The organism is Lacipirellula parvula, from assembly GCF_009177095.1.
GTDB lineage: Bacteria > Planctomycetota > Planctomycetia > Pirellulales > Lacipirellulaceae > Lacipirellula > Lacipirellula parvula.
Window position 1 is genome coordinate 1,094,921 of the sequence record NZ_AP021861.1, and the last position, 461,373, is coordinate 1,556,293.

The 461,373-nt window shown below is 62.4% G+C and carries 378 protein-coding genes, 7 tRNA genes, 1 other RNA gene and 2 pseudogenes (2 of these 388 only partly in view); 195 read left to right on the plus strand and 193 right to left on the minus strand.

Annotated features, from left to right (window positions below; all coding sequences use genetic code 11):
* From PLANPX_RS03990 to PLANPX_RS04020, 7 genes are all read left to right on the plus strand, one after another.
* A protein-coding gene (locus PLANPX_RS03990) for a PSD1 and planctomycete cytochrome C domain-containing protein (RefSeq protein WP_152097477.1) crosses the window boundary here: on the plus strand, positions 1 to 2,361 show its 3' portion. 78 nt of this gene lie to the left of the window's left edge; the window shows 2,361 of its 2,439 coding nt (coding positions 79-2,439); its start codon lies beyond the left edge, outside the window; the stop codon is at positions 2,359 to 2,361.
* 108 nt (positions 2,362 to 2,469) lie between these two features.
* Positions 2,470 to 3,906, plus strand: a complete 1,437-nt coding sequence (locus PLANPX_RS03995; RefSeq protein WP_152097478.1) for a DUF1501 domain-containing protein — start codon at positions 2,470 to 2,472, stop codon at positions 3,904 to 3,906.
* A 178-nt stretch (positions 3,907 to 4,084) separates the two neighbouring features.
* Positions 4,085 to 4,645 carry a hypothetical protein gene (locus PLANPX_RS04000; protein WP_232536296.1) on the plus strand — a complete coding sequence of 187 codons (561 nt, stop codon included), beginning with the start codon at positions 4,085 to 4,087 and terminating at the stop codon, positions 4,643 to 4,645.
* A gap of 167 nt (positions 4,646 to 4,812) precedes the next feature.
* Positions 4,813 to 5,850 carry a TIGR03032 family protein gene (locus PLANPX_RS04005; protein WP_172991856.1) on the plus strand — a complete coding sequence of 346 codons (1,038 nt, stop codon included), beginning with the start codon at positions 4,813 to 4,815 and terminating at the stop codon, positions 5,848 to 5,850.
* Entirely contained in the window at positions 5,851 to 6,771 is a 921-nt protein-coding gene (gene uvsE / locus PLANPX_RS04010; RefSeq protein WP_152097481.1) for a UV DNA damage repair endonuclease UvsE, read from the plus strand. It abuts the gene before it with no gap.
* A gap of 24 nt (positions 6,772 to 6,795) precedes the next feature.
* Positions 6,796 to 8,259, plus strand: a complete 1,464-nt coding sequence (locus PLANPX_RS04015; RefSeq protein ID WP_152097482.1) for a cryptochrome/photolyase family protein — start codon at positions 6,796 to 6,798, stop codon at positions 8,257 to 8,259.
* Positions 8,260 to 8,370: 111 nt separating this feature from the next.
* Positions 8,371 to 9,564, plus strand: coding sequence for a DUF6268 family outer membrane beta-barrel protein (locus PLANPX_RS04020; RefSeq protein WP_152097483.1), 1,194 nt, complete (start codon positions 8,371 to 8,373; stop codon positions 9,562 to 9,564).
* 79 nt (positions 9,565 to 9,643) lie between these two features.
* Here PLANPX_RS04020 and PLANPX_RS04025 read toward each other — a convergent pair whose 3' ends face one another.
* Both PLANPX_RS04025 and PLANPX_RS04030 read right to left on the minus strand, forming a co-directional pair.
* On the minus strand, positions 9,644 to 12,190 hold the full coding sequence (locus PLANPX_RS04025; protein ID WP_152097484.1) for a sodium-translocating pyrophosphatase: 2,547 nt from the start codon (positions 12,188 to 12,190) through the stop codon (positions 9,644 to 9,646).
* Between the two features lie 212 nt (positions 12,191 to 12,402).
* Entirely contained in the window at positions 12,403 to 13,212 is an 810-nt protein-coding gene (locus PLANPX_RS04030; protein WP_172991857.1) for a class I SAM-dependent methyltransferase, read from the minus strand.
* Between PLANPX_RS04030 and PLANPX_RS04035 the strand changes: the two genes are divergently transcribed.
* Positions 13,211 to 14,005 carry a peroxiredoxin gene (locus PLANPX_RS04035; RefSeq protein WP_198421843.1) on the plus strand — a complete coding sequence of 265 codons (795 nt, stop codon included), beginning with the start codon at positions 13,211 to 13,213 and terminating at the stop codon, positions 14,003 to 14,005. The genes PLANPX_RS04030 and PLANPX_RS04035 overlap by 2 nt on opposite strands.
* 164 nt (positions 14,006 to 14,169) lie before the next feature.
* Here the strand turns inward: PLANPX_RS04035 and PLANPX_RS04040 are convergent, their stop codons facing one another.
* Together PLANPX_RS04040 and PLANPX_RS04045 are read right to left on the minus strand one after the other, a co-directional pair.
* Entirely contained in the window at positions 14,170 to 15,105 is a 936-nt protein-coding gene (locus PLANPX_RS04040) for a hydroxypyruvate isomerase family protein (RefSeq protein ID WP_152097487.1), read from the minus strand.
* Between the two features lie 246 nt (positions 15,106 to 15,351).
* The gene (locus tag PLANPX_RS04045) at positions 15,352 to 16,266 is read right to left on the minus strand and encodes a hypothetical protein (protein ID WP_152097488.1); all 915 of its coding nucleotides are present in this window, start codon (positions 16,264 to 16,266) and stop codon (positions 15,352 to 15,354) included.
* Between the two features lie 539 nt (positions 16,267 to 16,805).
* Here PLANPX_RS04045 and PLANPX_RS04050 point away from each other — a divergent pair.
* Both PLANPX_RS04050 and PLANPX_RS04055 read left to right on the plus strand, forming a co-directional pair.
* Entirely contained in the window at positions 16,806 to 17,789 is a 984-nt protein-coding gene (locus tag PLANPX_RS04050) for an alpha/beta fold hydrolase (RefSeq protein ID WP_152097489.1), read from the plus strand.
* Between the two features lie 16 nt (positions 17,790 to 17,805).
* Positions 17,806 to 18,444, plus strand: coding sequence for a pyridoxamine 5'-phosphate oxidase family protein (locus PLANPX_RS04055; RefSeq protein WP_152097490.1), 639 nt, complete (start codon positions 17,806 to 17,808; stop codon positions 18,442 to 18,444).
* 178 nt (positions 18,445 to 18,622) lie between these two features.
* Here the strand turns inward: PLANPX_RS04055 and PLANPX_RS04060 are convergent, their stop codons facing one another.
* Both PLANPX_RS04060 and PLANPX_RS04065 read right to left on the minus strand, forming a co-directional pair.
* Positions 18,623 to 19,414, minus strand: a complete 792-nt coding sequence (locus PLANPX_RS04060; protein ID WP_152097491.1) for a Nif3-like dinuclear metal center hexameric protein — start codon at positions 19,412 to 19,414, stop codon at positions 18,623 to 18,625.
* A 343-nt stretch (positions 19,415 to 19,757) separates the two neighbouring features.
* Positions 19,758 to 22,406 carry a hypothetical protein gene (locus PLANPX_RS04065; RefSeq protein ID WP_152097492.1) on the minus strand — a complete coding sequence of 883 codons (2,649 nt, stop codon included), beginning with the start codon at positions 22,404 to 22,406 and terminating at the stop codon, positions 19,758 to 19,760.
* A gap of 81 nt (positions 22,407 to 22,487) precedes the next feature.
* Between PLANPX_RS04065 and PLANPX_RS04070 the strand changes: the two genes are divergently transcribed.
* A complete protein-coding gene (locus PLANPX_RS04070) occupies positions 22,488 to 23,204 on the plus strand; it encodes a sugar phosphate isomerase/epimerase family protein (protein WP_172991858.1) in 717 nt (238 codons plus the stop codon).
* Positions 23,205 to 23,594: 390 nt separating this feature from the next.
* On the opposite strand, the gene PLANPX_RS04075 is transcribed toward PLANPX_RS04070, so the two are convergent.
* A tRNA-Val gene (locus PLANPX_RS04075) sits at positions 23,595 to 23,668 on the minus strand.
* A gap of 237 nt (positions 23,669 to 23,905) precedes the next feature.
* On the opposite strand from PLANPX_RS04075, the gene PLANPX_RS04080 reads away from it, so the two are divergent.
* Positions 23,906 to 23,978, plus strand: a tRNA-Ala gene (locus PLANPX_RS04080).
* Between the two features lie 689 nt (positions 23,979 to 24,667).
* Here the strand turns inward: PLANPX_RS04080 and PLANPX_RS04085 are convergent.
* The 4 genes from PLANPX_RS04085 to PLANPX_RS04100 form a co-directional block, all read right to left on the minus strand.
* Entirely contained in the window at positions 24,668 to 25,708 is a 1,041-nt protein-coding gene (locus PLANPX_RS04085) for a hypothetical protein (RefSeq protein ID WP_152097494.1), read from the minus strand.
* A gap of 53 nt (positions 25,709 to 25,761) precedes the next feature.
* Positions 25,762 to 26,616: a dockerin type I domain-containing protein gene (locus PLANPX_RS04090; protein ID WP_152097495.1), complete on the minus strand. Its 855-nt coding sequence runs from the start codon at positions 26,614 to 26,616 to the stop codon at positions 25,762 to 25,764.
* A gap of 49 nt (positions 26,617 to 26,665) precedes the next feature.
* Entirely contained in the window at positions 26,666 to 28,672 is a 2,007-nt protein-coding gene (locus PLANPX_RS04095; protein WP_152097496.1) for an alkaline phosphatase family protein, read from the minus strand.
* 92 nt (positions 28,673 to 28,764) lie between these two features.
* A complete protein-coding gene (locus tag PLANPX_RS04100) occupies positions 28,765 to 29,436 on the minus strand; it encodes a PEP-CTERM sorting domain-containing protein (protein ID WP_198421844.1) in 672 nt (223 codons plus the stop codon).
* Positions 29,437 to 29,791: 355 nt separating this feature from the next.
* Here PLANPX_RS04100 and hemW point away from each other — a divergent pair, with 355 nt between their 5' ends.
* On the plus strand, positions 29,792 to 30,913 hold the full coding sequence (gene hemW / locus PLANPX_RS04105; RefSeq protein WP_152097498.1) for a radical SAM family heme chaperone HemW: 1,122 nt from the start codon (positions 29,792 to 29,794) through the stop codon (positions 30,911 to 30,913).
* 140 nt (positions 30,914 to 31,053) lie between these two features.
* Here the strand turns inward: hemW and PLANPX_RS04110 are convergent, their stop codons facing one another.
* The 3 genes from PLANPX_RS04110 to PLANPX_RS04120 form a co-directional block, all read right to left on the minus strand.
* On the minus strand, positions 31,054 to 31,623 hold the full coding sequence (locus tag PLANPX_RS04110; RefSeq protein ID WP_152097499.1) for a hypothetical protein: 570 nt from the start codon (positions 31,621 to 31,623) through the stop codon (positions 31,054 to 31,056).
* Positions 31,624 to 31,941: 318 nt separating this feature from the next.
* Positions 31,942 to 32,244 carry a hypothetical protein gene (locus PLANPX_RS04115; RefSeq protein WP_152097500.1) on the minus strand — a complete coding sequence of 101 codons (303 nt, stop codon included), beginning with the start codon at positions 32,242 to 32,244 and terminating at the stop codon, positions 31,942 to 31,944.
* A 282-nt stretch (positions 32,245 to 32,526) separates the two neighbouring features.
* Positions 32,527 to 33,402: a uracil-DNA glycosylase gene (locus PLANPX_RS04120; protein ID WP_152097501.1), complete on the minus strand. Its 876-nt coding sequence runs from the start codon at positions 33,400 to 33,402 to the stop codon at positions 32,527 to 32,529.
* Positions 33,403 to 33,554: 152 nt separating this feature from the next.
* Here PLANPX_RS04120 and der point away from each other — a divergent pair, with 152 nt between their 5' ends.
* Positions 33,555 to 34,955 carry a ribosome biogenesis GTPase Der gene (gene der / locus PLANPX_RS04125; RefSeq protein WP_152097502.1) on the plus strand — a complete coding sequence of 467 codons (1,401 nt, stop codon included), beginning with the start codon at positions 33,555 to 33,557 and terminating at the stop codon, positions 34,953 to 34,955.
* Between the two features lie 199 nt (positions 34,956 to 35,154).
* On the opposite strand, the gene PLANPX_RS27135 is transcribed toward der, so the two are convergent.
* The 5 genes from PLANPX_RS27135 to PLANPX_RS04145 all read right to left on the minus strand — a co-directional run bounded on the left by PLANPX_RS27135 (position 35,155) and on the right by PLANPX_RS04145 (position 39,467).
* A complete protein-coding gene (locus tag PLANPX_RS27135) occupies positions 35,155 to 35,328 on the minus strand; it encodes a hypothetical protein (protein ID WP_172991859.1) in 174 nt (57 codons plus the stop codon).
* Positions 35,329 to 35,638: 310 nt separating this feature from the next.
* A complete protein-coding gene (gene fliG, locus PLANPX_RS04130; protein ID WP_152097503.1) occupies positions 35,639 to 36,628 on the minus strand; it encodes a flagellar motor switch protein FliG in 990 nt (329 codons plus the stop codon).
* A gap of 334 nt (positions 36,629 to 36,962) precedes the next feature.
* Complete coding sequence (locus PLANPX_RS04135; protein WP_152097504.1) at positions 36,963 to 37,463, minus strand: 6-pyruvoyl trahydropterin synthase family protein; 501 nt, start codon at positions 37,461 to 37,463, stop codon at positions 36,963 to 36,965.
* Between the two features lie 181 nt (positions 37,464 to 37,644).
* Complete coding sequence (locus PLANPX_RS04140) at positions 37,645 to 38,550, minus strand: triphosphoribosyl-dephospho-CoA synthase (RefSeq protein WP_172991860.1); 906 nt, start codon at positions 38,548 to 38,550, stop codon at positions 37,645 to 37,647.
* A complete protein-coding gene (locus tag PLANPX_RS04145) occupies positions 38,547 to 39,467 on the minus strand; it encodes an alpha/beta fold hydrolase (protein ID WP_232536298.1) in 921 nt (306 codons plus the stop codon). Before PLANPX_RS04145 ends, PLANPX_RS04140 begins: the two co-directional genes overlap by 4 nt.
* Before the next feature lie 204 nt (positions 39,468 to 39,671).
* Here PLANPX_RS04145 and ffs point away from each other — a divergent pair.
* The 4 genes from ffs to rpoN all read left to right on the plus strand — a co-directional run bounded on the left by ffs (position 39,672) and on the right by rpoN (position 44,421).
* An RNA gene (gene ffs / locus PLANPX_RS04150) (signal recognition particle sRNA small type) lies at positions 39,672 to 39,766 on the plus strand.
* A gap of 104 nt (positions 39,767 to 39,870) precedes the next feature.
* A complete protein-coding gene (dnaX, locus tag PLANPX_RS04155) occupies positions 39,871 to 41,829 on the plus strand; it encodes a DNA polymerase III subunit gamma/tau (protein ID WP_152097506.1) in 1,959 nt (652 codons plus the stop codon).
* A 252-nt stretch (positions 41,830 to 42,081) separates the two neighbouring features.
* Positions 42,082 to 42,453: a YbaB/EbfC family nucleoid-associated protein gene (locus PLANPX_RS04160; RefSeq protein WP_152097507.1), complete on the plus strand. Its 372-nt coding sequence runs from the start codon at positions 42,082 to 42,084 to the stop codon at positions 42,451 to 42,453.
* Positions 42,454 to 42,888: 435 nt separating this feature from the next.
* Positions 42,889 to 44,421: an RNA polymerase factor sigma-54 gene (rpoN, locus tag PLANPX_RS04165; RefSeq protein WP_152097508.1), complete on the plus strand. Its 1,533-nt coding sequence runs from the start codon at positions 42,889 to 42,891 to the stop codon at positions 44,419 to 44,421.
* Positions 44,422 to 44,439: 18 nt separating this feature from the next.
* Here the strand turns inward: rpoN and PLANPX_RS04170 are convergent, their stop codons facing one another.
* The 3 genes from PLANPX_RS04170 to PLANPX_RS04180 form a co-directional block, all read right to left on the minus strand.
* A complete protein-coding gene (locus PLANPX_RS04170; RefSeq protein ID WP_152097509.1) occupies positions 44,440 to 44,721 on the minus strand; it encodes a type II toxin-antitoxin system RelE/ParE family toxin in 282 nt (93 codons plus the stop codon).
* On the minus strand, positions 44,718 to 44,969 hold the full coding sequence (locus tag PLANPX_RS04175) for a ribbon-helix-helix domain-containing protein (RefSeq protein ID WP_152097510.1): 252 nt from the start codon (positions 44,967 to 44,969) through the stop codon (positions 44,718 to 44,720). The genes PLANPX_RS04170 and PLANPX_RS04175 overlap by 4 nt, the downstream gene beginning before the upstream one ends.
* A gap of 95 nt (positions 44,970 to 45,064) precedes the next feature.
* Complete coding sequence (locus PLANPX_RS04180) at positions 45,065 to 45,709, minus strand: PH domain-containing protein (protein ID WP_152097511.1); 645 nt, start codon at positions 45,707 to 45,709, stop codon at positions 45,065 to 45,067.
* Positions 45,710 to 46,010: 301 nt separating this feature from the next.
* Between PLANPX_RS04180 and nrdR the strand changes: the two genes are divergently transcribed.
* The 3 genes from nrdR to PLANPX_RS04195 all read left to right on the plus strand — a co-directional run bounded on the left by nrdR (position 46,011) and on the right by PLANPX_RS04195 (position 51,113).
* Positions 46,011 to 46,481 (plus strand): transcriptional regulator NrdR, encoded by a 471-nt coding sequence (nrdR, locus tag PLANPX_RS04185; RefSeq protein ID WP_152097512.1) that lies wholly within the window; start codon positions 46,011 to 46,013, stop codon positions 46,479 to 46,481.
* Positions 46,482 to 46,663: 182 nt separating this feature from the next.
* Positions 46,664 to 49,390, plus strand: coding sequence for a DNA mismatch repair protein MutS (gene mutS / locus PLANPX_RS04190; protein ID WP_152097513.1), 2,727 nt, complete (start codon positions 46,664 to 46,666; stop codon positions 49,388 to 49,390).
* 28 nt (positions 49,391 to 49,418) lie between these two features.
* Positions 49,419 to 51,113, plus strand: a complete 1,695-nt coding sequence (locus PLANPX_RS04195; RefSeq protein WP_152097514.1) for a hypothetical protein — start codon at positions 49,419 to 49,421, stop codon at positions 51,111 to 51,113.
* 94 nt (positions 51,114 to 51,207) lie between these two features.
* Here PLANPX_RS04195 and PLANPX_RS04200 read toward each other — a convergent pair whose 3' ends face one another.
* Together PLANPX_RS04200 and PLANPX_RS04205 are read right to left on the minus strand one after the other, a co-directional pair.
* Positions 51,208 to 54,189, minus strand: coding sequence for a sulfatase-like hydrolase/transferase (locus PLANPX_RS04200; protein ID WP_172991861.1), 2,982 nt, complete (start codon positions 54,187 to 54,189; stop codon positions 51,208 to 51,210).
* A gap of 249 nt (positions 54,190 to 54,438) precedes the next feature.
* Complete coding sequence (locus tag PLANPX_RS04205; RefSeq protein ID WP_152097516.1) at positions 54,439 to 57,558, minus strand: sulfatase-like hydrolase/transferase; 3,120 nt, start codon at positions 57,556 to 57,558, stop codon at positions 54,439 to 54,441.
* Positions 57,559 to 58,228: 670 nt separating this feature from the next.
* On the opposite strand from PLANPX_RS04205, the gene PLANPX_RS04210 reads away from it, so the two are divergent.
* From PLANPX_RS04210 to gmd, 20 genes are all read left to right on the plus strand, one after another.
* On the plus strand, positions 58,229 to 59,092 hold the full coding sequence (locus PLANPX_RS04210; RefSeq protein WP_172991862.1) for a sulfotransferase family protein: 864 nt from the start codon (positions 58,229 to 58,231) through the stop codon (positions 59,090 to 59,092).
* 12 nt (positions 59,093 to 59,104) lie between these two features.
* The gene (locus PLANPX_RS04215; RefSeq protein WP_152097518.1) at positions 59,105 to 60,340 is read left to right on the plus strand and encodes a glycosyltransferase family 4 protein; all 1,236 of its coding nucleotides are present in this window, start codon (positions 59,105 to 59,107) and stop codon (positions 60,338 to 60,340) included.
* 48 nt (positions 60,341 to 60,388) lie between these two features.
* Positions 60,389 to 60,691, plus strand: a complete 303-nt coding sequence (locus tag PLANPX_RS04220; RefSeq protein ID WP_152097519.1) for a hypothetical protein — start codon at positions 60,389 to 60,391, stop codon at positions 60,689 to 60,691.
* A complete protein-coding gene (locus tag PLANPX_RS04225; protein WP_152097520.1) occupies positions 60,688 to 61,392 on the plus strand; it encodes an SDR family NAD(P)-dependent oxidoreductase in 705 nt (234 codons plus the stop codon). Before PLANPX_RS04220 ends, PLANPX_RS04225 begins: the two co-directional genes overlap by 4 nt.
* Complete coding sequence (locus tag PLANPX_RS04230; RefSeq protein WP_152097521.1) at positions 61,392 to 62,744, plus strand: class I adenylate-forming enzyme family protein; 1,353 nt, start codon at positions 61,392 to 61,394, stop codon at positions 62,742 to 62,744. Before PLANPX_RS04225 ends, PLANPX_RS04230 begins: the two co-directional genes overlap by 1 nt.
* Positions 62,745 to 62,830: 86 nt before the next feature.
* Complete coding sequence (locus tag PLANPX_RS04235) at positions 62,831 to 63,943, plus strand: hypothetical protein (protein ID WP_152097522.1); 1,113 nt, start codon at positions 62,831 to 62,833, stop codon at positions 63,941 to 63,943.
* Positions 63,944 to 63,956: 13 nt separating this feature from the next.
* A complete protein-coding gene (locus PLANPX_RS04240) occupies positions 63,957 to 64,814 on the plus strand; it encodes a polysaccharide deacetylase family protein (protein ID WP_152097523.1) in 858 nt (285 codons plus the stop codon).
* Positions 64,815 to 65,024: 210 nt separating this feature from the next.
* Entirely contained in the window at positions 65,025 to 66,017 is a 993-nt protein-coding gene (locus PLANPX_RS04245; protein WP_152097524.1) for an NAD-dependent epimerase/dehydratase family protein, read from the plus strand.
* 428 nt (positions 66,018 to 66,445) lie between these two features.
* Positions 66,446 to 67,591: a non-hydrolyzing UDP-N-acetylglucosamine 2-epimerase gene (gene wecB / locus PLANPX_RS04250; RefSeq protein ID WP_152097525.1), complete on the plus strand. Its 1,146-nt coding sequence runs from the start codon at positions 66,446 to 66,448 to the stop codon at positions 67,589 to 67,591.
* A 235-nt stretch (positions 67,592 to 67,826) separates the two neighbouring features.
* On the plus strand, positions 67,827 to 68,123 hold the full coding sequence (locus tag PLANPX_RS04255) for a hypothetical protein (RefSeq protein WP_152097526.1): 297 nt from the start codon (positions 67,827 to 67,829) through the stop codon (positions 68,121 to 68,123).
* A gap of 33 nt (positions 68,124 to 68,156) precedes the next feature.
* A complete protein-coding gene (locus PLANPX_RS04260) occupies positions 68,157 to 69,662 on the plus strand; it encodes an MraY family glycosyltransferase (RefSeq protein WP_172991863.1) in 1,506 nt (501 codons plus the stop codon).
* 81 nt (positions 69,663 to 69,743) lie between these two features.
* Positions 69,744 to 71,345: an oligosaccharide flippase family protein gene (locus tag PLANPX_RS04265; RefSeq protein WP_172991864.1), complete on the plus strand. Its 1,602-nt coding sequence runs from the start codon at positions 69,744 to 69,746 to the stop codon at positions 71,343 to 71,345.
* 216 nt (positions 71,346 to 71,561) lie between these two features.
* Positions 71,562 to 72,464, plus strand: a complete 903-nt coding sequence (locus tag PLANPX_RS04270; protein WP_152097529.1) for an FkbM family methyltransferase — start codon at positions 71,562 to 71,564, stop codon at positions 72,462 to 72,464.
* A 94-nt stretch (positions 72,465 to 72,558) separates the two neighbouring features.
* A complete protein-coding gene (locus tag PLANPX_RS04275; RefSeq protein WP_152097530.1) occupies positions 72,559 to 73,839 on the plus strand; it encodes a glycosyltransferase family 4 protein in 1,281 nt (426 codons plus the stop codon).
* A 35-nt stretch (positions 73,840 to 73,874) separates the two neighbouring features.
* On the plus strand, positions 73,875 to 74,720 hold the full coding sequence (locus PLANPX_RS04280; protein ID WP_152097531.1) for a sulfotransferase family protein: 846 nt from the start codon (positions 73,875 to 73,877) through the stop codon (positions 74,718 to 74,720).
* A 102-nt stretch (positions 74,721 to 74,822) separates the two neighbouring features.
* Entirely contained in the window at positions 74,823 to 76,130 is a 1,308-nt protein-coding gene (locus tag PLANPX_RS04285) for a hypothetical protein (RefSeq protein ID WP_152097532.1), read from the plus strand.
* 30 nt (positions 76,131 to 76,160) lie between these two features.
* Positions 76,161 to 77,324, plus strand: a complete 1,164-nt coding sequence (locus PLANPX_RS04290) for a glycosyltransferase (RefSeq protein ID WP_152097533.1) — start codon at positions 76,161 to 76,163, stop codon at positions 77,322 to 77,324.
* Entirely contained in the window at positions 77,321 to 77,887 is a 567-nt protein-coding gene (locus PLANPX_RS04295; protein WP_152097534.1) for a WcaF family extracellular polysaccharide biosynthesis acetyltransferase, read from the plus strand. Before PLANPX_RS04290 ends, PLANPX_RS04295 begins: the two co-directional genes overlap by 4 nt.
* Before the next feature lie 115 nt (positions 77,888 to 78,002).
* Entirely contained in the window at positions 78,003 to 78,950 is a 948-nt protein-coding gene (locus tag PLANPX_RS04300; protein ID WP_152097535.1) for a GDP-L-fucose synthase family protein, read from the plus strand.
* Between the two features lie 54 nt (positions 78,951 to 79,004).
* Positions 79,005 to 80,063, plus strand: a complete 1,059-nt coding sequence (gene gmd, locus PLANPX_RS04305) for a GDP-mannose 4,6-dehydratase (protein ID WP_152097536.1) — start codon at positions 79,005 to 79,007, stop codon at positions 80,061 to 80,063.
* Positions 80,064 to 80,190: 127 nt separating this feature from the next.
* Here gmd and PLANPX_RS04310 read toward each other — a convergent pair whose 3' ends face one another.
* The 6 genes from PLANPX_RS04310 to PLANPX_RS04335 all read right to left on the minus strand — a co-directional run bounded on the left by PLANPX_RS04310 (position 80,191) and on the right by PLANPX_RS04335 (position 90,598).
* Positions 80,191 to 80,664, minus strand: a complete 474-nt coding sequence (locus tag PLANPX_RS04310) for a PepSY domain-containing protein (protein WP_152097537.1) — start codon at positions 80,662 to 80,664, stop codon at positions 80,191 to 80,193.
* Between the two features lie 272 nt (positions 80,665 to 80,936).
* Positions 80,937 to 83,054, minus strand: a complete 2,118-nt coding sequence (gene recG / locus PLANPX_RS04315) for an ATP-dependent DNA helicase RecG (RefSeq protein ID WP_152097538.1) — start codon at positions 83,052 to 83,054, stop codon at positions 80,937 to 80,939.
* Positions 83,055 to 83,264: 210 nt separating this feature from the next.
* Positions 83,265 to 83,729 (minus strand): ribonuclease HI, encoded by a 465-nt coding sequence (rnhA, locus tag PLANPX_RS04320; RefSeq protein WP_152097539.1) that lies wholly within the window; start codon positions 83,727 to 83,729, stop codon positions 83,265 to 83,267.
* A gap of 73 nt (positions 83,730 to 83,802) precedes the next feature.
* Positions 83,803 to 85,623, minus strand: coding sequence for a sensor histidine kinase (locus PLANPX_RS04325; RefSeq protein ID WP_152097540.1), 1,821 nt, complete (start codon positions 85,621 to 85,623; stop codon positions 83,803 to 83,805).
* A gap of 119 nt (positions 85,624 to 85,742) precedes the next feature.
* Positions 85,743 to 88,052, minus strand: a complete 2,310-nt coding sequence (gene priA / locus PLANPX_RS04330) for a replication restart helicase PriA (RefSeq protein WP_152097541.1) — start codon at positions 88,050 to 88,052, stop codon at positions 85,743 to 85,745.
* A gap of 71 nt (positions 88,053 to 88,123) precedes the next feature.
* Positions 88,124 to 90,598: a tetratricopeptide repeat protein gene (locus PLANPX_RS04335; protein ID WP_152097542.1), complete on the minus strand. Its 2,475-nt coding sequence runs from the start codon at positions 90,596 to 90,598 to the stop codon at positions 88,124 to 88,126.
* A 357-nt stretch (positions 90,599 to 90,955) separates the two neighbouring features.
* Between PLANPX_RS04335 and PLANPX_RS04340 the strand changes: the two genes are divergently transcribed.
* From PLANPX_RS04340 to PLANPX_RS04385, 10 genes are all read left to right on the plus strand, one after another.
* Complete coding sequence (locus PLANPX_RS04340) at positions 90,956 to 93,520, plus strand: c-type cytochrome (protein WP_152097543.1); 2,565 nt, start codon at positions 90,956 to 90,958, stop codon at positions 93,518 to 93,520.
* Positions 93,521 to 93,807: 287 nt separating this feature from the next.
* Positions 93,808 to 94,320: a TIGR03546 family protein gene (locus PLANPX_RS04345; RefSeq protein ID WP_152097544.1), complete on the plus strand. Its 513-nt coding sequence runs from the start codon at positions 93,808 to 93,810 to the stop codon at positions 94,318 to 94,320.
* The gene (locus tag PLANPX_RS04350) at positions 94,320 to 96,110 is read left to right on the plus strand and encodes a TIGR03545 family protein (protein WP_152097545.1); all 1,791 of its coding nucleotides are present in this window, start codon (positions 94,320 to 94,322) and stop codon (positions 96,108 to 96,110) included. The genes PLANPX_RS04345 and PLANPX_RS04350 overlap by 1 nt, the downstream gene beginning before the upstream one ends.
* Before the next feature lie 287 nt (positions 96,111 to 96,397).
* Entirely contained in the window at positions 96,398 to 97,339 is a 942-nt protein-coding gene (mch, locus tag PLANPX_RS04355) for a methenyltetrahydromethanopterin cyclohydrolase (protein WP_152097546.1), read from the plus strand.
* Positions 97,340 to 97,478: 139 nt separating this feature from the next.
* A complete protein-coding gene (locus PLANPX_RS04360) occupies positions 97,479 to 98,339 on the plus strand; it encodes an ATP-grasp domain-containing protein (RefSeq protein ID WP_152097547.1) in 861 nt (286 codons plus the stop codon).
* 210 nt (positions 98,340 to 98,549) lie between these two features.
* Positions 98,550 to 100,319, plus strand: coding sequence for a fatty acid CoA ligase family protein (locus PLANPX_RS04365; RefSeq protein ID WP_152097548.1), 1,770 nt, complete (start codon positions 98,550 to 98,552; stop codon positions 100,317 to 100,319).
* A gap of 7 nt (positions 100,320 to 100,326) precedes the next feature.
* On the plus strand, positions 100,327 to 101,328 hold the full coding sequence (locus tag PLANPX_RS04370) for an NAD-dependent epimerase/dehydratase family protein (RefSeq protein WP_152097549.1): 1,002 nt from the start codon (positions 100,327 to 100,329) through the stop codon (positions 101,326 to 101,328).
* Between the two features lie 107 nt (positions 101,329 to 101,435).
* On the plus strand, positions 101,436 to 103,640 hold the full coding sequence (locus tag PLANPX_RS04375; protein WP_152097550.1) for a DUF4038 domain-containing protein: 2,205 nt from the start codon (positions 101,436 to 101,438) through the stop codon (positions 103,638 to 103,640).
* Between the two features lie 327 nt (positions 103,641 to 103,967).
* Positions 103,968 to 105,740: an aspartate--tRNA ligase gene (aspS, locus tag PLANPX_RS04380; RefSeq protein ID WP_152097551.1), complete on the plus strand. Its 1,773-nt coding sequence runs from the start codon at positions 103,968 to 103,970 to the stop codon at positions 105,738 to 105,740.
* Between the two features lie 153 nt (positions 105,741 to 105,893).
* Entirely contained in the window at positions 105,894 to 106,604 is a 711-nt protein-coding gene (locus tag PLANPX_RS04385; protein ID WP_172991865.1) for a TlpA family protein disulfide reductase, read from the plus strand.
* 182 nt (positions 106,605 to 106,786) lie between these two features.
* On the opposite strand, the gene PLANPX_RS04390 is transcribed toward PLANPX_RS04385, so the two are convergent.
* From PLANPX_RS04390 to PLANPX_RS04400, 3 genes are read right to left on the minus strand one after another with little or no spacing between them, the layout of a single operon-like run.
* A complete protein-coding gene (locus PLANPX_RS04390; protein ID WP_152097553.1) occupies positions 106,787 to 108,253 on the minus strand; it encodes a sensor histidine kinase in 1,467 nt (488 codons plus the stop codon).
* A gap of 2 nt (positions 108,254 to 108,255) precedes the next feature.
* Positions 108,256 to 108,945, minus strand: coding sequence for a response regulator transcription factor (locus PLANPX_RS04395; RefSeq protein ID WP_152097554.1), 690 nt, complete (start codon positions 108,943 to 108,945; stop codon positions 108,256 to 108,258).
* Positions 108,942 to 109,394, minus strand: a complete 453-nt coding sequence (locus PLANPX_RS04400) for a hypothetical protein (RefSeq protein WP_152097555.1) — start codon at positions 109,392 to 109,394, stop codon at positions 108,942 to 108,944. The genes PLANPX_RS04395 and PLANPX_RS04400 overlap by 4 nt, the downstream gene beginning before the upstream one ends.
* Before the next feature lie 309 nt (positions 109,395 to 109,703).
* Between PLANPX_RS04400 and PLANPX_RS04405 the strand changes: the two genes are divergently transcribed.
* Complete coding sequence (locus PLANPX_RS04405) at positions 109,704 to 110,759, plus strand: glycosyltransferase family 9 protein (protein ID WP_152097556.1); 1,056 nt, start codon at positions 109,704 to 109,706, stop codon at positions 110,757 to 110,759.
* 111 nt (positions 110,760 to 110,870) lie between these two features.
* Here the strand turns inward: PLANPX_RS04405 and PLANPX_RS04410 are convergent, their stop codons facing one another.
* Both PLANPX_RS04410 and PLANPX_RS04415 read right to left on the minus strand, forming a co-directional pair.
* Positions 110,871 to 112,016, minus strand: coding sequence for a glycosyltransferase family 4 protein (locus tag PLANPX_RS04410; RefSeq protein WP_152097557.1), 1,146 nt, complete (start codon positions 112,014 to 112,016; stop codon positions 110,871 to 110,873).
* Positions 112,017 to 112,079: 63 nt separating this feature from the next.
* Positions 112,080 to 112,700: a DUF4254 domain-containing protein gene (locus tag PLANPX_RS04415; RefSeq protein WP_152097558.1), complete on the minus strand. Its 621-nt coding sequence runs from the start codon at positions 112,698 to 112,700 to the stop codon at positions 112,080 to 112,082.
* A 241-nt stretch (positions 112,701 to 112,941) separates the two neighbouring features.
* Here PLANPX_RS04415 and PLANPX_RS04420 point away from each other — a divergent pair, with 241 nt between their 5' ends.
* Positions 112,942 to 113,862 carry a spermidine synthase gene (locus PLANPX_RS04420; RefSeq protein ID WP_152097559.1) on the plus strand — a complete coding sequence of 307 codons (921 nt, stop codon included), beginning with the start codon at positions 112,942 to 112,944 and terminating at the stop codon, positions 113,860 to 113,862.
* 63 nt (positions 113,863 to 113,925) lie between these two features.
* On the plus strand, positions 113,926 to 115,545 hold the full coding sequence (locus PLANPX_RS04425; RefSeq protein ID WP_152097560.1) for a fused MFS/spermidine synthase: 1,620 nt from the start codon (positions 113,926 to 113,928) through the stop codon (positions 115,543 to 115,545).
* Between the two features lie 117 nt (positions 115,546 to 115,662).
* Here PLANPX_RS04425 and PLANPX_RS04430 read toward each other — a convergent pair whose 3' ends face one another.
* The 3 genes from PLANPX_RS04430 to PLANPX_RS04440 form a co-directional block, all read right to left on the minus strand.
* Complete coding sequence (locus tag PLANPX_RS04430; protein WP_152097561.1) at positions 115,663 to 117,693, minus strand: hypothetical protein; 2,031 nt, start codon at positions 117,691 to 117,693, stop codon at positions 115,663 to 115,665.
* Positions 117,694 to 118,080: 387 nt separating this feature from the next.
* Positions 118,081 to 119,043, minus strand: a complete 963-nt coding sequence (locus PLANPX_RS04435; RefSeq protein WP_152097562.1) for a C-terminal binding protein — start codon at positions 119,041 to 119,043, stop codon at positions 118,081 to 118,083.
* Positions 119,044 to 119,095: 52 nt separating this feature from the next.
* Entirely contained in the window at positions 119,096 to 120,799 is a 1,704-nt protein-coding gene (locus tag PLANPX_RS04440; RefSeq protein WP_152097563.1) for an AMP-dependent synthetase/ligase, read from the minus strand.
* A gap of 227 nt (positions 120,800 to 121,026) precedes the next feature.
* On the opposite strand from PLANPX_RS04440, the gene PLANPX_RS04445 reads away from it, so the two are divergent.
* Positions 121,027 to 122,424, plus strand: a complete 1,398-nt coding sequence (locus PLANPX_RS04445) for a serine/threonine protein kinase (protein ID WP_152097564.1) — start codon at positions 121,027 to 121,029, stop codon at positions 122,422 to 122,424.
* A gap of 113 nt (positions 122,425 to 122,537) precedes the next feature.
* The gene (locus tag PLANPX_RS04450; protein WP_152097565.1) at positions 122,538 to 123,380 is read left to right on the plus strand and encodes a PP2C family protein-serine/threonine phosphatase; all 843 of its coding nucleotides are present in this window, start codon (positions 122,538 to 122,540) and stop codon (positions 123,378 to 123,380) included.
* A gap of 1 nt (position 123,381) precedes the next feature.
* On the opposite strand, the gene PLANPX_RS27140 is transcribed toward PLANPX_RS04450, so the two are convergent.
* The 7 genes from PLANPX_RS27140 to PLANPX_RS04480 all read right to left on the minus strand — a co-directional run bounded on the left by PLANPX_RS27140 (position 123,382) and on the right by PLANPX_RS04480 (position 129,897).
* Entirely contained in the window at positions 123,382 to 123,534 is a 153-nt protein-coding gene (locus PLANPX_RS27140) for a hypothetical protein (RefSeq protein ID WP_172991866.1), read from the minus strand.
* Between the two features lie 73 nt (positions 123,535 to 123,607).
* Positions 123,608 to 124,099 (minus strand): nuclear transport factor 2 family protein, encoded by a 492-nt coding sequence (locus PLANPX_RS04455; RefSeq protein WP_172991867.1) that lies wholly within the window; start codon positions 124,097 to 124,099, stop codon positions 123,608 to 123,610.
* A gap of 166 nt (positions 124,100 to 124,265) precedes the next feature.
* Positions 124,266 to 124,919, minus strand: coding sequence for a hypothetical protein (locus tag PLANPX_RS04460; RefSeq protein WP_152097567.1), 654 nt, complete (start codon positions 124,917 to 124,919; stop codon positions 124,266 to 124,268).
* Complete coding sequence (locus tag PLANPX_RS04465) at positions 124,916 to 125,641, minus strand: DUF4190 domain-containing protein (RefSeq protein WP_152097568.1); 726 nt, start codon at positions 125,639 to 125,641, stop codon at positions 124,916 to 124,918. Before PLANPX_RS04465 ends, PLANPX_RS04460 begins: the two co-directional genes overlap by 4 nt.
* 25 nt (positions 125,642 to 125,666) lie before the next feature.
* Positions 125,667 to 127,361: a hypothetical protein gene (locus tag PLANPX_RS04470; protein WP_152097569.1), complete on the minus strand. Its 1,695-nt coding sequence runs from the start codon at positions 127,359 to 127,361 to the stop codon at positions 125,667 to 125,669.
* Between the two features lie 197 nt (positions 127,362 to 127,558).
* Positions 127,559 to 129,172 (minus strand): ABC transporter permease, encoded by a 1,614-nt coding sequence (locus PLANPX_RS04475; RefSeq protein WP_152097570.1) that lies wholly within the window; start codon positions 129,170 to 129,172, stop codon positions 127,559 to 127,561.
* Positions 129,169 to 129,897, minus strand: coding sequence for an ABC transporter ATP-binding protein (locus PLANPX_RS04480; RefSeq protein ID WP_232536300.1), 729 nt, complete (start codon positions 129,895 to 129,897; stop codon positions 129,169 to 129,171). The genes PLANPX_RS04475 and PLANPX_RS04480 overlap by 4 nt, the downstream gene beginning before the upstream one ends.
* 714 nt (positions 129,898 to 130,611) lie before the next feature.
* Between PLANPX_RS04480 and PLANPX_RS04485 the strand changes: the two genes are divergently transcribed.
* Positions 130,612 to 132,048: a bifunctional folylpolyglutamate synthase/dihydrofolate synthase gene (locus tag PLANPX_RS04485; RefSeq protein WP_152097571.1), complete on the plus strand. Its 1,437-nt coding sequence runs from the start codon at positions 130,612 to 130,614 to the stop codon at positions 132,046 to 132,048.
* A gap of 119 nt (positions 132,049 to 132,167) precedes the next feature.
* Here PLANPX_RS04485 and PLANPX_RS04490 read toward each other — a convergent pair whose 3' ends face one another.
* The 4 genes from PLANPX_RS04490 to PLANPX_RS04505 form a co-directional block, all read right to left on the minus strand.
* The gene (locus PLANPX_RS04490) at positions 132,168 to 132,518 is read right to left on the minus strand and encodes a hypothetical protein (protein WP_152097572.1); all 351 of its coding nucleotides are present in this window, start codon (positions 132,516 to 132,518) and stop codon (positions 132,168 to 132,170) included.
* Positions 132,519 to 133,030: 512 nt separating this feature from the next.
* Positions 133,031 to 134,362, minus strand: a complete 1,332-nt coding sequence (locus tag PLANPX_RS04495) for a S41 family peptidase (protein WP_152097573.1) — start codon at positions 134,360 to 134,362, stop codon at positions 133,031 to 133,033.
* A 237-nt stretch (positions 134,363 to 134,599) separates the two neighbouring features.
* Complete coding sequence (locus tag PLANPX_RS04500) at positions 134,600 to 137,626, minus strand: MMPL family transporter (RefSeq protein ID WP_152097574.1); 3,027 nt, start codon at positions 137,624 to 137,626, stop codon at positions 134,600 to 134,602.
* Between the two features lie 342 nt (positions 137,627 to 137,968).
* A complete protein-coding gene (locus PLANPX_RS04505; protein WP_152097575.1) occupies positions 137,969 to 139,255 on the minus strand; it encodes a BBP7 family outer membrane beta-barrel protein in 1,287 nt (428 codons plus the stop codon).
* 311 nt (positions 139,256 to 139,566) lie between these two features.
* Between PLANPX_RS04505 and PLANPX_RS04510 the strand changes: the two genes are divergently transcribed.
* From PLANPX_RS04510 to ribD, 3 genes are all read left to right on the plus strand, one after another.
* Positions 139,567 to 140,616, plus strand: a complete 1,050-nt coding sequence (locus tag PLANPX_RS04510; protein WP_152097576.1) for a transaldolase family protein — start codon at positions 139,567 to 139,569, stop codon at positions 140,614 to 140,616.
* A 295-nt stretch (positions 140,617 to 140,911) separates the two neighbouring features.
* Positions 140,912 to 143,038, plus strand: coding sequence for a hypothetical protein (locus PLANPX_RS04515; protein WP_152097577.1), 2,127 nt, complete (start codon positions 140,912 to 140,914; stop codon positions 143,036 to 143,038).
* Between the two features lie 156 nt (positions 143,039 to 143,194).
* The gene (gene ribD, locus PLANPX_RS04520) at positions 143,195 to 144,298 is read left to right on the plus strand and encodes a bifunctional diaminohydroxyphosphoribosylaminopyrimidine deaminase/5-amino-6-(5-phosphoribosylamino)uracil reductase RibD (RefSeq protein WP_152097578.1); all 1,104 of its coding nucleotides are present in this window, start codon (positions 143,195 to 143,197) and stop codon (positions 144,296 to 144,298) included.
* 117 nt (positions 144,299 to 144,415) lie between these two features.
* On the opposite strand, the gene PLANPX_RS04525 is transcribed toward ribD, so the two are convergent.
* Entirely contained in the window at positions 144,416 to 144,835 is a 420-nt protein-coding gene (locus tag PLANPX_RS04525) for a secondary thiamine-phosphate synthase enzyme YjbQ (protein WP_152097579.1), read from the minus strand.
* Between the two features lie 402 nt (positions 144,836 to 145,237).
* On the opposite strand from PLANPX_RS04525, the gene PLANPX_RS04530 reads away from it, so the two are divergent.
* The gene (locus PLANPX_RS04530; RefSeq protein ID WP_152097580.1) at positions 145,238 to 145,468 is read left to right on the plus strand and encodes a hypothetical protein; all 231 of its coding nucleotides are present in this window, start codon (positions 145,238 to 145,240) and stop codon (positions 145,466 to 145,468) included.
* A gap of 339 nt (positions 145,469 to 145,807) precedes the next feature.
* Here the strand turns inward: PLANPX_RS04530 and PLANPX_RS04535 are convergent, their stop codons facing one another.
* The 13 genes from PLANPX_RS04535 to PLANPX_RS04595 form a co-directional block, all read right to left on the minus strand.
* Positions 145,808 to 146,023: a carbon storage regulator gene (locus PLANPX_RS04535; protein ID WP_152097581.1), complete on the minus strand. Its 216-nt coding sequence runs from the start codon at positions 146,021 to 146,023 to the stop codon at positions 145,808 to 145,810.
* 191 nt (positions 146,024 to 146,214) lie between these two features.
* Entirely contained in the window at positions 146,215 to 146,502 is a 288-nt protein-coding gene (locus PLANPX_RS04540; protein ID WP_152097582.1) for a hypothetical protein, read from the minus strand.
* A gap of 449 nt (positions 146,503 to 146,951) precedes the next feature.
* Positions 146,952 to 147,650 (minus strand): hypothetical protein, encoded by a 699-nt coding sequence (locus PLANPX_RS04545; protein ID WP_152097583.1) that lies wholly within the window; start codon positions 147,648 to 147,650, stop codon positions 146,952 to 146,954.
* 202 nt (positions 147,651 to 147,852) lie between these two features.
* On the minus strand, positions 147,853 to 150,300 hold the full coding sequence (locus tag PLANPX_RS04550) for an FdhF/YdeP family oxidoreductase (RefSeq protein WP_152097584.1): 2,448 nt from the start codon (positions 150,298 to 150,300) through the stop codon (positions 147,853 to 147,855).
* A gap of 29 nt (positions 150,301 to 150,329) precedes the next feature.
* Positions 150,330 to 151,241 carry a formate dehydrogenase accessory sulfurtransferase FdhD gene (gene fdhD, locus PLANPX_RS04555; protein ID WP_152097585.1) on the minus strand — a complete coding sequence of 304 codons (912 nt, stop codon included), beginning with the start codon at positions 151,239 to 151,241 and terminating at the stop codon, positions 150,330 to 150,332.
* A gap of 187 nt (positions 151,242 to 151,428) precedes the next feature.
* Complete coding sequence (locus PLANPX_RS04560; RefSeq protein WP_152097586.1) at positions 151,429 to 152,073, minus strand: SpoVG family protein; 645 nt, start codon at positions 152,071 to 152,073, stop codon at positions 151,429 to 151,431.
* 25 nt (positions 152,074 to 152,098) lie between these two features.
* Complete coding sequence (locus PLANPX_RS04565; protein ID WP_172991868.1) at positions 152,099 to 153,025, minus strand: 4-(cytidine 5'-diphospho)-2-C-methyl-D-erythritol kinase; 927 nt, start codon at positions 153,023 to 153,025, stop codon at positions 152,099 to 152,101.
* Positions 153,026 to 153,373: 348 nt separating this feature from the next.
* Positions 153,374 to 153,994: a dTMP kinase gene (gene tmk, locus PLANPX_RS04570; RefSeq protein ID WP_152097588.1), complete on the minus strand. Its 621-nt coding sequence runs from the start codon at positions 153,992 to 153,994 to the stop codon at positions 153,374 to 153,376.
* Positions 153,995 to 154,029: 35 nt separating this feature from the next.
* On the minus strand, positions 154,030 to 155,061 hold the full coding sequence (locus PLANPX_RS04575) for a helix-turn-helix transcriptional regulator (protein WP_172991869.1): 1,032 nt from the start codon (positions 155,059 to 155,061) through the stop codon (positions 154,030 to 154,032).
* A complete protein-coding gene (locus tag PLANPX_RS04580; protein ID WP_152097590.1) occupies positions 154,988 to 157,450 on the minus strand; it encodes a TolC family protein in 2,463 nt (820 codons plus the stop codon). Before PLANPX_RS04580 ends, PLANPX_RS04575 begins: the two co-directional genes overlap by 74 nt.
* Before the next feature lie 257 nt (positions 157,451 to 157,707).
* On the minus strand, positions 157,708 to 158,184 hold the full coding sequence (locus tag PLANPX_RS04585) for a hypothetical protein (protein ID WP_152097591.1): 477 nt from the start codon (positions 158,182 to 158,184) through the stop codon (positions 157,708 to 157,710).
* A gap of 201 nt (positions 158,185 to 158,385) precedes the next feature.
* Positions 158,386 to 160,680 (minus strand): hypothetical protein, encoded by a 2,295-nt coding sequence (locus tag PLANPX_RS04590; protein WP_152097592.1) that lies wholly within the window; start codon positions 160,678 to 160,680, stop codon positions 158,386 to 158,388.
* Between the two features lie 275 nt (positions 160,681 to 160,955).
* Positions 160,956 to 162,629 carry a hypothetical protein gene (locus PLANPX_RS04595; protein WP_152097593.1) on the minus strand — a complete coding sequence of 558 codons (1,674 nt, stop codon included), beginning with the start codon at positions 162,627 to 162,629 and terminating at the stop codon, positions 160,956 to 160,958.
* Between the two features lie 230 nt (positions 162,630 to 162,859).
* Here PLANPX_RS04595 and PLANPX_RS04600 point away from each other — a divergent pair, with 230 nt between their 5' ends.
* Complete coding sequence (locus PLANPX_RS04600; RefSeq protein ID WP_152097594.1) at positions 162,860 to 163,291, plus strand: thiol-disulfide oxidoreductase DCC family protein; 432 nt, start codon at positions 162,860 to 162,862, stop codon at positions 163,289 to 163,291.
* A gap of 22 nt (positions 163,292 to 163,313) precedes the next feature.
* Here PLANPX_RS04600 and panB read toward each other — a convergent pair whose 3' ends face one another.
* Positions 163,314 to 164,141 (minus strand): 3-methyl-2-oxobutanoate hydroxymethyltransferase, encoded by an 828-nt coding sequence (panB, locus tag PLANPX_RS04605; protein WP_152097595.1) that lies wholly within the window; start codon positions 164,139 to 164,141, stop codon positions 163,314 to 163,316.
* 203 nt (positions 164,142 to 164,344) lie between these two features.
* Between panB and PLANPX_RS04610 the strand changes: the two genes are divergently transcribed.
* The 3 genes from PLANPX_RS04610 (at position 164,345) to PLANPX_RS04620 (ending at position 166,564) form a co-directional block, all read left to right on the plus strand.
* Positions 164,345 to 164,758, plus strand: coding sequence for a RidA family protein (locus PLANPX_RS04610; protein WP_152097596.1), 414 nt, complete (start codon positions 164,345 to 164,347; stop codon positions 164,756 to 164,758).
* A gap of 126 nt (positions 164,759 to 164,884) precedes the next feature.
* On the plus strand, positions 164,885 to 165,625 hold the full coding sequence (gene mddA, locus PLANPX_RS04615; protein ID WP_152097597.1) for a methanethiol S-methyltransferase: 741 nt from the start codon (positions 164,885 to 164,887) through the stop codon (positions 165,623 to 165,625).
* Between the two features lie 219 nt (positions 165,626 to 165,844).
* The gene (locus PLANPX_RS04620) at positions 165,845 to 166,564 is read left to right on the plus strand and encodes a PEP-CTERM sorting domain-containing protein (RefSeq protein ID WP_152097598.1); all 720 of its coding nucleotides are present in this window, start codon (positions 165,845 to 165,847) and stop codon (positions 166,562 to 166,564) included.
* Here the strand turns inward: PLANPX_RS04620 and PLANPX_RS04625 are convergent.
* Genes PLANPX_RS04625 through PLANPX_RS04635 form a run of 3 tightly spaced genes read right to left on the minus strand, consistent with a single transcriptional unit; the run spans position 166,524 to position 168,654 of the window.
* Positions 166,524 to 167,453 carry a hypothetical protein gene (locus PLANPX_RS04625; protein WP_152097599.1) on the minus strand — a complete coding sequence of 310 codons (930 nt, stop codon included), beginning with the start codon at positions 167,451 to 167,453 and terminating at the stop codon, positions 166,524 to 166,526. The two genes, PLANPX_RS04620 and PLANPX_RS04625, sit on opposite strands and share 41 nt — an antisense overlap.
* Entirely contained in the window at positions 167,453 to 167,848 is a 396-nt protein-coding gene (locus PLANPX_RS04630) for a hypothetical protein (RefSeq protein ID WP_152097600.1), read from the minus strand. Before PLANPX_RS04630 ends, PLANPX_RS04625 begins: the two co-directional genes overlap by 1 nt.
* Before the next feature lie 11 nt (positions 167,849 to 167,859).
* Positions 167,860 to 168,654 carry a class I SAM-dependent methyltransferase gene (locus tag PLANPX_RS04635; protein ID WP_152097601.1) on the minus strand — a complete coding sequence of 265 codons (795 nt, stop codon included), beginning with the start codon at positions 168,652 to 168,654 and terminating at the stop codon, positions 167,860 to 167,862.
* Positions 168,655 to 168,942: 288 nt separating this feature from the next.
* Between PLANPX_RS04635 and gap the strand changes: the two genes are divergently transcribed.
* A complete protein-coding gene (gap, locus tag PLANPX_RS04640) occupies positions 168,943 to 169,965 on the plus strand; it encodes a type I glyceraldehyde-3-phosphate dehydrogenase (protein WP_152097602.1) in 1,023 nt (340 codons plus the stop codon).
* Between the two features lie 239 nt (positions 169,966 to 170,204).
* On the opposite strand, the gene PLANPX_RS04645 is transcribed toward gap, so the two are convergent.
* The 5 genes from PLANPX_RS04645 to PLANPX_RS04665 form a co-directional block, all read right to left on the minus strand.
* On the minus strand, positions 170,205 to 171,713 hold the full coding sequence (locus tag PLANPX_RS04645; RefSeq protein WP_152097603.1) for a hypothetical protein: 1,509 nt from the start codon (positions 171,711 to 171,713) through the stop codon (positions 170,205 to 170,207).
* Between the two features lie 390 nt (positions 171,714 to 172,103).
* Positions 172,104 to 172,694, minus strand: coding sequence for an ATP-dependent Clp protease proteolytic subunit (locus tag PLANPX_RS04650; RefSeq protein WP_152097604.1), 591 nt, complete (start codon positions 172,692 to 172,694; stop codon positions 172,104 to 172,106).
* Positions 172,695 to 172,820: 126 nt separating this feature from the next.
* Positions 172,821 to 173,462 carry a ClpP family protease gene (locus PLANPX_RS04655; RefSeq protein ID WP_198421897.1) on the minus strand — a complete coding sequence of 214 codons (642 nt, stop codon included), beginning with the start codon at positions 173,460 to 173,462 and terminating at the stop codon, positions 172,821 to 172,823.
* Positions 173,463 to 173,617: 155 nt separating this feature from the next.
* Positions 173,618 to 175,102: a trigger factor gene (gene tig, locus PLANPX_RS04660; protein WP_152097606.1), complete on the minus strand. Its 1,485-nt coding sequence runs from the start codon at positions 175,100 to 175,102 to the stop codon at positions 173,618 to 173,620.
* A 168-nt stretch (positions 175,103 to 175,270) separates the two neighbouring features.
* Positions 175,271 to 175,343: transfer RNA gene (locus tag PLANPX_RS04665), tRNA-Gly, on the minus strand.
* A 310-nt stretch (positions 175,344 to 175,653) separates the two neighbouring features.
* Here PLANPX_RS04665 and PLANPX_RS04670 point away from each other — a divergent pair.
* Positions 175,654 to 175,962, plus strand: coding sequence for an ASCH domain-containing protein (locus PLANPX_RS04670; RefSeq protein WP_152097607.1), 309 nt, complete (start codon positions 175,654 to 175,656; stop codon positions 175,960 to 175,962).
* Between the two features lie 105 nt (positions 175,963 to 176,067).
* Here PLANPX_RS04670 and PLANPX_RS04675 read toward each other — a convergent pair whose 3' ends face one another.
* From PLANPX_RS04675 to PLANPX_RS04715, 9 genes are all read right to left on the minus strand, one after another.
* Positions 176,068 to 176,724: a hypothetical protein gene (locus PLANPX_RS04675; RefSeq protein ID WP_152097608.1), complete on the minus strand. Its 657-nt coding sequence runs from the start codon at positions 176,722 to 176,724 to the stop codon at positions 176,068 to 176,070.
* 204 nt (positions 176,725 to 176,928) lie between these two features.
* Positions 176,929 to 177,531: a PEP-CTERM sorting domain-containing protein gene (locus PLANPX_RS04680; RefSeq protein WP_172991870.1), complete on the minus strand. Its 603-nt coding sequence runs from the start codon at positions 177,529 to 177,531 to the stop codon at positions 176,929 to 176,931.
* A gap of 42 nt (positions 177,532 to 177,573) precedes the next feature.
* On the minus strand, positions 177,574 to 178,077 hold the full coding sequence (locus PLANPX_RS04685) for a PEP-CTERM sorting domain-containing protein (protein WP_172991871.1): 504 nt from the start codon (positions 178,075 to 178,077) through the stop codon (positions 177,574 to 177,576).
* Positions 178,078 to 178,265: 188 nt separating this feature from the next.
* Positions 178,266 to 178,937, minus strand: a complete 672-nt coding sequence (locus PLANPX_RS04690) for a hypothetical protein (protein ID WP_152097611.1) — start codon at positions 178,935 to 178,937, stop codon at positions 178,266 to 178,268.
* 26 nt (positions 178,938 to 178,963) lie between these two features.
* Complete coding sequence (locus PLANPX_RS04695) at positions 178,964 to 179,644, minus strand: PEP-CTERM sorting domain-containing protein (RefSeq protein ID WP_152097612.1); 681 nt, start codon at positions 179,642 to 179,644, stop codon at positions 178,964 to 178,966.
* The gene (locus PLANPX_RS04700; protein ID WP_152097613.1) at positions 179,629 to 180,342 is read right to left on the minus strand and encodes a PEP-CTERM sorting domain-containing protein; all 714 of its coding nucleotides are present in this window, start codon (positions 180,340 to 180,342) and stop codon (positions 179,629 to 179,631) included. The genes PLANPX_RS04695 and PLANPX_RS04700 overlap by 16 nt, the downstream gene beginning before the upstream one ends.
* 61 nt (positions 180,343 to 180,403) lie before the next feature.
* Complete coding sequence (locus PLANPX_RS04705) at positions 180,404 to 181,015, minus strand: hypothetical protein (protein ID WP_152097614.1); 612 nt, start codon at positions 181,013 to 181,015, stop codon at positions 180,404 to 180,406.
* 811 nt (positions 181,016 to 181,826) lie between these two features.
* Complete coding sequence (locus PLANPX_RS04710; protein ID WP_152097615.1) at positions 181,827 to 182,417, minus strand: PEP-CTERM sorting domain-containing protein; 591 nt, start codon at positions 182,415 to 182,417, stop codon at positions 181,827 to 181,829.
* A gap of 148 nt (positions 182,418 to 182,565) precedes the next feature.
* Positions 182,566 to 183,378: a PEP-CTERM sorting domain-containing protein gene (locus PLANPX_RS04715; protein ID WP_172991872.1), complete on the minus strand. Its 813-nt coding sequence runs from the start codon at positions 183,376 to 183,378 to the stop codon at positions 182,566 to 182,568.
* Positions 183,379 to 183,520: 142 nt separating this feature from the next.
* On the opposite strand from PLANPX_RS04715, the gene PLANPX_RS04720 reads away from it, so the two are divergent.
* The 3 genes from PLANPX_RS04720 (at position 183,521) to infC (ending at position 187,298) form a co-directional block, all read left to right on the plus strand.
* Entirely contained in the window at positions 183,521 to 183,805 is a 285-nt protein-coding gene (locus PLANPX_RS04720) for a hypothetical protein (RefSeq protein WP_152097617.1), read from the plus strand.
* A 581-nt stretch (positions 183,806 to 184,386) separates the two neighbouring features.
* Positions 184,387 to 186,438, plus strand: coding sequence for a threonine--tRNA ligase (gene thrS / locus PLANPX_RS04725; RefSeq protein ID WP_152097618.1), 2,052 nt, complete (start codon positions 184,387 to 184,389; stop codon positions 186,436 to 186,438).
* Between the two features lie 353 nt (positions 186,439 to 186,791).
* The gene (gene infC / locus PLANPX_RS04730) at positions 186,792 to 187,298 is read left to right on the plus strand and encodes a translation initiation factor IF-3 (RefSeq protein WP_261344423.1); all 507 of its coding nucleotides are present in this window, start codon (positions 186,792 to 186,794) and stop codon (positions 187,296 to 187,298) included.
* Positions 187,299 to 187,334: 36 nt separating this feature from the next.
* Here the strand turns inward: infC and PLANPX_RS04735 are convergent, their stop codons facing one another.
* The 16 genes from PLANPX_RS04735 to nrfH all read right to left on the minus strand — a co-directional run bounded on the left by PLANPX_RS04735 (position 187,335) and on the right by nrfH (position 198,930).
* Positions 187,335 to 187,730 carry a hypothetical protein gene (locus tag PLANPX_RS04735; RefSeq protein WP_198421845.1) on the minus strand — a complete coding sequence of 132 codons (396 nt, stop codon included), beginning with the start codon at positions 187,728 to 187,730 and terminating at the stop codon, positions 187,335 to 187,337.
* Positions 187,715 to 188,485 carry a DUF899 domain-containing protein gene (locus PLANPX_RS04740; RefSeq protein WP_198421846.1) on the minus strand — a complete coding sequence of 257 codons (771 nt, stop codon included), beginning with the start codon at positions 188,483 to 188,485 and terminating at the stop codon, positions 187,715 to 187,717. Before PLANPX_RS04740 ends, PLANPX_RS04735 begins: the two co-directional genes overlap by 16 nt.
* 104 nt (positions 188,486 to 188,589) lie before the next feature.
* Positions 188,590 to 189,219: a DUF1579 domain-containing protein gene (locus PLANPX_RS04745; protein ID WP_152097620.1), complete on the minus strand. Its 630-nt coding sequence runs from the start codon at positions 189,217 to 189,219 to the stop codon at positions 188,590 to 188,592.
* A gap of 271 nt (positions 189,220 to 189,490) precedes the next feature.
* Positions 189,491 to 189,979, minus strand: coding sequence for an SRPBCC family protein (locus PLANPX_RS04750; protein WP_152097621.1), 489 nt, complete (start codon positions 189,977 to 189,979; stop codon positions 189,491 to 189,493).
* Between the two features lie 234 nt (positions 189,980 to 190,213).
* The gene (locus tag PLANPX_RS04755) at positions 190,214 to 190,765 is read right to left on the minus strand and encodes an SRPBCC family protein (RefSeq protein WP_152097622.1); all 552 of its coding nucleotides are present in this window, start codon (positions 190,763 to 190,765) and stop codon (positions 190,214 to 190,216) included.
* An 85-nt stretch (positions 190,766 to 190,850) separates the two neighbouring features.
* Positions 190,851 to 191,222 (minus strand): YciI family protein, encoded by a 372-nt coding sequence (locus PLANPX_RS04760; protein WP_152097623.1) that lies wholly within the window; start codon positions 191,220 to 191,222, stop codon positions 190,851 to 190,853.
* Positions 191,223 to 191,278: 56 nt separating this feature from the next.
* Positions 191,279 to 191,632 carry a YciI family protein gene (locus PLANPX_RS04765; RefSeq protein WP_152097624.1) on the minus strand — a complete coding sequence of 118 codons (354 nt, stop codon included), beginning with the start codon at positions 191,630 to 191,632 and terminating at the stop codon, positions 191,279 to 191,281.
* Positions 191,633 to 191,767: 135 nt separating this feature from the next.
* A complete protein-coding gene (locus tag PLANPX_RS04770) occupies positions 191,768 to 192,253 on the minus strand; it encodes an SRPBCC family protein (protein ID WP_152097625.1) in 486 nt (161 codons plus the stop codon).
* Between the two features lie 25 nt (positions 192,254 to 192,278).
* On the minus strand, positions 192,279 to 192,722 hold the full coding sequence (locus PLANPX_RS04775) for a YciI family protein (protein ID WP_152097626.1): 444 nt from the start codon (positions 192,720 to 192,722) through the stop codon (positions 192,279 to 192,281).
* 157 nt (positions 192,723 to 192,879) lie between these two features.
* Positions 192,880 to 193,302 (minus strand): YciI family protein, encoded by a 423-nt coding sequence (locus PLANPX_RS04780; protein ID WP_152097627.1) that lies wholly within the window; start codon positions 193,300 to 193,302, stop codon positions 192,880 to 192,882.
* 170 nt (positions 193,303 to 193,472) lie between these two features.
* Positions 193,473 to 193,907, minus strand: a complete 435-nt coding sequence (locus PLANPX_RS04785; protein WP_152097628.1) for a VOC family protein — start codon at positions 193,905 to 193,907, stop codon at positions 193,473 to 193,475.
* Positions 193,908 to 194,173: 266 nt separating this feature from the next.
* Positions 194,174 to 195,427 (minus strand): RNA polymerase sigma factor, encoded by a 1,254-nt coding sequence (locus PLANPX_RS04790; protein WP_152097629.1) that lies wholly within the window; start codon positions 195,425 to 195,427, stop codon positions 194,174 to 194,176.
* 203 nt (positions 195,428 to 195,630) lie between these two features.
* Positions 195,631 to 196,122 (minus strand): SRPBCC family protein, encoded by a 492-nt coding sequence (locus tag PLANPX_RS04795; protein ID WP_152097630.1) that lies wholly within the window; start codon positions 196,120 to 196,122, stop codon positions 195,631 to 195,633.
* The gene (locus PLANPX_RS04800; protein ID WP_152097631.1) at positions 196,106 to 196,519 is read right to left on the minus strand and encodes an ArsR/SmtB family transcription factor; all 414 of its coding nucleotides are present in this window, start codon (positions 196,517 to 196,519) and stop codon (positions 196,106 to 196,108) included. Before PLANPX_RS04800 ends, PLANPX_RS04795 begins: the two co-directional genes overlap by 17 nt.
* A 117-nt stretch (positions 196,520 to 196,636) precedes the next feature.
* Positions 196,637 to 198,361 (minus strand): ammonia-forming cytochrome c nitrite reductase subunit c552, encoded by a 1,725-nt coding sequence (locus tag PLANPX_RS04805; protein ID WP_152097632.1) that lies wholly within the window; start codon positions 198,359 to 198,361, stop codon positions 196,637 to 196,639.
* Positions 198,362 to 198,417: 56 nt separating this feature from the next.
* On the minus strand, positions 198,418 to 198,930 hold the full coding sequence (gene nrfH, locus PLANPX_RS04810) for a cytochrome c nitrite reductase small subunit (protein ID WP_152097633.1): 513 nt from the start codon (positions 198,928 to 198,930) through the stop codon (positions 198,418 to 198,420).
* Positions 198,931 to 199,332: 402 nt separating this feature from the next.
* Between nrfH and rpmI the strand changes: the two genes are divergently transcribed.
* From rpmI to PLANPX_RS04835, 5 genes are all read left to right on the plus strand, one after another.
* Positions 199,333 to 199,536, plus strand: coding sequence for a 50S ribosomal protein L35 (gene rpmI / locus PLANPX_RS04815; RefSeq protein ID WP_152097634.1), 204 nt, complete (start codon positions 199,333 to 199,335; stop codon positions 199,534 to 199,536).
* 114 nt (positions 199,537 to 199,650) lie between these two features.
* The gene (rplT, locus tag PLANPX_RS04820; RefSeq protein ID WP_152097635.1) at positions 199,651 to 200,007 is read left to right on the plus strand and encodes a 50S ribosomal protein L20; all 357 of its coding nucleotides are present in this window, start codon (positions 199,651 to 199,653) and stop codon (positions 200,005 to 200,007) included.
* A 167-nt stretch (positions 200,008 to 200,174) separates the two neighbouring features.
* On the plus strand, positions 200,175 to 201,284 hold the full coding sequence (gene pheS, locus PLANPX_RS04825; protein WP_152097636.1) for a phenylalanine--tRNA ligase subunit alpha: 1,110 nt from the start codon (positions 200,175 to 200,177) through the stop codon (positions 201,282 to 201,284).
* An 83-nt stretch (positions 201,285 to 201,367) separates the two neighbouring features.
* Entirely contained in the window at positions 201,368 to 203,377 is a 2,010-nt protein-coding gene (gene pheT / locus PLANPX_RS04830; RefSeq protein ID WP_152097637.1) for a phenylalanine--tRNA ligase subunit beta, read from the plus strand.
* 247 nt (positions 203,378 to 203,624) lie between these two features.
* On the plus strand, positions 203,625 to 204,017 hold the full coding sequence (locus tag PLANPX_RS04835; protein ID WP_152097638.1) for a hypothetical protein: 393 nt from the start codon (positions 203,625 to 203,627) through the stop codon (positions 204,015 to 204,017).
* Between the two features lie 167 nt (positions 204,018 to 204,184).
* Here the strand turns inward: PLANPX_RS04835 and PLANPX_RS04840 are convergent, their stop codons facing one another.
* The gene (locus PLANPX_RS04840; protein ID WP_172991873.1) at positions 204,185 to 205,015 is read right to left on the minus strand and encodes an FkbM family methyltransferase; all 831 of its coding nucleotides are present in this window, start codon (positions 205,013 to 205,015) and stop codon (positions 204,185 to 204,187) included.
* Positions 205,016 to 205,342: 327 nt separating this feature from the next.
* On the opposite strand from PLANPX_RS04840, the gene lepB reads away from it, so the two are divergent.
* Both lepB and lptB read left to right on the plus strand, forming a co-directional pair.
* Positions 205,343 to 207,427: a signal peptidase I gene (gene lepB / locus PLANPX_RS27635; protein ID WP_152097640.1), complete on the plus strand. Its 2,085-nt coding sequence runs from the start codon at positions 205,343 to 205,345 to the stop codon at positions 207,425 to 207,427.
* 140 nt (positions 207,428 to 207,567) lie between these two features.
* Positions 207,568 to 208,422: an LPS export ABC transporter ATP-binding protein gene (gene lptB / locus PLANPX_RS04850; RefSeq protein ID WP_152097641.1), complete on the plus strand. Its 855-nt coding sequence runs from the start codon at positions 207,568 to 207,570 to the stop codon at positions 208,420 to 208,422.
* 181 nt (positions 208,423 to 208,603) lie between these two features.
* On the opposite strand, the gene PLANPX_RS04855 is transcribed toward lptB, so the two are convergent.
* Complete coding sequence (locus PLANPX_RS04855) at positions 208,604 to 209,662, minus strand: fatty acid desaturase family protein (protein ID WP_152097642.1); 1,059 nt, start codon at positions 209,660 to 209,662, stop codon at positions 208,604 to 208,606.
* A gap of 573 nt (positions 209,663 to 210,235) precedes the next feature.
* Here PLANPX_RS04855 and PLANPX_RS04860 point away from each other — a divergent pair.
* Positions 210,236 to 211,351, plus strand: a complete 1,116-nt coding sequence (locus PLANPX_RS04860) for a GNAT family N-acetyltransferase (protein ID WP_172991874.1) — start codon at positions 210,236 to 210,238, stop codon at positions 211,349 to 211,351.
* Between the two features lie 64 nt (positions 211,352 to 211,415).
* Here the strand turns inward: PLANPX_RS04860 and PLANPX_RS04865 are convergent, their stop codons facing one another.
* Positions 211,416 to 212,429: an SDR family oxidoreductase gene (locus PLANPX_RS04865; protein WP_152097644.1), complete on the minus strand. Its 1,014-nt coding sequence runs from the start codon at positions 212,427 to 212,429 to the stop codon at positions 211,416 to 211,418.
* A gap of 553 nt (positions 212,430 to 212,982) precedes the next feature.
* On the opposite strand from PLANPX_RS04865, the gene PLANPX_RS04870 reads away from it, so the two are divergent.
* Positions 212,983 to 213,987 carry an EF-hand domain-containing protein gene (locus tag PLANPX_RS04870; protein WP_152097645.1) on the plus strand — a complete coding sequence of 335 codons (1,005 nt, stop codon included), beginning with the start codon at positions 212,983 to 212,985 and terminating at the stop codon, positions 213,985 to 213,987.
* Positions 213,988 to 214,118: 131 nt separating this feature from the next.
* Here the strand turns inward: PLANPX_RS04870 and PLANPX_RS04875 are convergent, their stop codons facing one another.
* Positions 214,119 to 217,556, minus strand: coding sequence for a choice-of-anchor Q domain-containing protein (locus PLANPX_RS04875; RefSeq protein WP_152097646.1), 3,438 nt, complete (start codon positions 217,554 to 217,556; stop codon positions 214,119 to 214,121).
* Positions 217,557 to 218,435: 879 nt separating this feature from the next.
* Between PLANPX_RS04875 and PLANPX_RS04880 the strand changes: the two genes are divergently transcribed.
* The 4 genes from PLANPX_RS04880 (at position 218,436) to PLANPX_RS04895 (ending at position 223,762) form a co-directional block, all read left to right on the plus strand.
* Complete coding sequence (locus PLANPX_RS04880; RefSeq protein WP_152097647.1) at positions 218,436 to 219,374, plus strand: hypothetical protein; 939 nt, start codon at positions 218,436 to 218,438, stop codon at positions 219,372 to 219,374.
* A 272-nt stretch (positions 219,375 to 219,646) separates the two neighbouring features.
* Positions 219,647 to 220,453 carry a glycosyltransferase family 2 protein gene (locus PLANPX_RS04885; protein WP_152101789.1) on the plus strand — a complete coding sequence of 269 codons (807 nt, stop codon included), beginning with the start codon at positions 219,647 to 219,649 and terminating at the stop codon, positions 220,451 to 220,453.
* A gap of 8 nt (positions 220,454 to 220,461) precedes the next feature.
* On the plus strand, positions 220,462 to 222,102 hold the full coding sequence (locus PLANPX_RS04890) for a hypothetical protein (RefSeq protein ID WP_152097648.1): 1,641 nt from the start codon (positions 220,462 to 220,464) through the stop codon (positions 222,100 to 222,102).
* Between the two features lie 235 nt (positions 222,103 to 222,337).
* Positions 222,338 to 223,762 (plus strand): GNAT family N-acetyltransferase, encoded by a 1,425-nt coding sequence (locus PLANPX_RS04895; RefSeq protein ID WP_152097649.1) that lies wholly within the window; start codon positions 222,338 to 222,340, stop codon positions 223,760 to 223,762.
* Positions 223,763 to 224,101: 339 nt separating this feature from the next.
* On the opposite strand, the gene PLANPX_RS04900 is transcribed toward PLANPX_RS04895, so the two are convergent.
* The 7 genes and pseudogenes from PLANPX_RS04900 to PLANPX_RS04930 all read right to left on the minus strand — a co-directional run bounded on the left by PLANPX_RS04900 (position 224,102) and on the right by PLANPX_RS04930 (position 231,525).
* Complete coding sequence (locus PLANPX_RS04900; protein ID WP_152097650.1) at positions 224,102 to 224,515, minus strand: hypothetical protein; 414 nt, start codon at positions 224,513 to 224,515, stop codon at positions 224,102 to 224,104.
* 3 nt (positions 224,516 to 224,518) lie between these two features.
* Positions 224,519 to 225,157, minus strand: coding sequence for an RNA polymerase sigma factor (locus PLANPX_RS04905; RefSeq protein ID WP_152097651.1), 639 nt, complete (start codon positions 225,155 to 225,157; stop codon positions 224,519 to 224,521).
* 90 nt (positions 225,158 to 225,247) lie between these two features.
* Positions 225,248 to 226,489, minus strand: coding sequence for a hypothetical protein (locus PLANPX_RS04910; RefSeq protein ID WP_152097652.1), 1,242 nt, complete (start codon positions 226,487 to 226,489; stop codon positions 225,248 to 225,250).
* Complete coding sequence (locus PLANPX_RS04915; protein WP_152097653.1) at positions 226,486 to 228,645, minus strand: serine/threonine-protein kinase; 2,160 nt, start codon at positions 228,643 to 228,645, stop codon at positions 226,486 to 226,488. Before PLANPX_RS04915 ends, PLANPX_RS04910 begins: the two co-directional genes overlap by 4 nt.
* Before the next feature lie 23 nt (positions 228,646 to 228,668).
* Positions 228,669 to 228,950, minus strand: a pseudogene (locus PLANPX_RS04920) (four helix bundle protein); the annotation flags it as partial.
* A gap of 144 nt (positions 228,951 to 229,094) precedes the next feature.
* Positions 229,095 to 230,534 carry an FHA domain-containing protein gene (locus tag PLANPX_RS04925; protein WP_152097654.1) on the minus strand — a complete coding sequence of 480 codons (1,440 nt, stop codon included), beginning with the start codon at positions 230,532 to 230,534 and terminating at the stop codon, positions 229,095 to 229,097.
* Between the two features lie 160 nt (positions 230,535 to 230,694).
* Positions 230,695 to 231,525 (minus strand): hypothetical protein, encoded by an 831-nt coding sequence (locus PLANPX_RS04930; RefSeq protein ID WP_152097655.1) that lies wholly within the window; start codon positions 231,523 to 231,525, stop codon positions 230,695 to 230,697.
* 361 nt (positions 231,526 to 231,886) lie between these two features.
* On the opposite strand from PLANPX_RS04930, the gene PLANPX_RS27640 reads away from it, so the two are divergent.
* From PLANPX_RS27640 to PLANPX_RS04945, 3 genes are all read left to right on the plus strand, one after another.
* Positions 231,887 to 232,798, plus strand: a complete 912-nt coding sequence (locus tag PLANPX_RS27640; protein WP_152097656.1) for a hypothetical protein — start codon at positions 231,887 to 231,889, stop codon at positions 232,796 to 232,798.
* Between the two features lie 129 nt (positions 232,799 to 232,927).
* Positions 232,928 to 233,341, plus strand: a complete 414-nt coding sequence (locus tag PLANPX_RS04940) for a heavy-metal-associated domain-containing protein (protein WP_152097657.1) — start codon at positions 232,928 to 232,930, stop codon at positions 233,339 to 233,341.
* 147 nt (positions 233,342 to 233,488) lie between these two features.
* Complete coding sequence (locus PLANPX_RS04945; RefSeq protein ID WP_198421847.1) at positions 233,489 to 233,950, plus strand: SRPBCC family protein; 462 nt, start codon at positions 233,489 to 233,491, stop codon at positions 233,948 to 233,950.
* Positions 233,951 to 234,157: 207 nt separating this feature from the next.
* Here PLANPX_RS04945 and PLANPX_RS27155 read toward each other — a convergent pair whose 3' ends face one another.
* Positions 234,158 to 235,813 (minus strand): vWA domain-containing protein, encoded by a 1,656-nt coding sequence (locus tag PLANPX_RS27155; protein WP_172991875.1) that lies wholly within the window; start codon positions 235,811 to 235,813, stop codon positions 234,158 to 234,160.
* A gap of 483 nt (positions 235,814 to 236,296) precedes the next feature.
* On the opposite strand from PLANPX_RS27155, the gene PLANPX_RS27160 reads away from it, so the two are divergent.
* Positions 236,297 to 236,479 (plus strand): hypothetical protein, encoded by a 183-nt coding sequence (locus PLANPX_RS27160; RefSeq protein WP_172991876.1) that lies wholly within the window; start codon positions 236,297 to 236,299, stop codon positions 236,477 to 236,479.
* A 480-nt stretch (positions 236,480 to 236,959) separates the two neighbouring features.
* Here the strand turns inward: PLANPX_RS27160 and PLANPX_RS04955 are convergent, their stop codons facing one another.
* The 3 genes from PLANPX_RS04955 to PLANPX_RS04965 all read right to left on the minus strand — a co-directional run bounded on the left by PLANPX_RS04955 (position 236,960) and on the right by PLANPX_RS04965 (position 240,226).
* Positions 236,960 to 237,508, minus strand: coding sequence for an RNA polymerase sigma factor (locus PLANPX_RS04955; protein ID WP_172991877.1), 549 nt, complete (start codon positions 237,506 to 237,508; stop codon positions 236,960 to 236,962).
* 221 nt (positions 237,509 to 237,729) lie between these two features.
* The gene (locus PLANPX_RS04960; protein ID WP_172991878.1) at positions 237,730 to 239,403 is read right to left on the minus strand and encodes a GxGYxYP domain-containing protein; all 1,674 of its coding nucleotides are present in this window, start codon (positions 239,401 to 239,403) and stop codon (positions 237,730 to 237,732) included.
* 217 nt (positions 239,404 to 239,620) lie between these two features.
* Entirely contained in the window at positions 239,621 to 240,226 is a 606-nt protein-coding gene (locus PLANPX_RS04965; protein WP_152097662.1) for a sigma-70 family RNA polymerase sigma factor, read from the minus strand.
* Between the two features lie 179 nt (positions 240,227 to 240,405).
* Here PLANPX_RS04965 and PLANPX_RS04970 point away from each other — a divergent pair, with 179 nt between their 5' ends.
* Positions 240,406 to 242,808, plus strand: a complete 2,403-nt coding sequence (locus tag PLANPX_RS04970) for a serine/threonine-protein kinase (protein ID WP_152097663.1) — start codon at positions 240,406 to 240,408, stop codon at positions 242,806 to 242,808.
* 180 nt (positions 242,809 to 242,988) lie between these two features.
* On the opposite strand, the gene PLANPX_RS04975 is transcribed toward PLANPX_RS04970, so the two are convergent.
* The 3 genes from PLANPX_RS04975 to PLANPX_RS04985 form a co-directional block, all read right to left on the minus strand.
* A complete protein-coding gene (locus PLANPX_RS04975) occupies positions 242,989 to 246,801 on the minus strand; it encodes a carbohydrate-binding domain-containing protein (protein ID WP_152097664.1) in 3,813 nt (1,270 codons plus the stop codon).
* Positions 246,802 to 246,948: 147 nt separating this feature from the next.
* Entirely contained in the window at positions 246,949 to 247,737 is a 789-nt protein-coding gene (locus tag PLANPX_RS04980) for an Fpg/Nei family DNA glycosylase (protein ID WP_152097665.1), read from the minus strand.
* Positions 247,730 to 252,415: a DEAD/DEAH box helicase gene (locus PLANPX_RS04985; RefSeq protein ID WP_152097666.1), complete on the minus strand. Its 4,686-nt coding sequence runs from the start codon at positions 252,413 to 252,415 to the stop codon at positions 247,730 to 247,732. The genes PLANPX_RS04980 and PLANPX_RS04985 overlap by 8 nt, the downstream gene beginning before the upstream one ends.
* A gap of 398 nt (positions 252,416 to 252,813) precedes the next feature.
* Here PLANPX_RS04985 and PLANPX_RS04990 point away from each other — a divergent pair, with 398 nt between their 5' ends.
* The 9 genes from PLANPX_RS04990 to PLANPX_RS05030 all read left to right on the plus strand — a co-directional run bounded on the left by PLANPX_RS04990 (position 252,814) and on the right by PLANPX_RS05030 (position 260,639).
* Positions 252,814 to 253,263 carry a hypothetical protein gene (locus PLANPX_RS04990; protein WP_152097667.1) on the plus strand — a complete coding sequence of 150 codons (450 nt, stop codon included), beginning with the start codon at positions 252,814 to 252,816 and terminating at the stop codon, positions 253,261 to 253,263.
* Positions 253,264 to 253,398: 135 nt separating this feature from the next.
* A complete protein-coding gene (gene lpxD, locus PLANPX_RS04995; RefSeq protein WP_152097668.1) occupies positions 253,399 to 254,466 on the plus strand; it encodes a UDP-3-O-(3-hydroxymyristoyl)glucosamine N-acyltransferase in 1,068 nt (355 codons plus the stop codon).
* Between the two features lie 15 nt (positions 254,467 to 254,481).
* Positions 254,482 to 255,375: an LpxI family protein gene (locus tag PLANPX_RS05000; RefSeq protein ID WP_152097669.1), complete on the plus strand. Its 894-nt coding sequence runs from the start codon at positions 254,482 to 254,484 to the stop codon at positions 255,373 to 255,375.
* 88 nt (positions 255,376 to 255,463) lie between these two features.
* The gene (locus PLANPX_RS05005; RefSeq protein WP_172991879.1) at positions 255,464 to 256,225 is read left to right on the plus strand and encodes a class I SAM-dependent methyltransferase; all 762 of its coding nucleotides are present in this window, start codon (positions 255,464 to 255,466) and stop codon (positions 256,223 to 256,225) included.
* A gap of 519 nt (positions 256,226 to 256,744) precedes the next feature.
* Positions 256,745 to 257,740: a sigma-54 interaction domain-containing protein gene (locus PLANPX_RS05010; protein WP_152097671.1), complete on the plus strand. Its 996-nt coding sequence runs from the start codon at positions 256,745 to 256,747 to the stop codon at positions 257,738 to 257,740.
* 643 nt (positions 257,741 to 258,383) lie between these two features.
* Positions 258,384 to 258,563: a hypothetical protein gene (locus tag PLANPX_RS05015; protein ID WP_152097672.1), complete on the plus strand. Its 180-nt coding sequence runs from the start codon at positions 258,384 to 258,386 to the stop codon at positions 258,561 to 258,563.
* 473 nt (positions 258,564 to 259,036) lie between these two features.
* The gene (locus PLANPX_RS05020) at positions 259,037 to 259,456 is read left to right on the plus strand and encodes a hypothetical protein (protein ID WP_152097673.1); all 420 of its coding nucleotides are present in this window, start codon (positions 259,037 to 259,039) and stop codon (positions 259,454 to 259,456) included.
* 19 nt (positions 259,457 to 259,475) lie between these two features.
* The gene (locus PLANPX_RS05025) at positions 259,476 to 259,658 is read left to right on the plus strand and encodes a hypothetical protein (RefSeq protein ID WP_152097674.1); all 183 of its coding nucleotides are present in this window, start codon (positions 259,476 to 259,478) and stop codon (positions 259,656 to 259,658) included.
* A 234-nt stretch (positions 259,659 to 259,892) separates the two neighbouring features.
* A complete protein-coding gene (locus PLANPX_RS05030; RefSeq protein ID WP_152097675.1) occupies positions 259,893 to 260,639 on the plus strand; it encodes a PEP-CTERM sorting domain-containing protein in 747 nt (248 codons plus the stop codon).
* Positions 260,640 to 260,998: 359 nt separating this feature from the next.
* Here the strand turns inward: PLANPX_RS05030 and trpC are convergent, their stop codons facing one another.
* Positions 260,999 to 261,784: an indole-3-glycerol phosphate synthase TrpC gene (trpC, locus tag PLANPX_RS05035; protein ID WP_152097676.1), complete on the minus strand. Its 786-nt coding sequence runs from the start codon at positions 261,782 to 261,784 to the stop codon at positions 260,999 to 261,001.
* Between the two features lie 94 nt (positions 261,785 to 261,878).
* On the opposite strand from trpC, the gene PLANPX_RS05040 reads away from it, so the two are divergent.
* Together PLANPX_RS05040 and PLANPX_RS05045 are read left to right on the plus strand one after the other, a co-directional pair.
* Positions 261,879 to 263,057 (plus strand): DUF1570 domain-containing protein, encoded by a 1,179-nt coding sequence (locus PLANPX_RS05040; RefSeq protein WP_152097677.1) that lies wholly within the window; start codon positions 261,879 to 261,881, stop codon positions 263,055 to 263,057.
* Between the two features lie 114 nt (positions 263,058 to 263,171).
* Positions 263,172 to 263,244, plus strand: a tRNA-Lys gene (locus PLANPX_RS05045).
* 173 nt (positions 263,245 to 263,417) lie between these two features.
* Here the strand turns inward: PLANPX_RS05045 and PLANPX_RS05050 are convergent.
* From PLANPX_RS05050 to PLANPX_RS05060, 3 genes are all read right to left on the minus strand, one after another.
* A complete protein-coding gene (locus PLANPX_RS05050; RefSeq protein ID WP_152097678.1) occupies positions 263,418 to 264,539 on the minus strand; it encodes a tyrosine-type recombinase/integrase in 1,122 nt (373 codons plus the stop codon).
* Entirely contained in the window at positions 264,508 to 264,705 is a 198-nt protein-coding gene (locus tag PLANPX_RS28390) for a helix-turn-helix domain-containing protein (RefSeq protein ID WP_152097679.1), read from the minus strand. Before PLANPX_RS28390 ends, PLANPX_RS05050 begins: the two co-directional genes overlap by 32 nt.
* Before the next feature lie 78 nt (positions 264,706 to 264,783).
* Positions 264,784 to 264,999: a hypothetical protein gene (locus tag PLANPX_RS05060; RefSeq protein WP_152097680.1), complete on the minus strand. Its 216-nt coding sequence runs from the start codon at positions 264,997 to 264,999 to the stop codon at positions 264,784 to 264,786.
* Between the two features lie 806 nt (positions 265,000 to 265,805).
* On the opposite strand from PLANPX_RS05060, the gene PLANPX_RS05065 reads away from it, so the two are divergent.
* The 8 genes from PLANPX_RS05065 to PLANPX_RS05090 all read left to right on the plus strand — a co-directional run bounded on the left by PLANPX_RS05065 (position 265,806) and on the right by PLANPX_RS05090 (position 271,688).
* Positions 265,806 to 265,997, plus strand: a complete 192-nt coding sequence (locus tag PLANPX_RS05065; protein WP_152097681.1) for a hypothetical protein — start codon at positions 265,806 to 265,808, stop codon at positions 265,995 to 265,997.
* A gap of 466 nt (positions 265,998 to 266,463) precedes the next feature.
* Positions 266,464 to 267,912, plus strand: a complete 1,449-nt coding sequence (locus tag PLANPX_RS05070; protein WP_152097682.1) for a primase-helicase family protein — start codon at positions 266,464 to 266,466, stop codon at positions 267,910 to 267,912.
* Positions 267,900 to 268,214 carry a hypothetical protein gene (locus tag PLANPX_RS05075; protein ID WP_152097683.1) on the plus strand — a complete coding sequence of 105 codons (315 nt, stop codon included), beginning with the start codon at positions 267,900 to 267,902 and terminating at the stop codon, positions 268,212 to 268,214. Before PLANPX_RS05070 ends, PLANPX_RS05075 begins: the two co-directional genes overlap by 13 nt.
* A gap of 551 nt (positions 268,215 to 268,765) precedes the next feature.
* Positions 268,766 to 268,939, plus strand: a complete 174-nt coding sequence (locus tag PLANPX_RS27165; protein ID WP_172991880.1) for a hypothetical protein — start codon at positions 268,766 to 268,768, stop codon at positions 268,937 to 268,939.
* 8 nt (positions 268,940 to 268,947) lie between these two features.
* Complete coding sequence (locus tag PLANPX_RS05080) at positions 268,948 to 269,538, plus strand: hypothetical protein (RefSeq protein WP_152097684.1); 591 nt, start codon at positions 268,948 to 268,950, stop codon at positions 269,536 to 269,538.
* Positions 269,539 to 269,767: 229 nt separating this feature from the next.
* A complete protein-coding gene (locus PLANPX_RS05085; RefSeq protein WP_152097685.1) occupies positions 269,768 to 270,046 on the plus strand; it encodes a hypothetical protein in 279 nt (92 codons plus the stop codon).
* 678 nt (positions 270,047 to 270,724) lie between these two features.
* Positions 270,725 to 270,898: a hypothetical protein gene (locus tag PLANPX_RS27170; protein ID WP_172991881.1), complete on the plus strand. Its 174-nt coding sequence runs from the start codon at positions 270,725 to 270,727 to the stop codon at positions 270,896 to 270,898.
* A gap of 283 nt (positions 270,899 to 271,181) precedes the next feature.
* Positions 271,182 to 271,688: a hypothetical protein gene (locus PLANPX_RS05090; RefSeq protein ID WP_152097686.1), complete on the plus strand. Its 507-nt coding sequence runs from the start codon at positions 271,182 to 271,184 to the stop codon at positions 271,686 to 271,688.
* A gap of 30 nt (positions 271,689 to 271,718) precedes the next feature.
* Here the strand turns inward: PLANPX_RS05090 and PLANPX_RS05095 are convergent, their stop codons facing one another.
* On the minus strand, positions 271,719 to 272,153 hold the full coding sequence (locus PLANPX_RS05095; RefSeq protein WP_152097687.1) for a hypothetical protein: 435 nt from the start codon (positions 272,151 to 272,153) through the stop codon (positions 271,719 to 271,721).
* The gene (locus tag PLANPX_RS27175) at positions 272,150 to 272,323 is read right to left on the minus strand and encodes a hypothetical protein (RefSeq protein ID WP_172991882.1); all 174 of its coding nucleotides are present in this window, start codon (positions 272,321 to 272,323) and stop codon (positions 272,150 to 272,152) included. The genes PLANPX_RS05095 and PLANPX_RS27175 overlap by 4 nt, the downstream gene beginning before the upstream one ends.
* A 136-nt stretch (positions 272,324 to 272,459) precedes the next feature.
* Between PLANPX_RS27175 and PLANPX_RS05100 the strand changes: the two genes are divergently transcribed.
* From PLANPX_RS05100 to PLANPX_RS05115, 4 genes are all read left to right on the plus strand, one after another.
* The gene (locus PLANPX_RS05100) at positions 272,460 to 275,048 is read left to right on the plus strand and encodes a phage tail tape measure protein (RefSeq protein ID WP_152097688.1); all 2,589 of its coding nucleotides are present in this window, start codon (positions 272,460 to 272,462) and stop codon (positions 275,046 to 275,048) included.
* 181 nt (positions 275,049 to 275,229) lie between these two features.
* Positions 275,230 to 275,856, plus strand: coding sequence for a hypothetical protein (locus tag PLANPX_RS05105; protein ID WP_152097689.1), 627 nt, complete (start codon positions 275,230 to 275,232; stop codon positions 275,854 to 275,856).
* 15 nt (positions 275,857 to 275,871) lie between these two features.
* Positions 275,872 to 277,638, plus strand: coding sequence for a S8 family serine peptidase (locus PLANPX_RS05110; protein ID WP_172991883.1), 1,767 nt, complete (start codon positions 275,872 to 275,874; stop codon positions 277,636 to 277,638).
* A 104-nt stretch (positions 277,639 to 277,742) separates the two neighbouring features.
* On the plus strand, positions 277,743 to 278,387 hold the full coding sequence (locus PLANPX_RS05115; protein WP_152097691.1) for a hypothetical protein: 645 nt from the start codon (positions 277,743 to 277,745) through the stop codon (positions 278,385 to 278,387).
* A 128-nt stretch (positions 278,388 to 278,515) separates the two neighbouring features.
* Here the strand turns inward: PLANPX_RS05115 and PLANPX_RS05120 are convergent, their stop codons facing one another.
* The gene (locus tag PLANPX_RS05120) at positions 278,516 to 279,856 is read right to left on the minus strand and encodes a tyrosine-type recombinase/integrase (protein WP_152097692.1); all 1,341 of its coding nucleotides are present in this window, start codon (positions 279,854 to 279,856) and stop codon (positions 278,516 to 278,518) included.
* 580 nt (positions 279,857 to 280,436) lie between these two features.
* On the opposite strand from PLANPX_RS05120, the gene PLANPX_RS27180 reads away from it, so the two are divergent.
* Complete coding sequence (locus tag PLANPX_RS27180; protein WP_172991884.1) at positions 280,437 to 280,589, plus strand: hypothetical protein; 153 nt, start codon at positions 280,437 to 280,439, stop codon at positions 280,587 to 280,589.
* Between the two features lie 36 nt (positions 280,590 to 280,625).
* Here the strand turns inward: PLANPX_RS27180 and PLANPX_RS05125 are convergent, their stop codons facing one another.
* The 4 genes from PLANPX_RS05125 to PLANPX_RS05140 form a co-directional block, all read right to left on the minus strand.
* Positions 280,626 to 280,856, minus strand: a complete 231-nt coding sequence (locus PLANPX_RS05125) for a hypothetical protein (RefSeq protein ID WP_172991885.1) — start codon at positions 280,854 to 280,856, stop codon at positions 280,626 to 280,628.
* Between the two features lie 658 nt (positions 280,857 to 281,514).
* Complete coding sequence (locus tag PLANPX_RS05130) at positions 281,515 to 281,730, minus strand: hypothetical protein (protein ID WP_152097694.1); 216 nt, start codon at positions 281,728 to 281,730, stop codon at positions 281,515 to 281,517.
* Positions 281,731 to 281,830: 100 nt separating this feature from the next.
* Positions 281,831 to 282,085 carry a hypothetical protein gene (locus PLANPX_RS05135; RefSeq protein WP_152097695.1) on the minus strand — a complete coding sequence of 85 codons (255 nt, stop codon included), beginning with the start codon at positions 282,083 to 282,085 and terminating at the stop codon, positions 281,831 to 281,833.
* Between the two features lie 1,075 nt (positions 282,086 to 283,160).
* Complete coding sequence (locus tag PLANPX_RS05140) at positions 283,161 to 283,451, minus strand: hypothetical protein (protein ID WP_152097696.1); 291 nt, start codon at positions 283,449 to 283,451, stop codon at positions 283,161 to 283,163.
* A gap of 120 nt (positions 283,452 to 283,571) precedes the next feature.
* Between PLANPX_RS05140 and PLANPX_RS05145 the strand changes: the two genes are divergently transcribed.
* The gene (locus PLANPX_RS05145) at positions 283,572 to 283,865 is read left to right on the plus strand and encodes a hypothetical protein (RefSeq protein WP_152097697.1); all 294 of its coding nucleotides are present in this window, start codon (positions 283,572 to 283,574) and stop codon (positions 283,863 to 283,865) included.
* 195 nt (positions 283,866 to 284,060) lie between these two features.
* Here the strand turns inward: PLANPX_RS05145 and PLANPX_RS05150 are convergent, their stop codons facing one another.
* Complete coding sequence (locus tag PLANPX_RS05150) at positions 284,061 to 284,420, minus strand: rhodanese-like domain-containing protein (protein ID WP_152097698.1); 360 nt, start codon at positions 284,418 to 284,420, stop codon at positions 284,061 to 284,063.
* Between the two features lie 1,516 nt (positions 284,421 to 285,936).
* Here PLANPX_RS05150 and PLANPX_RS05155 point away from each other — a divergent pair.
* Positions 285,937 to 286,200 (plus strand): hypothetical protein, encoded by a 264-nt coding sequence (locus PLANPX_RS05155; RefSeq protein ID WP_152097699.1) that lies wholly within the window; start codon positions 285,937 to 285,939, stop codon positions 286,198 to 286,200.
* Between the two features lie 166 nt (positions 286,201 to 286,366).
* Positions 286,367 to 286,768, plus strand: coding sequence for an RrF2 family transcriptional regulator (locus PLANPX_RS05160; protein ID WP_152097700.1), 402 nt, complete (start codon positions 286,367 to 286,369; stop codon positions 286,766 to 286,768).
* Positions 286,769 to 287,591: 823 nt separating this feature from the next.
* On the opposite strand, the gene PLANPX_RS05165 is transcribed toward PLANPX_RS05160, so the two are convergent.
* A complete protein-coding gene (locus PLANPX_RS05165) occupies positions 287,592 to 287,906 on the minus strand; it encodes a hypothetical protein (protein ID WP_152097701.1) in 315 nt (104 codons plus the stop codon).
* A 940-nt stretch (positions 287,907 to 288,846) separates the two neighbouring features.
* Here PLANPX_RS05165 and PLANPX_RS05170 point away from each other — a divergent pair.
* Entirely contained in the window at positions 288,847 to 289,515 is a 669-nt protein-coding gene (locus tag PLANPX_RS05170; RefSeq protein WP_152097702.1) for a DUF4142 domain-containing protein, read from the plus strand.
* Between the two features lie 147 nt (positions 289,516 to 289,662).
* Here PLANPX_RS05170 and PLANPX_RS05175 read toward each other — a convergent pair whose 3' ends face one another.
* Together PLANPX_RS05175 and PLANPX_RS05180 are read right to left on the minus strand one after the other, a co-directional pair.
* The gene (locus PLANPX_RS05175) at positions 289,663 to 290,076 is read right to left on the minus strand and encodes a hypothetical protein (protein WP_152097703.1); all 414 of its coding nucleotides are present in this window, start codon (positions 290,074 to 290,076) and stop codon (positions 289,663 to 289,665) included.
* Positions 290,077 to 290,089: 13 nt separating this feature from the next.
* On the minus strand, positions 290,090 to 290,593 hold the full coding sequence (locus PLANPX_RS05180; RefSeq protein ID WP_152097704.1) for a hypothetical protein: 504 nt from the start codon (positions 290,591 to 290,593) through the stop codon (positions 290,090 to 290,092).
* Between the two features lie 351 nt (positions 290,594 to 290,944).
* Between PLANPX_RS05180 and PLANPX_RS05185 the strand changes: the two genes are divergently transcribed.
* From PLANPX_RS05185 to PLANPX_RS05215, 7 genes are all read left to right on the plus strand, one after another.
* Positions 290,945 to 291,178: a hypothetical protein gene (locus PLANPX_RS05185; protein WP_152097705.1), complete on the plus strand. Its 234-nt coding sequence runs from the start codon at positions 290,945 to 290,947 to the stop codon at positions 291,176 to 291,178.
* Between the two features lie 110 nt (positions 291,179 to 291,288).
* Positions 291,289 to 291,807, plus strand: a complete 519-nt coding sequence (locus PLANPX_RS05190; protein WP_152097706.1) for a hypothetical protein — start codon at positions 291,289 to 291,291, stop codon at positions 291,805 to 291,807.
* A gap of 705 nt (positions 291,808 to 292,512) precedes the next feature.
* Positions 292,513 to 292,698 carry a hypothetical protein gene (locus PLANPX_RS05195; RefSeq protein ID WP_172991886.1) on the plus strand — a complete coding sequence of 62 codons (186 nt, stop codon included), beginning with the start codon at positions 292,513 to 292,515 and terminating at the stop codon, positions 292,696 to 292,698.
* A gap of 183 nt (positions 292,699 to 292,881) precedes the next feature.
* Positions 292,882 to 293,154: a hypothetical protein gene (locus PLANPX_RS05200; RefSeq protein WP_152097708.1), complete on the plus strand. Its 273-nt coding sequence runs from the start codon at positions 292,882 to 292,884 to the stop codon at positions 293,152 to 293,154.
* Positions 293,155 to 293,190: 36 nt separating this feature from the next.
* On the plus strand, positions 293,191 to 293,433 hold the full coding sequence (locus PLANPX_RS05205; RefSeq protein WP_152097709.1) for a hypothetical protein: 243 nt from the start codon (positions 293,191 to 293,193) through the stop codon (positions 293,431 to 293,433).
* 202 nt (positions 293,434 to 293,635) lie between these two features.
* Entirely contained in the window at positions 293,636 to 295,168 is a 1,533-nt protein-coding gene (locus tag PLANPX_RS05210) for an FAD-dependent oxidoreductase (protein WP_152097710.1), read from the plus strand.
* 3 nt (positions 295,169 to 295,171) lie between these two features.
* On the plus strand, positions 295,172 to 296,125 hold the full coding sequence (locus PLANPX_RS05215; protein WP_232536304.1) for an SDR family oxidoreductase: 954 nt from the start codon (positions 295,172 to 295,174) through the stop codon (positions 296,123 to 296,125).
* Positions 296,126 to 296,251: 126 nt separating this feature from the next.
* Here PLANPX_RS05215 and PLANPX_RS05220 read toward each other — a convergent pair whose 3' ends face one another.
* Positions 296,252 to 296,650, minus strand: a complete 399-nt coding sequence (locus tag PLANPX_RS05220) for a DUF2171 domain-containing protein (RefSeq protein WP_152097711.1) — start codon at positions 296,648 to 296,650, stop codon at positions 296,252 to 296,254.
* A gap of 764 nt (positions 296,651 to 297,414) precedes the next feature.
* Here PLANPX_RS05220 and PLANPX_RS05225 point away from each other — a divergent pair.
* Entirely contained in the window at positions 297,415 to 297,750 is a 336-nt protein-coding gene (locus tag PLANPX_RS05225; protein ID WP_152097712.1) for a hypothetical protein, read from the plus strand.
* Between the two features lie 69 nt (positions 297,751 to 297,819).
* Here the strand turns inward: PLANPX_RS05225 and PLANPX_RS05230 are convergent, their stop codons facing one another.
* Positions 297,820 to 298,854 carry a class I SAM-dependent methyltransferase gene (locus PLANPX_RS05230; protein WP_152097713.1) on the minus strand — a complete coding sequence of 345 codons (1,035 nt, stop codon included), beginning with the start codon at positions 298,852 to 298,854 and terminating at the stop codon, positions 297,820 to 297,822.
* A gap of 363 nt (positions 298,855 to 299,217) precedes the next feature.
* A complete protein-coding gene (locus PLANPX_RS05235) occupies positions 299,218 to 300,486 on the minus strand; it encodes a hypothetical protein (RefSeq protein WP_152097714.1) in 1,269 nt (422 codons plus the stop codon).
* 548 nt (positions 300,487 to 301,034) lie between these two features.
* Between PLANPX_RS05235 and PLANPX_RS05240 the strand changes: the two genes are divergently transcribed.
* Entirely contained in the window at positions 301,035 to 302,105 is a 1,071-nt protein-coding gene (locus PLANPX_RS05240) for an NAD(P)H-dependent flavin oxidoreductase (protein ID WP_152097715.1), read from the plus strand.
* 118 nt (positions 302,106 to 302,223) lie between these two features.
* Here PLANPX_RS05240 and PLANPX_RS05245 read toward each other — a convergent pair whose 3' ends face one another.
* The 9 genes from PLANPX_RS05245 to PLANPX_RS05285 form a co-directional block, all read right to left on the minus strand.
* Positions 302,224 to 302,445 carry a tautomerase family protein gene (locus PLANPX_RS05245; RefSeq protein WP_152097716.1) on the minus strand — a complete coding sequence of 74 codons (222 nt, stop codon included), beginning with the start codon at positions 302,443 to 302,445 and terminating at the stop codon, positions 302,224 to 302,226.
* Positions 302,446 to 302,464: 19 nt separating this feature from the next.
* Complete coding sequence (locus PLANPX_RS05250) at positions 302,465 to 303,178, minus strand: SDR family NAD(P)-dependent oxidoreductase (protein WP_152097717.1); 714 nt, start codon at positions 303,176 to 303,178, stop codon at positions 302,465 to 302,467.
* 75 nt (positions 303,179 to 303,253) lie between these two features.
* On the minus strand, positions 303,254 to 303,670 hold the full coding sequence (locus PLANPX_RS05255) for an organic hydroperoxide resistance protein (protein WP_152097718.1): 417 nt from the start codon (positions 303,668 to 303,670) through the stop codon (positions 303,254 to 303,256).
* A 93-nt stretch (positions 303,671 to 303,763) separates the two neighbouring features.
* Positions 303,764 to 306,574, minus strand: coding sequence for an MGH1-like glycoside hydrolase domain-containing protein (locus PLANPX_RS05260; RefSeq protein WP_232536305.1), 2,811 nt, complete (start codon positions 306,572 to 306,574; stop codon positions 303,764 to 303,766).
* 129 nt (positions 306,575 to 306,703) lie between these two features.
* On the minus strand, positions 306,704 to 308,314 hold the full coding sequence (locus PLANPX_RS05265) for a response regulator (protein ID WP_152097719.1): 1,611 nt from the start codon (positions 308,312 to 308,314) through the stop codon (positions 306,704 to 306,706).
* Positions 308,311 to 308,889: a chemotaxis protein CheB gene (locus PLANPX_RS05270; RefSeq protein WP_152097720.1), complete on the minus strand. Its 579-nt coding sequence runs from the start codon at positions 308,887 to 308,889 to the stop codon at positions 308,311 to 308,313. The genes PLANPX_RS05265 and PLANPX_RS05270 overlap by 4 nt, the downstream gene beginning before the upstream one ends.
* Positions 308,886 to 309,713 (minus strand): CheR family methyltransferase, encoded by an 828-nt coding sequence (locus tag PLANPX_RS05275; protein ID WP_152097721.1) that lies wholly within the window; start codon positions 309,711 to 309,713, stop codon positions 308,886 to 308,888. The genes PLANPX_RS05270 and PLANPX_RS05275 overlap by 4 nt, the downstream gene beginning before the upstream one ends.
* A gap of 11 nt (positions 309,714 to 309,724) precedes the next feature.
* Complete coding sequence (locus tag PLANPX_RS05280) at positions 309,725 to 313,189, minus strand: response regulator (RefSeq protein WP_152097722.1); 3,465 nt, start codon at positions 313,187 to 313,189, stop codon at positions 309,725 to 309,727.
* Positions 313,190 to 313,651: 462 nt separating this feature from the next.
* Positions 313,652 to 314,128, minus strand: coding sequence for a hypothetical protein (locus PLANPX_RS05285; RefSeq protein ID WP_152097723.1), 477 nt, complete (start codon positions 314,126 to 314,128; stop codon positions 313,652 to 313,654).
* A 175-nt stretch (positions 314,129 to 314,303) separates the two neighbouring features.
* Between PLANPX_RS05285 and PLANPX_RS05290 the strand changes: the two genes are divergently transcribed.
* Positions 314,304 to 315,350, plus strand: a complete 1,047-nt coding sequence (locus PLANPX_RS05290; protein WP_172991887.1) for an alpha/beta hydrolase family protein — start codon at positions 314,304 to 314,306, stop codon at positions 315,348 to 315,350.
* A 164-nt stretch (positions 315,351 to 315,514) separates the two neighbouring features.
* Entirely contained in the window at positions 315,515 to 316,987 is a 1,473-nt protein-coding gene (locus PLANPX_RS05295; RefSeq protein ID WP_152097725.1) for a matrixin family metalloprotease, read from the plus strand.
* Between the two features lie 101 nt (positions 316,988 to 317,088).
* On the opposite strand, the gene PLANPX_RS28315 is transcribed toward PLANPX_RS05295, so the two are convergent.
* From PLANPX_RS28315 to PLANPX_RS05315, 4 genes are all read right to left on the minus strand, one after another.
* Complete coding sequence (locus PLANPX_RS28315; protein ID WP_152097726.1) at positions 317,089 to 319,224, minus strand: GH25 family lysozyme; 2,136 nt, start codon at positions 319,222 to 319,224, stop codon at positions 317,089 to 317,091.
* Positions 319,225 to 319,446: 222 nt separating this feature from the next.
* On the minus strand, positions 319,447 to 321,240 hold the full coding sequence (locus tag PLANPX_RS05305) for a CRTAC1 family protein (RefSeq protein WP_172991888.1): 1,794 nt from the start codon (positions 321,238 to 321,240) through the stop codon (positions 319,447 to 319,449).
* A gap of 463 nt (positions 321,241 to 321,703) precedes the next feature.
* Positions 321,704 to 323,188: a carbohydrate porin gene (locus PLANPX_RS05310; protein ID WP_172991889.1), complete on the minus strand. Its 1,485-nt coding sequence runs from the start codon at positions 323,186 to 323,188 to the stop codon at positions 321,704 to 321,706.
* A 37-nt stretch (positions 323,189 to 323,225) separates the two neighbouring features.
* Positions 323,226 to 323,879, minus strand: coding sequence for a response regulator transcription factor (locus PLANPX_RS05315; protein ID WP_152097729.1), 654 nt, complete (start codon positions 323,877 to 323,879; stop codon positions 323,226 to 323,228).
* 594 nt (positions 323,880 to 324,473) lie between these two features.
* Here PLANPX_RS05315 and PLANPX_RS05320 point away from each other — a divergent pair.
* From PLANPX_RS05320 to PLANPX_RS05355, 8 genes are all read left to right on the plus strand, one after another.
* Positions 324,474 to 324,857 (plus strand): response regulator, encoded by a 384-nt coding sequence (locus PLANPX_RS05320; protein WP_152097730.1) that lies wholly within the window; start codon positions 324,474 to 324,476, stop codon positions 324,855 to 324,857.
* A complete protein-coding gene (locus PLANPX_RS05325) occupies positions 324,854 to 326,545 on the plus strand; it encodes a chemotaxis protein CheA (protein ID WP_152097731.1) in 1,692 nt (563 codons plus the stop codon). Before PLANPX_RS05320 ends, PLANPX_RS05325 begins: the two co-directional genes overlap by 4 nt.
* A 60-nt stretch (positions 326,546 to 326,605) precedes the next feature.
* Positions 326,606 to 327,454, plus strand: a complete 849-nt coding sequence (locus tag PLANPX_RS05330; protein WP_152097732.1) for a CheR family methyltransferase — start codon at positions 326,606 to 326,608, stop codon at positions 327,452 to 327,454.
* A gap of 20 nt (positions 327,455 to 327,474) precedes the next feature.
* Entirely contained in the window at positions 327,475 to 328,047 is a 573-nt protein-coding gene (locus PLANPX_RS05335) for a chemotaxis protein CheD (RefSeq protein WP_152097733.1), read from the plus strand.
* Between the two features lie 19 nt (positions 328,048 to 328,066).
* On the plus strand, positions 328,067 to 329,161 hold the full coding sequence (locus PLANPX_RS05340; RefSeq protein ID WP_152097734.1) for a protein-glutamate methylesterase/protein-glutamine glutaminase: 1,095 nt from the start codon (positions 328,067 to 328,069) through the stop codon (positions 329,159 to 329,161).
* Between the two features lie 59 nt (positions 329,162 to 329,220).
* A complete protein-coding gene (locus PLANPX_RS05345; protein ID WP_152097735.1) occupies positions 329,221 to 329,580 on the plus strand; it encodes a response regulator in 360 nt (119 codons plus the stop codon).
* 110 nt (positions 329,581 to 329,690) lie between these two features.
* Positions 329,691 to 330,191, plus strand: a complete 501-nt coding sequence (locus PLANPX_RS05350) for a chemotaxis protein CheX (protein ID WP_152097736.1) — start codon at positions 329,691 to 329,693, stop codon at positions 330,189 to 330,191.
* A 185-nt stretch (positions 330,192 to 330,376) separates the two neighbouring features.
* Positions 330,377 to 331,336 carry a PmoA family protein gene (locus PLANPX_RS05355; RefSeq protein ID WP_172991890.1) on the plus strand — a complete coding sequence of 320 codons (960 nt, stop codon included), beginning with the start codon at positions 330,377 to 330,379 and terminating at the stop codon, positions 331,334 to 331,336.
* On the opposite strand, the gene PLANPX_RS05360 is transcribed toward PLANPX_RS05355, so the two are convergent.
* On the minus strand, positions 331,333 to 332,436 hold the full coding sequence (locus tag PLANPX_RS05360; RefSeq protein ID WP_152097738.1) for an HD domain-containing protein: 1,104 nt from the start codon (positions 332,434 to 332,436) through the stop codon (positions 331,333 to 331,335). The genes PLANPX_RS05355 and PLANPX_RS05360 overlap by 4 nt on opposite strands.
* A gap of 270 nt (positions 332,437 to 332,706) precedes the next feature.
* Here PLANPX_RS05360 and PLANPX_RS05365 point away from each other — a divergent pair, with 270 nt between their 5' ends.
* The 3 genes from PLANPX_RS05365 to PLANPX_RS05375 all read left to right on the plus strand — a co-directional run bounded on the left by PLANPX_RS05365 (position 332,707) and on the right by PLANPX_RS05375 (position 334,428).
* The gene (locus PLANPX_RS05365) at positions 332,707 to 333,552 is read left to right on the plus strand and encodes a ThuA domain-containing protein (protein ID WP_232536306.1); all 846 of its coding nucleotides are present in this window, start codon (positions 332,707 to 332,709) and stop codon (positions 333,550 to 333,552) included.
* A 118-nt stretch (positions 333,553 to 333,670) separates the two neighbouring features.
* Complete coding sequence (locus PLANPX_RS05370; RefSeq protein WP_152097740.1) at positions 333,671 to 333,871, plus strand: hypothetical protein; 201 nt, start codon at positions 333,671 to 333,673, stop codon at positions 333,869 to 333,871.
* A gap of 134 nt (positions 333,872 to 334,005) precedes the next feature.
* Complete coding sequence (locus tag PLANPX_RS05375; RefSeq protein ID WP_152097741.1) at positions 334,006 to 334,428, plus strand: secondary thiamine-phosphate synthase enzyme YjbQ; 423 nt, start codon at positions 334,006 to 334,008, stop codon at positions 334,426 to 334,428.
* Between the two features lie 24 nt (positions 334,429 to 334,452).
* On the opposite strand, the gene PLANPX_RS05380 is transcribed toward PLANPX_RS05375, so the two are convergent.
* The 3 genes from PLANPX_RS05380 to hisE form a co-directional block, all read right to left on the minus strand.
* A complete protein-coding gene (locus PLANPX_RS05380; protein WP_152097742.1) occupies positions 334,453 to 335,280 on the minus strand; it encodes a DUF4105 domain-containing protein in 828 nt (275 codons plus the stop codon).
* Between the two features lie 168 nt (positions 335,281 to 335,448).
* The gene (gene hisG, locus PLANPX_RS05385; RefSeq protein WP_152097743.1) at positions 335,449 to 336,303 is read right to left on the minus strand and encodes an ATP phosphoribosyltransferase; all 855 of its coding nucleotides are present in this window, start codon (positions 336,301 to 336,303) and stop codon (positions 335,449 to 335,451) included.
* 147 nt (positions 336,304 to 336,450) lie between these two features.
* A complete protein-coding gene (gene hisE / locus PLANPX_RS05390; RefSeq protein WP_152097744.1) occupies positions 336,451 to 336,786 on the minus strand; it encodes a phosphoribosyl-ATP diphosphatase in 336 nt (111 codons plus the stop codon).
* Positions 336,787 to 336,905: 119 nt separating this feature from the next.
* Here hisE and miaA point away from each other — a divergent pair, with 119 nt between their 5' ends.
* Positions 336,906 to 337,850 carry a tRNA (adenosine(37)-N6)-dimethylallyltransferase MiaA gene (gene miaA, locus PLANPX_RS05395; RefSeq protein ID WP_152097745.1) on the plus strand — a complete coding sequence of 315 codons (945 nt, stop codon included), beginning with the start codon at positions 336,906 to 336,908 and terminating at the stop codon, positions 337,848 to 337,850.
* Positions 337,851 to 337,981: 131 nt separating this feature from the next.
* Here miaA and PLANPX_RS05400 read toward each other — a convergent pair whose 3' ends face one another.
* From PLANPX_RS05400 to PLANPX_RS05440, 9 genes are all read right to left on the minus strand, one after another.
* On the minus strand, positions 337,982 to 338,986 hold the full coding sequence (locus PLANPX_RS05400) for a polyprenyl synthetase family protein (protein WP_152097746.1): 1,005 nt from the start codon (positions 338,984 to 338,986) through the stop codon (positions 337,982 to 337,984).
* Between the two features lie 60 nt (positions 338,987 to 339,046).
* Positions 339,047 to 339,544, minus strand: coding sequence for a cyclic pyranopterin monophosphate synthase MoaC (gene moaC / locus PLANPX_RS05405; protein WP_152097747.1), 498 nt, complete (start codon positions 339,542 to 339,544; stop codon positions 339,047 to 339,049).
* Between the two features lie 209 nt (positions 339,545 to 339,753).
* The gene (locus PLANPX_RS05410; RefSeq protein WP_152097748.1) at positions 339,754 to 342,123 is read right to left on the minus strand and encodes a WD40 repeat domain-containing protein; all 2,370 of its coding nucleotides are present in this window, start codon (positions 342,121 to 342,123) and stop codon (positions 339,754 to 339,756) included.
* 243 nt (positions 342,124 to 342,366) lie between these two features.
* Positions 342,367 to 342,747, minus strand: coding sequence for a hypothetical protein (locus PLANPX_RS05415; protein WP_152097749.1), 381 nt, complete (start codon positions 342,745 to 342,747; stop codon positions 342,367 to 342,369).
* 558 nt (positions 342,748 to 343,305) lie between these two features.
* A complete protein-coding gene (locus tag PLANPX_RS05420) occupies positions 343,306 to 343,773 on the minus strand; it encodes a VOC family protein (RefSeq protein WP_152097750.1) in 468 nt (155 codons plus the stop codon).
* Positions 343,774 to 343,984: 211 nt separating this feature from the next.
* Positions 343,985 to 345,328: an NTP/NDP exchange transporter gene (locus tag PLANPX_RS05425; protein ID WP_152097751.1), complete on the minus strand. Its 1,344-nt coding sequence runs from the start codon at positions 345,326 to 345,328 to the stop codon at positions 343,985 to 343,987.
* An 84-nt stretch (positions 345,329 to 345,412) separates the two neighbouring features.
* Entirely contained in the window at positions 345,413 to 345,802 is a 390-nt protein-coding gene (locus PLANPX_RS05430; RefSeq protein WP_152097752.1) for a hypothetical protein, read from the minus strand.
* 290 nt (positions 345,803 to 346,092) lie between these two features.
* Positions 346,093 to 346,515 carry an endonuclease domain-containing protein gene (locus tag PLANPX_RS05435; RefSeq protein WP_152097753.1) on the minus strand — a complete coding sequence of 141 codons (423 nt, stop codon included), beginning with the start codon at positions 346,513 to 346,515 and terminating at the stop codon, positions 346,093 to 346,095.
* A 178-nt stretch (positions 346,516 to 346,693) separates the two neighbouring features.
* Entirely contained in the window at positions 346,694 to 347,611 is a 918-nt protein-coding gene (locus PLANPX_RS05440; RefSeq protein ID WP_152097754.1) for a hypothetical protein, read from the minus strand.
* 294 nt (positions 347,612 to 347,905) lie between these two features.
* On the opposite strand from PLANPX_RS05440, the gene PLANPX_RS05445 reads away from it, so the two are divergent.
* Positions 347,906 to 348,847, plus strand: coding sequence for a DUF1559 domain-containing protein (locus tag PLANPX_RS05445; protein WP_152097755.1), 942 nt, complete (start codon positions 347,906 to 347,908; stop codon positions 348,845 to 348,847).
* 148 nt (positions 348,848 to 348,995) lie between these two features.
* Here PLANPX_RS05445 and PLANPX_RS27185 read toward each other — a convergent pair whose 3' ends face one another.
* Positions 348,996 to 352,763, minus strand: coding sequence for a choice-of-anchor Q domain-containing protein (locus PLANPX_RS27185; RefSeq protein WP_172991891.1), 3,768 nt, complete (start codon positions 352,761 to 352,763; stop codon positions 348,996 to 348,998).
* A 258-nt stretch (positions 352,764 to 353,021) separates the two neighbouring features.
* On the minus strand, positions 353,022 to 353,972 hold the full coding sequence (locus PLANPX_RS05460; RefSeq protein ID WP_152097756.1) for a hypothetical protein: 951 nt from the start codon (positions 353,970 to 353,972) through the stop codon (positions 353,022 to 353,024).
* Between the two features lie 431 nt (positions 353,973 to 354,403).
* On the opposite strand from PLANPX_RS05460, the gene PLANPX_RS05465 reads away from it, so the two are divergent.
* The gene (locus PLANPX_RS05465; RefSeq protein ID WP_152097757.1) at positions 354,404 to 355,228 is read left to right on the plus strand and encodes a PEP-CTERM sorting domain-containing protein; all 825 of its coding nucleotides are present in this window, start codon (positions 354,404 to 354,406) and stop codon (positions 355,226 to 355,228) included.
* A gap of 146 nt (positions 355,229 to 355,374) precedes the next feature.
* On the opposite strand, the gene PLANPX_RS05470 is transcribed toward PLANPX_RS05465, so the two are convergent.
* The 15 genes from PLANPX_RS05470 to leuS all read right to left on the minus strand — a co-directional run bounded on the left by PLANPX_RS05470 (position 355,375) and on the right by leuS (position 374,376).
* The gene (locus PLANPX_RS05470) at positions 355,375 to 355,617 is read right to left on the minus strand and encodes a helix-turn-helix domain-containing protein (protein WP_152097758.1); all 243 of its coding nucleotides are present in this window, start codon (positions 355,615 to 355,617) and stop codon (positions 355,375 to 355,377) included.
* Between the two features lie 11 nt (positions 355,618 to 355,628).
* Positions 355,629 to 356,105 (minus strand): DUF2975 domain-containing protein, encoded by a 477-nt coding sequence (locus PLANPX_RS05475; RefSeq protein ID WP_152097759.1) that lies wholly within the window; start codon positions 356,103 to 356,105, stop codon positions 355,629 to 355,631.
* A gap of 501 nt (positions 356,106 to 356,606) precedes the next feature.
* Complete coding sequence (locus tag PLANPX_RS05480) at positions 356,607 to 357,179, minus strand: helix-turn-helix domain-containing protein (protein ID WP_152097760.1); 573 nt, start codon at positions 357,177 to 357,179, stop codon at positions 356,607 to 356,609.
* An 824-nt stretch (positions 357,180 to 358,003) separates the two neighbouring features.
* On the minus strand, positions 358,004 to 361,633 hold the full coding sequence (smc, locus tag PLANPX_RS05485) for a chromosome segregation protein SMC (RefSeq protein WP_152097761.1): 3,630 nt from the start codon (positions 361,631 to 361,633) through the stop codon (positions 358,004 to 358,006).
* A 192-nt stretch (positions 361,634 to 361,825) separates the two neighbouring features.
* Complete coding sequence (locus PLANPX_RS05490; RefSeq protein ID WP_152097762.1) at positions 361,826 to 363,538, minus strand: flagellar basal body P-ring protein FlgI; 1,713 nt, start codon at positions 363,536 to 363,538, stop codon at positions 361,826 to 361,828.
* Positions 363,539 to 363,785: 247 nt separating this feature from the next.
* Positions 363,786 to 364,025, minus strand: coding sequence for a membrane protein insertion efficiency factor YidD (gene yidD, locus PLANPX_RS05495; protein ID WP_152097763.1), 240 nt, complete (start codon positions 364,023 to 364,025; stop codon positions 363,786 to 363,788).
* A gap of 9 nt (positions 364,026 to 364,034) precedes the next feature.
* Positions 364,035 to 364,385 carry a ribonuclease P protein component gene (rnpA, locus tag PLANPX_RS05500; protein WP_152097764.1) on the minus strand — a complete coding sequence of 117 codons (351 nt, stop codon included), beginning with the start codon at positions 364,383 to 364,385 and terminating at the stop codon, positions 364,035 to 364,037.
* On the minus strand, positions 364,386 to 364,628 hold the full coding sequence (locus PLANPX_RS05505; RefSeq protein WP_152097765.1) for a hypothetical protein: 243 nt from the start codon (positions 364,626 to 364,628) through the stop codon (positions 364,386 to 364,388).
* 98 nt (positions 364,629 to 364,726) lie between these two features.
* Complete coding sequence (locus PLANPX_RS05510; protein ID WP_152097766.1) at positions 364,727 to 365,698, minus strand: DnaJ C-terminal domain-containing protein; 972 nt, start codon at positions 365,696 to 365,698, stop codon at positions 364,727 to 364,729.
* Between the two features lie 382 nt (positions 365,699 to 366,080).
* Entirely contained in the window at positions 366,081 to 368,276 is a 2,196-nt protein-coding gene (gene ppk1 / locus PLANPX_RS05515; protein WP_152097767.1) for a polyphosphate kinase 1, read from the minus strand.
* A 166-nt stretch (positions 368,277 to 368,442) separates the two neighbouring features.
* Positions 368,443 to 368,757: a Dabb family protein gene (locus tag PLANPX_RS05520; protein WP_152097768.1), complete on the minus strand. Its 315-nt coding sequence runs from the start codon at positions 368,755 to 368,757 to the stop codon at positions 368,443 to 368,445.
* Between the two features lie 67 nt (positions 368,758 to 368,824).
* Positions 368,825 to 369,604: a toxin-antitoxin system YwqK family antitoxin gene (locus PLANPX_RS05525; protein WP_152097769.1), complete on the minus strand. Its 780-nt coding sequence runs from the start codon at positions 369,602 to 369,604 to the stop codon at positions 368,825 to 368,827.
* 156 nt (positions 369,605 to 369,760) lie between these two features.
* On the minus strand, positions 369,761 to 371,077 hold the full coding sequence (locus PLANPX_RS05530) for a glucose-1-phosphate adenylyltransferase (protein WP_152097770.1): 1,317 nt from the start codon (positions 371,075 to 371,077) through the stop codon (positions 369,761 to 369,763).
* An 84-nt stretch (positions 371,078 to 371,161) separates the two neighbouring features.
* A complete protein-coding gene (locus PLANPX_RS05535) occupies positions 371,162 to 371,668 on the minus strand; it encodes an REP-associated tyrosine transposase (protein ID WP_152097771.1) in 507 nt (168 codons plus the stop codon).
* 53 nt (positions 371,669 to 371,721) lie between these two features.
* Entirely contained in the window at positions 371,722 to 374,376 is a 2,655-nt protein-coding gene (gene leuS / locus PLANPX_RS05540) for a leucine--tRNA ligase (RefSeq protein ID WP_152097772.1), read from the minus strand.
* Between the two features lie 255 nt (positions 374,377 to 374,631).
* Here leuS and PLANPX_RS05545 point away from each other — a divergent pair, with 255 nt between their 5' ends.
* The 4 genes from PLANPX_RS05545 to PLANPX_RS05560 all read left to right on the plus strand — a co-directional run bounded on the left by PLANPX_RS05545 (position 374,632) and on the right by PLANPX_RS05560 (position 379,596).
* Positions 374,632 to 375,927: a homoserine dehydrogenase gene (locus tag PLANPX_RS05545; RefSeq protein WP_152097773.1), complete on the plus strand. Its 1,296-nt coding sequence runs from the start codon at positions 374,632 to 374,634 to the stop codon at positions 375,925 to 375,927.
* Positions 375,928 to 376,008: 81 nt separating this feature from the next.
* Positions 376,009 to 376,398: a GxxExxY protein gene (locus PLANPX_RS05550; RefSeq protein WP_152097774.1), complete on the plus strand. Its 390-nt coding sequence runs from the start codon at positions 376,009 to 376,011 to the stop codon at positions 376,396 to 376,398.
* Between the two features lie 52 nt (positions 376,399 to 376,450).
* Positions 376,451 to 377,674, plus strand: a complete 1,224-nt coding sequence (locus PLANPX_RS05555; RefSeq protein ID WP_152097775.1) for a cofactor-independent phosphoglycerate mutase — start codon at positions 376,451 to 376,453, stop codon at positions 377,672 to 377,674.
* Between the two features lie 143 nt (positions 377,675 to 377,817).
* A complete protein-coding gene (locus PLANPX_RS05560; RefSeq protein ID WP_152097776.1) occupies positions 377,818 to 379,596 on the plus strand; it encodes an aspartate kinase in 1,779 nt (592 codons plus the stop codon).
* Between the two features lie 22 nt (positions 379,597 to 379,618).
* Here the strand turns inward: PLANPX_RS05560 and PLANPX_RS05565 are convergent, their stop codons facing one another.
* Together PLANPX_RS05565 and PLANPX_RS05570 are read right to left on the minus strand one after the other, a co-directional pair.
* A complete protein-coding gene (locus PLANPX_RS05565) occupies positions 379,619 to 380,359 on the minus strand; it encodes a hypothetical protein (protein WP_152097777.1) in 741 nt (246 codons plus the stop codon).
* A gap of 207 nt (positions 380,360 to 380,566) precedes the next feature.
* A complete protein-coding gene (locus PLANPX_RS05570) occupies positions 380,567 to 380,971 on the minus strand; it encodes a bifunctional nuclease family protein (protein ID WP_152097778.1) in 405 nt (134 codons plus the stop codon).
* Between the two features lie 619 nt (positions 380,972 to 381,590).
* Here PLANPX_RS05570 and PLANPX_RS05575 point away from each other — a divergent pair.
* Together PLANPX_RS05575 and PLANPX_RS05580 are read left to right on the plus strand one after the other, a co-directional pair.
* Positions 381,591 to 384,857, plus strand: coding sequence for an ELWxxDGT repeat protein (locus PLANPX_RS05575; RefSeq protein WP_152097779.1), 3,267 nt, complete (start codon positions 381,591 to 381,593; stop codon positions 384,855 to 384,857).
* A 454-nt stretch (positions 384,858 to 385,311) separates the two neighbouring features.
* Positions 385,312 to 385,965, plus strand: a complete 654-nt coding sequence (locus PLANPX_RS05580; protein WP_152097780.1) for a hypothetical protein — start codon at positions 385,312 to 385,314, stop codon at positions 385,963 to 385,965.
* 104 nt (positions 385,966 to 386,069) lie between these two features.
* On the opposite strand, the gene PLANPX_RS05585 is transcribed toward PLANPX_RS05580, so the two are convergent.
* The gene (locus PLANPX_RS05585) at positions 386,070 to 386,393 is read right to left on the minus strand and encodes a DUF3467 domain-containing protein (protein WP_152097781.1); all 324 of its coding nucleotides are present in this window, start codon (positions 386,391 to 386,393) and stop codon (positions 386,070 to 386,072) included.
* 338 nt (positions 386,394 to 386,731) lie between these two features.
* A complete protein-coding gene (gene rsmG / locus PLANPX_RS05590; protein ID WP_152097782.1) occupies positions 386,732 to 387,415 on the minus strand; it encodes a 16S rRNA (guanine(527)-N(7))-methyltransferase RsmG in 684 nt (227 codons plus the stop codon).
* Positions 387,416 to 387,549: 134 nt separating this feature from the next.
* On the opposite strand from rsmG, the gene truB reads away from it, so the two are divergent.
* The 8 genes from truB to PLANPX_RS05630 all read left to right on the plus strand — a co-directional run bounded on the left by truB (position 387,550) and on the right by PLANPX_RS05630 (position 403,969).
* On the plus strand, positions 387,550 to 388,449 hold the full coding sequence (gene truB / locus PLANPX_RS05595; RefSeq protein ID WP_172991892.1) for a tRNA pseudouridine(55) synthase TruB: 900 nt from the start codon (positions 387,550 to 387,552) through the stop codon (positions 388,447 to 388,449).
* Positions 388,450 to 388,906: 457 nt separating this feature from the next.
* Positions 388,907 to 391,882, plus strand: a complete 2,976-nt coding sequence (locus PLANPX_RS05600) for an FtsK/SpoIIIE family DNA translocase (RefSeq protein WP_152097784.1) — start codon at positions 388,907 to 388,909, stop codon at positions 391,880 to 391,882.
* Positions 391,883 to 392,233: 351 nt separating this feature from the next.
* Positions 392,234 to 393,796 (plus strand): citramalate synthase, encoded by a 1,563-nt coding sequence (cimA, locus tag PLANPX_RS05605; protein ID WP_172991893.1) that lies wholly within the window; start codon positions 392,234 to 392,236, stop codon positions 393,794 to 393,796.
* A 160-nt stretch (positions 393,797 to 393,956) separates the two neighbouring features.
* Positions 393,957 to 397,205: a valine--tRNA ligase gene (locus tag PLANPX_RS05610; RefSeq protein ID WP_152097786.1), complete on the plus strand. Its 3,249-nt coding sequence runs from the start codon at positions 393,957 to 393,959 to the stop codon at positions 397,203 to 397,205.
* A gap of 198 nt (positions 397,206 to 397,403) precedes the next feature.
* The gene (locus PLANPX_RS05615; RefSeq protein WP_152097787.1) at positions 397,404 to 399,485 is read left to right on the plus strand and encodes an SHD1 domain-containing protein; all 2,082 of its coding nucleotides are present in this window, start codon (positions 397,404 to 397,406) and stop codon (positions 399,483 to 399,485) included.
* Positions 399,486 to 399,669: 184 nt separating this feature from the next.
* Positions 399,670 to 401,286, plus strand: a complete 1,617-nt coding sequence (locus tag PLANPX_RS05620) for a hypothetical protein (RefSeq protein ID WP_152097788.1) — start codon at positions 399,670 to 399,672, stop codon at positions 401,284 to 401,286.
* A gap of 335 nt (positions 401,287 to 401,621) precedes the next feature.
* Positions 401,622 to 402,281, plus strand: coding sequence for a hypothetical protein (locus tag PLANPX_RS05625; protein WP_152097789.1), 660 nt, complete (start codon positions 401,622 to 401,624; stop codon positions 402,279 to 402,281).
* A 68-nt stretch (positions 402,282 to 402,349) separates the two neighbouring features.
* Complete coding sequence (locus PLANPX_RS05630) at positions 402,350 to 403,969, plus strand: flotillin family protein (protein WP_152097790.1); 1,620 nt, start codon at positions 402,350 to 402,352, stop codon at positions 403,967 to 403,969.
* 21 nt (positions 403,970 to 403,990) lie between these two features.
* Here PLANPX_RS05630 and PLANPX_RS05635 read toward each other — a convergent pair.
* The 4 genes and pseudogenes from PLANPX_RS05635 to PLANPX_RS05650 form a co-directional block, all read right to left on the minus strand.
* Positions 403,991 to 405,889: pseudogene (locus PLANPX_RS05635) on the minus strand (M56 family metallopeptidase); the annotation flags it as partial.
* A gap of 48 nt (positions 405,890 to 405,937) precedes the next feature.
* The gene (locus PLANPX_RS05640) at positions 405,938 to 406,207 is read right to left on the minus strand and encodes a hypothetical protein (RefSeq protein ID WP_152097792.1); all 270 of its coding nucleotides are present in this window, start codon (positions 406,205 to 406,207) and stop codon (positions 405,938 to 405,940) included.
* 50 nt (positions 406,208 to 406,257) lie between these two features.
* Positions 406,258 to 406,635, minus strand: a complete 378-nt coding sequence (locus PLANPX_RS05645) for a BlaI/MecI/CopY family transcriptional regulator (protein WP_152097793.1) — start codon at positions 406,633 to 406,635, stop codon at positions 406,258 to 406,260.
* Between the two features lie 251 nt (positions 406,636 to 406,886).
* Complete coding sequence (locus PLANPX_RS05650) at positions 406,887 to 407,228, minus strand: tetratricopeptide repeat protein (protein WP_152097794.1); 342 nt, start codon at positions 407,226 to 407,228, stop codon at positions 406,887 to 406,889.
* 426 nt (positions 407,229 to 407,654) lie between these two features.
* Between PLANPX_RS05650 and lpxA the strand changes: the two genes are divergently transcribed.
* Complete coding sequence (lpxA, locus tag PLANPX_RS05655; protein ID WP_232536400.1) at positions 407,655 to 408,518, plus strand: acyl-ACP--UDP-N-acetylglucosamine O-acyltransferase; 864 nt, start codon at positions 407,655 to 407,657, stop codon at positions 408,516 to 408,518.
* A gap of 216 nt (positions 408,519 to 408,734) precedes the next feature.
* Here the strand turns inward: lpxA and ppdK are convergent, their stop codons facing one another.
* The gene (gene ppdK, locus PLANPX_RS05660) at positions 408,735 to 411,404 is read right to left on the minus strand and encodes a pyruvate, phosphate dikinase (RefSeq protein ID WP_152097796.1); all 2,670 of its coding nucleotides are present in this window, start codon (positions 411,402 to 411,404) and stop codon (positions 408,735 to 408,737) included.
* 353 nt (positions 411,405 to 411,757) lie between these two features.
* On the opposite strand from ppdK, the gene PLANPX_RS05665 reads away from it, so the two are divergent.
* Both PLANPX_RS05665 and PLANPX_RS05670 read left to right on the plus strand, forming a co-directional pair.
* Complete coding sequence (locus tag PLANPX_RS05665) at positions 411,758 to 412,348, plus strand: CPBP family intramembrane glutamic endopeptidase (RefSeq protein WP_152097797.1); 591 nt, start codon at positions 411,758 to 411,760, stop codon at positions 412,346 to 412,348.
* Positions 412,349 to 412,932: 584 nt separating this feature from the next.
* Complete coding sequence (locus PLANPX_RS05670; protein ID WP_152097798.1) at positions 412,933 to 413,502, plus strand: Uma2 family endonuclease; 570 nt, start codon at positions 412,933 to 412,935, stop codon at positions 413,500 to 413,502.
* A 289-nt stretch (positions 413,503 to 413,791) separates the two neighbouring features.
* On the opposite strand, the gene PLANPX_RS05675 is transcribed toward PLANPX_RS05670, so the two are convergent.
* A complete protein-coding gene (locus PLANPX_RS05675) occupies positions 413,792 to 415,522 on the minus strand; it encodes a hypothetical protein (RefSeq protein ID WP_152097799.1) in 1,731 nt (576 codons plus the stop codon).
* 603 nt (positions 415,523 to 416,125) lie between these two features.
* On the opposite strand from PLANPX_RS05675, the gene PLANPX_RS05680 reads away from it, so the two are divergent.
* The 20 genes from PLANPX_RS05680 (at position 416,126) to PLANPX_RS05775 (ending at position 434,998) form a co-directional block, all read left to right on the plus strand.
* On the plus strand, positions 416,126 to 416,800 hold the full coding sequence (locus PLANPX_RS05680; RefSeq protein ID WP_152097800.1) for a redox-sensing transcriptional repressor Rex: 675 nt from the start codon (positions 416,126 to 416,128) through the stop codon (positions 416,798 to 416,800).
* Positions 416,801 to 416,942: 142 nt separating this feature from the next.
* Positions 416,943 to 417,013, plus strand: a tRNA-Gln gene (locus PLANPX_RS05685).
* Positions 417,014 to 417,116: 103 nt separating this feature from the next.
* Entirely contained in the window at positions 417,117 to 418,115 is a 999-nt protein-coding gene (locus PLANPX_RS05690) for a 3'(2'),5'-bisphosphate nucleotidase (RefSeq protein ID WP_152097801.1), read from the plus strand.
* Between the two features lie 241 nt (positions 418,116 to 418,356).
* Positions 418,357 to 419,097, plus strand: coding sequence for a 30S ribosomal protein S2 (gene rpsB, locus PLANPX_RS05695; protein ID WP_152097802.1), 741 nt, complete (start codon positions 418,357 to 418,359; stop codon positions 419,095 to 419,097).
* A gap of 161 nt (positions 419,098 to 419,258) precedes the next feature.
* Positions 419,259 to 420,101, plus strand: a complete 843-nt coding sequence (tsf, locus tag PLANPX_RS05700) for a translation elongation factor Ts (RefSeq protein WP_152097803.1) — start codon at positions 419,259 to 419,261, stop codon at positions 420,099 to 420,101.
* Between the two features lie 310 nt (positions 420,102 to 420,411).
* The gene (gene pyrH, locus PLANPX_RS05705) at positions 420,412 to 421,179 is read left to right on the plus strand and encodes a UMP kinase (RefSeq protein ID WP_232536307.1); all 768 of its coding nucleotides are present in this window, start codon (positions 420,412 to 420,414) and stop codon (positions 421,177 to 421,179) included.
* Between the two features lie 140 nt (positions 421,180 to 421,319).
* Positions 421,320 to 421,880 carry a ribosome recycling factor gene (gene frr, locus PLANPX_RS05710; RefSeq protein WP_152097804.1) on the plus strand — a complete coding sequence of 187 codons (561 nt, stop codon included), beginning with the start codon at positions 421,320 to 421,322 and terminating at the stop codon, positions 421,878 to 421,880.
* A 32-nt stretch (positions 421,881 to 421,912) separates the two neighbouring features.
* Positions 421,913 to 422,212 (plus strand): hypothetical protein, encoded by a 300-nt coding sequence (locus PLANPX_RS05715; protein WP_152097805.1) that lies wholly within the window; start codon positions 421,913 to 421,915, stop codon positions 422,210 to 422,212.
* 440 nt (positions 422,213 to 422,652) lie between these two features.
* The gene (locus tag PLANPX_RS05720) at positions 422,653 to 424,566 is read left to right on the plus strand and encodes a peptidylprolyl isomerase (protein WP_152097806.1); all 1,914 of its coding nucleotides are present in this window, start codon (positions 422,653 to 422,655) and stop codon (positions 424,564 to 424,566) included.
* A 91-nt stretch (positions 424,567 to 424,657) separates the two neighbouring features.
* Positions 424,658 to 424,897, plus strand: coding sequence for a hypothetical protein (locus PLANPX_RS05725; protein ID WP_152097807.1), 240 nt, complete (start codon positions 424,658 to 424,660; stop codon positions 424,895 to 424,897).
* Between the two features lie 171 nt (positions 424,898 to 425,068).
* Positions 425,069 to 426,334, plus strand: a complete 1,266-nt coding sequence (locus PLANPX_RS05730) for an aminotransferase class I/II-fold pyridoxal phosphate-dependent enzyme (RefSeq protein WP_152097808.1) — start codon at positions 425,069 to 425,071, stop codon at positions 426,332 to 426,334.
* Between the two features lie 92 nt (positions 426,335 to 426,426).
* Entirely contained in the window at positions 426,427 to 426,762 is a 336-nt protein-coding gene (locus PLANPX_RS05735; RefSeq protein WP_152097809.1) for a hypothetical protein, read from the plus strand.
* 12 nt (positions 426,763 to 426,774) lie between these two features.
* Complete coding sequence (locus tag PLANPX_RS05740) at positions 426,775 to 427,593, plus strand: phytanoyl-CoA dioxygenase family protein (protein WP_152097810.1); 819 nt, start codon at positions 426,775 to 426,777, stop codon at positions 427,591 to 427,593.
* Between the two features lie 191 nt (positions 427,594 to 427,784).
* Positions 427,785 to 428,198 (plus strand): GntR family transcriptional regulator, encoded by a 414-nt coding sequence (locus PLANPX_RS05745; protein WP_152097811.1) that lies wholly within the window; start codon positions 427,785 to 427,787, stop codon positions 428,196 to 428,198.
* Positions 428,195 to 429,154, plus strand: coding sequence for an ABC transporter ATP-binding protein (locus PLANPX_RS05750; RefSeq protein WP_152097812.1), 960 nt, complete (start codon positions 428,195 to 428,197; stop codon positions 429,152 to 429,154). The genes PLANPX_RS05745 and PLANPX_RS05750 overlap by 4 nt, the downstream gene beginning before the upstream one ends.
* Positions 429,155 to 429,317: 163 nt before the next feature.
* Positions 429,318 to 430,805 (plus strand): hypothetical protein, encoded by a 1,488-nt coding sequence (locus tag PLANPX_RS05755; protein WP_152097813.1) that lies wholly within the window; start codon positions 429,318 to 429,320, stop codon positions 430,803 to 430,805.
* A gap of 500 nt (positions 430,806 to 431,305) precedes the next feature.
* Entirely contained in the window at positions 431,306 to 432,436 is a 1,131-nt protein-coding gene (gene carA, locus PLANPX_RS05760) for a glutamine-hydrolyzing carbamoyl-phosphate synthase small subunit (RefSeq protein ID WP_152097814.1), read from the plus strand.
* A 184-nt stretch (positions 432,437 to 432,620) separates the two neighbouring features.
* A complete protein-coding gene (locus PLANPX_RS05765) occupies positions 432,621 to 433,151 on the plus strand; it encodes a hypothetical protein (protein WP_152097815.1) in 531 nt (176 codons plus the stop codon).
* A gap of 63 nt (positions 433,152 to 433,214) precedes the next feature.
* Positions 433,215 to 434,048 (plus strand): CPBP family intramembrane glutamic endopeptidase, encoded by an 834-nt coding sequence (locus PLANPX_RS05770; protein ID WP_152097816.1) that lies wholly within the window; start codon positions 433,215 to 433,217, stop codon positions 434,046 to 434,048.
* A complete protein-coding gene (locus PLANPX_RS05775; protein WP_152097817.1) occupies positions 434,036 to 434,998 on the plus strand; it encodes a hypothetical protein in 963 nt (320 codons plus the stop codon). Before PLANPX_RS05770 ends, PLANPX_RS05775 begins: the two co-directional genes overlap by 13 nt.
* Here the strand turns inward: PLANPX_RS05775 and PLANPX_RS05780 are convergent.
* Positions 434,995 to 435,894, minus strand: a complete 900-nt coding sequence (locus PLANPX_RS05780; protein WP_152097818.1) for an alpha/beta hydrolase — start codon at positions 435,892 to 435,894, stop codon at positions 434,995 to 434,997. The genes PLANPX_RS05775 and PLANPX_RS05780 overlap by 4 nt on opposite strands.
* 124 nt (positions 435,895 to 436,018) lie before the next feature.
* On the minus strand, positions 436,019 to 438,397 hold the full coding sequence (locus PLANPX_RS05785) for a VIT domain-containing protein (RefSeq protein ID WP_152097819.1): 2,379 nt from the start codon (positions 438,395 to 438,397) through the stop codon (positions 436,019 to 436,021).
* A 246-nt stretch (positions 438,398 to 438,643) separates the two neighbouring features.
* Here PLANPX_RS05785 and PLANPX_RS05790 point away from each other — a divergent pair, with 246 nt between their 5' ends.
* From PLANPX_RS05790 to PLANPX_RS05850, 13 genes are all read left to right on the plus strand, one after another.
* Positions 438,644 to 439,957: an adenylosuccinate synthase gene (locus PLANPX_RS05790; protein WP_152097820.1), complete on the plus strand. Its 1,314-nt coding sequence runs from the start codon at positions 438,644 to 438,646 to the stop codon at positions 439,955 to 439,957.
* Positions 439,958 to 440,100: 143 nt separating this feature from the next.
* Positions 440,101 to 440,853 (plus strand): isoprenyl transferase, encoded by a 753-nt coding sequence (locus PLANPX_RS05795; protein WP_152097821.1) that lies wholly within the window; start codon positions 440,101 to 440,103, stop codon positions 440,851 to 440,853.
* Between the two features lie 10 nt (positions 440,854 to 440,863).
* The gene (locus tag PLANPX_RS05800; protein ID WP_152097822.1) at positions 440,864 to 441,760 is read left to right on the plus strand and encodes a phosphatidate cytidylyltransferase; all 897 of its coding nucleotides are present in this window, start codon (positions 440,864 to 440,866) and stop codon (positions 441,758 to 441,760) included.
* Positions 441,761 to 442,151: 391 nt separating this feature from the next.
* Entirely contained in the window at positions 442,152 to 443,102 is a 951-nt protein-coding gene (locus PLANPX_RS05805) for a PhoH family protein (RefSeq protein ID WP_152097823.1), read from the plus strand.
* Positions 443,103 to 443,141: 39 nt separating this feature from the next.
* Complete coding sequence (locus PLANPX_RS05810) at positions 443,142 to 445,409, plus strand: HD family phosphohydrolase (RefSeq protein WP_152097824.1); 2,268 nt, start codon at positions 443,142 to 443,144, stop codon at positions 445,407 to 445,409.
* 21 nt (positions 445,410 to 445,430) lie between these two features.
* Positions 445,431 to 445,973, plus strand: coding sequence for an rRNA maturation RNase YbeY (gene ybeY, locus PLANPX_RS05815; protein ID WP_152097825.1), 543 nt, complete (start codon positions 445,431 to 445,433; stop codon positions 445,971 to 445,973).
* A complete protein-coding gene (locus PLANPX_RS05820; RefSeq protein ID WP_152097826.1) occupies positions 445,970 to 447,268 on the plus strand; it encodes a hemolysin family protein in 1,299 nt (432 codons plus the stop codon). Before ybeY ends, PLANPX_RS05820 begins: the two co-directional genes overlap by 4 nt.
* Positions 447,269 to 447,456: 188 nt before the next feature.
* Positions 447,457 to 448,872 (plus strand): tetratricopeptide repeat protein, encoded by a 1,416-nt coding sequence (locus PLANPX_RS05825; protein ID WP_152097827.1) that lies wholly within the window; start codon positions 447,457 to 447,459, stop codon positions 448,870 to 448,872.
* Positions 448,850 to 449,386: an LPS assembly lipoprotein LptE gene (lptE, locus tag PLANPX_RS05830; protein WP_172991894.1), complete on the plus strand. Its 537-nt coding sequence runs from the start codon at positions 448,850 to 448,852 to the stop codon at positions 449,384 to 449,386. The genes PLANPX_RS05825 and lptE overlap by 23 nt, the downstream gene beginning before the upstream one ends.
* 44 nt (positions 449,387 to 449,430) lie before the next feature.
* The gene (gene folP, locus PLANPX_RS05835) at positions 449,431 to 450,345 is read left to right on the plus strand and encodes a dihydropteroate synthase (RefSeq protein ID WP_420844072.1); all 915 of its coding nucleotides are present in this window, start codon (positions 449,431 to 449,433) and stop codon (positions 450,343 to 450,345) included.
* 291 nt (positions 450,346 to 450,636) lie between these two features.
* A complete protein-coding gene (locus tag PLANPX_RS05840; RefSeq protein WP_152097829.1) occupies positions 450,637 to 451,926 on the plus strand; it encodes a glutamate-5-semialdehyde dehydrogenase in 1,290 nt (429 codons plus the stop codon).
* A gap of 136 nt (positions 451,927 to 452,062) precedes the next feature.
* A complete protein-coding gene (fliM, locus tag PLANPX_RS05845) occupies positions 452,063 to 453,106 on the plus strand; it encodes a flagellar motor switch protein FliM (RefSeq protein WP_152097830.1) in 1,044 nt (347 codons plus the stop codon).
* A gap of 313 nt (positions 453,107 to 453,419) precedes the next feature.
* Positions 453,420 to 453,782 (plus strand): hypothetical protein, encoded by a 363-nt coding sequence (locus tag PLANPX_RS05850; protein WP_152097831.1) that lies wholly within the window; start codon positions 453,420 to 453,422, stop codon positions 453,780 to 453,782.
* A gap of 219 nt (positions 453,783 to 454,001) precedes the next feature.
* Here the strand turns inward: PLANPX_RS05850 and PLANPX_RS05855 are convergent, their stop codons facing one another.
* The 3 genes from PLANPX_RS05855 to PLANPX_RS05865 all read right to left on the minus strand — a co-directional run bounded on the left by PLANPX_RS05855 (position 454,002) and on the right by PLANPX_RS05865 (position 455,726).
* Positions 454,002 to 455,006: a matrixin family metalloprotease gene (locus PLANPX_RS05855; RefSeq protein WP_172991895.1), complete on the minus strand. Its 1,005-nt coding sequence runs from the start codon at positions 455,004 to 455,006 to the stop codon at positions 454,002 to 454,004.
* A gap of 133 nt (positions 455,007 to 455,139) precedes the next feature.
* Positions 455,140 to 455,553, minus strand: coding sequence for a hypothetical protein (locus tag PLANPX_RS05860; protein WP_152097833.1), 414 nt, complete (start codon positions 455,551 to 455,553; stop codon positions 455,140 to 455,142).
* A gap of 100 nt (positions 455,554 to 455,653) precedes the next feature.
* Positions 455,654 to 455,726, minus strand: a tRNA-Ile gene (locus PLANPX_RS05865).
* A gap of 226 nt (positions 455,727 to 455,952) precedes the next feature.
* On the opposite strand from PLANPX_RS05865, the gene PLANPX_RS05870 reads away from it, so the two are divergent.
* On the plus strand, positions 455,953 to 456,891 hold the full coding sequence (locus tag PLANPX_RS05870; protein ID WP_152097834.1) for a hypothetical protein: 939 nt from the start codon (positions 455,953 to 455,955) through the stop codon (positions 456,889 to 456,891).
* Positions 456,892 to 456,897: 6 nt separating this feature from the next.
* Here PLANPX_RS05870 and PLANPX_RS05875 read toward each other — a convergent pair whose 3' ends face one another.
* Positions 456,898 to 458,478, minus strand: coding sequence for an ExeA family protein (locus PLANPX_RS05875; protein ID WP_152097835.1), 1,581 nt, complete (start codon positions 458,476 to 458,478; stop codon positions 456,898 to 456,900).
* A gap of 308 nt (positions 458,479 to 458,786) precedes the next feature.
* Between PLANPX_RS05875 and PLANPX_RS05880 the strand changes: the two genes are divergently transcribed.
* From PLANPX_RS05880 to PLANPX_RS05890, 3 genes are all read left to right on the plus strand, one after another.
* On the plus strand, positions 458,787 to 459,470 hold the full coding sequence (locus PLANPX_RS05880) for a phosphoribosylanthranilate isomerase (protein WP_152097836.1): 684 nt from the start codon (positions 458,787 to 458,789) through the stop codon (positions 459,468 to 459,470).
* 195 nt (positions 459,471 to 459,665) lie between these two features.
* Positions 459,666 to 461,024 carry an adenosylhomocysteinase gene (gene ahcY, locus PLANPX_RS05885; RefSeq protein WP_152097837.1) on the plus strand — a complete coding sequence of 453 codons (1,359 nt, stop codon included), beginning with the start codon at positions 459,666 to 459,668 and terminating at the stop codon, positions 461,022 to 461,024.
* Between the two features lie 60 nt (positions 461,025 to 461,084).
* A tRNA-Ile gene (locus PLANPX_RS05890) sits at positions 461,085 to 461,157 on the plus strand.
* Positions 461,158 to 461,255: 98 nt separating this feature from the next.
* On the opposite strand, the gene PLANPX_RS05895 is transcribed toward PLANPX_RS05890, so the two are convergent.
* Positions 461,256 to 461,373 carry the end of a hypothetical protein gene (locus PLANPX_RS05895; RefSeq protein WP_152097838.1) on the minus strand. Its footprint extends 122 nt past the window's final position, so only the last 118 of its 240 coding nucleotides appear in the window; its start codon lies beyond the right edge, outside the window — the gene reads right to left on this strand; it ends in the stop codon at positions 461,256 to 461,258.

Below are 461,373 nucleotides of genomic sequence, written 5' to 3' on the forward strand. Positions count from 1 at the left end.
GTGCCGGTGAACTTCTCGCGGGAAGTAAAACCGATCCTCGCGCGCCGTTGCTTCGCGTGCCACGGTCCCGACTCGGGCGAAGGGGGCCTGCGGCTCGACAGCCGCGAGCACGCCCTCGCAGAGCTTGACTCGGGATCGTTCGCGATCGTGCCGGAAGACGTCGATTCAAGCGAACTGCTCGCGCGAGTGACTTCGGAGGATGAGTTCACTCGCATGCCGCCCGAAGGGAAGCCGCTTACTCCGCACGAAGTCGACGTGCTCCGACGCTGGATCGCCGAAGGGGCGGCGTACCAAAAGCACTGGGCGTTCGTTGCCCCAGAAAAACACGAGCCGCCGGCTTTGGAAGCAAGCCCCCACAAGTCGTGGGTGCAGACGCCGATCGATGCCTTTATTCTCGCGCAGCTCGAAGCGAACAACCTGCAGCCGGCGCCGAAGGCGGATAAGCGAACCCTCTGCCGCCGCGCCTACTACGACCTCACTGGCCTGCCGCCGAGCGAACAGCAACTTGAAGAGTTCCTCGCCGACGAATCGCCGGACGCGTGGGAGAAGCTAATCGACAAGCTTCTCGCCTCGCCCCACTACGGCGAGCGCTGGGGCCGGCACTGGCTCGACCTTGTCCGCTTCGCCGAAACGAACAGCTTCGAGCGTGACGGCGAAAAGCAATACGCCTGGAAGTACCGCGACTACGTCATCCGCAGTTTCAATGACGACAAACCGTACAACCAGTTCGTGAAGGAGCAGCTCGCCGGCGACGAGCTCGACGAGGTGACGCGCGATTCGATCATTGGCACCGGCTACTACCGATTAGGGATCTGGGACGATGAGCCAGCCGATTCGGTCCAAGCGCGCAGCGATGAAATGGACGACCTCATCGCCACCACGAGCCAAGCCTTTCTCGGCCTCACCGTCGGCTGCGCACGCTGCCACGATCACAAGATCGATCCGATCCCGCAAAAAGACTATTACGGGATGGCGGCGTTCTTCGCCGACGTGACGCCGTTTGCGGAACGGGGGGATTTGCAAACGAACAACCAGTGGGATCTCACCGTGCCCGCGAATGCGGCCGAGCGGGGCGAGCGGCGCCAGCGGATTCGGACGATCAGCCGCGAAAAATATTCGATGGAACAAGTCGGCGTGAAGCGGATGAGCGGCCCCGACCAACGCCGTTCGGAAACGCAGCGCCGCGAAGGGTTGCTCAAGGCGAAGCTGAAGGACTATCTCAACGACTCGGAGTGGGAGCAGTATCAGCAGACGCTCGCCCGACTGAACGACGCGCAAGAAGACTTGAAGAAGCTCAACCAGAAGAGCGCTCCCGACTGGGCTCTCGCGCTCGCGCGCTGCAACGCGCCCCCGGAGCCGACGCACCTGAACGTCCGCGGCAACCCTCACGTCCCGGGCGAAGTGGTCGAACCCCGCTTCCCGCAACTCTTCGGCGTCGAGCAGCCGACGATTCCCGCAGCGCCGGCAGGCGCGCGTTCGGCCGGCCGGCGCAAGGTGCTCGCCGACTGGATCGCGTCCAACGACAACATGCTCACGTCGCGGGTGATCGCGAACCGCGTCTGGCAGCACCACTTTGGCCGCGGCCTCGTCCGCTCGGCGAACAACTTTGGCGAGCTCGGCGACGTGCCGACGCATCCCGAACTATTAGATTGGCTCGCGATCTGGCTCACCGAGCATGAGTGGAAACTAAAACCGCTCCACCGGTTGATCATGACTTCGAGCGCCTACCAGATGTCGAGCCAGGCCGACGCCGCCGCGCTCGCCGCCGATCCGCTCAACGACAACCTGTGGCGATTCGACTTGCGTCGGCTCGGCGCCGAAGAACTCCGCGACGCGACGCTCGCCGCCAGTGGCAAGCTCAACCTCGAGATGTACGGCCCGAGCTTCTACCCCGAGATGTCGCCCGAGGTGCTGGCCACGCAGTCGATGCCAGGCCAAGGCTGGGGCAAGTCGTCGTCCAAAGAACAATCGAGACGCAGCGTCTATATCTACGTGAAGCGCTCGCTGCTGACGCCGCTCCTCACGGCGTTCGACTTCCCCGACGTCGACGCCAGCTGCGAAGCACGCTTCAACACAACCCAACCGGGCCAAGCGCTGTCAATGCTCAACGGCCAGTTCGCCAACGAGCAAGCCGGCTACCTCGCCAATCGCGTCCGCACCGAAGCGGGCGACGATCCGAAAGACCAAGTCGCCCGCGCGATCGAAATCACCTTAGGCCGCGAAGCGACCAAAGAAGAAATCGCCGACGGCCTCGAGCTATTAAATCAACTCACAAAAGAACACAACCGCGACCCGCAAGAAGCCCTCCGCTACTGGTGCCTAGTCGCGCTCAACCAAAACGAATTCCTGTACCTAGACTAAATCTCCCCCGCATTCCTTTGCGCCTTCGCGCCTTTGCGTGAGACCATCTTCATTAAGATCTCACGCAAAGGCGCGAAGGCGCAAAGAAGACGAAGAGAAAGCAAAGCGATGACTAATCACATGCACAACTTCTGCGGTCGAACGCGGCGGGAGTTTTTGTGGGAGAGCGGCTGCGGGTTCGGCGCGGCGGCGCTCGCGTCGCTGCTGTCGGCCGACGGAGCCCTTGGCGCCGCGGCCAATCCGCTCGCCCCGAAGCCTGCCCCCGGCTCCGCGAAGGCGAAGAGCGTCATCTTCTTGTTCATGTACGGCGGCCCGAGCCACATCGACACGTTTGATTACAAGCCGACGATGGTCGGCATGGACGGCAAGACGATCGCCGTGAAAACCCACGGCCGCGGCGGGCATAAGAACGAAGGCCGCATCGTCGAGCCGCGGTGGAAGTTCAAGCAGTACGGCCAAAGCGGCAAGTGGGTGAGCGATCTGTTCCCGAACCTCGCCCACTGCGTCGACGACATCGCCTTCATGCATTCGATGACGGCCGAGTCGCCGATCCACGGCTCGGCGATGCTGATGATGAACTCGGGCAAGCTGCAAAGCGGCAGCCCGTCGATCGGCAGCTGGGTCAACTACGGCCTCGGCTCGGTGAATGAAAACATGCCGGGCTACGTGGTGATGCTCGATCACACCGGCGGCCCGATCAGCGGCGCGAAGAACTGGTCGAGCGGCTACATGCCGGCGACGTATGCGGGGACGGTGTTTCGGCCCGACGGCTCGCCGATCAACGACCTCAAGCTGCCCGAAGGCACGACGCGGCCGCTGCAGCGCGACCTGCTCGACACGCTGGCGAAGCTGAACGAACGTCATCGCCAGCCGCGGCTCGATCAAGCCGACCTCGCGTCGCGGATCTCGACCTACGAGCTCGCCTACAAGATGCAGCAACACGCCCCCGAGGCGGTCGATCTGAGCCAAGAGACCGAGCATACGAAGAAGCTCTACGGCCTCGACAACGAGCAGACCCGCCAGTTCGGCACACGGTGCCTCTTGGCTCGCCGGTTAGTGGAGCGAGGCGTCCGCTTCATCCAAGTTTACTCGGGCGGTTCGCACAACGACGACAACTGGGACGCCCACGGCGACCTCGTTGCGAACCACACGAAGCACGCCGGCGCGACCGATCTGCCGATCGCGGGCCTCTTGAAAGATCTCAAGCAGCGCGGCCTGCTCGAAGAAACCTTGGTCGTCTGGGGCGGCGAGTTCGGCCGCCAGCCGACGGCCGAGTACGACGTCGGCACGGGCCGCGACCACAACTCGATGGGTTTTACGATGTGGATGGCCGGCGGCGGCGTGAAGGGGGGCGTGAGCGTCGGCCAAACCGACGAAATCGGCAGCGTCGCGGTCGACCAGCCGATGCACGTCAAACGGCTGCATGCCACCGTGCTCAACCAACTCGGCCTCGACCCGAACGCGCTCAGCTACTTCTTCCGCGGGCTCGATCAGAAACTTGTCGGCGTCGAGCATACGGAGCCGATTAAAGAGATTATCGCTTAACTAACAATGAGAGCCGCAGGCCGAGCCGGTGGCTTTCAATAGCGTCACGATCAATCGCGGAAACTCACGGATAATTATTGCCGCAATTTCAAGCCTTGGCCTGCTAAACAATCTCAAGGTAAACTCACCCCACATGTCATGCCGGAGTAGGGGGAGTTGCATGTCGTCGGAGCGGGAGTTGTATCGTCTTAAGGGCCGAAACGCACTGGTGCTGGGAGCCGTTGGGGAATTGACCCAGCAGGCCGAGGCGGCGCTTGCCGCGGCCGGGGCCACGGTTTCGCGGAGCACGCTCGAGGGGTATCAAGCCGTGGGATCGACCCCCGCGGAGTTCCCAAACATCGTCGTCCTCGTGACCGTCGCGAGCGATTCGCCCGCCTCGAACGGCGATTGGGAGGCGGTCGACCGCCAGCAGCGGACGCTCGTCGCCCTGCCGACCGCGATTCTGAGCAACGTCGTCCCCGCCATGCGTCGCGCGGGCTGGGGGCGGATCATCTTCGTTGCTGACGGCGACCCGAGTTCGATGGCCGCGATCACCGCCCGTACGGCTCAAGCGGCGCTGCTGCAGGCCGAGGCCCGGCAACTCGCGGCGGCCGGCATCACGGTGAACCAAATCATCGCTCGCAGCGGCGGCGTCACGTCTGAATCGGAACTGGCCGAAGCGATTGGCGCCGCGGCCCTCTACTTTGCTAGCGAAGAATCGTCGTTCGTGACGGGGCAGTCGCTGCAAATTGGCGGTTGAGCGTCGTGGTCACGCCGGCCACTCTGTCATTCTGAGCGGAGCGAAGAATCTGGCAGCTCATTTGGTCCGCTAGATCCTTCGCTCCGCTCAGGATGACGGGATCTATGCCGGTTCGAAAATCGCCGCAGCCGCTGCAACCCGCCGGCGATTCCCGCTACACTCGAACCATGCCCACCTCGTCCCGCCGCCGCTTGGCCTCGCCTCCGATCGTCGGCGCCCGCCCGATCGAACTGCGGGTGCGCGGCGACTTCGTCGAGTGGCTGGCCGCGAGCGGCGGCACGCTCGCCGTGACGACGTACAACTCGGGAAAGCTCGCCCTCTTCTCGGCCCCTGACGGAACGCTTACCGCCAGCTACTGGTCATTGCCGCGGCCGATGGGAATGGCGGTGAGCGGCAATCAACTGGCGGTGGCGACGCGCGACCTTCTCTGGCAGATGGAGATCGCGGCCAACGACGCCGCAGCCGAAGCGAACCAATTGATCACGCCGCGGCAGGTCGATGCGACCGGCCGGCTCGACGCCCACGACCTCGCTTTTGATCGCCGCGGCCTGCTGTTCGCCAACACGCGATTCAATTGCGTCGCGCGGCCGAGCGAACGTGCCAGTTTCAAACGGACCTGGCAGCCGCCGTTCATGGCCGACGCCGCGACCAATACCGCCGTCGATTGCTGCCACCTCAACGGCATCGGCGTCCGTGAGGGGCGGCTGGCGATGGCGACGGCATTTTGCGAACGCTCGGAACCGGCGGCGTGGCGTGCGGGCGATCGGTTTGCTTCGGGCGTGCTCCTCGACGTGCGGCAGAATCGAGTCGCGGTCCGCGGACTGAGCATGCCCCACTCGCCTCGCTGGCACGACGGGCAGTGGTGGCTGTGCGATTCAGGCCGCGGCGCCCTCGCGACGGTGCACTTGGGACGCGAGATATTCGAGCCGGTGATCGAACTTCCCGGCATGACCCGTGGACTGACGTTTGTAGGCGATCGCGCGGTCGTCGGGCTATCGCGCATCCGCAAACGGCACATCCTCGATGCCCCGCCGGTTCGCGAGCGCTGGCCGCGGCTCCGCTCGGGCGTGGCGGTCGTCGACTACGCCCGCGGCGTGGAAACCGGCTCGCTTGAATTCGTCCGCGGCGGGCGCGAGGTCTACGACGCGGCGTTCCTGCCGGGCGTCACCGCGGCAACATTCCCAACTGAAGCGGTAGGCGCCTAAATGGCAACGAAGCAGGCGTCTGCAAGTTCTCTACGGCTGGGGCTCTGCTGCCAGTTCGTCGACGAGCCGATCAAATTCCGCACCACCACCGCGGCTGTGTGCCAGAAGCTCGCGCCGGTCGCTCGCGATTTGAAGCTCTCGGAAATCTGCCAAGCGAACGCCGACGCCCTCTTCGCGGCGATCGAGTGCTGCCATCGCCTTGGCATCGGCGCGTTCCGCGTCAACAGTCAGATCCTGCCGGTGAAGACGCATCCGGCGGTCGGGTACGACGTGGCAAAACTGCCGGGTGGCGCGGCGATCATTGAGCGGTTCAAAGCCTGCGGCGCGCGGGCGAAGGAACTCGGCGTGCGCACGTCGTTTCATCCCGATCAGTTCGTGGTCCTTAGTTCGCCGCGGGAGGATGTGGTCGACCGTTCGATCGAAGACATCGAGTACCAAGCCGAGGTTGCCGAGTGGATCAACGCCGACGTAGTGAATATCCACGGCGGCGGGGCTTACGATTCGCGGTCGGCAGCGCTTGAACGCTTCGCCCGCAATCTCGGCCGGCTGTCGGAACGTGCCCGCACGCGGCTGACGGTTGAAAACGACGACAAGATCTACACGCCGAGCGAGCTGCTGCCGCTGTGTAAGGCTGAGGGGATTCCCTTGGTATACGATGTGCACCACCACCGCTGCTGCCGCGACGAGCTGACGGTGGAAGCGGCGACTGAGGCGGCGATCGCCACCTGGAATCGCGAGCCCATGTTCCATCTTTCCAGCCCGAAGGAAGGTTGGAACGGCCCCGGCCCGCAACGGCATCACGACTTCATCGACGTGGCCGATATGCCCGCATGTTGGTTGGGGCGGACGCTGACGATCGAGGTCGAAGCGAAGACGAAGGAACAAGCAGTGTTGAAACTGCGGCGAGAACTCAACGGATAACTCTGCGAGCAACGAGAGAGACGCATGACCAAACCGTTGACGATCGTCTGGTTTCGCCAAGATCTCCGCATCGGCGATCAGCCAGCTCTGCGCCGCGCGGTCGATCGTGGCGGCGTGATCCCAGCCTACATCTGGGCGCCCGACGAGGAGGGCGACTGGCCGCTCGGCGGGGCGTCGCGGTGGTGGCTGCACCATTCGCTCGCCAGCCTCGACGAGCAACTGCGGCAGCGCGGTTCGCGGCTGATCGTCCGGCGCGGTCCGACGCAACAGACGCTCGACGAACTTCTCGAACAAACGGGCGCCACCGCCGTCTATTGGAATCGCCGCTACGAACCCGCGGCGATCGAGCGCGACAAGCAAGTGAAGGCGGCGCTCGTATCGCGCGGAGTACAGGCCGAGAGTTTTAGCGGCTCGCTGCTGCACGAGCCGTGGACGATCACCACGAAGCAGGGGGCGCCCTACCAAGTCTTCACGCCGTTTTGGAAGGCGTGCCTCGGCGCCGCCGTAAAACATGAGACGCTTGCCGCGCCACGCGAAGTTGCGGGCCCGTCGAAGTGGCCGGCGACGCTCAAGCTCGAAGAGTTGGAGCTGTTGCCGACGCTCGCCTGGGACGCGGGGATCGCCGAAGCGTGGGAGCCGGGCGCCCTGGCGGCGGAACGGCGGCTCCAAGAATTCGTCGGCGAGGCGATCGGCCGCTACCAAGAGGATCGCGATCGGACCGATATCGACAGCTCGTCGCGGCTCTCACCTCATCTTCACTTTGGCGAGATCAGCCCGCGGCAGATTTGGTTGGCGGTTGAGAAGGCACTTGAGGCATTCAAAGCCAAGTCGACGAGCGGCGCCTCGAAGACGCGGCAAAGCGCGGAAGTCTTCCTGAAAGAGGTCGGCTGGCGGGAGTTCGCGTACCACTTGCTCTACTACTTCCCGCAGACGCCGGGCGAGCCGCTCCGCGAACAGTTCCGCGGCTTCCCTTGGCGGCGGAGCCAGAAAGACCTGCGCGCGTGGCAGCGCGGGCGAACGGGGTTCCCCATCGTCGACGCCGCGATGCGCGAGCTGTGGACGACCGGCTTCATGCCGAACCGCACGCGGATGATCGTCGCGTCGTTCCTCACGAAGGACCTGCGGCTCACTTGGCTCCGCGGCGCCGAGTGGTTTTGGGACACGCTCGTCGACGCCGACCTTGCGAACAACACGCTCGGCTGGCAGTGGACCGCCGGCTGCGGCGCCGACGCGGCGCCTTACTTTCGTGTGTTCAACCCGACGATGCAGGCGGAGAAGGCCGACCCCGACGGCGAGTACATACGCCGGTGGGTGCCTGAGCTCGCCAAGCTGCCGACGAAGTGGCTCCGCGAGCCGTGGACCGCGCCGGAGGAAGAGCTGGTGGCGGCGGGCGTTGAGTTGGGGAAGACTTATCCGCGGCCGATGGTTGATCACCATGAAGCTCGCGATGCGGCGCTGGCTGCTTACGAGCGGGTAAAGAAGTCGTAAATTTCGACGCGCAACCACGCGTTGCTAGCAGCAATCTCCATTGTTGCTCTGCCGGCCGCCCGGTACTCTCTTGCCCCGTCTGGCGGCGGTGCGGTGAAGTGGAGTCAGCGAGTGGCGAAGCGATTGGTCACGAGGGTCCTGCAACTTGCCCTTTGCGCTGCGCTCGATCTGGCGGAGGCTGGCGCCCAAACGCCGACCAGCCCGGCGAACCCTTCCGCTCAGCCGACGCCGAACGCACTGCTCTCCACGCCGCCGGAACTAGTGCCGTTGCCGCCCGTCGAGGACGAGGCAGCGGTCGGCGACTACGCCCTCCTGCAAGAAGCCGACGCGCTGCTCGCGGAAGAGACGCTCGCCGAGGGCGAAGAGGTCGACGGCACGCTCAGCGATTCGCTCCGCAAGCGAGCCAAGTCGAAGGGCGCGCTCGGCGGCGGGGCCCCGGTCGCGCTTGGCGGATTCTGGTCACCGAAGGTCGACGTCGACGGGCAAGCCTCGCAACTCGCGATGAACGCCGAGTTCGCTCGCGTCTCGCTGCCGCTCGCGATGCCGGCCGAAGGCAAGCCGCTGTGGATCGGCATCGCGAAGCTCGATCGGCTGGAACTGGCCACCGATGCGATCCTGCCCGACTCGGGCCAGCGCGTGCCGAGCCAGCTCTGGTCGGTGCAGACTGGCGTGATGAACATCCGCCCGCTGGCGAGCGGCGCGACCGTCGGCGGCACGGCGATGTTCGGCTCGGCGAGCGATCAGCCGTACGCGGCGACGCGCGACCTCACGCTCACGGCGATCGCGTTCTACAACAAGCCTGCGAAGAACGAGCGAGACGATTGGAACTTCAGCATCTTCTACTCGCCGACGTCGCAGCTGCCATACCCGCTGCCGGGCGTGGCGTACGTGTGGCGGCCGAGCGAGCAGTTCGAAGCGAAGATCGGCCTGCCGCCGGCGCTCGACTATCGGCCGAACGAGGAGTGGCAGTTCACGGCGACCTACATGCCACTGACCAACTTCGACGCGCGGGTGCGGCGAACGATCAGCGAAGATTTTTCGTTGCTCGCTTACTATCGGACGAACAACGAGACGTACTTTCTAGCCGATCGTCTTGAGGATGATCAACGGTTCTATGTGTTCGATCAACGCGCCGCCGTTGGGCTGGAGCGGGCGCTCTTTAAGGGTTTTACGCTCGAGCTAACGGCGGCTTATCTGTTTGATCGTGAGTTGTTTCAAGGAACGAGCTTTACGGATGATCGGACCGATGAGGTCGAGTTCGATCCGGGGCTGGGGCTATCGTTCCAACTCCAGTGGCGGCGGTGAGCTGTTAGCGTCAAACGAAAATAGCCCCGACCTAGCTAGGTCGGGGCTACTCAGTGCTATCAATTGAACTCATGCGCCGCTACGCCTGCGGGATCCGCATCGCGTAGAACGAGCGCCACACGAAGACGAGCGCGATCGCGAGCAGCACGGCGCCGATCGCGCTCGTATAGTCGCGCGTCCCGCCGGCGTGGGCCGCTTCCTTCATCTTCACCGCGATCTCGACGGCTAGCAAACCGAACAGCGTCGAGAACTTGATGATCGGGTTGAGGGCCACGGAGCTCGTGTCTTTGAAGGGATCGCCGACCGTGTCGCCGATGACGCTCGCCTCGTGGAGCGGCGTTCCCTTTTCCTTGAGATCGACCTCGACGAGCTTCTTCGCGTTGTCCCACGCACCGCCGGCATTGGCCATGTAGATCGCTTGGAACAAGCCAAATACCGCGATCGAAACGAGGTACGCTACGAAGAAGTTCGGATCGAAGAAGGCGAACGCTAGTGTGATCGCCATCAGGGTGATGAAGATGTTCCACATCCCCTTCTGGGCGTACTGCGTGCAGATCTTCACGATCGCCTTCGAGTCCTCGATGTCGGCCTCCTTCTTGGTGAGGTCCATATTCTTCTTGATGTACTCCACCGCACGGTAGGCGCCGGTGGTGACGGCTTGCATCGAGGCGCCGCAGAACCAGTAGATGACGGAGCCGCCGGCCATGAAGCCGAGCAGCACTGGCGCGTCGGTGAGGCTGAGCCGCAGGTACCCTGCCCTGCCGAGTAGCAAGATGATCGAGAAGATCATCGTCGTGGCGCCGACGACCGCCGTACCAATGAGCACCGGTTTGGCGGTCGCTTTGAACGTGTTGCCCGCCGAGTCGTTCGCTTCGAGGTAATGCTTGCCCATCGTGAAGTCGGGCTCGAAGCCGAAGTCGCGCTTGATCTGCTCGTGGATGCCGGGGATGCTTTCGGTTTGAGCGAGCTCGAAGATCGACTGGGCGTTGTCGGTCACCGGGCCGTAGCTGTCGACGGCGATGTTCACCGGGCCCATGCAGAGGAAGCCGAAGGCGACGAGGCCGAAGGCGAAGATTGAGCCGACGCCGACGGGGTCGAGCCCTTCTTGCAGCGTGACCATCATCAGCTCGTCGAGCCCTTGAAGGCTGACGAAGTAGGCGCCTGCCATCAGGCCGGTGATGAGCATGCCATTCCAGAACGCGCTGAAGTTGCCCGCCACGATGCCAGACAGAATCGTCAGCGACGGCCCCCCCTCGCGCGAGGCGGTGACGATCTCGTGGACGTGCCTCGAGTGCGAACTAGTGAAGACCTTCGTGAATTCAGGGATGAGTACCGCGGCCAGCGTGCCGCAACCGATGATGGTCGCGAGCTGCCACCAGAGCTGCGGCATCGCCTTGCCGCCGACGGAGATGTCGCCGATCAGCAGCCAGCTCATGCCGAACGAGGTGGTGATGCAGAGGATCGCGGCGATCCAAATCAGCCGAGTGAGCGGAGCTTCGAAGTCAAACTCTTTCAGCCCGCGGTACTTCGTTTCGGAGATCGATTGGTTGACGAAGTAGGAGACGCCCGACATGAAGTCCATTAGGAATCGCATCGCAAACAGCCAGACGATCAGCTTCGCCTGGATGTCGACGTTCGGCACGGCGAGCGTGATGAACGCGATCAGCGCCACGCCGGTGACGCCGTACGTTTCGAAGCCGTCGGCGGTCGGGCCAACCGAGTCGCCGGCGTTATCACCGGTGCAGTCGGCGATGACGCCAGGGTTGCGGGGATCGTCTTCCTTAACGTTGAAGACGATCTTCATCAGGTCGGAGCCGATGTCGGCGATCTTGGTGAAGATGCCGCCGGCGATCCGCAGCACCGAGGCGCCGAGCGACTCGCCGATCGCGAAGCCGAGGAAGCAGTATCCGACGATCTCGCGGGGGAGGAACAGGAGGATGATCACCATCATCACCAGCTCGAGCGAGATGAGGAACAAGCCGATCGACATGCCGGCGCGGAGCGGGATGTTGACCACGTCGAGCGGTTCGCCTCGCAGCGAGGCGAACGCCGTGCGGGCGTTGGCGTAGGTGTTCACGCGGATGCCGTACCAAGCGACCCAGTACGAGCCGATCATGCCGATGATCGAGAAGAGGAGCACGAGGCCGGTCGTCTTGAGCGTCTCGTCCTGCAGCTTGAGGAAGTAATAGGCCATCGCCGCGGCGATGATCAGGAAGAGCAGGATCAGAAACTTGCCCTGCTGGATGAGGTAGGTGCGGCACGTTTGGTAGATGATCTCGGCCACTTTGAGCATCGACTCGTGCGCCGGCAGCATCGCGATCTGCCGGCGGAGATAGAGGCTGATGCCGAGCGTGCCGCAGATGACAAACGAGCCGTAGAGCAGCAAGTTGTAGCCGGAGATCTCGTTGCCGAAGATGACGAATCGGCCCTGGTGAAGATCGGGGATCGCCAGGTCGGCTTCGCTTGCCCAGAGGGAGCCGGCGTTGCAGGCGATCAGAGCGATCGCGAAGAGGGCGCGTTGAGCCCAGCGAGTAAAGTTCGTTAAGGATGCAAATCGGCGAGGCGGAACATCACCGGCGACCTGAGTCGCCGCACGGGGGTGGGTCTCTGCGGAGGTCGTGTGCATTGAATCGAAGCCTTTCATAGCTCGACGGGTGCGTGCCCCAGAATGGGGACAGAGAAGCCTGAGCAACAAAGAGCGCGCTCAATTAATAGAAAAGGAGTCATGGCCAAGCCGCGTTACAGTTCAGAACACAAGGGGCCAATGCGCCGCTAATGTAAGCGATTCACAAGCAATTGCCTACTGCATTGGCCGGCAAATTCCTTGGCCTGTTCAACTTAGGCCCGTGCTGTGATCAGCGTCTGCAGCGAGCCGAAGAAGAAGTTCGCTTGCCGCGGGAGGAACCGCTTCGACCGCGGATCGCCGATCTCGGCCAAGCGGGCGGTCGCCGCTGCATCGAGGCGGCCGCTCGTTTGTTCAGCCAAGTACTTGAGATAGAGTTCCACATATCGCTCGAGCGCCTCGCCGACCGGCGGTTGCCGCTCGATGAATATGTACTCGCGCTGCAGATCGGTGAAGCCCGCCTCGGCGAGCAACCGCGGGGCGAATCGCGGGAAGTAGGTGCCGATGTAGCTGTCCTCGTCGCCGATCTCGCGGTGCTCGGCCTGACGGACGGCGAGCTCGAGGTCGGGCGGCCACGAGAGCATGATCGAGTGGACGTTGTCGGTCTCGAGGATCGCCAGCGTGCTGCCGGCGCGGAGGACGCGGCGGAACTCGCGGAGAGCGTGCGGCAGGTCGGGGTAGCTTTGCATGCTGTGGGCCGAGAAGACGCCGTCGATCGTGGCGTCGTCGAACGGCAGACGATCGACGTTCCCTTCGACGAGGCGGACGCGGCCCGCTTCGATCTGCTCGGCCAGTCGCGCCTCAGCCGCTTCTAGGAACGCGGTCGACGTGTCGAGTCCCACGGCGACGCCGCGCGGCAATCGCTCAGCCAGCAGCCCCGTAAAAAAACCGTCGCCGCAGCCAGGGTCGAGGATCGACTCGTGCTCGCGCCACGGCAGCCTGGCGATGATCGCGCGGAAGTCAGCGGCGAGGGCTTGGTGGAGGGCGTCGAGCCGTTCGGCGTAGCCGGGAAGCGAGTCGTTCATGGCCGCGAGCCTGCATGTTGAAACATTCGACAGGAATCGCTTAGCCAGCGGCAACTTCCGTACCGCATGCAGGGCGCGGCCCGCCGCGGTTCGCGGCAACTGGTCCTCCCGCGGCGGCGCCGGTAGAGTGAAGGGGCAACTTCGTCCCGCCCGTATGTTCGCCAACGCCCGCTGGCAGGCGGACGACCGTGCCAGTTCTAGCGGCGATGGTTCCCACCTTTTGGAGGCTCTCATGTTACGGTTCCTCTCTCTTACCTGTTTTGCCGCGCTGCTCGCGGCGACTGCCATGACTGCTCATGCCGATGAAACGAAACCGGTCGACCTGAAGGTCGGCGACAAGGCCCCCAAGTTCGCCGGCGATAACGACGAAGGGAAAGCTTGGAAGTCGGACGATCATGTCGGCAAAAAGATCATTGTGCTCTACTTTTACCCGAAGGACATGACGCCGGGCTGCACGAAGCAAGCTTGCACCTATCGCGATATGCAGAAGGACTTCACTGGCAAGGACGTCGAGATCATCGGCGTCAGCGGCGACTCGGTCGAAAGCCACCAGAATTTTAAGAGCGAACACGAGTTGAACTTCACGCTGCTGGCTGATCCCAAGGGGGAGATTGCCAAGGCGTTCGGGGTGAAGCTGCTGAGCAACAGCCCCGACTCGATCGTCACCTCGCGGTGGACGTTCATCATCGATGACGAAGGGAAGATCGCTTACAAGAACGATAAGGTCGATGCGGCGAAGGATCCGACGACGGTGCTCAAGGTGATTGAGGAGTTGGAAGCGAAGAAGAGTTAAGCTTGCCGCTCCTTAGCAGTGAGTAAGTTAAAGCAGCCCCGACCTAGCTAGGTCGGGGCTGTTCTTTTTTGGTGATTTGCTGCGTTTGGGAATCCCTCCCCTTGCCCCTCCCTTCGAGGGAGGGGGATTATTTCACTCGCAACTCGCAACTCGCAACTCGCAACTCAAAAATCATCCGCGGCGCGGTACGCCTCGACGAGTGCGATCTCGCCCTCTTTGCCGCCGATTGATTTGCCGTGCTCCATGCCGATGACGCCGTCAAAACCCTTCGCGTGGAGGTGCTTGAAGATGTTGCGGTAGTTGATTTCGCCGGTGCCAGGTTCGTTGCGGCCGGGGTTGTCGCCCGATTGGAAGTAGCCGATTTCGTCCCAGGCGAGGTCGATGTTAGGGATGAGATTCCCTTCCTGGATCTGCTGGTGGTAGACGTCGAACAGAATCTTGCAGGCGGGGCTGTTGACCGCGCGGCAAACTTCGTACGCCTGCGGAATCTTGTGGAGGAAGAGCCCGGCGTGGTTTGTCCACCAGTTGAGCGGTTCGAGCACCATCACATAGTCGTGCGGCTCGAAGACCGCGGCGCACTCGCGGAGGAGATCGACGCAGGCGGCCGTTTGGTAGCCCCACTCGACGTTGTTGTCGTAGCCGTCGGGGACGACCGTCATCCACTTCGCGTTCACGCGCTTGGCGACGTCGACGCTATCCTTCACGTCTTGCACCACCTTGGCGCGGCCTTCTTTGTCGTCCTTGCGAACGAACGACTTCGCGCCGAAGTTGCCGTGCGCGACGAAGACGCCCATCGTCATGCCGAGGTCGGCGAGGGTCTTGCCGATTTTTTCCTGCATCTCGACCGACTGGCCCTTCATGCCATTGTCTTCCCAAGCAGTAAAACCTTGGTCGGCGGCGTACTTGAGTTGGTCGAGATAGTCCTTGCCGGCGTGGTTTTCGAACATGCCGGGATGGGGGGCGTACTTCAGCTTGAACTTCGTGCCGGGGGCGACGGAAGTTTTGGCGTCGGCCGCGACGGCGGTGCTGATCGCGCCGACGGCGCCGAGCGCCGCGGCACTGGCGGCTCCGCCTTGGACTAGGAAATCTCGCCGCTGCATGTGTTGGTACCTCGATCGGTGCTGGCTGTGTTGGTGGCGAACGCTGGGCGCTCGCAACGCCATTGTAAGCAGTGGCGGTGCGGACTGCGATCTAGGTTGGCTCTCGTTCCCACGCTCTGCGTGGGAACGTAGGTTCTTCGCCGCTCCCGCGGCATTTTGCGGGGCATTTTGCGTTGGGCGATCGTTGGTCTCGCGACGCAGAGCGTCGGACTTTGCGTTCCCACGCGGAGCGTGGGAACGAGAGTGTTATGCGGCTCGGCGGCGATTTTGTTGTCGATTTTGTTGTCGCGTCGCTTGTGTCGCTTTCTTCGTTTTACGCGACATTAAGTGGTCGTACTTGTCGCGGTCTTTTTGGCGTTGTTCGTTTTGCATGAGGCGCAGGCCCCAATCGAGGAGGTCTTGGTGGCGTTGGGCGCGCTCCGCTTCGGTGAGCGGGGGCGGCGTCGATTGCCCCCGGTTTGAAGAACCGGGGGCTAAGGTTGGCGTTGGGGGTGGGGTAACATCCGCGTTGGGTTCGCGACGCGGAGCGTCGGATTCTGCGTTCCCACGCGGAGCGTGGGAACGAGGTTGCTCAGGCTTCGCGGCGAAGGACCATTCGTCGGGCGTACCGAGGCCGTAGTTGTGGATCACGGGCGCCGACTTGGCGCGCTCGCGGAAGACTAGCGGCGTGTCGGCCATTTTCGGTTCGCGTGGACGATCCCAGGGGCCGAGGCTGGGGAAGCAGCAATCGAGCGCGTGCTCGTAGGTTTTGTCGAGGTGCTTGAACAGTTCGCTGCGCGCTTCCTCGGGCGTGTTGGCGAGGGCGGTTTCCATCATTAACCGCAGCGCCTTCGTGACTTTCAGGCCCGAGGCGAGGTCGCCGCGTTTGCGGGCGTAGGTTTCGGGTTTAGTGCGCTCGAGCAGCCACGCGGCGGCGCGCCAGTGGGTGCGTGCGGCCGATTCCATCAGTTTTAATGGGTCGGGCTTGGCGAGCTTGGCCATGCGAACTTCTTGGTCAAAATCTTCTTCCTCACGGCGGTAGCGCTGCACCGTGCGGAGCGTCACGCCGACTCCTTGAGCGGCCTCGGCGAGCGAGTAGCTCTCTCGCACCAGTCGGCAGAATTTTACTTTCATTTCTTCGGTGAAGACGCGTTCGCGTTGGCGAATGTATTGACGTTGCATGGGAAGGTTCTCCTGTTTTGGAATGTGTGAAGCGCGCTTGGCGCTGCGTGATTGTGCGATGGCGAGCCCCCCGGCTTGTCCGGGGGGGATTCGGTTGGTGGTGCGTTGCGGTTGGCGGTGCTTGGTGCGCTGCGGACGACCCCCTGGATAAACCAGGGGGCTCGCTTGGAGTGTGCGCGGCGCGGCACTTCGTGATGTGAACTGGCGTTCACGTTAGCAAAACTAGTGGCCTAGTTTCGACAACTAAATTTGGCCGCGAGATTGTTTTGCAATATGCGGGAAGAATGGTGCGCCGCTTGCCCCCGGTTTGAAGAACTGGGGGCTAAGGAAAGTGGATGCGCGGCAGATATTTGGGGGTTGACGCAGTGTGTGCCTCGAAATGTGGCGCTGTCGGCACCGCTTGCTGAAATGTCGGCGATTTGGCGAGCGCGTGGTTTTATGCAGTCGCGGAACGGCTACAATGCCGAGCGTGTTCCTGCCTGCCGGGTGCGTCTGCACCGGGCGTTTGACGTTCCCACCACTTGATGCACGAGGCGATCATGCCTGCTCGGCGAAACTTTTTGCGCGTTGCGTTGACTCTTTGCGTGACTCTGGCGGGAGCGGCGGCTCCGGCGGTGGGCGCCGAACCGGCGGCGGCGAAGGCTGCCGATGTGGAAGTGCGGTACAAGACCGCGAAGGTCGGCGATCTCGATATTTTCTACCGCGAGGCGGGACCGCAGGATGCACCGGCGATTTTGCTGCTGCATGGGTTTCCGACCAGCTCGCAGATGTTTCGCAATCTCATTCCGGCGTTGGGAGATAAGTATCGGGTGATCGCGCCCGACTACCCGGGGTATGGGCATAGCTCGATGCCGAGCCATGAGAAGTTCAAGTACACGTTCGACAACCTGGCGAACGTGATCGACGAATTCACGGCGCAGGTTGGTTTGACCAAGTACGCGCTCTACGTGCAGGACTACGGCGCGCCGATTGGGTATCGGTTGGCGTCGAAGCATCCGGAGCGGATCAGCGCGATCGTCGTGCAGAACGGAAATGCGTATGAGGAGGGAATCGACAACGATTTTTGGAAGCCGGTGAAGGAGTATTGGGCGGCGCCGGAGAGCAAGGAGAAGCGGGACGCGCTGCGAGCGCTACTGACGTACGACGCGACGAAGTGGCAGTACACCGAGGGGGCGAAGGACTTGGAACTGGTGAGCCCCGACGGCGCGGCGGAGGATCAGTTCTTGCTCGATCGGCCGGGGAATGACGAGATTCAGCTGGATATGTTCCTGAGCTACGGCAGCAACCCGCCGCTGTACCCGGGCTGGCAGGAGTACTTCCGCAAGCATCAGCCGCCGATGCTGATTGCGTGGGGGAAGAACGACAAGATTTTCCCGGCGGCGGGCGCCGAGCCTTACAAGCGTGATCTCAAGACGCTGGAGTTCCACTTGCTCGATGCTGGGCACTTCGCGCTCGAGACGAACGGCGACGAGATTGCGGCGCTGATGCGCGAGTTCCTCGGCAAGCACGTGGGTTCGAAGTGAGCGACGGAGACGTTCGATGGAACGCGAGTTTGCGAGCGACGTGGCGTTCACCCCAGCGGTGAAGGCGATTCAGGAGGCGAAGGGGTCGCGGCGAAGCTACGCGCGGATGGAGCAGAGCGGCGGGTGGCAGACGACGGTGACGCCCGACCTCGTCGAGTATCTGGCCGACCTCGACATGTTTTATCTCGGGACCGCGAACGCCGCGGGGCAGCCGTACATTCAGTACCGCGGTGGGCCGCCGGGGTTTTTGAAGGCGATCGACGAGCAGACGCTGGGCTTCGCCGACTTCGGCGGCAATCGGCAGTACATCACGCTGGGGAATCTCGCGGAGAATCCGCATGCGTTTTTGTTTCTGATGGATTACGCGAACAGCCGACGGGTGAAAGTGTGGGGCACGGCACGGGTGGTCGAAGGGGACGCGGCGCTGGAGAAGCGGCTTGCCGATCCGGCATATCCGGGGCGCGTCGAGCGGGTGATTTTGTTCACGCTCGAGGCGTGGGACGTGAACTGCCCGCAGCATATTCATCCGCGGTATTCGCAGCGGCAGATCGCTCCGGTGATTGAGCAACTGCAGGGGGAGATCGCGGAGTTGAAGGCGGAGGTGGAGCGGTTGCGCGGGGAGAACCAACAAAATCTTGAGGTTCCCTCCCCTTGAGGGGGAGGGTTAGGGAGGGGTGAAAGAAGTGGGTACCAGTGTTCCACCCCCTCCCCAGCCCTGTGCTACGCACGGACTACCGCCTGCGCTCGATCGCCACTGGCGATCGTGCTCGTTGCTCCCTCAAGGGGGAGGGAGCCTCAGCATTTCTCTCGCGCGAGAAGGGGGCGAGCGACGCTTAGATCACTTGCACCGGATCGCGTTCGCTGCGGCTGGCCCAGACGTGGGCGTCGGAGAATTGGTCGGTGAGGTAGTCGGCGAGCGACAGCAGCGCGAAGCGTTCGCTGGCGAAGTGGCCGGTGAGAATGAGGCCGACTTCGCGGGCTTCGGCTTCGAGGATCGTGTGGAACGTCGCTTCGCCGGTGACGAGGACGTCGCACTCGGCGGCGATCGCGGCGTCGAGGAACGAACCGCCGCTGCCGCAGGCGATCGCCACGCGGACAATGGGCGCCTCGGCGGGGCCGGCGAGCTTGACGCTTTCGACGTTCAGAAAACCCTTCGTCCGTTCGGCGAGTTCGCGGCGCGTGAGCGGTTCGCCGATGAGGCCGCAGCGGCCGGAGCCTTCTTCGGGGTCGCCGCTGAGGGCGGGCTTCAGCGGGGCGATTTCTTGCAGGCCGAGGCCGATGGCGAGGTGCTGATTGATGCCGGCCGAGGCGGAGTCGAATGCCGTGTGCGGGCTGTAGACGGCGATCGAGTTGCGGATGAGGTCGAGCAGCAGGCCGCCGACGGTGGTGTCGGGGGTGATTGTGCGGACCGGTTGGAAGGGGAGCGGGTGGTGCGCGACGATGAGGTTCGCACGTTGCTCGATCGCTTCCTTCACCGTGGCGGGGGTGACGGTGAGGCAGGTCATCACGCGGGCGGCGGGCCAAGCGGCGTCGCCGACGAGCAAGCCGACGTTGTCCCACGACTCGGCGAGTTCGAGGGGAGCGAGCTGCTTGAGGACTTGGGCGATGTCACCGACCGTCGGCATGGCGGCTTTCCTGGAATTGGCTTTCGTGCTGCTAAGAATTTGAACCGCCAAGGACGCCAAGGGACGCCGAGGAATACGGGGATTTTAGCATGATTGCGTTGGGGGGACGACCGGCGCGTTTGCTGGGAGCTTGAGCGCCCCGTTTTATTACTGCGTGAAGCGGGAACTGGTGGCCGCTTGAGCATCACCGCGGTGAATATTCTGGCTCCCTCCCCCTTGAGGGGAGGGCTGGGGAGGGGGTAGATCGCTGGTACCCGCTGCCGTCACCCCTCCCTAACCCTCCCCCTCGAGGGGAGGGGAACTCAACAATTCGTTTTCAGTGGGGCTTCGGCAGAGTCCGCGGCTATTGTTCCACCTTGAACCGGTGGTTGAGGACTCGCGAGCCGTCGTTTTCTTGGGCGCGGAGCCAGAACTCGGCGCCGATGAGGTCTTTGCCGTCGGGGTAGCGGTAAATTTTGATGTCGGGGCTTTCGCCGAGGCGGGTGACTTGGGCCCGTTGGCGGCGGCGGCCGGGGGCGTAGAGCTGGCACTTGAAGTCGGCCTGCTCGGGGTTGTAGTTCACCATCCGCTGCTCGACCACCAGCGTGCCGTCTTCTTCGAGGCGCGTGTAGGTGTCGAGTTCGAGCTGGTCGTCGCCGACCTTGAGGTCGCGGTAGACGCTGAAGCGGTACTGGCGGTCGGCGTCGACGATGAAGTCGATCCGCACGGTGGAGAGCCCGCCGCTGGCGTCGAACGGCAGCGTTACTTGGATTGGCTTCGCAAAAGTTTCGCCGGCGGCGAGTTTGAAGTCGCTGCGACCGGGGGTGATTTGCCAGCCTTCGGGGCCGGTGATTTCAATCGTGCCGCTGACGCCCTGCGGGAACGAGTTGTGGAGGTTCAGCTTGTTGTTGTGGGCCGAACCGAACACGCTGGGGATGTTCTTCGCCGCGAAGCTGGTGTCCATCCGCCACTTGGCGATCGCGGGGTTGATGCCGAGGACGAACCGCGGCAGGCGGTCGACGGCGATCACTTGCGCTTCGCCGCGGCCGGCAGGGAGTTGCTCGCGGCCCCAGACGTCGAGGACGCGGAGATCGTCGCCGAGGTAGGCTTCCTCTTCGCAAGGTTCGTCGCCCCAGACGACCATCATGAATTCGCCGGAGGCCATTTCGAAGATGCGGTTGTGGCTGCCGTTCGGCAAGTCGATGTGGCCGATGAACTTGGCGCCGCCGAGGAGCGACGCGGTGGTGCGCCAGGGGAGGAAGAGGTCGGTCGGCGTGCCGGCGTCGCTCATCAGGCCTTGTTGATCGTCGAACGGCCGGGCGACGAAGATGCCGTCGGCGGCGTTGATTTTGGCGGCGAGCATTTGCTCGACGAGATCGCGGGCGCGAGTTTCGAGGCCGTACTGCTCGCGCGACAGCGGTTCGACGAGCACCCAGCGGCGCATGCCGGTGCGGCTGGGTTCTTCGAGGTACGCGGCGAGTTCGGGGCCGGTGAGCGACGGCGTGGCGCTCATTTGCTCGAAGCTCCAGGGGAGCTGGCCGGTGGCGATTGTTTCTTGCGTCCACTCCCAGCCGAGGCCGAGGTTTACCTCCTGGCCGAAGCGGAAGAGCTTTTCGCGGAGGTCGAGCACTTTGGCTTGCAGGCCGGGTTCGGCGGAGAGGCTGGGGTCGTCGTCGGCGCCGAGTTGCCACCAGCGGACGCGCATCGAGAGCCGCGTGAGGACCGGGTCGAGCAGCGGCAGCCAGACGGAGGAATCGACGGCGAAGGTGTCGGCAATCGCGGCGTCGCCGCTGAGGCGGCGGGCGAATTCTGAGTTTCCGGGGGGGCGATCGAGCACGCCAACCGATTCGACGTCGGCGGCGGCGAGGCGTTCGATCAGCATCACCAGTTCGTCGCCGCGGCGGGCGTCGGCGGGGTCGTACCAGACCGGCAGCTTCACCCAATTGATGGCGGCCTGCGGCAGCAGCTTCGCGAGGTCGTCGAATTTGAGCGGGATCTCGTCGCCGGCGAGCGACCAGCCGAACTCGCCCCCTTCGGGACGCGCGAGCGGCGGGGCGACGACGATGTTGATCAAGTCCTGTTTGAGCAACCCCTGATCGGTCGCCATCGAGACGCGGACTTTGTAGAAGCCATGCTTGCGGATCGGCGGCTTCCAGACGGTGCGGCCGGCGTAGGCGGTGCGCTCGCCGCCGTTCGATTCGACGATTTCCGACGCTTTGCTGCGGCGCTCGGTGATCAGGCGGCCTTCGAACTGCACGCGGCTGCCATCGAGGCGTTGGCTGCTCGCGTCGAGGAGTTCAAACAAGATGTCGGGGTCGCTGTCCATGATGCCCGAGAGGTCGCAAAGAACTTCGACCTCTTCGGGGCTGGAGTAAACGTTGAAGGCGCTGTTGCTGCCGATCGTCATCCGCGGGAGTCGGCCGAGCCAGACGTTCGCGAGCGACGCTTCGCCGGAGAGGTCGGTGAGGGCGCCTGGTTCGACGACGAGCGCGACGCGGGCGAGTTGCACGCGCGGGTCGGTCGGGCTGACGGGGCCTAGGTTGCAGTCGACCCAGCCGTCGGTGTTCCGGAACCATGGGCCTTCGACGGTTTCGATGACTTGCTTTTGGTCGTCGCAGAACTCGACGCGCAGCTGCACGCGGGAATGTTGCAGGCCGCGGACGCGGAGCTGCGATTCGACTTTGTAGCCGAAGGTTTCAGAGACTGATCCGCAGGGGCTGAGGAGCATCGCTCCGCCGCCGTTCACCTTGACGGTGAGGCAGTTGCCGCCGGGGGCGGTGGGGTCGGCGACGAGGCCGGCCTCGATGTACTTGGGCATGCCAGCGCCGAAGACGCGCTGCCAGCGATCGGGCCAGCGGTCGTAGTTCAGATCCCAGCCGGGGCCGAAGTCGCAAGCAAAGACCTCGACTGTGTCGGGGTGACGCGACTGGGTCGCGGTCGAGTCCTGCGGTGCCGCTTGGGTCGCAGTCGAGCCCAGAAGGGCTAGAATCAGCAGTGAGGAAAGCGGCGACATATCTAACCACGGGGAGCGGCAGTGATCGGCGTACGGATTGCCATACAGACGAAATGCCTGGCGCAGCCGCTAAGGCAAGCATTGCACATTGCGGGGAATTTGCAGGCCGAAGGGGTGCAGATCGACCTCCGTCAGGAGCTGGCCGTCGCCGAACTTTCGGACACGGCGCTCCGCCAGCTGCGGAAGATGCTGGATGATCTGAATTTGCGGGTTGGCTCGGTTTCGTTCCCGACGCGGCGGAGCTACGGCAATCCGGAGCAACTTGAGCGGCGGATCGAGGCAACCGTGGCCGCGATGCATGGCGCTGGGCGGCTCGGCTGCCGGGTGATCGTGCTGACGCTGGGCCCCTGCCCTGCTCCGGAGTCGGCCGAGCGGGCGACGCTGCTCGAGGCGCTGGGGACGCTGGCCGTGCAAGGAAATCGGCTGGGGGTGGAGATTGCTCTCGCGTCGACGGCACCGGCGGAAGAGCTACAGAACCTGCTGGGCGAGTTGCCGGAGGGGGCGATCGGGCTCGACCTTAATCCGGCGGACCTGGTGCTGGCCGGGCAGTCGCCGCGGGAGTTTGCCGAGCGGCTGGGCAAGCACGTGGTGCACCTCGCGGCGAACGATGCGGTGCGCGGGTTTGGTTCGACCGGCGGCGGCGAGGTGGAGCTAGGCCGCGGAGCGGCGGACTTTCCGGAGCTGCTTGGGATGCTTGAAGAGTACGGCTACCGCGGGTGGGCGACGATCGAGCGGCGACAGTCGCGGCATCCGGTGGCGGATGTGGAGAACGCGGTGGCGTTTTTGCGGGCGCTGTGAAGTGTGCGCGCGAGCGTTCGGGTTACGCGCACGGGATGGAGGCCGCATTGGACTGGTCGCTTAAGCGACCAGTCCGAAGTTCGTTTGGGGCGCCGATCGTAGGGGAGGCGCCGAGCAGCGCAGCACGGTTCGCGCGATGGCGCGAGCGGCTGGGGATCCGGCACGGAGCAGAAGGCGACGCGTGCGGAAACGAGACGGCAGTGACCCTGGGTACGCCAGACTACTTCTTGCGATGGCGGATCTTGGCGCGCATCCGTCGCTTCTTGCGACCTTGCTTCCGCCGACCCTTGCCCGACTTCTTAGTACCCAAAGGAAAGCTCCGATTCGTAGGTCAGGCGCGAGGCCTGACAGAATGAGGTGTGCGTCGGGCCTGGAGGCCTGACCTAACAGTGGGCGATGAAGGGCTCGAACCTTCGACCCCCAGCTTGTCGAGCTGGTGCTCTAGCCAACTGAGCTAATCGCCCTGAACCCCGCCGCTTCGCAGCAGCTGGGTGCAAGTCCCGAATTTTAGCACGCGATCGCGGAGGGCGAAAGGGTGGTCGGGGGGCGGGGGTTTTAAGTTTTTTGGGAACGGTTTAAACGGGATGGGGGCGCATTGGACTGGTCGCTTAAGCGACCAGTCCGTGGGGGCGTGCCGATCGTTGGGAGCTGGCGGCGTGGCTGGACAGCGGTTGTTTTTGGTCCTAGAATTCGGGTCTCATGGGGCGGTAGCTCAGTTGGGAGAGCGCTGCGTTCGCAATGCAGAGGTCGAGGGTTCGACTCCCTTTCGCTCCACTTTTTCTTTCGGGTCGTTCGCTGATCCGATCAACCTTGCTTGGCAAGAGTTTCTGGCGGGTGCCGACGTTTGGCAGGCTGCGATCTATCAAAAGTCACAAACGGTGTGCGCCGTTTTCGGCTCGGCTAAGAGAAATCCGCATCCTGCCGTGGCCGATCGCCACCGGTCCAAGAGCTTCAGGGGGCAGGCGCCTAGTTGTACACGCGGACGCGCCAAGAAATGACGGCAGCACTATTCGAATAGCCGGGGAGCGCAGATCGCAATACGCTCTCTATGCAATTGAATTTATTGGGATTACAAACTGCTACTTCGAGGACCGCAACTTCTAGGACCGTTTTAAGGCCCAGGAATTGTAGTCCGGCAAGCTCGCATAGCGTGAAAGCTGCGCGGTGGCCAGGTGGCATCGCTCAAATGGTCCGACACGACAGGCTAGGTATGATCGCTAAGCTCCTGCCCCCAACGATCGTGGTTCTCGGAATACCAATCCTCATGACGACGACCAGCATCGGGCTGTACCGATCCGCCCTCGTCTCCGTCGTCGTTGCCTTCGCCGTGCTCTTCTTGTTGGGGCGCTACACGAAGGGCCCGGGCGCGGCGTGACTTGTGGCGATGCCGCGTTGGCGGTTCGCCGTTTTTTGAAAAAATCCGCGCACGAACAGTGGCGGTGTTCCGCTGAGCTGAAGGCGGTTCAGCGCCTTGTGCGATGAAGCCAGACGCCGGCGAGCGAAGCGGCGAGCAGTTGGACGGCGGCGGTTGGTTCGGGAACCGCACCCGACGTCGCGGCGAGGCTTGCCCCGGCGCTGCGTTGCCAGATGAGGAAGTCGGCGCCGTCGGTGACGCCGTCGGCGTTGGCGTCGGAGAGGCGGTTCTGGCCGAAGTCGGCCTGCCATTTGGTTAAGTCGAGGTCGTCGACGACGCCATCGTTGTTGAAGTCGCCCGGGAGCAGCGGGAGGTAGGCGAAGTCGTTGACGACGACTTCGACCGGCTGGTCGCCGGCGGGCGCGGTGCTTTGGAAGAGCCACAGGTTGAAGCGAAAGTTCTCGGCGCCGGGCGTGGGGACGCGGCGGGAGGTTCCGTTGGCGACGTAGACGTAGTGGTGGAGCACCGACTCCGCGGGGAAATCGGTCGGCGAGTAGTGGCCGCGGAGGGAATAGAACTCGACCTTGCCTGGCGACCAGATGAAGAAACGCGTCAGCGCGGCGTCTTCGCTCAAATCGGGGAGCGTGATCCGCTTCAAGTTGTTGGCGAGATAGTAGGGCTGGACGACGACTTGCGAGCTGGTGGGATCGGCGGCGTTGCCCCAGCGTCCGTCTTCGAAATCGATTTCACGGTTGGGGTTGTCGGGAATGGTGTCGCCGCCGGCGGTATCCCAGGTGAAGGCGCCGAAAGTGGCGTTCGCATTGAGTATGTCTTGCCGGCTGGTGGTCTGGAACATGTACGTTCCGTAGCCGAAGCTCTCGTTGAGAATCACCTCCGTCGAGTACCAGAGCGAACCGGTTTTGCGAATCGTCAGGTGGAGGCCCGCCGCGTCCGACCAGACGTTGTTCGGGCTGGCGGAGAAGCGATTGGGGCCGGGGCCGACGGGGCTGTTCGACTGCTTGATCGTCCAGGTACGCCCGGCGAATTGCAGCGTGGCGCCGCGGCTCACGCTCTCGGTCTTGACGAACAGACCGAGAGCGACGACCGCGGTGAGCAGGGCGAGCGAGCGGAGGGCAAACTTGCGAGACACGTCGGCTCCGGCGAAGGGACTGGCTGAGAGTTCTAACGAGGCAACGCGAACGCTTAACGGCTGGCGCGCCGTCGGCGAACCAGGGCGGTGAGACCAATTGCCGCGAGGAGTCCTGCGGCGGGTTCCGGAACCGCGGCGACGGCGGCGACGGCGGCGACGCTTCCCACTGTTCCGAATTTTGCCTTCCAAATCGCCAGGTCGGCGGCGTTGACGGAGCCGCTGCCGTTGGCGTCGCCCTGAGCCAGCGTCGCGCCGCTGCCGAAGTTGCGCTGCCAAATGAGGAAGTCGGCTCCGTTGACGATGTTGTCGTTATTAAAGTCGGCGTCTTCGACCACCGGCGCCAGGCCGGTGATTTGATCGTAGTCTAACCGCGCCAATCCCGTGCCGTTCGAGTTGTAGACGACGAGCTTGATGCGAATGTTGGCCAAGTCGGCGAGCGTCGGCGTTCCCTGATCGAGCGTGCTGATAAATTGGCTGAAGGGGACGGAAAACGTTTGGTAGACGTCGGTCATCGTATGCTTCGGCGCGAAGAATTCTTCCTCGGTCTCGTCCTCGCCGGTGGCGACGATGATGTCGAGCTCTCGAACGCCTACGAAGGGATCGAAGCCGGGGACGTCGACGAATCGCGCGTCGACCGAGAGGCCGCTGTAAGTGGATAGGTTGAGGGCGCCCGGCGAAGCGTCGACGATGCCGAAGTTACCCGCATCGGGGACGCTGAAGTCGCCCGAGTGATAGCGTCCGAAGCCGGAGCTGCCGTCGATCGGTCCTTTGTCGGTGGTGATGGCTCCGTAGGATCCCCAGCCTTGCTCGTCGGTTTCGAAGTCGAACAGCACGGTTTGCGCGCTGGCAGACCGGGCGGCGAGCAGCAAGCCAACCAGCGTGACGCCGCAGAGGAAGATTCTTCTCATGGTTCGTCCGTATGAAATGGGGAGCAAGGGAGCGGGAGGGCGGCGGCACTCAGCGCCGGCCGACGACGAATTCGGGAGGTTGCGGGTTCGACGACGCTTGGGAGCGGGCTCGGTGCTGCGCCGCTCGGGCGGGGTTTCGCAAGCGGTACAGCGCGGCGAGACGGTCGTGCATGGTTTGCGGTTCAAATCCCATGCCCAACGCGGTTTCGTACGCGGCAATCGCCTCGGCGTCGCGGCCGGCGCCGCTTAGCCCTTCGCCGAGGTGAAAATGAGCGGCGGGAAAGAAATGGGTCAGCTCCACGGCGCTGAGGGCCTGCTCGACGGCGGCGGGGAAGTCGTTGCGGCGGAGCGAGAGTTGCGCCAGGCCGTCGAGCGCCACTGAACTTTCGGGGAGCAGTTCGAGGGCGCGGCGGAAGGCTGCTTCGGCTTCGTTCCAGGCGCTAGTCGACAGGAAGAGTTGGCCCAGTTGATTGTAGAGGCCGGCGTCGGGGAGCGATGCGGCGGCGAGCGTGCGGGCGATCGCCTGTGCGTCGCCGAGGCGCTCTTCGCCGATGGCGAGCGAGGCTTCCAGCAGCTGTCCGTGCGGCGAGTGACGGAGCCCCGGCGGAAGCTTCTCGATCGCCTCGTGGCAGGCGTCCCATTGGCTCAAGCGGAGGCGGCAGGAGGCGACCTGAAACTGAAAGCCCGGTTCGTCGGGGTGGGCTGCGGCGAGTTCTTGCCAGAGTGGGAGCGCATTGGCGACGCGGCGGCTGGAAGCGACGGCGACGGCGCGATTGATGCGTGCGTCTTTGATGGCTTGCTCGCACTCCGCGCGGCCATCCTCGTTTGCCGCGGAGAGGTAGCCGAGGTCGATGAGTTGCCGCATCACCAGCGCCGAGGCGACAGGATCGTCGCGGAACTCTTCACGATGCATCCCGGCGTCGCTGGCGTCGGGTTCCCACGATTCGACGTAGTCGACGGTTGGCGGCTCCGTGCAGATTTCGAGCCACGGGCGGCCGTCCATATCGTTGCCGATGGGGAGGCCGAGCAGCGCGAGGACCGTGGGCGTGACGTCGAGCAGCGTGGCGCCGTGGAGGGCGCCGCCGCGGCGAATGCCAGGGCCGTGGATGCAGGCGACGCCGAACTCGCGGTGCCAGGTTTCCGGATGCTGCCAGGCGTCGGCGCCGGGCCGCCGTTCGGAATGGTGGAAGCCGTGATCGCTAACGAGGACGACGGTCGTCTCGGGGCCCGCGTAAGCGAGCAGCGATTCGAGCATCATGTCGTGGAAGCGGTAGCAACTGGCGACGGCGTCGCCGTAGATGGCTGCGTCGCGCTCGCTGACGCCCCCCACATGCGGCGGATGGTACGGCATGAAGTGGTGGCCGAACTCGTCGATGGCGGAGTAGTAAACCGCCATGAAGTCCCAGTCGTCTTGGTGGGCGAGTTGGCAAGCTGCGGCGTGAACGGTCGAGGTCCGGGCAACGATGCCGGCGAGCTTTGCCAAGCGATCATCGTGTTCTTGGTCGATCTCGGCGGCGCGGGGGACGAAGGGGAGCAGCGCCGCAGCGTCTAGATCGCGCGGCGACACGATGAATGGCGCCAACCGCTCGGCGAGGGAAGCGGGGTGAACCGTGCCGGCGGGAAGTTGCGCGCCGTCTTGCCAAGCGGCCGATTGTGCGGCGTAGCGATCGCTGACGATCGAGCCGCGGATCGGTTCGGCTGGGTGGCTGGCGAACCAGGAGACGACGTTGGAGGTGAGCCCCGCTTGCGTGAGGATGTTCCAGATCGCCTTGCAGGTACGGCTCGTGCTGGCGACGGGGCGAATGCCGGAGAGATCGGGCAGCGGTTCGACGAAACTGCAGATGCCATGCTTGTCGGCGCGTTTGCCGGTGGCGATGGAATTCCAGAGCATCGGCGAGAGCATCGGTTGGATGGTCGCCAGATTGCCGCTGACGCCGCCGTCGATCAGGCGAGCGAGCGTCGGCAACTTGCCTTCCGCGAGCAGCGGGCGAATCACTTTCCAATCGGCGGCGTCCCAGCCGATTAGCAGGACGCGCTTGGCTAGTCGGTTGCTCATGCGACGATCGCGGCGGCGTTAGCGCACAGTGGATGTCCGGCTGCTTCCCCTTTTGAGGAGAAGGAGCCGCAAGAAGTGGATTTCCTGAACCTCTAGCAGGCCGTGCGCCGGCGGCGCTGCAGCGCTACGGCGCCGCCGCCGGCGGCGAGCAGGGCGAGCGTCGAGGGCTCCGGAACGGCGCCGGCGATGATCGAAGCGTTCGGCGTCGATTCGTAGGCGTAGCTCAGGAGCGTCGCCGTGCCGTTGTTGGCGGCGGAGACGTCGATCCGGGCCCAACCGAAGCTAAAATTGCCGCCGCCGATGTCCCATTTCAGGCCGACGTATTTGTCGGTTCCGACAAAGTTGTAGAAGTCGGCGCCGACTTGGCGGCCAGCGAAGCGCGCTCCGCCGGCTGCGATCGCGGCCGGGCCGATCTCTGCTCCGGGGGCGAACGAGTTGACGTAGTAGGTCGAGCTGGTGAGCGTCCTGCTCGCCTGCGGGCCGATGTTGTACGGATTGACGCGGACGCTGTTCGAAAATGCCGCGATCGCGAATTCGTTTTGCCCGACGTTGTCGAGGTTGAGATAGATCGGGCCTTGGCCTTGCGTGATCGTGACGTCGGGGACGTCGGTGTAGACGATGGCTCCCGCGGCGTCTTGCGCGACGCCGAAGGCGCCGAGGCCCGCGGCTGCAGCATAGGAAGCGAGACGAACGCTGACCCGCTCAGAGAGCGCGGGACTTTCGACGAGATTCGTCGAAGCAAGCGGCGTGACAAACGTTCGCATGTGGTGCACCTCGTGAGATGAATCTGCTGAGTAGCCGCCGTCGCCCAGCTTAGGGGAGCAGGCCGATGGAAGCAAGAAAATCTGGGCAATTCTCAGCGGTGGTTTGCCGCTGAAATGGCATTGCTGCGCTGGCTCATGCGGTCGCTGCAAAGTGAAGCGCCGCATCGCTCTCCGCACCTTCGTCGACGGCAGCGGTGGAGTGTGGGTAGCTGTTTCGCGAGCACCCTGTAGCGTGCCTCGGCGTCGCTTTGCAAAGGAAGCGACGCTCTCCTAAAATGCGGAACATCACTGGCAGCCGGCTCTTCGGCGGCCCTTTCATCGCGGCAATGAGGTTCGCGGCAGGTCCACGATCCGCATGGCGCCACGTTCGGCTTACATTCACGTTCCCTTCTGCAAGTACCGTTGCGGGTACTGCGATTTCGCCATCGTGGCGAACCGGGACGATCTGGTGGGCGCATATCTCGACGCCATCGCTGCCGAGCTGAGTTGGCTCGGCGAGCCGCGGAAGGTGGACACGCTGTACTTTGGCGGCGGGACGCCGAGCCATTTGGAGGCGGGGCCGCTGCGGCGGCTGGGCGAGACGGTGCGGCGGTGGCATCCGCTGGCGGCCGGGGGCGAGTGGACCGTCGAGGCGAATCCGGAAAGCCTGACGGCTGATCGAGTCGACGTGCTCGCGGAACTTGGTGTGACGCGGTTGAGTCTCGGGGCCCAGTCGCTCGACGATGCGAAGCTGCGGTCGCTCGAGCGGAATCACGATCGGGGCGATGTGCTGCGGTCGATGGAGTACGCCCGCGCGGCGGGGATGCAGGTGTCGGTCGACCTCATGTTCGCGGCGCCGGGGGAGACGCTGGAGCTATGGCGGCGCGATTTGGCGGCGGTGATTGAGCTTGCGCCCGATCACATTTCAACCTACGGCCTCACCTGGGAGCCGGGGGCGGCGTTCACCGTGAAGCGGGATAAAGGGCTGCTCCGACCGCTCGATGAAGAGCTCGAACGGACGATGTATGGCGAGGCAATCGATCGGCTCGCGGCGGCGGGGTTCGAGCATTACGAAGTTTCGAACTTTGCGCGGCCGGGCAGGCGAAGCCGGCACAACGAGGTGTATTGGGCCGGGAGCGAGTACTTTGCCGCGGGGCCGGGGGCGGCGCGATACGTCGACGGGGTGCGGTCGACGAACCATCGGAGCACGACGACCTATCTCAAACGCGTCGCAGCGGGCGAGTCGCCCGTCTTCGAGCAGGAAGAGTTGAATGCCGAAGAGCGGGCCCACGAGCTGCTGGTGCTGGGGCTGCGGCGGTTGGAGGGAATCGACCGGGCGAGCTTTGCGGCGAAGGCTGGCTACGAGGTCGACGCGATCGCGGGGGAGGCGATTCGCAAGTTCGTCGAGCTGGGGCTGCTCAGCGACGACGGCTCGCGGGTGAAACTAACCCGCGAGGGGCTCTTTGTGAGCGACGGCCTGTGGCCTGAGTTGCTTTAGCACTCCTTCGGTCTTCTTTGCGTTCCTTTGCGCCTTCGCGCCTTTGCGAGAAAGTTGCCGGTCAGTTTCACGTAAAGGCGCGAAGGCGCAAAGAAACGCGAAGCCGGAAAGCTAAGTTCTCTGCACTGCGAAGTGCCGAGTTATAGCGGGGCGCGAGGCAGGTCGCGCGGGTATGGCGGGTCGTCGACCGGGGGCAGGTAGCCTTCAGTCTCTTCGGCCCACATTTGGCGTTCGTCTTCGTTCGCGTAATAGCGGAGCCAGGCGTCTGGATCGCCATCGGTGTTAGCGCAGTCCCAGTGGAGGTAGTTGCTCTGGCGGCGGATCATCTTTTCGTGCGACGGGAGGATGTCGCGGTAGATGATGCAGTAAAGCTGGCGATCGGTCAGGTGATCGGTGAAGTCGAGCACGACGTGCTTTTCGTACAGCCGGCCGACGGTCTGGTAGAGGTAATCGCGGACCTGTTGGTCGTTGAGATCGTCGGGATGCGGCAGTTCGAGCTTCGGCTGGAACCATTCGCAGATCGGCAGGATCGGGGCGCGCTCCCACTCGAGCATCGATTCAAGGAAATCATTCTCAGCGCCCGTGGTCATCACGTGGACGTTGACGCGATTGATCGATTCGTCGAACAGCGGCTCGAGGGCGTCGCGCAGTTGCGCGTTCCGCAGCAGGTGTTCGACTTCGTCGGAGCGTGGGGAGTTGGGGAGCATCATATTCAGGGCGTGCCGCACGCGGAAAACGAAGAATTCCCAAAAGCAAACGTCATTCGCAGCAAACCAGGAAAAAGTTCGGTGCGACGTCAAAGTTGCGAGCGATTGTTGAAGCCAATCACACGCGGCCATGTGTTCGACTCTATCAACGGGAAAGAGCCGAGAGAATAGTTCTGCACCTTGTTTTGTCCGCTCGGAAAGAAAGCGGAAAAATACCACCGTTACGACCGGCAATGTTCTCCCAGCCTTCCGATTGTGCTAGCGGCGAGCGGAGGGGTGAGGGGGTGTTTGCGGTTGAGGGGCTGCAAGGGCGTCCCGAGCTCAGAAGGCTAGCTGGCGAGCGGCCCAGTAGGCGGCGAGGGCGGCTCCGAACGGCGTCAGGACGAGCACGGCGGGGGCGAGGAAGTAAGCGATGGGTATTAGCAGGAGCGCTGTTAGTGAGCCGGCGAAGCTGCTCAGAAGGCATAGCCACGCCAATTGCGAAGCTCGGTGGCGTCGGGGCGGCAGAAGCGCTGCCGCTGCGGCGAGGAAGCTGAGGATCGCGGCGATCAGGAGGTAACCGCCAATCTCGGTGATCGCTTCTGCGATGAACAGAACGAAGGCATCTACCGGCGTGATGTTCATCGTTTCAGGCTAGCGGTCTTGCGGAGAGACGCAAGCAAGCTGAGCCGTAGCAGGTCGTCCAGCGTTGGTCGCACCCCGCATCATCTCTGAAATCTGTTGCTCCCTCCCCCTTGAGGGAGCAACGAGCACGATCGCCAGTGGCGATCGAGCGCAGGCGGTAGTCCGTGCGTAGCACTGGGCTGGGGAGGGGGGAGATCGCTGGTGCCCGCCTCAATCACCCCTCCCTAACCCTCCCCCTCAAGGGGAGGGGACCAGAAGAAAGTTTCGCTAGGGGGCGGGCGGTCAGTCGACCGGCGTGCCGAGTTCGCGCATGAGGAGCTTCATGTCTTCCCAGGTTTGCTTCTTTGCCGAGGGGGTCCGCAGCAGGTAGGCAGGGTGGTAGGTGCAGACGACTTTCACGCCTTGGAACTGGTGGACTCGGCCGCGGAGCTTGCCGATCGTTTCGGTCGTGCCGAGCAGGTTTTGGGCGGCGACGGAGCCGAGGCAGCAGATGAACTCGGGGTTGATCAGCTGCAGCTGCCGGTTGAGGAAGCGGCGGCAGTTGTGTGCTTCCTCGGGGAGCGGGTTGCGATTCCCCGGGGGGCGGCACTTGAGGATATTGAGGATGTAAACATCCTCGCGGCGGAGGCGGCAGGCTTCGAGGATTTTGTTGAGCAGCTGCCCTGCCTTACCGACGAACGGCTCGCCTTGCTGGTCCTCGTCGGCGCCGGGGGCTTCGCCGAGGAAGATGAGCCGGGCCTGTGGATCGCCGACGCCGAAGACGGTTTGCTTGCGGGTGGTGGCGAGTTCGTAGCAGAGCGTGCAGGCGGCGACTTCTTCGGCGAGGATCTTGAGCGTTTTGGCTTGGGAGACATCGCCCGCTGAAGCGGGGGACGCCGCTGGCGTGGGGGCGGCCGTTGGGCGGGGCCTCGGGGGATCAAGAGAGCGTGCGGCGGCCGGGGCTGGGGTCGCGAGGCCAGCGCTGACGTGTGTCGCGGGCGGCGGTTCGATGGCCGCGGCAGCGGGTGGTTGCCTACGGGCGGCCTCACGCCACTCTTGGGCGATCGCGGCGCCGCTGGGGAGTTGTCGGACGCCGGCGCCGGCGAGGCTTTCCAGCGTCTGCCGCAGGGCGTGGCGGAGCCGGTCGTCGTTCGCGGGTGGCTGAGGCGCGTCGGCCATGTGGGGGAGATCTCCTAACGTTTCCGTAAGGCCAGTTATAGGGCCAAAATTGGCCGCCGAAAGGGGTTCCGCCGCGGCTGGCGACGCTACTCCGCCCCGGCGGCGTAGATTATGATGGACTCCTCCATCGCCCCGCCGAGAAGTTGGTTCCCATGGCCGTCCCCAAAGTTGTCATCGTCGGCCGTCCCAATGTCGGCAAGAGTAGCGTCTTCAATTGGCTCGCCGGCATTCGGCTGGCCATCGTCGAAGATCAGCCTGGCGTTACGCGCGATCGCGTCGACTATCTCACCGACCACGAAGGGCGCTACTTCGAGCTGGTCGACACGGGCGGCATCGGCATCGAGGACGAAGACAACCTCACGAAGCATATCGAAGATCAGATCCAGACGGCGATCGATTCGGCGGCGGTGATTTTGTTCGTCGTCGACACGCGGGCCGGGTTGATGCCGCTCGATGAAGAGGTCGGCCGCCGGCTGCGCGACGTCGAAGTGCCGGTGCTCTGCATCGCGAACAAGACCGACGACGAGAAGATGGACGTGCAAACGACCGACTTCTATCGCCTCGGCCGCGGCAAGATCGTGCCGGTCAGTACCAAGCAGAACCGCAATCGGACGGTGCTGCTGAACATGATCGTCGAGCGGTTGCCGCCCGAGAGCGCCGACGAGGGGCCGGCGGAAGAGCCGGAGATGAAGGTGGCGATCGTCGGCCGGCGGAACGTCGGCAAGAGCACGTTCGTCAACACGCTGGCCCAGGCCGAGCGGATGATTGTCAGCGAGGTCGCCGGCACAACCCGCGACAGCGTCGACGTGCGGTTTGAACTCGACGGCAAAGGGTTCGTCGCGATCGACACGCCTGGTATTCGCCGTACGAAGAGCCAAGGGGCGTCGATTGACTTCTACGGCGCCCACCGGGCCCACCGCAGCATTCGGCGGGCCGACGTGGTGCTGCTGTTCCTCGATGCGACGCAGAAGATCAGCAAGGTCGACAAGCAGCTTTGCGAATACATCGGCGAGGAATACAAGCCGGTGATCTTCGTTGTGAACAAGTGGGATTTGCTGGTCAATTCGATGCCGACCGAGAAGTGGGTGCGGTACTTGAATGACAGCTTCCGGGCCCAGCGGTACGCGCCGATCGCGTTCATCACCGGGCAGACCGGCAAGAACATGAAGGCGCTGCTGAACCACGCCCAAATGTTGTTTAAGCAAGCCCGGCAGCGCGTGACCACGGGCCAACTGAACCGGATGCTGAAGGAAGCGCTGCAGCGGACGCCGCCGCCGCTGTTCCAGGGGCGCCGGCCGAAGATTTACTACGGCACCCAGGTGAGCGCCCAGCCGCCGACCATCGTGCTGTTCTGCAACGATCCGGCGGCCATCTCGAAGCCGTATCAGCGGTATCTGCTCTCCACGGTGCGCGAGTATATGCACTTCGAGGAAGTGCCGATCAAGCTTTATCTACGCCGTCGCCAGGCGAGCGACACGCGGGACGATACGGGCGCCGACGAGATCGGGCCGATCGTGGATGAGGGCGAAGATCAAGCGGTGCACTCGGAGTAGTTTCGAGTTGCGGGTAGCGAGTTACGAGTGGGTGCTACTGGCATTTTGCCGGTGTTGAACTTGAGGCCTGCTCGGCAGTTCTCACTGGCGAAATGCCAGTGGCACCCAGGAGGCTGCGTGGAAGACGCTGAGCCGTGCAGCAATGCGCATGGGGAGCGTTCTGACGCAGGCATGGTTCGCCGGGAAGAAAGCCGGGCGATTAATCGATGCGGGGGACGGTCGCTTTGCGTTCGCCGCTGACGGCGACTTTGGCGCCGCTCTTATGGTCGCGGGCGGCGTAGTCGGCCCATACGGCACCGAGGCCGACCGTCCAGGCCAGCACGAGGCACAGCAGTTCGCCGAATCCAGAAAATTCCCGCCAGTCCTGTCGCATATCGCCTTGCCTGGACACCCGTGTCCAACTCGCTCCGTCGTCTCCGCCTACTTCGCAGGGGCGCCGCCTCGTGCGGCACAACCCTACCAAGCGGGAAGTAGAGCGAAATCGTTAAGGTTCCGCAAGCACAATATGAAGGCTGCTAGCAGCTGCCGCTTAGGCGGCAGCGTCCGTAGTCCGTTGTCAGTAGTCAGTTGCGGCTGTCGCAGGGGCATGCAGCCGCCTGGTTCCAGCAACTGACCACGGACCACTGACAACTGACATAGCCCGCCGATTGGCGGATTCCAGGCGAAAAGGCGCCGCCGGCGGGCTATTGTACGAGCGCTTCTTGCTCGCCGCCGGGGTTGAGTTCCAGCTCGCCGGAGTCTTCGAGGCGACGGACGATGTCGACGATTTCCTGCTGCTTCGCTTCGACCGCCGAGAGTTTGACCGGGCCGAGGTAGCCGATTTCTTCCTTGAGCATGTCGGCGGCGCGGGTCGACATGTTTTTGAAGACCTTGTCCCGCAGCTCGGTGCTGCAGCCTTTGAGCGCCGTGGCCCACTGCGAGGTCTCGACGTTCTTCATGACGATCTGCAGGTCCTTGTCGTTGAACTTCGCCATGTCTTCGAAGACGAACATCAGGCGGCGAATTTCTTCGACCAGCTCGGCGTCTTCGAGCGAGAGTTGCTCCATCAGCTGCCGCTCGGTGGCGCGGTCGGCGACGTTGAGCATCTCGGCCACGGCGCCGACGCCGCCGGCGTTTTCAAAGCTCTGGCTCATGACGCTCGACATGCGGCGTTCGAGGCCATGCTCGACTTCCTTGATGATGTCGGGGCTCGTCTGGCCCATTTGGGCGATCCGCTGGACGACCGAGATTTGGCGTTCGGGCGGCAGGCCGGCAAGGATCGCGGCGCCCGCCGCGGCCGGCAGGTGCGAGAGGACGAGCGCGATCGTCTGCGGGTGTTCGTCGATGACGTAGGTGAGGATGTTCTGGCTGTCGATCGTGCGGAGGAACGCGAAGGGGACCTCTTCGATCGCTTGGCGGATCGTGTCGAGCGTGCCGCCGGCGTTTTTGCCGAAGGCTTTTTGCACGAGGTTTTTCGCGCGATCGAGACCGCCCCCTTCGGCGGTGGCCGCGGGATTCGACTCGGCGAACTGGACGATGATTTGTTCTTGCTCTTCGGCTGAGACCGACTTGAGCTTGGCAATTTCGATCGACACCATCTCGACTTGCTTGGAGTCGAGCCGCTGGAGGATGTCGGCCGCCTCTTCCTCGGGAAGGGTAGTGAGGAGGACGGCGGCTTTGCGGATGTCACCCATGGGAGCGGACGGCCCCAAACTCTGTGGGAGGGGTCTCTGACCCCGAAACTGCGTTGCGCTACCGCAACCGCCTATATTGGTGAGCGGAATCGGCGTCGGAGACGCCTCCCACAGCGGACGGTTGGGTAACTCGGCGTGATGCGCGTAGTTTGCCGTATGGGTTTAATCGTCGCGGGCGGCGCGGGGACTTGATGCGGGCGCGCGGGGGCGGCGTCGGCACGCCAGGCCGGATAATCGTTAGGGTTTGTGCGTGGTGCGGCGTAGCGTGGAGTGGGGGCAGCCCCGGGCAAGCTTGCCCGGGGCTATTCGGGGGACGGGACTGCACAAGAAGCATTTAGGCACGCCAGCGGTACACGCCCCATTGGCCGTCGCATTCGTCGACGCCGACTTCCATCGAGACGAGCGCGTCGCGGACGGCGGGGGCGAGGGTGGCGAGCGTTTCACTGGCGATGTGTTTGGCTAGCAGCTCCGCCGTCGTGTTCTCGACTTCGAGCAGCACGCAATCTTGGCGGGGGAAAATCCAGCGACGCTTGCCGTGGGTGGCGACGACTTCGCCCGCTTCGCCGCCCGGCTGTTCGACGACCTTGATCGTCGGGTGTCGCAGCGGCAGCACAACGCGGTGGTCGAGGCCGTCGACGATCTTTTGCAGGGCGTCGCGGAGCGCGATGAAGTCGATGACGTACTGGTTGCCGTCGAGCGGGCCTTCGACTTCACAGTAGACGTGGTAGTTGTGGCCGTGGATCGGCTCGCAAATGTCGCCGGCGTAGGTGATGAAGTGGGCCGTGCTGAAGACGAGCCGTTCCTTGTGGATGCGGACGCGGTAGGTTTCGGGCATGGCGGTTACACGGCTGGCTTTGCTTGAAGTAAGAAAGACTGAATGCTTTCAACACAGAGAGCACAGAAGGCACGGAGAAGACGTAGGAAAGAGGATTATCGTTCTTACTCCGTGCTCTCTGTGTCCTCTGTGTTGAAGTCTTAATTAAAAAGCGGTTTGTCAGGAGCAGCCCCGAGCAAGCTTACTCGGGGCTAATTGGGGGGGCGTAGAATTTTACCGGCCAGGCAAGTCTGTTTTCGCGGAGGAGCACGAAGAGGGCGGCGGCGATGACGTCGGCCGTTGTGCCAGGGTTGCGGCGGTGGCCGTCGGCGCGGAGCCAGAAATCGTACTCGGCCCGCATCGCTTGGAACGAGTCCTCGCCGTGACGGCGGGAGTCGAGGATCGTCGCGGCGTGTTGCGACACTTCGCGAGCGGCCTCGGGGCCGAGCTTGCGGGCGATCAGCGAATCGGGCTCTTCGGCCAGCAGTTCCATGAAGGCCAGTACGATCGCCTCGCCGAGCGGTTGGCCCGCGGCGGCGTGGTTTGCGATGCGATCGGCCGTGCGGAAGACTTCGACGAAGCCGTTCGCATACTGCCGAGCGATGAGATCGCGATCGGCGGCCATTTGCATCGCGGCGCGGAGCGTCAGGCCGGCGGGGGGCGGTTCGTGCACGTCGGCCTCGGCGACTTCGCCCATGCCGCCGGGTTGGGCGAGGGGGATCGCGCGGTAGACGGCGCACGTGTCGTCATAGTTCAGGCCTGCGAGTACCTGCTCAATGCTCTCGCGAAGCGGCACGCCGCAGGGGACTGCGGCCAGCGGGGCGATGAGCAACAGCATGCCGAGGTTGGTGTTCGTGGCGACGGCGGCGCGGGTGGCGGCGACGGCGGCGAAGATCGTGGCGCCGACCCCCTGTTCTGCCGTGCGATCAATCACCGGGCCGATCACCGCGGCGCTGGTGAGGAAGTCGGCGTAGGTGAGATCCTCGAAGTCGGCTCCGCGGTAGACATTCCCCGGCTTGGCGGCGGTCGCTTCCCAGGTGCAGGCGAGCGTCGCGCAACCGCCGAGGGTGAGGGGCGGCGCGGCGGGTGGTCGAGCGGCAGCGCTCATGCGTCGGTCCGGTGGAGGAAGCTGCGCACCGCCCGTTCCGCTTCTTCGGGGGCGTCTTCCACGACCCAGTGGCCGACGTCGGGAAGGCGAACGACGTCGGCGTCGGGCCATTCTTCGACGAACCGCGTGAGGCACTGCGTGTTGAAGCACCAGTCTTGCTCGCCCCAAACGAGCAGCGTCGGCAGGTCGGCCATTTGCGGGAGCTTGCGTTCGATGCCTTCGAGCGTCTGCCACGTCGGGTGGCGGTCGTTCGAGGGAATGTCGCGGACGAACTGGTAAACGGCCGCGCGACGACGCCACGAGTTGTACGGGGCGAGATAGCCGGCGCGGACGTCTGGTTCGAGCTCTTTCTTGCGGGCCAGCGTCATCGTGAGCGCGGCCCGCGAGAAGGCGTTGGCGCCTTGCAGCATCAATCGGCCGAGGACCTTGCCGCGGCAGGCGCGGATTCGCCACGGGATGAACCAGGGGCGGAAGGCGCCGGTGTTGAACAGGACGATCCGCTCGAAGCGTTCGCGTTCGGCGAGCAGCGTGCCGAGGCCGATGGCGCCCCCCCAGTCTTGGGCGACGAGGGTCACGCGTTGCAGGTCGAGCGATTCGACGAGCTTGCGGAGGTTGGCGATGTGGTCGGCGAGTTGCAGCGGACGAGGCTGCAGGTCGCTCAGCCCGCAGCCCATGTGATCGGGGGCGATGCAGCGGTACTCGCCGCGAAGCGACTGGATGAGCCGCCGCCAGTGGAACGACCAGGTGGGGTTGCCGTGGACGAACAGCAGGGTCCGCTCGGCGTCGCGGGGGCCTTCATCGAGGTAGTGGAGCCGCCGGCCATCGGTGAGGAACCAGCGCGATTCGAAGGGGTAGAGGGCTCGCCACGGCGCGGCGGAGGCGGCGGGCGGGTCGATGGTGGTCGGTTGCAGGCTCAAGGGGCGCGAGCGGAGTGGGGCAAGTCGGTTTGGGGGACGCTCCGGCGGGGCGTGGACCCGCGGCTACAAGCGGTTCAGCCTAGCGGGTTGGGGGGCGGGACGCCACTTGGGAATTGGCGGGCGGCGGGGGCGGCGGGCCTTTGACGGGGGGGAGTGGGGCGCGTACAACTGAGGGTCTTGAACGCCGTGCGCGGCGGTCGTCGACGAGGGGCCCTTGCAATGGGGGCCTTACGAACCTGGTCAGGGCGGAAACGCAGCAGCCATAAGTTTGCGTCTCTTTGTGTGGGGGCCTCTCGTCGTCGGCCGTGGAGCGGGGCGGTTCTGGCTTGGCGCCTCCCGGAGGGCGTGGCCCTCCGGCTAACGGGTGAGGGCGCTGCACTGTTTCGCGAACCCTCCCTGCCCTATGAACGAGTCGCCGTCACCTTCGAACGCAGACACTGGCGGCGAATATGTCGTCGTCGCGCGACGGTATCGGCCGCAGGCGTTTGATCAGCTCGTCGGGCAAGAGCATGTCGCCAAGGCGCTCAAGGGCGCCATCGAGAGCGACCGCGTCGGGCATGCCTACCTCTTCACCGGCGCGCGCGGGGTCGGCAAGACTTCCTCCGCCCGCATTCTGGCGAAGGCCCTCAACTGCGAGCGAGGCACGTCGGCTTACCCGTGCGGCGAGTGCGAGGTTTGCCAGAGCATTGCCAGCGGCGACGACGTCGACGTGCTCGAGATCGACGGCGCCAGCAATCGCGGCATCGACGAGATTCGCCAACTGCGGCAGAACGTTGCCGTGCGGCCGGCGCGGGCGCGGTTCAAGATCTACATCATCGACGAAGTCCACATGCTGACGAAGGAGGCGTTCAACGCCCTCCTGAAGACGCTCGAAGAGCCGCCGGAGCATGTGAAGTTCATTTTCGCCACGACCGAAGCGAACAAGATCCCGATCACGATCCTCTCGCGGTGCCAGCGGTACGACTTCGCGGGGATCGAGCCGACGGCGATTCACAAGCGGCTGAGCGAGATCGCGACGAACGAAGGGGTCGAGGTAGAGTCTGACGCGCTACAGATCATCGCGATGCGGGCGGCGGGGTCGATGCGCGACAGCCAGTCACTGCTCGAGCAATTGCTGTCGACCGGCAGCCGGCAGATTTCGACGAAGGACGTCACCGAACTGCTCGGCCTAGCGCCGGCGGCGCGGCTGACGCGGCTCGTTGAACCGCTCGTGAATCGTGACGCGGCGGCGGCGCTCGCGGAACTTGACGCGGCGATCGTCGAGGGCGCCGAGGTGGGGCAGCTGATTGATCAGCTACTCGGGTACTTCCGCGATGCGATGACGCAGGCCGTTGGATGCGACGCGAGCCAACTGCTGTATGCGTTGCCAACGCAGCGGGAGGAGATGCTGAGCGTCGGGCAGCGACTCGGCGTGCAGACGCTGCTGGCGGTTTCGCAGGTGCTTGATCAGACGGCCGCGCGGCTGCGCGTGAGCACGCAGGTGCGGACGTTGGCCGAGATGGCGCTAGTGCGGATTTGCCATTTGCAGAATCTCGATGAGATTGCGGCGCTGATTGAGCAGCTCAAGGGGGGCGAGGCGCTGCCGGTGCGGGCGGCGGCGAGCGCGGCTCCTGTGGGGAGCGCTGCGGCGCTGGGCGCAAAAAAAAACGAGATAGCTAGCCCGGCGATGCCTATGGCAGCCAAGCCACCGGCTCCGCTGGTGAATGTCGCGCCGGTTGAGGTGGCTCGCGCGGTGGATCGTCCACCGGCGGAGTCGGTGGCTTCTGTGAGGCCCAACGCCGCGGAGGATTACTCCCGAGCGGAGCCCGGGGTTAGGGAAAGTGCGGAGCCTGACGCTGGGGCGGGAAGGCGGACCGCTGAAGCGGAGCGCCCCGAGAGCGTGGCTCAGCCTGCGGCAGTGAGTGCGCCGCCGACTTCTGCGGGACCGGTGCGGATTGATGCTGCTGCAGCGGAGCGGATTTGGCGCGAGGCGCTCGAACAGCTCGAAGCGATCTCCGGCGTCGTCGCGGCGTCGGCGCACGAAGCGACGCGGATCAGCGCGGATGCTCAGGGGCGGCTCGTCGTGAGCTTTCCCGAAAGCAAAAAATACATGCGCGAGACCTGCCTGCGGCCGCAGAATCTCAGCAAGCTCGACGCGGTGCTCGAACAGATTTGCGGCGGCCGCGTGCCGCTGACGTTGACGACGCACGCCGACCCTGCCGGTTCAGGCCCGGCAGCCGCCGCTGCTTCGCGGCCAAATCCGAAACAGCAGCAAGCCGACGCGGCGGCCGACCCGTTCGTGAAGCGCGCGGTAGAATTGTTCGACGCCGACGCGGATCGGTTGCGTTACGTGGCGCCGCGCGTCGACGGGCCGGCGAATTAAAAAAGAAGAATTGAACCGCCAAGGACGCCAAGGTTCGCCAAGGAAATGCATGGGGCGCTGAACCACGGCGGCACGGCGGACACGACGAAAAGCTGAGAGACAGCCCGCGAATCACGCAAATCTGCGCGAATGGAATCCATCTGTTTTTGATTCGCGACAATTCGCGTGATTCGCGGGCTAGTTATTGCTCTTCCCCTTGGCGTCCTTGGCGTCCTTGGCGGTTAGTCTTCATAGCGAAGCGGAGATGATGCGATGTTCAAAGGCTTAGAAAATCTCGCCAACCTGCCGGGGCTGATCAAGCAAGCGCAGGAGATGGGGAGCAAGATGCAGCAGCTCACCGCGGAGCTGAAGACGAAGCGCGTCACCGGTTCGGCGGGGGGCGGGCTCGTCGAGGTCGACGCCAACGGGTTGGGCGAGGCGCTCGCGGTGCGGATCGACCCGTCGCTCATCGCGAAGCAAGACCGCGAGTTGCTCGAAGATTTGCTGCCGGCGGCGATTAACGCGGCCCAGCAGAAGGCGAAGGAACTTCACGCCGAGCAAATGCAATCCCTCGCGGGCGGGATGAATATTCCGGGACTGTCCGACGCCCTGGGCGGTTTGGGCAACATGCAGCCGCCGGAATAGGTCGTAGGGGCTCCAAATGGGGCCAAAATGGCGAGACTCGCGGCAGATTCTTGGGGTAAAATTAAGGCGTCGCAGGCGTGGTTGGCAGGGCTAATCACGACGGCACAAAGACGCCAAGAACGACACGAAGAGCCGCCCGGTTACGTTGCGATCATCATCGCGCGCGGGCGCTTGTGGGGAACATGTCGGCCGCTAGATCTCAGCGATCGTTGCGTGTTTCTCCTTCGCGCTTTTCTTCAAGCTCTTTGAGCTTTCGTGGTTCGTTCTCACAGCCGCAATCGCGGCGGAATGTTTGACCTGCCGCGAAGCTGGCCAGTATGCTACAGGTACTTGGCACGCCGATTGCAGTCGTGCAACGTCCAACTTTTTCCGACGCTGCAATTCAGACCACGCGTCACTGACACCACTCGACCTTCTGCGGAACGAACACACGCCATGCGACTCTCCCTCGGCCAAAGCATGCAGATGGCCCAGAAGCAGGTGCTGGCGCCGCGGATGATCCAGTCGATGGAAATCCTACAACTGCCGATCATCGCGCTGCAGGAGCGGATCGAGCAGGAGATGGAAGACAACCCGGTGCTCGATCAGATCGAGCCGTCTGGTGAGATCGAAGAAAACGGTTTTGAAGAGACCCTTGCGGTCGCCGACGGACCAGATGCGCCGGCCGACACCGAGCGCGAGTTGGTCGTCAGCGAAAACACGAACAACGAGGATGACTTCGAACGTCTCCTCAACATGGCAGAGAATCTGCCGGATGATTACGAGGAGCGCAGCCGGCCGTCGCGCGGGGAGATCGAAGCCGAGGGGGACCGTCGTCACGATCAGATGGCGAACATGGTTGCCCGGCCCGAGTCGCTGCAGGATTATCTGGATCATCAGCTGAGCTGGTTCGATCTCGACGAAGAAACGCGGCGGATGGCCGACCGCATTATCTACAACCTCGACAGCAACGGTTACCTCAAGTCGCCGCTGGAGGATTTGATTCCGCCGGCGCCTCCCGAGGTGAACGGCAACGCCGAGGCGTGGCGTGCTCAGCAACTCGCGATGGCCGAACGGGCGCTCGCCGTGGTGCAGCGACTCGATCCGCCAGGCGTCGGGGCCCGCAGCTTGAAAGAGTGCTTGCTACTCCAATTGACGCCGGGGCTATTGTTCTACGAGGAACTGCAGGTGCTCATCGAGCATCATCTCGAAGACCTGGAGAACAACCGGCTGCCGCTGATCTCGAAGAAGACCGGCTTCTCGATCGAGACGATTCAAGAAGCGTGGGAAGACCTGCGGACGCTGAAGCCGAAGCCAGGCGCCGACTTCACCGAGACGAGCGCTCCGGCGGTGACGCCCGACGTGTTCGTCGAGAAGAACGACGAAGGCAAGTACGCCGTTCACCTCGAAGACGGCGATCTGCCGTCGCTCTACATCAGCCCCTACTACCGGCGGCTGCTGCAGGAGTCGGGGACCTCGGCCGAGACGCGTGATTACATCAAGCGGAAGGTGAACGCCGCGCAGTGGCTGATCGAAGCGATCGAGCAGCGCCGCAGCACGCTCACGCGAGTGTCGCAGGCGATCGTCGATCACCAGACGAAGTTCCTCGACGACGGCCCCGACCACATCGAACCGCTGAAGATGCAGCAGATTGCCGACAAGGTCGGCGTGCACGTCACGACGGTGAGCCGCGCGGTCGACGATAAGTGGATTCAAACGCCGCGCGGGATCTTCCCGCTGAAGCGGTTCTTCGTCGGCGGCACCACTGGCGCCGACGGCGAAGAAGTGGCGTGGGATCGCGTGCGGCTGAAGCTGCAGGAGATCATCGACGGTGAAGATAAGACGAAGCCGCTGTCGGATGACGCGCTGGTCGACGAACTCGGCAAGGCGGGCGTCACCGTGGCACGGCGGACCGTGACCAAGTATCGCAAGGCGATGAATATTCCCAGCAGCCGGCAGCGGCGAGATTGGTCGGCGGAGGGGAAGTAGGAGAAGATTTCTGCTTCTTCAGAACAACTCCGTCAGGTCGCGAGCGCCGTGAACAACCCTGAGGACGATCACCGCGTCATCGTCGATACGGAAGAAGATGAGGTAGCTCTGATAGCTCAGCCGCCTCATGCCAGGGCCAAACTCACTGCAATCTTCGCCGACGAATGGATTTTTGGTCAGCGGTAGGCAGCGGCGTCTCAGACGCTGCACGAAGTGCAGAGCTGCAACAGGCTTAAACGAGAAGATTCCGTCCAGATCGTTTTCGGCGTCCTGCGTGATATCCAGACGCCGTACTTTCAAGAGGCCTCTTTCTGCTGCCGCATCAGCTCAAGAGCGCGTTTCTCAAGTCGATCGAAGACTTCCTCCGCGGGTTTGCAGAGGCCGGCCTCGATCTGCTTTTCAGCGACTTCAAGCATGCCTCGAAGCTCATCGCGGCGTTGCAGCAGATGCACCGCCTGATTAAGCGCTTCGGCTTCGCTTTGGTAGCGCCCGCTGGCAATGGCTGCGGCAATGTACTGCGAATGCTCGGGTGAGAGGTTGTCTAGCATGACGAAACGCCTCTGCGGAAGATGTTCAAATCGGCTGCCTTGAATTATCGCCCGCAGAGGCCGTGAAGTCAAAGTCCATGGGTTCGCAGTGAATTCTACACCGATTCGATATACATCCCCCGCCGGCGGCGTTCTTTGCGGCGGGCATCGTCGATCAGCGACGCGACTTGGCGGACGTTCTCGATCCCCTGGATCATGAATTCCGGCGTCGAGGCGTCGCTCGAGCGCAGGCGGATCGAGCCGATTTTCAGCATCCGCTCGACGGGGCCTTGGACGACGCCGACGTCGTCGATGTCGATCGTTTCGATGCGGTCGACTTCGCGCCACAGCAGGCCGCGCTCGTGGATGAAGCGTTGGTTCGTGAGGTAGTAGTGAAGGCTGAGCTGCAGGTAGAGGAGCCGCAGGACGAGCGCAATCCAGACGAGCACGATGGCGCCGGCGGCGATCGCCCACGCGCCGCCGGTGAAGCTAGCAAAGAAGCCGATGACGATGATAACGAGCGTGAACGCCCCGCCGGCGATCCAGGCGCCGAGCATCGCGAGCTTCGAGAATTGGCCCTGCCACAACACTTCCTCTTGGTCCTCCCCCGCCGTGGGGGGAACTGCAGCCCGCGGCCGCTTCGCGGCGGCGGGCCCGCCGGCTGCCGCTGGTTGGTCGACGGAGGAGCTGATCGCGACGCCGCACTTGTGGCAGAAGGCGGCTTCGGCGGGAAGCTCCGCGGCGCAGGCAGGGCATTTCATCGGCGGGGAATCCTCGCGGGAAGCGGCTGAAGGGTAGCGGCCGGACGATGGAACACGGCGGCCTGCGGATCGGGGGAGCGGCGAGCATTATAGCGGTCGGCCGCAGCGGCGCAGAGAGTCGCGGAGCGGCTCTGCGAGGCGACGCGGCGGGTACACCGGGAACGCTGTGCCAGCGATTCTGCGGGGTATTCGCCGGCGGGCGGTACAGCTTGCCAGCACTGCTCCTCGGTTTGTCGAAATGTGCCGCCCTCCCCTCGACGGCGCCGTGGACGAGGCGCGCGCCTGGTGTATGATGGCGACCATGAAATGCCCCTTCTGTCGCATCGACAACGATCGTGTGATTGACTCGCGGGCTTGCCAGGATGGCTTCTCGATCCGTCGGCGGCGGGAATGCCTTTCTTGCAAGCGGCGGTACACCACGTACGAGCGGATCGAAGAGACCGCCATCAAGGTGGTGAAGAAGGATGGCTCGCGCGTTCCCTTCTCGCGCGACAAAATCAAAGGGGGCCTCGAACGCGCCTGCTGGAAGCGGCCGATTAGCGACCGCGACATCGAACGCACGGTGGCCGCGATTGAGAACGACGTTTATACGACGTTCGACAGCGAGATCGAGAGCCATCGGCTCGGCGAGTTGGTGATGGACCACTTGCGAGATCTCGATCCGGTGGCGTTCGTCCGCTTCGCGAGCGTCTATCGCCAATTCGCCGACGCGGGCGATTTCTTCGACGAATTGCGGCCATTTCTTACCGAAGCGCGGAAGACGCCGCGCTAATCGACAGGCTCCGCGGTGCTGGTTGAGGCCGACGCCCGTGCGCTGGTAGCATGGCGTGCTGCGAGTCCCCTGCCCTTTCCCGTATTCCTTTGCGCCTTCGCGCCTTTGCGTGAGACAATCTTGATTTAGATCTCACGCAAAGGCGCAAAGGAAATGCAATAACTCAGAAGCGAAATAGTTCGATGGCTCTCTCTCCGATGATGCAGCAGTATCACGACGCCAAGCAGGTGGCGGGTGATGCGATTTTGCTGTTTCGGATGGGAGACTTCTACGAGCTGTTTCACGAGGATGCGAAAACTTGTGCGCGGGAGTTGGGACTGTCGCTCACCAGCCGCGACAAGGGTGAAAACCCGATCCCGATGGCGGGATTTCCGCACCACCAGCTTGACCAGTATTTGGCGAAGCTGATCGCCCGCGGATTTCGGGCCGCCGTCTGCGAACAGATGGAAGATCCCAAGCAGGCGAAGGGGATCGTCAAACGCGAGGTCGCACGGATCGTGAGCCGCGGGACGGTGACCGACGATTCGCTGCTGGAACCGTCGACGGCGAACTTCCTGCTGGCACTGGCGGCGAGCCCGACGAAGGACGCCTGCGGGTTGGCGTGGGTCGACGTGTCGACCGGGCGGTTCGAGGCGACCGTGACGACCGCGGAACGGCTCGGCGACGAACTCGCTCGCGTGGCGCCGGTGGAAATTCTGGTTCGCGAGGATGCGGGAGAGTTGCCGGGGGAGTGGTGCGAAGGGCGGATGATCACGCGGCGGCCGACGTGGGCCTTCAGCCGTGAGGCGGGCGACGACGCGCTGACGCGGCACTTTGGCGCCCACTCGCTCGACGGGTTCGGTTTTACCGACGACGACGGCCCGGCGATCCAGGCCGCGGGGGCGGTGCTCGACTATCTCAACGAAACGCAGAAGACCTCGCTGGGGCATATCGATCGGCTGATTCCCTACCGCCGCGAGACGCGACTGGAAATCGATCAAGCGACGCGACGGAGTTTGGAAATCAGCCAAACGATCCGCGATGGGCGGCGCGAGGGTTCGCTGCTCGGCGTGATGGATCGGACCGTCACCTCGATGGGCGCTCGGCTGCTGGGCGAATGGCTGGCGGCGCCGCTCACTGACGTGGCGGCGATTGATTCACGACTTGATGCTGTGGGCGAGTTGCACGCCGATCCGTCGTTTACCGGCGACCTGCGCGAGGCGCTCCGTTCGATTTACGACATCGAACGACTGCTGGCCCGCGTGACGACTGGTCGCGCGACGCCGCGAGATCTCAGCTTCGTCGCCAGGACGCTCCGCTGCTTGCCGGTGGTGAAGGCGAAGCTAACGGGGCGAAAGTCGGCGCGGCTGTCGCAGTTGGAAGAGCGGATCGACCTGTGCGGCGACGTGCGGGAGAAGCTGGAGACGGCGCTCGCCGACGATTGTCCGCTGAACGCCCGCGACGGCGGCTTCGTGCGGCCTGGCTTTCATGCGGAACTCGACGAGCAGCGTGAGCTTTCCAAGGGTGGCAAGCAGTGGATCGCCGCCTATCAGGCCGAGGCGATCGAGCGGACCGGCATCGCGTCGATGAAGGTCGGGTTTAACAACGTCTTCGGCTACTACCTCGAAATTACTCACGCCCATCGCGACAAGATTCCGGCCGACTTCATCCGCAAGCAGACGTTGAAGAATGCCGAACGGTATGTGACTCCGGAGCTGAAGGTTCACGAAGAGAAGGTCCTCGCCGCGGAAGAGCGGGCGAAGGATATCGAGTACGACTTGTTCGTCGAGCTGCGCGAGACGGTTGCCGCGGCCGCGCGGCGGATTCTGGCGACGGCCGATGCGCTGGCGGAAATCGACGTGCTGGCGGGGCTGGCGGAACTGGCGCGGTCGCGCAATTACTGCCGGCCGACGATCGTTGCCGAGCCGCGGTTGGAACTGATCGCGGGGCGGCACCCGGTGCTCGATGCGACCGAGGCGGCGGGGACGTTTGTGCCGAACGATACGAGCTGCGAGGGACGAGTCGCGAGTCGCGAGTTGGAACCAGCAGGCGCCGAACTTCCTCCTAATAACTCGCACCCCGCCACTCGCCACTCGATACTCTTGATTACCGGCCCCAACATGGCTGGTAAGAGTACCTACATCCGGCAGACGGCGTTGTTGCAGTTGATGGCGCAGGTCGGCAGCTTTGTGCCGGCGAAGAGTGCGACGGTGGGCGTCGCCGATCGGATCTTCGCCCGCGTCGGAGCCAGCGATGATTTGGCCCGCGGCCGTAGTACGTTCATGGTCGAGATGACCGAGACGGCGCGGATTCTCAACACGGCCACCGCGCGGAGCCTCGTGATTCTCGACGAGATTGGCCGCGGCACGAGCACCTACGACGGGCTGTCGCTCGCGTGGGCAGTGGTCGAGCATTTGCACGATCAGATTGGTTGCCGGACGCTCTTTGCGACGCACTATCACGAATTGACGCAACTGGCGAAGGAGTTGCCGCAGTTAGCGAACTTCAACGTCGCGGTTCGCGAGTGGCAGGACCAAGTGGTGTTCTTGCACCAGATTATCCCCGGGGCGGCGGAGAAGAGCTTCGGCATTCATGTCGCGCAGCTGGCCGGCGTGCCGCGGGAAGTGAATCAGCGGGCGGAGCAGATTCTTGCGAGCCTGGAGAAGGGCTCCGCCGCGGCGAGCCAAAATCGGGCCGAGGACGTAGAACTAACGCGCGTCGACGGTTCGCACGCGGGGGCGAACGGCGTGAAACGCGGACGGCGTCGCGCGGGGGCCCAACTGCAGATGACGTTGTTCGAAGCGGCCGAGCATCCGCTGCTCGAACTCATTCGCGGCGTCGATCTCGACGCGACCAGCCCGCGCGACGCGATGAAGTTAATCGATCACTGGCAGGAGCAACTGCTGGCCGAAGCCAACGGATCTGCTTAGCCTGTCGGAACTCTCACGGAAGACGACCATGTCACGGCGCCTCGCGACTCTGCTGCTGGCCGCTGTCGCGGCGGCAGCCTTGAACTGTGCCATTGCCGTCGCCGGCGGCGGACCGCAGAACGTGGCGCTGCTGGTCAATTCGAACGATCCCGATTCGCTGGCGGTCGCGAACTGCTACATCGAATTGCGGCAGATCCCGGCGACCAACGTCGTTTACATCCCGTGGAAAGGGGACGATCGCAGCACTTCGGGGGTGCTGTTTCGCGATTCGATCATGAAGCCGGCGCTTGCGGAGCTAGAGCAGCGAGGCGTGCTGCCGCAGATCGACTGCATCGCGTTCAGCAGCGGGTTTCCCTATCTGATCGACTGCGCGCGGATGTGGCCGAACGAGCAGTTCCCGAAGACCTCGCGACCGGTGACGTCGCTCACGTCGGCAGCGTACCTTTCCCAGTTCTTGTTCGCGGAGCGGAAGGAGATGTTCCTGGGCAACGTGAATCTGTATTACGCGCCGACGGTCGCCGGTAAAACGAAGTCGCGGGCGTTCTCGGCGAGCGAAGGCTGGGGGCCGAACGGTCCCGAACCTGGCGGGTTGAAGTATTACCTCTCGACGGCGCTCGGCATTACGCATGGTCAGGGAAACACTGTGGATGAGGTGATCGCGTCGCTGCGCCGTTCGAAAGGGGCCGATGGCGCCAATTATCGCGGCACCATTTACTACATGGCGAACAACAACGTCCGCTCGAAGGTTCGCGACGCGGGCTATCGCGACGCGGTGGCGGAATTGGCGGCGCTTGGCGTGAGGGGCGTCGTCGACCAGGGGACGGCGCCGTTGGCGAAACTCGACGTCGCGGGGCTGACGACGGGGACGCCCCACCTGTTGCTGCGCGATTCGGGGAGCACGATTTTGCCGGGCGCTTTGGTCGACAACCTGACGAGCGCCGGCGGGCAGATGATGCTGCGCGAAGAAGTGAATCCGCAAACGCGGATCAGCGAGTTCATTCGGCTTGGCGCCGCCGGGGCGTCGGGAACGGTGTGCGAGCCGTTCGCGCTGGCGGCGAAGTTTCCGTCGCCGGCGTTGCATGTGCACTATGCCCGCGGCTGCTCGCTGGCGGAATCGTACTATCAGTCGGTGGCGGCGCCATGCCACTTGCTGATTATTGGCGATCCGCTTTGCCATCCATGGGCGAAGACGCCGAAGGTGAGCTTGCCCGGCTTTGACGTGACGACGCCGCTGAAGGGCACCGTCACGCTGACGCCGTCGGCCGCGTATCCCGACAGTCGCCAGGCGAGCCGGTTTGAGGCGATCGTCGACGGCGTGCGGACCGCGACGGCGAATCCGGGGCAACCGCTCACGATCGATACGACGAAGCTAGTCGACGGCTGGCATGATCTGTGGGTCGTGGCCGTCGACAACACGCCGATCGCGGTGCAGGGAGGCTGGGTGGGCGTCGTCGAGGTTCGCAACGGAAAGGGTTCCGTCTTGCTGAGCGTCGTGACGCCGTCGGTGGGGATCGACGAGTCGGTCGTTCTGAAAGTAACGGCGACGCAGAAGGGGGACGTCGAGGTGTTCCAGAACAGCGAGTCGCTGGCGACCGTCGCGGGCGGCGAGGGAGAGGTTTCCATTCCGGCGAAGACGCTGGGCCGCGGCAAGGTGAAGCTGACGGCGATCCAGGCGGGGACGCCGGGAATTCGCTCGCGGTCCCTCACGGTGGAGATTCGGTAGCAAATCGCCGCATCCGCGCACGAAAATGGCGGCCCCAACGTGGTCGGGGCCGCCATCACGATGCTTGCCGTCTGTCCAATCGCAGACGTTTTCGTTACGCGGTCTGCCGACGACGGGCTGCCCAGCCAGCCACGGCGGCGATCGCCAGGAGCGACGCTGCCGCAGGCTCCGGCACCGTGGCCGAGGCCGCCGTCGTCGCGACGGGGCCAGTTCCGAAGGTTTGTTGCCAGACCAGGAAGTCGGCCCCGTCGGTGACGCCGTCGCCGTTGGCGTCGCCAGCCGTCGTGGTTCCGAAGGCGCCCTTCCAGATGACGAGGTCGTCGTTGTTCACGTAGCCGTCGTTGTTGAAGTCAGCGTCGTTGGGCGTGAGATTAAGCGCCGTCAGCACGCGGAACTGCAACGCATCGTCGCCTGCCACGCTCAGGTTGAAGGTGATCGTGCGATGGTCGGCGGAAATCGTGACCTGATTCGCCGGGTCGAAGGCGACCCCGCGATTGGCCGCTTGTCCGTAGTTGCCAAAGCCGCCGACGATTTTGTCGGAGAGAGCCAGCGTGCCGACGTTGGTAATCAAACCGATGATGTCGTCGGAGAAGGTGACCGACCCGACGATTTGCTTCATCGTGCCGACTTCGTTGCCTTGCGGATCGAAGTTCAGCATGTAGCTGACGTACTCGGCGTTTTGGGCCAGCACGCCGCTGGAGAAGCCGTTGTTGGCCGAGTTGTTTTCGCCGGGAGTGACGATGGCGTCGACGCTGAGCGCTTGCAGGAGTCGTCCCCGCGTCTCCTGAGAGACTTGCATTCCGGCCGATTCCGACATCCCCAGCGAGAGATCGGTGGGCCGTGCGCCGGGAACGGCGGCTTGACCGCTCACGCCTTGAACGCGGTAGCCGGCCGCGTCGAACTTGGCGTTGTACATGCTGGCGACGTTGGCTGCGGTGACCGCGTAGTTAGCGAAGCGCATCTCGGCGATCTGGCCGCGGAAGCCGCCGAGGAACGGCCGCGGGCCAGTGCCGCCGTTACCGCCGACGTTGTTCGAAGAATAGCCGCGGGCGTTGCCGAGGCCGGCTTCGTCGAGCCCGTCCCAATTGACCGTACCGGCGGCGCCCGCGATGCCGGCGATGTGGGTAAAGAGGGCGCCGTTGATGTAGAGATCGAGGTAGCGATTTGCCGGGTCGTCCGAAATGACGGCCGTCACTTCCATGAACCGTTTGGTCGGGTTGTCGAAGACGTCGAGCTTGCCGGTGGCGGTCAGGCTGACGTCGCCCTGCCCGAGCACCCGAACGCGAACGTCGTTGAACACGCCGTCGCCGTCGGCGTCGCCGATCGACATCGACATGCCGGCTGAATTTCCATCGCCGGTTTCGAAGACGAGTTGGTTGCGATCCATCGCGTCGATTTTGAGCCACATGCTCAGCGTCGCCGAGTTGTCTTTGTCGTAGGGGCTATTCGCCTTCGGGTCGGAGACGCGGAAGAAGGGACGGAACATGTAGTCGTTGCCGTCGAACTTGTAGGCGTCGTGGGCCAGATTCGGTTGGAGCGGAGTCGTCGCGACGAGCTTCGCGTCATAGGCCGGATTGTGGGGCTGGTTGTGAACGGCGTCCCAGGTTTCGCTGCGGAAGTCTTTCACCCGCGTGGTCGAGCGCCACTGCGTCGGGTATTCGCCGCGTTGGCTGGCGTTCCAGGTGAACATGACGGGGTCGGTGTCGCGTTGCGGCATCGAGGCGTCGACGCCGGTGAGCCAATTGTCCAACTTGCCGAGCATTTGCTGCACCTTCTGCGGCATTTGCGAGGCAAGGTTTAGCGGCGAATTGACGTTCGTGCTTTCCGTCGGGTTGGCGGCGATGTTGAAGAGCATGATTTGCTCAGGATTGCCGCTCTCGGCATAGATCTTAATGAGCTTGTAATCGCCGTCGCGGATCGCCGACATCGGCGTGGCGTTGTCGGAGTAGTGGGGAATGTGGAAGAACAACTCGCCGTTGGCCCCGAACGCCCGTTGCAGCGGCACGCCGCCCGGCAACTGGCCGTTATTGTGGAGGACCGGCAGGATCGAGGCGCTTTCGAGCATGGGGTCGAGCGGCGCCGTGATGCCGGCGATTTCCGAGGCGGTAGCGAAGAGATCCATGCCGACGGTGGGGACGCTGCTCGTGGAGTTCGGCGCGATGCCGGGCCCCCTGACGATGAACGGCACGCGCAAGCCGCCTTCGTAGATGTTGCCTTTGCCGCCGATCAGCGGCTCGTTGAATCGCGCCGAGGCGTTGCCGCCGTTGTCGGAGGTGAAGAAGACGTAGGTGTTGTCGGAGAGTCCCTGCGCATCCAAATTATCGAGCACCTGGCCGACCATGGCGTCCAATTCGAACGTGTCGGCGGCCAACTGGTCCGACTTGTGGCGAGCGCCTTTCGCTTTGTTTTGGAAGTACTGGAACGTCGACTGTCGGTACTCGTACGGAGCATGCGACGCGCTGGGCGCCAGCAGCATGAAGAAGGGCTTGTCTTGCGAGGCCTGGTCGTTGATGTAGGCGTTCGCGCGATTGGCCGTGCTGAACAACTTGTGCGGATCTTCGCCGGCCGGGGCGTACCCGTTCAGGAAGAAGTCGTACAAATCGAAGCCATATTCGGTCGGCGTCGCTCCGACGTGATCCTTGCGGATCATCGCGGTGCCGTAGTCGGGGGTCTTCGCTTTCAGCCAATCGGCGACCGTCTTGTTTTCATCCAACTTGTACATGGGCAGGACGCCGGTGAGTTCGTGCCCGGAGTAGACGGCGTCGGGGAACAACGTGTAGTCGATGACGTTGTTCATTTGATTCTGGGCGGGACTTTTGCCGGTCAGCAGCGCGATCTTGCCGGGCGAGCACATCGGCTGGCCGTAAGCGTTGGAGAACCGCATGCCTTGCGAGGCGAGCCGTTCGAGATTGGGAGTTTCGTGGTAGTCGCTTTTGGAGAAAGGAATGTTCGGGTCCATTTGGACCGACGTCTGCGTCCAACCGATGTCATCGCCGAGGATGAACAAGATATTCGGTTTCGACGAGGCGGCGAACGCCTGCAACGGGCAGGCGAGAACAAGTGCGCCGACAGTCATTGTCGTACGTCGAAGCCAGACGAAAGGCATGCACCGCTTCATATGGTTCTAGAATTCTTGGTCTGAGACTAACGGGCCGTTAGTCGATGGAAATAGCGGTCGGGGAGCTGCAATCATTTGCCGCCTGGCATACGTGGCGCCCGCGTCTGCAGACGTTGCGGGTGCGCACGGCTCTCTCTCTGTTCCGAAAAGAATTACTGCGAAAAGGACGCCTGCCGACGCGTACCGTGCAGTCGGCGCTGAAGGACGTCATCCGATGCGAACCGCTTTCTTCCGCCGCTGGATTCCTGCGGCGGAAGCCGCCATGCCGATCAACAACATTGCCGCCGCCGAGGGTTCCGGAACCGCGGCGACGCTCGTCGTGTTAGCAGCGACGTTGGTCACGTTGCTGGCGACGGCCGACGATCCGTAGGCGACGCCCGTGCCGTTGTTCTGCTGCCAGATCATGAAGTCGGCCCCGTCGGTGATGCCGTCGCCGTTGGCGTCGCCGGCGGCTGACGTGCCGAAGGCCGTCTTCCACACGGTGAGATCGGCGCTGTTGACGATGCCGTCGCCGTTGAAATCTCCCGGGCCCATAAACCCGGTGACCACGCGGAACTGCTGCATCTGGTCGCCGGCCGCGGTAAGCCGGAAGCTCAGGGTGAGGCGATCGGCGGAGATCTTGATGAAGTCGCCGGTGGATCCAGACCCCATGAGCGTCAGGCCGCGATCGCTCGTCACGCCGTAGTCGCCGATCGAGCCGAGGATTTTGTCGGTGGCGGCCAGCGAGGCGTCGTCGAACATGATGCCGAGGATAATCTGGTTAAACGTAATGACGCCCGAGGAGGTGACGGCGCTTCCCGCCGAGCCGACGGGGTCGAGGTCGAACAGGTAGCTGCTGACCAGGGTGCCCGCCGCCAATTGGGCGGTGGATCCCATGGCGCCCGGCCGCAGGATGACGTTGGCGGGCAAGGCCGCGTCGAGCGTCAGGCTTTGGTCGAGGCGGTCGCTGCGTTCGTGGAAGATGCGGACGGCTGCGGATTCCACGGCCGCCGAATTCTTTGCGACGCTGCTGGGGCGGCTGGCAAGGCTGGTGGCGCCGCCGCCGAAGCTCTTCACGCCGAACGTGACGGGCGCCAACGCCGAATTGTAGCTGGCGAGCACATTCGCCGGCGTCAGAGCGTAGTTATTGAATTTGGCGCTCGCCATCTCGCCGCGGAAACCGCCGGTGAACGGCTGGACGCCGGAACCGCCGGCCGCGCCGAGCCCGTCGCCGCCGACGTTGCCGAGGCCGGCGCGATCGTAGCCGTCCCACTGCAGGCTGTGCGCATCGCCCAGCTGGCCGTTGATTTGGCCGACAAGCGCGCCGTTGACGTACAGCTGGAGATAGCGGTCGGTGTTGCTGTCGTTGAAGACGGCAGTGGCCTGAATGAAGTCCTTCGTCGGATCGGCGAAACGGTCGATCGGGACGTCGAGCGTGAGGGCCTCGCCGTTGGCGCCGAGGACGCGGAAGCGGAGATCGTTGCTGCCGCCGACGCCGTCGGCGTTGCCGAGGGTGAGCGACATGCCCTTCGTGCCGTCGCCCGATTCCATCAGGATGCCGCTGCCTTGCAAGTCGTCGGCGCGGAACCAGACTTGGGCCGACATCGAACGGTCGAAGTCGTTGGTGCCGGGATTGAGCGTCGTCGTGCGGGCGGTCGGGTCGCTCACATGGAAGAAACGAGTGTTCATGCCGTCGCCGCCGTCGAAGTTGAACGCCGCCTTCGACAGATTGGCCTGGTAGCGCTCGGCAGCGAGACGAGTCGGCGCTTCGCCTCCCGCGTTAATCGTCCAGCTTTCGCGAGCCTTGTAATCGACGTTTTCCAGTGAGCGCCAGAGGGTGGTGTCGACTCCCGGCGTTTCGGCATTCCAAGTGAGGTTGATGTTCGTCCGGACGTCGTAGGCGAACGAGGCGTCGATTTTTGCCAAGTAGTTGTTGAGCTTGGCCTTCAGATCGGCGACGATCGTCGGGTTTTGGTTCGCAACGTTGACGGCTTCGCCGATGTCGGTCTTGAGGTTGTAAAGGAAGTACTTGTCGGCGGCCCCGTTTTCGCCGTATTGGCGGTAGAGCTTGTAATCGCCTTCGCGGACGAACGATGCGGGAATGAGCCGCGTGCTCGGACCAACCGCCATGTACTGCGGTTGGTGAACGTAGATTTCGCCCCCTTCGCTGTACTGCCGCTCCAGGTGGTCGACGCCGGCGGGCAGGACGCCGCCGTTTTTCAGCACGACGTTGAGGTCGGCGCCTTCAACCCCTTGCGGGACCGGTCCGGTGTAGCCGCCCCAGGAAGCGACGGTCGAGAAGATATCCATCGTCGTGACGGGGAGATCGCTGAACGTATTCGCAGCGATGCCGGGGCCCGCGACGATATAGGGGACGCGAACGCCGCCTTCAAGGATCGATGACTTTCCGCCGCGCAGCGGGTAGCCGGAGCTGAGGTTGAGCGCGGCGCCGTGGTCGGACGTGAACAGGATGTAGGTGTTGTCGGCGATGCCGAGTTCTTGGACGCGATCGAGCACGGCGCCGACGGAGTCGTCCATGTGTTCGATCATGGCGGCGTAGCCGGGATCTTTGTGGACGGCCCCCTTGGGGAGCGCTTCGTACTTGGCGCGGGTTTCGGGCTTGGCGTAGATCGGGGGATGGGGCGCCTTCGGCGCGTACTGCATGAAGAAGGGCGTGTTGCTATTCACCGACTGCGTCATGAACGTGTCGGCTTCGTGCGCGAGGGCTTCGAGGCCCCACGGGTCGACGTTCTGCGAAGGGACGCCAACGTCTCGGTAGTAGTCGAAGCCTGCGGAGGCAGGCGTGACCGTCGTGGGAATGTCGAGATGCCACTTACCGATGAGCCCCGACGTGTAGTTGGGGTTCGACTGTTTCAGGATGCGCGGAATTGTGAGTTGGGTGGGGTCGAAGAATTCAGGCGTCGGAGGAGTGAGCGGCAATCCCGTAAAGGAACCCATGTAACGGTCCGTGCCAGGCTGCGCGTCTTTCAGCTCCGTTGATTGAAGTTGGCCGGGGCTTTTGCCGGTGAGCAGTGCGGCGCGCGTCGGGCTGCACATCGACGTGGGAGCGTAACCATTGCTGAACCGCATGCCGGACTGCGCGAGCGCCCCGATGTGCGGGGTTTGATAGAAGTCGCTCTTGGAATTCGGCACGTTCGGATCCATGAGGACCGAGAGGCCGTTCCAGCTCAGGTCGTCCATGATCATCACGATGATGTTCGGCGCGGCAGGCTGGGCCGAGGCTGTCTCGACGGAGACGAGCGCGAAGGCCCCAAGGGTTGCCAAGGCAATGGCAGGCCGAGCGAACTTGGTGGCAGCAAATCGGACCGCGGAAGAGAAGTTAGTCATTGATGAGTCGGTCAGGGAACTTAGTGGAGATCCTTAGCGCTCAAGCGACGTCCCTGCCACTTTTCTGCTGACAATCGGGCCTTTTCGTGCGTTCGTTGGAGGAGTGACCTTGAGTATTCACCAACTGCGGAGAATGTACAGATTTTTGGCGAAATTGAATGCGTTTTCGTCGCTCAGATTCAGTTACATTTGCGAAATAATCCGGTCAGGGATAGCAAGCCGTTCGCTTTCCACGGAGACCTCCCTTTTAAGGGCCTTGCGTGTCGCCAGAAGTCACTTCGACGGGACGCTCCGGCGGCTTCGGATTTGTGAAATCGACTGCTCGGATTCTGCGTTTAGTGTAAAGCCAGTTTTCTGCTTGCAATTGCCCGCGTCCACCCGTCGCCAAGGGCCGTGATATGTCGCGGGTGCACCGTGGATTTCAGCGGACAAGGGGGTGATTGAGAGCTCCTCGACGGGCGTCGTCGGCCTCTCGTGCTGGACACTCCTTCGCGACCCTCCCTCGCGGCTTCCCGCCCTTCTATCTGGTTCGAACGGCAAATTCGGAGAGATCCTCCTTCGATCTCGGCGAATTTGCGGTCCCCGTGATAGACGGCGCTGGCTTTGGATAGCCAGAATGAGTCCATTCCTTAGGTAATGAATGCGGCGCCGAGGCATTGGTCCAGGGTTGATGGAAGCAGATTCTTTAGATCGCCCGATTATCGTCGTCGGGGCGCCGCGCTCCGGGACGACCCTGCTGGGGCGATTGCTCGGCGAGCACCCTGCGCTGGCGCACGTCGATGAGCCTCGCCTTACCTGGCGGTACGGTAACGACGCCAAGGGGGATATGCTCACCGGCCGCGACGCCCGCCCGGAAGTTTGCCGGCATATCCGCGCGAAGTTCGCGGAGGCCGTGCGTAATGACGGGAAGCAACGGCTGCTGGAAAAGACGCCGAGCAACTCGCTGCGGATGGAGTTCGTCGATCGGGCGTTGCCGGGCTGTATTTTCGTTCACATCATTCGCGACGGCGTGGAATCGTCGCTCGCGATTCGGCGGTTCTGGCAAGATCACGCCCACGGCGTCGACCGCGGCAAACTGTGGGAGCGGCTGCGGGAGATTCGCCTGCGGCAGTTGCCGTACTACGGCCGCGAGTTCATTCGGCGCGTCGCTCCCAAGTCGATGTCGGGGCTCGTACGGCGCCCCGTTTGGGGGCCCCGCATTCCGGGGATCGATTCGCTGCTGCTGGAACTGGAACTGATTGAAGTTTGCGCCCTGCAGTGGCGGACGTGCGTCGAGGCGGCCTGCCATTACGGCCGCGAGCTGCCGGCCGACCGCTACCGGGAAGTTCGGTTGGAGGAGATGTCGCTCGAGAAGCTGCGAGAGATTCTCGCCTTCTGCCAACTCGAACCGTCGCCGGAAGTCGAGGCGGCGTTCGCGCGGGACTTCGATTCGCAGCAGACGGCCCACCGGCGGAGCGTCGCCCAGCCGGAAGATTTGGAACTGATCAACAAGTGGACCGAGTCGACCCGCAAGTGGCTCGGCTACAGTGACTGAAGTCGTTGAAACATGCCTGCAAAAACGCCCCCGACATTGCTGTTAATTTCGCAGGTCTACCCTCCCGACCCGACGTCGGTGGGGCAGCACATGCATGACGCGGCCGTGGAGATTGTGAACCGCGGCTGGCGGGTGATCGTGTACACCTCGGCGCGCGGATACACCGATTCGTCGCAAAAGTACCTGCGGCGGGAGACGCGCGACGGCGTCGAGATTCGTCGGCTGCCGCTTTCAAGTTTTGGCAAAAGCACGCTGGCGTTGCGGCTGCTGGGGCAGATTCTATTCGTGGCGCAAGTGGCGCTGCGCGGGATGTTCTTGCCAAAGCTCTCAGCGATTCTGGTGAGCACCAGCCCGCCTATGGCAGGCGCGGCAGCACTCTGGATTCGTTTCTTCCGCCGCGTGCCGGTGAAGTTCTGGGTGATGGACCTGAGCGTCGATCAGATGATCGAGGCGGGGCTCGCCAAGCCGAACGCAATCACTACTCGGCTGCTGCGCGGGGTCTACCGCCGGACGCTGCAGAAGTCGCAGGGGATCGTCGCGCTCGACCGGTTCATGGAAGAGCGGATCGCCAAGACCTACGGCGTCGATAAGAACGTCTACGTGATGCCGCCCTGGCCGCATGAGGATCACGTCGATCCAGTATCGCATGCGGAGAACCCGTTCCGCACGCAGCATGAACTGACGGACAAATTCGTCTTCATGTACAGCGGCAACATGGGGATTGGGCATCCGATCGACGTGCTGCTGCAAGCGGCGCGGCAGCTAGAGGATATGCCCAACGTGATGCTGTTGTTTATCGGCGGCGGCGTGCGGCGGGCGGAAGTTGAGCGCGAGATCGCCGAGCGGAAGCCGAAGAACGTCATGCTGCTGCCGTACCAGCCGATCGACCAGCTGCGGTATTCGCTTTCGGCGGCCGACGTCCATCTGGTGACGATGGAAGACGGCGGCATCGGCTGTTTTCACCCCTGTAAAGTCTACGGGGCGATGGCCGTGGGGCGTCCGGTGCTGTTTGCCGGGCCCGATCCGTCGCATGTGACAGACCTGATTGAGCGATATATGATGGGGTGGCGTATTTCACCCCACGATCCGGCCCAAGCAGCCCAGGAAATGCGGCGAATTGCGGGTCTGCCGACGGCGGAGCTCCAAGCGATGGGCGAGCGAGCGCGAGCCGCGATCACCCAGGCTCTAAGCAAGACCCAACTCTGTAATCGGTTCTGCGACGTCGTCGTGAGCGGCGTCGGCGGGTGAGCCATATTCGAGAAGAAATCCTTTCGAGGAAAGATAGCGAGCGAGTTTATGAGCAAACGTGATCAGGTGATGCAGCTGCTGCGCGAATGCGTCGCGGAGTATGGCGAGCAGACGGGCGGCGAATACGACCTGAAGGACGAGACGCCGCTCATCGGCCCCGACTCGCCGGTCGACTCGCTCGGCTTGGTGATGATCATCACCGGGTTCGAGTGCAAGTTGAACGAAACGTTCAACGCGGAAGTCGTTCTCGCCAGCGAAAAGGCGATGTCGATGAATCGGAGCCCGTTCCGGACGCTCGGCGCGATGGCCGACTACGGCGTCGAATTGCTCGATGAAGAGGCCGCCGCATGAAGCCGCAAGATTCCGCGATCGTCATCACCGGTTCCAGCCGCGGCATCGGCCTGGGGCTCACCAACGTCATGCTCGAACGGGGCTGGCATGTCTTCGGCTGCAGCCGCGGCCCGAGCGAGGTGCAGCACGAGCGCTACCAGCATTTCGAAATCGACGTCGCCGATGAGAAGGGCGTCGTCCACCTGTTCGGCGGCGTTCGCAAGAGCGGCAAGCCGTTGTACGCGGTGCTGAACAACGCCGGCACGGCGTCGATGAACCACGTGCTGACGACGCCGTTCGAAACGATGAAGAAGCTGTTCGCCGTGAACGTCTTCGGCACGATGCTTTGCAGCCGCGAAGCGGCGAAGCTGATGCTGCGGCACAAGACAGGCCGGATCATCAACTTCGGCAGCGTCGCGGTGCCGTATTCGCTGGAAGGCGAGGCGGTCTACACGGCGTCGAAATCGGCGGTCGAGGCCTACACGAAGGTGCTGGCCCGCGAGATGGGCGAGCATGGGATCACCGCCAACTCGGTGTCGCCGAACCCGGTGAAAACCGACCTGATTGCCGGCGTGCCGGTCGAGAAGATGACGCGGCTGATCAACCGGCAGTCGATCAAGCGGTACGGCGAGTTCGAAGACGTGCTGCGGGTGGTCGACTTCCTGCTCGATCCGGAAAACACGTTCGTCACCGGGCAGGTGATTTATCTCGGAGGTCCGTGATGCCGCTCACGTGGCTGCTGGACCGATTTCGGGAACATGCCGACGACGACGCGATCGTTTGGCACGACCAGATCACGCGCTACGGCGAACTGCTGGAGCGGGTTGAACGGGCCGAGGAATTTCTGCGGGCGAACGACGTGCGGCCGGGCCAGGCCGTGATGCTCGACGCCGATTTTTCGCCCAACGCGATCGCGCTGCTGCTCGCGGCCATGCAGAACCGCAACATCATCGTGCCGATTGCTCGGCATGTGACGGCTGATCGCGATAAGTATTGCCGCCTGGCGCAGGTGAGTCACCGACTAAGCGTTAACGCCGACGACAGCTACGGCTGCGTTTCGGAAACGGGCATCGAGCCGTCCCATGAGCTGTACAAGCAGCTGCACGAATCGCAAAGCCCAGGGCTCATCCTGTTCAGCTCTGGTTCGACCGGCGAGCCGAAGGGGGCGGTCCACAGCCTCGACTTCCTGCTGAACAAGTTCAAGCTTTCCCGCCACACGCAGCGAATGATCACGTTCCTGCTGTTCGACCATATCGGCGGGTTCAACACGATGATGTACGGCCTGGCCAATCATGGCTGCATCATCACGCTGCCGTCGCGCGACGCGGCGACTGTTTGCCGGGCGGTGGAGAAGTATCGGGCCGAGGTGCTGCCGGCGTCGCCGACGTTCCTCAACTTGCTGCTGGTTAGCGGCGAGTACGCGAAGCACGACCTCTCGAGCCTGAAGATCATCAACTACGCCACCGAGGTGATGCCGGCGGCGACGCTCGAGCGGCTGAACGCCGCGTTCCCGGGGGTGACGTTCCGGCAGTCGTACGGCATGACGGAACTGGGAATCATGCGGACCCAGTCGCGGGACAACGCCTCGACCTGGATTCGCGTCGGCGGCGAGGATTACCAGACGCGGGTGGTCGACAACATCCTGCACATCAAGGCGAAGTCGTCGATGCTGGGCTATTTGAACGCTCCGTCGCCGTTCGACGCCGAGGGGTGGTTCAACACGCAGGACGAGGTGGAAGTCGACGGCGAGTGGCTGCGATTTAAGGGCCGTAAGTCGGACATCATTAACGTCGGCGGCGAGAAGGTTTACCCGGCCGAGGTCGAGACCGTCATTTTGGAAGTCGACAACATTGCCGACGCCACGGTGACGAAGGAAGCGAATCCGCTCACGGGCAGCATCGTCGTCGCCGAGGTGACGCTCCACCAGGACGAGCCGTTGCCGAACGTCATCAAGCGGATTCGGCAGCATTGCTTCTCGAAATTGCCGTCGTATAAAGTTCCGGTGAAGATCCGGCTGAGCGACGCGTCGGCGCGGGTGAGCGAGCGGTTCAAGAAACAGCGAGGCGAAAAGTAGGCATCAGCCACCGCCTGCCGTTCCGCACCGTGCCGCGGAGCGCGGTATGATTGTGATCTTCGCCACCTCGCTTACTATCGGTCGCCATGTCGTCGCCCTCCCCTGCCCCGTCTGCCGCTGCTGGCGTCGCCAAGATTCGGCCGCTCGGGCCTGAGGACATTGGCCACGTGCGGGCGATGCTGGCCAAGCGCGACGGCCATGCGTGGGACGAACGTTCGACGGCGTGGTTTCTGCATGGGCTCGATCCGCAGCGCTGCATGGCGTGGGGGGCGTTTGTCGGCGACAAGCCGGTTGGGCTGACGTCGATGTTCTTGCGAACGCTGTCGGTCGGCGGCGGGACGGAACGAGTCGCCTATTGGGCGAACCTGTATGTCGACCCCGACTATCGCGACCAGATGCTCTACCCGCGGTTGCCGATGATGATGCTCACGTCGCTTAAGGCACTTGGGATCGAGATGCTGTACGCGCCGGTGCGGCTGCCGCAGCTGACGAAGGCTCACCTCGGGTTGGGGTTCGCCAAGGTGGGCGCCATGGAGGTGCTTGTACGGCCATTGCGGCCGGCGCGGTTCATTTGCAAGTACAAGCGGCTGGGCTGGGCGCGGCCGCTCGCCGGGACGGTGGATGCAGCGTTCGGCGCCGTGTTGGCGCTGACGGCGGCACGGCCTGCAACTGGGGCGCGGATCGATGATGGGCCGATCGAGCAGCGGCCGGTGGAGCAACTTCAGGCTGTGGCGACGCTCATCGGCGAGCGCTCGGCGGGGCGAATCGCCCAACTCTGGTCGGCCGAACTGCTGCAGCAGCGGTATGGTCAGACCCGCGAAGGCGGAAGTTACCGCTTGGCGACCGCCTGGCGGGGAGACGCGCTGCAAGCGGCGGCGATCTACCGGTTAGCGGAGCGCGGCGACGGCATTCAAGTTGGCGTGTTGATGGATTTTGCGTTCCGCGAGGGGGGCGAGGCCGACGGCGCCGTGGCGCTGCGAGCCGTCGAGAAAGCGACGCTCGCTGCGGGGGGCGAACTGCTGCTCTACCTCGATGGTTTGGGCGACGCGAATCGGCAGTTGCTCAAGCGGCGCGGGTTCCGCTCGTCGCCCGAGAACTACGAGTTCCTCGTCTGGCCGAAGAAGCTGGCGACCGCCGAGGCGCGCTTCGGCGATTGGAATCGTTGGGCCTTTTCCTTCCGCGACCACGACGCATTTTGAGAGGTGACGTGACATGAAGAGCGCCGCCGCGTCGCCGGTCGTCAACGCCCTGTCGTTCGACATCGAAGATTGGTTCCACATGGTCGGGATCGACGCTGTCGATAAGCCCGAGCTGTGGCCGACGTTTCCATCGCTGGCCGAACGCTACACCGATCAAATTCTGCAGGCGCTCGCCGATGCGAACGTGCGGGCGACGTTCTTCACGCTGGGATGGATTGCCGATCGGCACCCGGCGCTCGTGCGGCGGATTGCCGACGCGGGGCATGAACTCGGCACGCACTCGTACTGGCACCGGCAATGCTTCACGCTGACGCCGGAAGAACTGCGCGAAGATTTGCGGCGTTCGATCGATGCGATCGAAAACGCGGGGGGGCAGAAACTGCTCGGGTTTCGTGCGCCGACGTTCTCGATCATCCCGGGGAGCGAGTGGGTTTTCGACGTACTGCTCGACCTAGGGCTGAAGTACGACGCCAGCCTGTTCCCGGGCGTACATGGCGGCGGCGGGTACCCTTGTCCGATGGAACGGCACTACTTCACCGGCGCCCCGTCGGGCCGGCCGATGCCGGAACTGCCGATGAGCATGATGACGCTGCTGGGGCGGCGGATTGCGTTTTCCGGCGGCGGCTATTTGCGGCTGCTGCCGCCCTGGCTAATTCGCCGCGGGTTCGACCAGCTTAACGCTCAGGGCATCCCGGTGGTGGCTTACCTCCACCCGCGCGACTTCGCGGCGGATTGCCCGCGAGTGCCGATGCCGCCGCATCGGAAGTTCAAGTGTTACGTCGGCCTCGGATCGACGGCGGCGAAGTTCAAGATGCTGCTCGAGCGCTATCGGTTTACCACCTGCGCCGAGGTGGCGGGTATTGTCCAGTGAGCGCGTCGTTCATCCGGTCTTAACGATTATGCCGGAGAAACTAGTTTTCCGGGCCTGTCGGCGGACGGCCCGGCGGCGCCGCTTCGCCAATCCATTTACCTTCCCCAGGGAGGCAACTAGACTCAAGGCTCACGGGGATATAATCCCTAGCGGAGGCGCTAGTTACGTCCGTTCCACACGGCCTTTTCACGAAGTCGGAAGTTTAACGACATGAGCAAGAAGAAAGTCCTCGTCGCCGGCGGCGGCGGTTTCATTGGCGGTCACCTGGCGGCTCGTTTGCTGAAAGATGGCTTCGACGTCCGTTGCGTCGACGTGAAGCCGATGGACGAATGGTATCAGGTGTTCGACGAAGCCGAGAACATCGTCGCCGATCTCAAGGATCGCCACGCCTGTGATGAAGCTTGTCATGGCGTCGACGACGTTTACAACCTCGCTGCCGACATGGGCGGCATGGGGTTCATCGAAAATAACAAGGCGCTCTGCATGCTGTCGGTGTTGATCAACACCCACTTGCTGCAGGCCGCGCAGAAGGAAGGCGTGAAGCGGTTCTTCTACGCGAGCAGCGCGTGCGTGTACAACGCCGAGAAGCAAGTCAACGAAGACGTCATTCCGCTGAAGGAAGAAGACGCCTACCCCGCGATGCCGGAAGATGGCTACGGCTGGGAGAAGCTGTTCTCCGAGCGGATGTGCCGCCACTTCCGCGAAGACTACGGTCTGCGGACGCGGGTCGCGCGGTTCCACAACGTCTACGGCCCCTACGGCACCTGGGAAGGCGGCCGCGAAAAGGCGCCCGCCGCTGTCTGTCGGAAGGTGATTCACGCCAAGGAAACCGGCGCGACCGAGATTGAAATCTGGGGCGACGGCAAGCAGACCCGCAGCTTCATGTACATCGACGATTGCGTGAAGGGGATTCTGGCCATCATGGACAGCGACATCCTCGAACCGATCAACCTCGGCTCGGACGAGATCGTGACGATCAACGGTCTGAGCGATTTGGTCGAAGACATCGCCGGCGTGAAGTTGAAGCGGACGCACAACCTGAGCGCCCCCAAGGGCGTGAACGGCCGCAACAGCGACAACACGAAGATCATGCAGTACTTGGGTTGGGCCCCCGGCATTAAGCTCCGCGAGGGGATGGCCAAGACTTACGATTGGATTCTGGGCGAATACCAGGCCAAGTATGCCGCGACGGCTTCGAAGTAAGGGCCGACGCGAGAGATTGAGCAGCTACCAGGGAGGCGGCGAATTTGCCGCCTCCCTTTTTTTGTTTTTGGGTGAGGGGAGGGGAATTCTGGCGCCCGCTTCAATTCCCCCTCCCCAAGGCTCGTCATCGATTGGAGTATACATCGGCTCGCCGCATGGATTGCTGGCTGCATTGGCCCCGGAGGGGCCGAGTCATGTAGCCAGGGGCGCGAGCCCCTGGTCTTCGGTTCGAATTGGTTCCATAGCCCCGCGAGGGGCGGCACTGTTCGCCATCGCAGGCGGGAGCTGTGTCGCCCCTCACGGGGCTAAGGAGCATTCCGGTGTTTGAAACCAGGGGCTAACGCCCCTGGCTACACCATGCCGCCCCCGCCGGGGGCTAATAGCAGATGCACTTTCCCGCTCACGAGCGGAAACTTCAAGGTTTACAAATGGCTCATTGCATTGCGGTTCTCATCGGCACGCGGCCTGAAGCGATCAAAATGGCGCCCGTCATTGCGGCGTTGCGCGACGATCCGTTGCTCGAGCCGTACGTCATCAACGCTGGGCAGCATCGCGAGATGATTGCCCAGGTGGTGGAGCTGTTCGGCATCCAGGTCGACGCCGATCTCGCGGCGATGGAGCCGAGCCAAACGCTCGCCGGGTTGACGTCGCGGTTGGTCGACCGAATCGATCAAGCCCTCGCGGCGGCGCAGCCAGAGATGGTGCTCGTGCAGGGCGACACGACGACGGTGTTGTGCGCGGCGCTTGCGAGTTTCTACCGCCGGATTCCGATCGGGCATGTCGAAGCGGGACTGCGAACGGGGACGATCGATTCGCCGTTTCCGGAAGAGGCCAACCGGCGGCTGACGAGCCCACTCGTGGCGCTGCATTTCGCGCCTACGGAAACCTCGCGGCAGGCGCTCTTGGCCGAACGGATTCCCGATGAATCAATCTTCGTCACCGGCAACACGGTGATCGACGCGCTGTTGGCGGAAGTTCGCCGGCAGCAAGATGCGGAGGTGCGGGGGTCGCTCCATAGCCAATTTGAACAAGTGATCGGCAGCGACTGGAACGCGCGGCCGTTCATTTTGGTGACGGGGCATCGGCGCGAGAATTTCGGTTCCGGGTTCGAGTCGATTTGCGCGGCCCTCGCCGAGCTCGCGACGAGGCGGCCCGACGTGCTGATCGTTTACCCAGTGCACCTCAACCCGCAGGTGAAAGAAGTGGTTCACGCCCGGCTGGGGAATCTGCCGAATGTGCGGCTGATTCCGCCACAGCCGTACGCGCAGTTCGTCGCCCTGGCGACGGCGTGCAAGTTGATCCTCACCGATTCGGGCGGCGTCCAGGAAGAGGCCCCGTCGCTTGGCAAGCCGGTGCTGGTGATGCGGGAGTCGACCGAACGGCCCGAGGGGGTGGCGGCGGGGGCGGTGCGGCTGGTGGGGCCCCACGCCGACCGGATCGTCACGGAGACATTGCGGCTGCTCGACGACGAGGCGGCCTACGGGGCCATGGCCCAGGTGGCGAATCCCTATGGCGACGGCGAGGCGGCGGGGCGGATTGTCGCGGCGATTCGCCAGTATCTGAGTGGTCGTTAGACACAGTCGCGGAAGCGTTTGTGGGAGGCGTCTCCGACGCCGATGCCGGTCACAACAACCAGTGGCTCTGCCTGCACAAGCTGCTTCGGGGTCAGAGACCCCTCCCACAAGTTAATAATTTCGGCCGGCTTAGCGGGCTTGCGGGCGGGCGTGCCAGCGGCTGTTCGCCCGGCTCTCCCAACCGTTACAACCGGGCCGCCGGGGGCGTTGTAAGATCGCAACATCGCGGGCCGAGATGTTCCATTCATTTGACATGTCGGCGGCGATTGGTAACGATGACAACTGGGTCGAACGCGAGAACATCTTAGCCGGGCGAATGATCGCAACGTCTTATCTGGCCGGCAATTGCGAAGCCGCAAGTCGCCAATCGGCCAGGGCCCAAAGACGCCGCAAGCGGTCCGCCTGCCAGGCTTGGTCCGCCGATTGCTTCGACGGCCTCTTCGCGTTGTGGACAGCGAGCGAAGGCCGTCATGGCCGCATCGCCAGCTGCCTGCACGACTGCTACGACCCGACGCCGTTGATGTGCAACTAGAGGAGCCCGTACCGGATGCAGTACGTACTAACCATGAGCTGCATTGCTGCGATCGTCAGCTACCCGCTGACGCATTTCGTGGCTTCGTTGGCTCAGCGGTGGGGCTTCGTCGACCGGCCCGACGGGCATCACAAAAGTCACAAGAAGCCGGTCTCGCTCGGCGGCGGCTTTGCCGTCTTCATGGCAGCGGTGGTGACGTTCGCGGTCGAATTTTTCTCTTCGCAGAATCTGCAAGAGTCGCTTCACGACAATGCCCCGTTCCTTGCCGGCTTGCTGCTGGCGGGGGGCTGGATCGTGCTACTAGGTTTGTACGACGACCGCTTCGGGATGAAGGGGCGGTACAAGCTGCTCGGACAGATTGTCGCGGCGCTGATCGTCATTGGCTCGGGATTGGAGATCAAGGCGTTCTCACTGTTCGGCGAACGCATTCCGTTGGGTTACCTCTCCGTTCCATTCACTTTGTTCTGGTTGGTCGGCGCCATCAATTCGCTGAACCTGCTCGATGGCATCGACGGACTGGCGACGACGATCGGCATCATCCTCTGTTCGGCGATCACCGTGATGGCGCTCTGGTTCGGACAACCGGCCGTCGCCGTCGTCGCTGCGGTATTCGCTGGAGCGCTACTTGGATTTCTACGGTTTAACTTTCCGCCAGCGAGTATTTTTCTGGGCGACGCCGGAAGCATGCTGATCGGACTGATCGTCGGTTCGCTGGCAATCGGCGCCTCGCTGAAGGGCCCGGCTACCGTCGCGATGGCGGCGCCGCTGGCGATCTGGTCGTTGCCGATGTTTGATTCGTTCGTCGCGATCTTGCGGCGGAAGCTGACCGGCCGCAGCATCTACGCCACCGACCGCGGGCATTTGCATCACCGGCTGATGGCCCGTTTTGGCAAGAACACCCGCGTGCTGGCGGTGGTGGCGCTCTGCTGTGCGGTGACGTGCGGCGGCGCCTTGCTGAGCATGTTCATGCAGAACGACCTGATGGCGATCGGGTCGGTGCTGCTCGTGATTTGCATTCTGGTGGCGACGCAGATCTTTGGCCACGTTGAGTTCATGATGCTAGCCAACCGCGTGAAGTCGGTCGGCATGTCGTTCGTCAAACCCTCCAACGGCAGCGGCGCATGGCACTCGTCAGTGCGTCTACAGGGGACGCGCGAGTGGGACATGCTGTGGCAGTCGCTGATCGAATACGCGGAGAAGTCGCGGTTGGTGGAGGTGCGGATCGACCTCAACCTCGCGTCGATTCAAGAGGCGTACCATGCTTCGTGGAAGCGTCGCAGCAGTTGCGAACGCCGCGAGCTGTGGCGAACGGAAGTGCCGCTGTTCGTCAATCAACACGTCGTCGGCCGGATTTCGATCTGCGGCGAACGGACCGACGGAGCGCTGGTCTGCGATGTGATCGGCCGCGTGATGGACATGCTCGAAACGGTGGAAGTGGAGATCGCTTCGCTGGCGTCGACGCAGTCGCTGCCTCCGCAAATCGCTCCCGTTCCCGCCGCGCCCATCGAAGAGGTTTCGTCGACGCCGGTCGGCTCCTGAGCATTCCGGTCAAACCCGCGACGTTCCCGCCCTGCCAGTTCTGGCGACGTCGACCACTCGTTGAAAGCTGCGCCTCCTACCTTGTCTGCTTCCAATCCTTCAGGCGAAGCCGTTGAGCCAGCAGACCAGCCGCCGGCTGCGAGTCGGGGTCCGTCGTTGGCCGTCGTCGTGGGGCGAGGTTTTTCGTGGCTGACGCTGAGCATCGTGGCGGGGAAGCTCCTCGGCGGCGTCACGCAGTTGCTGCTTGGCCGCTGGATCAGCGATGAGCAGTTCGGCGACATTGCGATCATGCTGTCGATCGCCGCGGTCGTCAAAGTCTTTCAAGACGGCGGCGTGCCGCAGGTCCTCGTGCAACGCGGGGCCGAGGCTTTCGACCGCACGATGGGGGCGGCGTTCTGGTTGAGCATGGCCCTGGCGACGGTCTCGGCGGCGGCGCTGGCGGTCGCGGCGCCGATCATCGCCGACGTGTACGACACCCCCATGTTGACGAGCCTGTTGTGGGTCGTCGCGGCGTCGTTGCCGCTCGGGGGCATCAGCACGTTTCTGCGCGCCAAGCTGCGGGTCGATTTGCGATTTAAGACGATCGCTTACGTCGCGATGGCGTGGTTCGTCATTAGGAACATCAGCACGATCGGGCTCGCCTCGGCGGGCTTCGGCACGATGAGCCTCGCGATTCCGCTGGTGATCGTCGCGATCTACGAAGCGTTCGCCGACTATTACGCGACGCGCATCAAACCTTGGCGGCTGCCGTTCGGCTTTTCACAGTGGCCCGACTTACTGGGAAGTTCGTTCTGGGTCGGCGCCGCCGCGGTGAGTCGCGGCGTGGCGCGGATGGGCGACTACCTCGCGCTCGGCATTTTCTTGCCGATGGGTGTCGTCGGCAAGTACTTCTTCGGCTACCAATTCACGGCGCAGGTTCTTGAACTGTTGGCGACGAATCTGCAGCACGTGCTGTTTCCTGCGCTCAGTCGGCTCGCCGATCAGCCGGAGCGGCAAGCTCGCGCGATCGTTCGCAGTATCCGGATGTTGGTGTTCATTGCGGCTCCGGTCAGCGTGTGCCTGGCAGTCGTCATCAGCCCGCTGGTCACGATCCTTGACGAGATTGTGTGGAATCACAAATGGTCGTCGACGATCGGCCTCATGCAGATCTTCGCGGTGACGGCGCCGATGCGGATGTTCACGGACTTGCTCGCCGCGGCGCTGTCGTCGCAGGGAAAGTTTCGGTCGAGTGCAATCGTCTATTCGTGCGAGGGGCTGTGGCTGGTCGTCGCGGCGTCGATCGCGGTGGCGATCTACGGCGAGAACTTGGTCGGGCTCGCGGTCTTGATTTCGCTCGCACAAGCGGTGTTCAGCGTCGGGGCGTCGATTCGCATGTTGCGTGATTTCGGGATCGATTGGCAAAGCTGCCTGAGGTCGATGCTGCCGGCGTGGTTCGTCGCCCTGGCCGCCGGCGGGGGGACGCTCGCTTTGCTGGCCCTGCTGCCGGCCGGCTCCGCTCAGCTGGTGCTTTTGATCTGCGGCGGGTGCTTTTTCGGGGTGACGTTTATAGCAATGGCTAGGGTTTTTCTGGCGGCCGATCTCATGGAACTCGCCGGTTTGGCCCCGGCTAAGATCGGGCGGCTGGCGCGGGCCCTGTTGCTATTGCCTTCCCCGCCGTTGGCCTATGATAGAGCAAGCAAATGATCGGCCCATTCCTCATCCGCGGGGAGTCCGTCGTCCAGCACGACGACCCGCCGCGCGAGTCGATCGCCAAGCAGGCAGCAGCCTTTCGGCTGCGACCGAACGTCGTTGAGTGTAGGGCGGCGGCAGAGTCCATCCTTTGATCTGGTCGCAGCGCTCCGCATGTTCGCCGGCGCGTGACTGGAAACCGTCATTCATTTCACAGAGGCATCGTCGAGAATGGCCGCTCCGTTGAAAATCGAACCATCGGCTGCGACTGGCTGGTCCGACAGCAATTCGTTGATCGTTTCCGCTGCGAACTGGTGGGCCGAGACGATGCCGCGCGGCCGGGGCGCCGTGCCGCGCTTCCTGAGCAAGCTGGTGCCGAAAGGGCGCAAGGAAACATTCAAGACGAAGCATGGCGCGAAGCTGGCGATGGTGCCGCGGGTGCTCGACATCTACGCCGCGATGAAGCGCAAGGGTCGTACTTGGGATGCGTACGTTTTCGAAACGTGCCGCAGCCTGCTCAAGCCGGGGGACGTTTTCTACGACCTGGGGGGCAGCGTCGGTTACATGACGATCGAGATGGCGACGCTGTTCGCCGGCAAGGTGCGTTGCTTCACCTTCGAACCGCAACCAGACTTGGCGCGCTCGATCGCGATTTCCGCGGCCCTCAACGGCGTCGGCGACGCGGTGACAATTTTCGAAACCATGGTCGGCGAGACGGAGCGCGAAGAGACGCTGATGCTCACTTCGCACTCGCTGCACGCGTCGGTCAACGCCGCGGAAGAGGGCGGGCAAGAACTGAAACGCCAGATGGTTTCGCTCGATCAACTCGTCGGCAGCGGAGAAATTCCGCCGCCCGACGTGATCAAGATCGACATCGAAGGGGGCGAATTGCAGGCGTTCCGCGGCGCTCAGGAAGTGATTCGCCAGCATAGCCCGCACATCGTGTTTGAAGTCAACTCTTGCGCCGACCGGTTCGGCTACGGCCGCAAGGATCTCTTTGAATTGCTGCAAGGATTGGCGGAGTACGAGTTCTTCGAAATCGAGCACGATGGTTCGCTGCGTCCCGCCCGCAGCGACGAAGGAACTCCCGACATTCTCGCGCGCAGCGTCGCCCGAACCCGAGCCTCTGCGTGAGGCAACGATCGACGCGAGACGACGCTTTGCCGCCGGCAGCGCACCTCCTGCCTGATGCGGGCGAGATTCTCTCCGTCGGCCGAAAGGCTGCCCTATGAGCACCCCCGCAAAACGGAAGCTGGCGATCATTGCGAATGCGCCATCGCCCTATCGGATCGCGCAGCATCTTCGCATTGCCGATGAGCTTGGCGACCAGGTCGAGCTGTGGTCGCTGTTTCTGTGTGAACACAATTGGCAGCCGTGGAACTTTGAACTGCCGGAGCGGATTCGGCCGGTGATTTTCGGCCCCGGCGAGTCGGTGGGGAAGAAGCACAGCCTGAAGCACTTCTGGAAGGATTGGAAGAAGGGGGGCGAGGTCGTCCGCTGGCTGCAAGAACATGGCGTCGAGGCGGTGATCTCGACCGGCTATAACAGCCCGGCGCTCGTTCGCCTGATCGCCTGGTGCCGGCGGCACGGGATGCCGAACTACATGTTTGGCGACTCGAACGTTCACGGCGATCGCGTTAAAGGTTGGCGGCGGTGGTTGAAGCTGCGCTATGTGAGATGGGTTGTGCGGAGCGTGTCGGGGTTGATGCCATGCGGGGAGTATGGCCGGCGGTACTTCGAGCCGTACGGCGGCAGCGCGAAGCCCTGCTTCTTCATGCCGCACGAACCCGACTATCGCCGGATCTTTGAGGTAACTGACGAAGCGCAGGCTCGCGTTAAGCAGAAGTTTCAACTGAGCGAAGGGCGCCGCCGCATTGTTTACTCGGGGAGACTGGCGCCTGTCAAACGAGTCGACACGCTGATCGATGCGTTCGTACGAATTGCCGCGGAGCGCCCCGAGTGGGATTTGCTCGTCGTCGGCGGCGGGCCGCTGGAAACGGAGTTGAAGGCGCGAGTTCCGGAGGAGTTGAAAAACCGCGTCGCTTGGACCGGCTTCATCGACGATCCGCATGAACTGGCGACGCTGTATACGTGCGGCGAAGCGTTCGTTCTGCCTAGCAGTTACGAGCCGTGGGCCGTCGTGGTATGCGAGGCCGCTGCGGCGGGGCTTGCGATCGCGTCGAGCCGCGTCGTTGGCGCCGCCGGCGAACTGTGCCGCGACAACGTCAACGGCCGGCTTTTCACGCCGGGAGACGTCGACGGGTTGGCCGCGGCGTTGCTCGATATGACTGAGAACGACGACCGCCTGCGGCACTACCGGCTCGCGAGCTTGCGGCTGCTGGATGATTGGCGGCGGCGCGGCGATCCGGTGCAAGGCGTGCGGCTGGCGCTGGCCGAGGAAGGGCTGCTGCCCTCGCCTCCGCCGGTGACGCCGATTCCCGCGACCCCCACGACTCTCCGCGCGCAACCGCTGGCTGCGGGCGCGCTGCCGCCCGGTTCGATTCACTAGCCCGTTTCCGTAAACTGCACAGTAGTTATCGATCCATGTCGCTACCCAGCATCTTGATCATTGGCTCGATGAAGGCGGGGACCACCAGCCTGTACATGGATCTCGCGCAGCATCCGGCTGTCTTCTTTCAAGCCGACAAGGAGCCGCACTCGCTCTGCAGCGACGACGTGCTGACGCCGGCCGGCCTAGAGCAGTACGCCGCACTGTACGCAAAGGCGGAGCCGGGCCAACGCAGTTGCGACGCATCGACTGGCTACACGAAACTGCCGGACTTCCCCGGCGTGCCGGCGCGCGCGACGCAGGTGTTGCCCGCGGACTTCCAAGCGATTTACTTGGTGCGGCATCCGATCGATCGGATCGTTAGCCAGCATCATCACGAGTTCTTCGCGGGAGAAGCGGGGCCGTCGATCGACGACGAGATTCGCACGCAACCTCGCTACATCCAATACAGCCGCTACTACGAGCAGCTGGCGCCGTGGGTCGATGCAATCGGCAAAGATCGCATCCTTGTCGTGCGATTCGAGGATTATGTCGAACGTCGGCCCGAGGCGATGGAACGGATCTGCCAATTCCTGGGGCTGGACGCCGCGGAGTTCGTCGATCGAGAAGCCGTGGCGTATAATAAGAGCCAGGGCAAACCGGTGCTGTCCAGCGTCTGGCGGCAGGCGCGCGAGAGCGGTTTTTACCGCAAAATCGTGCGTCCACTGATGCCTGCGGGCATGCGACAGGCGGTGCGCGGGTTGCTGCTGCCGAAGGCGAAGCAAGAATTACCGAAGCTTAGCGCCGAGGGCAGGGAATACTTGCGTCGGGAGCTGAAAGGCGACGTTGAGGCCTTGAGCCGATATCTCAATCTCAACGAGCCGCTGTGGGAAGGCTTTTAAGAATTGAGCATGATTCGTCGCCTAGACGAAACGATTCAATTCTAACGAGCATCATCGTCGTGATCGCACGCCTCTAGTTTTCTAATTGTTGGCATTGAGACTATGGATCGCGTCGCACGGCATCTCGAGAACATCTCGCTCGCGCACTTCTTGCTCGCGCTGATCGCGATGGGCATCGCCGCCATCTTGGTTCCCAAGAAGTACGGCATGGAGATCTCGATCATCATCGCGGCCGCGTGGTTGAATCTCAATCGCTTCACGAACCTCGGTCCGATCGCATCGATTTCGAAGGCGACCTACTGGATGCCAGTGTTGTCGATTATGTGGTTCGCCTACATGCGGCCCGGAAATCGTAATCCGGTGCCGGGAATCGCGTGGCTGTACTTGATCACGCCGGTCATCGGCTGCATTTGCGTGGCGACGACGGCGGACCGCATGCTCGGTTTCGTCCAGTTTGCGAGCATGTTCTTGCTGGCGTTGACGGCGATCTTGGTGTATCGCACCGTCGACTCGGAAGAGTCGCTGATTCGCGTCGTTGCGAGCGTCTTTATCGGGCTGATGGTCCCGCTGGGGATCTCGGTGCTGGCGCTCGTGTTCTTTCGGGCGCAGTCGTTCGTGCCGGGCATCGGTCGGTTCGCACCGTTTGGGATTAACGCCAATCAACTCGTGCCGATTTTGGCGACGGTGATGGCGCTCGCTGGCTGCGGCTTGATCGGCTTCAAAGCCAAACCGTGGCGCATCGTCTGCATGGCGGCAATCGGGGCATCGGCGACGCTGCTGGTTGCTACCGCGAGCCGTCAGGGCATCGTGGTCGCGGGCATCGCCGTGCTGCCCGCGGCGTTCTGGGCGGCAAAACGACCAATCGTGATCGTGGCGATGGCGGTGGTGGCCGTCGGCGTCGGCGTCTGGTTGTTCCGCTTCACTGAAGGCGCCGCCCAGACCGACCGGTTGTCCGACGTCTCGACCTCGGGGCGTTATGAAAATGCGTTCGTCTACGCCAATACGATCGCCAAACGGCCGATCGGCGGGTTGCTGGGTACGAAGGGGCAATCGGTCGTCGTCAGCCAAGACGCTGACAAAATTCCGCATAACTCCTACGTCGGCATGTTGTACTTAGGCGGCATGCTGCTGGGCGTGCCGCTAGCGCTGGCGATGTTCAAAACGATGACGTCGATGTACTACGTCCTCCATAATCGGGCGCGCGTCAACATGCAGCCGGCGCTGCTGTGGACCGCGGCCTCGATCATGGGGGCGATCTACCTGCACGGCTTGGTGAACGACATGATCTTCTGGTCGGTGTCGACGTGGACGTTCCTGCATTACTTCCTGTCTTGCTTGTTCCTCGGGTTGGCCAATCAACTGCGCGAGAATCGTTACTCGTATGCAGCTCAGCAGTGGCAGTACGCGTAACCCCTTCACTTGGTCTACGCTCGCCGTGCCATGCCGTTTAGCTGCGTTCACTTCATCCGCGAGATTCGCTCCGAACTAGGCGGCGTCGTTACGGCCGTGCTGGATCTCAGCCAAGCAATGGCGGCGCGGGGGCATCGCGTAACGATCGTGACTTGCGATGGGCAGGACGTGCCGGCGGAATGGCGCGGAGCCGGCGATTGGCCGACTGTCATCGAGGTTCCGCACGCACGGCTTAGCAGGCAGTTTCTTAGCCGAGCGGCGCTCGCCAACTTCGGAGAGTTGCTGCCGAACGCCGACGCCGTGCATCTCCACACGCCGTGGGAGCTGGCGAACTTTCAACTTGCGCCGTTGATCAGAAGGAGCGGCACGCCGTACGTCGTGACGCCTCATGGGATGCTCGACCACTACTCGATGAGCAAGAAGGCAGCGAAGAAGCACGCATTTCTAGCGCTCGGCGGCCGGTCGCTGTTTCGCACGGCGACGACGGTGCACTTCACCGCCCAGGCCGAAATGGATCAGGCGCTGAAGTACGTGCCGGTCACGGGGAACACGGCGGTGATCAGCTGTTTGCTCGACTTGTCGGCCTACAGCGAACTGCCGGGGCCAGAGCCGACGCTGCGGGCATTTCCGCAGATTCAGGCCGACAAGTTCAAGATTCTGTTCCTTAGCCGCGTTCATCCGAAGAAGGGCGTCGATCTACTGATTCAGGCGGTCGCCGAGCTGCGGCGGCGCGGGAGGCAATCGGTGCAGGCGCTTATCGCCGGTCCCGGCGAGGAGGCGTACATCGCGGAGCTGAAGCGCCTCGCCACGTCGTTGGGAGTGCAGGACGCGGTCGAGTTTCTCGGCATGGTTCGCGGTGTCGAGAAGCGTTCGCTGTATCAAGCGGCCGACGTGTTTGTCCTGCCGACGCATCAAGAGAACTTCGGCCTCGTGCTGGCGGAAGCGATGGCGTGCGGTACGCCGGTCGTGACGACGCGCGGCGCCGACATTTGGCAAGAACTGCAATCGGGCGGCGCCGAGATCGTCGCTGCCGCGCCGGCGAGCATCGCGGAGGGGATCGAGCGCATCGCTGCCGACCCGCCGCGCTCGCGCGAGATTGGGCTGCAGGGGCGCGCGTTCGTGAACGAGTGGCTTAATCGCGATCGCGTCGCCGCTGCTTATGAAGCGATGTACCAGGAGGCGATCAAACGATGAGCGACGAGTCCTGGATTGATTTGGCCAGCTACGACAACTCCGACTTCGATCCAGGTCGAGGCCGCGGAATGCGCACGCTCTGGTATTTCGTCAGCGTGGCGCTGTTCGAAGGGGGCTGGTTTCCGGTCAGCGGCTTGAAGGTGCGATTGCTGCGGATGTTCGGCGCGCGTATCGGCCGCGGGGTGGTGATCAAACCGCATGTTCGCATCAAGTTTCCGTGGCGGCTTGCCGTCGGCGATCATTGTTGGATTGGGCAGGAGTCGTGGATCGACAACATGGTCGAGGTGGAAGTCGGCGACAATGTTTGCATTTCGCAGCTCGTCTACCTTTGCACCGGGAGCCACGATCACCGGCGGCGGACGTTCGATCTGCTACCGTCGCCGATTCGCATTGGGAATGGAGCGTGGGTCGGCGCGCGGGCGACGGTGATGCCGGGCGTCAGCGTTGGGCCGAACGCCTTGGTCGCGGGGGGGAGCATCGTGGTGAAGGACGTGCCCGCAGGCGTCATCGTGGGGGGGAATCCGGCCAAGGAGATTGGCCGTCGCGAACCCCCAGCCTCGTAATTCCACGGGTTATCCGCAATCTGCCGGGGCAAATCACCGCAAAACCGCGGGCAAATCGAGACGCCGGCGGGAAGTTGCTTAACTCTCCCGCGACCGCTGTTTAGACTCGATTCATATGATCGAACGCAACTTACCCATTTTCGTCACGGGCCATCGCGGGATGGTCGGTTCGGCGCTCGTCCGCCGGCTGTCGTCCGCTGGCTTCACCGACGTTCTCACGGCGACGCGGAGCGAGCTTGATCTGCGCGAGCAAGCCGCCGTCGACGCCTGGTTCGACGCCCATCGGCCGGCGTACGTCATCCACGCGGCCGGCACGGTCGGCGGCATTCAGGCGAACTCAACGCGGCCCGCTGAGTTTCTGTACGACAACCTGATGATCCATGCCACGGTGCTGCAGGCGGCCTACCGCACGGGCGTGGAAAAGCTGCTGTATCTCGGCAGCTCGTGCATCTACCCGCGCGATTGCCCGCAGCCGATCAAGGAGGAGTATCTCCTCACAGGCCCGCTCGAAAAAACGAACGAAGCCTATGCCGTCGCGAAGATCGCCGGCCTCAAGTCGTGCGAAGCGTATCGCAAGCAGTACGGCTGCCGGTTCATCTCGGCGATGCCGACGAACCTTTACGGGCCGAACGACAACTTCGACCTCACTAGCTCGCACGTCGTGCCGGCGCTGATTCGCAAGTTCCACGAAGCGAAGGTGAGCAACGCCTCGCATGTGCCGGTGTGGGGTTCGGGGCGGCCGAAGCGAGAATTTCTCCACGTCGACGATCTGGCCGACGCCTGCTTGTTCCTGATGAACGAGTACGAGGGCGACAGTACGATCAACGTCGGCTCGGGTGAGGATCTGACGATCGCCGAGCTGGCCGGCCTGATTCGCGACGCGGTTTGCCCTGGCGTCGAAATCAGGTTTGACGCTAGCATGCCCGACGGCACGCCGAGAAAGTTGCTCGACGTGTCGAAGCTTCACGCCCTCGGTTGGCGCCATCGCACCCCGCTGAACGAGGGGTTGGCGTCTGCCTACGAGTGGTACTGCTCCCGCTTGCCGGTCGCCGCCGCTGGTTAATCCGGTCCCGCCTAGCCTTATGCGGCGTCTCGCGCGTCGCTGCGAAGAATTGCCATGTCTGACTCGACCGCGTCGCGGAAAACTGCACTGATTACCGGCATCACCGGCCAAGACGGTTCGTACTTGGCCGAGCTGCTGCTGGAGAAGGGGTACGACGTCTGGGGGATTATCCGCCGCAGCTCGTCGTTCAACACCGGCCGCATCGATCACCTCTATCGCGATCCGCACGAATCAGACGTCCACCTGCGGCTCGTCTACGGCGATCTGAGCGATGCGTCGAGCATTAATCACATTCTCAAGCGGGTTCGTCCCGACGAGATTTACAACCTCGGCGCCCAGTCGCACGTGAAGGTATCGTTTGACGTGCCGGAGTACACGGGCGACGTCACCGGCCTCGGCGTGACGCGGATTCTCGAGGCGATTCACGAGTTGGGGCTCAACTCGAAGTTCTATCAAGCCTCGTCTTCGGAACTGTACGGCAAGGTCGTCGAAACGCCGCAAACGGAAACGACGCCGTTCCACCCGCGCAGCCCGTACGCGGCGGCGAAGGCGTATGCGTTCTACATCGCGCAGAACTACCGCGAGTCGTACGGCATGTTCGCGGTGAACGGCATCTTGTTCAATCACGAATCGCCCCGGCGCGGCGAAACGTTCGTCACGCGCAAGATCACGCGCGCGGCGGCCCGCATCAAGCTCGGGCTGCAGCCGAAGCTGTACCTCGGTAACCTCGACGCCAAACGCGACTGGGGGTTCGCCGGCGACTACGTCGAAGCGATGTGGCTGATGTTGCAGGCTGAAGTGCCGGACGACTATGTGATCGCGACGGGCGAAACGCACTCGGTTCGCGAGTTTTGCGAGGTGTCGTTCAGCCACATCGGCTTGCCGATTCACTGGGAAAGCGAGGGCGTCAACGAACGGGGCATTGGCCCCGACGGCAAGACGCTGATCGAGATCGATCCGCGCTACTTCCGTCCCGCCGAAGTCGATTTGCTGCTAGGCGACGCCGCGAAGGCGCGTCGCGATCTCAACTGGCAGCCGAAGGTGACGTTTGCGGGGCTGGCGAAGATGATGGTTGACGCTGATCTTAAGAACGAGACGGAAAATCCGCGGTAGGCCGCGGGGAAGTTGTTGTTTGGCTTCCAGCACGACTCGGCGGCCGTCAGTAGTCAGTTGTCCGTCGTCAGTTGCTGACGATGGCAACGTCTTTCGCAACTGACAACGGACAACTGACAATTTCAAATTAATCATCCAATCGATCCGACACGACTTTTCCCGTCATCGGGTCGACGTGGATCTCGTGCTCGCCATCTTTCTGGTACGTTTCGATTTCCCAGTAGCGGCGTTCGAACGAGACGTCGTCGATGTCGTCGTAGCCCGCCTTCGCGAGCAGTTGCAGAATCTCAGAGAGCGGCTTCGCGTCTTGCGGCGGGCGGGGCTCGGAATCGTCGCGGTGTTCCGACAGGATTTCGCCCGTCTTCGGATCGACGTGGAGTTCGTACGGAACGTCGTCCTTGTAAACCTCGGCTTCCCACACGCCGTCGTCCATTGATAGCTCCGTAAACGGGGCGTAGCCGGATTGTTCGAGTTGCCGCACGATCTTCACGATCGGTTGGACCTTTTCGGGCTTGGTCGCATCGCCGGGAGCGGCGGTGATGGCCGCCATCGGGGTGGCTGCCGCGGCGGTGGCCAGGACGAATGACTTCAAGAAACTCATCGCAATGCTCCTTATGAGTGGGCGTTTGAGCCGAGCGTTCTCGGATATTTCTCTGGCTGGCTCGAACGTCGGGGTGATGATCGGACGCCGTGGCGTGGGGAACTCATTGGTTCCTTGCTTGAATCATCGCCCGATGCGGTGAGATGGCGGTGAGCGGAAGATAAAATCGGCTTTATGTTCAGCGCATTCGTAGCCCCGGGCTCTGCCCGGGGGTGGCGTTGCTAGCCGCGACGCCTAGCGGAATGGAGGACACCCCCGGGCGGAGCCCGGGGCTAGCCGACGTCGCCGAGTTCCAGCGACTTGCCGTAGCGCGTCATCATCTGCTGTCGCAGCGGCGCGTTGTCGGCATGCTTCAGGCCAGGGTCGGCGGCGACGAGAAGCTGCGCCTCGCGGCGGGCTTCTTCAAGAATGTCGCGGTCGGTCATGAGATTGGCGATCCGCAGCGGCGGCATGCCGTGCTGCTGCGTGCTGAAGAGGTCGCCGGGGCCGCGGTACTCGAAATCGAGCTCCGCGAGCGCGAAGCCGTCGTTCGACTTGGAGAAGGATTCAAGCCGTTCGCGCGCCTCTTCGTTCGTCGCTTCGAGCAAGATGCCGCAGTAGCCTGCCCTGCTGCCGCGGCCAACGCGGCCGCGCAGCTGGTGAAGCTGCGCGAGGCCGAAGCGGTCGGCGCCGAGCACGGTCATCACCGAGGCATTGGGAACGTCAACGCCGACTTCGATCACGGACGTGCTCACCAGGACCTGCGTCTCGCCGCTGCGGAAGCGTTCCATCACGTCCTGCTTCTCGCCGGAGGTCATCCGGCCATGCAGCAAGCCGACGCGGAACTCGGCCAGCTCGCCGTTGGTGAGCCGCTCGAACGCTTCGGCGACGCTTGGCGCCGGCATGTTCTCCGATTCGTCGACGAGCGGGGCGACGACGAACGCTTGCCGCCCCTCGCGCAGCCGTTCGCCGACGAAGTGCCACCAGCGCGGCTCTTGCTCGGGTTCGACGAGGTAGGTGTTGATCGGCTGCCGCCCGGCGGGGGAGGCGTCGAGAGTGGAGAAATCGAGATCGCCGAAGAGCGTCATGCTGAGCGTCCGCGGAATCGGCGTCGCGGTCATCACGAGGTAGTGGGGCGCCACGTCGCCTTGCCGCAGGGCGGAGCGCTGCCGCACGCCGAACTTGTGCTGCTCGTCGACGACGATGAGGCCGAGATCCTTAAATTTTACCGACTCTTGGACGACGGCGTGCGTGCCGATGATGAGATTGACCTCTCCCGCAGCGAGTCGGCGGAGCGTTTCGTCGCGTTCGCTGCGGGTGTTGCCGCCGGTGACGAGGGCCCATTCGACGCGGCTCTCTTCGAGCATCTTCGCCAGCGTCTCGGCGTGCTGGCGGGCGAGGATTTCAGTGGGCGCCATCAGCGCCGCTTGCCGGCCGTTGGCGACGCAAACGAGCATTGCGTAGAGGGCGACGATCGTTTTGCCGCTGCCGACGTCGCCTTGCAGTAGGCGGTTCATCGGACGATCCAGAGCCATGTCGGCGGAGATTTCGGTGATCGCCTTCTCCTGGCTGGCGGTCAGTTCGAACGGCAACAACCGGCGAATGCGGGCGTCGACCTTCGCGGTGGCGGGGAGTTCATACGCCTTTAGCTGCCGTTGTTCGCTGCGGCGGATCGAGAGGGCGAGCTGCAGGACGAATAGTTCCTGGAAGATGAAGCGGCGGCGGGCTTGTTCAAGTACTTCGCGGTCGGCCGGCTGATGGATCGCGCGGACCGCCTCGACGAGCGGCATCAGCTTGTATCGCTTGAGCAGCGGCGACGGAAAAACTTCCTCAAGCTGATCGGCGAACTCTTCGACCGCCGCCTGCTCGATCCGCCGCATGTGATACTGCGATAGGCCCTCGGTGAGGCTGTAGACCGGCAGTAGCTTCGCGTCGAGCGTCGCCTCTTCGTCGGCGAGTACGGTGACCTGGGGGTGAGACATTTCCCACATGAGGCCGCGCATCTTCGGCGACGCGGTGAGCAGCACGTGCATTCCCTCGCGGAAGCGGTCGCGCATGAAGGGCTGATTGAACCACATGCCGCGGAGGTGGCCGGTGCCGTCGGAGATCAGTACCGCGAGGCGGCTCTTGCCAAAACCTTTCGAGGTGGCCGAGATTTCCGCGACGACGCCGCGGACGCTTTGGAGCCGGCCCTCTTCGAGCTGCTCGATCGTCCGTTCGTTGGAGAGATCTTGGTAATCGCGGGGGAAGTTGAAGAGAAGATGCCCGGCATTGCGGAGGCCGATGCGTTCGAGCAGTTGGGCTCGCCCCGGGCCGACGCCGCGGATGAACTCGACCGGCGTCGCGAGGCGACGTTTGACGTCGTCGGACGGCGTGGCGGAGGTCGGCGGCGGGGAGGGGAGAGGATCCATGCCGCTATCTTAACGCGATGGCTCGGCGGAGTGGATGCTTCATTTAGAGCCCGGCAAGCTTGCGGGAGAAAATGAAACCTTGAGGTCCCCTCCCCTTGATGGGGAGGGTTAGGGAGGGGTGAATGAAGCGGGTACCAGAGATCTACCCCCTCCCCCCGCCCTCCCCTCGAGGGGGAGGGAGCCAGAACATTCTGAGTAGGTAACCGGGTTCTACTTGCCGAGCAGACGTTGGTACGCCTCGACCGCCATGCCGTCGACGCGGTCGTTTTCGAGATGCCCGCTGTGGCCGGCGACGCGGGTGTACTTCACCTGATGCTGCGCCAGCAGCCCGTCGAGCCGTTGCCAGAGTTCAGCGTTTTTCAGCTCGGCGAACTTGGTTCCTTCCTTGCGGCGCCAACCGTTCGCCTTCCACTTCGGCATGTACTCGGAGATTCCTTTGCCGACGTAGACGCTGTCGGTGAAGACTTCGACTCGCGTCGGCCGCTTGAGCGTCGCGAGACCCTCGATGACCGCTTGGAGCTCCATGCGGTTGTTGGTTGTCTCGCGTTCGGCCCCGGAGCGTTCCATTTCCTTACCGGTGGCGGGGTGGATCAGCAGAAAGGCCCAGCCGCCGGGGCCGGGGTTGCCGCTGCAGGCGCCGTCGGTGTAGAGCAGAACTTCGGGGGAGATCGTCATGGCGGATTCAGCGAGCGGCGCGGTGGCAACGAATGAGAGGAGATAGCTTCTCCCCAAACGTGCGAGGCGTCAATTAGAGGGCGTCGCCATCCCCATTGTGACCGCCGACCGCGGCCAGCGGCCCGTCGCTGCGAGATTTTGCTAGCTGCCGGAGCTCGTCAGCGAGCGGCGATTCGATGCGATTCGGTTCGGCGACGCTCCAGGGCAAGATGACGGTGAACTCGCTTCCCTTGCCGAGTTCGCTCTCCAGCGTGACGTCGCCGCCGAGGAGCCGGCAAAGTTCGCGGACGATCGACAGGCCGAGGCCGCTGCCAGAGTACTCGCGGGTCATCGCGTTGCCGCCGGCGAGTACGTTGGAGCCTTGGCGGAACTTTTCGAAGACCGTCACTTGCTCGGAATCGTTGATGCCGACGCCCGTATCGGCGACGCTTAGCCGCAGATCGCCGCGGCGATCTTTGCGGGCGGAAACGTGGATGCGGCCGCCGTCGGGGGTGAACTTGATCGCATTCGACAGCAAGTTGTTCAGCACTTGCTCGAGCTTGCCGCGGTCTTGGCGAATTGGCGGCAGACCGGCGGCGATTTCGCAGTCGAGGTCGATGTGCTTCTTTTCGCTCAGCGGGCGGGCCAGATCGCACTGGGTGAGCACCACGGCGCCGATGTCGAATTCGCTCGCCCGCACTTCCATGCGGCCGCTTTCGATCTTCGCAAGATCGAGAATGTCGTTGATCATGTCGAGCAACTGCCGGCCCGATCGTTCGATGTTGCCGGCGTACCGACGCTGCTTGTCGTCGAGCGCCTTGCCTTTGGCGAGTAGATCGCTGAAACCGAGGATACTGTTGAGCGGCGTGCGGAGTTCGTGGCTCACCGTGGCAAGGAAGTCGCTCTTCACCTGGTTCATTTCGAACAGCCGCATGTTCACTTGGGCGAGCTCGTCGATCTTGCCGTCGAGTTCGTCGTTGACGCTGCGGAGTTGATCTTGCTGGCGGAGAAGCTGCCGCAGCATCCGGTTGAACGCGGCGCCAAGCTCTTCGAATTCGTCGCCCGTGTGAATGACGGCCCGCTGTTCGACGTCGCCGCGGCGAATCGAGTCGGCCACTTCTCGCAAGTGGGCGAGCGGCTTGACGATGATGTAGCGGATAATCACATAGAGCGCCGCCATCGCCAGGAAGACGGTGATCACGCCCAGGGTGATTAGCAGCGAGCGGTTTTTCGCTTGGGCGTATTGCGTGTCTTTCGTGTTCATCGTCACGCGAAAGACTGCCATCAGGTCGCCCTGCTTCAGGTCGGGCAAGACGAGCTGGTCGACGCTGCCTTTCTGCTTGTGGCAGACAATGCAGTCGGCCTTCGCGAAGACCGGCTGGTAGTAGACGTACGAGCCGTTGCCGCTGGACGGGCTTTCGCGCCAGAGCTGGTTCTCGGGATCTTTGTGGGCGTTGACGATGCCGGCGTCGTCGAACTTCCCTTTCTCGCGCATGCTGTCAGCGAAGTCGGACCACTCCTTCATCCATGTGAATTCGTACTCTTCGTCAGGGCGTTTGGAGTCGGTGGGATTCTTCGGGTAGCGCGTCTCCCAAGTGATCTCACCGCTGCGGAAGAGGTTGGCCAGCGATTCGTTCGCTTTCTCGTTGGCTCGCTTTTCTTGATCGCTGATGCCGGCTGTGTCGCCCGACATGCTCGTCGAGACGACTCCCTTGTGGGCGTCGAGCATCGCGTAGTCGACGAGCGCTTTGCCAACCGACCGGTTGAGGTACTCGTAAACGATGCGATCGGTGGCCGTGCTGTACCACCAGAAGCTGCCGGAGATCAGCACCAGGAGGCAAGTGCCGAAGAGCATCCGGCACTTGCGTTCGAGATTCGTCTCGCCGAGAGCGCGTTTGAAACTGCGATAGCTCATGGCGATACGAGTCGTGTGAAGCTGGGAAGATCTGGCGGGACTGGTTTTATTGTAGGGCGGGGGCGCATGGGGGGCCAAGATCAAGCCGCAATCGGGACAGTGCGGCGGATTCGCCCATGCTACTGCATATCCCACGGGTCGACGTCGGCCATCCAGCGGACGCCTTCGGGGGGCGTAAAGCCTTCGGCGGCCGTGCGGACGGCTTGTCGCAGCGCTGCCGCATCGGGGCCTTGCAGCTGCAAGTGGAAGCGGAAGTCGCCCCGCAGTCGGGCGATCGGCGCCGTGCCGGGGCCGACCACTCGCATTCTGGGGATGCCAGCGGCGGCGATCGCGGCTTTCAGGCGGCCGCCCAGCGTGGCGGCCGTTTCGCGGACGACCGCCTCGACCGGGCCGCGCACCACGACGCGAATCATTGCGGTGAATGGCGGGTAATGAGCCGCCCGGCGGACGGCAAGTTCGTGCTCGGCGAAGCGCGGGTAGTCGTGCCGAACCGCCGCCATGATCGCGGGGTGCTCGGGATTGAGCGTCTGCACCAGCACGCGGCCGCCCCGTTTGCCGCGGCCGGTTCTGCCGGCGACTTGGGCGACGAGTTGAAAGGTCCGCTCCGCCGCGCGGAAGTCGGGGAGGTGCAGCGCCGTGTCGGCATTGATGACGCCGACGAGCGTGACGTTCGGAAAGTCGAGCCCCTTCGCGATCATTTGCGTGCCGAGCAAAATCTGAAACTCGCCTCGCTGGAACGCCGAGAGGACGTTGTCGTGGCTGCCGCGCTGCCGCATCGTGTCGACGTCCATGCGGGCGCATTTGAAGTCGGGGAAACGCGACTTCACTTCCTCTTCGAGCTTCTGCGTGCCGACGCCGCCGTAGCGGATGGCGGGCGACTTGCAGTCGGGGCAGGCCCGCGGCGGCAGGGCTTCGTGATCGCAGTAGTGGCAGAGGGCCGTGTTATGTTGGCGGTGGTAGGTGAGGGCGAGGTCGCAGTATTCGCACTTCAGCACGAAGCCGCAGGCGGGGCATTGAATGTGGGTCGAGAAGCCGCGGCGATTCAGCAGCAAAATCACCTGCCCGCCGCCGCGGAGCGCTTCGACCATCGCCTGATGGAGCGGCCGCGTGATCGCCCCGCGGCCGAAGCGCGTTTGGGCAGGATCGCGCATATCTACCGTCATCACGTCAGGCAGCGGCAGGTTCATCACCCGTTTCGGCAGGGAGATCTTTTCGAACTCACCCTGCTGCGCCCGGACCCAGGCCTCGAGCGAGGGCGTGGCGCTACCCAAGATGAGCGGAATGCTCTCTGCCTGCGCCCGTTGCCAAGCGACGTCGCGAGCGTGGTAGCGTGGCGCTTGGTCTTGCTTGAACGTCGTTTCGTGCTCTTCGTCGATGACGATCAGCCCGAGATGGGGCGTCGGGGCGAATACCGCGCTGCGGGCCCCGACGATCACCTCGACTTCGCCGCGGGCGATGCTTTGCCAATGCTGGTGGCGTTCGGCATCGGTGAGGTGGCTGTGGAGCACGGCGACGCGATCGAAACGGGCGCGGAAGCGGCGGACCGTTTGCGGCGTGAGGCTGATTTCGGGCACGAGGACGATCGCTTGGCGGCGGAACTTGGCGACATGCTCGATCGCCTGCAGGTAAACTTCCGTCTTGCCGCTGCCGGTGACGCCGTGCAGGACAATCCCTTTCGCCTCTCCCGAGTCGAGGGCGGTGCGAATCGACTCGAAGGCGGCCGCTTGATCGGGGTTGAACTCCAACGGCGTCTCGCGCTGCCACTTCTGCTCGGCGCCGCCGCCCGTGGCGACGCGCGCGACGGCGGTTTCGATGAGGCCGTGCTTGATGAGGCCCTTGATCGGCGCCAGCGAACAGTCTGCCGACTCGGCGAGTTCGGGTATCGTGAGCGGGCGGTCGCTGGCGAGCAGCGTTTCGAGCGCCTTCAGCTGCTGCGGCGAACGGAGCTTGAGCGTTTTGAACTTTTCTAGGGCGCCGTCGGCGGGCGTCAGGAACTTCACCTCCCGCGTGCCGGCCATGCCGCGAACGCCGGCCGGGACCACCGCCTCGAGCACCTGTCCCCAGGGGCAGAGGTAGTAGTCGGCCATCCACTGCGTGAGCCGGAGCATCGCCGCGGAGAGCAAGACGCGCGAATCGACGACGGCGGAGATTTGCTTGAGCCGCCGGGCGTCGACGCGTTTCATCTCGACCGCGACGCAGTAACCGGTGACTTCACGATCGCCCCGGCCAAACGGCACGCGGAGGCGACGGCCTGCTTCGGCGAATCGCTCGGGTTCGGCCGGATCGGCGAGGCTTTCGGGCACCAGATAGTTGAATGGTCCCTTGGGACCCGTCGGCAGGACGACCGACGCAACGGTTCGCAGCTCGGCCTCGTCGATCTCCCACGGCGCAGGTTCGGCGTCGAAGAGGTTGCGCTGATTGGGAGGCATGCCGAGAGCGGTCCGTCGACTTCAGGGGAGTGGCCCCTTAGTCGAGCATTTCAACCGCTGAGGATCAACTCTTACGGCTGCGGAGCGTTTCCAGTCGCCGGCGGGCTCGGTTCTGGCGTTGAAGTCGGCGCCTCCTTCGGCTCAGCCGGCTGTTCGGCTGACGGCTCCTGAGGCGTCGCAGCCGGCGTTGCGTCGGGCTTCGCTTCGTCTGTCGCCTCGGGTTGCTCTGCGGGAGACTCTTCACCGGCAGTCGGCGGCCGCTGGAGGCTAAGCGTTCCCCCCTCGGCTTCGACGCCCGCTTTCACTTGGTACAGCAGCCGCTTCCAGGTGTCGTCTTCCGGCTGGAGTTGCGACATCCGTTGAATGGCCAGGGCCGCTTGTTCCCAGCGCTTCTGATCGACGCAGATCGACGCCAGCCATTCCCAGTAGGTGTAATCGTTGGGCGCGAGCTCGCACGCCTTGATAAACGCTTCACGCGCTTCGTCGAGCCGGCCCAGTTTTACCAACAAGAATCCGCGGACGTACCGGACCGAAGCGTCCTTCGGGAGCAGCTTTTCGTCCCGCTTCAGCAGTTCAAGTTCTTCTTCACGCAGCTTGTTGATCTCTTCGGGCGTCGCCCCGACCTTGGCAGCGATGGCGGCCTGGGCCGGATTGGTTGCGAGCGTTTCGAGGTATTGCGCCAGTTGAGCCCGCACGCGGCTCAGGTATGGCTCGACGCGGATCGCGTCGCGCATCGACTTCACCGCCGCTTCCGGCTGGCCGAGGCTCATGGCCAGGGTCGCCAAGCTTTGGTTGGAGGGCGCGCGATCGAGATTGATTTGATGGCCAGCCCGATACTCGCTGATCGCCTGTTCCAGTGCGGTGCGGAATTGGGTGTCTTCGAGCGAATCGACGTCGGTGACAATCCGATTGGCCGCTGCGGTGCGGACTGCCCGGCTGCGGTCGTCGAGCTTCGGTCGAAGCTCGCTCAGCAGCTTCGTCACCATGTCGTCTTGGTTCTCCGCCTGGACGGTAAACGATCGCACGGCGGCGGCGCGAACCATCGCGTTCGGGTCGGTGAGCGCGTCGCGGCGGATCTTCGCGCTTTCGACCGTCGGGTAGTTCTGCAGCAGTTCGATCGCAGTGGCGCGGATGATCTCTGAGTTCTCCGGCTTTTCGATCGCTTCCTTCAACAGTTCGAAGCCCGCAGGATCGCCGCGGCGCGCCATGGCGAACGCCTCGGCATAGTGCGGGTCGTCCGGACGTTTTGGCCCGTACCATTGGACGATCTGGTCGGCCGCCCATTGAGCCGATTCGTGCGGCTTCGTGTGGCAGCGATTGCAAACGTTCGGCGTGCCGTACTTCACGGTGAGATCGGGGCGCGGCACGCGAATGCTGTGGTCGCGGCGGTTGTCGATCTCCATGTAGGTCGAGTGGGGCATGTGGCAGGTGACGCACTGCGTCTCTGCCGACCCCGGCGCGGCGTTGGGATGATGATTGTGGCCGGCGCCGTCGTACTTGCCCGGCTCGTGGCATTGGGCGCAGAGCTTGTTTCCTTCGTACTTCAGCTTGAGCGAGTGGGGATCGTGGCAATCGCTGCAGCGGACTCCTTTGTGATACATCTTGCTCTGCGTGAACGAGCCGTACTCGTAGACTTCGTCCAGAATCTGCCCGTCGTCGTGGTAGAGGCCCGCGTCGAGCATCGACGGCTGGAAGTAATCGAGGAACGAATCGCCGGCGCGGTAGTCGGGATGAATGATCGACCGCCGCGAGTGGCAGGGAGCGCAGGTTTCGACTTGGCGCGTGTTGAGGGCGCCCTTCATCTCGTTCGTCAAACCGTAGTGAACGTTGCGGTCCCAGAACAGGCCGCGGCGGTTCGCGAGTTCAACGTGCAGGCTGCCAGGACCGTGGCAGGCTTCGCAGCTGACGTCGATTTCGAAAAAGTTGGAGTGGTAGGTGTTCGTCGCGAGGTCGTAGTTCTTGTGGTAGTCGGTCGAGTGGCACTCGGCGCACATCGTGTTCCAATTTTGCGCGAGGCCGGTCCAATGGAGCGGATCGCCCGCCTCGATTCGTTCCTGCGAGGCGTCGGTCGGGGCGACGTAAAACCACTTCTTCTTATCGACGTCCCACGAGACGCGCAGCACTTGGATGCGGCCGTCGGGGAATTCGACCATGTATTGCTGGAGCGGGCGGATGCCGAACGTGTACTTGATCTCGTAGTCGTGGTATTGGCCGTCGGGGCCTTCGGCGTTGACCATGAACTTCTTGCCGTCGCGGAAGAAGCGGGTTTTTTCATCGAAGCGGTTGAACTCGACGTCGTTGAAGTCGCCGAGCACCGTTTCGTCGGTGGCGAGCTCCATCGCCCGATCGTGGTCGGAGCCTTTCCAAAGATCGTACTGCTCTTGATGGCAGGCGATGCACTTTTCGCGGCCGACGTACGTGGCGTGCTCCAGCGCATCGGGAGGGACCGTGCGATACCAATCGGCGGCTGCCAGGGCTGCGAATACCGCAAGCGCTAAGCCAAGGCCGACGGCGGGCCAGCGATACGTACTTCGAGAAATGGGCATAGACGAGCAGCGGGGCGTAACGGGGCCGACGACAATTCACTTAAGAATGGGTCATGGCTCGTGCGGCGCCTCTCCCACTTGCCGTCATTCTATCGGGGTCGGCGGCGTGAGCCATTCGCACAATAGAAAAGTTGCGACCCTGTAACCGGCTTAACAGGAAAAATCGCCATATTGCGGTGAATTGTATGACTTACGGGGAACGGACAGTCGCTCCCTCGGTGTCGCAACACAAGGGCTGGCGAGCCACCGCGATTCCTTCCGCGGCCGGAGGCCGTCAGATATGATCGCAGTTGGCGACCGCTGCCTGGGCGCGTCCCATCGGCCGTCTTCCGTCACTTCCCGCGCAGAGCAATACGCATGGAACTCTTCCGCCGCTCGCCCCTTGCCCTCTTCTCGAGCATTGCGATCGCGATTGCCGCCAGCTGGTTCGCCGGCGCGAGCGTCGCTCAAGCGGAGGCCGTCGGCAAGATCAAGCTGCCGCCGGGCTTCAAAGCGGAACTCGTGCATGAAGTCCCCGCAGAGACCGAAGGCTCTTGGGTGGCGCTGACCCCAGACGACAAGGGGCGGATCATTGCGTCCGATCAGCATGGCTCGCTCTACCGGATCACGCCGTCGCCGCTCGGGGCCGATCCCTCGCAAACAAAGGTCGAGAAGCTCAAAACGAAAATCGGCATGGCCCAGGGCCTGCTGTTCCATGAAGGCAAGTTGTACGTCGTGATGAACGGCGACATTGGCGGGTTCAGTTCGGGGTTGTATCGGCTCTCTGACTCGAACAACGACGACCAGTTCGATCGCATCGAGCAGTTGCGGGTGTTCGAAGGCGCCGGCGAACATGGACCGCACGGCATCGTGCTCGGGCCCGATGGGAAGAGCTTGTACGTCGTCTGCGGCAACCATACGGGCGCGCCGCTGTTTAGCAGCTCGGCAGTTCCCGCGCGGTGGCGCGAAGACCAGTTGCTGCCGCTCATCACCGATCCCAACGGCCATGCCGCGGCGATTCGCGCCCCGGGCGGCTGGTTCGCGAAGATGGACCTCAACGGCGAGAACCTGGAGATGTTCTCGATTGGTTACCGCAACGCCTATGACTTGGCGTTCAACGATGCGGGCGATTTGTTCACGTTCGATTCCGACATGGAGTGGGACATTGGCGCCCCGTGGTATCGCCCCACGCGGATCTGTCATGTGGCGAGCGGCAGCGATTTTGGTTGGCGGACCGGCAACAGCGTCTGGCCGACCTACTACATTGATACCGTACCCGCCGTCGCCGACGCGGGGCCGGGTTCGCCGACCGGTGTGGTGTTTGGCAAGGGGGCAAAGTTCCCGGAGAAGTACCAGAAGGCCCTCTTCGCCGCCGACTGGAGTTATGGCAACATCTATGTGGTCAACCTGACGCCGTCTGGTTCGTCGTACACTGGCGAGATCGAGCGGTTCGCCAACGCGATGCCGCTGGGCGTGACCGACATGGTCGTGTTGCCGAAGGATGGGGCGTTGTACTTCGCCGTCGGCGGACGGAAGAGCGAATCGGCTCTTTACCGGATTGTGTACGACGGCAAAGACGCGCCGGCCGATGCGCCGAAGTTGGAAGTTGTCGCAGAAAACGATCCGCAGCGGGTCTTCGGCAGCGGCGCCCCTGCCCCGCCGGCGCCGGAAGCCCACGCGATACGCGTGGCTCTCGAGAAGCTAAACCGGCCAGCCGGGCCTGCGGCGATTAACGACATCTGGCCCCATCTCGGCAGTTCTGACCGCTTCATCAAGAACGTCGCCCGCACGGCGCTGGAGCATCAACCCTTCTCCCTGTGGCGTGCCAAAGCGCTGGCTGAAAAGAATGTCGACGCCCAGCTGAACGCGCTCGCCGCGTTCGCCCGCGCTGCTGACGCCAACCAGCAGCAGGCGTGGGTCGGGGCGCTCACGGCGATCAAGTTCCCCGAGCTTTCGACGCAGCAAAAGCTCGATTACCTCCGCGTCGCCTCGCTCGGCGTGATGCGACTCGACCCGTTCCAACCGGCGTCGCGTGAGAAGCTGATCGCGGCGCTCAATCCCTACTTCCCCGCCGACGATCACTTCGTGAACCGCGACCTGGGGAACCTGCTGCTTCGGCTCCGCGCGCCGAACGTCGTGCCGCGGATGCTGACGTTGATGGAAAACGCGACGACGACGGAAGATGCGATCGACTTCGCGGTGAGCCTTTCCGCGGCACAAGAAGGTTGGACGACGGCCGATCGCATTCGACTGCTTGATTGGTTTGAACGCGCCGCGCATGTCGGTGGCGGGCACTCGTTCTTTGGCTATCTCGTTTCCGCCCGCGATCGCTACATCGCCAACATCCCGGCGGCCGCCCGCCCGCCGATTGCCGAACGGATCTCGAAGCCGCTCATGCAGCAGACGATCGCGATCGACACGGCGAACCGTCCGCTGGTGAAAGAGTGGACGCTGGAGGAAGTGAACGACCTCGTTGCGAACGACAAGTCGCCGCGCAACTTCGAGAATGGCCGTAAGATGTTCTCGGCCGCGGGCTGCTACAACTGCCACCGCGTCGCGGGCGCCGGCTCGTCGATCGGACCCGATCTCACGGGCCTGGGCGGCCGCTTTGGCGCCGCCGACATCATGCGGTCGATCGTCGACCCCAGCCACACGATCTCCGACCAGTATCAGCAGATGGTGTTCGAGACGAATGGCCGGATGATCGTTGGCCGTATTTCCAACATCAACAACGACGCCATGATGGTCAGCACGAACATGCTCGATCCGAAGAAGACCGAGACGATCAAGCGCGACGAGCTGGACGACCAGTTCCCGTCGGACGTCTCGATGATGCCGACGGGCCTGCTCAACACGCTGACGGCCGAGGAGATTCTCGACCTGACGGCGTTCTTGCGGTCGGGCGGGAAGCCGGAGCATGAGTTGTTTAAGGCTGGCAAATAAATGCGTCAGTTGTCCGTGGTCAGTTGTCAGTGGCAAATGCTGGCAACTCCCTCGGCAAACCAGCGCATTTCTTCAGCAACTGACCACTGACAACGGACCACTGACGGGCCGTAGGCCCTAGTGCTAGCACGTCAGCCTCGCGTCGCTACAGTCTGCGCGCATCGGCAGCCGATATCTACGGATACGCCGGCAAACGTTGCGCTCTTCGTACGCCTTCTCGAACGCGCTGCAACTTTGATCCTGTCGCCGGCGGCGGGATCGGGTCGTTGCGCGTGCGAGCTCACTTGATGTTCACGCTCTTCCTGCGGCCTGTCCGCATGCTAGCGCAAGCCTTGATCGGCAACGACACGCCGCGCCAAACGGCATGGGGATTTTCGTTGGGGATGATGGTTGGCTTGCTGCCGAAGGGGAATCTGACCGCCATCGTCATCGCGATGCTCTTGTTCTCGTTCCGCGTGAACCGCGCGGCCGGGTTCCTCGCCATCGCCATGTTCTCGTATCTGGGAGCTTGGTTCGACGGCACTGCCCATTGCCTGGGCTCGTACTTGCTCATGTCGCCAACGCTGCAGGCGATGTTTGCCGCTGTTTACGACAAACCGCTGGGGCCGTTTTCAGGGCTGAACAACACCGTCGTTCTCGGCCAACTGTTGATCGGTCTCTACCTCTTCTATCCGGTCTACCGCGGTTCGCGGGTGGCGGCGACGTACCTGCGGCCGCGGTTGCAGCATTACCTCATGCGTTATCGCCTCGTCCGCTGGCTGATGGGCGCCGAGATCGGCGCGCAGTGGGGGCTCGAATAATGAAGCTCAAACGCCCGAAGCTGCCGCCCATCTTTCGTTGGAAGTACATCGCACCGCGGCTCGCGATTGCGACGGCCGTCGTGCTAGCGGTTCGCTATGGGCTCGACCCGGCGCTTCGCTGGGGGATCGTCGTTTCGGGCGAAGCTGCCGTCGGCGCGAAGGTCGAAGTCGTCGATCTGACGACGTCGCTGCGCGATGGAACGCTCACCGTCGACGGCGTCGCTGTGGCGAATCCCAGCAAGCCGATGCGGAACCTGCTCGAATCCTCGCAGGTTCGCTTGGAGATTGATGGCGCCCAACTGCTGCGGAAGCGGGTGGTCGTCCACAACGGTCGGATCGACGGCATTAAGTTCGACGGCGAGCGGACGACCTCCGGGGCGCTCGAAATCCTGCCTGAGACGCCCGCGGAACCGTCGGCCCTCGATCCGGTATTCACCGCGGCCCAAGAAACGGCGGCCGGCTGGTTCGACGATCTCACCGGCCGGATGGAGCAAGACCTGCTCGGCTCGCTGGCAACGCCGCAGGTGGTGGAAGAGCTAAAACGCCGCTGGCCCGAGCAGTACCAGGCCCTGCGGAAGCGGGCCGACGACTTGCGCGCCAAGGCGAAGCAGATTGAAACCGCCTTCCGCGATGCGAAGAAGAACCCGCTCCGCGGCATGCAGCAGGTCGAAGAACTACGCAAGCAGCTGACGCAGACTCAAGCCGAGCTGCAAGCGACGCTTGCCGAGATCAAAGCGTTGCCAGATCAGGCGAAGGCCGATCGCCTCGCGCTCGACGCGGCTCGCAAGCAGGACCAGGCGTTCATTAAGGAGCACTTGAAGCTCTCGGGTATCGACCCCGATGAACTCAATCGCTACCTGCTCGGCGAAACCGCGAGCGGGTATCTCGAACAAACGACCTGGTGGATCGAACAGGTTCGCAAGTTCATCCCGAAGAACCGCGTGGCGGCGCCAACGCGCTCGCGTGGGACTAACGTCGTGTTCGCGGGCCGGCGGCAGCCGAAGATGTTGCTCGAACGGATCGAACTCGCCGGCGAAGCTCGGCTTGATGGCCAACCGCTGGCGTTCACGGGCCTACTGAGCGACGTCGCCTCGGAGCCGGAACTCCACGAGCGGCCGCTGCAGTTGGCGATTCACAGCAGCGGCGCCGTCGACGGCGTGCTGCTCGTGGAACTCGACCGCCGCGGCGAGATGGCGCACGACTCAATCAAGATTGATGTGCCGCAGCTCAATTTGGCTCATCGGACGTTGGGGCGTGCGGACAAGCTCGCCGTCACCGTGGCGCCTGGCGCTGCGAGCCTCAAGGCCGACGTTCGCCTCGATGGCGACGAACTGATCGGCACGATCGAACTAAAGCAGTCGTCGACCCTCGCGGCGCAGACGCCCGCACTGCGCGACGACCGGATTGCCGCGGTGATTCAGGAATCGCTCAGCGGGGTCGATCGGCTCGAAGCGAAGATCGAACTGGCGGGAACGCTCAAACGGCCGTCGATTCGCATCGAATCGAACGTGGGGCCGCAGCTGGCCGCGGGCGTGAGCGGAGCGGTGAAGAAGTACCTCACCGATCGTAAGGATCGGATCATGGCGAAGGTGCAGGGCGAGGTCGACGAGCAACTCGCCAAATTGCAGGCTGAACGCGACAAGGCTCAGCAAGAACTGATGGCGGCCCTCGGCGAGAACCAGCAGATGGTGACGCAGCTCGCCTCGGTGATGGGGGGCGGCGAGGTGCCGCTGCAGGTCGACGTGGCGAAAATCGGCAAGGCGATTGATCTCAATAAGCTCAAGCGGTAGTTGGAAATACGGGGACGGTTGAACCACGAAAAGCACGAAACAGACGAAATAATGGCAAAAGCGGCCCGCCAATTACGCGAATGAACGCGAATTGAGTTCTTGCCCTCAGCCAACTCCGCCAATTAAGCTCATTGAGCTACTTCACTGACGATCGCACGGCGCCAGCTGCCAACCATTGGCGTTCATTCGCGTAATTCGCGGGCGATCGTCTGGTTAAGATGGCAGCTCTCTATTTCGTGCTTTTCGTCTATTTCGTGGTTAAAAATCCTCCTGCCTGAACTGCTCCCGTGAACCTCAATCACCGCGCCGCTTCACTGTGTCGTACGTTGGCTGATGACGCCGAGTTGTTGCGCGTCGAATTGCACCTGCAAGATTCGGGCGCTATGGTCGTCGACTGCGGCGTGAAGGCGACCGGCGGACTGGATGCGGGGCTATTGCTCGCGCGACTTTGCCTGGCCGACCTCGCAACTGTCAGCCTGACGCCCGGGACGAACGGCCTGGGGCCGGTGGCGCAGGTGCAGACCGATCATCCGCTGCTCGCCTGCATGGCGTCGCAATACGCCGGCTGGGAAGTGAAGGGCGAGAAGTTTTTTGCGATGGGCTCGGGGCCGATGCGAGCCGCGGCAGCGCGTGAGCCGTTGTTCGAGGATCTCAAATATCACGAAGCGGCCTCGCACTGCGTCGGCGTGTTGGAGAGCGGCAAGCTGCCGAACGACGAAGTCTGCCGCGACGTCGCGGCGAAGTGCGGCGTCGAGCCGTCGGCCCTCACGCTGCTGGTCGCCCCGACGCGGAGCATGGCCGGTACGTTGCAAGTGGTGGCCCGCAGCGTCGAGACGGCGCTCCACAAGTTGCACGAACTCAAGTTCGATCTGCACCGCGTCGTCAGCGGCTGGGGCTCGGCCCCGCTGCCGCCGCCGGCGAAGGATGACATGGCGGCGATCGGTCGCACGAACGATGCGATCCTCTACGGCGGCCACGCGGTGCTGTATGTGCGCGGCGACGACGAATCGCTCCGCGAGATCGGCGCCCGGACGCCGAGTTCCGCCTCGAAAGATTACGGCCGACCGTTTGCCGAGATCTTTGCGAGCTACAATCACGACTTCTACCAGATCGATCCGCATCTGTTCAGCCCGGCGGTGGTGACGCTCGTGAATCTCGACACGGGCAACAGTTTTCGGTTCGGCAAGTTCGACGACGCGGTGGTGGCGAAGTCGTTTGGCATTGTTTGATTGATGTCTAAACGCGGGGTGCCACTGGCATCCTGCCAGTGTTGAAGTGGAGACACGCTCGGCGATTCTCACTGGCAAGATGCCAGTGGCACCCGATTTCCATCCACCTATAATCTCTTCCGATTCAATAATCGCGCCGATGAACATTGCCGTGCTCGCTGCCCGCGACAGTTGGTACTTCCGCGATCTGCAGCGCGCGGCTGGCGCACGATGCGAGCTGACGGCGATCTCCTACAAATCGCTCGCGTCGCAAGTGATCGGTGCGACGCTCGGCGTCAGCTCTGGCGACGCGCGACTCTCAGAGTTCGATGGCGTGCTCGTCCGTTCGATGCCGCCGGGGAGTTTGGAGCAGGTCGTCTTTCGGATGGATGCGCTGGGGCGACTTGAGGCGAGCGGCGTGCGGGTCGTGAACTCAGCGCGAGCGATCGAAGCGGCGGTCGACAAGTACCTGGCGACCGCGAAGCTGCAAGCCGCGGGGCTGCTCGTGCCGCCGACGATCGTCTGCCAGACCGCTGCCGATGGGCTGGCGGCGTTCGAAACCCTTGGCGGCGACGCGGTCGTAAAACCCCTCTTCGGGGGCGAGGGCCGCGGCATCACGCGGGTGAGCGACGCTGCGATTGCTCGCCGCGTGTTCATGTCGCTGGAGCAGATCGGCGCCGTGCTTTACGTCCAAAAGTTTATCCCGCACGATGGCGTCGACTGGCGGCTGCTTGTCGTCGGCGACGAGGTGCTGGGGATGAAGCGAGTGAATCCCGACGACTGGCGGACGAACATCAGCCTCGGCGCCCGCCCTGCCCCGCTCGAGGTGACGGTGGAACTGGCACAACTCGCGCGCCGAGCCGCGGCGGCCGTCGGGGCGACCGTTGCAGGAGTCGATTTGCTGCCGGCCCGCGATGGCCGGCTGTACGTGATCGAGGTGAATGCGGTGCCGGGGTGGAAGGCGCTTGGCGAGGTGACCGGCGTCGACGTGGCGGCGAGAGTGTTGGAGCTCGTTCAATAGCTCTACCGGTGTGCCACTGGCGTGTCGCCAGTGCGAAGTGAGGACACGGCTGCCATCTCCACCAGGAGAAAGCAGTCTGATGTTGGCGGCCGCTTGTTAGTCAAACGGCAACCACGCTGTTTGGGCACTTCAGCACTGGCAAGATGCCAGTGGCACCCGTTCAACCTCCTCCGCCTTACCTGATCGTGGCCGGTCGGGCACAATAGGGCGATGACAGTTGCTGCGCCCACTATCCGAACGAACGTCGCCGATCGTCTGACGCGGATCGCTGCGCGGATGGCGGACGCCGTGGCGATTGCCACGCCGGGGAGCGGCGATGTCGCGGGGAAGAACTCCTACGCGACCTGCACGTTTGGCGAGCTTGAGGCCGACTCGCTCGCTCTCGCACGCGGCTTGGTCGATCTCGGCGTCCGCCCGGGCCAGCGGTTCGTGCTGCTGGTGAAGCCGGGGATCGAGTTCGTGAAACTCGTGTTCGCCCTGCTCCGCACTGGCGCCGTCGCGGTGCTCGTCGACCCCGGCATGGGGCGGAAGCACTTGGTGAACTGCCTTGCCGCCGCAGAGCCCGATGGGTTCATTGCGATTAGCCCGGCGCAGGCTGTGCGCAGCGTACTGCGACGGCGGTTCCCTCACGCAAAGCTCAACGTGACGGTCGGCCGGCGTTGGTTTTGGGGAGGCGCAACCTACCGACAAGTGCTGGAGCGCGGCCGCCACTTGCAAACGACGCTGCCCGAGACGCACGCCGCCGACGCCGCGGCGATCATTTTTACTTCTGGCAGCACCGGGCCGCCGAAGGGCGTGCTGTACACGCACGAGATGTTCGACACGCAGGCGAGCGAGATCGAACGGCAGTACGGCATCGTCCCCGGCGGCGCCGATCTCGCGTGTTTTGCGTTGTTTGGGCTCTTCAACTCGGCGATGGGCGTGACGACGGTCTTCCCGCGGATGGATTTCTCGCGGCCTGCTTCGGCGGATCCGCAGCAATTGCTCGCGGCTGCGAACGATTGGCAAGTATCACAAGCCTTCGCCTCGCCTGCCGTGTGGGATCGGCTGAGCCGCCACTGCGAGGCGACGCGCGAGCGGATCCCGACCCTGCGGAACGTTTTTTCGTGCGGCGCTCCGGTGCCGGCGGCCGCGCTCGAGCGGACGCTCGCGATGGTGCATCCCGAGGCCCGCATGCATACGCCTTACGGGGCGACGGAGAGTTTGCCGGTGGCGACCATCGAAGCGGCCGAGGTGCTGGGCGAAACGGCGGAGCGGACGCGCAACGGCGCCGGCGTCTGCGTGGGGCGGAAGTTCGAGACGATCGAATGGCGGGTGATTCGGATCAGCGACGAGCCGATCGCCACGATTGGCGACGCTGAAGAACTTCCCGCCGGCGAAATCGGCGAGCTAATCGTTCGCGGCTTACAGGTCTCGCCAGCGTATGTGATCGCTTTGCAGCCCCTGGCTCCGCCAGGGGGTCGCGCGGCGTTGGCGAGCGACGTTGCGCCAAACGTTGCGGAGAATCACCCCCGGGCGGAGCCCGGGGCTAGGGAATATAACGCTGCTTCTAAAATCGCGGACGGCGAAACCGTTTGGCATCGCATCGGCGATGTTGGGTATCTCGATGACGTTGGCCGTTTTTGGTACTGCGGGCGGAAATCGCATCGCGTCGAAACGGCAGCGGGAACGCTCTACACCGAATGCTGCGAGGCGGTGTTCAATGAACTGCCTGAAGCAACACGCACGGCGCTCGTCGGCATCGGCCCGTGCGGTGCGAAAATGCCGGCCGTCGTTTACGAACCGCGGGACGCCGCCGTCGATCATCCGCAGCTCGTCGAACAGCTGCGGAAGGTTGCGGAGCGATTCGCTCCTACTCGCGAGATCCGGCACTTCCTGCCGTACAGCCCGTTTCCTGTCGACGTGCGTCACAACTCAAAAATCAATCGCGAGCAGTTGGCCGCTTTTGCAGAACAAGCGTTGAACGAGCGGAGCAGGTGACCAGTCCATGAAAGTCCTTGTTACCGGCGGCGGCGGATTCTTGGGGCGATACATCGTCGAGCAGCTCGTCGCGCGCGGCGAGCAAGTCCGCAGTTTCGGCCGCGGCAGTTATCCGGACCTTGAAGCTTCAGGCGTTGAGGTCGTTCGCGGCGACATTGCTGATCGCGACGCCGTGCTGCGAGCGTGTCAGGGCGTCGAGGTTGTCTACCACGTTGCGGCCCTGCCCGGGATCGCGATGCAGTGGCGCCCCTACGAGCAAGCGAACATCCGCGGGACGGAGCACGTCATCGCCGCTTGCCGTGAGCATGGCGTTGCGAGGCTCGTTTACACCAGCAGCCCAAGCGTCACGTTCGCCGGCGTCGACCAGTGCGGCGTCGATGAACAGGCGCCGTACGATTTTGATTGGATGATCGCCCATCGCGCTCACTACTCGCGCAGTAAGGCGATCGCCGAGCAAGCGGTTCTTGCCGCCAACGATGCTCGGTTGCGCACGTGCGCCTTGCGGCCGCATCTTATTTGGGGGCCACGTGACAACCACCTCATCCCGCGGTTGATCGCGCGGGCCCGCGCCGGCCGGTTGCGGCGCGTCGGCGACGGCAAGAATCGAGTCGACACGATCTACGTCGAGAACGCCGCCGTCGCTCATCTGCAGGCAGCTGATGCTCTGCTTGATGCATCGTCGCCCGCGGCGGGAAAGGCGTATTTTCTCAGCCAGAACGAGCCAGTGAACTGCTGGGACTGGATCGACGAGATTTTGGCGCTCGTCGATGTGCCGCCGGTTCGGAAGACGATCTCGCGGCGGAATGCCGAGCGTGCGGGGCTGGTGCTCGAGAATGTTTACCGCCTACTGTCGCTCAGCGGCGAGCCGACGATGACGCGTTTTTTGGCGGCTCAGTTGGCGACTTCGCACTGGTTCGATCTATCGGCGGCGCGGCGAGATTTTGGCTACGCCCCGGCGATTTCCTCGAGCGAGGGCATGCGGCGGCTGGGGGCTTGGCTCCGTTCGTAAAAGTCTCACGCAGAGGCGCCAAGGCGCAGAGTGAATACGGGCTAGAATCAAGGCTCCGTATTCATTGGCGTGATCAGAACGCCCGCTCCTCTTGATAGGCATTCGTCATGGCGATCGCGCATGTGTTGCGAACCGGTTTCGCTCTCCTCTTCTGTTTGGTTCAGTGTGCCTCCGCATCGGCAGAGATCGTGGCGGCTGGCTATGCCAATGGCGTCATCGAAGTCACTTTCACCGCCGAGCAGACGTACGCCGATCCGTTCAATGACGTGACGCTCGATCTGATCGTCACCGATCCGCAAGGCGGCACAAAACGGCTGCCCGCCTACTGGGCCGGCGGGAACGAATGGCGGGGGCGGTACTCGTCGCCGATCGTCGGCACGCATCGTGTGCGAACCGAATGCAACCAAGAGAGTGACAAGGGGCTGCACGGCGTCGCGCGCGAAATCGCCATCGCGCCGTACGCCGGCGACAACCCGCTCTACATTCATGGCCCGCTGCGTGCCGCCACCGATCGTCGGACGCTCGAACACGCCGACGGCACGCCCTTCTTCTGGCTGGCCGATACGTGGTGGATGGGGCTGAGCGGGCGGATGCAGCGTGACGAAGCGCGGACGCTCGCCGATGATCGCCGGGCCAAGGGGTTCAACGTCGTGCAAATCGTTATGGGCCCGCCGCCCGATTCGCATCCGTTCGATCCGCGAAGCGCCAACGGCGGCGGATTCGCGTGGGAGAAAGACTACGCGGCGATGCGTCCCGAGTATTACGACGAGGCCGACCAGAAGATTAACGACTTGCTGGAGCGCGGCTTCGTCCCGTGCATGGTCGGCATGTGGGGCTATCACATCGAGTTCATGGGCGTCGAACGGGCGAAGCAGCACTGGCGATATCTCATTGCCCGCTACGGAGCGATGCCGGTCGTCTGGTGCGCGGCTGGCGAGGCGAATCTGCCGTGGTACTTGGCGCCGGGGTTTCCATTCGACGACCGCGAGCAGGTGACCGAATGGACCGAGGTCCTTCGCTACATTCGCGAAACCGATCCGTATCATCGCCTGCTGACAATCCACCCGACCGGTTTCGGCTGGTCGGGCCGATACGCTACCGACGACGTGAACTTGCTCGACTTCGACTTGCTGCAAACGCCGCACGGGCAGCGCGACGCGGTCGATACGACGGTCGGCAAAGTGCGGGAGTCGTATGCCGCGGCCCCGACGATGCCGGTGATCGACGGCGAGGCGGCGTACGAGATGATCAACGGCTCGCTGCCGACGCGCTGGACGCGGCAAATGTTTTGGCTTTGCATGACCAACGGCGCCGCGGGCCACACCTACGGGGCCAACGGCATTTGGCAGTGCAATCGGCCGGGCGATCCGCATGGCCCGTCGCCGCAGCATCCCGCGGGGGGCACCGGCTACGGTACGATTCCGTGGAACGAAGCGATGCGGCTGCCCGGCTCGACGCAGGTCGGGCTTGGCAAAAAATTGTTCGAACAGTTCGAGTGGTGGAAGTTCGAACCGGCGCATGATTCAGTTGGTTACGCAAACTCGCTATCGCTTCAGCCGTCGCAGTGGGGCGAGTGGATTTGGTTCCACGAGGGCGAACCGCAGGTCGATGCGCCGCTCGCTAAGCGCTACTTCCGCAAGGCATTCAAGTTGCCGGCGGATGCTGCGATCAAACGCGCGACGCTGTGGCTGGCGGTCGATGACCGCGGCGTTGCGTCGCTCAACGGCCGGCAGGTCGCCGCGACGAGCGATTGGCGCTCGCCGGCGCCGGTCGACGTCACCTCAGCCGTGAAGCCAGGCCGCAACGTGCTGGCTGTTGAGGGGGAGAATCTCGCGAGCCAAGTGACGGCAAATCCTGCCGGGCTGATGGCCTGCTTGGAGATTGAACTCGCTGATGGCCAAAAGATTGTTGTGAAGTCGGACGAATCTTGGCGCAGTGCGCAGGAGCTGAGCGGTGAAAACTCCGCGTGGACGGCAGCCGATTTCGACGACTCGCTGTGGCGATCAGTGGCCGAACTTGCTGCCTACGGCGACGCGCCGTGGGGAGCGTTCACGCAACCGGCGACCTACGGGCCATATGCGACTGGCATCGAGGGCAAGGTCCGCGTGATCTACGTCCCCGAATCGCGGCCCATCGAGATTCGCTCGTTACCTCCGAAAGCGACCCATACGGCGTTCGTGTTCGATCCCGTCAGCGGCCAGCAGATCGACCTGGGGACGCTCGCCCCGAACGACCAAGGCCTGGCCGTGGTGGCGAAACCGGCGCTGGACTCTGACGCGGAGGATTGGGTGCTGGTGATTCGGTCGCGATAGGTTTGGGGGCGGGGAAGATCTCACGCAAAGGCGCGATGGCGCAAAGGAAATACTGAAAGCGGCCGCTCTTTCTTGCGCTTCATCTTCTTAGCGCCTTCGCGCCTTTGCGTGAAATCTGTCTTCAAAAAGCTGCTCCCACAGCCCAGAACCGCCCCAAAACGGCCCCTTTCCGCCCCCGCCGCCTCGTTCGCCTTTGCGCTGCTACCGCCGGCAACTAGAATTGCGAACTTCCCCCGGCCCCGCAGGCTCCCCTACAGGGCAGCCCGGCGGGGAGGAGGGTTTCTCGGGGCGGCCCCTGCCCTTTCACTGGTTTTCGAGGTTACGCGCGTGCTACGGACTCACACCTGCGGCGAATTAGGCGAACTGAACGTCGGGCAAGTCGTCACTTTGTGCGGCTGGGTCGACTCCTACCGCGACCATGGCGGCGGGCTGTTTGTCGACCTCCGCGACCGCTACGGCCTGACGCAGGTGGTGTTCAACCCGCCCGACACGGCCCAGGGAGTGATCGACCTGAGCAAGACCGTGCGAGCCGAGTACGTGCTGAAGGTCACTGGCGTTGTCGCCGTTCGGCCGGAAGGCATGGCTAACCCGAAGCTGTCGACCGGCAAGATCGAGCTGCGGGCAACGGCCCTGGAGATTCTCAATAAGAGCCTCACGCCGCCCGTGTCGCCGAACGCCCACGCCCAAGACCTGCCGGGCGAAGACCTGCGGCTCAAGCACCGCTACCTCGACCTGCGTCGTCCGGAACTGCAAAAGGTGCTCATCATGCGCGACCGCATGGTGAAGGGGATGCGCGACTACTTCGCCGACCATCATTTCCTCGACGTCGAAACCCCCTGCCTCGGTCGCAGCACGCCGGAGGGCGCCCGCGACTACCTCGTGCCGAGCCGCGTGCATCATGGGCATTTCTACGCTCTGCCGCAGTCGCCGCAGCTCTACAAGCAGATTCTGATGATCGCCGGCTACGACCGCTACGTGCAGGTCGCCCGCTGCTTCCGCGACGAAGACTTGCGGGCCGATCGTCAGCCGGAGTTCACGCAGCTCGACGTTGAAATGTCGTTCGTCGACAGCGATGACGTCATCGGCATCATCGACGGCCTCGTCGCGAAGCTGGCCAAGGAAGAGCTCGGCATCGACGTGCCGCTGCCGTTGCCCCGTTTGCGCTACGACGAAGCGATGGAGCGGTTTGGCCACGACGCGCCTGACCTGCGGTTCGGCTGCGAGATCGTTGACCTAACCGACCTCGCCCCGCAGAGCGAATTCGGCGTCTTCAAAGCGGTCGTCGACGGCGGCGGCAAGGTCCGCGCGATCAACGTCCCCAAGGGTGGCGAGTTTTACTCCCGCCGCGGCATCGACGGGCTCACCGAATTCGTGAAGGGCTTTGGCGCCAAGGGCCTCGCCTGGTTCAAGTGCGAGGAAGACGGCAAGCTGAACTCGACGATCGCTAAGTTCTTCTCGCCGGAACTGCTCGCACAGTTTGCTGCGCGGCTTGGCTCGAAGCCGGGCGACCTCGTCCTGTTCTCGGCCGACAACTGGGAAGCGACCTGCAAGGTGCTGCACGCCCTGCGGACCAAGGTCGGCCGTGAGATGAAGCTGTACGATCCGCAGGCGATGAACTTTTCGTGGGTCATCGAGTTCCCGATGTTCGCCAAGGACGAAGAGTCGGGCCACTGGGCCGCGATGCATCACCCGTTCACGGCGCCGCTCGACGAGCATGTCGCGCTGCTCGATACCGACCCCGGCAAGATGCGGGCGAAGGCGTACGACCTGGTGATCAACGGCAGCGAGGCGGGCGGCGGCACGATTCGTATTCACGACTCGGAGGTGCAGTCGAAGGTCTTCGCGCTCCTCGGCATCGACGATGCGACGCAACAGGAGCGGTTCGGCTTCCTGCTCGACGCCTTGCAATACGGCGCCCCGCCGCACGGCGGCATCGCCCTCGGCGTCGACCGCTGGATCATGCTGTTCGGCCGCCTGGAAAGCATCCGCGACTGCATTGCGTTCCCGAAAACGCAAAAGGCGTCGGATCTGATGACCGACGCCCCGGGGACCGTCGACGCCCGGCAACTGCGCGATTTGGCGATCAAACTCGTTCAGTAGCGCGATCGGCGCCAGCGTTACATCTTCGCAACTGGCGCCGCTGCGGATGGAATATTCGATCCGCCAGGACTATGGTTCCTGTTGACTGCAGTTGACCCCTCGATCGCCCCGGCGAGAATGAGGGCGTTGCGCCACTGGCAGGAGAATCGAGTCATGGATCGAGCGGGTTGGACAAGCAAGTTAGCGGCCGCGATCATCAGCGGCGGCGGTATTGTTCCTTTCCTGGCTGGCTGCAGCGAGCCGGCCATCGGCGCGGCGGCAGCTCAAGTGGCTGAAGCAAACGACGAGAAGTCGTCGAACGCGGGAGCTGGCTCCGACGGCGCCGTGACCCCTGCCGGGCCGATCGTCCGGACGGCCGCGAAGCCGATCACCGAAGAATATTCCGCGAAGGTGCCGCCGGTGATGCTCGCCTCGGAGCATGCCGCGATCTGCAAGGTGAACGTCGGCGAGCCGTTCCCGCAGCTCGAACTCCCGAAGATCGGCGGCGGCAACGCGAAGCTCGCCGACCTCAAGGGGGCGAAGGCGACTGTGGTCCTGTTTTGGGCGCCCGACCGTTGGATGGCCGAAGGCGCCCTGGCCGATGTGGCTAAGGAAGCGGCGACTTACGGCGGCAAGGGAGCTGCGTTCGTCGGCGTTGTTGAGGGAGCCCCCAACGATGCCGGTCAAAAGCTGATCAACGCCGCGGGTACGACGCTCACGCAACTAGCCGACGCCGACGGCAAGGCTCTTGCTCAAGTCGGCGAGTCGTGGCTGCCGCGGGTCTATGTGCTGGATGGCCAGGGGAAGGTTGCTTGGTTTGATATCGAGTTTAGCGAAGCGACTCGGCGCGAACTGCAACAGACGTTGGCTGAACTGACGAAGTAGCCGTCAACATTTTGTATCCTCTTCGTGCCAGTGGCATGAGCACCACCGCATAATGTCTTTGTGGCTCCCTCCCCCTTGAGGGGAGGGCTGGGGAGGGGGTGGAACTCTGGTACCCGCTGCTTTCACCCCTCCCTAACCCTCCCCCTCAAGGGGAGGGGACCAGAAGATTCCGTGTGAGGCGATCACCGCTCCGGCGGCTCGTTGAGCCGCGGCTGCTGGGGCGGTTGCGACAGGCGGGTCGGCAGCGTAAGCGTGAACGTACTGCCGCGGCTGAGTTCGCTGTGGCACTCCAACCGCCCGCCTAGCGCCGCGACGATCCGCGACGCGATGGCCAGTCCCAATCCCGTCCCGGCAATCCCCGCATCGCGGGCGCTCTTGCTGCGGAAGAAGGGCTCGAAGACCGTCGCCTGATCTTCGGGTGAGATGCCGCGGCCCTGGTCGGCGACGCTGATCGCGGCCGCATCGGCGCTCCCTGTGGCCGTTACGGTAATCGGCGTGCCGGGCGCGCTGTACTTCGCGGCGTTCGAAATCAAATTGTCGAGCAGACGGTTGAGCAGGGCAGGCGGCGCGCTGACCGTGGCGTTCGGTGGAAGCTGCACCTCTAGCTGCAGGTCGCCGCGACGTGGGTCGTTCTGCCAACGTTCCATATATCGCGGCAGCCACTCGGCCAACTCAATCGATTCGCTGCCGGGCAGCGTCGCATCCTCCGATGTGCGCGCGAGGAATAGCAGCGACTCGACAATTTGCTGCAACTCGTTCGCTTCGTCCCGCAATACCCCGAGCGTATCGGCATATTCTTCCGCTGTGCGCGGCCGCCGCAGCGCGACGTCCATTTGCCCCAACAGCACGGTGAGGGGCGTGCGGAGTTCATGGGCCGCGTCGCCGGCGAAGCGGCGCTGTTGTTCGTAGGCTCGTTGCTGGCGATCAAGCAGCGTGTTGAACGATTGGCCCAGGTCGGCGAGTTCGTCGCCCGAGTCGGGCGCTGGCAGGCGACTTTTGAAATCGCTGCCGGCAATCGATCGCGCCCGCTGCGACATTTCGAGTACTGGCCGGAGCGCGCGGGCTCCGAACCAGCGGCCGAGCGCCGCCGCGAGCAGCCACGCCGCGAGCGGCAGCAGAATGACGAGGGTCAGCAGCCGCTGCAGATTTGCATCCATGTCGGCCGTCGAGCGGGCGACGACGACGACCAATTCGTCGAACTCGTCGAGTTCACGGTCCAGCCGAATCGGATCGGGCGCGGTGAGCCGCTGGTAGAGAATGTTCAGTTCGCCAGGCGCCTGCGTTTCGCCGGCGGTTTGATCGTTAGTCGCCGCCTCCGTCGCGATCCGCTTGGCTTCGGCGACGATTTCAGGCGTGGAATTACGCGATTGTTCGACGATCTGCGACCGGTCGCCGATGACGACCCACCGCACCTCTTCCGGCCCCGCGCCGCTGCCGAGCGCGATGGCATGTTCGAGCGGCTGCCATTTCACTTCTTCAGGCTCGACTTCAATCGCGGCAACGAGCGAGTAAAGGGCGCCATGCAGTTCCTGGTCGAACTGTTGCACAAGTCGCCCACGGACGAAAGCGTAGAACAGCCCGGAGTAGACGACCAGCACGATCGCGAGCGCCGCCAGGAAGAATGCCGAGACGCGATTGACCAACGTCATGGTTACGCCTCGTCGCTGCCGGAGGCGTCGAGCACATAGCCGCGGCCGCGTCGCGTTTGAATGACGCGCGGGCCAAAAGCTTCGAGCTTGCGGCGGAGTTCCTTCACATGGACCTCCAGCGTGTTCGACAAGCCGTCGTATTGCTCGTTCCAAACGGCGTCGAAGATCCGCGTTCGCGACAAGACCTTTCCTGGATAACGCAGGAACAAGCAAAGGAGCGAGAACTCTTTCGCGGTCAGATCAAGCGGCGAGCCGTCGCGGCTGGCGCGTTGGCTTCCCAGGTCGGCGTGGATGTCGCCGTAATCGAGTGCGAGCGAGGTCGATTGCTCCGGCCGTCTCAGCAATGCTCGCACGCGGGCGAGGAGTTCTTCGAATGCAAACGGCTTGCAGAGATAATCGTCGGCGCCGGCGTCGAGGCCTTCGACCCGCTCGCCCACGCCGTCGCGAGCCGTGAGGAACAGCACCGGCGTCTTACGATCTTTCGCGCGAAAACGACGGAGCAGGCTAATGCCGTCTTCGCCCGGCAACCACCAATCGAAGAGCACCAAGTCCCACGTGCCATGCTGCAGCGCCACCCAGCCGCTTGGGCCGTCGGCGGCATGCTCGACCTGGTAGCCCTCCTCTCGGAGGCCGCGGACCAGGAAGTCGGCAATCCGCGCCTCGTCTTCGATCACCAGAATGCGACTGCTCATGCGACGCTTTCGTGCAAGGTGTTCATGGTTCGACGCTGGAGAGGTAAGCCGGAACGCTCAATTGTACCAGCGTGAGGCGGCAGCCGCCGGGGTGATTTCCCCTGCTGATCGTGCCAGGCTGGCCAGAAGAGCGCCAGTTCTTCCCCGTCGCGCAGCGATTGCCGTGCCGCGGCAACGGCTTGCCGCCAATCATCGGCGTGCCAGATTTCGCTCCATCCGCATGGTCCGGCATCGGCAAGCTCGCTGATGGCTGACTGCGGGAGAGCGCCTTCAGCGGCGGCGATAATCAGTCGCGAGCGTCGCGGCTCGCGGCGAATCAACGTCGGCAGATCTCCCGTGGAATGGCGGTCGAGCACCAGCACTGTGACGCCAGGTCGCAGGACGCGGTTTCGGTCGAGCGCGTCCCACGCGGCTCGTAGCTCGACAAGCGATTCATAGTGGCAAATCATCGCCTTTCCCCTGTTTCCGTTTGGCCTTCGGCTCGTGTGAACCTGAGCAATCAAGGCCGCACAGGAAAAGATACGAGGCTGCCGTAAACGGCTGCTGAACGGAAGATAAAATCGGCTTTATGTAACGGTGTAGTGTGTCGTCACTTCCCCTAGCCCCGGGCTCCGCCCGGGGGTTGCACCACGCGCGACGCCGCCCACTGGCATGGCGACCGACCCCCGGGCGGAGCCCGGGGCTGGAACGTTGTAACGAGAGCCGCGGCTGCCCAGTTTGTCTTGTTCGTGGTGAGAGGGGCTGTTAATTTCCTCGCCATGACCGCACATCCTCCACTCGGCGACGCACCGCGGATTCTCATCGTTCGGCTCTCGGCCCTGGGAGACGTCATTCACGGCGTCCCTGTGGCCTGTGCGTTGCGTGCGGCCTACCCGCAAGCATCGATCGGCTGGATCGTCGAAGGCCGTACCGCCGACTTGCTGGAAGCTCATCCGGCGATCGATTATGTGATCCGGGCGCCGCGAGGTTGGCTGAAGTCGCCGCGCACCGTGCTAGCACTCCGCCGTAAAATGCGGGGGCTGCGTTTCGACGTCGCAATCGACCTGCAGTGCCTCACCAAAAGCGCCATTGCTGCGAAGCTGAGCGGCGCCCGCCGTCGCATCGGCAAAGCGGGCAGCGACGGCCGCGAACTGAGCAAATGGTTCCACAATGAGCTCGTCCCCGTGGGCGGCGAGCATGTCATCGATCATTACCTAGAACTGTTGAAGCCGCTCGGCATCACGTCGCCGCTTACCGAGTTTGATCTGCCAGAGCGGAGTTCCGACGGCTTGCTAGCCGACCAGATTTTGCACACCGAAGAGTTGCCGCGGGGCCGCTACGTGGTGATGAATCCTGGCGCCGGTTGGGCGTCGAAGATTTGGCCGCCGGAGCGTTACGGCGAACTGGCCGGTCGGTTGGAGCGCGACTATGGCATTCCCACGCTCGCCGTGTGGGGTCTGCCGGCGGAAAAGCCGCTGGCCGAGGCGATCGTTGCCGCGAGTAGCGGCGCGGCGCGTTTGGCGCCGCCGACGTCCGTGCTGGAGCTTGGCGCCGTTTGCCGCCGGGCGGCGTTGTTCGTCGGTTCCGACACGGGGCCGATGCACCTTGCCGTCGCCGTCGGCACGCCGACCATCAGCCTGCATGGCCCGAGCATCGCCGACTGGTGCGGGGCTTATGGGCCGCACAACATTCGCCTGCAGGTTCGCTACGAGTCAGGCTCCGCTCAAGAGCGGCGGAAGGCCGACGACTCGGCAATGCGCGAGATTAGCGTCGACATGGTCGAAAAGGCTTGCCGGCAGTTACTCGACGCGAGCCAATTGCGTCGCTGTGCTTAAGCATTTTAGCCCCGGGCTCTGCCTGGGGGGTCGGCATCCATTCCGGTTAGCTTCGTCACGCGTAGTGCAACCCCCGGGCGGAGCCCGGGGCTAGGGCAACTCGCGGGCTACTTAGCGTTCCGACAGCACGCGGTCCCAGACGCCTTCCAGCGTCGTGGTGAAACGCGACCAAGAGAAGACCTCGCGGGCTCGTTCGTGGCCGGCTTTGCCCATACGGGCGGCGAAATCGCGGTTCTCGAGCAGTGTGAGGATCGCCTCGCCAATTGCTCGGCTATCGCCCACGGGCGCCAGGATGCCAGTCTCGCCGTCGGCGATCGATTCGGGCGCCCCGCCGGCACGACAGGCGACGATCGGTTTGGCCAACAGCGCGGCTTCGATGTAAGCGAGTGCGCACGGCTCTCGATGCGAGGGGAGGGCCATCACGTCGATGGCGTTCATCACGTCGCACGCATCGCGGCGGAAGCCGGCGAAGCGAACTTGTTTCAGGTAGCCGCCGGCACGGGCGGCTTGTTCGAGTTCGTCACGCAGCGGTCCGCGGCCCATGATCCAGAACTGGGCGTTTGGAACGGCGGCCAAAATCTGCGGCATCGCCGCGAACAATTCGCGGTAACCCTTCTTCACCGAGAGGTGGGCAAACGTCCCCACCACCGGCGTCGTCGCGTCGGCGCCGAACTCGGCCCGCACCGCAAGCGGGTCGCGCTGCGGACGATACTCATCGGCTTCGAGGGCGTTCATCAGCACGGTGATGCGCTCGCGCGGAATGCCTTGCGCAACCAAATCGTCGCGCACGGCGCCCGAGACGGCCAGCAGATGGCTCTGCCGACGATGCCACCGAGCCGATGTAAAACCTTGCACATGGCCGACCGACTTTGGCCCGCCGAACGCTTCCAGCCAACCGGTCCACCAGCTGGCAGTCGAGAGCGTCGATTGCACCAGATCGACATGATGTTGTCGAGCCGCGCGAGCGATCCGCGAGATCGCCATGAAGTTCACTTTGCCGCCGATGCGAGCGCGATCGACCGACATGCCTTGCTCAAGCATATGCTCGATCGCGGGCGAATCGTGCTTCACGAGCACCGGCATCTCGTGGCCGCGAGCGCGGAGCTTGCGGGTGAGCCGCACGAGTTGCATCTCGGCGCCCGACATGTGCGACGGGGTGATCACCTGCAGGACGCGGCGGCTATTGGCGACGCGCGGCGCGAGCGTCGCCGCCATTTGTGCCCGCCGTAGATTCGAGGCCGAACTAACCGTGGCCATAGATTCCCATCCCGATGTTTGTGAGCCGCCCCCGGCTAGTTGCAAATTGCCCGCGTGTGCGGCTTATGCCGCTTGCTTCTTCCCGGCCTGATACAGGTACGGGTTGAGCGTCGCGTCGTTGTACATCTTCATCTGGCGGTAGACCTTGAGGATCTTCCGTCCGGCGCCGAGGTCGAACAGATGCTCGGCCAGCGATTGCGAGAGGTCGCCCTGCTGGACGCGGCACCGAGCGAGACGCTGCTGGACGCGCTCGATGTGGGCGGCGTCGACGTCGGTCCGCTCAAGCTGTTCTTCCAAGTGGAAGATCCGCAGCGACATGATCGACAGGCGATCGATCGAAGCGCCGGGCGTTTCGGTGTTCAGCCGGGCATTGGCGGCCGGCTTGACGCTGGCTTCGGAAAGGAGTTCCAAGAAGGCTTCGTCGATCCGCTCGATCCAGTCGTTGCGTTGCTGGTTGTAACCGTCGATCGCGCGCTTCACCATCGCGATGCGGGCGTCGGTGACTTCGGGGCTGCGAGCGATGTCTTCTTCGTGCCACAGCAGGAAGTTGTATTGGTGCTGCTGACAGACCGTGCCGAGGAACTCGCTGTAGGCGTTGTCGGGCTCCACTTGATGCCAGCGGGCGACGGTTTCGTGGTGGAGCTTGTTGACGGCCTTCACAATCCGCTTCGGATCGAATCGCATGGTTCTCTCTAACTGGAAAAGTGCGGCAAGTCTCGGCGTTTCGAGACGATCTCGCGATGTTTCGGGTGTGTTCAGGGGCGTTCCGAGAGCATGCCGGGACGCAGGCGGCGCGGACGTTTGAGCTCGCGCGGCGGCGGATTTTAGGTGGGCCGCGATCCTGTCACAAGATCAGCCGGGGCGGGGCTAGGTAGCCTCGTGCGTGACGTATGCGAGAATTCACGGCTCCGGTAAACTGCTAGCCATGAAACTACTGTCCGCCCATTGCCGAGAGTCGCTTCGCCGCGGGCTCGCCGCGCTGCTGGCGATGCTAGCAACTGCGTCGTCGGTATCGCCGTCGAGCGCGCAATCGGTGCGCTCAGCGCTCGAAAACGCCGCTGGCGAACTCGAATACGACGGCAAGTCCGACTACTCGCACATTCGCGTTCGCCGCCGCGGGCCGATCCGCTCGATGATCTTCGTCCGCGACAACGGCCAGGAAGTCCTCGAAACGCAGATGGACATTCGGCGCCCTGCTGACCTCAAGTTCGAGTATCTGCGATTTCTGTTCGCGAGCTACCTGTTCCAGCCCGAGCCCAAGCAGGTGCTGATCGTCGGCCTCGGCGGCGGCAGCATGGTTCATTACCTGCAGCAGACCGACCCCGGCGTGAAGATCGACGCGGTGGAGATCGATCCGCTGGTGGTGAAACTGGCTGCCGACATGTTTGGCACGAAGCCGACCGAGAACGTGAAAATCTTTACCGCCGATGGTTTGAAGTTCATCGCCGCGGCGAAAGAGCAAGCGTATGACGTGATCTACATGGACGCGTTCCTGAAACCGTCGGCGGAGACCGACGGCACGGGGGCGCCGCTCGCGCTTCGCACGCAGCAGTTTTACAAGCAGTTGCAGACGAAGTTGAAGCCGGGCGGCGTCGTGGCGTTCAATCTCAATCCGCACGAAGAGCTGGAAGCCGACATTCGCGAACTGAACGCGGCGTTCTCGCAGGTTTATATCTTCCAAATGTCGCAGTTCAACGGCGTCGTCGCAGTCGCGACGACCGACGCGGCTCGCCTCGATGCGAACGAGTTGACCCGCCGTGGCAAGACGCTCGACCGACGTTTCAAGTCGTCGCTCGACTTCCAAGAAATGCCGCGGCGACTGCGGCGCGAGTCATCTCATCAATAAGAGAGCGAGCCGCGGGGTTCATCCCCGCGGTCCTTCCAAGTACACCTCAGATCTGAGCAATTCATGGCGGCGCAGCACACCACCGATTCATCTACGACCGACCTGTCATTAACGCGAACAGCCCAACGCAAGGCCTTCTCGCTGCTCCCCCCCAGCCTCGGCCTCAAGCTGCTCGTCCTCGTCTCGGGCGCCGTGCTGATGGGCCTCGAGATTGTCGGCAGCCGGATCCTGGCGCCTTACTTCGGCAACTCGGTCTTCGTCTGGGGCAGCCTGATCTCGCTGTTCCTCATCGCACTGAGCGTCGGTTACTACATCGGCGGCGGGCTTTCCGATCGCTATCCGTCGCGCGCGCTGCTCAACACAATTCTGCTGGCGGTTGCAGCGCTGATGTTTCTGATCGTTATCATCGGTCAGCCTGTTTGCGATGCGATCCTGCGGGCCAAGTTTGGCGAGAAATCGGGACCGTTTCTGGCGGGCGCTATTTTGTTTTTGCTCCCAAGCATCGGCATGGGCATGGTCTCGCCGTTCGCGATTCGGCTCGCCACGTCGACAGTCGCTTCGGTCGGCAAGACGGCCGGCACGCTGTACGCACTATCGACGCTCGGCAGCATTCTCGGCACGATGCTGACGACGTTTGTGTTGATCCCCAACTTCGGCGCCGGAGCAATTCTCAAAGGGCTCGCCGGAGCGCTCGCTATCGTCGCCATCGCGACCTTCCAGTTCGGCAGCGGCGGCGCCGCGATTCGCGGGAGCGCCGTTATTCTCGCTGCGGTGGCGGCTGGGATCTTCGGCCTCGGCGACCTGCGAGCCGCCTCGCTGCCGCCAGGGAGCGAACTCGTTCGCGAGATCAACACGCCGTATCACCATATTTCGGTCATCGACAACAAGCTCGACTCGCAACGTGAGCTGAAGTTCGACCGTTTTACGGAGAGCGCGATCGAACTTAGCCCGCCGCACCGCACGAAGAGCCTTTACACCAACTACTTCAACCTCGCCTTCTTACCGCAACCAAAAATCCGCCGGGCGCTGTTCATCGGCGCCGGCGGCGGCGTCGGCCCGAAGGCGTTTCATGAGCATGATCCGACGATGGAGATCGACGTCGTCGACATCGACCAGGCTGTGCTCGACGTCGCTCGCATGGATTTCTACATGCCCGAGGGGGAGAACATCCGCGCGATCGCGGCCGACGGCCGGACGTTCGTCCGCAATAGTCCTGATGGGCACTACGACGCGATCTTTCTCGATGCCTTCACGATTGGCGGGCGCATTCCATTCCACCTGGTGACCCGTGAGTTCTTTCAGCTTTGCCGGCAGAAGCTGGCTCCTGGCGGCGTGTTGGTGATGAACGTCAACAGCGCCGTCCGCGGCGAGAACGCGAGGATTTTCGAGTCGATGTACACGACCCTCGGTGAGGCATTTCCGCAGGTTCACGCTTTTGCCCTTTACCATCAGTTGGGGCTGCGCGACCAATCGACGAACGTGATGCTCGTCGCGGTGAACAGCGACCAGAAGCTGAGCCCCGAGGATTGGCTCGCGAAAGCCGTGGCGTACGAGTCGCCTTCACATATCGGCAACGCCGAGGTGCGGCGGATGGTCAACGACCTGCTGACGACGCTGCCGCCGATGAAGCAGGCGACGCTGTTTACCGACGACTACGCGCCGATCGAAACGATGTCGTTTTAGCCCCTGGCTCTGCCCGGGGGTGGCGTCGCGTCACGCAACGCGTAGCGGAATGGTGGGCGACCCCCGGGCGGAGCCCGGGGCTAGAGTGAATGCCGTCGTAGTTTATTTGTGGCAGCGTTACTTCGTCTTGCCGTCTTCGCCCTCTTCACCGAGGCCGAGCGCTGCCAACCACCGGCGTCGCGGTTTGCCGTCGGCGTCGTTAGCGAGGATCCCCTGCGGATCGGTCTTCTGGAACTCCGACATTTTATCTCGCAACGCCGCTTGTTCGCGGGCGAGCTTCGCCCGCTCCAGCGAGGCTTCGAGTTCGGCGGCCCGCAGCTTTTCTTCCCACTCGGCTTGCAGTTGAGCGAGCTTTTCGCGCTCGGCGATAATCGAGGCGTCGGCGTCGACCGCTTCGGCGACGAGCCGCTGGTTGGCCGCAGCTTCGTCAACGATTCCCCCGCCGTTCGCACGCAACTCGGCAAGCTCGCGATCCTTCTCAGCGATGGCGTTATCGGTCGCGGAGATCGCATCTTCGATCTTCGCCCGCTCCTTGCGGCGTTCCGGCGTGACGGCGCCTTCGCACTCTTCGTCTTCGAGCATCGCCATCAAGCGGGCCCGCTGCGACGCCCAGTCGCTGCCACCGCTATGGACCGGGGCGCCCGACGACGATTGAGCCGTCGCGAGTTGTCCACGTAGCTCGTGGTTGATCTGGTTGGCTTTGCGGAGATCGTCGAGCGTCATCTCGAACCGGTGCTGCAGATCTTCCATCTGCTGCCGGATCGCCGAGTCGTCCGCAGGGGCCGCCGTCGGCAGCGGTTGCGATTCGAGTTCGACTACGCGCGCGGCGAGGGCGTCGCGTTCGGTGACCGCTTCCTGCAGCTTGGCCGTTAGTTCCGGATCCACAGCAGCGGCGGTCGCCATCGGGGCGGCGTCGCGCAGCTCGCTGTTCTCCCGCTTCAGTTTCTGCACCTCGGAAAGCGTGAGCCCGAACTTGTTTTGTAAGGCATCGAGATCGGCACGGGGGCACGTGGTTTCACGCAGCGACGCGAGTTCAGCCTTGGTGGCGTCGAGATGTGCTAGTACCGCCGCCCGCGCCGTCTCCGCCGCTTCAACTTCCATTTGGAACTGCTCGAACTGCCGTTCCAGTTCGGGCACCGACGCCGCGGCTTCTTGCTCAAGGGCGTCGATTTGGCCATGAGCCGCTTCAACCGCGGCTTGCAGTTCGTCGCGGGCCGCAGTGGCGTCGTCGAGCAGCGATTGCAGCGACGTCAGCTCAGTGGCATGGCTCGTCTGAAGCATGGCGAGTTGCGATTCAAGCTTCGCGTTGGCCGCCGTTAGCTTCGTCGACTCTTCCTGAATCGAGTCGGCCTGCAAGTGTGCTGCGGCGAGGGCCGATTGCGATTCTTGCAGCTCGCGCTGGCTGACGGCGAGCTCGCTGCGAACTTGTTCGACTTCCGCCGTTCCGCGCGTCCGCTCTTCGGCGAGGGCCGCTTCGAGCTTCTCGGTCGACTGGCTCTCCTGCTCAAGTTTGTCGTACTCGGCCTGCAACCGTTCCAGGTCGTTGAGCGCAGCGATCGTTTGCTCTTCCGCAGCCGTGCGAGCCGCTGCGGCCAATTCGAGCTCAGCCTGCAGTTGCGTCGCCTGCTCGCTGGAGCGGGCTTGCATGTCGCCGATCGCCTGCCGGGCGGCCGCGACTTGTTCGGCGACTTTTTCGTTGCGGCTACGGTCTTCTTGCCGCTGCGATTCCAAGCCGGCGAGCTGTTCACGCAGCTGGCGAATCTCCGCCTGGGCGTCGGCGATGTGACCAGCCGCTTCGTCGCACGCAGGGCACGGCTCCGACTGAATCGCGTCGATCTGCTTCCGCGCGAGGGCGAGCTGCTGGACGAACTTCTCGTGCTTGGCCCGATTTTCTTCGAGTTGTTCGCGGAGCGCCGCGACTTCGGCGTCGCGGCTGCCGGGAAGATGCTTTTCGATTCCCTCGGCGGCCGTTTCGAATTCCTCAGCCAGCTGGCGAACGCGGTCGCTGAGCTCGGTCTCGATCTGTGCGAGCCGTTTGCGATGGTCGTCGAGAGCTTGGTTCGCGCGTTCGCGCAGGGCGCGCAGCTTCTCGGCTGCGACCTGCGCTCGATCACCCGGAAAACCGGGGCGCGACTTGGCTTCTTCCATGACGACGCCTAACCCAACGTTGCGATTTCGATGAAGTCTGTCTATATCGTCGCGCAGCAGGGCTTCGGCCGAAGTCCCGCCTCGCGAAGAGAGGTTATTCCAACGGTATATAGGCCGCAGGAAGGGGCGAGTCAAAGCTCGCGAAAGGCGTTACACGGGCTGGTGGAGTTATGACGAGAATGAGGCCCGATCAGCTGAATTTACGGACGTGCGCACAGAAATTTTGCGAGTAGCCGCTATGTGACTGCGCAGTGGCTAAGTCCACAGAGTTTTTTCGACAGGATTACAGGATGGTCTCGGATCGACTGGATAAATACCCTTTGCAATTCATCCTGTAAATCCGCCCGCAATCCTGTGATCCTGTCCAGTCTTCAACCGACGCAGCAGTCAAGAGTCGATCGCCGCTGGATTGACGATGTTCTCCGGTCGCTCGCCACGGAGAAACGCGGCGACCTGCTGGCCGACGCGGGTCCGCAGTTCGTCGGTCGCCTGGCTCGAGTAAAACGCCACGTGCGGCGTGACGATCACGCGAGGATCGTTGTAAGGCGCCTGCGAAAGATCGGGCGGCTCCGGCGTTTGCACGTCGAGCGCCGCCCCGGCAATGACGCCTGCCTGCAGCGCCTCGGCCAGCGCCGCGTGATCGACCAACCCGCCGCGAGCCGTGTTGATGAGATATGCGGTCGGCTTCATCATCCGCAACGTTTCGCGATTGATGAGATGCTTCGTCTCAGGCGTCAACGGGGCTTGCACGGAAACGTAGTCGCTCTGGGCGAGCAGATCGTGGAGGCGAACCCAATCGACGCCGTCGTGCGTCGTCCCAGAACGGTTCGTGCCGATCACCCGCATCCCAACGCCATGCGCGCGGCGGGCGAGAATCTTGCCGATCTGCCCGAGCCCGATAATGCCGAGCGTCTTGCCGCTGATTCGCTCAGCCGGCAGCCCCGCGACGAGATCGTACTGGCCGTTCTTCGTCGCCAGGTGATAGCCGGCGATGCCGCGACCGAGCGCGAAGATGAGGCCGATCGTATGCTCGGCGACCTCGTTGACGCAGTAGTCGGGGACGTTGGTGACGAGGATCTTACGCTTCGTCGCATGCTCGACGTTGATGTTGTCGAGCCCGATTCCCGTCCGCGCGATGTGGCGGCAACGGTCGGCGGCGTCGATCACCCGCGCGGTCACCGGCGCCCAGCAGGTGAGAATGACGTCCATCCCCGAAGCCAGCCGGGCCTGCGTCTCTTCCTTGTTGTCGGGGGCGACGATCAACTCGCAATCAACTTCGGCGAGCAGCCGACGTTCGATCTCGACGTCGGCCCAGGGGTAGTCGGTGTAGAGTGCGCGGTATTTAGCCATGGCAGCAGGCAGGGTTCGAGTTTCAGGGTTCAGCAAAAGCGCCAGCATCAAATCAAGTCGCGAGCCGGGGCGTCCTCGCCCCCGGTCCCCCACGATACAACGCCTCTATCTCACCAGAAAAGACGCGCTCAATCACCCCCCGGCACAAACTAAGCTTCGGCGTCATCTCCCCCGCCTCAATCGAAAACCCGCGGCCGAGCAGAGTAAACGGCCCCACCTGCTCGAAGCTTGCCGCGGCCGCCAAACAACGGTCGATTTCCTCGCGGTACAGGGCGAGCACCTTGGGATGCGTCAGCGCTCGCCGCCGCGACCAAACCCACAGCCGGCGGCGGCGAATTTCTTGCCGGAGCTTATCAGGGTTTGGCACGATCAGCGCCGCGAGGCACTTGCGACCGTCGCCGACGACGCAGCATTGTTCGATCCAGGGCGAACCAACCAACAGCTGCTCGATCCGCGTCGGCGCCACTTTGTTGCCCGTGGCGAGGACGATCATCTCCCGCTTGCGGCCGACAATTCGCAGGTTGCCCGTCTCGCTCCAAACGGCCAGATCGCCCGTCTGCAGCCAACCGTCCTGAATTGCCGCGGCTGTCGCCGTCTCGTCGCGCCAGTAGCCGGCCATCACGTTTGGCCCGCGAACTTGCAATTCGCCGTCGTCGGCGAGGCGGACTTCCAGGTTTGGCAGCGGCCGGCCCACCGTCCCCGCGGCGTAAGAGTCAAAGGTCGTCGCGGTGACGACGGGACTCGCCTCGGTGAGGCCGTAGCCGCTCAGAATCGGCAGTTCTTGCGATTCGAAACAGGCTTCGACTTCGGGCGCCAAGCCGGCCCCGCCGCAGTAGCACCGTTTTACCGCGCCGCCGAGAGCGTTGCGGAGTGCTCCGGCCGTATCGGCGGCGGGCGTTTCCGCCAAGCCGTCGGCGACCTTCTGATAGAAGTAGGGGACCGCATTGATGACGGTCGGCCGCGCGAGTTGGCAATCGCGGAGGATCGTGTCGCGCGACTCCGCGAGCACGAGCCGCGTGCCGCGGTAGATCCAACTGTAGAGGTCGCAGGTCCGCGCGTAGATGTGCGACAGCGGCAACAGGCAGAGGCGGATTTCGTCGGCGATCGCGGCGACCGCGTCGGTGACGCCGACGGCGTTGGCGACGAGGTTGCGTTGGGTGAGCATCACCCCGCGCGGGGGGCCGGTGGTGCCGCTGGTGTAGAGGATGGTGGCGAGGGTGTTGGGGAAGAGGGAGTTTCTCTCTTCCACGACGAGAAGACTACCGCCCTGCGCTCGGTTGCCACTGGCGACCGTGCTCGGTTGCTCCCGTCCCTTCAAGAGAGGGGAACAAAGGCAGTCGTCGTGAACGATGGCTTCGACTTGGCTTGGTAGGGTGCCCCGAAGTTTGTTGTCTGTCGCTAGCGAATCGACAACCAGCAGCTTCGCCCCTGAGTGCCCCACCTGCTCCGCCACCTGGGCCGCCGCCAACGCCGCATGGAGAGGCACATGCACCGCCCCCAGCGATTGGATTGCCAGGTCGACCAGAATCCAGTCGGCGCTGTTCGGCCCAAGCTGCGCAACCCGGTCGCCCGCCGCCACGCCGCAGGCCTCCAGGCGGGCCCGCCAGCGGTCGACGCCGGCGGCCAAGTCGTTCCAGGAGAGCCACGTCAGTTGACCATCCCGGATCGTTCCCAGCGCCTCCTTCGACCCCTGCTGAGCCACCGTGGCGGCCAGCAGGGCCGGGATCGTCAGGCTGTCGAGTTCCGCCGGGGTCATGGGCCCTATTGTCGCTACAACAGGGCCTTGGCGTCGAGGAGGAAAACCAGTCGGTGGCAGTCGGTCGTTGTCTTGGCGCGGGTCGCTTCGGATACTGGAAATAGCAGTCCCGGCGTGGCGTAAGGTTGAGCGGAGCGAACTCGCTGTAAGCTCCTCTCGCGAACGTTGCCGGCCGCTGCTACCTTGCACGGCACACCACTGAATTTGCCGCCTTCGATTCGCATCACATGACGCCTGACAGCCAACCTGGACCGCCGCCCACAAACCGTAGTCGCCCCAGCGCGGCGGCGGCGCCCGGCACGTCGGTGAAGCGTCGGCATCACAAGCTGTTGCGAGCCAAGCAAAAGCTCGGCAAGTACATCATCGAACGCAAGCTCGGCGAAGGGGGCTTCGCCCTCGTCTATCAGGCGAAGGACGAGATCGAAGGCATCCGCGTCGCGCTGAAGATTCCGCACGCTCACCTGCTCACCGGTTCGGCGCTCGAAGACTTCCGCCGTGAAGTTCGCATGGTCGCTCAGCTTGAGCATCCGAACATTCTACCGCTGAAGACGGCGCAGTTCATCAACGAGTATTTCGTCATCGTCAGCGCGCTGGGAATCGAGACGCTCGACGATCGCATCAGCCGGCGGCTGTCGATCGATACGGCTCTTGAGTTCGCGCGGCAGATGCTCGCCTCGGTGGCCTACGCCCACAGCCAGCAGATCATTCACTGCGATATCAAGCCCGACAATTTCATTCTGTTCGAAGACAACCGCCTGCGGCTCACCGACTTCGGCGTCGCGAAGGTTGCGCAGCGAACGCTGCGGGCCTCGGGCGCCGGGACGCTCGGCTACATGGCGCCGGAACAGGCGATGGGACGCCCTTCGTTCCGCAGCGATGTCTTCGCGATGGGCCTGGTGCTCTACCGGATGTTCGCCGGCCGGCTGCCCGAATATCCGTTCGAATGGCCGCCGGCAGGTTATCGCGAACTGCAGCGCAAAGTGCATCCGGCCCTGATCGAGCTGATGCGTAAGGCGATGGAACTCGCCCCGCAAAAACGCTTCGCCGACGGCGAGGCGATGCTCACGGCGTTTAGCCGGATCAAATCGCCCAAGGGAGGCCGCACGGCGGCGAAGCGCGGCACGAAGAGCTCGCGCCGCAGCGCCGACTGGAAGACGATCCAGCGGCGACAGTTCCAGCAAGAGTTCGGCAAAGTGCTCGACGCCAAGCACAACTGCCAAGCGTGCAATGGCCCCGTTTCCGAACCGATGCAATGCTGCCCCTGGTGCGGCAAGAACCGGTTGGCTCACGAAGGGACGACCGACTTCCCGCAGCAATGCCCACGCTGCAACCGCGGCATGAAGCTCGATTGGGAGTATTGCCCCTGGTGCTACGGCTCCGGCTTTGAGCCCTCCTCAACCCGCAAGTACACCGACAAACGCTACACAGGCCGCTGCCAGAACGCCAAATGCACCCGCAAGGTGCTGATGCCGTTCATGCGGTACTGCTGCTGGTGCCACCGGAAAGTTCGGAAGAAGTGGAAGATCCCGGAATCGAATCGGACGTGCGGCAGCTGCGGTTGGGGCGTCGTCCCCGGCTACTGGAGCCACTGTCCTTGGTGTTGCAAGCGACTGGGAGGACAATAGTCGCGGTTGTGACGACCGGCGTCGCGGGACTTCAGACTTCCGCGAGACTTGACCGATTGGGCAGAGTATAGGCTGTGCGCCAACGATGCGGCGCGTTCACGCAAGCGACCACGATGGACTGTCAGCAACTCACCACCCCTGAATCGCGGGTCTACCTGAACGTCGACATGCTCGAACCGGAAGTGTTCGAGCTGGCGGGCGGGTCGGTGGCGGTGTTGTCGGCGCGCAAACCCGAGAAGGCGACCGCTAACGAAGACGCGGCCGCGGTAGTGGCGACGGGCGAAGGCTCGGCCGTGCTGATCGTCGCCGACGGCTGCGGCGGGATGGCCAACGGCGAACAGGCGGCTCGCATTGCAATCGACTGCCTCACGAATCACATCGCCACGGCGGCTGCGGCGGGCGAATCGCTGCGGACCGCGATCCTTGACGGCGTCGAAGATGCGAACCGCCAGATCATCGAACTGAAGAATGGCGCCGGTGCCACGCTCGCCGTCGTGCAGCTCGAAAACGGCGAAGCGCGGCCCTACCACATTGGCGACGCCCAGATCGTGATGGTCGGCGGCCGCGGCAAGGTGAAGCTGCTCACCACCTCCCACTCGCCGGTCGGCTACGCGATGGAAGCGGGGATGCTTGGCGAGCAGGAAGCACTCGACCACGAAGAGCGGCATCTCGTTTCGAACTACCTCGGCTCCGAGGCGATGCACGTTGAAGTCGGCAGCGTGCGGACGATGTCGACGCACGACGGCCTGCTCGTGGCGAGCGACGGCGTCCTCGACAACCTCAAGATGGACGAGATCACCGGCTTTCTGAAGAACGGCTCGGCCGCCACCGCCGCGAGCAAGATCGCCGGCGTGGCGATGCAGCGGATGCAGGCGTCGCTTGAGGGGCAGCCGCACAAGCCGGATGATCTGACGCTAATTGTCTTCAGCCAGCGCGGGAAGCGGCGGGCGAAGTAGATCAGGACGGCGGGCTGCGGCGGAACCAGACGCCCCATGGCCAGCGCCAGACTCGCAAGCCGTAATCGCGCACCGTGCCGATCAGCCCGATGATCGCGACGATCGCGAAGATGGCGACGTAAGCAATTTCGCTGCCGTGTGGTGGGATATTCAACTGCGGTTTTTAGGGTGAGTAGTAGGCGGCGCTCTTCGACCCCCGGCTTGAAGAACCGGGGGCTAAGAGGGGCCTATTTTGATGCTTCGTCGGCGGGCGGCTTCACGACGTAGAAGACGAGGTTCGCGATCCGCCATTCGCCTTCGGACTTCATCAGCGTGAAGTGGTCGTAGCCGTATTCGATGCGTTCGCCGTCGACGAGTTTCCAGTAAACCAGGGCGTGGGCAAGATCGGCGTCGAAGCGAATTTCGGTTCGCTCGGCCGTCTCGGTCATCTTGTTCGGATTCGAGCGGTGGGCTTCTTGCTGCGTTTTGAGGAACGGCGCCAGCGGCAGCGTGACGAGCCGGCCGCTCGGTTCGATCATGTGGATCGCCGACTGCGGCATGAAGCATTTGCCGTAGGAGAGCAGGTCGGCTTTGGACCAGCTGGTGAAGTAGGTGTTGAGGAGTACTTGGACTTCTTTTTCACGCGGATCGGCGGGCTGCTTGGTTGGTTCGGCAGCAGAGGCCGTGGACGTGAGCGCGGCGAGCAGCGCGAAGATGCAAAGGATGGCGTGGCGCTGCATAGGAAGCCTTTCTTTGAATTCTTCTGGTCCCCTCCCCTTGAGGGGGAGGGTTAGGGAGGGGTGACGGTAGCTGGTACCAGGGTTCATCCCCCCTCCCCAGCCCTCCCCTCCTGGGGGAGGGAGCCGGACAAATTTTTGGTAGAGCAACCGCTTCAAGTGTGGCGCCCTACTCCACCTCGTGCCCCACCATTTGATAAATCGCCAACGGCCGGCCGTCGGGCCCGCCGGCGAGTTCTTCCAGCCGAATCTCGCCTTCGACGGCGACGGGGCGGATTGTGTACTCAGCCGTCTTGCCGGGGGCCATCGTCACCAGCACGCAATCGAACAGCGCGGCGCCGGGACCGAAGCAGCATTCCATGTTGTCGCGAACGAGCACGATGCGGTTGAGGCCCGTTTTCCGCAGCGTTGGGAAGATATAGCCGCGGATGCGGATCTTCTTCCCCATCAAGGCGTTCACCTTGGGGGTGAGCATGTTGCGATCGAAGAGCTCGGTCTTCGTCATGTCGAACTTCAGGTCGTCAAACGTTGCTTCGATGTAGCCCGAGGAATCAGGATCGGGCAGTTTGACTGGGGCGGCTGACGCTGTGGCGGCGACGGGCGTCGTTGCGGGCGGGGCGACTGCCGAAGCAGGCTGAACTTCGCGATCATCGCGAGTCGCCGATGCGACGGCGGCTGTGGCGGGCTCCGTCGGAGCGGGCGCTTCCTGTTGCGGCTGACTTAGGCCTGGAGACGACGCGCTCGACGACGGCGCACTATCGCAACCGGCGATTCCGATCAGCAGGGCGCTCCATGCCATCCATTGCAGCGAGCGAATCATCATTTGGCATAGTCGGCTTCGAGGACGAATGCGGGGCCTTTTGGCCGATCGTGGGCGTGCTCTGGAGCGACGCGTAGCGTGCCCCCCATGCGGAACAGCCCGGGGGAGTAATCGACGCGATCTTTCCCCTCCATCCGCACCAGCATCTGGTCGAAGTATTTCACAGAGTCGATCTCCCCGAAACAGCAGTTGTTGCTATCACGCACGAGGAGAAACTGGCTAATGTTCTTGCGGTAGCCGTTGTTCGTCGAGTCGGGGCGAATGTAGCCCTTGATGAAGACCTTCTTGCCGTCGAGGGCGGCGATCTCCGGCGGAATGTTGTGGTTGCCGCGGAGGTCGATTTCGTCGGGCTTCAGTTCCAAGAAGCTGGTCCGCTCGTAGCCGGCGGGAACTTCGGTCGAGTAAACGTAGCCGGCAAACGCGAGGCCGCCGATCAAGCAGACGAGCGACAGCGCGACGCCCCCCTTCGCGAAGCCGCCGCCGGTGAACTGGCCGGGGTTCGCCCGCATGGCCGACAGCGCGCGGAACCCGAGCACCAGCCCAATGATCGGGAACGGCGTCAGCAGCAGCGAATCTTGAAAATCGTTGCGGCCGGCGAAAAAGATTACCGTCGACAACAGTCCGAAGACGAGCGACGCAATCGCGCCGGTGCTCATCGGTCGGTATTCGAACTCTTCGCCGCCGGCGGTGGTGCGATTCGGTGACAAGGCTTGTGCGGTAGACATGGTTTCGAGAATGACTGTTAAAACTCTACTGACGTTCCTCGGACGAGCGAGGGTCGGCGCCGCGAAGCAGCACGGCGAACACGGCCAGCAGCACAACCGCTGCTAACAATGGTACGCCGACCAGCTTCAATTTGCTCGGCGTCGGGAGGTCGGCCGTTGCGACCGGCGTTACCGGCACAGCCGGTTTTTGGACGGTGACCTTTGCCGCGGTCGGCGTTGCAGTGCTTGGCGTGGCGGAGGTCGTTTCTTTGACGGCAGGCACGCGGGCGTCCTGCGGCAATGGGGCCGCTGCAGCCGGAGTCGCCGCCGCCTTAGCATCGGCGGCTGGTTTCTCAGCACTGGCTGCGGTCGTGGCGTCCGCGGAAGTTGCTGCGGCCGGAGTCGCCCCCGGCGTTGTCGCATCAGCGGCCGCGGCTTTCGCCAGGAAGCTGAAGGCCGACAAACTGCGGGCTCGCTCGACCGTATCGGGATCGAGGGCCTCCAGCTCCGCAATCGCCGCCCTGCCCCGCTCGCCCGGTTCGCCTGGCTGCTCGGCGGCCACCAACACGTACGACGCCACCGGCTGGCGAATCCAATCGTCGGCGGGCGAATCTTTGAACATCTTCACCAACCGGGGCATGACGTCCCAATCTTCCCAACGGGTGAGATCGGGGATCACCTGGTCGGCGAACTCTTTGTGGTCGAGGGCGAGCCGCATCGACGCCAGCAACTGCTCGCGCGGAATGATGTCGGTCTCTTCGCCGTGGAACCGCAGCGCCATGATCGCCGAGTGGAGATGCTTGTACTCGACCGTCGGGTTGCCGAGGAACTTTTCGTTGACGAGTTCCAAACCGTCGGCGCCCTTGAGCTTGATGTAACAGGCGATCAGCGCGTCGAGGCTTTCCTTCTTGCGGCGTTCGTCGGCGTGGAGCGATTCGTCGATCAATCCCGTGCCGATGGGAACGCCGACGGCGCCAGTGATGCCAATCGCCGCGATGATGCCCGGCTTGGTCACCTGATAATCGTAGTTGAGGAATTCCTCCAGCAGCTTCACATCGTCGGGCTGGCCGCAGATGCCGAGCATCGTGAGATAGAGCCGGCGTCCCGACGGACCGACCGTTGGATCTTGAATCCACTTCAGCAGTCGGTCGCGATGCATCCGCGGGCCGAGGGCCAACACGTCGGCGTACGGCGAACGAGCGAACTCGTCGTACGAGTCTTGCGCGAGGAGCGGATCTTCGTCCTCGAGAAATTCCTGGAAGAACGCGATTCGTTCGAGGCCGCTCTCGGGAAGCGTTGGCAGCTTCTCGACGTACTCGACCGCTCGGTCGGACAGGGGCACGGGGGTGGTCCACTCGATCTTGTCGGGAGTGATCGCGGCGATGCCGGTGATGAGGAACTTCTTGCCGGGGGCGTCTTCGCCGAAGTAAACGACGTCGAGTTCTTTGACGTCGCCGATTTTCTCGGCGCCGCGGAGGATCTTCACGATGCGGAATTTCGCCGTGGCGGTCGTCGGATCAACGGCGCCGGCAGCGAGGTCGGTCGCGGCTGGCATCGGTTGGACGAGTTCGGCGATCACTGCCCCGTCGGCGCCGGCGATCTCCTGGCCGAGCGTCGCCATCGCGGCGCTGCAGAAGGGGCATGCGGCGGCGCGGTTAAGCGGCGCGGCCATATCGGTCAGCACCATCGCCGCGACGAGCCAGCCGATGACAGCAACCTGGAATTTTAAGCGGATCGTCATTGCTTCCCTCCCTCTTCGTGAGCCAGCCGAGGCCGAACCCAACATTCTATCCCGCCAGAGCTCGAGCCGACCATTGGGGTCGGCCTGCTCGTCTGTATCGACCCGGCTAGAGCCAGTGCTCGATGCTCATTAGCCGCTGGACGCCTCGCTCGCTGACCGTGCTGCCAGGACCGCAAAAGCAGGGCAATTGGCGGGGTTTAGCGAGCTCCCCCCAGCGTTTTGGCCACGTCGGTACGGTAAGCCGACAGGGCCGGCAGGAAGCCGACCAAAGCGGCGAATGTCACCAAGCCGGGAACTAGCAGCATCTCTTGCCACGAGAAACTCCATGCCCGCACCGTGACGCCGGTGTAGTACTCGACCACGGGGCTCGCCAGTGCCAGCACGCCATGCCCCAGCAGCAAGCCGGCGATGCCGCCGAGGATCGACAGCAAAATCGACTCGACCAGGATGACGGCCATCACCGCGTTGCGACTGGCGCCAAGCGCCCGCATCACGGCGATGTCGTGGCTCCGTTCGCTCATCGAGTTGTAAATGCTCACCAGGATGCTGATGCCCGCGACGATGACGATCATCACCGTGAGGACGAGCAAGATCAGCCGCATCGGGGCGAGGAAGCTGGATTGCAAACGCTCGACGACGGTAACAGGCGCCACGGCCTGAGCGGTGCGGTCGTCGCCCTTGTTGACGCCCATGTCGATCGCCATCGGGGCCATCATTTGGTCGGCCTTACACCGCACGAGAATCGACGTCACCTCGCGTTGTGCGAGTGGCAAGGGAGCAGGTTGGCCGGCGGGGCCTTTCGTTACCGCAGCTGGTTCTGCGGGAGCAGCGGATGGCGGCGTTTCATCGTCGTCCAAAAGTTGGAAAACGCTTGGATCGACTAGTAGCGAATGATCGGTGGCGGCATTGGTCGGCGGAAGCACGCCGAGGATTTCATATTCGTTCTGCTTGGCGCCCGAACGATTGAGCGCGTCGGTTGGACCGAACTTGTCGCCAAGTTCAAGGCCAGTAGCATCCGCCACGGCGGAGCCGAGGATCGCGCCGAGGACTTTATTTTCTTCGCCGGTGACGTTTGCTCGGAAGCGATGCGACTTGTCGCCGAGCATCACAGTGATCACGTCGGCTTTCGCCTGCCGAGCATGCCCGTCGAGCAGCAGGAAGCCTTCCACGTTGACGAACATCGCCCGGTCGTTGGCCGTGCCGGTCGGGGCGAGAATCCCGACGACCTTGAACTCATCGTGCTTATCTCCCTCGGCACTCATGCCGTGCGTGGGGCGGAAGCGGTCGCCGACCTTTAGCCCAGTCCGGTTCGCGGCCACTGAGCCGATCACGCCTTCGAAGTATTGATCGGCCTTGAAGTTTCTGCCGGAGGAGAACTCATAGAACTTCTCATTCCCTTGTTCGTCGGCCCCGTACGACAGCTTATCGAACATATCAGGCGTCGTCCCGACGACGCGAAATAGCTGCCCATCGGCCGTGGGATAACTATCGCCTAGGCAGATGGGTACAGCGACGTCGGTGTACTGTGCGAACTCGCCGTCGACAAACTTGTTGTAGTACTTCCACGGAATCGGGTAGAGCGGCTTGCCGACGTGGAAGACTGTCGTCAGCACGATCTCGTACGGGCTCCCCTTCCCCGCCACGATGAAGTTGTAGCCTTGTGCATCGTTCGACAGCTGAGCAACGACCACTTCGTGGATCACGAGCACCAGCACCATCAGTGCGACGCCGAGGGCCATCGACAGCCCCGTGAGCGACGACGCGAGCGCCCGCTCCTGCATGTTTCGCCAAGCGATCTTGAAGTAACTCATGCCACCCTCGCCGCGCGATTGACCAGTTCCAGTTGTTCGACGCGGCTGAATTGCTGCGACACTTCGGGCGAATGCGTGACGAGCAGCATCGCAATGTTTTCTCGCTCGCAGGCTGAGCGGAGCAGATCGATCACATGCTGCTGATGGGCCGGATCGACGTTGGCCGTCGGTTCGTCGGCGAGCAGCAGCACGGGGCGATTGGCCAAGGCGCGGGCGACGGCGACGCGTTGTTGTTCGCCGACCGACAGGGCTCGTGGTTTGTGGATGAGCCGATGGGCGAGCCCCACGTCGGCTAGCAGTTGGGCGGCGCGGACGGCGTCGGGCTTGCCGCCGGTGAACGTCATCCCCAGCATCACGTTTTCGAGGGCCGTGAATGCTGGCAGCAGGTTGAACGTTTGGAAAACAAAGCCGATGTAGGTCGCCCGATAGCGGTCGCGGACCGCCTCGGGGAGGGCCGTCACGTCGCGGCCGTTCACCATGATTTGGCCGCTGTCGACGGTGGTGAGCCCGGCGATGCAATTCAGCAGGGTCGTTTTCCCGCAGCCGCTGCGGCCGCGGAGGACGACCTGCTCGCCGGCGGCGATTTCAAACCGCTCGACGTCGAGAATCGGCAGCGGCTTGCCGTCCGGCTCGACGTAGGCTTTGCGGACGTTTTCAAGAACCAGCATGAGGGCGCCAACGGCGGGAAGGACTGTAGTGGTAAGGAGTTGCGGCGGGGCTGCCATGATAGCCGCTCGGCTGGCGAGGCCATAGGCGAACCCCTCGGCGGCAGGCCGTAACTCCTCTCCTACGGCCGTACAAGCGACATGGTTTCCGGAGCGAGAGAAGTTCTTTCAATCGCTGTGGCCAGAGTTACAAGCCCAAGCGGCCTGCTGTCGTTGTGTCGCCTGATGCGATTTTAGGCGACACTAGCCCTAACCCCCGATTTGGTAAGCGTTTGGGTTGTCGCTTGTCGCGTGATTTCGGGGCGACAGACGACACGAACGGCGTTTGGCGCCCCATTCGCAATAATAGTCTTTCGACTGACGCGGATCACCAATCTCCCACCCGCGACGGTTACTCCAAAAACGAACGAAGGGTAGATTCCCGCTCCACCCAATAGTTCCTTAGCGTCTCCCCCCTCCGGAAGGGTCGACGAGGTTTCCCGCACCTCGTCGACCCTTCTACCTTTTTCTGGGGTGATTGTCAGCCGGCGATTTTCGGCCACCAAGACTTTTCAACACGGAGGACACAGAGAGCACAGAGAAAGCCTGGGGATTCCCTGGCTAGTCTTCTCTGTGGTCTCTGTGGTCTCTGTGGTCTCTGTGGTCTCTGTGCTCTCTGTGCTCTCTGTGTTGAGATGTATTTCTTTGCTCGCTCGCAACTTGTCGCTTGCAGTCGCTTGCGTCTATCGTGGAGGTAGCCACGCCTGCTCTCCCCGACCTCGAAGAATTCCGCCGATGCCCCACGCGGCCCCCTCCGATCGCCACGCCGCCGCTCTCGACTTTTTGCTCGGCCGGATCAACTACGAACGCGTCGCGGTGCTGCCGTACGGCGACCGGCATCTCAAGCTCGACCGGATGCGGACGCTGCTCAACCGGCTTGGCAATCCCGACGCGGGGCTGCCGATCGTGCATGTGGCCGGCACGAAGGGGAAAGGCTCGACGTCGGCGATCATCGCTTCGATTCTGCAAGCAGCCGGGTACGACGTTGGCGTCTACAGTTCGCCCCACTTGGAGCGACTTGAAGAGCGGTTCGCGATCAACGGCATCCCCTGCTCTGCCGAAGAACTCGTGTTGCTCGTCGATCGCCTGCGGCCAATCGTGCAGCAGATGGACGACGCCGCGACCGCGGCGAACGATCCGACGCTTTCGCCGACGTTTTTCGAACTCACGACGGCGCTCGCACTGATGTACTTCGCCGATCGCCGCGTCGACGCGGTCGTGCTGGAGGTGGGACTCGGCGGACGGCTTGATTCGACGAACGTTTGCCAGCCGGCGGTGACGGTGATCACCAGCATCAGCCTCGATCATACGAAGCAGCTGGGTGACACCACCGCGAAGATTGCCGCGGAAAAGGGCGGAATTATCAAGCATGGCGTCCCCGTTGTCCTCGGCCAACTCGATGACTCGGCCCGTGACGTGATTCTGGAGATTGCCCGTCATCATGGCGCGCGGGTGATCGACGCGCGGCGCGATTTCTCGCACGCCTATCGCGCTCCACACGAGGTCGACGCCCAGGCCGAGGCGGGAGAAGTCGACTTCACGGCAACCCTCGGCGACGAGCGGTTTGAACTCGCCGGCGCCAAATTGCGCATGCTCGGCGAACATCAGGCGGCCAACGCCGCGGTGGCGATTGCGACGGCGCTGGAACTTCGCCGGCAAGGCTGGCGCATCTCGACCGATGCGATGCGCGCCGGACTGGCCGAGGCGTCGCTGCCGGGACGGATTGAAGTGATCGGCCGCCGGCCGACGGTGGTGCTCGACGTGGCGCACAACGTCGCCTCGGTGGCGGCGCTCGTGGAGTCGCTGCGCGAGAGCTTTGCGGCGCGGGAGCGGGTGCTCGTGTTCGCGGCGTCGAAGGACAAAGACGCACCGGGTATGGTGCGGATCTTAGCGCCTTACTTTCAGCGGATCATCGCGACGGAATATCAGGAGAATCCGCGGGCGATTCCGGTGGAACAAATTGCTCAGTGGTTGCGGGAAGAGAAGGAACGTTTGGGGCTGCCGGCCGACGACCAGCATGTGAAGGCGTGTCGCTTGCCGATTGATGCGTGGCGGCAGGCGCTCGAGTGGACGAAACCCGACCAGTTGCTCTGCATCACCGGCTCGTTTTTTATCGCTGCCGAGTTACGGGGACTGGCAACGGCTGCGGCTGAAGCTGCCGCGACTGCTTGAGCGAGCGGTGGATCGTGTGCGCCAGGTAGGCGGCGAGGAAGGTGAGCATCGGGCGAATCCTTTCGCGACAGAGTGAGATTGTGAGTAAGTGGTTGGGGCGGTGATCGGTTGACGGTTAACTACTCGGCGGCCGGTTCGTCTTCGAACGACCAACGGGGCGTTTCGCTCCATTGCCATTCTTCTTCGCCGAACGGGGCGGGCGGGTCGAGGTCGGCGACGGCCGACTGGGCGAGCCACGCGACGGCGCCGCGATCGTCGAACATGTCCACCGCTTCGCCGCGTTCAGCGGCTTCGGCCCGTTCCATGCGAACTTCGCTCTGGAGACGGCGAACCAATCCGGCGATGTACGGGTCGGCCCAAGGTACAAGCGTGCTCGGCTTCCGAATGTAACGGCTCGAATCGATTTGCGGTTCTTCCGCGACGCGGACGATCGTGCAAACAACTCGGCGTGATTTGTTAGAGGCGACCATGACGATTTCCTTTTCGTTTTTTCGCGGCGGCATCCATCGCGGCCGCGTTGATGAGATTGCTATTGACTGAGAGAGACCGGATAAGATTCGAACGGCATCCCATAATGCACTCAGCGTGCCAATGGCTTCGAGAGAGATGCTCGCAGCGCCGGCAGTGGGGCCAAGTGGCGTTGTTTCAAAGACTTGCGATGCGGCGAGTGATGCGGCGTTCGCTGTCGTCGCGATCTGTTTGGAAACGCTTGGAAGAAGTTTCTTCAACGGCGGTTGCAAGTGGCCGGAAGAGACGCGGATTGCGTAAGATTTGGCGACCTGCGAGCGGGCGTCGCGCTGCGAAGCGGCGTTGTTGCACCATTCAGAAAATAGCAAAGAATCGGGCGATTTTCGCTAAAGTTCTCGCCTGCTGTGCGCTGCGCTTCTAGCCCCGGGCTCCGCCCGGGGGTGGCGTTACGCGCGGCGATGTCGACCGGAGTGGAGAGCGACCACCGGGCGGAGCCCGGGGCTAGGGGGACGGCTTAGTCCTTCTTCTGCTTGCTCAGAAACTCCACCGCTCGCTGCAGAGCAGCGTCGCGGTAGTCGGCGGGGATCTTGCCGTCTTGCTCGGTTAGTTCATCGAGCAGCACGCCGTCAGCGCTATTACCGACCAGATCGCGGCGACCGCGGTAGTTGCTCCAGAGGTCATACTCCTCCGGCGTCATCGCGATCACAAACCCTTGGTCTGGGGTGATGCCCCACTCGGCCGCGTCCTCATCCCCTTCCATGCGGTGGATGTTCTTCCCGCTCGGACGCCAGTAGGTCGCCGAGGTGAGTTTCAGCAAGCTACGCCCTGATTCGATCGGCAGCAGCCGCTGCACGGTTCCCTTGCCGTAGGAACGTTCGCCGATGATCTTCGCGCGGTCGTAGTCCTGCAGGCAGGCGGCGACGATTTCGCTCGCGCTGGCGCTGTTGCGATCGACCAGCACGACGAGCGGCACGTTGGCATAGCCGCCGGTGCCGGTGGAGAGGTAGCGATCGCGAATGCGGCCGTCGCGGTCGCGGGTCGAAACGATGGTGCGTCCCGCGCGGAGAAAGAGATCGCTGATTTCGACCGCTGCGTCGAGCGAGCCGCCGGCGTCGTCGCGGACGTCGACGATCAGGCCGGCGAGGTCGTCGTCGCGCGTCAGATCGGCGAGAATCGTTGCCAGTTCCTCGGCCGTTTTATCGCCGAACTTGCGGATCCGCACATAGCCGATGCGCGGGTTCTTGCTGATGAGGTAGTTCCACTGACCGTCGGGACCGCGAACGTCGCCGATCACCGACTCAACCATGATGACGGCGCGATTGACGGTGACGTCGTGCGGCTCGGCGTCGCCGGGGCGGCGGACCGCCAGCGTCACCGGTTCGTCGACGGGGCCGCGCACCATTTGCGTAATTTGTTCGAGCTGCATGCCGTCGGTCGAGTGGCCGTCGACGGCTTCGATCCGATCGCCGAGGCGGATGTCGGCTTCGGCCGCCGGGGTGCCGGGCTGCGGCAGGCCGATGACGGTCGGCACGGGTGGCTTGCCGAGCATTCGCAAGACGATGCCGACGCCGCCGAACTCTTGGTCGAACTCTTCGGTGAACGCCGCCTGCTGTTGGGCGTCGACGAACTCCGAGTGCTGGTCGCCGTGGCGATGGAGCACCGAGATCATGCCGTGCATGGCGCCGTTGAAGAGCTCTTGGTCAGGCGCTTCTTCGAGGGCCCATTCGTCGATCACTGAAAACCCGGCGGCGATGTAGCGGGCGTAGGGGTTCTGCTCGGCGCGGACGTAGCAGGCGTACGAAATGAAGAGCATCGCCAGCAGCAGCATGAGGTTGCGGTAGGACATGGGCTGCGGCGGTGCTCAGGCTGAGTGAGATGCGTGAAGGGAATGGATTGTCGAGATCGTCGACGGCTGCGGGCCGCCGTGGATAGCGACGCTTCCGCTGGTTTGTCCACCGGCGGAGCCGGTGGCTTTTATGGGCGGACGCGGGGCGACCGTTGCCTCAGTGTAGCAATCGGGAGGGCCGCTTTCGCGGGAGGGGGCGGAAAGGCACGCCTAGCGGGCGTCGTCGCGGCGACCGGCTCACTCGCCGCCGGCGTGGCGCAGTCGCTGCAGCTTCGCCTGCAGAGTGGCATGAGGGCCGTCGGCGGCCGCGGTTTCGTTGCCAGCGGGGGCGCCGCTACGGCCGCGGTGGGCCGGGGCGGGAACGCCGGCGGCTGCGACGTCGGTGCGGCCGGGACGGATTTCGCCGTCGCCCTCGCCCGGCAGGACGATGCGGACCGGCGTCATCTCGACGGCGGCGTCTTCCGGAGCCGCGTCGGCGCCCATCATTCCGGTCAACGGGCTCGCCATGATCGCAGGCATCACGACGAGGGCCGCGAACAGCGACGCCATTTCCAGGCCCAACGCGGCGATGCCGAGTTCGTGGAGCGACGTCACGGGGCTGAGCGCCAACACGGTGAGGCCGATGCCGACGGCGAGGGCGCCGTCGACCGTGGCCGGAGCGCACCGGGCGAAGGCCATGCGAGCGGCTTCCTGGCGGAAGAGGCCCGCTTCGATCCCGCGGCGATACCAAGCAACGTAGTGAACGGCGCTGTCGAATGCTGTGCCGAGGCCGAGTCCTGCCACGAGGACGATGCCGAGATCGAACTTCACGCCGGCCCAGCCCATGACGCCGAGCGTCAGCGCGAGCGGCAGCGTTACGGCCGCGACCGTCGCGAGTCCCACCACCGGGTGCCACACGACGCACATCATCGCGGCGATCAGGCCAGGGATGATCCAATACGACGCGTTGTCGAGCGTGGCGACGAGTTCTTCGGTGATCGTGGCGGCGATGATTGGTGCGCCGGTCATTTCGAATAGGATTGGACCGGGGCCGCCCGATTGCACGGCGAGCTGCGTCGCCGATTCTTCGACGGCGGGAAGTTTCGATACGTCGACGACGTTGACGCCTGCCTGGGCGAGTTGCTCGGTCGCGGCGGCGATGCGGCCGGCGGCGGCGAGGTCGGCCGGTTGCGCGGCCAGCACGACGGCATGGGCGTACTTCAGCGTTTCGCTGGCACGGCCGATGGCGTCAGCGTTGATTTCGTCTCCGCGCTCCAGTTGAGCGAGGTTGAAGTATTTGACGGCGCCACCCTGCACGCCGCTGCGGGCCATCAGCGAACCGAACAGCGCTTCGGCCGAGTTCGCGGCGGGGGCGGCGGAGTCGGCGCTGCCGCGATAGAGGACGCAGACATTGGCCCGTTGGAGTTGGCCGCCGCGCTCGTGAAGCTCGCGGAGGAGCCAATCGCGTTGTTCGTAGCTGAGTACGACTGGCGCAACGGCGCTGCGAAGCCGGGCGCGCGAGGAGAGGTAATCGAGTTCCACGCCCGGCGTGGCGGCCATCAGCCGGCCGCTGATCCGCCAGAGTTGCATGCCGGTTCGCACGTCGCTGCCGGCTCGCTGCTCCGCTTGAAGGAGTTCGAGATCGTCGCAATCTTGGCGAACTGTATTGGCGATTTCTTCGTCTTCGATTTGGCCGCCGGCGGCCGGTTGCAACGTTGCGGCCGAGAGCGTGCCGCTGATTTCCGGGAGCGTGCGGATGCGTTGTTCGACTTCGTCGACGAGCCAGAGTTGCTCGGCGAGCGTCATGCGATACTGCTGCCCGTCGGCTTCGGCCGACTCGTCGGGGCGGCGATTCCGCAGGCCAGGGATCTTCAACACGACTTCCATGGGCACGGCATGGCCAATGCGGGCGCCGAACCAATCGTAGTCGCTGGCCAGCGTCGAGCGATCGGCCAGGGCGACCGGCAATTGCGTCGACGGAGCGAGGCCGCGAACGCCAGCCAAGGCGAGCATGAACACCAACAGACCGAAGCCGGCCATCATGCCGCGGCCCGAAATGGCCGCTTCGAAGATTGAGGCAAGTCGCGGCGACAGCGAGCCGTCGCGGCGCGGGCCGGCAATCGCTTGGATTTGCCGCTCGTCGGTCGGAAAGCGGTGGAGCCAGACGGGGATGATCGAGAGCAAGGCGCCGACGCTGGCGAGGGCGCCCATGCCGGCGAACAATCCGAAGCGACGGAGCGGCAGCAGCTCGCTGTAGCAGAACGCACCCATCACGGCGGCGAACAACAGCGCGACGATCGCCCAAGCAGGCCAACCGTCGGCGACCGCGCGTTCGGCGGCGCCGTCGACGCCGTGCGCGAGGCGGGCGTCGCGGTAGTAGTAGATCAGTCGCAGGCCAGCAAGGAGCGTCAATGCATATGTCAGCAGCGGCGTGGCGAGGACGAGGGAATCGGCGACGCCGAGCAGCGGCAGCGAACGGCCGAGGCTGAGGACTTCCAACACTCCGGAATAGTAGACAATGGCGAGCGTCGCGGCGCCGCCGGCGATCGCGGGGATCGTGACGAGTGCAGCGAGTTGAAAGCTGCGCAGCCGCCAGAGGCAGATCGTCGAGCCAAGCAGCACGGCGAGTCCGCCCCAGCGGAGCATCGCCCAAGTGCTTTCCTGGCCAACGCGAAGCGAGTCGATCGCGGGGCCGGCGATCCGCAGGCTGGCGGGTTCGACGCCGCTTTCGGCCGCGGCGCGGCGAATTTGTTCGAGCACGGCGGCGACTTGGGCGTCGTCACCAGCGGCGATTGGCGTCAGGTAGGCGGCGAGGCAAGTGAGGCGCGAGGCTTGTCCCAGCGAGGCGCCGCGTTCGTCGCGCTGCGTCGGACCGACGAACGTTCCTTCCAAACGGGCGACGGCGCCTTCTTCGGCCCAACCGTACGGAGCCGAGGTGAGTCGTTCAATCCATTGCGGTCCGGTTTCGATCCGCACGACGCCATTGGCGCCCTGCAACTTGCGCGCGAGCGTGGCGAGCTTCCCCGGCTTGCCGAGGGTGCAATCGTCCCAACTCACGAGGACGAATTGTTGGGCTTCGAACTGATCGCGGAATTCGCGATCGAGCTTGGCGACGCCGTGCGACGCGGCGAGCCACGTGTGGGCTTGGTTCGAGGTGCGCTGCGCGGCAAGCCAGGCGCCTAGGGGCGCCATCGCCAGCATGAAGATGGTCGCCATCGCGACTAGCAAATAATTCGGCGGCCCTAGCGTCGTGCGAGCCAGAAATGAAGGTTGCTTGGTCGGCATGGAAAGCCAGTCGCGAGAGTCAAATCGAGGCGCTCCCTTCCTCGTGAAGGAAGCCGGGATGCGTCGCGTCTGGCCGCTGGCGTTCGCTCGCGAACTAACTGCCCTGCGCGCTCGCAATGCAAGCAACCACGGTAGCGTGAACGGGCCGCAGAGTCTACGCCGACTGGGGCGTCGCCGCGGGCTGGGGGCGTCAAATTGCCGCTAATTTGCCGAGAGTGCCCGGGCGTCACGAACGGTCGAAGCGAAGCCCGTCGCTGAGGGCGCAAACAAAAAACGAGCCGCGGAAGTTGTTCCGCGGCTCGCGAAGACGCTAGCACGTTGGTCGGCGTGGCAATCGGTTGCTTACCAGTACGATTCGATGCCGAGCGAGCCGCCCATGTAGACGCTGTCGCCGCCCGAGGCGATTGCCGAGTAGCCGCCTGGGATGAAGTTGACTTGGAACGGCGCCAGCGCGATCGATTCGACGTACAAGATGTCGAGGCCAGCCCGCAGCGAGATGTTCGGCCGCAGATGCCACTTGGTCAAGATGCCCGCTTCACCGACGAACGACAGGTTGTCTTCCGTGCTGTCGGTTTCGCCGCTGTTGAGGATCGTCGTCTGGCCGACCTGGAAAGCCGAGTTCAGATGCATGCGATTCCAGTAGCCGCCGCCCTTCGCGGTGGCGGTGATGCTCCAGCGAGCCGTTTCGTACCCGAACGAGCCGCCGATTTGCGTGCCAAGCATGCGATTCTCGGTGTCGACGGTGTAAAAGCCGCTTTCGCTCAGCGTCGAGGTGAGCGGAATCTCATCGGCGTTCCAGTTGAGATCTTCGCTGATGTCGACGTACCGCAGGCCAGCCAGGTACGAATAAGTCTTCGTCGGATTGGCGGCCCGCACCCACGTTCCGTTCGGCTGCAGCTGCAACTGATCGCGTGACATGCGCGTCCGCACAGTGTAATTGAGTTCGCCGCTGTTCATCTCGCTGCTGTAGGCGTAGTTCATGCTCCGGGCGCCGTCGAACGATTCATTCACCCGGTCGATGAAGTTCGAAACTTGCAAGCCGGCCGTCGTGGCGGCGTTGAGGCTAACGCCCTGCTGCCAGTTGCCGCCGCCGAGCCAGCTGGCTTCGAGCAAGTGATCGCGGTTACGAGCGTCGCGGAACAGGAAGCGGCCGAGCTTGACGCGGCCGACGCCGTCCATGCCAGGCTTCTCGCCGCCAATGTTCAGGATGTTTTGGACGATGTACTGCCCGATCGGATTGGTAGTGACAATCCGCTCTTCGTTCGCCAGGACGAGGCCTTTGCGTTCCCAGCCGCGATTGAACGCGACATAATCGACTTCTGTGAACCAGAAGCCGCGTTGCAGCCAGGTGCCGGAGCTTTCGAAGTAGGGCGAGCACTGCTCGAGCAGTTGCATCGGCTCGCCGAGGATCGAACCATCGAAGGTTTGCGATTCCTCGCCGACGGCGATTGGTTCGAGTTCTTCGCCGACCGATTGGCCGGAATAGCTCGGCTCTTCCGTGAGATCGATGGCGGGCGGCAAATCACCGGCGTCGCCGGTCATTGGTCCAGACAAGACCTCTTGCGCGGTCGCTCCTCGGCTCGCGAGTGCGAGCGTCAGACCCAACAGAAGAGGATGGATGATTTTCACCGGACGGTCTCCTCGCCAAACGGTCCCCCAGCGACGCGCGATTCGCGCCGCCGTTTGCACAACTGTTTAATCGTCCGCCATCCCCCATCAGCACAGGAATAACCGCTAGAATCGCCAAAAACGTTTCGACCGGAACAATTGGCAGGGTCGCAGATAATGCACAGCCTCGGGCTGCTTTGCGCAGATTAACAATGTTGCTGGCGCCGCAAATCGCCGGCGCTTCCGCCGCGGCGCCGAGGCGTTTTTGGCTCGCCGTGGGAATTCGCTATGATGGCGGCGTCCCGCCACCCGGATCCTCAGGTCCCCCCGCTATGCCCTCTCCCATCGAATCGATCATCGCCGCCGGCACCAAGATTTGGCTCGACTCGGTCGACCCCGACCTCGTTCGCGCTAACCGCGCGCTCGGCGCCTCGGGGGCGACCTCGAACCCGATCATTATCAGCGACCTGGTGAAGACGGGGAAATTCGACGATCAACTCGCCAAGTTGCTGAAAGGCGGGCTGCAGGTATCCGACGCCGCGTGGACGCTGACGGACAAAGTCGTGGCTGCCGCGCAAGAAGTTTTCCGTCCGGTGTGGGACGAAACGAAAGGCGACGATGGGTATGTGAGCTTCGAACTCGACCCGCTGCTCGAAGACGCCGAGTGCACGCTGTCGACCGAAGAGCGGAGTGCGCGGTACATCGAGCTCGGCACGAAGTGGTCCCAGGATCGTCCCAATCGGATGATCAAAGTTCCCGCGACGCCCGCGGGGCTGGGGGCGCTCGAGGAACTCTGTGCACGCGGCATCTCGCTCAACGTGACGCTCGTCTTTTCGATGCGACAATACGAGGCGGCCCGCGACGCCGTGTGGCGCGGCGCCCAGCGGCGGAAGTCGCTCGACGCCTTTAAGAGCGTCTACAGCATCTTTATCTCGCGGCTTGACGTGTACACCGAGAAGTACGTGCCGAGTTTGTCGGAAGCTTCTCAAGGTCAAGTCGGCATCGTCAACGCGAAGCAGATCTGGCGAGCGAACCAAGAATTCTGGGCCGGCAAGGGGACGCCGCTGAAGCAGGAAATCGTCTTCGCGAGCACCGGCACGAAGCGAGCGAGCGATCCGCCGTGGAAATACGTCGAAGCGCTGGTGGGCAGCGACATTCAAACCAACCCGCCCGCGACGAACGACGCCGTCCAGTCAAGCGGCAAAATGTTCCGGCGTTCGATCGATGAACTGCCGCCGCCAGAAGTCCTAGGCGAGATTGCGGCGAAGGTCGACGCCGCCCATCTGGAGCAGACTCTCATGGAAGAAGGCCTGCGGAAGTTCGCTGATCCGCAGAAGGGGCTGCTCGCGCTCCTAGAGACCAAGCTGGCCTCGCTGGGCTGAACTGACTGAAAGGCAACCGCCAATAGCGCCAAGGGAATACGGGGATTATTGAAACCGCCGATGAACGCAGATAGACGCAGATAAATTTGGATTTGCGTTCATCTGCGTTTATCGGCGGTTTCTTCCCTTGCTTTGTCTCTCTCGTCGCGTCCCTGATGCCGTCGTGGTTCATGCTTCCGTATTTCCGCAGCGGGTCGTCCCCTTCCCGCCGGTTTGCTACCATAAACGGCCTGTCGGCTCGCGTTTGACGCTGGCCCGGCTCGTCTCTCACCACCACGCAGAAAGTTACGCCGTCATGGCCATCGATCCATATTCTCTCTGCCCGTGTGGCAGCGGAAAGAAGCTGAAGTTTTGCTGTTCGGACCTGGCGGCCGACATTGAAAAGATCACCAAGCTGGTCGCCGGCGAGCAACCGCACGCGGCGCTGAAGCACGTCGAGTCGTTGCTTGCGAAGCAGCCCAACCGCGCCTCGCTCCTCGACATTCGCGCGATGATCGAGCTGTCGCTCAATGATCTCGACGCGGCCGAGAAGACGCTGAAGCACTTTCTGGCCGTCGAACCGGAGAACCCGTCGGCTCACGCTCAATGGGCGCTGCTAGCGGCCTCGCGTAACGAAGTCGTCGACGCCGTCTCGCGGCTGCAGGACGCCCTGGAGTTGACGAACAACGATATGCCCCAGCGGGTGTTCGAAGCGATCGGCGGCGTCGGCCACGCGCTGCTGCTCGACGGCGACATGATTGCCGCCCGTGCGTACTTGTTGCTGTACGCCGGCGTCGCTCCGGAAGGCGACAACCGCGCGCTCGAGCTGTTGCTACGGCTCAATCTGCAAGGCGGGCTGCCGCTGTTGCTGCGCGACAATCTGATGCTGATGGAGTGCCCGTCGCAGTTCGCGACGGCGACCAAGAACATTTTTGAGGAAGGACTTCGCTTGGCCCGCCGCGGCCAATGGCGCAGGGCCGAGGCGCAGTTCGCCAACATCATCAATGAAGCGAATCCCGATCCAGCCGTCACTTACAACCTCGCGTTGATGCGCGGCTGGCTTGGCAACGAAGCTGGCTTCGCCGACGGGCTCCACCAGTTCGCGCGGCTGAGCGTGCCGCTCGACGAAGCGGTCGAAGCCGAAGCGCTGGCGCAACTCGTCGATCCCAATTTCGAAGAGCCGATCCTTGCGTCGGTGCGGATCACCTATCCGATTCTCAACGAAGACGTCGTTGCGGAACGCCTGGCTAGCGACAAGCGGATCGAGCGCTACGAACTCGATCCCGAATCGTTGGAAGAGGACGAAGTTACCCGGCCCCGCAGCACGCATATTTTGCTTGATCGCCCGATTCCGAAGACGGGCGTCGATCTGAAGCTCGACGAGGCGCCGAATGTCCTCGCGTTCATCAGCGTCTACGGCAAGCGGACCGATCGCGACGCCCGCGTCGAAGTGACTACCGATCGTGGCGATGGATTTGCGAACGTTGAGAAGCTGATCGGTGAAGTGCTCGGCGACGCCATCGGTCCGCACGGCGACGAGGAAGTCGTCGCCGAGAAGTCGGCCTCGGAAGAGGCGCTTAGCTGGCGATGGCGGTTGCCGAACGACACGCCGCAGGCCCTGCGGCGAAAGTTGCTGGCCGAACGTCGTCGTAAGGCGATCGTTGAGGATTGGGTTGCGGCTCCGCGCGCTGGGCTCGAGGGCCTGTCGCCGCGCGACGCCGCAAGCCGCGCCGATCTGAAGATTCAGTTACTCGCCAGCATCTTGATCGTCGAACAAGCGGCCGTCGATCCCGAGGAGCAGGCGATGTTCCAGGAGCTGCGCGACACGCTCGGCGTGCCGCGGGCCGAAGCGGTCGATCCGTCGACCGTCAACTGGGAGCGGATTCCGATCACCCGCCTGCCGCGGCTTGATCTCGCGAAGGTGCCGGAAGATCGCTTGATGCAGTTGTTCAACCGCGCGTCGATGTCGGGCGCGGCCGTCGCGTCGCTCGCGTTGGCGCATGAACTCGTGAGCCGCGAAACGCCGGGCGTCGACTTGGCGCCGGTCTACCGTCAGTTGATTCGCTCGGAACCCGATCCCGACAAGGCGCTGCAGTGGACTGCCAAGGCGAAGGAGTGGGCGGCGAAGGCGGGCAAGTCCGCGGGCGAGTGGGCGCTGCTCGAACTCGAAGTGCAGATCGAACGGGGCGATCCCATGGGCGTGCAGGAGACGCTCAACGATCTGCGGGCCAATCACCTCAACGAGCCGGGAATTGCCGAAGCGACCTACCGGCTGCTGTACACCGCCGGCTTGCTAACGCCGCGCGGGCTGCCGGCCGGCGCCGGCGGCGGAATGCCTGCGGCCCCCGCCGCTCCGGCCAACCGTTTGTGGACGCCCGACCAAGGCGCCCCGGCCGCGGCCCCCGCAGCGGGCGGCGGCAAGTCGGCTATTTGGACGCCGTAGAGGTTCCGTGCTAACCACAAAGTCACGAAGGCACGAAGACGTCACGAAGGAACTATCGCCGATCAGCAACTGGAGTGTGAACTATCTATCTCCCGCTGTTTTTCTTCGTGAACTCCTTCGCGTCTATGAGCCTTCGTGGTGAGAATTCAACCGCCGATGAACGACGAATCACGATACATGCAGCGGGCGATTGAGCTCGCGTATCGCGGCGAGGGGTTCGTCGAGCCGAATCCGATGGTTGGCTGCGTGCTCGTTCGCAACGACGCGGTCGTCGGCGAAGGCTGGCATCAGCGATTCGGCGGGCCGCATGCCGAGATTGAAGCGCTCCGCATGGCGGGCGAAGCCGCGCGTGGGGCGACGGCGTACGTAACGCTAGAGCCGTGCGCTCATACCGGCAAGACGCCGCCGTGCACCGAGGCGCTCATTTCCGCTGGCGTGGCGCGGGTCGTCATCGGGCATCGTGATCCTAATCCGGTCGTCGACGGTCGCGGCATCGAGCGGTTGCGCGCGGCGGGCATCGATGTTGAATTACTGGACGGCATCGCAGAGGCGCGCGAGCTGCTGGCGCCGTTCGCGAAGCTGATGACGGTCGGCCAACCGTGGGTGATTGCCAAGTGGGCGATGACGCTCGACGGCAAGATCGCCGCTCATACGGGCGACAGCCAGTGGATTAGCAGCGAAGCGTCGCGGGCGATCGTTCATCAATTGCGCGGACGCGTCGATGCGGTCGTCGTCGGTCGCGGCACGGCGGAGCAGGATGACCCACTGCTCACTCCCCGCCCTGCTGGCCCGCGCGTGCCGACGCGAATTGTGCTCGACTCGCAGGCGGTGCTGTCGCTTGAGAGTCAACTCGTGCGAACCGCCGTCGAGGCGCCAGTGCTGGTTGCGGCAGCGGCGAACGCTCCCGATAGCCGTTGCCATGCACTGCGCGAGGCAGGCGTCGAAGTTTGGCAAGCGCCGGCGGCGGCTGTCGCCCCCAGCGAGCGGTGGATCTCGCTACTCGACGAACTCGGCCGGCGGCGGATGACCAACATCTTGGTCGAAGGGGGCGGTCACGTCCTCGGCGCGTTGCTCGACACCGACGCGATCGACGAAGTCCATGCCTTCATCGCCCCACGGCTGATCGGCGGCGCCGGGCCCAGCCCTATTTGCGGCGCCGGACGGGCGGTGATGGTCGATGCACTTCGCTTGGCGTCGCCGCGGGTCGAGACAATCGGCGAAGACGTTTACGTAAGCGGCCGCGTTCTGCGAAGTCGGTGAGCACTACAAGCAAACGCCTGAACCGCGAATCACGCGAATCTGCGCGAATTAAGAACTAAGGGCATTCTTTCGTGTCTTTTCGTGTGTTTCGTGGTTAAAAACTCCCCGTATTCCTCTTCATTCTCCCCAAATCGTCGCCACGACGCGCCGCCGTCCGCCCTGGTTGCGATGCTCGCAGAGGTAGATTCCCTGCCACGTGCCGAGCGCCAGCCGGCCCTCGCGAATTGGAATCGTCAGCGAGGCCCCCAGCAGCGACGCTTTCACATGCGCCGGCATGTCGTCGGGGCCTTCGCATGTATGACGATACGGAAAGCTTTCGGGCGCGATCGCGTTGAATGAAGACTCGAGATCGAACGGCACGTCGGCGTCGGCGTTCTCGTTGATCGAGAGCGACGCGGACGTGTGCTGGATGAACAGGTGCAAAAGCCCCACCTGCACCCCGCTCAATTGGGGGAGCTTCGCGGAAATGTCCCGCGTGATCAGATGAAACCCGCGCGACTTTGCGGGTAGCTCAATCAGCTCTTGGATCCAGGGCATATCGCCTCGCAAGGTCAGCGAAATCGTCGCATTTTACCGAGCAAATCGAGCGAGTTGCGGGAAGGCGCAATGCTCATTTCAGCTAGCAGCTTCGCCCAGGCGGCAAGGATTCGCGCAAAGCGAGTTTCAAATTGCGAATAGCCTCGAAGTCAAGGGGGAAAAAACTTGACTTGCTTCGCACGCTAGTAATAATCGCTTAATCCAAAATTCAAAACAGTCGGCAGCTTGGTGGCGGCGAATGGATCGCCTCCCCGTTGAAGCACCCACCTTAGTTTCCCACCTCTGCAAAGCCGGCTGAGGATTCTTGTTGCGAGCATTACCCAGGCTTGGCGGCCTTCGCTCGCTGTGGCGCATTTCGATGCAAGGCAATATTGTTCGTTGAATAGCAAAGGTAGCAGGACCATGCCCGATCCCAAGTTGAAGAACGTTTTCGAAGCGATCCTCAAGTACGGTCACGACGAAGACTTCGCCCCGAAGATGGACGAAGAATTCAAGGCGACTCAAGCCCCGGCAGGTTCCCGTGAGAAGCTCGAAGTGTTGGCGGAGCGGATTCGCTCGGGTCAGCCCCTGTGGCACGAAGAAGACCGTTCGGACTACACCGGTCTGACCGGCGCCGTTCGTCCCCGCGACTAGTCTAGCGTGTCCGAACAATTTAATTCAATCGAAGAGGCCGTCCCGGCACCGTCGGGACGGCCTCTTCGCGTTTCTAACCAAGGCGCGAGTTCAGGAGCAACCGCCGTCGAACTAAACGCTTGAAGCTTGGGAATGTCGTTCGGAAGTAGTGGACAGGATCCGGGATGACGGCGATCGACAGATGGTGGATTGATGGGAGCGCCTCGCCGCCAAAGGCGGGACAACTCAGCGTTTCATCATGTCGGTCTGCGGCATCCGGTGATCTGGTCCCTCGTTCTCGCAACGTAAATGCTTCGTGGTTCGCGTTGAGTTCAGCGACGTCGTCGCTGCTCCCGAGAACTAGGCGGAACGGGCCAGCGACGCCAACTCCCCGGCGGCGACCTCGATCTCCAAACCGGCGCCGTCGTGCGGCTCCAGTTCATCGCGCAAGACAAGCATGTCACGCGGGGCGTCAATGCCGAGGCGAACCTTGTCGCCGGCGACGCGCACCACAGTGATCACGATCGAATCCCCCAACTTGATGCGTTGCGATTGCTTTCTCGATAAAACCAGCATTTGGTTGACCTCCATGTTTCCCGCGGCGGGGCTTATGAACTTATGTACAGTATATCGAGCCGGACAGAGTCCGCAACTCTGTCCGGCAAATAATCTCGGAATCGACGGGCACTCTAAGAAGCGGTCAGCTTTCAGCTATCAGCGTTCAGCCAGATCAATTGCTGACCGCTGAGTGCTGACCGCTAACGGCTTTAAGCTTCGATCATCGGAGCTTCAAGCAATCGCGTGCGCTGCATCCGTCGGCCGCATGAACCGTAAAACAAGATCGTGTTCTGCTCAGTTTCCCAAATCGCGGTGAGGCGGACGGCCCGAGGGCCATGGAGGCAATAATAAATGCCGCACGGTTTGCCGGAGCGATTGAGAATTTGTTGGGTGAGCGGGAAGCGATCGGGTTCTAAAGTTTCCAGGCGACTCAGGGTGTGGGCGACGTATTGATGGACCAGTTCCAGCGTCGGCAGACGCTCGGCGTTTTCCACCATCGACGGACGAACCTCATAGGGACTTCGTTGATGTCAACTCAGCGTGAGGCGACCAGACGCTCGGGAGGGCGATCCGCGCCAAGCTCGCTCTTGTAGCGAGCTTTCTTCCGAGCGTCGCGGTCAATCGTCTATCCGACTGCCACGGCGCCGCAGTCACCCGTGTTAAGCTAGGTGACTTGCGACAACCTAGATATCGGCGGCGAGTTGCTGCTAGCTGCAGGTCGGCCGTTAAGATTTGACGAACAACGAAGGCTGCACGCCGTCGTCGCGCGACGCGATCGCGCAGTTAGCGCGAAGCGTTAGAGGCGCTGCGATGCGAATTTGAAAGAAGAGATTTAACCTTGGTTTGGCTCAAGGTTGTTGGGACGATTCCGTCGCACGAGGTTGTGATCAGATCAGACGGCTTTGCGGCGCCACGTTGAGCGTCACATGCCGCCCGCGATAGTGCGTTAGGGCTTCGCTTTCGCAGGCGCGCGGTATTCGAAGAAGAATCGTCCCCTTCCAGCGGTATGGACGTTGTACATCCCGAAGTAACGGCAAAGATCGTCCTCGACGCCTTGCAGTTCCTCGCCGATGGCCTTATCGGCGGGAGAGTACCACGGGTGCCAACTCCGGTGGATGTAGATGCTGTGATCGGGAGTATAAAAATCGGGCAGGTCGTGTTGTGGCAGCTTGGCGACGGCTTCGCGATACTCGCGTAACCGTTGTTTCTCTTCCGGAGTGCTAGCGATGATGTCATCAAATTTATAGGACAAACCGAGAGCCTGCTTGAGTCGCGTTTCCTCGCGCTGCGAAGCGTCATTGATTTGCTCTAGTCGTTCGTATTCGTCGATGGAGATTTTCGGAGCGAAACGGACCACATAGCTCACGTCGCCTGTTCCTACCGCCGTCGCCGTCGGCTTCTGTTCGCCGATCGGTGCAGGTCCATTCGGGACCCACGCGTTGAACTCTACCGGTTGCTTTCGCTGGAGCGTGATTTCATTTCCCGTCGCGGAAATTGTCCAAGCATGCGAGCCCACAAAGTTGCCAAGACGCTGCACCCACTTCTGAGACTCGACAGCTGGTAACTGCCAAGCCGTCGCTGATTGGGCCGAAACGGAGTGCTCGATGCAAAATATCAACAATCCGGCGATGAAGATGTAACGCATTATCGCATTCCTGATGTGTGATTCGACCCGCGACCGGTGCAGAAAGGTTGCCCTTTCCCGATTGTCGCGTCATGCACTGCGCACGGCCCAGTCTAGTAATTCTAGCTACCGAAGTCACCTTCGGTTCGTTGTTGGCACGGCGCCGAGCAGCGCAAATGCAGATCTCTTCACCTTTACGCGGGATATCGCCAATTGCTGGGTTCTAGGTCGTCGGCCGCACACTAATAATTGTGCACTTCGACGTCGGGCAATTGCTCAGCGGCTCGACGCTCCCCACCGGGATGAGGACGTTCGCCTCGGGGTAGTACATCGCTGCGCACCGTTTGGGGATCGGAAACTCCACGGCGACGAAGCCGCACGCGGTGCGCGTTTGGCCGTTCCAGTGGCTGGTGACGTCGACAAGCTGATGCGGCGCGATCCCTTGCTCGTCGAGGTCGGCCCGGTTGAGCATTACGACTCGCCGCTCGTTGTGGAGGCCGCGGTAACGGTCGTGCAGGCCGTAGATTGTCGTGTTGTATTGGTCGTGGCTGCGAACGGTGGTCATCGCGAACTGGTTCGGCCCGAGTTGGTGGTCGGGGATCGGATTGACGGTGAAGTTCGCTTTGCCGGTGTCGGTGTGATAGACGTTCTCGCGCGGCGGGTTCGGCAAGTAAAAGCCGCCGGGATGGCGAACGCGGGCGTTGTAGTCGTGGCAGCCGGGGATCACCTTGGCGATTCCGTCGCGGACGTGGTCGTAGTTCTCGGCCCAAGCGGGCCAATCGACCGTCGCCCGGTCGCCGAGCACCGCCGCCGCCATGCGGCAGACGATCGCCGTCTCGCCCATCAATTGCGGCGACGCTGGCGCGAACCGGCCGCGCGACCACTGGATGACGCCCATCGAGTTCTCGCACGAGACGAACTGCTCGATCGCGGGGCGTGAACTTGTGGCTGGCGAGACGTCGGCTTCGGTGCGGCCGAGGCAGGGGAGGATGAGCGCCTGCGCGCCGGTCACCAGATCAGAGCGGTTGAGCTTCGTGCCGATCCGCACGGTGAGCCGCGTGCGGGAGAGTGCTTCGGCGGCGTAGGCCGTGTCGGGCAGCGCCAGCAGAAAATTGCCGCCGAGCGAGATGAAGACTTTCACCCGTCCTTCGTGCATCGCGACGATCGACTTCTGCGAATCGAGGCCATGCTCGCGCGGCGGGTCGAAGCCGAACGCCCCCTGCAGCGCGTCGAGCAGTTCGGGCTGCGGCCGTTCCCAGACGCCCATCGTGCGGTCGCCTTGCACATTCGAGTGGCCGCGCACGCAGCACGCCCCCGCGCCCGGCTTGGCCATGGCGCCGCGGAGGAGTAGCAGATTGAGAAGTTCCTGAATGTTGCCGGGCCCGTTGTATTGTTGGGCGATGCCAACGCACCAACTGCAGATGATCTCGCCCGTTTCGCGAGCCCAGGCGGCGGCCGTTTCAATCTGCTCGCGTTCGATGCCCGACGCTCGCACGATTTCGTCCCAACTCGCGGCCCGCACGTCGGCCAGCAAGTCGTCGACGCCGGCGGTGTTCGCGTTGACGTAGTCCCAATCGATGCCGGCGCCCCGCTCGGCATCGTCGGCCGCGACGATCGCCTTGAGGATTCCCTTGAACAGCGGCACGTCGCCGTTGATGCGTACCTGCAGAAAGAGGTCGGCGATCGGCGTTGCGTGGCCGAGCAGCCCCGTCACTTCCTGCGGCTGCATGAAGGAGATGAGGCCCGTCTCCGGCAGTGGATTGACGGCGACGATCTTGGCGCCGTTCCGCTTGGCCTCTTGCAGCACCGACAGCATCCGCGGATGGTTCGTTCCCGGATTGTGGCCGACATTGAAAATTAGCTTCGCCCGAGCGATGTCTTCGAGCTTGACCGTCCCCTTGCCAAACCCGAGCACATGGTTGAGCGCGGTGCCGCTCGCTTCGTGACACATGTTCGAGCAATCGGGCAAGTTGTTCGTGCCGAACTGCCGCACGAACAGCTGGTAGGCGAAGGCGGCTTCGTTCGTCGCCTTGCCGGAGGTGTAGAACGACGCCTCGTTCGGCGAGGCGAGGGCGTTGAGCTCGTCGGCAATCAGCGCGAAGGCGTCGGCCCACGAGATCGGCTGGTAGTGCGTCGCGCCGGTTCGCAGCACCATCGGCTCGGTGAGCCGGCCTTGCTGCTCGAGCCAGTAGTCCGACTGTTGCGAAAGCTCGGCGACCGAATGCTTGGCGAAGAAGTCTGCCGTCACGCGGCGGCGATCGGACTCGTGGGCCACCGCTTTGGCGCCATTCTCGCAGAAGTCGAAATGCGAACGCTTACCGTCGGGATCGGGCCAGGCACAGCCGGGGCAATCGAAGCCATCTTTCTGGTTTACTTGCAGCAGCGGCAGCACGCCGCGCACGACGCCTGCCTCGCCCAGGGCGTAGTGAAACGACGACAGCACGGCGCCGATGCCGGTCGCCTTGCGTTCCGGCTCGCGCTGCCGCAGGCCGGCGAGTTGCTGCGGCGCGAGTGGATCGACGGCGCCGTGAGCAGTGTTGAGCGTGCCGGCCTCGACGCAAGGGAGTGGCCGCTGTTCCGTCGCCGCGTGCGGCCCGTGGTGGCGAGGGTGATAGTTGGCGAACTCGCCGTTGTGGGAGCCTTCGCGAACTGGTTGGGGTGACTGGCTCATGGCTCCATCCTCAATTGTTTCAGTGATCGTCAGCTTGGCGCCGCGCCACTCAGGATGACGCTACGCTCAACTGACGCTTGCTCGGTCGCAGAGTGGATCCGCTCCACCCCTGCGTACACATTAAACCGATCGCCGCGGACGAAGCCGATGATCGTCATCCCGTGTCGAACGGCAAGTTCCACCGCCAGGCTCGACGGGGCGCCGATCGCTGCGAGGATCGAAATCCCCGCGACGGCCGCCTTCTGTACGAGTTCGAAGCTTACGCGCCCGCTTACCAACAAGATGCTTTGCGTGAGCGGCGTCCGCTCGGCGAGGAACTCGTGCCCGATCAACTTATCGAGCGCATTGTGCCGGCCGACGTCTTCGCGGAGGGCGAACAATTCGCCGTCGGCGTCGAAGAGCGCCGAGGCATGCAAGCCGCCGGTCTGTTCAAACACCTCTTGCGCTGCACGCAGCTTCGCCGGCAGGCTGCGAATGACCGCCGCGTCGACGACAGGTTCGCCCGGCAGGCACCCCTCTCGCGGTTGCACCTGCACCGCCTCCAGCGACGCCTTGCCGCAGACGCCACAGCTCGACGAGGTGTAGAAGTGACGCTCCAGCCGAGCCAAGTCGACGGCGACGCCGGGTCGCAGCTTCACGCACGCCACGTTGCCAGCGCCGCAGCTGGTGACGCCGGCGATTTGCTCCGGGCTCGTGATGATCCCTTCGGTGAAGAGGAAGCCGACGGCGAGTTCCACGTCGTGCCCCGGCGTGCGCATCGTGATCGACACGGCTTGCCGTACGCGATGGCCGCGCTCGCCATGCGCGAGTCGTATCTCTAGCGGTTCCTCCACCGCGAGCAGATCGTGCTCGGCGACTACTTCGTCGCCGCGAAGCCGCCAGGTTTCAACCGACGCGCAGGCGCGGCTTGTAGAATCAACGCGTTCGTCATCGACGGCCATTCTCGCTCCCCAGCGCGCCTTCAGAGTCTGCAACGAGCGTCGGCATCATACCGTAAGTTGCAGAGCGATCGCAAAGGATCGCGCGCATCGCGATAATCACAGCGGGGGCGAGATTCGCCTGACGGTTAGCGCGCAGTGGTTGGCCGCACCTATCAGAGGAGCAAGTCGCGCTAACTGTCTAACCGGCTCACTCGCCAGGAAAGATCCCCGCCCCAAATCCCGTCGGCGGTTCGCGGTAGGCGTTGCGGGCGGCGCTCGGCGTGTTGGGCGTCGTCGGCGGAGCGGTGCGCTCGCGCACCGGGCCGCCCGACTGCGGACGGTTGTTGCCGAGGTGCGAGTGGCGACGCTGGTGGGCCTGGTCGACCCGCGTTTCGCCCGGAGCGCCTTGCTGCGGACGCTGTTTAAAGTCGCCGTAGTCCATGTCGAAGTCGTCGTAGCGCGAGACGTAGTCGGGTTGCTTTGCGCGTTCGATCTCTTCGTAGAACTCTTGGACGACGACCTCTTGAATCATCTCGCGGCAGGCCGAATTGATCGGGTGGGCGATGTCGGCGTAGAGCTTCGCGCGGCCGTCCGAGTCAAGCGGCATCCGCTCGTTCGAGAGCTGGCTGCCGCATTGGTTGCAGAAGGGGGCGCGAAGATGGTTCTTCATGCCGCACCGCGGGCAGTGGGCGGTGAGCTTGCGGCTCGGCATCGCGACGAAGGGGCCGCTGGTCCCTTCGATGATCTTCAAGTCCCGCACGACGAAGCAATTGTCGAACGTGATCGAACAGAACGCCTTCAGCCGCTCGCCCGGTTCTTCCATGAGCTTGATGCGGACCTCGGTGATTTCCACGGCAGTTCTCCTTGCGAGGTTGTCCTTAGCGGCACGTCGCGGTCGTGAAGACAGTCCCCAGATTGGCGGCACTCAGGATAGCGGCGGCATGGCGGGCGTGACGAGCTGAACGCATGACGCCGAAATAAGCCGATCCGCTTCCGGTTAATTGGTGGGCGTAGCACCCCAGCGCAGCAAAGGCGATGCCGAGGCGTTCAATTGCCGGGCAAAGTTGGCGGGCGGGAGCTTGCAAACTATTGCCGATCCGTTGCATCGCCGCGCTCAGCGAACCACGGCGGAGCAGGGCGATCAGCTCCGCAAGTCGGCTGGAGGCCGGCGGCGCGGGCGATCCATCCCACGCAGGGGCGGCGAGTTCGCGGAAGCAGTCCGCCGTCGACACGCCGTCGCGCGGCGCGACGACGACGATATGGAGGCGGGGGAAATTGTCGATTGGTTCGACGCGCTCTCCCCTGCCCCGACAGATCGCGGTTTGACCAGCGAGGAAGAACGGCACGTCGCTGCCCAATTGGGCGGCAAGTTCGCTCAGTTTTGCCGTGGAGTAATCGATGCCCCAGGCACGGTTGGCGAGCATCAAAGCAGAGGCGGCGTCGCTGCTTCCCCCGCCGAGGCCGGCCTGCATAGGTATTCGCTTGGTAAGGATGAACGAGCCGTGCGGCTCGACGCCGGCCGTCCGGGCGAGGAGTTCGGCGGCTCGCCAGGCGAGATTCTGTTCGTTGGCGGGAGCGAGGCGGATCAGCTCGGCCGCAGAGGTCGGGTGGTACGCCAGCGCGAATTCGGCGGAGCCGCGGTCGTCGCGGGGGGACCAGCTGAGCCGGTCGCAGAGGCGGATTGGCGCCAACAAGGTTTCCAACTCGTGGAACCCGTCTGTGCGGCGTCCGAGGACTTCGAGATAGAGGTTCAGCTTGGCTGGCGCGAGCGCCTCCCAAGCGTCACTCTTCCTCCGAACATACATGTTCGCAGCCCCATTCCCTGAGGGCATGGCGCCAAGGACTGCGACCGGCGACCCGAGCCAAGTCGTCCCTTGGCGTGCGTTCCGTGCATCTCTGGCTTGCGGCCAGCGGTATCCACCTGCACGGGCTCTACACTGTTGTCATATCGACGATCTACCCGGCAAGACGCCAGCAGGAAGCCAGCTTTGCAGGCAGGTTCTTCGACTTTTCGAGACGTAAACCGAAGTGCCAGGGCATTTTAGCGCTTTTTTCGTGGCGAGTCAATTCAGACTGGACAGGCGCCTGAATCAAGCTGACGGTCTGCCCCGATTGGGGGAGAGGCCCCAGGAATGGATTCATTCCCAGCCCAATTAGGCCTTCGCGAGCAGCGGTGCCGCGATCCTACGGAGCTCCGCTTGGATCACCGCGACCTCGCGATCAGCGGCGATCACATGCACCGTCGGCCCCATCGCCTTCGCTTCGGCGAGGAATCCCGCCCGCAGCCGCTCACGATATTCGTTGCCGCGATTCTCGACGCGGTCGAGCTCTCGGCCCATCCGGCTCAGGGCGACCGCTGGATCAAGATCAAGCAGGAAGGTGCAGCTCGGAGCGACGCCGTTGGTCGCCACGGCGCCAACTTGCCGGATCGAGTCGATCGCCAACCCGCCCGCATGCCCTTGGTAAACGATGTTGGCCAGCAAGTAGCGATCAGAGACGACCGTCCGTCCAGCCGCGAGGGCGGGGACGATCACTTCGTCGACCAGTTGCGCCCGCGCGGCCATGTAGAGCAGCATTTCGCTCCGCGGGGCGATTGGCGTCGAATCGTCGCTGGCCAGCAAAATATTGCGGATCCGTTCGCCGACGGCCGTGCTGCCTGGGTCGCGGCAAACGATTGGTTCGTGTCCCTGCTCAGCGAGCCATTCGCAGAAGAGCTTGAGCTGGGTGCTCTTCCCGCCGCCGTCGATGCCGTCGAATGAGAAAAATGGCGGCATGGCGTGGGTGCGGGGCGGCGGGGCGGTAAATCAGTTCACCGCTGTTTTACCCGAGCGCCGGCGCCAGTCCCAGGCCTCGGCGGCAGTTGATTGTCGTCGCGTGCGTAGATCTTGCACACATTCTCGGCCCGCGTCGCGACTTGTTTGCGTAGCTTCGCCGGCCGGATGACCTCAGCATGCTCGCCGTAGCCCAGAATCCACCAAATGATTTCACTAAACCCCGATACTCGGGCGTGGAAGTCGAGCGATCCGTCGGCGCGCCATTCCAGCCGCTGCGTCTTGTGCCACTCAACCTCGCTGACGTTCGTCGCCACGATCTTCGCGAATCGGATCGTCACCTGCTCGTCGGGAGAAGAACTCCGCATGATGTTCCAGGCATTGCCGAGGTATCGTTCGAGGTTAAAGCCGCGTGGTCGCGAATACTTCTGATCGAGCAGTTCGATATTCAGAATGCGGCTGACGTTGAACGTCCGCGGCCCCGAATGCAACGAACTCCGGCCGATCACGTACCAGGCGTGACGATCGAAGAACAGTTGGTAGGGACGTAGCTTTGTTTCGATCACCTCCCACTCTGTGAGGCTTTGGTAGCGAATCTGCGCCACATGCCGCTCGGCAAGCGACTCGACAAGCCGGGCGTAGACCGCTTCGCTTCCTTTCAATTGGTCGAGCGCATTCAAACGAATGCTGATGAAGCGCCCCAACAGCTGGACTTCCTTCCGCAAGTCCGCCGCCAGGGCGCCTTGGATCTTCAGCGCAGCAGATCGCGCGGCGCCGAAAAACGGCGCCTCCGTGCCGGCTCCCAAATCGCTTGTGAGCGCCACAATCGATAGCGCCTCATCGAAGCTGAAATTTGTCGGCCGTAGAAAATAGTCAGCCGTGATCGAGTAGCGGCCGCTCGTTTTGTCGAACTGCAGCGGCACGCCTGCTTCACGCAGCGTTTCGAGATCGCGAAAGGCGGTGCGTCGGCTCATGCCGCACGCCTTCGCCAAGGCGTCAGCGTTCTCCCCCTGACCAGCCTGCAAGGTTTGCAGCAGTTGCAGCAGGCGCGTGATTCGCTTGAGGTTCATAGGCGGCGGATCCGTCCGCATCGCCCGGAGCTGCAGCCGCAGGAAGCGGTTGCGGAGCGCCAAACGGATTGGGGACGGCGGCAGCTGGAGAAGCGACGGGATTCGAAACGACGTTCGAGGACGCAAACGGATTCGAGGGAGCCGAACCTGCCGACGCGCCTGCGACAACTGCCCCTGCCGCGGGAGCTGTCGTGGGAAGAGCGGTGAGCGTCGACGGCTTCATCGTACTCGCTGCGGCGGCGGTTTCCAGGTACGAGACCGGCGCCATTGCATTTCCCGACACGTCCGCATCGCTGACCGACGCCTGCGGGCCCAATGCTTCCGCCGGCGGAGCCAACGGTTCGGGGACGATCGTCGGAACCGGACCTTCGTACGCGGCGCCCTTCGCCGTGCCGGGGGCCTGGTTGTAGACGCCGCGGCTCATCACGTTGGGACGCGTGAATCCGTAATCGATCGCCATCGCCGCGTCGCGACGGCGAGCCCGACGGGTCGCGTCGAAGTAAGCCTTGCCCGGCCACGGGCCTTCTTGCAGGAAGATGCCGTTGTATTCGAGCAGCGAACCCTTGCGGTAGTGGACCCGCATGATCGCCCGGTTGTAGTCGACCAGCGACCGGTAGTACGCAGTTTGGGCGTCGGCCCGGCGTTGCTGCGCTTGGAGCAGCAGGTCGAGCGTCACGCGGCCTACCTCGTGAACAGCGGCGACGGCCTTCACTTCGTCTTCTTCGGAGTTCCAACGATTGAAGTTCGTTTGGGTGACGCCGTAGTTCAGATCGAGATCGCGGACCGCATCGCTCAGCTGATGCGAGACCGAGAGTTCCAAGTCTTGCAGCACGGCTCGCTCGCGAGCGAGCAACAGTTGCGAGTGCCGGACCGTCGTGTTGGGGAGGCGGAAGCCGATCGGCATGGTGAACTGCAGGCCGGCTTCCCATTCTTGGAAATCGCCGCTGGTGAGCGATTCGGCTGCGGTCGAGCCGTCGAGGAACGGCGGGATGCCGTTGCGCGGTACGTTGATCAAATCGTCGCCGGCGCCGAGCCAGCGGTACCGGCCGACGAGGTCGAGCCGCGGCAACAACAGATTCTTCGCCGCGATCAGTTCGAGTTCGCGCCGCTTGATCGTCCACTTCTGCCGGCGGACTTCTTCGCGGCGGACGAGCGATTCGGAGTGGATGGTCGGCCAGTCGAACTTCACCGGGGCCACCGTCGGTTCGTCGCTCGGACGAATCAACCGACCGTCGGTGGCGGCGAGGCCCATCAGGTAGCGGAGGCGCGATTCGACGCGGAACAGATTCGTCTGGGCCGTTTCTACCTGCGTCTTGAACAGGAAGAACTGGGCCCGCGATTGGGCTTCGGTGTTCGCTTCGCCGCCTTCGCCGCTGACGCGGAACTTGGCCATCACGCGACGCCAAGTTTCCAAGGCGCTAGCCTGACCGGTGCGGCGAGCCTCAAGCTCGCGGTAGCAATAGTAGAGTTCCCAGTAAGCGTCTTCGACGTCCCGCATCTGGTCGCGAACGCCCGCCTCGAAGTCGGTGAGCGTGACGTCGGTGCGGATCTTGGCGATCAACACGCCGTCGATTTGATCGGAAAAGTTGCCGTTCGCTTCCGAGAAGCTGCGCGGACCGGCGATGCGGTTGTACTCGACGCCGGCGCCTTGCAACAACGGCTGCGACACGCCCATTTCGACGTTCGCGAACCAATCGCTCGCCTGAGTACGACTGCCGTTGTTGTTCTGGTCGTAGTTGATGTTGTTGCGAACGTCGAACGTACCGCCGGTGACGGAGTTCTTCGTGATGCCAGTCGAATAACGGCCGGTATCCTGACGGAACAGCGGATTGAAGAAGTCGGGCGCCGCGGCCAGACCGAAGTTCTGCGGACGATCGTTTTTCTGCCACGTGAGGCTCGAGTCGAGCTGGGCGTCGAATTCCGACAGCGCCGCTTCGACGCCGCGGCCGCTAAACTGGCTGCCGGTATTGCCGCCGTAGCCGCTCTCGGTTAGAGCCGGGTCGTAGGTGGTGAGGGCGTTGCCGCCGCCGGCCGTGAGCGCTTCGGGCGCCGTGGTCGAAATGTTCTGGCCGCCGTCGTTGATGCGGCCGCCCAAGTTGCGAATGACGGTGCTGTTTTCGAGCGTCAGCCGCACGACCTCTTCCAGCGTGAGGTCCCACATCTTAAAGCTGTCGGCGTTGGCGAGCGTCAGCGGGGCTTGAGCGGAGGAGACGTCGTTGATCGGCGTGGTGTGAACATCGGGGTATTCGATGTTCGTCGCGACGTCCATGTAGTGAGAGAGATCGCCGTCTTCCTTGAAGTAGAAGGGCTGAATCGGCGTGCAACCGCTGCAGAGCGTGAGCCCGCACAGCAGCAGCGAGGTTGCCGTTCGTAGTTGCCGATTCATCATGCGCGATCTTTCCGCCCGTTTCGCACCCCCCAGTGCGTCGCCGCGGCGTGTGGCGCCGCGACGTTTACGTTGTTTCGCTAGCACTGCGCGACGGGCGAACAGCTCGCGCGCAGGCTGACGAATTACTCAGTACAGGTGGTATCGTCTGCGTAATTGGCAAACTTTGACATTTTTCGCATTTCACGAAGCGCATCGCTAGCATTGCCAGCGGCGTCGATCGCGCTGCGGACTTTAGTGAGTAACCGCAGGCGATGCGGTTACACGTCCATGCCGCCGACGCCGTCGAGCTTCGTGCCGCCGGCCGCTTCCGCGGCTCGCGCTGCTAGCTGACCGGCGGCTATGAAGCGGTCGAACTCAACTAGCACCGCGCGATGAACGCGCTCGACGAGCCATGCTTGCACTGCAGGCGGAACGCCGCCGCAGGTTTCGCTCACCAGCGTCGTTTCCAGGATCACTTCGTCGCACTTGCGATCGCCGGCGTCGGTGCGAGCGACCCCTTCGAACTCGAACCGGCATGCCCCCTCGACGTCGCTGTTCGCGAAGCGGAAGACGCAGCGGGCGTTCTGGAGGAAGTAGGTTCGCTCGACGCCGTACGAGTTGATCGCTGATTGCATATGCTCGGCCCGCCGCCGCTGCGTCGGCGACGCATCCATGGGGATGTCGGTCCGCCCGATGGTGCGCAGCGGAATGCACTCGAATTCAACGTCGACGACCGAAGCTTGCGGATCGAACATAGCGCGGCGGCTCCTTCAATCACTATCGTGGCGTCAAACGCGAGAAGACGCCAGTGATCACTCCCCCGTAAAAAATTAGCCCCCGGTTCTTCAAACCGGGGGCCAAACGACGTTCAATTCTAGGTCGCTCCGCACAAAGTGCCGCGGAGCGGCGATGGGGACGTTCCCACGCGGAGAGTGGGAACGAGCGGCCAACGCAACTTACGGCGCAGCTGGCGGCAGGATCCAGCCGATTGTCAGCCACCCATCCTGCACCTCAAGCTGATCAAGCAACAACGTCCCGACGTTGGTGATCCGGATCGGATCGATCGGAATCTCCGCTGGAAAGCTTTCGCCAGCATTCGCGCGGGCGTTCATGTTCTTCGCCAGCGTGCTGCGAAAGCCTGACTGCTGAGCCGTCATTTGCTTGTCCCACGCGGGGTCAAATCCAGTCGGGAAGACTTCGATGTCGCCGACCCGCTTCAGCACAATGCGATCGTCCGCTTGGGTAATCGCGTAGGTGATGATGAAGTCCCAGTTCGAATACTCCATGTCGTCGCTGACGAGCTTCGACGCCCGGACGCGAATGACCACTTTGCCGTCGTCGAACCGGACGCCGACCGGCGCTTCCGGGTTGAGCGTGATCGAGTACGGCTTGAACGGCGGCAGTGCCGGCGGATCGTTCGGCCCGCGTTCGTCGGCCTGGCCCTCGACGACCTGATCGAGCGTCTTCGACGCGCTGTTGACCACCGCGGCGCCGGTCGCGGCCGCTGCCGCCAATTCCGGCTTTTTCACTGACAGTACCTTGATCCAATTCGGCACGTTGCCGTCCAGGATCGGCTGCTGCTCGGCGGTTTCTTGGCTGATCCTCGCCGAAGCCAACGCAATCGGCAGGTAGTTGTTCACCGCCGATTCGTGAATCTGCAGCGTGAGGTCTTGCCCCGGCTTCACCGGCGGCCGCGGGCTGTCGGCCGCAATCTGGTTGCGAGCAGCGAACGTCGAATCGGCGGCGACCCCTTCAGGAGAGGAAGTTAGCCGCGTCGTGTCGGGGAACATGTCGCGCCGCACCAGCGGATCGCGAATCTTCTGCTGGTAACGCAACCTCGCGTCGCCCAGATCCTTCGCCACGCGTTCGTTAAATTCTTTGATGACGTTCTGCCGCGTATGCTCGGCAGAAATCCGCTCGGCTTGCGCCTTCGACTGCGACGCCCGCTTCCATGCCACCTTCGTGATCAGCCCGGCGGCGAACTGGCCGCCAGTCTTCTGAATCGAGTTGATGTGCGTTCGCGTATCAACGCTCGCAACGGCCGGGTCGGCCTCGAACAATGCGTCGCTGATCGAAATCCGCTTGCTAGCCGTGTAAGTGGTTTGGCCTTGGCTGTTGATCACCACCGGGCCGTTGTAGCCGCGGGTCCGCGATTGCGCGAGGCCGTCGAGGTGGACCATCAGTTGGATTTTGTCCTCGGCCGGCTGCAGTTCGTAGCGAACTGAACCGAGCGTGTGGGCCGTGCCGAAAATGCTCGTTCCGAGGATGCAGTCGCGCACCGGTCGGACTTGATCGAGATTCCGATTCGGCATCCGGTCCACGAAGTTGACCGAGAACTGCGCCGAAATGTTCTTCTGCGCAAACCGCTCGCGGATCAGTTGGACGAAGTCGTTCGAGTGGCCGAGGTTGTCGATCACGCCCAGGATGCGGCCGACCTTCCAACCAGTTTCGGTGGTAGGCCGTTCGAGATGCCGCTGCAGTTCCGTACCGAGCGAGTTGAGTAGCCGCTCGTATTCGCTGCGGAGGTCGCGCGACTGCGCCGCGGCGCCCCAACTGGCGAGCGCACGATACTTGGCGATCGCCCGGGCGGCGTCGGTGAAGACCGGCAGTTCCAACCCAGGTTGATTGGCGCGGAAGCGGTTGAGAACTTCGTCGAGTTGCAAAAGCGTGCCGCGCGAAACTTCGGCATTGTCGTCAAAGTTCGGCGCGAGCTGATCCCACAGCAGGAACTTCTTCCAATTCTGCGCGAGTGGCGAATTGCCGCCCATCGCGGCGACGAGAGCTTGGGCCTTGTCGCGCATGTTCGCACGGATGGCGGCGAACTCTTCCGGGGTGAGCGGCTTGTAGTTGCCAACGTCAGCCGCGGCAAGCTTCGCGAAATCGCCTTGATAGCCGGCGCCGACTTCGTTGGCGTAGACGGCGAGCGTCTTGCGCAACTTTTGGAATGGTTCGAGTTGCAGGCCGTTCGCCTTACCGGCGAGCCGCGTGAGCGTTTGGTTCAGCAGGAGCGGATCGGCTTCGGCGCCTTTCCCGAGTTCCGCGCGGAGTTGATCTGCTTTGAGATAGGTCCGCCAGCGGACGCCATTTTCGCCGTCGCCAAGCCAGGCATCGATTTCGTCAAGCGCCGCTGTGACGGGGGCCGGATTAAGCGTGGCAACCGGAGGCGTTTGGGCGTGCACGGATGATCCGCCCAGCAGCGTTCCCGCCAATAAGACTCCAACTGCTGCAATGTTCCAAAGGCGCGCTCTCACAGATGCTCTCCCTACGTCCCAGATGTTCATGGAAATGTCGGCGTTCCTGCCTCGGCCCCATGCTACCGGTAAGTTGCGTCTTGCGCCAATTCTCCATCTCGCCTAATCGTGCAAATCGCGTACCGCGGCTTGCCGAATGGGATGGATGCCCACCGCTCCTGGGAAGCGGCGTGGCGCTCCTGAAAGTTACGCCGCCAGCGCGCAGCAGGCGGCGCAAAAACCGGTTTAACCGGGATAACGGGGAGAATCGCTGCCCAACCGCAGCGGAGCAATCGCTACTCGCCGTCGCGTAATCGGTTGAAATAGTCCTCTGCGTTTTCACGCTGAGTGCGGGGAAGCTGCTCGATCACCAGCGGATCGGCCGGCTCGCTCGCCTGGGCAGCCATTTCTTCCTGGATCGCCTCGCGGACGTTGCCGCGGAGGTTCGGGCCGTCGGCCTCGCCGGTGATCACGGCGGGACCTTGGTTTGGCTTCTGCTTCACCTGCGTGTCGCGGAACGCGGCGTCGGTTTCGTCGCGGGTGCCGGCGCCGCCGCGGCCTTTGCCCATTCCCTTGCCGTTGCCATTTCCTTGGCCGCCAGGTTTTTGGCCGAAGCGTCCATTCATGTTGCCGCCGCCTTGGCATTTTTCGCACCCGGCGCCCTGGCATTCTTCGCAGCTCATCGACGCTTTGGCCATCTCGAGCTGATCCATCGCGGCGTCGAGCATCTCGCTCTCGCCCATGTCTTGCTTCATTTGCTCCAGCTGTTGCGACATTTGGTCCATCGCTTGCGCCGCCGCCTGCTGATCGCCCTTTTCCATCGCCTGCTTCGCCTGGGCGATTTGCTGCGCGAGCTTTTGCATTTGCTCCGACTGCTGTTGCTGCTTTTGCATTTGGTCGAGCTTCTGCTGCATCTCGCCCGCCTTGGCGAGGTTGCCTTGCTGCTTTTGCTTCGCGATCTCCTGCTTCAGCTGGTCCATCGCCTGCTGCTGGCCGGCCGCGGCTTGGTCGAGCTTCTTCTGCAATTGCGCGAGCTGCTTCTGCAATTGCTGCTTGCCGGCGTTGTCGAGCTTGCCCGCCTTCAGCTGCTCCTTGATTTTATCGAGTTCCTTCTGAGCCTGATCCCAGTCGCCGCTTTTCATCGCGTCGACCATCTTCTCGGCCGGGCCTTTGCTGAAATCCTTCATGCTGGCGAGCTGCTTTTTCAGCTCCTGATCGCCGCCCAGCTTTTCCTTGCGATCATTCAGCTGCTTGGCGAGATCGTTCATCTTCACCAGCGCCTGCTTGCGATCGACGTCTTTCTTGTCGGCGAGCTTCTCGACCTTCTTGTCGACCTGGAGCAGCAACGACTCGGCCTCTTTGAGGCCCTTCTTCGCCGCTTCCTTCCGTTTTTCGACGAGCTTCTTCCGCAGCGCCTCGGTCGTGTTCTCCAGCGCTTGCGGCGTGAGCTTGTTCGCTTGCGGGCTGGCACTGCTTTGCACCTGCTGATTGTCGACGAGCAAGATGAGCGCCGCCGTCAGCAGCGCCGGCGCAAGCGGCAGCAGCGCAATGCTGCCAACGCGAACGCGGAACTGTTGGGAAATCTCCAACCGGCTCACCGCCCGCACCGCATCATTCAGCAGTGCTTGGCCTGCAGGCGTTTCGGACAGCTCGGCAGGCAGCGAGAGGCTGCTCGCCACGCGCTCCCGCAATCCGAAGCGGCGATCGATTTCCATCGCGGCTTCGAGTTCGCTGCGGCCACGGAAGAACATCCAGCCGAGGGCTACGCCCAGGCCGCCGACGAACGCGGCGCCGAGCCACCAGGCTGTCCAGTCCGCCGGCAGGTTTTCGACGGCGACGAACTTCGGCACCGCAATCGCCACGGCCGCGACGATCAGCGCCACGAACCAGCAATGGACCAGCCGATTGAGAAACAGCTCCATCCACAGTCGACGGCGGGCCCGAGCAACTTGCTGGCGGATCTGGTCCATGGCGGGCGTTCCTGAAAACGGGGAGGCGGAGACGAATCGTCGGCCGACAGCTATTGTATCGGCGCCGGCCGAACGGGTCACGCTGAACCGCTCGTCCTGGGCGCCATTTGAGGGGTAAACTGTTAACGGCGGCGGATTCTGGCGGTTTAGTGGTTGAGACGCTGGGACTATGCTGTTTTCGCCCGTCGCTCCGGCGGGTCGTTGACCCGCGGCTACTGTGAGATCCTTTGATGTCCGTGCAGCCTACCGTTCCCCTGCCCCGCCCTGCCGACCGGCCCGACGCCGACGTCGTCATCTACGACGGCGACTGCGGCATCTGCACCGCCCAGGTCAGCAAGCTGCCATGGTGGGATTGCCGCGGGAAGCTGGCGTACCTCTCGCTGCACGATCCCGAAGTTCGCGAGCGGTTCCCCGACCTGCCGCACGAACGGATGATGGAAGAAATGGTGATCGTCGATCGCCACGGCAACCGGCACTGGGGCCCGGCGGCGATCCGTTACCTTACCGGCCGACTGCGTCGCCTCTGGTGGGCGGCGCCGGTGCTCTACTTCCCCGGCAGCATGCTCGTGTGGCGACCGCTCTACCGGTGGATCGCACGGAATCGCTATCGGCTGAGCGCCTCGTCGTGCGACTCGGGCGCGTGCCAGTTGCATTTGAAGTGAGCGAATCGACGCTCAAGGCGCATCACTCAAACGTATGCTCCGCCGCGGGAAACTCCCCGCCGCGGACTTCGTCGCGGAAGCCGCGCACTGCATCGACCACCGTCGACTTCAGGTCGGCGTACGCCTTCACGAATCGCGGCGAGTAGTCGCTCGCCATGCCGAGGATGTCGTGCAGCACGAGCACCTGGCCGTCGCAGTCGGCGCCGGCGCCGATGCCGATCGTGGGGATCGAGAGCATGCCGGTGATCTTCTCCGCGATGCCGCGCGGAATGCATTCGAGCACCATCGCAAACGCCCCTGCCTCGGCCGCCGCGCAGGCGTCGCTGATGAGCGCCTGCTCGTCACGCTGCACGCGGTAGCCGCCGAGTTGGTGGACGTTCTGCGGACGCAGGCCGCAGTGAGCCATCACCGGGATGCCAGCGGAGACGAGCGCCGCGATCGTGTCGGCCTGCTCGACGCCTCCTTCCAGCTTCACTGCCTGGCAGCGCGTCTCTTTGAGAATGCGGCCGGCGTTTTCAATCGCTTTGAACTTGCCGAGGTGGTAGCTCGGGAACGGCATATCAACTACCACGAGCGCATGGTTCACCGCGCGGCCAACCATTTCGGCGTGGTAGATCATCTCGTCGAGCGTCACCGGTAGCGTGTTCTCGTGCCCCTGGACGACCATCGACATACTGTCGCCAACGAGCACACCCTCGACGCCCGCCTCGTCGACGAGACTGGCGAACGGGTAGTCGTACGCGGTGACCATCGAGATCTTTTGCCCCGTCCCTTTGAGGGCCGTGAACTTCGGCACGGTCATCCGCGAGGAACGGCGGGCAGGCTCGGGATTGGACGGTTTTTTGGCCATGAATTCAGGCTAATCGACGCGAATGCCCGGCGTCAACGAGCCTCGGCGCCAGCCGCGGGGCAATGGTCGCCCGTCGGTCCTCCCAAGCGTTGCAGACGGCCCGTGCTCCTAGAAAAACCACGTTCGGGCAGGTATTCTTCGAGTCCCTCGTTTCATCTCGGTTCCGTCCCTATTTCAGCGTTAGCCGCCAGAGAGGCCCGAACATGTCCGACATCAAGATCACCGTCGAAGAGCGGGCCGGCCGCAAGTGTGCTTCCAGCGGCTCGAAGTGGGAACCGATCATGGGCTACAGCCGGGCCGTCCGCTCGGGGAACCTCATCGCGGTCACCGGCTGCGTCGGCGTCAACGCTGACGGCACCTACGCGAAGAGCGTCGGCGAACAGGCCGCCCGCTCGCTGGCCATCATCCAAGCGGCGATTGAAGCCCTCGGCGGCAAGCTTGAGCACGTCATCCGCACGCGGATGTATGTCGTCGACGTCAGCAAGTGGGAAGAAGTCGCCCGCGTGCACGGCTCGGTCTTCGCCGATATCCGCCCGGCGACCACGATCGTCGAAGTCCCGCGGCTGATCGACGGCGACGCCCTCATCGAGATCGAAGCCGACTGCGTGATTGCCTAACACACCGCGACCGGCCGTAACAAATCGCTCGGAAAGTCGCTTCCATTGGCGTCGATGGCGCCCTCTGTCGTAGCATGACGGCGTCGGTACGCCCGCATGAAGCTCGACAGAGCGGAGAGGCCACTGATGAAGCGTTGGATGTTTTTCGTTTACGGCATCGCTTGCTATCTCGCGTTCCTGGCGGTCTACGCTTGGTTCTGCGCGTTCACTGGCAACTTGTTTGTGGCGAAGTCGATCGACGCGCCGGTTACTTCGTCCGTTGGCGCCGCCGTCGCGGTGAACCTCGCGCTGCTGCTGGGATTCGGCGTGCAGCATTCGCTAATGGCGCGGCCGGCGTTCAAACGAGTGTGGACGCGCATCGTTCCGCAGCCGATTGAGCGGAGCACCTACGTGCTCGCGTCGTGCCTCGCCGTCGTGCTGCTCATCTGGCAGTGGCGGCCGATCGACGCCGTCGTCTGGAACGTGGAGAACACGACTGCGCGCGGCGTCCTGTGGACGCTGTTCGCCATCGGCTGGCTGATGGTTCCGGTGGTGAGTTTGATGATCAATCACTTCGATCTCTTCGGAGTGCGACAAGTCTGGTGCTATTTGCGAGGCCGCGAGTGCCAGCCACTCGCCTTTCGCACGCCGTGGTTGTATAGCCATGTTCGACATCCGCTATACGTCGCGTGGGCGTTGACGTTCTGGGCGACGCCGACAATGACGGCCGGCCATCTGCTGTTCGCGATCGGCCTAACTGCTTACATGGTTGCCGCGGCGCTCGTCGAAGAACGCGATTTGCTCGCCCACTTCGGTCAGCAATATGCCGCGTACCAACAAACGGTCCCACGCTACATTCCGAAATTTGGCAAGCGGACGAGTTTGTAGGAACCGCAGCGCACTCGCTCAGGCCAAAGTCTCTGAAGTTTGGCGCTGCTTGCATGCTGCAGAAAACTCCCAGGTTCTCATGCAGCAGGCAGCGAATTCGGTGGCAATCGCCGCGGTGCGAAGTTATCGTAACCGCAGCTCTTCTGGCATTCAGCCTTGATTCCTCGCAAGCAGCGACCGTGCGTCGTTGCCGTCCGTCTCGCCCTGGGAGATCCGCTAATGAGTTCCAAGTCAACCTGGCTTCTCGCCATGCTGGGCATCGCGTCAGTTCAAGCCTTGCCCGCAACGGCGCGCGAAGTTTTCTTCGATAGCGTCGTTGGGTTCGACGATGTCGACGTCGAGATCGCGTACAGCGAATCGGGCCGCTCTGGCGTCAACCCGCTCTATGAGGCGAAGTCGGATCTCCGCAGCGCCGGCACCCTGCAGCTTCACAACGGCGTTACTTCGACGGGCGAGACCTCCAACGAACTCTTCTTCGACGTCATCGTCGACACCGACGACGTCGACCCGCCGATTGATTTGGCCATTGGCGTCACGACGCCTGGCGGCACGGCGGCGAACATCACCCAAGTCGGCAACATTTCGCCGCTGCCGACGTCCTTCTCATTGAGCGTACTCCTCACCGATCCCGCGGGAAGCAGCTTACCGGTGATGCTGAAGTTTGCCGGTCAAACTGCGGCTGGCCTCGCCTTCGATCGCGTGGGCGGCGTCGCTCTCGATATCCAAGGTTCGACGATCGGGCTGATCTTCAACCTTCGAATCAGTGACCCGCAGCTCTACAGCTCGGCGGCGCCCGTGTTCAGCTCGCTGAGTGCAACGGCCAGTTTGATCCCCGAGCCTGCTACCGGCGCGCTGCTAGCCACATCGCTGTTGGGGTTGGCGGTCGCACGACGGCGATTTAGCCGCCATCCAAGCGCGACGTCACCCCGGCGAGAGTGAGTACGATCGCCACGCAGCCCAACGCCACGTAACCGTACAGCACACGGCGGTCGGCGCGCCTCGCACTGAGCGCGCCGGCCGCCGTGAGCGTTGCGATGAACACCGTCTCCGGGCGGATCAGCAGCAGACTCGCCCCGAACGCTTGCAACAATGCGTGCGGCCAGACGGAATCGGGGCGCCAGGCGAAGCCGACCGCCAGCACCGCTTCGGCGACAAGAATGCCGACGGCGAACGTGGCCACGAACAACGGCAGCCACTTGCCGAACGGATTGAGCAGCGTCACCCGATCGCGTTCAAACGTGCGGCTCGTCGGCGTGAACTGCTGATCTCGCCGCACATTCTCTTCAAGAACGCGGCGCGTCTCCGGAGCGACGCCTGCCTCCCAGGCGAGTTGCCCCACCCCGCCGGTCAGCATCAGGTAGCTGAGATAGCTGCCATCGCGGAAGTCTGCGGACAAACCTTTCTGCACCACGGCGAACGTCATCACCGCGACCAGCAGCCAGCGCACGGCAGTGGCGGCTGCATCCATCGCCTCGTCGCGCGTCGGCAGCCGCAGGGCGAGCGTCAGCGCGAGCGCCGCGTACGTCAGCAGGTAGGTGTGGTTCGCCGCCGCGGCGTTTCCGAAAGCGCACCAGCCAAGGAGCAGCGTCGCGGCGCCCCACAGCCACGGCGAATAGAGCGCCGCGTGAAAGGGGATCGCGCCCAGCGCGAGCCCCAGGCCGATCGCCCGGCCCATGCCGCCGCCGATGAGCTTGTCGCCAAGATGGAGCGACACGACTGCGAGCATCAGCAACAACGCGATGGTCGCCGGCTCGCGCAGCCAGCCTGCCGGCGCTGCTGCTGCGGCGCCTTCCAGCCGGCGGCTCTCTCGGGGGCGACGTTTGCCCATCACCGCGCCTCCGCCGCTGGCGGATACTCGCTGCCGCGCACATAGCCGACGCGGTATTGGTCGCCGTCGCGTTCCAGACGTTTGCGGGCGACGATGATCTGTTCGATCGGCTGCCCGCGCCGCTGCAAGTCGGCGAACAGCAGATCAATCCGCTCCTCGCGACCGGCGTGCATGAACTCGCGGACCGCCGCCTGATATTCTTCGCGCGACAGCTCGTCGCTGCGGTCGTCGTCGAAGCGGCAAAAGTGCCGCAGGCTGTAAAGCTCCGAGTACATCCCGAAGCCGCCGCCCTTCCAACGGGCCCGCTCCGGGAACCGGCTCAGCTGCACCATTTGCCACAGCGCGACAATGCAGAGCAGCGTCACCGGCGCGTATTCGGCGATTCGTCGACGCATGGTTCGGGCCGTTATTCCTGCGGCCGCTCCGAAGTAACGATCCAGCCATTCGTCCGCAGCATCGGCAATAACCACGGTCGATCGAGCGGCTTGCGCCGCGCCGCGTCGAGCGCCACGCGTTCGGTGATCTTGAACCCTACCGAACGCAAGTCGGCCGCGAGTTCGCGCCAGCGGAAGACGTGCAAAAACATGCTCGGCAGTCCGCGATACGGGAACCAGCGGTCGCCGACTTCGATGTCGCGGCGGAATGGCGCCGTCGCGACGTTGCCGATCACCCACCACGGACCTTCGGGGTCGCGGAGGTTGAACCAATAGTTGTGCACATGCAGCACGAACTTACCGCCCGGTTTGAGGATCCGTCGCGCGTGGTGCAGCACCTTTCGGCGATTCGCCCGGCCGCGAATCATGCCGAGCGTACTGAACATGCACATCGCGTAATCGACGGCGCCGTCGGCGATCGCGTCCATCTCCACCAGGTTCGCCCGCACGCAATCGATCGGCAGATCTTCGTCGTCGGCCTTCCCCTGCACCACCCGCAGCATGTGGTCGGAAAGGTCGATCGCCAGCCCGCGGTGCCCCTCTTTCACCAGCGGCACTAACGCCCGTCCGGTGCCGCAGCCCAAATCGGCTACCAGTCCCGGCCGATCGAACTGTCGACGCAGAATTGCCCCGTCGGTTTCGAACAGGCTGTTGAACGCGAAGTAATCGTCGTAGTCGTCGGCGATGTGGGGCGTGTGGACGTAGTCCCACAGCCCGCGGGAAACGCCGGGAGGAAGTTGCCAGGTTGGGCGATCAGGACGGGTCATTCGGGAGCTTTCAGCGGTCAGCACTCAGCTGTCAGCGATACGGGAAGTCGCAGCCGCTGCGAATAATCGATGCGCTAAATTGAGATTGTTTAGCTGAACGCTTGCAGCTGCTCGCCGCCCGCTTTCCAGCCGGTTGTAGGCCACTTTACGCAGCAGTATAATTCCTCGTTTCCCCGCCCGACAGCGAAGCTTGCAGGGCGGGGCGACTCGCGTGACTGCAACGATTAGCCTGGCGCCGCCAGGTCCCGCCATATTCAGTCCACGACTTGCCAACGAAGGAGAAACTCAGTGGCCATTCGCGTCGCAATCAACGGTTTCGGTCGCATCGGGCGTCTGACGTTCCGCAACCTCCACGCTCGCCCCAGCGAGTTCGAAGTCGTTGCCATCAACGACCTGACCGACAACAAGATGCTCGCCACGCTGCTGAAGTACGACAGCACGCACCGTCGCTTCGAAGGCAAGGTCGAGTACGACGAGCAAAACCTCATCGTCGACGGCAAGAAGATCAAGGCTCTCGCCGAGAAGGACCCGGCCAAGTTGCCGTGGAAAGACCTGAACGTCGACGTCGTCGTCGAATCGACCGGCTTCTTCACGAAGCGTGCGAAGGATGGCGCCCCGGGTTACGACAGCCACTTGGCCGCTGGCGCCAAGCGCGTCGTCCTCAGCGCTCCGGCCGACGACGGCGCCGACCTGACCTGCGTCCTCGGCGTCAATGACGACCAATTGAAGCCCGAGCTGAAGTGCATCTCGAACGCCAGCTGCACCACCAACTGCTTGGCCCCGGTCGCCAAGGTGCTGCAAGAAAAGTTCGGCATCGTGAAGGGCCTGATGACCACGGTCCACGCCTACACGAACGATCAACGCGTGCAGGACATGCCGCACAAGGATCCGTACCGCGCGCGTAGCGCCGCCCAGAACGTCATTCCGACGTCGACCGGCGCCGCCAAGGCCGTCGGTCTGGTGCTGCCGGCCCTCAAGGGCAAGCTGACCGGCATCTCGCTTCGCGTTCCGGTTCCGACCGGCAGCGTCGTCGACCTCACCGCCCTCATGTCGCGTGACGTGACGGTCGAGGAAGTCAACGCCGCGATGAAAGAAGCCGCCAACGGCCCGCTCAAGGGCATCTTGGCTTACACCGAAGACCCGATCGTCTCGACCGACATCATCGGCGATCCCCACAGCTCGATCTTCGCGGGCCCGTGGACCCAGGTGATGGACGGCAACCTGCTGAAGATCGTCAGCTGGTACGACAACGAATGGGGCTACAGCTGCCGCACCGCCGACCTGATCGCGAAGATCGGCAAGTTCGCCTAAGCTCTCCCCTGCCCTGCCGTATGGCGGGCGAGGTTGAAAAGATCGAAGGCCGCAGAGTGTTCGTCATGCGACGACCTCTGCGGTCTTTTTTTTGTGCGCTGACGCGACCACGCAACATCACGCCCATTTTAGCCCCCGGTTCTTCAAACCGGGGGCGATACGGCGTCCGGTACGCTTGCGCGACATCGCACACCCCCGGTTTGAAGAACCGGGGGCTAAATCACCCCACCACGCGGCCGTTACCGAAATGGCGCCCAATCGCGTTTCGCATCGCCGCTGGCCGCGGCGGTTGAACTCCGCTTCCAACTCGGCTCGCCGTGCGATCCTTCTACCGCGGTCGACGCCACGCGGTTTTCGTTAAGCCGCACCGTCGATGCCCGCCAAGCGGTCTTCGGGCCCGCTTCGGCCGACGCCTTCGTCACCGGCGCCGCGGCCACTTGCATGGGTTCGGGGGCCGCATTGACGTTCGGCTCCTCCGGCATCGCTACCGGCGTTAGCGGCGCTGGCTCCGCCTGCGCGGCAGCCAAGCCCGCTTCGGGAACGAAATCGTTCACCGACACAAGCTCGCTAGGCGTTAGCGGCGCCTTGGTCAGCAGCTTGCGACCATCGGCGGCGACCACACGGGCCCAAAGTTCCAGGTTACCTTCGGGAAGCGGGCCCTTCTTCATCGGCAGTTCCAAGTGAAGCCCATCGCCCAGATGCGACGACTGCCACGCCGAGGCCGTTTCCGCTGCGGTGAAGTCCCAGCGTTCGACGGCCCGCATGACTCCCGTTTCATCGGTGGCCATAATCATCATCGACGCTTCGCCTTCCGCTCCAACCGGTTCCTCGGTGGAGTTAAGGGCTTCGACGACGATCAGCAAGCTTTGGAGGGGACCAGTCTTTGCCTCATCTTGCTCAGCGAAGATCCGGCGAATCTGCAGATGGTCGGCGGTCAGGCGTTGGCCATTTTGCTGCGGCGCGGCGAGCACCGGTTCGTTCAGCGGGAGCGTTGGCTCGGCGGTCGCAAGTTCGCTCGCCGCTTCCGCAGCCGGATCGAATGTCGGCGGCGCCGGCTGAGCGGTAATCATCGCCGTGGCGTCGTCGCCATCGGCTTGATAGTCGATCGGATCGGGAATCAGCAGCGGCCCGTCGCTCGCCGACCGCTGGTTGGCGGCGACCTCGACGCTGCGTTGCCGCGGCGTCATGTGAACGCCTGGGCCGATCTCGAGCGCCGGGGCTTCCAACTCTTCCGGATTAACTTCCTCAATCTCAAGCTCTTCCACTTCAACGCCCGTCCCAGCAGGCGTGGCTGGCGTGCCGCCCGGTCCGGCCGGGATTTCTTCGCCAGCGAGCGGAGCATCGGTCGTCGCCGGTGGAGCCGGGAGCGAAGCCTTCGGCGCCGAGAGCTTGTTCCGCCCGTTCATCGGCAGCGTCGGCCGCCTCACCGCATCGGTATCAATCGTCGGTTCTTTGCGGGCCGGCGTCGAACTCGGCGAGGTCGAGATCACGGTCTCGCACTGCATCGCCCGCGCTTCCCGCAGCTTCTCGGAATATTCGACGAGATACTCTTCGAGTTCGTAGATGTAATCTTCTTGCTTCCGCAGTTCGCTCTCGAGGACGTCGACCTGAGCGTTGTCGATATGCCGGCAACCGGTGGACGACGCCAACGACAGGCAGAGCAGCCCCAGGGCGGCGCAGCGGCCAGCGGAGAACAGACCGCTCCAGGCGGCGTTGCGATGCAGATGAGTTACGTTCGGCTCGGCCATCCGTGGCTCGCCTCGCAGCAGACGTGCAGTCGACTAGGCCGGCTCGGCGCTTCGTGCGCGCGATGTCGGCCCGGCCTATGAAAATGCGAGCCGAGAGATAAGAAAACGGGCCAACGCCGTCAAGCGGACTCGCGGGGGCGATAGCACTCCCCTAGCCCCGGGCTCTGCCCGGGGGTGACGGCGCGTCAGGGAACGCGTTGCGGAATGGCAGCCCACCCCCGGACGGAGCCCGGGGCCAGAAACGCCCCCAGCAACGAACAAAACCGCCGATGAACGCCATGAAACGCGAGCGAAACTGAAGGGAGGACTTGGAAACTCCCCGCAGCTGCTCAGCGTTCATCTGCGTCCATCGGCGGTTTCAAACTTCCGCAAATGGCTGCCCGAGGCGACTTACTGCCCGCCCATCTTCGAGATCACCTGATCGATGATCCGGTATTCCTGGGCCTCTGCGGACGACATGAAGTGGTCGCGGTCGGTGTGCTTTTCGATCTGATCCATCGTCTGGCCGGTGTGTTCGGCCAAGATCCGGTTCAGCTTTTCCTTCGTCTTCCGGTACTCGGTGGCGTGGATCATGATGTCCTCGGCCGTCCCTTCCATGCCCGCGGAAGGTTGGTGGATCATGATCCGAGCGTTCGGCAGCGCGTGACGCTTGCCAGCGGCGCCGGCAGCTAGCAGCACGGCGCCCATCGAGGCGGCCTGACCGATGCAGTAGGTCGCCACGTCGCAGGTGACGAACTGCATCGTGTCGTAGATCGCCATGCCGGCGGTGACGCTGCCGCCTGGCGAGTTGATGTAGAGATGGATGTCGGCCTTCGGGTCGTCCGACTGCAGGAACAGCAACTGAGCCACGAGGCTGTTCGCCACTTCATCGTTCACGCCCGAGCCGAGCAGGACGATGCGGTCCTTCAGCAGCCGGCTGTAGATGTCCATCGCCCGCTCTTCGCGGCCCGACTTTTCGATGACGTATGGAATGAGCGGCATGGGAGGCAATCCGTTTAAGTGTGGTCGCTGTGAGCTAAATGACGAATGACGAAGCCCGAATGACGAATGAAAAGACGCGGTGAGACCCTATCTGATTTTCATTCGTCATTCGTCATTCTGATTTCGTCATTCCTCCTCGGCTTCTTCGCTGCCGGGGGGCTTAATGAGGATGTCGTCGACGAGGCCGAATTCCTTCGCCTCGAGTGCGGTCATGTAGTAGTCGCGATCGCACGCCTTGCCGATCTCCTCGTTCGTCTTGCCGGTGTGGCTGGCAAGGATTTCGTTGAGTGCGTGGCGAGTCTTGATAATCTCGTTCGCCTGAATCTCGATGTCGGAGACCTGACCGCCGACGCCGCCGTGCGGCTGGTGGATCATGATCTTCGCGTGCTTCAGAGCGAAACGCTTTCCCTTCTCGCCGCCAGCCAGCAAGACGGCGCCGCCGCTCGCAGCCAGGCCGACGCAGTAGGTCGCCACCTTCGGCGTGATCATCTGCATCGTGTCGTACATCGCCAGCGTCGCGCTCACGCTGCCGCCCGGCGAGTTGATGTAGAAGTGAATGTCCTTGCGACGATTCTCGCTCTGCAGATAGAGCAGCTTCATCACGATTTCATTCGCATTGCCGTCGTAGATCTCGCCTTGCAGGAAGATCACGCGGTTTTCGAGCAGCAGATCGCCGAGCGTCATTTGACGCTGACGTTGGTAATCCCGCATCGCAGCCGCGAGCTTGGGATCCAAATGGGGCGCAGAACTACCGATGGGCGTATACATCATCTCGTCCTTTGAAATTCAGCCCCTCTCCCCCGCGGGGAAAGGTTGGGTGAGGGGTTCCGCCACGCCAGCAGGCATCGCAGTAAGGCTACTCGCCCTGACGCGGGAATCCCTCCCCTAGCCCCTCTCGCTATCGAGAGGGGTACCCAGACATTCTACGCTTTGTCCTTCTTCGGTTCTTCGGCTTCAGTGGCGGCCGGAACCGATTGGGCGTCGCCGCCCGCAGCGACCGAGATCGCTTCAACCGTCGACTTGCCCGGTTCGTAAGGCTTGTCCTTGAACTTTGCCTCGGACTGCACCTTCTCCAGAACCTTACGCTCGACGATTTGGTTCTGCAGGATGTCCATCAGACCGCGCTTTTCGATCTGAGCACGGACCCGACGCGGCGATTCGCCGCTTTGCATGGCCATCAGGAAGATTTCTTGTTCGAAATCACCTTCTTCGGCGTCGATCTTTTCTTCTTCGGCAATCCGCTCGAGGATGAAGTGTTCCTTGAGGGCCTTGGCCGTGGCGGCGCCGCTGTTCTGGCGGAGTTCGTTTTGGCGGGCGCGAATTTCCGTTTCCGGGAACCCGGCGCGACGCAGTTCCATCACCGCCCGCTCCAGTTCGCGGACGCTCTGGCGCTTCAGCAAGCCCGGCGGCAGATCCCAGTCGGCCTTCTTCGTCAATTCGGCGGTGATTTGCTGACGCGAGTTGCGTTGTTGCTCGTATTCGAGCTGACGCTGCAGGTTCGACTTGATCGCTTCGCGAAGCTTTTCTTCCGAATCGAAGCCGCCCATTTCTTGCAGGAATTCTTCGGTCAGTTCCGGCAGCTTGAGCTTCTTCACTTCCAGAACTTCGAACTCGACCTCAACGCTCTTGCCACGAAGTTCTTCGTTCGGGGCGTCCTGGGTCAACTCGATCTTGCCCGTCTTCTTGTCGCCAGCCTTGGCGCCGGCGAGCAGCTTGTCGAAGCCTTCGAGCTTGCCGTCGAGGAAGCTCAGCGTCGGGCGAATACGTAGGACGCGTTCTTCTTCCAGAGCGAGTTGCTTGCCGTCGGCCGTCGTGCGGAGGTTCACCGTGGCGAAGTCGCCAGCCTCGGCGGCGCCTTCGTGCGGCACGAGCTGGCCGTAGCGGGCCAGCATTTGCTCAAGGTGCGCATCGACGTCGGCGTCAGTGAATTCACGCACCGGACGCTCGATGGCCAGACCCTTCCACTGCGGGAGGTCGAATTCGGGGCGAACTTCAATGTCGAACTCGAACACCATCGGACCTTCGCTGGGGACCTCGATCGCGTCGAGGTTCAGCTCCGGCTCGCTGATGGCGGTGAACGACTGGTCTTCGCTGATCTGGCTCAAGCTGTCCATGAGCAGCGAACCCTTGATCTTCTCGCCGATTTCTTCCTTGAAGCGGTTTTCGACCAGCTTGCGCGGGGCCCGACCAATGCGGAAGCCGGGGACAGAGGCGGTCGCCATCATGTCGCTGTAGGCTTCGTCCAGGTAACGGTCGACGTCTTCACGCGACACGGTCACGGTCACGTGGCGTTCGCAGGCGCTGGGGCTGGCAATCTGAACGTCAAGGTTCAGGCGTTCCGCAGCTGCCGCTTCCCCGCCCTCGGCGACGTCGTCCACTTGCGATTCTTCGATTTGCTTGGCACTCATGCGCCTGGTACCCGTAGATTTGGCGTGTTTTCGCCCCGCGGCGCGAGACGGCTCGCAGCTCAACGAGGGCGGTAAAAAATTATAGCGGTCAGCGCTCAGCGAACAGCTTCCGGCCAGGAGAGATGCCTAGCCTGACTGCTGAAAGCCGATAGCTAACCGCTATCCAAGAGCGGGTGATGGGATTCGAACCCACGACAACGACGTTGGCAACGTCGTGCTCTACCAACTGAGCTACACCCGCGTTCGTTCCGCTGAAGGCGAGCGGCCCCGAAGCAGAAACATCCCCGGATTATAGGTTTGCCCGGCTAGTCCGCAAGGGGGGCCCAGCAGCCTCGCGACTTCTCAATTTCACGCCAGCGACGGTCGGACCCGCACGACCGGCACAGTTGGAGGAAGGCCGCAGGCTGTGGGGGAGAGTAGGCAATAGGCAGTGGATTTTTCTACCCCCTGCCCACTAACTCCTCCCTGCATTTCCTGAACCCTGAATCCTCCCACCTAGAAAACAAACCACCCCGCTGTGCGTTGCCCCCCGCCCTGATACCATATTCCCCATGTTGCTATTCAAGAAAAAGTTCCTCCCCGCGATCCGCAGCGGCGAGAAGACGCAGACGATCCGCCTCTGGAAATGGCGGATGATGCGCCCCGGTCAGCGGAGCTACATCCCCGGCGCCGGTTACGTCGCGATCCTGCAAGTGGAGCCTGTCGCGCTCGCCGCCCTCACCGACGCCGACGCGATTCCCGACGGCTTCGCCACCGCCGACGCCCTCCGCCATGAACTCAGTACGATCTACGGTGATAAACTAGCCGCCGGCTACCAGGCGTTCCGCGTCGTCTTCCGCGTGACAGGCGAAGCGAAGTGAGCGGGCATGGACGCCGCATCCCTAGTCCCGGACTCCGCCCGGGGGGGACATTGCGTTGGGGAACGTGTTGCGAAGTGGTAGCCGACCCCCGAGCAAAGCCCGGGGCTAGAAGCTCAGCATCTCGCCCATCGCCTGGGCGACCTGCTGCGGCGAGAGTAATAAGTGGCTAATGCTCGCCGTCAGCATCAGTGCTGCCGCGATCATCAAGCCCAAGGCCCGCGGATTCGGGGCGACCCGCAGGCTCCCCAGCTGGTTCCGCAGCTCACCCGAGAGCCGCTCCCAGCCCGCCATATTCTGCTTACCGCCGCTGGAGATCAGCGAGCAGTGCCGCATGATTTCGAAGCATTCAATGTGGAGCGACACGCCCAGATTCGGCAGCGCCAGATTGTCGCCCGCCCACCGCGCATGCGGATCGAGCCGCCGCGCCGCTTCCGCCAGCGCCGGCCGCAGCTCCTCGCCGCGGACGTTGTAAACCACCAGCCGCGGCCGAGCGATCAGCACCGTCAGCCACAGGCAGAGCCAGTACAGGACGATCAAAAACAGCCAAATGAACCCGCCGTAGGCCCCGCTGGCCGTCTCGGGCCGAAACAACTCGATCGGCCCCACGAGCACCAGCCCCGACAACGCCGCCCCCAGCGCCGCCAAATCGCATCCCCCGGTCGTCACAAACGGCCGCCGCCGGGCGTTCACCATCCCCAACAGGATGCAGTAAGCCGCCAGCGGCACGAGGGCAATCGCGAGTCGAAAGGGATCGGGGAGCATGGGCGACGAGCGGGAGGTATCGGGGCGGCTGGAGCGGAAGCGTGCGCGCAGCGGTTCTCCGCTCGCGGCGGGAGCGATTATCCCGCATCGGCCCTAAGAGCGATATGGGGCAATTTTCAGCCGCACGCGACTAGCGGCAAAAAAGCCCCTCTGATCGCGCAAAAGGCGCGCTGCCTCGCAGCCAGCCCTCGCTGTCCGCCCTGCTCAGCTTCGTCCGCGACGAACCGCCGCGACGCCAACCATTCCCAGAAGCAGTAGCCCGCACGCCGTCGGTTCAGGCACGAGCGGGGGCACGAGCGTTTCGTCGGCGACGGTCGTAATTCCATTCACGAGAATAACGCGGGCCGAAAACGTTCCTCCTGGCGAGGTCGGCGTGTAAAAGTTTGCCAGGAAGAGCTTGCCGTCCGGTTCAGCGGCCGTGCTAATCGTCTTCCCCAACGGCCCGCCGGAGAAGGCTACCTTCGTTGCAATATTGACCGGAGAGAGGACCGTCCAGCCTTTCCCGATCCCGGGAAGGTCTGGGTCGTCTGGGTCGATGTCCAACGCCCGGTTGCGGTAAGTGAACTTCATTCCAGGCGGGCGAGGAATGCCACCAAGACCAGCGCTTACTGCTTCAAAAATGGCTCCGCCGGTTGGCACTGCCTCGAAGGAAATTGCATTGAAATTTCCATTGAGAGCGCCGCCGTTCAAGTAAACGGTCCAGATCGTCTTCTCGGCATTGTGCGTCAGGCTCAGGAACTCCGCTCGGCCGCTCGCCGACCAGCAACAGAATGCTAGGCCAATCGCTAATTGCAGATAACGGAGCATCGTTTTTCTTGATCCCATTATGTTGGACATTTAATAGTCTCGTCAAACTTGTAACATTCGACGACGCTGGGCAATGGCCCCGGCGAATCCCGCAGTGACGAGCAGCGCCGCTGAACTCGGCTCCGGTACTTCCGGAAGTTGCGGCAGTTCAATGGCCGGAGGGACAAATGTTGTCGTGAAAACAGTATCCACGCCCCTCACCAGAGTGATTTGTGCGGTGAAAGTAAAGTATGGTTGCATGTAGAGGTTCGCAAGGAACAACTCGCCGCGCGGCTCCGTCGCTGTGTTGATCTTCCTTCCCAGCGGGCCGCCGGCGAAGGAGATTTCGCTGGCGGTGTTGATCGCACCAAGAATCGTCCAACCTTTCCCCACGCCAGGGGCTTCCGGGTCGAGCGGGTCGAAATCCAAGACTCGATTTCGGTAAGTGAATGCTTGCCCGGCCGGTCGCGGCACGCCGGCCGTCAGGCCGCTATTGACATTCGCAAAAGAAGCACCACCTCCGTTGGGCTTTATTTGCACGGCCAAACCATTGAAGCCATCGTTCAACGCATCTCCTCGTAGGAATAACGAGATCGCTCGGCCGCCTTGGCTCTGGTAAGCGACTAACGTCGCTGCCTCAATGGCCTCGGAGGGATGCAAAGCCCCCAACACTGTAAGGACGCAAGCAATGATCGCGCACTGTTGCGAATTGACGTGCCGTGTGTTCATGACGAGCCTCGCCGATGTCGTTGATTCTAAGCGGTGCAACTACCGCCGACCTGCACAAGGCGCGGGCGAGCAGCTATCGCGGCGAGTCCCGCAGTGACTAGCAGCGCCGCCGAACTTGGTTCGGGGAGTTTCGGGAGTGGGAAATTAAGCTCCGGGAAGAAAAAAAGCGATTGCTTTAGAACAGTATCCACGCCGTTTACTAAGGTAAGTTCGCAGTGAATGCTACTGAAAGAATCGGAAACAAACAGATTGGCGAGGAACAGCTCTCCACGCGGTTCTGTCGCTGTGCTGATCTGCTTGCCGATAATACCGCCGCCGAATGAAAAATGCGTAGAGGTCTGAATCGGAGATAGAACCGTCCAACCTTTCCCGATGCCAGGGGCATCGGGGTCGAGCGGATCGAGATCCAAGGCTCGATTTCGGTAGGTGAACGGCTGCCCGGCCGGTCGTGGTACGCCCGCATCGAGGCCGTTGCGGAGGTTCAGGAACGAATTGCCGGTGACCTCCAGTGACATTCCGTTGAAACTATTGTTCAGCGCGTCTCCTCGTAGGAATAGCGACATCGCTTGGCCGCCTTGGCTTTGGTAGGCGACTAACCCCGCCGCTTCAACGGCTTCGAAAGGGCGCAAAGCCCCGAATAACGTGAGGGCGCAAGCAACGATCGCACCCTTTTGTGCATTGACGAACCGTGTACTCATAACGACTCTCGCGAGTGTTGTTAATTCTAAGCGACCCAATTGTCGTCGACCTGCACGAGGCGACGTCGAGTCGCTATCGCGGCGAGCCCAGCAGTAACAAGTAACGCCGCTGAACTAGGCTCCGGCACTTCTGGAAGCTGTGGGATTAAATTTAATGGAAGCGGCGCGTAATTCTGCGTGAAGATGACTTTGTTTTCGCTCATTAGGGCTAGTTCTGCTTTTAATCCAGCAAACACGGCGGGGTCCGCAACGAAAATATTGGCGAGGAACAATTCTCCGCGAGGTTCCCCGGCCGTACTGATTACGTGTTGGTAGGGACCTCCGCCGAACTGGATTTTGGTTGAGTCGTTAGATGGAGCCAGAATATTCCAGCCTTTGCCAATTCCAGGGAAATCTAGGTCCAAAGGATCAAGGTCCAACGCGCGGTTGCGGTAGCTAAATGCTTGCCCGGCTGGGCGCGGTGAGCCCAGGAAAAGTCCGCTGCCGACGTTCGCGAAGGAATCGCCAGTGATTGTCAAAGCGAAGGCCGCAAAGCCATTATTCAGTGATTCTCCTCGCAAGAAGAACGACAATACGTGGTCGTTGTTGCTGCGGTAAACTGAGAGCGTTGCGGCGGCGGTTGTCGCTGAGAAGCCCAGTGTTCCTAGCATCGCTAACGTGCAGACGGCGATCACTGGTCGCTGCGCAAACTTCAATGGCTTATCCATGCTGGCCTCCCTGCCGATTCGGTCTGCACCGCCGCACGCTTGCGTTGCGCGATGGCGCCCCCAACAATTGCGGCCATGAATAGCGCCGCCGAACTAGGCTCCGGCACTTCTGGAAGCGGAGGCAGTCCGCCGAGCGGAACGGAAAGCGATTCCGTCAGAACCGTATCGCCGCCATACACGAGAGTCAGCGTCGCGTTAAATTCGGAGAAACCGTTCAGCTGCCCGGAATACAGATTGGCAAGGAACAGCTCCCCGCGCGGCTCTCCCGCCGTCGTGATTTTCTTGCCGAGCGGCCCGCCGCCGAACGAAACTTCAGTCGTGTTTATAATCGGACCCAGAATCGTCCATCCCTTGCCGACGCCAGGAACATCAGGGTCCAGCGGATCAAGTTCCAACGCGCGGTTGCGATAGGTGAACGCCTGGCCCGCCGGCCGCGGTACGCCCGCTGCGAGACCGCTGTTGACGTTCGCAAATGCATTGCTTGTGGCTTTTAGCGACAACGCATTGAAACCGTTGTTCAGCGCGCCGCCCTTTAGGAAGAGGGAGATAGAATGGCCGCCGTTGCTCTGGTAGCCAACTAGAGTCGCCGCATCAGTCGACGCGCACAAGCATGCCGTTGCGAGAATGACGAGCGTGCACAACGCACCCATCATGGTTGGCTGCGAGCAAGAGTGAGTTTTCATGTAGCGTTTCTCCAAGATAAGTAGCGAAGCGTTCGGCTTCGGTGTTTGGCTATTCTTGCCTAGGCAGAGCGAAGATTTACCGTGACGTGCCAGATGTGCGCTCGTTGAAAAACCGCGGTCGCCGGCGACTCATGATTGTTCCGACAAAAACGCCGGCGCACAAAAAAAGCGAACTTGGCTCGGGCAACGTTGTGAAGACAAGTTGCCCTGCGTTGAAGAGACTAATGTCCAGTCTTGCCACACCGAAACCCGTTGCCGACGGTACCAAATTCGCCAGGAATAACTTCCCTTGCGGTTCGCCTGCGGTTGAGATTTTTCCGGTCAGCGTTCCGCCGGCGAACGAGACCTCGCTCGAGGTGGTGATCGGATTGATGACCACCCAACCTTTCCCATTTGGATCATCAAGTGGATCGTAATCGAGAAGGCGATTTCGATAAGTGAACGGACTCCCCGCCGGCCGTGCTGCCCCTGCGATCAGGCCAGAGTTTAGATTCAAAAACGATTGACCTTCTAGCGGCAGAGCGCGGAACCTGAAAGCGTCGAAGTTCTCGTTCAATGAATCGCCATGGAGATAAACTGAAACCGACGAATTCGGATTGAAACCGATAGAAAGAAAAGGTGCTGCGCTGACGGGACTGGATGCCAGCAGCCCAGTGAATGCTAACGCCAACAATATTGCTTTATTCATGAGCTTCTCCGGAGTTTGTTGACCGCTGGAGCGGTGGTCGATCTCTATTGCGGTAAATCGTCGCGAGAACTGCGGAGCCCCATGTTGTTCGAACGCAGTTGGGGGATCTCCACGTCGCAGTGTACATAATCTGCGACCAAACACCAAATAAATGATCCGTAATATGTTTTTTCGGACGCCGGAAATTAGAGCGGTTTTCGCTTAACCGTAGCGTCATTCTGAGCGAAGCGAAGAATCTGCAAGCTCGTTTAAGCTGCTAGATCCCTCGCTTCACTCGGGATGACAGGCGCTACGCTTAACAGAAGCTTGCTCTAGCTGCATCCGGTTAATTTTGATGTGAGCCGGTGGGCGTTCCTGCTCGCGAGCTGCGCGCTTCATAAAATTGCGGCATTCTGCCCCGGAGCGGCGAAACGCTGCAAATAGTTTCTGCAATCAGTTCGCTCGTATTAGCGCTCTTTCGGTATGCGTCAGAACTTGTGCGCCCATCTCGTCTCAGCGGCGTGAGATAAAGTCTTGATGTCCTCGCGAGCGGCCGCAGCGGGCGGTAGTTTGAAATGAGTCGTTAGGCGACTTATCCGTCGTGGAGCGGCGATAATCATTGGAGTAATCTAAATTGTTGCCGCGCAAGCGGGATCATGTCGCTAGAAAGCTCGGGAGGCGTCGGAGCGCGAGTCAAAAAGACATTTACTTGGCGTGGAATTCTCATCGCGCATAAAAAAAGACCCCTTGAATCTTGCGATCCAAGGGGTCTTCGGTATCACCTACACGAGAAGCCGGGGGAGCCTCTCGTGAAAGTCGCTAAACTTATCAACTAGGCCTTGCGGCGACGAGCGGCAACAACGCCGATCAAGCCCAGGCCCGCCATAGCCAGCGTAGCCGGTTCCGGAACGCGGACGAGCTGCAACGATTCGGTGTAGACCGTATCGACGCCGTTCACGAGCGTGAGCGAAGCCGTGGCGGTTTCGGCCAAGCTCGGGAAGCTCAGGTTAGCCAGGAACAACCGACCATTCGGCTCAGCGGCAGTGCTGATGCTCTGGCCGAGCGGACCACCGCTGAAGGAAACCAAAGCGGCAGTGTTAACCGGCGACAGAACGGTCCAACCCTTGCCAACGCCGGGGTTATCCGGATCGTCCGTAGCGATGTCCAAGGCGCGGTTGCGGTAGGTGAAGGCAGCTTCAGCAGGACGCGGAGCACCCGACACAAGGCCGCTGTTGATGTTGTTAAACGAAGCACCGCTGTTCGGGGTGACGCTCAGCGACACGCCGTTGAACGAGGTCGCTTGACCTTCCAGGTAGACCGAGAAGGTGTTATTGGCGTTCGCGGTGTAGTAAAGCTTTGCAGCTTCAGCAGTGGAAACGGTGAATGCACAAGCGAGTGCAACCAAAGCGAAAATACTCTTCATATTGATTCTCTTTTGTAGATTGAACACTAGATAGAAAGTAAAGCCTTTTGAGTGCTACCTCAAAACTCTGCCCAATACTGCGGCATACCTTTATGCCGCGCCATCTATCATTAGCAAGAAACTCCTCTTGAGTCCGAATCTACGGATGTTACTTTCGCTTTGCGAAGGCACCAAGACCCAGCAGGGCAACGCCCAGCATCGCAATGCTGGTCGGTTCCGGAACTGCCGAGACCGGGCGGGGCGGTACGATTGCAGAGTTGTAGTTCGACGACAGGGCGCCGAAGTCATTGACGTTGACCGTGCCGTCCGAGTTGAAATCACCTTGATCCCAAGTCTTCACGCCCGGTTGCAGGTAGTTGGCCGACAAGCCACCGAAGTCGTTGACGTTGACCAAGCCATCGCGGTTGACGTCGCCCAGCTTCAGGCCATCGACGCCGACGCTATCGCCGCGGACGCTGACGGTGCCGTTCGTGGCGACAACGGCCTTGCCGGTCGCATCGAACTCATTCGCCGTGATACCGCCTGTCACCAGCGTCGGGCGAGCACCGGTCCACGAACCCGAAGCGAGTAGGGCCGAGTTGTCCCAGAACACCGAATTCGAGGGGAACAGGTCGTCAGCGGCGATGTTACCCGGGGTGCCAGCGCCCTTGCCGACGTTGAAGATCACCGAGCCAGCCAAGTCGTCACCGAGGGTGATCGTCGTCGAAGCAGCGGTGCCAGTGAACTTGAAGACACTGGTCGTCGCATTGAAGACAGCCGCGTTCGGGGTGATCGCGGCTAGCGGGGTGTCAGTACCCGTCACGCCGAGATTGCCGCCGATGGTGATTTGGGCACCGGCCAAGCCTTGAGCGCCGGTCGACTGGGCCAACAGGTCCCAGGTGCCGCCGCCGTTCGGGTTGGCAGGGTTTGTGTACCGAAGGTTAAGCTGGACGTTCACCACGGCGAACGCCGGGCTTGCCATTGCGCCAACCAAAGCTGCGCACAGAGCAAAAGCCAATCCACGTTTCATTTTCATTTCTCCAAGTCCCCGTCTCATGTAGGTGAATGATACCCGATCAAAAGCTGCGCTTGGTTGGGGGGCAATTTAGCGAGAATGCGACCGGATGGCCACACTGTTTGATGCGCGAACGCGAGTTGAAGAGGGAATCAAGAAAAGAGTAGAAGCCCAAGGGCTACAAGTTGAGATCTTAGCTGGAAATCTCAAGCTTGAAAAGCGATGTCGGCGAAACGGCCGGATCACCCTGGATGCGTCTTATGTTCTTGCTGCCCAATCAATCGCGGGTAGGCACACCATCGGCGTGACACAACTGCCGCCATTCCCTCCCCACTCTACCAAGGAAATATGGGCTTGCAACAGTTTTGCCGATCGGCGCGGTGAAAATTTTTGACTGTAGCCCGGGGAAAACGGGCCCAGCGACGCTTAAGTCTTGCTGCAGCATCACTTGTGACGATGGGAAGATTTGGCGAAGGAGGGAGTTTTTTACGAGTTTTTGCCCCGCTGCAGTTGACACTTGCGCGGAATGGATACCGCTTTGCGGAAACCAGCTGTTTTCGGGCCGCGTTTGCGCGCGGGAAAGAACTTTTTTCTTGTTTGCGCGCACCGAAAATCGTCCGCGTGACAGTTCTCGCTCCGTGCGGCCCGTGCGAGACCATTTAGCCATTTTTCCCGGCTTTGGCGAGCAGAACGCCGCCTCCCGATCTTGGTTGCCGTGGTGGCAAAGGGCCGAGGGCGCTATACTCGCCGGGATTGGGCCATTTCGGCCTGATTGGCGAGGCGAATCGCGGTGGCGGGTAGCAGAATTCCAGCGGCGGGCGGCGAACCGATCCTCTAGGAGCGGTTTCTTCGTATACAGCCCCTCGCGAACGGCCTGTGGGCAAGGTTTGGCTGTTCGCGCCCGGCCATTGAGATCACCTCCCCTTCTTCGTGCGAACGGGAACTTCGACATCCTCTGGAATAGAATTAATAGACATGCTTATCGTTATTTTGCCGGATGGTAGCCGGCGAGAGTTCGACGACAGCGTTTCGGCTTACGACGTCGCGGCGGGAATCAGCGGCGGATTGGCCCGGGCGGCGATTGCGGCTGAGGTCGACGGCGAGCTGCGAGATCTCCATGCTCCGCTTGTCGCCAGTCCGCAGGCAGGCAAGACTCCAGAGGTCTCCGTCCGCCTCATCACCAAGAAGGATCCCGAAGCGCTCGGCATCATGCGGCATAGCGCCGCCCATGTGATGGCTCAAGCGGTCATGCGGCTCCACAAGGGCGTCGGCCTCGCGTTCGGCCCCACCACCGCCACCGGCTTCTACTACGACTTCCAGCTCGATAAGCCCCTCTCGGAAGAGGACTTCCCGGCGATCGAAGCCGAAATGGCCAAAATCGTCGCCGCCGACGACCGGTTCGAGCGGATGATCGTCCCGCGGTCGAAAGCCGTCGAAATGTGCCGTGAAATGGGCCAAAAACTCAAAGTCGAACATATCGAAACGGGCCTCGCCGCTGAGGAAACCCTTTCGTTCTACCGTCAGGGCGAGTTCCTCGACCTCTGCCGCGGCAAGCATATCCCCAGCACTGGGCACATTGGCAAGGCGTTCAAGCTCCTCAGCATCGCCGGCGCCTATTGGAAGGGAGACGCTTCGCGCGATCAGCTCCAACGGCTCTATGCGACCGCCTATTTCGATAAGAAAGAGCTGACCGACTACCTCACCCAAATGGAGGAGGCGAAGCGGCGCGACCACCGCGTGCTCGGCAAGCAGCTCGAGCTGTTCACCATCAGCCAAACCGTCGGCTCCGGGCTCATCCTGTGGCTGCCGAAGGGCGCCGTCATTCGGCAAACCCTGGAGGATTACCTGAAGGGCGAGCTCCGCCGCCGCGGCTACGACGCGGTCTACACTCCGAACATCGGCAAGATCGAGCTCTACCAGATCTCGGGCCACTTCCCGTATTACAGCGATTCGCAATTCCCGCCGATCGATCTCAGCGAGCGGGAAGGGCAGAAGCCGGGCGAGGGGGAACGTTACCTCCTCAAGCCGATGAACTGCCCGCATCACATCATGATTTACAAGGCGAAGCCGCGGTCGTATCGCGATTTGCCGGTCCGGCTGGCGGAATTCGGCACCGTCTACCGCTTCGAGCAGTCGGGCGAACTGAACGGCATGACCCGCGTCCGCGGCTTCTGCCAGGACGATGCCCACATCTTCTGCACTGAAGAGCAGGTGGCTGACGAGTTCCGCGGCTGTCTGGAAATGACCCAAACCGTGCTGAAATCGCTCGGCATGAACAACTACCGGGTCCGGCTGGGCTTCCGCGACCCGAACGGCGACAAGTACGTCGGCAGCTCCGAGGTCTGGGATCGGGCCGAGGCGTCGCTCAAGGCGGTTTGCGAGTCGATGGATTTGCCCGACATGTCGATCGAAGCGGGCGAGGCGGCCTTCTACGGCCCCAAGGCCGACTTCGTGGTGACCGACTGCATCGGCCGCGAGTGGCAGCTGGGCACGGTGCAGCTCGACTACAACCTGCCGAGCAAAGAGCGGTTCGGCCTGGAATACACCGGCGCCGACAACGCCCCGCATCAGCCGGTGATGATTCACCGGGCGCCGCTGGGGTCGATGGAGCGGTTCGTCGGCGTGCTGATCGAGCATTTTGCCGGGGCGTTCCCGTTGTGGCTGGCGCCGGAGCAGGCCCGCGTGGTGACCGTCAGCGAAAAGTCCGAAGAGTACGGCCGCTCGGTGGAGCAGAAGCTGAAGGAGGCGGGCTTCCGCGTCACGGGCGATTACCGCGGCAGCAAGCTGCAGGCGAAGATCCGCGAAGCCCAGCTGGGTCTGATTCCGTACATGATTGTGGTGGGCGAGAAGGACGCCGCCAACGGAACCGTTGCCCTGCGGGATCGCATCGACGGCGACTTGGGGGCGTTTCCGCTGGCGGAGGCGATCGCTCGGCTGCAGGCGGAGATCGATGCGAAGACGGTTCGCCAGGTTGCCGACGCCGCAGCGCCGTCGCCGGTCGACCGCGGGGCGAAGAACGAGTATTGAGCGGAGCGAATGCTGAAGGATGAAGGCGGAATGCTGAGAAATGCATTTCCTTTCAGCCTTCCGCCTTCATCCTTCAGCATTTGTTGCTTAGCTCGCTCCGGCGGCTCGTTGAGCCGCGGCTACCTGACAATTGCGAAAACGCCGGGAATTTTGGCGGATTGCGATTGCAGGCAGCCGTTTTTCGCGGGATATTTGACCGTTCGGCCCGGCGTGAACAATACTTGTCATGCGTATGGCCGTCGGCTGTCAGCTAACGGCCGTCAGCCAATCATCTGCACGGCTACACAGCTCCTCTGGCCACGAGCCGACAGCTGAAAGCCGTGAGCCTTTCTAACCCATTGGAGTAGTTAGCCATCGAACGCAAGCAGCAGCAACGGATCAACGAGATGATCCGGATTTCGCCGATTCGGGTCATTGACGCCGACGGCGCTCAGTTGGGAGTGATCACGCGAGATGAGGCGCTTGAGAAGGCGCGTTCGTCGGGGCTCGATCTGGTCGAGGTGGCTCCGCTTGAGAAGCCGCCCGTTTGCCGCATCATGGACTTCGGCAAATTCAAGTACCAGCAAAAGAAGAAGCAGCACAAAGGCCACGTCCACCACAGCAAGAACAAAGAAATCCGCCTGCGGCCGAAAATCGGCGACCACGACTTCCTGACGAAGGCTGGTCACGCGCGGAAGTGGTTGGCCGAACGCGACAAAGTCGTCTGCTCGGTGATTTTCCGCGGTCGTGAAAACGCCCACGTCGACGAAGGGTTTAAGCTCGTCGCCAAGCTGACCGAGAACCTGGCCGACATCGCGAAGGTCGAGCAGAACCCGTCGATGATGGGCCGCCGCATTGTAGTGATCTACGCGCCCAAGTAATTCGCCGCGAGGCGTTTTCGATGACGCGATTTCGCGCTAACGAATAGCCCGGAGCAAGCTCGCTCCGGGCTTTTTCATGCGCCGCGCCGCCATGTACGCGAGCGATCCGACGCACAGCACCAGCAACCCCCAGCGCAGATAGGTTGCCGCCGCCAGCGAGATCCCGAGCCCCGTCTCCAGCGCCACGTAGCCCGCGACGCACAGCGGGCACTTGGGGAAAAACGCCAGCAGCGTCCCGGGGACGAGCCAACCGGCTAGCTCAACGCCGCGTCCGAGCCATCGGTTCGCTCCGGCCACGCGGGGCAGGGGAGAGCTCCGTTGCTCTTCATCGTTGCCGCTTCGGCAGCAACAGGCACGCGGTTTAATGGGCAAAGAGTGCATCGCTGCGTGCTCCTGCTGCGCGGAAACGGATATGCTCACTTGCAGCAACAAGACCCCTTCGGCGGCGCGTAAGCCGCCAGCGGGTCGACCAGGTAGTTGTGTTCGTACCTGTCGTGGTGCCGCACCCAAGACATTGAGTGGGCCAGCCCTTCCTCATTCCGCCCGAGCGGGGCGATATCGAGGTAGTTGTACGCCCCCACCAGCATGTCGAGGCCGCGGGCGTAGCTCGAATAGGCATGGTAGATCGACCCGTCGGGATCGCGGAAAAATGCGCTGATCCCTGGCAACTCCTCCGTCGGCGTGCCGCCCATTTCCGCGTAGTTGTAGGTGAGATCGCCTTGCTTGATTTCCTCCGGCTGGAAGGAGACGTGGTAGTCGAAGTTAAAATCGCTTCCCGCCGAGGAAACCCAGTGGAACTTCCAGCCCATCCGCCGCTGGAACGCTTCGATCTCGGGCCAAGGCGCCCGCGAGACGGCGCCGAGCGTGATGTCGCGGGCGTTCAAATGCGGCATCATTCCCGAAAAATGGTCTGAAATGTACGAGCAGCTGGGGCACCCCTCCGCCCAGCCGGGGCCGAGCATAAAGTGGTAAATCAGCAGCTGCCGCCGCCCTGCGAACAGATCGCCGAGCGACTCCTGCCCCGCCGGGCCGTTGAACAAGTAGGTCTTTTCGACCCGTTCCCAAGGCAACTCGAGCCGGCGGCGATTGAGCTCGTCGCGCTGGCGCGTGAACGCCTTTTCCTCGGCAAGCAGCGCTTTGCGAGCAGCAAGCCACTCGGCAGACGAAACCACAGCATGGGCAGGCATCGCAATATCTCTCAATAACGAGGGGTCGAGCGGTAGTATTCAGCCCCCTAGCCCGGAGCAAGCTTGCTCCGGGCTAAGTCGGGCGAAGCGACGTTCGAGCAAGCTCACGACTTCTTCGTGAACTCGATGCTCATCATCTTGAATTCCTTGCCCGATTTCGGGTCGGTCCCGAACATCTCCAGCGTCTTTTCCGTGGCGCTCGTGTTCGTCTCGACCTGGCGAATATTCACCGGCTTCTGCTCCCGCGGGCAATTGACCACATACTCCCAATTGATCGTCTTGCCGTCTTGAGTTAGGTCGCCTTCGCCCTGCATGATGCCGGTCGAGTGGTTGTCGATCATCGACGCGACGTACTTCTGCGAGACGTTGTCGAACCCGAACAGCGCTTCGCCGACGAATGGACCCATACCCGGCATGTCGCCGCTCATCTCACATTTCACGTACCGACCATCGAGCACCGGCGTGTAGACCGAGGTGAGCTCGCTGGTCACCGGCGGCAGGCCGGGCGCCATCCAAAACGTTCCCTTGCCGGTCCACGTGCCGACGTCTTGCTTCAGCCGTTCGTGCGGCTTGCCGGGCGTCGCCGCCGCGATGCAGCGTTGCATTTCCTCCGCCGTCCAACCGGGAGGCAGCGGCATCGCCGCGGCGTCGGGCTTCTTGGCATCGGCGGCGTAAGCGACGGCGGTAATCGCCATGAGCCCAAAACAGGCGATTGAGAGTGACTTGAGTTTCATCGGAACCTCCAGAAATAGGCCGGCAAGTTGGCTACACAACGCATGGCTTACTCGCCGGCAGGTGGTGAATCAGTAGATTTTTTTACGTGGCCGCGCAGTTCACGAAAGCTGCTGGGTTTGTTCCTTCGCTCAACTACACGAACAAGTTTGGATGCAGGCGGATCGCTAGCGCTAACGCCCCCCAGGCGGCGTTTGTTAGTCGAGTAGTGCAGTGGGGAGCCCCCGCTGCGAGCCCCTCCCTTTATGGGAGGGGGAAGAGCAAACGCTTAACTCAACAAGTCAACGTATCGAGATGCTCCGCGAGCCGATCCAGCGACTCGGCGGCTCCGACGTCCATGCCTGAATGCAGATGACCGTCGCGGGCTTCCTTCGATAAATGGATCGTCAGATCCGTTACAGTCGTGATCCCGTCGCGCTCCGTAAACGTGACGGTGATCTCCGCCGGCGCCTGCGGGAACGGATCGTAAATGAACGAGTGGATCAGCCGCTCCGGCCGCATAATCTCTTTGTAAACGCCGCGGAAGCCGCACTCTGAACCGTCGGGCATCCGTAACGTGTAGCGGTATGCTCCCCCCGGCCGCAGGTCGATCTCGCAGACATCCATCTGCGCGGTGCGGCAACCCCACCACTGGCGCACATGTTCCGGCAGCGTCCAGCAATCGAAGACCAATTCCCGCGGCGCGTCGAACGCCCGCGTGATGACAATCTCCAAATCGCTCGGCGTCGTCAGCTTGAAACTGGGGTGAGATTTAACGGGCATGAGTTTGCCTTCAGATAGGTCTAAATGCGGGAGCGCGGAGATTGAACCACGAAACACACGAAAGAAACGAAAAGGGAAATGCGGGGATTGCACCGTTAATGAACGCTGAGGGGACGCTAATAAATTCAAAAGCATTTAGTTCTTATTAGCGAATCATCAGCGTCGATCAGCGGTGAATACTTGGCATTAGTTTCGTGCCCTTTCGTGCGTTTCGTGGTTAAGAAATCCCCGCATTCAATGCTGAACGCCAACCTTCGCCTGCGACTCCGCCAACTGCTTCATGTTCGCGAGCCCTTCCTCAAACTGCCCGCCGCACAGCTTTTCCATGTTCATCACCAGCCCAATCGCCTTCGTCATGAAGTTGTAGTTCCCCTCCATCGACCAAGTGACTTCCGTCTCGTCGCCGACCTTCTTGAAGACGAAGTCAGCGCTGTTTGTGGCCGTGAACGGCTTGAAGAATTCGAGCTTGAGATCGACCCGCTCGTGCGGTTGGCTGCCGACGATCGTCATCCGCCCCTCGCCGACGTTGCCGTTCCCTTTCCAGGCGTAGGTGGCGCCGACGCCCGCCTCAGGGCCGTCGTAAATCCGCTGCAGGTTCGGATCAAGCTTTTCCCACGGCGACCACCCGTGCCACTTCCGCAGGTTGTTCACCAAATCGAACAACACCGCCGGCGGCGCCTTGATGCGTGTCGAGCGCACATACCGAAACCGCGAAGGCCGCGTCGCGATGGCGACGAAGAGCAGAACCAGAACGACGGCGACGCCGATGAGGATTTTGGTGAGCATGGGAGTGAGTGAGTGAGTGTTTAAGTGAGTAGGAAGAACTGCCTACACCGCATTCGCAACTGACAACGGACCACTGACGAAGCTTCTACAACTTCGTCGCCGGCACGCCTTCCAGCGGCAGCAAAGCGCGAATCTCCACCGTTCCATGCCGAGCGCCCGGATGCCGCGCCGCAATCTCCGCCGCTTCTCCCACCGATTCGGCCTCGATAATGTAGAACCCGCCTAGCACCTCGCGGCTTTCGGCGTACGGCCCGGCGGTGACGGTCGTCTTCCCGTCGCGCACCCGCACGAGCGTCGCCGATCGCGCCGGCTGCAGCGGCGTCGCGAACAGGTATTTCCCCTGCCGGTCGAGGTCGTGGCACAACGCCGTCGCTTCCTTCATCGCCGCCAAATGCTTCTCGGCGCCGGCCCCTTCCCAGTACTGTTCATCGTCGAAACTAACGAGCATAAAACGCATTGGGTTGACTCCTATATCAAGGCGACCATCGAGTTGTGGCTGCGATTCATGAACGCCTACTTCGGCAGCCCGTCGATCTCCACGATCGGCCGCACTTCCACAGTCCCCTTTCGGGCGCCCGGAATTCGCCCCGCGATCGCAATCGCTTCATCGAGATCCGACGCGTCGACGAGAAAGTAACCGCCGAGCTGCTCGCGCGTCTCGGCAAACGGCCCGTCCGTAACGAGTCGCTTCCCATCACGCACCCGCACGCTCGTCGCCGTGGTCACCGAGTGGAGCGGCGACGCAGCCAGGAACTTGCCATCCTCGGCCAGCGCTCGGCACAAAGCGGCCGACTCGCCAAAGCATTCTTTCCGCTCCGTTTCCGTCCAGGCCTCTTCGGCGCCGTAAATCAAAAGCATGTATTTCATGATGCTCGCTCCACTACTTCATTCTTGTGGTCCCCTCCCCTTGAGGGGGAGGGTTAGGGAGGGGTGACTGAATCTGGTACCGGCGTTCCACTCCCTCCCCAGCCCTCCCCCCAAAGGAGAGGGGGCCAGATATGTTTATTGTTGGGCGATCACGCCCGCCACATGCGCCGCCAGACGATCAAAATTCTGCTCATTCGCTTGCTCGATGAACTCGCGCAGCTTTTCACTCTCCGGCGACGCCTCAAGCTTCATCAGCCACGTCAGTTCCGTTTGCTCGCCCACCGCCTGGTACGTCATCGTCATCCGGTACCAGTGCATTGGCCGCAGGTGATCGAACACAATTCGCGTCGGCTTCACGAACTCGACGATCTGCGATTCGTTCGCAAAGTCGCCGCCGTTGGGGGCGTGCATCGTGATCCGCCACGCTCCGCCAGGACGGAAGTCGAACTCTTCGATCGTGTTCGTGAACCCCGCCGGCCCCCACCACTTGGCGAGTTGCTCGGGATCGCTGAACGCCTCGAACAGCTGCGTCGGCGTCGCATCGAACAACCGTACGTTGACGATGTCGATCGTCGCCCGTCCGGCGGTCCCCTCGGTCGCGTTGGCTTGGTTTGCAGTCATCGTCGCCGATCCCGATTCTCTGTTCTCACGAGTTAGTCGAACGGAAACGCCCCGCCTCGACAGCCCCCGCAGGTTTTCTCAAACTTTTTTCACCGCCATCGACTCGCCCGGTAGTTTCCCACGTCGCTGCAGGCCGAACCTCAACGCTCCCACCCCGTTGCACGACGGGGTGGCGTGCCATGAGCTGTATCGCATGATTCATATCACTCGCCTCGATCACCAACATCCCCCGCAACGTTGTCCGGCCGCCGCCGACCAGGCAACCCGGTTCGACCGCTGCCGCGCCGTGGTGTAGTCGCAGCGTCGCGGCGTTCTCCTCGCAGTCGAGCGCCTCGCACGCCACGACATGCCCCGCCTTGGCGAGCAGTTCGGCATACCCCCGGCACTCGTCGCGAAACGCCCCCCGCTCCGCAAGCGGCAGTAACTTCCACGCCGGAGCATCCATGTATCCGAGGCAAACGTATCTCATCGCCGTTCGATCGTTGTTATTGGCCTTCGCCTGTAACAGCTTTGTGGGAGGCGTCTCCGACGCCGATTTCGCTTGCCAACACGAGGCAAGTTGGCTCTATCGCTACGCTTCGGGGTCGGAGACCCCTCCCACAAACACTTGCAGCAACTACTCGCCACTACTTCTTCGCAATCTCCGCCGCCAGTCGCTCCTCTTGAGCCCGCAGCTCCGGCGTCACCGCGTCGCCAAAATCTTCCATCGTGAAGACCTGCCGAATCTCCAGTTGCGATTCATGCCCCGTCGGATTCGGGCACTTCTGCGCCCACTCGATCGCTTCCTGCAGCGACTTGCATTCCCAAATCCAAAAGCCGGCCACCAGCTCCTTAGTCTCGGCGAACGGCCCGTCGACCACCGTCCGCTTCTCGCCGGAGAACATGATGCGAGCGCCCCGCGAGCTCGGGTGCAGCCCCTCGCCCGCCCGCATAATGCCCGCGTTCACGAGCTGTTCGTTGTACGCGCCCATCTCGGTGAGCTGCGCTTCGGTCGGCATCACGCCAGCCTCGGTTTCGGCCGAGGCCTTTACGAAGACGATGAATTTCATGACTCTATCTCCACTGCTCGAAGAGAAATGCGTTTAACACAGAGAACACAGAGGCCACAGAGAAACACGAAGAAGAGATTATCGATTTGCATTCTTCTCCGTGCTCTCTGTGTCCTCTGTGTTGAAGTATTTGTTTTTATTTGCGAAGCGAGTGACGCACGAACAGAACACTAACCTTCCTGCGGCTGCACATAATTCGGATCCATCCAGAAGGGCCCCCACATGTGCCCGTCGAGGTCCTCAAACCCCCACTCGTACATGAACCCGTGATCGGTCGACGATTCCTGCGGCGTCCCCCCGGCGGCCCCGGCGGCGTTCACCAGCGCGTCGACCACCTCGCGGCTATCGACCGACAACGCAATCAGCGCGCCAACCGCCTGTTTCGCGTCGGCCGTTTTCTTCGTCGTGAAGGTCTCGAAGAACGGGATCGTGAGCAGCATCGCGTAGCTGTGTTCCCCCAGCACGACGCACGCTCCTTGTTCGTTGCTGAACTGCTTGTTGATCGAGAAGCCCAGGCTCTCAAAGAAGGCGACCGAGCGCGGAAGGTCCTGCACCGGCAGGTTGATGAACATGTTCGAAACGACTGGTTTCACAGCGGCGGTCATCGTCGTATCTCCAGAATTGGTCGGTTGTTCGGTAAGGATCAGCCCGCCGGCGGAAGGCCTGCCGCGGCGGGAAGCAAGTGGCGCCCGTTGGCTGCTGACATGAGGTAGTCGCTCGGGATGGGGCCGAATCGACAGGGCCCCGAAAACTTTTCCAGAAATTTGTGGGAGGCGTCTCCGACGCCGATTTCGCGTTGCAAACCGCCTCGCTTGGAACGTCGAATCGGCGTCGGAGACGCCTCCCACAGCGAACACCGTACCAACCGCTCTCAAGCCAACTCCCGCAGCCGCCCCTCCAAAAACCGCCGCTCCGGCTCCTGCCGAGTCAGCGCCAGCGCCTGCTCGTACGACCGGCGAGCGTCCTCGCTCCGCCCCAGTCGTCGGCAGAAATCGGCCCGCACGCTGTGGGCCAAATGGTAATCCGCCAAATCGCCCCGCGTGAGAATCGCGTCGACCAAATCGAGCCCCGCCCCCGGCCCATCCCGCATCGCCACGGCGACGGCCCGGTTCAGCTCCACCACCGGCGTCGGCACGGCCCGCAGCAGCACGTCGTAAATCGCCACAATCTGCGGCCAATCGGTCGCCGCCGCCTCGCGGGCATCGGCATGAATCGCCGAAATCGCCGCCTGCAGCGTGTACGGCCCGACTTCCTGCGACGCCAGCGCCCGCTCCACCAGCGACTGCCCTTCGGCGATCAGCGTCCGATCCCACAGCCCGCGATCTTGGGCGTCGAGCAAAATGAGCTCGCCGTTCCCATCGGCGCGGGCCGCCCGCCGCGATTCATGCAGCACCATCAGCGCGAGCAGGCCGAGCGATTCCGCTTCGGGCAACAACTCCACGAGCAGCCGGCCGAGTCGAATCGCCTCGCCGGAGAGATCGGCCCGCGTTACCGAGTCGCCCGACGACGCGGCATACCCTTCGTTGAACACCAAATAAACGACCTGCAGGACCGATTCGAGCCGATCGGGCAGATCCTCGCGCGAAGGAATTTGGTATGGAATCTTCGCATCGCGGATTTTCGATTTCGCCCGCACGATCCGCTGGGCGAGCGTCGACGGCGCCACGAGAAACGCGCTCGCAATCTCTTCGGTCGTTAGCCCGCACACTTCGCGGAGCGTGAGTGCCGTTTGCGCCTCGGGCGGCAAGGCAGGGTGGCAGCAGGTGAAAATCAGCCGCAGCCGATCGTCCTCGACCCCCGCCTCCTCGGCCAACTCCGCCGGCCCGACGGCCGTTTCATTTCGATCGGCCAGGTCTCCCAGCGACGCATCGAACCGCGCCCGCCGGCGAATCGCATCGATCGCCTTGAACCGCCCCGCCGAGACAAGCCACGCCCGCGGATTCGCCGGCACCCCCTCCGTCGGCCACTGCTTCACCGCCGAAGCAAACGCCTCGTGCAGCGCCTCCTCAGCCAAATCGAAATCGCCGAGTAACCGAATGAGCGTCGCAAACACGCGCCGCGACTCGGCGCGATAAATCGCATCGACGGCGTCACGCACGGCGGCGTCTGGTAGGACAGTGGACATGATTGACGTGTGTGCGAGTCAGTTGTCAGTGGTCCGTTGTCAGTTGCGAAATTAGCCCCCGGTTCTTCAAACCGGGGGGTGAAGGGTGCACGGTTCTTCAAACCGGGGCAATCGACGTGCCCCAGCGAATTAGCATCTGAACATGCACCAGCAATCCCCATCGCCAGCCACTGACCACTGACCACTGACAACGGACCACTGACCTATCCCAACAAAAACTCATTCAACCGCGCCAAATGCTGCACCGCGCCTTCAATCGCCCCATACTTCTCCACGACGTATGCGCGATCATCCGGCGTCTTGAACACCATTTGCATGGTTATCTTAGTCTGGCCGCCTTGCTGTACAAATGTCACGGTCGAGCGAAATTGCACCGCCCGCTCGCCCGGCACGGGATCGCCCCCGCTATGGGTGTAAACCAGCCGTTCCGGCGGGACGATTTCTTCGTACACCGTCTTGTTCGGATAGTTGGTTCCATCGGGGCCGTGCATTACGTACTTCCAAACGCCGCCCGGGCGGACGTCCATCCGCTCGATCGTCGTCGTAAACCCGTTCGGCCCCCACCACTTCACCACCTTCTCGGGGTCGGTCCACGCCGAGAACGCTAGCTCCCGCGGGGCGTCGAGCAGCCGGGTAATGACAATCTCGCGGTCGGAAGTCGACTCGTTGGCGGCAGGGTCAAAGCTGGCGGTCATCGATTGGCTCCGGGGAATCGGTAGGAGGAGCGGCGGCCGTTTCGCTCGCCGACTCCGGGGTCGCGTCCGCTTCCTTGCGCTGAATCTCCTGGAGGTAGGCGTCGAGTCGATCGAAGCTCTCCTCCCAAAACTGGCGGTACTGGTCGATCCACCCCGCCGCCTCGGCCAGCGGCTTCGCCTTCAGCCGACAGGGCCGCCATTGGGCGTCGCGCCCCCGTTCGATGAGCCCCGCCTTCTCGAGCACCTTCAAATGCTTCGAAATTGCGGGCATCGTCATCTTAAAGGGAGATGCTAGCTCGGTCACCGACGACTGCCCCTTGGCCAATCGCCCGAGAATCGCCCGGCGAGTGGGGTCGGCCAGCGCGGCAAACGTCGCGGAAAGCTTATCGGCCGTCATGGCGATTTACCTTTTGGTTAAATAACCTTTCGGTAAAATAAACTGCGGCCTGGGAGGAGTCAAGTGTTCTGAAGGCGCCAACGGGGGGCGCCTTTCGTCAGTGCGCGAATACCGCCGCTAGTTCTTCCGTGCCGGCGTTACGCCCTCAACCGGAACGACCTCGCGCGTCGACTCCGGCGCCTTCGGCGCTCTCAGACGCAGCGCCGCTGCCTCGGCTTGGCGGCTATAGTCGATCGACTCGCCCAAAATCCGCATCGCCTCCTGGTCGGCGTGGAATCCCTTCGAGTTTTCGCTGCTCACAAAGTCGAGCCGCCACGCCGCTTTCTTCTGCAACTCGAAGATTAGCCCCAGTTCCTCTTCGGTCGCCCCCGCCGCTTCGGCGTCGCGAATCGCGTCGAGCATGTCGGTGAGCGCGACGGCGGCCCGTTCTATCTGCGCGGTCGTCCGTCCCTGGATCGTGGCGACCTTGTCGCGCAGTTCCTCTTCGGGAACATTGTGGCACGTTTGGCATGCGTTGTTGGTGTTTAGCAGCGGGCTCCGCACCCAGTGGCTGCTCACCTTCATCGCTCCCTCGCGTTGATAAGGCATATGGCAGTCGGCGCAACTTACGCCACTGCGCGCGTGGATCCCTTGGCTCCACATCTCGAATTCCGGATGCTGCGCTTTGTAAACGTGCGCACCAGTCTCGCCATGGACGAAGTCGTAGAACGGCTCGCCGTCGGGGAACTTGTGCCCGTCGTACGTCTTTTCGATCTGCTCGATCTTCAGCCCGTTCTGCCAAGGAAAAAACAACGTCTCCTTCGGGCCGCAGTAGTACTCGACGTGGCACTGCCCGCAGACGAAGCTGCGTTTCTCCTGTCGCGAGGCATCGACGTTCGGATCATACGGCCGCTGGCGATTCCCTTTCCGCCACCGCTCGACGCTCGGCATGTGCGGAACTGGATCATCGCTCTCCGCGAGCGCGGCGATGCCGTTGATGAACCCAGGCCGCGTGATCCGTAACTCCATCGTCTTCGGATCGTGGCAGTCGATGCACGCCACCGGATGGGCGTCGCCGAGGTGATGCTCGTCGACCTTGCCTGCGGCCTCTTCACCAGTGCCCACGTCGTCCTCGCCATCGGACGGTTTCCCTTCCGAAGCGGGCGGGTTGGCCGGCGTATTTGGCGTATTTCCCCCGGGAAATAGCGGATTCTTCTCCCCCGGCGTACCATCGGGCGTTTTGAGAAGTTCGTTGTGCGCCGCCGAGTACTCCATCGCACTGGCAAGCTTGAACCCTTCCATCACGGCGGGCCAATTAAAATCGTTCGCCAGCGTCTCCGCGTCCGCTTCCTTCCCTTCGGCTTCAAGCCCTAGTCGGCGATACGTCGGAATGATCGACGCATGGCAATGGAGGCACGCCCCGCTCTGTGGGCGCTGCGTCACGCGATCGGTCACCTCCTGGTCGTACAGCATGTAAGCGTGGCCACGCGCTTCGCGATAGTCGATGCTGAAGGCGTAGCCGGCGTACAGTCGCTTGAGCCAAGGGTGCTCGTCGAGCTTGCTCGCCGGCATCGCGCTTGAGCCGCCGCGCTCCGTCTCTTCGTCATCGACCGTGCGGCGATAGCTGTCGAACTGCGACGGCCAATTGATACCCCAAGGGACGGGATCGGTGCTTGTTTCTTTCACATCGACCAATCGCACGAACGGCGTGCGGCCTTCCTGCTTATGCTCGAAGATCGAAATGAGCAGCGCCGCGACGCCGACCGTGGCGAGCGCGACGACCGCCGCGAGCAGCGCCAGCAGCAACGGACCGCGTGAGCGCTTGGGCTTCGTGGCAGGAGTTTTGGCGGCGGCTGAACTCATGTTGGCGAGGCTCCGACGGCGTTCGGAAAAGTGGCGGCGAGTCGTCGACTAAGCTTTCAGTCTTTGAAAGCGTGACCGACGTCGCTGTGGCAATGAATGCAATTGAGCATGTCGCCCCCCGATTCGGCGGGGAGCAGGTTGTGGACGAGATCGGCGTGGCAATGGAGGCAAGCCTCCTGCGTCACCCGGCGATTGCGCGGCTTGATCTGGATCGGCTCGTGAAAGTTTTCGAGCGTGAACGCCAGCGAATGAAAGAACCCATTGTCGGCCTTGGTGACCCACTTGCCGATCGGGTGATGGGGCAAGTGGCAGTCGTTGCAGACGGCGACGTGGCGGTGGCTCGATTGCTCCCAGGAATCAAAATGCCCCTGCATCACATGGCAGTTAACGCAGCCTTTGGGATCGTTGCTGAGGTAGCTGGCGCCCTGGCCGTATCCGAAGGTGAAGAGGCCCAGCCCCGCGAGCACCCCAACGCCGACCGCCAGGAATGCGAAAAATCGCCCCTTTATTCCCCGGCCGGCCGTGGGCGGCGCCACTTGCGGCTCAGGTTCGGCAGGTTCCTCGTTCAAGTCGCCGTTTCCCGTGTGAGAATGGGCTGTTCGGGCTCGGTTCGCGAACTCTCTCGCTGCAAGTTATTACGAGCAAGTGGTTTACGGCTTCTGTCGCTGTCTTGTCGCTGAGCCGAGTAGGTCGTGCCCCCTCTGTGGGAGGGGCTTCGATGGAGCCGTTGCCATCAACAGCCGATAACTCCACGACGGGCTACTGCCCAACGTGAGAAATTGTGCACGTTAGAGTGCAGATTTCCAGTCCACCCGCCCAATTTTCCGTGGCGCGTGCCGTCAATATTGCCAAACGAACGACCACAGGCCAGCAACTGCGAAAAAGGCGGCTTTTCACCCCGACCAATTTTGTTATGATGCGGGGCTACCACCTGTTTTGAGGCCCAATCCCCGCAAAGGGGAGATAGAGTCATGCCAAAGCAAAAGACCCACAAGGGTACCAAGAAGCGTTTCCGTCTCACCGCCACGGGCAAGGCGAAGCACCGTTCGGCAGGCACCAGCCATTTGGCCGCCCGCATGAGCAGCAAGCGCAAGCGCCAACTCCGTGGCACCGAAGTCTCGGCTACCGTCGAATCGAAGATGGTGATCAAGGCTCTCTGCGGAAACAGCTACTAACCCGGGTGATTGGTGACGCGTCACCATCCCCACTACCAACCTCGCCGGGCGTTAAACGTCTTCCACCATGGAAGAGGCCTGGGCGTGAGACTTCAGCAATAAGGGGTTCCTTTAATGAGAACCACCAAGGGCTCAGCCCGTAACAAGGCGAAGAATCGCCTCTTCAAGAAGACCAAGGGCTTTACCGGCGGACGCGGAACGCTCCTCCGCAGTGCCAAGGAAACGCTCGTCCGCGCCGAGGCGTACGCCTTCCGCGATCGCCGCGTGAAGAAGCGTGAGTTCCGCAAGCTGTGGATCATCCGCATCAACGCCGCCGCCCGCGAGCGTGGTCTCCGCTACAGCGAGTTCATCGCCGGCCTGAAGAAGGCCCAGATCGACCTCGATCGCAAGACCCTGTCGGAAATCGCGATTGCCGATCCCGCTGCGTTCGATGCGATCGTGGCCAAGGCCCGCGAAGCGCTGTCGGCCTAAACTGCACTTACTGCAGTCGGTCTTCAAGTCAGTTCAGCTGCGGTAACGGCACCAGCGCCGTCACTAGCCGGCGGGCCACGCCCGCCGGGCGGCGGTGGAGAACGTTCGCCGCTTCCTCCCGGACCGCGTGGCGGTCCGGCTAGATGGCCGTTAGGCTATCGTGTGCCATGACGACTTCTAACGTATCCGACGGTCTACGCGAGTTCTGCGCCTCGCTCGACGAGTTGAGCGCCGCCGCGCAACAAGCGTTCGCAGCAGTCGCCGATGCCGCTGCGCTCGAAGAGGCCCGCGTCGACTTCACCGGCGCCAAGGCGGGCAAGCTGAAAGCTGCGCAGCAAGGCCTCGGCAAGGTCGACAAGGCCGACAAGCCAGCCGCCGGTAAGAAGTTCAACGAGGCGAAGGCCGCCGTGGAGGCCGCGCTCGAAGCGGCTAGAGTGCGCATCCATACGGTCGACATATCGGGAGTCTCGTCTACCCTCACCGGTGCTTTAGCATCATTCGATCCCACTCAGCCCGGCCGACCGTTCCGCTTGGGCCACCTTCATCCGGTGACGCAAACGATCGCCGACATGAAGGACATCATGGGCCGCCTCGGCTTCACCGCCGTCGAGGGCCCCGAGATCGAAGACGAGTGGCACAACTTCGAAGCCCTCAACATCCCCGCGATCCACCCCGCGAGAGATCCCCTCGATAACTTCTACCTGGCGACAGCAACTGCATTAGCCCCCGGTTCTTCAAACCGGGTGCCAGGCCCCGCCGCTGGAGCAGCGCCAGAAAAACCGCTCCTCCTCCGCAGCCAAACCAGCACCGTCCAAATCCGCGTCATGGAGAGCACCCCGCCACCCGTGCGGATCATCTCCCTCGGCCGCGTCTATCGCCCCGATACGGCCGACGCCACGCACTACCCGATGTTCCACCAGATCGAAGGTCTGCTGGTCGATCGCGGCGTGACGATGGCCGACCTGAAGAGCGTCCTCCGCCTCTTCTGCCAAAGCTACTTCGGCAAAGACGAGGTGCACATCCGTTTCCGCCCGTCGTTCTTCCCGTTCACCGAGCCGAGCGTCGAAGTCGACATGAACTGGCAGGGAGGCTGGATGGAAATGGGCGGCGCCGGCATGGTCGACCCCAACGTCCTGCGAGCCGTCGGCTACGACCCCGAAGAGGTCACCGGCTTCGCCTTCGGCCTGGGCGTCGAACGCGTCTGCATGCGGCAACACGGCATCACCGACATCCGCGCGTTGTACGAAAACGACGTGCGGTTTTTATCGCAGTTCTAAATGCATGTCTCACGCAAAGGCGCAAAGGCGCTAAGTGAGCTGACTTCAAATTCCTTCGCGCCTTTGCGTGAGATCTTTTTCCCATGATCGTTTCACTCGATTGGCTAAGAGACTACGTCGCTATCACGATGCCGTCGGCTGAACTAGCCGATCGCTTCGCTCTCTCCGGCCTCAACTTCGAGAGCGCGAGCGACGAAGCGATCGACCTTGAAGTCACCAGCAATCGCCCCGATTGCCTCGGCCACATCGGCGTCGCCCGCGAAGTCGGCGTCCTCTACGACCTGCCGATCGCGATCCCCGCCGCCACGGTCGCTGCGAAGGGCCCGAAGATAGACACTCTCACCAGCGTGACGATCGAAGCCCCCGAGCTGTGCCCCCGCTACACCGCCCGCCTCATCCGCGGCGTGAAGATCGGCCCCAGCCCGGCGTGGCTCGCCGATCGCCTCCGCACGCTCGGCATCGCGGTGATCAACAACGTCGTCGACGTCACCAACTACGTGATGTTCGAGTGCGGCCAGCCGCTCCATGCGTTTGACTTTGCGAAGCTCTCCGGCGGCAAGATCATCGTCCGCGCCGCGAAGCCGGGCGAGAAGTTCCAAGCGATCAACCATCAGGAATACGAACTCGCCGCGGACACGTGCGTTATCGCCGACGCGAAGCGGCCCGTCGCCGTCGCCGGCGTGATGGGGGGCGTCGATAGCGAAGTGACCGACGCCACGGTCGACGTGCTTATCGAATCGGCCGCGTTCGCCCCGCTTTCGGTGCGCACCACCGCGCGGCGTCACCATCTCCACAGCCCGTCGTCGTACCGGTTTGAGCGCAGCGTCGACCTCGCCGGCCTCGATTGGGCGAGCCGTCGCGCCTGCGAGCTGATCCTCCAAACCGCCGGCGGCACGCTGGCCGAGGGAGTGATCGACGTCGGCCCCGCCGTGACGCCGAAAGAACGCGAAGTGGTGAAGCTCCGTTGGGCCCAACTCCCGCGCGTCCTCGGCATCGAAGTCCCTGTCGTCACGGTGCAAAAGATTCTCACCGCTCTCGGCTGCGAAGAGACGCACATTTGCGATCACTGCATCAAGGTGCTGCCGCCGAGCTGGCGGGCCGATCTCACCCGCGAGATTGACCTCATCGAAGAAGTCGCCCGTATTTACGGCTACGACCAGATCCCCGAAGACAGCAATGTGAAGATGGCCGCGTCGACCCGCACGCGGCTCGATCGCGTGCTCGACCGCGTTCGCGCGACGCTCACCGCGGCCGGTTTCGACGAAGCGATGACGCTGAGCGCCGTCGACGAAACGCTCGTCGATGCGATTCAGCCCTGGTCGGATGAGGCGCCGCTCCGTGCGTCGACTGCCGTGCTCCGCCGCGCCGATTGCCTGCGACAAACGCTCGTGCCGAGCTTGCTCACGGCTCGTCGCCACAACGAAAAGCTCTCGAACCCCACGATCGAGCTGTTCGAAATCGCCAACGTCTACCTGCCGATCGCCGGCGAAATCCCGCAGCAGAAGCGCTTGCTTGCCATCACCAGCGGCGGCGGTTTTCTGGAGTTGAAGGGCATTCTCGAAGCCCTCGTCGCCCGCATCGCACCGTCGCAAGAACTGCAGGTCGGCGAGGTCGACTACCCGTTGCTCGACGACGCCCGCCAGTGCCGCTTGCGGCTCGGCGAGCACACGCTCGGCTACCTCGGCGAACTGTCGAAGGCGGGCCGCGAGCGGTTCGAACTTCGCGGCGGCTCGACGGTCGCCGAGATCGACGTCGAAATTCTCATCGCGGCCGCGGAGCTCGCCCCCACCGCCGTGCCGCTGTCGCAGTACCCGCCGGTCAGCCGCGACGTGAACATCGTCGTCAACGAAACGATTCGCTGGTCGGAAGTCGAGCGGCTCGTCCGCACCGCGGGCGGCGATCTGATCGAGTCGGTACAATTTCAGGAAACGTACCGCGACGCCCAGCGGCTTGGCGCCGGCAAGAAGAGCCTCCTCTTCAGCCTGCAACTCCGCTCGGCCACGGCGACGCTGACCAACGAAGAGGCCGACGCCGTGCGGGCACGCATCGTTGAAATCCTCTCGCAGCAAGTCGGCGGCGAACTGCGGGCGTAACGTTGTGAGAATTGAACCACGACGACACGACGAGCACGACGGAATACAGGGCCGGGAAGATGGAACCGCCGATGAACGCGAATGAACGCAGATAGGGGAAGACAAAGTAAACTCGCTGCTCATCAACAGCTTTACCGTCTTTCCATCCGCGTTTATCTGCGTCAATCGGCGGTTCCTCATTCTTCGTCTTTCGTCGTGTCCGTTGTGCCGTCGTGGTAAATCCTTCATCGACAGCAAGGCCGTCGCCATGACCGTCCCTGAACTATTCGGCTACCTGCTGGTCGGCCTGTCGGCGATTTTCTTCGCGCTCCACTGGCATCAGTGGCGAGATTGGATTCACGCTCCTAGCAACAGTCGTCGCCGCGAGTTCGTCCGTCGGCAACTCCAACGCCGCATGGTCGCGAGCGCCCTGATCGGCGTCGTCGGCGCCGCGATCACGATGGTCAACCAGCTGCCGCCGAATCCGCTGGCGATGACGATGTACCTCCTCGCGCTGTTGCTCGCCGTTGGCGTGATCTTCGCCATCGGCCTCGCCGACATGCGGGCTGCCCGGCAGATGCAGCATGAAGAGCAAATTGAAATGCTCGCCGCTGAGTTCCGCAAAGCGACCGCGGAATTGCCTGAGCAAGGAAATTCTTAACGCACTTCTAGCCCCGGGCTCCGCCCGGGGGGCGCGTAGCATTGAAGGTTGTGGCTCCCTCCCCCTTGAGGGGAGGGCTGGGGAGGGGGTGGAACCCTGGTACCCGCGTCATCACCCCTCCCTAACCCTCCCCCTCAAGGGGAGGGGATTTCAGGGGTTCATTTTCCCTAAGCAGCCGCCGCAGCACGCTTCTTCGGCAGCGCGATCACGTCAAAGTGCCGCTCCACGCTCATCTTATTCCGCGCGAGCATCGGCCCCACCGGATCGGCCCCCGCCGCGTAGCGATGCAGTTCGTATCCAGCCGAACTCAGCAAATCGAACAGCGCTTGCCGCTCGCCATTGCTCAGCCGCTTGAATACCTCGGTCCGCACCACCGGTCGCCGCTCGCGCAGCACCGGCAGAATCGACTCGAGAATCTGCCGATCGAACCCTTCCGCGTCGACTTTCACATAGCTCAACCACGGCAAGCACTCGGCGTACTCGGTCCGCAGGATGTTCAGCAGGTTGCGGCCTTCGATCTGCAGCGGAAACTTCTTCCGCCACGGGTTCCAATTCCGCGAACCATCGGCCCCGCCGTTGCAGAACGACGCGTCGCCGTAGTGAAAGGTGAACGTGCCGTCCTCTGGCGTCGCTGCACAGCAGCGGCAGTCGATCCGCGTCCGGCCGAAGTTCAGGCCGGCGTTTTGTTCGAGGATCGCGTAGACATGTGGGTTCGGCTCGAGCGCCAGCACGCGGCCCGTCGAACCGCAGGCCAGCGCTAGCGGAATCGTCGAGTCGCCCGTGTGGGCGCCGACGTCGATCACAAAGTCGCCCGGCCGAATAAACTGTCGTAGCCCGTCAATTTCCGCCTGCTCGATCGGCTGCTCGCTAACGCATGGATGGAGCCACTGGGCGAACTCCACGACGCCGTCAGCCGGCAACTCGTACCGTCGCACCTCGGCGCCCCACTCGGCGAACGGCACATGGGGGCGACGGCGAAAAAGTCGGCGAAGAGACATGGCAGGGCCTGCAGCGAGCCGGGAAGTCGGGAAGCGGCCGCCAAGCGTAGCGATTCCCACGATTTCCCGCAGCACGAATCCGCAGCCGCGGGTCAACGACCCGCCGGAGCGTGGCGCCGAGCGATTTAGCCCCTCCCGCCCCTCGCCCGGTATAATTCCCACCATCTGCTAGCAGGGCAGGGGAGCTCTCCGTTTCAAGTTTCCCCGAATCGCCCCCACCGGCTATATTGCGACGCCCTCGGCGAACCACCTGCAAGACCCCATCGCCCAATTCTCGCTCCGAAGCGTAAATCGCGGGCTGCATTCCATACTGAAATTTCTCCGTAGATGACCAAAGCCAAGACCCCCGTCGACCGCCGCGAGACGCCTGAGGCGACCGCGCCGGCCAAAGTTCAAGCTGAGGCCAAGTCGAGCCACGACTTCGTCATGTTCCGCGAGACGCTCGAATCGATCGTCGTCGCGTTCGTGCTCGCGTTCCTCTTCCGCACGTTCGAGGCCGAGGCGTTCGTCATTCCCACCGGTTCGATGTCGCCGTCTCTGCAGGGGCAGCACAAGGACGTGAACTGCAATGAGTGCGGCCACCGCTTCCGCACCACGGCGAGCGTGGAAGGAGACGAAACTGACAAAGCCAAAGCGAACGAACGGCAACTGGAGGCGCAGCTTGACGCGGGGCAGCGCGAACTTTCCGCGGCACGTAGCTCGGGCCATCAGCGACGCGCGGCAGACATCCAGCGACAATTGGATTATCTGACGAACGAACTGACGCGCGTCCGCCAGCACATCAAGAACATCGAGGTCGTCGGCGGCATGTGCCCCATGTGCCGCAACCTGATGCCGATGCGGCCCGATCTTCCCAAAAACGTCGCCGAAGATTTCAGCGGCGAGGAAATCGAGTTGCAACCGAGCTACCCCGGCGATCGCATCCTGGTGAACAAGTACGGCGTCGATTTCAGCGAGCCCGAGCGGTGGGACGTCGTCGTTTTCAAGTTTCCCGGCGACGGCAACATGAATTACATCAAGCGGCTCGTCGGCCTGCCGGGCGAGGAGATCCGCATCTACCAGGGCGACATTTTTGTGAAGCCGATCGACGCCGCCGAATCGGAGTATCAGATCTCGCGACGCCCCGCGGAGAAGGTCGCCGCGATGCTCGAACTCATTCACGATTCGGACTACGAATCGGCCACCCTCTATAACGCTGGCTGGCCGTTGCGGTGGGCGGCGACGACACCCGACGGTTGGCAAGTCGACGCGAAGGTCGACGGCAAGAACGTCGTGCAACGGTTCTCGATCGATCAATCCGCCAGCGATCCGCTGGCGTGGCTTCGCTACCGGCACATCACGCCGAACGAAGGGAACTGGGAATACGCCCGCCGCCTGGCGAAGGACGGTTCGGACAAGACGATGCTCGAGGAAGCTGAAAAAGCCGGCATCTCGCGCGGCGAGTGGGATGCGAGGTTGCGGGCGAACGAAATTCCGAAGCTGATCACCGACTTCAACCCCTACAACGCCTCGCTGCAGCGTTACGAAGCCGAGGGCCGCGGCTGGCAACTAGGCGCTAACTCGATGCACCAAGGAACTGAATGGGTCGGCGATCTTGCGATCGACGCGACGGTTGAAGTCGAGGAAGCTCGCGGCCAATTAATGCTCGACCTCGTCGAGGCAGGCAATCACTTTCGCGCGACGTTCAATCTCGCCGACGGCAAGGTGGAGCTAACCGCCGTCGACGCCCGCACCGGCGAAGCGCTCGACTTCAAGGCGACGGGCCAAACGAGCGTCAACGCCGCCGGAACGTACGAACTCCGCTTCGCCAACGTCGACGATCAGCTGCTGCTGTGGATCGACGGCGAACTGGTCGACCTCGGCGACACGACCTACGATCCCGACAAGCTACTGCCGACGGGCCGCAAAGGGATGATCCCCTGGGCCAGCGCGAATGCCGACGAAGATCAGGGCGACCTCGCGCCCGCCGGCGTGGGCGCCCTCGACGCCAAGCTGACGGTCACGCGACTCGCGTTGCTTCGCGATATTTACTACATCGCGATCAAGGCTGGCACAGACTCGCGGGCGATGGTTGACTTCGAGTCGACGGTGCCGATGGACGAGTTGTTTGCTCAACCCGACCGTTGGGGCGTCTTTGCGGGGAGACGCAAACGCGACTTCAAGGTCGAAGAAGGCCAGCTCTTCGTGCTCGGCGACAACAGCCCCGCAAGTAAAGATTGCCGACTCTGGAAGGAAGCTGAGAACGGCGCTGAACCTGGCGGCCCGTACCTCGATCGCAACCTGCTGATCGGCAAAGCAGTCGCGGTGTTTTGGCCCCACTCATGGGGAACGTATCCATTCTCAGAAAAACTCCCGATCCTGAAAGCGATCCCCGGTTGGCCTGCCTTCGGCGACATGCGTAAGGTGAGGTAGCCCTAGCCCCCGGCTCCGCCGGGGGGGGAAGTCTCCATCACGCGACGCTGTGCAGCTGACAACACGACCCCTGGGCGGAGCCCGGGGCTAGAAACAACGCGACTCACGACACGCCCAGTTCGTCACGGAGGACGAATCCCATGACCCTGCTAAAAGTTCGCGGCCTCGTGAAAAACTACGGCCGTCGCCGCGTCGTCGACGGCGTCGACTACGAAGTCGCTCCCGGCGAAATCGTCGGGCTGCTCGGCCCCAACGGCGCCGGCAAGACGACTACCTTCCGCATGTCGTGCGGCATGATCGACCCCGACGCCGGCAAGGTGACGCTCCAAGACAAGGACGTCACCAACTGGCCGATGTACAAGCGCTCCCGCGAAGGGGGCATGGGCTACCTCGCCCAGGAGTCGAGCGTCTTCCGCAAGCTCTCCGTGCAGAACAACCTGCTCGGCGTCATGGAAATGCTCGGCATGAGCCGGAAGGAACGTCGCTTCCGCTGCGACGAGCTGCTCGAACAGTTCGGCGTTACGAAGCTCCGCAAAGCCAAGGCGCAGTCGCTCTCCGGCGGTGAGCGTCGCCGCGTCGAGATCGCCCGCTGCCTCGTTTCGAACCCGCAGATCATTCTGCTTGATGAGCCGTTCACCGGCATCGACCCGGTGACAATCGCCAGCATCCAGGAGATCGTCCGCGACCTCCGCGCCCGCGGGATCTCGATCCTGATCACCGACCACCAGGTCCGCGAGACGCTCGAGATCACCGATCGCAGTTACGTCATCCGCGCCGGCCAGGTGTTATGCCACGGTCGACCTGAGGAAGTGCTGCGGAACCCCGAAGCGAGGAAGTATTACTTCGGCGAAGGGATGGATCTCTCGGTGAAGGGTCGCCCCGCGGCAGCCGCCCCTGCGGCCGCGCTTCCCGCCGCCACAACGCCCCACGGCCGCCTGGCCGCATTGAGAGAACGCCTCACCGGCCGCCATCACCCGCCCGACGAAGCCGCATAAGTAGCCGCGGCTCAACGAGCCGCCGGAGCGGTGATCGCAAGAGAAAATGGAAATGGGGAATGCTGAATGGGGAATGTGGTAGGCGAGAGCAACCTCTGCGCAGGGTTCCTCTCCATTCCACATTCAGCATTCCCCATTCGGTAGCTGCTTCGGCGGGGACGTTGCCCCGCGGCTGCAGGCGTTACGACGCCGACCGCATCACGGCCTTCTTACCGCCGCTCGGTACCACGTCGCTGGCGAAATCCTCCGCCTCGGAGGTCGCCTGCAGATGGTCGGTGTTCCCCGCGTTCACCCCGCAGCCGGGGTTGAAGATCATCGAGGGGAACATCGCGAACATCGCCTTCCAGTACCGCTCGTACGCCGGGTAGTTCACCTCGGGGTTTTCGCGTTGGTACTCGTTCAGCTTCGCTTCCAGCGTCGTGTGCGTTAGCCGCGGGTGACGATGGTGCGGGCCGTGAATGAAGATGTCGAAGTTCAGGAACGAGCTCAACCGCAGCAGCCACTTACGCGGCAACACCGTGCGGGTCCCCTGCAGCGGATCGAAGCTCGACATGCCGAGATGTTCCGTAAACTTGCGGAAGGTTTGCATGAACGCGGCGACGTACATCGGCAGCAGCACCACGAGGATGTGCGCGGTCCACTGATGCGTCAGCGCGACGTACGTCCAAATGGCGCCCCACACGGCCGCGATGGCAATGTATTCGTTCCGAATCTCGCGACGAGTCGCCGCGGACTTAATCGGCGAGTCGCGGTGAAAGAAAATGCGGCCGTAGATGATCGGACCCGAAGCGACGCCGCACAGCAAATCGAACCAGACGAACGCGCGGCGGAAGCCGAGCGAAGCATTCGGATCGCTGTAAGGCCACAGCTCCCAGTCGCGAGGAGTGTTGAGGTAAGCGTGGTGGCGAATGTGAACTTCGCGGTAGGCGGTGTAGGGGGTGAACATCATCGTCCCCAGGAACCGTCCGCACCAAATCGACAGCCCGCGCGATTTGAACAGCGTCTGGTGAGCCGCTTCGTGGAGCGCGCTGGTCCAGCAGAACATCATCGACGCGGTGAACGCCGTGAGCGCAGCGACCATCCACGGGGTCGATTGATTCCACGCGACGAAGCCGCCGAGCAGGAATCCGTTCAGGCCCATGCCCAGGCCGGCGAACGGAATCGAGAGCATGCGCGGCAGCGTGTTCTTTTCGCCGAGCGAGCGCTCTTCATCAGGCGTGAATTGAGTAACCGAAGCCAAAGCTGCACTCCAAAACTTGCTGGGGCTGGCGTTGCCGTAGCCTAGCGCAAAGAAAGCGCACCGCCGTGCAGTTTGGACTTCCGTGAAGGCGGGAGCAGACGACCTCAAATGTCGTCGCAGGCTAACAGGTTGTTCGCCAAAGAGCGGACCGGTAAAGTTTCGCTGATACGCAGTCTCAACTCAACCGCCCCGGCTCTATTTACGTTATCTATTTTACCCAGCGGGGTCAAATTGGCGTGTTATCGGCCAGCGCGACGGCCTGGTGACCACCGCGCTTCCGCACGTGCGGCGAGCGCCTCTCTAATGCTCGCCACAGCTATCTTCGTCATTCCCGGGCATAATCTGTGCCCGCGGCGCCCGTTGGCCCGAAAGATTGGTTTAGGGCGTCTGGGTATAGCGTTCGTTCATGTTCGACGACGAATCCCATGAATCGCGAATTTCGCGAATCGACGCGAGTAAATGCCGAGAGTGAAATAGATGACGACGCAGCTCACGGAGCGTTCCGCCACTCGCCCGGTTCGCGAAGAATCGCGGTCAAAAAGCATCCCCATGAACGCCAGCCGAACTCCCGCCATGTCATCGTTTCGCGTCACTTCTGACGTCAATCTGAGCCAGGCCGAGCGCGAGGCCGTCGGCGCCGGCGAGAATGTCGTTAGCTGCGCTCGCTACTTTCCCTTTTCCACGCCCGACACTGAGCTCTTCTGGGCGAAGGCGTACGACGGCGAGCGGTTAGCCGCAATTGCCCCCGTCGTCCGGCTTCGCAAACGGAAGGCGACCGACATGTTGCGGGCTCCCGTACGCAAGTGGCTCGGCCCGATCATCGGCCCGCTCGCTCGCAAGACGACGCTGCTCGTCGACACCGCGTTCATGGCCTACGACGCCGGCTCGCCGTTCATCAGCGCCCCCGGCGTCGATCGCCCCGCGGTGAAGCGCGCCATCTCGGCCTTCCTAAAATCGCAGAAGAAGGTCGACACGGTGTGGATCTCCGAGCCGCCCGCCGAAGCCGAGTGGGCCGCCACCGAGAAGTACCATCAATTCCTCACGCTGCCGATGGTGCGGATCGTCACCGAGAACTGTACGAAGCTCGACGACTTCTTGGCGACGCTCTCGCGCAACCGCCGCCGCAACTTCCGCCGCGAGCGCGACACGTTCACAAAGGCGGGCGCCCGCATCGAAATGTGGCAAGGCGTCATTCGCGAGAACCCGACGCTGCATCGCCAGGTGATGTCGCTGCTCGGCTCGAGCGAGGTCAACACAAAGTTCAGCGTTCCCTACAACGACGTCCTCACGAACCCCGACGCCATCGCCGCGCAGTGGCAGATCGTCCTCACCGCGCACCTTGGCGATCAAGTCGTCGGCTTCATGAGCTGCCTGCAAGACGGCAAGCGGCTGATGCAGTGCCACGGCGGGCTCGACTACAAGATCTCGCACGAGATCCTCGCCTACCACAACCTCATTTCCCGCGCGATCGAACACGCGATCGAACTCGGCTGCGACGCACTGACGCTCGGCCCGTTCACGAACGAAACCAAGAAGCGCGCCGGCGGCAAAATGCAGCCGATCGTCTCGAGCCTCTGGAACCGCATGCCCGGCGACGCGTTCTTTGCGAAGAAGGTCTTCTCGAAGAACTTCGAAGTCTACCGCGGCGAGCTCGGCGCCCCGACGTACGCCGTAGACGAAGAAGATTGATGCACACGGGACGGTTTTAGCCCCCGGTTCTTCAAACCGGGGGCTCCATCAACGTGACCGCGCCCTACGGTCGCCCCTTCATCATCCCCGACACCCGCGCAATCAACCGATCCAACAACCGAGTCGGCAACACGTCGTGCCCGATGTCGAGCCACACCGCATCGGCCCCGACGAGATAGTGAATCCGCGGCCGCCGCGCCCGTAGTGCCTTGAGCACCACCGCCGCTACCTTTTCCGGCGAGGTGGCCCCGCGGGCCCCGCGCTCGTTCAGCTTCGCGCACCGCGCGAACAGCGGTCCGTAGCCATTCCGCAGTTCCGGCGGCAGTTCCTGCTCGCGCTCGTGCAGCGCTTCCCGCGCCTTGTCGAAGATCGCCGTCCCCACCTGCCCCGGCCGGATCACCGTCACCGGAATCTTCCACGGCCGCAATTCGACCCGCAGCGTGTTCGAGAGCGCCTCGAGCGCAAACTTGCTCGCCGAGTAGCCGCCCACCATCGGCAGTGCCACCGAGCCGTTCATGCTCGAAATGTTGACGATCCTCCCCTGCCCTTTCCGCAATAGCGGCAGGCAGAGCTGCATCATCCGCAGCGGCGCCAGCGTGTTTACCTCAAGGGTCGCCCGCAGCTCGTCGAGGTCCAACAGTTCCACGACCGACGGCGGTCCGATGCCGGCGTTGTTCACCAGCGCGAACAGCCCGCCCGGCGCCTGGGCGGCAACATTGGCAATCGTCTGCTCCGCCTGTTCGGGGTCGGTCACATCGAGCCAGATGGGCGTGACCGAACTCAGTCCCAGCTGCTCCAGCTTGCCCCGCCCCTCCTCCGTCCGCGTCCCGGCGAAAACGTGGTAGCCGTTCGCGGCCAAATGCCGAGCCGTCGCGAGCCCGATGCCCGAAGAGGCCCCGGTGACCAATACTGCCGGTTGCGTCTGATCCATGAACTCCCCGCCGCGACTCCCTGTCTGCCCGCCAGCCAACGCTGAAAGAGGTTCGAGGATACCAAAACGAGCCCCCCGCGGCACGCGCAACATCCCCCCGTCGAAGAGGAAGACGCAGAAGTCATCAGCCCCCGGAGGGGGCGGCATGATGTAGCCAGGGGCGTGAGCCCCTGGTTGGATGCGTTGAGATAGATTTAAGCCCCGGAGGGGCGACACTACTGATCCGATCAGTGCCGCCCCTCACGGGGCTAACTCAACGATTCCCGCCAATGACCAGGGGCTTGCGCCCCTGGCTACATCACTTCGCCCCTCCGGAGCTATCGCGACGGCAATTCCTCTCGCTCTCAAAAACCGCCCCACAGGCGCACAACTTGCTCCATCGTCCTCCCGCACCCTCAAAACCAATTCCCTCGAAACCACTGCAATCATCTGGGGTTTGAATCCCCAACGCCCCGCTGCGGGTCGCTTCGGCAGGCAGCCACGGGGCGACTAAGGTATACTCCCGGCAACGGAGCAATCGTGTTTGTGGGAGGGATCTCCGATCCCGATTGAGCACGCGACCCCGCGGCATCTTGCAGCGGAGCCCGATCGGCGTCAGAGACGCCTCCCACAGCAGAAAGTCACCAGAACTAGTCGACCGCTCGCGATTTCTCGAGGGAACTCCCTTCGCTCGCCGGCGGCTCAATCAGGAGAACGAGTCATGGCCAGAAGTTCTTGGGCGATCGCCCTCTGTTTGCTGACGGCGTCGTCCGCCTTCGCCCAAGCCCCCCGTGGCCGCAACGCCGACGCCGACGCGGAGTTCGGCGCCGAGGAGGCCCCCCGCGGCGAGCGTGGAGAACGCGGTGAACGTGGCGGCTTCGGTGGCGAACGTGGCGAGCGCGGCGGCTTTGGCCGTGGCGGCGAAGGCGGCCCGGAAGGCGAAGGGGGCCGTTTCGGCCGCGGCGGGTTCCGCCGTCCGAATCCTCTCTTCTCCGCCATCGACACCGATGGCGACGGCTCGATCAGCAAGGCTGAACTCCGCAAGGCCGCTGCAGGCATCGCGAAGCTCGATACGGACGGCGACGGCAACATCTCCCAAGAAGAAGCCGGCGGCGGCGGACCGGGCGGTCCTGGCGGCCCAGGCTTCGGCGGTCCCGGCGGGATGGGCGACCCCAAGCAAATGGTCGACGCGGCGATGCAAGCCGACGCCAACGGCGACGGCAAGCTCACCGCCGATGAAGTCACCGATCCCCGTCAACGGTTTATGATGCGCAGCGCCGACCAAGACGGCGACGGCGCGGTCACGAAGGAAGAACTCACCTCCGCGATGGAGCAGTTCCAACAACGGATGCAGCAAGGCGGCGGCTTCGGTGGCGCTGGCTTCGGCGGACCAGGCGGCCCCGGCGGACGCGGCGGCGACGACCCATCGCAGCGGATGATGGCCCTCGACAAGAACGGCGACGGCAAGATCACCCCCGACGAAGCCCCCGAACAAGCTCGCGGCATGCTCCGCCAAGCCGATGAAAACGGCGACGGCGAAGTCGACGCCGCCGAAATGACCAAGTTCTCCCGCAGCATGGGCGGCCGTGCTCGCGGCGCCCTCGGCAGCGCACAAGGCCAAGGCGGCACTGGCGGACGCTTCGGCCGCGGCGGCGACCAAGACGGCGCCGCCGAAGGCACGAACGGCCGCGGCTCGCGCCGCAACCGCGATAGCGACGAGCAGTAGGCGAGCTTAGAGACTCGACGAGCAGTAAGCAAGGTTAAGTTAAGTAGGCATTTCAACAGAGCGAGGCGTTCTCCCAAGAACGCCTCGCTTTTTCATGCGCATGTTTCGCGTTGAATTCGGACTGAGTCGCTTCAGCGACCAGTCAGCTCCCACGCCGATCGTTCCATCCCCTCCCCCTCCTCGAACGCACCATCCACCTCCGCCACCGCAAGCAACCCATCCTCTGCCGCGCGACGCTCCACTCCCCGCCACGGGGAATCGAACGCCGCACTGCGAACCTCGCCCTGCAACGCAAACGCCGCCCATTTCGCCGCGAGCAACTCCGCAGCATCGGCGCGTCGCGCGAACCCTTCCAACGCCGGCGTCAGCGGCACGCTCCAATGCGGCGCCTCAATCTCTTCCGCGACGCCCGCTGCGGCCGGCTTTCGCGCAACCAACAGCGCTCCCGCTGCTGAGGCCGACTGCAAGACTTCCACGACGCTCATCGCCGCTGGTTCCACGCGTGGAACCACAGCTCCGTATTGCTGCTTCCAGATGGCCAGGTCATTGCCGTCGACCTGCCCGTCCCGCAGTCCATCGCCGTCGCTCACCACGGCGTCCGTCTTGCCGTACCCACGCTGCCACGCCAGGAAGTCGGCGCCATCGACCTTGAGGTCCTGATTGAAATCGCCCGTCGCCGAGCCGCTGTAAACCGGCGCCTCGACGGCCCCGATGTCGATGCGCCCCCCAACGACACGGCTGTACGGCTCGCCGCGCTGATCAAACTCCGGCGTCGCCCCATCGCCGGGCTGCGCCACCAGGTTGCCGCGATTGATCACCCGACTTCCCGGCAGCGGCAAGTGCGTCGGCATCAAGTAGCCCTCCGGCAAACGCGGCCCACCATTGTCCATCAGCGGCCCGAGTCCCGGCGAAAGTAACCCGCCCACCGGCCCGCCGATGTAATTGCCCTTCTGATCGTTGTCGCCATGAGTCTCGACCAGCGCCGTGCCGCGGTTATCGCCAATCAAGCTGTTGCTCGCGTTGATTGTTCCAGTAGCCGATAGTCCAATGTCCGGCGCATCGGGCCCGTTGTTGCCAGCCACAATTGAGTTCTCAAGCACGAGTCTGCTAGGGGTCGAGATCCCGCTGCCGGCTCCCGGCTGCCCATTAGAACCTGGAAGCGAATTATTCGTAATCGTAGATCGCCGGATAGTGAGGCCGCTGGGCGCCGAAACGCCGCCTCCGCCTCCGCCTCCGCCTCCGAATAGCGGAGCTCGATTCCCGCTAATCGTCGAGTCTTCGATAACCGTGTTGTAGCTTGTGGTAATCGAGATTCCTTGGCCCACATTTCGTACGACCGACGAATTCATAATAAAGACTTGTCGGCTGTCGATGGCTAAGCCGCCAACAAAACGTCCGGAATTGTCTGCAACTACAGTGTTGTACATGATGAACAAATCGGCATAGACTCTCATCGCCCCTGTGCCGCCTTGAAGCGATCCCGTGTTGCCCGAAATCAGCGAGTTAGCCACGATGACCTCACGCCGCGAGTATTCTGGCCATACTGTCAGCCCTCCAGCGGAATACTGCCCATCGGTCTCATGCGAATTTCCTCTTAGGATCGAGCGATCCATGTACAGATTACCCGTCAGAACAATTCCGCCGGTTCCTTGAAATGCTTTGTTGCCTTCAACCCTGCTCGCGATCAATGTGAGATTCACTCCGTTAATGCCCGCGCCAGTCCCAGCATTGCAGTCTGTCACAGCAACGTCGATCAGCGTTAGGTCTTTGGTGGAAATGATTCCCCCGCCAGCGGTTGAGCCGCCCTTTTTGCCAGCTGTGATCGTCAGGCCTCGGAACTCCATATTGGCGCTTGAGTTGATCACACGAGAGTAGGCGGAGTTCTCTCTCCCGTTAATCGAGAGCAACTCCTCTCCGGGGCCATAGATCGCTACCTCCTGCGTGATCGCCAACTCCCCATTCTTCAAATAAATCGTCGCCGGTCCCGAGGTCAGCAGCGACGTCGAGAACTCAATCACGTCGTAATCTGCGTTTTCATTCGCCACGGCGAGCGCCTCGCGCAGCGTGAACTTTCCCGCCCCGTAGTCGCCGTCGACGTCGTCCGCCAGCGAATCGACGATCAACGTCCGCCCCGAGTACTCCACCGCTCCGATGTCGATCCGCGCTCCCGCGCGTCGCGAGTGCCCCGCGCCGCGCTGATCGAATTCCGGTGTGTCGCCTCCAGGCAAAGTCCACGGATTTCCCGCGAAAATTGCCGGACTTCCGGGCAGTAAGGCGTGCGTCCGCGTCGGGCCGCCGTTGTCTTCCAGCCCATCGAGCAGCGGATCGATGAAGCCGTACATTGGCCCGCCGATGAGATTGCCGTACTCGTCCGCCCACCCGATCGGCGCCTCCGCCAGCAACGTCCCGTCGTTATCGCCGAGGAGGCTGTAGTGCATTTCCAACGGACCATCGCCGACGCGCATCTCCGCCGGCCCCTCCGTTGCGAAATTCCCCGCCACGATCGTGTGGTCGACCAGAAAATGCGCCGCGGCCGAGTGGTTCGCGTAGACTCCGCCGCCGCTCGCCGTCGCCCCCGCGCCGACGCTCGACGCCGTGTTCGCCACGACCGTGCTGTGAGCGATTTCCATCCTTCCGCTCGACCAGATCCCCGCACCCTGCGCTACCGAATCGAAACCCGTCGTTCGGGCAGCGTTCGCGCTGATGGTTGAACTCGTGAGTTCCGTCCAACCGGTCGAGTAGATCGCTCCCCCGAGCGCAGCGAACGAGTCGACCGCGAGGTTGTTGCTAAAAGTGCTGCGATCAACATAGAGCCTGCCAGCAGAGGAAACGCTCGCTCCCCCGCCGCGGCTGGCTGTGTTTCCCGAAACGGTCGTTGCGGTGATCGATGCGGAGCCTGTCGCAGCGACCCCGCCGCCCACGCCGTTACGGCCGCTCGCCGAGTTTCCACTAATCACGCTGTTGGCGACGGTCAGACTCGCGGAAGCGAAGATGGCGCCTCCCGACGCGTTGGCTCCCGTCACGCGGCTGCCGCGAATCACGACGTCGTCGATGTTCAGCGTAGCGCCCGCCGCCGATCGAATGGCGCCGCCGCTGTGCGTTTGCTGCGTGATCTCGCTGGTGGTGAGGTTGTCGGCGGTCGTCCGGCCATTGAGCAGCGTCATGCCGGTTAGTTCAAGATCAGCACCGTCGCCGCTCACACTAAAAATCCGCGAGTTCAGCTGGGCGTCGATCGTAAAGACGTCGCTCCCCAAGCCGATGATCGCGAGTCCCTCGGTGATCGCGATCTCGCCGCCCGTCAGCAGCATCGTCGCCGGTTCATCGTCTCCGAAATCGAAGCGGATTTCGTCGACCCCAGCGACCGTGTTCGCGACGAACACCGCCTCGCGCAACGACATGAGCCCGTCGTTGAAATCAACGACGTCGAGCTCAGTGTCGACGGTCAGCACCGCCAGCAGGCGGCGATCTTCTAACGGCTCGCAACGGAGCGCACGACGGCGCCCCCGGAAGCTGCGGTCTGGTAAATCGGCGGCGGCGCGCCGTGCGCGGCGGAAGTAGCGTCCGGCCATGGGGTGTGACCTCGCAGAATAGAGAGATGAAAACAAATGAAGCGAAGAAATAACGATCGAGTCGGATCCGACTCAGAGAAAGACCGGTGAGCTCGCCGCTCTAGCGCAGAGGGTTCGCTGAACAGGCAAATGTTGCCGCCGCCAGAACGCGGTTCAGCAGCAGCGGCTGAGGGAGAGGAAGCCGCCGCCAAGGCCCGGAAGCAGCGCAGGTTGAGCACGAGCGCAATCAGCAGTGTCGCTTGGACGCCAATTGCCGACCGCGCCAAAGAAAACGGCGCGCAGCGCGAACGCTCGCCAATAAGAGCCGCCATGTTCTGTTCCGTGGCCCCGCATGCCCCAAAGATGTTGCAGGACCGAGGAGGAGTATAGCGAGCCCCAAATGACGAAGCAAGCGAATTTCAAATCGCCGCCGTCGGCGTCAACCCCCAAATATCTGCCGCGCATCCATTTTCCTTAGCCCCCGGTTCTTCAAACCGGGGCCATCGACGCCGCCCCTTCTCACGGAAGCCGAGCGCGCCCAGCGCCACCAAGACCTCCTCGACTGGGGCGTGCGCCTGATGCAAAACGAACAGCGCCAAAAAGACCGCGACAAGTACGATCGCTTAATGTCGCGTAAAACGAAGAAAGCGACACAAGCGACGCGACAACAAAAGCGACAACAAAACCGCCGCCGCGCCGCATAGCGCCGCCGTGCCGGCAACGCGACTCCCAGGACGCTATACTCACGAAGCCTCCTGGACGATCGAGCGATTCCGCTGACGACAGCGACCCGCGAGGACGTAACCCTGCGGCAAGATGCGTTAGGCGTCCGAACACCGGTCTGCCAACGCCTAATTTCCGTTCATTGCCGACGCCCACGCGCGTCGTTTGGAGCTGCAGGTGACGATCCTAAAATCGTTTTCCTACCAATACGGCCTCAGCGCGACGCGCTTAATGGCCTACGCGATCGCGGCGCTCGTCGGCGCCATTGGCAGCTATGTGATGATCCGGCTCGAACCGGCCCCGGGGCAGTTCTGGCAGCGCGATTGGCGAGCGTACGTCTTCTGGCTCACGTTGCCCGGATTGGCCGTCGTCTCGCTCTACTACTTCACACTGCTGGTGAAACGTTTCGCCTCGCCGACGTTCATCGTCTTGGATGACGCGGCGATCACGATCCCCAAAACGTCGTTGACGTCGCAGACGCGAACGATTGAATTCGCGGAGATCTCCAAGCTCGTCGGCCCGCGCGCCGGCAAGTTCGAGCTGCGCACCGCCGCTGAGCCCGTCTGCATCGAAGCGTTGAAACTCGCCACGACGGAGGCGTTCGTCGGCCTCTGCCAACAGATCGTCGATCGGTGCGGTCTGAAGCGAGATCTCGCCGCAGAAGCGAAACACCCGCCCAAGTACATCGAGATTTCCAAGTCATTCACGATCGGCCGGATGAGCTCGTACTACGGCTCGGTGATTATCTCGCGCCGGGCGATCTTCTTCCTGCAGCTGAAGAACGCGAACTATCGCTACAAGGCGGTGGCTGAGGGGATCGCGCAGGCGATCGAAAAGGTTGGCGGCAAGCAGATCGCGGAAGTGCCGATCACCGAACTCGACGATGCGATTCTCGATCATCACGACTGGCCGCTGTGGGACAACGAGGGAACGGTTCGCGTCCTGCCGCGGTCGGCGGTGACTTCCGTTCGCCTGCCGTGGTGGGGAGCGCTGTCGATTCGCGCCGGCGACCGCCGTTTCTCGTCGTCGGTTCCGTTTTGGAAGTCACTGCGCGTGAAACGCCAACTTCGCGAAGCGGGCTGGCCGCTCGACGGCGAGCAGCGAGAGCCCCCTTAGCCCCCGGTTCTTCAAACCGGGGGTGAAGGCGCCCGGTCCTATAAATCGGGGGCCCGCAAGCGAACCCAACCCCAGTCGCAACCGTCCTTTAAGGCGAGTTGACCCGGTTGCGCCGGCGTCTAAAATGGCCCGGTAGCTTTAGGCAGGGAGTGCCGATGATAGCACCGTGTGAACCAAATCTTCACACGGAGCGTACCAGCGGAAGTTGTTTTGCCGGCGATCCTCCGCACGGCGGATCGCTCACCACACTCCCCACCGTGGTTACCCACCTCATGGAAACCCGCCAAAACTCTCCCGCCTTCCCCGCCGGCCTTCGCTTTCTCACCGCCCTGCCGGTTTACAACGAAGTCAACCACGTCACCGAGGTCCTCGACCAGGTGGCGCGGAACGCCCAAGACGTCCTCGTCGTCGACGACGGTTCGACCGACGGCACCCGCGAACTGCTCGCCACCCGCAACGACGTGATCGTCGTCTCGCATCCGCAGAACCGCGGCTACGGCGCCGCCCTCCACACGGCGTTCGATTATGCGATCGCCCACGGCTACGACGTGATCGTCACCATCGATTGCGACGGCCAGCACGAGCCGCAACTTATCGGCAGCCTCGCCGCCGCGTGTGCGGACGTCGACATGGTTTCCGGCAGCCGCTACCTGAGCCTCGACGGTTCGGTCGGCGCCCCGCCGATCGATCGCCGCCGCATCAACATGCAGGTGACCGACGAACTCAACTGCCGGCTCGGCTTGCAGCTGACCGACGCCTTCTGCGGGTTCAAAGCCTACAAAGTCGAAGCCCTCAAGCGGATGCAGATCACTGAGACGGGCTACGCGATGCCGCTGGAGCTGTGGGTTCAAGCCGCGTTCCAAGGACTGAAGATCACTGAGTTTGCCGTACCGCTCGTCTACCTCGATGAGAAGCGCAGCTTCGGCGGCGCGCTCGACGACTCAGCCAAGCGGCTCGCCTACTACCACTCGGTGATCGACCGCGCCGTGAAGGCGTGCGCCGAGCAGCAACCGTCGAGCCCCCTCGCCCTGCCCCGCTGTAACGAGCAGTTTGAAGGCTGTTCCCAAGGTTGTTCCTGAGAGCTGCCGTGACAAACTACGCTCGCTATCGCGCGCCGGCCGAAAGCGGGCAAAAGCTGATCGCTCCCCCGTGGGGCGATCTTTGCCGCATCGTCGCCGGCAACGTGGCGTGGCGGCGCGAGTCGTCGCTGACAATTCTGGGGCGCCCGCTCGCGGAGTTTGCCGCTGAAGCGCGAGCCGAGGTGCTCGCTCGCGCGGAAGAATATATCTCGACCTATGCTGCTTCTTCCGCCCCCATCAAGGGAGCGGCTCGCTTGGCGGTGCGGGCTGAGGCGAAGCCGTGCGGCGGGTCGCACGTTGCCCCGCTGATCGTCACAGGCCACCAACCCGAGCTCGTCCACCCCGGAGTCTGGGTAAAAAACTTCGCCGCCGCCGCGCTCTGTGCGTCGAAGGGCGCCGTCTCGCTCAATCTGGTGATCGACGGCGACGCCTGCCGCAGCACGGCGATTCGCGTTCCCGCCGGCACGCTCGCCGAGCCGCGCTGGGAGTCGGTCGACTTCGACGGTCCCGCCGCCGGGATGCCGTGGGAGCAGCGGACGATCGTCGACGCCGAGCGTTGGCAGTCGTTCCCCGCCCGCGTCGGCGCCGCGACCGCTGGGATGCTCAGCGAGCGGATGCTCGACGACTGGTGGCCGCTCGCGATGGAACGGGCCGCCGCCACCGGCCGCATCGGCCTGGGCCTCGCGCAAGCTCGCCATCTCGCCGAGATCGAGTGGGGCAGCCACAATCTCGAACTCCCCCAAAGCGGCATGTGCCAGACCGACGCCTTCCGTCGGTTCACGCTGCACCTGTTCAACGAGCTCCCCCGCTTCGTCGATTCGTACAACGCGGCGCTCGACGAGTATCGCCAAGTCCATCGTCTGCGGAACCACGCCCATCCGGTGCCGAACCTCGCGGTCGACGGCCAGTGGCAGCAGGCGCCTTATTGGGTTTGGTCGAACGAGATCCCCACCCGCCGGCCGGTCTTCGTGAAACGCGACGGCGGCGGCTTCGTCGTCACCGATCGGCAGACCTTCGAGCGCCGGCTCCCCTGCGTTTGCGACGACAGCGGCGATCGGGCCGTGGCGGAGCTGGCCGATTGGGAAGCCCAAGGGATCAAGCTTCGCTCGCGGGCGCTGATCACCACGATGTTTGCCCGGCTGGCCGTGGCCGACCTGTTCATCCACGGCATCGGCGGCGCCAAGTACGACGAAGCGACCGACGCGATCTGCGAGCGATTCTTCGCCACGGCGCCTCCCGCGTTTGCTGCGATTTCGGGGACGCTCCACTTGCCGATCGCCCGCACTGCCGACGCCGCCGAGCCGGTTGCAGCGCTCCGCCAGCGGCTCCGCGACCTGCAGTACCATCCGGAGCAGGATGTCGACTTCGCCGCCGCGAACGGCGAGGCTGGCGCCGCCGTCGCCAGCAAGCGGCAGTGGATCGCCACGGCCAAGACCGCCGCCAACGCCGCCGAGCGGCATCACGCCATCGCCACAGCCAACGCCGCGCTGCAGCCCGAGGTGGCCGGCATTCGCGAGCAACTCGAGCAGCGGATCGCCGCCGCCAGCGAGCAAAGCCGTACTAATCGAGTGCTGAATTCCCGCGAGTACGCTTCTTGCCTATTTCCGCGAAAATCCCTGGAACAGTTTTTGCTGGATTTCCCTAGCTGAGTGCTATACGCTCTGTAGTGGAACACCGCTGCGAAGCGATGAGGTTTTGTGGGAGGGGTCTCCGACCCCGAGTTGGCGTGATGCGGCCACGACGTTTTGTGGCTGTATGCGTCATCGGCGTCGGAGACGCCTCCCACAAATAATCGCAACGCGGCGAACAGAGAAACTTCGCCGCGCCCTCTTCTCGCTCGCTGCGCGGCGTTCGAACGGAACTCGAAGCAGGGCTATTGCACGCATGTCTGCGCCAGCCAGCCGCAATCATGGAAAGGCAGATCGCGGCGACGCCGAGTCGTCGCCCGCCAGCGGACCATCGTCGCATCACGGCAACGGCCGGTCGCTGCTGCGCAGTGACCGCACCGCCGTCCGCGAACTGCCGTACGGCGGCCGCATCGTCACCGCCAACGCCGGCGACCATCCTCTCATCGTCCAACTACTAACGCACGCGCGCCAAGCCGCGATCGCCGACGACTTCCAAAGTCGGCTCGACGAGCCCGGCTATCGCCCCAGCAACCGCCTGCTGGTGAACCGCGACAAGGCGCTCCTCGCGCACGTTCACCTCGCCAGCCATATCGCGTGGTTCGACGGTCAGCGGATTCCGGTGGTGAAGCTTGAAGACTTCGCCGTGCTGCCGGAGTACCGCAGCTCGGTCTACGATCGCGACCTCCTCGCTGCGGCCGAGCAGATCGCCGCCGCGGAAGGCGCCGTCGTGGGGCTCGTGCTGGCCGATCGGCCCGACTGGTTCGAACGCCAGGGCTGGAGCAGCCTCCGCGGCCAAGGGCATACCCGTGCCAACGCCCGCGCGGTGCTCGCCCACCTCGACGCCCACGAGGGCGCCCGCAAACGCCGCAAGTCGCCGCTCCATGTCCGCACTTGGCGGCACTTCGAACTCGACGCCGTCCGCTCGGTCTACGAGGCGACCGCCTCGGGGTTGTGGGGGCCGCTGTTCCGTTCGGAAGAAGTGTGGCAGTGGCTGATCGGCCGTAAGGCGCAAGACCAGGTGTTGTTCGCGGTCGATCCGCTCCCCGGCGCGCCGCTCAATGGCGACAGCGGCATCGGCATTACGGGCGAAGCCGCTGGGTACGCCGTCGTCCGCGGCTCGGCCATCGTCGAGATGATGACCTTGAGCAACCATCCCTCGGCCCGCGTTCAGCTGCTGGCTCGAGCGTGCCGCGATGCGATCGACCGCGACCATCATTCGATCTCCCTCTACACGCCGGCCAGCGATCCGCTTCACGAGCTGATGGTCACCGCCGGCGGCGCCTGGATCAGCGACCGCCGCGAGAGCGGCCCGCGGCTGATGATGCGGCTCCTCTCGCCCGAGCGCTGGATCGAACGCTGCTACTCGCTGTGGCGCGAGCGAGCCCAAGAGGCTAACGTCCCCCGCCCGACGGAGATCGGCTTCATCACGCCCGACGCGGCGCACCTGTTCACGCTCACGCGCCGCAGCGCGAGGCTCGAACCAATGGCAACGCGGCCCGTCGATTGGGTTGAGTGCAGCCGAGCGACGTTCGAGTCGCTGCTGGTCGGCAACCTCGCCCTCAGCGAAGCCGTGGAGCGCGGCGAGCTGCGGCTTTCTTCGCCCGAACTTGCCGGCACGCTCGCGGCGGTCTTCGCCCCGCGGCTCTTCTGGCAATCGCCGCTAGAGTTCATGCGGCTGTAACAAACCAACGCCTGTCTGGCTCCCTCTCTTACTGGTGCACAAGACGATGCATCGCCAGTAAGCCCCTGGAGGGGGCGGCATGATGTAGCCAGGGGCGTCAGCCCCTGGTTCGAAGCAGCGCGATAATCCCCAGCCCCGTGAGGGGCGACAGAACTCTCAATTGCCTGCACGAGTTGTATCGCACCTCACGGGGCTAAAAAAAGATTACTCGGCTCCGAGACCAGGGGCTCGCGCCCCTGGCTACATTACTCGGCCCCTCCAGGGCCAATGCAGTCAGCGATTCACGCTGCTAAACGACGCCCGATTCGAAGGAGGGGCGTTCAGTGGACTAGAAAGTCATTATTTGGGAACACGGTCGGAGAGATACCCAGCGCTCGACTGAAAGTACCGCGTCCGCCGTTTGACGACGACTTCTTCCTCCGCCGAAGAATGCTGGTCGCGGAGGTCTTCCAGGCTCGCTTGGCAGGTGCGGCAGGCGATGACTTCGAGGTGGAAGCGGACGTAATCGTCGTGCCCGAGGTCGAGGACGCCGAGCAGGTGGCTGCCGAGTTGCTCGCGCGAGGGGCAGCTCATCCGTCGGCGCCGCCAGATGGCGCCGAGCGAGTGGACCCCTGCGTCGCGGCGGCCGAGGACGACCGTCAGCTGCTGCTTGAGGGCTTCGTCGTCGCGGAGCGCGATCTCCAGCTCGGCCATCCGCTCAGGCGGAAGGGCTTCGTCGAGAAAGGCGTCGAGATCGGAGTCGTTGTAGGGCATGCGTTACTCGTGCAACTCGGGGAACACGTCTTCGTTCAGTCGCTGCTGTTTAACGAACTTCCGCAACCGTTCGAGGAAGTCGAACTTGAAGTTCGCCACCTGTTGCTCGGTGAGGCCCGTCAGCTCGGCGGTTGCTTTGTTCGAGGCGCCGACGACAAACAGCAACTCCATGCACTTCACTTTGTCCCAATCGCCGGCGGCGCGCCAGCTTTCAAGCTGCCGTTCGATCGCTTCGGCGAGGGCGTCGTCTTCCAGTTGGCGCCGTTCGCCGCTGCGGGCGATGCTGCTCGCGGGGCGGGCGTTGCCGCGCGGTTCCCAGTTGCCGCCGCTGCCGTCGGCCGAGGAGAGCGGGATCGCGGGACGGCGACCTTCGCGGCGGAGGTGGTCGGTCAGCTTGTGGCTGGCGATCGTGAACAGCCAGCTTTCCAGCGGGCGGCGCGGGTCGTAGTTCGGCAGGCTCGTGAGGAAGCCGATGAACGTTTCCTGCACGACATCCTCACTGGCCGCGCGGCGACGCAGGCGACTGTCGACGAACGACAGGAGCCGCCCTTCGTACTGAGCAATGAGGTCGCTCCAAGCTTCAGGCTTGCCGCGGCGGATGGCCTCGACCAGGAGCGCGTCGGGGTGGGCGGAGGTGGGCATCGTAGGTTGGGCTGTTAGCCCGACCGGAGTGTCAAACGACGTTGCGTGTAGGAAAGTCAGCCGGCAGGGCTGTCAGGCTGAAAGCCTAACCTACGACACGAACAGCAACGCCAGGACCGTGATTATGGCTGCCGGGACGCCGAGAAACAATCGCTTCGTATAGTAGCCGCGAGTCCAGGTATCGACTTTCAGCAGGCCGAACAGGGTGGCGACGCTCGCCAACAGGCCGCCGCCGATCAGCGAGACGCTTTGCAGTCCTTCCCGTCGGGAGTAACTGCGGGCCCGGTCGACCAGCATTGCGTCTTGGGTTTCGTTGAATTCGAGCAGGGCGTAGACCTGTTTCATCTCGCCGACCGAGCTGTCGAGCGTATCGACGAACTCGTCGGTGCACAACTCGCGGCGGATGTAATCGCCGCCGAGGCCCATCTCATCGAGCGTCGCGTTGCTTGTGCGGCGTGCGATCGAACTCTGCGAGAAGTTGGTCATGCGGTTCAGAACCACGTCGTGCATCTTGCGGTCGAGGTCGCTTTGGCATTCATCCACCGTGGAGAACGGGCCGGAGGTGACGATGACCTTGCGAACGTTGCCGACTTGCTTCGGCGGATTGATAACCCAGTCCGGTTTGGGGAGCGACTTCGCTTGTTCAACGAAGCGTTCTTCAGCAAATGGATTGGGGTGTTTAACCGGGGGCTGCGGCGCATTCTGCGGCAGCGCGGCAAACGGGTCTTCTTGAATTTTCTGGGTTACTTTGACCGGCTCCGCTGGCGCAGCGGGAGCAGCCGGCGGAGGCGGAACGGCGCGGCCGTCGAGGATCGACTTCGCCGCGTTGACGAGCCAGCCTTGCGTGAATGGATCGGCGCCAGGGACCGAGGCGGAAAGAATCACCTTGGCCGCTTGTGTCAGCTCTTGCGGCGAGCTGGGGCCGATCGCCTCGTTCACGACGCTAACAGATTCTTCCACGACGGTTTCTTCGAGATTGATTCGCGGAGCGGTGAGTTGCTTCCACATCTCTTCGATCGAGTCGGTCGTTTTCGCTGCCTGCGGCGGTTCTGTTGGTTCGACTTCCCTGGTGATTGTCGTTTGCATCATGCTGGCTTGCGGCAGCTGCGTGACGACCTCAATCGGCTGCGGTACGTGGACGACGCGAGCGGTGAAGATGCCGAAGAACAGCAGGCCGAACATCACCAGTCCGAACAGGAAGAACCAACCAGCGACGCTGGAATGCTGGCGCGGCCGCGACCTGCGGCTGAGCTTGCCGATAACGAACGCCGCTACGAGGACGATGACGATGATTTCAATCGGTCCAAATGCGAAAGCGAACAATGGCTTCATGCCGACACCGCCTTCTGCGCCAGCTCCCGGCGCTGGCTTGGCGACAGCCAAGGACTCGACAGCTGCACCGTGAACGCGATCGCCGCGGCGAGCAGTAGCCCGGTAGGCTGCGGGAACCACCAGAAGAACGTCAGCGCCCAGCCGATGAAGCCGGCGAACGCCGTCGACCAGAGGCTCACGCGGCTCGGGCGCGTCCATTCGGCCAGCCGCCACCAACGAATCGCGACGAACAGGAAGGCGAAGAACGCCACGTACATCGTCAGTGGGCCGACGACCGTCCCGGTTTGATAGGCGGCCTGCAACCCTTCAATCCGCCAGTTGAACACCTGGGCAAAGAGCGTGTCGTTGGGGCGAGGCGAGAAATCGGTCGACGATGGCAGACCGACGTACGCAGCGTCGGAGACCAGCCACGCCGCCACGCCGACGACGGCGCCGATCAGCAGATTGCCGAACCGCAGCGGAGCGTGATCCTCCATCCGACCTTCAAGAATCTGGCTCGGAACAAGCAGTGCCCAAGCGGAGAGCGACGTGACGATCGACATCCACAGGAACAGTTCGAAGTTGAGCGTCGGGCCCATCAGCAGGCAGGCGAGGAGCGCCGTGACCGGGCCGACGATGCCGGCGGTGAGCATCGAGCCGACGATCGAGCTGAAGCGATCGCGCACGCTGCGGGCCTGGAGCTCTTGGTAGGCGGCGGTCCGCCAGCCCGATTTGCTTCCTCGGCGCCAAGGGGCCTTGGTGGCCGTGGCTTCTTTTGCGACGTGGCCCCAGGGCGAGTGCGTACCATTCGGTTGCAACTGGGCCACTGGCGTGGGGCTCGCAGCTGCGACTGGTTGCGGGGCGTGGACCTGCTGTTCGTCGCGCGGCGGCGTCGCTGCGTCGGCAACTGGCGTTAGTTTCACGTTCGGATCGGCCGTCGTCGCTTGGACGATGCCCCTGACGGCGAGGTAGGCGACGTACGGCACCACCAGGCTTAGGAAGGTGATTCCCAGCACATGACCGACCTGAATGAAGCCCATAAAGCAGGCGACGATGAACGCCATTCGCCCGATGAGCGGCCAGCTGTCGTAGTTCAGATCTTTTCGGGTCGAGATCCAGAGCGTGGCGATGCGATCCCAGATCGGCTCGGGGTAGCGATGGAAGAAAGCGATGAGGCCTTCGTCTTGCGCGGGCTTCCCTTGGACGCCATTTACGCGAGCCGCTTCCATAGGGGCGACGCGCGGCGCTGCTTCATGGCGACCGTTGGGCGACTGCATCGCCGGAGCAGCGGCGTACGACGCGACCGGTTGCGCACCGCGATCGACGCCGCGGAGCAAGTGCATCATTTCGGCGGCGCTGTTGATCCGCTGTTCCGGATCTTTCGCCATCGCGCCGCGGACAACCGTGCGGAACGGCTCGTCGAGCAGTTCGAGCTTCGGCTCGGCGGTGAGGTGCTTCATCAGCACTTCGCCGACGCTTTCGCCTTCGAACGGGACGCGGCCGGTGATCATCTCGTACAAGATGATGCCCAGGGCGTAGGCGTCGATCTCGCGGCCGTAGCGGCCGTTGGCAATTTCGGGCGCCATGTAGTGGACGGTGCCGACGCTCTCGGTCTGGCCGCTGCGGCGGCTGCAGGAGATGAACTTCGAGAGGCCGTAGTCGCCGATCTTGATGATGCCGTCGTCGACGAAGATGTTGGCCGGCTTCAGGTCGCGGTGGACGATGCCGTGGTCGTGCAGGTAGGCGACGGCGGCGCAGATGCCGTCGAACCAGTGCATCGCCTCGGCGACGGGCATGCCGCTGGGGTAGCGGTCGATGGCGTCTTCGAGCGATTCGCCCGAGACGTATTCCATCACCACCCAGCGATCTTCGTGCTCGTCGGAGCGGATGTCGTAGAGCGCGACAAGGTTGGGGTGCTTGAGGTTCAAGCAGTGCGTGACGCCGCGGAGCTCGACTTCAAGGTTGCGGCGAATGAGCTTCAGCGCGACCTCTTTGCCGGCGTCGCTCACGGCGAAGTAAACCTCGCCGAAGCCGCCGCGGCCGACGCCGCGCTTGATCGTGTAGCCTTCCAAGGGCCGCGAGCCGCTAGGGTAGGTGAACCGCATTGGCGGCTTCACCTGCACATCGGCGTCGTCGGATTGGAGGGGGGATGGATTCATTTCCAAGAGTGCGGTCATGGCGTTTTAGGAGCGGTCAGCTTTCAGCAAGACGAGCTCAGTTTGGCGATGAAGGAGGCGAGCATCCGTTTCACTTCTTGGGTCTGTTCCGCGAGTTGTTGATGGGATCCCGCTGCTAAGAAGCCGAGGTCGCAAGCTAGCAGCAAGTGGTATTCGGTTTCCGATGCAGAGCCCATCGCTATCTGCATGAAACGCTTCAGTTCAGCTTCGCTTCCCCGCCCGCAGCCTTCTGCAAGGTTGGCGGGGATCGAGGCGGTAGACCTTCTCAATTGGCTAGTTAATCCAAAGCGTTCGCGGTCAGGAAACTTCTCCGTGGCTCGTTAGACGTCGAGCGTCAGCCGGTGAGCTTTCTGCCAAACCTGTAAATCCCGAAAGTCTTTCATGCTTTGGCTGACCGCTCCCCCTTAGTTCGCTCCATTGTAGCTACTCTTGCCTGGAACCGACGACTTTCACAGTTCCTCCAGGCTAAGGGCGAATTCTTCGCCTTCAATGCGGCAATTGCCGCTGACGGCGGCCTGGCCCGTGCAGGTTTGGCCTTCGATTTCGATCGCCTGCTGGGTACGGCACATCAGTTCGTCGTTGCGACGGAACAGGACCAAATCGCCTGTCCAGTCGCGACAACGAATGTGGCTGTGCGATTGCGGGCCGAGGATGCAGCTCTCGCTCATCAGGACGATGCCGTCGACCGCCGGTTCGGTGCGATGTCGCGAGACGAGCTCGAGCACCGCCGTCGCGCTCAGGGCGTGCGGCTTGCGAAAGCGGAACTCGACGCCGCTACCGAGCGTGATCGTCGACTTGTCGCGGAGCACCGTCGGCTCGGTGATAACGCGGCCGTCAACGGCCGTCTTATGAAGCGGCGTCAGAACGTAGGCTTCGCGTTCGCGGCGGATGATCGCGTGGCGCCGCGAGAGATCGGCGAGGATCGGCACGTCGACGCCACCTTCGGCGGCAGGTTGGCCCAGCACGATCTCGTCGCTCATGCAAACGAGGAACGCGCCGACTTCGTCGATCCAGACGACGATGCGTTTGCCGGGAGTTCGCTCGTTGATCACCGTATCCACCTTGCCGCTCCGCGCGAGTTGGCGCGTACTGCCTGCGGGAGCATTGGCTTGCACGCCGCGCTGCCAGGGCCATTTCGCAGCTTGCCCGTTCGGCTTGTAGGGGAGTGTTACTTCCATGCCGACCACCTGCCATGCCCGGTGGCGAGCCTGACGCGCCGCCGAATGCTGCGGAGCCAATTCTAGCAAGGATTCGGCCGTCTTGAGGACTTCTGTCCAATTGGCCGCGCCCAGGGCGACGTGCAGTTCAGCGTCGAGGCGATGGATCGCGGCCGCCGCTTCTTGCAGCTTGGCAGAGCGACTGGCGAAGCTTTGGCGAACGTTGGCCGGAGCATCACTCGGCAGCAGACGCTGGGCGTGTTCGAGAGATTCGAGGGCCGAGGCAGCGTCGCCGCGGCGGGCCCGCAGATCGGAGTGTTCGAGATGTTGTGCAATCATTTGCCACGTGCGGCGTTCAGTGCCGCCCAAACGCCGATGTTCCATGCGTTCTAGGGCCTGACGGGCGGCTGCCGCGTCACCCTGGGCCAAAAGATTTTGGGCCTTTTCGAGCCGGCGGCGAGTTTCGCCCTGCCGGACGTCGCTCACGGCCGTTTCGCCCGCTCCTAGCCGAGCGGCGCGGTCGAGGTCTTTCCAGCCAGCCTGGCTGTTGCCGTTTTCAATCCGTTGGCGAGCCCGGACGACGAACTGGCCCGCTAGCTCTTGCGACAGCCGCTTCGCCGGCAGGAACTCCCGTAGCTTTTCGCTCGTGAGCATTTCGGCGGCTTCGTCCCACCGACCATCCGCCATGGCCAGGCGAGCTTCGCGTAGTTGAAATCGCCAGGCCGGGAACATGAGTGAGAAGTCCTTGAACTCATGCGGGGATGAAGGGTGAGACCGTAACCTGCTGGAGGCCCTGAGTGGTCAGCTGTCAGCGATCAGCTTTCAGCCAGAGAAGATTGGGCAGTACTTCTTCCGGCTGATTGCTGAATGCTGACCGCTGATCGCTTTCCTGCTACTCAGCAAAGCTGGCCGTGGCGATCTTCGCTTCGCTGCGAACTTCGAGTTCGTCGCGATCCGAATCGAGCCCGAAGTATTCGGCGACTTGCGTCGTCACGTCTTCGGCGTCGGTTTCGTCGAGCGGAATTTCCTTCTGGAATTCCGTGTCGGCGTTGGCAAGCTTCGCGGCGACGTCGAGCTTCGTGCGGATGTCGACCATCAGCTGCTTGGCGCGGGCGAGCTTGCTATCGTCGAACTGGAAATCGCTCGAAGCTTCGGCGACTTCGACAAGCTTCAGCTTCGCTTCGAGGTTTTCAACGTCGACTTGCAGTTGCCGTTGGGCGCCGACCATGGCGGTCAGCTTCTCGCGAGCGGCGTCGAGGTTGCGTTGCCGGGCGTCGCGCATCTGCTGCAGGCTTTCGAGCGTGCCATCAACGGTCTTGTAGCGGTTGAAGCGGCGGGCGAGATCTTCCTTCACTTCGCCTTCGCTGTACGAGTGGCCGGCGTAGCGGAAGACGTTCTTGCCGCTGCTGAGGTCGCTCTGCAGCCGCATGATTTCCGACTTATCTTTCTCGGCCTTGGCGACGGCCGTTTCGAGCCGCTTGTCGAGTTCAGCGACTTCGACTTCTTCCTTGGCGATCACATGCATCGAGTGGCGGATTTCCGGCTCGAGGTCGCGCACCATGTTGCGGGCGCGGTCGATTTGGAACGTCATGGGGACGGTTCCTTCGACCGAGTCCGAAACCTGGCGGTAACCGGTGGTGAGGTAGCTTCCGAGGTTCGTCGCGGTGAGGGCGCCCCCCAGGACTCCGACGCCGAGCGTCCCGATGACGAGCTTTTTGATCATGGCAATTGGCCTCCGAAAATGGCCCGAAGCGTTGGCACGGGCAAAGGTGGGTGGATAGCTTTCCGCTGTGGGAGGCGTCTCCGACGCCGAATTTGTTCACAACCGCAAACGGCGGTGATTTTTGGAATCGCTTCGGGGTCGGAGACCCCTCCCACATTGCTGGGACAAAGTCCTGCTATTGAGGTTTTCGCGGGCGGGGGAGCGATCTTGGCGGATTGGCCCAAAAATCCGACAATGGGCGTTCGAACCCCGCCCCTACGCCCTGCGTAGCGGAAGCCACGGCCTCGCCAGCGAATGTGGCCAGGCCTGCCGTCGAATGCGGGTAGTTCGCCCGCAGCCCACCTATCTTGCCGAGAATTTCATGATCCGCCGCTTTTTCGTCCTGCTTGCCCTCCCTGGCCTGACGCTGCTGGGAATGAGCGGCTGCAGCAAGCAACCGGCCCTCGACCCCGCCGTTGTTGCCAAACACCGCACCGCCCTGCTGTTGGAAGAGGAGCCGGATGGCGCCCAGACGGTGTTGGAGGTGCGCGAGGCGATGTTTGGCGCCCCGGCCGACACCGGCGTGCCGCACGACCACGATGGCGACGGCGTGGCGGACCATGCTCCCGAAGATCACCCCGCCGATGACCATGATCACGACGGCGACGGCAAAGCCGACCACGCTGCCGAAGATCATGATCACGAGCATGCCGAGGGCGAGGCCGCTCACGATCATGACGCTGACGGCCATGCCGATCACGCCGCTGAAGATCACGACCATGCCGATCACGATCACGACGGCGATGGGAAAGCCGACCATGCGGCCGAGGAGCATGATCACGCCGACCACGACCATGGCGATCACGATCACGCGGCCCACGACCACGCCCACGATGCGAAGAAGCCGCTTGTCGAAGAACTCGACGTCGTGCTCGTCGGTTCGGTTGGCGGCGTGCCGAATCCGTCGGATCAATCGATGCCCGACTTCCCGTTCGCGAAGAACCAGGCGATCTTCTTCCTGGTCGACCCGGAAGTGGCCGCCGAGGCCGAAGAGCATGCCCACACCCACGCCCCGGGCGAAGAGTGTGCGTTCTGCGCCGCCCACGCGGGCGACTCGGCTCACGCGATCGCAGTGGTGCAGTTCCCCGGCGAGAACGGTAAGCCGCTGGCAGTCGACGCTCGCGACCTGTTCGAGCTGAAGGAAAAAGAAATGGTCGTCGTGAAGGGGAAGGCGAAAGCGACCCCCAACGGGATGATCACAGTCGACGCCACGGGCGTGTATGTTCGCCGCTAAGTCGGCGAAGCGGTCAGCTTTCAGCGGTCAGCAATCAGCCGAAAGGACGGATGGCTTTCATGCTCTGGCTGATTGCTGAACGCTGCCAGCTGATCGCTACCCCCACTTTCAGACAAGGATGCTCTCACTATGCGTCGTTTTATCATTGCCGCTTCGTTGGCGTTCGCGTCGGTATCGACTGGAATGGTTGCCAGCCACACCGCTGAGGCTCCCGCCGCGGCGGCCCCTGAAATCAAACTCGCCCCTAACGAAACGGCGATTTACGTCGGCGACATGCACTGCGCCACTTGTGCGAAGAAGATCTCCGGCAAGCTCTTCCGCGTGAAGGGGGTCATGAAGGTTCGCACGAACGTCAAGCAGCACGTGGCGATCGTGACGCCGCAGTCGAAGAAGCAGGTCGATGTGCAGGCCGCTTGGAAGGCCGTGCAAGCCGCGGGCTTCGAACCGACGAAGCTGATCGGCCCGGAAGGGACGTTTACTGCCGACGAGAAGTCGAAGGAGCCGGCAAAGGTCGCCGACGCCGCGACGGCGAAACAGTCGTAGGCTTGAGTCGGTTGCTTGGTTGAACAGCGTAGAGGCTTTCTCGGCACTTCGGACTGGTCGCTTAAGCGACCAGTCCAATGCGGCCTCCATGCCGTCACCTGTGGAACTTCAGCACGCGGCCCCCGGTGCTCAGCGCCTATGGACGAAATGACGATCGAGCGTGCCCCGGGCGGCTACCGACTGCAAGCCGAGTGCATCGTTCCGCGGCCGCTTGCGGAAGTCTTTGACTTCTTCTCAGCTGCGGCAAACTTGGAGCGGATCACGCCGCCGCTCGTGCAGTTCCACGTCGTCACGCCGCAGCCGATCGTGATGCGCCAGGGGCTGCTGATCGACTACAAACTGCGGATCCACGGGCTGCCGATCAAGTGGCAGTCGGAGATCACCGCGTGGGAGCCGCAGCGGCGGTTCGTCGATGAACAACGCCGCGGGCCGTACAAGTTCTGGCGGCACGAGCACCTGTTCGAACCGTGCGACGGCGGCACGCGGGTGATCGACGAAGTCCACTACGGCGTGCCAGGCGGGCGGCTCATCCACTGGCTCGCCGTTGGGCGCGACGTGCGGCGGATTTTTGCGTATCGGCAGGCGAAGCTGAAAGAGCTCTTTGCGTGAATCTCTCGCGGCTCTCGTTCCCACGCTCCGCGTGGGAACGCACATTTGAATTCTTGTGGCTCCCTCCCCCTTGAGGGGAGGGCGGGGGGAGGGGGTAGAACCCTGGTACCCGCTGCCATCACCCCTCCCTAACCCTCCCCCTCAAGGGGAGGGGACCTCATGGTTTATTTATCTCTGGGACCGAGCTGCAACAGTGGGGACGTCGATTTACTCGCCGGCTAGCTGCTTCGCCCGCTCGACCATGTCGACGAACTCTTGCCGATACTCGTGCGGATCGTTCCCTTGGCTCGCGGCGGCGATCTCAGCGACCGCGGCGTAGGTGGCGTTGCCTTTGAATTCCGAGTTCCGCAGCAGCATCGCGAAGCTGGCGACGGCTGAGGCGAACTTGAAGTCTTCGCTCGCGGCGGCGAACGTTTGGCCGTTGTCGACGATGGGGAATTCAAGCTTCGTGCTCTGGTCGCCGTCGGGGGCCTTGTAGCGAATCTTGAGCGTGAGGAGTTCGTCGCTTGCCGGTTCGTCGGCTGCGGCGTCTTCACCGCTCGCGCCGCCCTCCGCTGCCGGCTTGGTTTCCTCCGACACCTTCGGAGCGTACTTCAAATCATCGACGGCCGTCGCCGCGACTGGTTGCCCGACGGGAACGATCTCATAAAGAGCGGTGACGGTGTGCCCGGCGCCGATCTCGCCGGCGTCCTTCTTGTCATCATTAAAATCTTCCGCAGCCAGCACGCGGTTCTCGTAGCCGATGAGCCGGTAACCGGCGACCTTCGCGGGGTTGAACTCAACCTGAATCTTCACGTCCTTGGCGATCGTTACCAGCGTGCCGGTCATCTCCTCAACGAGCACCTTGCGGGCTTCGCGATCGGTGTCGATGTAGTGGTAGTTGCCGTTGCCCTTGTCGGCGACCTGTTCCATCATCGCGTCGTTGAGGTTGCCGCGGCCGAAGCCGAGCACGGTGAGGAAGACGCCCGTTTCCTTGGCGTTCGTCTCAGCCATCCGTTCCAAGTCTGCAGGGCTGGTGACGCCAACATTAAAATCGCCGTCGGTGCAGAGGATCACGCGATTGACGGCGCCCTTGATGAAGTTCTGTTGAGCGACCTGGTAAGCAAGCTGAATGCCCGCACCGCCAGCGGTCGAACCGCCCGCTTGCAGCTGATCGAGTGCGGCGAGGATCTTCGATTGATCCGTGCCGGGCGTGCTGTCGAGCGCGAGTCCTTCGCTGGAAGCGTAGACCACGATCGCCACGCGGTCGTTCTCGCCGAGCTGACGGGTGAGCTGCTTCATTCCCGCCACGAGCAACGGCAGCTTGTTCGGTTCGTTCATCGAGCCCGAGACGTCGATCAGGAAGACGAGGTTCGAGAGCGGCCGGCCGGTCCGTTCGATCTCGCGGCCTTTGATGCCGACGCGAACGAGGCGATGCTCCGGCGCCCAGGGGCAGCCGGCGACCTCGACGTTGGCGGCGAACGGAACGTCGCCAGTCGGCGGCGTGTAGTCGTAGTCGAAGTAGTTCACGAGCTCCTCGATCCGCACCGCGTCGGGCGGCGGCAGCCTGTGCGACTGCATGAGGAACTGCCGGACGTTGGCGTAGCTGGCGGTGTCGATGTCGATCGAGAAGGTGCTGAGGCGGTTGTCGGTGTTGGCGGCGGAGACGGGGAGGAACGGATTTTCGGTGATGCGGGCGTATTGGTCGCGGCCCATTTCCATTCCTAGGACCATGCCACGTTTGTTTTCAATGTGCTGTATCTGATTGTTGATGACTCGGACTGTCGTCTTGAGCCGGCGGATTTCCGACGAGTTGGGGTCGCGTGATGCGGAAAGCTTGCTTTGAAGATCAGCGTCAAGTTGGGCGAGCTTTTCTTGCAGCATGGCGAGCCGTATGGCCTCAGCACTAGGGCTGCTGGTCGGTACTGCGACATGTGTATTCTGCTCCGCGCCCCTGGTGTTGTGCCACAATCGAAGCGGCGTCGGACCGTTATAGACTCTTCCCGTGCCGCTCTTTTCGAACGGCAGCGAATTGCTGAGAGTGTTTGCAGGCGAGGAGGGAGAGCTAGTCGGCAACTGACCAGCGACTCGGCCGCTCTGAGCAGTTGGTTGGGAGGCATAGCGATCATTACGAAATTCAGTCAGCGGGGGAGACCGCTCGGCACTTGTCTCTCTCGTGTTGAGATATTTTTGTTCGCCTGTTGACGCCGCCTGCTCTCCCAATGCGAACTGATTGTCTGGCGGCTCATGCTGAACATTGTCACTGAGAAAATACTCCGATCGATCGCGGTTCGCCGCTCCGTTTTGCTGAGACCCTGATTCCGGATTTTTCCCGGTGAACGACGCTCCTTCCGTGGCGAACGTGCCTTGACGGACAGGTCCGTCGAGATCAACAGCGAGATCCTCAGTGGCCGCTTCATCTGGTCGATCCGGCCTCCGAGCCACACGCATGCTATCGACCATCGCTGCTTCAATCAGGAAGCCGATCGCAATCACGATCGTCGCGGCCAAGGCAAGCGACTGCCAGAATCGGCTCCGGCTGCGGGATGAATCGTTCGCCATGGTCTTCTCCTGCTCCGTTGGTGAAAGACTGACAAGATCGGCAGCGGCTCGCTGTAGAATCGTCGCGCTAAGATCCGGCGGCGTCTCGCCCCCAAGCCGTTCGCGAAGCGCCACATCAAGCAGGCGGTCGCGCAGCTCCTCGCGGTCGGGCGCGGGTTGATCGGATTGGTGCATGCGATCGTTCATCTTCGGGCTCAGCCCAAATAATTTGTGGGAAGGGGCATCTGCTATCAGCCCCGGAGGGGCGGCGTCATGTAGCCAGGGGCGCGAGCCCCTGGACCGGAGTTTCCTAATGTTCCTGAGCCCCGTGAGGGGCGACATCGATCGTCGTCATGGGGAATCGTGCCGCCCCTCACGGGGCTCGGCCGTGGAAACTGCGGCAAACCAGGGGCTCGCGCCCCTGGCTACATGATTCCGCCCCTCCGGGGCTGCTGGCGGTTGCAGAGTGTGATGCTTTAGGGAAATCAGTCATGTCACTTCCCCCTCGTTGGTAGCGCTCGACTGTCGGCCGAGGCGGCGTTCAATGCAGTCGCGGAGCGCCGTGCGAGTCCGCCGCAGCAGCGACTTCACGCCGTCGAGGCTCAGCGCCAACTCCGCCGCCAGTTGGTCGCGGCTTTTGTCGTCGCGGTAAAAGCCGTCGATCGCTTCCCGCGTTCGGCCGGCCAAGGTTTCGTAGCACTGCCCGAGGGCGTCGAGAAATTCGTTCATCCCGCCGTCGCCCGTCGCCTCGGCCCACACCTCTTCGGCGGCGGCGAGGTCGACCGTTTCGATCTGGCGTCCCTGCCGTCGGCGGAGCATCAATAGCTGGTTGCGGGCCGCGGTGCGAAGGTACGCGGCCGTTTCGTGCCGGCTACGAATCTCGAACGGCGTCCGCCCGACGGCGAGGAACGTCTCCTGCGTGAGATCGTCGGCGTCGTCGTTGCTGGCGCCGAGGAACCGCAGATAGCGCCAGACGTCGGCCTGATGCTCGTGCACCAGTCGGGCGAGGTCGAACGCTTGCTGGGGGGGATCACTCACAGCGGTCATGAAAGCTGTAGTGACGGGAGGAGGAGAAGAGGGTGCAGAAAAAAAGTGACTAGCGAATAGTGACTGGAGACTGGTAGCCGCGGGTCAACGACCCGCCGGAGCGAGTACAAAGTGGGGAATGGGGAATGGGGAATGTTGAATGGGGACTAGCGAATGGGAAGCCCTACGCGGGTTCGGACTGGTCGCTTAAGCGACCAGCCCAGCGGCGGGGTTCAGTCCTCCACTTGCTTGCGGGCCGCACGCTGCAGCTCAAAATAGTGATCCGCCCGTACAAATTCAACGTTCGGGCACTTTTGCTTCACTTCTTCCGAGAGTTTCACCAGCTGTTCGGGCGTCAGGGCTCCCCAGCCAATGGCTTGGTAAGCGGCGAAGCGGGGCTCGCCGCCGTCGCGTTTGGCGTACTCTTCCTCCATCGACTTGAGTAGATCGTCGTACGAACCGCAGTAGGCCCGCACCAACCGTTCGAAGCGAAGGCCCGAGGCGGCGTTGCTCGAGGCGACCTTGGGGTCGTCGCGGAAGTTTTGCACCGTGACGCCGAGCAAGTCGGGGCAATTTTCGGCGTAGACTTCCCGCTGCATCGGGGTGAGGTTGTCCCAAACGGTGACGACCTTGAGGCCCGCTCGCTGCAGGTAGCGAGCAGAGAGCTGCGTGAACGCGGCGAGGCGATCGCGATCGTCAATCGCGCTTCCTAGCGGGGCGCCAGGTTCGGCGAGCGTGTTCACCGGCATGATGTAGCCCATGCCCGAGGGGCCGCAGACGAAGCAGTCGTTGAGCGTTGCCGTCGAGTAGTAGTAATTCAAGATGGCGGGGGCGACGTCGACGAGCCCCGGCGGCATCGTCCAGTTAAGCGGGACCTTGCCGCGGGCTTCGGCGGCCTGATCCCACAGGCGACGCATCGTGCACTGCGTGTACTGGATGTTGTCGCCGTCGCTAAGGAAGATCGTGATGTAGAGCTTGTTTTGCAGCGTCGGCGTCGGGGGCGTCCGCGGCGGCGTGATCTTGTGCGAACCGCCGGCGAAGATCGTCGCGTTGCGAAAGTGATCGGAGGGGACCATGCCGATGCCGAACTTCGTGGTCGTCGTCATGCCCGAACGCTCGGTCGTATACCAGCCGAGAACAACCGCGTTTCCGGCAGGCATGTCATCCAGAAATTTGCCGTAGAGTTCGCGCTGGGCCTCGTCCTGACAGTCGAGCCAGATGGTCGCCGCGCCGCACGCGGCAGCCAGGTCGCGTGTGTGGTAGTAGTCGCCGTCGCGGCCCTCGGGGCGAGAGCTCACGAGGAACCGCTTCTCGCACCGGGGCCAGTAGGTGTTGAGCAGGTATTCGTAGGCCTCGAGCGCGGTCGTTGCTTTCAGCGAGGTGAGGTCTTCCAGAATGGGCAGCTCGATCCCCTGCTGCTTCAGCGCAGCGTAGGTTGCGCGGGTGACGGGTAGCGCCTTGCGCAGTCCAGCGGCGGTGAACGCCACGTTGCGAAGATGGGCGTTGCGGGAAGGATCGTAGAGTACCACGCCCGCGACTTCCTTCGCATACTTGGCGAGTAGCTTGTGCTTGGTCGCCGCGGTGAACGGCGGGTTGAGGTCCAAGTCGATTGTCGGCTCGCGGAACCACGCCTCGCGCTCCGGCTCGTGGCGGCTGTCGATGAGCGCCAAACGGGGTTGCCGACGGTTCACTTGGCCGGCGAGCGCGCAAAACGTCAGTTGCTCGTCGGGGGAGAGGCCGCTGACATCGAGCGCATCGAGTTGCGGCGCCGGCGTTGGAAAGTGGGGGAGGACTTGGCCTGCGGGCCAAGTGAGGCCGTCGGCGGCTTGTGCTCTAGCAGCATTGGCTGATGCGATGGCGAGCAGGCAGCATAGTGCTGCGAGAGCGCATGGAGAGGTGCGAAGCATCGGCAACTTTCTCATTGCACGTAGCGGGTAGGGAACGCAGCAATCGTTCGTGGCGCGCATCGCTCTTGGCGGCGCGCTGTACGAGCGAGTTGGGTCCCGGTAGGTGAGGGAGATCGCAGAACGGTGCGTGGGGGCGCCTGGTCGCTGAAGCGACTCAGGCCGGTGGGGCGGGGAAGTGGCGGGAGGCGGGGGGAGTTTGGCGGGGAGTGCCGGCCGATCAATCTTCGGCGAGCATCTCTTGTAGTTTACCTAGTGAACGCGAGAGCATCACGCGGATGGCGCCGTCGGTCTTTCCCAGTTTCTGGGCGATCTCTTTGGAAGGCAATCCCACTAAATACCGCAGGCGAATGGCTTCCCGCTGCTCCTCCGGCAGCGTATCGAGGGCTGCCAGCACGCGCAGCTGGCGTTGATCGCGGGAAAACGCAGCGCTCGGGGTCGTCATGCTGGCGGCCAGCAGGTTCGCCAAACCGCCGCCGTCGTCGCTGTCGGGGAGGGCGGCTTCGCGCGAGGCGTCGCGCTTTTGGCTGGCAAAGTGGCGGCGGTGGGCGTCGATGATCTTCCGCTCGCAAATCTGGAATAGCCAGTGGAGCGGATCCCACGTGTCGAGCGGGGCCTTGTCGAGCGAGCGGCAGGCCTCCAGGCAGGCGTCTTGCAGGATGTCGTCGGCCTCGGTCTTCTTCGCCAGGTGGGCGCCGATGCGGCTGTGGAGGAACGCCATCAGCGCGGGGCGATTCGCTTCGACGAATTCGGCCAAAGCCGCTTCGTCGCCCGATCGAAGTCGGGCCAGGAGTTGCGTATCATGAGGGGCGTCGTCGGCCGCCATGGGAAAACCCTTGGGCAAAGCGTGAATGCGGATTTCGCGTTGAGCAGGCGATTGGATTCGATAAGAATTTGCGGATTAACGCAAGCGGGTCGACTGGCAGGCGGGGCCGGCATCGCTGCAATTTTGCCCTGCTTTTCCCGTGACATTCGCGCCGCGAGCCCTGTAGCGACCTTTTTTGCATGCGATCCGACGAATCCCAATCTGGTTCGGTTAGCGACGCTCCGCCCAACGACGACGCTTATTGGGACGTGCTAGCGGAGCGAATCGACGCCTTCGCAGCGGCCTGGGACGGGGCGGCGGCCGAGGGGGGCATGGTGCTGCCGCGGCTCGATGCGTATGTCGAGGGACTAGAGCCGCCCGTTGCCCGGCATGTCCTGTACGAGTTGGCGAAGCTCGACATCGAGCGCCGCTGGCAAGAGAACCGCCAGCCGCAACATATCGAGTGGTATGTGCAGCAGTTCCCGGCACTGGGGCCGATCGGCAAGTTGCCGGTCGATCTCATTTACGAGGAACTGCAAGCGCGGATGGCGGCGGGGCTGCCGATTTACCAGGAGGAACTGGTGCAGCGGTTCCCAGTGCAGGCCGAGGCGCTGCTGCGATTGGTCGGCGGGATGGCGATCACCGGCTCGCCAACGGCGACCTACTTTGCCGAGACGATTATCGAGAAAGACGGCAAGCGGCAGGAGCCGGCGAAGCCGAAGGCGTCGTTTGCGTCGTTCGCCCATTTGAAGCCGGGCGATCAACTCGACGATTTTCAGTTGCTCACGCCGCTGGGGAGCGGGGCGTTCGCGCGGGTGTTCCTCGCCCGGCAAGTTTCGATGGAGCGGTTGGTCGCGCTGAAGATCTCGGCCCACACCGGCAGCGAGCCGCAGACGCTCGCGCAGCTCGATCATCCGCACATTGTCCGCGTCTACGATCAACGGGCGTGCGAAGAACCGCCGGCGCGACTGTTGTACATGGAGGTCGTTTCCGGCGGAACGTTGCAAGACGTTGTCGCGCGGGCGCGGAACTCGTACGACGGCAAGCCGAGCGGGCTGCTGCTATTGGCGGCAATCGACGATCGACTGTCGGCGTGCGGGACGCCGATTCCGGAAAGTTCGTCGTCGCGCGATTGGATCGAAGACGCCGAATGGCCCGAAGTCGTCTGCCGACTCGGAGCCGAACTGTGCGAAGGCTTGGCCTACGCCCACACGCGCGGCGTGTTGCATCGCGACATCAAGCCGGCCAACGTGCTGCTCTCGGCCGAGGCGCGGCCGAAGTTGGCCGACTTCAACGTGAGCTATAACGGCGGCCGGTCGGACGAGAACCCCGAGGATACCTTTGGCGGTTCGCTCGCCTACATGTCGCCGGAGCAACTTGAGGCTTGCCACCCGCTGCTCGGCGGTTCGCCGCGGATGGTGCGCGAGACGAGCGACGTCTACGCGGTCGGCGTGATGCTGTGGGAGTTGATCGCGGGGCGGCGGCCGTTCCGCGACGAGCAGTTGCCGTCGGGCGGGAACGGTTCGCTCGTGCGGCTGCAGCGAATGATCGAGTCGCGGCAGCGGGTCGACTTCGATAGGCTCGCTGAAGACTTGCCGGACGAGTGCCCTGACTCGCTGCTCGCGGTACTGGAAAAAGCGTTGCAGCCAGCGAAGGAAGATCGCTACCAGTCGGCCGGCGAGATGGCCCGCGCACTGCGGATGTGCCTCAACCCGCGTTGTTGGCAATTGCTGCAGGAGCCGAGGGGGAAGTTTGGGCGTTTCGTGGTGCAGCACCCGATTCTGTCCGTGGTGTTGGCGGGGCTGATCCCGAACATTATCACGGCTTTCTTTAACCTGACGTATAACAGAATTCGTTTCGAGAAAGACCAAGAACTTGCTGGGATGTACGAGCAGTTCAAAACCGTCGTCAACTGGGTCAATCCGATAGCGTTTTCAATCGGCATTGCGATCGGTACATGGGCGGCGCTAAAAACTTTCAGGCTGCTGCGGAGCGACAAACCCGCGGAGACGCTGGAGGGGACGTCGCGAGTGCTGCGGTTCGGCCAATTCGTGGCGATCATGCTGATGGTGATCTGGTCGGCTTCGGGAGTCGCGTTCCCGATTTCGATTGGCGAGTTCGGCGGACACTCGCTCGATTTCTACCTCCACTTTTTCCTATCGCTCGCACTGTGCGGGATCGTGGCGACGACCTATCCCTACATGCTGATCACAGCGCTCGCGGTGCGGTATTTCGTGCCGGCGCTCGTGCGGAACGGCGTCATTCCCGGGCCGCGGCGCGCTGATTTGCTGCAAACGGCGCGGCGGAACAAGTTTTTCCTGATGACGTCGATTCTGGTGCCGATGCTTGGCATCTGGCTTGTCGTGGCGTTCGTCACCGATGATGTGGAGATGCGGGAGCAAAAGCGGTGGGCGCTCCTTGCCGTGAGCGGCGGCGGAGCGGCCGGGTTCCTGCTGATGATCTTGCTGGAGCGGATGATCGGCCTCGACCTCGCGGCACTGGGGCACATCGCGATCGACGAGCCGCGCGGCGGGGGCTCGACGAAATCGGCCATGGGGCGGTCGAAGCGGTCGCGCGATTCGCGTCGCGGCTCACGTGGGTAAGCGGGCCGCGATACATTCCAGCCCTAGCTGCGAGGCCTCACAGAAAACAAAACCCTGAGGTCCCCTCCCCCTGGAGGGGAGGGTTAGGGAGGGGGGCAGCAGCGTGTACCAGGGTTCCACCCCCTCCCCAGCCCTCCCCTCAAGGGGGAGGGAGCCACAACATTCCTCGTAAGAATCTTGCTAGTTCGCACTAAGCAGCGGCGCCGAGAAGTCGAACTCCTCTTCCTCCCACGCATCGAAAGCTTCATCAGCCGACGCTATGAGTGAAGACTCTTCATCGGCTTTGAGCGAGGGCATCGCGAACGGAGCGTAGGTCGGCGACTGCACCACCCCGACGGCTGACTCTTCAACGACTGCCGCGGCTTTGGGCGAACTCTCATCAGCCTCGAACGCAAGCCAATAGAGATCGGCGTTCAACCCCGCAGCGGCAACCGATTCACTCTCGACGCTGGCAGCGCTCAAGGAAGTCTCGCCCACGTTGCTCACCGTGCTGCCGAAGTTTGCCTTCCAACTCTCCAGCGTCGCCGCCGCCGTTGCATTGCCGTCGTAACCGCGTTGCCAAGCAAGGAAGTCGGCCCCGTCGACAACGCCATCGCCGCTGAGATCCCCGCTCAGCGGCGTCGTGGCCGGCGCTTCGGCGGCCATCAACGATGCACTCGCCGGCGTGAACAACAACCGGCTGACAGTGCCGGACGCGAGGTTCGCCAAGTATAGATAGCCGTCGCGACCCATCGACATTTCAACGACGGGACCAATGTTGAGCCCCACCGCGGTCACCGATTGCAAGCCGCCGCCGGCGTTCGTGCGGAGGACGCGGAGCTGGTTGTCGCCGAAGTCGGAGAGAAACAACGCGTTCTGGTAGCTCGAAGGGTAAACGTTGCCGGTGTAGAAATCGCCGGCAACAATCGCCACGGCGCCGGCGGAGTGAGTGCGGGCCCACAACGACGCTGAAACCGTGGCGCCCGAGGCATAGTAGGCTTGCGCTTCGCCGAGGTCTTTGTAGCCGCCAGTTTGGTTGCTGACGCCGCTGCCCCCTTCGTAAAAGGGCCAGCCAAAATTCTTGCCGCGGCCGACGTTGATTTCTTCCCAAGTGTTCCAGCCGACGTCGCTGATGTACGGCAAGCCGGTCGTCGGTTCGAACGCGAAGCGGAACGGATTGCGCAGGCCGTAGTCAAAGACCTTCGAACGATTCGCGCCTGCGTCGCCATTGAAGAAGGGATTGTCGGCGAGGCCGGCTCCGGTGATCGGGTCGATGCGGAGCAGCTTGCCCGAAAGGCTGTCGAGGCTGAGCGTCCGCGCCGCCCGCGGGTCGACGCGGCCGAACGAGGCGCCGTCGCCGTTGCTCACGTACAGCTTGCCGTCTGGACCGAACGCCACGTTGCCGACGGTGTGCGAGCGCGAATCGGCGACGAGAATGTCGCGCATCTCGCCGTTAAGACCGCCCGACGGGGCGAGGCTCATGTCTTCGGTGCTGTCGAGTTCGGGGTGGCTGATGTTGGCCCAGGTGCTGTTCGTGCCGACGAGCACGACTTCGCTTCCCGCGATCGCCGTGTTGAATCCCGTGGCGGGGTCGGCGGTGAAACGGCTGACCCGCGCGACGCGATTGCCCGAGCCGTCGGGGCCGGCGAGGCCCGTGCGGCTCAGCGTTTCCGCCGGGTCGTACGTGTAGGAAACGTAGATGTAAGGCGTCGCGGGGAAGTTGGGATGCACGGCGACGCCCAACATGCCGCGGTCTTGCATGTAGTTGACGCGGCTGGTGATGTCGAGGAACGGCGTTGCAAGGAGTTGGCCGTTCTGCACGACGCGCACCGTGCCGCGCTGTTCGGAGATGAACATCCGGCCGCTGGCGTCGAAGTCGATTGCGGTCGGCGCCGCGAGACCGGCGACGGTCGTCTGCAACGAGAACGTGCCGTTTTGCGTGGGCGCCGGCGGATCGCTATAGACCTGCGATTGCGGGACGAGTTGCCGCGCTTGGCTGGGGCTCGACCATTCGAGCTTCGCCGAGGCTTGGCCGCCGTTCTCGTAGTACTCCAGGCGAATGTCGTAGCGCTGGCCGGCGACGAGCGCGATGGCGCCGCTGTACTCGGTCGCCGGTTGGTCCCACCATTGGTCGATGATCAACTGGTTGTTGACCCACAGCCGCACGCCATCGTCGGCGGTGCTGCGGAACGTGTACGTCTCGCTGTAAAGCGGTTCGACCTTGCCGGTCCAGCGGATCGAAAACGTGTCGCCGTCAATGGAAGACGACGGCGAGCCGCCGCCCCAGTTCTGGTCGATCACGGCGTCGGTCCGTTCGAACACGAGCTCGCTGAGGTCGTGATCGTTGTAGTAGGCGGCGAGCCAACCGTTGCCGTTGCCCGGATCGGGCGGGCCGTCGTTGTCGACGATGGTGATCGTCGCAGTCCGCGGTTGGTTGACGGTCGCGCCGCCGATTGACTGGTCGACAGCGAGGTTGAACGTCTCGCTGATCTCGTCGAGCAGGTCGTCGGTGATCGGCACGACGATCGACTTGGTCGTCTCGCCGGGGGCGAACACCACGAGGCCCGACTTCGCTGTGTAGTCGCTGCCGGCGAGTGCCGTGGCGTTCACCGTGGTGTAACGCAGGCCGACCGTGCCGTCGCTGCCGCCGGTGCGGACGACCGGAATCGACACGGTGCCGGCTGCTTCGTTCACCGTAATCAACGACGTGCCGAGGGCGAGCACGCCGGGGACGGCGGTCGAGGCGAACTGGAAGTAGCCGTTTGAGTGGAGATACTCGCTCTGCCACAGCCCGGGGACGCGGCCGACCTCGGCGATATAAGTGCCGGTCGAATAAACGTTGGCAGCTTCGGCCTGATGAAACGTGCCGTCGAGCGTCACGCCGTCGACGCGGAGATTGCGATCGACCCCCGCCGCGGAGTTGCCATCGTTCGTGTAGGCGACGCGGACATCTTTCAGCGCGACCGTCGTCGGGTGAAGGTAGACGAACGACTGGAACTGCCCCGACGAGTAATTCCCGGCAACGTTATTGAACGTCGCGACCGCCGTGCCGGCGATTTGCAGCTGCATCTGCTCTTCGCCCGTGCGACCCGCGGCGCGGACCTCGATCACCGAGCCGGTGGCGCCATACTGGAAGTAGCCGTTGAGGTGGAGATACTCGGTTTGCAGTTTGCCGAGCACCCTCCCCTGTCCCGTGACGTACGTGCCGGTGGAAAAGACGTTCGGCCCTTCGGTTTCGTAGCGAATGCCGTCGAGCGTGACGGCGTCGACGCGCAGGTTGCGGTCGACGCCCGCGGCGGTGTTGCCGTCGTTCGCGTACACGACGCGCAGCTGGCTGATGGGAATCGCTGTCGTCGAGCTGTAAGTAAAGGTGACGAACTGCCCCGTCGCGTAGTTGCCGCCGACATTGTTGAACGTGGCGACCGTTTGCCCGGCGACTTGCAGTTGGATTTGCTCTTCGCCCGTGCGGCCGGCGGCGCGGACTTGCACCGTCGAACCCGCGGCGCCGAATTGTAAGTAGCCGTTGTAGTGGAGCGTTTCCGATTGCCGGAATCCAGGCAGGCGGCCATTCGTCGCGGCGTCCCACGTGCCGGTGGAGTAGACAGTCGACGCTTCGGTTTCGTATTTGGCGGCGCCGAGCGAGACGCCGTCGACCGTGAGATTTCGATCCTGTCCGCCGGCCGTGAGCCCGTCGTTCGTGAAGACGACGCGCACGCGATCGATTGTCACGTCGGTCGGGTGGGTGTAAGTAAAGGCGTCGAAGGTGCGAGCCGCCGTGAGGACGCGCGTGTTCGTCCAACTCGCGACGGTGACGCCGTCGATCTGCAGTTGGAACGCCTCCGAACCGGTGGAGCCTGCGGCGTAAATCGTCACCGGCGTGGCGGCGAGTGCGCGGCGGCTCTCCAGCGACTCGAACGCCAAGCGACGAGTCGCGAGCGGCGTTGAGGCCAGGTTGCGTTTGCGGGCGGAGGAGAGATGAGTCGAGACGTTGAGCGCAGATCGGTGGTGTCGCATCGTTGCCGCTTTCCCTGCGATTATCGTGCGCGCAAGGCGCGCGCCGACCGCAGCAGCAAGTGAAAATGAGAGGATTGGGCGACCTGGGATGATAGCCCTTGCTGCGGCCGCGGAAAATAGTCCAGACCAGATATTCCGGATGTGGACTTAGCGCGACGGCTGGCATTCGGGGCACCAGCAGGTGGTGCGGCCCGCTTCCCCCTGACGCCGCAACTCGATCTGGGCGCCGCACTTAGGGCAAGGGGTTCCCGATCGACCGTACACCCACAGCCGACCGGCGTCGCTGCCGAAGCGGGTCGTCCGGTTCGGGCCGCTCAGGTTGCGTAGCATCAGCGCTCGCCCCTTCGTGAGCATCGCCGTCAGTTCGTCGTCGGTGAAGCGTTCGACCGGCGTGAACGGATCGAACCGCATGATGAACAAGATCTCCGACTTGTAGATGTTGCCGATGCCGCAGACGATCGTCTGGTTCATCACCGCTTCGCCGAGCGGCAGCTGGTTGCGCGCACGGAAGCGGGCAATCGCCTCGGCCATGTCGAACTGCCGGTCGGCCAAATCGGGACCAAGCCGCTGGATGTGCGGGTGGCGGTGGAGTTGATCGGCCGTGAGCATTTCGAGCTGCTTCGGCGAGAAGCAGATCACCTCGAGCGAGTTGATGTCGAGCCACAGCGCGGCGTAATGCTCGGGCTTGCGCCACGGTTGGCCGGGGTGGTAGATGTGCCACGAGCCGGTCATCCCCATGTGGGAGTGGATGAACTCGCCGGTCGAGAGATGCATCAGCAGATGCTTGCCGCGGGCCTCGACGCGGTCGACGGTGGCGCCGATGAGGCGTTCGACTTCGAACTGCCGATCGCGGAGCCGCGCGAGGGCGATCGTCTTTCCTTCCATGGCGGGCCGCAGCGTCGTGGCGGTCCGGTAGATCGTATCTCCTTCAGGCATGCGTCGCGATGAACTCCTGCGTCAGGTCGAAGCCGCGGTGCAAGTAGCCGCGGCTCGTGGGGGAGAAGCCATGGCGGACGAGCGCCTTGCCGAGCGGCGAGAGTCCCGCGGCGTCGCCGTCGATCTGAGCGATCATCAACGCGGCGCCGCGCTTGGCGAGGTTCGCGAGCGAGCGGACGAGCTTTTCGTGCCACATCGGCGCGTCGCTGGGGTCTTCAGGGGCGAAGGTCATCAGGTGGGCGCCGCCGCGACTGAGGAAGCCGATCAGCTTGCCGTCGAGCAGAAAGACGCGAGCCCCGCCGCCGCGCTGCGGTTGCAGGCCTTCCGTCTGCGGCAACGGCCATTTGAGGATCGAGCCGTAGGCGTTCGCCGGGTCGGAAGCGGCGAGAACGACGACGTTGTCGATGTGGGGTTCGACGACTTGCGGCGCGCGGCGGAGGAGATCGTCGGCGCCGGCCGAGGCGAACTGCGCGCCTCCCATGCCGGCGACGAAATAGCCGCGACGCACGCGGCCCGTTTCTTCCATCGCGCGGAGGATGGGGTAGAGCGCGGTGAACCCGCCGTCGATCAACTCTCGGCTGAGCGCCGGCCGAACGAGGACACCGTACCGTCGCAGGAGTTGTTCGGTCACCGCGGTTTGGCGAACGGTGAGCGATCGCTTTGCTTCGTCGCCGTAGTTGATCAGCGACCATCGCCCTTCGCTGCCGGGAAGCCGGGCGAGCCGCCGCGAGCGGAATGCTCGGGCGCTGCGGCGGCGAGAGCGGGTGCGCGAACTCAGCCCGCCCGAACTGCTCGATCCGCTCGACGAACTACTGCCGCGACGCGAACGGAGGGGGGCGAGCGAATCGTTCGTCGCTTCGCCGTTCCACACGAGCTGCCAGAGCGCGTCGAGCAGATCGTTGCGGAACTCGTCGCATGCAGCGGCGACGTCGTCGAAGAAGCTGGCGCCCTTGCTGGCGAGAAAATCGCGGATGCGCACGACCAGCGGATCGTCGAGCGGCGTTGGCAGCGGGGCGAGCAGCGGCACGCTATCGGCGAGGAACAGGGCGATGCGGCCGTCGTTGGGGCCGACGCTTTCGAGTCCTCGCCACACGATTTCGCCGGCGGTGGTCAGCTCGTCCAAATCGCCCGAGTGATAGTCATTCAAGCGAGCGGGGAGAATCAGTTCGTCGAGATCCGAGGCGAGCAGCGGCGTCCCTTGGAGTTGTTCGACGACGTCGAGCAACCCGTCGAGGCCGCGGCGGGGGCGTTCGACTCCTTGCCAGCCGGGGAGGAAGCGGGCGAGCGCTTCGGGCGGGGCCGGTTCGATTTCCTTGCGGAGCTTCGCGAGCGACTTCGATTTCAACCGCCGCAGCACGGCGACGTCGCACCACTCGCGGCCCGATCCGCCCGGCAAGAACTCGCCGAACAGCACGCGGTTGCGCTGCATCAGTTGCTGCAGCACCGGTTCGATGACCGCGGCGCCCAGGCCGAGCCGGTTGGCTGCTTCGCTTGCGCGGAACGGCCCGTGGGTGCGGGCGTAGCGGGCGACGAGATTGCCGATCGGGTCTTCGCTCGTTTCGAGTAAGGCGTCGGGAAGCCCCGGCGGCAGGGCGACGCCGAGGCCGTCGCGATAGCGGGCGGCGTCTTCGGTGGCGATGTAGCGGCGTTCGCCCGCCATGCGGATGCGGACGATGCGGCGGGTGGCGGTGAGCTCGTCGAGCCAGCGTTTCAGTTGACCCGTTTCGGCTGCCTCGGCAGGGCAGCGGGCGGCGAGTTCGTCGTCGTTGAGATCGCCGAGGTGGAGCAGCAGATCGTGCACGCCGTCGGGGCCGTTGGTCGAGCGGTGATCGAGCCGCTGGAGTTCGAGGATCAGCGCTTCGATTGCGTCGGCGTCGAGCAGTTCGCGATAGTCTGTGGTGCCGAGCAATTCTCGCAGTTGGGCGTGATCGAGCGCGAGCGCGGCGGCACGGCGTTCGGCGAGCGGGGCGTCTCCCTGGTAAAGGAAGTTCGCCGTGTAGTTAAACAGCAGCGACGAGGCGAACGGCGATGGCGATGAAGTTTCAATCTGATGGACGCGGATCGACTGCCGTTCGACTTCGGTGAGCAGTTGCTTGAGGCCCGGCACGTCGAACGCATCGCGGAGGCACTCACGGTACGTTTCGAGCATGATCGGGAACCGCTCGTAGCGCGAGGCGACTGCAAGCAGGTCGGCCGACTTGCGGCGCTGCATCCACAGGGGCGTGCGGCGATTCGGCTGCCGTCGCGGGAGGAGCAACGCGCGGGCGGCGTTCTCGCGGAAGCGGGCGGCGAACATGGCGGTCGAGCCAAGTTCGCGGACGAGCTGATCTTCGACTTCGCCCGAATTGGGGAACAGCATCTCGACGGTTGGCGCCTGCGAGCTTTCGGGGAGGCGGAACACCATGCCGTCGTTGGACCAGGTAAAGTCGACCTCGAGGCCCGTCTCGGCCCGCAGCCGGCTGGCGACGGTGATCGCCCACGGGGCATGCACGCGCGAACCGAACGGCGAAAGGATGACGGTGCGCCAGTCGCCGATTTCGTCGAGGAACGATTCGACGACGAGGCATTGATCGCTGGGGAGTTCGCCAGTCGCTTCGCGTTGGTCTTCGACGTAGCGGAGGAGGTTTTCCGTTGCCTTCTCGTCGAGACGGCACGATTCTTGGAGGAACTGCACCGCTTCGTCGCGCGACGATTTCACGAGCGTCCGCGACAACTCGCCGATCGCGCGGCCGAAGTCGAGCGGACGCCCCGGCCCGTCGCCGCGCCAGAAGGGCATTTTGCCTGGCTCGCCCGGCGCGGGGGCGACGAGGACGCGGTCGCGGGTGATTTCAAGCACCCGCCACGACGAGGCGCCGAGCAGGAAGATATCGCCGGCGTGCGTTTCGAAGACCATTTCTTCGTCGAGTTCGCCGACGCGCGTGCCGCCGCTGCCGGCGTCGCCCGCGAGGTAAACGCCGTACAGACCGCGATCGGGAATCGTGCCGCCGTTGAGCACCGCGAGCCGCTGCGACGACTTGCGCGGCGTGAGTTGCCCGCTTAGCCGGTCCCAAGTGATGCGGGGGCGGAGCTCGGAGAATTCGTCCGAAGGATAACGGCCCGACAGCATGTCGAGCACCCCTTCGAACGAACTGCGCGGCAGGTCGTGGAACGGCGCTGCGCCGCGGACGGCGGCGTAGAGCTCGTCGACGCTCAGCGGATCCATCGCCACCATCGCGACGATCTGCTGGGCGAGCACATCGAGCGGATTGCGCGGATAGCGGGTCGATTCGACTTCACCGCGAATCATCCGTTCGGTGGCGGCGCTGCAGGCGAGCAGGTCGCCGCGATACTTGGGGAAGATGACGCCGCTCGACGGAGCGCCGACGCTATGCCCTGCCCGACCGATCCGCTGCATGCCCGAGGCGACTGACGGCGGGGCCTCGATTTGGATCACCAAGTCGACGGCGCCCATGTCGACGCCGAGTTCCATCGACGACGTGGCGATGATCGCCGGCAGCAGGCCGCGCTTCAAACGATCTTCAATCTCGACCCGCTTCACGCGGGCGATCGAGCCGTGATGGGCTTGGGCGATTTCCTCTTCGGCGAGTTCGTTGATCGCCGCCGCGAGTCGTTCGGCGAGGCGGCGGCTGTTGACGAAGACCATCGTCGAACGGTGCGCACGAATCAGTTCGACCAGCCGCGGGTGGATCGTCGGCCAAATCGACGCGAATGCGGGACCGGCCGAAGCGGGGCCGGTTTGGATTTCGAGCGGTTGGTTGAGCCGAGCCATATCTTCGGCCGGCGTCTCGATGCGGAGGTCGAGCCGCTTCGGTTCGCTGGCGTCGATGATCTCGATCGGCCGCGGGCGGACGGGCGAGTCGGGCTTCGCGTCGGCCTCGGCGCCGCCCAGCAGGCGGGCAATTTCCTCAAGCGGTCGCTGCGTTGCCGAGAGGCCGATCCGCTGCAACGGCGGGCGCGAGTCGTCGCCGTCGCGGCGGAGGCGTTCAAGCCGTTCGAGCGTGAGAAACAGATGCGTGCCGCGCTTCGTGGCGGCGACGGCGTGGATTTCGTCGATGATCACCGTCTCGACCGTGCGGAGGATATCGCGCGACTTCGAGGTGAGCAGCAGGTAGAGCGACTCGGGCGTGGTGATCAGGATGTCGGGCGGATGGCGAACGATGTCGCGGCGCTCAGCGGCCGAAGTATCGCCAGAGCGGACGGAGACTTTTGGCGGATGGAATGGATGGCTGTGACGTTCGGCAACGGCCTGAATGCCGACGAGCGGCGTGCGGAGGTTGCGATCAACGTCGACAGCGAGCGCTTTCAGCGGCGAGATGTAGAGGATCCGCACTCCCCTCCCTGGTAGGGAGGGGCGGGGGGAGGGATTCTCGACGCTTGCAGATTTCGAAGACGTGGCGGCGCGCTTCGCCTTCGGACTGTTCCCCTTCCCCGCTTCTTCCGCCGGAGCAGGATCACTGTGAAACATGATCCGATCAATCGCCGCCAGAAACGCCGCCAGCGTTTTACCGGAGCCAGTCGGCGCCAGCAGCAGCGCGCTCTTGCCCGCGGCGAGCACCGGCCAAGCTTCGCGTTGGATGCGGGTGGGCGTCTCGAGCGCATCGCCAAACCACGTCTGCGTCGCAGCGTGGAACGACTCCATGCCGGGCAAGGTCGTGGCTTTCGGCTTTCGGGCGGGCATGCGGTGCGCTCTTAATTGTGGGAGGGGTCTCTGACCCCGATTTCGGTGCGCGGGCGAGTCGCTTTGAATGGATCGTGGAATCGGCGTCGGAGACGCCTCCCACAAACGGAGTGTTTAACCGGAGAAGTCACTGGCCCGAATTTTACGCAACATCCGTTCACCTGAAGAGTGCCCGACGGGCGGATTTCAGCAGCCCGTTCAGCTCACAGTGAGGGAAGTCAGCCTAGGCAGCGGCAAGTTGGGCGCCGGCAATCGCAGCAGTTTGCCGCTCCCCACGTTTCGCCACGGCTCGCTACAATGCAGCGGCTCTGTTCCCTTTCAGTGAGTCGAGGCGGCTCCAGCGCGAAGGATGCCCCGGGTTGCCATTCGCTTCCTTACCGCACGCTCTGATCGGCCACGTGCCAATCCTCGTGGGCTACGTTGAGCCAACTTCTCACGGCGCCGACCCCGCTGCCGTCGTTGTGTTTCTCGCCCTGGCGTTTGGCGTTCCAGCGCTGGGCTTGGTGCTCATGGCGACCGATGTTCGCCGCTATCTTCGCTCCCTAGGGCGAGCGCTCGTGGTGGTCACCTACGCGGTGCGGCCCGGGATTCCGTACTGGGCTCGCAAGCGCCGGCCACCCTGTCTGGAGACGCTCGATCTCGAACTCCCCTGCACCGAGAAACAGGTCCTCGCGGCCTATCGCCGAAAGGTGAAGGAACTCCATCCCGACAAAGGGGGAAGCTTGCAGAAGTTTCTGCAGCTACAGCGGCATTACGAGCAGGCGATGTACCTCGCCCGCAACTCGTCAGCGAAGGGGGACGGCGAACGAAAGCGGCGCCGCGAGAAGGCGACGACGGCAAACCGGTGACCGCATTGGCCTTGTCGCTTCGTCGCGAGTCGGGTTACGATTCGCTCCTTGTCGCGCTCCCGCCGCAGCCGTTGCTGCCCCGCTAGCACGAACTTGCTATCACGACTCGTCGACTTGGAAAAGGATTTCCTCTCGATGCCGACTACATTGGGCGAACTGGCGCGGCTGGTTGGCGGCGACCTCCGCGGCGAAGCGAACATCCCCCTCATCGGAGCGGCGACCACCGACGTGGCCCGCAACGGCGAGGTGACTCTGGCCGAACGTCCCGATCGCGCGCGAGGGCTGACCGCGTCGCTCGCCTCGGCCGTGATCGCGGCCCCGAACGTCGATTGCGGCGGTAAGCCGTCGATCGTCGTCGCCGACGTCCACGCGGCGTTCGCCACGGCTGTGCGGCACTTCCACCCGCCGCGCGTCCCGGTTCGCGTCGGCGTGTCGCCCCAGGCGTTCGTCAGCCCCTCGGCGAAGCTCTCGCGGAACGTCGAAGTCCATCCCGGCGCCACGATTGGCGAGGATGTGACCATCGGCGCTCATACGACCATCCACTCAGGCGTCCGCCTCATGCCGGGCTGCGTGATCGGCGCCGGCGTCACGATTTTCCCCAACGCGGTGCTGTACGAGAACACACGCGTCGGCGATCGCGTGGTGATTCATGCTGGCGCCATCATCGGCGCTCATGGGTTTGGCTATCGCCAGGTCGACGGTCGGCACTTGCTGTCGGCTCAGCTCGGCAATGTCGAACTCGCCGCCGACGTCGAAGTTGGCGCCGGGACGACGATCGATCGCGGCACCTACGGCCCGACGGTAATCGGCGAGGGAACAAAGATCGACAACCTCGTGATGATCGCTCACAACTGCCGCCTCGGCCGGCACAATCTCATTTGCTCGCAGGTCGGCATCGCCGGCAGCACGACGACGGGCGATTACGTCGTCATGGCAGGGCAGGTCGGCGTGCGCGACCATGTTCACATCGGCGATCGCGCGGTCCTCTGCTCGAAGGCGGGCGTTTCGAATGATGTAGAAGCCGGCGCGGAAATGCTCGGCGCCCCGGCCGCCCCGTTGCGGCAGGCCAAGCTGCAAATGGCCGCGGTGGCGAAGTTGCCCGAAATGCGTCGCCAGTTCCGCATCTTGCAGCGACAGATCGAAGAACTGCGCGGCGAAGTCGCCGACGACGGCGACGATCTTTCGACCGACAAAGCCGCCTAACCCCTTCCCTGCCCTGTGACTCAACTCGCTGCTTCACCGCAACCGGGCGAAACAATCGGCCTGCTGGCTGGTTGGGGACGCTATCCGATTGTCGTCGCAGAAGAGCTGCGGCGGCAAGGTTATCGGATTGCCTGCACGGCGATCCGCGATCATGCGGATCCCGATTTGAGGAACCTCTGCGACGAGTTTCACTGGGTAGGACTCGGTTCAATCGGCGGAATCATCGGCCGTTTCAAGCAGCATGGCTGTCAGCGGGCCGTCATGGCGGGCAAGGTTCACAAGGTGACGTTCTACAGCCCCGGCTGGTGGATTCGTCATCGTCCTGATTGGACGGCGCTCCAGACGTTCTACCGGCATTTTGTTACCGGGACGAAAGATCGCAAGGACGATTCGCTGCTGCTGGCGCTCATCGGGGCGTTTGCCGCTCAAGGCATTACCTTTGAACCGGCTACCGATTTCGCTCCCGAACTGCTCGTCGCCACTGGACAAGTCGCGGGACGACCCCTCTCGGTGAAGCAGGAACGCGACGTGCAATTCGGCTGGGACTTGGCGAAGCAGATGGGAGCCCTCGATGTGGGGCAAACCGTTTGCGTGAAAGACCAGGCGGTCCTCGCCGTCGAAGCGATCGAAGGGACCGATCTCTGTATCCGCCGTGCGGGCGACCTTTGCCGCACCGGCGGTTTCACCGTCGTGAAAGTGGCCAAACCGCAGCAAGATATGCGGTTCGATGTGCCGACCGTTGGCGTGAAGACGCTCGAATCGATTGCCGCGGCGGGCGGGCATGTGCTCGCCATCGAAGCCGATTCGACGATCTTACTCGACGCCGCCGAGTTCCAAGCGGCCGCCGCCCGGCTTAAAATCTCTGTCGTGGCACTCCATCGGCAATCGGCCGTTGAACACGCCGCGTAGCGAGCAGAGCTTTCTCCCTCGCAACGCGCATCGACGCGAGGGGGGATTGATGGCGACTTGGCATGTGAGGCCGGCATTTCACCGTGCTGTGAAAATCGCGCTGCTAGCATTTGCCGCCGTTGGTTGGGCCGCTGCGCTGGCTCGCGCCGAACCCGAGGTTCCAGCAGTAGCGACGGCCGATGAAAACTTCACCGGCCGCGAGCGCCACGAGTACATGGGCCGCACTATCGCGCCGACGATGCACTTCAGCGGCGCCGGCTGGCTGACGCGGCCGACCCGCGAAGAAGAAGAGGATCCGCTCAAACTCCTCAGCTCGCTGAAGGTGAAGCCAGGGCAGGTCGTCTGCGACTTCGGTTGCGGCAACGGCTACCACAGCCTGCAGTTGGCCAAGCGGGTGGGGGCGGCGGGCCAGGTCTACGCGATCGATATCCAGCCAGAAATGCTCGAAATGCTCGAAGAACGGGCCGGGCCGCGAGGATTGGAGAATATCAAACCGCTCCTCGCCACCGGCGAGGGCTCGGGGCTGCCGGCCGGCTCCTTTGATTTGGTGCTGATGGTCGACGTCTACCACGAACTCTCCGATCCGGAGGCGATCTTGGCCGAGATCCGGGCGAGCTTGAAGCCCGAGGGGCGGCTGGTGCTGGTCGAGTTCCGGGAGGAAGATGAGACGGTGCCGATCCTCCCCCTTCACAAAATGAGCCAAGTGCAGGTGGTGAAAGAACTTGAGGCAAACAGTTTTCACCTGGCGGGACAGTATAATCGGCTTCCCTGGCAGCACGTTCTCCATTTTGTCCGTAGCGATTCGCCGATCGAGAAGGCCGAGCTCAAACCGTGGCGACCAGTGCGATAAGCCGGGAAATGCTGAGCAACAGGGTGGATGAGGCAGGCCTGGACACTTTTCCTCAAGTTGGTGAAGCGCGGCCGGCACACCGGTTGCATCTTGGGGTCGTAGCAATGTTGGGAAGAACGTGGTTTTCTTTTCGAAATTGACTGTAAGATATTATCTGTCAATGGTTTGCGTCTCGTTTGAGGCTGGCGGGGGTAGTGGGCAGATCGCTACATTCAGCAAACTAAATGTGGCAAAATTGCCCCCCACCCCCCCAACAAATATTTGAGCGGAATCACCATGTCGTTTAAAATCAACCATGGACAGAGAGGGTCAGAAAGAGGCAACCTCGTCGACGTGTGTGCCGCACGGTTATGCGGTATGCGCTGGTGATTGCCACGTTTGACTTCGATTCAACTACCGAGATAGGGCCGCTAGTGATTTAGAACAATCTGCACCTCATTCGTGTCGCTGGGAGCGAGCAAGCCGTGAGTGCAGATCGGAACAACAACGGATTCGACAAGAATCCGTTGCGGAGCAGACATGAAGATGGCATCTGTGGGTTTGCATTCGCTGGCTTCGCTGGAGTCTCTTGCACCAGACGATCCCGCCAGCTTGGTTATCGGCCGCGATACGGCCGTGAAGCGCATTGCGCATCATGCGGAGCGCGCCGCACAAGTCGGCTGCACCGTTCTCTTGACCGGCGAAACCGGTACGGGCAAAGAAGTTTGGGCCCGACTTCTCCACCGCGTCGGCGGTCGCAGCGAACAACCGTTCATTCCCGTCAATTGCGCTGCGCTGACGCCCACCCTCGCTGAGAGCCAACTGTTCGGCCACGAACGCGGCGCGTTCACCGGCGCTGCGGGGGCGAGCCTCGGCGTGTTTCGCTCAGGCAACCAGGGGATCGTGTTCCTCGACGAAGTCGGCGATATGCCGCTCGAACTGCAGCCGAAGCTTCTTCGCGTCCTGCAAGAAGGCGAAGTGACGCCGGTCGGTTCGTCGCATCCGGTGAAGGTCGACGTGCAAGTGATCGCCGCGACGAACCGTCGCCTTGAGCAGGAAGTCGCCGAAGGACGCTTTCGCGAAGATCTCTACTATCGTCTCAATCTCGTCGAATTGCGGATGCCGCCGCTGCGAGACCGCGTTTCTGATATTCCGCTGTTCATCGAATACTTCTCGAAGAAGTTCGCCAATCGCTACGGCCAGCCCGCGTGGCAGCCGAGCGACGAGGCATTGCGGGCGTTTTGCGAGTACCACTGGCCCGGTAACATCCGCCAGTTGAGCTTCGTGCTCGAGCAGAGCTATGTGCTGCAGTGCGAACCGAGCCTGCCAGGCGCTGGCGGAACTCGCCGCGAAAGTCACGATCTACCGTACACCGATTTGGGCCGCCTTCGCCAAGTGGCGGTGGAACAGGCCCTGCGAACGGCAGGCGGGCACAAAGGTCGGGCAGCCAAGTTATTGGGAATTCATCCCAATACGATGACGCGGCTGCTGGCCCAGATCGCGAGCGAATGCAATCCGCGCGACGAAGTCGCATAGAATGTTCCGCGTTGGCGCACGGCTCGTTTGATCGCTCTCTCTTCAGTCGTTAGGGATCTTCTGCCGCTGCTGGCAGTCGACCGACTTCGTGCGAAGCTGCGCGAGCTCGCGATCCTCTCCTTACAATTGCGCCACTCTGGCGCGACTCCGGCTTTCCGTGGCTTGGCCGACCCGCGATACGCGTGCATGCGTAGCAACTAATAGCTAGCGGGGGCATCGGCGCGTCAGCAGCATCGGGGCTGCTGGCACGATGGTTGCGAACAATATTCTCTACTCGATCGCGCACGTCGTTATTTGCGTTTCACTGATTTGGTGACGCCTCACCATCGTGGTGAAATGTGATTTTTATGCCTGATTTCTCGGGCGGATTGCTGCTAGCACTCCGCGGGTCTCACCTTTCTGGTGAATTGCCGGCAGTCGCCAAAACTGTCTAGGTCGCTGGTAAGTCGTTGCTGCACTGCAGGTTAGCGGAAATGTTGCCTGCCTTACGGTTAGCGGCACGCTTCTCGCTATAGGAACGCAACCCCCAGTGGGCCGGCACAACCGGTTCGCTGAGAGTTCATCGTTCAAGTCTTCTTTTCGCCAAGCAGTTCGTCGCGATCGTCGCGAACTCCGAGGCGACCAGCGTGATAAGGGAAAGCAAATGAGCCACATCCAACTCTACGAGCAAGGTGACATGGATTACGGCACCGGCAACTTCCGTCGGACCTCTGAAGTGAAGCTCGCCAAGAAGAACCAGCCGAGCCACGCTCGCCGCCGTGGTAAGTCGCCGACTTCGGTCAACGGCATTCACCGTCGCCGCAATCGCAAGATGGCCTGGTAGCCCTCTGTACAACAAGTTCGCCGTAGCGATTGAGCTGCGCCGCGACCGTTTTCTTTACGCGCGTGAATGGCGTCACAGCGCAAAGGCGATGGTTCGCAAGCCGAGCTTCGTCGCTGGACGAATTGCGTTCGCGTTGGGCGACAGCGCCGCGCGAGCAAGTTAGAGGATTGGTCTAGAGAGTTGGATGTTGCTGCGCGGCTTCGCGCTGCAGCGTCGCTTGAGAGAGAAATTGCGTCGTCGGTGCGCGCTGGACGGGCCAAGCCCCGAGGCGAGTGCGAAGGCGCAGAAAGCGTTCGAATCGCATTTGATCGCAGGACACCTGTGCCGAGGCTCGCATTGCAGCGACGTCGGCATGACCGGAGTATCGCCTTAGCATGGCAACTGTGAATGGGACACCGACAGCTGTACTCGCTCCACGGGGCGAGGCGGCAATCGTTGCGACGCGCTCCGCGCCTCCGCAACTGTTGCGCTGTTTGGTCGTTTCACTTTCTGCCGATCGCCGCCGGCTGATTCGCTCCGCCGCTGAAGCGCAGGCCTGGGACGCGATCGTATGCCGCGACGCCGGAGAGTTTCTGCGAGCCGTATTCAAACGCAGCGTCCCGCTGATCGTCGTCGATCTGCCGGAAGCGACTGCAACTGGCTACGGCGACTTGAAAGACGCCGCCCAGCGGGCCCATGAACTTAGCAACGCGCTGTTGCTGGTCGCGGGCAACGCAAGCGACGTTCGCGAGGAAATTTGGGCGCGACAGCTAGGCGCCTGGGTTTACCTAAACGAATGCAACGGGCAGCGCGGATTCGAGTACCTGTTGGAAGAAGCACGGTTGGCCCTTGAGCGGCGCGAGTTGTTGTCGCCGCAGCCAGGCGTCGCCGAATTAATGGCCTCCAGCGAGTAGATGTAAGGAGCTTGAAGCCATGAACAAATCAAATCACAACGAAGAAGACGCCGGCGAAGGCGAATCGGCGGCAAGCCGCTCCGTTCCCCGTCGCGGCGCTCAGCGAGTGCAATCGACCAACCGTTCCAGCAAAGCGCGCCGTCGGCGTGCGAGCACGATCGGCGGAATTCACCAACGAACCAACAAACGCTCCGCTTGGTAAGCCAACGTCGCCGCGTTCAGGCGGCGTGCGAAACAAAAGCAGTGCACCTAAAGAAGTCAGCAACTCAGTCCGTTCGAAAGAGTCCTACGGTTTTCATAACTCGTTTTTAGTTTTCTGTATTGGAGATTCTCCGCTCAGCTTGAGTTAGCCAGGCCTGTCGCCGCCGAGTGCGACGGGGATTGAGGATGATCGTTGGCTAGCGACGGCAAGAACACTCGCAAAGGATGACCCACAATGCTTCGATTCGCTTCTAGAGCCGTCACGGCGGCTGTCGCATTCGCGACGGCTGCATGTTTGACCGTCGGCGCTGCTTCCGCAGCGCTCATCGACTTGACCCCTGCTAACGGCGCGATCAATTCGGTCGGTTCGGTAACGCTCGCCGACCTACAGAGCGACCCGTCCGGCGGCATCGTCGTCGGCGACAAGATCTTCACCGGCTTCTCTTATTCGCGCTTGGGCGACATGCCCCTGCCGGCCGACATCAACGTCCTCGGGTTCAAAGATCCCGACGGCAACTGGGGCGTCAGCTTCCATGGCATCTTCCAAGATATGCCGGGCGGCAGCGCGTCGGACGCCCTGATTCGCTTCGCCGTTGAAGTTTCCCCTGCGGGGCAGCAACAAGGCTGGCAGATCACGGACGCTCACCTGTTCCTCGGCGGCGCCGGCGCCGCTGACGAATCGTTCATCACTGTCGACGAAACATTCCTCGGCAAGAACGAAACGTTGAACGCCTACTACTCGACTGTCGGCCCGGGCGTCAATTCGAAGCTGGCTGATTCGACGATCTTCACGACCCCGGTCACGAAGCTGTTCGTCACGAAGGACATCTACGCGAACGCTGCGTCGGGCGCCTTCCTGCCGGCTCGTGCGACCGTGATCGACCAGTCGTTCTCCCAAACGCTGATTCCGGAACCGGCCACGATGGCTCTGGCCGGCATGGGCGGCGTCGCGATGGTGACCTTGCGTCGCCGTCGCAGCTAACGACCCTGTCGAGCAGCTAACGAATGGCTGCTGTTTGCATGAACCCCCGTCGGGCGAATGCGAGATCGCCTGACGGCGGCAATAACCGCTGAGCGGATTCAACGCGGCGGGATGACTTTCGAGTCGTCCCGCCGCTTGTTTTATGCGCTGCCGCGCCGGGCTGCGAACGTTGTTCGGCAGCTATTATCAAATGCATTTACCACGGAGAACACAGAGGAATACGAGAACGGGCGAAGGCCTTCAATCTTTCCCTGTGCTCTCTGTGCTCTCTGTGTACTCTGTGGTTAAGGGGTAAAACGCTAGCCATTTCATGAATGGCAGTATCTGAGGCATAGAGACTGGCGAGCAAAAACCGCAGTCTAACGCCCCAGCAGCCGATCAACGGCCGCTCCAATATCCGCTTCGCGCATCAGCGATTCGCCCACTAGAATCGCGTTCACGCCCGCGGCGTGCAGCCGTTCGACGTCGGCGTGCGTCTTGATGCCGCTCTCGCTCACCATAACGCATTCCGCCGGAATCCCCGGCCGCAAGCGGAGCGTATGCTCGAGGTCGACCTTGAACGTCCGCAAGTCGCGATTGTTGACGCCAATCAGCGTGGCGCCCGCCTCCAGCACCCGCGGCAAATTCTCGGGATCGTAGATCTCAACGAGCGGCGTCATCCCCAATTCGATGATCTCGTTGTGCAGCTTCCGCAGATTGCAATCGTCGAGGCACTCGGCGATCAGCAGCACGGCGTCGGCCCCTGCCGCACGGGCTTCGACGACCTGGTACGAATCGAGAACGAAGTCTTTCCGCAGGATCGGCAACCCCACGCTCGCCCGCACGGCCTTCAGGTAATCCAAGTGGCCCTGGAAATGGGGCTCGTCGGTAAGAACGCTCAGGCAACTCGCCCCATGACGCTCGTAGGTTTGGGCGATTGCAACCGGATCGAAATCCTCGCGAATGACGCCGGCCGACGGGCTGGCCTTCTTCACCTCGGCGATCAGGCGGATGGCGCCTGGCTTCGCGAGCGCGGCGAAGAAATCGCGTACCGGCGGGGCGGACGCCAACTGGCGGCGGAGTTCAGTTTCGGAGACGCGGTCGCGGGCCGCCGCAATCTCGCGACGCTTCATGGCCACAATTCTGTCGAGGACGGTATCGGTCATACCGATCATTCTAGCCCCCCGCTAGCGTGCCAGCGAGGCGGAATTGCCTGACGCACGTCGGCGATTTGGCGGACATCGACTACACTGGAAGCATATGGCGACTATCAGTTCAACTTTTCGTTGGCCGCTTGCGTTCGGCGTCTTGCTCGCGACGCTCGTCGCGTCGTCGCCGCTCCCCTCGGCCCAAGCATTGGAGCGCCTCACGGTCGCCCTGCCCGATCAGCCTCCCAAGCAACTCGTGGGCGAGGCGATTGTCGAAGCTCGCGACGGCGGCATGTTGCTGAAAACCGCCGACGGCGCCATCCACCGCTTACCGGCCGCGACGATCCGCAATCGCAAGACCGACTCCGAGAAGTTGGTCCCCCTAACGCGTGAAGAGCTCACTAAGCAACTCCTCGCCGAGTTGCCGCCAGGATTTCGCATTCACGATTCTAAGAACTACATCGTCTGCTACAACACGACGCGCACGTACGCCGAGTGGACCAGTTCGCTGCTCGAACGCTTGCAGAAGGCGTTCATCGCCTACTGGAAAAAGCAAAAGTCGCCGGTGGAGACGCCGGAGCAGCCGCTCGTCGTGCTCGTCTTTGCCGATCAAGCGTCGTACGCCGACTATGCGAAGAAAGATCTCGGGTCGTCGGTGAGCAACATCATCGGTTATTACAATCTCGAGACGAACCGCATCATGATGTACGATCTCACCGGCATGCAGGCGTTTCGCCAGAATTCCGGCGATCGCGGGTCGCTGCACGACATCTCGCAACTTCTCTCGCAACCGCAGGCAGAGCCGCTGGTCGCCACGATCGTGCACGAAGCGACGCACCAAATCGCGTTCAATTGCGGACTGCAAACCCGCATGGTGGCCAACCCCTACTGGCTGACGGAGGGCATGGCGACGTTTTTCGAAACGCCGAATCTCAGCAGCAGCCGCAGCTGGAGCGGCATCGGCAACGTCAATTACAGCCGCTTCGACCTCTTCCGCGACAACTACAGCGCAGGCAAGATCGTGCCGCTCGAACGGATGTTGAGCGACGACAAGCTTTTCACCACGCCGGAGACGGCGGTCGACTCGTACGCACAGGCTTGGGCCTGGAACTATTTCCTGATCCAAACGCGTCCGAAGGAGTACGCCGGCTATCTCAAAATGATCGCCGAAAAGCCGCTGCTGCTCGAAGACAAGAAGGGGCAGCGTGTGCGGGAGTTCCGCCAACATTTCGGCGACGACCTCGCGGAACTGGAAGACGCCTTCTACCGCAAGATGGACCGCGTCAAATAACCGGGGCAGAGCCGCCTCGCGTCGTTTCGAGGCTCGATTGCCCGGCAAAATGCCCCCTGGCGGCCGGGCGACGAAACGCTAAAATTCTGAATCTGCCCGCCAAGTGCCGGCAACGCTCCCTTAGCTCAATTGGCAGAGCAACTGACTCTTAATCAGTAGGTTCATGGTTCGAGTCCATGAGGGAGCACTTCTCTTTTCTTGATTAAACCCTTACTTCTCAAGGGTTTATGCGGTCGCGAGCTTGTGACACGCAATGACACGAATTGCCCCGTTTTGCCACCGCACTTTCGCGCATTTGTCGCGCATAGAAAAGCCCGGCGGCTCAGATGAGCGACCGGGCTTCATGGTTCCAAGCTAACGCTACATGGCCTTGGGCAGCACCGCAGCGACTTCTTCAAGCTCCAAGAGCGTGTAGGTCTGCATGGTCAGCTTGATGTCCGAATGACGGGCAAGAATCTGGGCATGCTTGGGATGGACCTTCGCCCGCGCAAGGCCGGTGATGAACGTGGCCCTAATTGCGTGGAAGTCGAGAACGCCCCGGTCTGTACGATAGGTAACTTTCGCAGCCTTCAAGTCGGCTCGCAGCATTTCGGCTGCATGTTTGTTCCACTCGCCACCCCAGACCGGTTCATCATCTGCCTTGCACCGAAGCCACTCTGCTAACTCGGCAGCAAATTCAGGGTGGACGGGTTGATTCGCCACGGCACCATTCTTCGTGTCTGCGCCGTCAACCACAATGATCGGCGTGGCGTCGCGGAGCTTGAAGGCGGCTGGGGTGAGCGAGCGAAGTTCACTGGCGCGGAAGCCCGTATTAACGGCGGTCCGATAAAGCCAATACCGTTGTTCGCCGGTCAAGCCTTCAACAAAGGCACCTGCCTTAGCGGACTTGAGAATGCGGGCAAACTCGGCTTCGGTCGCGGCCCGGCGTTGGACGATCTTGACCGGTTGCTTATCCTTCGCAAGCTCAAGCGGTGGGAGCTTGCAGTATTTAACAAACTGCCGAATTGACGTTATGTAGGCATTGCGAGTGCGGGCGCTGATCGGGCCAAGCCGCTCGGCGGTCTTGTACTTAACCTTGCCCTTACGTCGTGAGTCGCGTTGCTTGTTGGCAAGGTAGGTTTTGATCCTGGTCGCGGCGTTTGCCAAGTCGCGCAGCGACTTGATACCGCAGGCGTCGAACGTGGTCCGAATCTGATTGACGGTCAAGTCAGCGTGAGAACGGACGCAACCGCTGGCACGCAAGTCAGCCTCAAACTCTTTTAGAGGTAGGTCGCCCTGGCGTTCATCCTCGCTAACAACGCCCCCGCGTTTCAGAGCAGCCTTTGTTTCCGCCTGCTTAGCGATCTTGTGAGTGGCGTTATAGTCAGCGGTTCCCTTGAGAGTTCGCCACTTAGGCTTGCCATTGAAGTGGTCAAGAAATCGATAGTACCACTTCTCTGACTCTTTCCCGTTACGTCCGATTCGTTTGAAGACGCTCGCCATCGTAGTTGCCCTGGTAGTTTTCGATGTCTAGAAGTCGCCAGCGAACCGAGCGGCCGATCCTGATGGGCGGCGGCAGTTCACCGCTGTACCAAGCCCGACGCACGGTCCTAGTAGAGAGGCTAAGTAGTTCAGCGACTTGCTTGATGGAGATGAGAACCGGCGTCATTACTACTATGCGGGCGCCAATTTCGGCGCCAAGCGAGGGGAGGGGAGAATCTTGGAAGAAACAGGACGTTTAGGCGCCCTATCTGATAACTTCGTCATCCGCGAGCGCACCGCAGTCGCGTGCAAAGGCTTCCAAGTCGTCAAACTCGCCTAGTAGAGAGTTCGAGTAGGCATGCAGATGGTAGTAGTACGGCGTCCAATCGCTTCGATGGCGATTGATACCTACTCGTTCGAATTGTGGTGCCAGCCGGCGATTGACTCGCTTGAGTACGGCGTTCTCGGTGACGTGTTTCACGGGATTCTCGCTCAGGTAGATGTATAGACCGGACGTCACAGCTGTTGCGACGTCGCTCTACCTGCGTCACACGCGAGCGTGTCACTATGCGGCATCTATTTGCCGCGTTAGTCAGAAATTGCGACCGCCGCGACCGCCGAAAGGGCTGCCAAAACGGTGCCAATCCCGGGCCGTTGCAATCCTCAAATTTGACCCCACCCCTGCGACCGGCACGTTGTCGCCGCGGGCGCAACGAGGCTCGCAGACACGCTGGCTTTCGCGCATGCGTGCGCGCAGTGTTAAATTCGCCTTTACATCCCACTAGAAACAACTGACTAGCAATCAGTTGTCGCGGTCCAATGCCCGGTAGACCACTCAGCACGAAGCTCTACATCTTGTGCGATCCCCGCCCCGAGCGCACCGAGCGCTTCGTCGGCTACGGGAGCGCTGCCGAGCCCTGGAAGGCCCCACGATGCGACGGGAACAGCAGCCTCGCCGTCTGGCTGGCCGAACTGCGGGCGCTCAATCTGGCCCCTCTGGTGCGATTTGACGGGCTGCCTGTGACGCCTGTGCCGATTGCAGTGGCTGAATGGGTTGCCCGGGTTGTAGCGGCTGAATTGGTCGCAGCGGATTTGACGGTTTTGAGGGCTAGCGCCCAGCGGGCCAGCTAATCAACATCAACCGCGAGGCAGAGCCGTCGGGGTAACGACCGCGCGTCGCGGCAAATCGGACTAATCGGGACAAAATAAAAGAATCTCTGAAAAATCACCCCTTCGTTGCCGCATTATTGTGTTGTCGAGTGTTATCAACCAGAACAGGAACAGACCATGAGCATCAGCTACAACGCCAGCGCCCCTTCGGGCAAGCAGTTCACCATCGCCGTCGGCGGCACGCAGTACGTCAGCATTCCGGCCAGCGCGGCCGAAGTCATCCTTCGACGCGCGGGGCTGTCGCTCCGCGAGGCCCGCGAACAGCTCGCGATGGCGAAGTTCAATTCACACACTGCCGCTGTGAGTTAAGGGAAAACTACAGCCAGTTGAGGGTTACTACAGGAAATTTCTCGCCGTAAGTGATGATCTATGAATGGTTTACGTCGACTCCTGTAGTTCCTGTAGTTTTTGGTCACATCGCTACTTAGGGTTATTCACAGGTAATGCTTCTATTAAGTAGCTATATGGCGAAAAACTACAGGAACTACAGCCATCATCATAACGTGATGAGCAGCAACGACTTGCGACGCCAAAACTCCTGTAGTGACCCTTAACTGGCTGTAGAAATCGTTAACTCTGCGACGCGACAAGAATTGTTGCGTCACTCACGCGACCCGTCGTGTGAAGTAAGCAGTCAGGGGTCGCGGCTGGTCCCCGCATTCACCGCCGGGTAGACGGTCATCTACCCGGCGGCCCTTTTTGACTCTCATTCCTCATCCTGCATCCCTCAATCTCCAACGGGGACCGCCCATGTTACTACGACCACTTAGGAACGATGACCGACTTCTCTACTGTTTGCCGCAGTTCTGGCGGCACTAAGACCCTCTCGAAGGATGCCTTCGAGTTCCACGACGCGAATTCCGTGGAACAGACGGCCAAGCAACTCGGGTTCTCTACGCACGTACCCGACCTCTTGCGTGGTCGCATCTATCTTGTCGAGCAACGCGGCAGCCGTCTGCTGATCCACGCCCAAAAGCGTAAAGGCGACGCCTGCGAATGGCTGTCGACCGTTAAGGCAGGCTGGTGGACTCAGGTCCACGACCACGACGTAGGAGACGACGACATTCGTCACATTATTCGTTGTGACGAAAGCGGGCACGGCGATACCGGCAAATGGTACGTCATGCTGAATAACGGCCGCTGGTCGCGGAAATTCCCGTCGGCAGTGAAGACCGTTTATCAGGCGAAGGGTTTCTCAAAGCCCGACGCTGAGCGTCGCATGGGTGAACTGGAGCGCGATCCTTGGATTGAGGTTTGCATTCCGTTTGCGCCCGAGCATCCCGCCGAACGTCAGTGGAATATAGGTGCGCCTCAGTACCGATGCGAGCCAGTCGAAGGCCCTCACCCGACGTGGAACATGATCCACGATCATATCGGCCGCGCGCTCGACCGCTATTACAAGGGCGGGGGCCGTCTCTATTTGCAGCAGTGGCTCGCTGCCGCGATTCAAGACCCAACTTGCAGGCTTCCCTACCTATTCATGCACGGCGTGGAGAACTCCGGCAAGTCGATCGTTTGGGAATCGCTGAGCTTGCTCATCACTGGCGGCATCATCAAGGCTGATCGGGCCCTTACTAGCCAGTCCGACTTCAATGGCGAGCTGGATGGGGCCGTCTTCGCCATCGTTGAGGAAAAGGAAATCGGCCGATTCCCGGGCGTCTCTGAGAAGATCAAAGACGCCGTGACGAGTCCGACGCTGTCGATTCGCCGCATGCGGACTGACACCTATCAGATTCCAAACTACAGCCACTGGATTCAGACGAGCAACATCCGCAGTGCGTGCCTCGTTCCACTTGGCGACACTCGATTCACCGTCATGGAAGTCCAACGGCCGCCAAAGGACATCCCGAAGCCAGTCCTAATGGAGCAGTTGAAAAGCGAAGCGCCTGCCTTTCTATGGACGCTTCTGAACATGAAGCTGCCGGAGCTTGAAGGTCGCCTCGCGATTCCCGCTCTTGATACCGACGACAAGCGGGCCGTTCAGGCTGAGAGTCTACCTGAGTTCGTCCATCGCCTGATCGGCTATATCGAAGAGCATCGAACGTGGATCGGGACGGCCAAAGAGTTCCGGTCGCAGTTCGGCGGAACGTGCCTCAATCTCCCACGCCTCAAGGATGCCTTGAGCAAGTTCGCTCCCGTACTGGCTCACAATAGCATCACGTTTTCTTACCCTTCAACGCGCCTGGAAGGCGGCATGCCAGTGAGGTTCGAGTGGAAAAGCTAGTCTGGACTGAGAACGGCAGAACATTCGGCGTCCGCGACGCTCGCGGCGTATTTGGGTTTGTAAAGAAGTCGGAGTTGTCAAAGTCGGAAGCCCGCGAGGCCACGAAGCAATTCGAGTTTCGACAGCAACCAACATTGGCGTTCGATCCTGAAACCGAAATGTTCTACTGGGACGACGACCGCGACGACCAATATGACGCTGACGAAGTCGCTGACGACCTCGCCAAAATCGGGTGGCGTCCTGAGCATATTCAGCCACTACTGGAGCTAGCGCGTTCCGCCGCGAGGCTCGAAAGAATGTAAAGCGATTGGCGCGAGGGGTGTACCCGAGCGCTGCGTGCGGGATGTATGGGTTACCTCCCGCATCGTACACGCCGATGACGACCGCCATCGGCAGCCCCGCCGTCATTGCACCAGGCGACGGGGCAACTCTTATTTGACTCCCTCGTGCGCACGAGTGAGGGCGGCGGTACTTCTATCGCCGGAGCGGGTGGGCTCCCACCCGCGAGACACATTCTCTGGGGCGAGACTCGTTGTCCCGCCTTATACCGAGTGGGCACTCGGCGGTCGCCGGGTCCGATTATCCCCGGCAACTTTTCTCACTGAGGCTAACGATATGCCTAGACCCCAGCACTGGTGGGCCATGCGTCCTGGCCCCGAACGCAAGCGACGCAAAGCCGAGCATGCGCGTTATTTCGACAAGCTCGACTATTTTCGACACCTTTGCCGTAAATGGGGAATTTCTTTGGAGGGATTGCCACTCGACGTGACTGATGACGGAACTGTCTGCTTATGCCATACATCTGTGGCGATGCCAACTTCCGCAGCGGTCCTGGAAGTAATTATCAACGCTTATGTACGAACAAATCCTGTCCGCATTTAGTCAGATTAACCAGCCCCTAGTCGTGGTCGAGATACGCCACGACAGGGCAATCGTCACACATCCCGATGCCATCTTCGATCTGCGCGCCCTTGAAGGGCTCGGCGAAATTTACATCGGAGAGGGCGTCATCGAAATTCACTTTTAGGAGCGAAATTGAAATTTTCTGTAATCCAGAGCCATTCTAATGGCAGCAAATACTATGTCGTGATGGGGAGGAAATTCCCTACTCGCGACGAGGCCATCGCGCACGGCGAGGCCCAAGTGGCTAAGGCAGAAGCACTAGCAGGCCGCGAACTTTCCGCCAACGAACTCCGCCACAACAATGGTATCGCGATCGAAGATCGGCCATCGCGCGAGCGCAACGAATTCCGCGCTATCTCTCAGCAGGCGTATGGTTATCGCACGCCCACTACCGAGCCGAAAGGTGAGCCCCAGCCGCACGCTATTGCATGGGCTGAAGACGCTCTTACGAGAGCGAGGTTCGCCGGCAAGATGAGCGACGTAGCTATTGCGCAAAAGCAACTTGCCGCTGCGAGGGCCGGTGCGCCGCCCGCTAATCCCGCACACAACTACATGTTACCGGGCGACTCGGTTACGCGACTCACAGATATTCACGGTCGCGAACGCATCGCAATTCTTCGCCCTCGCGATGGCGAGAACCGTGTCATTCACTATTTCGACGCCGACACTGCACCGGCCGAAGTTGCAGCCCTTGCTACTAAGTTTGGAGAACCTACGAAGTGACCAGTTCGCAAGCATTTGTCAGCCCACTTTCCGGTAGCCAGATCGGCTACGTCGAACAGATTTCCGGTGTGTCGTATCTCGCCGCAAACCCATCGAAGTCGGCGAGAGAAGCAGCACACCGGCAAGCCGTCGAAGCCTCGCTGGCTCTCATCTTCCAACAAGACGGCGAGAGCATGCGGAGTCTTTCGCTCGTAGACCGTCAGAACCTTTACCGAGCGAGTCTGAACTAATGGGAAACCCATTCTTCTTTGCATCACATGCGCTTGACTCACGAAACTTCCTGAATCGCGAGGACATGTTCTTCGCGTTTCTTCTTCAGGTTTTTGCGGATGCTTACGATCTGCTCCCGCAAGATGACCCCAGACGCGAATGGAAGTACCCAGACGATGCCGTAAGCGAAGTGTTTGCGAGGCTCAACGATTACCGTGACCGGCACTATCTCACCATTGAGAGAATTATGCATCGCTTCGGCGCTGGCGCTAAATACAGAGAGGTGTTGCCACGATGAACCAACAAATTCTCTCGATGCCGCCCGAAGGAACGCCGGAGTTCGCCGAACTCTGTAGGCGGCAAGACGCCATCTGCCGTGGAGTAGTCGGCGACCGCGCCGCACTCTTAGCAGATGGTGTTGGTCGCTATTACGTCCCCGACCCGCCGACGCCGGTGGCTCGTCCGCGATTCACTCCAGAAGGCGTCGCCATCGTTGAACCGTCCATTTCTGTTAACTCACCAGCACGACCGGCGAAGCGTCGGCCTTGGTACCGGAGACTTTTCAAGTGAGATTCGAGACTACCAAAGTCCTGGTTGGCAGCGTGCCAACGCAACTCAGCATGATGGCGGCGCGCGAAGTGTGGGTACGACCATCACCAGAATGCGAAAGCATTCTGTATTTGTCCAACCGCCCGGACATCGGTGTGGATGGCTTCCCCATACCATCTGAGGGCATGCGCTTCGATGTAACGAAGAGCATGGATCACAACGTCACGTTCTACGTCGCGGCCGACAACGACTACGACGACAACCTTCTACACGTCCTGGTGCGAAGCTGATGACCTTGAGCAAACCTGCCCAAGTTCAAATCTTGGGCCATAACGTGGCGCAGATCACTGATACTAGCCAGCCACTCCCAGGCGTAGAGGCCGCGGTTGCCGCCGGCGCGCGCGGAGTCACCGTTCAGAGTCTCGACGTGGCAGGAGACCCACTCTGGATTGCACTGGACGGGTCTGATGCCGCCGTCGACTACGCGATTCGCTTTGAGCCTCGCGGCGTGTGGATATGGTATCTCACCGATCTTGCGGCAGTTCGCGTCATTGCCACGCCGGGCAACTCGGCGAAGATCGGAGTTACATGGCTACGCTAACGAAGGCAGCGGCCGTTACCGTGCTGTCTCACGCGACTGCCGTTGTAACGGCTAGCCAACCACTACCCGGAGCGGAGGCTGCGCATGCGGCGGGCGCTCGCGGTTTTTGGGTTCAGAATCTCGGTCTGGGTGAAGATGCGTGGCTTAATCTTGCGGGCGAAGCTGCCGTTGATTCGTCAGTCTTGGTCGAATGCTCGCCAATGGATGAGTTCATCATTCGCGACGTGCGAACTGCTCGCATCTTCGCTGCCAGCCCTGTTCTCGTATCAGTGAGCTATTTCCGATGACACCAAAGAAAGGACGCGAAGACGAGTTCGCCGAGGTCCGTCAGCTCAAGGCGTCGGGAATGTCGAACGCGGAAATCTCACGACGGACAGGCGTCCCGCCCAACACGGTGACGCGCTGGTGTCCTGAGTACGTCAGGCATCGCGAACACCCGTATCGGAAAGACGAGATCATCGTCGACAACCCAGGCGACTCGCTACCTGAAATTCAGGTGTCCGAGGAAATGCTTGCCAAATTAATTGATGAGAAAACGCCCGCGCCCGTCATCATACAGATGGCTGTGCATGTCGCCAAACTTCGCAAGGAGTGGGAGGCCAGCCGCATTAGAGCCGGCGAGCTTCTGAGCAAAGAAGCCATCCAAAGATTCGGCATTGATCTTGTTGCAATCGTGACCAAGGAATTCCAGGACGTTCCCGACTGGGAAGAGCGAGCCGGCCGCATCGTTGCGTGGATTCAATCCTACCAGTACGGCAACACTCAGCGCGAGATTAACCGGTTCAAATGAAAGATGCCCCGCCGAAGCGGGGCATTTCCGTTAAGCAGCTAATGCCGCCGCCCGTTCTCGTATACCCATTTCCTCATCGAAGTCACTCTGGATTTCCTGAATCCACTCACGGGAAATCTTGTCGGCTTCGGCCTGCCACTCGTCTCCGAGCCGGGATGCTTCTTGCATGTCTCCCCGCTCCCAGCATTCTTCCATTTTCTTGTAGAACCCAAATCGGTCGTCGGCTTCTCGTTCGACTCGATGGCGGAAGTTGCACGGAAGCGAGAGGTCGTAGTAGTCGAACTGCCTGACTCCCTTGATGCGAATGAAATCCTGGAAGTCCGTCTCCGGCGGCAACGTCGACAGCATGGCGAGGAATTGCTTCCAGCCTTTGGAGGACATGCGCTGCCGTGCTTTGCCGGTTAGCTCACGTAGGGCCGCCTGCCCTTGCTGGAATGTTGCGTACAGTGATTCTTTGTTGCTCATGCTGCATTCTCCACGGTGTCAAATTCAGGAAACTCTTCATCCTCAAACGCATCGGCAAACGACGATGCGTGTTCCGCGATCGCCCGCAGATCAATGACGATGTCCTCAAAACAACGGGTTTGATCTCCGATCAGGCAGTTAATCTCGGTGCGAATCTTTTCGAGAGTCATGGGTGCGATCTCCTGGATGAGTGACGGAACACTACAAACATGCTAGCGCCGATGGTCGGCGCCAAGCGACTCTCAACAAAATTTCTACCGTCCAGGCGCCCGTTTATGGCGCCTTGGGCGCCAATAGCGATAAATCATGGAAATCATCAATAAACTAGGGTTCGACGCCTCGCAGGCGATTGCCGAACTCACCAAACTCGACAACGCCCTGCTGAACTTGCAGACCGCCTTGCAGAACACCGGTAAGACGGCGGGCCAGTTCGGCACCGCCAGTGCCAACATCGGTAAGCAACTGCAAAGGATCGGGGATTCGTCCACGACTGCCGCCAATCAGGTCGGACAGAACGTCCAACGCATGACGACGAGCCTCGCGCTCTTGTCGCGCGTCGTGTTCACTCAGGCCATCGTGCGCGGCCTCAGTACGTTGCGAAACAGCTTCAAGGCGACGGCGAACGACGCCGCTGACTTCCAGCGTTCGATCTCATTGATCCAGACGATTGATGACAGCCGACAATCGGCTGATGATCTCTCGAAGGCCGTTCGAGATTTGAGTAACGAGTTCAACATTCCGTTGCTTGAAGCGTCGGCGGGCGTCTATCAGGCCATCAGCAATCAAGTCGGCAGCGCCGCCGAGTCACTGGAATTCGCGGGAAAAAGTGCCGAGTTCGCCAAGGCAACGAATTCCTCACTGGCTAACAGTGTGGATTTGCTCTCCGGCGTCCTGAAGTCCTATAACTTGAACGTCTCCGAGACGGACCGAATCAGCAGCGTTTTCTTCAAGACGATCGACTTGGGTCGTGTCGAAGCGAACGAGCTGGCGAACGCCTTCGGTCGTGTTGGTCCTCGCGCGAAGGACATGGGGATTTCGACCGAAGAAACGGGCGCGGCCCTCGCTTCGCTTACCGTTCGTGGCCTCAAGACGAACGAAGCCATAACGCAGCTATCTGGAATCATGTCGGCATTGTCAAAGCCATCGGAAGCGATGAAGGAAGCCCTTCAGCGTCTAGGCGTCGACAGCGGCGAGGCTGCGATTCGTGCATTCGGACTGTTCGGGACGCTGGAACGGCTGAAGGGGGCGACAAGTGGAAGCGCAGCGGAAATGGCCAAGCTGTTCCCCAACGTCCGGGCGCTTGGCGGTGCAACCTCGTTGCTCGGCGACGGCCTGAAGAGTGCAACGGCGAACCTTGCCGAAATGAATGCCGTCGGCCGGGACTTTGCTCACGGGCGGTACTTGCAGAGCATCGCAAATGATGGGGAGCGAGTCCGCAAGGAGTTCAACGAGATCAAGAACGTCTTCACTACGGAAATAGGCGGCGCACTCTTGGAATCGACGAAGCAATTCCTGGGTATGACGGACGCCACTAGCAACCTAACGGATACAATCAAGTTCGCCACCCCGGCTGTGGGTAGCATCACTGCTGCTATCGGTCTCCTCATAGGACAACTCGCTGCCGCCAAGCTGGGTGCTGCGGGGTTGGCTACCGGTTTGGGAGCTTTGGCGCTCATCCCTGCCGCTATGGCAGGCGGCGAGCTAATCGGGGCGTCAATCAACGAGACTCGAACCGAAGCGGCAATCGGTTCCATCAAAGCGCTGCACGACGCCAACGCGAAGGAAGTCGAGGATTTCCGAAAGGCGCAACAAAGCAAGGTAGACGCTGCTAACGCTGCCGATCAGGCTCGCGTCATCAGCGCTCGCACCGCAGCGGCACAGATTAGCGCCGCGCTGAGTGCGACGGAGATCGCTACCCAACTCGACTCCGATTCAGGGGTCACGGCATTGGAGGAAACGTTCGGCCGCCAAATCACGACAATGCGCGACTATGTCGCCGCGCTAGAAGTTGCCACGCAGAAGACGGCGGAATTCAGAACGCAGCAGGCCAATGCTGCCCTAGCTCAAAAGCAAACCGTGGAAATCCAGGAAGAGCTTGGGCACGCTCTGGATAGACTGGGCGACCGTGGCTTGACCGACGTTGCCGGGTTGGCGGTGTTCGGTGATGGCCTTCAGGCGGTGTCTCAGCTTCGCAACCAGATTCACGAATTAGCCAACAGCACGTCAGTCTCCGAAGAGCAGATGGAGTCGCTTCGGCAGCAGTTCCTGTCGTTCGTGCAATCCGTTGACTCTGCATCGGGCAAGCAGTTTTTCCTCGACGACGTACAGCAGTTGCAGCAAGCCTACCAATTGTTGCAGCAGTTGCAGCAGGCTCAGACTCAGAGTGTCGTCGATCCGAACCTTCCGATCTATCTGAGCAAGCTCGAACAAACGCTCGCGCTTAACCCTGCTGGCCAATTCGGTCAGGCTACGCAGGCAATGAACCTAGCAGTTGGCCCGACAGCTGCAATTGCCGCGAACTGGGAACGGGCAGCGGCAGCAGCAGAACGGGCTGCCCGAGCCGCTGCATCAGGTGGAGCGACGAACCAGGCGTTCGGCGGCATGATGCACCTGGCTGAAGGTGGCTTTGCTAGTCGTGGCGTCGACACGATCCCGGCGATGTTGTCGCCCGGTGAGTTCGTGGTGAACGCCCGATCGTCTCGGAAGTTCTTCTCTCAGCTTCAGGCAATCAACGCTGGCCAGACGCCGAGCTTCCGTGAGAACGGCGGCAGTGTGACGAACGTTGGTGACACGACAATCAACGTCAATGGCGCTCGCGACCCGTCAGTCACGGGGAGCGAGGTCATCCGCCTGATCAATCGAACTCAGCGGCATGGCACCAATCGCATCCGCTAAACGACAAGGCCCGGTAGCAATTGCTACCGGGCCGTTTTGTTTCAACTAGGTCGCGACAGCCCTGTCAGCTAGGATTGAGTGCTGGCAGTGCTGGAATGCTTATTGTCGGCAAACTGGGTCCAGTATATTGCGTTTCCGTAACGCATGCGTTTACAATCCTGACCAGGGTAAGGAGACACAAATGGTTCGTACATTGTTAGTTACTGTCGTCGGACTATTCGTATCGGCGACGGCCGCAGCAGAAGAGATTCCGCTCAAGAGTATCTGGGCGCTGGATATGCCCGGCACGCAGGACATTCGCAAATTAGACCCACCGCGCGAAAAGCAGCCTGAGTCGGTCCAAGAGTTCATTAAGAGCAGCTTGGTTGAACGAACGGCGCAGACGCTCAATTCCGACAAGCTAACACGAAATGGCGGCACTGGGCGGGGGTTTGTTGTCGCTGCAACTGGGGTTGAGGCACTAAAGCAATCCCATGACGTGTTAGCAAAAGAAGCGGAACGAGTTGATTCCGTCCCCGCAGGCGAAGAATTGTCATTGGTTTTTTACTCGTATTCCAGTGGGCAGTACGTCCACTTGGAACAAGTCGAACGCGATGGCGAAACTATCACCGTCAAGTACAGAAACGTACCGCACCGCACATTGGATATGAGCCCTCATATTGCCTTGATACCACTTGGCGAACTATCTGCCGGCAAATATCGCGTGAAAGTCGAAGAGCTACCCCCGAAAGAGAAAACGGACACCCCACAAAAAACGCGGCATGTCGTGTGCGATTCGTTTTCTTTTGTTGTCTCGAAAACGGAGTAGAGAAGGATGGCGGCAATGAGATTCCCTTTAGCGGCAGTATTTGTATTCTCGCTCTGCGGCTCTGCCTTTGCCGATCAAGATTCCATCGGCCCTGACGGCATTAAGTCAAAGGCAACTGGTTTGACCGGGGCCGGAGTTCTCATCGGCCAAGTTGAGCCGGGTAGACCGGGACAACCGGGAGTTGATAACGGCATGTACACACACGCCCAAACGCAACCCTTTGCAGTATACGCGGGCAATGGGAGTGACAGCCCCAATTCCGCTCTTGTCCAAGGTGCAATAGGAGCCCACGCAACCGAAGTAGCTGGCGTTATGATCGCCAAGCCGACGCCGATCAACTTATATGAAGGCGTAGCCCCTAACGCGATTTTGCATGCGAACGGCGATTCAGGGGCGGGAGGGGATGAAGTATTCGCCGTGGCTTTGAATCGAATTGCTCGAATTCCCGGTATGCGCGCCATCAATATTAGTGAGGGGCGGGCGTTGCAGCCCTTCATTGAATCGCCGGACGGCAACACTATCATGACGCAGATCGTCGACTGGACTGCTATTCGGTATGACGTTCTGAATGTTGTGGGCGGTGCGGAAGACAACGGCCCGGCTGCTGTACCTCAAGACAACTTCAATGGCATAACTGTCGGCGCTTCGCAAAAGGTACGCGATGGTGAAGGCAATCCCGTTGGCCAGTTTCGGCAGGTTGCGGATTTCAACTTATTTGACCCCGACCTAGACGCCGTCGGCGTGCGAACATCCATCGACATATTAGCTCCCGGCGATGATATCTTACTCACTAGCAACAATAATCTAGGCCGCGTTCGCGACGGCACGAGCTTCGCCGCTCCGCACGTCACCGGAACGGCTGCACTACTACATGAGTATGCTACGACTCAAACGGGGTTGAGCGGTGCGCCGGGATGGGACTTGGACAATTCGCATCGACATGAGGTAATGAAGTCGATCATTCTCAACTCGGCAGACAAGATAAACGGCGTTCACGGGTCAACGCGAACAGTGGTCGATGAGTTTGACCAGAATTGGCTACAGCGTTCGGCAGGCACTAGCGATTTGATTGCGTTGGATGAGGATATGGGAGCCGGTCATTTGAACGCTGGTGCTGCGCTTATTAACTTTCAACCCGGCGAACAAGAGCCCGGCACCGTCTCACGCATCGGGTGGGATTATGGCACTGTTGGGGCGCCTGGGTCATTCAACGATTATGTAATTGACCAGCCGATTTCCGGTTACGTTGCGATAACTCTTGCGTGGGACAGAAAGGTTGAATTACTTGAGGGCGACGAAACCTATACGTCGGGCGAGGAATTCATCGGTCGCGACTTGAACGACTTAGATATCTACTTATTGCCAGCCAATTCGGACGACTTGGAGGCCGTGCCCCTCGGCATGAAGTCAATTACCTTTGACGACAACGTAGAGCATATTTTCTTCGACGTTGGCGAGGGCGGGAACTACAAAATCAAAGTGGTCCATGCTGGCGGTCTAGGCGACGATCAAAACTACGGCCTGTCGTGGTGGATGGGCGATCCGCCTGATGACATTCCGGGCGACTTCAACGGCGACGGTCAAGTCGACGGAGCCGACCTACAGGAGTGGAAGGACGGCTTTGGCACGGATTACGATGGAAACGACTTCCTCACTTGGCAACGCAACTATGGGACGGGCGTGCCCGCCACCTCAGCATGGGCTGCCGTTCCTGAGCCATCTGGCTTGCTGCTGGCAGCTACGGGCTTGATGATTGGATGCTGCGTTCGAGGTAGAAGGTAAGTCGTCGCCCTAAGCAAATTAGCCGGAAATCCAGAGGGCCCACCTGTCAGTCTGTCAGAGGGTAGGACTGCGAATCACTGGAAAATCTCAAGACGTAAACTCTTATGCAAGTCGCTAAGTGGATTGCTACTGCGGCGGCGGTACTCTTGATTGGATCGGGAGTCTATCAACTCTTTCTAGTAACTCCTCGCCCTGCGACATTGGGCGTATCACTTGTTGTATCTGGGGCGAGCATTTTATATGGTCGTTCGTGGGGATACTATATTGCTTATCTGTGTGCGTTTTCCAGTTTGATATCCCCGCAACGAACCTGGCTTATACCTGTTGCTTCCACAGTCCGTCGCTTCCTCTGGCTAAATACCGGCATCGAACCAGAGCTAATCAATGTTTTGCTTAGCCTTCTGCTTGTCGGTTTGCTTGGTTGGACGCACTACGTTCTGCAACAAACACGCCAATTGGATTTACCAATGTCGTTAGCTATCCGCCGCTCTACTACCAAAGTCGCGCTCGGTATCAGTATCGCGATGATACTGATACCTGCTGCAAGTTTTATTTATCAATTGGCAATTGACCCGCCTAGGTCGGGAGTTCCTGCTACACCCGGGGGCGGATTCCGAGCATTATATGTTCTTTTCTATAGCTGGCCATTCGTACTTATCGGCCTCATTGGTAGCAGTGTTTGTTTGGTGATTCTCAAGCAACTGGGAACGAAAGCGGGCAGCGGCAGCGATAGCAGCGAGGCCTTCTAACCGGCGTTGGCAAAACAGAGGCGGGCCGCTTGCCGGCCGCCAGTGAGTAGGGTTGCCATCCGGTAGGTTTTGCGCATTTGTCGCGCGTTTCGCATTTCTAGGCGTTTGACGCAAATTCTGGCAGACTCTTAATCAGTAGGTTCATGGTTCGAGTCCATGAGGGAGCACTGATTCTCTGCGAGATCCTCTGAGTTCTCGCGTTTTCCAGCCTGTGGCTGCACAGAAAACGACTCGCTGCCATCTCTTGCGGCTGAGTACTGCACCGGATTTTGCAGCGCTTTGCCCCCCGTTGGCTGGGTCGCGGCCCTCGCGAAGTCTTCTTCGGTCGTTCGCCAATAGAACGCTTGCGCGATCTCGATCGTGTGCCCAAGCCATTCGGACGCGACGTGCTGCGGATACTCCGCGACGATCTCCGTGGCGCGAGTCTGCCGCAAGTTCTGGAACAGCTTTGGCCATGGCGTGAGGCCTGCGCGAGCGATGATCCGCTCCAGCTGCGTTCGTAGGTTGGCGTTGGCGCCGCGGTAACGAGTGATCACGTAAGCCTTCGCCCGCTCCTTCGGCGGCATGGCATTGACGGTGGCCTCTACGATCGCCCATGCGTCTTCGAGGAACGGTCGGAGCTCAGGAAAGATCGGCAGCGGTCGAGAGGCGCCGCCGTGATGGTGCTCGGTCTTGGGACTGCGGACCGTGATGCGATTCGCTTGCCAATCGACGTCGACCCACCGGAGCGCGAGATGCTCTGACGGGCAACGCAGTCCACCGAAGCGACTCAGCGCGAACAGCAACCGCCACTGAGCATCCGGGCATGCGTCGAGAACCTTCGCAGCCTCCTCACGCGTCACGAAATAATCTCGCTCCCGATTGGATCGCACGGATACCCCCTTCATGCCAGCGAATGGATTCTCGGTGATGATTCGATCGCGAACGGCGGCGCGGAAGAACTGGCGGGCGAACCCGCACCGGCGCCGAACGGTGTTGTCGCCGAGCTTCTTCCGTACGACCGTCCCGTTCGCTCGCTTCTCGCCCGCAGCCAACCAACGCCGCCATTTGTCGGCATCTTCCGCAGTGACGTCAGCGAGCAGCTTCTTCGCCCCGAAGTACTCCAGCAAGCCTCGCTCCGTCGCGCGGTAGTTGATCGCGGTCGATTCCTTCACGTCGGAGCGGCCTTCGATGTAGGCCGCCAAGAACTCACCGAGAGTCGACGCACTCTTCGCGGACCTCGGCGGGAGCAGCCCCACCTTCGCCAGCTTGTCGTGGAGCGTCGGCGTCAGGTTGCGGACCCATTCCGACGTTTTGGCACTCCAGCTCGTCTGCGAGATCAGCGCTGCGATTAGCGCCTCCACATGGCCCTTGATGTTCTCGGCCTCCTTCTGCGGCATCTTGCCCAGGCGAATCGATCGCCGTTTCTTCTCGCCCGCACTGAACTGGATCGTGCGATTGCCCTGTTTGTCCTTGCTCAGTGATGCCATCGGTCGGCGCCCTTTCCGTGTCGCTGCTCTGGCATGCGACGAGTTCGAGGTTGAGTTGAGCCGCGAGCAGATCGATCGCTCGCAGGCTGAGGCCGGATCGCGTTGAAGGATCCGCCGAGTTAACGAATCGCGAAAGCGTTGCCTGGTCGATGCCCGTGGCTTTGCTGATCGCGTAGCGGCTATGAGGCGATGAACGAAGTGCGGCCCGCAGACGCGAGCTCAGCGTGCTTCGTGAATCATCGTCGGCTGTTGTGCGTGAATCAAGCATGGTTCCAAAATAAAAACGAGTTGAGTGTCGTGTATGACGCCGCGGCCCGCGGCGTTTGAAGTGTGAATGTTCGAGTCTCGCGGCGACTGGTCTACGCGCGTGGCGTCACGAGCTTCGGACCTATTCTCGCCGTTGCTGTTGTGCTTGGCGTTAGCGATTCGAGCAACTAAAGTCACTGGCGAGATTCTGCTTGAGAAGCCGAAATAGTGCATTCAAGATCGGCGACGCTACAGCCTTCAACACAGTTGGCTTAGCATTCCGAGCGCCGGGAGATATTGCTACGTTCTTCTCCGTCAGCGAGTCTGAAGCTGCTTGAAGGAAACTCAGGCCCTCGAGATCGATCCGGCGACCGTGCTGCAGCATTCCATCGGCCGGCTGCACCTGATCAAGGAAGCCTGCCAGCGATACTCGCTCGGCAAGTATCAGCGGCTAGCGAGCCAAGCGATCGATCGCGCCGGCGTCTGAATCGTTCAATCCTGAAGCACTTGTGCTAGCGGATGGTCACATGCCCCTATCGGGGATCAAGTGAACCCGTACGTGGTGTTCGCTGTAGATCACGGCGAGCATGCGGATGGCGCCTTCGCGCTCGCTGGCGAAGCGACGCGCGGCGGTGAACTTACGATCGCAGACCGGGCAGAGATACTCCGCGGCGTACTCGCCTTCCTGCCTGACCATCGTGCATAAGTAATCAATCTCGCCCAACCGAAACCGGTGCTGACTGGTCGCCATCATCTCCTCCTGCCCTCAGTGTTTCGGCAGCGGAATCGGCGCCATTTAGCGGCGTGACGGGTGCTTTCAGGATATTAATGCACCACTGGCGAGCTATGGAATTTGCACTGCGCATTGAAAAGGCTCCGCGCGTGGTCAGCCGCTCGGAGCCTTCGTAACGACAGGCGATGTAACACTCTGTCGCTCCGGTCACTTCGCGACTAGCGCGGCGCTGCACTTAATACAGCGACCGCTAGAGAAGCACGCCTTGCAGGGGCGCCTCAGCGCGGGTTGGTTCTTGTCGGCAGACGGGAATGACCCAACCCCTTCGCAGTTTGGACAGCGACCGGAGTTGTGACACAACGAACAGGCGGGGTTGGCCATCTTGGCTCGTGGGTAGAAGTGCGGGCGATCAAATGCCACTACCCATCATACGCACGTAGTTAGCGGGAAACTCACCTATCTAGGGGGAATTGAGGGCCGCGACGCGTATTCACCCTACCCGCAAGACGACGCCGTGCCGAAGGGGCAGCCTCGACACGGACGCCGACTTCGCGAAGTCGAAGCGATGCTGCCGAGCGAAGAAATGCAGCACCTCAAACAGTTAGTTGCGGATGCAGTGCAAAACCGCCATTGAAAGCAACTAGTTTGGGGAATCAGCTGACATCAGGCCGCGGAAAGACTAATGCGGTCGGCCGAGCCGATCTCTCAGAACCCTGATAGCATCCCTGGCTTCCCGCAGTTCGCTGATGGCCGCCACTTGCGCGGTTGTGGCGTCCGTGACGCCTTGGGTCGTCGCAATGAGCTTTGACATAGCAATGTCGATTCGGGACTCCGCGGCAATCAGCAGCGATAGTTCGTCATAATCTAAGTTGCGGCGGTGTTGCTCGGTTCCCATGTGCCTATCGTCGTGTGGATCGAAAGCAAACTGTAGTGAATCAGTCGCGCAGCCCACTCTAGGGGGTCGCACACATCCTGGACCACCCACCCTGCCAAAGTCAGTTGAGCCCTTCCCGCGGCGGCTCGCCCGGAACGTGCTTGTAGAAGTGGTGGGCGCCGATAGCATCGTAGGCGTCCTGCTTGGCGGAGTTCCACTCGTTGCAGGGAGTGGTTTCCGTCTGCGTGAGGCAGCGCGGGCAGTACCAAGCGGCGTGATATTTCTCCCGTTGGCGGAAGATTGTCACGTCATATTTGAAGCCGCCAGCCGTGTATTGGCAGCTTTCAATAGGGTACGCCTCATCGGAGTTAGCCACTTAGTCCTCGGTTCAGTAGGCAGGAACCGAAATCATAGGGCAAATCCGGGGGCGGCTTCAGGTTGGCGGCTTCGCGCTACACTTCATGCAGCGTCCGCTCGCGTGGCACTCCTTGCATGCGCGACGCTCGGCCGGTCTCTTCTTATCCTCAGAGGGGAACGATCCCACTCCTTCGCAGTTGGAGCAGCGGCTCGTTCCTGAACACGCTTCGCAAGTTTCCGTCTTCATCTCTCTCTTCGGTGAGGGTGGGTGCAATTGGGTCGAAGAATACGCCGTCGCGACATAGCATAGCTGCGGCGTTCGTGAATTCCAGCCCACGAGAACGCCGCAGAACAGGGCGTCGAAGACGGATGCCCGCGCCGCGCCACTACTCGCGCGGCGCGGGCAACACGCTCGCTGGCTTGATCCTGAGATCAAAGATCGCGGGCTGCTGGATGATTTGATGCGGCCGTTGGCGGATGGGTCGCTTGAGGTGGAGGCGATGGGTGGGTTGTTCTAGCAGTCGGCTGTTGCTTTGAAGGCGGACCACGCCAAATGAATCAGCGTCAACAACACTGCGAGCAGCACCGTCGCGTACAGCAAAGACTCTAAGCTGTATCGGAAAGGTCGCTTCATGCCCCCACTATACCCGCTGGCGACGGACGGGGCGAAAGCGGATGGCACACCTCTGACGCGACTCAGTGGCGTCCGCGAACAAATCGCCTCGCATACTCAGCGACGGCAGCGCCTAACACTGTGAACGCTGCGGCTATTAGAAGTTAAAGCAATGCCAGGAAGGCAACCACCTTACCCACAACCTTTGCCACCTCGCCAACCGAATCTCCCCTACAGAGCTCGATGCCAGAACTGATCATCACCAGAGGCAGAAGAAAGCCAGAGCAGACGATCGCAAAAACGCTTCCGAAGGCCACACCATACCTAGCACCTCGCCGGACGGAGTCGCGCAGGCTGATACTAGCGAGTAGCATTGAGGGCTGGATCGAGTCTCGGATGCGGCGGCGAATCACCATCGCCGCATTCTACTGCCCGCGCTCCCCAGCGAAAGCAGACCTAGCCGCCGGATTCTGGGGCGGAGTTAATCACCCTGCTCGGGCAATTCCGAGTAAGGCGTTTCTGCCCTGTCTAACGAAGCAACGGACTCTGACCGTGTGCCCTGATCACTTACTAAGCCGCCGCCGCTGTCGTTGGCAGACCGATGCAGCCAAGCGGAAATTGGTACTGTTGGAATTGCGAAGGCGAGAAGCACGCAGACGGCGATCAGTAGCGGCCGGCTGCCCGGGTTACGGTGCAGGATTTCCGCGACGGCGAAGAGTGCGATCCATACGGCAAGCGTCAGCCACCCGAAGATCGACTTCACTAAATCCATGCCGCCCATTCTAACCGCCGCCGAGTCGGGTTCCTACGCCACCAACATGCCCTTCCGTATGCTAGAGTTTCAGGTGAGAGGACATGTCTCGCCAGTTTGGCATGCTTCAGGACGGGTGCCATGGTCCAAACGTATCGCGTACCGATTGCCGTTACCGTTGTTTGGGCAACCACGGTGTTGCTCGCCGTGTGGTGCGGCAGCCTGTCCGCTTCCGCGGGAATCCTGCCCGACCGGTGGATGGGCATCGGAATGGTCTTCGGCCTGGTGAACGTCGCCCTGGTAGTCGTTGGCGCGTGGTATCTGCCCGCGAGCATTCCTCGGATCATCGCTCGCCTTCTTCAGTTAGCTGGCATGGCTGGTGCGCTTTGGGCTGCAGGAACGCTCACACGAGCGATCTACGCGCTCACCGTCTGACCAGCCGGCGCGAAGGCTTTGCTCTGCGCATCGTCCGGCGTCATGTTGTCAAAACAGCCTAGTTTAGGTCGCGGTGACCAACTGTTCGTCGTCGAACTCAACCGCCGGCGCCGTCCACTCGCGCCGCATGCCGCCGCCTCCGCGCCCGGAGAGAGATCCGACGTCGCATGACAACTTGTCACTGGTCAGCCGAGGCTACTCCACCGCCAGTCCCGCCGCCTTCCACGCCTTGAAGCCCCCAGCCAGCGACGAGACATCCTCATAGCCCATTCGCTCGAGGCTCTCGACTGCCAGCGCGGATCGCTTGCCGCCACCGCAGTAGCAGGCGATCGGCCGGCTGACATCCGGCTCGACCTCTTCGATCTTCATCTCAAGAACCCCTCGCGAGAGGTGCTTGGCGCCGGCGGCGTGTTCCTTGGCGAATTCGTCGGCCTCTCGGACGTCGATCAGCAGCCCGCCGTTCACGGCAATCTCACCGGCCTCGGCCGCTGAAACTTCCTGGATGGTTTCCTGCACCTCTGCCGCCAACTTCTCGAATCGTGGCCCGTGTGGCATCTTCGGCCTCCTCATTGCTCGGGTTGCTCCGCCTAACGCTCAGTGGAGAGGAACGCTGGAGTTGCAGTAGGTTTCACCGCATCTCGTGACAGCTGCGCCTCAATACCGCAGTCGAGCGCCGCTTAGTATTTGATCGGATCACCGGTCGCAGTTTCGGCGACGCCAGTTGGCTGTTGGCCCTGCGCGGGTCTAACCCCTGGGGCTGTTGGGGCGGCCGTTTGAGGCGATTGCTGAGTCTGTACCCGGTCCATTAGCGGCGTTTGGTAAAAGCGCCATTCACTGGCTTGCTGGTTCATCGCCTGAGCAACTGGCCTCGCAGCGTTGCTTGGAGTCGCCACCTGGTCCGCTCCTGGAACCGCGGCCCCAGTGTACCCCTGCACGTTCGTAGCATTGGCGGTGTCGTTGGAAGGTGAGCCACCGGCAGAGCTGGCTGCTCCCTCTCGCTGGGCCCCCGCAGCGGCCGGTTCAACGTCCATCCACCCGTAGTCACCGTCGAAGTCTTGTTGGCCAGTTAGCTGCCCTTGCTGCGCATTCGGATTCGCCGGATTGAAGTCGTTAGCCCCAATGCCATTAACGCTTCGCTGTTGCTGCGGAAGCATGGGGCCTCGGCCGCGTTGGTAGGGTTGAGCGCTGGACGTTCCTGCGCCTAGATAACCATTGCCTGCCCATGCCGCGTAGTTGCCCATAAAGCTCACCGCTCCGCCTGTCGGTTGTGGGCGCGTCCTTGGGCTCATCTGCCCAGCAGCGGCACCGCCAGGACTGCTGAAGGGAAGGCGCGAGCGGAGGTTGCCTCGAGGGCCAACCGCGCTAGTGCTCTGCGCGTTGGCGCAGTTGTGGGCGAGTAGGGTTGCAAGTACGGCGAACGTGATTGTTGCTAGAGATTTCATGATCCGAAGCCTCCCGGTTAGGTAGTTGAGCCGTAGAATTCACCGCAATGGGCGCGCCACTCCGAGCGTTCCATGAGCCTGAGCACTTTATTGACGGCGAAAGTGTACGGCCCCTGTCAGCGGTGCGAGTATCTAGGCCTTCTGTAAGTTCGCTCTGCCGTCGTCAATAGACGGGCCGTAAATCGTCAAGCGGTAACAAATTGTCGCATGGCGGAACGCGGCACACCTTTCGCATGGAGGGTGGTGCTGCGCACATCAGGGGCGCCGCGAGCTTCCTCATTCACATACCCCTGGTACGGCGGTTCCTGCGACAGTTCTTAGCCTTACGGCCGCAGCGAACCCCGCGCCAGCTTTCCAATTGTTTCCAATTGCTACGACTATGGTGGTCCGGATTAGGACCGCGCCGGTTGCAACCAATCCAATGCAATACGTCCTGCACATTGAAATCGGCGACGAAACTTTCGAGCCGCTGGAATACGTCGAGTGCCCTCCCATTGGTGCCTCTCGGGCGACTGATGGTCGGTCCAGTTCAGGAAGCTCCGAGCGGGGGCTACTGGCTAGGCCGACTGTCGATTCTTCAATCACACACTCCACCGCCAGCCTCGAGCTCACAATACGAAAGCTAATCAATGAGGATTACGACCACCTGCGGCTACGCCATCGCTGCGATGGCGCACATAGCCGCTCAGCCCTCCAGTTCCGCCGTTTCGAATGCGCGTATCTGCGAGGCGGCCATGCTCAATTGGCTACGCGAGTTCAACAGCTTCGCGACCGTTGAAGATGAAGCGGTCCGCAGCCTTCTAGCGAAATCGCTGCTGGTTCTCGAAAACTCAGCGGCGGTCGTTTCGCAGGCTGGCATTGAGTTGCTGGATAGCCACCCGTTCTTTTGGTAGCCGTGAATTGCCATCGATCTTGGCAATTGTCTTACTTATACTCTCCCCGCAGTTGCCGCGTTTCTGTCGCTTGGCGGAGGGCGAATCGCCGGCTTATGCGCTCGTGCCGAACTGAGAGTCGCGAGCGAACATTCAAACGCCAAGCCAACGCCAGAATTTCAGAGCAATGAAGTTAAGTAATTCGGTCGCCCACGCCCTAGCAGCCGTTGTGCAGGTTGCCGCCAATAAGTCCTCGAAGCCTCTTGCGAATCCCGCGATTTGCAAAATCGCAAAGCTGCCAGAGAGGTATATTCTGCAACTCATGCGTCGCCTAGTGAAAGGCGGCGTACTGGAAAGCGTTCGCGGCGTCGCGGGCGGTTATAGACTTGCCCGCGCGGCGGACCAGCTTACGCTCGCCGACATCATCGCGGCGCTGGACCCGATCGAAACCGAAGTTGGCTTGCTGTGCGAGTCGCTAGAGCCAGCTTCGCAACAAGTTGTGCGCCAAGCCTTCGAGGGATTGGAGGGCGACGCGAAACGGCGATTGGCTCAAATCCGCATCTCTGATTTAAGACCGGCGGGGGTGTAGGGTCTCACAACGCCACCACCATTCCGAGCAACGCCGCAACGACGCTCATTTTCGTTTCTTCATCGGCGGTCATGAATGCCCCCGATCAATCCCGTGCTGCTCGGAACCGTCGTCCCATGACATTTCTGACATTGCCCGTTGGCGTAGCACGCTTTACAGGCGCGACGGTTCGCGGGTTGCTGAGGGGCTTCAGGAGGAAAGGAACCGATCCCGGCACAGCGGGAACAGCGGCCGGTGCCATCGCACCAGTCGCAAGGCGTCGAAGCCATTTGAAAGTGCCTACAGTGAAGGCGTGTGCTGAGCTTGACAGGCGATGAAAGGTCAAATCGGCCGGTGCGGTAAGAATCGGCTTAGGGAGCCAAGCGATTTCAGCGAGGACGGTCTCTAACATACGCCAACTTGCTTGAACTACTACCCCACTAAACAACGATTTGGATGATTACGGCCTTATTTCGCATGCACTGTTCCGAATTTCGCAGAACATAGTGTCAGACTTGCAACTTTGTCGCTAGCGGCTTCAGACAACACGCCATACGGTGTAGGTATCGCGGTGAGAACTGCCGAGCCTAAGTCGACAGGTTGCGGCTGCTGCGAAGACAAATAGCGGCGTCGCGAGATCGGCCGAGCTTGCGACGCTTCTTATCTAATCTAAGTGCGTCGCTGCGCTAGTGGACGGCCTGCACGGCCTGCACGGTATGACTCGCCAGCGAGTCATTCATCTCACAAACAGACCGCTATTCTCGTAACTTACCGGTCCGCCACGCCAACCCGCCGCAGTGGTGTCAATCTTAAATGGGTTGGCGTGGTTTTCCGGCGTTGCCGGTCAGTCGCTCATACTAGGCGACAGGAACTCTGAGAAGTGATGCAGGACGCCGCTGAGCAAGTCTTCTGGGCAGTCGTAATTGCTCACCGTGAATTCAATGATCGCGCCACGATCGTGCATGCCAAATTCAAAACCGCGATAGTCGAATACAATCCACGTGTCTCGATCTTCACCGGTGAATCTTACGATTCGGCAGCCGTCTAACTGCTCAAGCTGGCTGAACATATCTTGCCAAGTTCGCGAGAACGGCAGTTCCGCGAACTTACGACGAGAGATGTGCGAATAGGGAGATTCCAGCAAGCCTTGGTAGTGCATTCTCATCCTTGGTAAAAGCGAATTGCTTTAAACTCAATTCTTGGGTGAGAACTCGCCCAAAGACAGACAAAACTGCTAATTAAATCACTAATAAATATAGCGTGTACCCCGAAAGGGTCATTGCAATCTAAGAACAACTCAGGAGTGGAGCGGAAATACAGCGCGACGCTCGAGTAATGCGTCAGACTTGCGATTGGCGTGTTTGGTAGCAATTGACTCAATCTGAACGGAATTAGACACATCTGCGACGAGAGATGCCTAAGAATGGGAGTGCTACGCTGCCGCGATCATCTGGAATGGGAGAATTGTGTTATGGACTTACTCCAATCCCGACTGCCTCCGTTATGGAAACGCCAGATTGGTCAATTAGGTTACGCGCATTCCTTTCGAGCGATTCTGCCCCACACCGAGCTACTTCCTGGGGCGAATATTACCTTGTTCATGTCAGATGTATCCGAAACCGTTCTAGTTTTTGACTACGAGCATTACGAGTTCTGCATCGTTGGCGACGGGGCGGGTCTGAACTTAACTGTCAATGACGCCGAGTGTCCAGACACTGTGGTGGATAAGGTCTTACGCCACTTCTCAACCTTAAGCTCGTTAGAAAGTACTGAAGCAGGCGGAACGAGCGCCTGAGCATAACTGTTGGACGGCGCACGTTCAGTTTGCGTCGATCGGCACCACATTCTGTCGGACGCAATAACAAGACTAGGCGGTTGTTTTTCCTGGATGCGAGTTTCTCTACTCACGAGCCAGTCAACTAATAGCGGCATAAGCCTTGCACGCCTACGATCGTCCTGCCATTAGATCGATGCACGCAGCTATCGCCGACTTCTTCCAAAGACTTACAAGTCAGCGGCTGCGATTCAAGAAAGGTCTTTCTGCACACTTAATTGCGGGCATAGGCGCAAACCCTTCTGTTTCATAGAAAGAGTGTGAGATGAGACTTAATTCGTTAATAGTAGTAGCTTTTTCATGTGCTTACGCCATCGCGTTCGCGCCCGTTTCCATCGCCGCAGAGGCGAAAGCTGGGAGCGGCGAAACAAACCTCGACCAACAAATCGCGACGTGCATGCTTTTGGGAAACCGTGAAGAGATCGCACTCGCACAGTTCGCAGAGGAGCACGCTGAGCATCCTCAAGTAAAAGAATTCGCCAAAACGCTGGTTGCAGCTCACACCAAGGCGGTGGCAATGATCGAGAAGGCGGCACCTGAAGTCGCCAACTTGCAACTGTCGAGTGACAATCCAGCAAATGGCGGTGCAGACCGTTCGCAACCCATCGGACACTCTAAGAGTGCCACCGCACTCATGCAGGCAGTGAAGAGTGAGTGTTTGTCGCTAACTGAAAAGGAACTTGGTCAGTACAAGGGCGCGGAGTTCGACCAAGCCTTCATTGGGCAGCAGCTTGGAGCGCATGTGGGAATGTTGGCGCACCTTCGCGGCAGCAATTCGTTTGCTTCACCTGAGCTTCAGAAACTCATCGCTGAAGGCGAGAAGATGACAACTATGCACATGTCGGAAGCGAAGAAGATCATGGAGCAACTAAACGCCGCTCCGAAGACTGCAAGCACAACGCAGCCTGCGACTTCACCGCAGTCTCGTAAGTAGGGCTAGCGAGCCCGGTGCGGCAAATCGCTGCACCGGGCTTTCGCTTTTGGCTGAAAGCTTTGGACCTGCGGTTAACCTCACACGGCACCAACCAATCGCGGTCGCCCAAAGTATGGCTTCAACGCGATTGCTGATGAAATCGTGAAGCTACAACGTAGCCACCATCCCCAGCAGCACAGCGACGACGCTCATTCCCACCAACGCCGACCGCAGCGTGAACTGGCGACCGATGCGAATCGCCGCGACGGCGGCAACGGCGAAGACGAGCGCGGCGTACCAGAGGGGAAAATGAATCCCCCGATTTCTGTAGCCGACTCGACCGCTTGAGTTTGCTAACAAGTATCTCAGCACGGCTTGTCGGTAAACTGGCACCGCTGTCTGTCTCACGCTGAGCATTGAAATCATCCCTTTGCCTCGCCACGCCTCCAAGCGTACTTCATGGGTCGCCGATGAGATCGCCAGGGTGCGAGGCTTTACGCCGTCGAACTGCCACAACGCCAAGCAGCCCACGCTCGCCGCAAGGAAAATCGCCGCCAAGGCGTAGCGGATAGCTTTCAGCATCTAGGAGCCGGTGTTAGTTGGTGATCTCTTCCAGTACTACTTCACCGTCCGGCTTGATCTCTTTAACGGTCATTTTTGGGAATTCGCTCGAATCCCAAAGTTGCGGTCGGTGCTGGAAACCCGGATTCTCTATTTTCTTGGAAATGATCGAAGCCAGTTCCGCTTGAAGCTTCGCGGCTGTCGCAAGGTCCATCTGCGCGGTCAGGGCCGTGAAGTTATGGGCTGGATCGTATAGCCGAAGCATCACTCGCGTATCCGGCAGATCATTGCCGTGAACGTCGACTCCCCGCCAGCTTGCTTCCACGCTCCATTGATAACTGGATGGCACTTCAACCACGCCGGCTTTGTCTGCGTGAAGTTCACTGGTGTAGAGATAAAATGAGTTGCCCAGTGTCGACGCGATATCAGCTGTAGGGGCAGTCGAGTCCTGGGCCGCCACCGCTTCGCGGCTCCAATCGACGTCCGAGGCGGCCCAACCAACAGCGACGCCAATGGCTAGCAGGTAGAGAGGTTTCATCGAGAAGCTCCGGGGGAAGAGAAGGTTTGGCTGGGATTGTAGCGGATCGGGTTGTTGGATTCGATGCAGGCGGGATTGAGAGATGAGGTAGGAAAATGCCCTTGCGAGCTGCCTCCTGCCGAAGTCTCTGCCCTGCAAAATTGCAGCGCCACGCAGCAGTCATCCCCTGAGCATAACCGCGGGAGTGCAAGCAGCCGTCAAGTAGAGATTTGCCTTTCGGCCCTATATCGCAGGGCGTCAATGAGGTTAACGCTCATGACAAAAGGGCAAATTCGAACCCGGTTGCGAATTCAAGTCGACCCCGCCAAGATTGTGCGATTGCCCCAAGATCGCACCCCTGGAATAGCCGCTTTGTACGACAACTTCCCACCGCGCCAGATCTTCCTCGCTGGCCGCAACATCGTCTGCGCTTCGGCGGAGGACCTGAAGCTCTTGAAGGAAGCGCAGGCCCTCGAGATCGATCCGGCGACCGTGCTGCAGCATTCCATCGGCCGACTGCATCTAATCAAAGAAGCCTGCCAGCGCTACTCGCTAGGGAAGTACCAGCGGCTCGCAAGCCAGGCGATCGACCGTGCCAGCGTCTGAGTGCGGCTGATGCTTGAGTGAAGTGCTCATAAGCCTACAATTGATTTCGCCAGACTGACTGGGCGGGTCTAGCGACGCAGAGAGGCGGAGGTCCACTCGCGAGAGGCTTCGTGCTTCTCAATTCCAGCTGGGGCAAGGACGGGGCGTCGATGTTCGTGGAGAGGAGCGACGCTCCGCTTTTTCAGCCGTTCTGCTCGGCTGATCGCTCTCTCATCCTTCCGCGTGGCACGAGCATTGCATCGGTCGCTAGTTACCCGCTCCTGGAGGATGTGATGCTCAGATTGGACCTACCCCAGCTGACGATCGTGGCAGCGATCGCCTTCGCATCGTTGGTGCTATTCAATGACATCCTACGGCGCTACCGGACAAGAATGCCGCCGGAGGTGATCAATCCAGCCGTAGAGCCAGTTATGAAAACAGGATCGCCAGGCCATTACGTGCCGAGCAGTTTCGAGGCCCTGGGACTTCACGCTGATGCCACTCCCGACGATGTGCTCGCCGCTTACCGATCGCTTGCAATGGAGGCCCACCCGAACCATGGCGGCGACCTGGAAGCGTTCACGCTGCTGCAGCAAAATTTCGAGCAGGCGATGACACACCCAGAGGGGCGAATCGCCCAAGCTTCTTAGTGTCCACCTCCGGGCTCCTCGCGGCCTCCGAATCTATGGGCACGCCAATCGCTCGCAACGCAGTGAGCTCAGTCCAGTGCGATTGATTTTCGAGAAGAGCCCTCAGTCGTCGGTTTGATGATTCGGCAGCCGTTTCGTCGCTCGCTGGATCACGCGTTCGAGGTCATCACGGCTCATTGACCGCTGCTCGGCGAACTCGCGCCGCGTGATCCCTTCAGCTTTAGCTTCGCGCCAAGATCGGAGAATAGCGGCATCTTCGGCGTGAGTGTCTAGATGAGGGCGGCCTGGCGTTCGACGCGGCATGTCCATGACGATCCCTTCCGGAGTGTGGAGAATCGCGTAATTGCAAGTACCGTGCCTTGGTATCCACTGGCTTCCCTAGCGTCACGCTGGCTAGCCTGCCGTCGCTGACGGTGTAGCTTCGGCACGTCTTTCGCGTTGCGGTGTGACGCTGCATACAGCAGAGTCGCCGTGAGGTTCAGGTTACTGCCCAATACTGAGCCTTCGGCGGCTGCCTTCGACGCTCCGCGGATCAGAAATGCGGAACCTTTGCAGTCAAAGCGGTCGCGATCCACTCAGGAGCCAACAACCCGCCGCGCCAATCGATTCATGGATGGGCAATTCGGAGGGGGATGGGCGCGGCGGCTGATTAACACGTTTTGCGGGCGATTCGCCCACCTGTTTGTTTCTCTTTTGAAAGGCTGAATGATGAAACGCTATCTCTCGCTGGCTGTGCTGGCCGGCCTCATGTCTGTCGGCGGTTTGACCGGTTGTTCGGATAAGGCGTCGACGAAGACTGAAACGACCGTCAGTACGCCAGAGGGCGAAACCACCAGAACGACCGAGACGACGGTTGAGGAGTCGGGCGAGAATCCCCCGCCGGCTAACTGATCGGCTTCGATTACCGACTGCGGCTCTGCCGCGGCGACCCGCTTTCCTGTTTGTCGGGCCGCCGCGGTATCCGCTTCTCTCCTTGCGCTGACGAATCAACTGGCACGGCGGCCCCTCCGTTGTTATCAGCCTTTCAACCTGGGGTCGCCGTGTCAGCTTGTTGAGCGACCCAGGAGCATCGGCATGTCCTTGAGACCCACCACTCGTGAGTATTTCGACGAAGTGCTTTCCCTGCCTCATGATCGCACCGCGCCGGCGGAACCAACGGCGTGGTACGCGACCGACGACGGGCGCGTCATCGCCGAAGTTGGGTTTGATCCTGTATCTGAGCGTTGGCTCGGCGTTGTCTACGCACAATCGCCTGAGGGCTGGCAGGAAGTCGATCGTCACGGTGAGGGCTATTTTGATCTCGACGATGCCGAGCGAGCCATCGTGTCATCAGCAGCCGCTCTTTAGCCTGCAGACCCTTAATCCCGGTGTGGAGAGGTGACCGTGGATACCGAAAAGCTCTTCCCGCTTGAATACCAGGGCAAGATGATCGCCTGCAAATCGGCTGATGATCGGAAGCTACTGCAGTCGGCGATTCTTCTCGACGGTCACCGGTCTGATTGCGACCAATACCCCTCCGCGGAGCTTCAGCAAATGAGCAAGGTCTGCGAGCAGTATGAGCTCACCTCGCTCGCGAAGCTGACCGCCGAACTAGCAAAACGTTGCGATGAGAGTGAACGCCCCTAGCGTCTACCCTTGTTGCCTCGCCCTTGGGAATGGTGGCGGGGCAACCGATGGTCGGTCCAGTTCAGGACGCTCTGGAGGGCTATTGACTGGGCCGACTGTCAATTACGCAGAACTCCGCACATTTTTTCGTTGCCCTTGGGCGGCACATACCTTGCATGGGACTCGCTAGCTTTTCTCGCCATCTCTGAGCAGGGGTAGGACCATGGAACGCATCTCACCGATCGCCACCGCGGAAAATGAATCGATATGGGGAGCGACCGTCGAACTGCCTAGGTCGCGGCGGATCAACTCTGATCTTGACTGCGACGTCTGCGTCGTAGGCGGCGGCATTTCCGGACTAACTTCCGCATATCTGTTGGCGAAAGAAGGTCAACGAGTCGTCTTACTCGACGATGGGCCACTGGCCAGCGGCATGACGCACGTTACGACTGCGCACCTGTCGAATGTGATCGACGATCGCTTCGTCAACATGTTGAGTTGGCACGGCGAGTCAAACACGCGTTTGGCGACGGAGAGCCATGCATCGGCGATCGACTTCATTGAGCGAGTAAGTCGAGAACTGCACGTCGACTGCGACTTCGAACGGCTCGACGCTTACCTGTTTGCAGCGCCCGACCATAACGACGTCGATCTCCACGATGAGTTCGATGCTGCCTTGTTAGCTGGCGTCGACGTGGAGTGGGAATCGCGGGCTCCCCTCACACTGCACGACACCGGCCCCTGCTTGCGATTCCCACGACAAGCGAGATTCCATCCATTCAAGTATCTCGACGGCATGGTTCGTTCATTCAAGCGAGCCGGCGGCAAGGTTTTTACGAATACCCACGCTGATAAAGTCACGGGAGGAGAACGGGCCGCTGTCGAGATCGGCGAGCACCGCGTGCAGGCTAATGCGGTGATCGTTGCCACGAATTCGCCGATCAACGACATGTTTGCGCTACACACGAAGCAGGCGCCCTACATGACGTATGTCGTCGCGCTTCGCATTCCGCGCGGCAGTATTGAGGATGCGCTCTACTGGGACACGCTCGACGCGTACCACTACGTCCGCCTTCAGCCGCTTGATCACAGTCACGACTTGCTAATCGTCGGCGGCGAGGATCATAAGTCGGGACAAGCGACCGACACGGAAGAACGCCACCAGCGGCTAATCGACTGGGCTAGTAAGCGGTTTCCGATAGGCGTTGTCGAGTTCACCTGGGGCGGCCAGTGCATGGAGACGATCGATGGGCTAGCGTTCATCGGCCGTAACCCTCTTGATGCCGACAACGTTTACGTGGCGACGGGAGATTCGGGGATGGGGATCACTCACGGGACGATCGCCGGCATGCTACTGAGCGATCTCATTCTCGGCCGCGAGAATCCGTGGGAGACGCTCTATTCACCGTCACGCAAAACGCTGCGTGCGGTGAGCGAGTTCGCCAAGGAGAACCTCAACGTTGCCAACCAATACCTCGATTGGATTACGCCGGGCGAAGTAAAATCGACGGACGAGATCGAGCCTGGCGAGGGAGCCATTCTGCGTCGGGGAATGACGAAGGTCGCGGTTTGCCGCGACGACGACGGGAAACTCACCGAGGTGTCGGCGGTTTGCCCGCACCTGGGCTGCATCGTTCATTGGAACGGAGCGGAACGGAGCTGGGACTGCCCATGCCACGGGTCGCGGTTCCACGCAGACGGCGAGGTGATTAACGGTCCTGCAAACATCAACCTTGCGCCCTCAAGCAAAGAGTAATGCGTGTCCGCCCTCCCCGGCTCGCGACGCAAACACCTGCTCAATAATTACTGGTTGTCATCTATGGCGAACAAATCGAAGGTCGGCGGGAAAAGCAATAAACGAAACGTCAGGCCAGCGAAGACGCAGTCGCGACGGCCTGGGCGGCAGAGCGAGATGACTCCGCAGCCCGTTTCTATTGTCCCCGGCGTTCCCGGTTCCGGGCGCCTCGCCGGCAAGGTAGCGCTAATCACAGGCGGCGACAGCGGAATTGGTCGAGCTGTCGCGCTTCACTTCGCGCGAGAGGGCGCCAACGTTGCGATCGTATACCTCAGCGAAATGAAAGATGCGGAAGAAACAAAGCTAGGAGTAGAAGAGCACGGCGCTAAATGCCTGCTCCTCAAGGGCGATGTCGGCAGGGAAGCATTCTGCAAGCGATCGATCGATCAGTGCGTTTCTAAGCTCGGTCGACTGGATATACTCGTTAATAACGCAGCAGAGCAGCATCCCAAGGAGTCCCTCGACGAGATCGATGAGAAGCAGCTGACGTCGACATTCCGAACGAACATCTTCTCAATGTTCTACTTGTCGAAAGCCGCTATCCCTCACCTGAAGAAGTCGCCCGAGACGAGTATCATCAACACGACGTCCGTGACCGCTTACAGAGGTCACGAGACCTTGCTCGACTATTCTGCAACGAAGGGTGCGATTGTCAGCTTCACGCGATCGCTTTCACAAGTCCTCGCAAAGGATGGCATTCGAGTGAATGCCGTCGCGCCAGGGCCCATCTGGACGCCGCTAATTCCCTCTACGTTTCCTGCGGAGAAGGTGGCATCGTTCGGAACAGATACCCCACTAGGAAGAGCGGGCCAACCTTGGGAGGCAGCGACCTCCTACGTGTTTCTGGCATCGGCTGAGTCGTCGTATATTACTGGGCAGGTCATTCACCCGAACGGAGGCGAGATTATCAACGGATAACTCGTCGAGCGGCCGCCCCAAACGAAGAGCAGTATCGCTCGCATTACACTGAAAGTAGAAAAGGCCCGGCCAAAGCTGGCCGGGCCTCACGAGAACCGATCGGGAGGCTAGATCAAACTGATCTAACTACCTGGCGCATGACGCGGCGTCGGCCTTCCAGTTCTCTTCGGTTTCTTTCGAATTCTTGGTCAAATGGACGTGGCGATCGACGCGGGAAACCCAGCTGATTGGGACGAAGTGGTGCTGCCCGTCTCGACTATCATTTTTCGTGAGCTTGATTGCATTGCCCTCGACGTGGTCGACGACGCCGACTTTCTTACCACACGAAGCGATAACTTCCATGTGGTCCTCGATGGCGGACACTCCACGGTCAGTTCCCCCGTCTGGACCGCTCATCCCGGTCTTCTCTTTCACGAAATCCACGGCATCCTCGGCGCCGGTAGCGATGCGCGATCCAACGTCCTTCGCCGCATTCGCAACGGCATTACCCGCGTTTGCGACGTTCTTCTTAATGCTGTCTGCCATGTTAGGTTCCCCTTGAGATTCGGCAGCGATTACTGCCGTGCCATGTTGAAAAGTTACTAGAACTGGGCTCTGGCCATCACCTGTAATCACTGGCGGTTGCGCATGAGCACGCCAGCTGACAGGTTTTCAGACTGGGGTGAATGCTTCGCGTCCCCCGGTGGCGTTGATGCGCGTACCCGCCCCACGCATTACCGCTTCTTACCGCGTCCTCGTTGTGCCGCAGTGTCGCGACCAGGGGTAGTTTCCCCAGTAGCACCGCCACCTGCGCGACCACTCGCCGGGCCAGTGCGAATCGGTACTTCGACTCTTTCGTCTTTGCCGACGCGTACAGCTTTCGTTGGAACTCCATGCTCAACTGCCGGCACGCCAACCCCAGGTTCGCCCTTGCCAACGAGTGGCTTCTTAGGCTGGGACATGATTGATCCTCCTTTTGGTGACTGTTGACTGTCTTTCCCATTGCGATTGGCGTGCCGCTTGCAAGAAAGGAGAGAGTGTGTTGCAAGCGACGCTAAGGAGGTTGAAAATCACCTCGAAAAGAGCGTACTAGCAACGTGAGCCGAAACGTCGTGCGACGCGGGCGGAGTGGAAAGCTGGCAGCCAATTGATAAAGATGGCTTGCGGGAGACCAGAGCGCGTTGAGTTGCCGCGAGATTCGGAACCTTTCGGCGGCTCCAGGCTACGTCGACGCTCGTTCGGCGATACACTTCGAACTGGTAAGCCCAGCGCGATTCTTATCCTACTCTCTGATCCTGTCGGAACTTCAAATGCCAGTGCCTGTAATCATCGACTTGCCAAACGGCGACACACTTGAGGCGGGCGACCCAAGTTGGCCGGAGATCGCGTCAGCAAAGTGGAACCGTCCAAGTGACGACGGTTACATTGAGTGGACGCAGTCGATCTGCCGCCATTCTGATGGCCGCTTGCTGGCCTACGTCGTCATGCTCCCGCCCAGCGGCATTCTCCGGACGGCGGGTGAGATATTGGCGGATGATTCGCTGCTGGTAGATACGATGGAGGCACTCGCTAAGAAGTTCGATGTGCCTACGAACGTCCCCTACTCTTGCATTCAACGTTACAAGAGAGTCGCGGGGAAGAAGTAGTTTGTTGCTGCAAGCGGTGCGCGATCGATTGAAGCAGTAAGCGATTGCCTGCTAACTAGATCCCCTGTCCTACCGCCGCCCGCGACCTCTAGTCGGCTTCTCCAGCACCCATCGTGTGACCATCGACAAATTGTCGTTGAAGTATCGCCACGATGACGGAAAGAACGTCAGGTAGCGGTTGTACGTCTGCACGTCCACCAACCGCAACGCCTCCTCTTTGTGCTCGACCATGCGATCGAACCACGCCCGCAAAGTCGGACGGTAGTCGTGGATTGAGCAGTGCTTGATGCGAAAGCCGGCATCTTCCCATGCCTTCGCATGGAAGCGGTAGGGCGCGCCCATCGAACCGGGGAAGTAGATCTGCGAGCAGGCAACTGTGGCCGTGTAGTAATCGCTCACGCGGCAGAAGAAATGCTTTACAAGCCGTCCGCCAGGCTTCAGAGCCGCATAGAGTTTGTCGAGCAATTGCGGAATCTCATTTTCCCGTACATGCTCCCAGGCGCCGATCGAGTAGATTTTGTCGAACGCTTCACTGGGATAGTCGCGGGTAATGAAGTTGTCGAAGTCAACGTTGAAGTGATTGTGCTCGTCATTGTACGCCTTTTGCTCTTTCGAGAGCGTTAGGCCGTAGAGATTCTCACGCTCACCGGTAGCTTCTAAGATCCGTTTAAGCATCGGTCCCCAGCCGCAACCAAGCTCCATAATCTTCTCGCCCGGTTGCGGGTCGATCAGCTTCAAGATGAAGTCGGCCTTATGCTGCTGGGCCTCTTCGATCGTGTCGTCCGGAGTGTGGAAATCGGCGCATGTGTAGAACATGTATTTCCGATCGAGCCACAGTTTGTAGAAATCGTTCGAGACGTCGTAGTGCTCGGAGATACCTAGAACATGGTCCTGCTTCATCTTGGCTCGAATGATGAGCGGTCGTATCGGACGAACAGGCCAAGTGGTGCGGATCCAGTCGGTGCCGAGCGGCATCTCCCGCGTGATCTCGTGCCACGTCTTCTCTGGATCGAGCGGTTGAGGTGAGCGAATGAGGTTCTGGAGGAATGCGTATGACACGCCGTAAACGGCGGCTTCGACCGGGAATAAAGCGTGGCGAATCATGCGAAGTCCGTTCGTGAAATGTCGTCACCAATCGGCGAACTACTTCCGTGGTGCAATCGCGATTGCGGGATTGCCAATACCAGTCGAATGCCCTCGACTGATGAGTGAAACTGCGATCAAGGTGGCTACAAAGAATGCTGCCATCACCCAACCAGCCCAACGGCGCTGAGCTTTGAGCATTCTTTCTTGGGCCGATTTATGTCCCTTCGTCGACTGACTGCAGTAGCGGCAGGCAGTCGAAGCGACCTCGACTTCGGCGTTGCAATGCGGACAGTGCCGCAGCCGTGGGGATGCGAGGACAACTGGTACGGGGTTGAGACAGAGGGCGCCTTCCACATCGGTCAGCTCGTCCAACGGGTTCCGCTACTCCACTGACGTCTCTTTCGCCACCGGCTGTTCGCTGATCTTAAGCGACGAGCGGCGCTCGGTCTCCCGAAGCTGCTCAAGCACGGCCGACACGTACCCGTTTGCTGAATCAGCCTCGTGGCGGGCGGCATCAGCTGAGACTTTGGCTTTCTCCGCCGCTTTCCGCTCGATGGAAGCTAGCGCCTTGGCCTGTTCCGCTGAACGACCGCTGATCTCCGCGGCTTCCTTCGCTGCGTCGAGAGCGGCCATCTGCTCGGCCAGAATGACTTGCTGGCGAGCAGCCTCGTTGCGCGCCTGGTCGGCGGCGAGCTTCTTGGTCTCCGCCTTTGCTAATTTCGCGTCTACGACTGCCAAGCGTTGGTCCGCGTCTTCGCGAGCCTCGGCGAGTAGTTGACGCTCCTGCTCAAGCAGCTTGCGATCGTTGACAATCTCCTGCTTCGCCAACTTGGTCGCCTCCAGAGCGTCAGCAGCGGCGTCCTTCTCGAGCCGAGCCGCGTCGACGGCCATGGCCGCAGCCAATTGCTCCTTCTCGGCGGCTTTACGTTCACCAATGGCGATGTCGCGAATCGCAGACGCCGTCGCGAGCGCCTTCTCAGCCTCCTCACGGTCTCGACGTGCATCGTCAGCTTGTCGTTGAACTTCGGCTTTCACGGAGCGAGCTACAGCTGCTTCTCCCTTTGCCACTTCCGCGTCCTTGAGCAACTGGCTTGCCGCCTCGATTCGCTCTTCCATTGCGAGACCGGCCTTTGCGTTAAGTGCGGCCAGTTCCTTCTCCGCTGTCAGCGCCGCGAAAGCATCGGATCTCGCCTTCAGCGCTGCGCGCTCAAGAGAATGAGCACGACCGAGACGGTCGCTCGATTTCGCGAGAGCTTCAGCCGCTTCTCGACTCAAGTGCTCTGCATACGCCAGTTTGCGTTGCGCGCTCTCCGTCGCCTCTTTGGCGGCGGCTTTGGCGTCAGCAGATTCCGCTGCGGCGATGCGTGCGGCTTTTTCATGCTTGCGCACTTCGGCGCGGAGTGAATCGATTTCAGAGGATCCGCAGCCGACTGCGAAGATGAGGCCCAGGGCAACGGCTAGATGGGGAAGGCGACTCATGGGGCGTCCCTTGTAACGGGAAAGTGAAGGGGCGTTTGTGTCACTTAACCCATCGACTAGAACGTTCGGGATGAGTGATCCGATCGCGTCGACTCGGAGCAGGCTGCACATCCTGAACAACCGTAAGACCACCCCGCGAGTCTCAGATGGGGGCATTTGCGCAACGGACAACGGGCGCTTGAACGGCCGCGTTCTTGCATTGAGATTCTCAACATGACCCCCAAGCGTGGAGCGCCGAAGAAGCCGCCTGAAGAGTTGAGGGGCGCGCCTATCCAGATCCGCCTGACGAAGGCGGAGCGTCAAGTGTGCGAAGATGCTGCGGCAAGCCAAACGCTACGAAGCCGATTGATGCGGCGGCAATCACCACGCCGCCGGCAGACGCCGTGATCCACCAACGATCAACAATCTTCCCCGCAAACTCCCGTTCACCCGCCGTGCAACTGTCGCCTAAAATGCAACAGGCGACAGCAAGTGACACGACGCCAAGCGACGCGACGGCAGTCGACCCACCGCTCATCGCCGTCCCGTTCGCGACGCCCGCGTTCACAGAGCCTGTGCAAAGTCCGCCGCGAGATCAAAGTCTCCGCCAGACAGACGCCAACGAGCGGCAGCGAGACCGCCAAGCCGCGAAACGACAGAAGGCCGCCAAGAAGCGTTCCGCCGCCAGTCGACGACGAAACGCCGCATAGATTCAACATGCAGTTAGACGAAAAGACTCCATGCATCCATTGCTGAACAGACTCCGTCTCGAACGGCCGATCATCCAAGGCCCGATGGCCGGCGTCTCGACTCCGGCGATGGCGGCAGCGGTGTCGGCGGCCGGGGCGCTCGGTTCGATCGGCGTCGGCGCAGTCGATGCGGAAGCCACCCGCGCGATGATTCACGCGGTGCGCGAGCAGACCGATCGAGCGTTCAACGTGAACGTCTTTTGCCACCAGCCCGCGACGCCGAACGCGGCCAAGGAGCAGGCATGGCTTGCTCGGTTGGCGCCTGAATTCGCACACTACGGGGCAAAGCCGCCGAGCCGACTCACGGAGATCTACGCGAGCTTTCTCACCGATGATGCGAAGCTGGACGTGCTGCTCTCAGAAAAACCGGCAGTGGTTAGTTTTCATTTTGGCTTGCCGCGTCGCGAGCAGATCGAGGCGTTGCGAGCCGCCGGCATTGTGCTAATCGCCACAGCGACAAGCTTGCTGGAAGCGCAGCAAGCAGTTGCCGCGGGAATCGACGCGATCGTCGCGCAGGGCTACGAGGCTGGCGGCCATCGCGGAGCGTTCGATCCGCGCGGCGTCGATGATCGCCTCGGCACGTTTGCGCTGACGCGGCTGCTAGTGGAGAAGCTCGAAGTGCCAGTGATCGCCGCGGGCGGCGTTATGGACGGCGCGGGGATTGCCGCGGCGCTCGCGCTCGGGGCGACGGCCGTTCAACTGGGAACGGCGTTCATCGCTTGCCCCGAATCATCGGCCGACGCTGCCTATCGCGAGGCGCTTTTGGGCCCGCAGGCTAAACACACCGTGATGACCTCGGCGATCTCAGGCCGACCCGCACGTTGCCTGAGCAATCGGTTCACCGCATTCGGATCGCAGATTTCCGTCGAAGAGATTCCCGATTACCCGATCGCCTACGACGCCGGCAAAGCGTTGCATGCCGCTGCGAAGGCGAAGGGCGAGTTTGGTTACGGCGCCCAGTGGGCAGGGCAGGGGGCGCCGTTGGCGCGAGCGCTGCCGGCCGCGGAGTTGGTGGCTCAGCTAGCGCAGGAACTCGCCGCAGCCCAGCAGCGCGCCTGCTGATGTTAAGGCGTGTGATAAAAGCCGCCGGCTCCGCCGGTGGACGTAGCTAGAGTACGACGGATTAGCAATTCGTCCACCGGCAAAGCCGGTGGCTTTTATGCTGACTCAACTACGAACCTCAATCGCCGTTCGGCTCGCTGCCCGTCTGCCGGCGAAACTCCTCAACCGGCAACCCAGCGACGCCCCAATCCGCCAGCTCCACCTCCTGAATGACGACGAACGTCAGCGCAGGCGGTTTGTTCAGCACCTCGCTCATGAGGTCAGTCGCCCCCTTGATGAGCGCGGCCTTTTGCTCTGGCGTCGTTCCCTCGCGAGTGATTTGGATCGTGACGATCGGCACAGGTCGGTTCCTTGCAGTGTTACCAGTGGCCGGCATGAGCGCCGCCGTCGACGTGGAGCGTTTCGCCCGTCACGAACTTCGCCCCTTCCAAGTACAGCACGGCCTCGACAATCTCGTCGACTTCCCCCATCCGTCTCACAGGATGCAGGCCGGCGAGAAAGGCGTGCGTTTCGGGGGCGTGCATTGGCGTGCGGATCACGCCCGGCGCCACGGCGTTCACGCGAATGCCGCGATCGGCATACTCGATCGCCAGCGACCGTGTGACGGCGTCGAGGCCCCCCTTGGTGAGCGAGGCCAAGGCCGACGGAACGCCTTTCACCGGCTGATTGACAAGCGTCGTCGTCATGTTGACGATGTGCCCGCCCCCCTGCGGCAGCATCTGGCGAATCGCACACTGCGAAACGTAAAAGAAGCCGGCGAGGTTCAGCGAGATCTTGGCGGCGAAATCGGCGGGCGTGTAGTCGACGAACGGCTTCGAAATGAACATTCCGGCGTTGTTTACCAGCACGTCGACGCGGCCGAACTTTTCGACCGCCATGCGAATCACGCGCTCGGCAACGGCCGGATCGGCGATATCGCCCGCGACGGCGACGACCTCTGGGAAGGTTTCGGCTGTAATCGACCGCGAATTGGCGAGAACCTGATAGCCGCGGTCGAGAAACCCGCGGACGAGTCCCGCGCCGATTCCTTGCGAGGCGCCGGTGATGACGGCGACTTTGCGTTCGCTAGACACATCCATCTCCGCGATGCGTGGGCGTTGAGTTACGGCAGGCTTGTCGAAAGGACGAAGCGACGGGCGATGCGGCGCTCACAGCAGATTGATTTCGACGTCGATGTTGCCGCGGGTGGCTTTCGAGTAGGGGCAAATCTGGTGAGCATCTGCGACGATCGCTTGGGCAACCTCGCGGTCGATGCCGGGCAGGCTGACGTTCAACCTGGCGCGGAGGAGGTAACCGCCGTCGGTCATGCCGAGATCGACCTCGGCGTCGATGGCCGTTTCTGGCGGCAGGCGCAACTTCCGCTGCTGAGCCGCTACCGCCATGGCGCCGATGAAGCAAGCCGACCAACCGCAGGCGAAGAGTTGCTCCGGGTTGGTCCCCGTGCCGGGCCCGCCTGGCGACGACAACTTAATATCGAGCCGCCCGTCAGAAGTGCGCGAGGCGCCGTCGCGACCGCCGGTGGTGTGAGCCTTGGCTGTGTAGAGAACTTTTTCGATGTGCAGCATGCCAGCGTCCTCGCGAATGAATCGGCACGGAAACGTGAACTGATTCTATCGCAGTTAGAGCGCGGGATGTCAATCAGCGGAGGCGAACCCGCCTCATTGCGGCTGTGTCTGTTTGTGGCCGTGCTGCGGTTGGGCGGGATGGCCGTTTTGTTCATGCGCGGAGGCTTGCGTCGGACGATTCCGCTGAGCATACCCCGCTGTTCGCGGCGTGTGGAAATCGCGCAACATCGTCGCCACCAGCGCCGTCCAACCCGTTTGATGGCTGGCGCCGAGGCCGCGGCCATCGTCGCCGTGGAAGTATTCGTAGAACAGCGGCAAGTCGCGCCAGTGCGGATCATTGGCGTAGCGCTCCTCCAAACCGTGGCAGGGGCGGCGGCCGGCGGCGTCGGGCAAGAAGAGCGAACTGAGCCGCCGCCGCAGTTCTTGCGAAGCTTCGAACAAGTTCAACATCCGGCCCGAACCGGTTGGGCACGGAATGCTCACCGAATCGCCGTAGAAGTGATAGTAACGCTCGAGGGCTTCGATGATGAGAAAGTTAATCGGAAACCAGATCGGTCCGCGCCAGTTCGAGTTGCCGCCGAAGATGCCGGTGGTCGACTCGCCGGGCGTATAGTCGACGCGGTGCTCTTGCCCCTCGGCCCACAGGACGAAGGGATGTTCGCGATGGAATTGCGAGAGGGCGCGAATGCCATGGGGAGCCAGGAACTCTGTTTCGTCGAAGAGGTAGGTGAGCACCCGCTGGAGCCGCTCGCACGATGGGATCGCCAGCAGACGATGACCGGCGAAGTCGTCTCCGTGCTCATCGTCGTGTTCGACGCCGATGTGTGATTTCTCGCAATAGGCGATATGCCGTCCGAGGTCGGGTCGATGTTTGAGAAACCACTCCATTCGTTTGCGAAATCCGGGCAAGCGATCGATGTCGGCTTGCTCCAGCACCTCGACCGCGAAGAGCGGGATGATGCCGACGATCGACCGAATGCCGAGCGACGTGACGGAGTCGTCAACCTTCAGTTGGTCGTAGAAAAAACCGTCGACTTCGTGCCACAGTCCCATACCGCCGAGCGTGTTCATTGCGTCGGCGATGTGAACGAAGTGCTCGAAGAACTTCGAGGCGATGTCTTCGTACGTATTGTCGAATTGGGCGAGTTCCAGCGCCATTGCCAGCATCGTCGAGGCGTAAAACGCCATCCACGCGGTGCCGTCGGCTTGCTCCAAACGCCCGCCGCCAGGGAGCGGCTTCGAGCGATCGAACACCCCGATGTTGTCGAGCCCGAGGAAGCCTCCCGCGAACAGGTGATTGCCCGCAACGTCCTTGCGATTGACCCACCAGGTGAAGTTGAGCAGCAGCTTGGTGAACACCCGCTTGAGGAACGCCACGTCGCGCTCGCCGCGCGGGGCGGTCATCTTGTAGACGCGCCAGCAGGCCCACGCATGAACCGGCGGATTGACGTCGGAGAGGGCCCACTCGTACGCCGGCATTTGCCCGTTCGGGTGGAGGTACCACTCGCGGAGGAAGAGTTCGAGCTGGCTCTTCGCGAACTCGGGATCGACCGTGGCCATCGGAATCATGTGAAACGCCAAGTCCCACGCCGCGTACCACGGGTACTCCCAGGCGTCGGGCATCGAGATGACGTCACGGTTGAACAGATGAGGCCAATCGTGATTACGCCCGAACTGACGGACAGCGGGCGGCGCGGGTTGATCGGGATCGCCGGTAAGCCAATCCTTGACCACATAGTGGTAGAACTGCTTGCTCCACAGCAGCCCCGCGTAGGCTTGCCGAGCGACGTTGGCTTCTTCTGCGTTGCTAGAGTCGGGGATTCTCGAGGCGTAGAACTGATCGGCCTCGCGGATGCGAATTGCGAAGAGTTCGTCGAAGCCTGTGAACGGCTGCTCTTTCGCTTCGCTCGCGGCTGCAAGGCGCAGCCGCACGACGACTTGCTCGCCGGCAGGGATGTTCAAGCGGTAGATTGCCGCCGCCTTCGTGCCGTGCCGCTGCGGATTGATCGCCGCGGCCTCGCCTTGAATAAGATAGCGGTGGAACGCGTCTTTCACATAACGCTTGCTATCGTCGACGGCGAACGCCTGCTGTGCGTCAGTTTCGTTCTCGGTGAACACGAGCTCCACCGGCTCGGCGCCTGCCGGTTGCTCGACGTCGAGGCGGAACTCGCCCAGCGAAACATGCCGTGTCACGACGGCCGCGGGACCAGCCGCTTCGAGCCGCGGCTTCACTTCACACCCTTCGTGCGTGCAGCCCCAACTCCAGCTGTTGCGGAACCACAGCGTCGGCAGCAAGTGGATCGCCGCTGTCTCAGGACCGCGGTTGGCGATCGTCAATCTGATCAACAGGTCGTCTGGCGATGCCTTCGCGTACTCGGCGAACACGTCGAAGTAACGGCTCTCATCGAAAATGCCCGTATCCGCGAGTTCAAACTCTGGATCCGCCTTCGTGCGGCGGCGGTTCTCTTCGGTCAGCTGGGCGTACGGAAACGCGCCCTGCGGATACTTGTAGAGCGCCTTCATGTAGGAGTGCGTCGGCGTCGAATCGAGATAGTAGTAGCACTCCTTCACGTCCTCGCCATGGTTTCCCTCGGGACCCGTCAGGCCGAACAGCCGCTCCTTGAGAATCGGATCACGGCCGTTCCACAGCGCGAGCGCGAAGCAGAGCCGGCACTCGCGGTCGGTGACGCCAAGCAGGCCATCCTCGCCCCAGCGATACGCGCGGCTGCGAGATTGCTCGTGGGTGAAGTAGCCCCACGCTTCGCCGTCGGCGGAGTAGTCTTCGCGAACGGTGCCCCATTGCCGCTCGGCGAGATATGGCCCCCAACGCTGCCAGTTTTGCGCGCGGCTGCCCGACTCGCGCAGGCGGCGAGACTCGGCGTCGGTATGCGGTTCCGTCGACATCAACTTCATCTGGTGCAGATTGCCGGCGTTTTGCCGGCGAGTAGGCAGTGCAAGTATATGTCGCTCTACGGATCGCTGCATGCCCGCAGTTCACGCGGCGAAAACCGGTCGATTCTCGAACCGACGCGACTATGCGCGCAGCGGATCGAGCGCCTTCTTCAGACGCTGAATGTCGACCGGCTTCACCAGATGCTGATCGAATCCCGCGTCATGCGAACGCTTGCGATCCTCAGGCTGCCCGTAGCCGCTGATCGCGATGAGATGGATGTCGGCGAGGTCGGCCTCCGAACGGAGTTGGCGAGCGAGTTGGTAGCCGTCGTACTCGCCGGGCAACCCAATGTCCGACATGATCACGTCGGGTTTGCGCGACTTTGCCGCTTCGATGCCAGCCTTGCCGTCGGCGACGACGTTCACCTCGTAGCCCATCAGTCCCAGCAGCACCTGCAGGCTGCGGGCGGCGTCGGCGTTGTCCTCGACGATGAGGATCCGCAGCTTGCCCGTCGCTGCCGCAGGGGCGACAGGCTTCTGTTCTACTTCGGGGACGTATTCGCCGGCGAGCAGCGGCAGCTTCAGCGTAAAGGTGGCGCCGCGGCCGGGGCCTTCGCTCTCAGCGTCGAGCGCACCGCCATGGAGTTCGGCGATGTTCCGCGCCAGCGCCAGGCCGAGCCCCAGTCCACCGCTCGCGCGATCGGCCCCCTGCTCTGCTTGGCTGAACGGTTCGAACAGCCGCGACTTCACTTCCGGCGATAAGCCGATGCCGGTATCGCTGACGACGATCGTGGCGAAGTCGCCCGCTGCGTCGCTGCTCGCGCTCACGCGCACACGGCCACCGGGAGGCGTGAACTTCGCTGCATTGTGGAGCAAGTTGCCGATTACCTGCGCGACGCGGGTCCGATCGGCATGGATCGGCAGCGAAGACGCCACGTCGACCTCCAGCGTTGCCTTGGCCGCATCGATCGTTGCGCGGTAGTCTTCGGCCGTCTGCCGCAAGATCTCCGCGGCGTCGCAATGCTCGTTGCGAAGCTGGATCTTTCCGCGCGCGATTCGCGCGACGTCGAGCAGGTCGTCGATCAGGCGAGACATGTGGCTGACCTGCCGAGAAATGATCTCGCGTGCCTCGCGCATCACTTGATTGGCTTCGTCGGAGTGCCGCAGAATCTCGATCGCGTTACGAACGGGCCCCAACGGATTGCGGAGCTCATGGGCCAGCACCGCGAGAAAGTCATCCTTGCGGCGGTCGGCCTCCTCCAGCGCCGAGGCATGCCGCTGGCTCTCTGCCAGTAGTCGGGCGTTCTCCGCCGTCGCGGCTTGCAGATCGTCGCGCTGCTGGGCGACTTCCTGCCGCTGGCGGAAGAGTTCGACGAACACGTCGACTTTGCTGCGGATGATGTCCGACTCGATCGGCTTCTGCAGGAAGTCGACGGCGCCCGCCTCGTAGCCGCGGAACTTTCGTCGCAAGTCGGCGTTGCCCGCCGTCAGAAAAATGATCGGTACGCGGCGGGTCCGTTCGGTCCCGCGCATCAGCTCGGCGAGTTCGAAACCGTCCATGCCGGGCATCTGCACGTCGAGAATCGCGAGCGCCACCTCGAATTGTAGCAGCAACTCAAGCGCATCGGAGCCGCTTTGCGCCTTGAGGATGGTCACCCCCTCGCGCCGCAGGAGCGCCTCGAGCGCGAGCAGATTCTCGTGCAGATCGTCGACGAGCAGTACGTTAACCGGGGTTGATGATTTCGAACTCATGGGAGCCCTCCCGCTTCTTTCAGGAACTCGGCAATCTCAGGCAGGCTCATCGTCCGCGCGTCGTTGCACGTTTGGAGCGCCGCCAGCGGCATCGTGGAGGCGTATGCGTTATGGGGACGTTGAACGATGCAGCGGCCGCCTGCCTCGCGAATGGTTGCGAGGCCATGGGCGCCATCTTCGTTGGCGCCAGTGAGGATGACGCCCACTAAACCAGGGCCAAAGGCGTCGGCGGCCGACTCGAAGAGCACGTCGATCGACGGACGCGAATAGAGGACTGGCTCTTCGCTGGACAGCGAAAGCGTGCCATCTTTTTCGACCAGCATGTGGTAATCGGGCGGTGCAACGTAAACGACGCCCGCCGCGAGCGGCTCCTTGTCCTCGCCTTCTTTGACGGAGAGGCGGCATTTCATATCGAGCAGTTCGGCGAGGATGCTTTTCTTGTCCGCAGGAAGATGAACCACCGCCAGTAGCGGCAGCGGGTAGTCCGCCGGCAACGGCGTGAGTACTTGCGTGAGAGCGTCGAGCGCTCCTGCTGATGCTCCGATGACGATCGCTTCAATCGGGCGAGTGCTCATGAGGCGCCTCGCTTTTGATAGATGCGGTCTTCCTTCGAGAATTCAATGAAGCGGTCGGCGTGCCGAGAGAAGCGGAGGTTCTCCTTCGCTCCGAGTCCCAAAAAGCCTTGCCGGCTGAGTGAATCGGCGAAGAGACCGATCGCGCGGTCTTGCAACTCGCGGTCGAAGTAGATCAGCACGTTGCGGCAGGAAATTAGCTGGACCTCGGCGAAAACCGTGTCGGAAACCAGGCTATGATCGGAGAAGACAACTCGCTTCCGCAGGGTTTTGTCGAAGACGGCGCCACCGTAGGCCGCGGTGTAGTAGTCGGAGAGCGATGACTTTCCGCCGGAGAGCTGGTGGTTCTCGGTGAACGCGGCGAGCCGATCAAGCTCGTAGACGCCTGCTTCGGCGCGTCGCAGCGCTTTCGGGTTGATGTCGGTGGCGTAGAACATCGTGCGGCTCTCCAGTCCCTCTTCACGAAAGAGGATGGCAAGCGAATAGAGTTCTTCGCCGCCACTGCAGCCGGCGACCCAGACTTTGATGGACGGGTACGTCTTGAGGAACGGAGCCACATGCTGGCGAATGCCGCGAAAGTAGGCAGGATCGCGAAACAGCTCGCTCACCTGCACGGTGAGATAGGTGAGAAGTTCCGGCATCACGGTCGGATCGTGCAGCACCTTGTCTTGCAGCAGCGAGAAGGTGCCGCAGCCGAACTTCTCGCGAGCGTGCAGCAACCGCCGCTTGATCGACGCCATCGAGTAGCCGCGAAAATCGTAGTGGTACTTACGAAAAATCGCGTCTAGCAGCAGGCGGAGTTCGATATCGTCGGTGTTGTCTGACACGATGAGATCTTTCAGCGGGGCATCCACACGCGGACGAGCGAGAGCAAGCGTTCCACGTCGATCGGCTTGGCCATGTAATCGTTGGCACCGGCGGCGAGGCAGCGCTCCTGATCATCCTTCATCGCCTTTGCAGTGAGCATGATGATCGGCAGCTTCTTCCATTGCGAATTCTTGCGAATTTCCATCACGGCGGTGATGCCATCCATCTCGGGCATCATGACGTCCATCAGCACGAGGTCGATCGCCGCAGTCGAATCGCCGCCGCTGGCTTCGATGGCGCGGATCGCTTCGAGGCCGTTGCGAGCGATCTGCACGATGGCTCCGCGGGGCTCGAGGATGCTCGACAGGGCGAACACGTTGCGGACGTCGTCTTCGACCACCAGGATGTGACGACCTTCGAGGGCCGCATCGCGGCTGCGAGATTTCTCAAGCATCCGCTGTTGTTCGGGCGGGAGCTCCGAAACTACTTGGTGGAGAAAGAGCGTTACCTCGTCGAGCAGACGCTCGGGCGATTTGGCGCCTTTGATGATGATCGACTTTGAGAACCGCCGCAGCCGCTGCTCTTCGTCGGCGGAAAGCTCGCGGCCCGTGTAAATGATCACCGGCGGGAACGAGTAGTTGTCTTCGCGGCTGAGCTTTTCCAGCAGGGCGAAGCCGGTCGAATCGGGGAGCGAGAGGTCGAGCACCATGCAGTCGAAGGTCGAGTCGCTGAGCAGCGCGAGGCATTCAGAAGCACTCGCGACGCCGACGGTTTCCACATCGTGCGAGCCGAGCAGCTTTTGCATGCTGTCGAGCTGCACGGCATCGTCTTCCACCACGAGGACGCGGCGCATTCGCTGGGTAAGCCGCGATTCCAGTTGCCTCAAGGCTTCGACGAGCTGTTCGCGATTCACCGGCTTCAGCATGTAGCCGACGGCGCCGAGCGACAGAGCCGTTTGGGCATGGTCGCCGGCCGAGACGACGTGAACGGGGATGTGCCGCGTGCGGCGATCCTGCTTCAGCCGATCGAGCACCGAGAGGCCCGAGTGGTCCGGCAAGCCAACGTCGAGCACCACGGCGCTTGGCAGATACTGTGCCGCGAGTGCGATCGCCTGCTCGGCATGCGTCGCGATGACGCACTGGAAGTTCAACTCGTGCGCCATATCTCGGAGGATCTTGGCGAACGGCTCGTCATCTTCGACAACCAAAATGACTCGCTGATTGCCGGTGAGCGACTCGCGATCGTCTTCGATCCGCTTCGGGACAAAGAATGAATCTGGCGTTGCTCCAGAGTCGCGGCGCGGGGCGTCGAAGTTTGCGGCGTGTGGCGGCACGACGGGCGGAGTGTGCCGGCCAATACCATTGGCGTCGACACGGCGATCGTGCACCGGCACGGGGCGGTAGACCTGCGGCAGCGTGACGGTAAACGTGCTGCCCTTGCCTGGCTCGCTGGCGAGCTCGATACGTCCTCCCAGCAGCCGCGTGAGCTGGCGCGAGATCGACAGCCCCAGCCCGGTGCCGCCGTATTTGCGGTTGGTCGTGCCATCCGCCTGGCGGAACGCTTCAAAGATCATCGCCTGCTGATGCGAGGGGATGCCAATGCCGGTGTCGCTGACGGCGAACGCCGCCTCGCCCTGCCCTTGCGAGCTGATCGCGAGCGTCACTCTCCCCTTCTCGGTGAATTTCAGCGCGTTTGACAGGAGGTTTTTGAGCACCTGTTCTAGCCGCAGCGGATCGGTTTGAATCGTCTCGGGGGCGCCGGGCTGGATGGCGATGGTGAACTCCAGCTGCCGCTGATCGGCGATCGGCTTGAACATCCGCTGCAAGCCTTCGGCCAGCTGCGAAAGGCGAACTTCCTCGGGCTGCATCTCCATGTGGCCCGACTCGATCTTCGAGAGATCGAGAATGTCGTTGATCAGTGTGAGCAAGTCGTTGCCGGCGCCCTGGATGGTCCTGGCGTACTCGACTTGTTCACCGCTGAGGTTGCCGTTTGGATTGTCGGCGAGGAGCTTGGCCAAAATCAGCGAGGAATTAAGCGGCGTCCGCAATTCGTGCGACATGTTCGCGAGGAAGTCGGACTTATACTGGCTGGCGAGTTCCAGGTCGCGAGCTTGGCGTTCGACTTCGTCCTTCGCTCGACTCACCTCGTCGCGCTGCGACTCAAGCTGTTGCGACTGCTCTTCGAGTTGCGCGTTCGTTTGCTCAAGTTCGGTCTGCTGATGTTCAAGCCGCGTTTGCGATTCGCGGAGCGCGCGGCTTTGTTCTTCCAGCTCTTCGTTCGAGACGCGTAGCTCTTCACCTTGAGCTTGCAGCTCCTCGGATTGCCGCTGCGTTTCTTCGAGCAGATTTTGCAGGTGCGTGCGGTAGTTTACCGATCGGATCGCGACGGCGATCGATTCGGAAATCATTGCGAATAGCTCGGTGATCGAATCGTCGACGCCTTCATTGAAACCAAGCTCGATGACGCCTTTCACTCCGTCTTCGTCCTGGACGGGGAAGATCGCGAGGCCCTTCGGGGAGCTCTTGCCCATCGCGGAGCCGAATGCAAGGTAGCCGTCAGGTACGTCGCGGACGATGAACGAACGGCGATCGCGGATCGCTTGGCTCAGCAGTCCGTCGCCCGGCTCGATCCGCTTCGGAACGCCTCCTTCCGCTGGTACGCCGTACGTCGCGGCCAGGGCGAGCGCTCCCTCCTGAGTGAAGAGCGCCCCTGCAGTTGCGTCAACGTAATCGGCAAGGAACCCGAGGATATGGTCGCCCAACTCCTCCATTCGCTGGTCGCCGGTCATGATCTTACTGAGCGTGACTTGCGCATGCTGCAGCCATTCCTGACGGCGGCGTACGAGCGCCGCGCGGCGGAGCAAGCCGGCGACGAGAATCGAGATTAGAATCCCGCACACCGTCATTGCGAGTCCGCTGGTCACCGCGACGTTGTACGCGCGCTCCATTTCAGCGAGGCGTTCTTGTCGCAGCGCTCGTTCCGCCTCCTGCATGCCGTCGATTTGATCGCGGATCGAGTCCATCGCAATCTTGCCGGCGTCGGAGCGGACCCGTTCTTGAGCCGCTTCGAATCCTTCTTCGCGCCGCATCTCGATCGTCGCCGCCAACTCGTCGAGCTTCGTGGAGATTTGCCCCTTTAGTCGCGGGAGGCGTGCTTGCTGATTGGGATTGTCAGCGGTTAGTCGCGCCACGTCAGCCAACCGCAGGTCGACGCGATCAGTCGCGTTTGTGTAGGGGGCCAGGTAGGACTCGTCGCCAGTGATGACGTAGCCGCGCTGGCCGGTCTCGGCGTCTCGAAGTAACGAAAGGACGTCGTCGAGCGCGGTGAGCACCTCATGCGTATGCCGCACAAGAGTCGCGTCCTGGTCGAGAGTGCGCGTGTTGATGTACGAGATGAGCCCGATCACGAAGAACAGCAGAATCGCGCCGGCGAGTCCTGCGGCGATATTTAGGCGAGTTTCGCGCTTAAGATCGAGAGGGTTCGTGGGTTTCTTCATTAATCAATACAGACGATGGAGGGATTCGACGGTGCGATCGCGATTTGAGAAGAGTCGTGGGAGGCTGAAAATCTCTAATTATACGACGCAAACCGACGCCACAACCCAGCTGCGGCTAGACGGTGAGCGTGAACGTAACCCGCAAGCGTGAGGATGCGTTGCGATGAGCTGCTTGGAACGGCCGGCTCCCGGTTCTGCCTAGAGAGAGGCTTTGAGTTGGGGCCAAGCTGGGAAGAGCGGGCCGCGCCAGAGATTCTCAACATGCGTTAGCTCTGGAACTGGCCGTGGAGGATGGAACTCGAACTTGGTCGGGTGGGAACCAACGGTTGGTCGTTGAGGAGCCATAGTGCGCACTGCTAGACCACCATCGCCGTGTCTGCGGCGGGCGCTTTAGTAGCTTTGCTAACGCCGTGCCAGAGGCCCGCTGGGCCGGCCAAAGTCATGCGGCCAATAGGGCGCGGCTCAAAGATACTGCTCTAGGATCTCTTCGACCTGCTCGGCATCAAGCGTTTCGTGAGCGAGCAAATGGTCCGCGATCGCCGCCAGCGCCGGCCAGAGATCGTCGCCTTGCAGTTGGCGGTGCAAAGCGATTGAAACTTGCTCAATGTGAGCGACTCGCTTGCGCTCGTCGGGGATGAGCAGCTCGGCGGCCGCGAGGGCGCCCGCCCAATCCGCCGACCACTCCGCAATGAACGCGGGGTGATAAGGTTCGCCGGAGTAAATCATCTCGGCGACGGGCCCCGCCAAGTGCACTTGCACGCTCTTCACGGCGAACTCGCGGTCGCTCATCCGCGAACGCCGCCACAAGATCTGCGCATCGCCCGACCGGCGCGGGCCATCGTCGTCGTCGGGCTCGATCGTCACAAGTTGCACCTGGCCGCCGAGCAAGTGAGCCATGAGAGCATGGCCGGCTTCGTGGTAGGCGGTGAGTTCAGACATGGCGTTGAACGGGGTATCGCGAGAGTTCGAACAGACGGCGATCGGCGGAGATTGTCCCCTCGCCGTCAGGTGGTTGCAACCGCGTCGCCAGCTGCCGTCCCCCAGAATAGCAGAGCAGGTATACTGTTGGTTGCCGTTTGAACCACTCTCCCTGTCACGGACTCGCGGAGCTTGCATGGTCGCGTTACGCTGCCTCGTTGCCTGTTGTCTGCTCGGAGCAACCGCTAGTTGCTACGTCGAGGCGAAAGAGCAAATACCGCTCGTCGCGGGAGCGAAGTTCGCCGCGAAAGACACGCTCGATTGCGGCGAAGAGGCGAACGACGACGCCCGCGAATGCCTCGAAGCGCTCCGTTGGACGCCGGGCGAATTCTCCGTTGAACTGCAGCCAGCCGAACCGGGCTGCGGCGACTGGCTCGTGCGATTCCCCTCAGCGCGGCCGATCGGCAACGCCATCAACGATCGCGTAGCGATGGAGTGGTTTGCGGCACGGGACGAGCAGGGCGCGGTTCGGAAAGCTCGTGCGGTGGTCGTCGTGCACGAATCGGGCAAGCGAATGACGGTCGGCCGCATCATTGCTCGCGGCGTCAACGCCCAGGGCTTGCATGCATTTCTGTTGCAGTTGCCGGGGTACGGCGCGCGGCGCGATGAGAAACTGTCGGATGTGGAGCGCGGCCTCAACTCGATGCAGCAAGCGATCTCCGACGTGCGGCGGGCCCGCGACGCCGTCGCGGCGTTGCCGGTCGTCGATGATTCGACCGTCGCCGTGCAAGGTACCAGTTTGGGCGGCTTCGTGGTTTCGACCGTGGCGGGGCTCGACCATGGCTACGAGCGGGTATTCATCCTGCTCGCCGGCGGGGACTTGCAGGAGGTGATTTTCAACGGCGCGAAAGACGCCGCCAAAACACGACGGAAGTTGGCGGAGGCGGGCGTCACCGACGAGCAAATCAAGGAGCTAGCACGCCAGGTCGAGCCGCTACGGCTGGCTCACCGCATCGACCCCGCCGCGACGTGGCTCTACAGCGGCAAATATGACGACGTGGTTCCGCCCCGATGCTCTGCGGCGCTGGCCGCGGCCGCCAAGCTGCCCGCGGGGCACCACGTCGAGATGGACGCCGACCACTACTCTGGCTTTATTCACTTGCCGAAAGTCGTCCGGGCAATTTGCGAGCAGACGGCGTCTCCGGCGGGGGATGTTGGCGGGCAGCCCTCCGACTTGCCGTAAGAGGCTGCGGGCGACCACAAGGGGCCCTCGCGCACCGCCATCTCAGAGCAGTTGCCGCCGTTCGCCAAAGAAACTCATTGCATCCTGGGGCCTGATCTGCGTCAATTAAGAGGAGCCGCCTGACGTGCGGCGAGACTTCTCTCGGGAACAGAATCGGCGCCACGATGCACCAACGACGATACTTCACTTTGGCGTCTCTCTGCGCCACGCTCGGGGTAGTGGCCCTACCCATCGCTGGCGAGCAAGCGGCAGCCTACGAGATTGTGAACCGTTGGTCGGCGACTCAGGTCGACGGTGGCGGGCTGCAGCGCGGCGACCCGGTGACGCTGCGGTGGAGCATCGTTCCCGACGGCGAGTCGTACTCGCGTTCCAGCAATAGTCAATTAGTGCAGTATCTCGACGATGGCTGGAACATTCCCGCGGCGCAGCGGACGCCCGACTACACCAATCGTTCGTGGTGGACGGTGATGAACACCGCCTACGCGCAGTTCGCACGCGTGTCGGGCATCAGGATGGAATACGTCGCTGAGAAGTTCGCTAACGGCGTCGATACTGGGCTGGCAGGGGACATTCAAATTGGCGGCGAGAACATCGACAGCACGCCCGGAGGCGCACTTGCGGACAATACCTTCCCCGACAGCGGCGACATGCGGATCGACACGACCCGCGAAACAAACGGTCAGCCGACGTTCTGGCATTCAACGGAAGCCGCCCTACGGAATCTGATGATTCACGAAACAGGGCACGGCGTGGGGCTAGGGCATGCCCAGAACACTGGCGTCGCGGCGGTGATGGAAGGGGGCCTGCGAACTGATATCTGGGGCCTGCAGTTCGACGACGTCTACGCGCTCAATCGCCAGTACGGCGATCCGCTGGAGCGCAACGGCGGGAACGACATCGCCTCGAAGGCATCCCCGCTCGGCAGCTTTACGACAGGGCAATCGATTTCACGGGGACGTGACGCCGTAGACTCGACCGTCAATCAGTTCGACAGCGATTGGCTGGGGATCGACGGGACGAGCGACGCCGATTGGTTTCGTTTCACCACCGTGGGAACCGGGTTCGCGAACATCAAGCTGACGCCGATCGGTCCGAGCTACGTTTCGGTGCAGCAGGGGAATTTCAACGCCGCGGCGCAGAGCGATTTGACGCTGCAACTGTTGACTGCCAACCCGACGGTGAGCGAGATCAAGCGAGCGAACAACACCGGAATTGGCGGCGTGGAATCAATCGGCGCCATGTTTCTATCCACCCCGGGCGATTACTTAATTCGCATTCGCGGCAACCAGGACGCGAACCAGTTCTACCAGCTAGACGTCTCTTTCACCGAAGCTCCCGCGACTGGAACTTCCGTGGATCTCAATCTCGACGGGGTCACGTCGAGGGCGGACTGGGAATTGTTTTTGACTTATTCGTATACGAATTTTCCCGGCCTGGGGCAGCGCGATGCGTTCGGTCGCGGCGATCTTGACTTCGACGGCGACAACGACGTCGCTGACTTTCGACTGTTCAAGTCGATCTTCAACAGCGTGAACGGCGCGGGAGCGTTCGAGAATCTTTTGCGCGTGCCGGAACCAAGCTCGCTGCTGCTGGCGGGCGCGTTCATCGGCGTGGCTGCGTCACGCAAGCGCCGTTAGCCCCGGGCTCCGCCCGAGAGCAGTATATCGCGCGAGAATGCGCACCGGATTCGTGACCAACCCCCCGGGCAGAGCCCGGGGCTAATGTTGTCGCGGCGATCTTAGGCGATGCGATACCGCCGCGCGAGGCAACCAACCGTTGCAAACGAACACAAGAGCAGCGTCACCGTTGCCGGTTCTGGCACAGCGGTCGTGACTGGCGCGGGCCCGGTGAATTCGCGCTGCCAGACGAGCAGGTCGGCGCCATCGACGGCGAGATCGCCGTTGGCGTCGCCTTGCGCGTTGGTGGCGTCGCCGACGAGGCCCATGTTGGTGCTCCAAATCGCCAGGTCGGCGCTGTCGACGAACCCGTCCATATTGAAGTCGGCGGGGGAGGGGGGCGGCACGAGCGTGCTGACTTGCAGCAGGCCGGCGCCCGTGATGAGCGGCGACGTAAATTCAGCGGCCGAGCCGATTGCGCCCCACGTGCCGACGCTCATCGAAACGCCGTCGATGAACAGTGCTTCGATGACGTCGGTTCCCGCGAAGTTCAGGTCGAGGATGCCGCCGGTCGCGAGGCGAACATCGGCTCCGTTGGCCAAAAAGGCGCTGCCGATCCTGAGTGAACCTGCCTCGACGGACGTATCGCCGGCGTAAGTATTGACGCCGGTAAGAGCGAGGACGCCGGCGCCAGTCTTCGTGAGGCCGCCGTTCACGATCAGCGTCGAAATGGTCAGATCCGTGGCGGCGGCGCCATTCGCGACGTTGATTGCACGATTGGCTCCTCCCAAATCAATCCGCCCAGCGAGGCCGGCGCCGCTGCCGTTGGCGATCAACGCGGCGGCGTCGGCAAGCGGAGTGAAATTAACGTCTCCCGCGAGCAAAATCTTGGCTGGCGTCGATGCGTGCGGTATCAAGTTAATCTTGTTTGCCGTGAGATCCCCGCCATTGATCGTGAACGTCCGCGTCGCATCGACTTGCAGCGTATGAACGCTGAAATCGGCGCCGTTGGAAAGCGAGACGGCGCCGGAAAACTGAGCGCCGAACGGCGTGGAATCAGACGAAGGGACGTAATTAATGGTCAGCGAGCCGCCGGTGATGTTGAGCGTCTCGTTGACGTAAAGCTTGCGAATGTTGTGCGAGCCGCTGGACAAGGTGACGGTAATGTTGGCGTTCGGTCGATTGAGAACGACGGTGTCGTTCTGGCCGTCGACGCCGCGAACCGTATCGTCGACGCCCGGAAGCCGCTGGGCGGGACGGGCGGGAACGGTTCCGGTCGTCCACGTGCCGCCGACGCGGGCGACTTGCCCGGGGCCTTGCGTCGGCTCGACGGGCGCCATGCCGCTGTTCCAATTCGAGAGCGTCGTCCACTCGCCGCTCGAGTCATTCATCCAGATCGCCGGAACGAGGTAGTCTTTGACGAACTCGATGCCGCCATTGGCGGCGTTCTTGTCAAGGTTGCCGCTGTACCCAGGAATGCCGCCGCTTGTGCTGTACTGCCAAAACTTCCAGGGGGCCGGCGTTGGCGTGTTCGGGTAGCTCGGGTTCCACACTCCGTAAACGTTCGGCAATCCAGAGGCGGCGGGAGGTTCGGTGGTGAGCGGATCGCCCGTCGTGGGACGAGCAATCCAAAGGTTGGGCATCGAGGCGGCGACGGAGGAGTTGACCTCGCTGTTCGCGTAGCTGCTGTTCACGTAGACGATCGGGCGAATGCCCATTGCTTGGAAAATGCGGTCGGAGAATGCGATCGACCAACTCGACAACGAAGCGGTGCTGTGTTGCTGGGCGCCGGCTTCAAGATCCAGCACCGGCAGCAAATAGCCCGGCCGCATCCACGCGCCCGCCATTTGGAGGAAGTGGTCGGCTTCGTCGGCGCCGGTGTTGGCGATGCCGTTCGAATTCAAGGTCGTCGTGGTGATATCTGCCCGGTTGAAGTGGTAAGAGCCGGTGAGGATTCCGGCCTTGGTCGCCCGGGTAATATTTTGGATGAAGTAGGGGTCATCGTAACGCTGCGAAAGCGTGTTGAGCCCGTCGCTGTTGTCGGAATCATTCTGGTTGTAGTAGCCGGTGGTGCCGCCGCGACTGGCACGCAGGAAGGCGAACTTGCGATTGGCCGTGGAGTAGAAGGTGTCCCACGTTGCTTGGGAGATATTCCCTTGCCACGCCGAGATGTCGACGCCCAAGGCACGCGTCTGAGCGAATGCTGAGGCTTGGCTCAGCAACAGAACGAACACGCCGGTTGCTAGGCGGAGCGTCAAGGAACCATTTCTAACGGAGAATGCGCGTACCAATGTCCCTTGCCTCTCACCACCAGACCTGCCCCAAGAAGGCGCTCGTCGTTGCGAACGCTCATTGGAGTATAGGCAGCGCGGTTCCGAGCGACAACGAATCTGTGCGTCGTAAGTCCCTGTGGCGTCGATGTTTTCGCAAAAACGCGATCGACGTGCGCAGCTGTGTCGACCGGCTGCAGTCGCCGTCCGTTAGCGCTGCGATCGCGTCCGCACTCGGGTGAAAATCGCCGCGACGCTAAGCAGCGCCAAGCCGAGCGAGTGGGGCTCGGGGACGGCATTCGCCGTCGACGTGTGGAATGTTGTTCCGGCGCCGAACGAACGCTGCCAGGCGAGCAAGTCTTGGCCATCGGTGACGCCGTCGCCGTTCGCGTCGCTGCCGGCGTTGACGCCGAAATCGGCTCGCCACTTCACGAGGTCGGCGGCGTTGACCATGCCGTTGTGATCGAAGTCGCCCGGAAAGCCCACGGTGAGGTACTGATTGACGGAAACGTCGTGCAGCGTCTGGCTGGTTCCGTCAGGCCAAAGAATGCGGAGCGTATCAATGATCGAGGCGTCGCCGAGACCAAAGTGGACCGGCAGATCACTCTGATTGAAGGTGCCCGGATTGGTGTTCGCTTCGCGGCGTAGGGTCCGCTCTTCGGGGGTGCCCTCGTTGATCGTCGCAAAGACCGAGGCGCCGATGGCGGTGGTGTTGTCGACCGTGCCGTCGAGGCGTAAGTAGAGCCAGTTGTTGCCGTTCGTCGACGTATCGCTGAGGAAGATGCGTTCGAGGTAGCCGGATCCCGTGGGTGCAATCAAGTCGAGGTCGCCGTCGCGATCGAGGTCGCCCCAGACGCTGTCGTACGCACCGGAATTCTGATAGGCGATGCCGACCGACTGCGTGACGTCGACAAAGTTCCAATTGCCGTCGTTGCGGTAGAGCTTGCGGGCCTGATCCGAGTTGTTCACTTGCAAATCGTCGTGCATGAACAGGTCAAGGTCGCCGTCGTTGTCGTAGTCGATGGCCCGACCGCCGTTGAGGTCGCCGCCGGTATCGCTCAGGAGGGAGTGGCCCAAAAGTTCCGCAACGTCCTGGAACTTGTTCCCGCCGAGGTTGCGAAAAATGCGCGTCGGTTCTTGATCGGCGCCCACCATGAAGAGGTCAAGCATGCCGTCGTCGTCGAAATCAGTGAATTCCGCGTGGTAGCTGTTCGGCATGTTTTGCGTGCCGTTCGTGTCGGCGATGTCGACGAAGCTCAGGACGCCTGTTTGCGATAACTGGTTTTCGTAGAAGTTATTGCGGATATCGAAGGAGCTATTGCAGGTCGAGATGTAGATGTCGAGATCGCCGTCGTTATCAGTATCGCCGACGGCAGTGCCGTAGGCTTTGGTGCCCCAATTTGCTTGGATGCCGGCCGCAGCGCCCACGGGCGTAAAGTGGCCGGTGCTGTCCTGTAGGTAGATTTCGTGCTTCTCCGGCCCTTCCATGCCAATCACGAGATCGAGTCGGTTGTCGTTGTTGATGTCGATCCAGCCGACGTTCTGATGGAAACCGGGGTCAGCCAATCCCACGGCCGAACTAACGTTGGTAAAGCTCGTGCCGCCGTTGTTCTTCAAGGCGGTGCCGGTGACGCCGGCGTTCGTTTGGCCGACGAACACGTCGACGAAGCCGTCGCCGTCGTAGTCGGCCCACGCAGCGCTCCAGGAATTGGAGAGGGTGTTGGGAAGCGTGCTCGAAATGTTGGTGAACGAGAGCACGCCTGACCCGACGAAATTGTTCTGCATTAGCCGCCGGTCAGCGGTTCCGGAGCCTTGGAAGAAAACGTCCAGATCACCGTCGTTGTCGATGTCGGCAAGAGACGCGCTGCGGGCGGTCAAGGAGAGGCCCTTGAAAATAGCAGTGCTCGCGTCGGTGAAGTGAGTCTCAGCCGAGACGCTCGCGGCGAGCGTTGCGGAGACGAACGTGGCCAGCAAAAACGGCCGCTGAAGGCGATCCCGACGCATTGAGTTGTGCTCCAGAGAATAGAGGCGCCGCCAGCAAGACCATAACCAGCGGCGACGGGCCTTGGCAACTGGAAAGGGCATGCGTTGCGTTGTGCGCTGGAACACGTGCGCAATTGCGAGCGTGCGGCGAGAGCAGGAGGGGTTGTAGGGTTTGTGTGCAGCAGTTGCAGGCGGGCGCTCGGCGGCTGCCGGCGTGCGGGTTACCACTGCGTTGAATCGCCCGTCGCCCGTAATTAGTCTGCAGTGAGAGGGCGTCTCTTTTCAATTCTTCTGGTGAGGTGAACCGTGCAACAGCGTCGTACTCGTCAGTGGCGGATCGCGCTCGCCAGCCTCGGGGGCCTATTGATCTGCGGGATGACGTTTGTTCCGCAGGCGGCGTCGACGAGCGGTTCGCAACTTGCCGCTCGCTACCCGCAGCGTGGTCGCGTCGCACGATTCTATGGCCGCGCGTCTGGGCGGGCCGCTACAGCACCACTTCAAACCGCACTCCCGGTGCAATGGAGTCGGGGTACACGCCCCCTGGGTTCGTGATGTACTGCAGGTCGAACTGCAGTGCGGTGAAGTCTGTGAGGTACGCCTTGTAGAAGACTTCCGTGGCGGTTTCGTACGTTGTGCCGAAAATCCGGCGGCTTGGCGTGCCGTAGAGGACGTTCGTGACGCCGAGGCCGACGACGTCGAGGTCTCGGCCGTCAATTGGGCCGCGGTAGAGGATGCCCCCGGCGTAGTGTTGGTCAACCTGGTTGCGGTCCTGAGGCGCCCAACCGAATTGGGCGAAGGCGCCGAGGCCTTGCTCGTCGCCGTCTTCGCCTGTTTCGTTGATGAGCATTTTGTCGACGGTCGCCCAAGCGCCGTAGTTGTCGCCGAGGAGTCGCGGGTGCGGATCGGCGACGATTTCTTCCGGGTTGCCGGAGTGATACCAAAAACCGAGCCGAATGGTTCCTGGCAGGCCGTTGCCGAACTCTTCTGGTTGGCGGAGCTCAAGTTGAGTTATTGAGAAGCAGCCGTTATCGCCAAGTCCGCTGAATCCCCATTGTCCGCCGTCGGGGAGGCCATCGTAGATGCCGCCGCTGATGAGGGCGTGCTCGTGCAGATGGCAGAAGCAAGCCAGGCCGAGACCCGGGTTGGGGAACGTCGGCAGCGGCACCGTCGGAATCTGCCCGAATGACGAATTAATGAAGTCGCCGCCGAGATCGGCGAAGGCGAAGTCGGCGTTCGCGTCTTGCTTGCCGGCTTTGAAGCCGAGATTACCGTCGCCAAAATCTTGGCGGTACCAGTACTCCGAAACCTGGGCGATTTCCGTCTTCGGCCAGGGATCGAAATTGCTCAACAGCTGGTAGTCGCCCACGTAATCTTCCGAAATCGACTTGCCGTGCGTCGATTGCCCATAGATGAAGAAGCGGCCGCCGTCCCAGAACTGCTGCTTGGCCGTGTCAATCTGCACAACGAGGTCCAGGTTTCCTCGGTAATGGGGCGAGTGCGCCGTCGCGATGCCGCCGCGGGCGTTCATGAAGACTTCGCCGGTGTAGATGTACTCGCCGGTGACGCCGCCATACTCGCGCACAAGGAAAGGGCCGAGGAGGCCGTCGAGGGCCTCGTCTCCTGGCTCGTCATTAGCGACGGCCTCTTCCTCCTTTTCTTCCTCGCGCTCGGTTGCCGGCGGTTCGCTGAGAGCAGAGAGGTCGCGCGACTCGGGATGTGTGATGGAGTCGGCCGGCGATTGAGCCGACGGGTCGCGATGGACTACGTCGGCGGTACGCCGCATTGGTTCGGCGGCGCGGCTGTTCGTCTCGCGCGGCGCTACGCTAGCTTGTTCAGGAACCAATCGGCCGGCGACGCGCACGTGCCGCGATTGAGCGCACGCATTCGATGCGAAACTCCCCAGGCCGGCGATCGCCGCCGCGCAAGCTGCTAGCAAGAAGCCGCGTGCGCGCAGGGGAGCGATCTCCATTCGTCGAGACGCCGTTGGGCGGGGGGGAAGAAAGACGCTACGCGCCCTTTTGCAGTTGCAGTTCTGTCGACAGAAACGAAACATCCGCCAGCTGGAGCAGATTCAGCAACTCGGTGAACGTCCCGACGTTCAGTCGCTCAAAAATCTCCTTCTTCCGCTTTTCGACCGTCCGCAGTGAAATATCGACGCGGGTGGCGATTTGCTTGTGAGGGCGGCAGTCGACGAGTTCCCGCAGGACGGCGCGGTGCCCGTCGGGCAGGGCGCCAATCGCCTCGCGAGCCGCATCGCGGTGATAGAACGCTTTGAGCATCTCCAACCCGCGAATGCGTGCGAGCTCCACCTCGCTGCAGAGCTCTTCGATGCTGAATGGCTTCTCGACCACGGTGATTGCACCTTGCCGCATCGCCTTGACCGTGAGCGTCGGCGTCAGGTGGCCGGAGATCAGGACTGCTGGCGCCGGCCACGCGACTTCATGCACATGGCGGATCAGGTCCATGCCGCTAGCTTCGCCAATGTGAAGATCGGCGACGATGCAGCCGGGCGAAGAGGTTTCGAGCTGCTCCTTGAACGCACTGACGCTTCCAAACGCCAGCGTCGCCCAACCGGCTCGGATGAAAGCCGCATCCAGGGACTCGAGAATTGACGCGTCGTCGTCAACGACCCACACGTCCATCGTCGGAGGCAGCTGCATTTTTAATAACCCAAATTGCCATGGCTGTAGGGTGTTTATCCTATGCTAACCCAGAGATCGGAAATGGAACTTGCCGGGCTCCAGCTGTCTCGAATTTAAGCAAGGAGAATGCGGCAACGCGCAGGCGCGTTCGGTTCTCCGAACGGTGATTTGACTGCATAAACGCTCGAAATTCGGATGCGGGCGATGGAATTTTCGCCATCCGTTGTCGTTGCGCTGTGCAAGAAGGCTAGAGGAGGCGAATGTCATCTGGGTGGCGCGCCGCTCAGATCACGACTCGTGGATTGTCATCCTAGCCCTCTAGCGAGGGGGGAGCATGGGGCAGTCCACCAATTCCATGCGATGACGCGGAGATGCGCAAAAAGGCACGCTCCTAATTGATTGACTACCCGTGTGGTGAATGTATCGTTCGTTGCCTCCAGGTCCGGAAAGCTTCGGCAACCGTTCTATACCGACCGTGCGACTGCGGTCGGCGGAGCTAGCAAGACGCGTTGGATGCGACCAGATATCGGTCCAGAGTATGTGAAATTTGGACCGGGTGCGGCCGTAAAACGGGCCGTTTCCGAGCGTAACGCCCTCAATTTGAGTTTCCCTATGGCCCATCGAATTCTGATCGTCGACGACTCGCCGTCGATCCGTCGCATGATCGCGCAAGCCCTCTCTGCAGAGGGGTATGACGTTGCGGCATGCAGTTCCGGAGCCGAGGCGATCGGTGAAGCGAACCGGGAACGCGTCGACGTCGTCGTCACGGACCTTAACATGCCCGAAGTCGACGGGCTGGAGCTGACTCGCCAGTTGCGGAAGCTCCCCCACACCGCATCCTGCCCCATTTTAATTCTGACGACCGAAACGTCCCCTTCTCGCAAGGAAGACGCTAAACAGGCCGGGGCCAACGGTTGGATCCTGAAGCCGTTCCAAGAAGAGACGCTTGTCCGCGCCATTCGCAGCGTTTGCCAACGCTCGGGAGCAACCGCATGAACATCGACTTAGAAGAATTCCACGCAGCGTTTTTTGAAGAAGTCTCCGAGCATTTGACCGGCTTGGAAGACGGCTTGCTGCAGCTGGAATCGCGGCCGGAAGATGAAGAGCTGATTCACGGCATCTTCCGGGCGGCCCATTCTATCAAGGGGACAGGCGGCGCCCTCGGGTTTACCGAGGTTGCCGGGTTTACGCATCATGTTGAAACCGTCCTCGACCACATGCGTCAGCGCCAGCTGTCGACGACCAGCGAGCGGATTGAGTTGTTGCTGCAGGCGACGGATGCGTTGTCGTGCCTGATTGACTCCGCGAAGGATGGCTCCTCTGCGCCGGATAACTTGGACGAGCTGATCGATTCGCTGCGTCGCCAGATTGACCCCGACGCGGCGCCAGGAGCGGCGGCGAGTTGCCAACAAGAAGATGCCATCGACGGACTGATCTTGTTTGACGACGAGCCGGTCGCCTCCCCGCAGGCGGCCCGCGCGACTGCTAGCGGCGGCGAACCTCAGCGCAGCAAAGGCGCCAACAACGCCGAATCGATTCGCGTCTCGGTCGCCAAGGTCGAGGAACTAATCAACCTGGTCGGCGAGTTGGTGATCGCCAACTCGATGGTCCAGCAGGCCTATGCTAGCGAAGAGGCTGATGCTCAGAGCCTGCAAGAAGCGATCGCGGCGATGGACCTCACCACGCAGCAATTGCAAGAGCAGGTGATGGCGGTGCGGCTGATGCCGATCGCCAACGTGTTCCGCCGCTTCCCGCGGATCGTACGCGATCTCGCCGGCACGCTGGGCAAGAGCGTCGCCCTTGAAATGTCGGGCGAGGAAACGGAACTCGACAAGCAAGTGATCGAGGAAGTCAGCGATCCGCTCACGCACCTCATTCGCAACGCCGTCGACCATGGCTTGGAGTCGTCGGCCCAACGTATCGCGGTCGGCAAGCCTGCCGAAGGACGCATCGACCTGCGAGCGTTTCACGAAGGCGGCAACGTCGTCATCGAGATTGCCGACGATGGCGCCGGCATCAATGCGCAGCGCGTCCGGCAGAAGGCGATCGAACGCGGTTTGATCCCCGCCGATGCAGCGCTGACCGACGAAGAATCGTACAAATTGATCATGCTGCCGGGCTTCTCCACCGCGGAGAAGATCACCGATGTCTCCGGCCGTGGCGTCGGCATGGACGTCGTGAAGCGAAACGTCGAAGCCCTCAATGGCTCGATTAGCATCAGCAGTACGCCTGGCAAAGGTTCGTGCTTCCGCATTCGCCTGCCGCTGACGATGGCGATCCTCGATGGTTTGGCGATGCGGCTTGGCACGGACGTTTACGTGCTGCCGTTGCTCAGCGTCGTCGAATCTCTCCGTCCCGAACCGAAGCATATCGTTCGCGTCGCGGAGCGCGGCGAACTGTTGATGGTTCGCGGCGAGGCGTTGCCGCTGATCTACACGCATCGGCTGTTCAACGTGACCGGCCATGTCACCGATCCGTGCGATGGACTAGTCGTCATCGTCGAGCACCAAGGCCATAAGTACGGCATCGTCGTCGACGAGCTGATCGGCCAACTGCAAGTCGTGATGAAGAGCCTGGAAGCGAACTACGAACGCGTCGAAGGCGTCTCAGGCGCCACGATTCTGGGCGACGGTCGCATCGCGATGATCGTCGACATTGCCGGCCTGATTCGCTTGGCCCTGTAGTCGCTCGGTTGGCGCGAAGAATTTTTGAGTGAGTGCTTCAATACTTGAACTGAGCAACGCATGTCGGTCGGAATTCAAACAATCTCAGAAGACGACTTTCAGGCGTTTCAGCACCTGATCTATACCGAGACCGGGATTGCGCTCAACGATTCGAAGCGTTGCTTGCTCTCATCGCGACTCGCCAAGCGGCTGCGGGCGCTCCGGCTTAACGACTACATCGAGTACTACGATTACATCCTGCAGCGCGACCCGAGCGGGACCGAGATGCAGGAGATGATCAACTGCATCACGACGAACAAGACCGACTTCCTGCGCGAACCGCACCACTTCGATTTTCTAACGTCGAACATTTTTCCGGCTGTTGCGCGGAAGGCCGCGACTGGCGGGCCGCGCAAATTGCGAATCTGGTGCGCTGCCTCGTCGAATGGGCATGAGCCTTACTCGCTGGCGATGACGGTGCGAGAATTCTCGGCGTTCGATGCGTCGTGGGACGTGAAGTTGCTCGCTTCCGACATTGACACCAACGTCCTCGCTCATGCCGAGCAGGGTGTATTCGACGCCGAGGATTTGGCGCCTGTCGGCGATCTACGCACTCGGCGTTATTTCGATCGCGGTACTGGTTCGTTCGCCGGCAAAGTGCGTGCGAAGCGAACCTTGCGCGATCTGCTGACATTCCGACAGATCAACCTGATCGAGGATTCCTGGCAAATCAACGCCAAGTTCGACGTCATTTTCTGCCGCAACGTGATGATCTATTTCGACCTGCCGACCCAGCGCAAAGTCGTCGAACACCTCACGCGTTACCTGAAGCCGGGCGGGCACCTGATGTTGGGCCACTCGGAAAGCATTCAGTGGACGCCAAACCCGCTGCGCTCGCTGGGCCACACCATGTTTCAACTTCCTGAGTAGCTAGCGAAGGGTTCGGCTCCGTGGATACATCGCCTTCCGCTTCGCTCCCGCAGCGCTCGATCATCGTCGGCGATGTTTTCGCCAGCGACCAACCGGCGCTCGTCGCGACGGTGCTCGGATCGTGCATCGCAGCCTGCATGTACGATCCGGTGAGCCAGATCGGCGGCATGAATCATTTCATGCTCCCCGAGGCGAATCGCGAGACGACGAGCGCGGCGTTCGGCATCCACGCGATGGAACTACTGATCAACAAGATCATGCGGCTTGGCGGCGATCGTCGCCGACTTCAGGCGAAGGTCTTCGGCGGCGCCAACGTGCTGGCTCTGCAGGGCGCCGAACTGCAGATCGGACAGCGGAACGTCGCCTTCGTTCGCCAGTTCTTGGCCGACGAAGGCATCACGCTCGCTGCGCAGCGCGTCGGCGGCAACCAGGGGGTGAAGGTTTGCTTCTACACGGCGACCGGTCGGGCGCTCGTGAAGCCGCTCCCGAATCGTTTGCTCGACGAAACACTGCAACAAGAAGTGCAATACTTGCGGCAGACCAAGACAAAAACCGCCGCCGCACCGGCCGCCGACGCCGTTACCTTGTTCTAGCAGGAAAGCACGCACTCCCATGGCGAAGATCAAGGTACTGGTTGTCGACGATTCGGCGCTGATGCGCCAGTTGTTGACGAAGATTCTGACGCACGACCCAGAAATCGAAGTCGTCGGCGCCGCCGCCGATCCGCTGATCGCGTATCGCAAGATTCAAGAGCTGTCGCCTGACGTGCTGACGCTCGACGTCGAAATGCCGAAGATGGACGGCCTCACCTTCCTCTCGAAGCTGATGGCCGTACGGCCGATGCCGGTCGTGATGGTTTCGTCGCTGACGGCCCGCGGGGCGGAGACCACGCTTAAGGCACTCGAACTCGGAGCCTTCGACTTCGTAACGAAGCCGTCGATCGACGTGACGAACGGCACCGCTCAGATCAGCGAAGACATCATCACGAAAGTTCGCGCAGCCGCGACGTCGCGCATCCGCCGCCGTGCGACGGGACCTGTCCTGGCTGGTCCGCCGCTGACGATCAAAGCGCCGAAGGGACTCGCCGAAGCGACCGACAAAGTGATCGCGATCGGTGCGTCGACGGGCGGCACCGAAGCGCTTGCCCGCGTGCTACCGGCTTTACCTGGCGATACGCCAGGGACTGTCGTCGTTCAGCACATGCCGAAAGCGTTTACCAGCGCGTTCGCACAGCGTCTGAACGGACTCTGCCGCATGCGGGTGAAAGAAGCTGAGAACGGCGACCGCATCATCCGCGGTACCGTACTCGTGGCGCCCGGCGACTATCACATGGAAGTCGTCCGCCAAGGCGCCGCGTATTACGTCAAACTCAATCAGCAGCCGCAGGTGAACGGCTTTCGGCCTTCGGTCGACGTGCTGTTCCATTCGTGTGCGAACCAACTTGGCCCGCATGCGACGGCGGCGATTCTGACCGGCATGGGCCGCGACGGGGCCGCCGGCATGCTCGCCATGCGGGCCGTCGGCTCGTATACCGTCGCTCAGGACGAAGAATCGTGCGTCGTCTTCGGCATGCCGAAGGAAGCGATTGCCTGCGGCGGTGCGGTGCGGGTTGTATCGCTTGAGCGGATTGCCGGTGAATTGATAGCTGGGGTTTCGGGAATGCGTAGCGGCGACGTACGAGAATCCACAAATTCATCGCGCCGGTGAAATCTTTGACCTACGTTTGACTACTGTTTTGTCTCCTTCTGGATTGCGAGATTCGTGCCATGAAAGTGCTTGTTGCCGACGACTCGGGCGTCATGCGTAAGATTATCATCCGCGCTCTCAACGCTTGCGGCGTGACGGAAATCGTCGAAGCCGGCGACGGGGCCGAGGCGATCGCCAAGTTTGCCGAAACGAGCGTCGATCTGGTCATGACCGACTGGAACATGCCGAACAAGACCGGCCTCGATGTCGTGAAGGAAATTCGCGCTACCGGTTCGACCGTGCCGATTTTCATGATCACCACCGAAGCCGAAATGAGCCGCGTCAAGGAAGCGATCGCCGCCGGCGTCAACGACTACCTGGCGAAGCCGTTCGAAAACGACTTGCTGCGTCAGAAGATCGACAAGTTCGTTTGCGTCTAAGCTCTGCATCGCATCGATTGCCGATGCGCCGCCAGCATTGTTCAACCTCGAGAAACTTATTTCCCACTGCCGACTGTTCGTCGTCTGCGGCTGCTTAAGAGGATAGACCGTTGAAAGCCGAGTATATCAACCCGTTCGTCTCCGCGGCGGCAGAAGTCTTTAGCACGATGCTTCAATGCGAACTGACGCGCGGCAAGCTGACCATCGGCAACGGCGCTCAGCCGACGATGGATATTAGCGGCATCATCGGTTTGTCGGGTCGCGCTACAGGCACGGTGGTGTTGAGCCTCGACCGCGCCGTCGCGCTTTCGGCGACGGAGATCTTGCTCAGCCAGAAGTGCACGACGATCGACGGCGACGTCATTGACGCCGTTGGCGAGTTGACCAACATGGTGGCTGGCCGCGCGAAAGCTGGGCTGGAACACCTGGCCATGTCGCTTGCCTTGCCGACCGTGATCACTGGCAAGAATCACGTCATCAGCTTCGGTTCGGCGACCCAAACGCTGGCGATCCCCTTCACGTGCGAGTGGGGCGGGCTGGTCTTGGAAGTTGGGCTCGTGGAAGAAGCAGAGGTCGCTCCCGCGGAACTCGCTGCCGCATCGATGGCGTAATTGCGACGCGAATCTTTGCGTTGCATCTCGATCTTCTGACGGGCTGCAGGCCCGATGCAGAGTCGTTAAGCTAGGGGGACGCTCTTTCCTCGCTTTTCGCTCTCGTCAGGAGTCGGCTCCTCATGTGTGTCTTGCGCTCTATCGCGGCTCAGTGCTTGAGGTATTGTGCGCTCAGTTCAATTTTCTTGATAACACTGAGAGCAGAACATGCCCGCGCCGCCGAGGCGCCTGCTGCTGATAAGACGCAGCCAGTCGTCGCATCGCTCTCGGCCGACCGTGCGACGATCACCGTCGCGGGCGAACCGTTCGCCGTCTATCAATTTCATAGCGGTCATCAGCCGGTCGTCTGGCCGATTGTTGGTCCCGCCGGTGAGGCGATGACGCGGCAGTATCCGTTCGACGCGAAGTTGCCGACGGAGCAGGACGACCACCCGCATCATCGCTCGCTTTGGTTCAACCATGGATCGGTGAACGGGCTCGATTTCTGGATGGAGCCCGAAGCCGGCGACAAGGGGCCGCAAATTGTTCAGCGCACGATTGTGGTTCAGGACGATGCAGCCGACGATGCGAGCGCCTGCCTAGTCACGACCAACGACTGGATGAACTCCGGCAAGAAGGTATGCGAGGACCTACGCCGGATTTGCTTCAGCACGGATGCAGAGGGACGCTGGATCGATTTCACCGTTACCGTGAAGGCGAGCGACGGCGAGCTGCTGTTCGGCGATACGAAAGAAGGCTCGTTCGGCATTCGCGTTCCCGGCGAGTTCGACGTCGACGCCAAACGAGGCGGCCAGATTCGCAACTCGCACGGGCAAGTCGACGGCGATGCGTGGGGCCGCTCGGCCGAGTGGGTTGACTATCACGGGACGATCGACGGCAAGCCCGCCGGCATCGTCGTGTTTGACATGCCCGATAGCTTCCGCCATCCGACCCGCTGGCATGTGCGAACCTACGGCCTGTTCGCGGCGAATCCGTTCGGCAACAGCGACTTCCCCGCGGGCGACTCACCGCAGGGCGAGGTGCGACTCGCCCCGGGAGATGAGCTGACGCTTCACTACCGCGTGCTTTTCTACAGCGGCAAGCGAACAGCCGAGCAGATCGGCGCAATCTACCGCGAGATTACCGCCAAGCCAACGGCCCCTTAACTGCACATGCGGTCGAGTTCCCTCAGGTACTCAATCGCCTCTTCCAACTCGGAAGCAATGACGCCCGGCTTCCTGCCGCCGCGATCGCACTTGCCCAGCAGGATCAAATCGTCGTAGTGCTCGCTCTCTCGCAGACGCTTGTGGGCCCGATGGCCAATCGTCTGATCGGCAATGCCGTGCGCGAGCATGTGATGCTCGATCAGCCATCGCGTCCGTTCCGGGATGAAATCTTCGAGCGCTTCGAGTCCCGCTGCCACGTGGTCGTGCGGGTCGATCGCCTTACCAATGTCGTGTAGCAGCGCCGCCAGCAGAAACTCCTCATCGTAGGGCAATTCGTTGCGGGCACGATCGAAGACCTGCAGGCTATGGTAGAGGGCATCGCCTTCTGGATGATACTTGAGATTCTGCTTGACGTTTTCGAGCGGCAAGAGCAACGCCTGATAAACCTGAAAGCGATCAACCTGTTCGCGAGCCGCGTCGAGCGCTTCGTCGAGGTCGACGTCGGGATACTCCGCCGCCAGGAACTCGCGCAGTTCCGCGATGCTCGCCTTCTCGATCGGCTTGCCGGTGATCGAGCTCTTGAACACAAAGTGAGCTTCCTTCGTCGAGTAGATCGTCAGTTCGAACGTAAACTCCGCGTCGACGTGAATGTGCGTGTAGGTGCGCGACTCATCATGCTTGCGGACGAGCTTGCGCTCGACCTCGTAGGGGAGGCCATGCTGTTCGAGGATATGCCCCACGCCCTCGACTGAATCGGCGAACAGATGAATATCAACGTCCGACCCTTGGCGCACGTGCCCTGTAAGGACGCTGCCGATTAGCCGCGGCCGGAATCGTTCGAGCCGCTCCATCATCGCGAGCGCCGAGAGTCGCATGTCACGCAGCCGATCGGTGCGCGACGCCCCTTCATGAACCCGGGCGAGCATTTGCACCTGGTCACGGATCTCGGCGTTCGACGGCAAGTCGGCCGGCTTCGTCCAGCCGTGGCCGAGTCGCTCTGCCGCTTTGCGTTTGGCACGAAAGTACTCAGATTCTTGCCGCTCGTACATGAGGCGCGCGGCTTCCCAAGCGATCTGCTGTCGCAGCTTGGAGTTTGGCATGAGAGGTGCGCCGAATAGCCCGATGGATTGGCGCGGCGGGCGGGAACGAGGGAATGGAGACGGACGGAGAAGCATCCGTCTGACCTCGCTATTGTAGGCAGTCATTGGCTCAAGGGCCAATCCCGCTGTGAGATGCTACTCGGCGGGGCGCAGGTTCGTTAGAATCAGCCTTCGCGGATAGCCTTTTCTCCAAGATCCAGCAGGTATGCGGAGCTTCTGATGTTGCAACGTCGATTTTTTTCTTCGGCAGTTCTCGCCTTAACGTGCGTCGTGATTGGAGTTGCAAACCACGCGATCGCCGCCGATGCCGAGAAACTAAAAGTGCTGATCATCGACGGCCAAAACAATCACGAATGGCAGAAGACGACGCCGCTGCTCGATCAGATGCTGCAGAAGTCGGGCCGCTTCGTCGCCGATGTGACCACGGCGCCTAAGTCAGGCGAGGACATGAGGTCGTTCCACCCGAAATTCGCCGACTACGACGTCGTGGTGAGCAATTACAACGGCGACCGTTGGCCCAAGGAAACCGAAGCCGATTTCGTCGAGTACCTGAGGAACGGCGGCGGCTTCGTCAGCGTCCATGCCGCCGACAACGCATTCGCCACTTGGCCCGAGTACAACGAGGCGATCGGCCTCGGCGGCTGGTTCGGCCGCGATGAAAAGTCTGGTCCGTACGTCTACTACAAGGACGACAAGCTCGTCCGCGACGACGGCCCCGGCCGCTGCGGCGGGCACGGCAAACAACACGAGTTCGTCGTCCGTACCCGCGAGGCGGAGCATCCGATCATGAAGGGAATCCCCGAGCGTTGGCTTCATGCTCAGGACGAACTTTACGACACCCTCCGCGGCCCCGCCAAGAACATGACGGTCCTCGCCACCGCTTACTCCGATCCCGAAACCGGCGGCACCGGCCGCGATGAGCCGAGCCTGATGGTGCTCGACTTCGGCAAAGGCCGCGTCTTTCATACGACGATGGGGCACGCGGACTACTCGATGGATTGCGTCGGCTTTGTCACGACGCTTCTCCGCGGAACTGAGTGGGCCGCGACAGGCGAAGTAACGATTGATGTGCCGGAGGATTTCCCGACGGCCGAGAAGTCGAGCAAGCGGGAGTAAGCTTGCGGTTTTTTAACGCGTTAGTTCGTGCCTAAACCGGCAGTCTGCTTAACTGGCGTCTCTCTCGAAACGTAGAATAAAATAGAGACAGAACGCTAGCCAAGTAGGAGGCAAACTCATGGCACACGAGATCTCACGCGAGACGTTAGAGCGTCTGAAAGCCGACCACAGCGACGAGGCCGCCACGCTGCTCAACGACTACAAGCGAGCGGTGAAGTGCAGCGAAATGGTCGTCGTCGACGAGCCCGACGGCACGAAGTCGCTGGTCGAGTTCAACGAGCAGGGCGAGTGTTGTACTCGTCCACTGAAGCCACGGTAGGTTGGGCTTTCAGCCCGACAAGCACCGCCGTTGGGGATGGAATAGCCACAAGTCGCTGCTGCTCAGCCGTTTTAGAGTAGTTAACTAACTTGTAACGCCCGTCGGGCTGAAAGCCCAACCTACGGAGACGCCGTTTGAAGTCCTTGACCCGCGAACTTTGGATGAACGTCTCTCAACGGCGGGCGATCGCGTCGATCCACGACGACGTCGAACGCCTCGTCCGCGAAAGTGGCGTGCAGGAAGGGCTCGTGCTCGTTAATGCGATGCACATCACCGCGTCGGTGTTCATCAACGACAACGAGTCGGGGCTTCACAGCGACTACGACAAATGGCTCGAAGGGCTCGCCCCGTTCGATCCATCGCCGGAGCGCTACCGCCACAATCGCACGGGCGAGGACAATGCCGACGCGCACCTCAAACGCCAGGTGATGGGCCGCGAGGTGGTCGTGGCGATCACCGAAGGGAAGCTCCACCTTGGGCCGTGGGAGCATCTCTTCTACTACGAGTTCGACGGGCGTCGCAAGAAGCGGATCTTAGTGAAGATCATCGGCGAGTAGTGATCGCTCCCCTGCCCTGCCCCGCTAGCGCCGAATCGCTTGGGAAAAATCGTCCCGGTTCGCGGCCACAAGTGCCTTCGCATTGACGTACGCCTGCTGCTTCGTCTGTTCGAAGGTTCCCGCGCGGGCGATTAGCCCTTCGTCGAACGCCAGTTGGTCGGAGTAGCCCGGCAGCAGCACGCGGTAGTCGTACTTCACCCGTTGCGGCTGAATGCGGTTGATGTGATCGACGAGGTTCGTCGTGCAGTTATTCGTGAGCGTGTCGTAAAACTCGGGCCGGCTGGCGAGTTGGTTCGTGCGAGCGAGCACGTCGACCAGCAGCAGTCGCGTCTGTTCCGGCGTCGCCGTCGTGGGGTAGCGGTAAACGTTCTCGTTGCGAATGTTCGTGCGGACCTGCACGACGTCGCGCTCGTCGGCCAGCACGTACATTAGCTCGTACTGCCGGGCGCTCCCCTTCCAAGCGGCGTAGGTTTCGCCCTGCTCTTTGCGGATCTCGATGCTCACGGCTAGGTATTGCGGCGGCCCGTCGGGCGGCGCGAACTCGAAGCTCAGCATCGTGTGCGCCAACCGCGGCATGTTGTCGAACGGCACCATGAAGAAGTCGACGCTCCGCAGATGGCTCAGGTCGTACGTGCGGTCCTCGTGCTCGACGACGTAAGAGTCGTCGTCGAGGTAGCGGCAGTAGCGGACGTTGTGAGCGACGAACTGGTTGCCGCGGAACTCGACGTACGGCAACGTCGCTTGGTCAGGTTCCCAATTGCGATAGTTCGACGGCGCGAGCATCTTCGTCGCGGTCGAACAGCCCAGCGAAGCGAGCAGCGCGCAAGCCAGCAGTAGTCGAGCGTATGACATGCGCGTGCAGGGACTAGTGGGGCCGCAATAAGGGACGAGAGAAGCGGCGGAGTCTAGCGAGCGCCGGCAGATGGCGGCAAGAGACGCGCGGGGCATGCTAGCACCGCAGCCTGAGGCAAGCTTGCCTCAGATGAGCACCAAGCAGGAGTTCCAATGCTTGCAACTCGGTTACAGCCGGCAGTTGCTGATCGCAGTCTCAAGAATCGCCGCGGCGCCGAGCTGCTCCAGCCGCTCCATGATGTCGATCACCTCGCCCCGCTTCACCATCGCCCGCACGGCGAACCAGCCCGGTTGTTCCAGGCGGTTGATCGTGGGGGAACTGAACCCAGGGGTGATCTGCTCAGCCTCGGCGAGCTTCGCTTCGGGGATGTTGTACTCCAGCAGCGACCAGGCGCGGGCGATTACCACGCCCTCGAGGCGGCGGGCGACGCGGTCGGCGATGTGGCCGTGCGGCGTGGCGGGATTTTGCACGAGCACCGTCTCGTAGCTGCCTAGCTCGGCGAGCACATGCAGGCGATTCGCCGCGAGCGTGCTGCCCGTCTCGACGAGGTCGACGATCGCATCCGCGACGCCGAGCGCGATCATCACTTCCACCGAACCGGAGAGGTTGACGATGTGCGGCGTCGCCTTATGGCCGGCGAGGAAGCCGGTGGTGATGTGCGGGAAGCTGGTGGCGACGCGCTTGCCGTCGAGATCGGCCGGGCGTTTGACGCCGCTGTCGTCCGGCACGCAGAGGGCGAGCCGACACTTGCCGACGCCGAGCTTGAGCCGCGTTGTCACGACGGCGCCGCTCTCGTTCACCAAGTCGCTGCCGGTGATGCCGAGATCGATGGCGCCTTCGGCGCATAATACCGGAATGTCGTCGGTTCGCAGGAAGGTGATATCGATCGGCATGTCGCGCACGCGAGCGAACAAGCTCCGCTCTTGCCGGCGGAAGCTGAGGCCGGCGTCGGCGAGCAGCTCCGTCGAGATCTCAGAGAGGCGGCCCTTGCTGGGAATGCCGATGCGAAGGTTTTCAGCCATGGCGTTGTAAGCTTTTTGAATTGAACCACTACGGCACGACGAGCACGACGAAATACTAATGAATCGGGAGCTTACTCGCGATTGAAGTAGATTGAGTGAACTCTTCGTCGTGTTCGTTGTGCCGTCGTGGTGAGTCTACTTGGATTGTTATTGGTTGACGGGCCCGCGGGAGGCTTTCTCTTCCAAGCCGGACATGCCGAACCTGCGGGCAAGTTCGCACTCGACTTCGGCGAGTTCGACGCCACGGGCCGCCATCAGGACCATGAGGTGGTAGACCACATCGGCCGCTTCGCGAATCGTGTGCTCGCGGCCCGCTTCATCGGGTTCGGCGGCGGCTTCGACGACCTCGGCCGCCTCTTCCGTCACCTTGGGGCCGATCTTGGCCACGCCGCCGGCTAGCAGCTTGGCGGTGTACGACTTGTCGGCCTCGCCGGCTTGTTGCCGTTGGCGGATCGTCGCTTCGAGTTGATCGAGGGGTCGCATGGCGGAGACGCGTTGCGGGGCGGCGTCTTCCCAGTGAGGCCCGCAGACCCCACAATGGAGGGCCACGAATGTTCAGTAATCCCGTAGTTTAAGCCGCCTCCCAGGGCGAAGCAACCGCCGTGCCTAGCGAGCTCCCCGCCCTCGATTGTTGGTTCCTCACCGGTGTGACCGCGACGGGCAAAACCCGCATCGCGCTGGCCCTGGCCGAGCGCCTGAACGCCGAGATCATCTCGCTCGATTCGATGGCGATTTATCGGGGAATGGACGTCGGCACGGCGAAGCCGACGCCCGAGCAGCAGGCGGCCGTGCCGCACCACCTGATCGACGTGGTCGACGCCGACGAGGACTACAGCGTCGCCCAGTACGTCGACGCCGCACACGCCAAGATTGCGGAGATCCGCGGCCGGGGGCGCGAAGTGCTGTTTGTCGGCGGGACGCCTCTCTATCTCAAGGCGTTATTACGGGGGCTGTTCGAAGGGCCGCCAGCGAACTGGGAGTTGCGGCAAGAGATCGAGCGTGAAGTGGCCGAGGTCGGCAACGAAGCGCTCCACGCTCGGCTCGAGCAGATCGACCCCATCGCGGCGTCCGCGATTCACCCGCGCGATACTCGCCGGCTGATTCGGGCGCTCGAAGTCTTTCGCGCCACGGGGCAGCCGATCAGCCATCAGCAGATGGAGTTCGACGATAGCCGTCGCGCCGAGGATTGCCGGGTGTTCGTCCTCCGCCGGCCGAAGGAAGAGCAGAACGCGCGGATCAACGAACGCGTGGAGGAAATGGTCGAGCGGGGGCTAATCGAGGAAGTCGAGCGGCTCACCGCCGACGGCCGGCAGCTGGGCCGCACCGCGAGCCAAGCGGTTGGCTATCGCGAAGTGATCGAGTTCCTTGCCGGCGAGCGCGACCGGGCTTCAATGCTTGAGCGGATTAAAACGAGGACGCGGCAGTTCGCGAAGCGGCAGGGCGTCTGGTTCCGCAGCCTGCCGGAGTGCCGGTTCGTTGATATCGAGGGCGACGTCGACGCGGATACGCTTGTCGAGCAGATCGTTGCCTTAGCCCCCGGTCAGTGATGCCAACTCTGTAGCTTTTGGCTCCCTCCCCCTGGAGGGGAGGGCTGGGGAGGGGGGAAGAACGCTGGTACCCGCTGCCGTCACCCCTCCCTAACCCTCCCCCTCAAGGGGAGGGGACCTCAAGGTCGTGATTACGCATTCCGAGCAATCACGAAACGGGCGATCTCCGCTAGCATCTGCTTCGCTTCCGAATCTCGCAGCGTTGAAAGTTCCGCTGCCGCTTCTTCAGCAAACTCGACCGCCGTGCGGCGGGCTTGCTCCAAAGCGCCCGAAGATTCGAGCCAATCGACTAGCATGCTGTTGTGCGTTGCGTCCGATTCCTCGTACAGCGACTGCAGCCGTTCGGCGTCGGCGGCGGCAGCCTGATCGCGGAGAATGATCAGCGGCAGGGTCATCTTGCGATGGGCCAAGTCGGTGCCGAGCGATTTGCCGGTCGACTGCTCTTCGCCTTCGAGGTCGAGCAAGTCGTCGACGATTTGGAACGCCATCCCCAGCTTGCGGCCGTAGCTCGTGAGGCGATCGACGGTCGCTTCGTCGGCGCCGGCGTAGTGGGCGCCGAGCCGGCAGCAACAGGCAGTCAGCTCGGCGGTCTTCGCGTCGATGATGCCGAGGTACTCGTCGCGGCTAAGCCAGAAATTGCCGCTGCTGTTCGTTTGGCGGAGCTCGCCTTCGCAAACGGTATTCGTCGACTCGCCAATCGCGCGGCAGCCGAAGGTCGTCTCCAGCGTGCTCGCCATGTAGAACGCGTGCGAGAACAGGTAATCGCCCAGTAAGACGCTTGTATTGTTGTCCCAGCGGGCGTTGACCGTATCGAGATGGCGGCGGACGTCGGCCTCGTCGAGGACGTCGTCGTGGACGAGGGTCGCCGTGTGGACCATCTCGACCACTGCGGCGAGCGTGTGGTGCTCGGGCGTCACTTCGCGGACGGCCTGGGCGGTGAGCAGCAGCAGGGCAGGGCGAAGCCGCTTGCCGCCGATGCGGAACGAATGCTGGGCCAACTCGTCGATGAACGGGTCGGAGTGCCGCAGTTCCTGCTGCAGCCGGCGATCCACCAGCGCAAGGTCAGCCGCTATCGGCGCAAACAGCCGGCTAAGTGCCTGTCGTGCATCGGCGTCGGTATGGCGAACCTGGCTCATCGATCCCTATTCCTGTTGCTGTATCCTAAGCCAAACACGTCTGCGGGCACGAGGGGGGAGTTACTCAGACTTCTGCAGGGCCTCGGCGGAGCGGGCGAAATCGCCGCTGGCGCCTCCCGACTTGCTCTCGAGCTGAATCCGCTCGATCGTCATGCCGCGATCCATCGATTTGCACATATCGTACACAGTGAGCGCTGCGACGCTCACCGCGGTGAGGGCTTCCATCTCGACGCCGGTTTTCGCGGTGATTTCGACGGTCGCCTCGATCTGTAAACCGTCATCCCCGCGGGGAGTTAACTCAAGCCGTACGGAATCGAGCGCCAGCGGGTGGCACAGCGGAATGAGGTCGCCGGTGCGCTTGGCCGCCATGATTCCGGCCAGCCGGGCGACTTCGCGGACGTCTCCCTTGGCGGTTTCCCGATCGCAGATTGCTCGCAACGTTGCCGGGGCCATCCGCACCAACCCGCTGGCTCGCGCTTGGCGGCGGGTGACCGGCTTGGCGCCGACGTCGACCATGCGACTGGCGCCTGCGTCGTCGAAATGAGTGAACTGGCTCAATGCGGGGGCGTCCTGGCGGTTCGAGGACGCTCGATCCAGAGGGCGGGGGCGTAACCCTCATCATTCTAAGGAATGAGCCGCGATCGTCGAGACGGCAGAAAAAGCCACCCGCGCCGCGGCTTCCGGCCTGTTAAGGCGCGATATGGAAGCCACCGGCTCCGCCGGTGGCTTTTACGCCGGCAGTTTGCTGGCAGCGTCCCCGAATAGCGCTACCGGATTTCCAGCGTCGAAGCGGGCCGAGCCGCGGTACGGGGCTCGGCGTCGGCCTCGTGGCGTTTGACGATCGACCGCACCGGCCATTCATGGTTAAGGGCCGGACGTGGCTTGACGACCTCAGACTCCGGCGGGGCGACCACCAGCGATGGCTTCTCGTCCGGCGCCGGTAGGATCGCGGGCTCACTGGTTGGAGCAGCCGGCGGCGCGGGGTCGACCGACGGCATGTCTACGTCGCCGAATTCACCCAGTTCATTCAGGCGCGGCCCGCGGGCCATCTGCGGTTCGGCGGCGGGCACGGCTTCCGGCCGCTTGAGTTGGTCCAGCATCCAGACCTTCCAGTTGGCCTGCACCCGCGGGGCATGCCACTGGACGGCCGACCAAATGAGGCCGGGAGTCGTCGCTTCGGTCAGTTCACGCGGGTCGAACAACGCGAGCGTGCTCTCGAGGAGCGACTGGTTGGAAACTTGCTGAGCCGTTTCGAGTTGCACCTTCGCCAGCGTCTCTGCTTGGGCGGCGAGTTGGGCGATGTCGAGGTTCCAAAGGCGAGCGGTCCAGTCGTCACCAGCGGCGGCGAGCCAGCGGCCGTCGGCGGTGAAAGCCAACGCATTGATTGCCTTATCACTGGCGGCGAGGACGACCGGCTGCGGTTCGACGCCGGCGAAGTTCACCCGCCACAAGAAAACCTTGCCTGACGCATCGCTCGCAGCGAGCCAATCGCCCGCCTTGCTGACGGCGACGGCCGTGATCTTCGCGGCGCCGAGCGGGAGGAGCGTCGGCTCCGTCTCGGTAGAGACGCCTTGCAGGTTCCAAACGCGAAGCCGCTGATCGTCGCCGGCGGCTACAAGGTAGCGGCTGTCGGCGCTGATGGCGGCGGCGCGAACAGGGCCGTCGAGACCCTTGAGCAGCAGCGATTCGCTGGCGTCGCGACTGTTGAGATTCCACAGGCGGACAGCCGGTTCGCGGCCGGCGCCGCAGGTGACGAGCCATTTGCTGTCATTCGAGAACAGGATCGCCGTGACGTGACCGTGGCGGCATTGCCGTTCGACTGAGGCGGCGGCCGGGTCGCGAGCGGTGAGGTCCCATAGCTTCACGACGTCGTCGACGCCCAGGGCGAGCCAATGGTTGTCGGGGCTGATCGCCATCGCTTGGATTTGGCCAGCGTGGCCAGTGAGAGCCATCGACGTGGCTTTGCCGGCGCTACCGGCGAGATTCCAAAGTTGGCCGAGGCCGATGTCGGCGCCCGCTTCGGTTGAAACGGCGGCGAGCCAGTCGCCGTTCTCGCTCAGCGCCATCCGCGAGATCGGTTGGCTCCGCCCGGGCAGGATGACGGGGATGGCGGCAGGAGCGTCGGCGCCGAGCGACCAGACGCAGGCGGTCGCGTCGCGGCTGCCGGTGATCAATGAATCGCCTTCGCCGCTGAACAGCACGCTGGTGACCGGCTTCTGATGGATGTTGAGCGTGCTTGCCGTGCGCTGCGGATGGTCGGCGCGAAGGTCCCAAACGCGTGCGGTGCGATCGACGCTGCCGGTGGCAAGCCAGCGGCCGTCGGGGCTCACGGCGAGCGTCGTGATGGGGCCGGCGTGGCCGCGGAGTTCAATGGCGTCGATGTCGTGGCTGCCCGAGCAGCGGAGGAGCGAATCGCGGAGGCTTTGGTGAGCTTCGGGGAGTACGATGCCGTCCACATCGAGCGTTGAGCGGATCGCGTTGGTCGAAACCGACACGCTGCGCCAAGGCTCGGCGGCGGCCAGCTCTTGCGACTGGGCGGCGAGGTACTTGGCGGTCACAGCGCGAACATCGCGCTGGGCGGCGAGCCGCTTGGCTTCGGCGTCGGTTCGCTGGAGTTCCAGCCGCTGCTGCTGTTCGAGCAGCCGCTGCGTCTCGGCTTGTTGGCGGGATTCGACGGTTTGCTGCTGGAGGGCGAGCTTATCGCTGGCCGTGTGGTAACCGAAGTAACCCGAGAGCATTGCAATGGCGAGGGCCGCGGTACCGGCCACTCCGCCCGCGAGGGCCAGCTGGCGGCGGCGAGCCGAAGCTTGCTTGGCGGCAAAGTCGGGCGCGGGCAAGATTGGGCCGGGCGACTTCTGCAGCCAGTGGATGGCGTCGTCGTTGTCGCTCGCGGCAGGCGGGGCGATGGCGAAGTCTTCGATGTCTAGCTTGGGACGTTGCGGCGACGCGTCGATCGTGCAGGCTAAGCCGCAAGCATCGCAGACGACGACCTGTGGGCTCGACTGCGGGTCGAACTCCATCAGCTCGTTGCAGAGCGGACAGCAGCGAACGATATGCAGCTCCGGCGCGTCCGGGCGGCGACTGCTATCAGAGGAAGCGTTGTTCGAGCGGCCTGCCATATCTCGGCTACTACCCATGCTGTCGCGCGATCCCGCAAGAACCGAGCCTCCGTCAAATACGGAGCGTTCGTCTCAACGATCATCGGCTGCATGGCGCCGGCGCCCGCCGAAAAATGCATGAGGCCGGTAGATTCGCTAAAACCGGACCACGTTTAGGGGGATTGTCGCATCTTGGGCGTCGCGCAGCGCGACGCGCGTGCGGTTACCCACTGACACGCGGTTACCCACCGCCGCGAACGCATCGATCGATCGTCGAACCGCTTAGGCGGCGCGACGAATTGGAATGATCCGCTCTTCCTTGCCGCGGAGGCGATCGACCGCTTCAGGCCGCTTGGTCGCGGTCGGCGCCTTCGGGGCGCTGAGCGAATCGATCAGTTCGTTCATCGAGAGCGAACGGTTGTCGATTTCGAGCGGGGCCTCGCCCTGCGGATCGCAGAAGAGGTCGACCGTCGTTTCGTCGAGGCGAAGGACGTCGAGTTCGCGGAGCAGGCCGTCCATCACCGCCTGGCGAACCAGGTGGCCGCGCGTGGCTTGGGCGTCGGCTCCGCCTTCGCCGAGGGAATCGAGGGCGCGCTTGGCGAGTGCGGGAAGATACTCGGTCGGAATTTCAATCGTCCGGGGGACGTAGATTTTCAGTTGCATCGTTCCCTCACGAAATCGAGGCGGCCCTGGCTGAACGGTCCGCACGCAATGAGATGTATGGAGCAGGCGAGCGGCCTTGGGCCGATCCCGACGCGCCTCCAAAAGTGGGCCGTCGGAAATGAGTATCGGCTGAGCAGGTTGTAGGGATTGCATCGAAATCGATGAAATCGTTGAACTGCCAGCGAGCGGCTCGCTGTGCGTCGATCATCATGCGGCGGGTGTTTTGTCGTTTTCTGTAGTTCCGCGGGGCGAGTGTAATTTTTGGCGACAGAATTAAAACGCTGTTAAGTCCTTTCTGTGTAATTGGTTGCGCGTTTTGTTGTCGCGAATTTTGTCGTTTCTGTCGCGATAAAATGGTGTTTTCACCTCAGTTCGCTGGGCGGCCTTCTAGGAAAGGCCTCCACCGTTCCATGCGGTGAGCGGAATCGGCGTCGGAGACGCCTCCCACAAGGAGGTGTTTCGCAGGCTGGGCCCTTCACCGCGCAGTTAGAACGCGCCGGATTGTATACGGACGTTCAGTGTAGCGGGCTGGGTGGCCAATTGCAAGTCGATTGGCGCCTAATCGAGCGGATTCTCGCGAGAAGCTTGCTGCCCGAGTTGTTCGGCGAGGCCGATGAGGATGCCTTCGGGGCCGCGGATGTAGCAGAGGCGGTAGACGTTCGCGTATTGGACGACTTCGCCGATGACTGTGGCGCCGTGCTTCGCGAGGCGGGTTAGCGTGTCGTCTAAGTTTTCCACGGCGAACATCACCCGCAGGTAGCCGAGCGAGTTCACGGGGGCTGTGCGGTGATCGGCGACGACCGGCGGGGCGTCGAAGCAGGAGAGTTCGAGCCGGCTGTGGCCGTCGGGCGTTCGCAGCATGGCGATTTCGACCCGCATGTCTGGCAAGCCGGTGATGCGATCGGCCCACTCGCCGGCGATCGGGGCGCGGCCTTCGAGTTCCAGGCCGAGCTCGACGAAGAACTCGATGGCGGCGTCGAGGTCAGCGACGACGATGCCGAAGTTGTCCATGCGTTTAATGGTCATGTGTGCCTTCTTTGGAACATAAGGAATTAACCGCCAAGGACGCCAAGGACGCCAAGGACACCAAGAGCGCCAAGGGAATACAAGGAGATGTAAGGAACCGCGGATGAACGCAGATAGACGCGGATGAAGAAGAATGATCTGCGTTCATCTCCGTCCATCGGCGGTTTCATATCCCCCGTACTTCCTTGGCGCTCTTGGCGTCCTTGGCGGTTCAATTCTTTTCGCCTGCTTTCTCTCGAACGGTTTGTTCTCGGCCTAGCCACGCGCCTAGCGCCATCCACACGCCGACGAGCGGGAGGATCGCCATGGCGGCGGCGCTTGCGGAGAAGCGGCCGAGGGCGTCGACGACGTTGGCCGCGGCGACGTCGCTGCCGCGGAAGACGGCCGTGTCGATGAACGCTTTTGATTCGTACTTTTCGGTGCGGCTCACCACGGTGAACAGCACTTGCTGCGCGGGGACGAGCAGGCCGTAGCCGACGATTTCTTGGACGACTTTGGCGACCATGAGCGGCCAGAGCGTGGCGTCGATCGACAGCCAGACGAACAGGCCGACGATGACGCCGCAGGCCGCGGCGAGCGTCGCGCCGACGCCGACGAGTCGCATCAGCGCGGCGGCGAGAAGGGCTTGGAACGCGAGCGTGCCGGTTTGGGAGTAGAAGTTCATCGCGGAGAACAATTCGGTGCGTTCGGCGACGGCGAGTCCTTCCTCGCGGAGCGTGTGTTGAAAATTGTTGTAGACGAAAGTCGCGGAGAATTTGCCGATGGCGGTGAACGCGCAGATCATCAGCAAGTAACGCGACGAGAGCACGGTGCGGAGGCCGGCGAGGAGCGAGCCGCTGGAAGGGGGCTTGCTGGCGGTGTTGTTTGACTTGTGAGCTTGTTGTGATTTGTGGGAGGCGTCTCCGACGCCGATTTCGCGCTCCACTTCAGTTCTCTGCGGCCCGCTAACCGGCTTCGGGGTCGGAGACCCCTCCCACAAAGAGCATCTTGCAAACTCTTCGCGCGAGGCGAACCGCAACAAGAGCCAGGCCGTGGCGATCGCGAGTTCGAGGGCGACGATCGCGACGACCATCAGCCACTCGAGCCCCAGCCGCTGCGCGGCAACGTGGCCGACGAGCGACGCGACGATCGAGCCGACGGTGCCGGCCGCGGCCATGGCGCCGAACCAGCTCTTCCCCTCCTCGGCGGAAAAGAGGTCGGCCATCACGCTCCAGAAGACGGCGACGACGTAGAGGTTGAAGACGCTCACCCACACGAAGAAGGCGTTGCGGAGCCATTCGGTTTCACCCTCGCCGCGGGCGAGCAGCAGGGCGAACGCGACGAGGCAGGCGACGAAGAACTGGTAGACGCCGAAGACGAGTTGCCGCCGCGTGGTGCGGGCGACGATTCGCCAGTAGAGAGGGAGGGCGGCAGAGGCGGCGAGGAACGTGGCGAGGTAGAGGGGGCCGAAGAGGCGGGTTTCGGTGGCGAGGGCGTCGCGGACTGGTTTTAGGACGTAGTAGGAGAAGAGAACGAGGAAGAACCAGAGGGCGGAGAGTAGGAGGCGGGTGGGCATGAGGGCCCATGATAGCGGGGGAGAGTTGAGGGGGGATACCGGTGTCGTCGCGATGGTTACACCAGGGAGGCGGACATAAGAATGTCAATCACCCGCGATGGCCCATGCGTCCGACGCTGTTCCCCGCAACCGTGTTAATTTGTGCGAGAGTCGATGGAATATCGACTCCGTTTTACATTCGCCGCAGACGACAGTACTACACCCGAAGTCATCCACGAGGAAGTCATCCACGAGCATGTCGGAAGGCTCCGATAGTGGGTTGAAGGCCTCCTCAGCGGCGGAAATTCCGAACGCCGCGCCGCAGGCCGGACATACTAGGTCTGCCAGCAGGCGTTGAGATTCGCGCATTCGCCGTTGATGCCGCATGTCCGAGAGGACCGCCGCAATGAAGATCGCAGCGAACAGCGCGAAGCACGGATAGGCGACGTAGGGAAAGCTACGCGCGAAGCGGAGCGCGCCGTAAAGAGTCAGCAATGCAAGCGGCGTCCAAATTGCTCCGGCGATTAGGTGTGGTGCAAATCGCTTTAAAGTTGCCGAGGGATGCATAACAACGAAGCTCTTGGCTAGCCTGAAGTTGGTTTTCTGCGTAAGCAAGTGTAATTGATGTGAGCTAATGAAGCTAAGTGGTGAGCCGTTGAAGGCGTGTACCCGCTTCGTCCCCCCTCCCTAGCCCTCCCCTCCAGGGGGAGGGGACCAGATGATTTAGGGTCGGGTGGTGCTCTGCGGCATGCTCCCTGTCGTTTTCTGCTGCTCGCACTCTAACTCTACTCAGTCCCATCCGGCTCCCTCCCCCTGGAGGGGAGGGTTGGGGAGGGGGGCGGCAGCGGCGTTGGCGTGGCCACTTCAAGCGCCTGCCGAATCGCATCGACCACGCGGTGCACGTCCTCGTCGATCTCGTGATTGCGGAAGCGAATCACACGGTAGCCGCGTTCGGCAAGCCAGGCGGTGCGGCGGGCGTCGTGCTCGGCGACTGCTGCTTCGAGATGTTGCGGGCCGTCGAGTTCGACGATGAGTCGTTGCGCGAGGCAGATGAAGTCGACGATGTAGGGGCCGAGCGCGGCTTGGCGGCGGAACTTGTGGCCGTTGAGTTGGCCAGCGCGTAACAGGAACCACAGACGTTTTTCAGCGCCGCTTGGCTCATTGCGGAGCCGGCGGGCGAAATCTCGCTGGTCTTCGTCGCGGTACATGAGGGGGATTGTAACCTCATGGGGCGACTTCATGCTTGCTTGTCGCGAACACTCCGGAAAATAGACCCCTGAGGTCCCCTCATCTTGAGGGGAAGAGTTAGGGAGATGTACTTGGATCTGGCGCCAAGGTTCAGCACCCCCTCCCCAGCCCTCCCCTCAAGGGGGAGGGAGCCAGAGGTCATCCATGCCTCCTGCGGCTGCGCCGCCCAGGTAGGCGAGTACGCCAACCTGGGCCACCCGTGATTGCGATCAACGCGGTCGCCATTAAAAGCAGGGCGGCTGGCTCGGGGACGGGCGTCGCTGCGGATGCGGTTGATGCTCCGGCGCCAAAGTTGGCCTTCCAATCGTCGAGGCTGCCGACGCTAGGATTGCGTTGCCACGCGAGGAAGTCGGCGCCGTCGACGAGGCCGTTGAGATTGAAATCGCCAGCAAGTGGATCGGGCGCGGGGGCGGCAAGCGTGCCGGTGACGCTCCATTCGTAGCGGATGTTGCCATTGCCGGCGTACGTTTGATACAGCGGGCTGAAGGCGGTATCGTCGACGGCTAACGTGAAGGCGTTGTTCACGACGTTGAAGACGCCCGTGTAAACGAGTGCGTCGTCGACGTCGGATTCGATGGTGAACTTGATCTCGCTCGTGAGATTGATCGTGGGCGCGGCGGCGCCGTTGAGCGTGACGCTCCCGGAAAAGGCGCCGAACGACGTGGCGTATGGGGAGGCCGACGCGATCGCCTGGTAAAAGGTGAAGCGGCCGGGCGCGACGTGGGGGGAGAAGTTGAACGTGAGCTCCGTGACGGCGCCGGTGCTGGAGTCGTACTCGATGGCGCCGAGGTCTTGGAAGTTCTGCTTGTTGGGGAACGCGGTTCCGCCGCCGCCTTGCGGCACGTAGTTTGGCAGGGAGGCGTAGTTGAACGCGCCGTCTGGGAACGGGACGCGCGAGCTTGCGCGCGTTTGGCCGAGTTCCCAGAAGGCGTCTTGGACGTGCTCGATGAAGCGGCTGCCGTTGTTCGCGGTGGCGTTGATTTCCAGCGTGGCGCCGATGGCGGAGCTCGCGACTACGATGGCGAGCGTGGCGCCGGCGAAGGCTCGAAGTTGCATGCGTTTTCCCTTCATTGATGAAGGTTTAAGCCTAGGCGACGCTTGGCGCCAGAAAAAGGGTCAACCTTGCAGTGGACGGCATCTGCGCGAGTTTTGTCGGCGCGTAATGGCAGCGGCGTCGGTCTCGCAATCTCTATCGCGTGAGTGCGTGTCGGATTCATCGACGGACGTGTCGGTAGGAGCGACGCCAGGCAGTCGGCAGCGGTGGGGCAGCAGAAGAAGTCTTCGCATACAATGGGCGAGCCGTCGTGACGCGGCTTCGATGTTGGCCCAACGCTGCGCCTGATCCCAAGTATGTTCGAGCTGCAATCTACAACTTACGGAGCTCGCACGCCGGCGCCAACGAACTCTCAGCGCGGCTTTACGCTGATCGAGTTGCTGGTCGTGATTGCGGTGATCGGTCTGCTCACGGCGCTACTGCTGCCTGCCGTGCAGGCGGCCCGCGAGTCGTCGCGCAAGGCGACCTGCGCGAACAACATGCGGCAGATGGGACTTGCGGCCTCTCAGTTCGCCACGGCTCGCGGGACGTATCCGTGCAGCTGGCCCAATGGGGATGCGTCGATCACTTGGGCGCGGGAGTTGTTGCCGTACCTTGAGCTGCGCTCGCTCTGCGATGCGTGGGACGACCGCCTGGGATTCTTCGAGGGCGCGAACGGCGACTTGGCGGCGACGATCGTGCCGACGTACAAGTGCCCCACGGCGCCCAGCGACGATGTGTACGAGTATGAGAAGATTGGGCCGCAACCGACGCGGATGGCGACCATCGACTACAAAGGATGCCAGGGGGCGAACTCCAACGACCCGATCGTGAAGCATTGGGGGAGGACCGGCTGGGCGGCCGGAATCATCAGCCGCGAGTACACGAGTCCCGGCAAGATTACCGACGGGCTATCGCAAACAGTTTTGCTGGTGGAATCGGCGGGGGGCTCGGAGCTCTATGGTCCTGAGCGAAGCGCGTGGACGCCGGCGCGCATCTGGTACCCCGAGGATGGGTCGTGGGTGGGCCGCGCACTGAGCAGCGTTTCGCCAACCGCCTACGCAGCTATCAAACGCGTGAGCCGCTGCACGGTGAACTGTTCGAACTCGTACGACTACGGGCCCTACGCGTTTCACGACGGGGGCGCCTACGCGGTGTTGGCGGATGGGAGCGTTCGGTTTCTTTCCGAAGAGATTGAGCCGGTGATTTTGCTGGGGCTCTATTGTTATGACGATGGGGACGCGCTGTCGGGGTTTTGACGGCGTCGCCGTTTGATCGCGCGTTTGCCAAGAATGCGGCGCGAAGCGGCCGCATGCTTACGATGGTGCGGCGATGTCTTGCGGAATGGTAAGCGACCCCCGGGCGGAGCCCGGGGCTAGGGAAGACGCGACGCGCTGGAATGGGGGGCTAGAAGTCCAAGTGCGAGCCGGCGAGGTTGGCGAAGGCGTGGTCGAGCGAGTTCAACGCGTCGGGGTTCGCTGCTGCTGCTTCTTCGTCGTCGTTGTAACTTAGTCCGAAGTCCTCGGCGTCGCTGTGTGCTGAGCGCTTGAGCCCGGTCGGCGAGAAGCTCGACCAGAACGCGTGCCGCGATGGCGTGGAGTAGTTATCGGCGTCTTGTTGCGTTGCGGCTGCTCTTGGCGAGGCGGCTCGCGTTACGAGGCCTTCGCCGGCTAGCCAGAACCAGTGTTGAGTTACCGGAGTCGCAGCTGAGCTTTCGCTGGCGGGCGGCGACGGTTGATCTTCGCTGTTCGTGATTGCGAGCGTTGTGGGCGCTATCGCAGGCATAGCGAACGTGGCGCTGGCTGGGGCCATCGCGGGCGCGGCGGCGGGGGCCGCAGCGGTGACGGCTCCGCTTGTGCCGAATTGCGTTTTCCAAACGGCTAAGTCGGCGGCGTTGACGGCGCCGTTGTTATCGGCGTCGCCGTTGGCTTTCGTCGCGTTTGACGCGATGCCGAAGCCGCGTTGCCAGGCGAGGAAGTCGCGGCCGTCGACTCGGCTGTCGGCGTTGAAGTCGGCGGAGGCCGCGACGCTGGCGACGCCTTCGTAGGCGCCGACGTCGATGCGGCCGTTGAGCACTCGCGCGAACGCGCCGCCGCGTTGGTCGACGCTGGGCGGAGATGCGTAGCCGGGGTTGCCGGCGTCGATGGCGGGGCTGCCGGTAAGGAGGGCCATTGTCGGCGTGGGGCCGCCGTTGTTTTGCAGCGGGCCGAGCTTGGGATCGGCGCTGCTCACGACGGCGCCGGCGAAGCCGCTGAAGGTGCGGATGAGGTTGTAGCTGCCGGAGGTGGCGTTGACGCCGTTGCCGATGGTCGCGCCGGTGAAGTCTTCGCCGGCGGGGGCGCTGGCTTGGCCGATGATCGTGTTGTTAATGACGGCGTCGGCGGTGATTGAATCTGTGGTGGCGTATCCGTCGTCGCCGAGATTGTAGACGCCGCGGCCGGCTTGGGCGGCGATGTTGGCGAAGATCGTGCTGCTGGAGATGGTGATCGTGCCGTTGTGATTGTAGAGGGCGCCGCCGATTCCGGAGCCGCCGACGTCCCCTACCCCGCCGACAGCCGTGTTGGCGGCGAGCGTGCTATTGCTGATGATGACGATGCCGGCTTCGTTGAAGATGGCGCCTCCCATGCCCGAGCCGCCATTGCCGCCGATGCCGCTATTGCCGCCCGCGCCGCCGCCAAAGCCGCCGGCTCCGCCGATGCCGGGGAATGACGAGGCGTACCCGCCGCCGCCGCCCCCGCCGCCGTAGCCGCCGATGCCGCCGGGTTGACCGCCGGAACTGCTGCCATCGCTCGCTCCGCCCGCGCCGCCGCCGCCGAAGCCGCCATCTTCGCCGTAGCCGCTACTGCCCGCGCCGCCGTTGGGCCCACCGCCCGAGCTGCCGTTGTTGTTGGCGACGTTGGCGCCTTTGACGTTCAGGCCGCCGCCGCCTGAGCCGCCGTTACCTTCGAGCGTTTCGTTGAACATGCCGCCGGCGCCCCCTTGGGCGATGTTGGCGGTGAGCGTGCTATTGAGGATTTGTAGCGTGCCTTGGTTAAAGACAGCGCCGCCCAGGCCGGCGCTGCCGCCGCCGCCGCCGCCGAGGAAGAAATCGCCGCCGGCGAAGCCGCGAGCCGTTCCCCCAGTGAGCGTCAGGTTTTGTAGCGTGAGATTTCCGCTGTTCGTGACGTCGAAGAGTCGCATCGTAGTTCCGGCCGCGGTAACGGTGACGCCGCTGTTGCCGGCGGGGCCCGTGACGACGATGTTGCTCGTGATCGGCAGCGCCGTGGGACCGACGCGGCCGGAGCCGACGGTCGTCAGCGTGATCGTTTTGCCGTTCAGATTGCTGGCGAAGGTGATCGTGTTCGAGATGCCGCCGACGAGCGTGACCTGGGCCTTTTCGCTCGCGGAGAGGGCGTCGTAAGAGCGCGTGCCGTTGGCGAGTTCGATCGCTTCGCGGAGCGAAAGCGTGGCGGCGACGTTGGTTTCGTCGATTTCAGCGTTGACGATCATGCTGGCGACGAGGCGGTACTCGAAGGCGCCGACGTCGATGTTCGTCGGATCGCGCGGCAGGCCGCGCTGATCGGTCGCGGGGACGCCGTTGCCGGGGAGCAGGTCGATGCCTTGATTGATGGCCGGACTGCCGGCGAGCAGCGCCATCGTGCGGGTGAGGCCGCCGTTCTCTTGGAGCGGACCGAGTTGCGGATCGGCGTTGCTGGCTCCGCCAAGAAACCCAAACTGTACGCCCATCAAGTTACCATTGCCGGTGCTGGTATGACCGGCGCCGACGGCGAAGGAGGTGTAGTCGTCTACCGTCGGCGCGCCAACATGACTGATGATCGTGTTGTTGATGTGCGCGGCGGCCAAGGTCGTGTCGGAGATGCTGAAGACGCCGCTGCCGGCCCGCGCCAGCGTCGAGCCGTCGCCCTGCGTGACGGTGTTCGAGGCGATGGTGCTGTTGGTGATCGTGATCGTGCCGCTGCGATTGAAGATCGCGCCGCCGAGGCCTTGGCCGGCGCCGCCGTTCCGGGCGGGATCAATCGCCGTACCGCCGGCGCCGCCGACGGCTGCGTTGGCGGTGAAGGTGGAGTTGACGATGGTGACGGCGCCCGCTTCGTTGAAGATGGCGCCTCCCATGCCGGCCCCGCCGCCGCCAGCGCCGCTTTGCGATTCGAAGGTCGCGCCGCCCCCCGCGTGCCCCGCGCCGCCGCCATACCCGGCCGCGCCGCCGACGCCCGCGTGATCGGCTCCGCCGCCGCCGCCGCCGCCAAAGCCGCCGGCGCCGCCAGCGCCCTTGTACGATCCGCCGCCGCCGCCCCCGCCGCCCAGGGTTCCTTTGCCGCCCGTTCCGCCGATGATGGAGGGATCGAGGCCCGCGCCGCCGCCCCCGCCGCCGCTGCCGATCAAGCCGGCGTTCATGCCGTTGTTCCCGCCCGATGCGCCGCCGTTGCCGCCGCCATTGCCGCCGCCGAAGCCGCCTGTGTTCGAGTTCGCCGATTGTCCGACGTTGGTCATCCCGCCGCCGCCCCCGCCGCCGCGGCCGGTGAGACTCGCGAGGTACGAACCGCCGGCGCCCCCGACGGCATCGTTGTCGTCGAGCGTGCAGCCCTCGATGGTGAGGTTGCCGCGATTGAAGATGGCGCCCCCCATGCCGGCGCTGCCGCCCCCGGCGCCGCTAAGCGCCGCGTTGCCGCCGGCCAGGCCTTGCGCGAGACCATTGGTGAGCGTGAGCCCCTTCAGCGTGAGGTTGCTGCCGACGTCGACGTAGAAGAACCGAAAGGCCGCGCCGCTACGGGCGATGTTGACGCCCTGCGACATGCCCGTCACGCCATCGATGGTCAGCGTAGTGTTGTTGCGAACTTGAAACGCGGTGGCGCCGACGTTCGTTGCAAACGGATTGACGAAGTCGCCGGCGAGCGAGATTGTGCCGCCGTCGAGTGCCGGTGCGAACTGAATGACATCGTCGCCCGTGCCGCCGTTGATGCGGTTGACGCTGGAGTTGATGACGTAGGCCAAGGAACCGACGCCAATTTCGTCGGCGGTGGTGACGGTCAGCACGGCGAGCAGGCGGCGATCCTCGAGTAAGAACACTTGCGGCACGTAGCCGCGCTGTGAAGAACGCCGCGGCTGGCGGCGGCGAGCGCGAGACGACTGCATGCGGGGGAGGATGGAATCATGCAGCCACTTTTTGAAGTTCATCGGGGGCTCGGCGCGTTGCGTTTGAAGAGAGATTTACGCGGGATTTCAGCCGTGTGTCAGCGGTGCGGCTGGCACATTCTGGGTGCGCGCGGGGAGAGAAGTCAACGAGAATCGTGAAAAGTCGCGCGGAGATGACGGGCGCGTCAGCAATTCTCTGCGGGGAGAGGCTTCGTGGCCTGCAGAGTGCCTCTTGCGGCTGCGCCGCCCAGGTAGGCGAGTACGCCAACCTGGGCTACCCGTTAGGGACTGCGTGCGGTGCTAGCGCCGGCGGCGGAGGGCGAGGCTGGCGAGGGCAAACGCTAGGAGCGTTGCGGCGGCTGGTTCCGGGACGCTGCTTGCGGCGGCGAGCGCTGGCGGCGTACCGAGGCCGAACTCGCGTTGCCAGGTGAGAAAGTCGGCGCCATCGACGGCGCCGTCGTCGTTGGCGTCGCCTTGGTTCTTGGTCGCTCCCGACGCGATGCCCATGCCGAGCTTCCATTGGGAGAGGTCGGCGCCGTCGATGTAGCCGTTGCCGTCGAAGTCGGCGGCGTAGACGGGAGGCGGAGTCGTCGTGACGCTAGAGATCACGCCGCTCCAATCCCACTCCATCGCCGGGTCGTAGTTGCCGAAGAACGCGTTGTCGGCCGTCGCCGATACCTGAAACGCGTTGCCCGCAATTGAAAATGTTCCGCTCCCATTTGCCGGGACGGAACCAAAGTAGCCGACCGAGTTGTAGTTGGCCGTGAGGTTGATTCCGGTCACTGCGCCGTTCGCAACGGTCACCGAGCCTGAGTAGCTTTGCAACTCGGTGGTGAAGCTGAGCCAGCTGCCGTTCACGTAGTTGGCGTTGAGCGGATCACGTTCGATGCCGAGGGTGAGGCCGGTGATCGTCGCTGAGCCGCTGCCGCCGACGAGGCTGGCGTCGTCGTACGTGAAATTGCCGAACTTCATGACGCTGTCGTTCGGAAAGAAATCAAAATTGTTGTTGTAGGTTTGCGAGAGGTTTTGCGTGTTCCAGAACGGTTGCCGCGTCGTGCCGGGGTAGGTCATGTTGAGTTGGCAGATGCCTTCGGACCAATAGGCAATGAAGTTGGACGTGGGGTCGGCGACGGCGTCGAGCGACACGGCGACGGTTGCTGCGTGAATATCAGCGCGACTTGCTGCAGCGAATATTGCAGTGCTCGCGAAGACGATTCGAAAGCAGTGGATGAATGCGGCGCAGCGTGGCATGAGGATCAGTAGTCTTAGTGACTCGTCGTGCATGAGAACTTCGCAGCCACTCCATTGAGCGGCTGCGAACGAAATTGAGTCTACCTAAACATGCTGCGGAACGCGCTCGAATCGATGCGCGGTTTGTCGCGAGAGCGATTCGAGCCGACTCGTCGACATGCCATCGTTCAGCTGGGGATCAGCTAGGTACAAAGTGCGTGTCGCAGTGTGCGACATGTGTTGTCGTGGTTTTCGACGCTGCGCCGCCGGTACGTAAGCGCATCGTATTCGTACGGCGTGATGAGATCGTGCAAGCGACGAAATAGCCTGCTTTTACCGGCAAATCAGCTAGCGACGCTTTTTGCAGCCAAGTACTCTGTTCATGTCGCGGTGCGGCATACGCCGCTAGAGTTATCGTCTTCTGAAGTTTCACCCCCACCCAGGTCAGCCTCGTGAAAATCACAACTCGTTGTACGGCGCTTCTTGCCGCCGTATGCCTTCTGGGCAACGCTGCCTCTGCAGCGCCCATCACGTTCAACGTCATCGATAGCTTGAGCTCGCTCAGCATCACTCCCGCCGCCGGCTTCTCTCCCGGGTCGGCTCCGACGCAGCCCCAAGGGCTCGGCGCTTGGTCGACCAAGTATTCGGGCATTGTCGTCGCCGACGTCACGTCCTCGACCATTCAGTTGCTGCCGACGACGCAACTCGTTGCCGGCATCAGCGGCAATTGGAGCCCGGGTCTTAACTACCCGTTACCAGCCGATTCGACCCGTGCGGAAACAGTGCCCGCGTATGTCAATTCAAGCGTCTTCGCAAACTACGGCACCACGACGAATCTCAGTTCGATCGGCGGCCCCGCCGCTTCGAATTCGGCGATTCGCAATCTGCAGATTTCGCTCGCCGACAGCGCTCCGAAGCCGCTTACCGCGGGCCTCTTCGATGAAGCAGGCAGCACGCCGTCGTTCAAATCGGGGATTATTTACCTCAGCTACGGATCGACGTCGCCGAACGGGCCGCTCACGAATCTGGCGGGCGCCGGGATCGTGATCAACCCGACCACCGATTACACCGGCACTGGCTCGCTCGTGCGAACCGGCAACTTGCTGACGTTGACAGTTCCTGTGCAGTTCAGTGAGTCGCACTTCTTCGGCATGACGACATTCTACGGTACGATTGTCGCCACGGCGAACGTGCCTGTGCCGGAACCGGCGACGTTCGGCCTGCTGGGCGCCGCCGCTCCGCTGGGGCTGATGGTTCGTCGTTCGCTGAAGAAGTAACGCTGGCGATCGCCGTCAAAGTTATCAGATACAGAAGCGAGGGCTGAGCGTTACTCGGCCCTCGCTTTTTTGATGCGCTGGCGTTTTAGCCCCGGGCTCCGCCCGGGGGTAGCATCACGCGCGGCGATGCCTACCGGAATGGCGACCTACCCCCGGGCGGAGCCCGGGGCTAAAAGCGGCGCCGAGTCGGCTTCGTATTCCAGAATATCGCCAGGCTGGCACTCGAGCGCTTTGCAAATGGCTTCGAGCGTCGAGAAGCGGATGGCTTTCGCTTTGTCGTTTTTGAGGACCGAAATGTTGGCCATCGTGATGCCGACCCGCTCGGCAAGCTCGGTGACGCTCATCTTGCGGCGCGCCAGCATGACGTCGATGTTGATGATGATGGCCATGCCCGCTTTCATTACACCGTGAAGTCGTTTTCGGATTTGATGTCGACGGCGTTTTGCAGAACTCGTTCTAACATCGCTGCCGCGGCGGCGGCGACGATTGTGGGGAAGATCACCAGCAGCCGCAACATGACGCCTGGCGGGCCGTCGTCTCCCTCAGCGAAGGGGACGAAGGCGAAGCTGAACAGGGTGAACCCGATCATCGCGATCGCGCAGTACTTGATTGTGCGCAAGGCGTGAACGGCTGCGGGTGAGAAGACTTGGTTCTGCCCTGCATACCCAAGCACCTTGAAGGCTTGGTACAGCGCGACAAAGAACGGAACCGACGCGAGGTAGACGTACGCCAACAGCGGATCGTTGAAGTAGACCTCGAAGGGCGTGGCGTGCGCGTTGCGACCTTCGAGGTGGGGCTCGCCGAGCAAGAAGGCGAGGACGGCGAGGCCGAACATGACGACGGCAGCTTGCAGAATGAAGATGGAGCTGCGTTTCATGGCAATGCACCTTCAGAAACGTTTGAAGGGAGTAAAACCGTACGCCCGGATCTAGAAGGGGCCACGGCGAGGCGTTGCCGAGTGGCCTTCATGTGATTGATTTTACTCGCTAATTTATCGTTTGTCAATAAATAATTATTGCTTTGCGTGGGGCGTGGCTCCCCTTAAAAGGGGAGGACGGTGAAGGGGGCGGGAGCCTTTTGCCACCCGGCAATCGTCAATTCAGCAGAAAGCCACCAGCGGCAGAGGGCTCTCAACCCATTGGCGCAGCGCAACAAAAAAAGGCCCCGTCGACCGAAGTCGACGGGGCCTTTTGAGCGGGGACGCTACGGCGAAGACGGGAGATCCGCGCCGCAGCAGCTTGTTGAATCTTTCAACAAGCCCCTTTAATTATCTGAATCCGCGAGCATTCACGAGCGCCACGGGTTATTCGCTCGGGCCGGACGTTTGGGGCGTCACGGCGCCTCCATCGTTCGAACGCAAGTCTAGCGGAGTTCAGGCTTAGACCAACTCTTTCTTGGCGCCAACCAGCGTCCGAAGGCGTTCGGCCAGCAGGGCGGCGTCGAACGGCTTCTTGAACGTTTCGTTGATGCTTGAGCGATCGAAGCTCGCCGTCGCGCCATCGTCTGGCAGCAGGGCGATCAGGATCGTCTCAGCGAAGTCGCTGGAGCGACGCAGATTTTGGCAAATCTGCAGGGCTTCAACTTGGCCGATCGAGAAATCGACCACGATGCAGTCGGGGTGGAAGCTTTCGGCTTGGATGCCGGCTTCGAATCCGCTGGCGGCGGTGCTGGTGCGGAAGGAACGTTCGAGAGGCAGCTCGCGCTTGAGGTTCTCGATCAGCACTTGGTCCTGCGCGACGATGAGCACTTTGGCCATCGCCTCGTCCTCTAGGTCGCCCAGCGGCATGCCGTGCTCCTTGAGGAACCGGATCAGGTACTCGCGGGGGATCCGACGGTCTTGCGAACCGGGGATGCGGTAGCCCTTGAGTCGACCCGAATCAAACCACTTGCTGACCGTGCGCGGGGCCACCTTACAGATCTTAGCGACCTGACCAGTAGTAAAGACCTTCATCACGGGTACTCCAAAATTGACTTGCGTGAACGCTCACTCGCGGCCCACGCTCCCAACGAGCGTGCGACCTGGTCGGCCCCTGGCAATTTGCAACGCGTTACAGCGTTAACTCTCCCTAAACGCCGCTCTTCTGGGTCGAGAGGCGCGTTGCTCTTCGCCTGGGTCGGGGCACGGAATCAAAAAATTGCATGCGGCTTCGGTTCAGGTCCTTCTGATCCTCTGCTGTCATGTACGCTATTCGGCAGTGCAAGCACTCGGAGATTGGCGAAAGTCGTTAAATTGGAGAACTTCGCAGTCAGTCCATCCAATCGTTACAATCGCTTTTTCCCACGAGCAAATGCGCGGCCGGTAGGCTCGCGGTTTGCAACGGGTTCGTTGCGCAGGGGAAGCTCCAGACGGCGCGCAGCGGCCCTTCCAATCAAGGGCGCAACGCGGCACCAAAGCGGCGTGCAGTGTCAGGCAGGCTCCCCCCTTCAATGGAATCCCTGGGCCAGCGTTGCCGCCCCCTCGATGAAGGGGAAGCGCTGGTGGAGGGAACTCCATCCGCTACTTATTTCGAGTCGAGAGGGGGGTCGACTTTAGAAACTTTCAACCGTTGCACCGTTCTCGACGGTTGATCCGCCCGTTCCGGAGGCGAAAAGTGGTCCGACAGTGCCGCCGGCGACGGTTGGAACGGTTGCGACGGCCCGATTGTCAGTCGTCAGTTGCTGAAACGCGGGGAGAGTTGATTGGCTGAGCAGCTCCTGCTGTGGCTGCAAGCAATCAATCCCCCAGCAACTGACGACTGACGACGGACCACTGACGCCGTGATCCCGTCGAGGCCGCTAGGCAGCCTTGAGCGCCGACGGCGCGATGTGGCCGTCTTCGCTGACGTCTTCGAATCTTACCGACACCCGCTTCGACACGCCCGACTCTTGCATTGTTACCCCGTACAAGGTGTCGGAACAGGTCATCGTCCGCTTGGAATGCGTGATGACGATGAACTGCGTCGTTTGCATGAACTGCTTGAGGACTTCGACGAAGCGATCGATGTTCGCTTCGTCGAGCGCAGCATCGACTTCGTCGAGGACGCAGAACGGGCTGGGACGGCTGCGGAAGATCGCTAGCAAGAGCGCGACGCAGGTGAGCGTCCGTTCGCCGCCTGACAGCAGCGAGATGTTGCGCGGTTGTTTGCCTGGCGGGCGGGCGATGATCGAGATGCCGGCTTCGAGCACGTCGCCGCTGGCGTCGTCCTCCAAAATGATGTCGGCCTCGCCGCCGGCGAACAGGCCGCGGAAGATCTCTTGGAAGTGGCGGCGGATGTTGTCGACCGACTCGGTGAAAAGCTGCCGGCTCTCGCCGTTGATCTGCTGGACAATCTGTTCGAGCCGCGCCTTGGCCGACTGCAAGTCTTCGTACTGCGATGCCAGCGTGCCGTAGCGGCTTTCAAGGCCTTCGAGCTCGGCGAGGGCTTCGACGTTCACCGGGCCGACGGCTTGGAGGCGGTTCTTCAGGTCGCGAATTTCGACTTCGATGGCGGCGCGGTCGCCGGGGATGCCTTCGACTGGTTCCTCGACGGCGTGTTGTTCGGCCGCTAGCGTAGCCAAATCGAGTTGGTAGTCCTCTCGCAAGCGTTCAGCGGTCGCCGAGCGCTGCTGGACGAGTTGCTGGAGTTCAAGCTGGGCGGTTTGCAGGCGACGTTGCCGCGAGAGGAGTTGTTCGCGGATGGCGTCGGCGGCGGCGACGGCGGCGGTGCGGATGCCTTGGCGACCTTGGCGAGCGGCGTCGAGTTCGGCGAGTTTGGCGCTGAACTCGTCCTTGCGAGTGACAAGCTCGGTGCTTTCAGCCGCAAGGTCGAGCACGAGTTGCTGCAAGCGGGCACGTTGCGTTTGGCACTCAGCGGCTCGCGTACGCGTTTCCTCGAGCAGCGTGTCGCGTTCGGCGTGATCGCGGCGGAGTTGCTCCATTTGCCGCTGCAAGCCTTCCAGACGTTGCTCGCTGCGGGCAAGCTGAACGCGTTGTTCGGTGACGGCGTGGCGGAGTTGTTCAACGGCGGCTTCGAGTTCGGCCTGACGTTCGACTGCACCGGTGCTGGCAGCGTGGGCCGCTTCGATGCGCAGGCGTAGTTCTTCCGCGCGGTTGAGCGAGCCGTTGCGATGTTGCGCGAGTTCTTGCAACTGAGCCGCGGCGGCTTCACGGGCGGCGGCGATCGCGGCCATACGGCCGTCGAGTTGGTCGAGTTTGTCGGTCACCGAGGCCGCTTGCAGTCGCGCCTCGTTGTGGGCGTCGCTAGCAGCGGTTTGGCGCGAGGCGAGACGCTGCAGGCCAGCTTCAGTGGTTGAGATGCGTCGTTCGAGCTCTTCGCGATCGCGTTGCGAGTCGGCGGCGGCCCGTTCCATTTCCTCAATCTGCTCACGGAGAGCGCGCAGCTCGCTGCGACGGGAAAGGAGGCCGGCGATGTTTTGGCGCGGGCCGACGGTGAGCGTGCCGTCGGCGAGCACGGCTTCGCCCGAAGCGGTGATAAAGTTCAGTCCCCTGCCCTGCCCGTTTGCCAGACGAATCGCCGTCGCGAGCGTGTCGACGAGCCAGTGGCGGCCCAGCAGGCGGCGGACCATCGGCTGCAACTCTTCGTCGGCGTCGACGAACATGTCGGCGCGGCCCATGACGCCCGGTTCGTCGGCGAGATCAATCCGATCGACGGCGCTGGCGGGCGACGGCACGTCGAGCCGCAGAAAGCTCGTGCGGCCGGGCCAGCTGCCAGGTTCGCCGGCGAGGGCCGAGGCGAGCGACTTGGTTTCGGTGACGACGAGATAGTTAGCCCGTTCGCCGAGGGCGATTTCGATGAGTGGCGCCGAATCGGCGTCGACGTGCAGCAAATCGGCGACAACGCCGCGGACGCTGCGGAACGGCCCGTCGGGATCGGCTTGCGCCTGGCGGAGAACTTCCTTGGCGCCGGAGGTGAGGCCTTCGAGGCGGCGCTCGAGTTCTTCGAGGACGACGGTCCGCTCGCGGGCGCCGGTGAGACGGCCTTCGAGATCGGCGACCAGCTTGTGGAGCGCGGCGATCTTGGTGCGATCGGCGGCGAGTTCCGACTGGGCGCGTTGGTGAAGCTGAGTCGCCTGTTCGAGTTCGGCTGCGAGCGTCGCTAGGCCGGCGGCGGCGCGTTTCTGCTCGCCCAGGAGCCGCTCGCGCGACGCAGCGAGGGGCGCCAGTTCGTCGTCAAAGCGGCCGAGCGAGCCTTCGGCCGTTTGCAGCTTCGCTTCTAGCAGCTGTTCGTCGTTCTGCACTTGGGCAAGTTCGCGCTCGGCCTGTTGCAGTTGCGACTGCGTCTGAGTCGCTTGCGCGGCGATGTTAGCGAGTTCCGCTTCGGCGGCCGCGAGTTCTTGCTGGCGCCCAGAGATAACGCCGGCGCCGGCGTCGAACTGCGTTTGCGAGGCGGCCAGCTCCGCGGCCGTTTCAGCGACCAACTGCTGGGCGTCGCCGGCCCGGGTGGTCAGCACGAGCAGCTGCTGGCCGAGGCGTTGGGTTTCGAGTTCGAGCTCGTCGACGCGGGCGAGATGGCTGCTGCGAGTCGATTCGCATTGGGCGAGGCGTTCGCGGACGGCCGACTCGGCGATGGCGGTTTGGCGATAGCCTTGTTGGAGTTCGTCGTTCTGGCGGTCGACCTCGGCGACGCGAGCATCGCATTCAGCGAGTTCGCGTTCCATGCCGCTGACGTCGGTTTCTTCGGCACCAGCGGTGGTGCGTAAGGCGTCGATGCGGGTGGTGAGCTTGCGCCAATCCTCCAGCCCGACGTGCGTGCGGAGTAGTTGCAGTCGCTTGGAGACTTCGGAGTACTTCTGCGCCCGCCCGGCTTGCGAGCGGACGGTTTTCAAGCGCGCTTCAAGTTCCTCGACGATATCGGCAAGGCGGAGGAGGTTTTGCTGGACCTTTTCGAGGCGGCGGGCCGCTTCTTCGCGTTTTATGCGGAAACGACTCACTCCGGCGGCTTCTTCGAAGATGAGACGGCGTTCTTTGGGCGACGATTGCAGAACGGCGTCGACCTTGCCCTGCTCGATGATGCTATAAGCGCCGTTCGACATGCCGACGTCGGCCAGCAGGTCGCGGATGTCGCGAAGTCGACAAGGCTGCCGGTTGATGAGGTACTCGCCCTCGCCGCTGCGGTAGACGCGGCGGGTGATTTGGATCTCGGCGGCGTCGTGGTCGAAGATGCCGGCGCGATTGTCGAAGATAAGCGACGCTTCGGCGGCGTTGGCCGCGCGGCGGGAACGCGAGCCGCTGAAGATGACGTCGGTCATCTCCTTGCCGCGGAGGGCTTTCACGCTTTGGGCGCCGAGGACCCACTTGATCGAGTCGACGACGTTCGACTTGCCCGAGCCGTTCGGCCCAACGACGACGGTGATGCCGGCCGGGAACTCGAACCTGGTTCGCTCCGCGAAGCTCTTGAAACCGTTGAGTTCGAGGGCGGAAAGCATGGCGTGAAATCGAAGAAGTTTTAACCGCGAATCACGCGACTAGACGCAAATGAAGATTTGGGTGGCGAGGCCGCTGCATGGATGCTTGACTGTTATGCCGGAGAAATCTGGATGGCGTTGCAGTGTTTCATACTTTGCTGTTGATTCGCGTCATTCGCGGTTCCTTCCCGTCGCATCGAAGAAGCTGAATTCCTAGCCGCCGCTCGCGACCAGATGGGCTCCCTCTTTGGAGTCCGACTTCGAATCGCTGCGATCGGGCGTGCGTCCCACTTCCGGCAAGGCGTTTTCGCAGTAGCGGCTGGGCAGGGCGCCGGTTTCTTTGGCCTTGCGCAACATCTGGACCACGTCGGGGTAGTCGCCGCCGAGGTCGATGATAGCGCGAATCACCTCGTCGACGTTCGCCGAGACGATCCGCTGCTCGGTCGGATTGTTCGGCCCGAAGCGGCTGACCGTAATCTTGTCGCCCTTGAGGCCGTTGACCAGGATTCGCGGACCGGCGTCGAGGACGAGCGGCAGTTTGAACTGGTGATCGGGGCCGAACAGTACGATTTCGGGGCGATGGCTGCTGGTGACGTGAATCATCGGCGGGCCGCCGACGTCGAGGCGATGGTATCTGAACTTGCCGTTCAGGCTTTCGCCGCGAACGAGGGGGTCGACGACCGCCATGGTCGAGAGCGCGCGGAAGGCGCCGTATCGGGTTTCGGCGCTCTTCACGCCGAGGAGTTTGGTCAACGCCTCGGACGACGCTCCGTCTTCCATGGCGCCGAGGGCCGAGAAGGCGGCGACGCGGTAGGCGGGCTCGTCGGTGGCGGCCTTGGCAAGCGGCTCGACGGCTTCGGTCACGTCGAGGTAAGCAAGCGCTTCGGCGGCGTAAAAACGGACTTCCGAGTCGCTAGCTAGCGAGCCCTTTTTGAGAATTTCAATCGCTTCGGCGCCGCCGATCGCTTCCAAGCGAAGAGCGGCCGTTTCCGAGGTGACCGGGTCAAGCAGCTGGCCTTCGAGCAGTTTGAGACGATCGAGCCGCTGCTGAGCCGATTCGCGGATGGCAATGCTGCGAACAACGCGCATGTAGCGGCCGATGTTGTCCTTGTAGCGGGGATGAATGATCAGCTCGATGTATTCATCAGTTTGCGGCGTGGCGACGCCCGTGCGACGGCCGTCGACGTACGTGTGGAAGCGATCGCTGACCGCTTTGGCCGTCATTTGGCTGAGCCGGATCGACTGGTGCGAGTGATCGAGGATCAGGCCGAGCTGCCGTGACTTGGTGGCGACGCCGCCGTTCAGCACGCGTCCCTGGACCATCAGGGCGGGGTTGTTCTCGATGTCGGCCGACGGGTCGACCAAGATGGCGCCCTGGCAGACGGCAATGTCGTGGCCGTTGCGGAGCGCGCCGCCGAGAACGGCGACTTCGCTCAGCTGCGTTTCCATCAACCAGCCGCCGCGGAGGCTGGTGGTATCGGTGCGCGACGGCGTGCGGACTTCGATGTCGAAGCGATCGCCTGCTTGAATGCCGGGGCGCAAGTACCCGCGAACGAGCACCAACGCCGTGTTGGGGGAGCTGAGGATCTCGTTGGGATTGGCGATTTCTCGGCGGTTGAGTTCGGCGAGCAATGCGGCGCGTTGCGGCGAGGGGGCGGGGTCTTCGCCAGTGCCGGCGAGGCCGGTAACGAGGGCGACGTTTTCGACTTTCACGAAATTCATGCCGTACGGATGGGCGACGGCGCTGACGAGCTGAGAGCCGTCGAGGGCGCCGTCCTCAATCGTCGAAAGGGCGGCGTCGGGGCTCTGCGGGCGGAAAATCGGGCCCATGCAGCCTGTTGCCAGCGGCGAAACGACGCAGAGGGCCGCTGCCTTCAGCACCGCTCGTCGGGAGATGGACTGGCTGCGGCGATTTTGATTCGACATGGACGTAGCTCCGACAGGTCGCTGCGCGCAGCCTTGCGCGCAGCCCGGTTCCGAGACCGAGAGGCCGCGGAGGGTAGGGACGCTGGCGGATTGGGTCAAGAGCTAGAGGGTCGTAGACCGACAGTGCGCGAGCTAGCGTCTAGCCCCGGGCTCTGCCCGGGGGTCGGCGTGAAGTAGAGGCGACGCACCACCGTATGGTGCGCGACCCCCGGGCGGAGCCCGGGGCTAGGGGAACGTCGCCGCGCTTCTAAGGCGGGTCGTAGCCGCTGCCGCCCCAAGGATGGCACCGACCTATTCGCCGTAGTCCCCGCCAAGCGCCGCGGATGGCGCCATACTTTCGAACGGCTTCGATGAAGTACTGGCTGCAGGTCGGTTCATACCGACAGAGGGGGCCAAGAAAAGGACTGATGCAAAGCTGGTAGCCGCGGACGGCGGCAATCATGAGATAGCTCGGAGCGGCGACGAGATGTTTCCAGAGACGGTGCATGCGGCAGTGCTAGCGAAGCTGGCGGGCCAGTCGCTGGGCAAGCGTGCGGAGCGATTGTTGAATGCGCGGCATTGTCGGTTCGGCGCCGGCGCGCGGCAGCGCGACCAGATCGACTCCGGTAGGTAGTTCGTGCTGAGACAGGCGGAAGGCTTCGCGAAGACAGCGCTTCCAACGATTGCGGACGACGGCGTTGCCAACCTTCCGCGAGACAACCAGCCCGATGCGCGGATGGTCGAGTTCGTTTTCGCAGGCGTAAAGGATGAGCATGCCGTCGCCTTGCGAGCGGCGGCGGGCGAAGACGCGGTCGAACTCCGCTTTCTTCAGAATTCGTCGCGAACGGTGGAAGGAAAAGTCGCTCACTTAGCTGATCGTTTCGTCGCGATTGATCGGCGGCGCCTTGACGGTGTCGACGCCTGCTTGCGAGCCCGAGATCTTAGCGTCCGACGCCGTTGGTTCCGCATCGGTGCTGCGGCGCAGGGGAAGTCGATCAGGGGGAACGGACGGACCGCGGCGGAACTTCCCTTGCTTGCGGACCCAATTCCCGCCTAGGAGGATGACCACCACGAGCAACATTCCGAGCAGGGCGATGCCAAGCAGAGCCATTAGCACGGCTGCGCTCGCGGGGGGCGAGAGTTTCTGCGGCGGCGCCGTCTCAGCAAGAGCTAGGCAACAGCGCGTGGTCACGTTGATTGCTGCGCCGATCACCAGCGAAGCTCCGTGCGCGGGTTGTCGTTGTGGCGCTGGGCGATCTCGACCAGTTGCTGACGTTCTTCGTCGCTGAGATCTTTCGGCATCACAATCTGCAGTTCCGCGAACAGATCGCCGGGCTCGCCGGAACCCGCCTTCACCCCCTGCCCTTTCACACGCAGCTTTTTGCCGCTCGACGTGCCGGGCGGGACGGTGAGCGTGATTGTGCCGTGGGGCGTGGGGACGTCGATCTTGCCGCCGCCGATGGCTTCAGCGAGCGTGATCGGCACGGTGATCTCTAGCCGCTTGCCGTGGCGACGAAACTGCGGATGGGGTGCAATGGCGACGCGGATGAGGATGTCGCCCGGTTCGCCGCCGTTGGCGCCTGGTTCGCCCTGGCCGCGCAGGCGGATTTTTTTGCCGTCTTCGATGCCAGCGGGAATTTTGACGTGGATGGTTTCTTGGCGTCCGTCGCCGCGCTGGACGGCGATCTGCGCTTCGCCGCCGAGGATGGCGCTGGCGAACGGGATCGCGAGTTCGTGTTCGAGGTCGGCGCCTGATTCAGGCACGGGCCGCCGCCGGCCGCCCCCGCCGCCGCCGCGATTGCCGAATTGTTTGAAGAAGTCGCCGAAGCCGCCTCCCCCTGCCCCGCCTCCGCCGCCGAACAGATCCTCGAAGTTGACTTCGTACGAATCTTGCCCGCCGCGACCGCCCCCGCCTGCACCGCCCGGCCAAGGACGCGGATTCGGGCCGCCGGCGCCCATCGACTCATAGGCGCTCCCGTAGCGGTCATACATTTCCCGCTTCTTCGGGTCGTTCAGCACGTCGAACGCGTTTTGAACCTGTTGAAACTTTTCCTTCGCCTTCGGATCATCGGGATGAAGGTCTGGGTGGTTTTCGCGCGCGAGCTTGCGGTACGCCTTCTTGATCTCCTCGGCCGACGCGGCGCGAGCGACTCCAAGCGTTGCGTAGTGATCTTCTGCCATGAATGCGGAGCGTTTGATTTAGAGGCGCGCGGGGGAAGTATTCAGCGGGAGAGCCCCATTTTAGCGGTCGCGCGCGAGCTGGGTAGTGACAGTAGCCAGAGGGCAAATTTGAATCACGACGAAGATTTCGCTTGGATTTAATCTTCAGAGTCGGTTGAACCGGTATTTGCCGAACTGCTAGACGCGCCTCCTAAATGTTGTGGCTCACTCACCTTGAGAGGGAGGGCTGGGGAGGGGGGGATCCTGGTACACGCTGCCGTCACCCCTCCCTAACCCTCCCCCTCAAGGGGAGGGGACCACAGCAATTCAAAAATTAACTCCGTGCTACTTTTTCGTCGGGGTTGGGGCCAACTTGCTGAGTAAGGAAAGGTTGCACGACCACTTACGCCCCTTGTTTCGACTTCTGGCCGGCATTCTTCGCCTTGCCGGCGACGTCGGGCTCCGTGACGCTGGCTGGCGGCGTCGCCAATTTGGGAATCGGCACGCCGCTGCTGGCTGCAAGCAGTTCGCGTTGAGCGCGATGCTCTGGCTCGTCGTGCCAGGCCGCTGCACGAACGTAGGCCCCGTCGGGCATCAGGACGCGTGCCCGGGAATTGTCGCGGAGGTACGTCGGAATGATTTCTTCGCAAACGCGGCGTTTCAATTCAGGCGCTTCGATCGGGAACATCACCTCGACGCGGCGTTCGAAGTTGCGCGGCATCCAGTCGGCGCTGCTGAAGTAGACGTGCTCCTTGCCCGCATCGCCGAAGACCATAATGCGGCTGTGCTCCAAGAAGCGATCGACGATGCTGCGAACGCGAATGTTGTCGGAAATGCCGGCCAGCCCTGGCCGCAGGCAGCAGATGCCGCGGATCACGAGGTCGATCGGCACGCCGGCCTGGCTCGCCTGGTAAAGCGCTTCGATCGTTTCGCCGTCGACCAACGAGTTAAGCTTCGCGAAGATGCGTGCGTTCTTGCCTTCGCGGGCGCGGGCGGCTTGCTCGTCGATCAGTTCGATCGTGCGGCGGTGCAGATCGGTGGGGGCGATCACCAGCTTCTTCCACTCGTGCCCTTGCGAGTAACCAGTGAGGAAGTTGAAAAGCGCCGTGCAATCGTCGGCGACGAGCTTGTTCGACGTGAACAACGCCGTGTCGGTGTAGAGGCGAGCTGTCGACGGGTTGTAGTTGCCCGTGCCAAGGTGACAGTACCGACGGACCTTCGCGCCTTCCTGCCGCACGACCATCGCGAGCTTGCAGTGAGTCTTCAGATCCATGAAGCCGTACACGACGTGGACGCCGGCCCGTTCCATTTGCCGCGACCAGCTGATGTTATTCGCTTCGTCGAAGCGGGCCTTCAATTCGACGAGGGCGGTGACGTGCTTGCCGTTCTCGGCCGCTTGGATGAGCGATTTGACGATCGGGCTGTCGCCGCTGGTGCGGTAGAGCGTTTGCTTGATCGCGAGAACGTGCGGATCTTCAGCGGCGCTCTGGATGAAATCGACCACCGGATCGAAGGAGTCGAACGGGTGGTGAAGCAGCACGTCGCGATCGGCGATTTCGGCGAACAGGTTGTCGCCGCGGCGCATCCCCAGCGGCTGACGCGGGGTGAACGGGGCGTCGCGGAGAGCGTCTTTGCCAGGTAGGCGGGCGAGTTCGTTGAGGGCCGTCATGTCGAGCATGCCATCGACGCGGTAGACCTCGGAGTACTTCTCGCCTTCGACGAAGAAGTTTTCTTGCAACTGCTCTTCGCCGATGAGCGTTTCGAGCAGATCGCGACTCATTTCCTTGTGGACTTCGAGGCGAACGGCTTCGGAATGCTGGCGATCGCGGAGCCGCGACTCAATCGTCCGCAGCATGTCGTCTGACTCTTGCTCGAGCATGTCGACGTCCATGTCGCGCGTGAGCCGGAACGTCGCGTGGTGGGCGCTTTCGTAGCCGCCGAAGAGTTCCGACAGCTTGCAGGCGATGATGTCTTCGAGCAGCACGAGCTTGTTCTCGTGCGGTCCGCCAACGTCGATGAATCGCGGCAGCACCTGCGGCAGTTGGACCACGGCGAAGAGTTCCGCGGGGCCCAGGCCGCTCGTCCGCTGCAAGAGCGCGGCGAGGTAGAGGCCGCGATTGTGGAACCGGGGGCTCGGATGGCTGGGGTCGATCGCCATCGGCGTGAGGATCGGGAACGCCCGCTGGCGGAAGAATTCGTCGACGATCTTCCTCTGGGCTTTGTCGAAGTCGGCTTCTTTGAGCAGCAGAATTTGCTGTTCGGCGAGGGCTGGAAGGATCGCCTTGTTCCAGCAGCGGTATTGTTGCTCGACCAACTCGCGCGTCCGCTGCCAGATGCGCTGGAGTTGCAGCAGCGCGTCGAAGCCGTCGGCCGCGACGTCTTGCGGGGCCACGCCGCCGAACGCTTGTTCGCGCAGGCCGGCGACGCGGACCATGAAGAACTCGTCGAGGTTCGAGCTGAAGATCGAGAGGAACTTCACGCGCTCGAGAAGCGGGTTCGACGGATCCTGAGCCTCTTCCAACACACGAGCGTTGAACTCCAGCCAGCTCAACTCGCGGTTGATGAAGTGCTCGGGCTGGTAGACGACGGGCTCGGACATGGAATGCGACGGTACGGCTGGGGATGCGCGGGGAGAACGCCAGCGCAATTATAGCGTACCGAGGCCCCGCTGCCGGGGCGGGGAAAAAGACTCAAGTTTTGCCGGCGGCAGGTTCAGGACCCCCGGCTTAAAGCCGGGGGCTCGCTTTGGGTTTGCGTGCGTCGTTTTAGGCGAGGGCGTCGAAGACGCGGACTTTCGACCAGTTGGGCGACTGCTCGGCGATGAATTCTTTGTGCCGCGGAGCGACCTGGTATTGGTCGTGGGATTCCTTGCTGTCGAACACGGCGACCAGGGCGACGTCGAAGTCTTGATCGTTCACGGGGCGTTGGTAGGAAGGTTCGCGGGCGCCTGCGCTGTAGTGGACCGTGCCGGGGTGATCGGTGAGGTATTTGTCGCAGGCGGCGATAAACGATTTAACCGACGCTGGCGATTGGTCTTTGAGCGTGAAGAAGACGACGTGGGCGAGGCCGGGGGCGGACATATTTCGATCCTAGTTCGATTGGATGGGAGTCAAGCGACTTACAGCGACTTGAGAGGCCGCGCGGCGGCTACTTAGGAGCTTCGCCTGGGGCGATGCGCTGATTGTCTTTGAAGAACTGCTCGCTGACCGTGCCGTCGGCGGCCCAGCGGCTGAGCTTGCCGTTGAGCTTGCCTTTGGAGAAGGTCGCTTCGCCGACCTTCCGGCCCGATTGGTCGTATTCGGTCATCAGGCCGTCGAGAGCGCCGTCAACGAAGATCGACTCTTGGCGAGGCTTGCCGCTCTCGTAGAAGGTCTTGCGAGCGCCGGCCAGCTGATTCTCGGCAAAGCTTTGTTCGATCTTGGGCGTCTTGCCGTCAGCGAAGTAGCTGGTCCAAGCGCCGTCGCGTTTGCCGGCTTTGTAACCTTTCTTCGACTGCAGCGTACCGTCGGCGCGGAAGACTTCCCACTGGCCGTCGGGAGCGCCCTTCTTGAAGATGACCGTCTTGGCAAGTTGGCCGTTGTCGTGCCAGTAGCTCCAGGGGCCTTCGTGAACGCCGTTGTCGAAATTCCCCTCGGCGAACTTCTGGCCGTTGCGGTAGTACTCGGTGTATTGGCCGTGGTTGACGACTTGATTGTCAGAGAGGATTCGCACCTGGCGGCTGACGCGCGGTTTGCCGTCGTCGTACTTTTCGCTGACGGGGCCTTCTTGCGCGACCGTCGGCTCTGGCGCCGGGGTCGGTTCGTCGAGGTAGATCGGCGCGGCCTGCGGCGCCGCCGCGTCTTGTGCGACCGCGACGTTATCGGCGAGGAGGCGCCCGCCGACGCAGGCGGCCAAGGCGAAGTAGCGAAGCGAACGCAGAAAAGTCATCGAAACTACTCTCCGGAGATCCTGCCCGCCGGGGCAGGTTGGCTTGTGGGGCGAACCTTCAGTATGCCGGTCGACTGCGTCCCAGCCTAGCAATCGTCGCGGACTTGCCGCCGGGGGCAAGTCGCTTTCTGTAGCCGGCGGGTGCGGCTTTGCGGTTTAGGCCGATTCGGGGGCCTTTTTGCCGCTTTCGAAGTACCAGTCGGGGGGCAAAATTGTGTCCTTGCCGACGACGATGATCCCGTCGCGGATGGCGACGCAGTCGCCCGACACGTCGTCGAGCTGGGCGTCGTTAATAATACGGACCCGCTGGCCGATACGGCAATTCTTGTCGACGATGGCGCCTTCGATGACGGCGCCGGCTCCGATGCCCATCGGTGGTTCCTCGGCGAAATCGCTGGCTGCCACGGCTTCCGGCGATTCGTAAAAGTCGGCGCCCATCAAGATCGAGTTGCGAATCGTGACGTCGCGGCCGATGCGGCAGCGTAGGCCGATGACGCTGTTTTCGATGCGGGCGCCCGGCTCGATGATGCAGCCGTCGGAAATCAGGCTGCCGGTGACCATCGCGCCGTCGATCCGCGACGGCGGCAGGAAGCGGGGGCGGGTGTAGATCGGTGCGCTCGCGTCGTTCATGTCGAACGGCGGGTTCGGCTGAGCGAGCTGTAGGTTCGCTTCGTAGAACGAACCGATCGTGCCGATGTCTTCCCAGTAACCGTCGAATAGGTGGACCTGCACGCGGCGGGTGCCGATCGCGTGGGGGAAGACTTCGCGGCCGAAGTCTTGGTGGTTGTCCTGGGCGAGCATCTCGGCCAGCACCTTCGCGCTGAAAACGTAGATACCCATGCTGGCGAGGCAATCGCGGCCGCCGCTGGCGACGCCGCGGCTGTCGATCCAGCCCGGGTCCATGCGGACGGGGGCGATTTGCTCTTCGGTTTTCGGCTTCTCGACGAAGCCTTCGACTTGCCCCGAAGCGTCGACGCGCATGATGCCCATCGCCGCGGCTTCGCTGGCGTGGACAGGCTTTGCGGCGATGGTGATGTCGGCCTTCGAGTCGATGTGCGTTTGGATCATCGCGGCGAGATCCATCCGGTAGAGCTGGTCGCCTGACAGGATTACGACGTAATCGACGCCGAGTTGGGTGAAGTAGCGGAGATGCTTGCGCACCGCGTCGGCGGTCCCTTGGTACCAGCCGGTGCCCTCGGACATCGTCTGTTGGGCGGCCAGGATTTCTACGAAGCCGCCGCTGAAGTTGTCGAAGCGGTAGGTGCCGCGGATGTGGCGGTGGAGACTCACTGAGAGGAATTGGGTGAGAACGTAGATGCGGTTGATGCCGCTGTTGAGGCAGTTGGAAATCGGAATGTCGATAAGGCGGTACTTGCCGGCGAGCGGCACGGCCGGCTTCGACCGGTAGTTCGTTAGCGGCTGCAACCGCGTTCCCTGTCCGCCGCCTAATACGACTGCTACCGCATTCTTCATGATGGATCTTCCAGCTGAGTGGATAAGTATTGTGGAAGCGAGCGTGTGCTATCTCAGTTTTGTGGGAGGCGTCTCCGACGCCGATTACGGCCACCATTCGCGATCGAGCATGTGGCGACAGTTCTGACTGGCTGAGGAGTAGGGCCATTCCTCGGCTGCTTGCACCAACCCGGCCCTTACCGGATTGTGCTCAATGTACAGCGATAGGTCATGTAGTTCAGCCTCGCTCCTGCAGCGGTGGTCTAGGAAACCTTCCTGCCAAAACGTTCCCTCACGCTGACAAAGCTTATTGAGTTCTCGAGCTGTGAACTTGTTGCTGTCGAGCATCAGTTGAGAGAGGTTCTCTCCCGGCATCAAACATAGCGTCATGTGATAGTGATCTGGCATAACGCAGAAGGCGAATAATTTGATTCGATCGCGCGAGCGAAGGTAATTCCAGCTGTCTAGAAGTATTGCGGCGGCCCGCTCGTTCGCGAGTACCGAGCGGCGCTGATCGACGACTTTGGTGATGAAGTAACAAGCGAACGCCTCGGAGATTCTTCCTTGGCGAAGCGATTGAGAATTGCCTTTGATTGGGGCTCGATCGTTCACTTGCGGCCTGAATCGGCGTCGGAGACGCCTCCCACAAAGAAATCGTTGCTCCGCTACTTAACAGCCAGGATAACCAACCGTCCCGGAACGACCTTTTCCTGGGCGATGGTCTTGCCGACAAGTTGCTCGGCGACTTTCGGCTCCGCCTTAGCGGCCGCAAGAATTGTTCCGTTGTCGGCGTCGGCCGCGACGGTGATCTTGCCGCGGACTTTGCCGTTCACCTGCACGGCCAATTCGACGGTCGATTCGGCGATCAGCGACTCATCGAACTTCGGCCATGGTTCGTAGGCGAGCGTCTTGGCGTGGCCGAGCGCGTGCCACAGTTCCTCGGCCATGTGCGGCGCAAACGGCGCCAACAGCAGGATGAAGGGTTCCATGCAAGCCCGCGGGCGGCGTTCTTGCTTCGTGAAGAAGTTGGTGAACTCCATCATCCGGGCAATCGCCGTGTTGAACGAGAGCTTGGCAACGTCTTCGGTGACGGCTTTGATCGTCTTGTGGAGAACGCGGAGTTCGTCGGCGTTCGGGGCGTTGTCGGAGAGGGCAGGGCTGAGCGCCATTTCCTCGGCGCGATCGTCGATGATCATCCGCCACGCGCGGCCGAGGAAGTTGTAGACGCCGTTGACGCCCTCCATGCTCCAAGGCTTCGTCGCTTCGAGCGGGCCCATGAACATCTCGTAGAGCCGTAGCGCGTCGGCGCCATATTCCTTCACGACTTCGTCGGGGTTGATGACGTTGCCGCGGCTCTTGGACATCTTCTCGTTGTTTTCACCGAGAATCATGCCCTGATTCACCAGCTTCTGGAACGGCTCGACCGTGCTGACGACGCCACGATCGTACAGGACTTTATGCCAGAAGCGTGCGTAGAGGAGATGAAGAACCGCATGCTCGGCGCCGCCGATGTAGAGGTCGATCGGCATCCACGCCTTTTCGATCGCGGGATCGATCGGCGCTGCGGCATTCTTCGGGTCGAGGAACCGCAGGTAGTACCAGCAACTGCCGGCCCATTGCGGCATCGTGTTCGTTTCGCGTTTGTATTTCACGCCGTCGATGACGGGGTAGAGCCATTCGTCGGGCGCCTTGTCGAGCGGCGGCTCGGGGCGGCCGTGCGGCTTGAAGTCGTCGAGGTGGGGGAGGTCGACCGGTAGTTGGTCTTCCGGCACGGCGCGAACGCGGCCGGTCTTGTTCCCGGCGGCGTCGAGTTCGTGCAAGATCGGGAACGGTTCGCCCCAGAACCGTTGCCGGCTGAAGAGCCAGTCGCGGAGCTTGTAGTTGACCGCTTCGCGGCCGACTTCGCGCTCGGTGAGATCGGCAATGATCTTGCGTTTGAATTCGGCAGTGGGAAGGCCGTTGTACTTGCCGGAGTTGATCGCGACGCCCGCGCCGCCGAAGCAGCGTTTGCCGGCGAGGACTTCTTCGCGCTCTTCCGGCGTGACAGCTTCGCCTGGGTCGACCACCGGGATGATCTTCAGGTTGAATTGCTGGGCGAATTCAAAGTCGCGCTCGTCGTGGGCCGCGACGGCCATGATGGCGCCGGTGCCGTAGGAGGCGAGCACATAGTCGGCGACCCAGATCGGGATGTGCTCCTCGTTCACCGGGTTCACGGCGTAGCTGCCGGTGAAGACGCCGGTCTTTTCCTTCGAGAGCTCGGTTCGCTCCAGGTCGCTCTTGCGGGTGGCTTGCTCGCGATAGGCGAGCACCTTGGCGGCTTCTTCCTTCTTGGTGAGGCGGTCGATGAGCGGGTGTTCCGGCGCGATCACCATGTAGGTGGCCCCGAAGAGGGTGTCGGGCCGCGTCGTGTAGACGTCGAGGCTCTCCTCGACGCGGATCTCCGTGGTGACGAAGAGCGATTCGGTCGTCCCTTCCTCGTCGGGGACGAGAACGTCCTGCACGCCGGGGAGGGGGAAGTAGACCTCGGCGCCGGTGCTTTTGCCGATCCAGTTGCGCTGGAGGGCTTTGATCCCATCGTGCCAGTCGAGCCCGTCGAGGTCCTTTTCTAAGCGGTCGGCGTAGGCGGTGATGCGGAGCATCCACTGCCGCAGCGGCATACGGACCACGGGGTGGCCGCCGCGCTCGCTCTTGCCGTCGATCACTTCTTCGTTGGCGAGCACCGTGCCCAGGGCAGGGCACCAGTTCACCGGGGCTTCGCTCTGGAAAGCGAGGCGGCGTTCGTCTTGGTAATCACGCACCGCCTCCGTGCCGAGGGCCGCGACTTCGGGCGGGATCGGCAACTCGGCGATCGGCCGGCCCTTTTGCAAGTCGGCGTCGAACCAAGTGTCGTAAATCTGCAGGAAGATCCACTGCGTCCAGCGGAAGTACTCCACGTCGGTCGTGGCGATTTCGCGGCCCCAGTCGTAGCTGAAGCCGAGGCTCTTCAGCTGCCGCCGGAAGGTCGAGATGTTTTTCTCGGTTTGGATCCGCGGGTGGACGCCCGTTTTGATGGCGTGTTCTTCCGCGGGGAGGCCGAAGCTATCGAACCCCATTGGGTGGACGACGCTCTTCCCCTGCATGCGGGCAGCCCGGCAGACGATGTCGGTCGCCGTATACCCTTCGGGATGGCCGACGTGGAGGCCGTCGCCGCTGGGGTAGGGGAACATGTCGAGGGCGTAGAGCTTCTCGCCCGCCGGCATCTTCGGGGCGGCGAACGTCGCGTGCTGCTCCCAGTAGGCTTGCCACTTCGGTTCGATTGCAGCGGGGTTGTAGCGTGGCATATCGGGAGTTTTGGTCGCGGGCGGTAAGTGGGGAATGAGTGGCGCCGGGGCCGGGACGGCCCGGCTCGCTGGTGGGGAGCAGGGCTAGAATCGCTGATTCTACTCGCCCTGCCAAGCGGCGCAAACCTGTCGCCCGTTGACGTTTGCGCACCTCGCGATTTACCATGGCGTGCTTGTTTCGGCCCGAACTTCCCGCACAGGGAGGCCCCTCCTCCACGGTAGGCCTGCCCTTTCATCGAGATGACGCCACGCCCCATGGAAAAAACCAAAGTCGCCATTATTGGTCTCGGCACCGTCGGTAGCGGCGTGGCGCGTTTGCTGCTCGACCATGGCGATCGCACGGCCCGGCATGCGGGACGGGTGTTGTGGCTGGAGAAGGGAGTGGTTCGCGACCTGAAGAAGGGCCGCGATTGCGATCTGCCAGCCGGCGTGCTGACCGACAACGTCGACGACGTGATCAACGATCCGACGATCAAGGTCGTTGCCCACTTGGTCGGCGGTTTGGAGCCGGCCCGTACGATCATGCTGAAGCTGCTGGAAAGCGGCAAAGACGTCGTCACGGCGAACAAAGCGCTGCTGGCCGAGCACGGGCCCGAGTTGTTCGACCGTGCCCGGGAGTTGGGCCGCTCAATCGCGTTTGAGGCGTCGGTGGCCGGCGGCATTCCGATCATCGCCAATATCAGCACCTGCCTGTCGGCGAACCAGATCGTTTCGCTGCACGGCATTCTCAACGGGACGAGCAACTTCATCCTCTCGAAGATGAGCGACGAAGGCGCCCCCTACGCCACGGTGCTCGCCGAGGCCCAGCGGCTCGGGTACGCCGAGGCCGATCCGACCATGGACGTCGACGGCAGCGACGCGGCCCAGAAGTTGGCGATCCTCGCGCAACTTGCCTTCGGCGCCCGCGTCGATTGGAAGGATATTCCCCGAGTCGGCATCGATAAGCTCGATGTGGCCGACGTGCGCTATGCGAAGCAGCTCGGCTACCAGATCAAGCTGCTCGCCACCGCCGACTTGGTGGACGACTACCTGGAACTCGACGTTTCACCGGCGTTGGTCCGTTCAGGCAGCCCGTTGGCGGAAGTGAGCGGCCCCTTCAATGCGATTCGCTTGAAGGGCGACGCGGTCGGCCCGCTGTTTTACTTCGGCCAAGGCGCCGGGCAGATGCCGACCGCCTCGGCGGTGGTGGCCGACATGATCGACACGGCCGTCGGTCGCACGGCGATCACGTTCAATACGCTGGAACTCTGGTCGAACCGTCAGGCGCGCGTGACCACGGCGCCGAACGACGCCGCGAAGGCGAAGTTCTACCTGCGGGTGATGGTGAAAGACACGCCGGGCGTGCTGGCCCAAGTGGCGACGGTGCTCGGCAAGCATGACATTTCGATCGCTTCGGTGCTGCAACATGAACCGTCGCTGATGGAAGGCATCGTGCCGCTGATCATCATGACGCACGAAGCGAGCGAAGGCGACGCCGCCCGCGCTTGCGAAGAGATCGACAAGCTGGCAAGCGTCCGCGGCGAGACGGTTCGCATGTGGGTGCGTGGATAAGCGAATAGATGAGTTGAACCACGACGACACGACGGACACGACGAAAGTACGAAGGATCGAATTTATTGGGAGAGATCGTACATGATTCAACCAATTCCGGCGTCGACGGAAGAGGCGGTTTCTCGATTTCTGGATGCGGCCTTCGCTGTCCATCGTGAGTTGGGGCTAGGGTTGCTGGAGTCTGTGTACGAAGCATGTATTTGCCATGAGCTCCAACTTTCGGGAGTTCGGGTTCAGCGGCAAGCAGCGTTACCGGTTGTTTACCGCGGGATGCAAATTGAATCTGGCCTGCGGATTGATTTGATTGTGGAAGACGAGGTCATCGTCGAACTGAAAGCAATTGAAGCCCTACTGCCAATTCACGAAGCTCAGTTACTCACTTACTTGAAAATATCTAAGAGGCGCGTCGGACTGTTGGTTAATTTCAACGTGTCGTTGCTGAAGCAGGGCATCAAACGCATTGCCCTCTAGCTTTTGCATTTCGTCGTGTCCGTCGTGCCGTCGTGGTGAGATTTAAAGAACTATGAAATACGCAATCATTATCCCCGACGGCGCCGCCGATGAACCGCAGGAATCGCTTGGCGGGAAGACTCCGCTGGAAGCGGCCCACACTCCGGCGATGGATGCGCTCGTCGCCGCCGGCGTGATCGCTCGAGCCTGCCACACGCCGAAGGTGCTGCCGGCCGGGTCGGAAGTCGGCAACATGAGCCTCTTGGGCTACGACCCGCTGAAGAACTTCACGGGCCGGGCGCCAATCGAAGCGGCTGCGCAGGGGATCGAACTCGGCGCCGAGGATTGGGCGGTTCGCTGCAATCTGGTCACGGTGGAAGACCAGACGATGCGCGACTTCACGGCCGACCATATCGGCACCGACGAAGCGACGAAGCTGCTGGCGACGATGCAGGAATACGTCACAGCCGACACTGAGTTGAGCCAAGTGCTGCATTTCGTCCCTGGCGTCAGCTATCGCAACCTGATGATCTGGCGCGGCGTCAGCAAACCGGCGCCGTTCAGCATGGAGACGCGGGCGACGCCGCCGCACGATCTCACCGACAAGTCGATCACCGAGGACTTTCCGCGCGGCCCCGGCAGCGACGTGCTCGTCTCGCTGATGGAAAAGTCGGTCGAGCTATTCAAGGATCATCCGGTGAACGTCGTTCGCCAGGGCTATGGAAAGCTGCCGGCGACGAACGTTTGGCTGTGGGGCCTTGGCCGGGCGCCGTCGCTGCAGCGGTTCGACCTCGCTCATGGCGTCCATGGGGCGATGATCACTGCCGTCGACCTGCTCCGTGGCTTGGCGACGCTCGTTGGCTGGAAGCGAATCGAGGTCGAAGGCGCCACCGGCTACACCGACACCGACTATGCGGCGAAGGGCAGAGCGGCGATCGAGGCGCTCAACGACGTCGACCTCATTTGCGTGCACATTGAAGCTCCTGACGAGGCTTCCCACGAAGGCGACGTACAAGGAAAGATCAAGGCGATCGAAGAGATCGACCGCCATGTGGTCGCTCCGCTGGTTGAGGCGCTGAAGGCTCGCGGCGACTGGCGGATGATGATCTCGCCCGATCACCCGACGTTCGTGCGGACGAAGACCCACACGCACGGCAACGTCCCCGTCGCGATGGCTGGTACGGGCATCAAGCCGGACGAGTTCACCAGCTACGGCGATACGAACGCCGCGAAGTCATCGCTCGCCTTCGACGAAGGCTGGCGGACGATGGAATGGTTTATCAAGAAAAACGTTTGAGCGGCCAAGGCCTGTGAGAATGTCCAAATGACGAAATCCGAATGACGAATGGGTAAGCAGCAGAGTTCATTCGTCATTCGTCATTTGGGAATTCGTCATTGCCCTCGCTCTAGGCGTTCAATCTCATAGGGTTTAAATAACACATGTCGCTCATCGTGCAGAAGTTCGGCGGCACCTCGGTCGCCAATAGCGAAAAGATCATGGCTGCCGCCCGCAAGGCGATTCGCGCGCAGCAGCAGGGGCATCAGGTCGTCATGGTGGTGAGCGCCATGGGCAAGCAGACCGACGTGCTCGTCGACCTCGCTCGCCAGATTACTGAGCAGCCGCCGGCGCGTGAGATGGACATGCTCCTCTCCACCGGCGAGCAAGTGAGCGTCGCGCTGATGGCGATGGCGATTCACGCCCTCGGCGGGCAAGCGGTCAGCCTCACCGGCGGCCAGATCGGCATCAAGACCGACAGCTCGCACACGAAGGCCCGTATTCAGTCGATTTCCGCCGACCGGATGAAGAAGCATCTCGATGACGGCCACATCGTCATCGCGGCCGGCTTCCAAGGGGTCGACGAAGACTACAACATCACGACGCTCGGCCGCGGCGGCAGCGATACGACCGCCGTCGCCCTCGCCGCCGTGTTGCGGGCTGATTCGTGTGAAATCTACACCGACGTCGACGGCGTCTTCACCACCGACCCGCGGATCGTCCCCTCGGCCCGCAAGATGGAGCGGGTAAGTCACGACGAGATGCTGGAACTCGCCAGCCTCGGCGCCGGCGTCATGCACAGCCGCTCGATCGAGTTCGGCAAGAAGTTCGACGTGCCCATCCATGTGCGTAACAGTGCGAGCTTCAGCGACGAGCCGGGGTCGATCATCGGCAGCCTGCCGGAGAGCAGCGATCGCGCGGTGAGCGGTTGTGCGCTCACGAAGAACGAAGCCCGTATTTCGCTCACTGGCGTCCCCGATAAGCCGGGCACGATGCACCGCATTTTCTCGCGGCTGGCGACGGTGAACATCGCCGTCGACATGATCGTGCAGAACATTGGCGCCGGCGGCGTCGCGGATATCGCGTTCACCGTTCTCGAGTCCGACCTGCCTGTGGCGTTGAAGACCGTCGGCGAAGCGGCCCGCGAACTTGGCGGCGAGGTGTCGCACGACGCCAACCTGTCGAAGGTGTCGGTCGTCGGACTCGGCATGGCGACGCAAACCGGCGTCGCCGACCGGATGTTCCGCGCCTTGGCCGACGCTCGCGTGAACATTCAGGCGATCAGCACCAGCCAGATCAAGATCTCGGCGCTCGTCGAACGCTCGCAGGGAATGGAAGCGCTCCGTGCGGTGCACGACGAGTTCGAACTTGAAAAGCCGCCGCAATCGCGGGCCAGCTTCGGCGAAGGCGCGACCAAGGTCGAGCGTCCCAGCCCTGTCGACGTCGTCTCGCGGTTGCAGCGGATGGAAGATCTTACCATCGACGACATTCGGCTCGATCAGACGCAGGGCCGGATTACCATTTCGCAGCTGCCTGACTCGCCCGGCATTGCGGCCGAGATCTTCGAAGCGGTCGCCGCCGAGAGCCTGCTGGTTGACATGATCGTCCAAGGCGCCGGCCGCGACGGGCAGGCGAATCTTAGCTTCACCGTGCCGCGCGACGCGGTGCTGCAAGCCGTCGGCATCGCGATGGAAGCGGCCGACCGCCTCGGTTGCGGTCCGGTGAGCAGCGACGCGACGATCGCCATCTTGAGCGTCTTCGGCGTTGGCATTCGGACGCACGTCGGCGTCGGGGCGCGGATGTTCAAGGCGCTGAGCGAGGCGGGGATCAACGTCGAGATGATCAACACCAGCGAAGTGCGGGTGAACGTCGTCGTCGGCGCCGACAAGGGCGAAGCGGGGTTGAAGGCCCTGCGGACGGCGTTCGCGGACGTGATGGGGTAAGCGTCGCCATTAGCGATGTTGTTTAATTCGCGTTCGGTCGCCCTTGCGCCGCGATGAGCTTTGCCAAGTCGCCGAAAGTCTGCACTTCCTTTGGGAGCGGATCGTGAACTCGCTCCGCAATGCGGCTGATGGCAAGCATCACCAGGCCGGCTGCCGTTACGCCAAGAGCCGGGCCAAGCCAAAAAGAGGATGTATTAGGCTCCGCGTCAAAGGCTGCAAACGCTGCGAAAACGCTGACGATGAAAGTTGCAAATCCTCCGAGGCCGAATGCAACCATTCGAACGTGTTGGATGAGATTTTGAGGCCGGCACAAGCGCAGCTGTTTCACTGCTGGTAAGCGAGCGCCGGAAATCCACTCGGCCCGCGCCCACAGTTTGCAGATGCGGGTAGAACCGCCAAGAGCTCGAAGCGGCGTTGATGGGGCGTAACGGCCGTTCCTAGATTCTGGGAGCCCGCACAGCCCCAGAAAGATCCCGGCTGGTTCGCAGTGGCTTCCGAGAATGGTCACGGGTTCGAATGAAGGGACGCTTGCCTTTCTCGCCATCAGTTCGGCGAGGCACCGCACGGTGAATTGCGGGGCGACGTCACTCTTCCAGCTGCTCCAAGTTGCTTCTCGCTGTGCTTTGGTCATCGCCTTAAGCGATTTGTTTCGTAATTTCAGCCAAATGGCCCAACGATTTTCACTCCATTCGAACTGGAAGTAGCTCGCGAGATCCGCCAGGAACTCAAGAGGGCATTCATGACTGCCGATGGCTGGCAGCATGTAGGTGATTAGCGGCTCGTCGAGCGAGAGGACGACCTCATCGCCGCAGTTCTCGGTGACGAAGGCCTGAATGCCGCGAAACGCCTGCTCGATCGTGTACTTGGTCTTGCGGCGATCGTTGGCGAGAGGCTCGAACATGCGCGGACCCTCCGACTGGTACATGCCTAACACAGGGATGCGTTCAGCGCCTTCTATTAGCCCGGAGCGTCACCCGCCGTTTACGTCGTGCAGGACGTCTTCGTTCACGAAGATCGGCAACTGCGGATCGCAGGTGACGGCCACGGCGATGGCGTCACTCGGGCGGGCGTCGATCTCGATCAGCTCGCCTTCGTGGCGCACTCGCAGGACCGCGTAATAGATGTGGTCCTTTAGTTCGTTGATGACGACGTCTTGGAACTGGCCGCCGAGCTGTTCGACGGCGCTTACCAGCAGATCGTGCGTCAGCGGCCGCGGGGACTCCTGGCGTTTGACGTGTCGATCGATGCTGTTGGCTTCGAAGAGCCCGATGAGGATCGGGAAGGTTCGCGCGCCGTCGATTTCCTTAAGGTAGATGACTTGCTCGTTGTTGATCTCGCTGATGATGATGCGAGAGAGCTCCATCGCGACGGGCATGGGGAGAACGTCCTAATGTGCGGAGGTCGTCGATCGCGGCCGAGGCATGGGGCCGCTCGATGTGGGCATTATAGGAAGTTTGAAACGGCGGTGGGAAGAGTTTGTCGGGAGTCTCGGCAAGCAATTCGAACTGAGAAGCCCGAAGATTCGCCGAATCGCAGTTGTGGGACTCGCGGGATGAGGTTTGAGGCGCCTCCGGCGAGCAGCGTGAATAGGGCCGCGCGGCAGGCTGACAGGAGGCTGCCGAAAGGCGACTAATTTGATTGCAATCGAGGAGCGGCGAGTGGTATAGTAGCGATGGCTCGTTTCTGGAACACAGGGGCAAACGGGCCGTTGGAAGAGGCATGTTTGAAATCTTGTCGCGTCGCGCCGACGGCTTCTGGCCGTGGGCGGCGGCGATTCTGTTGACGCGATCTGCGTTCCTCGGGGAATTTATTTCCACTTGCGAGGAACTGCTAGGCATTGGTCCTCCGGCAAGCCTAGGCGTCTTCGTTGATCGCGGTGGATCGGCTGACGATCTCTCTGCGCGGTCACTTTGCTCGATTTCTTTCGCGGCCAATTCGGCTGCTAGTCATTTTGAACGTTATTCAGTTCATTTAATTGCGGCGGAGGCGAGGCGATGGGACGTAAAGCATGGAGAACGAATGAGTCGGCACGACTCTCGACGACGCGGAGTCAGTGGGCTCCTTGCCAACTGCAACTTGAGCGGCTCGAAGATCGGTTGGCACTAGCTGGCATGCCGGAAGTCATCGGCGACTTCCACGCTAACCTGCCGATGAGCGGGTTGAATCCGACTGCCATGGTCGAAGCCAACGGTCTGGCTTACTTCGCAGCCAAATCCGGGACGACGACGAACGCGCTGTGGAAGAGCGATGGCACTGTCGCCGGGACGATGCTGGTGCGAGACCTCTACTCGGGGAACTCGATCGAGAGTTTGACGAACGTCGGCGGAAGACTTTTTTTCGTTAGCGATCAGACGCTGTGGACGAGTGATGGGACGGCGGAAGGAACGCAGTCGCTCGGCGTCAATTTGCGGACGCTGACTTCAGGCACCTCCGATGCCTACTTGATGACGAATGTTGGCGGGACGCTGTATTTCAACGGTTACGATGCCCTGCATGGGAGTGAACTTTGGAGAAGCGACGGCACCGTCGCAGGAACTTCCATGGTGGCGGATCTCAACCCCAACCAAGCGAGCGGAAACCCGACGGAGATCGTCGACGTCGGCGGCATTGCCTATTTTGCGGCTAGCGATGCAGCTGGGAGAGGTTTGTGGAAGACTAACGGCTCGCTTGCTGGCACGAGTTTGGTCGTCGGAAAGACGGCGGGCGTAAATAACGTTCTCAACCTGACAAGTTCCGGCCAGCACGTCTACTTCGCGGCTCACAGCGGGGCTATGTACCGACTATGGCGAAGCGGCGCCGAAATCAACGGGGCGGAGCTCGTCGTTCCAGCTAGCGGCATGGGAGCGTTTACTTACACCGGTGGCTTGACCAACGTTAACGGGTCAATCTACTTCGTCGGGAATGAAACCGCGACGCTCGATGAAATCTGGCGCATCGACGGCTCGTCGAACGAGGCAAGCCTGCTGAAAGATATCCATGCCAATTCGCCGTTCGCGCTCCCCCTGCGTCGACCGGGAATCCTCACGAACGTGGGAGGAACGCTCTATTTTACTGCCGGTGACGCCGCTCAGCAGCTTTGGAAGTCAGACGGCACTGAGGCCGGAACCGTGCCGATTGCTCAGTCGGGCATCATCGAGGACAGGCGAATCATTGGCGTTGGCGATCGTCTATTCTACCGAAGCGGTACGGCGCTCTGGACGAGCGATGGTACGGCCGCGGGAACGATCTCGTTAGGGCACCGCAACCCAAAGCTTTTGACGGCGGTAGGTTCCAGCGTGATGTTTAGCAGCGTCGGAAGCTCCGGCGCTGCTGAACTATGGCAATCCGATGGGACGCTCACTGGCACCGCGGAAATCGGTTACAGAACGCTCGCTCTACCTTACTACGGGCCGTCGCTAGTGACTTTTCACGAGCTTGGCTACTTCAGCAAGGGAAACTCGCTATGGCGAACCGACGGTACAGCTGCGGGTACCTATTCTGCGTTCGAGATCAATCCAGGCTCGACGACCCAAATCCGGAGCCTTGTCGAAGTTGGCGATGCGCTCTACATCGGAGCTGCCAACGGTAATGACGAGTACCAACTTTGGAAGAGCGATGGCACGCCCGCGGGGACAGAGCTAGTCCACTCGATTCATGAGGTCGGCGCAGGGTTGAATGCCTCCGAATTCTATAATGTCGACGGGACGCTCGTATTCGTTCATGCCATCGCAGGGCCGATCGTCGCGCTGCCGAACTATCGGCTATGGAGCAGTGACGGAACCGAGGCAGGGACGTTCGTCATGCGAGGGCTACCGAACTACCGAAATTACGGAGGTTCGCAAGTTCTGCTTCAGGGTAAGAAGTTGTACTTATTGTTGCCGAGCGAAGCCGAACAGCTGTGGCAGACCGACGGAACCCAAGCGGGGACGATGCCGGTCAGACAGGCGTTGGGAGTGCCTGCAGGGGTGCAGCTAGGCATTCCAGTGCAAACTGGCGATTCGCTGGTGTTTCCCGCGAATGACGGCGTGCATGGCTGGGAGCCCTGGAGAAAAGTCGGCGCGAACTTGCCGTACCTGTTGGCGGATATCAATCCTGGTCCCTCTAACGGCCTTTCGTACTCCGTCTCTTCTTTTAGCGTCAAGTTTTATGTCGCCGGTGAAACATTTTATTTCGGCGCCAACGACGGCGCTCACGGAAGTGAGCCATGGCGAAGTGATGGGACGCACGCAGGAACCTACATGCTGCGAGACGTTTATCCTGGAAGCACTAGTTCGTCTCCGACGCAGTTTGTGCCTGGGGAAGAAGTGGTCTACTTCCGCACATTTGAAAGTGATCAACGGAAGGGAATGTGGACTTCCGACGGTACGCTCTTGGGCACGAGACGTGTCGAGCCATATGGTTTTTCTCGGCTCACTGGTGCCGAGCGAAGCTTCGTTTTCGACGGAATGCTCTATTTCACTGCGACCGACGTTGCACACGGTCTCGAGTTGTGGCGCAGCGATGGCGTCTCGTCGATGGAGTTCCTCGGCGACTTGGCCGTAGGCGACTCATTTGCCCGTGGATTCACAGAAATTGACGGCAAGCTGCTGTTTTTCGCAACTAACGATCAAACGGGCATTCAGTTGTACGCTATTCGCACGGAAGCCGACGGCGGCGACTACGACGGCAATGGCATCGTCGACGGCGGCGATTTTCTGAGTTGGCAACGGCAGTTTGGTTCGACAGCGACGCCCGCTGGGAGCGGCGCCGACGGCGATGAAGACGGCGTCGTCGGCGCGGGAGATCTCGACCTGTGGCGTGCGAACTTCGGACTGAAAGCGCCGTTGCCTGCAACGAATCAGTCTGACGAAAAATTCGCCGCAGCGGCGTCACCCGCGCTGCCTAGCGTTAACGTCGAAACTGCTGCGATTATTTTCGCAGATCTTGAAGAAGTCCGGCCGACGGAGTCCTCGGCAGCGAACGCTACGATTGGCGAGCGAGCTGAATCAATTCGCGGAGCAAGTTCGTGGGCTGATCGCAACATGCGTCCGCTCGATGTGGCGCCGCACATCCATCAAAAGGATGAGGACGATCGGCGGTCACTGTGGTTGAAACGGAACCAAATCGCCACGACGGCGGCGAAGCGCGTCGCGCTGCTAAACCTCGCCTTTGCAGACCCTGCGCGAGACGTGGCTCCTATAAGACCGCCCGTTAAGATTGTGGCAGCGGCGAGCTTCGATGATCTCGACGATCGTTCGTCTAGCGCGATTGCGCTGGAAGAGACGGAGTTTTGGCGAGAGTAAGAGTAGAAGACTGGGGCGAGTTTGCGGTGATTCGCTACCAACTGGCGCCTTGTTTGCATCCAGAGAAGAGACTTCGCGCTGGGGCGAATGCTCCTGATGACTGCAAAGTTGCCGGAATCTTGCCGGCTCTGGTTCATGACTTTGCAAATTGCGGCAAATAGGATGGCCGGTTTGAATGCGGGTGCCCGCACGTCGGCGTGCAGATCAGGGAGAGATTTCGCTTGTGAGTGTCGGCGCGAGTTCTTGCGCTGACGCGCTGTTTTTGTTCGCGGCTATACAGCAGTGTTGCGCGCTCGCGCTACAGTGTGGTGCAGCGCGAGCATTGTGTTTGGGAGGCGGCTTGAATCCTCCCCTGGCCCCTCCCCGCAAGGGAGGGGAGTTTAGGAGGCGGCGGCATCTGGAACGTGTCGGCGACCTTGGTTTGGCAACAGAGAAGAATGTACGAGGCAACGAGATGGATCGCATCGACGTGGAGATTGAATTGGCCCTGGAGACGCTGCGCACCGAACTCGCGGACGCGGCGTCCCGGCATACTGGTGGGGACTTCCTGGCGAGGATGTTGTCGCTGCGCGTCGCGATGTCGCGAGCCATGCGGCGGCGATATCGGGCGTTGGCGACGCAGTTCGACTTGGCGGGGCAGGGGGGCGTTTGCCGTTTGCTGGAGCAGTGGGGCGATAGTGCGGAACTGCACGAGCGAGAAGCGGAGTGCGAATTGTGGGCCGCCGACGCGGAGCCGTTGCCGGCGCCGCTCGATGCTCGCTTATGGAACGCCTATTTCGACGAAATTTCGGTCGCGCGGTCGTGCGAGGCGCTCGGCGCCGCGGCGGCTTGGGAATCACTGAGCGGCGCCGCCGTTGCGCTAGGGCGGCAGCAACTGGCGGCGTCGCGTTTTGCTACGAGTCCGCGGCGTGCGGAGGACGCCCGCGGCGCCGAGTTGCTGACGGCGATTCGGAGCGAGGCTTGGGACGCCGAGCAATTGGCAGAACTCGCGGAAGGCGCCGTTGCGGGGCGCGTCATGGCGTTGCGAATGACGCGGTGGGCGCTGGGGCGTTGCGAGAGCGAAGCGGCGGAACGTCGGGCGCCGCGACGGGGAGCGCGATTGGCGTAAGCTGTTGGTGAGCTCTGCTTGCCCTGATCTAACGCCAAAATAAAAGCCGCGGCTAGTCGAGAGTGACTGGCCGCGGCTTTTTCGTTCTTCATCCGAGCGCGGAACTAGCCCTGGGCGGGGCGGTTCACGACGCGCTTGTTGACGTCGGTTTCAAGCACGCCGAAGGCTTGTTCGTGACGTTGGACCGACAGGTGCAACGCGTGCAGCAAGCGCTTGGCGGTGAAGTAGTTCGTGACCAGCCGCTGGGTGATGACGACGGCTTCCTGCGGGACGCCGAACGGCTGGGCGTTCAGGCCGAAGTCAATGATCAGCTCTTCCGGCGTGCCGGTGACGCGGCAGAAGTTGGCGTAGGAGGTGACGGCGTGCTTGTCTTCAACCTGCACGCGTTGGCCTTCTTGCACGGCTTCGGGCTTCTTTTCTTCGGACATGGTGTGATCCTGGGTTCCGTAGGTGACTGAATTCTGTTGAACCGCAAAGAACGCGGGAGCGTCAAAGCGGACGGCCAAGAAGGGGCGAATCGCGAACGAGACGTTTGGATAAGGAATCGTCGTGCGCCGATGCACCTCCGTGGGTATCGGGTTGAACCGTGGATTTTAGGGGATCGTCTACCGGGGGGCCATAGGCCGGTGGGGCAAACCTGACCGACTGCCAGGATTTTCGGACGGGAGGTAGGAAATGTGCGGAAAGTCCGGAGTTGGGCGCACGTCGCGATGAGCCGGCGGTTGTTTTCGCTCGTCCACCGGCGGAGCCAGTGGCTTTTATGGGGCTAGTCGTCTTGGTCGCCCGACCCCTTAGGGGTGAGGCGGAGAATGACGCTTTGCCCCGGAGGATCGCCGGGCATCACGTAGTCGACAATTTTGCGAAGGTCGATTTTTTTCAGCAGGCCGCGATGGCGCGCTTCGCCTCGTTCATCGACCCAGCTTTGCCCTTTGATAAGGAGCAACTCGTCGAAGGCTTGCCAATGCGCGTCGAGCCAGAACAGGATCTTCCACAGCGGAGCCACGGCGCGAGCGACGATGACGTCGAACGTCCGCAGGTCGAGCAGTTCTTCGACGCGTACGCCGAAGACTTCGGCGCTGAGGCCAAGTTCGTCAACCAGCGATTGCAGCACCTTCGCCTTCTTGCCGACCGAGTCGCAGAGGGTGACGCGTAGGTCGGGACGGCAGATGGCAATGATGATGCCAGGCACGCCGCCGCCGGAGCCGAGATCGAGGACGCGACGCCCTTGCGGCAGTTGCTTCGCGAGTTCGAGGCTATCAAGCACATCGCGGGCGACGAATTTTTCGAACGTCGTATGGCGCGTGAGGTTGATCTGCTCGTTCCAGCGCCAGAGAGCCGTGCGGTAGCGATCGAGCAGTTCGATCTGCGCGGGTTCGAGCTCGATATGATGAGCAGCGAGTGCGGCGGCGAGGTTGGGATGGTCGGCGATGGGCAGGTCGGCGTCTGACACGAAGTTGGGGGTGCTCTGCTAATCGTGGGCAAGGGGTTGGGAATTCGTCATTATCGTGGAAAATGGGGGCGGGGGGAATGGGCCAACCGCACACCTCCCATTCACCAATTCCCCCCACCAGTCACCAGTTCCGCATGTTTGGCGTCATCAACATCAACAAACCGCAGGGGTGGAGCTCGCGCGCGACGCTCGCGCGGGTCGAACGGCTGCTGCGGCCGGTGAAGGTGGGGCATGCGGGAACGCTCGATCCGCTGGCCGAAGGAGTGCTCGTGGCCTGCCTCGGTCCGGCGACGCGGCTGATCGACCGTGTGCAGCGGATGCCGAAGGAGTATGACGCCACCTTTTTGTTGGGGCGTCGCAGCCCCAGCGACGACGTCGACAGCGATGTGGAATTGCTTGCCGCTCCGCCACAGCCGACGCGGGCGGAGATCGAGGCGCTGCTTCCGCAATTCACTGGCGTGATCGAGCAACGGCCGCCGGCGTTCTCGGCGGTGAAGATCGAGGGGCAGCGTGCGTACAAGCTGGCCCGGAAGGGGAGGGAAGTCGAGACCTCGCTGCGAAAGGTCGAGGTCTACGAGATCTCGCTCGGCCGCTATGAGTACCCGGAATTCGAGTTGGCGATCTGCTGCAGCAGCGGCACCTATGTGCGCAGCATCGGTCGCGATCTGGCGGCGCTCCTCGGAACGGCGGCGGTAATGTCGGCGCTCGTGCGGACGGCGGTCGGGCCGTTCCGCGTCGCCGACGCGATGAATCCGCGGGCGCCCGACCTCGAGCGTTTGCAGCAACACTTGCAGTCGCCATTGGCGGCAGTGCCTGACCTGTCGCTCCTGACGCTGACGGCGAGACAAGTCTTCGACGTGCAGCATGGCGGGTTGATCAAGGTCGATCTGCTACCGCCGGAATTGCAGGCGTACGTCGCCTGCGACGAGGGGCTGATTGCCGGCGTCGATGAAGGTGGCGAATTGATCACGCTTCTGAAAGAGGTTCGCCCAGGATTGCTGCGACCCTCCCCCAACTTTCTGCAGCCGGCATAGGCGGCAAGTCTTCTCGCCGTTGGCGGAGTTTGCGGGGCGATTCTTGCGTGGTGGTGCGCGCCTTCCTTCTGCTCTCGGGAAGAATTGATAGTGGCGTTGCTGGAGGACACGTTCGCTATGACAACGCCGCACTAGCCCCGACCTAGCTAGGTCGGGGCTGTTGACCAAAGCTCGGGCCAGATTGGCGCGGTTGTACCAGCGGCGCTGGTCGCTCGCGTTGTTTGCCGCGGGTAAGGGCTAGCACTGCCAGCCGAGAGGTTGAATGCCGCGAGCCGCCGGAGTCGAAGAACTGAGTAGAGAAGCGGTTCGCCGTCGCGGATGACGGTGCGCTTCCCCACGATCGAAAAACCTACGGAAGACTTTTGGGCACGGATGCGCCCAGCGAACGCGCCTCGCGGTCATGACGACTGCGCGGCGTCCGACCAGTTGTTTCGGATCGCCCACGCATCAGTTGCCTATGTTTGAGAACCGTAGCTTAAAGCTCGATCTCGTTGCGCTCGCGCTCTTGGCGTGTTGCGCCTTCTTGGTGACCGCGCTGGCGACGTACGACCCAGCCGATCAGCCGGGGACGCTCGTTTACCCGCCGCGGCCGGAGTACTCGAACGCCTGCGGTCCGATTGGCGCCTACGTGGCGCATGCGCTCTACGCTGGCGTTGGCTATGGCGCCTATTACTTACTCGGTTCGCTGGTAACGCTCAGCGTGCTGCTGCTGAAGCGGCGTGAGATTGATCAGCCGGTGCTGCGCGGCGTCGGTTGGGCGATTTCGCTCGCCGCGTTCGCGACGTTGTTCTCGATGCTCTTTCAGCAAAGCTCGCCGGGCCCGGAAGTCGGCGCCGGCGGCTATTTGGGAGCCATGGGCTTCGCGCTGCTCGAATCGAAGTTCGCGCTCGTGGGAGCGTTCATCCTGGCCCTCAGCGTGCTGATGGCCGGTCTATTGTTGTGTACCGACTACCTGCTGTTGCGGTTTGCAGCGAAGACGACCGTCGTTTCGGGCGCCGGGCTGATGCAGCTCGGCCGCGTGGGGCAACGCGTCGCGACGATGGGCACGACTTCACGTCGCTTGAGTGATCTCGAAGACGGGATCGAAGAGGAAGAGGAATTCGACGAAGCCGAAGCTGAGGAATCCGCTGAGGAAGAGTGGGAAGAGGAAGAAGCGGCTGAAGGCGACGATGAGGCCGAGGAAGAACTCCATTCGCTGCGGGTGAAGACCCCCAGCAGCAAGCAAGCGGCTGCCGAGGAAGAGGTTAGCGCCGACGTCGTGGCGCTCGCCGACGACGACGAGGATGCAAAAGAAGACGCAGACGAATCAGCAGCAGCCGGTGAAAAGCCGCTGGGGATGCGCGCCAAGGTCGCGTCCGCGCTGAAGATCACCAACAACCGCGTCGCCAAACCGAAGCCGAAGTCGGAACGCGAAGAGGTGATGGAGCAACTCGACGCCGCCGAAAACCAAGGCGCCGGCGAGTTCGATTACCAATTGCCGCCGCTTGAACTGCTGCTCCCCTCGGACGAGGTGAGCTACGAAGAGCACGAGAAGGAAGTCCGCCGGAAGGCGAAGATCCTGGAAAAGACCTTCCAGAACTTCGGCTTCAACGTGAAAGTCGTCGAAATCGAGACCGGCCCGGTCATCGCTCAGTTCGAAGTCGAGCTCGAAGCGGGCTTGCGGCTGTCGAAGATCACCGGCCTGGCCGACGACTTGGCGATCGCGCTCCGCGTGCCGAGCGTCCGCATCGTCGCGCCGATCCCCGGCAAGAACACCGTTGGCATTGAAGTGCCGAACGAGCATCGCCAGCTCGTGCGCATCCGCGAGGTGATCGAAGAGACAGACAGCCGCGCCAAGCGGATGAAGATTCCGATCTACCTTGGCAAAGACGTTGCCGGCAATTCGATGGCGGTCGATCTCGCGTCGCTGCCGCATCTGCTGATCGCCGGTCGTACTGGTACGGGTAAGTCGGTCTGCCTCAACTCGATCATCGTCTCGATGATCATGAGCCGCGGGCCGGACGAAGTACGGATGCTGATGATCGACCCGAAGATGGTCGAACTCAGCGGCTACCGCCAGCTGCCGCACCTGATGCATCCGGTGGTGACCGACATGAAGAAGGCCGAGGCGATCCTCGGCTGGGCGGTCGAGAAGATGGAAGAGCGTTACGCGATGCTGGCCCGCGCCGGCGTGCGGCACGTGACGGTCTACAACCAGCTCGGCGAGGAAGAGCTGCGCGAGCGGGTCAAACCGACCAGCGAACTCGAGTGGGAGAATATTCCGCGGAACTTGCCGTTCATCGTGATCATCGCCGACGAAATGGCGGATCTCATGATGACCGCCGGCAAGGAAGTGGAACAGCACATCATCCGCCTCGCCCAAAAGAGCCGTGCGGTCGGCATTCACCTGATTCTCGCCACGCAGAAACCGACGGTCGACGTTATCACCGGTTTGATCAAGTCGAACTTGCCGGCCCGCATCGCGTTTCAGGTGGCGAGCCGCACCGACAGTCGCGTCGTGCTCGACGAGAATGGCGCCGACAAGCTGCTCGGCAACGGCGATATGTTGTTCCTCTCGCCAGGGACGAGCCAGTTGCTCCGCGGCCAGGGAACGTACCTCTCCGACGACGAAATCACAAAGGTCACCGAGTACGTGGCGACCGACGCGCCGCAGTTCGCTCGCGAGTTGATCGACTTGAAGTCGAAGGACGAAGCCGCCGCTGAAATGCCGATGCCCGGCGCCGAGATGAAGAGCCGCGACGACCTGTACGAAGCGGCGGTCGACATTGTGGTGCGCGAACGGCGCGGCAGCGTGTCGTTGCTGCAGCGGTGCCTTGGCATCGGCTACGGCCGCGCGGCGCGTTTGATCGACTACATGGCCGAGGATGGCATCGTCGGCGAGTACAACGGTTCGCAGGCCCGCGAAGTGGCGATCTCAGTCGAAGACTGGGAAGCGATGTCGAGCGCCAACAAGGCCGAGGCCAATGGCGAGGAGCCAGAGGCCGCGTCGCCGGCGGCTCCCCCTGCGCCGCCGATCGCGGCGAGTGCTCCGTCGCAGGAACGCCGCAAGACTAACAAGATCCTGCCGGGCTCCGACGAGCCGAGCGATTTGGAGGACGAAACGCCGCCGCCGAAGAGCCGCGCGTTACGCCTCGGCCGCGACGCCGATGAGGAAGAAGAGGAAGAAGAGGAAGAAGTCGAAGAGGCAGAAGACGACTCCGAGTGGGAAGAGGAATCCGAAGCCGAAGAGGACGAGGAATACGACGAAGAGGAATCTGAGGAAGCCGACGACGAAGAGTGGGATGAAGAAGAGGAAGGCGAAGAAGCCGAAGAGGGCGAGGACGAACTGTGGGAAGAGGATGAAGAGGAAGAGTCGGAGTGGGATGACGAGGAGGAAGCGGAAGAGGACGACGATGATCTAGAGGACCACGGAAAGCGGGCCGCGAGTGCTTAAGCACTCGCGGGAAGCCATTCCCAACCCCGCAAACCTCCCCAATTTGACAGGCCCCAGTCGCGCCTTTATCCTTAAGTGACTCGACCCGTGACGTTTGGACCCCGTTTTAATGCCCGCAAAGCAGCCGCTTTCGAAGATTCGCCTCACGACGCCGCACGGCATCGTCGCGATTAGCATTATTATTCGGGAGGTCCGGCCTTAGGGGTTGATGATCGAAACCTTCGATTTACCAAAACCCTGAGGCCAAAAGGCCCCAGGGTTTTTTTATTGGAAGCGGTCAGCATTCAGCGATCAGCAGTCAGCAAGACTGCATTGGCTGAAAGCTGACAGCTGAACGCTGAAAGCTATTCGATGCACATCCAGATCTACGACACGACGCTACGCGACGGGGCCCAGGGCGAGGGCGTGAGCTTTTCGCTCGAGGACAAGATCCTCATTGCGCGGCGGCTCGACGAGCTGGGGTTCGATTATATCGAAGGGGGCTATCCTCTTTCGAATCCGAAGGACGCTGAGTTTTTCCAACGGCTCGCCGCCGAACCGCTCAAGCGGTCGAAGCTGTGCGCCTTTGGCATGACGCGGCGCCGCGGGATGAAGCCGGCCGACGACCCGGGGATGAAGTGCCTTCTCGATGCGCGGACGCCGGTCGTGACGATCGTCGGCAAGACGAGCGATTTCCACGCCACCGAAATCCTCGGCGTCTCGCTCGAAGAAAACTTGGCGATGATCAGCGAGACGGTCGCTTACCTGGTGAGCGAAGGTCGCGAGGTCATCTACGACGCCGAGCACTTCTTCGATACTTGGAAGTCGAACCCCAAGTATGCTGCTGAAACGATCCGCGCCGCGGCGAAGGCGGGAGCGTCGCTTATCGTGATGTGCGATACCAACGGCGGCACGCTGCCGGAGGAGATCGAGCGGGTCACCAAGGAAGCCTCGGTCACGGTCAACGTCCCGCTCGGTATCCATTGTCACAACGATTGCGAACTGGCGGTTGCCAATTCATTGGCAGCCGTGGACGCCGGCGCCGTGCAAGTGCAGGGCACAGTCAACGGCCTCGGCGAGCGTTGCGGTAACGTTGACCTCATTTCGGTGATGGGCAACCTCGCCCTCAAGAAGAAGGGCTACGAGGTCCTCGCCGGCGACGACGTGCAGCATCTCACTGAGCTGTCGCGCTACGTCTACGAAGTCGCCAACATGAACTTCCGCAACGGCCAGCCGTTCGTCGGCGCCAGTGCGTTCGCCCACAAGGGAGGCATGCACGTCCACGCGGTGGCGAAGGCGGCCCACAGCTACGAGCACATCGACCCCGCCGCCGTCGGCAACGAACGCCGCATCTTGGTGAGCGAACTCTCTGGCCGGTCAAACATCATCGCTCTGGCGACGAAGCATAACCTCGCTCAAGACAAAGAACTAATGACCCGCGTGCTCGACGAGATCGTCGACCGCGAAAACCGTGGCTATCAATACGAAGCGGCCGAGGCGTCGTTCGAACTGTTGGTTCGCCAACTTGCGGGCGACTTCCATCCGCACTTCAAGCTCGATCGCTATCGCGTCTCGGTCGGTAGCCAGTCGAATGAAACTGTCACGGAAGCGACGGTGAAGCTCGCAATCGGCGACGATGTGTTCCTCGAAGTCGCCGAGGGCGACGGCCCGGTGAACGCTCTCGATGCCGCCTTACGCGGAGCATTGGTAAAGCGGTTCCCATCGGTGGCGACGATGCACCTCAGCGACTACAAGGTCCGCGTCATCAACGGCGAAGCGGGCACCGCCGCCCGCGTGCGGGTGATCATCGAAAGCCAGGACGACGAGGATAGCTGGACCACCGTCGGCGTCCACGAAAACGTCATCGAAGCGAGCTGGGGCGCCCTCGTCGACAGCATCGAGTACAAGCTGTGCAAGGACGACGGCGGTAAATAGCTGTCTGTAAACGCTGAAGCGACTCGGCCGGCGACCAGCTTTCGCTAAATTCTGGGCCAATTTGGGCCCCCTTTGCGCCTTTGCGCCTTTGCGTGAGAATCTTCTAGATCACATCTCACGCAAAGGCGCAAAGAATACATCCACAAGTAGATACGACGATATGAGCGACGATTCCCTCTCCGCCGCCGGCGAACTCCCCTCGCAGTACGACCACGAAGGCGCCCAGCGGCGTTGGTATAAGGTTTGGGAACAGCGCGGCTATTTTCATGCTGAGCCCGGCGCCAAAGATAAGGACGGCAAAGTAAAACCGCCATACACGATCGTCATCCCGCCGCCGAACGTCACGGGCGCCCTCCACCTCGGCCACGCCCTCAACAACACGCTGCAAGACATCCTCATTCGCATGAAGCGGATGCAAGGGTTCAACGCCCTCTGGATGCCGGGGACCGACCACGCGGGGATCGCCACCCAGGCGGTCGTCGAGCGGCGGTTGCTCGAAGAGCAAAAGCTGTCGCGGCACGACCTCGGCCGCGAAGGGCTCATCGAAAAAATCTGGGAATGGAAGGCCCAGTACGAAAAGCGGATCATCGGCCAGCTGAAGCAGATCGGCTGCAGCTGCGACTGGGAGCGGCTGCGGTTCACGCTCGACGAGACGTGCGCGCGGGCGGTCCGCGAGACGTTCTTCCGTCTGTTCCAAGATGGAAAAATCTACCGCGGCAAGCGGCTCGTCAATTGGGATACCTATCTGCAAACGGCCGTCAGCGACGATGAGGTCTTCAAGGAACCGGTGAAGGGCCACTTCTGGCATTTCAAGTACCCGGTGGTGAAGGATGCGAAGTGGAAAAAGGGCGAGCCCGAGTTCGTCACGATCGCCACGACGCGGCCCGAGACGATGCTCGGCGACACGGCGGTGGCAGTGCACCCCGACCCGGCGGCGGCGTTCGATAAGGTCGGCGCCGAATTGCGCGAGCGGATGCTCGCCGCGCCGGCCAAAGAAAAAGGTGCCCTCGAAGAGGAGGCGACGCTGCTGCTCGAACGCCGCGCGCGGATGCTCCCGCATCTCGAAACGCTGCGCGACATGGCGCAGCGGGGCGTGATGCTGGAACTCCCCCTCACCGGTCGCCAGATTCCGCTCATCGCCGACGAATGGGCGAAGCCGGAGCTTGGTTCGGGCTGCGTGAAGATCACGCCGGCCCACGACGAGAACGACTACGCGGTTTGGCAGCGGAATCTCGAAATCGGCGCGATCAATATCATGACGCCTGATGGAAAGCTTAACGAAAATGCGCCGAAGCATTTTCGAGGTATGAGTATGAAACAAGGCCGCCAGCAAGTGCTTGATGAACTTGAGATGGCGGGGCTCTACAATCCAGAGACCGATTGCGAAGATCGGGAAATCGAACTCCCGCACAGCGATCGCTCAAAGACGCCGATTGAGCCATACCTAGCGGATCAGTGGTTCGTGAAGATGGACGAGCTCGCTCAATCAGCGATGGATGCCGTTACTGATGGGCGTGTGAAGATCACGCCCGAGAGGTATGGGAAAACGTATCTCGATTGGCTCGGCGAGAAACGCGACTGGCCAATCGGTCGTCAGCTTTGGTGGGGCCATCGAATTCCGGTATGGCATATTCGTTGGTGTGATCGGAGTGTTCTTGAAAAGGCTTTCGATGGGCGGAATGACATCTTTTGGAATGAGGGTTATGAGAAGGGGTGGTGGTTCCTCAGTTCATCCACCGATCTAACGCATCTCGACGAAACTCGATTGGAAGCGCTGGCAGAGGAATCTAAGCCAGGTGGTAAGTTCGCAATTACTAGAGAAGAGGACGTTCTCGACACCTGGTTTTCCTCCGCCCTCTGGCCCCACTCCACCCTCGGCTGGCCAGACGAAACGCCCGAACTGAAGGCCTTCTACCCCACGACCGCGCTGGTCACTAGCCGCGACATCATCACCCTCTGGGTCGCGCGGATGGTGCTGACCGGCCGCTACAACATGGGCGAGGTGCCGTTCTCCAGCGTCTACATTCACCCCAAGATTCTCGACGGCTACGGCGAGACGATGTCGAAGTCGAAGGGGAACGGCGTCGATCCGCTCGACGTGGTCGAGAAGTTCGGCGCCGACGCCCTGCGGTTCGGGCTGGCGTATCTTGCCACCGAAACGCAAGACGTGCGGATGCCGGTGGAGTTCGAATGCCCCCACTGCCAGACGCTGATCGCGCAGACGAAAAAGAATCGCACTCTCGTGCGGATCGAGTGCGACAAGTGCGGCAAGCCCTTCCGCACGCAATGGGCCGAATCGCACGGCACGGACGAGGACAAAGCCCTCGCCCGCGGCGCCGTGGTCAGCGACCGCTTCGAACTCGGCCGCCGCTTCTGCAATAAACTGTGGAACGCGAGCCGCTTCTCGTTAATGAATTTGCAAAAAGCCGCGACCGGCGGTCGCGGTGCGGCGCCCGAAGATGCGACGACCGTTGGCGGTTCGAATGCGAATGCGGGGACCGCGACCACCGGTCGCGGCTTTATTGAATTGACGTTGGAGGATCGTTGGTTGTTGTCGCGGTTGGCGACGGTGACCAATGAGGTGACCGCGGCGATTGAATCCTATCAATTCGCAGACGCGGCGCGGTTGCTCTATGCCTTCGCTTGGAATGACTTCTGCGACTACTACGTCGAGATGACCAAGGCCCGGTTCGGCGTGCCGGAACAGCAGGAGACTGCGCAGCGGGTGCTCGCGCATGTCCTTGATGCGTTGTTGCGGTTGTTGCACCCGATGATTCCGTTTTTGACGGAAGAGGTTTGGCAGTTGCTCGGGCAGGTTGTGGAAGACCGGGGGCTTGAAGCCCCCGGCTCGCTGGGGAGCAAGGCTGCGGTTAGCGTTTGTATTGCGGATTGGCCGGTGGCGGATGCGTCGCGGATCGATGCGACGATTGAAACGCAATTCGCGGACTTTCAAGCCGTGCTCGGCGCCGTGCGCGAGTTGCGGATGGGGCAGAATATCGCCCCGCGCGAAGCGGTTGAGTTCTCTGTCCGCTGCGACGAGGCGACGGCGAAACTGCTCGAACCGATGTCGCCCTACTTCCTGCAGATGGCGAAGGCGACCGCGCTCGCGTGGGGCCCGAAGGCTACAGCCCCGGAGACGGCCGCATCGAGCCAGGTGAACGGCGCCCGCGGCCCGATCGACGTTCATCTCGACGTCAGCCGCTTTATCGACGTCGAGGCCGAGAAGAAGCGGCTCACCAAGCAAATCGAGCAGTGGCAAGGTTTCGTGAAGTCGATGGAAGCAAAGCTCAACAATGAGAGCTTCGTCAGCCGCGCGCCGGCCGAGGTGGTGCAGCAGCAGAGGGACAAACTCGTCGAAACGAAGGGCCTCATCGAATCGGCCCAGGCGTCGCTGAAGAAGCTTGGGTAGGCAGGCGATTCCGCTCGGCTTCCGCGATGCTGGCCGCCGCGTGAGCCGCGATCGGCAATACCAGGGATCAGAGCAAGTAATCTGCTCGTTTGGCTATACTGTAACGGCCGCGATTTCCGGGCGTTCGCATTTTAATGAAAGCAAGCGACTGGCTGGCATATTTCCTCTCAGAATTCCGCCGTTTCAATAGTTCTCGCCATGTCTTCTCGATCGTTATTGGCCGCGCTGGCCCTGGTTTTCGCGCTTTGTTCTGCTGCCGCCCGGCCTGCTCAGGCCGAGACGCGCACCTGGACCGACAGCACTGGCAAACACAAGATCGAGGCCGAGTTCGTCGAGATCTTCGAAGGCAAAGTGAAGCTCAAGCTTCCGGATGGGAAGATGGTGTCGCTCTCGCTGGCGAAGCTTAGCCGCGAAGACCAGCTGCACTTGAAGCAGGTGCTGAAGGAGCGCCGTGAGGGGGCGGCTGGCGGCGGTGGCGGTGCATCGGGACCGGCGAGCGCGATGCGAGCCAATGCGAAAGCAGCGCCGTTCAAGAAGGGAGATCGGATTGTTCAGGAGTGGGGGGGCGAAATCACCCTGGGAACCGTCGTCGGCATCGATCCTTCTAGCGGTTGGGTGCAGGTTGTGATGGATGGCGCCGCGCCAGGAGCGAAGCCAAAGATGAGCCCTGCCAGCAGCTTCAAGCTCTACGACGCGAAGATGGAAGCGATCCTTCCGCAAGCCGGCTGGAGTTGGACTCCGCCGGCGATGAAGCCGGCCGTGGCGGCTGATTACGCGTCGGTTCGTCGTCCCGCCGCGGTGGCGACCGCAGCGAGCGTCACGCCCGATCCCGCGCCAACTTCCGCTTCGGTAACTGGCGCCAAGACGGTCGTGCTGCCGTTGCCGATGGGCTACTACGACAAACGCATGGCGCTGGCGATTACTGGCGGCGCGCAGCCGCGTGCGCTCGCGCTGCACCGCGGCGGCAAGGAGATGAACGCGGTCGATAGTCGCATCGAGGTGCTCGATCTCGTCACAGGCGAGCGGCTGCCGACGCTCTCCGCAGCGGCCAAAAGCGGCGCCTTGTGGGCGGCGCCTAGCGGCAAACTCCTCCTGACGGGCGAAGGCTTCGGGGCCTGGAACGACAGCTCGCACCTGCATCTCTGGGAACTCGGAGACAAAAATCTCGTCCACCTCCTCAGCTTCCAACCATACGGAAACGCCGAAGCGAAGAAGGTGAAGTGGGTTCGCTGGCTCGACGACCAGCGGTTCATCACCCGCAGCGAAAAAGATGTCTTCGTCATCTGGAACGCCGCCGATGCGAAGGCGATCGCCGAGTTTACGCGCGAGTGGTCTGGCGAGCCGGCGGTCAGCCCCGGCGGGAAACAGATCGCGTTCGCAACGTCGAAGGGAATCGAGATCTTCTCGACGACCAACGGCGATCACCTCGCAACGATCCCTGCGAGCGACGATTGGCGAGATGCACTCGCGTTTTCGCCGGGGGGCGAGCGTTTGGCCGTGGTTGGCGAGCGCGGCATTAAGATCATCGATCTCACGACGGGGAAGCCCTACTCGGAATTCTTCGTTGGCGGCGTTCGCGGGGGAACCTGGCTCGACAATCGGTACCTTATGGCTAACGACGGTTTGGTGATCGATACGCAATCGATGTGCGTGCTGTGGAAATACTTCGGCGCAGAGCTTTTGGGGGCGCCCGGAGGCCAGCGATGGGCCCTCATCGCGCCCGCGACCGGGCAGGGGAAGAGCGAGACAATTGCGCCAGTGAGCTTGCCGCACCCAGCGGCGATCGCCGCGACCCCGACAGCGGCGGAAGCCTTGGCGCTGAAGCCGGGCGATGCAGTGGCGATTGACGTGACGGCAGTTGATTCCACGATTGCCGCCGAAGCTCGCCTGGCGATCGAGAAGCAGTTGAACGCGGCCGGGTTCAAGGCTGCTGACAGTGCGCCGGTGAAGATCGTGGCGACCAACCGACCAGGCGAAGCGCAAGAAATGAATTACCGCACCTTCGGCATCGGGGGCCAGGTTGAGAAGTTCAGCGTGAACACGTTGTACTACGAATTGGCCCTAGTGGCGGGAGGCGAGGAACTCTGGAAGTATTCCAATCTGCATCGTCCGCCGTCCATGGTGAGCCTCAAGGAAGGCGAGTCGATGCAACAGATCGTGGCGCAGGAGATGGCGCTGAAAGCAGCACATTTCGACGTGCCGATTCCGACGAACATCGTGGGGCGTGCCGGACGCGAGTCGCGGGGAGTCTCAGAGATCACCGCCAGCGGCGTGAAGTAGGCTTTCTCATATTCTGTACTGAAACTCCAAATCGCCGTCGACGGGCGATGGCCACGGCGATTCGGTGTTGCGCGGCGATAAATTTGTAGGATCCGAGTCGGGAAGTTATCATTGCGATGCTTCGGCCGGCCGTTCGGGCTGGTCGAGCTTTCTTACGCACTCCTCGACCCACGCGATGCGGACTATGGCCACGCGCACAATTCTGCCGCCGTTACTTGCAATGCTGATGCTTCTTGTCGGATGCGCGCAGAACGAAGGCGTCAAAACGGCGAACGAGCTGCTCAGTTCAATGCAGGCGGTGACTGCGCTCTTGAAGTCGGTGCAAGACCCTGCCAGCGCGCAGGTCGCAGCGCCGAAATTAGGGCCTGCGTATCAGCAGATGATCGACGCCCTCAACAAGATGGTGGCGTACGAGCAGAAGCACGGCCAAGTACGCGCCCTCAAGGGAACGATCAATAACCTTGAGAAGAATGTGGCGACTAGCCGAGCTGAATTCACCGCGGAGTGCGAGCGCATTGATAGCATGAAAGGGCTGCCAGCAGAGTTCTGGGAGCCGATGCGACTCTACAACACGAAGATCCTATTCGCGGGTTTGCAGGCCGCCGGGGAAGTCGAGGCGGCGGCGACGGAGCTGATTAGCCAGATGCTCGCGATGTACGACTCGATCGGCGTGAAGAACGTCGTCGAGTGCGGCGTTACGAACGTCTTTCCGGAGGACCGTGCGGAGACGATCGAGAAGTTGCGTAAGCTTTGCGGCGAGGGGGCGCAACTCATTGAATTCGACGACCCCGACCGCCCGAACGCGATCATGGTGATGATGGGACCGGTGAGCGACTTCGACGGTATGGTCAAGAAGATCGACTTCGGCCAAGTGACCGAGCAGGAGAAGAATCGCGGCGAGTTCGAACTTGAAGTGCGCTTTGATCCTGACCCGCAGCAGTACCCTGCAGCGCCGCTGGTTGATGACGCCTCGCAGCCGATGTCGCCGCCGCCAATCGCCGCTGAAGCTCATGCCCACGCTGAAGCAGCTCACGCCGAGGCGATGAAACAGCACGACGAAGCGATCGCGCGGATGCGCGGCGAGGTCGCTAGGATGGGCGGCGATACCAGCCACTTTGACAACATGCCGGACTTGCGTCCTCACCTAAGCGGCGGCGCGCTCGACGAACCAGACGAATCGGATCCCGACTACCACAAGAAGTTGGCCGAAGCCCTCGACGGCGGCGACGAGTTCCAGAAGCGGCGAGCCATGGAAAAGCTGCTCGACGTCGAGCCGTCCAGCGTTGCCGATAAGGAGGTCCGCGCGAAGATCGCCCGCGGGTTCCGCGAGGTTGCATTTGAGTCTCCAGTTCATCAGAAGGTGGCGGTGGAAGGGCTCATCCTTTGGGGCGGGAAGCACAGCGTGCCGCTGCTGATCGAACTGATGCAAAAGAACAGTGAGATGAGCGTCGACGATTCGGTCTACGACGGGCTCGCGAAGCATCCGACGCCAGAAGGCGCCGAGGCAGTGGCGAATCGATTGACGAGCTTCTTCGACAAGGCGAAGGCCTACGCCTGCCTGAAGAAAATGGGACCGGAAGCCGAAGAGGCGGTCATCGAAGTCGCCCCGATCGACGACCTCGAGGTGAATATGTTCGCCCTTGAGTTTTTTAAGGATCACGGCACGAAGAAGTGCTACGCCATTTTGCAGCGAGCGCGGAAAAGCCCCAACCCGCAGATCCAGCAGGCCGCCATGGACGCGATTCGCGAGGTGCGGCAGCGGGAGAAGGAAGGGAAGGGGCAGGCGAAGCCGGCGGCGTGAGAAATCGCGTTGCTGGCGTGCCGTGCCGGCGCCCGCCGCTCGTTGGTTACGTCGCTAGAGTTCCTTGATCCCGCAGATTTCGGCGTAAATCGGCCGACTTCGGTCCCGAACGCGAACGGCGTTAGAGTAGACTTGTGGGCGGGATTGTCGCCAAGACCCCTCCGCGGCCGGCGAATAGGCTGTCAACTCGCCGCGACGTCATCGCTTCGCGAGAACTGCCGTAGATTCGCAGCACTTCGGCGTCCTGAAGTTCGGTGAGATGGTGAGCCGGGCTGCAGGAACCGGCTTAAGGAATTGGGAGAAGAGCCCCGCGCTTCACGGCGAGGAATATCACGATGTTAGATTTGTTGTTCGTTCTCGCGGCAGTCGTCGGCGGCACGGTGATGGTCTTCCAGTTCGGTTTGACCGTGCTAGGGCTCAGTGATCACGGCGATGTCGGTGATCTGGGTGACGTTGATGCTGGACACGGCCTCGACGGAGAGGCCGGCGTCCTGGATGGCGATATTTCAGGCGATCACCACACGTCGATCGGAGCCGCGGCTGACGGACAATTGCACCCCGACAGCAGTTGGCTGTTTGGCGTCGTGACGTTTCGGACGTTCGTCGCTGCTCTGGCGTTTTTCGGGCTTGCCGGCATGGCTGCATTGCGGATGGAACTGTCTCGTCCCGTCGCGCTGATTCTGGCCCTCGGGGGAGGGTTTGCCGCAATGTACGGAATGTACTGGTCGATGCGCGCCGTCGCCGGCCTGGCATCGTCCGGGAATGAGCGAATTAGCAATGCGGTGGGACGCCGGGGAACCGTTTATATCCCGATTCCGGCCGAGAATGCCGGAGCAGGGAAAGTCCAGCTTTCAATGCAGAACCGCATTGTAGAGTTTCTAGCGGTCACCGACGAAGTCGATCGTTTGCCCACCGGGGCTAAGGTGGAAGTCATTGCGGTCGCGAGCAGCGATACGCTTCATGTGCGACGGGTAGTTGAACCTGCACACGCATAAGATTCAGCCCATCGCATCGCTTCAAAATTAAGCCAAGAGTCATCACCGTTTAGGTTGAGGTTACTGACATGTCGCAAGTGTTGCTGCTGGCCTTTGAGATGCCTCCTTTGAACGTCATCCTGGCGTTTGCTGGCGGTCTGACTCTAATGTGCATGATCGGCATGGTCATCTTGCTGAAGACCAACTACAAGCGCTGCTCCAGCAATCAGGTCTTAGTAATTTTCGGCAAGACCCTGCAAGGTCAGGCCGCGAAGACGGTTCACGGTGGCGCCGCGTTCGTCATTCCGCTCATTCAGGACTACCGTTACCTCAGCCTTGAGCCGATTCAGATTGAAATCCCGCTCCGTGGAGCGTTGTCGATCGAGAACATTCGCGTCAACGTGCCAAGCGTTTTCACCGTCGCCATCGGCACGCAGCCCGACGTGATGACGAATGCGGCGATCCGCTTGCTCGATCTATCGGTGCAGGATATCCGCAAGCAAGCTGAGGAAATCATCTTCGGCCAGCTCCGGCAGGTGATCGCTTCGATGGGGATCGAGGACATCAATCGCAATCGCGATACGTTCCTTGAGCACATTCAGAACTCGGTCGAACCGGAGCTGAAGAAGATCGGCCTCGTGCTGATCAACGTCAACATCACCGACATCACCGACGAGAGCGGCTACATCGACGCGATCGGCAAGAAGGCGGCGTCGCAAGCGATTCAACAAGCCCGCGGCGACGTGGCTGATCAGGAGAAGCTCGGCGAGGTTCGCGTTGCCGACGCCGATCGCGAGAAGGCGATTCAAGTGGCGAGCGCGACGAAGCTCAAGGAAATCGGCACTCGCGAAGCCCAACGCGAGCAGGCCGTTCGCTTGGCGGAACTGGTCAAGGAACAAACGATCGGCGAGCAGACGGCCGCATATCAACGCGATATGCAGGTGAAAGAAGCCGAGCAGCTGATGCGTATTTCGGTCGCCGACGCGAACGCGAAGGCGGTCGACGGCGAAAATCAATCGGAAGCTAAAATCGCCGCTTCGCAGGCGACGCTCCTCGTGCAAAAGGCCGAGGCTTACCAGAAGGGCGAAGTCCGCAAGCGCGAAGCCGAGGCCGCGGTGGCGGAAGCGCAGCACCGGGCCATGGCCAAGGCGGCCATTGCCAATGCCGAACGCGTCGAAGCGGAAGAGCGGGCGAAGTTCGAGGCCCCGGCGAAGGCCCAGAAGGCCCGTATTCTCGTCGACGCCGCGGGCGAGGCCGAACGCGTACGTTTGGAAGCCGAGGGCGAGGCGGCGGCGATTTACGCGAAGCTCGAAGCCGAGGCTCGCGGCCAGTACGAGATCCTCGCTAAGAAGGGCGAAGGTCTCAAGCAAATCGTCGAAGCGTGCGGCGGCGCCAAGGAGGCGTTCCAACTGATGATGCTCGAGCATCTCGACAAGCTCGCCGAGTCGAGCGCGAAGGCGATCAGCAACATCAAGTTCGACAAGATCGTCGTCTGGGAAAACGGCGGCGCCAACGGCCGTTCGAACACGGCCGACTTCCTCCACAAGATGGCCGGCACGCTCCCGCCGATGATGCAAGTAATGCGCGACATCGGCGGCGTCGACATCCCCGAGAGCCTGGCGCGCCTCGCCGGCGAAGAATCGGAGAAGCCCGCGACTAACGAACGTTTCAAGGTCGAAGAAAACGGCGAGCCGGCACGCAAAGGGTAGTCGCACCGCAGTAGCCGCGGGTTAACGATCTGCCAGAGCGACCTCCGCTGCGGCTGCCTCCTCGCGATCCGCCCCAAACGTCTGCTCCGTCAACGACTGCGGCGTCAGCAACACGTAAAAGAACTCGTCCTGGTCGGCTGCCGGCAAGCAGCCGACCAGGAGCGAGTCGCCGTCGGCAATCTCCTCGGCCACGGTGACGTCGCGACGCTTGACGCGTGGGTTTTGAATCGTGATTGTTTTGCCGCGATGCATTGCGGACGTTTCCGAGACATGCTCCACGTCGGCTGTATGAATGTGGGCTTTAAGTTCCACTCGCTTTCGATCCGTACTGTGGGTTGCGCGAAAGCGAACTCGTGAACCGACTTCCACGACTTCGATCTTCGGCTGATAGGCGCCCGAGTATCCGTCGGTGCCCTCGATGTAGCTGACGCCGATGACGAACGGACGTTGCGAGCAGTCAGCGAGACTCGCCGTTTGGCCGTTGAAGACAGTTGGCTTCGGCAGTTGGAAAACGCTTGCCCTCGGATTGCCTTGCGCAGACTCGATGAACGCCGTCGCTTGCGCTTTACCGAGCTTCGAGACGACGATCGGCAAATGTTCGTCAGTCGTCGTGGCGACGTGTGAGAGCGTTCCGTTCGAGACGTTCGTCAGGGGCAAATCAGCGCCACGGTCGTCGTGAAAGGCTTCGAAACGCTCCCACGACAAGCCCATCTCGGCTGCGAGGTCGCGATTCGAGCTGATCAGTCGCGTCTCGACGCAGATTTGAGTGAGTCCAGCGTCGCTCCACGCTTCAATTATTGCGCGAAGCTCTTCCTGAATTGTTTCCGGCGCGTGGACGCGGAGTCGGTCACCGGCAATGAAGAAACCTCTGCCCTCCTTAAATGACATCGTTACCGGGCGGGGCTTGTACGATTCGCGTACTGGCAGGTTGAGCACGAGCGAGACCAGGGAGCCGAGCGAGACCTCCGGGCTGACCGACGGTTCGTCCACGGCGAGGCGTTCAAGCACCTTCGAAATGTTGTACGATTTCGAGACCGCAGTCCCTGTGTGCAGCCGTTCCCACCCATAATCGAGGGCGTTTGGGTTCTCAGCAGCTTTGGAACTATCAGCCGCTGCTGCTTCGCCTACTCTGGATTGCGCCATCCACTCTGCCACCGATGCCGGGCCTTGATTGGCTCGCGCTTCGAGGATGGGAGCGTCGGTGAGCCCGCTCCATGCGAGCAGTAAAACGAGGAGCGTGGCGACGATGACCTGCTTCCGAGTGCGCCGCCCTCGCCACTGCTTCAGCGCCGCCAGTCGGCCGCGCATCGAGCGGTGAACGGGGGATGAAAGAAACCCGAGTAGCGAGGCGTGGACGTGGATTCGCCAATGGGAGACGTAGGGCTCTCGGCCCGCCATCGAGATTAACAGCTCGCCGTAGCTGCGGCGCTCCGATTCGTTTAGTCGCGAGGCGACGAAGGCGTCGCACGCTTGTTCGCGGAGCGAGGAGTATCGACGCGCCGCAAGCCAGAAGACGGGGTTCCACCAGTGGATCGTGCGAATGACGGCGAGCAGCCAGTTCGCTGCGAGATCGTACCGACGGAGGTGGGCCGCCTCGTGCAGCATGATCATTCGCAGTTGCTCGTCGCTCAGTTCGCTGGTCTCGTCGGGTAGCAGGAGCTGCGGACGGAAGAGCCCGACGAGCGCGGGTTGCTGCACGCCGTTGAAGATGACGATTTCCGGGACGCGCCGTCTGTCGGCCGCGTGACAAACGTCGGCCCAAAGTTGCAGCAGCCGATGATCATCGCAGCGCGTGGCCTGTTTTAACTCGCGCCGTACATGCCAGTGCGCGAGAAGCGTTGTGGCGCCTGCGGCGATCGCTCCGCTCAGCCATAGCATCGGCAACACGGTTTCGATTTGAAGGTGCTGCGTGGAGGCTGATTGAACATTCGTAGAGTAATAGGCCGTTGGAACGGCGGCTTCGGCTACTCAATGTGCACGCGGCAAAGTCACAACCGTCGCGTCTCTTGTCAGTGGGCTGAGATCTAGTGGAGTCCTTGCTTCCGCGGCAAACGGAGCGAATCGCTGCAGGCTCCAGGAGCTGCCGGGAGCTGATGGAATGACGAGACGCAGCAGCACGAGCGCCCACAGGAAGGCGAGTTGGCCGGCCGTGAGCCAGCGGCGGCAGGCGAGGTTGATCGTTAGCACCACCGCCGCAAGTAGCGCTGCCGGCAGCGTCGCTTGGGCAGCGAGTCGCATTCCTATTCCGGCAACAGACGCTGCTATTTCGATCCACGACTGAGGACTGTTCATCGCTTCTTCTCCTGCTGATCGAGCAATTGGCGAAGCTGTGTGATTTCAGCGGACGTTAGTTTCGAGCCGCTAATGAAATGGGCGAGCAACTGGCCGCGGGCCCCGGCGAAGACCCGCTCGAGAAACGAGCTACTGGCCTGCTTGATGCAATCCTTACGCTTGGCCCGCGCTCGGTAGACGTACCGATTCCCGTCGGCCTCATAGGCGAGCACCTGCTTTTTGACGAGTCGGTGGAGCATCGTCCGCACGGTAGCGGGGGCCCACGCGCAGCGGTCTTCAAGCTGGCCGATGATTTCCTGCGAAGTGATCGGCTCGTCGTCCCAGACGACGTTCATCACTTGCCACTCGGCGTCGGAGATAGAAACTTCAGGCATTGAGCGGCTCCGCGGTTTGTTTACGAATGTAAATAACTACATTTGTAAACAACGTCAACGCGAGCTTTCGGCGCGTGCATGCAGTAGCCGCGGCTAAACGAGCCGCCGGAGCGCACCAGAAGAGAGGCTCCCTCATCGGATGGCGTGACGAAGGGTGCAGGGGCAGCGCAGGGGGAGAGGCTGCGTTGAGCGGGAATCGCTCCGGTCGGTCGTTGACCGGCGGCTACTCGCTTGGAGCGGATGAGCGCGGCTTAGTGCCGGTGCTGGCTCATCATGCGGCTGCGCTCCATCGCCTCTTCGGCGAGGCGGATGTAGCCTATTTCGTTCGTACCTGCGTACGCGCGCTGATAGGTGACGCTGAGCGCCGTGTAGCTAAACGGATCGGTTGGTTCGATCTCCGTGACGCGGACCGCGTGCTTGATCGCCTCTTCATGGCGGCCGAGCCGTTGGAGGACGACTGCCAGGGCCGAGTGGGCGAGGGCGTAATTGTCGTCGAGCGCGGTCGCTTGCTCGAGTTTTGCGACGGCTTCGTCAAGATTGCCGGCGGACTTCAGCTTGTCAGCTTCGTCATAGAGTTTTACTACGTCAGACATGGCCGCTTACTTCTATCGGGGACTTGGGGGCGGACGGTTGCGGTCGACCGCAATGATATACGGAGAAGCCGTAATAAGCAGCTACCGTATTCGATAGAAAGTTTACCGCGCGGCGGACGAAATAGCACGGGGTGATTTGCTCTTAGTTGTTTTAGGCTAAGAACTTAAGTGCAATTCCACGCTCCCTTGGCGGGATGAGTGGGGTAAACCACAGGCTTCTTCCGGGCGGGGAGTCGAATTATTCGACAGCGACGAATCCGGCTTCAATCGCTAAGCCCGCACAAACGGAAAGACCGATACAAGCGATACCGGCGTGGAGACGATGGATTCCGCCGTACCGACGCCGAGCTAATTAAACCCTGCACTGGCTCGTTGGGCGCCGCGCTAAACGACAAAAATCGGCACAAATCGAGGACCCGACCCGTGATGATTCACCCAACCGCCGTCGTCAGCCCACGGGCTGTCGTCCACTCCAGCGTGGAAATTGGTCCGTTCTCGATCATCGAAGCGGACGCGGTGATTGGGCAAGGGTGCAAGCTCGCGGGGCGGACGACGATTAAGTCGCACACGATCCTAGGTCGCGACGTGGTGGTCGGCGAAGGCGCGGTGCTGGGCGGGCTGCCGCAACACATCAGCCCGCCGGAGAATCCCGGCCGCGTTATCGTCGGCGAGCGGACCGTTATCCGCGAGAACGTCACGATCCATCGGGCGATGATCACCGACGGCGAGACTCGCATCGGCAGCGATTGCCTGATGATGGTCGGCAGCCACGCGGCGCACGACGTTCGCGTCGGCAATCGCGTGATTATTACGAACAACGTCCTCCTCGGAGGCCACGTGCAGATCGGCGACCGGGCGGTGCTCGGCGGCGCCGCGGCGGTTCATCAGCACTGCCGCGTTGGTCGCCTGGCGATGGTCGGCGCCTGTGCGAAGATCGTTCAAGACGTGCCGCCGTTCGTGTTGACGGACGGCGAGATGGGCATGATCGTCGGCCTCAACCGCGTTGGGCTGCGTCGCTCGGGCATGACTCGCGAAGAAGTCGATTCGCTCAAAGAGGCTTATCGCTTGATTTATCGTCGCGGTTACCTGTTCGATGAGATGGTTGCGACGCTCGCCAAAGAACATCCGACGGGCCCGGCGACCGAGCTCAGCGAATTCTTCACCGGCGGCAAGCGCGGCTTCGCCCAAGAACGCCGCAGCCCGCCCAAGGCGACGATTCGGATTCATGCCGCAGCGGACGATCTCGAAGACGAAGATTCGGCCGGCGAACTCAAGCGCAAGGCTGGTTAGAACAAAGCAGAACACGTTGTCGCGTTTTTAGCCCCGGGCTCCGCCCGGGGGTGGCGCAACGCGCGACGATGCGTACAGAAGTGGATGCCGACCCCCGGGCGGAGCCCGGGGCTAGAGCGCGGCGAACGCCATCCGCTCAACCCAACAAAAAAGCGTCGTGCGAAGCAGGGGCTTCGCACGACGCTGTTGTTGTTATTCGACGTGAGCCGTCGATGCTTACTTGGCCGTAGCCAAGGCCGCTTGAGCAGCCGCCAGCCGAGCGATCGGCACGCGGAACGGGCTGCACGAGACGTAATCGAGTCCTACCGTGTGGCAGAACTTGATCGACGCCGGGTCGCCGCCGTGTTCGCCGCAGATGCCGCACTTCAGGCCCTTCTTCACCGAACGGCCCTTCGTGACGCCCATTTCGACCAACTGGCCGACGCCGGTGACGTCGAGCGATTGGAACGGATCCTGCGCCAACAACTCGTTGTTGATGTAGTCGGGCAGGAAGGTGTTGATGTCGTCGCGGCTGAAGCCGAACGTCATCTGCGTCAGGTCGTTCGTGCCGAAGCTGAAGAAGTCAGCTTGCTCGCCGATTTGGTCGGCGGTGAGCGCGGCCCGCGGAATCTCGATCATCGTGCCGATGAGGATATTCAGCTTGCCGGTGAACTTCTTGGCTTCCTTCACCGCGTCGATCACGGCTTGCGTTTGGTCGCGGAGCATCTTCAACTCAGCGGCGGTGCCGACGAGCGGAATCATGATCTCGACCTGAGCGTCGATTTTCTTCTCAACGCAGGCGATGGCGGCTTCGACGATCGCCGTGACCTGGGTTTCCAGGATCTCCGGGTAGGTGACCGCGAGGCGGCAACCGCGGTGACCGAGCATCGGATTTTGCTCGTGCAGCTGGGCGACGCGGTTCTTCACGAAGGCTGGCGAGACGTTCAGTTCCTTGGCGAGTTCGCCTTGGGCCTTGGCGTCGTGCGGCAGGAATTCGTGCAGCGGCGGATCCAGCAGACGGATCGTGACCGGTAGACCCTTCATTGCGGTGAACAGGCCGACGAAGTCCTTACGCTGCAGCGGCAGCAGGTTCTTCAGGGCCTTCTTGCGATCCTCGAGGTTGTCGGCGAGGATCATCGCCCGCATGGCGACGATGCGATCGCCTTCGAAGAACATGTGCTCGGTGCGGCAGAGGCCGATGCCTTCGGCGCCGAACTCACGAGCCCGCTTCGCGTCGGCCGGGGTGTCGGCGTTCGTGCGGACCTTGAGGGTGCGGTACTTGTCGGCCCAGCCCATCACCGTGGCGAAGTCGCCCGAGAGCTTGGGCTCTTGGGTGGCGATTTCGCCGACCATCACTTCGCCGGTCGAACCATCGATCGACAGCACATCGTTGTGGGTGAAGGTCTTGCCGCCGACCTTGATCTTGCGACCCTTCTCGTCGATCTGGACTTCGCCGGCGCCGGCGACGCAGCAACGCCCCCAACCGCGAGCGACGACCGCCGCGTGGCTGGTCATACCGCCGGTGCTGGTGAGGATGCCGGCCGCGAGATGCATGCCGTCGATGTCTTCAGGGTTGGTTTCCTTACGGACGAGCAACACCTTTTCGCCAGCGTGAGTTCGTTCAACGGCCTCGGCGGCGGTGAAGGCGAGCTTGCCGACGGCGGCGCCCGGCGAGGCGGGGAGGCCGACGGTCAGGAGCTTGCCATCCTTCTTCGCGGCAGCCTTGGCGGCCGGGGTGAAGCTCGGCAGGAGCAACTGCGTGAGGTCGCCGGCCGGAATGCGCTGAACGGCAGTCTTCTCGTCGATCAACTTTTCCTTGACCATGTCGCAGGCGATCTTCACGGCGGCGGCGCCGGTGCGCTTGCCGTTGCGAGTCTGCAGCATGAACAGGACGCCGCGTTCGATCGTGAACTCGATGTCTTGGACGTCCTTGTAGTGCTTCTCAAGGAGGTCCTTGATTTCGAGCAGGGCCTTGTGGATCGCCTTGTTCCACTTGGGCATTTCGGCGACCGGCAGCGGGGTGCGAATGCCGGCGACGACGTCTTCGCCCTGGGCGTTCACGAGGAACTCGCCGTAGAACTTGTTTTCGCCGGTCGACGGGTTGCGGGTGAAAGCGACGCCCGTGCCGCAGTCATCGCCCATGTTGCCGAAGACCATCGACTGCACGTTGACGGCGGTGCCCATCAGGCCGGTGATGTTTTCGACTTGGCGGTACTTCACGGCCCGCGGCTGCATCCAGCTCTTGAACACGGCTTCGATCGAAGCTTCGAGTTGCTCGAGCGGGTCTTGCGGGAAGGGCTTGCCGAAGTGCTTCTTGTAGATGTCCTTGTAGGCTTCGCACAGCTCGATCATGCCTTCGAGCGGCACTTCGTTGTCGAGCTTGGCCTTGTACTTCGCCTTGATCTTGTCGAAGGCGACTTCGAAGTGCTCGTGATCGACGCCCGAGACGACGTCGCCGAACATGTTGATCAGGCGGCGGTAGGAGTCGTAAGCGAACCGCTCGTTCTGCGTAGCGTTGGCCAGGCCGACGACGGCTTCGTCATTGAGGCCGAGGTTGAGAATCGTGTTCATCATGCCCGGCATCGAGGCGGCGGCGCCGGAGCGGACCGAGACGAGCAGCGGCGACTTGGAATCGCCGAACTTCTTGCCCGTTTCCTTCTCGAGGATGCCGACGTTCTTGCGAACTTCGTCCATCAGACCCGGCGGAAGCTTTTGCTTGTGCTGGTAGTAGAGGCCGCAGACTTCGGTGGTGATGGTGAAGCCTGGGGGCACCGGCAGACCAATGCTGGTCATGTCGGCGAGGTTGGCGCCCTTGCCGCCGAGGAGTTGCTTCTGGGTGCTCTTCCCTTCGGTCTTGGTCTTACCGAAGTAGTAGGCCATCTTGGTGGCGCCAGCGGTCTTTGCCATCGTTGTTAGTTACCTTGTGAGATCGATGAAAACGTTGAATCGTGAGCCGAGGCGCGACGGGCGCCGGCGACGGACCTGCTGCGAGAGCTAGGTTAAACGTCGCCAAGTTCGGCACTGCTGTTGTTCGGTGGCGTCGGCCGTGACGGCGACGCGGCATGTGGGCGTGAGGCTGGTTTTCCAGGGATTCCCGCCGGCTGAAAACAAGCCCTACAGGCTAGCCATGGGGGTGGAGAGCGTCAAGGCGGCGAGGGGGCGGGCGGCGGCTGTGTGGCCGGGGAGATGGCTGCGGGGCAGGGCGTTCGATTCGCGTGGAGCGGCGAGAGGCAAGGATTGGCTGCGGGGCGAGGTGGTTGATGAAGATTCAGCGAAACGTGGCGGGGATGGCGACGGCCTTCGAGGCAGGGCTTGGAGTGCTCGGCATTCTGCTCTGTTGGTGGTTCGAGATTCCGTTGCGGGAGCGGCTCGCCGTTTCGTGGAACGCGGCTGGCCGCAGCGTCGTCGCGGTGATTCCAATGGCCGTGCTGCTGGTGGTGGCGATGCGTTCGTCGTGGCGGCCGCTGGCCGAGTTGCGGCGGCAGGTGGCGGCGATGGTGGGAGTGTGCTTCAGCGGCGCCGCGGTGTGGGAGCTTGCGCTGTTGTCGTTGGCGGCGGGGTTGGGGGAGGAGTTGTTGTTCCGCGGGGCGCTGCAGCCGCTGGCGGCGCGGTGGTGGGGACCTGCCATTGGGTTAGTCGTGGCGAGTCTTTTGTTCGGAGCCGTGCACGCGGCGTCGGTGACTTACTTCGTGTTGGCGACTGGCGTGGGGGCATACCTCGGTTGGCTGGCGCAGGCGTCGGAGGAGTTGGTGACGCCGATTGTCGTCCATGCGGTTTATGATTTTGCGGCGCTTGTGTGGCTGCTGCGGGTGGTGCGCGATGATGCTGGCCGGGATGAGGCCGTGGATTGAGGGTGGTTGATGTCGTGTCGCATGGCGTCGTGTCGTGAATGCGATTTTAGGCGACACTAAGGAACTGCATTCAAGTCGTTTGGTCCGTTGAAGTTAGTGCGTTGATGTCGCGTTTTGATGTCGTGTTTGAGGCGACATTCGTTTGTGCCATGGGGGGAGCAGTGTCGCCCCTCCGGGGCTCTGAGGCCTAGCGGTGTGCTAACCGGGGGCTTACGCCCCCGGCTACATCATGTCGCCCCTTAGGGGCTGGGGCGGGTTCCGCCTCGTCGTTTCAGCGCTTTAGCTACAAGCGACGGCGATCCTAGTTTTTGTGGAACGCTGCGATTCTGTTTCTGCAGCAACATCGAACCTACTCCATCTGATTGCTCTGCTCCACGGGCGATTTTCGGCCACTCCGCGGAGTTTTCTTGGGAATGTCTTGTTTTCTAGTTGCTTTTCGGCGTGGCGTCGCTGTAGTGGACTAATGTTCATTTTCAAGTGGCGGGCAAACGGTCTGCTTCTTGGCGGGAGTTTGGTCTGAATCTGATCGGCGACGTGGTAGAATTGAGTCGGTAATGTTCTCACCCGCCTCCGGATACCGAGAGATGTCGATCGCCCGCACCCATCATCGATTTTCGCTCGCGGATTACGAGCAGATGATCGACCAGGGCATTCTGACCGAGAGTGACCGGGTGGAGCTGATTCGCGGCGAGATCATCGAGAAGATGTCGATCGGCGAGTTGCATGCGGCGTGCGTCAAGAGATTGAACCGCATCTTCAACGTGCGCTTGGTCGGCAAGACCTGCGTCGGCGTGCAGGATCCCGTGCGGCTGGGGAACAGTGAACCGGAGCCCGACGTCACGCTCCTAACGCCTCGCGATGACGACTACGCGGATGGGCATCCCGAAGCCGAGGACGTCCTGCTGATCGTGGAAGTGGCGGATTCGTCGCTGGAGTTTGATCGCGTGGTGAAACGCGAAATCTACGCTGAGAACGGCGTCGTCGAGTTTTGGATTCTGAATCTGCTCGACCGCACGCTGGAGGTCTATCGCCAGCCGCAGGCGGATGGGCGTTATGACGAAGTTCGCGTCTTGTCATCGACAGAGAAGACGGACCTCGTGCGCTTGCCGGGCGAGGAGTTTGTGGTCGCGGATTTCTTTCCGCCGCTGGGGTAGGTGTGGGTAGGCCTAGCTGCTTGCGGAGCGGCTTGCTTCGATTTGTGATCGGTGGTGGCCACAGAAGAGCCCGAGCGCATTTGCTAGCGCCTGCTAAATGCGTCGGGGGCGAGGACGCTCCGGCTCGCTTTGAAGAGTTGCTTGCAGTTGGGGATTCTTTGTTCCTGGCAGGCAGCGCAACAAAAAAGGCGGCCCGACTCGCAGTTGCGAATCGGGCCGCCCCGAACCGTCATTGACCAAGCCTCACTATCGACTCAGGGTTTCCCCTCTGAGTCTTCCATTACTCAGCTCAGTTGCAGCAGCTATCGGCAGCACCGCAGCTGGGCTCTTCAGCACAACCGCAGCTGGGCTCGCAAGCCACGCAGACCGGAACTTGCTTGCAGATGATCTTCGGGCAGCAGATCGTCTTGGTGTAGCACTCGGTGCGGGGGACGCACTTCATGACCTTGATCGTCTTCTGCTCGCAGACCGGCTTGCACACCGTGTAGCAGACGGTCTTCGAGCGTTGCTCAGGGACCATCTTGCAAACTTGGTAGGTGCAGGTCTTCTGCTCAGGAACCATGTGGCAGACCTTGTAGCAGCAGGTCTTCTGTTCCGGAACCATCGTGCAGACCTTGTAGCAGACGGTCTTCGAGCGTTGCTCAGGGACCATCTTGCAGACTTGGTAGTTGCAGGTCTTGGTTTCAGGAACCATCTTGCAGACTTGGTAGTTGCAGACGCGTTGTTCCGGAACCATGTGGCAGACCTTGTACTCGCAGGTCCGTTGTTCCGGCACCATCTTGCAGACCTGGTAGTTGCAGGTCTTGGTCTCGGCTACCATCTTGCAGACCTTGTAGCAGACGGTCTTCGAGCGTTGCTCGGGGACCATCTTGCAAACTTGGTAGTTGCAAGTCTTGGTTTCCGGAACCATGTGGCAGACCTTGTAGGTGCAGGTCTTCGTCTCAGGAACCATCGTGCAGACCTTGTAGCACTCGGTGCGGCTGCGGGTTTCGCAGACGGTCTTGCAGCAGTTGATGGTCTTCTCGATGCAGCAAGGAACCCAAACACGCTTGCAGCACTTGATCGGCGGGCCTTGGCAGGTCAGCGTTACGCACGGACCTGGCTTGTAGACGCACTTGCAGAGGCAAGCGTCCCATTCGAAGGTACCGACGCTGGCGACCGTCTTCTTGCAGACAGGGCGTTGGACTTCGTAGGTTTGCGTCGTCCAGTTGCCGCTCTTTACCTGGATCGTCTTGGTGTAGGGAACCTGCACCGCGACCTGGTATTGAACTTCACGCTGACGGGTTTCCCAAACCGGCTTGCAAACCGTGTAGCAGCGGGTCTTGGTTTCCCAAACCGGCTTGCAGACGGTGTAGCAGCGGGTCTTGGTTTCCCACACTGGCTTGCAGACCGTGTAGCAAACTTCCTTCTGGTGCGTTTCCCAAACCGGCTTGCAAACCGTGTAGCAGCGGGTCTTGGTTTCCCAAACCGGCTTGCAGACGGTGTAGCAACGGGTCTTGGTTTCCCACACTGGCTTGCAGACCGTGTAGGTGCGTTGGTGCGTCTCGTACACCGGCTTGCAGACGGTGTAGCAGCGGGTCTTGGTTTCCCACACCGGCTTGCAGACCGTGTAGCAAACTTCCTTCGACCGCGTTTCCCACACTGGCTTGCAGACCGTGTAGGTGCGGGTCTTGGTTTCCCACACCGGCTTGCAGACCGTGTAGGAGCGTTCGCGGGTCTCGTACACCGGCTTGCAGACCGTGTAGCAGACTTCCTTTTGGCACGTCTCGGGTACCATCCGAGTGACGTTGATCACTTTGTCTTCGCAGACGCGGTCATAGACCGTCCGCGTGCAGGTGATCTCTTTTTGTTCGTAGACCTTGCAGCGCACCGTTTTGTAAACGGTGTGGCAGTCTTGTTGGTGGCTACACGGGACAACCCCGCTGTAGCGAGCAACACCGCAGTACCCAGCCCAAGCCGGCGACGCCAGCATAGCCATGGCGAAGACTGCGAGCGTCGCTTTACGCAATTGCGCTCTCATTCCTTTGCCTCCCTTACCTGTGAGTCGACAGAGACTCGTGTGTAAAACTAGACGGTTTGGTCAAGACGGAACGTTTTCCCGTCCCCAATAGATTCGGAAGTTACAGCCTTCGCCCCTTAGCCAGATCGCGTCAATTTCGCATGACACGCAGGTCACGCAGGCCTTCCAACCCCTACCACCTGCCTTGTCGGGTTTGCGCTGTCAGAAAAGTCGACTTCCGAACGTGCAGATGCGCGAAAAGGACGGGTTACGGCGAACTCTAGCGATCGATTGAAGTTGCTCGATCGAACGGCCGGTGAGTGTTGTGAGGAGGCGCTGGATCGCGCGAAACGACGCATCTGCCGTAGGGGTAAAGATCCGCGAAATGGAGCGCCCCGTCGGCGTCGGAGACGCCTCCCACAAATCCGTTTGCGCACGGCTTTCGCACCAGGGCGAATGTCGCAAGTCGTTCCCAGGGTTGACGATGGGCCATCGCGGTCGGTTTACGGTTCGCTTGCTGGCATCCTGAAGTTGGTCTAGAGTGAGTGGCGAAGGGGCTGGCCGCCAGCGTGGTGCCCGGTTCCCCCTCCCCTGCTCCCACCTTCCCGCCGTGAGCCGCCTGGCATGAGCTCGTCGAAGCCGCCGAATTCCCGCTCGGAATCGGGCTCCGTCCCCGCCGCGGTTGTCAACCGGCTCAGCCTCTACTTGCGAGAGCTGCAGCACCTGGTGGCGGAGGGAACCCAGACCACTAGCAGCAGCCAACTCGGCGAGCGGTTGGGGTTCAGCGATGCTCAGGTGCGGAAGGACCTCGCCCACTTTGGGGCGTTCGGGCATCCAGGCGTGGGGTATCGCTGCGATGAGCTGATCAGCGAGATCCGCCGGATCCTTGGCACCGACCGGATTTGGACGGTGGCGCTGGTGGGCGTTGGTAACCTCGGGCGGGCGTTGCTGGGGTACAAGGGATTTGAGTCGCAGGGCTTCCGCGTGGCGGCGGCGTTTGATTCCGACCCCGCCAAAGTCGGTTGGGAGGTCGAAGGAATCAAGATTCGGGCGATCGAGGAGATCAGCCAAGTGGTGATCGAGCGGGCGATCGACCTGGGGATGGTCGCCGTGCCGGCGCCGTTTGCCCAGGCAGCTGCCGATGTGCTGGTGGCGGCGGGGGTTCGCGGGATTGTGAACTTCGCGCCGGTCTCGCTGACGCTGCCCGAAGGGGTGAGCCAGGTGAGCGTCGATCTGGCCCGCGAACTAGAGCAAGTGTCGTTCGCGGTGGCGAGCCGGCTGCGGGCGGAGGGGGCTTAGATAGAAGCCACCGGCTCTGCCGGTGGACGCGTTGCGGCGGGCGCTGCGTTCTTCGAAGTTCGTCCACCAGCGGAGCCGGTGGCTTTTAAATGAACGCGGTAGCGGAGCGCGGCGTCAGTCTGTAGATTAGCGGCTTAGGCGTTACCCCGTAGTGTAATGGTAACACTAGGGATTTTGATTCCCTCATTCAAGGTTCGAATCCTTGCGGGGTAGTTTGCGACGGGAGTCAGGCGCCAGGATGCGTGAGTCGGTAGTTTCCGACTCTTGTGCCCTGGCTCCTGGCTCCCTTTTTTTGTTTCCAGCCGTGGGGTGAAGCGTGGCCGAGTTTTTTGATTCCGACGTTGCCAAGTTCGCCGTCGCCGCCGTTCGCGAGGCGTCGATCCTCGTGCGGCGCGTGCAAGCGGAGATGATTGGCGAGGCGATCACCAAGGGCGACAAGTCCCCGGTGACCGTCGCCGATTTTGCGGCCCAGGCCATCGTTGCCCGGCGCTTGGCTGAGCGGTTTCCCGACGCAGTGCTCGTGGGGGAAGAGAGCTCCGGCGCCTTGCAGGCCGAAGAATCGCGGGCGACGCTTGAGCAGATCACGCGATTCGTCCAATCGGTGGAGCCGACCGCCACGGCCGAATCAGTATGCGAGTGGATCGACCGCGGCTCGAACGAAGCGCCGGCGACTTTTTGGACGCTCGACCCCGTTGACGGGACCAAGGGGTTCCTCCGGAAGGATCAGTATGCGGTGGCGTTGGCGCTCGTGGAAAACGGCAAGGTCGTGCTCGGCGTGCTGGGGTGCCCGGAACTCGAAGGCGGCGCTCGCGCCGCTAAGGGTGGGGCCGGCTCGGTGCTATTGGCTGGACGCGGGCAGGGGACGTGGGTGCAATCGCTCGCCGAGCCGAACGGCAAGTGGACCCGGCTGACGGCGTCGAAAATCAGCGATCCGGCCGAGGCTCGGCTACTGCGGTCGGTCGAAAAATCGCACACCGACGCCGACAGCATTGGCGACCTGGCGACGAAGCTCGGCGTCACGGCCGATCCGGTGCCGATGGACAGCCAAGCCAAGTACGCCGTCCTCGCCGCGGGCGGCGGCGACGTCATCTTGCGGCTCCTCTCGCCGAGCCGGCCCGATTACCGCGAAATGATTTGGGATCAGGCGGCCGGTTCGATCGTCGTCGAAGAGGCAGGCGGCCGGGTGAGCGACCTCGACGGCAAGCCGCTCGATTTCTCGCATGGGCGGACTTTAGCGACGAATCGCGGGGTGCTGGTGACGAATGGGCCGCTGCATGAGGCGTTTTTGGCTGGGTTGAAAGAGATTGGGGCCTAGGGGGAGGCGTGCGGTTGTGCCGCTCCGGCGGGTCGTTGACCCGCGGCTACCGGTGGTAGCCTATCTGGACGATTCCTGGGGGAACCGTTAAATTGCAGGGCTCCACTTGGCTCGCGCGGCCTCGGGTAAGTGGACTATCGAAGGCCGAGAATGTTCCTTTGCTAACGCCGGACGCCCGCGATCGCCCTGTCGGTCGCATTCACGGGACTTAGCCGGCGTGCCACTGTCAGGAGTTTGCACTGTGTCGACGACCCTCGTCAAAGAGTTGGTAGAGTCTGGCGTTCACTTCGGCCACCGTTCGAGCCGTTGGAACCCGAAGATGCGGCCGTACATTTATGCTCGCCGCAACCTGATCCACATTATCGACGTCCGCGAAACGATCCGCGGTCTGCTGCGGGCCAAGAAGTACCTGTCGGACGTCGCCTCGCACGGCAGCCTGATTTTGTTCGTGGGCACCAAGCGTCAGGCCCGCGAAACGATCCAACGCGAAGCCGAGCGTTGCGGCATGCCTTACGTCGCTGACCGTTGGTTGGGCGGCACGCTGACGAACTTCCGCACGATTCGCGACCGTCTCGGCCGCCTCGAGCAACTCGAGAAGATTCTCAACAGCGAAGAGATCAACTCGTACTCGAAGAAGATGCAGTCGACGCTCACTCGCGAGTACCGCAAGATTTACCACAACTTGCACGGCATGCGGACGATGACCCGTCTGCCGGAGTGCATGGTCGTGGTCGATCCTCGCAAAGAGAAGAACGCGATCAAGGAAGCCCGCAAGCTGGGCATTGCCACCGTGGCCCTGATCGACACCGACTGCGATCCCGACCTGGTCGACCTGCCGATCCCCGGCAACGACGACAGCATGCGGTCGATCGAGCTGATCGTGAAGATCCTGGCCGACGCGATCGCCCAGGGGAAGATTCAGCAATCGGTTCAGCAAGCCCACGCCCAACGTGCGGCGATGGTCGAACCGGCGAAGGACTAGTTTCCGGCTGTTTCCGATCGATTCTGTAAATCTTAAAGCACAGGCAATAAGATCTCACGCAAAGGCGCGAAGGCGCAAAGAAATGCGTGGGTCAGTTGTCTTTACTTTGCGTCTTTGCGCCTTTGCGTGAGATGTAAAAGAAGCATAGAGGAGTAAACGTTATGGCCGAGATTACTGCGGCATTGGTGAAGCAGCTGCGTGACGAAACGTCGCTTCCCATGATGGATTGCAAGAAGGCGCTGACCGAAGCTGGCGGCGACATTGAAGCCGCGAAGCGCAAGCTTCGCGAAGACGGCGTCAAGACGATGGCTGCGCGGGCTGATCGCGCTACCGAAGAAGGTCGCATTGGCGTTTACGCCAGCGTCGACAAGAAGGTCGGCGCCATGGTCGAGCTGCAATGCGAGTCGGCTCCGGTTTCGACGAACGAAGACTTCGTCAAGCTGGCTAACGACCTTGCCCTGCAATTGGCGACCGGTCCGGGCGCCAAGACGGCCGACGAACTGTGGGCTCAACCGTCGCCAAGCCGGAAGGGGCTGACCCTGAAGGATCAGAAGGACGAGCTGGAAAACAAGATCCGCGAAGTCTTCCGCCTCGCGCGTCTCCACCGCGTCGATAACTCGGCTGGCGCCTTCGTCCACATGGCGAAGATCGGCGTGCTGGTCGAGGTCGAGGGTGGCAGCGACGAACTGGCGAAGGACGTCGCGCTGCATGTCGCCGCGATGAACCCGAAGGCCGCGACGAAGGATTCGCTTGACCCGAAGCTGGTCGCCCAAGAGCAGGAAATCCAGAAGGAACGTGCTCGCCAGGAAGGCAAGCCGGAAGCGATCATCGAGAAGATGATCGAAGGCCGGATGCGGAACTTCTACGCCGAGAACGTCCTGGAAGAACAGCCGTTCGTTCGCGACGAAACGCAAACGGTCGGCGCCCTGGCGAAGGCGGGCGGCATGAAGCTGAAGAAGTTCCACCGCTGGACGCTGGGCGAAAGCGCCGGCACGGCGAGCTAAGCGGCCGCCTCTAGCGTTGAAAATAGCGATAGCCCCGACCAAGCTTGGTCGGGGCTATTTTTATGCGCGGCGTCGGTTGGGTGCGTCGTATTTCTAGCCCCGGGCTCCGCCCGGGGGTGACGTAACCTCACGAGCGACAACGTCTACCGAAATGGTTGCCGACCCCCGGGCGGAGCCCGGGGCTAGGTCGCGGCGATGCGCTTTAATACGCGAAGCGATCGCAAAGAAATGCAATTTTCTTCTTGGCGGTTCTTTGCGCCTTCGCGCCTTTGCGAGAGAATGCTGTCCTCGCCCCACCCCAGGTGACCCGATGAAAACCGCCGTTATGTCTCAACCTGCGCCCAAGATCACTTCCGGCCCCTACAAGCGGATCATTCTCAAGCTCTCGGGCGAGAGCTTTGCCGCGGCGGGCGAGCGGGGGATCAGCATGGAGGAGGTGGTGCACATCTCCGCGCAGACGTACCGGGCGAAGCAACAAGGGGTCGAGATTGCCATCGTCATCGGCGGCGGCAACATTTTGCGAGGCGCCCAGTTCATCGCGGGCAACTCGAGCGTTCACGAAGCGACCGCTCACTACATGGGCATGCTGGCGACGGTCATCAACGGCCTCGCGCTGCAGGACGCGCTCGAGTCGCTCGGCTGCGAGACGCGGTTGCTCAGCACGCTTAAGTGTGACGGCGTTGCGGAGCCGTTCATTCGCCGCCGCGCTCGCCGCCATTTGGAGAAGGGCCGCGTGATCATCCTGGCCGGCGGCACTGGGGCTCCGTTCGTTACCACCGACACGGCCGCCGCGCAGAAGGCGCTCGAGCTTGAAGCCGACATCTTGATGAAGGCGACCCGCGTCGACGGCGTCTATAGCGACGATCCGGAGAAGAATCCGCACGCGGTTTTCTATCGCGATCTGACGTTCGAGCAAGTCCGCAATCAGAACCTACGGGTGATGGACCCGACGGCGATCGCCCACTGTATGGAACACAACCTGCCGATTTTGGTGTTCAACTACCGCACCGACGGCAACATCGAAAAGGCCGTCCGCGGCGAGCAAATTGGCACCCGCGTGACGAGCGGAAAGAACTAGGAACCAACGAGTAACGAATAAGCTAAATTCTCTACGTCCTCTTTGCGCCTTCGCGCTTTTGCGTGAGATCATTCGAACTAAGTCTCACGCAAAGGCGCGAAGGCGCAAAGAACTCGAAGGGAACAGCAGGAGAAAGAGCGATGGGTTCGGATGAGATCTTGATGGACGCCGAAGAGCGAATGGAGAAGGCGATCAACAAGTTGAAGAGCGACTTGACCGGCATTCGCACCGGACGTGCCAATCCGGGCCTCGTCGATTCGCTCCGCGTCGAAGCGTACGGTTCGCAGACGCCGATCAAGCAGATCGCTTCGGTGAGCGCTCCCGAGCCGCAGCAACTCGTCATCCGCCCGTTTGATCCGTCGATCATCAAGGATATCGAACGCGGGATCATCAACAGCGACCTGGGCCTCGCGCCGAATAGCGACGGCAAGGTGATTCGCCTGAACATTCCGCCGCTCTCGGGCGACGTCCGCAAGAAGATGGTCGCCCGCACCAAAGAGCTTTCCGAAGAAGCGAAGATCGCGATCCGCAACGTCCGCCGCGACGGTAACAAGCACGCCGACACCGCGGAGAGCGACGGCGAACTTTCGGAAGACGATTGCAAGGGGCTCAAGGACGAGATCCAAGAGCTGACCAAGAAGTACGAGAACGCCGCCAACGACTTGGCGAAAGCGAAAGAGACGGAAGTGAGCGCCGGCTGAACGGTAAATTCTTTCTGAGGTGAAGCGAAGTCATGCTCGAAAACCTTACTCACGATGAGCAGGCGATCAGGACTTACTACCTCACGGAAGATTTCAGCAGCGGCCGGAATCTCTTTAACGAACTGCCGTACTTGGCGCCGGTGGTGATTCTCACGTTGATGCCCAAACGCATCGAGGGCGACGTGAGCTTATATTTGGCGCTGGCGTACCTGGCGGTCGTCTTTCTGTGGCGAACGGCGGGGACGCGCTGGATGCGGGCGACGGCGGGGTTGGTGAAGAAGTACGAAGCGAAGCTCGCCGAACCGCCGCAGCCGGCGGTGAAGCCGCGGTGAGCTTGTCCTCGTTCCCACGCTCCGCGTGGGAACGCTCTCTTCGACGCTCTGCGTCATTCGTTCATGCATGTGTTGGTTGCTGGAATGCCGCGGAGCGGCGAGGAGTGCGTCACGACGCGGAGCGTCGGACGAGCGGTTGCTAGCAACCGCTCGAACCTCTATTGGCGGTTCTGTTCGCTGCGGTTTATACTCCCGCCGGAACCACCCGACGTTCTGGCTGCGCTGGTCAACGATTGGCTGCGCGGCGACCCAGTTTTTATCGCGTGATTCGCACTCCCCGCGCGAATCGAGCGACGACGAGCACTGCCCCCTTAGCCGGAGGACCACGTCCCCCGGGCGACCGGACCGCGTGGCGGTCCGGCTATTGGGCCGGCAAGTGCGAAGCTTCGTCGCTTTTGATTCACTGCAGGTGCATCACGCCGGTTTATGGAGAAACCGCCATGTCTAGCACGGATGCTGAAGCTGCGATGCGCGCGGCTGAATGGAAACATCGCTTTGTCTGGTTTGGCATTGCCGCCACGGTGCTGGCGATCGCCGTTCTGATTCGCATGTCGCAGGGCGACGTCGCCGTCCAAGCAGCGGCTCCGCAAGCCGCGGCCGCTTCGGCGCCGCGCTCGGCGGAAGAATCGCAGCCGCTGCCCCGTCCCGGTCGTCCGACGCATGACGTCATGGCGCTGATCAACGGCAAAGACATCAGCCGGAAGGATCTGACCGACGCCTGCGTCCAGCGTTACGGCGAAGACGTGCTCGAGAGCATCGTCAACAAGCGGCTCATCACGAACCACTGCACGAATCACAACATCACGGTCACGCAGGCGGAAATCGACGCCGAGATCGACCGAATGGCCAAGCGTTTCCAACTCGGCCGCGAGCAATGGCTCGAGATGCTGCAGAAGGAGCGGGGCGTCACGGCGGCGGAATATGCCCGCGACATCGTGTGGCCGACCCTGGCGCTGCGGAAGTTGGCTGACAAGCAGCTGCAAGTGAGCCAGGAAGAACTGCAGAAGGCCTACGAGCAAGAGTTCGGTCCGATGGTCCGTGCTCGGCTGATTGCCGTGGGCAATGCCGAGAAGGCGAAGCAGATTCATGCTCAAGTTTCGGCCCATCCTGACTCGTTCGCCAAGGTGGCGATCGAGCAATCGGAAGACGTCAACAGCGCGAGCATCGGCGGCATGATTCAGCCGATCCGCCGCCATGTGGGCGACCCCAAGATCGAGGCCGAGGCGTTTCGCCTGCAGCCAGGCCAAGTTTCGGCGATCATCCCGGCCGCTCAGCAGTTCATCATTCTGAAGTGCGACGAGCACATTGCGGCCCAACCGATGCCGATGGCCCAAGTGCAGGATCGGCTCGTCGAGCGGATCAAGGAAGAGAAGCTGCGTGACGCCGCGACCGGCATCTTCGAGAAGGTGCAGCAAACGGCCGTCGTGCAAAACGTTTACAACAATCCCGAGTTGAGCAAGACGATGCCGGGCGTCGTCGCGACGGTGAACGGCGATCGCATCACGATGCAAGAGTTGGGCGCCGAGTGCTTGCTGCGTCACGGCGAGGAAGTGCTTGAGGGCGAGATCTCGCGGACGCTGCTGGAGCAAGAGCTCAAGGCGACTGGCGTCACGGTGACGCAAGCCGACATCGACGCCGAGATGGTGCACGCTGCTGAATTGGCGGGCGTCGTCGACGCGAAGGGAGACGCCGACCTGCCGAAGTGGATTGAAACGGTCACCGCCGAGCAGGGCGTCTCGAAAGAGCGTTATCTGCGTGATTCGGTGTGGCCGTCGGCGGCGCTCAAGAAGCTGTCCGCGAAGGGCGTGCAGGTGACTGAAGAAGATATCGCCAAGGGTTTCGATGCGAACTACGGCGAGCGGGTCCGTTGCCGGGCGATTGTGCTGAGCAATCAACGCCAGGCGCAAGACGTGTGGAACAAGGCTCGCCAGAATCCTTCGCTGGAATACTTCGGCGACCTGGCGGCCGAATACTCGGTTGAGCCGACGAGCAAGGCGTTGCGGGGCGAAGTGCCGCCGCTGGGCCGTTACGGCGGTCAGGACACGCTGGAGAACGAGGCCTTCAAGCTGCAGAACGGCGAGCTGTCGCAGATCATCCAGTTGGGCGACAAGTTCATCATTCTCCGCTGCGAAGGTCGCACGGAACGGATGGACATCGAGCTGAAGGACGTCCGCGAAATTCTCCGCCGCGACATTTTCGAGAAGAAGTTGCGGATGACGATGGGCCAGAAGTTCGAGGAAATCAACTCGCGGGCTCGCGTCGACAACTACTTGGCGGGAACGACGCAAGATCCGGCGCCGAAGCCGGGGGCGGTTCGCGAGGATACGGCGGTACTGCCGACGGCGACTCGTTGAGCGATTTGCCGGGTCGAATCGAGCTAGATATGCTGAAACGAGCGGCGCCTTCGCTGGCGCCGCTCGTTTTCTTGTTTAAGGAGTGGGGGCGATGCAGTTGGAAATCTCGCCCGAGAACGCGGCATTCTTGCAATCGCAAGTTGCCGCCGGACGTTTCCAGTCGCCAGATGCTGCATTGGAGGCTGCGATTGCATTGCTGAAACGCCGGGTAGAACTTCGCGAGCATGTCCTAAAAGGTTGCGATCAGCTTGATCGCGGCGAATACATCGAGTTAGATGACGAGGGCCTTGAGAAGTTCTTTAATGAGCTGTTCAACATCGCCGGCGTCTAGGTTCCGCCGTCCCGCCGACTAGGCGCTTCGCGTAGGCTCGCGAACCTGAAGCCGGTATACTTGTGTCTGCTGAGACCGGCTACGAGACATTCGTCGCGTTTGTTGCCGGTTGCTCCGGCGGGTCGTTGACCCGCGGCTACCTATTCCTTGTGTCACTTCTAGTTGCCGTCCATGTCGAACTCCGCTGACGAAACTTACCCTCCGTTCAAGGTTCAAATTGCCGAGCGGGTGACGCGGCTGCCGCCGTATCTATTTGGCCGCATCAACGGGATGCTCCATACCAAGCGGCGGGCAGGGGACGACGTCATCGACCTGGGGATGGGCAACCCGAGCGATCCGCCGCATCAGTCGGTGATCGACAAGCTCTCCGAGGCCGCGCAAGACGAGGGGAACCACGGCTACTCGAAGAACATCGGGATCGTGAACCTTCGCCGTGAGGTGGCGAGCAAGTACCACCGCAAGTATGGCGCGCGGCTCGATCCCGAGAGCGAGGTGATTGTGTGCCTCGGTTCGAAGGAAGGGTTCAGCCACATGTGCTTGGCCCTCATGGGGCCGGGCGACACGGCGATCGTGCCGGCGCCGTATTTTCCGATTCACGTCTACTCGGTAGCGCTGGCGTCGGCGAACGTCATTTCGCTGGAGGTCGCCAACAGCGAAAAGTTCCTCGCCAACATTGCGTACACCTGCGAGCATCTTTACCCGAAGCCGAAGCTGCTCGTGCTGAACTACCCCCACAACCCGTCGAGCGTGGTGGTGGAGCAGTGGTTCTTCGACGAGGTGGTGAAACTCGCCCGCAAGTATGGGTTCATGGTGCTGAGTGATTTCGCCTACGCCGACGTGGCTTACGACGGATACCAGCCGCCGAGCTTCCTCGCGTCGAAGGGCGCCATCGACGTCGGCGTCGAGTTTACGACGATGAGCAAAGGCTACAACATGGCCGGCTGGCGCGTCGGCTATTGCTGCGGCAACGCCGAGATGATTCGCGCGCTGGGGACGATCAAAGGGTACTACGACTACGGCATGTTCCAGGCGATTCAGATCGCCGCGATCGTCGCGCTGCGGAACACCGACACGGCGGTTGAAGAGCAGTCGAAGATTTACCAAGGTCGCCGCAATGCGTTGTGCGACGGGCTGTCGCGGCTGGGCTGGAACATCACGCCGCCGAAGGCGGGGATGTTCGTCTGGGCGCCGATCCCCGACCTCTGGCGGCAGCGGATGAGCACGATGGACTTCGGCATGATGTTGCTCGAAAAGGGGAACGTCGCCGTCAGCCCCGGCAGCGGTTTCGGCCCGGCGGGCGAAGGGTATTTGCGGATGTCGCTTGTCGAGAACGAAGAGCGGCTGAAGCAGGCGGTGCGGCAGATCAAGAACTGCCTCCGCGACGCCGAAGCGAACTTCTCGACGAAGCCGCCGGCGGCTCAGCCTGCGGCGACTTAAGCGGGCGAATTGAACCACGACGGGGTTTTGAGTAAGTGATGCCCACGGGCAATTAGGCCATCAAAGCTAGTCACTACTTGGAAGCTATTCTAATGAGCCAGGCTGACGAAACGAAGGAAATCGAGTCGAAGGAAGCGGTTCATGGTCAGAAGATGATCGAAGTGAAACTTCGCTTTTGGACCAATGACATCGCTGAAGAACCGGGGCATATTCTCCCCAAACACGCTTGGTGTGCCGGCGTCGTGCGAATGGAGGCTAACGGTTCTCATGGCATCACGCCAAATAATCCTCGCCCATTTCACACCTTGATGGATGTTTCGTCTGTAATTGAGCAGGTCCTTATCGATCACGGAATCACATTACATTTAGGTCGTAGGGCTCAGAAGTATCTCGTAGATGCGCCGACGCGTTCAGGTGACGCGCCTTAATGCCACGCGAACATGCTCACTGATCAACAGCTCGACGCTTACCGCCGCGACGGCTACTTGGTCGCGCCGGCGCTCTTTGATGCCGCGGAAGTCGACCTGCTGCAGCGAGCGGCGAAGGAAGACAAGGCCCTCGACGACAACGCCTTTGGCCGCGCCGACGGGGCCGGCGGCAGCGTGCGGTTGTCGCTGTGGAATCATCCGGGCGACGACATCTACGGGATGTTTGCCCGCAGTCGGCGCGTGGTCGATTCGGTTGGGCAGTTGCTCAGGGACGAGCCGTACCACTACCACTCGAAGATGATCATGAAGCAGGCCGTCACCGGCGGGGCCTGGGAGTGGCATCAGGATTACGGCTACTGGTACGAGAACGGCGTGCTGACGCCGAACTTGTGCAGCGTCTTCATTGCGGTCGATCCGGCGACGCGGGCGAACGGCTGTATGCAGGTGCTCAAGGGTTCGCACCAGATGGGCCGGTTGACCCACGTGAAAATCGGCGATCAAACGGGCGCGGATCCGGAACGAGTTGCCGCGGCGTGCGAGCGGATGGAGCTCGTGTACGTCGAGATGTCGCCGGGCGCCGCGCTGTTCTTCCATCCGAATACGCTCCATCGGAGTGATCAGAACCGCTCGCCGCACGATCGGTGGGCCCTCATCTGTTGCTACAACGCGCGGAGCAACTCGCCGTACAAGGAAGGCCGGCATCCGAGCTATACGCCGATCGACGTTGCCGAGAATGACGCGATCAAGCGCGTGGGCCTGAAGCGATTCGGCAGCGAGGCGGCATTCATGTCGTCGTCGCATCGGGCGACAAGCGACCGGCTTAGCGGCTAGTTGTCGCCTGCATCTCCTCGTCACATTCTCTCGCCTTCTGGCGGTCCGCGTGGATTCGCGAGATCTGCGAAAATCCGCGTCCCAATCTTTGCCTGCAAAAAAGCTTGACGCCCCAAAAGAACGGTGTTATACAACTGTAGTCACCTCGGCATTTCTAGTCTTAAGTCGCCCCGCTCGGCGAGCGTCCCACGATGTTCCTCCGCATCGAAAAAGGCTCCGCAGCCCCGATCTCGCGGCAAATTGCCCATCAGATCGCCTCGCTCTGCGCCGCCGGCAAGTTGAAGCCGGGGGAGCGGTTGCCTTCGGTGCGCGAGCTCGCCCGCGACTTAGGCGTCAATCAAAACACGATCCTCCGCGTCTACGAGCGGCTCAGTGGGGACGGCCTGCTGGAGATGCGGCAAGGGCAGGGGACGTTCGTTGCCGACGGGGCGCGGGCGCAGGCCTCGCCGGGGCAGCGGACGCGGCTGCTCGACGAGCTGCGACAGATCGCGCGGCAGGCGCGGTCGCTCGGTCTGAGCAGCGAGCAGATTCACGAACTCTTGTCGATCGCGCTGGGCGAACTCGACGAACAAGCGGCCAACGATTTGGCGGAGAACCTGTCATGAGTGGCAGTGCAACTGAAAGCCGTGGCAACGAAAAGTATGCGATCGAATTGCAGGGCGTCTGCAAGTCGTTTCGCCGCACGCAGGTGCTGAGCAACCTGTCGCTGCGCGTCGAACGCGGCAAGACGTTCGCGTTTCTCGGACGCAACGGCGCGGGGAAGACGACTTCCATTCGGATGTTGCTCGGCCTGATGAAATGCGACCAGGGCGAAGTCCGCGTCCTCGGGCTCGATCCGGCGAACGAGCCGCTGGAGGTGCGGGCCCGCGTCGGCTACCTCGCCGAAGACCAGCAGATGTACGGCTGGATGCGCGTCGAAGAAATCATTCGCTTCGTGGCGCCCTTCTACGCGACGTGGGACCACGACCTCGCGCTCAAATATGTCCGCGAGTTCGAACTCCCGCTGCGGACCAAAATCAAGCATCTGTCGAAGGGGCAGAATGTGCGGCTCGGGCTGCTGCTCGCGCTGGCTCATCGGCCGGAACTCGTGATTCTCGACGATCCAGCGCTCGGCCTCGATCCAGTGATGCGGCGGCAGTTCAACCAGGATCTCATCAGCCATCTTCAAGGCGAGGGGCGGACCGTGTTTTACAGTTCGCACCTGCTGTACGAAGTCGAGCCGGTGGCCGACGAGGTGGCGATTCTCGATGGCGGCCGGCTCGTGCGGCAGGCCGACACCGAGACGCTGCGGCGGGACGTGAAGCAGTTCGTCGTCGATCGCACGGCGTACGGTCGAATTCGGGAAGACATGTCGGTGCTGGAGTTGCGGTGCGCGGGCGAGGACGTGGCCGTGACGGTGCAGAACGCTTCGGCGGTGCGAGCGCTGCTCGATCGCGAAGGGATTGGGTATCGTGTGAATGATCTCAATTTGGATGAGATCTTCGCGGCGTACGTGGCGGGGAAGGTGGATGACGAGGCGCGAGTGCTAATGCCGCTCGATGAGGTGGTGACGCACCGCTAAGCGGCAAGGTACCAGCCGGAGGCCCACGCCCTGCGGGCTGAAGCGGCGGATAGCGTGGCGCTTATGAAAACTGCGTGAGAGAGCGATGTGTTGTGGCGGGTTCGCCCGGACCGCGTGGCGGTCCGGTTAGTGGGGTGGTGGAGAAATAATCGAGGGCTGACGCATGAACGGCGTATGGCGAAGCTTATTGTGGAAAGAGTGGCGTGAGCAGCGGTTCAAGCTGTTGGCGATCGTATCGTTCACCATCGCCATCGGGCTCTTGCCGGTGCTATTCAACGGGAAGGAGGACCTCGTCAGATCGCTCGTCGCGATTGGGTTCTTCTGCCTGCTTGCGTTGGGGCTGTTCGTCGGCGCCTCGCTGGCGGCGAGCGAGCAATCTCAACGCACGGTCGGCTTCCTGCAGTCGCTCCCGCAGTCAACGCGGCGCACGGCGATCGCTAAGTTACTCGTCGCGGCGCTCACTGTCGCAGCGCCGGGCGTCGTTTTGTTTGGCGTGATTCGGATTTGGGAGTCGGTCGGCTATATCCCGGCCGATTTTACAATTCCCACAGCCATCTTCGTGGTCCTCGCTTGGGCCACGTACAGTTTCGCGATTTGGGTCGCGGCCATCGCGGTGAATCTCGCCGACGAGGTGCGCGCGGGGGCAGTCGGGTTTCTCGCCATCGCACTCTTTTGGGGCGCCTTCGGAACTCTCGCCGACCGCTGGTCGCCCGCCGACGAGCGCGTTCTGCAGAGCGTTGCCGCTGCGGCGCCTGGCGGGCCGCTGGCGCTTTTCGTCGAGCTAATGGATCGACCAAGCCGCGCCGCTGCCGGTTATCCACCGCGGCCGATCTGGCATCTGGTCCTACTGGCGGGCGTCTCTTCGATGACGGCGGCAGCTGTTTATGTCTGGCGTTTTGGCCGCGTGGCTGCGTCGCGTCGGCAGCAGGTTGAATCTGCGGCCAAGAGCATTGTTCCTGCTTGGTTGGCGCCGCCGATGCGAAAGCCGTGGATTGCGATCGTCTGGAAGCAGTGTTGCGAGTCGCTGCCGCTCGCGCTGTTGGGGGCGGGAGGGATTTTCTGCGTCTCGCTGATCATCGATTTTGTGAGTCGGGAGTATCAGCACGGAATCTTGAATGACGGTTTACTCTCGATGTCGATTCCCGTGTGGTTGATGATCGGCGGACTCGTTTCGATCGTCAGCGGCATTGGGTTGTGGCTCGATGACCTGCGGCCAGAACTCAATACGTTCTGGCGCTCGCGGCCCATTTCGACGGGGCAGTGGTTCGCGGTGAAGTTTGTCGTCAGTGCGCTCATCACGCTAGCCACGCTCTCCATCCCTTCGTTGCTGATTTACGGCCTAGTGGCGTGGCTTGGAAATCGGCCGCCGTTCCAGCAGCTCGGACCGACCGACTGGCCGCCTATAATTGCGTTAGGACTGTTGTCTCAGTTCGGTTTCTTCAGCGCGGCTGCGGCGTTCATGGCAGCAACGCGGCGGCCGATGATCTCAGCGCTGCTGACGATCTTCACCGCGGCGGGCGTTGCGTTCTGCGTGGTCGGACCCTTCTCGCTGGAAACAGCTGGGAGCATGATCGCGATCGCGGCGATCTCCGCTCTCGCCACGGCGGCGGGCTGGCTCTGCATTCGTAACGACTGGGCGATTGGCCGGTGAGGGGAAAGGTGCTCGCACCCTGACTTTTCCGCAGGAAAAGCCCAAAAAAATGAGGGCCCCTGCTCGCCGAAGCAGGGACCCTCTATATTAGGCTGACCGGGATTTCTTGTACGTTGTCGTTTGAAAGCCCGGAGACCCACAGCCTACGCGAGACTATCGACGCGGCTGGCGGCGGTTGTTCATGACGTTACCCGCGTCGTGCGTCGATCGGCCCCAAGCGAACTTCTTGCTGGCGGGCGCGGTCCGCACAATCGGTACGACTGGCGCCCGCATGCTGGCGCTGGCGTTGCAGCCGCTTGGAAGATTGACCACGAAGACACGACGGGCACGAAGACGCACTAAGAAGAACGAAAGGAATTGGCGAGCATGCAGTTCCTTTCGCTGCTGGCATTTCTTTGTGCGTCTTAGTGATCTCCGTGACTTCGTGGTTTGTATTTCTCGCGGCTCCGGCGGGTCGTTGACCCGCGGCTACTATCCGATCACCAGTCACCTCTGAAGCGATGTCAAAACCTGCAAAGCTTGCTCTCGAAGATGGCGCCGTCTTTACCGGCGTCTCGATTGGCGCCGATGGCGAGGTCGACGGCGAAGTCTGCTTCAACACGTCGATGACCGGCTATCAGGAAATCCTCACCGATCCGAGCTATCGCGGCCAGATCGTGACGATGACCTATCCGCAAATCGGCAACTACGGCGTCAACGACGGCGACCTTGAAAGCGAGCGGCCGCACCTTGCCGGGTTCATCGTGCGGGAGCATTCGCGCACCGACAGCAACTTCCGTTCGGAAGGTTCGCTCAGCGACTACTTGAAGGAGTGGGGCGTCGTTGCGATCGAGTCGATCGACACGCGAGCGCTCGTGCGGCGGATTCGTTCGCAGGGAGCGCTCCGTGGCGTGCTATCGACGGTCGACCTCGACGATGCGAGCCTCGTCGCCAAGGCGAAGGCGAGCCCCGGGCTTGTTGGCCGCGACTTGGTGCGGGAAGTTATGCCTGAGATGGCGTGCGAGTGGCAGGAATCGTGCAGCGATTGGACGCACCTCAATGCCGAGGGGATTCGCAAGTCGACCGGCACGAGCGGCCCGCATGTCGTGGCGCTCGACTACGGGATGAAGTGGAACATTCCGCGGCATCTATACGACCAGGGCTGCCAAGTGACTGTGCTGCCGGGCACCGCGACCGCGGAAGACGTGCTCGCGCAGAATCCGGACGGCGTGTTTCTTTCGAACGGCCCCGGCGATCCAGAGCCGCTGGAATACGCGATCAAAACCATCCAGGGCGTCATGAAGCAGAAGCCGGTCTTCGGCATCTGCTTGGGCCATCAGCTGCTGTCGCTCGCCTGCGGAGCAAAGACCTTTAAGCTGAAGTTCGGCCACCGCGGGGCGAATCACCCGGTGCAGCGGCTGAGCGACGGGTTGGTGGAAATCACCAGCCAGAACCATGGGTTCGCCGTTGAGGAAGCGTCGCTGCCGGCGGCGCTGGAGGTGACGCATCGAAGCCTCAACGACAACACGATTGAGGGAGTTCGCCACCGTGAACTGCCGCTGTTTAGCGTGCAGTATCACCCTGAAGCCTCGGCCGGGCCGCACGATAGCCATTATCTGTTTCAGGACTTCCTGAAGGCGATAGCGAAGTAGGCGTCGCTTCGGCGGCGGTTACCTTGCGTGCCGAGCTCGCTCCGCTGAGGGCGACTGGTTCGTCTTTTTTTCAGAAAGACGACACTTGTCTTGCACTTTCGATGACTGGTAGGCAAGATTGGGGCCGGATCCGCGGTTTCCGATCCGATCGACCTATTTTATTGATTGAAAGGCTGATTCGACGATGAGCGATTTGAAAGGCGGCGGCGAATTGGGAAGCCTAGCGCAGGCGGCGCGCGGAAGCCATTTGAAGTCAGCCCGCTCGATCTTAATTGCGGTGGGCATTCTGACCATTGTCGTGAACATCGGCCTGGGCATTTTTGCCAAGAACCTGGTCGACAGCGAGATCGAAAAGGAACTCCGGAATGCCTCCGCTCAAGGCATGCAGGTAGATCCGGTGGTGCTGGAGGAGTTCCGCAGCAGCGCCATTAGGTCCGTTTGGGTGTCGGCCGTCTTGTGGAGCCTTACTGGGGTTGTGTTCATCGGCTTGGGAATCGCGGTTTACAAGTACCCGGTTCCCGCCACAGTCGCTGGCCTGGTGCTCTACATCGGGTGCTTTGCAGTAGGCGTCATGCTCGACCCGGCGTCGATCGCCAAGGGAATCATTATCAAGGTGATCATCGTCGCGGGCTTGTTCAAAGCGATGAAGGCCGCCATCGAGTCAGAGAAGGAGCAGCCTGCTTCTGGCCTCGATGCGTTGCCAGCGTCAGGTTAGACGCACGCTTGATTTGTATTTCGCGCGGCTATTGGCGCGGCGATGGCGACGTGAGTTGGCCAGATGGACAAGATCGACGGCGATGCAGACGCGGTGAGCGAACCGGTCGTCGTCTACGTCGAGTGCTGGCGCTGTGCGTTGCCGGCGGCGGTCGATTCTCCGGAGTGCCCGCATTGTTTTGCTCGCCCCCAAGCGGCGCGTCGTCGGCCGTTCGCGCGAGTGGAGCCGTCGCGTGACGAATTCTGGCAGCTAAAAACGCTGTTCATTTCCTACGGGATGATGCTGGCGATTGGCATCCTCCACGCCGTCTTGTTTGAACAACGGTTCGGCGACGTTGATCATCTCACTGCCGACATGCAGTGGGAGGCGTGGCTCCAGGTGGCGTGCATCGAGCTCGTCGATACGCTCCTCGTTCTCGGGACGTATTTCACGCTGCGAAGAAGCGACCAGCCTCCAGCAGCGCCGGAGGCGCTTAGCTTTTGGATCTGGCCTGCTTCGCTGCCGATGCTCGTTGGCATGCTCGTGCTTAATCTCGGCTATCACGCTCTGCTGCGCGACGTGATCGGCATCATCTCGATCGAGGATGAGTTGACGCAATCGCCAAGCTGGCTGGCATTCTTCGCGATCTGCGTGCAGCCGGCGATCGTCGAAGAACTCTACTGCCGCGGGCTAGTGTTCCGTGTATTGCGCCCTGTGGCCGGAACGCACGGCATCGTTTGGATTTCCGCGCTCATGTTCGGCCTGATGCATGTTGCGGCGATGCTGAGTATTCCGTACCTGATTCTGTTCGGCGCGTTCGTCGGCTACATGCGTCTCAAGAGCGGGGCCGTTTGGTTGCCGATGGTTCTCCACTTCCTGCACAATTTGGCGGTGATGTTGTACGAATGGAACTTCTAGGGCAAACGATCGACGCGCGTCCGTTTCCGGCGACTTCGACTTGGATTTTCGGGGTCGTGGCCGTCATCATGCTCGCGGCGGCTGCGGCGACGGGCAACGTGAACATCGGAATCGGCGCGATTTTTCCCGCGACGTTCGCCGTCGTCGAGTGGTTGCATCGGCCCCGGCGGCAGCTCTTTGTCGTCGACGCGCGGGGACTCGCGTCGCTGGAACGGACGGAGGTAATTCCCTTCGATTCGATTCATGAACTGACGGTGAACGGCGTCGCTTGGCGTCCTGAAATTAGTCCGAAGCTCGCCGCGCCGATTGTCGTGCACCACGCTGGCGGAATGTTCCAGATTGCTCCGCGGCTGAGCGTTCCGCCAGCGCAGTTGTACAATTTGCTGCTGGAGAAGATGCCGTCTGCGGATGTGAGAGAGTGCCATCCACTCCTCGCCACGTTTCACGCTGAAAACTTCGAAAAGTTCGGGGCTGCGAAGGTGACGCTTATTCACGGCCGCCGCAAATTCCATCGTACTTCGCGCTGGCGGTGGCTCTACTCAGGCGCCATTTCGATGGTCGTCGCCGGCACGGCTTGGTTGCTGCTTTCGAATAGCCTCGGCGAAGGCGTGTTGCTCGAAGATGAACGCGAAGGGTGGGAGGCTTTCGGCGGGATGATGGCGCTCTTTGGGTTGCTCTTCTCACTCATCATTTTCGCCGCGAGGTCGACGAATTCAAAACTCAAGAAACTTGCTCCGGACGCTTGCATGGTGATCGCCCCCGCCGGGATGGCGATGAAGCAAGGCGATCTCAAAGGTGCGATGCGGTGGGAGGAAGTTCGCAGCGTCGAGTTTGTTGCGGGGGGGAGTTCGATAGGAGTCAACGTGCCGGGCGCGAAACTACTGATCCTGGACGTTTACGATCGGTCGCTAGATGAGATCGCGATGCTAATCCGCCGGAATGCTTCCTAGGGAGCGGGGCTGATTGTCAGCACGCGGTTTAGGAACTTCTGGGCTGCGACCGTTGGCTCGTCTTCTGCCGCGCCGAATTCGCGGTTGATCGTGGCGTGTGTCTTGTCTGCGTAGCCGATGGCCTCGGACTCTCCGCCAACGGCGCGGAGACGATCGCTCAGGGCCACCGACTGGCTGCTTGAGTCGCGGCGGCTGGCGACGTAGAGAATGAGTACCGGCGGGTATGTGCCGCCTTCTTCGACGTGATGGAGCGGCGAAGCTGCTTGCCAAACTTCGGGATCGTCGCCGAAGGCGTCGCGGTACAGTTTCTTTAGCGCTGGGAGCATCGCTTCTTTGATCTGCCGCGGGACGTTGTAGCCGGCGCCGTCGAGAAGAATCACACCGCGAAGCACCTTCGGATCGATCTTCGCGGCTTCGAGGTAACTATGGTCGGTGGCGACGAGGGCGGCCAGGTGAGCGCCGGCGCTGTGGCCGAGTAAGATGATCCGCTGCGGGTCGCCTCCGTACTCGGCGGCATGATCGACGAGCCAGCGAATGGCGGCGGCGACGTCGGCGGCTTGGCCGCGGTAATCGGTCGCAGGCTGGAGTCGATAGTTGATGCTCGCCAGGATCATCCCTTGGTCGCAGAAGTACGCCGGTTTGAGGGCGACCATCCGTTTGTCGCCGTGGCGCCAGCCGCCGCCGTGAATCCAGACGACGATGGGCGCCGACTTGGCGTCGGGGGGGACGTAGAGGTCGAGCGACGTCGAGTTTTTCGCTGCGTCCGCATGCTTGGCGTAGGGCAAGTCGCGGTGAACCGTCGGCTCGGCTGCGCTCGCGTGCGTTGGAGCGAGTAGGAGCAGGACGATGCTGAGCATTGCAAGCGGGGTAAGCGACGCGACGTTAAAACGAGCCACGGCAGGCCTCGGCGAGGTGGTGAGCAGGGGCGCTTGAGGCCCCTGCTCAGTTATACCTCACTGATGCGGGCGAGTTTCGCGGGGTGGCGGCCGACCCCCTGGCGGAGCCAGGGGCTAGGGGGGACTACCACTCGTAAATTTGGCCGTCGAGTTCGATCATTACCGGCTCTTCGATCGCCAGGTATGCGGCGACGTGTTTGCCGTGTTTCGCGACGAGCTCGAAGTATTCGTCGCTGAAGCGTTCGAGTTTCTTCGCCCGCTTCTCCGCCTTCTCGTCGAGCGTCGAATCGACCCAGCGGTCGCCGTGGCGGAGGAAGGTTTTGCGGCCGACGCTGATGACGCTGTTCGACACGACCTGTTGGTCATGCTCGGCGTCGTAGAACCGCGCGCCGCGGCCGCTGGTTTGCAGCGTGTTGTGGAAGGCGTCGGCGGCATACTGGCCGCCGCCCATTCCGCCTCCTGACGCCGTCGCAAGTGCCGGCGTCGGTTCCGCGGAGGCGGCCGGCGCGGCGGGGGCCATCCGTTCGGCATATTGCAGATCGCCCTTGTTCGATCGCATGCGGAAGCCGTATTCGCCTGACGACTCGTGAAGCTGCTCGACGTTGATCGCGGCGGCTTGAGCTCGCATGCCAACCTCGCGGCTTTGGCTATTTTCGTCGGCCATGAACGAGGTGTACGGCGTGAGGATGCCATGCTTCACGGCGAGGTCGACGAGCTCCTTTACGAGTTCTTCGTTGCGGCCTTTGAGGTCGATCTCGTCGATGATTTCACCGACGCGGCGGGTGGCCCAGAGCTTGGCGACGAAGGCGTTCGCGTCGTCATCGCTCGCGGCGACGAGTTCGGCCGGGAAGTAGAACTTCTTCGTTTCGCCGCCAATCTTGCCGGCCAGCGTTGCCTTCGCATCGCCAGCCGATTTGTAACGGCCGACGATTACGGCCTGGTCGCCGGCAAAGAGGTCGAACTTACCTTTGGGGTAGAGGCGGCTCGCCACGGCGCCATCGGCTTCCTTGGCGTTCTCGACGTCGATGGTGAGTTCCACGTCGGTCATCACCGGCGCGCCGATGCGGCGGTAGAGATTGCTTACCGCGGTCTCGATGTTCTCGTTTGGCCGCACATACTCGCTGCGGCCATGGTTGTCACGGGCCAGCCGATCGATCAGGCGGCTGTTGACGTCGAACCCGACGCCGAAGGCGAAGAGCCGGGCGCGGATCTTGTTTGCCTCGGCGGCATGCTTAGCGATGGCGGCTTCGTTCATCTCGCCCACGGTCGGCAGGCCGTCGGTGAGGAAGATGATGTAGCTGGGACGCTCGGCGTCTTCGAGCATGCCGAGGCCGCGAGCGAGGGCGCCGTCGATGTTCGTGCTGCCGCCGGCGAACAGGCCATTCACGAAGCCGGTGGCCGCGGCCCGCGATTCATCGTCAAACTTCTGCAGCTCGGGGCGGAAGGCTTCGACCTCGCTGTCGTAGGCAACGATGTTAAACGTGTCGCCCTGCTTGAGATTGTTGAGGACGAACTTGAGAGCCTCTTTCGCTTGGTCCATTTTCTCGCCGCTCATACTGCCGGAACGATCGACGACGAAGACGACCGTCTTGCCGGCAGACTTCGCGGACTCTTTGCCGTCTGTCTTCGCAGCCTCGCTTTTGATCTCGGGCGTCGCGAGCATCAGGAAGTAGCCGTCGTCGTTCTTGTCGGGGCGGTAGCTCACGATGCTGGCCGCCACGGTTTCGTCGCCCGTATCGTAGAAGAGGCGGAAGTCGTCGGTCGGCGCCGTGTCGGTTGCGGTGAGCTTCACGATGGCGTGGCGATCGTCGGGGCGTTCGATTTTTACTTCGTGCGAGGGGGAGTAAACGTTCTTGATGTCGGCGGGGCTCTCGACGGCGACCGAGATGGCGAGCTTCTTCAGCAGCCCGTCGGTGTACTTCGCGGTGCTGAGCGGGAAGAGAAAATCGACCAGGCCCGACGATTGGCGGCAGAGCTGTGAGTAGCGGAGCGTTACGGTTCGCGACTGGCCTGCGGGAATCGGGAAGACGCTCGTTTGGAACATCCCCGTGCCGACCCACTCCAGCAGCGCGGGATCGCGGTTCGAGCGGACGATCTCTTCGTAGCGCCGGCGGGCGTCGTCCTTGGGCAGGAGCTTCGCGGGGTACTCCTTGCCGTCAACGAGGAGCGTCAGTTGATCGATGGCGCCGTCGTAGGGGAGGGGGAAGAGGAACTGCGCTTCGATCTGGCCGCTGCCGGTATTCTTGAACGTTTGCGATACCTGCACGCGAGCGGTCGAGCCGCTGAGCTTCGCGTCGACTTCCAGCGATTCGATTTGGTAGCTGCTGGCCACTGGGGTGAGCTGCGGCGTGATGATCGGCCGCGGCAGCCGGAACTGGTGCTCGGGTCGGGCGTCGACCAGCAGCCCTTGTGCCTGCAGATGGGCGAAATTGCTGCCAACAACGATAACAAAGAGGCTGGCGGCAAGGGCGACGAGCGTGCGGCAAAACGATAGACGAGTCATGGCACTCTCCCGATGGGGGCTGCGGGCGACGGAGCGGCGAAGGGTTCGACGCCTGCTCGCCGGGGAGAGTTCCCTGGGCGGTTCGCGATTTCGGTGAAAACGCCGCTGCCAGCCGGCGGGCGCCTGCAAGTTCGCCCCGTTTTCAGTGGTGTTGGAGCCCCACCGCTTACGGTACAATCGAGCGGTTGCGCTGTCGCAACTCCTTCACTGCTAGAAGCTTTCGCACCCTTTCAAGGAGCAAACCGAGTGTCCGGCACCTGCGTCATTGGACTTCAGTGGGGCGACGAAGCCAAAGGGAAAATCGTCGACCTGCTGACCCTGCGGCATGACATCGTGGTCCGCTATCAGGGGGGCGCCAACGCCGGCCATACGGTGAAGGTAGGCAACGAGGTCTACAAGCTGTCGCTGCTGCCGAGCGGCGTGCTCACCCCCGGCGTCACCTGCGTTATCGCCGGCGGCGTCGTCTTCAACCCTGCGAAGGCGATCGAGGAGCTCGACGAACTTTCGACCCGCAACCTCGACGACTACGACAACCTGAAGCTGAGCGACCGCGTGCACGTGATCTTCCCGTGGCACTTCGCCGAAGATCGGGCGATGGACTCGAGCGTCTCCGATGGCGAGAACATCGGCACGACGCAGCGCGGCATCGGCCCCTGCTACCGCGATAAGGTCGGCCGCGCGTTTGCGATTCGGCTCGGCGACCTTTATCGGCCCAACTTCCGCGAGCGGGTCGAGCATGTCACCCGTGCGAAGAACGTGTCGCTGGCAGCGATGATGCCGCGCGATCAGTTCGTGCCGCTTAACGCGGCCGACATCTACGAAGAATACAAAGCCTACGCCGAGCGGCTGAAGCCATACGTCGACGACACGAACGAATATCTGCTGAGCGCCGCCGAGTCGGGCAAGCGGATTTTGTTCGAAGGCGCCCAGGGGGCGCTGCTCGACGTCGACCACGGCACCTATCCCTACGTGACGAGCAGCAACAGCTCGGGCGTTGGCGTGTCGAATGGTTCGGGCGTGCCAGGCAAGCACATCGATCATGTGATCGGCATCGTCAAAGCCTACAGCACCCGCGTGGGCGGCGGTCCGTTCCCGACGGAGCAGGACAACGCCATTGGCCAGCAGATTCGCGATCAAGGGAACGAGTACGGTACGGTGACCAAGCGTCCCCGCCGTTGCGGTTGGCTCGATGCGGTGGCGATTCGCTATACGTCGCGGCTGAGCGGCGTCGACTCGATCTGCGTGATGCTGCTCGACGTGCTCAGCGGCCTCGACGAGTTGAAGATCTGCACCGCCTACGAAATCGACGGCGTGCGGACGAACAAGTTCCCCAGCCACGTCGACGACCTGCGGAAGGCGAAGCCGATCTACGAGACGCTGCCGAGCTGGTCGGAAGACATCACGGGCGTGCGCGACCTCGAGGATTTGCCGGCGAACGCCCGGGCTTACATCGAGCGGGTCGGCGAGATCGTCGGCGTGCCGGTGGAGATGGTGTCCGTGGGGCCGGCTCGCGATCAGACGATTCCGGTGGCGGGCGGGGCGCTCGCGGGCGCCCGGTAATTGTCGGAGATTTCTGATTTAGGATTTCTGAGCTAACATTGAAGGCGGGATTTGCAGGGTTGGCAAACGTAGTCTGGCGGCCGCGTTTGCAATCAACCAAGTAATCAACAGATCCGTCAGAAATCCTCCGTCGTTCCATCGACATGCCGCTCACCGAGTCGATTCCTGAAGCCCTGGCAGCGATTCCGCGCGAGCGTTGGCCGCGGCACATTGCCGTCATCATGGACGGCAACGGGCGGTGGGCGCAGCGGCAAGATTTGCCGCGGATCGAAGGGCATCGCCGCGGCGTCGCCAGCGTCCGACGGACGACCGAAGAGTGTGCGCGGCTTGGCATCGAGCAACTGACGCTCTACTGCCTGTCGAGCGAGAACTGGAAGCGACCTCAGCCCGAGATCGACTTCCTGATGCATCTGCTCGAGCAGTACATGATCGAAGAGCGGACGACGATCATGGAGAACAATCTCCGCGTGCGGATGATCGGCCGCCGGCACGGCATTCCGGATCAGGTGCTGCGGGAGCTCGATAAGACGGTCGAGATGAGCTCGACCAACACCGGCACGCGGCTGAATCTTGCGGTGAACTACGGCGGCCGTTCGGAGATCGTCGACGCGGTCCGCGCGATCGGGCAGGAGATTGCCGCGGGCGACTTGCAACCGGCTGACGTGACCGAAGCGACGATTGCCGATCACCTTTACACGGCCGGCCTCGACGACCCCGACCTAATGGTCCGGACCGCCGGCGAAATGCGGATCAGCAACTTTCTGTTGTGGCAGATCAGCTATGCCGAGATTTGGGTGACCGAACGCTGCTGGCCTGAGTTCGACGAAGCGACTCTTCATGAAGCGATTGGCGAATACGCGAGGCGGAACCGCAAGTTTGGCGGACTGAACGGCTGAAGGAGCGGACGTGCTGCGGTGGCGACTCATTCTCGGCGTGCTCTTAGTCGCCGGGCTGGCTGGACTTTGCTGGCTCGACGCCCATGCGGCGCTGCCGGGCTCTTATCTGGGGCCGCTCGCGATCGTCGCGGCCGCGCTGGCGGCGGGCGAGATGCTGCGAATGTTCCGAACGCAGGGGCATGATGCGACCGCGTGGACGGTGTACGTCGGCACGTTGCTGCCGGTGGCGTTGAGCTGCCTCGCCGTAGTGGCGTACGCGAAGCCGCCATCGTTCGTGCTCGGTCGACTCAGCTGGCTTGCCATTGGCTTGGCGGGCGGACTTGGCGTCGCAATCGTCGGCGAAATGCGCCGCTACGAATCGCCCGGCAAGTCGATCACGCGGCTCGCGCTCGCATCACTCTCCGTGCTCTATGTCGGCGGGCTGATGGGGATGCTCGTTCAACTGAGGCTGGTGGAGCCGTACGGCTACGGCCTCGGCGCTTGGGGGCGATTGCTGCCGCTCCTGTCGCTGATTGCGACGGTGAAACTGAGCGACACGATGCAGTACACGTTCGGCCGGCTGTTCGGCCGGCACAAAGTGGCGCCGACGCTCAGCCCGGGCAAGACCTGGGAGGGGACGATCGGCGGCATCGGCTCGGCGTCGCTCGCTGCGGCGTTCGGGATTGCTTGGATCCTCAAGGGCTCCGCGGGTTTCACGCCGACGGTGCTGCTGAAGACCGGCGCCTTCGCCATCGCGGTAACGGTGACCGGCATCATCGGCGATTTGGCGGAATCGATGCTCAAGCGCGACGCTGGCGTGAAAGACTCGAGCGACTGGCTGCCGGGGTTTGGCGGCGTGCTCGATATTCTCGATTCGCTCCTGCTCGCGGCGCCAGTGGCGTATCTGTTTTGGGCGGTGGTGCTCTAGGCTTGCCCCGCTTTCACGGGCTTGGCGTCGACATGCGAGATTTGGAGTCCTGCGTCGCGCTGGACTGGTCGCTTAAGCGACCAGTCCGCTGGATTTTCCAGGCCGCGGTGAGTCTCAGTCCGACGCCCGTTTCCGCCCAGCTTGGGCAGTTCGATCCCTATAAACCGTTTCTCAGCAATTGTTTAACGGATCCCCGGGCGATTCGTGCCAGTCGGCGTCTGGGAGCCGGGTATACTTACGGTAGCAGGCTCGGATGGAGCGACTCTGGCCACAAGCGGCCGGAGCGATAGGATACTTGTTTCCATCAGGGCCTCTCGGGACGGGCGTCGTCTCGCGGGCTAAGGGCACCAAGGGGCATTCTGCGATCGCCAGCGTGCGATCGCGACCTTGCATGACTGAAAAATCGATTTCGGTGGGAAGTGCCGAAGAGCTTGTGCTTCTTCTAGGAACGAAGGATCAGCATCTCAGGCAAATCCGTGGGATGATTCCGGTGAAGATCTTGACTCGCGGCGACGTTCAAGTCTTCGTGCAGGGAGACGAGAGCGCCGTCATCCAGGCAATTGCGGTGCTGGAGGAGATGAAGGCGGCGATCGCCAGGCAACACGGGCCGCTCGATTCCGAGCAGGTCGCCCAGATCGTCCATCGCATCACCGGTAACGGGGCGACGGCTTCGCCGAACGCCCCGCCGATTGATATCCGCGCCGGCCGCAAGATTCGCCCCCGCACTCAGGGGCAGGGCGACTATGTGAAGGCAATCCGCACGCACGATCTGGTGATCTGCGTCGGCCCCGCCGGTACTGGCAAAACCTACCTCGCCGTGGCGACGGCGGTGGAGGCGCTGCGCGACCAGTCGATTCGCAAGATCGTCCTCGTGCGCCCCGCGGTTGAAGCGGGCGAAAGCCTCGGGTTCCTCCCGGGCGACATGCAGGCGAAGATCAATCCCTACCTCCGTCCGCTGCAGGACGCGTTGCGGGAGATGATCGATCCCGAACAAGTCCGCCGCTACATGGAGGACGACGTCATCGAGGTGGCGCCGCTGGCCTACATGCGCGGCCGGACGCTCAACAATGCGTTCATCATCATGGACGAAGCGCAAAACACTACCGTCGGCCAGATGAAGATGTTTCTCACCCGGTTGGGCGAGGGCTCGAAGATGGTCGTCTCGGGCGATACGTCGCAAGTCGACTTGCCGCATCACGCCCGCAGCGGTCTGGTCGATGCGCTGCACCGGCTCCAGGGGATCGAGGGCGTCGCTTCGGTGCGGCTCTCTGGTTCCGACATCGTGCGGCATCGTTTGGTGCAGGAGATTGTAAGCGCCTACGAGGAGGGCCCGAACGGTTAGCGTTCGACTCGCACTGAGTTGAACGTTGATCGCGCCGCCATGTCCATCGTCCCTCCAAGACGAACGCGCCAACAGCGTGTGGCAGCCGTCGAGCTGCCGCCCGGCATGTGGAAGACGCTCTGGACGAACCTCCAGCGCGGCGCCGTCTTGTTGCGCTTGGCGATGTGCGCGGCCGCGGCGATCTTTCTGTGGGCGTTCACCAAAGCGTGGGATCCGCCGTTTAATCACCGGTTGGGCGAAGTGCCGCACCGGAACGTGATCGCTCGCGTCGATTTCGACCAACCAGATCCCGCGGCCACAAATAAAGCCCGCGACGAGGCCCGCCGTTTCGCCATTGGCGAGTACGATCAAAATCCCGAGCCGCTGGTGCAGCTACGCGGCCAACTGGTGAGCGACATCGGCAAGGTGTTGCAGGCGAAGACGTTGGCCGAGGTTGATCCGGCGCTCTGGAAGCAGTTCCAACCGCCGCTCGCCGCGGGGACGCCCGACCCGACGCCGGAAGAGCAGGCGGCCCAGTTCGAGCGGTTCCGCGAAGCGTTCGCCGCCGAAGGAGCGATGGATGCTTTTTCAGACAAGCTGGCCGACGTCATGGCGCCGTACGAGCAGCGTGGCTTGCTCAAAGAGTTGCCGCCGGATGCGCAGGCCAACACCGAACGGATTTTGGTGCGCAGCAAGGGGACGAGCGCGTTCGGCGCTGAGGTGAACGTCTCGGAGGTGCGCATCAAGCAGGCGGCCGCGAAACTGCAGCAGTCGCTGAAGGAAGAGCTGCCGTCGGTGGAAGTGGCGGAACGGGCCTTCGCTTGGCTCGAACCGAAGCTGCCGGAGACGCTGACGCTCAATAAAGCAGCGACGGTGCTGAATCAAGATAAGGCGGCGGCCGATCAGCCGGAGATTACCAAGCCGTTCGCCAAAGGGAAGGACTTGCTCGCTGAGGCGAACAAGCCGCTCAACGAAGATTCGCTGAAGCTACTGCGGCTCGAGCACGAGGCGGCGCTTGAGCAGCGGACGGCGAGCGCGCGGCTCCACCGTTCGGTGGCGACGCTCGGGATGTTCGTCGGCTTGTACACGCTCGCGGGCTTTTATTTGTACCGTCGCGATCGCCGCGTCGTCGACGAGCTGTTGCGGCTGGTCGCCCTGCTGGGGTTGTTCGTCGCCTGCGTGGCGCTCGCAAAGGTGGTGAGCCAATATGCGTGGGGCGCCGACGTCATTCCGTTACTGCTATTCGCGATGATCATCGCGATCGCCTATCAGCAGGAAATGGCGCTGCTGCTTTCGATTTGCGCGACGCTCGTGGTGGTCGTCTCGATTGGGCACGGATTTACTGAGGCGTTGTCGCTGGCCGCAACGGTCGCCGGCGCCGTGCTGGTGCTGCGGCAAGTTCGCACCCGCAGCCGGCTGTTGATGGTCGGCTTTGCCGCGGCGGCGGTCGGGTTCTTCACCACCGTGGGCGTCGGCATTCTCGATGAGCGATCGTGGACGACGTTGCTGACCGACGGATTTAAGGTCGCGCTCTGGTCGGTAATCGCCGGCTCGCTGATGACGGTGATGCTGCCGACCGTTGAGAAGATGTTCGGCGTCGAGACCGACCTTAGCCTCATTGAGCTCGGCGACCCGGCTCATCCGCTGCTGCAGGAGCTAATTCGCCGCGCGCCGGGCACCTATAACCATTCCATTACCGTCGCGTCGCTTGCCGAAGCGGCGGCCGAGTCAATCGGCGCCCGCGGCTTGCTGGTGCGCGTGGGGGCCTACTTCCACGACATCGGCAAGATGCTCAAGCCGCAGTATTTCATCGAGAACCAAACGAAGGGCGACAATCGCCACGATTCGCTCGTCCCCGCGATGAGCACCTTGGTGATCATCGCCCACGTGAAGGACGGCGCCGACTTGGCCCGCCAGAATCGGCTTCCCGAGTCGATCATCGACTTCATCCAGCAACACCATGGCACGACGCTGGTCGAGTACTTCTACCGCCAGGCGAACCAGAAGAAGGTGCAGGAAGATCCCGATGGCGGGGCGCTCGACGAAAGCGCGTTCCGCTACCCTGGCCCGAAGCCGCAGACCCGCGAGGCGGGCGTGCTGATGCTCGCCGACGCCGTCGAAAGTGCCAGCCGCGTACTCAAGGAGCCGACCGCGTCGCGGATCGAGAACCTAGTACATGAGATCTCAATGAAGCGGCTGCTCGACGGGCAGTTCGATGAAAGCGGGTTGACGCTCGAAGATATCCGCAAAATCGGCGAGAGTTTGGTAAAATCGCTCACCGCCGTGTATCACGGGCGGGTGAAGTACCCCGACCAAGAAACGGCGTAAGCCGCAGACGTTTCCCGCCGCATGAATTCTTCCCGCCCTTCCGAGCAGACCAACGACGACCAGGAGCCTCCTGAACGTCGGCATCGCATTTCGATTGCCAACGAGACGGAAGTCGCCGTCGACGCCGAGCGAATCGAACGGGCCGTCTGCTGGGCTCTTGACGACACGCCGTACGATGAGGCGACGGTAAGCATTGCGATCGTCGATGACGAGACGATCCACCAGCTCAATCGCCAATTTCTTGCTCACGACTACCCGACGGATGTGTTGAGCTTCACGCTCGAAGACGATCCGCAGCAGTTGGAAGGGGAGATTATCGTCAGCGTCGATACGGCCCGGCAGAACGGGGCGGAGGCGGGGTGGTCGGCCGATGCCGAACTGCTGCTCTATGTGATCCACGGCACGCTGCACCTAGCGGGATACCTCGATAAGGATCCGGAAGATTACGCCGAGATGCGGGCGGCCGAGGCGGCGGTGCTCGATCGGCTCGGCGTCGAGCGCTCGCCGACTGACGTGCGCTGGCTGGCGGGCAACGACGACCTCGCGGAGGAGCCAACGTCGTGAGCTCCGACGCACTCTTGTGGATTGGCATCGGGGCCTTCGCGGCGACGGCGTTCGTCAATCTCGGCGTGCGAACGCTCCGCGAGTTCTCGCGGCACGACCTGGCCGACGTCTGCACGCGTCGCGGTCAGCCGGAACGTCTCGGGCAGATCCTGCGGACCCACGAAGAGGTCGCCCTCGGCGTTGAGATGTTTTCGGCGTTCACTGGCGTGCTGGGTATCATCGCCGCCGCGGCTTGGGCTGCCGACTATTGGCAATATTCTTGGAGCAACTCGCTCGGCAGCTTGATGCTGACGGCGCTGCTGTTGGGGCTGGTGTTCGTTACCGTACGCACGTGGGCCCCCTGGGTCGGCGCTCGTCTATTCGCCGAAGGGTTTCTCTACCGCACTTGGCCGCTGTGGCGGGCATTGTCGGCGCTCACGCTGCCGCTGGTGTGGGGCGCGCAGATGGTCGACGCGGTGCTCCACCGCGCCGCAGGGCGCGAGCCGCAGCAAGTCGATGAGCAGGCGATCGAAGAGGAGATTCGCACCATCGTCAGCGAGGGGCATCGCGGCGGACTGCTCGAAGACGAAGCCCGCGAAATGATCGAAGGGGTGATGGACCTGGGCGACGCGTACGTCTCACAGATCATGACGCCGCGGACCGACATGCACATGGTGCAGGTCGATCTGACGTGGGACGAGTTGATGGCCGAGGTGATCGAGTCGGGCCACACGCGGATCCCTGTTTACGACAAGTCGCGCGACGACATCGTCGGCATGCTCTACAGCAAAGATTTACTGCCGGAGCTGGCGACGGGCAATGCCGAATCGCGGACGCCGATTCGCGACCTGGTGCGCAAACCGCTGTTCGTTCCGGAAACGAAGGCGGTGAACGATTTGCTGCAAATGTTCCAGCAACTGCGGATGCACATTGCGATCGTCCTCGATGAATACGGCGGCGTCTCGGGCCTTGTGACGATTGAGGATGTGCTCGAAGAAATCGTCGGCGAGATCGACGATGAGTACGATCCCGAGTCGGTGGCAGACATCCGGCGCATCGATCAAGACACAGTCGAAGCGCTGGGGCGGACCCACATCGACGAGATCAACGAAGAGATGGGCCTGGAACTTCCCGAGGATGGCGACTTCGATACGATTGGCGGCCTCGTTTTTTCGGAGATGGGGCGAATTCCGCAGACTGGGGAAGAGCTCATTTGGCAGGACAAGGTACGGATCGTCGTGCTGGAGGCGACGCGCCGCCGGATCGATCGCGTTCGCATTGAGAAGCTAGCGACTGGCCAGCGCGAAAGTGCGTAGTTTAAAGCGTTCCATCGGTGCTGCATCGCGTCGCTAGCAGCGGCAACTACTTCGGGCGGCGGTCATTTGCCCGGTCTTTCTGACCTTGACCCCTATCGCCGCGGCGTACTACTGTTCGCCGGCGTTTTTCCCGGCTGATCATGCGCAGTGATCGAGCGGGTCCAACCTTGTCTGCACTGAACTAGCCCATGCCTTGCATTCGAACGTTGCTTTCGGCGTACATGACCGCCGCGCTGCTCCTGGCGAGCGGTTGCGCAGCGCTCAACATGCCTGCACCGCGTTTCCCCGGCACCGGCGACCCGAAGGCGCCCGTCGGCACCGCCGATTGGTGGAAGGCGAACAAGAAAAAGGCCGTGTTCGAACCAGGCAAGGGGCATACGGTTGCGGGCGTTGACGGTTACTTCGACGATCAAGGCCGGCCGATCAATTCACGGGTGCAAAAGGTCGTCACGAAGAAAGACGACGGCGCAGGCCTTTTGGGCGACGCGGGTTTCAAAGAGCGAGTCGCGGGCCTCAAGGAGCAGGTAGGTCTCGGTCCCGATCAAACGGAAGCGCAAAAGAGCTTCACCGAAGCGGAAGAACTCTTCCGTCGCGAGGAATACGCCGACGCCGCGAAGCTCTACAAGAAGGCCTGGAAAGGCTGGCCTGACTCGCAGCTTGAACAAGATGCGATGTTCAAGCAGGCGGAGGCGCATTTCTTCGCGACGCAGTATCCGAAGGCGACCAACGCCTACGAAGCGCTCATTCGCAAGTATCCGAATTCGCCTTACCTCGACAACACGATCACGCGTCAATTCGCCATCGCGCGGTATTGGGAGCAATACAACAACTACAACCCAAATTGGCTGACGACGCCCAACTTCATCGACCGCACGCGACCGCTCTTCGACACGATTGGCCGGTCGATGAAGAACTACGAAAACATCCGCCTGAACGATCCGACCGGCCCGTTGGCCGACGATGCGATCATGGCGATGGGCAACTCGTACTTCCTTCGCGGCCGCTACGGCGACGCCGATTTGCAGTACGAATTGCTGCGCAAAGAATACCCGCGGAGCGATCACCAGTACGATTCGCACATCCTCGGGCTGCAATGCAAGTTGCGCAAGTATCAGGGGCCGAGCTACGACGGCACGCCATTGGAAGAAGCGCAGGTGCTGGTGAAGCAATTGAAGGTGCAATTCTCCGGCCAGCTCGACGCCGATCAGCGCGAGCGACTGGCCGAAGTCGACGGAATGTTGAAAAAGGAACTGGCAACGCGCGACTTCCAGATGGCGAAGCACTTCGACGACCTCGAGGAGTACGGTTCAGCGCGAATCTACTACGCGCAGGTGATGAAGACGTATCCGAACACGCCGCTTTCCGAGGAATCGAAAGTGCGGTTGGCGGCCATCGGCGGCGAGCCGGAGCGGCCGACGTCGATGTTTGAGCCGGTGCTCAAGATGCTGCCTGAGAACGAGGAGCGGGCGGCGATTGCGAAAGTGCCGATGATCGAACAGGTTAAGCCGGCGTCTTACGATGGCGCTCCGACGCCGATGATGGCGACGCAGCCGCAAACCCCGCAGCAGGGGGATGGGGCGAATGCTCCGGCCATCCGCCGCTAAGCTGCTGTTCGCGCTCGGTCTGCTGGGGCTCGCGACGCCGGGGTGCGCCGCGTATCGCGTCGGCAACGAGACGCTTTACGCTCCCGACGTGACGACAGTGTACGTGCCGATGATCGAGTCGGACAGCTTCCGTCGCGACCTCGGCGAACGGCTCACCGAAGCGGTGATCAAAGAGATCGAACTGAAGACGCCCTACAAGGTGGTCGGCACGCCCGACGCCGACAGCGTGCTGGTGGCGAAGCTTCAAGGCGAGCGGAAGCTGCTCGAATTCGAGAATCAAAACGATGATCCGCGGGCGCTGGAATACGCCCTCACCGCGAACGTCACGTGGCTGAACCGCCGCCGACAGCCGCTGGCTCCGATGAATGCGATTCCGCTGCCGGCTGACTTGGTTTCGATTACCCAGACGGCGACGATGTTGCCGGAACCGGGGCAATCTGATGCGAGCGCACAGCAGCAGGCGATTCAGCGGCTGGCGGAGCAGATCGTGGCGACGATGGAAGAGCCGTGGTGAGCCGCCGGTAGCATGCCGGCGAGCGGCTTGTTAGGCTCGATGGGATGAGTACGCCCTCGGTTTTCCCGTCGCTCTCTGAACGATTTCCCCACCGCGCCGCGACTTGGCGACTGCGCACGCGCACGCTGCAATTCGGTCGCCGGCCGCTGTTGATGGGGGTGATCAACGTCACTCCCGACAGTTTTTCGGATGGCGGGCGGTTCTTGGGCTTGGACGCGGCTGTGGAGCAAGGGCGGCGGCTGGCCGCCGAAGGGGCCGACCTGCTCGATATCGGCGGCGAAAGCACGCGGCCCTATGCCGACGTGGTGCCGGCTGACGAAGAGTTGCGGCGCGTCGCTCCTGTGATCGAGCGTTTGGCGCGCGAGGTCGGCGTGCCGATCTCGATCGACACGAGCAAGGCGGCGGTCGCCCGCGCGGCTCTGGCGGCGGGGGCGGAAGTGATTAACGACGTCACGGGACTCGAGGGTGATCCCGAGATGATTGGCGTCGCGCTCGAAACGGAGGCGGGCGTCTGTGCGATGCACATGCAGGGGACGCCGCAAACGATGCAAGACGACCCCCGTTATGGGAACGTCGTCGAAGAGATTTTCGACTACCTCCGGCAACGCCGCGATGCGTTGCTCGCGGCGGGGATCGAACGCGAGCGGATCTGTTTCGACCCGGGCGTCGGTTTCGGGAAGACGCATCAGCACAATCTCACGCTGATGGCCCACTGCTATCGGTTCCACGAGTTGGGCGCCCCGATCTTGGTCGGCCATTCGCGGAAAGGGTTCCTGGCGAAGTTGCTGGGGGACAAAGAGGCCGACCGCGACGCGGCGACGGCGGGTTCGGCGCTGGCGCTGGCGGGGCAGGGGGTGCAGATTGTCCGCGTCCACAACGTGCGGATGGTCCGCGAGGCCCTGGCGGCGTTCGAGGCGTGCGGCGGAATCGACGGGCGGGAAGTCGTGCTGGCGCCCTAATTAGAATCTCTGTGGCTCCCTCCCCCTTGAGGGGAGGGCTGGGGAGGGGGGAGATCGCTGGTACCCGCTTCATTCACCCCTCCCTAACCCTCCCCATCAAGGGGAGGGGACCAGAAAGACGGTGTTGAGCTGAATCTCGCCTGTCGACGCACTCTGTTTTCCGTCGTGTCCTCCGGGTCTTCGTGGTTGCTCCCCCAGCCCCCGAACGCCATTATCCGCGTTGACCCAACTTCCCTATCCAACGATACTTACGGAGGAACATTCCCGCCTCCACCGAACCTCCGCATCGCCATGTCGACCGTCGCCGCCCGTCCCGCTGAACAGACCGATCTCGCCGGCTACTGCCGCGATGTGGCCCGCCGTGCAAAGGCGGCGAGCGCTGAGATGGCGACGCTCAACTCGGGCGTGAAGATCAAGTGGCTGCATCGCTCGGCGGAGTTGCTGCGGACGAACATTGCGGCCATCGAAAGCGCGAATGCCGAAGACCTGGCCGCGGCGCCGGGCTACGGATTGACGCCGGCGGAGATCGATCGACTCAAGCTGACTCCCCCGCGGATCGAAGCGATCGCCGACGGGCTCATCGAGGTGAGCAACATCCGCGATCCGATTGGTCGCGTCATCGATTCCACGGTGCGGCCGAACGGACTGCGGATCGATAAGATTCGCGTGCCGCTCGGCGTCGTGTTCTTCATTTACGAATCACGCCCGAACGTCACCGCCGACGCCGCGGCGATTTGCGCGAAGGCGGGCAACGCCGTCATTTTGCGCGGCGGTAAGGAAGCGATTCACTCGAGCCGCGCCATCGTCGAACTGCTCCAGCAGGCAGCGAAGGAGTGTGGCGTTCCGGCCGACGCCGTGCAACTGGTAAGCACGACCGATCGCGCTGCGGTCGGCGAGTTCCTCGGCATGGCTGAGTACATCGACGTCGCAATTCCGCGCGGCGGCGAGGGGCTGATTCGTCGCGTCGCCGCCGAGGCGAAGATGCCGGTCATCAAGCATTTTGACGGCAACTGCCATGTGTACGTCGATGCGGCCGCGGATCTCGCGATGGCTCGCGACATCATCGTCAACTCGAAGTGCCAACGGATGGGCGTCTGCAACACGGCCGAGTCGCTGCTGATTCACAGCGACGTCGCGGCGGAGTACTTGCCGACAATCGCTGCCGACCTGGCGAAGCACTCGATCGAAATTCGCGGCGATCAGTGGGTGTGCGAACTGGTCGACGCCGCGAAGCCGGCCAGCGATGCGGATTACAAAGCAGAGTTCTTAGGACCGATCATTTCAGCCTGCGTCGTCGGTTCGCTCGACGAGGCGATCACGCACATCAACCGCTACGGCTCGCACCATACCGACGCGATCGTGACGAACGATTTGGCCGCGTCGGAGCGGTTCGCAGCGGCGGTCGACAGCGCGGCGGTGATGATCAACGCGAGCACGCGGTTCAACGACGGCGGCGAATTTGGGCTGGGGGCGGAGATCGGCATTAGCACCGACAAGTTCCACGCCCGCGGACCGTGCGGCGTCGATGAGCTGACGAGCTATAAGTACGTGGTCCATGGAACGGGCCAAGTGAGAGGATAGTGCCGGATTTCAGGAGTGTGCCACTGGCGTGCCGCCAGTGAGAAGTGTCGAGCGGGTACCCGCTTCAGCACTGGCAGGATGCCAGTGGCACACGAACAAAACCGAGCAGTGTGAGTAAAACGCAACGGAGTGCGTGATGAGCGACGTCCTAAGCCAAGCCGAAGTCGAAAACCTGCTCAACGCCATCGACGGCGGCGAGGAAGTGCGCCCCATGCCCGCCGCGGCGCCTGCCGTGCAGCGTCCTCGCGAGAAGGTGAGCGTCTACGACTTCAAGCGCCCCGAGCGCGTCGGCAAGGAGCAAATGCGCTCGTTGCAGACGATGCACGAAGGGTTTGGCCGAAATTTCGGCGCCGCGCTTTCCGCCTTGTTGCGGACGATGGTCGAAGTGAAGCTCACGAGCGTCGATCAGCTGACCTTCAGCGAGTTCGTGTTCAGCCTTGAGAATCCGACCTGCTTCAACCTGATCACGGCGACGCCGCTCGAAGGGCAGCTGATTCTCGACATCAACCCGTCGATTCTGTTCCCGATGATCGACCGCTTGCTCGGCGGCAGCATTTCGTCGAATCCGCCCGCACGGCGGCCGCTGACCGAAATCGAACTGCGGCTCGTCTCGCGGATTACGAGTCTGTTCCTCAACGAGATGCAGAACGCCTGGGAGAACGTGCTTCCGCTACAGCTTTCGGTTGATCGCGTCGAAAGCAATCCGCAACTCGTGCAAATCATTCCGGCGAACGAAGTCATCGTGCTCGTCAGCTTCGAGCTGACGGTCGGCGAAATGCGCGGGATGATGAACTTGTGCATCCCCTTCAACTCGATCGAACGGGTAAGCGGCAAACTCAGCTCGAACAACTGGGTCAGCTACGCGAAGAAGCCGGCGACGGCGGAGTCGATGCAGCGGATCGGCACCCGCATCGCCGAGGCCCCAGTCGAGGTGGTCGTCGAACTCGCCTCGACGCGGATCTCCACGGCCGACATGCTCGACCTGCGCGTCGGCGACATCATCGCGAGCGAGAAAGACGTGCATGAGCCGTTGGTGGTGTACGTGGAAGGGAAACCGAAGTTCGTCGCCTCGCCGGGGCAGCTGAAAGGTCGTAAGGCGATTCAGGTGAAGGGGGCGTTCCAGCCGCACGACATTCGGGTGAACATGCCCACGAGCGCCCCGCCCGCCAAACCAGCGTAGTTTCGACTTGATTCCCCCGAGATGCCTCTTTCGGGGGGAATGTTTGACAGCGCCTCGCGCAGGATTAAGAATCAGCAATAGAGGACGCGAGAGATGCTAGTTTGTGGCTACGCAGCGTCTCGGCGACCCAACTCTTAAGAACGATCTCATCGATGAACGCCGTTTGCCCACGGGAAACGGCGCTGCAAGTACGCTCGCTCGGAACGCGGAAGAGGAGTGCACGACGCCGACGTGGGCCGTCGGCGTCGAACCAGCGTCACCCGCAAGATTGCGGCATGGCGAAGCTCCACTTGTCTGATGAGGAGACGCTTCGATGGGTATCCCCGTCAACTGCCCCAATGGGCACCACTTCAGCGTCAAGGATAAGTACGCTGGCAAGAAGGGGATTTGCCCCTACTGCGAAGGACAGGTCGTCGTCCGTGTTCCCGAGGCGCTCAACACAACGGAGGTGCAAAAAGCGTTCACGCAGGCCTGCCGCGAGGAGAAAGGACGCGTCCCGCTGAATACCGATTCATCGGTGTTCGATGCGGTTTCCGACGATCACAACCCGAGCGCGAGCGGCAGCCATCTTGGTTCGTCGGTCGTGCGGCACCACATTCGGTGCAAGTGCGGACAGTCGGTGCCAATGTGGTTCGCGAAGTGCCCGAAGTGCGGGACGTTTATTGAGCACGTTTGACAGGTGGAGCCTGTTGGCTGTGACGCTGTCAATTGATTGATTGACAGGATAACAGGATTAAGTGGATCGACTGGATTTTTGAATTATCAATTGTCAGTGGTCCGTTGTCAGTTGCTGTGAAGCGGCAGGCGCTGGGCGGATGAGATCGGTCTAATCAGCCTTCAATCCTGTCGATCTGTGAAATCCTCTGATCCTGTCCATTTTTTGATCGATTCTCTATCAAACGCTAGGTCGACGGCTCGCTGCGAGTAGCCCTAGGGAGCTCGCTGCGAGTAGCGTCACCGTCGAAGGTTCGGGAACGCTCGTCGTCGGGCTGACGGCGGAGTTGTCAACTTCTCGTTGCCAAATGAGAAAGTCGGCCCCGTCGACGCGGCCGTCGCGATTGGCGTCGCCTGTGAGTGGCGTCACGCCGCTTGTCGCGCCGAAGCCGCTCTTCCAAACGACGAGATCCGCAGCGTTCACGATGTGGTTCTGGTCAAAATCGGCTCGCAGCGCCGGCCCATACAGAAACTGGATGCCGGCGATGTCGTCGGGATCGAGCTCGCGATTGACGTACTGGAAGTATTGCGGGTCGGCCGACATCACAGCAGGTTGGTCAGAGTGACCAAGACCGAGCGCGTGGCCAATCTCGTGCATCAAAAGGCTTTCGAAATCGTTGTAAATGTCGATCAACTCCCCCTCGGCGCCGTTGTCAAAGTAAAAGGTGTTGTTTGCGTTGAGCAGCACGTCGCCGTCGAGCGGATTGCCGAACGGTGAGACGCCATAGCCGACGCCGCCGAGGTACGGATCGCTGTTCCAGAACGCGCCGAGACGAATGTTGCCCGTATTGGGCGGCATCGCTGATGGATCGCAGAAGGGCGCCCCGGAATCGACGACGCGCACGAAGGTGACGTTGGCGGCCGCCGACCAACGACCGAAGCAGCGCTCGATGGCGGCGAGCGCCTGGTCATAACCGAGGTTGGTCATGATCGCGTTTAAGCTGCTCGTGCCGCTAAACGTCGGATCGTTGAACGCCGGGTGGATCGTCGTGCCATCGGGCATGATGCTCCAGGTGAGCGTTCCCGCGGTGGAACCGGGGGTGAAGATGTCGCCCCACTTTTCGTAGTAGACGGTTCCGTCTGTTCCCCAGGGGTAGGGACCGGGAAGCGTGTAGGCGAAGGCGCCAGGCGCGGCGAGCACGGTCGCGATGATCGCGATAGCGCGAAGAGTGTGGCTACGAAGCATGACGCTGGTAAACCGGAGTCGGCTGGAAGACGAAATCGTCGGCAGCCCACAGGTTACCACAGCAGGGGAGAAGTTCGATGCGGCGGCTGATTTTCGAGCGGCCGATGCCGTCGAAGCCGGCTCCACACGGCCGCTAGTACTCAGTGGAGGTTGGCAGCAGCCCTTCCACATGGGGGAAGAGCGGATCTCCATCTGGCCTGTTGTCTTTTCCTTGAATCCACGAGCGCAGGGCCATCTTGGCGTCAGGAAACGTCAGTTGCACCGCATGCCATGCCGGCGCTTTCGACCGTTGGCAAACGCCGAAGCACTGGTGGACGTAACCAGGGCGGTTGAAGATCGGATCGTGAATGCGCACGATCCGATTGCTCACATCGATGTAGTAGACTGCGGCGACGACGCGGCGGGTTGGCTCGACTGGCGTGCCGCTCGCAATCTCGCGGTAACGAAAACCGAGCGTGAAGTCCTCGTCCGTCATCTCGCCCAGGTAGGCGAACTCCGGGGGAGGGGACCAGTACCGCGCGGCGCGAGAGTCTTTGAGCTTCAACATGCCCCCGATGGTACGGGAGGCAGATGAGCGTCGTGTGAAGAGGGCGTGTAGCGTGCGCGTGTGTTGCCGACCGAGTGCGTTTCCGGCTCGCGAAGAAAAATAGTCCGGCTAGGATTCGAACCTAGGACCAAGGGATTATGAGTCCCCTGCTCTAACCGCTGAGCTACCGGACCGAAGTCCTTTAGCCTATTCGGTTGCGCCGGCGTCGGCAACATGGCGCCGGCGGGCCGGCGGCGTGAAGGTCTGGTGAAGGCCGGCGACGCCTTTGTCCGCTTCCTGCTCCGCAAACGGTGCTGGTTTGCTGGGCGGCGAGACGCCATGCTGGGCCGCTCGCGACGCAATATTGAGGTTCGCGCTCGCGAAACTTGCCGCCCGACGATTCTCAACTGGAGACGATGCATGGTTCGGTCGCCCCTTTTGCCCGCTGTGCTGGGACTGACGTGCGCCGTTGCGATCGTCACGACTCGCAGCGTCGAATCGATCTGTCACGGCGCCGACGCCGTCTCTACCACGAAGTCATTCGACCTCGGCAAAGGGAAGCGGCTCGGCGACGGCCCCGCCAAGGAGCACTCGGGGATCGTCAAAAGCCGGAACTGGCCCGAGACGTTTTGGATGCACAACGACTCGGGCGACGAGCCGCGGATTTACCCCGTGCAGCGGAACGGCAAGGTTGCGAAGAGCGAACGCGAGCCGGAGACGCCCGGCGTCGCGATCGCGGGGGCCATCAACGTCGATTGGGAGGATATTGCCGTTGATGATCGCGGACGGGTGATCGTCGCCGATACGGGAAACAACCGGAACGATCGCCGCGACCTGGTGCTGTACGTTATTCCCGAACCAGCGCCACTGGCGGAGCGGACCACGTTTGTGAAAAAGCTCTTCTTCCGTTATCCGGGGCAGAAGGAATTCCCGGCGCCGAAGGACGACTTCAACTACGACTGCGAGGCGATCTTCACGATCGGCGGGCAGATTTATCTCTGCTCGAAGCATCGCAGCGATACGCGGACGAACCTCTATCGGCTCGATCCTGATTCAAACGAAGAGGTGCAAACGGCGCAGCTGATCGACACCTTCGACGTCCTCGGCCAAGCGACCGGCGCCGATGCGACGCCGGATGGCAAGCGGATCGTGATCAACACCTACGAAGATCTGTGGCTCTTCGACGTGACCGATCCCGAAAAGCCGCTGAGCGGGCCGGTGAAGCGGCTATCGTTTGAGAATGACGACGACGTGGAAGCAGTTTGCTTCGCGGACGACGACACGCTGCTCATCGGCGCCGAGGCGGCGGGGCGGATTTACGAAGTGCCGCTCTCGGAGTTTGTTGAGTACGAGCGTTGAGCAAACTTAGGCCAAGTGCGACTTCGAAGCCGATTCGAGGTTGCTGAACAACCGGCGAAACTGCCGGCCTTGCACAACGGCCGCGGTCGAAGCGTCGTCGTCTTCGACGATCAGCAGGTCGCTTTCGCTCGCTTTCGGCTTAGCGCCAAGGGATGGCGCGGCGGGTCGGGTTTCGTGGATCCGCACGGGCTGTTCGAGACGCTCGAGCACCGCGGTCGCGCTGGCTGCCGGCGCCGGGGCGGCGGCTGCGGTCGGTTTGGCGGGCGCCGCCGGTTTGCCCGTCGCGGCTTGGACGCAGCGGTGGAGTTCGCTGGCGAACGCGCGGTCGAGGCGGTTGATCACGTGGGGCGCCGACCGCAGCAGTTCCGACTCGAATGCCGAGTAAGGATCGAGCACGATCTCTTCTTCTTCGAATGGCTCGTCGAACGGATTCGTCGCGGCAGGCTTCTCCGGTTCCTCGGCGGGGAACAGCGGCGGATCGGCGGCGCGGAGTTCGAGACGGCCGAATTCCTGGAAGTGATCGTAGCTGTCGATCAGCATCTCGGCGGCGTCGAGCGTTACGTCGAGTGGGTCGACTTCCAGGATGTGGCGGGCTTGCCGCACCGAGGCCATTGGAATCGACGCCGGCATGTCGTCGTCCAGCTCTTCTTCATCGGCTAGCTCGGAGCCATCGTCGTAGCTGCCGAACGAGTCGCCCATCGCATCGAGTTCGCCGAACTCGATGACGGAGCTTTCCAGCGGCGAACCTGCGGCCGCGGCGCCGTGGCTGTTCCACGGAGCGGGCAACTGTTGCAGGTCCGACCAGGCTTGCTGGACGATCGCTCCGTCCAGCGGCGTGCAACCCGACTCTTCGGCCATCCATGCCAGCTGATCGCCGAGCTGGTTGATGACCCGCGGCACGCCGTCGGTCGCTGCGTAGATCGCTTCGAGGGCGTCGGCCGAGAAGAGCCGTTCAGGCTTCAATCCCACGGCGGCCACTTGAGCGCGAACATACTGCAGCGTCTCTTCGCGGCCGAGCGGCGCGAGGTAGCAGCGAGCGGCAATCCGCTGGCTGAACTTCTCGAGCGCCGGTTCTGCGAACCGCTCTTCCAGCATCGAGCCGCCGGCGAGCACCAGGCTGACGAGCGGCAGGCCCTCGGCCGCCAGGTTGGTCAGCACGCGCAGCTCTTCCAGCAGGCGGACGGGCAGGGCGTCGGCTTCGTCGACCAACAGGACCAAGCGTCGCGGGCCCTCTTTCCCGCGGAGGTGCTGTTGAATCGATAGCCGGAGCTCGCCTTCGTCCATGCCGCGATAAGGGAGGCCGAGTTCACAGAGGATGAGCTGCAGCAGGGCGCGCCGGGTACAGAGCTGGGCGCCTGCCAGCGTGACGACCGCCACGCGAGGCGCGAACTGCTCGGCGAGCACCGCCAACAGGAGCGATTTGCCGGTTCCCGCGCCGCCGACCAAAATGGCAGGCCCCTCGTTCCGCGCGATGGCGCGTACAATTCGCTGCCGGGCCTCCTCGATGGCGGCGGCGGCGAAGTAACGTTTGGGGTTGGGCGCCGAGAGAAAAGGGCGCCGCTCACCGTTGGTCGATTGCTGAGTCATCCGTGCATCCTATCGCTACGTCGCTTCGCGGCGGGCGAGATCGGGGCGAGCGATCTCGAACCGGCCGGCGTCGGCGACGGTCCATCCTGTGAAGTTAACCTTCCGTGGCATTGGATCGGCGCCCGGAGTAAGCTGGCTTCAAGTGATAGCGGAAGTTTGCCTGCTAGGAAGATTCGGCGGATCGTAGCGGCTGCTGAAACAAGGTGGAGTCCGCGGGGGCGAGTGATAGCAGCGTCGTGTCGCTCACTGAATAATAGAGTAACGCTCGCGCTCAACTGACGACGGACCACTGACCACTGACGACCAACATGTTTCGCATCAAGATCTGCGGCATCACGAACGTTGAAGACGCCATCGCCGCGGTCGATGCTGGCGCCGATGCGCTGGGGCTCAACTTTTACAAGAAGAGCCCGCGGTGCGTTGAGCTTGATGTCGCGAGGAAGATTGCGGCAGCGACAGAGGTCGTCCGGGTTGGGGTCTTCGTGAATCACTCCACTGAGGAAATGGCGCACGCTTGGAATGAGGCTAGTCTTTCGTACACCCAGATCCATGGCGATGAAACACCGGAGATGCTTAAGCCAATCGCTGACATGGGCATCATACCCGTCCGACGTTTGAGTCGCGACGAAACCGATCCCGTCGGACTGCTGATACGCGACTTCCTGCATTTCACGTCGGAGATTGGTTGGGCCTTGGAAGCAATGCTTGTCGACGCAGCTGTGCCGGGAGAGTATGGCGGAACCGGTGCCAAGGCTGATTGGCATTCCCTCCATGGATACGAACTCCGGTTAGATTCTCGCGCTGGGCTGATCCTCGCCGGCGGGCTCACCCCTGACAATGTCGCCGAGGCAATTCGCATCGTACGGCCGGCCGCGGTCGACGTTGCCAGCGGAGTGGAATCGGCGCCGGGGAAGAAGGATCCCGTGAAGGTGCGGGATTTCGTGGCGGCGGCGAGTGAAGCTTTTGCGTCCTTGGGCGCCTCTGATCGCTGACGCTTTCGTCTCGGGAAGCCCTTCCGCCAGACGCTAGCCGCAGCCCCGCTCTGCCGGTAGACTCTATACCTATATGTCGTCACGCCTCGCCGCCCTGGAATGGCGGCGACAGTGAACTGATGTTCACGCCCGCCATGCCGAGCCGTCCGCCCATTGCCGACGGCCATTAGAGACTTTCACAGGAGTGAGTTCATCGTGTCCCAGGTTGCCGCCGAACGTCTGCCGTACAAGGTGCTGGATTGTTCCCCCGAGCAGTTTGAAAAGCTTGCCAAGTGGGGCCGCCAAGAGATCGAACTCGCTCAGAACGAAATGCCGGGCCTGATGGCTCTGCGTGAAAAGTACGGCAAGTCGAAGCCGCTCGCCGGCGCCCGCATTGCCGGTTGCCTCCACATGACGATCCAGACGGCCGTCCTCATCGAGACGCTGGCCGAGCTGGGCGCCGAGGTCACCTGGTCGAGCTGCAATATTTTCAGCACCCAGGACCACGCCGCCTGTGCGATCGCGAAGGCTGGCTTCGCCGTCTACGCCTGGAAGGGCATGACCGAAGAAGAGTTTGATTGGTGCATCGAGCAGACGCTGTTCTTCCCCAGCGGCAAGCCGATGAACCTGATCCTCGACGACGGCGGCGACCTGACCGCCATGGTTCACAACCGCTTCCCCGAGATGCTCGGCGAGATCCGCGGACTGAGCGAAGAGACGACCACGGGCGTCCATCGCCTCTACCAGATGCACGAGCGCGGCGAGCTGAAGGTCCCCGCGATCAACGTCAACGACTCGTGCACGAAGAGCAAGTTCGACAACCTGTACGGCTGCCGCGAGTCGCTGGCCGACGGTATCAAGCGGGCGACCGACGTGATGGTTGCCGGCAAGATCTGCGTCGTCGCCGGCTATGGCGACGTCGGCAAGGGCTCGGCTCAATCGCTCCGCGGCCTCGGCGCCCGCGTGCTGATCACCGAAATCGATCCGATCATCGCGCTGCAAGCAGCGATGGAAGGCTACCAAGTCGTCACCATGGAAGAGGCCGCTCCGCAGGGCGACATCTTCGTGACGACCACCGGCTGCCGTGACATCATCACCGGCGAGCACATGTCGAAGATGAAGAACGACGCCATCGTGTGCAACATTGGCCACTTCGATCTCGAGATCGACATGGCCTGGCTCAACGGCGAAGTGAAGGCTGGCCGCGGGACGAAGGAACGGATCAAGCCGGCCGATGTCGGCGCCGTCGACAAGTACACCCTGAAGAGCACCGGTCGCTCGATCATCATCCTGGCCGAAGGCCGCCTCGTGAACCTCGGCTGCGCCACCGGCCACCCGTCGTTCGTGATGAGCGCGAGCTTCACCAACCAGGTGCTGGCCCAACTCGCCCTGTGGCAACACACGAAGGACTACCCGCTGGGCGTCCACGTGCTGCCGAAGAAGCTCGACGAGGAAGTCGCTCGCCTCCACCTCGGCAAGCTCGGCGTGCAGCTGACGAAGCTGACCGCGAAGCAAGCCGAGTACCTCGGCATCCCGGTCGAAGGGCCGTACAAGCCTGAGTACTACCGGTACTAAGTCGTCATGCCGAATTGCCAACGCCAAACGCTGATCATACGCGGGAGCGGGTTCATCCCTGCTCCCGTAGCTCAGTGGTGAGAGCGACGGCCTTATAAGCCGTGCGTCGCTGGTTCAATTCCAGCCGGGAGCACTGGCGAGACTGCGAGAAACACGAAAGGCCGCCGACGCAAGTCGGCGGCCTTTTTCGTTGATAAACAATTTGAAGGAGCGAGGGCCCGACGTTTCTGGCTATGCAAACACCTCGCTCTCCATCTCGACATGCGAGACGCGCAGTCCGCCTACGTTCGCTTGCCGTAACGCCTCACGCACGACCTGCTTAAGTTCGCCAGGTCGATGGCGGACCCAG

What these genes read in the sequence shown, in the direction of transcription:
- lpxA (WP_232536400.1), top strand. Translation starts at nt 407,655, where the DNA reads ATGATTCACCCAACCGCCGTCGTCAGCCCACGGGCTGTCGTCCACTCC.
- PLANPX_RS05675 (WP_152097799.1), bottom strand. Translation starts at nt 415,522, where the DNA reads ATGAGAGCGCAATTGCGTAAAGCGACGCTCGCAGTCTTCGCCATGGCT.
- PLANPX_RS04455 (WP_172991867.1), bottom strand. Translation starts at nt 124,099, where the DNA reads ATGCAGCGCCACGCCATCCTTTGCATCTTCGCGCTGCTCGCCGCGCTC.
- PLANPX_RS05195 (WP_172991886.1), top strand. Translation starts at nt 292,513, where the DNA reads ATGATGAAACGCTATCTCTCGCTGGCTGTGCTGGCCGGCCTCATGTCT.
- PLANPX_RS04475 (WP_152097570.1), bottom strand. Translation starts at nt 129,172, where the DNA reads ATGAGTTACTTCAAGATCGCTTGGCGAAACATGCAGGAGCGGGCGCTC.
- PLANPX_RS04775 (WP_152097626.1), bottom strand. Translation starts at nt 192,722, where the DNA reads ATGAGATACGTTTGCCTCGGATACATGGATGCTCCGGCGTGGAAGTTA.
- uvsE (WP_152097481.1), top strand. Translation starts at nt 5,851, where the DNA reads ATGGCAACGAAGCAGGCGTCTGCAAGTTCTCTACGGCTGGGGCTCTGC.
- PLANPX_RS05160 (WP_152097700.1), top strand. Translation starts at nt 286,367, where the DNA reads ATGAAGTTAAGTAATTCGGTCGCCCACGCCCTAGCAGCCGTTGTGCAG.
- PLANPX_RS04215 (WP_152097518.1), top strand. Translation starts at nt 59,105, where the DNA reads ATGCCTGCAAAAACGCCCCCGACATTGCTGTTAATTTCGCAGGTCTAC.
- PLANPX_RS04280 (WP_152097531.1), top strand. Translation starts at nt 73,875, where the DNA reads ATGTCGCTACCCAGCATCTTGATCATTGGCTCGATGAAGGCGGGGACC.
- PLANPX_RS05220 (WP_152097711.1), bottom strand. Translation starts at nt 296,650, where the DNA reads ATGGCAGACAGCATTAAGAAGAACGTCGCAAACGCGGGTAATGCCGTT.
- fliM (WP_152097830.1), top strand. Translation starts at nt 452,063, where the DNA reads ATGAGCGACGTCCTAAGCCAAGCCGAAGTCGAAAACCTGCTCAACGCC.
- PLANPX_RS04275 (WP_152097530.1), top strand. Translation starts at nt 72,559, where the DNA reads ATGAGCACCCCCGCAAAACGGAAGCTGGCGATCATTGCGAATGCGCCA.
- PLANPX_RS05645 (WP_152097793.1), bottom strand. Translation starts at nt 406,635, where the DNA reads ATGCCTGAAGTTTCTATCTCCGACGCCGAGTGGCAAGTGATGAACGTC.
- PLANPX_RS04695 (WP_152097612.1), bottom strand. Translation starts at nt 179,644, where the DNA reads ATGGATAAGCCATTGAAGTTTGCGCAGCGACCAGTGATCGCCGTCTGC.
- PLANPX_RS04435 (WP_152097562.1), bottom strand. Translation starts at nt 119,043, where the DNA reads ATGGCTAAATACCGCGCACTCTACACCGACTACCCCTGGGCCGACGTC.
- PLANPX_RS04495 (WP_152097573.1), bottom strand. Translation starts at nt 134,362, where the DNA reads ATGTCCTACCGCAACCTCATGCTGCTGCTGGCGATGCTCTTCATTTCG.
- PLANPX_RS05875 (WP_152097835.1), bottom strand. Translation starts at nt 458,478, where the DNA reads ATGACTCAGCAATCGACCAACGGTGAGCGGCGCCCTTTTCTCTCGGCG.
- PLANPX_RS04650 (WP_152097604.1), bottom strand. Translation starts at nt 172,694, where the DNA reads ATGCCGCTCATTCCATACGTCATCGAAAAGTCGGGCCGCGAAGAGCGG.
- PLANPX_RS04025 (WP_152097484.1), bottom strand. Translation starts at nt 12,190, where the DNA reads ATGCACACGACCTCCGCAGAGACCCACCCCCGTGCGGCGACTCAGGTC.
- PLANPX_RS05165 (WP_152097701.1), bottom strand. Translation starts at nt 287,906, where the DNA reads ATGCACTACCAAGGCTTGCTGGAATCTCCCTATTCGCACATCTCTCGT.
- PLANPX_RS04595 (WP_152097593.1), bottom strand. Translation starts at nt 162,629, where the DNA reads ATGGACCAGATCCGCCAGCAAGTTGCTCGGGCCCGCCGTCGACTGTGG.
- mddA (WP_152097597.1), top strand. Translation starts at nt 164,885, where the DNA reads ATGAAGCGTTGGATGTTTTTCGTTTACGGCATCGCTTGCTATCTCGCG.
- PLANPX_RS04345 (WP_152097544.1), top strand. Translation starts at nt 93,808, where the DNA reads ATGTTCACGCTCTTCCTGCGGCCTGTCCGCATGCTAGCGCAAGCCTTG.
- PLANPX_RS04055 (WP_152097490.1), top strand. Translation starts at nt 17,806, where the DNA reads ATGGAACGCGAGTTTGCGAGCGACGTGGCGTTCACCCCAGCGGTGAAG.
- PLANPX_RS05725 (WP_152097807.1), top strand. Translation starts at nt 424,658, where the DNA reads ATGCAGTTGGAAATCTCGCCCGAGAACGCGGCATTCTTGCAATCGCAA.
- PLANPX_RS04925 (WP_152097654.1), bottom strand. Translation starts at nt 230,534, where the DNA reads ATGTTCCCGGCCTGGCGATTTCAACTACGCGAAGCTCGCCTGGCCATG.
- PLANPX_RS05040 (WP_152097677.1), top strand. Translation starts at nt 261,879, where the DNA reads ATGGCGACTATCAGTTCAACTTTTCGTTGGCCGCTTGCGTTCGGCGTC.
- PLANPX_RS04370 (WP_152097549.1), top strand. Translation starts at nt 100,327, where the DNA reads ATGAAAGTCCTTGTTACCGGCGGCGGCGGATTCTTGGGGCGATACATC.
- PLANPX_RS04480 (WP_232536300.1), bottom strand. Translation starts at nt 129,897, where the DNA reads ATGGCAGCCCCGCCGCAACTCCTTACCACTACAGTCCTTCCCGCCGTT.
- PLANPX_RS04350 (WP_152097545.1), top strand. Translation starts at nt 94,320, where the DNA reads ATGAAGCTCAAACGCCCGAAGCTGCCGCCCATCTTTCGTTGGAAGTAC.
- PLANPX_RS05305 (WP_172991888.1), bottom strand. Translation starts at nt 321,240, where the DNA reads ATGCGTCGGGATCGCCTTCAGCGGCCGTTTTTGCTGGCCACGTTCGTC.
- PLANPX_RS05730 (WP_152097808.1), top strand. Translation starts at nt 425,069, where the DNA reads ATGTCGAACTCCGCTGACGAAACTTACCCTCCGTTCAAGGTTCAAATT.
- leuS (WP_152097772.1), bottom strand. Translation starts at nt 374,376, where the DNA reads ATGCCACGCTACAACCCCGCTGCAATCGAACCGAAGTGGCAAGCCTAC.
- PLANPX_RS04545 (WP_152097583.1), bottom strand. Translation starts at nt 147,650, where the DNA reads ATGCGTTACATCTTCATCGCCGGATTGTTGATATTTTGCATCGAGCAC.
- PLANPX_RS05330 (WP_152097732.1), top strand. Translation starts at nt 326,606, where the DNA reads ATGTCGGTCGGAATTCAAACAATCTCAGAAGACGACTTTCAGGCGTTT.
- PLANPX_RS05510 (WP_152097766.1), bottom strand. Translation starts at nt 365,698, where the DNA reads ATGGCAGAAGATCACTACGCAACGCTTGGAGTCGCTCGCGCCGCGTCG.
- PLANPX_RS04465 (WP_152097568.1), bottom strand. Translation starts at nt 125,641, where the DNA reads ATGTCTACCGCACAAGCCTTGTCACCGAATCGCACCACCGCCGGCGGC.
- PLANPX_RS05755 (WP_152097813.1), top strand. Translation starts at nt 429,318, where the DNA reads ATGAACGGCGTATGGCGAAGCTTATTGTGGAAAGAGTGGCGTGAGCAG.
- PLANPX_RS05650 (WP_152097794.1), bottom strand. Translation starts at nt 407,228, where the DNA reads ATGTCTGACGTAGTAAAACTCTATGACGAAGCTGACAAGCTGAAGTCC.
- PLANPX_RS05210 (WP_152097710.1), top strand. Translation starts at nt 293,636, where the DNA reads ATGGAACGCATCTCACCGATCGCCACCGCGGAAAATGAATCGATATGG.
- PLANPX_RS05600 (WP_152097784.1), top strand. Translation starts at nt 388,907, where the DNA reads ATGTTTGAGAACCGTAGCTTAAAGCTCGATCTCGTTGCGCTCGCGCTC.
- PLANPX_RS05175 (WP_152097703.1), bottom strand. Translation starts at nt 290,076, where the DNA reads ATGCTGAAAGCTATCCGCTACGCCTTGGCGGCGATTTTCCTTGCGGCG.
- PLANPX_RS05860 (WP_152097833.1), bottom strand. Translation starts at nt 455,553, where the DNA reads ATGTTGAAGCTCAAAGACTCTCGCGCCGCGCGGTACTGGTCCCCTCCC.
- fdhD (WP_152097585.1), bottom strand. Translation starts at nt 151,241, where the DNA reads ATGGCCGTCGATGACGAACGCGTTGATTCTACAAGCCGCGCCTGCGCG.
- PLANPX_RS04655 (WP_198421897.1), bottom strand. Translation starts at nt 173,462, where the DNA reads ATGTATACGCCCATCGGTAGTTCTGCGCCCCATTTGGATCCCAAGCTC.
- PLANPX_RS05315 (WP_152097729.1), bottom strand. Translation starts at nt 323,879, where the DNA reads ATGCAGCTGCCTCCGACGATGGACGTGTGGGTCGTTGACGACGACGCG.
- priA (WP_152097541.1), bottom strand. Translation starts at nt 88,052, where the DNA reads ATGCCTCCCAATCAGCGCAACCTCTTCGACGCCGAACCTGCGCCGTGG.
- PLANPX_RS04535 (WP_152097581.1), bottom strand. Translation starts at nt 146,023, where the DNA reads ATGCTGGTTTTATCGAGAAAGCAATCGCAACGCATCAAGTTGGGGGAT.
- recG (WP_152097538.1), bottom strand. Translation starts at nt 83,054, where the DNA reads ATGGATCCTCTCCCCTCCCCGCCGCCGACCTCCGCCACGCCGTCCGAC.
- PLANPX_RS04340 (WP_152097543.1), top strand. Translation starts at nt 90,956, where the DNA reads ATGGAACTCTTCCGCCGCTCGCCCCTTGCCCTCTTCTCGAGCATTGCG.
- PLANPX_RS04210 (WP_172991862.1), top strand. Translation starts at nt 58,229, where the DNA reads ATGGAAGCAGATTCTTTAGATCGCCCGATTATCGTCGTCGGGGCGCCG.
- PLANPX_RS05370 (WP_152097740.1), top strand. Translation starts at nt 333,671, where the DNA reads ATGGCACACGAGATCTCACGCGAGACGTTAGAGCGTCTGAAAGCCGAC.
- PLANPX_RS05715 (WP_152097805.1), top strand. Translation starts at nt 421,913, where the DNA reads ATGCTCGAAAACCTTACTCACGATGAGCAGGCGATCAGGACTTACTAC.
- PLANPX_RS04445 (WP_152097564.1), top strand. Translation starts at nt 121,027, where the DNA reads ATGACGCCTGACAGCCAACCTGGACCGCCGCCCACAAACCGTAGTCGC.
- PLANPX_RS04230 (WP_152097521.1), top strand. Translation starts at nt 61,392, where the DNA reads ATGCCGCTCACGTGGCTGCTGGACCGATTTCGGGAACATGCCGACGAC.
- PLANPX_RS05625 (WP_152097789.1), top strand. Translation starts at nt 401,622, where the DNA reads ATGTTAGATTTGTTGTTCGTTCTCGCGGCAGTCGTCGGCGGCACGGTG.
- PLANPX_RS04045 (WP_152097488.1), bottom strand. Translation starts at nt 16,266, where the DNA reads ATGCAACGTCAATACATTCGCCAACGCGAACGCGTCTTCACCGAAGAA.
- PLANPX_RS04005 (WP_172991856.1), top strand. Translation starts at nt 4,813, where the DNA reads ATGCCCACCTCGTCCCGCCGCCGCTTGGCCTCGCCTCCGATCGTCGGC.
- PLANPX_RS04625 (WP_152097599.1), bottom strand. Translation starts at nt 167,453, where the DNA reads ATGGGCAAACGTCGCCCCCGAGAGAGCCGCCGGCTGGAAGGCGCCGCA.
- PLANPX_RS05380 (WP_152097742.1), bottom strand. Translation starts at nt 335,280, where the DNA reads ATGTCATACGCTCGACTACTGCTGGCTTGCGCGCTGCTCGCTTCGCTG.
- PLANPX_RS27135 (WP_172991859.1), bottom strand. Translation starts at nt 35,328, where the DNA reads ATGCGACAGGACTGGCGGGAATTTTCTGGATTCGGCGAACTGCTGTGC.
- PLANPX_RS04645 (WP_152097603.1), bottom strand. Translation starts at nt 171,713, where the DNA reads ATGGCCGAGCCGAACGTAACTCATCTGCATCGCAACGCCGCCTGGAGC.
- PLANPX_RS04120 (WP_152097501.1), bottom strand. Translation starts at nt 33,402, where the DNA reads ATGGCCGACGCGCCTCAGCCACCCGCGAACGACGACCGGCTCCGCCAC.
- tmk (WP_152097588.1), bottom strand. Translation starts at nt 153,994, where the DNA reads ATGCCGCCATTTTTCTCATTCGACGGCATCGACGGCGGCGGGAAGAGC.
- PLANPX_RS05745 (WP_152097811.1), top strand. Translation starts at nt 427,785, where the DNA reads ATGTTCCTCCGCATCGAAAAAGGCTCCGCAGCCCCGATCTCGCGGCAA.
- PLANPX_RS04715 (WP_172991872.1), bottom strand. Translation starts at nt 183,378, where the DNA reads ATGGCAAGCCCGGCGTTCGCCGTGGTGAACGTCCAGCTTAACCTTCGG.
- PLANPX_RS05260 (WP_232536305.1), bottom strand. Translation starts at nt 306,574, where the DNA reads ATGTCGACGGAACCGCATACCGACGCCGAGTCTCGCCGCCTGCGCGAG.
- folP (WP_420844072.1), top strand. Translation starts at nt 449,431, where the DNA reads ATGAGTACGCCCTCGGTTTTCCCGTCGCTCTCTGAACGATTTCCCCAC.
- PLANPX_RS04220 (WP_152097519.1), top strand. Translation starts at nt 60,389, where the DNA reads ATGAGCAAACGTGATCAGGTGATGCAGCTGCTGCGCGAATGCGTCGCG.
- PLANPX_RS04740 (WP_198421846.1), bottom strand. Translation starts at nt 188,485, where the DNA reads ATGCCTGCCCATGCTGTGGTTTCGTCTGCCGAGTGGCTTGCTGCTCGC.
- PLANPX_RS05785 (WP_152097819.1), bottom strand. Translation starts at nt 438,397, where the DNA reads ATGACTCGTCTATCGTTTTGCCGCACGCTCGTCGCCCTTGCCGCCAGC.
- der (WP_152097502.1), top strand. Translation starts at nt 33,555, where the DNA reads ATGGCCGTCCCCAAAGTTGTCATCGTCGGCCGTCCCAATGTCGGCAAG.
- PLANPX_RS05420 (WP_152097750.1), bottom strand. Translation starts at nt 343,773, where the DNA reads ATGACCATTAAACGCATGGACAACTTCGGCATCGTCGTCGCTGACCTC.
- PLANPX_RS05130 (WP_152097694.1), bottom strand. Translation starts at nt 281,730, where the DNA reads ATGGGAACCGAGCAACACCGCCGCAACTTAGATTATGACGAACTATCG.
- PLANPX_RS04680 (WP_172991870.1), bottom strand. Translation starts at nt 177,531, where the DNA reads ATGCTCCGTTATCTGCAATTAGCGATTGGCCTAGCATTCTGTTGCTGG.
- PLANPX_RS04690 (WP_152097611.1), bottom strand. Translation starts at nt 178,937, where the DNA reads ATGAGTACACGGTTCGTCAATGCACAAAAGGGTGCGATCGTTGCTTGC.
- ppdK (WP_152097796.1), bottom strand. Translation starts at nt 411,404, where the DNA reads ATGGCAAAGACCGCTGGCGCCACCAAGATGGCCTACTACTTCGGTAAG.
- PLANPX_RS05440 (WP_152097754.1), bottom strand. Translation starts at nt 347,611, where the DNA reads ATGCAACTTCGAGCCTTCGCCGGCGCCACGCTCGCCATCGTAGTCGCG.
- PLANPX_RS04440 (WP_152097563.1), bottom strand. Translation starts at nt 120,799, where the DNA reads ATGACCCCGGCGGAACTCGACAGCCTGACGATCCCGGCCCTGCTGGCC.
- PLANPX_RS04835 (WP_152097638.1), top strand. Translation starts at nt 203,625, where the DNA reads ATGACCGTCCCTGAACTATTCGGCTACCTGCTGGTCGGCCTGTCGGCG.
- PLANPX_RS05115 (WP_152097691.1), top strand. Translation starts at nt 277,743, where the DNA reads ATGCAAGTCGCTAAGTGGATTGCTACTGCGGCGGCGGTACTCTTGATT.
- PLANPX_RS04510 (WP_152097576.1), top strand. Translation starts at nt 139,567, where the DNA reads ATGCCCTCTCCCATCGAATCGATCATCGCCGCCGGCACCAAGATTTGG.
- PLANPX_RS05325 (WP_152097731.1), top strand. Translation starts at nt 324,854, where the DNA reads ATGAACATCGACTTAGAAGAATTCCACGCAGCGTTTTTTGAAGAAGTC.
- PLANPX_RS04430 (WP_152097561.1), bottom strand. Translation starts at nt 117,693, where the DNA reads ATGGAAGAAGCCAAGTCGCGCCCCGGTTTTCCGGGTGATCGAGCGCAG.
- PLANPX_RS05180 (WP_152097704.1), bottom strand. Translation starts at nt 290,593, where the DNA reads ATGAAACCTCTCTACCTGCTAGCCATTGGCGTCGCTGTTGGTTGGGCC.
- PLANPX_RS05155 (WP_152097699.1), top strand. Translation starts at nt 285,937, where the DNA reads ATGAGGATTACGACCACCTGCGGCTACGCCATCGCTGCGATGGCGCAC.
- PLANPX_RS04580 (WP_152097590.1), bottom strand. Translation starts at nt 157,450, where the DNA reads ATGATGAATCGGCAACTACGAACGGCAACCTCGCTGCTGCTGTGCGGG.
- ribD (WP_152097578.1), top strand. Translation starts at nt 143,195, where the DNA reads ATGAACGACGAATCACGATACATGCAGCGGGCGATTGAGCTCGCGTAT.
- PLANPX_RS04760 (WP_152097623.1), bottom strand. Translation starts at nt 191,222, where the DNA reads ATGCGTTTTATGCTCGTTAGTTTCGACGATGAACAGTACTGGGAAGGG.
- panB (WP_152097595.1), bottom strand. Translation starts at nt 164,141, where the DNA reads ATGGCCAAAAAACCGTCCAATCCCGAGCCTGCCCGCCGTTCCTCGCGG.
- PLANPX_RS05640 (WP_152097792.1), bottom strand. Translation starts at nt 406,207, where the DNA reads ATGCGACTCGCTGCCCAAGCGACGCTGCCGGCAGCGCTACTTGCGGCG.
- lptB (WP_152097641.1), top strand. Translation starts at nt 207,568, where the DNA reads ATGACCCTGCTAAAAGTTCGCGGCCTCGTGAAAAACTACGGCCGTCGC.
- PLANPX_RS04770 (WP_152097625.1), bottom strand. Translation starts at nt 192,253, where the DNA reads ATGACTGCAAACCAAGCCAACGCGACCGAGGGGACCGCCGGACGGGCG.
- PLANPX_RS04750 (WP_152097621.1), bottom strand. Translation starts at nt 189,979, where the DNA reads ATGCCCGTTAAATCTCACCCCAGTTTCAAGCTGACGACGCCGAGCGAT.
- PLANPX_RS04115 (WP_152097500.1), bottom strand. Translation starts at nt 32,244, where the DNA reads ATGAACATCACGCCGGTAGATGCCTTCGTTCTGTTCATCGCAGAAGCG.
- PLANPX_RS05225 (WP_152097712.1), top strand. Translation starts at nt 297,415, where the DNA reads ATGCCAGTGCCTGTAATCATCGACTTGCCAAACGGCGACACACTTGAG.
- PLANPX_RS04375 (WP_152097550.1), top strand. Translation starts at nt 101,436, where the DNA reads ATGGCGATCGCGCATGTGTTGCGAACCGGTTTCGCTCTCCTCTTCTGT.
- PLANPX_RS05840 (WP_152097829.1), top strand. Translation starts at nt 450,637, where the DNA reads ATGTCGACCGTCGCCGCCCGTCCCGCTGAACAGACCGATCTCGCCGGC.
- PLANPX_RS04235 (WP_152097522.1), top strand. Translation starts at nt 62,831, where the DNA reads ATGTCGTCGCCCTCCCCTGCCCCGTCTGCCGCTGCTGGCGTCGCCAAG.
- rnhA (WP_152097539.1), bottom strand. Translation starts at nt 83,729, where the DNA reads ATGACGATCTCCCCCGAAGTTCTGCTCTACACCGACGGCGCCTGCAGC.
- PLANPX_RS04050 (WP_152097489.1), top strand. Translation starts at nt 16,806, where the DNA reads ATGCCTGCTCGGCGAAACTTTTTGCGCGTTGCGTTGACTCTTTGCGTG.
- PLANPX_RS05200 (WP_152097708.1), top strand. Translation starts at nt 292,882, where the DNA reads ATGTCCTTGAGACCCACCACTCGTGAGTATTTCGACGAAGTGCTTTCC.
- PLANPX_RS04015 (WP_152097482.1), top strand. Translation starts at nt 6,796, where the DNA reads ATGACCAAACCGTTGACGATCGTCTGGTTTCGCCAAGATCTCCGCATC.
- PLANPX_RS05585 (WP_152097781.1), bottom strand. Translation starts at nt 386,393, where the DNA reads ATGTCCGAAGAAAAGAAGCCCGAAGCCGTGCAAGAAGGCCAACGCGTG.
- PLANPX_RS04940 (WP_152097657.1), top strand. Translation starts at nt 232,928, where the DNA reads ATGCGTCGTTTTATCATTGCCGCTTCGTTGGCGTTCGCGTCGGTATCG.
- rplT (WP_152097635.1), top strand. Translation starts at nt 199,651, where the DNA reads ATGAGAACCACCAAGGGCTCAGCCCGTAACAAGGCGAAGAATCGCCTC.
- PLANPX_RS04620 (WP_152097598.1), top strand. Translation starts at nt 165,845, where the DNA reads ATGAGTTCCAAGTCAACCTGGCTTCTCGCCATGCTGGGCATCGCGTCA.
- PLANPX_RS05505 (WP_152097765.1), bottom strand. Translation starts at nt 364,628, where the DNA reads ATGGCTCTGCTTGGCATCGCCCTGCTCGGAATGTTGCTCGTGGTGGTC.
- PLANPX_RS05480 (WP_152097760.1), bottom strand. Translation starts at nt 357,179, where the DNA reads ATGAAGGTCTTTACTACTGGTCAGGTCGCTAAGATCTGTAAGGTGGCC.
- PLANPX_RS04875 (WP_152097646.1), bottom strand. Translation starts at nt 217,556, where the DNA reads ATGGCCGGACGCTACTTCCGCCGCGCACGGCGCGCCGCCGCCGATTTA.
- PLANPX_RS05470 (WP_152097758.1), bottom strand. Translation starts at nt 355,617, where the DNA reads ATGGCCATCATCATCAACATCGACGTCATGCTGGCGCGCCGCAAGATG.
- PLANPX_RS05415 (WP_152097749.1), bottom strand. Translation starts at nt 342,747, where the DNA reads ATGCAACTGAAAATCTACGTCCCCCGGACGATTGAAATTCCGACCGAG.
- PLANPX_RS04765 (WP_152097624.1), bottom strand. Translation starts at nt 191,632, where the DNA reads ATGAAATACATGCTTTTGATTTACGGCGCCGAAGAGGCCTGGACGGAA.
- PLANPX_RS05525 (WP_152097769.1), bottom strand. Translation starts at nt 369,604, where the DNA reads ATGACTTTTCTGCGTTCGCTTCGCTACTTCGCCTTGGCCGCCTGCGTC.
- PLANPX_RS04300 (WP_152097535.1), top strand. Translation starts at nt 78,003, where the DNA reads ATGATCGAACGCAACTTACCCATTTTCGTCACGGGCCATCGCGGGATG.
- rpoN (WP_152097508.1), top strand. Translation starts at nt 42,889, where the DNA reads ATGCGACTCTCCCTCGGCCAAAGCATGCAGATGGCCCAGAAGCAGGTG.
- PLANPX_RS05810 (WP_152097824.1), top strand. Translation starts at nt 443,142, where the DNA reads ATGTCCATCGTCCCTCCAAGACGAACGCGCCAACAGCGTGTGGCAGCC.
- PLANPX_RS05100 (WP_152097688.1), top strand. Translation starts at nt 272,460, where the DNA reads ATGGAAATCATCAATAAACTAGGGTTCGACGCCTCGCAGGCGATTGCC.
- PLANPX_RS04255 (WP_152097526.1), top strand. Translation starts at nt 67,827, where the DNA reads ATGTTCCATTCATTTGACATGTCGGCGGCGATTGGTAACGATGACAAC.
- yidD (WP_152097763.1), bottom strand. Translation starts at nt 364,025, where the DNA reads ATGCACCGTCTCTGGAAACATCTCGTCGCCGCTCCGAGCTATCTCATG.
- PLANPX_RS05240 (WP_152097715.1), top strand. Translation starts at nt 301,035, where the DNA reads ATGCATCCATTGCTGAACAGACTCCGTCTCGAACGGCCGATCATCCAA.
- PLANPX_RS05290 (WP_172991887.1), top strand. Translation starts at nt 314,304, where the DNA reads ATGGTCGCGTTACGCTGCCTCGTTGCCTGTTGTCTGCTCGGAGCAACC.
- PLANPX_RS04755 (WP_152097622.1), bottom strand. Translation starts at nt 190,765, where the DNA reads ATGCTCACCAAAATCCTCATCGGCGTCGCCGTCGTTCTGGTTCTGCTC.
- PLANPX_RS04530 (WP_152097580.1), top strand. Translation starts at nt 145,238, where the DNA reads ATGCCCGATCCCAAGTTGAAGAACGTTTTCGAAGCGATCCTCAAGTAC.
- PLANPX_RS05170 (WP_152097702.1), top strand. Translation starts at nt 288,847, where the DNA reads ATGAGACTTAATTCGTTAATAGTAGTAGCTTTTTCATGTGCTTACGCC.
- PLANPX_RS04095 (WP_152097496.1), bottom strand. Translation starts at nt 28,672, where the DNA reads ATGAGCAACCGACTAGCCAAGCGCGTCCTGCTAATCGGCTGGGACGCC.
- PLANPX_RS05565 (WP_152097777.1), bottom strand. Translation starts at nt 380,359, where the DNA reads ATGCTGCCAGCCATCGGCAGTCATGAATGCCCTCTTGAGTTCCTGGCG.
- PLANPX_RS04285 (WP_152097532.1), top strand. Translation starts at nt 74,823, where the DNA reads ATGGATCGCGTCGCACGGCATCTCGAGAACATCTCGCTCGCGCACTTC.
- PLANPX_RS04985 (WP_152097666.1), bottom strand. Translation starts at nt 252,415, where the DNA reads ATGCCCGCCCGAAAGCCGAAAGCCACGACCTTGCCCGGCATGGAGTCG.
- PLANPX_RS05280 (WP_152097722.1), bottom strand. Translation starts at nt 313,189, where the DNA reads ATGAAGAAACCCACGAACCCTCTCGATCTTAAGCGCGAAACTCGCCTA.
- PLANPX_RS04295 (WP_152097534.1), top strand. Translation starts at nt 77,321, where the DNA reads ATGAGCGACGAGTCCTGGATTGATTTGGCCAGCTACGACAACTCCGAC.
- PLANPX_RS04840 (WP_172991873.1), bottom strand. Translation starts at nt 205,015, where the DNA reads ATGTCTCTTCGCCGACTTTTTCGCCGTCGCCCCCATGTGCCGTTCGCC.
- PLANPX_RS05265 (WP_152097719.1), bottom strand. Translation starts at nt 308,314, where the DNA reads ATGAGTTCGAAATCATCAACCCCGGTTAACGTACTGCTCGTCGACGAT.
- PLANPX_RS05750 (WP_152097812.1), top strand. Translation starts at nt 428,195, where the DNA reads ATGAGTGGCAGTGCAACTGAAAGCCGTGGCAACGAAAAGTATGCGATC.
- hisG (WP_152097743.1), bottom strand. Translation starts at nt 336,303, where the DNA reads ATGGCTGAAAACCTTCGCATCGGCATTCCCAGCAAGGGCCGCCTCTCT.
- rpmI (WP_152097634.1), top strand. Translation starts at nt 199,333, where the DNA reads ATGCCAAAGCAAAAGACCCACAAGGGTACCAAGAAGCGTTTCCGTCTC.
- PLANPX_RS04600 (WP_152097594.1), top strand. Translation starts at nt 162,860, where the DNA reads ATGTCCGTGCAGCCTACCGTTCCCCTGCCCCGCCCTGCCGACCGGCCC.
- PLANPX_RS04870 (WP_152097645.1), top strand. Translation starts at nt 212,983, where the DNA reads ATGGCCAGAAGTTCTTGGGCGATCGCCCTCTGTTTGCTGACGGCGTCG.
- cimA (WP_172991893.1), top strand. Translation starts at nt 392,234, where the DNA reads ATGCACATCCAGATCTACGACACGACGCTACGCGACGGGGCCCAGGGC.
- ybeY (WP_152097825.1), top strand. Translation starts at nt 445,431, where the DNA reads ATGAATTCTTCCCGCCCTTCCGAGCAGACCAACGACGACCAGGAGCCT.
- PLANPX_RS05775 (WP_152097817.1), top strand. Translation starts at nt 434,036, where the DNA reads ATGGAACTTCTAGGGCAAACGATCGACGCGCGTCCGTTTCCGGCGACT.
- PLANPX_RS04540 (WP_152097582.1), bottom strand. Translation starts at nt 146,502, where the DNA reads ATGGTGGAAAACGCCGAGCGTCTGCCGACGCTGGAACTGGTCCATCAA.
- PLANPX_RS04945 (WP_198421847.1), top strand. Translation starts at nt 233,489, where the DNA reads ATGACGATCGAGCGTGCCCCGGGCGGCTACCGACTGCAAGCCGAGTGC.
- gmd (WP_152097536.1), top strand. Translation starts at nt 79,005, where the DNA reads ATGTCTGACTCGACCGCGTCGCGGAAAACTGCACTGATTACCGGCATC.
- PLANPX_RS04800 (WP_152097631.1), bottom strand. Translation starts at nt 196,519, where the DNA reads ATGACGGCCGATAAGCTTTCCGCGACGTTTGCCGCGCTGGCCGACCCC.
- PLANPX_RS05855 (WP_172991895.1), bottom strand. Translation starts at nt 455,006, where the DNA reads ATGCTTCGTAGCCACACTCTTCGCGCTATCGCGATCATCGCGACCGTG.
- PLANPX_RS04450 (WP_152097565.1), top strand. Translation starts at nt 122,538, where the DNA reads ATGGACTGTCAGCAACTCACCACCCCTGAATCGCGGGTCTACCTGAAC.
- PLANPX_RS27185 (WP_172991891.1), bottom strand. Translation starts at nt 352,763, where the DNA reads ATGAACTTCAAAAAGTGGCTGCATGATTCCATCCTCCCCCGCATGCAG.
- PLANPX_RS05435 (WP_152097753.1), bottom strand. Translation starts at nt 346,515, where the DNA reads ATGTACCGCGACGAAGACCAGCGAGATTTCGCCCGCCGGCTCCGCAAT.
- thrS (WP_152097618.1), top strand. Translation starts at nt 184,387, where the DNA reads ATGCTTATCGTTATTTTGCCGGATGGTAGCCGGCGAGAGTTCGACGAC.
- PLANPX_RS05880 (WP_152097836.1), top strand. Translation starts at nt 458,787, where the DNA reads ATGTTTCGCATCAAGATCTGCGGCATCACGAACGTTGAAGACGCCATC.
- PLANPX_RS05015 (WP_152097672.1), top strand. Translation starts at nt 258,384, where the DNA reads ATGAGCCACATCCAACTCTACGAGCAAGGTGACATGGATTACGGCACC.
- PLANPX_RS04100 (WP_198421844.1), bottom strand. Translation starts at nt 29,436, where the DNA reads ATGCGAACGTTTGTCACGCCGCTTGCTTCGACGAATCTCGTCGAAAGT.
- pyrH (WP_232536307.1), top strand. Translation starts at nt 420,412, where the DNA reads ATGAAAACCGCCGTTATGTCTCAACCTGCGCCCAAGATCACTTCCGGC.
- PLANPX_RS05120 (WP_152097692.1), bottom strand. Translation starts at nt 279,856, where the DNA reads ATGGCATCACTGAGCAAGGACAAACAGGGCAATCGCACGATCCAGTTC.
- PLANPX_RS04335 (WP_152097542.1), bottom strand. Translation starts at nt 90,598, where the DNA reads ATGCCCATTTCTCGAAGTACGTATCGCTGGCCCGCCGTCGGCCTTGGC.
- PLANPX_RS04635 (WP_152097601.1), bottom strand. Translation starts at nt 168,654, where the DNA reads ATGACCCGTCCTGATCGCCCAACCTGGCAACTTCCTCCCGGCGTTTCC.
- PLANPX_RS04410 (WP_152097557.1), bottom strand. Translation starts at nt 112,016, where the DNA reads ATGGCCACGGTTAGTTCGGCCTCGAATCTACGGCGGGCACAAATGGCG.
- mutS (WP_152097513.1), top strand. Translation starts at nt 46,664, where the DNA reads ATGGCTCTCTCTCCGATGATGCAGCAGTATCACGACGCCAAGCAGGTG.
- frr (WP_152097804.1), top strand. Translation starts at nt 421,320, where the DNA reads ATGGGTTCGGATGAGATCTTGATGGACGCCGAAGAGCGAATGGAGAAG.
- PLANPX_RS04910 (WP_152097652.1), bottom strand. Translation starts at nt 226,489, where the DNA reads ATGAAGCCATTGTTCGCTTTCGCATTTGGACCGATTGAAATCATCGTC.
- PLANPX_RS05070 (WP_152097682.1), top strand. Translation starts at nt 266,464, where the DNA reads ATGACCGACTTCTCTACTGTTTGCCGCAGTTCTGGCGGCACTAAGACC.
- PLANPX_RS05670 (WP_152097798.1), top strand. Translation starts at nt 412,933, where the DNA reads ATGTCGATCGCCCGCACCCATCATCGATTTTCGCTCGCGGATTACGAG.
- wecB (WP_152097525.1), top strand. Translation starts at nt 66,446, where the DNA reads ATGGCTCATTGCATTGCGGTTCTCATCGGCACGCGGCCTGAAGCGATC.
- PLANPX_RS04960 (WP_172991878.1), bottom strand. Translation starts at nt 239,403, where the DNA reads ATGCTTCGCACCTCTCCATGCGCTCTCGCAGCACTATGCTGCCTGCTC.
- PLANPX_RS05295 (WP_152097725.1), top strand. Translation starts at nt 315,515, where the DNA reads ATGCACCAACGACGATACTTCACTTTGGCGTCTCTCTGCGCCACGCTC.
- PLANPX_RS04630 (WP_152097600.1), bottom strand. Translation starts at nt 167,848, where the DNA reads ATGCGTCGACGAATCGCCGAATACGCGCCGGTGACGCTGCTCTGCATT.
- PLANPX_RS04585 (WP_152097591.1), bottom strand. Translation starts at nt 158,184, where the DNA reads ATGTTCGATCCGCAAGCTTCGGTCGTCGACGTTGAATTCGAGTGCATT.
- PLANPX_RS04060 (WP_152097491.1), bottom strand. Translation starts at nt 19,414, where the DNA reads ATGCCGACGGTCGGTGACATCGCCCAAGTCCTCAAGCAGCTCGCTCCC.
- PLANPX_RS05825 (WP_152097827.1), top strand. Translation starts at nt 447,457, where the DNA reads ATGCCTTGCATTCGAACGTTGCTTTCGGCGTACATGACCGCCGCGCTG.
- PLANPX_RS04745 (WP_152097620.1), bottom strand. Translation starts at nt 189,219, where the DNA reads ATGAAACTCAAGTCACTCTCAATCGCCTGTTTTGGGCTCATGGCGATT.
- PLANPX_RS04195 (WP_152097514.1), top strand. Translation starts at nt 49,419, where the DNA reads ATGTCACGGCGCCTCGCGACTCTGCTGCTGGCCGCTGTCGCGGCGGCA.
- PLANPX_RS04565 (WP_172991868.1), bottom strand. Translation starts at nt 153,025, where the DNA reads ATGTATGTTCGGAGGAAGAGTGACGCTTGGGAGGCGCTCGCGCCAGCC.
- PLANPX_RS04550 (WP_152097584.1), bottom strand. Translation starts at nt 150,300, where the DNA reads ATGAGCCAGTCACCCCAACCAGTTCGCGAAGGCTCCCACAACGGCGAG.
- PLANPX_RS04030 (WP_172991857.1), bottom strand. Translation starts at nt 13,212, where the DNA reads ATGAACGACTCGCTTCCCGGCTACGCCGAACGGCTCGACGCCCTCCAC.
- PLANPX_RS04525 (WP_152097579.1), bottom strand. Translation starts at nt 144,835, where the DNA reads ATGCCCTGGATCCAAGAGCTGATTGAGCTACCCGCAAAGTCGCGCGGG.
- PLANPX_RS04240 (WP_152097523.1), top strand. Translation starts at nt 63,957, where the DNA reads ATGAAGAGCGCCGCCGCGTCGCCGGTCGTCAACGCCCTGTCGTTCGAC.
- PLANPX_RS04780 (WP_152097627.1), bottom strand. Translation starts at nt 193,302, where the DNA reads ATGAAATTCATCGTCTTCGTAAAGGCCTCGGCCGAAACCGAGGCTGGC.
- PLANPX_RS05765 (WP_152097815.1), top strand. Translation starts at nt 432,621, where the DNA reads ATGAGCGATTTGAAAGGCGGCGGCGAATTGGGAAGCCTAGCGCAGGCG.
- PLANPX_RS04405 (WP_152097556.1), top strand. Translation starts at nt 109,704, where the DNA reads ATGACCGCACATCCTCCACTCGGCGACGCACCGCGGATTCTCATCGTT.
- ppk1 (WP_152097767.1), bottom strand. Translation starts at nt 368,276, where the DNA reads ATGTCCGAGCCCGTCGTCTACCAGCCCGAGCACTTCATCAACCGCGAG.
- fliG (WP_152097503.1), bottom strand. Translation starts at nt 36,628, where the DNA reads ATGGGTGACATCCGCAAAGCCGCCGTCCTCCTCACTACCCTTCCCGAG.
- PLANPX_RS04575 (WP_172991869.1), bottom strand. Translation starts at nt 155,061, where the DNA reads ATGAACCTCAAGCGAATCACGCGCCTGCTGCAACTGCTGCAAACCTTG.
- PLANPX_RS04425 (WP_152097560.1), top strand. Translation starts at nt 113,926, where the DNA reads ATGGCGGCGCAGCACACCACCGATTCATCTACGACCGACCTGTCATTA.
- PLANPX_RS04865 (WP_152097644.1), bottom strand. Translation starts at nt 212,429, where the DNA reads ATGCCGCCCCCTCCGGGGGCTGATGACTTCTGCGTCTTCCTCTTCGAC.
- PLANPX_RS04885 (WP_152101789.1), top strand. Translation starts at nt 219,647, where the DNA reads ATGGAAACCCGCCAAAACTCTCCCGCCTTCCCCGCCGGCCTTCGCTTT.
- PLANPX_RS27165 (WP_172991880.1), top strand. Translation starts at nt 268,766, where the DNA reads ATGTACGAACAAATCCTGTCCGCATTTAGTCAGATTAACCAGCCCCTA.
- PLANPX_RS04900 (WP_152097650.1), bottom strand. Translation starts at nt 224,515, where the DNA reads ATGCCCTACAACGACTCCGATCTCGACGCCTTTCTCGACGAAGCCCTT.
- PLANPX_RS04065 (WP_152097492.1), bottom strand. Translation starts at nt 22,406, where the DNA reads ATGTCGCCGCTTTCCTCACTGCTGATTCTAGCCCTTCTGGGCTCGACT.
- PLANPX_RS05530 (WP_152097770.1), bottom strand. Translation starts at nt 371,077, where the DNA reads ATGAAGAATGCGGTAGCAGTCGTATTAGGCGGCGGACAGGGAACGCGG.
- PLANPX_RS04790 (WP_152097629.1), bottom strand. Translation starts at nt 195,427, where the DNA reads ATGTCCACTGTCCTACCAGACGCCGCCGTGCGTGACGCCGTCGATGCG.
- PLANPX_RS05460 (WP_152097756.1), bottom strand. Translation starts at nt 353,972, where the DNA reads ATGCCACGCTGCGCCGCATTCATCCACTGCTTTCGAATCGTCTTCGCG.
- PLANPX_RS04805 (WP_152097632.1), bottom strand. Translation starts at nt 198,361, where the DNA reads ATGAGTTCAGCCGCCGCCAAAACTCCTGCCACGAAGCCCAAGCGCTCA.
- PLANPX_RS04225 (WP_152097520.1), top strand. Translation starts at nt 60,688, where the DNA reads ATGAAGCCGCAAGATTCCGCGATCGTCATCACCGGTTCCAGCCGCGGC.
- PLANPX_RS05010 (WP_152097671.1), top strand. Translation starts at nt 256,745, where the DNA reads ATGAAGATGGCATCTGTGGGTTTGCATTCGCTGGCTTCGCTGGAGTCT.
- PLANPX_RS04460 (WP_152097567.1), bottom strand. Translation starts at nt 124,919, where the DNA reads ATGATGATTCGCTCGCTGCAATGGATGGCATGGAGCGCCCTGCTGATC.
- PLANPX_RS04245 (WP_152097524.1), top strand. Translation starts at nt 65,025, where the DNA reads ATGAGCAAGAAGAAAGTCCTCGTCGCCGGCGGCGGCGGTTTCATTGGC.
- dnaX (WP_152097506.1), top strand. Translation starts at nt 39,871, where the DNA reads ATGAACGAGTCGCCGTCACCTTCGAACGCAGACACTGGCGGCGAATAT.
- PLANPX_RS04785 (WP_152097628.1), bottom strand. Translation starts at nt 193,907, where the DNA reads ATGACCGCCGCTGTGAAACCAGTCGTTTCGAACATGTTCATCAACCTG.
- pheT (WP_152097637.1), top strand. Translation starts at nt 201,368, where the DNA reads ATGATCGTTTCACTCGATTGGCTAAGAGACTACGTCGCTATCACGATG.
- PLANPX_RS05610 (WP_152097786.1), top strand. Translation starts at nt 393,957, where the DNA reads ATGAGCGACGATTCCCTCTCCGCCGCCGGCGAACTCCCCTCGCAGTAC.
- PLANPX_RS05680 (WP_152097800.1), top strand. Translation starts at nt 416,126, where the DNA reads ATGAGCTCGTCGAAGCCGCCGAATTCCCGCTCGGAATCGGGCTCCGTC.
- PLANPX_RS05090 (WP_152097686.1), top strand. Translation starts at nt 271,182, where the DNA reads ATGACACCAAAGAAAGGACGCGAAGACGAGTTCGCCGAGGTCCGTCAG.
- PLANPX_RS04140 (WP_172991860.1), bottom strand. Translation starts at nt 38,550, where the DNA reads ATGAGCGCTGCCGCTCGACCACCCGCCGCGCCGCCCCTCACCCTCGGC.
- PLANPX_RS05665 (WP_152097797.1), top strand. Translation starts at nt 411,758, where the DNA reads ATGAAGATTCAGCGAAACGTGGCGGGGATGGCGACGGCCTTCGAGGCA.
- PLANPX_RS28390 (WP_152097679.1), bottom strand. Translation starts at nt 264,705, where the DNA reads ATGACGCCGGTTCTCATCTCCATCAAGCAAGTCGCTGAACTACTTAGC.
- PLANPX_RS04090 (WP_152097495.1), bottom strand. Translation starts at nt 26,616, where the DNA reads ATGAGAAGAATCTTCCTCTGCGGCGTCACGCTGGTTGGCTTGCTGCTC.
- PLANPX_RS05085 (WP_152097685.1), top strand. Translation starts at nt 269,768, where the DNA reads ATGGGAAACCCATTCTTCTTTGCATCACATGCGCTTGACTCACGAAAC.
- PLANPX_RS04040 (WP_152097487.1), bottom strand. Translation starts at nt 15,105, where the DNA reads ATGCAGCGGCGAGATTTCCTAGTCCAAGGCGGAGCCGCCAGTGCCGCG.
- PLANPX_RS05620 (WP_152097788.1), top strand. Translation starts at nt 399,670, where the DNA reads ATGGCCACGCGCACAATTCTGCCGCCGTTACTTGCAATGCTGATGCTT.
- lpxD (WP_152097668.1), top strand. Translation starts at nt 253,399, where the DNA reads ATGCCGACTACATTGGGCGAACTGGCGCGGCTGGTTGGCGGCGACCTC.
- PLANPX_RS05410 (WP_152097748.1), bottom strand. Translation starts at nt 342,123, where the DNA reads ATGGGTAGTAGCCGAGATATGGCAGGCCGCTCGAACAACGCTTCCTCT.
- PLANPX_RS05615 (WP_152097787.1), top strand. Translation starts at nt 397,404, where the DNA reads ATGTCTTCTCGATCGTTATTGGCCGCGCTGGCCCTGGTTTTCGCGCTT.
- PLANPX_RS04310 (WP_152097537.1), bottom strand. Translation starts at nt 80,664, where the DNA reads ATGAGTTTCTTGAAGTCATTCGTCCTGGCCACCGCCGCGGCAGCCACC.
- PLANPX_RS05030 (WP_152097675.1), top strand. Translation starts at nt 259,893, where the DNA reads ATGCTTCGATTCGCTTCTAGAGCCGTCACGGCGGCTGTCGCATTCGCG.
- PLANPX_RS27155 (WP_172991875.1), bottom strand. Translation starts at nt 235,813, where the DNA reads ATGCTGCAAGAAAAGCTCGCCCAACTTGACGCTGATCTTCAAAGCAAG.
- hisE (WP_152097744.1), bottom strand. Translation starts at nt 336,786, where the DNA reads ATGCGACCCCTCGATCAACTCGAAGCGACGATCCGCCAACGGCAACAA.
- tig (WP_152097606.1), bottom strand. Translation starts at nt 175,102, where the DNA reads ATGAGTGCCAAGCAAATCGAAGAATCGCAAGTGGACGACGTCGCCGAG.
- PLANPX_RS04260 (WP_172991863.1), top strand. Translation starts at nt 68,157, where the DNA reads ATGAGCTGCATTGCTGCGATCGTCAGCTACCCGCTGACGCATTTCGTG.
- PLANPX_RS04515 (WP_152097577.1), top strand. Translation starts at nt 140,912, where the DNA reads ATGGCCATCGATCCATATTCTCTCTGCCCGTGTGGCAGCGGAAAGAAG.
- nrdR (WP_152097512.1), top strand. Translation starts at nt 46,011, where the DNA reads ATGAAATGCCCCTTCTGTCGCATCGACAACGATCGTGTGATTGACTCG.
- PLANPX_RS05630 (WP_152097790.1), top strand. Translation starts at nt 402,350, where the DNA reads ATGTCGCAAGTGTTGCTGCTGGCCTTTGAGATGCCTCCTTTGAACGTC.
- PLANPX_RS05545 (WP_152097773.1), top strand. Translation starts at nt 374,632, where the DNA reads ATGGAAAAAACCAAAGTCGCCATTATTGGTCTCGGCACCGTCGGTAGC.
- PLANPX_RS05125 (WP_172991885.1), bottom strand. Translation starts at nt 280,856, where the DNA reads ATGATGGCGACCAGTCAGCACCGGTTTCGGTTGGGCGAGATTGATTAC.
- PLANPX_RS04610 (WP_152097596.1), top strand. Translation starts at nt 164,345, where the DNA reads ATGTCCGACATCAAGATCACCGTCGAAGAGCGGGCCGGCCGCAAGTGT.
- PLANPX_RS04365 (WP_152097548.1), top strand. Translation starts at nt 98,550, where the DNA reads ATGACAGTTGCTGCGCCCACTATCCGAACGAACGTCGCCGATCGTCTG.
- PLANPX_RS05320 (WP_152097730.1), top strand. Translation starts at nt 324,474, where the DNA reads ATGGCCCATCGAATTCTGATCGTCGACGACTCGCCGTCGATCCGTCGC.
- PLANPX_RS05560 (WP_152097776.1), top strand. Translation starts at nt 377,818, where the DNA reads ATGTCGCTCATCGTGCAGAAGTTCGGCGGCACCTCGGTCGCCAATAGC.
- PLANPX_RS04160 (WP_152097507.1), top strand. Translation starts at nt 42,082, where the DNA reads ATGTTCAAAGGCTTAGAAAATCTCGCCAACCTGCCGGGGCTGATCAAG.
- PLANPX_RS05805 (WP_152097823.1), top strand. Translation starts at nt 442,152, where the DNA reads ATGACTGAAAAATCGATTTCGGTGGGAAGTGCCGAAGAGCTTGTGCTT.
- PLANPX_RS27175 (WP_172991882.1), bottom strand. Translation starts at nt 272,323, where the DNA reads ATGACTCTCGAAAAGATTCGCACCGAGATTAACTGCCTGATCGGAGAT.
- PLANPX_RS05345 (WP_152097735.1), top strand. Translation starts at nt 329,221, where the DNA reads ATGAAAGTGCTTGTTGCCGACGACTCGGGCGTCATGCGTAAGATTATC.
- PLANPX_RS04860 (WP_172991874.1), top strand. Translation starts at nt 210,236, where the DNA reads ATGTCATCGTTTCGCGTCACTTCTGACGTCAATCTGAGCCAGGCCGAG.
- trpC (WP_152097676.1), bottom strand. Translation starts at nt 261,784, where the DNA reads ATGACCGATACCGTCCTCGACAGAATTGTGGCCATGAAGCGTCGCGAG.
- PLANPX_RS05475 (WP_152097759.1), bottom strand. Translation starts at nt 356,105, where the DNA reads ATGAAACGCAGCTCCATCTTCATTCTGCAAGCTGCCGTCGTCATGTTC.
- PLANPX_RS04205 (WP_152097516.1), bottom strand. Translation starts at nt 57,558, where the DNA reads ATGACTAACTTCTCTTCCGCGGTCCGATTTGCTGCCACCAAGTTCGCT.
- pheS (WP_152097636.1), top strand. Translation starts at nt 200,175, where the DNA reads ATGACGACTTCTAACGTATCCGACGGTCTACGCGAGTTCTGCGCCTCG.
- PLANPX_RS05550 (WP_152097774.1), top strand. Translation starts at nt 376,009, where the DNA reads ATGATTCAACCAATTCCGGCGTCGACGGAAGAGGCGGTTTCTCGATTT.
- PLANPX_RS05255 (WP_152097718.1), bottom strand. Translation starts at nt 303,670, where the DNA reads ATGCTGCACATCGAAAAAGTTCTCTACACAGCCAAGGCTCACACCACC.
- PLANPX_RS05850 (WP_152097831.1), top strand. Translation starts at nt 453,420, where the DNA reads ATGGGTATCCCCGTCAACTGCCCCAATGGGCACCACTTCAGCGTCAAG.
- PLANPX_RS04675 (WP_152097608.1), bottom strand. Translation starts at nt 176,724, where the DNA reads ATGCTCCCCGATCCCTTTCGACTCGCGATTGCCCTCGTGCCGCTGGCG.
- PLANPX_RS04270 (WP_152097529.1), top strand. Translation starts at nt 71,562, where the DNA reads ATGGCCGCTCCGTTGAAAATCGAACCATCGGCTGCGACTGGCTGGTCC.
- PLANPX_RS04390 (WP_152097553.1), bottom strand. Translation starts at nt 108,253, where the DNA reads ATGACGTTGGTCAATCGCGTCTCGGCATTCTTCCTGGCGGCGCTCGCG.
- PLANPX_RS04905 (WP_152097651.1), bottom strand. Translation starts at nt 225,157, where the DNA reads ATGCCCACCTCCGCCCACCCCGACGCGCTCCTGGTCGAGGCCATCCGC.
- PLANPX_RS04795 (WP_152097630.1), bottom strand. Translation starts at nt 196,122, where the DNA reads ATGACCGCCAGCTTTGACCCTGCCGCCAACGAGTCGACTTCCGACCGC.
- PLANPX_RS04710 (WP_152097615.1), bottom strand. Translation starts at nt 182,417, where the DNA reads ATGAAGAGTATTTTCGCTTTGGTTGCACTCGCTTGTGCATTCACCGTT.
- PLANPX_RS04400 (WP_152097555.1), bottom strand. Translation starts at nt 109,394, where the DNA reads ATGATTTGCCACTATGAATCGCTTGTCGAGCTACGAGCCGCGTGGGAC.
- PLANPX_RS05150 (WP_152097698.1), bottom strand. Translation starts at nt 284,420, where the DNA reads ATGCCACACGGGCCACGATTCGAGAAGTTGGCGGCAGAGGTGCAGGAA.
- PLANPX_RS05770 (WP_152097816.1), top strand. Translation starts at nt 433,215, where the DNA reads ATGGACAAGATCGACGGCGATGCAGACGCGGTGAGCGAACCGGTCGTC.
- PLANPX_RS04200 (WP_172991861.1), bottom strand. Translation starts at nt 54,189, where the DNA reads ATGACTGTCGGCGCACTTGTTCTCGCCTGCCCGTTGCAGGCGTTCGCC.
- PLANPX_RS04930 (WP_152097655.1), bottom strand. Translation starts at nt 231,525, where the DNA reads ATGATCAAAAAGCTCGTCATCGGGACGCTCGGCGTCGGAGTCCTGGGG.
- PLANPX_RS05555 (WP_152097775.1), top strand. Translation starts at nt 376,451, where the DNA reads ATGAAATACGCAATCATTATCCCCGACGGCGCCGCCGATGAACCGCAG.
- PLANPX_RS04705 (WP_152097614.1), bottom strand. Translation starts at nt 181,015, where the DNA reads ATGAATAAAGCAATATTGTTGGCGTTAGCATTCACTGGGCTGCTGGCA.
- PLANPX_RS05360 (WP_152097738.1), bottom strand. Translation starts at nt 332,436, where the DNA reads ATGCCAAACTCCAAGCTGCGACAGCAGATCGCTTGGGAAGCCGCGCGC.
- PLANPX_RS05445 (WP_152097755.1), top strand. Translation starts at nt 347,906, where the DNA reads ATGTTCGAGCTGCAATCTACAACTTACGGAGCTCGCACGCCGGCGCCA.
- PLANPX_RS27640 (WP_152097656.1), top strand. Translation starts at nt 231,887, where the DNA reads ATGATCCGCCGCTTTTTCGTCCTGCTTGCCCTCCCTGGCCTGACGCTG.
- PLANPX_RS05735 (WP_152097809.1), top strand. Translation starts at nt 426,427, where the DNA reads ATGAGCCAGGCTGACGAAACGAAGGAAATCGAGTCGAAGGAAGCGGTT.
- PLANPX_RS04395 (WP_152097554.1), bottom strand. Translation starts at nt 108,945, where the DNA reads ATGAGCAGTCGCATTCTGGTGATCGAAGACGAGGCGCGGATTGCCGAC.
- PLANPX_RS04035 (WP_198421843.1), top strand. Translation starts at nt 13,211, where the DNA reads ATGGCCGCGAGCCTGCATGTTGAAACATTCGACAGGAATCGCTTAGCC.
- PLANPX_RS05580 (WP_152097780.1), top strand. Translation starts at nt 385,312, where the DNA reads ATGGATCGCATCGACGTGGAGATTGAATTGGCCCTGGAGACGCTGCGC.
- PLANPX_RS05230 (WP_152097713.1), bottom strand. Translation starts at nt 298,854, where the DNA reads ATGATTCGCCACGCTTTATTCCCGGTCGAAGCCGCCGTTTACGGCGTG.
- PLANPX_RS05520 (WP_152097768.1), bottom strand. Translation starts at nt 368,757, where the DNA reads ATGTCCGCCCCCGGCCTCGCCCACGTCGTCTTCTTCACGCTCAAAGAC.
- PLANPX_RS05795 (WP_152097821.1), top strand. Translation starts at nt 440,101, where the DNA reads ATGCCGCTCACCGAGTCGATTCCTGAAGCCCTGGCAGCGATTCCGCGC.
- PLANPX_RS04180 (WP_152097511.1), bottom strand. Translation starts at nt 45,709, where the DNA reads ATGAAATGCCCTGCCTGCGCCGCGGAGCTTCCCGCCGAAGCCGCCTTC.
- PLANPX_RS04500 (WP_152097574.1), bottom strand. Translation starts at nt 137,626, where the DNA reads ATGCCGACCAAGCAACCTTCATTTCTGGCTCGCACGACGCTAGGGCCG.
- PLANPX_RS04420 (WP_152097559.1), top strand. Translation starts at nt 112,942, where the DNA reads ATGAAACTACTGTCCGCCCATTGCCGAGAGTCGCTTCGCCGCGGGCTC.
- PLANPX_RS05310 (WP_172991889.1), bottom strand. Translation starts at nt 323,188, where the DNA reads ATGGAGATCGCTCCCCTGCGCGCACGCGGCTTCTTGCTAGCAGCTTGC.
- PLANPX_RS04980 (WP_152097665.1), bottom strand. Translation starts at nt 247,737, where the DNA reads ATGCCTGAAGGAGATACGATCTACCGGACCGCCACGACGCTGCGGCCC.
- PLANPX_RS05285 (WP_152097723.1), bottom strand. Translation starts at nt 314,128, where the DNA reads ATGTCTGAACTCACCGCCTACCACGAAGCCGGCCATGCTCTCATGGCT.
- PLANPX_RS05105 (WP_152097689.1), top strand. Translation starts at nt 275,230, where the DNA reads ATGGTTCGTACATTGTTAGTTACTGTCGTCGGACTATTCGTATCGGCG.
- PLANPX_RS05270 (WP_152097720.1), bottom strand. Translation starts at nt 308,889, where the DNA reads ATGAGCACTCGCCCGATTGAAGCGATCGTCATCGGAGCATCAGCAGGA.
- PLANPX_RS04385 (WP_172991865.1), top strand. Translation starts at nt 105,894, where the DNA reads ATGGATCGAGCGGGTTGGACAAGCAAGTTAGCGGCCGCGATCATCAGC.
- PLANPX_RS04895 (WP_152097649.1), top strand. Translation starts at nt 222,338, where the DNA reads ATGTCTGCGCCAGCCAGCCGCAATCATGGAAAGGCAGATCGCGGCGAC.
- PLANPX_RS04915 (WP_152097653.1), bottom strand. Translation starts at nt 228,645, where the DNA reads ATGACCGCACTCTTGGAAATGAATCCATCCCCCCTCCAATCCGACGAC.
- PLANPX_RS04670 (WP_152097607.1), top strand. Translation starts at nt 175,654, where the DNA reads ATGTTGCTATTCAAGAAAAAGTTCCTCCCCGCGATCCGCAGCGGCGAG.
- PLANPX_RS04965 (WP_152097662.1), bottom strand. Translation starts at nt 240,226, where the DNA reads ATGGCGGCCGACGACGCCCCTCATGATACGCAACTCCTGGCCCGACTT.
- PLANPX_RS05425 (WP_152097751.1), bottom strand. Translation starts at nt 345,328, where the DNA reads ATGCCCACCCGCCTCCTACTCTCCGCCCTCTGGTTCTTCCTCGTTCTC.
- PLANPX_RS05340 (WP_152097734.1), top strand. Translation starts at nt 328,067, where the DNA reads ATGGCGAAGATCAAGGTACTGGTTGTCGACGATTCGGCGCTGATGCGC.
- PLANPX_RS04175 (WP_152097510.1), bottom strand. Translation starts at nt 44,969, where the DNA reads ATGCTAGACAACCTCTCACCCGAGCATTCGCAGTACATTGCCGCAGCC.
- tsf (WP_152097803.1), top strand. Translation starts at nt 419,259, where the DNA reads ATGGCCGAGATTACTGCGGCATTGGTGAAGCAGCTGCGTGACGAAACG.
- PLANPX_RS05575 (WP_152097779.1), top strand. Translation starts at nt 381,591, where the DNA reads ATGGGACGTAAAGCATGGAGAACGAATGAGTCGGCACGACTCTCGACG.
- PLANPX_RS05740 (WP_152097810.1), top strand. Translation starts at nt 426,775, where the DNA reads ATGCTCACTGATCAACAGCTCGACGCTTACCGCCGCGACGGCTACTTG.
- PLANPX_RS04135 (WP_152097504.1), bottom strand. Translation starts at nt 37,463, where the DNA reads ATGCCCGAAACCTACCGCGTCCGCATCCACAAGGAACGGCTCGTCTTC.
- PLANPX_RS04325 (WP_152097540.1), bottom strand. Translation starts at nt 85,623, where the DNA reads ATGAGCTATCGCAGTTTCAAACGCGCTCTCGGCGAGACGAATCTCGAA.
- PLANPX_RS05065 (WP_152097681.1), top strand. Translation starts at nt 265,806, where the DNA reads ATGAGCATCAGCTACAACGCCAGCGCCCCTTCGGGCAAGCAGTTCACC.
- PLANPX_RS04470 (WP_152097569.1), bottom strand. Translation starts at nt 127,361, where the DNA reads ATGACGATCCGCTTAAAATTCCAGGTTGCTGTCATCGGCTGGCTCGTC.
- lptE (WP_172991894.1), top strand. Translation starts at nt 448,850, where the DNA reads ATGCTCCGGCCATCCGCCGCTAAGCTGCTGTTCGCGCTCGGTCTGCTG.
- PLANPX_RS04970 (WP_152097663.1), top strand. Translation starts at nt 240,406, where the DNA reads ATGCGATCCGACGAATCCCAATCTGGTTCGGTTAGCGACGCTCCGCCC.
- PLANPX_RS04975 (WP_152097664.1), bottom strand. Translation starts at nt 246,801, where the DNA reads ATGCGACACCACCGATCTGCGCTCAACGTCTCGACTCATCTCTCCTCC.
- PLANPX_RS05720 (WP_152097806.1), top strand. Translation starts at nt 422,653, where the DNA reads ATGTCTAGCACGGATGCTGAAGCTGCGATGCGCGCGGCTGAATGGAAA.
- PLANPX_RS04290 (WP_152097533.1), top strand. Translation starts at nt 76,161, where the DNA reads ATGCCGTTTAGCTGCGTTCACTTCATCCGCGAGATTCGCTCCGAACTA.
- PLANPX_RS05145 (WP_152097697.1), top strand. Translation starts at nt 283,572, where the DNA reads ATGGTCCAAACGTATCGCGTACCGATTGCCGTTACCGTTGTTTGGGCA.
- PLANPX_RS04415 (WP_152097558.1), bottom strand. Translation starts at nt 112,700, where the DNA reads ATGCGATTCGATCCGAAGCGGATTGTGAAGGCCGTCAACAAGCTCCAC.
- PLANPX_RS05140 (WP_152097696.1), bottom strand. Translation starts at nt 283,451, where the DNA reads ATGGATTTAGTGAAGTCGATCTTCGGGTGGCTGACGCTTGCCGTATGG.
- PLANPX_RS04490 (WP_152097572.1), bottom strand. Translation starts at nt 132,518, where the DNA reads ATGGTCGCCTCTAACAAATCACGCCGAGTTGTTTGCACGATCGTCCGC.
- PLANPX_RS04110 (WP_152097499.1), bottom strand. Translation starts at nt 31,623, where the DNA reads ATGATGCTCCCCAACTCCCCACGCTCCGACGAAGTCGAACACCTGCTG.
- hemW (WP_152097498.1), top strand. Translation starts at nt 29,792, where the DNA reads ATGGCGCCACGTTCGGCTTACATTCACGTTCCCTTCTGCAAGTACCGT.
- PLANPX_RS05490 (WP_152097762.1), bottom strand. Translation starts at nt 363,538, where the DNA reads ATGTCGAATCAAAATCGCCGCAGCCAGTCCATCTCCCGACGAGCGGTG.
- PLANPX_RS05870 (WP_152097834.1), top strand. Translation starts at nt 455,953, where the DNA reads ATGGTTCGGTCGCCCCTTTTGCCCGCTGTGCTGGGACTGACGTGCGCC.
- lepB (WP_152097640.1), top strand. Translation starts at nt 205,343, where the DNA reads ATGACCAAAGCCAAGACCCCCGTCGACCGCCGCGAGACGCCTGAGGCG.
- carA (WP_152097814.1), top strand. Translation starts at nt 431,306, where the DNA reads ATGTCAAAACCTGCAAAGCTTGCTCTCGAAGATGGCGCCGTCTTTACC.
- smc (WP_152097761.1), bottom strand. Translation starts at nt 361,633, where the DNA reads ATGCTTTCCGCCCTCGAACTCAACGGTTTCAAGAGCTTCGCGGAGCGA.
- PLANPX_RS05095 (WP_152097687.1), bottom strand. Translation starts at nt 272,153, where the DNA reads ATGAGCAACAAAGAATCACTGTACGCAACATTCCAGCAAGGGCAGGCG.
- PLANPX_RS05050 (WP_152097678.1), bottom strand. Translation starts at nt 264,539, where the DNA reads ATGGCGAGCGTCTTCAAACGAATCGGACGTAACGGGAAAGAGTCAGAG.
- PLANPX_RS05110 (WP_172991883.1), top strand. Translation starts at nt 275,872, where the DNA reads ATGAGATTCCCTTTAGCGGCAGTATTTGTATTCTCGCTCTGCGGCTCT.
- PLANPX_RS05400 (WP_152097746.1), bottom strand. Translation starts at nt 338,986, where the DNA reads ATGAGCCAGGTTCGCCATACCGACGCCGATGCACGACAGGCACTTAGC.
- PLANPX_RS04485 (WP_152097571.1), top strand. Translation starts at nt 130,612, where the DNA reads ATGCCCCACGCGGCCCCCTCCGATCGCCACGCCGCCGCTCTCGACTTT.
- PLANPX_RS05025 (WP_152097674.1), top strand. Translation starts at nt 259,476, where the DNA reads ATGAACAAATCAAATCACAACGAAGAAGACGCCGGCGAAGGCGAATCG.
- PLANPX_RS03995 (WP_152097478.1), top strand. Translation starts at nt 2,470, where the DNA reads ATGACTAATCACATGCACAACTTCTGCGGTCGAACGCGGCGGGAGTTT.
- truB (WP_172991892.1), top strand. Translation starts at nt 387,550, where the DNA reads ATGTTTGGCGTCATCAACATCAACAAACCGCAGGGGTGGAGCTCGCGC.
- PLANPX_RS04720 (WP_152097617.1), top strand. Translation starts at nt 183,521, where the DNA reads ATGGCCACACTGTTTGATGCGCGAACGCGAGTTGAAGAGGGAATCAAG.
- PLANPX_RS05570 (WP_152097778.1), bottom strand. Translation starts at nt 380,971, where the DNA reads ATGCCCGTCGCGATGGAGCTCTCTCGCATCATCATCAGCGAGATCAAC.
- PLANPX_RS04360 (WP_152097547.1), top strand. Translation starts at nt 97,479, where the DNA reads ATGAACATTGCCGTGCTCGCTGCCCGCGACAGTTGGTACTTCCGCGAT.